The organism is Arthrobacter sp. FB24, from assembly GCF_000196235.1.
In the GTDB taxonomy this organism is placed as follows: Bacteria; Actinomycetota; Actinomycetes; order Actinomycetales; family Micrococcaceae; genus Arthrobacter.
Map to the genome: position 1 here is coordinate 1 of NC_008541.1, position 455,825 is coordinate 455,825.

425 protein-coding genes, 8 tRNA genes, 3 pseudogenes and 1 riboswitch are annotated in these 455,825 nt (G+C 66.5%); of the genes and pseudogenes, 274 read left to right on the forward strand and 162 right to left on the reverse strand.

The window, feature by feature from the left end; all coding sequences use genetic code 11:
• Positions 1-7 precede the first annotated feature (7 nt).
• From dnaA to ARTH_RS00065, 12 genes are all read left to right on the forward strand, one after another.
• Positions 8-1,429, forward strand: a complete 1,422-nt coding sequence (gene dnaA / locus ARTH_RS00015; RefSeq protein ID WP_043429166.1) for a chromosomal replication initiator protein DnaA — start codon at positions 8-10, stop codon at positions 1,427-1,429.
• 535 nt (positions 1,430-1,964) lie between these two features.
• Complete coding sequence (dnaN, locus tag ARTH_RS00020) at positions 1,965-3,089, forward strand: DNA polymerase III subunit beta (protein ID WP_011689873.1); 1,125 nt, start codon at positions 1,965-1,967, stop codon at positions 3,087-3,089.
• Positions 3,090-3,139: 50 nt separating this feature from the next.
• Positions 3,140-4,024: a phosphogluconate dehydrogenase (NAD(+)-dependent, decarboxylating) gene (gene gnd / locus ARTH_RS00025; RefSeq protein ID WP_011689874.1), complete on the forward strand. Its 885-nt coding sequence runs from the start codon at positions 3,140-3,142 to the stop codon at positions 4,022-4,024.
• 36 nt (positions 4,025-4,060) lie between these two features.
• Positions 4,061-5,266 carry a DNA replication/repair protein RecF gene (gene recF, locus ARTH_RS00030; protein ID WP_011689875.1) on the forward strand — a complete coding sequence of 402 codons (1,206 nt, stop codon included), beginning with the start codon at positions 4,061-4,063 and terminating at the stop codon, positions 5,264-5,266.
• Positions 5,263-5,820: a DUF721 domain-containing protein gene (locus tag ARTH_RS00035; protein WP_011689876.1), complete on the forward strand. Its 558-nt coding sequence runs from the start codon at positions 5,263-5,265 to the stop codon at positions 5,818-5,820. Before recF ends, ARTH_RS00035 begins: the two co-directional genes overlap by 4 nt.
• 413 nt (positions 5,821-6,233) lie before the next feature.
• A complete protein-coding gene (gene gyrB, locus ARTH_RS00040) occupies positions 6,234-8,324 on the forward strand; it encodes a DNA topoisomerase (ATP-hydrolyzing) subunit B (protein WP_011689877.1) in 2,091 nt (696 codons plus the stop codon).
• Between the two features lie 66 nt (positions 8,325-8,390).
• The gene (gene gyrA, locus ARTH_RS00045) at positions 8,391-11,099 is read left to right on the forward strand and encodes a DNA gyrase subunit A (protein ID WP_011689878.1); all 2,709 of its coding nucleotides are present in this window, start codon (positions 8,391-8,393) and stop codon (positions 11,097-11,099) included.
• Complete coding sequence (locus ARTH_RS00050; RefSeq protein WP_011689879.1) at positions 11,096-11,743, forward strand: DUF3566 domain-containing protein; 648 nt, start codon at positions 11,096-11,098, stop codon at positions 11,741-11,743. Before gyrA ends, ARTH_RS00050 begins: the two co-directional genes overlap by 4 nt.
• A 98-nt stretch (positions 11,744-11,841) precedes the next feature.
• Positions 11,842-11,915: transfer RNA gene (locus ARTH_RS00055), tRNA-Ile, on the forward strand.
• A 23-nt stretch (positions 11,916-11,938) separates the two neighbouring features.
• The gene (locus ARTH_RS23705) at positions 11,939-12,091 is read left to right on the forward strand and encodes a DLW-39 family protein (protein WP_156810590.1); all 153 of its coding nucleotides are present in this window, start codon (positions 11,939-11,941) and stop codon (positions 12,089-12,091) included.
• 71 nt (positions 12,092-12,162) lie between these two features.
• Positions 12,163-12,238 (forward strand) — tRNA-Ala (locus ARTH_RS00060).
• 130 nt (positions 12,239-12,368) lie between these two features.
• Positions 12,369-13,283 carry a DMT family transporter gene (locus ARTH_RS00065; protein WP_011689880.1) on the forward strand — a complete coding sequence of 305 codons (915 nt, stop codon included), beginning with the start codon at positions 12,369-12,371 and terminating at the stop codon, positions 13,281-13,283.
• A gap of 48 nt (positions 13,284-13,331) precedes the next feature.
• On the opposite strand, the gene ARTH_RS00070 is transcribed toward ARTH_RS00065, so the two are convergent.
• Positions 13,332-14,207 (reverse strand): glycosyltransferase, encoded by an 876-nt coding sequence (locus ARTH_RS00070; RefSeq protein WP_011689881.1) that lies wholly within the window; start codon positions 14,205-14,207, stop codon positions 13,332-13,334.
• 131 nt (positions 14,208-14,338) lie between these two features.
• A complete protein-coding gene (locus ARTH_RS00075; protein WP_011689882.1) occupies positions 14,339-15,286 on the reverse strand; it encodes a hypothetical protein in 948 nt (315 codons plus the stop codon).
• A 155-nt stretch (positions 15,287-15,441) separates the two neighbouring features.
• On the opposite strand from ARTH_RS00075, the gene ARTH_RS00080 reads away from it, so the two are divergent.
• Positions 15,442-15,987 carry a peptidylprolyl isomerase gene (locus ARTH_RS00080; RefSeq protein WP_011689883.1) on the forward strand — a complete coding sequence of 182 codons (546 nt, stop codon included), beginning with the start codon at positions 15,442-15,444 and terminating at the stop codon, positions 15,985-15,987.
• A gap of 6 nt (positions 15,988-15,993) precedes the next feature.
• Positions 15,994-16,875, forward strand: a complete 882-nt coding sequence (locus ARTH_RS00085) for a rhomboid family intramembrane serine protease (RefSeq protein WP_011689884.1) — start codon at positions 15,994-15,996, stop codon at positions 16,873-16,875.
• A 1,022-nt stretch (positions 16,876-17,897) separates the two neighbouring features.
• On the opposite strand, the gene ARTH_RS00090 is transcribed toward ARTH_RS00085, so the two are convergent.
• Positions 17,898-18,509: a DNA-3-methyladenine glycosylase I gene (locus tag ARTH_RS00090; RefSeq protein ID WP_011689885.1), complete on the reverse strand. Its 612-nt coding sequence runs from the start codon at positions 18,507-18,509 to the stop codon at positions 17,898-17,900.
• Positions 18,510-18,660: 151 nt separating this feature from the next.
• On the opposite strand from ARTH_RS00090, the gene ARTH_RS00095 reads away from it, so the two are divergent.
• Positions 18,661-20,943 carry an immune inhibitor A domain-containing protein gene (locus ARTH_RS00095; protein ID WP_011689886.1) on the forward strand — a complete coding sequence of 761 codons (2,283 nt, stop codon included), beginning with the start codon at positions 18,661-18,663 and terminating at the stop codon, positions 20,941-20,943.
• A 120-nt stretch (positions 20,944-21,063) separates the two neighbouring features.
• Here ARTH_RS00095 and ARTH_RS00100 read toward each other — a convergent pair whose 3' ends face one another.
• Entirely contained in the window at positions 21,064-21,318 is a 255-nt protein-coding gene (locus ARTH_RS00100; RefSeq protein WP_011689887.1) for a cell division protein CrgA, read from the reverse strand.
• Between the two features lie 176 nt (positions 21,319-21,494).
• Here ARTH_RS00100 and ARTH_RS00105 point away from each other — a divergent pair, with 176 nt between their 5' ends.
• The 3 genes from ARTH_RS00105 to ARTH_RS00115 are packed head-to-tail and all read left to right on the forward strand — an operon-like array spanning position 21,495 to position 23,108.
• On the forward strand, positions 21,495-22,295 hold the full coding sequence (locus tag ARTH_RS00105) for a class E sortase (protein ID WP_011689888.1): 801 nt from the start codon (positions 21,495-21,497) through the stop codon (positions 22,293-22,295).
• 4 nt (positions 22,296-22,299) lie between these two features.
• The gene (locus ARTH_RS24035) at positions 22,300-22,470 is read left to right on the forward strand and encodes a hypothetical protein (RefSeq protein WP_011689889.1); all 171 of its coding nucleotides are present in this window, start codon (positions 22,300-22,302) and stop codon (positions 22,468-22,470) included.
• Positions 22,467-23,108, forward strand: coding sequence for an aminodeoxychorismate/anthranilate synthase component II (locus ARTH_RS00115; RefSeq protein WP_011689890.1), 642 nt, complete (start codon positions 22,467-22,469; stop codon positions 23,106-23,108). The genes ARTH_RS24035 and ARTH_RS00115 overlap by 4 nt, the downstream gene beginning before the upstream one ends.
• Positions 23,109-23,163: 55 nt before the next feature.
• Here ARTH_RS00115 and pknB read toward each other — a convergent pair whose 3' ends face one another.
• From pknB to ARTH_RS00150, 7 genes are read right to left on the reverse strand one after another with little or no spacing between them, the layout of a single operon-like run.
• On the reverse strand, positions 23,164-25,110 hold the full coding sequence (gene pknB, locus ARTH_RS00120) for a Stk1 family PASTA domain-containing Ser/Thr kinase (RefSeq protein WP_011689891.1): 1,947 nt from the start codon (positions 25,108-25,110) through the stop codon (positions 23,164-23,166).
• Between the two features lie 8 nt (positions 25,111-25,118).
• Positions 25,119-26,951, reverse strand: coding sequence for a protein kinase domain-containing protein (locus ARTH_RS00125; protein WP_011689892.1), 1,833 nt, complete (start codon positions 26,949-26,951; stop codon positions 25,119-25,121).
• Complete coding sequence (locus ARTH_RS00130; RefSeq protein WP_011689893.1) at positions 26,948-28,408, reverse strand: peptidoglycan D,D-transpeptidase FtsI family protein; 1,461 nt, start codon at positions 28,406-28,408, stop codon at positions 26,948-26,950. Before ARTH_RS00130 ends, ARTH_RS00125 begins: the two co-directional genes overlap by 4 nt.
• Positions 28,405-29,865 (reverse strand): FtsW/RodA/SpoVE family cell cycle protein, encoded by a 1,461-nt coding sequence (locus ARTH_RS00135; RefSeq protein ID WP_011689894.1) that lies wholly within the window; start codon positions 29,863-29,865, stop codon positions 28,405-28,407. The genes ARTH_RS00130 and ARTH_RS00135 overlap by 4 nt, the downstream gene beginning before the upstream one ends.
• A complete protein-coding gene (locus tag ARTH_RS00140) occupies positions 29,862-31,538 on the reverse strand; it encodes a PP2C family protein-serine/threonine phosphatase (protein WP_011689895.1) in 1,677 nt (558 codons plus the stop codon). The genes ARTH_RS00135 and ARTH_RS00140 overlap by 4 nt, the downstream gene beginning before the upstream one ends.
• Before the next feature lie 2 nt (positions 31,539-31,540).
• Positions 31,541-32,023 carry an FHA domain-containing protein FhaB/FipA gene (locus tag ARTH_RS00145; protein WP_011689896.1) on the reverse strand — a complete coding sequence of 161 codons (483 nt, stop codon included), beginning with the start codon at positions 32,021-32,023 and terminating at the stop codon, positions 31,541-31,543.
• The gene (locus ARTH_RS00150; RefSeq protein WP_011689897.1) at positions 32,020-32,766 is read right to left on the reverse strand and encodes an FhaA domain-containing protein; all 747 of its coding nucleotides are present in this window, start codon (positions 32,764-32,766) and stop codon (positions 32,020-32,022) included. Before ARTH_RS00150 ends, ARTH_RS00145 begins: the two co-directional genes overlap by 4 nt.
• A 365-nt stretch (positions 32,767-33,131) precedes the next feature.
• Between ARTH_RS00150 and ARTH_RS00155 the strand changes: the two genes are divergently transcribed.
• The 5 genes from ARTH_RS00155 to ARTH_RS00175 all read left to right on the forward strand — a co-directional run bounded on the left by ARTH_RS00155 (position 33,132) and on the right by ARTH_RS00175 (position 37,029).
• A tRNA-Leu gene (locus ARTH_RS00155) sits at positions 33,132-33,214 on the forward strand.
• Positions 33,215-33,438: 224 nt separating this feature from the next.
• Positions 33,439-34,536 carry an ABC transporter substrate-binding protein gene (locus ARTH_RS00160; RefSeq protein ID WP_011689898.1) on the forward strand — a complete coding sequence of 366 codons (1,098 nt, stop codon included), beginning with the start codon at positions 33,439-33,441 and terminating at the stop codon, positions 34,534-34,536.
• 5 nt (positions 34,537-34,541) lie between these two features.
• A complete protein-coding gene (locus ARTH_RS00165; RefSeq protein ID WP_043429174.1) occupies positions 34,542-35,372 on the forward strand; it encodes an ABC transporter ATP-binding protein in 831 nt (276 codons plus the stop codon).
• Complete coding sequence (locus ARTH_RS00170) at positions 35,369-36,211, forward strand: ABC transporter permease (protein ID WP_011689900.1); 843 nt, start codon at positions 35,369-35,371, stop codon at positions 36,209-36,211. The genes ARTH_RS00165 and ARTH_RS00170 overlap by 4 nt, the downstream gene beginning before the upstream one ends.
• Positions 36,208-37,029: an ABC transporter permease gene (locus tag ARTH_RS00175; RefSeq protein ID WP_011689901.1), complete on the forward strand. Its 822-nt coding sequence runs from the start codon at positions 36,208-36,210 to the stop codon at positions 37,027-37,029. The genes ARTH_RS00170 and ARTH_RS00175 overlap by 4 nt, the downstream gene beginning before the upstream one ends.
• A gap of 232 nt (positions 37,030-37,261) precedes the next feature.
• Here the strand turns inward: ARTH_RS00175 and ARTH_RS00180 are convergent, their stop codons facing one another.
• Complete coding sequence (locus ARTH_RS00180) at positions 37,262-37,954, reverse strand: FadR/GntR family transcriptional regulator (RefSeq protein WP_011689902.1); 693 nt, start codon at positions 37,952-37,954, stop codon at positions 37,262-37,264.
• Positions 37,955-37,964: 10 nt separating this feature from the next.
• Positions 37,965-39,092 carry an L-talarate/galactarate dehydratase gene (locus tag ARTH_RS00185; RefSeq protein WP_011689903.1) on the reverse strand — a complete coding sequence of 376 codons (1,128 nt, stop codon included), beginning with the start codon at positions 39,090-39,092 and terminating at the stop codon, positions 37,965-37,967.
• A gap of 286 nt (positions 39,093-39,378) precedes the next feature.
• On the opposite strand from ARTH_RS00185, the gene ARTH_RS00190 reads away from it, so the two are divergent.
• On the forward strand, positions 39,379-40,515 hold the full coding sequence (locus tag ARTH_RS00190) for a hypothetical protein (protein ID WP_011689904.1): 1,137 nt from the start codon (positions 39,379-39,381) through the stop codon (positions 40,513-40,515).
• A gap of 156 nt (positions 40,516-40,671) precedes the next feature.
• Here ARTH_RS00190 and ARTH_RS00195 read toward each other — a convergent pair whose 3' ends face one another.
• The 6 genes and pseudogenes from ARTH_RS00195 to ARTH_RS00220 all read right to left on the reverse strand — a co-directional run bounded on the left by ARTH_RS00195 (position 40,672) and on the right by ARTH_RS00220 (position 46,475).
• Positions 40,672-41,511 carry an AEC family transporter gene (locus tag ARTH_RS00195; protein ID WP_011689905.1) on the reverse strand — a complete coding sequence of 280 codons (840 nt, stop codon included), beginning with the start codon at positions 41,509-41,511 and terminating at the stop codon, positions 40,672-40,674.
• Between the two features lie 106 nt (positions 41,512-41,617).
• Positions 41,618-42,079, reverse strand: a pseudogene (locus ARTH_RS00200) (enolase C-terminal domain-like protein); the annotation flags it as partial.
• A 95-nt stretch (positions 42,080-42,174) separates the two neighbouring features.
• Positions 42,175-43,791, reverse strand: coding sequence for an aldehyde dehydrogenase (NADP(+)) (locus tag ARTH_RS00205; RefSeq protein WP_011689907.1), 1,617 nt, complete (start codon positions 43,789-43,791; stop codon positions 42,175-42,177).
• Positions 43,792-43,817: 26 nt separating this feature from the next.
• The gene (gene kdgD / locus ARTH_RS00210; RefSeq protein ID WP_011689908.1) at positions 43,818-44,732 is read right to left on the reverse strand and encodes a 5-dehydro-4-deoxyglucarate dehydratase; all 915 of its coding nucleotides are present in this window, start codon (positions 44,730-44,732) and stop codon (positions 43,818-43,820) included.
• Positions 44,733-44,886: 154 nt separating this feature from the next.
• Complete coding sequence (locus ARTH_RS00215) at positions 44,887-45,771, reverse strand: LysR family transcriptional regulator (protein WP_011689909.1); 885 nt, start codon at positions 45,769-45,771, stop codon at positions 44,887-44,889.
• A gap of 2 nt (positions 45,772-45,773) precedes the next feature.
• On the reverse strand, positions 45,774-46,475 hold the full coding sequence (locus ARTH_RS00220; protein WP_011689910.1) for a TetR/AcrR family transcriptional regulator: 702 nt from the start codon (positions 46,473-46,475) through the stop codon (positions 45,774-45,776).
• Between the two features lie 141 nt (positions 46,476-46,616).
• On the opposite strand from ARTH_RS00220, the gene ARTH_RS00225 reads away from it, so the two are divergent.
• The 4 genes from ARTH_RS00225 to ARTH_RS00240 all read left to right on the forward strand — a co-directional run bounded on the left by ARTH_RS00225 (position 46,617) and on the right by ARTH_RS00240 (position 51,089).
• On the forward strand, positions 46,617-48,005 hold the full coding sequence (locus tag ARTH_RS00225) for a flavin monoamine oxidase family protein (RefSeq protein ID WP_011689911.1): 1,389 nt from the start codon (positions 46,617-46,619) through the stop codon (positions 48,003-48,005).
• A gap of 33 nt (positions 48,006-48,038) precedes the next feature.
• Positions 48,039-48,974 carry a universal stress protein gene (locus ARTH_RS00230; protein ID WP_011689912.1) on the forward strand — a complete coding sequence of 312 codons (936 nt, stop codon included), beginning with the start codon at positions 48,039-48,041 and terminating at the stop codon, positions 48,972-48,974.
• Positions 48,971-50,494 (forward strand): APC family permease, encoded by a 1,524-nt coding sequence (locus tag ARTH_RS00235; RefSeq protein WP_011689913.1) that lies wholly within the window; start codon positions 48,971-48,973, stop codon positions 50,492-50,494. Before ARTH_RS00230 ends, ARTH_RS00235 begins: the two co-directional genes overlap by 4 nt.
• 112 nt (positions 50,495-50,606) lie before the next feature.
• Complete coding sequence (locus ARTH_RS00240) at positions 50,607-51,089, forward strand: pyridoxamine 5'-phosphate oxidase family protein (protein ID WP_011689914.1); 483 nt, start codon at positions 50,607-50,609, stop codon at positions 51,087-51,089.
• Between the two features lie 3 nt (positions 51,090-51,092).
• Here ARTH_RS00240 and ARTH_RS00245 read toward each other — a convergent pair whose 3' ends face one another.
• The gene (locus tag ARTH_RS00245) at positions 51,093-51,698 is read right to left on the reverse strand and encodes a DUF6919 domain-containing protein (protein ID WP_011689915.1); all 606 of its coding nucleotides are present in this window, start codon (positions 51,696-51,698) and stop codon (positions 51,093-51,095) included.
• 116 nt (positions 51,699-51,814) lie between these two features.
• On the reverse strand, positions 51,815-52,399 hold the full coding sequence (locus ARTH_RS00250) for a hypothetical protein (RefSeq protein WP_011689916.1): 585 nt from the start codon (positions 52,397-52,399) through the stop codon (positions 51,815-51,817).
• A gap of 160 nt (positions 52,400-52,559) precedes the next feature.
• Between ARTH_RS00250 and ARTH_RS00255 the strand changes: the two genes are divergently transcribed.
• From ARTH_RS00255 to ARTH_RS00300, 10 genes are all read left to right on the forward strand, one after another.
• Positions 52,560-52,949 (forward strand): VOC family protein, encoded by a 390-nt coding sequence (locus ARTH_RS00255; RefSeq protein WP_011689917.1) that lies wholly within the window; start codon positions 52,560-52,562, stop codon positions 52,947-52,949.
• 71 nt (positions 52,950-53,020) lie between these two features.
• Complete coding sequence (locus tag ARTH_RS00260; RefSeq protein WP_011689918.1) at positions 53,021-53,200, forward strand: PspC domain-containing protein; 180 nt, start codon at positions 53,021-53,023, stop codon at positions 53,198-53,200.
• A 403-nt stretch (positions 53,201-53,603) separates the two neighbouring features.
• Positions 53,604-54,881, forward strand: coding sequence for an ABC transporter substrate-binding protein (locus ARTH_RS00265; RefSeq protein ID WP_043429182.1), 1,278 nt, complete (start codon positions 53,604-53,606; stop codon positions 54,879-54,881).
• Between the two features lie 83 nt (positions 54,882-54,964).
• Positions 54,965-55,852: a carbohydrate ABC transporter permease gene (locus ARTH_RS00270; RefSeq protein WP_011689920.1), complete on the forward strand. Its 888-nt coding sequence runs from the start codon at positions 54,965-54,967 to the stop codon at positions 55,850-55,852.
• 92 nt (positions 55,853-55,944) lie between these two features.
• Positions 55,945-56,862, forward strand: a complete 918-nt coding sequence (locus ARTH_RS00275; protein ID WP_011689921.1) for a carbohydrate ABC transporter permease — start codon at positions 55,945-55,947, stop codon at positions 56,860-56,862.
• Positions 56,863-56,889: 27 nt separating this feature from the next.
• The gene (locus ARTH_RS00280) at positions 56,890-58,290 is read left to right on the forward strand and encodes a NosD domain-containing protein (RefSeq protein WP_011689922.1); all 1,401 of its coding nucleotides are present in this window, start codon (positions 56,890-56,892) and stop codon (positions 58,288-58,290) included.
• A gap of 16 nt (positions 58,291-58,306) precedes the next feature.
• The gene (locus ARTH_RS00285; protein ID WP_011689923.1) at positions 58,307-59,401 is read left to right on the forward strand and encodes a LacI family DNA-binding transcriptional regulator; all 1,095 of its coding nucleotides are present in this window, start codon (positions 58,307-58,309) and stop codon (positions 59,399-59,401) included.
• A gap of 46 nt (positions 59,402-59,447) precedes the next feature.
• On the forward strand, positions 59,448-60,401 hold the full coding sequence (locus ARTH_RS00290; protein WP_011689924.1) for a carbohydrate kinase family protein: 954 nt from the start codon (positions 59,448-59,450) through the stop codon (positions 60,399-60,401).
• Entirely contained in the window at positions 60,394-61,929 is a 1,536-nt protein-coding gene (locus tag ARTH_RS00295; RefSeq protein ID WP_011689925.1) for a glycoside hydrolase family 32 protein, read from the forward strand. The genes ARTH_RS00290 and ARTH_RS00295 overlap by 8 nt, the downstream gene beginning before the upstream one ends.
• A gap of 101 nt (positions 61,930-62,030) precedes the next feature.
• Positions 62,031-62,912: a hypothetical protein gene (locus tag ARTH_RS00300; RefSeq protein ID WP_011689926.1), complete on the forward strand. Its 882-nt coding sequence runs from the start codon at positions 62,031-62,033 to the stop codon at positions 62,910-62,912.
• Here the strand turns inward: ARTH_RS00300 and ARTH_RS00305 are convergent.
• Positions 62,899-63,519, reverse strand: a complete 621-nt coding sequence (locus tag ARTH_RS00305; protein WP_011689927.1) for an AAA family ATPase — start codon at positions 63,517-63,519, stop codon at positions 62,899-62,901. The two genes, ARTH_RS00300 and ARTH_RS00305, sit on opposite strands and share 14 nt — an antisense overlap.
• A gap of 179 nt (positions 63,520-63,698) precedes the next feature.
• Between ARTH_RS00305 and ARTH_RS24160 the strand changes: the two genes are divergently transcribed.
• A complete protein-coding gene (locus ARTH_RS24160; RefSeq protein WP_011689928.1) occupies positions 63,699-64,178 on the forward strand; it encodes a hypothetical protein in 480 nt (159 codons plus the stop codon).
• Between the two features lie 12 nt (positions 64,179-64,190).
• Here the strand turns inward: ARTH_RS24160 and ARTH_RS00320 are convergent, their stop codons facing one another.
• On the reverse strand, positions 64,191-64,595 hold the full coding sequence (locus tag ARTH_RS00320; RefSeq protein ID WP_011689929.1) for a DUF5997 family protein: 405 nt from the start codon (positions 64,593-64,595) through the stop codon (positions 64,191-64,193).
• Positions 64,596-64,692: 97 nt separating this feature from the next.
• Here ARTH_RS00320 and ARTH_RS00325 point away from each other — a divergent pair, with 97 nt between their 5' ends.
• Positions 64,693-65,478: a LysR family transcriptional regulator substrate-binding protein gene (locus ARTH_RS00325; RefSeq protein ID WP_011689930.1), complete on the forward strand. Its 786-nt coding sequence runs from the start codon at positions 64,693-64,695 to the stop codon at positions 65,476-65,478.
• Positions 65,479-65,481: 3 nt separating this feature from the next.
• Here ARTH_RS00325 and ARTH_RS00330 read toward each other — a convergent pair whose 3' ends face one another.
• Complete coding sequence (locus ARTH_RS00330; RefSeq protein WP_011689931.1) at positions 65,482-65,817, reverse strand: hypothetical protein; 336 nt, start codon at positions 65,815-65,817, stop codon at positions 65,482-65,484.
• 146 nt (positions 65,818-65,963) lie between these two features.
• A riboswitch (glycine riboswitch) is annotated at positions 65,964-66,061 on the forward strand.
• A gap of 273 nt (positions 66,062-66,334) precedes the next feature.
• Between ARTH_RS00330 and ARTH_RS00335 the strand changes: the two genes are divergently transcribed.
• The 7 genes from ARTH_RS00335 (at position 66,335) to ARTH_RS00365 (ending at position 72,747) form a co-directional block, all read left to right on the forward strand.
• A complete protein-coding gene (locus tag ARTH_RS00335) occupies positions 66,335-67,762 on the forward strand; it encodes an L-serine ammonia-lyase (RefSeq protein ID WP_011689932.1) in 1,428 nt (475 codons plus the stop codon).
• A gap of 89 nt (positions 67,763-67,851) precedes the next feature.
• Positions 67,852-68,859 (forward strand): lipoyl synthase, encoded by a 1,008-nt coding sequence (lipA, locus tag ARTH_RS00340; RefSeq protein ID WP_011689933.1) that lies wholly within the window; start codon positions 67,852-67,854, stop codon positions 68,857-68,859.
• Positions 68,860-68,886: 27 nt separating this feature from the next.
• Positions 68,887-69,795, forward strand: coding sequence for a methylenetetrahydrofolate reductase (locus ARTH_RS00345; protein WP_011689934.1), 909 nt, complete (start codon positions 68,887-68,889; stop codon positions 69,793-69,795).
• 68 nt (positions 69,796-69,863) lie between these two features.
• Positions 69,864-70,139: a hypothetical protein gene (locus tag ARTH_RS00350; RefSeq protein WP_043429185.1), complete on the forward strand. Its 276-nt coding sequence runs from the start codon at positions 69,864-69,866 to the stop codon at positions 70,137-70,139.
• A gap of 125 nt (positions 70,140-70,264) precedes the next feature.
• On the forward strand, positions 70,265-71,020 hold the full coding sequence (locus tag ARTH_RS00355) for a lytic transglycosylase domain-containing protein (protein ID WP_043429188.1): 756 nt from the start codon (positions 70,265-70,267) through the stop codon (positions 71,018-71,020).
• 39 nt (positions 71,021-71,059) lie between these two features.
• Positions 71,060-71,989 carry an NADP-dependent oxidoreductase gene (locus ARTH_RS00360; protein WP_011689937.1) on the forward strand — a complete coding sequence of 310 codons (930 nt, stop codon included), beginning with the start codon at positions 71,060-71,062 and terminating at the stop codon, positions 71,987-71,989.
• Positions 71,990-72,075: 86 nt separating this feature from the next.
• A complete protein-coding gene (locus ARTH_RS00365; protein WP_011689938.1) occupies positions 72,076-72,747 on the forward strand; it encodes a DNA alkylation repair protein in 672 nt (223 codons plus the stop codon).
• Positions 72,748-72,804: 57 nt separating this feature from the next.
• On the opposite strand, the gene ARTH_RS00370 is transcribed toward ARTH_RS00365, so the two are convergent.
• Entirely contained in the window at positions 72,805-73,527 is a 723-nt protein-coding gene (locus ARTH_RS00370; protein WP_011689939.1) for an SDR family NAD(P)-dependent oxidoreductase, read from the reverse strand.
• Positions 73,528-73,585: 58 nt separating this feature from the next.
• Here ARTH_RS00370 and ARTH_RS00375 point away from each other — a divergent pair, with 58 nt between their 5' ends.
• A complete protein-coding gene (locus tag ARTH_RS00375) occupies positions 73,586-74,179 on the forward strand; it encodes a histidine phosphatase family protein (protein ID WP_011689940.1) in 594 nt (197 codons plus the stop codon).
• 7 nt (positions 74,180-74,186) lie between these two features.
• Here ARTH_RS00375 and ARTH_RS00380 read toward each other — a convergent pair whose 3' ends face one another.
• Positions 74,187-74,918, reverse strand: coding sequence for a hypothetical protein (locus ARTH_RS00380; RefSeq protein WP_011689941.1), 732 nt, complete (start codon positions 74,916-74,918; stop codon positions 74,187-74,189).
• A gap of 136 nt (positions 74,919-75,054) precedes the next feature.
• Positions 75,055-75,498 carry a DapH/DapD/GlmU-related protein gene (locus ARTH_RS00385; protein WP_011689942.1) on the reverse strand — a complete coding sequence of 148 codons (444 nt, stop codon included), beginning with the start codon at positions 75,496-75,498 and terminating at the stop codon, positions 75,055-75,057.
• 172 nt (positions 75,499-75,670) lie between these two features.
• On the opposite strand from ARTH_RS00385, the gene ARTH_RS00390 reads away from it, so the two are divergent.
• The 3 genes from ARTH_RS00390 (at position 75,671) to ARTH_RS23710 (ending at position 76,867) form a co-directional block, all read left to right on the forward strand.
• Entirely contained in the window at positions 75,671-76,555 is an 885-nt protein-coding gene (locus ARTH_RS00390; protein ID WP_011689943.1) for an SGNH/GDSL hydrolase family protein, read from the forward strand.
• Between the two features lie 12 nt (positions 76,556-76,567).
• A tRNA-Lys gene (locus tag ARTH_RS00395) sits at positions 76,568-76,640 on the forward strand.
• A 50-nt stretch (positions 76,641-76,690) separates the two neighbouring features.
• Positions 76,691-76,867 (forward strand): hypothetical protein, encoded by a 177-nt coding sequence (locus ARTH_RS23710; protein ID WP_156810593.1) that lies wholly within the window; start codon positions 76,691-76,693, stop codon positions 76,865-76,867.
• 13 nt (positions 76,868-76,880) lie between these two features.
• On the opposite strand, the gene ARTH_RS00400 is transcribed toward ARTH_RS23710, so the two are convergent.
• From ARTH_RS00400 to ARTH_RS00410, 3 genes are all read right to left on the reverse strand, one after another.
• Positions 76,881-77,228 carry a DUF202 domain-containing protein gene (locus tag ARTH_RS00400; RefSeq protein WP_011689944.1) on the reverse strand — a complete coding sequence of 116 codons (348 nt, stop codon included), beginning with the start codon at positions 77,226-77,228 and terminating at the stop codon, positions 76,881-76,883.
• A gap of 2 nt (positions 77,229-77,230) precedes the next feature.
• Positions 77,231-77,632 (reverse strand): YidH family protein, encoded by a 402-nt coding sequence (locus ARTH_RS00405; protein ID WP_011689945.1) that lies wholly within the window; start codon positions 77,630-77,632, stop codon positions 77,231-77,233.
• Positions 77,633-77,699: 67 nt separating this feature from the next.
• Complete coding sequence (locus ARTH_RS00410; protein WP_043429195.1) at positions 77,700-78,041, reverse strand: YegP family protein; 342 nt, start codon at positions 78,039-78,041, stop codon at positions 77,700-77,702.
• Positions 78,042-78,290: 249 nt separating this feature from the next.
• On the opposite strand from ARTH_RS00410, the gene ARTH_RS00415 reads away from it, so the two are divergent.
• The 4 genes from ARTH_RS00415 (at position 78,291) to ARTH_RS00430 (ending at position 81,442) form a co-directional block, all read left to right on the forward strand.
• The gene (locus ARTH_RS00415) at positions 78,291-78,845 is read left to right on the forward strand and encodes a cysteine hydrolase family protein (RefSeq protein ID WP_011689947.1); all 555 of its coding nucleotides are present in this window, start codon (positions 78,291-78,293) and stop codon (positions 78,843-78,845) included.
• Positions 78,846-78,922: 77 nt separating this feature from the next.
• Positions 78,923-80,023: an FAD-dependent oxidoreductase gene (locus ARTH_RS00420; protein ID WP_011689948.1), complete on the forward strand. Its 1,101-nt coding sequence runs from the start codon at positions 78,923-78,925 to the stop codon at positions 80,021-80,023.
• Positions 80,024-80,079: 56 nt separating this feature from the next.
• Entirely contained in the window at positions 80,080-80,631 is a 552-nt protein-coding gene (locus ARTH_RS23010; protein ID WP_011689949.1) for a hypothetical protein, read from the forward strand.
• Between the two features lie 157 nt (positions 80,632-80,788).
• A complete protein-coding gene (locus ARTH_RS00430) occupies positions 80,789-81,442 on the forward strand; it encodes a DedA family protein (protein ID WP_011689950.1) in 654 nt (217 codons plus the stop codon).
• Between the two features lie 11 nt (positions 81,443-81,453).
• Here ARTH_RS00430 and ARTH_RS00435 read toward each other — a convergent pair whose 3' ends face one another.
• Positions 81,454-82,431 carry a LacI family DNA-binding transcriptional regulator gene (locus tag ARTH_RS00435; protein WP_011689951.1) on the reverse strand — a complete coding sequence of 326 codons (978 nt, stop codon included), beginning with the start codon at positions 82,429-82,431 and terminating at the stop codon, positions 81,454-81,456.
• Between the two features lie 252 nt (positions 82,432-82,683).
• Here ARTH_RS00435 and uriH point away from each other — a divergent pair, with 252 nt between their 5' ends.
• Genes uriH through ARTH_RS00450 form a run of 3 tightly spaced genes read left to right on the forward strand, consistent with a single transcriptional unit; the run spans position 82,684 to position 86,111 of the window.
• The gene (gene uriH, locus ARTH_RS00440; RefSeq protein ID WP_052309738.1) at positions 82,684-83,715 is read left to right on the forward strand and encodes a uridine-preferring nucleoside hydrolase UriH; all 1,032 of its coding nucleotides are present in this window, start codon (positions 82,684-82,686) and stop codon (positions 83,713-83,715) included.
• A complete protein-coding gene (uriT, locus tag ARTH_RS00445) occupies positions 83,716-85,140 on the forward strand; it encodes a uridine transporter UriT (RefSeq protein ID WP_011689953.1) in 1,425 nt (474 codons plus the stop codon).
• Complete coding sequence (locus ARTH_RS00450) at positions 85,137-86,111, forward strand: ribokinase (RefSeq protein ID WP_011689954.1); 975 nt, start codon at positions 85,137-85,139, stop codon at positions 86,109-86,111. Before uriT ends, ARTH_RS00450 begins: the two co-directional genes overlap by 4 nt.
• Here ARTH_RS00450 and ARTH_RS00455 read toward each other — a convergent pair.
• Genes ARTH_RS00455 through ARTH_RS00485 form a run of 7 tightly spaced genes read right to left on the reverse strand, consistent with a single transcriptional unit; the run spans position 86,108 to position 93,375 of the window.
• A complete protein-coding gene (locus ARTH_RS00455; RefSeq protein WP_011689955.1) occupies positions 86,108-87,220 on the reverse strand; it encodes a Gfo/Idh/MocA family protein in 1,113 nt (370 codons plus the stop codon). The two genes, ARTH_RS00450 and ARTH_RS00455, sit on opposite strands and share 4 nt — an antisense overlap.
• The gene (locus ARTH_RS00460) at positions 87,205-87,903 is read right to left on the reverse strand and encodes a ThuA domain-containing protein (RefSeq protein ID WP_011689956.1); all 699 of its coding nucleotides are present in this window, start codon (positions 87,901-87,903) and stop codon (positions 87,205-87,207) included. The genes ARTH_RS00455 and ARTH_RS00460 overlap by 16 nt, the downstream gene beginning before the upstream one ends.
• A gap of 49 nt (positions 87,904-87,952) precedes the next feature.
• Positions 87,953-88,957 carry a sugar phosphate isomerase/epimerase family protein gene (locus tag ARTH_RS00465; protein ID WP_011689957.1) on the reverse strand — a complete coding sequence of 335 codons (1,005 nt, stop codon included), beginning with the start codon at positions 88,955-88,957 and terminating at the stop codon, positions 87,953-87,955.
• Positions 88,958-88,984: 27 nt separating this feature from the next.
• Positions 88,985-90,178: a Gfo/Idh/MocA family protein gene (locus ARTH_RS00470; RefSeq protein WP_011689958.1), complete on the reverse strand. Its 1,194-nt coding sequence runs from the start codon at positions 90,176-90,178 to the stop codon at positions 88,985-88,987.
• 28 nt (positions 90,179-90,206) lie between these two features.
• Entirely contained in the window at positions 90,207-91,112 is a 906-nt protein-coding gene (locus ARTH_RS00475; protein ID WP_043429197.1) for a carbohydrate ABC transporter permease, read from the reverse strand.
• A 2-nt stretch (positions 91,113-91,114) separates the two neighbouring features.
• On the reverse strand, positions 91,115-92,053 hold the full coding sequence (locus ARTH_RS00480) for a carbohydrate ABC transporter permease (protein WP_011689960.1): 939 nt from the start codon (positions 92,051-92,053) through the stop codon (positions 91,115-91,117).
• Positions 92,050-93,375, reverse strand: coding sequence for an extracellular solute-binding protein (locus ARTH_RS00485; protein ID WP_011689961.1), 1,326 nt, complete (start codon positions 93,373-93,375; stop codon positions 92,050-92,052). The genes ARTH_RS00480 and ARTH_RS00485 overlap by 4 nt, the downstream gene beginning before the upstream one ends.
• A gap of 229 nt (positions 93,376-93,604) precedes the next feature.
• On the opposite strand from ARTH_RS00485, the gene ARTH_RS00490 reads away from it, so the two are divergent.
• On the forward strand, positions 93,605-94,645 hold the full coding sequence (locus ARTH_RS00490; protein WP_011689962.1) for a LacI family DNA-binding transcriptional regulator: 1,041 nt from the start codon (positions 93,605-93,607) through the stop codon (positions 94,643-94,645).
• 60 nt (positions 94,646-94,705) lie between these two features.
• On the opposite strand, the gene ARTH_RS00495 is transcribed toward ARTH_RS00490, so the two are convergent.
• A complete protein-coding gene (locus tag ARTH_RS00495) occupies positions 94,706-95,416 on the reverse strand; it encodes a GntR family transcriptional regulator (protein WP_011689963.1) in 711 nt (236 codons plus the stop codon).
• 106 nt (positions 95,417-95,522) lie between these two features.
• Here ARTH_RS00495 and ARTH_RS00500 point away from each other — a divergent pair, with 106 nt between their 5' ends.
• The 4 genes from ARTH_RS00500 (at position 95,523) to ARTH_RS00515 (ending at position 101,210) form a co-directional block, all read left to right on the forward strand.
• Complete coding sequence (locus tag ARTH_RS00500) at positions 95,523-96,281, forward strand: LamB/YcsF family protein (RefSeq protein ID WP_011689964.1); 759 nt, start codon at positions 95,523-95,525, stop codon at positions 96,279-96,281.
• Between the two features lie 105 nt (positions 96,282-96,386).
• Positions 96,387-97,718: an MFS transporter gene (locus ARTH_RS00505; RefSeq protein ID WP_011689965.1), complete on the forward strand. Its 1,332-nt coding sequence runs from the start codon at positions 96,387-96,389 to the stop codon at positions 97,716-97,718.
• Positions 97,719-97,785: 67 nt separating this feature from the next.
• Positions 97,786-99,438, forward strand: a complete 1,653-nt coding sequence (locus ARTH_RS00510) for a 5-oxoprolinase/urea amidolyase family protein (RefSeq protein ID WP_043429200.1) — start codon at positions 97,786-97,788, stop codon at positions 99,436-99,438.
• A gap of 8 nt (positions 99,439-99,446) precedes the next feature.
• Positions 99,447-101,210, forward strand: a complete 1,764-nt coding sequence (locus tag ARTH_RS00515) for an acetyl/propionyl/methylcrotonyl-CoA carboxylase subunit alpha (protein WP_011689967.1) — start codon at positions 99,447-99,449, stop codon at positions 101,208-101,210.
• A gap of 150 nt (positions 101,211-101,360) precedes the next feature.
• Here the strand turns inward: ARTH_RS00515 and ARTH_RS00520 are convergent, their stop codons facing one another.
• The gene (locus ARTH_RS00520; RefSeq protein WP_011689968.1) at positions 101,361-101,864 is read right to left on the reverse strand and encodes a hypothetical protein; all 504 of its coding nucleotides are present in this window, start codon (positions 101,862-101,864) and stop codon (positions 101,361-101,363) included.
• Between the two features lie 77 nt (positions 101,865-101,941).
• Complete coding sequence (locus ARTH_RS00525; RefSeq protein WP_011689969.1) at positions 101,942-102,307, reverse strand: ArsR/SmtB family transcription factor; 366 nt, start codon at positions 102,305-102,307, stop codon at positions 101,942-101,944.
• 332 nt (positions 102,308-102,639) lie between these two features.
• Between ARTH_RS00525 and ARTH_RS00530 the strand changes: the two genes are divergently transcribed.
• The 3 genes from ARTH_RS00530 to ARTH_RS00540 are packed head-to-tail and all read left to right on the forward strand — an operon-like array spanning position 102,640 to position 104,214.
• Complete coding sequence (locus ARTH_RS00530; protein ID WP_011689970.1) at positions 102,640-102,855, forward strand: YegP family protein; 216 nt, start codon at positions 102,640-102,642, stop codon at positions 102,853-102,855.
• Positions 102,849-103,586 carry a PAS and ANTAR domain-containing protein gene (locus tag ARTH_RS00535; RefSeq protein WP_232223564.1) on the forward strand — a complete coding sequence of 246 codons (738 nt, stop codon included), beginning with the start codon at positions 102,849-102,851 and terminating at the stop codon, positions 103,584-103,586. The genes ARTH_RS00530 and ARTH_RS00535 overlap by 7 nt, the downstream gene beginning before the upstream one ends.
• A gap of 13 nt (positions 103,587-103,599) precedes the next feature.
• A complete protein-coding gene (locus tag ARTH_RS00540; protein WP_011689972.1) occupies positions 103,600-104,214 on the forward strand; it encodes a TetR/AcrR family transcriptional regulator in 615 nt (204 codons plus the stop codon).
• A gap of 4 nt (positions 104,215-104,218) precedes the next feature.
• Here the strand turns inward: ARTH_RS00540 and ARTH_RS00545 are convergent, their stop codons facing one another.
• The 4 genes from ARTH_RS00545 to ARTH_RS00560 form a co-directional block, all read right to left on the reverse strand.
• Positions 104,219-105,274, reverse strand: coding sequence for a bile acid:sodium symporter family protein (locus ARTH_RS00545; protein ID WP_011689973.1), 1,056 nt, complete (start codon positions 105,272-105,274; stop codon positions 104,219-104,221).
• Between the two features lie 115 nt (positions 105,275-105,389).
• Entirely contained in the window at positions 105,390-105,584 is a 195-nt protein-coding gene (locus ARTH_RS00550; protein WP_011689974.1) for a YegP family protein, read from the reverse strand.
• Positions 105,585-105,693: 109 nt separating this feature from the next.
• Entirely contained in the window at positions 105,694-107,196 is a 1,503-nt protein-coding gene (locus ARTH_RS00555; protein ID WP_011689975.1) for a SulP family inorganic anion transporter, read from the reverse strand.
• Between the two features lie 6 nt (positions 107,197-107,202).
• The gene (locus ARTH_RS00560) at positions 107,203-108,309 is read right to left on the reverse strand and encodes a GTP pyrophosphokinase (RefSeq protein ID WP_011689976.1); all 1,107 of its coding nucleotides are present in this window, start codon (positions 108,307-108,309) and stop codon (positions 107,203-107,205) included.
• Positions 108,310-108,565: 256 nt separating this feature from the next.
• On the opposite strand from ARTH_RS00560, the gene ARTH_RS00565 reads away from it, so the two are divergent.
• From ARTH_RS00565 to ARTH_RS00595, 7 genes and pseudogenes are all read left to right on the forward strand, one after another.
• Positions 108,566-109,360, forward strand: coding sequence for an alpha/beta hydrolase (locus ARTH_RS00565; protein ID WP_043429204.1), 795 nt, complete (start codon positions 108,566-108,568; stop codon positions 109,358-109,360).
• 141 nt (positions 109,361-109,501) lie between these two features.
• A complete protein-coding gene (gene nhaA / locus ARTH_RS00570) occupies positions 109,502-110,854 on the forward strand; it encodes a Na+/H+ antiporter NhaA (RefSeq protein ID WP_043429206.1) in 1,353 nt (450 codons plus the stop codon).
• 88 nt (positions 110,855-110,942) lie between these two features.
• A complete protein-coding gene (locus ARTH_RS00575) occupies positions 110,943-112,307 on the forward strand; it encodes an MBL fold metallo-hydrolase (RefSeq protein ID WP_011689979.1) in 1,365 nt (454 codons plus the stop codon).
• Between the two features lie 27 nt (positions 112,308-112,334).
• Positions 112,335-113,348: pseudogene (locus tag ARTH_RS00580) on the forward strand (carbohydrate kinase family protein); the annotation flags it as partial.
• Between the two features lie 10 nt (positions 113,349-113,358).
• Positions 113,359-113,868: a YbhB/YbcL family Raf kinase inhibitor-like protein gene (locus ARTH_RS00585; protein WP_043429208.1), complete on the forward strand. Its 510-nt coding sequence runs from the start codon at positions 113,359-113,361 to the stop codon at positions 113,866-113,868.
• 36 nt (positions 113,869-113,904) lie between these two features.
• Positions 113,905-114,723: a Cof-type HAD-IIB family hydrolase gene (locus ARTH_RS00590; protein ID WP_011689982.1), complete on the forward strand. Its 819-nt coding sequence runs from the start codon at positions 113,905-113,907 to the stop codon at positions 114,721-114,723.
• A gap of 13 nt (positions 114,724-114,736) precedes the next feature.
• A complete protein-coding gene (locus ARTH_RS00595; protein WP_011689983.1) occupies positions 114,737-115,519 on the forward strand; it encodes a glycerophosphodiester phosphodiesterase in 783 nt (260 codons plus the stop codon).
• Here ARTH_RS00595 and ARTH_RS00600 read toward each other — a convergent pair.
• From ARTH_RS00600 to ARTH_RS00615, 4 genes are all read right to left on the reverse strand, one after another.
• On the reverse strand, positions 115,516-117,054 hold the full coding sequence (locus tag ARTH_RS00600; RefSeq protein WP_011689984.1) for a putative bifunctional diguanylate cyclase/phosphodiesterase: 1,539 nt from the start codon (positions 117,052-117,054) through the stop codon (positions 115,516-115,518). The genes ARTH_RS00595 and ARTH_RS00600 overlap by 4 nt on opposite strands.
• Positions 117,044-117,382 carry a DUF7793 family protein gene (locus ARTH_RS00605; protein WP_052309626.1) on the reverse strand — a complete coding sequence of 113 codons (339 nt, stop codon included), beginning with the start codon at positions 117,380-117,382 and terminating at the stop codon, positions 117,044-117,046. Before ARTH_RS00605 ends, ARTH_RS00600 begins: the two co-directional genes overlap by 11 nt.
• Positions 117,383-117,509: 127 nt before the next feature.
• A complete protein-coding gene (locus tag ARTH_RS00610; protein WP_011689986.1) occupies positions 117,510-118,538 on the reverse strand; it encodes a hypothetical protein in 1,029 nt (342 codons plus the stop codon).
• 367 nt (positions 118,539-118,905) lie between these two features.
• Positions 118,906-120,606 carry an ATP-binding protein gene (locus ARTH_RS00615; protein ID WP_011689987.1) on the reverse strand — a complete coding sequence of 567 codons (1,701 nt, stop codon included), beginning with the start codon at positions 120,604-120,606 and terminating at the stop codon, positions 118,906-118,908.
• 38 nt (positions 120,607-120,644) lie between these two features.
• Between ARTH_RS00615 and ARTH_RS00620 the strand changes: the two genes are divergently transcribed.
• Both ARTH_RS00620 and ARTH_RS00625 read left to right on the forward strand, forming a co-directional pair.
• Entirely contained in the window at positions 120,645-121,016 is a 372-nt protein-coding gene (locus ARTH_RS00620) for a DUF7793 family protein (protein ID WP_011689988.1), read from the forward strand.
• 53 nt (positions 121,017-121,069) lie between these two features.
• The gene (locus ARTH_RS00625; RefSeq protein WP_011689989.1) at positions 121,070-121,891 is read left to right on the forward strand and encodes a class I SAM-dependent methyltransferase; all 822 of its coding nucleotides are present in this window, start codon (positions 121,070-121,072) and stop codon (positions 121,889-121,891) included.
• Between the two features lie 273 nt (positions 121,892-122,164).
• Here ARTH_RS00625 and ARTH_RS00630 read toward each other — a convergent pair whose 3' ends face one another.
• Positions 122,165-123,139: an ADP-dependent NAD(P)H-hydrate dehydratase gene (locus ARTH_RS00630; RefSeq protein ID WP_011689990.1), complete on the reverse strand. Its 975-nt coding sequence runs from the start codon at positions 123,137-123,139 to the stop codon at positions 122,165-122,167.
• The gene (locus ARTH_RS00635) at positions 123,123-123,911 is read right to left on the reverse strand and encodes a histidine phosphatase family protein (protein WP_011689991.1); all 789 of its coding nucleotides are present in this window, start codon (positions 123,909-123,911) and stop codon (positions 123,123-123,125) included. The genes ARTH_RS00630 and ARTH_RS00635 overlap by 17 nt, the downstream gene beginning before the upstream one ends.
• A 191-nt stretch (positions 123,912-124,102) precedes the next feature.
• Here ARTH_RS00635 and ARTH_RS00640 point away from each other — a divergent pair, with 191 nt between their 5' ends.
• From ARTH_RS00640 to ARTH_RS00650, 3 genes are all read left to right on the forward strand, one after another.
• Entirely contained in the window at positions 124,103-124,354 is a 252-nt protein-coding gene (locus tag ARTH_RS00640) for a DUF6480 family protein (protein ID WP_011689992.1), read from the forward strand.
• A 34-nt stretch (positions 124,355-124,388) separates the two neighbouring features.
• Positions 124,389-125,195, forward strand: coding sequence for an alpha/beta fold hydrolase (locus ARTH_RS00645; protein WP_011689993.1), 807 nt, complete (start codon positions 124,389-124,391; stop codon positions 125,193-125,195).
• A gap of 84 nt (positions 125,196-125,279) precedes the next feature.
• Positions 125,280-126,404, forward strand: a complete 1,125-nt coding sequence (locus ARTH_RS00650; RefSeq protein WP_011689994.1) for a glycerate kinase — start codon at positions 125,280-125,282, stop codon at positions 126,402-126,404.
• A gap of 21 nt (positions 126,405-126,425) precedes the next feature.
• Here the strand turns inward: ARTH_RS00650 and ARTH_RS00655 are convergent, their stop codons facing one another.
• Positions 126,426-127,088, reverse strand: a complete 663-nt coding sequence (locus ARTH_RS00655; RefSeq protein ID WP_011689995.1) for a DUF6766 family protein — start codon at positions 127,086-127,088, stop codon at positions 126,426-126,428.
• 57 nt (positions 127,089-127,145) lie between these two features.
• The gene (locus ARTH_RS00660; protein WP_011689996.1) at positions 127,146-127,637 is read right to left on the reverse strand and encodes a DUF6328 family protein; all 492 of its coding nucleotides are present in this window, start codon (positions 127,635-127,637) and stop codon (positions 127,146-127,148) included.
• 214 nt (positions 127,638-127,851) lie between these two features.
• Here ARTH_RS00660 and ARTH_RS00665 point away from each other — a divergent pair, with 214 nt between their 5' ends.
• Together ARTH_RS00665 and ARTH_RS00670 are read left to right on the forward strand one after the other, a co-directional pair.
• Complete coding sequence (locus tag ARTH_RS00665; RefSeq protein ID WP_011689997.1) at positions 127,852-128,748, forward strand: SDR family oxidoreductase; 897 nt, start codon at positions 127,852-127,854, stop codon at positions 128,746-128,748.
• Positions 128,749-128,797: 49 nt separating this feature from the next.
• Entirely contained in the window at positions 128,798-129,334 is a 537-nt protein-coding gene (locus ARTH_RS00670) for a hypothetical protein (protein ID WP_011689998.1), read from the forward strand.
• 59 nt (positions 129,335-129,393) lie between these two features.
• On the opposite strand, the gene ARTH_RS00675 is transcribed toward ARTH_RS00670, so the two are convergent.
• The gene (locus ARTH_RS00675; protein ID WP_043429211.1) at positions 129,394-130,749 is read right to left on the reverse strand and encodes a uracil-xanthine permease family protein; all 1,356 of its coding nucleotides are present in this window, start codon (positions 130,747-130,749) and stop codon (positions 129,394-129,396) included.
• A 206-nt stretch (positions 130,750-130,955) separates the two neighbouring features.
• Here ARTH_RS00675 and ARTH_RS00680 point away from each other — a divergent pair, with 206 nt between their 5' ends.
• Together ARTH_RS00680 and ARTH_RS00685 are read left to right on the forward strand one after the other, a co-directional pair.
• Positions 130,956-131,561: a malonic semialdehyde reductase gene (locus tag ARTH_RS00680; RefSeq protein WP_011690000.1), complete on the forward strand. Its 606-nt coding sequence runs from the start codon at positions 130,956-130,958 to the stop codon at positions 131,559-131,561.
• 236 nt (positions 131,562-131,797) lie between these two features.
• Complete coding sequence (locus ARTH_RS00685) at positions 131,798-132,340, forward strand: hypothetical protein (protein ID WP_011690001.1); 543 nt, start codon at positions 131,798-131,800, stop codon at positions 132,338-132,340.
• On the opposite strand, the gene pgm is transcribed toward ARTH_RS00685, so the two are convergent.
• Complete coding sequence (gene pgm, locus ARTH_RS00690) at positions 132,330-133,979, reverse strand: phosphoglucomutase (alpha-D-glucose-1,6-bisphosphate-dependent) (RefSeq protein WP_011690002.1); 1,650 nt, start codon at positions 133,977-133,979, stop codon at positions 132,330-132,332. The two genes, ARTH_RS00685 and pgm, sit on opposite strands and share 11 nt — an antisense overlap.
• A 264-nt stretch (positions 133,980-134,243) precedes the next feature.
• Here pgm and ARTH_RS00695 point away from each other — a divergent pair, with 264 nt between their 5' ends.
• Together ARTH_RS00695 and ARTH_RS00700 are read left to right on the forward strand one after the other, a co-directional pair.
• A complete protein-coding gene (locus ARTH_RS00695; protein ID WP_011690003.1) occupies positions 134,244-135,059 on the forward strand; it encodes a nuclease-related domain-containing protein in 816 nt (271 codons plus the stop codon).
• 96 nt (positions 135,060-135,155) lie between these two features.
• On the forward strand, positions 135,156-135,647 hold the full coding sequence (locus tag ARTH_RS00700; RefSeq protein ID WP_011690004.1) for a DUF4190 domain-containing protein: 492 nt from the start codon (positions 135,156-135,158) through the stop codon (positions 135,645-135,647).
• Positions 135,648-135,686: 39 nt separating this feature from the next.
• Here the strand turns inward: ARTH_RS00700 and ARTH_RS00705 are convergent, their stop codons facing one another.
• From ARTH_RS00705 to ARTH_RS00715, 3 genes are all read right to left on the reverse strand, one after another.
• Complete coding sequence (locus tag ARTH_RS00705) at positions 135,687-137,156, reverse strand: peptide MFS transporter (protein WP_011690005.1); 1,470 nt, start codon at positions 137,154-137,156, stop codon at positions 135,687-135,689.
• A gap of 71 nt (positions 137,157-137,227) precedes the next feature.
• Positions 137,228-138,640 (reverse strand): amidase, encoded by a 1,413-nt coding sequence (locus ARTH_RS00710; protein WP_011690006.1) that lies wholly within the window; start codon positions 138,638-138,640, stop codon positions 137,228-137,230.
• A complete protein-coding gene (locus ARTH_RS00715; RefSeq protein WP_011690007.1) occupies positions 138,633-139,376 on the reverse strand; it encodes a peptidase E in 744 nt (247 codons plus the stop codon). The genes ARTH_RS00710 and ARTH_RS00715 overlap by 8 nt, the downstream gene beginning before the upstream one ends.
• Positions 139,377-139,488: 112 nt before the next feature.
• Between ARTH_RS00715 and ARTH_RS00720 the strand changes: the two genes are divergently transcribed.
• The 3 genes from ARTH_RS00720 (at position 139,489) to ARTH_RS00730 (ending at position 141,183) form a co-directional block, all read left to right on the forward strand.
• Positions 139,489-139,815, forward strand: coding sequence for a rhodanese-like domain-containing protein (locus ARTH_RS00720; protein WP_011690008.1), 327 nt, complete (start codon positions 139,489-139,491; stop codon positions 139,813-139,815).
• 82 nt (positions 139,816-139,897) lie between these two features.
• Positions 139,898-140,881, forward strand: a complete 984-nt coding sequence (pheA, locus tag ARTH_RS00725) for a prephenate dehydratase (protein WP_011690009.1) — start codon at positions 139,898-139,900, stop codon at positions 140,879-140,881.
• Positions 140,882-140,973: 92 nt separating this feature from the next.
• Positions 140,974-141,183: a hypothetical protein gene (locus ARTH_RS00730; protein ID WP_043429215.1), complete on the forward strand. Its 210-nt coding sequence runs from the start codon at positions 140,974-140,976 to the stop codon at positions 141,181-141,183.
• Positions 141,184-141,219: 36 nt separating this feature from the next.
• On the opposite strand, the gene ARTH_RS00735 is transcribed toward ARTH_RS00730, so the two are convergent.
• Positions 141,220-142,314: a diacylglycerol/lipid kinase family protein gene (locus tag ARTH_RS00735; protein ID WP_011690010.1), complete on the reverse strand. Its 1,095-nt coding sequence runs from the start codon at positions 142,312-142,314 to the stop codon at positions 141,220-141,222.
• Between the two features lie 89 nt (positions 142,315-142,403).
• Here ARTH_RS00735 and serS point away from each other — a divergent pair, with 89 nt between their 5' ends.
• Positions 142,404-143,684, forward strand: a complete 1,281-nt coding sequence (gene serS, locus ARTH_RS00740) for a serine--tRNA ligase (RefSeq protein ID WP_011690011.1) — start codon at positions 142,404-142,406, stop codon at positions 143,682-143,684.
• A 123-nt stretch (positions 143,685-143,807) separates the two neighbouring features.
• The gene (locus tag ARTH_RS00745; RefSeq protein ID WP_011690012.1) at positions 143,808-144,671 is read left to right on the forward strand and encodes a Cof-type HAD-IIB family hydrolase; all 864 of its coding nucleotides are present in this window, start codon (positions 143,808-143,810) and stop codon (positions 144,669-144,671) included.
• Positions 144,672-144,714: 43 nt separating this feature from the next.
• On the opposite strand, the gene ARTH_RS00750 is transcribed toward ARTH_RS00745, so the two are convergent.
• Positions 144,715-145,314 carry a hypothetical protein gene (locus tag ARTH_RS00750; protein WP_011690013.1) on the reverse strand — a complete coding sequence of 200 codons (600 nt, stop codon included), beginning with the start codon at positions 145,312-145,314 and terminating at the stop codon, positions 144,715-144,717.
• 178 nt (positions 145,315-145,492) lie between these two features.
• On the opposite strand from ARTH_RS00750, the gene ARTH_RS00755 reads away from it, so the two are divergent.
• Positions 145,493-147,928: a phosphoketolase family protein gene (locus tag ARTH_RS00755; protein ID WP_011690014.1), complete on the forward strand. Its 2,436-nt coding sequence runs from the start codon at positions 145,493-145,495 to the stop codon at positions 147,926-147,928.
• A gap of 5 nt (positions 147,929-147,933) precedes the next feature.
• On the opposite strand, the gene ARTH_RS00760 is transcribed toward ARTH_RS00755, so the two are convergent.
• From ARTH_RS00760 to ARTH_RS00770, 3 genes are all read right to left on the reverse strand, one after another.
• Positions 147,934-148,686 carry a DUF429 domain-containing protein gene (locus ARTH_RS00760; RefSeq protein ID WP_043429218.1) on the reverse strand — a complete coding sequence of 251 codons (753 nt, stop codon included), beginning with the start codon at positions 148,684-148,686 and terminating at the stop codon, positions 147,934-147,936.
• A 3-nt stretch (positions 148,687-148,689) separates the two neighbouring features.
• Entirely contained in the window at positions 148,690-150,027 is a 1,338-nt protein-coding gene (locus ARTH_RS00765; protein ID WP_011690016.1) for a carboxylesterase family protein, read from the reverse strand.
• A gap of 163 nt (positions 150,028-150,190) precedes the next feature.
• The gene (locus ARTH_RS00770) at positions 150,191-150,679 is read right to left on the reverse strand and encodes an inorganic diphosphatase (protein WP_011690017.1); all 489 of its coding nucleotides are present in this window, start codon (positions 150,677-150,679) and stop codon (positions 150,191-150,193) included.
• A 160-nt stretch (positions 150,680-150,839) separates the two neighbouring features.
• On the opposite strand from ARTH_RS00770, the gene dacB reads away from it, so the two are divergent.
• The 15 genes from dacB (at position 150,840) to ARTH_RS00845 (ending at position 166,185) form a co-directional block, all read left to right on the forward strand.
• Positions 150,840-152,303: a D-alanyl-D-alanine carboxypeptidase/D-alanyl-D-alanine endopeptidase gene (gene dacB / locus ARTH_RS00775; protein WP_232223623.1), complete on the forward strand. Its 1,464-nt coding sequence runs from the start codon at positions 150,840-150,842 to the stop codon at positions 152,301-152,303.
• Between the two features lie 117 nt (positions 152,304-152,420).
• Complete coding sequence (locus ARTH_RS00780) at positions 152,421-153,539, forward strand: zinc-dependent metalloprotease (RefSeq protein WP_043429220.1); 1,119 nt, start codon at positions 152,421-152,423, stop codon at positions 153,537-153,539.
• Between the two features lie 69 nt (positions 153,540-153,608).
• Positions 153,609-154,670, forward strand: coding sequence for a tRNA lysidine(34) synthetase TilS (gene tilS / locus ARTH_RS00785; RefSeq protein ID WP_198011528.1), 1,062 nt, complete (start codon positions 153,609-153,611; stop codon positions 154,668-154,670).
• A 29-nt stretch (positions 154,671-154,699) separates the two neighbouring features.
• Positions 154,700-155,251 carry a hypoxanthine phosphoribosyltransferase gene (gene hpt, locus ARTH_RS00790; protein ID WP_011690021.1) on the forward strand — a complete coding sequence of 184 codons (552 nt, stop codon included), beginning with the start codon at positions 154,700-154,702 and terminating at the stop codon, positions 155,249-155,251.
• 204 nt (positions 155,252-155,455) lie between these two features.
• Positions 155,456-157,525 carry an ATP-dependent zinc metalloprotease FtsH gene (gene ftsH / locus ARTH_RS00795; RefSeq protein WP_011690022.1) on the forward strand — a complete coding sequence of 690 codons (2,070 nt, stop codon included), beginning with the start codon at positions 155,456-155,458 and terminating at the stop codon, positions 157,523-157,525.
• 9 nt (positions 157,526-157,534) lie between these two features.
• Positions 157,535-158,179 carry a GTP cyclohydrolase I FolE gene (gene folE, locus ARTH_RS00800; RefSeq protein WP_011690023.1) on the forward strand — a complete coding sequence of 215 codons (645 nt, stop codon included), beginning with the start codon at positions 157,535-157,537 and terminating at the stop codon, positions 158,177-158,179.
• Positions 158,180-158,189: 10 nt separating this feature from the next.
• The gene (gene folP / locus ARTH_RS00805; RefSeq protein ID WP_011690024.1) at positions 158,190-159,125 is read left to right on the forward strand and encodes a dihydropteroate synthase; all 936 of its coding nucleotides are present in this window, start codon (positions 158,190-158,192) and stop codon (positions 159,123-159,125) included.
• A gap of 9 nt (positions 159,126-159,134) precedes the next feature.
• Positions 159,135-159,494, forward strand: coding sequence for a dihydroneopterin aldolase (gene folB / locus ARTH_RS00810; protein ID WP_011690025.1), 360 nt, complete (start codon positions 159,135-159,137; stop codon positions 159,492-159,494).
• On the forward strand, positions 159,491-160,045 hold the full coding sequence (gene folK / locus ARTH_RS00815) for a 2-amino-4-hydroxy-6-hydroxymethyldihydropteridine diphosphokinase (RefSeq protein WP_011690026.1): 555 nt from the start codon (positions 159,491-159,493) through the stop codon (positions 160,043-160,045). The genes folB and folK overlap by 4 nt, the downstream gene beginning before the upstream one ends.
• 3 nt (positions 160,046-160,048) lie before the next feature.
• Positions 160,049-160,576, forward strand: a complete 528-nt coding sequence (locus ARTH_RS00820; protein WP_011690027.1) for a DUF3180 domain-containing protein — start codon at positions 160,049-160,051, stop codon at positions 160,574-160,576.
• Positions 160,557-161,069, forward strand: coding sequence for a PH domain-containing protein (locus tag ARTH_RS00825; protein WP_043429222.1), 513 nt, complete (start codon positions 160,557-160,559; stop codon positions 161,067-161,069). The genes ARTH_RS00820 and ARTH_RS00825 overlap by 20 nt, the downstream gene beginning before the upstream one ends.
• Complete coding sequence (locus tag ARTH_RS00830; protein ID WP_156810594.1) at positions 161,066-162,739, forward strand: PH domain-containing protein; 1,674 nt, start codon at positions 161,066-161,068, stop codon at positions 162,737-162,739. Before ARTH_RS00825 ends, ARTH_RS00830 begins: the two co-directional genes overlap by 4 nt.
• On the forward strand, positions 162,732-163,667 hold the full coding sequence (locus ARTH_RS00835) for a Rossmann-like and DUF2520 domain-containing protein (RefSeq protein WP_011690030.1): 936 nt from the start codon (positions 162,732-162,734) through the stop codon (positions 163,665-163,667). The genes ARTH_RS00830 and ARTH_RS00835 overlap by 8 nt, the downstream gene beginning before the upstream one ends.
• A gap of 1 nt (position 163,668) precedes the next feature.
• The gene (locus ARTH_RS00840; protein ID WP_043429224.1) at positions 163,669-164,598 is read left to right on the forward strand and encodes a 4-phosphopantoate--beta-alanine ligase; all 930 of its coding nucleotides are present in this window, start codon (positions 163,669-163,671) and stop codon (positions 164,596-164,598) included.
• Positions 164,599-164,700: 102 nt separating this feature from the next.
• Positions 164,701-166,185 carry an MDR family MFS transporter gene (locus ARTH_RS00845; protein WP_011690032.1) on the forward strand — a complete coding sequence of 495 codons (1,485 nt, stop codon included), beginning with the start codon at positions 164,701-164,703 and terminating at the stop codon, positions 166,183-166,185.
• Positions 166,186-166,222: 37 nt separating this feature from the next.
• On the opposite strand, the gene ARTH_RS00850 is transcribed toward ARTH_RS00845, so the two are convergent.
• From ARTH_RS00850 to ARTH_RS00860, 3 genes are all read right to left on the reverse strand, one after another.
• Entirely contained in the window at positions 166,223-167,059 is an 837-nt protein-coding gene (locus ARTH_RS00850) for an alpha/beta fold hydrolase (RefSeq protein WP_011690033.1), read from the reverse strand.
• 61 nt (positions 167,060-167,120) lie between these two features.
• Positions 167,121-167,975, reverse strand: a complete 855-nt coding sequence (locus tag ARTH_RS00855) for an alpha/beta fold hydrolase (RefSeq protein WP_011690034.1) — start codon at positions 167,973-167,975, stop codon at positions 167,121-167,123.
• Between the two features lie 26 nt (positions 167,976-168,001).
• Entirely contained in the window at positions 168,002-168,913 is a 912-nt protein-coding gene (locus ARTH_RS00860) for an alpha/beta fold hydrolase (protein ID WP_011690035.1), read from the reverse strand.
• A 100-nt stretch (positions 168,914-169,013) separates the two neighbouring features.
• Between ARTH_RS00860 and lysS the strand changes: the two genes are divergently transcribed.
• From lysS to dhaM, 9 genes are all read left to right on the forward strand, one after another.
• Positions 169,014-170,546, forward strand: coding sequence for a lysine--tRNA ligase (gene lysS / locus ARTH_RS00865; RefSeq protein ID WP_011690036.1), 1,533 nt, complete (start codon positions 169,014-169,016; stop codon positions 170,544-170,546).
• Between the two features lie 2 nt (positions 170,547-170,548).
• Complete coding sequence (locus ARTH_RS00870; protein ID WP_011690037.1) at positions 170,549-170,761, forward strand: hypothetical protein; 213 nt, start codon at positions 170,549-170,551, stop codon at positions 170,759-170,761.
• Between the two features lie 136 nt (positions 170,762-170,897).
• Positions 170,898-171,224 (forward strand): histone-like nucleoid-structuring protein Lsr2, encoded by a 327-nt coding sequence (locus ARTH_RS00875; protein WP_011690038.1) that lies wholly within the window; start codon positions 170,898-170,900, stop codon positions 171,222-171,224.
• 369 nt (positions 171,225-171,593) lie between these two features.
• Positions 171,594-174,086 carry an ATP-dependent Clp protease ATP-binding subunit gene (locus ARTH_RS00880; RefSeq protein ID WP_011690039.1) on the forward strand — a complete coding sequence of 831 codons (2,493 nt, stop codon included), beginning with the start codon at positions 171,594-171,596 and terminating at the stop codon, positions 174,084-174,086.
• Positions 174,087-174,305: 219 nt separating this feature from the next.
• A complete protein-coding gene (locus tag ARTH_RS00885; RefSeq protein ID WP_011690040.1) occupies positions 174,306-176,435 on the forward strand; it encodes a S9 family peptidase in 2,130 nt (709 codons plus the stop codon).
• 26 nt (positions 176,436-176,461) lie between these two features.
• A complete protein-coding gene (locus ARTH_RS00890) occupies positions 176,462-176,971 on the forward strand; it encodes an amino-acid N-acetyltransferase (protein ID WP_011690041.1) in 510 nt (169 codons plus the stop codon).
• 463 nt (positions 176,972-177,434) lie between these two features.
• Positions 177,435-178,436, forward strand: a complete 1,002-nt coding sequence (dhaK, locus tag ARTH_RS00895; protein WP_011690043.1) for a dihydroxyacetone kinase subunit DhaK — start codon at positions 177,435-177,437, stop codon at positions 178,434-178,436.
• A 2-nt stretch (positions 178,437-178,438) separates the two neighbouring features.
• On the forward strand, positions 178,439-179,071 hold the full coding sequence (gene dhaL, locus ARTH_RS00900) for a dihydroxyacetone kinase subunit DhaL (RefSeq protein ID WP_011690044.1): 633 nt from the start codon (positions 178,439-178,441) through the stop codon (positions 179,069-179,071).
• Positions 179,068-179,742 carry a dihydroxyacetone kinase phosphoryl donor subunit DhaM gene (gene dhaM, locus ARTH_RS00905; RefSeq protein WP_011690045.1) on the forward strand — a complete coding sequence of 225 codons (675 nt, stop codon included), beginning with the start codon at positions 179,068-179,070 and terminating at the stop codon, positions 179,740-179,742. The genes dhaL and dhaM overlap by 4 nt, the downstream gene beginning before the upstream one ends.
• Before the next feature lie 45 nt (positions 179,743-179,787).
• Here dhaM and ARTH_RS00910 read toward each other — a convergent pair whose 3' ends face one another.
• From ARTH_RS00910 to ARTH_RS00920, 3 genes are all read right to left on the reverse strand, one after another.
• A complete protein-coding gene (locus ARTH_RS00910) occupies positions 179,788-180,285 on the reverse strand; it encodes a hypothetical protein (protein WP_011690046.1) in 498 nt (165 codons plus the stop codon).
• A gap of 68 nt (positions 180,286-180,353) precedes the next feature.
• Positions 180,354-180,788: a DUF3592 domain-containing protein gene (locus ARTH_RS00915; RefSeq protein WP_011690047.1), complete on the reverse strand. Its 435-nt coding sequence runs from the start codon at positions 180,786-180,788 to the stop codon at positions 180,354-180,356.
• A 66-nt stretch (positions 180,789-180,854) separates the two neighbouring features.
• Positions 180,855-181,898 (reverse strand): A/G-specific adenine glycosylase, encoded by a 1,044-nt coding sequence (locus tag ARTH_RS00920; protein WP_011690048.1) that lies wholly within the window; start codon positions 181,896-181,898, stop codon positions 180,855-180,857.
• 28 nt (positions 181,899-181,926) lie between these two features.
• Here ARTH_RS00920 and ARTH_RS00925 point away from each other — a divergent pair, with 28 nt between their 5' ends.
• The 3 genes from ARTH_RS00925 (at position 181,927) to ARTH_RS00935 (ending at position 184,366) form a co-directional block, all read left to right on the forward strand.
• Complete coding sequence (locus tag ARTH_RS00925) at positions 181,927-182,607, forward strand: hypothetical protein (protein WP_011690049.1); 681 nt, start codon at positions 181,927-181,929, stop codon at positions 182,605-182,607.
• Positions 182,608-182,774: 167 nt separating this feature from the next.
• Entirely contained in the window at positions 182,775-183,500 is a 726-nt protein-coding gene (locus tag ARTH_RS00930) for a FadR/GntR family transcriptional regulator (protein ID WP_011690050.1), read from the forward strand.
• A 77-nt stretch (positions 183,501-183,577) separates the two neighbouring features.
• A complete protein-coding gene (locus ARTH_RS00935) occupies positions 183,578-184,366 on the forward strand; it encodes a glucosamine-6-phosphate deaminase (RefSeq protein WP_011690051.1) in 789 nt (262 codons plus the stop codon).
• Between the two features lie 2 nt (positions 184,367-184,368).
• Here the strand turns inward: ARTH_RS00935 and nagA are convergent, their stop codons facing one another.
• From nagA to ARTH_RS00975, 8 genes are all read right to left on the reverse strand, one after another.
• Positions 184,369-185,631 carry an N-acetylglucosamine-6-phosphate deacetylase gene (gene nagA / locus ARTH_RS00940; RefSeq protein ID WP_011690052.1) on the reverse strand — a complete coding sequence of 421 codons (1,263 nt, stop codon included), beginning with the start codon at positions 185,629-185,631 and terminating at the stop codon, positions 184,369-184,371.
• Positions 185,632-185,658: 27 nt separating this feature from the next.
• Positions 185,659-186,345, reverse strand: a complete 687-nt coding sequence (locus tag ARTH_RS00945; RefSeq protein WP_043429226.1) for an N-acetylmannosamine-6-phosphate 2-epimerase — start codon at positions 186,343-186,345, stop codon at positions 185,659-185,661.
• Positions 186,342-187,316 (reverse strand): ROK family protein, encoded by a 975-nt coding sequence (locus ARTH_RS00950; protein WP_011690054.1) that lies wholly within the window; start codon positions 187,314-187,316, stop codon positions 186,342-186,344. Before ARTH_RS00950 ends, ARTH_RS00945 begins: the two co-directional genes overlap by 4 nt.
• A 68-nt stretch (positions 187,317-187,384) precedes the next feature.
• On the reverse strand, positions 187,385-188,314 hold the full coding sequence (locus tag ARTH_RS00955) for a dihydrodipicolinate synthase family protein (RefSeq protein WP_011690055.1): 930 nt from the start codon (positions 188,312-188,314) through the stop codon (positions 187,385-187,387).
• A gap of 37 nt (positions 188,315-188,351) precedes the next feature.
• Complete coding sequence (locus ARTH_RS00960) at positions 188,352-189,158, reverse strand: ATP-binding cassette domain-containing protein (protein ID WP_011690056.1); 807 nt, start codon at positions 189,156-189,158, stop codon at positions 188,352-188,354.
• Positions 189,155-191,278: a dipeptide/oligopeptide/nickel ABC transporter permease/ATP-binding protein gene (locus ARTH_RS00965; RefSeq protein ID WP_011690057.1), complete on the reverse strand. Its 2,124-nt coding sequence runs from the start codon at positions 191,276-191,278 to the stop codon at positions 189,155-189,157. The genes ARTH_RS00960 and ARTH_RS00965 overlap by 4 nt, the downstream gene beginning before the upstream one ends.
• Positions 191,279-191,281: 3 nt before the next feature.
• On the reverse strand, positions 191,282-192,238 hold the full coding sequence (locus tag ARTH_RS00970; protein WP_011690058.1) for an ABC transporter permease: 957 nt from the start codon (positions 192,236-192,238) through the stop codon (positions 191,282-191,284).
• Positions 192,239-192,271: 33 nt separating this feature from the next.
• Positions 192,272-193,915 (reverse strand): ABC transporter substrate-binding protein, encoded by a 1,644-nt coding sequence (locus ARTH_RS00975; protein WP_011690059.1) that lies wholly within the window; start codon positions 193,913-193,915, stop codon positions 192,272-192,274.
• A 180-nt stretch (positions 193,916-194,095) separates the two neighbouring features.
• Here ARTH_RS00975 and ARTH_RS00980 point away from each other — a divergent pair, with 180 nt between their 5' ends.
• Positions 194,096-195,826: a sialidase family protein gene (locus ARTH_RS00980; RefSeq protein ID WP_232223567.1), complete on the forward strand. Its 1,731-nt coding sequence runs from the start codon at positions 194,096-194,098 to the stop codon at positions 195,824-195,826.
• A 30-nt stretch (positions 195,827-195,856) separates the two neighbouring features.
• Here ARTH_RS00980 and disA read toward each other — a convergent pair whose 3' ends face one another.
• Complete coding sequence (gene disA, locus ARTH_RS00985) at positions 195,857-196,933, reverse strand: DNA integrity scanning diadenylate cyclase DisA (RefSeq protein ID WP_011690061.1); 1,077 nt, start codon at positions 196,931-196,933, stop codon at positions 195,857-195,859.
• A 360-nt stretch (positions 196,934-197,293) separates the two neighbouring features.
• Between disA and ARTH_RS00990 the strand changes: the two genes are divergently transcribed.
• Together ARTH_RS00990 and ARTH_RS00995 are read left to right on the forward strand one after the other, a co-directional pair.
• Positions 197,294-198,901 carry a peptide chain release factor 3 gene (locus ARTH_RS00990; protein WP_011690062.1) on the forward strand — a complete coding sequence of 536 codons (1,608 nt, stop codon included), beginning with the start codon at positions 197,294-197,296 and terminating at the stop codon, positions 198,899-198,901.
• A 78-nt stretch (positions 198,902-198,979) separates the two neighbouring features.
• Complete coding sequence (locus ARTH_RS00995) at positions 198,980-200,395, forward strand: GAF domain-containing serine/threonine-protein kinase (protein WP_011690063.1); 1,416 nt, start codon at positions 198,980-198,982, stop codon at positions 200,393-200,395.
• An 8-nt stretch (positions 200,396-200,403) separates the two neighbouring features.
• On the opposite strand, the gene ARTH_RS01000 is transcribed toward ARTH_RS00995, so the two are convergent.
• Complete coding sequence (locus ARTH_RS01000) at positions 200,404-201,606, reverse strand: PucR family transcriptional regulator (RefSeq protein ID WP_043429228.1); 1,203 nt, start codon at positions 201,604-201,606, stop codon at positions 200,404-200,406.
• Between the two features lie 99 nt (positions 201,607-201,705).
• On the opposite strand from ARTH_RS01000, the gene ARTH_RS01005 reads away from it, so the two are divergent.
• Entirely contained in the window at positions 201,706-202,830 is a 1,125-nt protein-coding gene (locus ARTH_RS01005; RefSeq protein WP_011690065.1) for a ferredoxin reductase, read from the forward strand.
• Positions 202,831-202,843: 13 nt separating this feature from the next.
• Positions 202,844-204,019: a fatty acid desaturase family protein gene (locus tag ARTH_RS01010; protein WP_011690066.1), complete on the forward strand. Its 1,176-nt coding sequence runs from the start codon at positions 202,844-202,846 to the stop codon at positions 204,017-204,019.
• 56 nt (positions 204,020-204,075) lie between these two features.
• Here ARTH_RS01010 and ARTH_RS01015 read toward each other — a convergent pair whose 3' ends face one another.
• The 6 genes from ARTH_RS01015 to ARTH_RS01040 all read right to left on the reverse strand — a co-directional run bounded on the left by ARTH_RS01015 (position 204,076) and on the right by ARTH_RS01040 (position 211,596).
• A complete protein-coding gene (locus ARTH_RS01015; protein WP_011690067.1) occupies positions 204,076-204,717 on the reverse strand; it encodes a class I SAM-dependent methyltransferase in 642 nt (213 codons plus the stop codon).
• A 16-nt stretch (positions 204,718-204,733) separates the two neighbouring features.
• Positions 204,734-206,893, reverse strand: a complete 2,160-nt coding sequence (locus tag ARTH_RS01020) for a heavy metal translocating P-type ATPase (RefSeq protein WP_011690068.1) — start codon at positions 206,891-206,893, stop codon at positions 204,734-204,736.
• Between the two features lie 86 nt (positions 206,894-206,979).
• Positions 206,980-208,458, reverse strand: coding sequence for a multicopper oxidase family protein (locus ARTH_RS01025; RefSeq protein WP_011690069.1), 1,479 nt, complete (start codon positions 208,456-208,458; stop codon positions 206,980-206,982).
• Between the two features lie 119 nt (positions 208,459-208,577).
• A complete protein-coding gene (locus tag ARTH_RS01030; RefSeq protein WP_011690070.1) occupies positions 208,578-208,898 on the reverse strand; it encodes a membrane protein in 321 nt (106 codons plus the stop codon).
• Positions 208,899-209,009: 111 nt separating this feature from the next.
• On the reverse strand, positions 209,010-210,383 hold the full coding sequence (gene radA / locus ARTH_RS01035; protein WP_011690071.1) for a DNA repair protein RadA: 1,374 nt from the start codon (positions 210,381-210,383) through the stop codon (positions 209,010-209,012).
• An 85-nt stretch (positions 210,384-210,468) separates the two neighbouring features.
• Positions 210,469-211,596: an FUSC family protein gene (locus ARTH_RS01040; protein ID WP_011690072.1), complete on the reverse strand. Its 1,128-nt coding sequence runs from the start codon at positions 211,594-211,596 to the stop codon at positions 210,469-210,471.
• A gap of 234 nt (positions 211,597-211,830) precedes the next feature.
• On the opposite strand from ARTH_RS01040, the gene pstS reads away from it, so the two are divergent.
• From pstS to pstB, 4 genes are all read left to right on the forward strand, one after another.
• The gene (gene pstS / locus ARTH_RS01045) at positions 211,831-212,952 is read left to right on the forward strand and encodes a phosphate ABC transporter substrate-binding protein PstS (RefSeq protein ID WP_011690073.1); all 1,122 of its coding nucleotides are present in this window, start codon (positions 211,831-211,833) and stop codon (positions 212,950-212,952) included.
• Positions 212,953-213,146: 194 nt separating this feature from the next.
• Positions 213,147-214,079: a phosphate ABC transporter permease subunit PstC gene (gene pstC, locus ARTH_RS01050; RefSeq protein WP_011690074.1), complete on the forward strand. Its 933-nt coding sequence runs from the start codon at positions 213,147-213,149 to the stop codon at positions 214,077-214,079.
• Positions 214,080-215,189, forward strand: coding sequence for a phosphate ABC transporter permease PstA (gene pstA, locus ARTH_RS01055; RefSeq protein ID WP_011690075.1), 1,110 nt, complete (start codon positions 214,080-214,082; stop codon positions 215,187-215,189).
• 46 nt (positions 215,190-215,235) lie between these two features.
• Positions 215,236-216,015 carry a phosphate ABC transporter ATP-binding protein PstB gene (gene pstB, locus ARTH_RS01060; protein ID WP_011690076.1) on the forward strand — a complete coding sequence of 260 codons (780 nt, stop codon included), beginning with the start codon at positions 215,236-215,238 and terminating at the stop codon, positions 216,013-216,015.
• A gap of 7 nt (positions 216,016-216,022) precedes the next feature.
• Here pstB and ARTH_RS01065 read toward each other — a convergent pair whose 3' ends face one another.
• The 3 genes from ARTH_RS01065 to ARTH_RS01075 all read right to left on the reverse strand — a co-directional run bounded on the left by ARTH_RS01065 (position 216,023) and on the right by ARTH_RS01075 (position 218,681).
• Entirely contained in the window at positions 216,023-217,039 is a 1,017-nt protein-coding gene (locus ARTH_RS01065) for an inorganic phosphate transporter (RefSeq protein WP_011690077.1), read from the reverse strand.
• A gap of 1 nt (position 217,040) precedes the next feature.
• Complete coding sequence (locus tag ARTH_RS01070) at positions 217,041-217,658, reverse strand: DUF47 domain-containing protein (protein WP_043429229.1); 618 nt, start codon at positions 217,656-217,658, stop codon at positions 217,041-217,043.
• Positions 217,659-218,021: 363 nt separating this feature from the next.
• Positions 218,022-218,681 (reverse strand): hypothetical protein, encoded by a 660-nt coding sequence (locus ARTH_RS01075; protein ID WP_011690079.1) that lies wholly within the window; start codon positions 218,679-218,681, stop codon positions 218,022-218,024.
• Between the two features lie 241 nt (positions 218,682-218,922).
• Between ARTH_RS01075 and ARTH_RS01080 the strand changes: the two genes are divergently transcribed.
• A tRNA-Lys gene (locus ARTH_RS01080) sits at positions 218,923-218,995 on the forward strand.
• Positions 218,996-219,112: 117 nt separating this feature from the next.
• Positions 219,113-220,876 carry an arsenical pump-driving ATPase gene (gene arsA, locus ARTH_RS01085; RefSeq protein WP_043429230.1) on the forward strand — a complete coding sequence of 588 codons (1,764 nt, stop codon included), beginning with the start codon at positions 219,113-219,115 and terminating at the stop codon, positions 220,874-220,876.
• 48 nt (positions 220,877-220,924) lie between these two features.
• On the opposite strand, the gene ARTH_RS01090 is transcribed toward arsA, so the two are convergent.
• Both ARTH_RS01090 and ARTH_RS01095 read right to left on the reverse strand, forming a co-directional pair.
• Positions 220,925-221,158: a CATRA conflict system CASPASE/TPR repeat-associated protein gene (locus ARTH_RS01090; protein ID WP_011690081.1), complete on the reverse strand. Its 234-nt coding sequence runs from the start codon at positions 221,156-221,158 to the stop codon at positions 220,925-220,927.
• Positions 221,159-221,230: 72 nt separating this feature from the next.
• Positions 221,231-221,581 (reverse strand): ArsR/SmtB family transcription factor, encoded by a 351-nt coding sequence (locus ARTH_RS01095; RefSeq protein WP_043429231.1) that lies wholly within the window; start codon positions 221,579-221,581, stop codon positions 221,231-221,233.
• Positions 221,582-221,688: 107 nt separating this feature from the next.
• On the opposite strand from ARTH_RS01095, the gene arsB reads away from it, so the two are divergent.
• The 6 genes from arsB (at position 221,689) to ARTH_RS01125 (ending at position 227,435) form a co-directional block, all read left to right on the forward strand.
• Entirely contained in the window at positions 221,689-222,786 is a 1,098-nt protein-coding gene (gene arsB, locus ARTH_RS01100) for an ACR3 family arsenite efflux transporter (protein WP_011690083.1), read from the forward strand.
• 26 nt (positions 222,787-222,812) lie between these two features.
• Positions 222,813-223,235 (forward strand): arsenate reductase ArsC, encoded by a 423-nt coding sequence (locus tag ARTH_RS01105; protein ID WP_011690084.1) that lies wholly within the window; start codon positions 222,813-222,815, stop codon positions 223,233-223,235.
• Positions 223,236-223,272: 37 nt separating this feature from the next.
• A complete protein-coding gene (gene trxB, locus ARTH_RS01110) occupies positions 223,273-224,250 on the forward strand; it encodes a thioredoxin-disulfide reductase (protein WP_043430195.1) in 978 nt (325 codons plus the stop codon).
• A gap of 93 nt (positions 224,251-224,343) precedes the next feature.
• Complete coding sequence (locus ARTH_RS01115; RefSeq protein WP_011690086.1) at positions 224,344-225,729, forward strand: FAD-dependent oxidoreductase; 1,386 nt, start codon at positions 224,344-224,346, stop codon at positions 225,727-225,729.
• A gap of 45 nt (positions 225,730-225,774) precedes the next feature.
• Entirely contained in the window at positions 225,775-226,221 is a 447-nt protein-coding gene (locus ARTH_RS01120) for an arsenate-mycothiol transferase ArsC (RefSeq protein ID WP_011690087.1), read from the forward strand.
• Positions 226,222-226,223: 2 nt separating this feature from the next.
• Positions 226,224-227,435 (forward strand): MFS transporter, encoded by a 1,212-nt coding sequence (locus ARTH_RS01125; protein WP_011690088.1) that lies wholly within the window; start codon positions 226,224-226,226, stop codon positions 227,433-227,435.
• Between the two features lie 20 nt (positions 227,436-227,455).
• Here the strand turns inward: ARTH_RS01125 and ARTH_RS01130 are convergent, their stop codons facing one another.
• Positions 227,456-228,259 carry a dioxygenase family protein gene (locus ARTH_RS01130; RefSeq protein ID WP_011690089.1) on the reverse strand — a complete coding sequence of 268 codons (804 nt, stop codon included), beginning with the start codon at positions 228,257-228,259 and terminating at the stop codon, positions 227,456-227,458.
• Between the two features lie 171 nt (positions 228,260-228,430).
• Between ARTH_RS01130 and ARTH_RS01135 the strand changes: the two genes are divergently transcribed.
• From ARTH_RS01135 to araA, 6 genes are all read left to right on the forward strand, one after another.
• Positions 228,431-229,456 carry a LacI family DNA-binding transcriptional regulator gene (locus ARTH_RS01135; protein ID WP_043430200.1) on the forward strand — a complete coding sequence of 342 codons (1,026 nt, stop codon included), beginning with the start codon at positions 228,431-228,433 and terminating at the stop codon, positions 229,454-229,456.
• Positions 229,457-229,615: 159 nt separating this feature from the next.
• Positions 229,616-230,449, forward strand: a complete 834-nt coding sequence (locus ARTH_RS01140; protein ID WP_011690091.1) for a DUF4397 domain-containing protein — start codon at positions 229,616-229,618, stop codon at positions 230,447-230,449.
• Positions 230,450-230,564: 115 nt separating this feature from the next.
• Complete coding sequence (locus ARTH_RS01145) at positions 230,565-231,281, forward strand: class F sortase (protein ID WP_011690092.1); 717 nt, start codon at positions 230,565-230,567, stop codon at positions 231,279-231,281.
• A gap of 116 nt (positions 231,282-231,397) precedes the next feature.
• Positions 231,398-233,155, forward strand: a complete 1,758-nt coding sequence (gene araB / locus ARTH_RS01150; protein WP_011690093.1) for a ribulokinase — start codon at positions 231,398-231,400, stop codon at positions 233,153-233,155.
• The gene (locus ARTH_RS01155; RefSeq protein WP_011690094.1) at positions 233,152-233,832 is read left to right on the forward strand and encodes an L-ribulose-5-phosphate 4-epimerase; all 681 of its coding nucleotides are present in this window, start codon (positions 233,152-233,154) and stop codon (positions 233,830-233,832) included. Before araB ends, ARTH_RS01155 begins: the two co-directional genes overlap by 4 nt.
• A 34-nt stretch (positions 233,833-233,866) precedes the next feature.
• Positions 233,867-235,402, forward strand: coding sequence for an L-arabinose isomerase (araA, locus tag ARTH_RS01160; protein WP_011690095.1), 1,536 nt, complete (start codon positions 233,867-233,869; stop codon positions 235,400-235,402).
• A gap of 30 nt (positions 235,403-235,432) precedes the next feature.
• Here the strand turns inward: araA and ARTH_RS01165 are convergent, their stop codons facing one another.
• Positions 235,433-236,530 carry a S1C family serine protease gene (locus tag ARTH_RS01165; RefSeq protein ID WP_011690096.1) on the reverse strand — a complete coding sequence of 366 codons (1,098 nt, stop codon included), beginning with the start codon at positions 236,528-236,530 and terminating at the stop codon, positions 235,433-235,435.
• A 182-nt stretch (positions 236,531-236,712) separates the two neighbouring features.
• Here ARTH_RS01165 and arfA point away from each other — a divergent pair, with 182 nt between their 5' ends.
• Complete coding sequence (gene arfA, locus ARTH_RS01170; protein WP_011690097.1) at positions 236,713-238,260, forward strand: arabinosylfuranosidase ArfA; 1,548 nt, start codon at positions 236,713-236,715, stop codon at positions 238,258-238,260.
• Here the strand turns inward: arfA and ARTH_RS01175 are convergent.
• Positions 238,257-239,255, reverse strand: coding sequence for a family 43 glycosylhydrolase (locus ARTH_RS01175; protein WP_011690098.1), 999 nt, complete (start codon positions 239,253-239,255; stop codon positions 238,257-238,259). The two genes, arfA and ARTH_RS01175, sit on opposite strands and share 4 nt — an antisense overlap.
• A gap of 150 nt (positions 239,256-239,405) precedes the next feature.
• Between ARTH_RS01175 and ARTH_RS01180 the strand changes: the two genes are divergently transcribed.
• The 4 genes from ARTH_RS01180 (at position 239,406) to efeB (ending at position 244,047) form a co-directional block, all read left to right on the forward strand.
• A complete protein-coding gene (locus ARTH_RS01180) occupies positions 239,406-240,410 on the forward strand; it encodes a LacI family DNA-binding transcriptional regulator (protein ID WP_011690099.1) in 1,005 nt (334 codons plus the stop codon).
• A 135-nt stretch (positions 240,411-240,545) separates the two neighbouring features.
• Positions 240,546-241,400: an iron uptake transporter permease EfeU gene (gene efeU, locus ARTH_RS01185; protein WP_011690100.1), complete on the forward strand. Its 855-nt coding sequence runs from the start codon at positions 240,546-240,548 to the stop codon at positions 241,398-241,400.
• A gap of 35 nt (positions 241,401-241,435) precedes the next feature.
• Positions 241,436-242,665 carry an iron uptake system protein EfeO gene (gene efeO, locus ARTH_RS01190; RefSeq protein WP_011690101.1) on the forward strand — a complete coding sequence of 410 codons (1,230 nt, stop codon included), beginning with the start codon at positions 241,436-241,438 and terminating at the stop codon, positions 242,663-242,665.
• Positions 242,662-244,047: an iron uptake transporter deferrochelatase/peroxidase subunit gene (gene efeB, locus ARTH_RS01195; RefSeq protein ID WP_043429232.1), complete on the forward strand. Its 1,386-nt coding sequence runs from the start codon at positions 242,662-242,664 to the stop codon at positions 244,045-244,047. The genes efeO and efeB overlap by 4 nt, the downstream gene beginning before the upstream one ends.
• On the opposite strand, the gene ARTH_RS01200 is transcribed toward efeB, so the two are convergent.
• The 4 genes from ARTH_RS01200 to ARTH_RS01215 form a co-directional block, all read right to left on the reverse strand.
• Positions 244,040-245,242 (reverse strand): fumarylacetoacetate hydrolase family protein, encoded by a 1,203-nt coding sequence (locus ARTH_RS01200; RefSeq protein WP_011690103.1) that lies wholly within the window; start codon positions 245,240-245,242, stop codon positions 244,040-244,042. The two genes, efeB and ARTH_RS01200, sit on opposite strands and share 8 nt — an antisense overlap.
• A complete protein-coding gene (locus ARTH_RS01205) occupies positions 245,239-246,711 on the reverse strand; it encodes an aldehyde dehydrogenase (NADP(+)) (protein WP_011690104.1) in 1,473 nt (490 codons plus the stop codon). Before ARTH_RS01205 ends, ARTH_RS01200 begins: the two co-directional genes overlap by 4 nt.
• Positions 246,708-248,054 carry an L-fuconate dehydratase gene (locus ARTH_RS01210; protein WP_011690105.1) on the reverse strand — a complete coding sequence of 449 codons (1,347 nt, stop codon included), beginning with the start codon at positions 248,052-248,054 and terminating at the stop codon, positions 246,708-246,710. The genes ARTH_RS01205 and ARTH_RS01210 overlap by 4 nt, the downstream gene beginning before the upstream one ends.
• Positions 248,055-248,188: 134 nt before the next feature.
• The gene (locus ARTH_RS01215) at positions 248,189-248,917 is read right to left on the reverse strand and encodes a GntR family transcriptional regulator (RefSeq protein ID WP_011690106.1); all 729 of its coding nucleotides are present in this window, start codon (positions 248,915-248,917) and stop codon (positions 248,189-248,191) included.
• 301 nt (positions 248,918-249,218) lie between these two features.
• Between ARTH_RS01215 and ARTH_RS01220 the strand changes: the two genes are divergently transcribed.
• Complete coding sequence (locus ARTH_RS01220; protein ID WP_232223568.1) at positions 249,219-250,502, forward strand: MFS transporter; 1,284 nt, start codon at positions 249,219-249,221, stop codon at positions 250,500-250,502.
• Between the two features lie 95 nt (positions 250,503-250,597).
• Here the strand turns inward: ARTH_RS01220 and ARTH_RS01225 are convergent, their stop codons facing one another.
• Positions 250,598-251,641 (reverse strand): 1-phosphofructokinase family hexose kinase, encoded by a 1,044-nt coding sequence (locus tag ARTH_RS01225; RefSeq protein WP_232223569.1) that lies wholly within the window; start codon positions 251,639-251,641, stop codon positions 250,598-250,600.
• On the opposite strand from ARTH_RS01225, the gene ARTH_RS01230 reads away from it, so the two are divergent.
• A complete protein-coding gene (locus ARTH_RS01230; protein ID WP_011690109.1) occupies positions 251,632-252,267 on the forward strand; it encodes a DedA family protein in 636 nt (211 codons plus the stop codon). The genes ARTH_RS01225 and ARTH_RS01230 overlap by 10 nt on opposite strands.
• Positions 252,268-252,324: 57 nt before the next feature.
• On the opposite strand, the gene ARTH_RS01235 is transcribed toward ARTH_RS01230, so the two are convergent.
• On the reverse strand, positions 252,325-253,887 hold the full coding sequence (locus tag ARTH_RS01235) for an HNH endonuclease signature motif containing protein (RefSeq protein ID WP_043429233.1): 1,563 nt from the start codon (positions 253,885-253,887) through the stop codon (positions 252,325-252,327).
• Between the two features lie 104 nt (positions 253,888-253,991).
• Between ARTH_RS01235 and ARTH_RS23715 the strand changes: the two genes are divergently transcribed.
• From ARTH_RS23715 to ARTH_RS01290, 12 genes are all read left to right on the forward strand, one after another.
• The gene (locus tag ARTH_RS23715) at positions 253,992-254,138 is read left to right on the forward strand and encodes a hypothetical protein (RefSeq protein WP_156810595.1); all 147 of its coding nucleotides are present in this window, start codon (positions 253,992-253,994) and stop codon (positions 254,136-254,138) included.
• A gap of 130 nt (positions 254,139-254,268) precedes the next feature.
• Complete coding sequence (locus tag ARTH_RS01240) at positions 254,269-254,571, forward strand: DUF4193 domain-containing protein (protein ID WP_011690111.1); 303 nt, start codon at positions 254,269-254,271, stop codon at positions 254,569-254,571.
• A gap of 114 nt (positions 254,572-254,685) precedes the next feature.
• A complete protein-coding gene (locus ARTH_RS01245) occupies positions 254,686-254,988 on the forward strand; it encodes an urease subunit gamma (protein WP_011690112.1) in 303 nt (100 codons plus the stop codon).
• 8 nt (positions 254,989-254,996) lie between these two features.
• Positions 254,997-255,344, forward strand: a complete 348-nt coding sequence (locus tag ARTH_RS01250) for an urease subunit beta (protein ID WP_011690113.1) — start codon at positions 254,997-254,999, stop codon at positions 255,342-255,344.
• Positions 255,341-257,071, forward strand: a complete 1,731-nt coding sequence (gene ureC, locus ARTH_RS01255; protein ID WP_011690114.1) for an urease subunit alpha — start codon at positions 255,341-255,343, stop codon at positions 257,069-257,071. Before ARTH_RS01250 ends, ureC begins: the two co-directional genes overlap by 4 nt.
• A gap of 22 nt (positions 257,072-257,093) precedes the next feature.
• A complete protein-coding gene (gene ureE / locus ARTH_RS01260; RefSeq protein WP_011690115.1) occupies positions 257,094-257,579 on the forward strand; it encodes an urease accessory protein UreE in 486 nt (161 codons plus the stop codon).
• Positions 257,560-258,261: an urease accessory protein UreF gene (locus tag ARTH_RS01265; protein WP_052309627.1), complete on the forward strand. Its 702-nt coding sequence runs from the start codon at positions 257,560-257,562 to the stop codon at positions 258,259-258,261. Before ureE ends, ARTH_RS01265 begins: the two co-directional genes overlap by 20 nt.
• Positions 258,262-258,273: 12 nt before the next feature.
• The gene (ureG, locus tag ARTH_RS01270) at positions 258,274-258,891 is read left to right on the forward strand and encodes an urease accessory protein UreG (RefSeq protein WP_011690117.1); all 618 of its coding nucleotides are present in this window, start codon (positions 258,274-258,276) and stop codon (positions 258,889-258,891) included.
• Between the two features lie 47 nt (positions 258,892-258,938).
• Entirely contained in the window at positions 258,939-259,769 is an 831-nt protein-coding gene (locus ARTH_RS01275) for an urease accessory protein UreD (protein WP_083812730.1), read from the forward strand.
• A complete protein-coding gene (locus ARTH_RS01280) occupies positions 259,769-260,821 on the forward strand; it encodes a HoxN/HupN/NixA family nickel/cobalt transporter (RefSeq protein ID WP_011690119.1) in 1,053 nt (350 codons plus the stop codon). The genes ARTH_RS01275 and ARTH_RS01280 overlap by 1 nt, the downstream gene beginning before the upstream one ends.
• A gap of 67 nt (positions 260,822-260,888) precedes the next feature.
• Complete coding sequence (locus tag ARTH_RS01285) at positions 260,889-261,473, forward strand: HhH-GPD-type base excision DNA repair protein (RefSeq protein ID WP_011690120.1); 585 nt, start codon at positions 260,889-260,891, stop codon at positions 261,471-261,473.
• Between the two features lie 38 nt (positions 261,474-261,511).
• The gene (locus tag ARTH_RS01290; RefSeq protein WP_011690121.1) at positions 261,512-263,062 is read left to right on the forward strand and encodes an FAD-dependent oxidoreductase; all 1,551 of its coding nucleotides are present in this window, start codon (positions 261,512-261,514) and stop codon (positions 263,060-263,062) included.
• 13 nt (positions 263,063-263,075) lie between these two features.
• Here ARTH_RS01290 and ARTH_RS01295 read toward each other — a convergent pair whose 3' ends face one another.
• Positions 263,076-263,684: a TetR/AcrR family transcriptional regulator gene (locus ARTH_RS01295; protein WP_011690122.1), complete on the reverse strand. Its 609-nt coding sequence runs from the start codon at positions 263,682-263,684 to the stop codon at positions 263,076-263,078.
• A 155-nt stretch (positions 263,685-263,839) separates the two neighbouring features.
• Between ARTH_RS01295 and ARTH_RS01300 the strand changes: the two genes are divergently transcribed.
• The 4 genes from ARTH_RS01300 (at position 263,840) to ARTH_RS01315 (ending at position 269,080) form a co-directional block, all read left to right on the forward strand.
• Positions 263,840-265,297: an APC family permease gene (locus ARTH_RS01300; RefSeq protein WP_011690123.1), complete on the forward strand. Its 1,458-nt coding sequence runs from the start codon at positions 263,840-263,842 to the stop codon at positions 265,295-265,297.
• Complete coding sequence (locus ARTH_RS01305) at positions 265,287-266,942, forward strand: amidohydrolase (RefSeq protein WP_011690124.1); 1,656 nt, start codon at positions 265,287-265,289, stop codon at positions 266,940-266,942. Before ARTH_RS01300 ends, ARTH_RS01305 begins: the two co-directional genes overlap by 11 nt.
• Before the next feature lie 213 nt (positions 266,943-267,155).
• A complete protein-coding gene (locus ARTH_RS01310; RefSeq protein WP_011690125.1) occupies positions 267,156-267,515 on the forward strand; it encodes a VOC family protein in 360 nt (119 codons plus the stop codon).
• Between the two features lie 521 nt (positions 267,516-268,036).
• Complete coding sequence (locus tag ARTH_RS01315; RefSeq protein ID WP_011690126.1) at positions 268,037-269,080, forward strand: NAD(P)-dependent alcohol dehydrogenase; 1,044 nt, start codon at positions 268,037-268,039, stop codon at positions 269,078-269,080.
• Positions 269,081-269,186: 106 nt separating this feature from the next.
• Here ARTH_RS01315 and ARTH_RS01320 read toward each other — a convergent pair whose 3' ends face one another.
• Positions 269,187-272,204, reverse strand: coding sequence for an alpha-amylase family glycosyl hydrolase (locus tag ARTH_RS01320; RefSeq protein WP_011690127.1), 3,018 nt, complete (start codon positions 272,202-272,204; stop codon positions 269,187-269,189).
• Positions 272,205-272,420: 216 nt separating this feature from the next.
• Here ARTH_RS01320 and ARTH_RS01325 point away from each other — a divergent pair, with 216 nt between their 5' ends.
• Entirely contained in the window at positions 272,421-273,302 is an 882-nt protein-coding gene (locus ARTH_RS01325; protein ID WP_083812647.1) for a putative protein N(5)-glutamine methyltransferase, read from the forward strand.
• 104 nt (positions 273,303-273,406) lie between these two features.
• On the opposite strand, the gene ARTH_RS01330 is transcribed toward ARTH_RS01325, so the two are convergent.
• The 8 genes from ARTH_RS01330 to ARTH_RS01365 all read right to left on the reverse strand — a co-directional run bounded on the left by ARTH_RS01330 (position 273,407) and on the right by ARTH_RS01365 (position 281,935).
• A complete protein-coding gene (locus ARTH_RS01330; RefSeq protein ID WP_011690129.1) occupies positions 273,407-274,462 on the reverse strand; it encodes a glycosyltransferase family 4 protein in 1,056 nt (351 codons plus the stop codon).
• Positions 274,463-274,476: 14 nt separating this feature from the next.
• The gene (locus ARTH_RS01335; RefSeq protein WP_011690130.1) at positions 274,477-276,636 is read right to left on the reverse strand and encodes an amylo-alpha-1,6-glucosidase; all 2,160 of its coding nucleotides are present in this window, start codon (positions 276,634-276,636) and stop codon (positions 274,477-274,479) included.
• 352 nt (positions 276,637-276,988) lie between these two features.
• The gene (locus tag ARTH_RS01340) at positions 276,989-277,525 is read right to left on the reverse strand and encodes a hypothetical protein (RefSeq protein ID WP_011690131.1); all 537 of its coding nucleotides are present in this window, start codon (positions 277,523-277,525) and stop codon (positions 276,989-276,991) included.
• A gap of 153 nt (positions 277,526-277,678) precedes the next feature.
• Positions 277,679-277,942: a GlsB/YeaQ/YmgE family stress response membrane protein gene (locus tag ARTH_RS01345; protein WP_011690132.1), complete on the reverse strand. Its 264-nt coding sequence runs from the start codon at positions 277,940-277,942 to the stop codon at positions 277,679-277,681.
• 133 nt (positions 277,943-278,075) lie between these two features.
• The gene (locus ARTH_RS01350) at positions 278,076-278,906 is read right to left on the reverse strand and encodes an aldo/keto reductase (RefSeq protein ID WP_011690133.1); all 831 of its coding nucleotides are present in this window, start codon (positions 278,904-278,906) and stop codon (positions 278,076-278,078) included.
• Between the two features lie 108 nt (positions 278,907-279,014).
• Positions 279,015-280,034, reverse strand: coding sequence for an NAD-dependent epimerase/dehydratase family protein (locus tag ARTH_RS01355; RefSeq protein ID WP_043429235.1), 1,020 nt, complete (start codon positions 280,032-280,034; stop codon positions 279,015-279,017).
• Entirely contained in the window at positions 280,028-280,999 is a 972-nt protein-coding gene (locus tag ARTH_RS01360) for an aldo/keto reductase (protein WP_011690135.1), read from the reverse strand. Before ARTH_RS01360 ends, ARTH_RS01355 begins: the two co-directional genes overlap by 7 nt.
• A gap of 90 nt (positions 281,000-281,089) precedes the next feature.
• On the reverse strand, positions 281,090-281,935 hold the full coding sequence (locus ARTH_RS01365; RefSeq protein WP_011690136.1) for an aldo/keto reductase: 846 nt from the start codon (positions 281,933-281,935) through the stop codon (positions 281,090-281,092).
• 187 nt (positions 281,936-282,122) lie between these two features.
• Between ARTH_RS01365 and ARTH_RS01370 the strand changes: the two genes are divergently transcribed.
• Positions 282,123-283,019, forward strand: a complete 897-nt coding sequence (locus ARTH_RS01370) for a helix-turn-helix transcriptional regulator (protein WP_083812648.1) — start codon at positions 282,123-282,125, stop codon at positions 283,017-283,019.
• An 86-nt stretch (positions 283,020-283,105) separates the two neighbouring features.
• On the forward strand, positions 283,106-283,303 hold the full coding sequence (locus ARTH_RS01375; RefSeq protein WP_043429237.1) for a hypothetical protein: 198 nt from the start codon (positions 283,106-283,108) through the stop codon (positions 283,301-283,303).
• A gap of 11 nt (positions 283,304-283,314) precedes the next feature.
• Here ARTH_RS01375 and ARTH_RS01380 read toward each other — a convergent pair whose 3' ends face one another.
• Together ARTH_RS01380 and ARTH_RS01385 are read right to left on the reverse strand one after the other, a co-directional pair.
• Positions 283,315-283,524 (reverse strand): dodecin, encoded by a 210-nt coding sequence (locus tag ARTH_RS01380; protein WP_011690139.1) that lies wholly within the window; start codon positions 283,522-283,524, stop codon positions 283,315-283,317.
• A gap of 77 nt (positions 283,525-283,601) precedes the next feature.
• On the reverse strand, positions 283,602-284,492 hold the full coding sequence (locus ARTH_RS01385) for an SGNH/GDSL hydrolase family protein (protein ID WP_011690140.1): 891 nt from the start codon (positions 284,490-284,492) through the stop codon (positions 283,602-283,604).
• A 151-nt stretch (positions 284,493-284,643) separates the two neighbouring features.
• Between ARTH_RS01385 and ARTH_RS01390 the strand changes: the two genes are divergently transcribed.
• Positions 284,644-284,901 (forward strand): metal-sensitive transcriptional regulator, encoded by a 258-nt coding sequence (locus ARTH_RS01390; protein ID WP_011690141.1) that lies wholly within the window; start codon positions 284,644-284,646, stop codon positions 284,899-284,901.
• A gap of 48 nt (positions 284,902-284,949) precedes the next feature.
• Here the strand turns inward: ARTH_RS01390 and ARTH_RS01395 are convergent, their stop codons facing one another.
• Positions 284,950-285,660 carry a FadR/GntR family transcriptional regulator gene (locus tag ARTH_RS01395; RefSeq protein ID WP_011690142.1) on the reverse strand — a complete coding sequence of 237 codons (711 nt, stop codon included), beginning with the start codon at positions 285,658-285,660 and terminating at the stop codon, positions 284,950-284,952.
• Between the two features lie 152 nt (positions 285,661-285,812).
• On the opposite strand from ARTH_RS01395, the gene ARTH_RS01400 reads away from it, so the two are divergent.
• The 7 genes from ARTH_RS01400 to ARTH_RS01430 all read left to right on the forward strand — a co-directional run bounded on the left by ARTH_RS01400 (position 285,813) and on the right by ARTH_RS01430 (position 292,853).
• On the forward strand, positions 285,813-287,321 hold the full coding sequence (locus ARTH_RS01400; protein ID WP_011690143.1) for a four-carbon acid sugar kinase family protein: 1,509 nt from the start codon (positions 285,813-285,815) through the stop codon (positions 287,319-287,321).
• A gap of 31 nt (positions 287,322-287,352) precedes the next feature.
• Positions 287,353-288,252, forward strand: a complete 900-nt coding sequence (locus ARTH_RS01405) for an NAD(P)-dependent oxidoreductase (protein WP_011690144.1) — start codon at positions 287,353-287,355, stop codon at positions 288,250-288,252.
• A 92-nt stretch (positions 288,253-288,344) separates the two neighbouring features.
• Positions 288,345-289,763 (forward strand): GntP family transporter, encoded by a 1,419-nt coding sequence (locus ARTH_RS01410; protein ID WP_011690145.1) that lies wholly within the window; start codon positions 288,345-288,347, stop codon positions 289,761-289,763.
• Positions 289,763-290,635 (forward strand): class II fructose-bisphosphate aldolase, encoded by an 873-nt coding sequence (locus tag ARTH_RS01415; protein ID WP_011690146.1) that lies wholly within the window; start codon positions 289,763-289,765, stop codon positions 290,633-290,635. The genes ARTH_RS01410 and ARTH_RS01415 overlap by 1 nt, the downstream gene beginning before the upstream one ends.
• A gap of 41 nt (positions 290,636-290,676) precedes the next feature.
• Complete coding sequence (locus ARTH_RS01420; protein WP_011690147.1) at positions 290,677-291,069, forward strand: DUF1304 domain-containing protein; 393 nt, start codon at positions 290,677-290,679, stop codon at positions 291,067-291,069.
• Positions 291,070-291,153: 84 nt separating this feature from the next.
• Complete coding sequence (locus tag ARTH_RS01425) at positions 291,154-292,500, forward strand: acyltransferase family protein (RefSeq protein WP_011690148.1); 1,347 nt, start codon at positions 291,154-291,156, stop codon at positions 292,498-292,500.
• Positions 292,497-292,853 carry a GNAT family N-acetyltransferase gene (locus ARTH_RS01430; RefSeq protein ID WP_011690149.1) on the forward strand — a complete coding sequence of 119 codons (357 nt, stop codon included), beginning with the start codon at positions 292,497-292,499 and terminating at the stop codon, positions 292,851-292,853. The genes ARTH_RS01425 and ARTH_RS01430 overlap by 4 nt, the downstream gene beginning before the upstream one ends.
• A gap of 41 nt (positions 292,854-292,894) precedes the next feature.
• On the opposite strand, the gene ARTH_RS01435 is transcribed toward ARTH_RS01430, so the two are convergent.
• On the reverse strand, positions 292,895-293,632 hold the full coding sequence (locus tag ARTH_RS01435; protein ID WP_011690150.1) for a GAF and ANTAR domain-containing protein: 738 nt from the start codon (positions 293,630-293,632) through the stop codon (positions 292,895-292,897).
• Positions 293,633-293,857: 225 nt separating this feature from the next.
• Here ARTH_RS01435 and ARTH_RS23350 point away from each other — a divergent pair, with 225 nt between their 5' ends.
• The 9 genes and pseudogenes from ARTH_RS23350 to ARTH_RS01480 all read left to right on the forward strand — a co-directional run bounded on the left by ARTH_RS23350 (position 293,858) and on the right by ARTH_RS01480 (position 303,953).
• Positions 293,858-294,415 carry a hypothetical protein gene (locus ARTH_RS23350; RefSeq protein WP_156810597.1) on the forward strand — a complete coding sequence of 186 codons (558 nt, stop codon included), beginning with the start codon at positions 293,858-293,860 and terminating at the stop codon, positions 294,413-294,415.
• Between the two features lie 409 nt (positions 294,416-294,824).
• Positions 294,825-296,810: pseudogene (locus ARTH_RS01445) on the forward strand (glycosyltransferase family 2 protein).
• A complete protein-coding gene (locus ARTH_RS01450; protein WP_011690154.1) occupies positions 296,807-297,136 on the forward strand; it encodes an STAS domain-containing protein in 330 nt (109 codons plus the stop codon). Before ARTH_RS01445 ends, ARTH_RS01450 begins: the two are co-directional and overlap by 4 nt.
• Positions 297,136-297,567, forward strand: coding sequence for an ATP-binding protein (locus tag ARTH_RS01455; protein WP_011690155.1), 432 nt, complete (start codon positions 297,136-297,138; stop codon positions 297,565-297,567). Before ARTH_RS01450 ends, ARTH_RS01455 begins: the two co-directional genes overlap by 1 nt.
• Positions 297,568-297,755: 188 nt before the next feature.
• Positions 297,756-299,339 (forward strand): pyridoxal phosphate-dependent decarboxylase family protein, encoded by a 1,584-nt coding sequence (locus ARTH_RS01460; protein ID WP_052309743.1) that lies wholly within the window; start codon positions 297,756-297,758, stop codon positions 299,337-299,339.
• Positions 299,336-300,703 (forward strand): lysine N(6)-hydroxylase/L-ornithine N(5)-oxygenase family protein, encoded by a 1,368-nt coding sequence (locus tag ARTH_RS01465; RefSeq protein ID WP_011690157.1) that lies wholly within the window; start codon positions 299,336-299,338, stop codon positions 300,701-300,703. Before ARTH_RS01460 ends, ARTH_RS01465 begins: the two co-directional genes overlap by 4 nt.
• On the forward strand, positions 300,700-301,263 hold the full coding sequence (locus tag ARTH_RS01470) for a GNAT family N-acetyltransferase (RefSeq protein WP_011690158.1): 564 nt from the start codon (positions 300,700-300,702) through the stop codon (positions 301,261-301,263). Before ARTH_RS01465 ends, ARTH_RS01470 begins: the two co-directional genes overlap by 4 nt.
• A complete protein-coding gene (locus tag ARTH_RS01475; RefSeq protein WP_011690159.1) occupies positions 301,260-303,167 on the forward strand; it encodes an IucA/IucC family protein in 1,908 nt (635 codons plus the stop codon). The genes ARTH_RS01470 and ARTH_RS01475 overlap by 4 nt, the downstream gene beginning before the upstream one ends.
• 9 nt (positions 303,168-303,176) lie before the next feature.
• Complete coding sequence (locus tag ARTH_RS01480) at positions 303,177-303,953, forward strand: SDR family NAD(P)-dependent oxidoreductase (protein ID WP_011690160.1); 777 nt, start codon at positions 303,177-303,179, stop codon at positions 303,951-303,953.
• A 9-nt stretch (positions 303,954-303,962) separates the two neighbouring features.
• On the opposite strand, the gene ARTH_RS01485 is transcribed toward ARTH_RS01480, so the two are convergent.
• Both ARTH_RS01485 and ARTH_RS01490 read right to left on the reverse strand, forming a co-directional pair.
• Positions 303,963-305,018, reverse strand: a complete 1,056-nt coding sequence (locus ARTH_RS01485) for an FUSC family protein (protein ID WP_011690161.1) — start codon at positions 305,016-305,018, stop codon at positions 303,963-303,965.
• A 146-nt stretch (positions 305,019-305,164) separates the two neighbouring features.
• On the reverse strand, positions 305,165-306,757 hold the full coding sequence (locus ARTH_RS01490) for an MFS transporter (protein WP_011690162.1): 1,593 nt from the start codon (positions 306,755-306,757) through the stop codon (positions 305,165-305,167).
• A 488-nt stretch (positions 306,758-307,245) separates the two neighbouring features.
• Here ARTH_RS01490 and ARTH_RS01495 point away from each other — a divergent pair, with 488 nt between their 5' ends.
• Positions 307,246-307,500, forward strand: coding sequence for a hypothetical protein (locus ARTH_RS01495; RefSeq protein ID WP_011690163.1), 255 nt, complete (start codon positions 307,246-307,248; stop codon positions 307,498-307,500).
• 75 nt (positions 307,501-307,575) lie between these two features.
• On the forward strand, positions 307,576-307,830 hold the full coding sequence (locus ARTH_RS01500; RefSeq protein WP_043429240.1) for a hypothetical protein: 255 nt from the start codon (positions 307,576-307,578) through the stop codon (positions 307,828-307,830).
• Positions 307,831-307,938: 108 nt separating this feature from the next.
• Here the strand turns inward: ARTH_RS01500 and ARTH_RS01505 are convergent, their stop codons facing one another.
• Positions 307,939-310,476 carry an ATP-dependent DNA ligase gene (locus tag ARTH_RS01505; protein WP_011690165.1) on the reverse strand — a complete coding sequence of 846 codons (2,538 nt, stop codon included), beginning with the start codon at positions 310,474-310,476 and terminating at the stop codon, positions 307,939-307,941.
• A 40-nt stretch (positions 310,477-310,516) separates the two neighbouring features.
• On the opposite strand from ARTH_RS01505, the gene ku reads away from it, so the two are divergent.
• Entirely contained in the window at positions 310,517-311,557 is a 1,041-nt protein-coding gene (ku, locus tag ARTH_RS01510) for a non-homologous end joining protein Ku (RefSeq protein WP_011690166.1), read from the forward strand.
• 26 nt (positions 311,558-311,583) lie between these two features.
• Here ku and ARTH_RS01515 read toward each other — a convergent pair whose 3' ends face one another.
• The 7 genes from ARTH_RS01515 to ARTH_RS01545 form a co-directional block, all read right to left on the reverse strand.
• Positions 311,584-311,850, reverse strand: coding sequence for a DUF7218 family protein (locus tag ARTH_RS01515; protein WP_011690167.1), 267 nt, complete (start codon positions 311,848-311,850; stop codon positions 311,584-311,586).
• Between the two features lie 2 nt (positions 311,851-311,852).
• Positions 311,853-312,485, reverse strand: coding sequence for an SRPBCC family protein (locus ARTH_RS01520; RefSeq protein ID WP_011690168.1), 633 nt, complete (start codon positions 312,483-312,485; stop codon positions 311,853-311,855).
• Between the two features lie 273 nt (positions 312,486-312,758).
• Positions 312,759-313,037, reverse strand: coding sequence for an HPr family phosphocarrier protein (locus ARTH_RS01525; protein WP_011690169.1), 279 nt, complete (start codon positions 313,035-313,037; stop codon positions 312,759-312,761).
• Between the two features lie 56 nt (positions 313,038-313,093).
• The gene (locus tag ARTH_RS01530) at positions 313,094-315,166 is read right to left on the reverse strand and encodes a PTS fructose transporter subunit IIABC (protein WP_011690170.1); all 2,073 of its coding nucleotides are present in this window, start codon (positions 315,164-315,166) and stop codon (positions 313,094-313,096) included.
• 2 nt (positions 315,167-315,168) lie between these two features.
• Positions 315,169-316,167: a 1-phosphofructokinase family hexose kinase gene (locus tag ARTH_RS01535; protein WP_011690171.1), complete on the reverse strand. Its 999-nt coding sequence runs from the start codon at positions 316,165-316,167 to the stop codon at positions 315,169-315,171.
• Complete coding sequence (locus ARTH_RS01540) at positions 316,164-316,973, reverse strand: DeoR/GlpR family DNA-binding transcription regulator (protein ID WP_011690172.1); 810 nt, start codon at positions 316,971-316,973, stop codon at positions 316,164-316,166. The genes ARTH_RS01535 and ARTH_RS01540 overlap by 4 nt, the downstream gene beginning before the upstream one ends.
• Positions 316,974-317,263: 290 nt before the next feature.
• The gene (locus tag ARTH_RS01545) at positions 317,264-317,521 is read right to left on the reverse strand and encodes a DUF6458 family protein (RefSeq protein WP_011690173.1); all 258 of its coding nucleotides are present in this window, start codon (positions 317,519-317,521) and stop codon (positions 317,264-317,266) included.
• A gap of 370 nt (positions 317,522-317,891) precedes the next feature.
• On the opposite strand from ARTH_RS01545, the gene ARTH_RS01555 reads away from it, so the two are divergent.
• From ARTH_RS01555 to ARTH_RS01580, 6 genes are all read left to right on the forward strand, one after another.
• Entirely contained in the window at positions 317,892-319,112 is a 1,221-nt protein-coding gene (locus ARTH_RS01555; protein WP_011690175.1) for a beta-ketoacyl-[acyl-carrier-protein] synthase family protein, read from the forward strand.
• A 31-nt stretch (positions 319,113-319,143) separates the two neighbouring features.
• Positions 319,144-319,761, forward strand: coding sequence for an alpha/beta hydrolase (locus tag ARTH_RS01560; RefSeq protein ID WP_011690176.1), 618 nt, complete (start codon positions 319,144-319,146; stop codon positions 319,759-319,761).
• 176 nt (positions 319,762-319,937) lie between these two features.
• Positions 319,938-320,948: a LacI family DNA-binding transcriptional regulator gene (locus tag ARTH_RS01565; protein WP_232223570.1), complete on the forward strand. Its 1,011-nt coding sequence runs from the start codon at positions 319,938-319,940 to the stop codon at positions 320,946-320,948.
• A 162-nt stretch (positions 320,949-321,110) separates the two neighbouring features.
• A complete protein-coding gene (locus tag ARTH_RS01570) occupies positions 321,111-321,863 on the forward strand; it encodes an HAD family hydrolase (RefSeq protein ID WP_011690178.1) in 753 nt (250 codons plus the stop codon).
• 54 nt (positions 321,864-321,917) lie between these two features.
• The gene (locus tag ARTH_RS01575; protein ID WP_011690179.1) at positions 321,918-324,278 is read left to right on the forward strand and encodes a glycoside hydrolase family 65 protein; all 2,361 of its coding nucleotides are present in this window, start codon (positions 321,918-321,920) and stop codon (positions 324,276-324,278) included.
• A gap of 111 nt (positions 324,279-324,389) precedes the next feature.
• Positions 324,390-324,857, forward strand: a complete 468-nt coding sequence (locus ARTH_RS01580; RefSeq protein ID WP_043429248.1) for a DUF2871 domain-containing protein — start codon at positions 324,390-324,392, stop codon at positions 324,855-324,857.
• On the opposite strand, the gene ARTH_RS01585 is transcribed toward ARTH_RS01580, so the two are convergent.
• Positions 324,854-326,185 (reverse strand): MFS transporter, encoded by a 1,332-nt coding sequence (locus tag ARTH_RS01585; protein WP_011690181.1) that lies wholly within the window; start codon positions 326,183-326,185, stop codon positions 324,854-324,856. The two genes, ARTH_RS01580 and ARTH_RS01585, sit on opposite strands and share 4 nt — an antisense overlap.
• 84 nt (positions 326,186-326,269) lie before the next feature.
• Here ARTH_RS01585 and ARTH_RS01590 point away from each other — a divergent pair, with 84 nt between their 5' ends.
• The 8 genes from ARTH_RS01590 (at position 326,270) to ARTH_RS01625 (ending at position 336,693) form a co-directional block, all read left to right on the forward strand.
• Entirely contained in the window at positions 326,270-326,860 is a 591-nt protein-coding gene (locus ARTH_RS01590; protein ID WP_011690182.1) for a hypothetical protein, read from the forward strand.
• 104 nt (positions 326,861-326,964) lie between these two features.
• On the forward strand, positions 326,965-327,855 hold the full coding sequence (locus ARTH_RS01595) for a hypothetical protein (protein WP_043429250.1): 891 nt from the start codon (positions 326,965-326,967) through the stop codon (positions 327,853-327,855).
• The gene (locus tag ARTH_RS01600; RefSeq protein WP_011690184.1) at positions 327,839-328,588 is read left to right on the forward strand and encodes a LamB/YcsF family protein; all 750 of its coding nucleotides are present in this window, start codon (positions 327,839-327,841) and stop codon (positions 328,586-328,588) included. The genes ARTH_RS01595 and ARTH_RS01600 overlap by 17 nt, the downstream gene beginning before the upstream one ends.
• Positions 328,589-328,637: 49 nt before the next feature.
• Positions 328,638-332,348 carry a nitrate reductase subunit alpha gene (locus tag ARTH_RS01605; protein ID WP_011690185.1) on the forward strand — a complete coding sequence of 1,237 codons (3,711 nt, stop codon included), beginning with the start codon at positions 328,638-328,640 and terminating at the stop codon, positions 332,346-332,348.
• On the forward strand, positions 332,348-334,021 hold the full coding sequence (gene narH / locus ARTH_RS01610) for a nitrate reductase subunit beta (protein WP_011690186.1): 1,674 nt from the start codon (positions 332,348-332,350) through the stop codon (positions 334,019-334,021). Before ARTH_RS01605 ends, narH begins: the two co-directional genes overlap by 1 nt.
• On the forward strand, positions 334,018-334,638 hold the full coding sequence (gene narJ, locus ARTH_RS01615; protein WP_011690187.1) for a nitrate reductase molybdenum cofactor assembly chaperone: 621 nt from the start codon (positions 334,018-334,020) through the stop codon (positions 334,636-334,638). The genes narH and narJ overlap by 4 nt, the downstream gene beginning before the upstream one ends.
• Positions 334,639-334,640: 2 nt before the next feature.
• Positions 334,641-335,423 carry a respiratory nitrate reductase subunit gamma gene (gene narI, locus ARTH_RS01620; protein ID WP_011690188.1) on the forward strand — a complete coding sequence of 261 codons (783 nt, stop codon included), beginning with the start codon at positions 334,641-334,643 and terminating at the stop codon, positions 335,421-335,423.
• A 46-nt stretch (positions 335,424-335,469) separates the two neighbouring features.
• Entirely contained in the window at positions 335,470-336,693 is a 1,224-nt protein-coding gene (locus ARTH_RS01625; RefSeq protein ID WP_011690189.1) for an MFS transporter, read from the forward strand.
• Positions 336,694-336,695: 2 nt separating this feature from the next.
• Here the strand turns inward: ARTH_RS01625 and ARTH_RS01630 are convergent, their stop codons facing one another.
• Positions 336,696-338,036 (reverse strand): DUF445 domain-containing protein, encoded by a 1,341-nt coding sequence (locus ARTH_RS01630; protein WP_011690190.1) that lies wholly within the window; start codon positions 338,034-338,036, stop codon positions 336,696-336,698.
• Between the two features lie 50 nt (positions 338,037-338,086).
• On the opposite strand from ARTH_RS01630, the gene ARTH_RS01635 reads away from it, so the two are divergent.
• Complete coding sequence (locus tag ARTH_RS01635; protein WP_011690191.1) at positions 338,087-338,986, forward strand: glycerophosphodiester phosphodiesterase; 900 nt, start codon at positions 338,087-338,089, stop codon at positions 338,984-338,986.
• A gap of 86 nt (positions 338,987-339,072) precedes the next feature.
• Here ARTH_RS01635 and ARTH_RS01640 read toward each other — a convergent pair whose 3' ends face one another.
• Together ARTH_RS01640 and ARTH_RS01645 are read right to left on the reverse strand one after the other, a co-directional pair.
• Positions 339,073-340,710, reverse strand: coding sequence for an ABC transporter permease (locus ARTH_RS01640; protein WP_011690192.1), 1,638 nt, complete (start codon positions 340,708-340,710; stop codon positions 339,073-339,075).
• The gene (locus ARTH_RS01645; protein WP_011690193.1) at positions 340,707-341,615 is read right to left on the reverse strand and encodes an ABC transporter ATP-binding protein; all 909 of its coding nucleotides are present in this window, start codon (positions 341,613-341,615) and stop codon (positions 340,707-340,709) included. Before ARTH_RS01645 ends, ARTH_RS01640 begins: the two co-directional genes overlap by 4 nt.
• Positions 341,616-341,703: 88 nt before the next feature.
• Here ARTH_RS01645 and ARTH_RS01650 point away from each other — a divergent pair, with 88 nt between their 5' ends.
• Genes ARTH_RS01650 through ARTH_RS01665 form a run of 4 tightly spaced genes read left to right on the forward strand, consistent with a single transcriptional unit; the run spans position 341,704 to position 343,637 of the window.
• The gene (locus ARTH_RS01650) at positions 341,704-342,198 is read left to right on the forward strand and encodes a DoxX family protein (protein ID WP_011690194.1); all 495 of its coding nucleotides are present in this window, start codon (positions 341,704-341,706) and stop codon (positions 342,196-342,198) included.
• Positions 342,195-342,971, forward strand: a complete 777-nt coding sequence (locus ARTH_RS01655) for an AzlC family ABC transporter permease (protein ID WP_011690195.1) — start codon at positions 342,195-342,197, stop codon at positions 342,969-342,971. The genes ARTH_RS01650 and ARTH_RS01655 overlap by 4 nt, the downstream gene beginning before the upstream one ends.
• Entirely contained in the window at positions 342,968-343,279 is a 312-nt protein-coding gene (locus ARTH_RS01660; RefSeq protein ID WP_011690196.1) for an AzlD domain-containing protein, read from the forward strand. The genes ARTH_RS01655 and ARTH_RS01660 overlap by 4 nt, the downstream gene beginning before the upstream one ends.
• Positions 343,280-343,331: 52 nt before the next feature.
• A complete protein-coding gene (locus ARTH_RS01665) occupies positions 343,332-343,637 on the forward strand; it encodes a hypothetical protein (RefSeq protein WP_043429253.1) in 306 nt (101 codons plus the stop codon).
• A 7-nt stretch (positions 343,638-343,644) separates the two neighbouring features.
• Here the strand turns inward: ARTH_RS01665 and ARTH_RS01670 are convergent, their stop codons facing one another.
• A complete protein-coding gene (locus ARTH_RS01670) occupies positions 343,645-343,893 on the reverse strand; it encodes a hypothetical protein (protein WP_043429255.1) in 249 nt (82 codons plus the stop codon).
• A 201-nt stretch (positions 343,894-344,094) separates the two neighbouring features.
• Between ARTH_RS01670 and ARTH_RS01675 the strand changes: the two genes are divergently transcribed.
• The 3 genes from ARTH_RS01675 to ARTH_RS01685 all read left to right on the forward strand — a co-directional run bounded on the left by ARTH_RS01675 (position 344,095) and on the right by ARTH_RS01685 (position 345,982).
• The gene (locus ARTH_RS01675; RefSeq protein WP_011690199.1) at positions 344,095-344,832 is read left to right on the forward strand and encodes a GAF and ANTAR domain-containing protein; all 738 of its coding nucleotides are present in this window, start codon (positions 344,095-344,097) and stop codon (positions 344,830-344,832) included.
• A 78-nt stretch (positions 344,833-344,910) separates the two neighbouring features.
• Complete coding sequence (locus ARTH_RS01680) at positions 344,911-345,630, forward strand: GAF and ANTAR domain-containing protein (RefSeq protein WP_011690200.1); 720 nt, start codon at positions 344,911-344,913, stop codon at positions 345,628-345,630.
• A gap of 13 nt (positions 345,631-345,643) precedes the next feature.
• Entirely contained in the window at positions 345,644-345,982 is a 339-nt protein-coding gene (locus tag ARTH_RS01685; protein ID WP_011690201.1) for a hypothetical protein, read from the forward strand.
• Here the strand turns inward: ARTH_RS01685 and ARTH_RS01690 are convergent.
• Positions 345,965-346,600, reverse strand: coding sequence for a TetR/AcrR family transcriptional regulator (locus tag ARTH_RS01690; protein ID WP_011690202.1), 636 nt, complete (start codon positions 346,598-346,600; stop codon positions 345,965-345,967). The two genes, ARTH_RS01685 and ARTH_RS01690, sit on opposite strands and share 18 nt — an antisense overlap.
• Positions 346,601-346,700: 100 nt before the next feature.
• On the opposite strand from ARTH_RS01690, the gene ARTH_RS01695 reads away from it, so the two are divergent.
• The 8 genes from ARTH_RS01695 (at position 346,701) to ppsA (ending at position 357,067) form a co-directional block, all read left to right on the forward strand.
• A complete protein-coding gene (locus tag ARTH_RS01695; RefSeq protein WP_043429257.1) occupies positions 346,701-347,066 on the forward strand; it encodes a thiamine-binding protein in 366 nt (121 codons plus the stop codon).
• Positions 347,067-347,149: 83 nt separating this feature from the next.
• Entirely contained in the window at positions 347,150-347,827 is a 678-nt protein-coding gene (locus tag ARTH_RS01700) for an O-methyltransferase (protein ID WP_011690204.1), read from the forward strand.
• Between the two features lie 121 nt (positions 347,828-347,948).
• Complete coding sequence (locus ARTH_RS01705) at positions 347,949-348,428, forward strand: Dps family protein (RefSeq protein WP_011690205.1); 480 nt, start codon at positions 347,949-347,951, stop codon at positions 348,426-348,428.
• Between the two features lie 125 nt (positions 348,429-348,553).
• Positions 348,554-349,588 (forward strand): acyl-CoA dehydrogenase family protein, encoded by a 1,035-nt coding sequence (locus tag ARTH_RS01710; protein ID WP_198011560.1) that lies wholly within the window; start codon positions 348,554-348,556, stop codon positions 349,586-349,588.
• Positions 349,582-350,997, forward strand: coding sequence for a PIG-L family deacetylase (locus ARTH_RS01715; protein ID WP_011690207.1), 1,416 nt, complete (start codon positions 349,582-349,584; stop codon positions 350,995-350,997). The genes ARTH_RS01710 and ARTH_RS01715 overlap by 7 nt, the downstream gene beginning before the upstream one ends.
• An 18-nt stretch (positions 350,998-351,015) precedes the next feature.
• Positions 351,016-351,837, forward strand: coding sequence for a glycosyltransferase (locus ARTH_RS01720; RefSeq protein WP_011690208.1), 822 nt, complete (start codon positions 351,016-351,018; stop codon positions 351,835-351,837).
• 54 nt (positions 351,838-351,891) lie between these two features.
• On the forward strand, positions 351,892-354,693 hold the full coding sequence (locus ARTH_RS01725) for a cation-translocating P-type ATPase (RefSeq protein ID WP_011690209.1): 2,802 nt from the start codon (positions 351,892-351,894) through the stop codon (positions 354,691-354,693).
• Positions 354,686-357,067, forward strand: coding sequence for a phosphoenolpyruvate synthase (ppsA, locus tag ARTH_RS01730; RefSeq protein ID WP_011690210.1), 2,382 nt, complete (start codon positions 354,686-354,688; stop codon positions 357,065-357,067). The genes ARTH_RS01725 and ppsA overlap by 8 nt, the downstream gene beginning before the upstream one ends.
• Here the strand turns inward: ppsA and ARTH_RS01735 are convergent.
• Complete coding sequence (locus ARTH_RS01735; protein ID WP_043429259.1) at positions 357,019-358,944, reverse strand: heavy metal translocating P-type ATPase; 1,926 nt, start codon at positions 358,942-358,944, stop codon at positions 357,019-357,021. The two genes, ppsA and ARTH_RS01735, sit on opposite strands and share 49 nt — an antisense overlap.
• 188 nt (positions 358,945-359,132) lie before the next feature.
• On the opposite strand from ARTH_RS01735, the gene ARTH_RS01740 reads away from it, so the two are divergent.
• Both ARTH_RS01740 and ARTH_RS01745 read left to right on the forward strand, forming a co-directional pair.
• Complete coding sequence (locus ARTH_RS01740; RefSeq protein ID WP_011690212.1) at positions 359,133-360,140, forward strand: polysaccharide deacetylase family protein; 1,008 nt, start codon at positions 359,133-359,135, stop codon at positions 360,138-360,140.
• A 98-nt stretch (positions 360,141-360,238) separates the two neighbouring features.
• On the forward strand, positions 360,239-363,400 hold the full coding sequence (locus tag ARTH_RS01745; RefSeq protein WP_011690213.1) for a beta-phosphoglucomutase family hydrolase: 3,162 nt from the start codon (positions 360,239-360,241) through the stop codon (positions 363,398-363,400).
• Between the two features lie 40 nt (positions 363,401-363,440).
• Here ARTH_RS01745 and ARTH_RS01750 read toward each other — a convergent pair whose 3' ends face one another.
• From ARTH_RS01750 to ARTH_RS01780, 7 genes are all read right to left on the reverse strand, one after another.
• Positions 363,441-364,442: a zinc-dependent alcohol dehydrogenase family protein gene (locus ARTH_RS01750; RefSeq protein WP_011690214.1), complete on the reverse strand. Its 1,002-nt coding sequence runs from the start codon at positions 364,440-364,442 to the stop codon at positions 363,441-363,443.
• 35 nt (positions 364,443-364,477) lie between these two features.
• Positions 364,478-365,332 carry a universal stress protein gene (locus tag ARTH_RS01755; RefSeq protein ID WP_011690215.1) on the reverse strand — a complete coding sequence of 285 codons (855 nt, stop codon included), beginning with the start codon at positions 365,330-365,332 and terminating at the stop codon, positions 364,478-364,480.
• 84 nt (positions 365,333-365,416) lie between these two features.
• Entirely contained in the window at positions 365,417-366,550 is a 1,134-nt protein-coding gene (locus ARTH_RS01760; protein WP_011690216.1) for a YihY/virulence factor BrkB family protein, read from the reverse strand.
• A gap of 81 nt (positions 366,551-366,631) precedes the next feature.
• Entirely contained in the window at positions 366,632-367,228 is a 597-nt protein-coding gene (locus ARTH_RS01765) for a DUF3618 domain-containing protein (protein WP_011690217.1), read from the reverse strand.
• Positions 367,229-367,261: 33 nt separating this feature from the next.
• Positions 367,262-367,684 (reverse strand): phage holin family protein, encoded by a 423-nt coding sequence (locus tag ARTH_RS01770; RefSeq protein ID WP_011690218.1) that lies wholly within the window; start codon positions 367,682-367,684, stop codon positions 367,262-367,264.
• Entirely contained in the window at positions 367,681-368,640 is a 960-nt protein-coding gene (locus ARTH_RS01775; protein WP_011690219.1) for a hypothetical protein, read from the reverse strand. Before ARTH_RS01775 ends, ARTH_RS01770 begins: the two co-directional genes overlap by 4 nt.
• A 153-nt stretch (positions 368,641-368,793) precedes the next feature.
• Complete coding sequence (locus ARTH_RS01780) at positions 368,794-369,828, reverse strand: NAD-dependent epimerase/dehydratase family protein (RefSeq protein ID WP_011690220.1); 1,035 nt, start codon at positions 369,826-369,828, stop codon at positions 368,794-368,796.
• A gap of 177 nt (positions 369,829-370,005) precedes the next feature.
• Here ARTH_RS01780 and ARTH_RS01785 point away from each other — a divergent pair, with 177 nt between their 5' ends.
• On the forward strand, positions 370,006-370,833 hold the full coding sequence (locus ARTH_RS01785; RefSeq protein ID WP_011690221.1) for a sigma-70 family RNA polymerase sigma factor: 828 nt from the start codon (positions 370,006-370,008) through the stop codon (positions 370,831-370,833).
• Here the strand turns inward: ARTH_RS01785 and ARTH_RS01790 are convergent.
• Positions 370,791-371,777 carry a glycosyltransferase family 9 protein gene (locus ARTH_RS01790; protein WP_011690222.1) on the reverse strand — a complete coding sequence of 329 codons (987 nt, stop codon included), beginning with the start codon at positions 371,775-371,777 and terminating at the stop codon, positions 370,791-370,793. The genes ARTH_RS01785 and ARTH_RS01790 overlap by 43 nt on opposite strands.
• Positions 371,778-371,888: 111 nt before the next feature.
• On the opposite strand from ARTH_RS01790, the gene ARTH_RS01795 reads away from it, so the two are divergent.
• Genes ARTH_RS01795 through ARTH_RS01825 form a run of 7 tightly spaced genes read left to right on the forward strand, consistent with a single transcriptional unit; the run spans position 371,889 to position 378,648 of the window.
• On the forward strand, positions 371,889-372,443 hold the full coding sequence (locus ARTH_RS01795; RefSeq protein ID WP_011690223.1) for a D-glycero-alpha-D-manno-heptose-1,7-bisphosphate 7-phosphatase: 555 nt from the start codon (positions 371,889-371,891) through the stop codon (positions 372,441-372,443).
• Entirely contained in the window at positions 372,440-373,513 is a 1,074-nt protein-coding gene (locus ARTH_RS01800) for a glycosyltransferase family 9 protein (protein ID WP_011690224.1), read from the forward strand. Before ARTH_RS01795 ends, ARTH_RS01800 begins: the two co-directional genes overlap by 4 nt.
• Positions 373,510-374,526: a glycosyltransferase gene (locus tag ARTH_RS01805; protein ID WP_011690225.1), complete on the forward strand. Its 1,017-nt coding sequence runs from the start codon at positions 373,510-373,512 to the stop codon at positions 374,524-374,526. Before ARTH_RS01800 ends, ARTH_RS01805 begins: the two co-directional genes overlap by 4 nt.
• Positions 374,523-375,770, forward strand: a complete 1,248-nt coding sequence (locus tag ARTH_RS01810; RefSeq protein ID WP_011690226.1) for a glycosyltransferase — start codon at positions 374,523-374,525, stop codon at positions 375,768-375,770. Before ARTH_RS01805 ends, ARTH_RS01810 begins: the two co-directional genes overlap by 4 nt.
• Complete coding sequence (locus ARTH_RS01815) at positions 375,767-376,492, forward strand: D-sedoheptulose-7-phosphate isomerase (RefSeq protein ID WP_011690227.1); 726 nt, start codon at positions 375,767-375,769, stop codon at positions 376,490-376,492. Before ARTH_RS01810 ends, ARTH_RS01815 begins: the two co-directional genes overlap by 4 nt.
• On the forward strand, positions 376,489-377,874 hold the full coding sequence (locus tag ARTH_RS01820) for a PfkB family carbohydrate kinase (RefSeq protein WP_011690228.1): 1,386 nt from the start codon (positions 376,489-376,491) through the stop codon (positions 377,872-377,874). The genes ARTH_RS01815 and ARTH_RS01820 overlap by 4 nt, the downstream gene beginning before the upstream one ends.
• A gap of 39 nt (positions 377,875-377,913) precedes the next feature.
• Positions 377,914-378,648: an SDR family oxidoreductase gene (locus tag ARTH_RS01825; RefSeq protein ID WP_011690229.1), complete on the forward strand. Its 735-nt coding sequence runs from the start codon at positions 377,914-377,916 to the stop codon at positions 378,646-378,648.
• Here ARTH_RS01825 and ARTH_RS01830 read toward each other — a convergent pair.
• Positions 378,602-379,810, reverse strand: coding sequence for a glycosyltransferase family 9 protein (locus tag ARTH_RS01830; protein ID WP_011690230.1), 1,209 nt, complete (start codon positions 379,808-379,810; stop codon positions 378,602-378,604). The two genes, ARTH_RS01825 and ARTH_RS01830, sit on opposite strands and share 47 nt — an antisense overlap.
• A gap of 265 nt (positions 379,811-380,075) precedes the next feature.
• On the opposite strand from ARTH_RS01830, the gene ARTH_RS01835 reads away from it, so the two are divergent.
• The 3 genes from ARTH_RS01835 to ARTH_RS01845 are packed head-to-tail and all read left to right on the forward strand — an operon-like array spanning position 380,076 to position 384,025.
• Positions 380,076-381,491: an aldehyde dehydrogenase family protein gene (locus ARTH_RS01835; protein ID WP_011690231.1), complete on the forward strand. Its 1,416-nt coding sequence runs from the start codon at positions 380,076-380,078 to the stop codon at positions 381,489-381,491.
• A 17-nt stretch (positions 381,492-381,508) separates the two neighbouring features.
• On the forward strand, positions 381,509-383,059 hold the full coding sequence (rfaE2, locus tag ARTH_RS01840) for a D-glycero-beta-D-manno-heptose 1-phosphate adenylyltransferase (RefSeq protein WP_011690232.1): 1,551 nt from the start codon (positions 381,509-381,511) through the stop codon (positions 383,057-383,059).
• A gap of 33 nt (positions 383,060-383,092) precedes the next feature.
• A complete protein-coding gene (locus ARTH_RS01845; RefSeq protein WP_011690233.1) occupies positions 383,093-384,025 on the forward strand; it encodes a spermidine synthase in 933 nt (310 codons plus the stop codon).
• Between the two features lie 212 nt (positions 384,026-384,237).
• Here ARTH_RS01845 and ARTH_RS01850 read toward each other — a convergent pair whose 3' ends face one another.
• Positions 384,238-384,984, reverse strand: coding sequence for a GAF and ANTAR domain-containing protein (locus ARTH_RS01850; protein ID WP_011690234.1), 747 nt, complete (start codon positions 384,982-384,984; stop codon positions 384,238-384,240).
• 176 nt (positions 384,985-385,160) lie between these two features.
• The gene (locus tag ARTH_RS01855) at positions 385,161-386,057 is read right to left on the reverse strand and encodes a LysR family transcriptional regulator (RefSeq protein WP_043429262.1); all 897 of its coding nucleotides are present in this window, start codon (positions 386,055-386,057) and stop codon (positions 385,161-385,163) included.
• Between the two features lie 132 nt (positions 386,058-386,189).
• Here ARTH_RS01855 and ARTH_RS01860 point away from each other — a divergent pair, with 132 nt between their 5' ends.
• Both ARTH_RS01860 and ARTH_RS01865 read left to right on the forward strand, forming a co-directional pair.
• Positions 386,190-387,569 (forward strand): MFS transporter, encoded by a 1,380-nt coding sequence (locus ARTH_RS01860; protein ID WP_011690236.1) that lies wholly within the window; start codon positions 386,190-386,192, stop codon positions 387,567-387,569.
• A gap of 76 nt (positions 387,570-387,645) precedes the next feature.
• Complete coding sequence (locus ARTH_RS01865; RefSeq protein WP_011690237.1) at positions 387,646-388,395, forward strand: 3-hydroxybutyrate dehydrogenase; 750 nt, start codon at positions 387,646-387,648, stop codon at positions 388,393-388,395.
• Between the two features lie 120 nt (positions 388,396-388,515).
• Here the strand turns inward: ARTH_RS01865 and ARTH_RS01870 are convergent, their stop codons facing one another.
• The 3 genes from ARTH_RS01870 to ARTH_RS01880 all read right to left on the reverse strand — a co-directional run bounded on the left by ARTH_RS01870 (position 388,516) and on the right by ARTH_RS01880 (position 391,202).
• Complete coding sequence (locus tag ARTH_RS01870; RefSeq protein WP_011690238.1) at positions 388,516-389,151, reverse strand: LysE family translocator; 636 nt, start codon at positions 389,149-389,151, stop codon at positions 388,516-388,518.
• 79 nt (positions 389,152-389,230) lie between these two features.
• On the reverse strand, positions 389,231-389,509 hold the full coding sequence (locus ARTH_RS01875) for a hypothetical protein (RefSeq protein WP_011690239.1): 279 nt from the start codon (positions 389,507-389,509) through the stop codon (positions 389,231-389,233).
• A gap of 178 nt (positions 389,510-389,687) precedes the next feature.
• Positions 389,688-391,202, reverse strand: coding sequence for an amino acid permease (locus tag ARTH_RS01880; RefSeq protein ID WP_011690240.1), 1,515 nt, complete (start codon positions 391,200-391,202; stop codon positions 389,688-389,690).
• 242 nt (positions 391,203-391,444) lie between these two features.
• Here ARTH_RS01880 and ARTH_RS01885 point away from each other — a divergent pair, with 242 nt between their 5' ends.
• Positions 391,445-393,115: an HNH endonuclease signature motif containing protein gene (locus tag ARTH_RS01885; protein ID WP_011690241.1), complete on the forward strand. Its 1,671-nt coding sequence runs from the start codon at positions 391,445-391,447 to the stop codon at positions 393,113-393,115.
• Here ARTH_RS01885 and ARTH_RS01890 read toward each other — a convergent pair.
• The 3 genes from ARTH_RS01890 to ARTH_RS01900 are packed head-to-tail and all read right to left on the reverse strand — an operon-like array spanning position 393,112 to position 394,662.
• A complete protein-coding gene (locus tag ARTH_RS01890; RefSeq protein ID WP_156810599.1) occupies positions 393,112-393,372 on the reverse strand; it encodes a hypothetical protein in 261 nt (86 codons plus the stop codon). The genes ARTH_RS01885 and ARTH_RS01890 overlap by 4 nt on opposite strands.
• A gap of 23 nt (positions 393,373-393,395) precedes the next feature.
• Positions 393,396-394,313: an SDR family oxidoreductase gene (locus tag ARTH_RS01895; protein ID WP_011690242.1), complete on the reverse strand. Its 918-nt coding sequence runs from the start codon at positions 394,311-394,313 to the stop codon at positions 393,396-393,398.
• A 10-nt stretch (positions 394,314-394,323) separates the two neighbouring features.
• Positions 394,324-394,662 carry a hypothetical protein gene (locus tag ARTH_RS01900; protein ID WP_043429268.1) on the reverse strand — a complete coding sequence of 113 codons (339 nt, stop codon included), beginning with the start codon at positions 394,660-394,662 and terminating at the stop codon, positions 394,324-394,326.
• A 238-nt stretch (positions 394,663-394,900) separates the two neighbouring features.
• Here ARTH_RS01900 and ARTH_RS01905 point away from each other — a divergent pair, with 238 nt between their 5' ends.
• The 4 genes from ARTH_RS01905 to ARTH_RS01920 all read left to right on the forward strand — a co-directional run bounded on the left by ARTH_RS01905 (position 394,901) and on the right by ARTH_RS01920 (position 399,646).
• Positions 394,901-395,728, forward strand: coding sequence for an IclR family transcriptional regulator (locus tag ARTH_RS01905; RefSeq protein ID WP_011690244.1), 828 nt, complete (start codon positions 394,901-394,903; stop codon positions 395,726-395,728).
• Positions 395,729-395,947: 219 nt separating this feature from the next.
• Positions 395,948-397,642 (forward strand): urocanate hydratase, encoded by a 1,695-nt coding sequence (hutU, locus tag ARTH_RS01910; RefSeq protein WP_011690245.1) that lies wholly within the window; start codon positions 395,948-395,950, stop codon positions 397,640-397,642.
• Positions 397,643-397,651: 9 nt separating this feature from the next.
• Complete coding sequence (hutH, locus tag ARTH_RS01915) at positions 397,652-399,244, forward strand: histidine ammonia-lyase (RefSeq protein WP_011690246.1); 1,593 nt, start codon at positions 397,652-397,654, stop codon at positions 399,242-399,244.
• Positions 399,245-399,409: 165 nt separating this feature from the next.
• Entirely contained in the window at positions 399,410-399,646 is a 237-nt protein-coding gene (locus ARTH_RS01920; protein WP_011690247.1) for a hypothetical protein, read from the forward strand.
• 35 nt (positions 399,647-399,681) lie between these two features.
• On the opposite strand, the gene ARTH_RS01925 is transcribed toward ARTH_RS01920, so the two are convergent.
• Entirely contained in the window at positions 399,682-399,918 is a 237-nt protein-coding gene (locus tag ARTH_RS01925) for a hypothetical protein (RefSeq protein WP_011690248.1), read from the reverse strand.
• Between the two features lie 156 nt (positions 399,919-400,074).
• On the opposite strand from ARTH_RS01925, the gene ARTH_RS01930 reads away from it, so the two are divergent.
• Together ARTH_RS01930 and ARTH_RS01935 are read left to right on the forward strand one after the other, a co-directional pair.
• Complete coding sequence (locus ARTH_RS01930) at positions 400,075-400,263, forward strand: FCD domain-containing protein (protein WP_043429269.1); 189 nt, start codon at positions 400,075-400,077, stop codon at positions 400,261-400,263.
• 122 nt (positions 400,264-400,385) lie between these two features.
• The gene (locus tag ARTH_RS01935) at positions 400,386-402,347 is read left to right on the forward strand and encodes a hypothetical protein (protein WP_011690249.1); all 1,962 of its coding nucleotides are present in this window, start codon (positions 400,386-400,388) and stop codon (positions 402,345-402,347) included.
• 15 nt (positions 402,348-402,362) lie between these two features.
• Here the strand turns inward: ARTH_RS01935 and hutG are convergent, their stop codons facing one another.
• Together hutG and ARTH_RS01945 are read right to left on the reverse strand one after the other, a co-directional pair.
• A complete protein-coding gene (gene hutG / locus ARTH_RS01940; RefSeq protein WP_011690250.1) occupies positions 402,363-403,334 on the reverse strand; it encodes a formimidoylglutamase in 972 nt (323 codons plus the stop codon).
• A gap of 157 nt (positions 403,335-403,491) precedes the next feature.
• Entirely contained in the window at positions 403,492-404,934 is a 1,443-nt protein-coding gene (locus ARTH_RS01945; RefSeq protein WP_011690251.1) for an NCS2 family permease, read from the reverse strand.
• Positions 404,935-405,047: 113 nt separating this feature from the next.
• Between ARTH_RS01945 and ARTH_RS01950 the strand changes: the two genes are divergently transcribed.
• Positions 405,048-405,683, forward strand: a complete 636-nt coding sequence (locus ARTH_RS01950; protein ID WP_011690252.1) for a copper resistance CopC family protein — start codon at positions 405,048-405,050, stop codon at positions 405,681-405,683.
• A gap of 58 nt (positions 405,684-405,741) precedes the next feature.
• Here the strand turns inward: ARTH_RS01950 and ARTH_RS01955 are convergent, their stop codons facing one another.
• The gene (locus tag ARTH_RS01955) at positions 405,742-406,383 is read right to left on the reverse strand and encodes an NAD(P)-binding protein (protein ID WP_043429272.1); all 642 of its coding nucleotides are present in this window, start codon (positions 406,381-406,383) and stop codon (positions 405,742-405,744) included.
• A gap of 472 nt (positions 406,384-406,855) precedes the next feature.
• Here ARTH_RS01955 and ARTH_RS01960 point away from each other — a divergent pair, with 472 nt between their 5' ends.
• The 5 genes from ARTH_RS01960 to ARTH_RS01980 all read left to right on the forward strand — a co-directional run bounded on the left by ARTH_RS01960 (position 406,856) and on the right by ARTH_RS01980 (position 413,771).
• On the forward strand, positions 406,856-407,887 hold the full coding sequence (locus ARTH_RS01960; protein ID WP_011690254.1) for a universal stress protein: 1,032 nt from the start codon (positions 406,856-406,858) through the stop codon (positions 407,885-407,887).
• 54 nt (positions 407,888-407,941) lie between these two features.
• Positions 407,942-410,665: a PEP/pyruvate-binding domain-containing protein gene (locus tag ARTH_RS01965; RefSeq protein WP_011690255.1), complete on the forward strand. Its 2,724-nt coding sequence runs from the start codon at positions 407,942-407,944 to the stop codon at positions 410,663-410,665.
• A gap of 106 nt (positions 410,666-410,771) precedes the next feature.
• A complete protein-coding gene (locus ARTH_RS01970; RefSeq protein ID WP_011690256.1) occupies positions 410,772-411,926 on the forward strand; it encodes a LolA family protein in 1,155 nt (384 codons plus the stop codon).
• The gene (locus ARTH_RS01975; RefSeq protein ID WP_011690257.1) at positions 411,923-412,891 is read left to right on the forward strand and encodes an ABC transporter ATP-binding protein; all 969 of its coding nucleotides are present in this window, start codon (positions 411,923-411,925) and stop codon (positions 412,889-412,891) included. Before ARTH_RS01970 ends, ARTH_RS01975 begins: the two co-directional genes overlap by 4 nt.
• A gap of 19 nt (positions 412,892-412,910) precedes the next feature.
• Positions 412,911-413,771 carry an ABC transporter permease gene (locus tag ARTH_RS01980; protein ID WP_043429274.1) on the forward strand — a complete coding sequence of 287 codons (861 nt, stop codon included), beginning with the start codon at positions 412,911-412,913 and terminating at the stop codon, positions 413,769-413,771.
• 47 nt (positions 413,772-413,818) lie between these two features.
• Here ARTH_RS01980 and ARTH_RS01985 read toward each other — a convergent pair whose 3' ends face one another.
• From ARTH_RS01985 to ARTH_RS02000, 4 genes are all read right to left on the reverse strand, one after another.
• Entirely contained in the window at positions 413,819-415,261 is a 1,443-nt protein-coding gene (locus tag ARTH_RS01985; RefSeq protein ID WP_011690259.1) for a C40 family peptidase, read from the reverse strand.
• Between the two features lie 355 nt (positions 415,262-415,616).
• Positions 415,617-416,543 (reverse strand): cation diffusion facilitator family transporter, encoded by a 927-nt coding sequence (locus ARTH_RS01990; protein WP_011690260.1) that lies wholly within the window; start codon positions 416,541-416,543, stop codon positions 415,617-415,619.
• 14 nt (positions 416,544-416,557) lie between these two features.
• Complete coding sequence (locus ARTH_RS01995) at positions 416,558-416,986, reverse strand: metallopeptidase family protein (protein ID WP_011690261.1); 429 nt, start codon at positions 416,984-416,986, stop codon at positions 416,558-416,560.
• 9 nt (positions 416,987-416,995) lie between these two features.
• Positions 416,996-417,991: a DMT family transporter gene (locus ARTH_RS02000; protein ID WP_011690262.1), complete on the reverse strand. Its 996-nt coding sequence runs from the start codon at positions 417,989-417,991 to the stop codon at positions 416,996-416,998.
• A 184-nt stretch (positions 417,992-418,175) separates the two neighbouring features.
• Between ARTH_RS02000 and ARTH_RS02005 the strand changes: the two genes are divergently transcribed.
• A complete protein-coding gene (locus tag ARTH_RS02005) occupies positions 418,176-418,523 on the forward strand; it encodes a VOC family protein (protein ID WP_011690263.1) in 348 nt (115 codons plus the stop codon).
• A gap of 40 nt (positions 418,524-418,563) precedes the next feature.
• On the opposite strand, the gene ARTH_RS02010 is transcribed toward ARTH_RS02005, so the two are convergent.
• Positions 418,564-419,445 (reverse strand): ArgP/LysG family DNA-binding transcriptional regulator, encoded by an 882-nt coding sequence (locus ARTH_RS02010; RefSeq protein ID WP_011690264.1) that lies wholly within the window; start codon positions 419,443-419,445, stop codon positions 418,564-418,566.
• A 69-nt stretch (positions 419,446-419,514) separates the two neighbouring features.
• On the opposite strand from ARTH_RS02010, the gene ARTH_RS02015 reads away from it, so the two are divergent.
• Positions 419,515-420,117 carry a LysE/ArgO family amino acid transporter gene (locus tag ARTH_RS02015; RefSeq protein ID WP_043429276.1) on the forward strand — a complete coding sequence of 201 codons (603 nt, stop codon included), beginning with the start codon at positions 419,515-419,517 and terminating at the stop codon, positions 420,115-420,117.
• A 40-nt stretch (positions 420,118-420,157) separates the two neighbouring features.
• On the opposite strand, the gene ARTH_RS02020 is transcribed toward ARTH_RS02015, so the two are convergent.
• Positions 420,158-421,177, reverse strand: coding sequence for a PHP domain-containing protein (locus ARTH_RS02020; RefSeq protein WP_011690266.1), 1,020 nt, complete (start codon positions 421,175-421,177; stop codon positions 420,158-420,160).
• Positions 421,178-421,349: 172 nt separating this feature from the next.
• On the opposite strand from ARTH_RS02020, the gene ARTH_RS02025 reads away from it, so the two are divergent.
• The 19 genes from ARTH_RS02025 to ARTH_RS02115 all read left to right on the forward strand — a co-directional run bounded on the left by ARTH_RS02025 (position 421,350) and on the right by ARTH_RS02115 (position 440,181).
• Positions 421,350-421,422 (forward strand) — tRNA-Glu (locus ARTH_RS02025).
• 96 nt (positions 421,423-421,518) lie between these two features.
• Positions 421,519-421,592: transfer RNA gene (locus ARTH_RS02030), tRNA-Asp, on the forward strand.
• A 48-nt stretch (positions 421,593-421,640) separates the two neighbouring features.
• Positions 421,641-421,716, forward strand: a tRNA-Phe gene (locus ARTH_RS02035).
• 113 nt (positions 421,717-421,829) lie between these two features.
• Positions 421,830-422,297, forward strand: coding sequence for a universal stress protein (locus ARTH_RS02040; RefSeq protein WP_011690267.1), 468 nt, complete (start codon positions 421,830-421,832; stop codon positions 422,295-422,297).
• 305 nt (positions 422,298-422,602) lie between these two features.
• Positions 422,603-423,619 (forward strand): LacI family DNA-binding transcriptional regulator, encoded by a 1,017-nt coding sequence (locus tag ARTH_RS02045; RefSeq protein ID WP_043430236.1) that lies wholly within the window; start codon positions 422,603-422,605, stop codon positions 423,617-423,619.
• Positions 423,620-423,697: 78 nt separating this feature from the next.
• Entirely contained in the window at positions 423,698-425,377 is a 1,680-nt protein-coding gene (locus ARTH_RS02050; protein WP_011690269.1) for an ABC transporter substrate-binding protein, read from the forward strand.
• Positions 425,378-425,534: 157 nt separating this feature from the next.
• Positions 425,535-426,512 (forward strand): ABC transporter permease, encoded by a 978-nt coding sequence (locus tag ARTH_RS02055; RefSeq protein ID WP_011690270.1) that lies wholly within the window; start codon positions 425,535-425,537, stop codon positions 426,510-426,512.
• A gap of 93 nt (positions 426,513-426,605) precedes the next feature.
• Positions 426,606-427,571 (forward strand): ABC transporter permease, encoded by a 966-nt coding sequence (locus tag ARTH_RS02060; RefSeq protein ID WP_083812731.1) that lies wholly within the window; start codon positions 426,606-426,608, stop codon positions 427,569-427,571.
• Complete coding sequence (locus ARTH_RS02065; RefSeq protein WP_011690272.1) at positions 427,568-428,503, forward strand: ABC transporter ATP-binding protein; 936 nt, start codon at positions 427,568-427,570, stop codon at positions 428,501-428,503. Before ARTH_RS02060 ends, ARTH_RS02065 begins: the two co-directional genes overlap by 4 nt.
• Positions 428,500-429,624 (forward strand): ABC transporter ATP-binding protein, encoded by a 1,125-nt coding sequence (locus ARTH_RS02070; RefSeq protein WP_011690273.1) that lies wholly within the window; start codon positions 428,500-428,502, stop codon positions 429,622-429,624. The genes ARTH_RS02065 and ARTH_RS02070 overlap by 4 nt, the downstream gene beginning before the upstream one ends.
• A complete protein-coding gene (locus ARTH_RS02075) occupies positions 429,621-431,192 on the forward strand; it encodes a glycoside hydrolase family 32 protein (protein WP_011690274.1) in 1,572 nt (523 codons plus the stop codon). The genes ARTH_RS02070 and ARTH_RS02075 overlap by 4 nt, the downstream gene beginning before the upstream one ends.
• Positions 431,193-431,279: 87 nt before the next feature.
• Entirely contained in the window at positions 431,280-435,083 is a 3,804-nt protein-coding gene (locus tag ARTH_RS02080) for a glycoside hydrolase family 32 protein (protein WP_011690275.1), read from the forward strand.
• 398 nt (positions 435,084-435,481) lie between these two features.
• A complete protein-coding gene (locus tag ARTH_RS02085; RefSeq protein ID WP_043429278.1) occupies positions 435,482-437,077 on the forward strand; it encodes a glycoside hydrolase family 68 protein in 1,596 nt (531 codons plus the stop codon).
• A 254-nt stretch (positions 437,078-437,331) separates the two neighbouring features.
• Positions 437,332-437,781, forward strand: coding sequence for a hypothetical protein (locus ARTH_RS02090; RefSeq protein ID WP_011690277.1), 450 nt, complete (start codon positions 437,332-437,334; stop codon positions 437,779-437,781).
• An 88-nt stretch (positions 437,782-437,869) separates the two neighbouring features.
• Positions 437,870-438,331: an Asp23/Gls24 family envelope stress response protein gene (locus tag ARTH_RS02095; RefSeq protein WP_011690278.1), complete on the forward strand. Its 462-nt coding sequence runs from the start codon at positions 437,870-437,872 to the stop codon at positions 438,329-438,331.
• On the forward strand, positions 438,328-438,519 hold the full coding sequence (locus ARTH_RS02100) for a hypothetical protein (protein ID WP_011690279.1): 192 nt from the start codon (positions 438,328-438,330) through the stop codon (positions 438,517-438,519). Before ARTH_RS02095 ends, ARTH_RS02100 begins: the two co-directional genes overlap by 4 nt.
• Positions 438,516-438,899, forward strand: a complete 384-nt coding sequence (locus ARTH_RS02105) for a hypothetical protein (RefSeq protein ID WP_011690280.1) — start codon at positions 438,516-438,518, stop codon at positions 438,897-438,899. Before ARTH_RS02100 ends, ARTH_RS02105 begins: the two co-directional genes overlap by 4 nt.
• A 110-nt stretch (positions 438,900-439,009) precedes the next feature.
• Complete coding sequence (locus ARTH_RS02110) at positions 439,010-439,573, forward strand: DUF6286 domain-containing protein (protein WP_156810740.1); 564 nt, start codon at positions 439,010-439,012, stop codon at positions 439,571-439,573.
• Positions 439,570-440,181 (forward strand): hypothetical protein, encoded by a 612-nt coding sequence (locus ARTH_RS02115; protein ID WP_011690282.1) that lies wholly within the window; start codon positions 439,570-439,572, stop codon positions 440,179-440,181. The genes ARTH_RS02110 and ARTH_RS02115 overlap by 4 nt, the downstream gene beginning before the upstream one ends.
• On the opposite strand, the gene ARTH_RS02120 is transcribed toward ARTH_RS02115, so the two are convergent.
• Positions 440,178-442,115 (reverse strand): glycoside hydrolase family 13 protein, encoded by a 1,938-nt coding sequence (locus ARTH_RS02120; RefSeq protein WP_083812649.1) that lies wholly within the window; start codon positions 442,113-442,115, stop codon positions 440,178-440,180. The two genes, ARTH_RS02115 and ARTH_RS02120, sit on opposite strands and share 4 nt — an antisense overlap.
• A gap of 110 nt (positions 442,116-442,225) precedes the next feature.
• Between ARTH_RS02120 and ARTH_RS02125 the strand changes: the two genes are divergently transcribed.
• The 5 genes from ARTH_RS02125 to ARTH_RS02145 all read left to right on the forward strand — a co-directional run bounded on the left by ARTH_RS02125 (position 442,226) and on the right by ARTH_RS02145 (position 446,880).
• Complete coding sequence (locus ARTH_RS02125) at positions 442,226-443,512, forward strand: ABC transporter substrate-binding protein (RefSeq protein ID WP_011690284.1); 1,287 nt, start codon at positions 442,226-442,228, stop codon at positions 443,510-443,512.
• Between the two features lie 6 nt (positions 443,513-443,518).
• A complete protein-coding gene (locus ARTH_RS02130) occupies positions 443,519-444,556 on the forward strand; it encodes a carbohydrate ABC transporter permease (RefSeq protein WP_011690285.1) in 1,038 nt (345 codons plus the stop codon).
• Positions 444,553-445,449 (forward strand): carbohydrate ABC transporter permease, encoded by an 897-nt coding sequence (locus ARTH_RS02135; RefSeq protein ID WP_011690286.1) that lies wholly within the window; start codon positions 444,553-444,555, stop codon positions 445,447-445,449. Before ARTH_RS02130 ends, ARTH_RS02135 begins: the two co-directional genes overlap by 4 nt.
• An 11-nt stretch (positions 445,450-445,460) precedes the next feature.
• Complete coding sequence (locus ARTH_RS02140) at positions 445,461-445,715, forward strand: hypothetical protein (protein WP_052309746.1); 255 nt, start codon at positions 445,461-445,463, stop codon at positions 445,713-445,715.
• Between the two features lie 100 nt (positions 445,716-445,815).
• Positions 445,816-446,880 carry a LacI family DNA-binding transcriptional regulator gene (locus ARTH_RS02145; protein WP_011690288.1) on the forward strand — a complete coding sequence of 355 codons (1,065 nt, stop codon included), beginning with the start codon at positions 445,816-445,818 and terminating at the stop codon, positions 446,878-446,880.
• A gap of 7 nt (positions 446,881-446,887) precedes the next feature.
• Here ARTH_RS02145 and ARTH_RS02150 read toward each other — a convergent pair whose 3' ends face one another.
• Positions 446,888-447,841 carry a hypothetical protein gene (locus ARTH_RS02150; RefSeq protein WP_011690289.1) on the reverse strand — a complete coding sequence of 318 codons (954 nt, stop codon included), beginning with the start codon at positions 447,839-447,841 and terminating at the stop codon, positions 446,888-446,890.
• A gap of 10 nt (positions 447,842-447,851) precedes the next feature.
• Positions 447,852-448,658, reverse strand: coding sequence for an exodeoxyribonuclease III (locus tag ARTH_RS02155; RefSeq protein ID WP_043429281.1), 807 nt, complete (start codon positions 448,656-448,658; stop codon positions 447,852-447,854).
• A gap of 312 nt (positions 448,659-448,970) precedes the next feature.
• Here ARTH_RS02155 and ARTH_RS02160 point away from each other — a divergent pair, with 312 nt between their 5' ends.
• From ARTH_RS02160 to ARTH_RS02175, 4 genes are read left to right on the forward strand one after another with little or no spacing between them, the layout of a single operon-like run.
• Positions 448,971-450,470 carry a CoA-acylating methylmalonate-semialdehyde dehydrogenase gene (locus ARTH_RS02160; RefSeq protein ID WP_011690291.1) on the forward strand — a complete coding sequence of 500 codons (1,500 nt, stop codon included), beginning with the start codon at positions 448,971-448,973 and terminating at the stop codon, positions 450,468-450,470.
• Complete coding sequence (locus ARTH_RS02165) at positions 450,470-451,582, forward strand: enoyl-CoA hydratase/isomerase family protein (RefSeq protein ID WP_011690292.1); 1,113 nt, start codon at positions 450,470-450,472, stop codon at positions 451,580-451,582. Before ARTH_RS02160 ends, ARTH_RS02165 begins: the two co-directional genes overlap by 1 nt.
• Positions 451,575-452,516: a 3-hydroxyisobutyrate dehydrogenase gene (gene mmsB, locus ARTH_RS02170; RefSeq protein ID WP_011690293.1), complete on the forward strand. Its 942-nt coding sequence runs from the start codon at positions 451,575-451,577 to the stop codon at positions 452,514-452,516. Before ARTH_RS02165 ends, mmsB begins: the two co-directional genes overlap by 8 nt.
• A gap of 35 nt (positions 452,517-452,551) precedes the next feature.
• On the forward strand, positions 452,552-453,331 hold the full coding sequence (locus ARTH_RS02175) for an enoyl-CoA hydratase (RefSeq protein WP_011690294.1): 780 nt from the start codon (positions 452,552-452,554) through the stop codon (positions 453,329-453,331).
• Here the strand turns inward: ARTH_RS02175 and ARTH_RS02180 are convergent.
• Positions 453,318-454,319 carry a PfkB family carbohydrate kinase gene (locus ARTH_RS02180; RefSeq protein ID WP_011690295.1) on the reverse strand — a complete coding sequence of 334 codons (1,002 nt, stop codon included), beginning with the start codon at positions 454,317-454,319 and terminating at the stop codon, positions 453,318-453,320. The genes ARTH_RS02175 and ARTH_RS02180 overlap by 14 nt on opposite strands.
• The gene (locus ARTH_RS02185) at positions 454,316-455,809 is read right to left on the reverse strand and encodes a glycoside hydrolase family 32 protein (protein WP_011690296.1); all 1,494 of its coding nucleotides are present in this window, start codon (positions 455,807-455,809) and stop codon (positions 454,316-454,318) included. Before ARTH_RS02185 ends, ARTH_RS02180 begins: the two co-directional genes overlap by 4 nt.
• Positions 455,810-455,825: the final 16 nt, after the last annotated feature.

Genomic DNA, 455,825 nt, shown 5'->3' on the forward strand with positions numbered 1-455,825 from the left:
CTGATTGATGACAGTAGACGAAGCCAACCACGCGAATACTGTCGGAAGTTCCTGGCGGCGGGTTGTGAGTCTTCTGGAGCAGGACCACCGGGTTTCACCCCGGCAGCGCGGCTTCGTGATCCTCGCCCAGGCACAGGGCCTCATCGGCTCAACGCTCCTGGTGGCCGTACCCAATGAACTCACCCGCGAAGTCCTGCAGACCCAGGTCAAAGAAGCTCTCGACGACGCCCTGCACAACGTCTTCTCCGACGACATCCGCTGCGCAATCGACGTGGACACCGATCTGGTGCCCGTCCACACGGAGCCGGAACCCGCCGTCGAACTTTCCCTCGCTACTGATCCCACGGTGGAACTGAAGCCGCAGCCCATGCTGCCGAGCACGTCCCACGAATTCGGCCGGCTCAACCCGAAGTACGTCTTCGACACGTTCGTGATCGGTTCCTCGAACCGGTTTGCACACGCCGCAGCCGTCGCCGTCGCTGAGGCACCGGCCAAGGCCTACAATCCGCTGTTCATCTACGGTGACTCCGGCTTGGGAAAGACCCACCTGCTGCACGCGATCGGGCATTACGCCCGCCGCCTCTACAGCGGCATCCGGGTCCGCTACGTGAACTCCGAAGAATTCACCAACGACTTCATCAACTCCATCCGGGACGATGAAGGCACCAGTTTCAAGACCACGTACCGCAACGTGGACGTCCTGCTGATCGACGACATCCAGTTCCTGGCCGGCAAGGACCGCACGCTGGAGGAGTTCTTCCACACGTTCAATGCGCTCCACAACAACAACAAGCAGGTGGTCATCACCTCCGACCAGCCGCCCAAGCTGCTCGCAGGATTCGAGGACAGGATGAAGTCCCGCTTCGAGTGGGGCCTGCTGACCGACATCCAGCCGCCGGAACTGGAAACCCGTATTGCGATCCTCCGCAAGAAGGCCCTCAGTGAAGGTCTGTCCGCGCCGGACGACGCACTTGAGTACATCGCGTCCAAAATCTCCAGCAACATCCGCGAACTCGAAGGCGCACTCATCCGCGTCACCGCGTTCGCCAGCCTGAACCGGCAGCCGGTGGACGTTGCTCTCGCCGAAATGGTCCTCAAGGACCTCATCACGGACGACGGCGCCCAGGAGATCACTTCCGCGCAGATCCTCACGCAGACCGCAGACTACTTCAAGCTCAGCATGGAGGAACTCTGCAGCAAATCCCGGACGCGCACGCTGGTGACGGCACGGCAGATCGCCATGTACCTGTGTCGGGAGCTGACCGACATGTCGCTCCCCAAGATCGGCCAGGAGCTCGGCGGCCGCGACCACACCACGGTGATCCACGCCGACCGCAAGATCCGTGAACTGATGGCCGAGCGTCGTGTGATCTACAACCAGGTTACGGAGCTGACCAACCGCATCAAACAGCAGCAGCGGGATTCCTAAGCCGGGCTTCCGCCCCGCACTCTTACCTTATTAACAGGCGCATGTGGATAAGCCTGTGGATAGTTAAGGGGACAACCCCGGTTAATGGGCTTAAAACCCTTAAGGCATCTGTGGATCAGCGAAACGGCCAAAAAAGTTGTCCCCATCCACACCCTGTTTAAAACCTGCTTCGCCCACAACGGATGAACAGGGCTTAACCGCGGAATCGTGCCGTGAGACGGGGTTATCCACAGTTTCCACAGCAGTTATTAACACTACTAATCCCAAAAAATTGAAATTCCCTCAAACAACAATCTCCTTCCCCGCCACACACAGCCTCGTGGCCTCGGCCCCAAAGGGCCTCCGGGCCTGCCGGGGATGGGGAAATCCTGAATCTTCCGGCTAAGCTGTCAGCAGCGCTCCCATCCTTGGGTCTGTTTGTGGTTCAGCAAGCGTGGACCATGCAGGTTCCGGTGTCCGGGGGCAGGTTTTTCGAGTTCCCTAAGGGAGTTCGCGTTGAGAAAATGGCAGCAGCAATGAAAGGCGGCACCCTTCCGTGAAGTTCAGAGTCGAACGGGACGTCCTGGCAGAAGCCGTCACATGGACCGCCCGGTCGTTGTCTCCGCGGCCTCCGGTTCCGGTGCTTTCCGGGCTCCTCCTCAAGGCCGAAGCAGGCACCGTCAGCCTCTCGAGCTTTGACTACGAAACGTCGGCCCGCCTTGAAATACCGGCAGACATCAGCGTTGAAGGCACCATTCTGGTTTCGGGCCGCCTGCTCGCGGACATCTGCCGCAGCCTGCCATCTGCCCCGGTTGACGTCGAGACCGACGGCAACAAAGTCACGCTCACCTGCCGCCGCAGTAGCTTCCACCTGGCCACCATGCCCGAAGCCGAATACCCGCCGCTGCCGGCGTTGCCCACCATCAGCGGAACCGTCCCGGGCGATTCCTTTGCGCAGGCTGTCTCCCAGGTGATCATCGCCGCGAGCAAGGACGACACCCTGCCGATCCTCACTGGCGTCCGGATGGAAATCGAAGACGACCTCATCACCCTGCTGGCCACAGACCGCTACCGTCTGGCCATGCGCGAGGTACCTTGGAAACCTGTCACCCCGGGAATCTCCACCAGCGCCCTGGTCAAGGCCAAAACCCTGAACGAAGTTGCAAAAACGCTTGGCAACAGCGGTGACATCAACCTCGCCCTGGCCGACGACGACAGCCGGCTCATCGGCTTCGAAAGCGGCGGACGCACCACCACGTCCCTCCTTGTGGATGGCGACTACCCCAAGATCCGTTCACTGTTCCCGGATGCCACCCCGATCCACGCCACCGTGCAGACTCAGGAACTGGTCGAGGCTGTCCGGCGCGTCTCCCTGGTCGCCGAACGGAACACGCCTGTCCGCCTGGCCTTCACCGACGGCCAGCTCCACTTGGACGCCGGCACCGGCGAAGATGCGCAGGCTTCGGAAGAACTTGAGGCCCAGCTGACGGGCGACGAAATCACGGTTGCGTTCAACCCGCACTACCTGATTGAGGGCCTGAGCGTCATCGAAACCAAGTTCGTGCGCTTTTCCTTCACCACGGCACCCAAGCCCGCCATGATCACGGCGCAGGTCGACGCCGACGGCGAAGACCAGGACGACTACCGTTACCTGGTCATGCCGGTGCGCCTGCCCAACTAGGCAGCAGCCGCAGCCCCTCCACCACACCAGCGCAGAAAAGAGTTCCTACCGTGCACATCGGACTAATCGGCCTTGGAAAAATGGGTTTCAACATGCGCGAGCGGCTGCGCAAGGGCGGCCTTGAAGTCACCGGCTTCGATCGCAACCCTGACGTCACGGACGTCGCCACAGTGGACGAACTCATCGCGGCTGTTCCGGCTCCCCGCGTCATCTGGGTCATGGTTCCGGCGGGCGAGATCACTGACGCCGTCATCACCGAGCTGGGTTCCAAGCTCGACGCCGGCGACCTGGTGATTGACGGCGGCAACTCCCGCTTCACCGAAGACCAGAAACACGGCGCCGCGCTGGCTGAAAAGGGCATCCGCTTCGCGGACTGCGGGGTGTCAGGCGGTGTGTGGGGCCTACAGAACGGCTACGGCCTGATGGCCGGTGGCGATGCCGCCGATATTGAACGGGCCATGCCCGCTTTTGACGCCCTCCGCCCCGAGGGTGACCGGGCGGACAGCTTCGTCCACGTTGGCGGAATCGGCGCGGGGCACTACGCGAAAATGGTGCACAACGGCATCGAGTACGGGCTTATGCAGGCCTACGCAGAGGGCTACGAACTGCTGGCTGCCAAGGACATCGTCACGGACCTGCCGGGGACTTTCCGCGCCTGGCAGAAAGGAACGGTAGTGCGTTCCTGGCTGCTGGACCTCATGGTCAAGGCGCTGGACGAAGATCCGGGCCTGGCCTCGATCGACGACTACGTCGAAGATTCCGGGGAAGGACGCTGGACCGTTGAAGAGGCAATCGCCAATGCGGTTCCCGCGCCGGCCATCACAGCGGCTTTGTTCGCCCGCTTCTCGTCCCGCGAAGACAACTCGCCGGCCATGAAGATGGTGTCCGCGCTGCGCCACCAGTTCGGCGGGCACGCCACCCGTCCGGCCAAGTAGCGGCAATCCGGGCAGTACGGGAATCCTGAAGACCGCGTGTACCTAGAAAAGCTCTCGCTGACCGATTTTCGCAGTTATGCCCAGGTGGACCTCACCCTCGAACCCGGGGTGACGGTGCTCGTGGGGTACAACGGCATCGGCAAGACCAACCTCATGGAGGCCATCGGGTACCTGGCCACGCTCAGCTCGCACCGCGTCAGTTCGGACGCTCCGCTGCTGCGCTTCGGTACCGAGCGCGCGCTGATCAGGGCCAAGCTGGTCCGGGGCGGGCAGTCCACCGTGCTGGAGCTGGAAATCAACGGCAGCCGCGCGAACCGGGGGCGGATCAACCGCAGCAACCCCGTCCGTGCCCGCGACATCCTGGGTATCTGCCAGACGGTTCTTTTTGCACCCGAAGACCTTGCGCTGGTGAAGGGGGATCCATCCAACCGCCGTCGTTTCCTTGACGAGCTGCTGGTCAGCCTGATGCCGCGACATTCGGCCACTCGAACCGATTACGACCGTGTCCTCAAACAGCGCAACGCGCTGCTCAAATCGGGCCGGTCGGGGAAGTTCACAGCCGGTCACGAGGCCACCCTCGATGTTTGGGACCAGCACATGGCCAGGGCCGGCGCCGAGCTGCTTTACGCTCGCCTGGAACTGGTGGAACGGATCCGGCCCCACCTGAAGGCTGCCTATGCCCAGCTGACTGACGGGTCCAAGGAAGCTGACGCGATCTACCGCTCCACGCTCCAAGGCATACTGGACGACGACGGCGCCGGCGCCGGCTACGCTGCGGAACCCGCCGCCGTCGAACGCGTCGAGGACCTCCGGGCACTGTCCGTCGAGGAACTCACCCAACGCTACGTGCAGGCTTTTGCGGCGTCCCGCCGCAAGGAACTGGAACGGGGAATCTCCCTTGTGGGACCCCACCGCGACGACGTCGAACTTATCCTCGGTGAGGCGCCGGCGAAAGGGTATGCCTCGCATGGCGAAACGTGGTCCATGTGCCTGTCCCTGCGGCTGGCGTCCTACTACGTGATGCTCGACGACGCCCGCACCGGAGGTTCCGCACCGATTCTTATCCTTGACGACGTGTTTGCCGAACTCGACGTTCAGCGGCGGCGTAAACTGGCGGCAATAGTATCCGGTGCCGAACAGGTGCTGGTGACCGCCGCCGTCGACGCCGACATTCCAGACGAGCTGGCCGGGCGGCGGGTGAAGGTGGTCCCGGGAGGAATCGATGAGTCGGAATCCCGATGAATAAAGATGCTGGCGGCCTGCAGCCGGGCCGCGACCCAGACGACATCGATGCTGCCCAGGCGGCGCTCAACCGGATGCGCGAGGCGGCCGCTGCCCGCGGTGAAATCCGACGGAAGGCTCCGCTTCCCGGCGGCGCAGCCAAGAAGCCGGGGCGCAGCAGTGCCGGAACCCGGGGTTTCACCCAGTTCCACGGCACGGGCCGGGACCCGCTGGGCCTGGGCAAAGTGGTGGGGCGGCTAGTGGCCGAACGCGGCTGGACGTCACCGGTGGCAGTCGGGTCCGTGATGGCGGAGTGGGGCACCCTCGTGGGTCCGGAAATTTCGGCGCACTGCACGCCGGAGAGCTTCACCGACACTACGCTCCACGTTCGGTGCGATTCCACGGCGTGGGCCACCCAGCTGCGCCTGCTCAGCTTCAGCCTCCTGGAGAAATTCCGGACCGAACTGGGCGAGGGCGTGGTCACCAAGATCCAGGTCCTCGGACCGGCGGCTCCGAGCTGGCGGAAGGGCGGGCGGACGGTCAACGGCCGAGGTCCCCGTGACACGTACGGATAGCGCGGAACACGTTGGCTGCCCGTGCGTTCCCGGCAGCCGCTGGCACGGACTCTTGAAAAATGGTCAAACGGCGTGTAGGGCGCTCCAACGACCCGTGGCCGTATAGGAACCCAGAACCCGGACCCCTGGAGCCTTGCAGGTGGGGCCAACGGCCTGCCAGCACCATATTCCCGCGCGTTTGCGGGCCTGGAATGCGGGATTACACTCTCCAGCACGGTAGAATCGTGGTAGATAACTGGGCGCCGGTGAAACGTTGACTGAGTCCGTTTTCCGGCGCTTTTTTGCGGCCGGGGGACGGTTCCGCCAGTCAACGAAGTAATCGGCGTCATCAGTGACGTGCCTGTTGGCAGGAGCCTCTTCTATCGGAGACGGTGACGGCCGGCCATACGAATACAGAGGAGTCGAAAGCGCCTGTGGCTAACGACAATGCAGATATCCCGGCAGTGGAACCCGCAGCTGAGGATGCCCGTACACCTGATGCGCCGGCGGAGGCAGCCGAACGCAAGGGATACGGTGCGAGCGACATCACCGTCCTTGAAGGACTCGAAGCTGTCCGGAAACGCCCCGGCATGTACATCGGTTCCACGGGACCCCGCGGTCTCCACCACCTCGTGTACGAAGTGGTGGACAACTCCGTGGATGAAGCCCTGGCCGGGTACTGCACCCACATTGAAATTGTTCTGCAGGCCGACGGCGGCGTCAAAGTGGTGGACGACGGCCGCGGCATCCCCGTGGACATGCACCCCACCGAACACAAGCCCACGGTTGAGGTTGTCATGACCATCCTGCACGCCGGCGGAAAATTCGGCGGCGGCGGATATGCCGTCTCCGGCGGCCTGCACGGCGTGGGCATCTCCGTGGTCAACGCGCTTTCCAGCCGTGTGGACACGGAAGTGCGGCGCCAGGGCCACGTCTGGCGGATGTCCTTCGCCGATGGCGGCAAACCCCAGGGCAGCCTCGTCAAAGGTGAAGAGACGGACCAGACCGGTACGACGCAGACGTTCTACCCCGATGCAAGCATCTTCGAGAGCACGGAATTCGACTTCGAAACGCTGCGTGCCCGCTTCCAGCAGATGGCGTTCCTCAACAAGGGCCTGCGCATCACGCTGACGGACGAGCGCCGTGAGGCACTGGAGTCGTCGGAAGACGGGGACCTGGATCTCGATAACGTTCCCACCGAAGGCGAAGTCGCCGCCGAATACCGGACAGTTGTGTACCAGTACGACGACGGCCTGCTGGACTACGTGAAACACCTGAACTCCGGCAAGAAGGTCGACGTTGTCCATGAGGACGTCATCGCCTTCGAAACCGAGGACAAAGACCGGAAAATCGCCCTGGAAATGGCGATGCAGTGGACCAACGCATACTCCGAGAGCGTCCACACCTACGCCAACACCATCAACACGCACGAGGGCGGAACCCACGAAGAGGGTTTCCGCGCCGCCATGACGTCGCTCATCAACCGCTACGCGCGGGAGAAGAACATCATCAAGGAAAAAGACGACAACCTCACGGGTGATGACATCCGCGAAGGCCTGACCGCCGTCATTTCCGTGAAGCTGGCGGAACCCCAGTTCGAAGGCCAGACCAAGACCAAACTCGGCAACTCCGAGGTCAAGGGCTTCGTCCAGCGCGTGGTCACCGACGGCCTGGGCGACTGGCTGGAGCGCAATCCCGGCCCGGCCCGGGACGTCATCCGCAAGGCAATTTCCGCAGCGCAGGCCCGCATGGCCGCCCGCAAGGCCCGCGACAACGCACGCCGTAAGAGCCCGCTGGAGTCCTTCGGCATGCCGGGCAAGTTGTCGGACTGCTCCTCGAAGGACCCGGAAAAGTGCGAGGTCTACATCGTGGAGGGTGACTCCGCCGGCGGTTCGGCCAAGCGCGGCCGGAACCCGGAAACACAGGCCATCCTCCCGCTGCGAGGCAAGATCCTGAACGTTGAGCGGGCACGGCTGGACAAGGCCCTCGGCAACAACGAGGTCCAGTCCATGATCACTGCATTCGGCACCGGCATTGGCGAGGACTTCGACCTCGCCAAGCTGCGCTATCACAAGATCGTGCTCATGGCCGATGCCGACGTGGATGGCCAGCACATCACCACGCTGCTGATGACGCTGCTGTTCCGCTACATGCGGCCGCTGATCGAGAACGGCTATGTGTACCTCGCCCAGCCGCCGTTGTACCGGATCAAGTGGTCCAACGCGCCCCACGATTATGTCTACAGCGACCGGGAGCGCGACGCCCGGCTTCTGGCCGGTCAGGCCGCAGGACGCCGCATTCCGAAGGACAACGGCATCCAGCGTTACAAGGGCCTAGGCGAGATGGACTACACGGAACTGTGGGACACCACCATGGATCCTGACCACCGGACTCTGCTGCAGGTCACCATGGACGACGCCCTCGCGGCCGACCAGATCTTCACCGTGCTAATGGGCGAGGACGTTGAATCACGCCGAAACTTCATTCAGCAAAACGCCAAGGATGTCAGGTTCCTGGATATCTAACGGGCCTGCGAACAAGCCCGTAAGTATTCCTGAAGCGACATATACCTGAAACGGAAAATATAGACTATGAGTGACGAAACACCCGAGGTTCCCGCGGATTCCGCCGGCCCCGTTGAGCCCGTTTTGGAGGGCGACGTGCTGGTCGACCGCGTGGAGCAGGTGGACCTGCAGACGGAAATGCAGCGCTCCTACCTTGACTACGCCATGGCCGTTATAGTCGGCCGTGCGTTGCCGGACGTCCGCGACGGACTCAAGCCGGTCCACCGCCGGGTTCTCTACGCCATGTTCGACGGCGGCTACCGCCCGGACCGCTCCTTCAACAAGTGCGCCCGCGTGGTGGGCGAGGTCATGGGCCAGTACCACCCGCACGGTGACACGGCCATCTACGATGCCCTGGTGCGCCTCATCCAGGACTGGACCATGCGCTACCCGCTGGCCCTGGGCCAGGGCAACTTCGGTTCGCCCGGCAACGACGGCGCAGCAGCACCGCGGTACACCGAAACCAAGATGGCCCCCCTTGCCATGGAAATGGTCCGGGACATCGACGAGGAAACTGTCGATTTCCAGGACAACTATGACGGCAAGAACCAGGAACCCACCATCCTGCCGGCCCGCTTCCCCAACCTGTTGGTCAACGGGTCCTCGGGCATCGCCGTCGGCATGGCCACCAACATTCCGCCGCACAACCTCCGCGAGGTTGCCGACGGCGTGCAGTGGTACCTGGCCAACCCGACTGCCAGCCGCGAAGAGCTGCTGGAAGAGCTTTTGCTTCGAATCAAGGGCCCGGACTTCCCGACGGGGGCCACCATCCTGGGCCACAAGGGGATCGAGGACGCCTACCGCACGGGCCGCGGCTCCATCACCATGCGGGCCGTGGTCAATGTGGAGGAACTCGAGGGCCGTACCTGCCTGGTGGTCACCGAACTGCCCTACCAGGCCAACCCGGACAATCTGGCGATCAAGATCGCTGAACTCGTCAAGGACGGCAAGATCTCCGGAATCGCCGACCTGCGCGACGAAACGTCCGGACGTACCGGCCAGCGCCTCGTGATTGTGCTCAAGCGCGACGCCGTGGCGAAGGTGGTGCTGAACAACCTCTACAAGCACACCCAGCTGCAGGACAACTTCGCTGCAAACATGCTGGCCATTGTGGACGGTGTTCCGCGGACGCTCAGCCTGGATGCCTTCATCCGCCACTGGGTCGCCCACCAGATGGACGTCATCGCACGCCGGACCCGGTACCGCCTGCGCAAGGCCGAAGAGGAGGCGCACATCCTGCGTGCCCTCCTCAAGGCATTGGACATGCTGGACGAGGTCATCGCCCTCATCCGCGCGTCCAACACCACTGAAGCGGCCCGCGACGGCCTGATGCAGCTGCTGGACATCGACGAGCTGCAGGCCCGCGCCATCCTGGACATGCAGCTTCGCCGGCTTGCAGCGCTGGAACGCCAGAAGATCCAGGACCGCCACGCTGAACTGGAGGCCCTGATCGCCGAGTACAACTCGATCCTTGCCTCGGAGGAGCGCCAGCGGGAAATCATCAGTACCGAGCTTTCCGAGATTGTCGCCAAGCACGGAGATGACCGCCGCACGAAGATCCTGATGGGTTTCGACGGTGACATGTCCATGGAAGACCTCATTCCCGAAGAGGAAATGGTGGTCACCATTACGCGCGGCGGCTACGTCAAGCGCACGCGCAGCGACAACTACCGCTCCCAGCAGCGCGGCGGCAAGGGCATCAAGGGCGCCCAGCTGCGCGGGGACGACGTTGTGGAGCACTTCTTCGTCACCACCACCCACCACTGGCTGCTGTTCTTCACCAACCTGGGACGTGTTTACCGCGCCAAGGCCTACGAACTTGTGGAAGCAGGGCGTGACGCCAAGGGCCAGCACGTAGCCAACCTGCTGGCGTTCCAGCCGGACGAGCACATTGCCCAGGTGCTGGACCTCCGCGACTACCAGCACGCCCCGTACCTGGTGCTGGCCACCAAGCGCGGCCTGGTCAAGAAGACCCGCCTGGAGGACTACGACACCAACCGTTCCGCCGGCGTCATCGCGATCAACCTGCGCGACGGCGACGAACTCGTCTCCGCCCAGCTTGTCTCGGAAACCGATGACCTGATGCTGGTTTCACGGATGGGCCAGTCCATCCGCTTCACGGCCACCGACGATGCGCTGCGTCCGATGGGCCGGGCCACCTCCGGCGTGACCGGCATGAAGTTCCGCGAGGACGATGAATTGTTGGCGGCCGACGTCGTCAAGGACGGCTCGTTCGTCTTCATCGTCACCGAAGGCGGCTACGCCAAGCGGACCGCGGTGGAGGAATACCGCCTCCAGGGCCGCGGCGGCCTTGGCATCAAGGTTGGAAAATACCAGGAAGAGCGGGGCCATCTCGTAGGTGCCCTCATTGTCCAGGAAGAGGATGAAGTCCTCGTTGTCATGGAAGGAGGCAAGGTGGTCCGGTCCTCGGTGGCCGGAGTGCCTGCCAAGGGCCGTGACACCATGGGCGTCATCTTCGCCAAGCCGGACAAAAACGACCGCATCATCGAGGTGGCGCGGAACAGCGAACGCGGCCTGGAGGGTGAGGAGGCCGAAGCCATCGACCCGGAAAACCCGGCAGGAAGCCCGGCTGTGGCCGGGGATGACGTAACGTTGGCTGAAGGTGCCGGATCCCATGGCGGGTCCGCAGAGGCAGATTCAGCACCGGCCGTGGAATCCGACGAGTCATCGGACAACGCTGAGCTGGACGAAGAAAATACCGGAGGTAACGAGTGAGTAATTCCGACTCATATCCCAAGCCGAACAGCAACACTCCCGGCGGGATCAGGCAGCCGGCGTCCGCTCCGCGCGTGAACGCCCCCGTACGTCCCCAGCAGCGGCCTTCGACGCCGGGTGCTCCGGCCCAGCGCCCCGTGGTCCCCGGCCAGCGTCCGGCGCAGGGGCCGCGCCCCGGCCAGGCACCCCAGGGTCAACGTCCCGGGGCTCCGGCCCAGCGGCCTGCCCAGGGCGGCGCCCAGGGTGCCCCGGGCCTGGTCAAGCCGGCTCCGAAGGCCAAGGTCCGCCGTGCCCGGCTTCTCATCAGCAAGGTGGACCCTTGGTCCGTGCTGAAGATGGCCTTCCTGCTGTCCGTTGCGCTTGGCATCGTCACTGTCGTTGCGGCCATCGTCCTGTGGACCGTCCTGGATCTCACGGGCATCTTCGACCAGGTGGACAGCCTGCTTGGAACCCTTGCCGGTTCCGAAGGCGGCGGGTTCGAACTGAAGAAGGTCGCTTCGCTGGGCCAGGTGGCCTCGTTCGCGGTCATCATCGCCGTGGTGAATGTGGTGCTCCTGACTGCCCTGTCGATGCTTTCGGCCGTGCTGTACAACATCTCCGCCACCCTTGTCGGTGGCATCGGCGTGACCCTCACGGACGATTAGTCCACGGAATTTCGCCGGAATTCCACCGGTGAAATGCCTCGATTTGAGATCGGGCCGGGATGTGCTGTAAAGTCATGTCTCGGCCCGATGAGGCATCGGGGCGTATAGCTCAGGCGGTTAGAGCGCTTCGCTGATAACGAAGAGGTCCCAGGTTCAAGTCCTGGTACGCCCACGGAACCTGCACAGGTTTTGGAAATGGTTCGGATAAAACCGGACCGGAACGGGGTGCATGTGAAGAAGTTGCTGGTTGTTGCAGTGGCTATCGCAGGCGCGCTGCTCTTCAAGAAGGTGCAGGAATCCGAAGCCCGGAAAACGGTCTGGAGCGATTCGACTGACACAGTCGAGTAGTCCGGATCCCGGTACGGATGCTGGTCAGAAGGCATCCGGAACTAGGGTATGATTGACGGGTTGCTTCTTATGGGGGCATGGCGCAATTGGTAGCGCACCTGCTTTGCAAGCAGGGGGTTCGGGGTTCGAGTCCCCGTGCCTCCACCATAAGGAAGGCCCCGGAATGCGGAAACGCAATCCGGGGCCTTTTGCTTTGCCCTCAGTCGTTGCGCTTCGCCTAGTCGTCCATGACAGCCCACGGCGCCGGCTCCACGGAGGCACCATTACTGTTGGAACGGTGACCTTCTTCCTTGCCACCTTGGGCGTGCTCGGCGTGGCCTCATCCGGGCCCCTCATCGCCGCTACACTGGGCGCCACCACTGTCAGTGCGCTGGCCATCGCCTTTTGGCGCAATGCCATCGGAGCCGTCGTGATGGCCACCCCCGTCCTGGTGGGCAATCCCCGGCAGTTCGGTAAGGTGACGCGCCGCGAGTTCCGCTGGTCGGCCCTGGCTGCAGTGGCTCTTGCCCTGCACTTCGCGTGTTTCATCACCTCCCTCCAGCTCACGTCCGTAGCCGCGGCCACGGCGCTGGTCTGCCTCCAGTCCGGCTGGATCGCAGTGTTTCAGCTGTTCAGGGGCGTACGCCACCGCTGGCAGGTACTGGTGGGCCTTGGAATGGCGTTCGGCGGCGTTGTCGCCATCACGGGGTTCGACATGGGCACCTCGCCGGATGCCCTGCTCGGGGACGTTCTGGCGGTGGCAGGAGGCGCGCTGGCCGGCCTCTACACGCTGGCGGGCGGCAAGGCACGCGAAACCATGACCACCGGTACCTATACGACGCTCTGCTACGGCATGTGCGCGTCCCTGGTTGCCGTGCTGGCCCTCGCTTCCGGACAGCCGCTCGTGGGCTTTGAGGCGGCCGGCTGGCTGGGGATCGTGGCCATTACCGTGTGCGCCCAGCTGGTGGGGCATACGGCCTTCAACCACCTGCTGGCCACCATGAGCCCGCTGCTGGTTTCGATGATCATCCTGCTGGAGATTCCCGGTGCCGCGGTGCTGGCCGCCGTGTTCCTGGCTGAGACGTTGCCGGGAGGCACCTATGCCGGGCTGGCACTCATTCTGGTAGGGCTTGCCGTCGTGGTGGCCGGGCAGCGGCGCAGGCGGCCCCCGCCGGCCGGCGAAGCCCGCCTGGCGGAGCTGGGAACGGACTGAGCCCCGCTGGTGCTGGTGGGGGCGCCGGGCCTGAGAGCCGGGCTGGAGCTACTGGCCGCCGCGGCGCACGGGCTGGGCGGAGTTCACGGTGTGAATGGCCCGCAGGAGCTTGGCCGGGAAGTACACGGAGAAGAACACCACCATGGGTGCCTTGAGGGCCATCTTCTTGACGTTGTGGGCCTTATAGGTTCGGTCGAACCTGGTCACGTAGTACCGGTAGTCGCGCGGTGAGTCCTCGAGGCGGCGGGCGGACATTCCGGACACCATCTGGGGCCAGTACTGCACGCGCAGGTCATGGTCCGCCAGATGCAGGGACAAATCAATGTCCTCATGCATCTCGTCTTTTTCATCCCGGCAGGTTTCGTCCCGGATGGTTTCCCAGGCTGAACGGCGCAGCGCCATATTAGAACCGAAGAGGAAGTGGTACTGGTGCTTGGCAAGCTTGAGCATTAGCTGGCGCATCTTGTCGTCCGCTTTGAGCCCGAAGCGGCGCATCGGCATGTCGTAATACACCACGGGGCCGGTGGCAGCCTGGACGGCGGGGTCGAGGAAGGCCTTCTGGACCTGTTCCACCCAGTCCGGTTCCACCACGGAGTCTGCATCGATCCGGCCCAGGACATCGCCGGTGGCGTGGTTGAGGCCGAAATTCCGGGTCGGGATGAGGCCCTGGTCCCGATCCTGGCTCAACAGGATGATGGGACTTTCCGGATATTCCTGCTGCATCTGGCGCACTATGTCCGCTGTGCGGTCCTTGGACATGTTGTCCACAACGATGATCTCCGCCGCCGGCACCGACTGGTAGATGGCCGCAATGAGGCACTGCCTGATGACGCTTGCCTCGTTGTATGCCGGTATGACGATGGATACGCCCGGCATAAGCGCAGCGTCGTGCGAGGCATCCTCGGGGGATCTATCGGGTGACATCACCACAAATTTAGCACCCTTGTGGGCCGCAGCCCGGGACTGCGGGTGAAGGTCGGGGAAACAACAGAGGAGGCCCGCACACAAATGTGCGGGCCTCCTCTGTTGTTATGCCGTCCCGTGACGGCCGGTTTCTAGTTCTCGTTTGCCTTGGCGGAACCGTTGTTCATGCTCGAAGCGATGTTCTTCACAGCGGTCTTGGCATCCGTAGCAACCTTGGCAGCCTCGTCCTTGGCATCTTCGGCGGCGTCGGCAGCCTTCGCCGCTGCGTCGTCTGACGCATCGGCAGCGGCGTCCGCTGCATCAACGGCCTTTTCGCCAGCGGTTGCCGTGGCGTCCTTGGCCGCGGCAGTGACGTCGTTGACCGTGGTGGCGGCAACTGGTGCGGGCGTTACCGGCGCGGGGGTCTTCCAAGGATCCTCAACGGGCTTGGACGCCTTCCATGCTGCGACGCCGGCGGCGACGGCTGCTGCGATGACGCCGAAAATAAGAAGTCCGCGGTGCTTCGGCTTCTGCGGCTTGGCCACTTCGCCGGTGACAACCCGGGTGGCCTCTGCTGCTGCGGCCTTGAGTTGGTGGCCTGCGGCCTGGGCCTGATCCTGGATGGAATGCACAACGCCGGAATCCGCAAGCTTCTGGGCGACGGCATCCACGTGCGCCGGTGCGCTTTCGAGCGTGCGGTGCACTGCCTCGGAAGCGTGGCCGATCTGGTCCGAGAGCCTGGGCAGGTATTCCACCACCACGCGGTCGCGGGCCTGGGAGATGACGGGGGTGGCTTTGTCCAGTGCTTCGTGGAGGCGCGGGGTGGCACTGTCCACAACGTCATGGATCTTGGGCGCGAGGTGTGCGAGCCCGTCCTGGATGCGCGGCGTTACGGTGGCAACGCCGTCGGCCAGGTTGTGGGCCGCAGATTTGAGCCCTTCCTGGATCTTCGGGGATGCTGTGTCAATGCCGTGCTGCAGGCGGGGAACCGCCCAGTCCACGGCTGCTTCTACGCGGGGGGCTGCCCAATCCTTGGCGTTCTCTACCGCGCTGCTGACTGACTGCTCCAGGTCACGGGCAATACGATCCGATTTCTTCACAACTACCTCCCGATTAATGTGACGGTTCTGTTGTTAGCCTACGTGGATTGACCTCCACCGGCTATTCTTCGAACCCATTTCCGGCCGATTTCACCTAGCGCGGAACTGGCTGGAAGGCCTGATGCCGTGCTGGGCCGACGTGGAACAATGGGCCTATGACTGCCATAGCAACTGCAAAAGCAACCATCCACACCAGCCTCGGCGACATCGTCGTTAACCTCTTCGGCAACCATGCGCCCAAGACGGTTAAGAACTTCGTTGGCCTGGCCACGGGCGAGCAGGCCTGGACCCACCCGGAAACCGGTGAGGACAAGACCGGAACCCCGCTGTACAACGGCACCATCTTCCACCGCATCATCAAGGATTTCATGATCCAGGCCGGCGATCCCCTGGGCCGCGGCGTGGGCGGACCGGGCTACAAGTTCGACGACGAAATCCACCCCGAGCTGACCTTCAACGAGCCGTACAAGCTGGCCATGGCCAACGCCGGCATCCAGATGGGCAAGGGCACCAACGGCTCGCAGTTCTTCATCACCACCATCCCCACCGACTGGCTGCAGGGCAAGCACAGCATCTTCGGTGAAGTCGCTGACGAGGAATCCAAGAAGGTCGTGGATGCCATCGAAGGTGTCCGCACGGGCATGGGCGACCGCCCGGTCGAGGATGTCGTTATTAACAGCATCGATGTCGAGCAGCTCTAACCCCTCATGAGCTACGGAATTCCGGCGGCCGAGCCGTCCGCGCAGATTCCGGTGTGCCCCCGGCACCCGGACAGGCCTTCCTATGTCCGGTGCCAGCGCTGCGGGCGCCCGGCTTGCCCGGAATGCCAGCGGGCGGCCGCCGTCGGATTCCAATGCATTGACTGCGTCAACGAAACAAAACGTACGACGCAGGCAGCCAGGACGGTCTACGGCGGAACCGCCGTCGCCGGCCGGCCCCTGGTGACCTTCGGGATCATCGCAGTATGCGCGCTCGTCTACGTGCTCCAATGGATAGTTCCCAATGACGGGATCTACCAAAATTTCGCTTTCGCCACGGTCTACGCCACCCCCGAGTACGGGGTCTTCGAACCATGGCGCATGCTGACCTCCGCGTTCCTCCATTCCCAGGGTTTCATCCTTCACATCGTGCTGAACATGTACATGCTGTGGATGTTCGGGCAGGCACTTGAACCCCTCCTCGGGCGTATCCGTTTCCTGGCTCTCTACCTGCTGGCTGCGGTGGGCGGATCCGTCGGCTACCTCCTGCTGACGCCGTCCTATACTCCCGGCCAGCAGCTCGCCGGCGTCGTGGGGGCGTCCGGTGCCATCTTCGGACTCTTCGGCGCCATGCTGGTGGTACAGCGCCACCGCGGCGGGGACACGAAGCAGCTTTGGGTGCTGATCGCCATCAATGGGGTCATCGGCTTCATCGTCCCTCAGATTGCCTGGCAGGCCCACCTTGGCGGCCTGGTCACGGGTGCTGCCTGCGCCGCAGCCATCGCTTACGCCCCCCGCGGTCCGCGACGCTGGCTCTGGCAGTCGGCAGGCCTTGTGCTCGTGCTGGGCCTGCTAGTCGGGGCCACCGCCTTGCGAATGGCCGGCGCCTAAGCACTTCCCGGGCCCCTCCCGGCCTCTAACCCGCACGGTCTGCGACCGCGTGTGCGGACGCCCACGCCGCTGCCTGCGGTCCGCCGCCCTGCGAAGCACACAACCTTGCCGCCGCCCTGGGGCCCATCCGCCGCCCTGCGGCCCATCCCGCGTCTGCGACCCATCCCGCGGTCCCGCGTGCTTCCCGCTGCCGCACACCAAGCCGCCTGCTGACCCACAACACTTGGGCTCAGTGGATTTCGGCATGCCAGAACGAACCCTTTCCGTCAGGTGCTGCAGGAGCCAGCCGCCCGCCGGGAAGTTTTCCACAATGGTTATCCACATTGTTGGTAACTTACATGCGTGTAGTTCAGACCCGCTCCCCCACGGAGCCCTTGCCAGCTGGCGATTATCGACAGGAAGCCGGGAGATTGTCCACATCTGTGGATAAAGATGTTCCTCCGGCCTGTGGTTAAGTGGACAACTTGGCTGGCGGGACGGGTGCTTGACCGGCTGGCGCCAGTGCCGAATCTGTTCGCCGGCCCGTCAACACCCCGCGGCGTAGTAAACGGATTTGCCCGCCGCCCGCTCCAGGGGGCCGGAAGAGCGCCATCGGCGTCTCAATCGCGATCAGTCCCGGAGCTAGTCAACAGGTTATGCACAGTGTTAATAACTCGCCGGATCTCAGCCTGACCAAGGAATTCAGCGGGAGGGCGCCCTCTTTGGCCCAGCGGAGCCAATTATCCCCCGCTTTATCCCCACCTGTGGATAACTTCTGGGGATAGCGTTGTTCGTAAGTGGATACCTCCGCCTCGCGGGCGCCGTCGGCTGCAACCGGAGTCCAGGGCGGAGTCAGGCCCCCCGCGCAGGCGAATTTCCGATCCCCGGCTGGTTATCCACAGACAATCCACAGTGTTAATAACTTACGACCCTGTTATTCATCCACTGAGCGAGTCCGCGCAGGCCGTGGCCGGCGGAAGTCCCGTGCATCAGTCCCGAAGTTTTCAACACTGTGGATAAGTTTCCCCACAGCTCGGGATAACTCAGGGCCGCTCCGTCCACACGCCCGAGGAGCCCCGCCTGTGGCTATCCACCAGGTGGGTATCAATCATGCCGATCGCCTCCATGAGCGCGTGCATCGTGGTGGGTCCCACGAAGGCGAAACCTTTGCCCCGCAGGGCTTTGGACAGGGCAACGGACTCAGGCGATGTTGTGGGGATCTCTGCGTGGTTCTGCGGTCGTGGCGTCACCGACGGCTGGAAGCTCCAGACGAAGTCCACCAGACCGCCGTCGTCCCGCAATGCGATGGTGGCGCGGGCATTTGTGATGGCGGCCCTGATCTTGAGCCGGTTCCGGACAATGCCGGCGTCGAGCATCAGGCGTTCGACGTCCTCTTCGGTGAACGCAGCCACCGTGTCGGGCTGAAAGTCGTGGAACGCAGACCGGAAGGCGGGTCGCTTTCGCAGGATGGTGGCCCAGGATAATCCGGCCTGGAAGGCCTCCAGGCTGATGCGTTCGAACAGGCCCTGCTCGTCACGGACCGGCATGCCCCATTCAGTGTCGTAGTACGCCTGGAGCAGCGGGTCCGCCGCAGCCCACGGTGGCCTGGCCAGGCCGTCGCTGCCGATGATGGTGCCGCGTTCGTCCGGGGTCATCTGGGGTCCTTAGCTAGTCCTGCATCGTGCTGCAGACTCCAGCATATTCAGCGACCGGGAAGGACATGCGCCGGTGACCGCGAAACTCATAGCCGAACGATGACTCTCACATTATGCTGTGGCTCTGATCACAAATTACTGGGAGGTACGTGTGAGGAAAACCAAAATTGCCGTGGCTGGCGTGGCGGGGGTCGTTCTCGGGATGCTCAGCATCCAGGCCCCTGCCGTAGCCGCACCACCTGTTGACGACGGGTCGGGCGGAGCCGCCGCGGCAATCCGGCAGGACAACCGCCCCGGACCGCGGACGAAGGAACTCGTTGAACGGCGGAAGGCAGCCCTTGAAAAGGTGGCCAAGGGGCAGGCGAAAGCCAATGAAGACGGCGTGGTGCAGCTGGCGCCGGATAAGTTCGCCGAGGTAGAGACCGCCAGGCAGGACAAGATCTTCACCATCCTGGCCGAGTTCGGCGACCAGGGCTCGGGGCGGTTCGGAACGACGCCCGGTCCGTTGCACAATACGATTGCGGAACCGGACCGCTCGGTGGACAACACCACGCTGTGGACCAAGGACTTCAGCCCCGCTTACTACGAAGAACTCTTCAATGGCAGCGGCGAATCAATGAAGGGCTACTACGAGGCCGTCTCCAACAATCAGTACTCGGTAACAAATACGGTGACGAACTGGGTCAAGGTGCCCAACAACGGATCCTTCTACGGCGACAACGCCACCGAGGACACGGGCGGCGCATGGGCTTTTGTCCGGGACTCCGGCAACGCGTGGTGGGATTCCCAGCTGGCGGCCGGCAAGACACCGGCTGAAATTGACGCGTACCTTGCACAGTTCGATGTGTGGGACCGCTACGACTTCAACGGGAACGGTAACTTCGATGAACCGGACGGTTACATCGACCACTTCCAGGCGGTCCACGCCGGGGAAGGCGAGGAAGGTGGCGGCGGCACCCTGGGTGAGGACGCAATCTGGTCCCACCGCTGGTACGCCTTCGGCAACCAGTTCGGCTCTGCCGGACCGGAGGGTAACCTCTCCGGCGGTACCCGGATCGGGTCCTCAAAATACTGGCTTGGTGATTACACGACGGAACCCGAGAACGGCGGAGTCGGCGTCTTTGCCCACGAATTCGGCCACGACCTCGGACTGCCGGACTTCTATGACACCACCGGGGCTGCCACCAACAGCACAGCGTTCTGGACCCTCATGAGCTCAGGCTCCTGGTTGGGCCACGGTTCTGCTGCCAATGAAGGGATCGGAACCACCCCGGGCCTGATGGGACCCGAAGAGAAGCTTTTCCTTGGCTGGCTTGACCACAGCACAGTGAATGCGGGCTCCAGCGGTGACTTTGTCCTGAACCCGTCCCAACTTCAGGTTGACGGCAAGGACCAGGCCGTCCGGGTGAACCTGCCGGATAAGACAACCACCACGAACTACACAGCTCCCTCCTCAGGGATCAAGGCATGGTGGACGGGCAGCGCGGACAACCTCAATGAATCCCTGACCCATGCCGTTCCGGCGCAGTCGCGGGTAACCGTTACAGCGAACGCCTGGTACGACATAGAGGCGAACTACGACTACCTCTATGGTGAGTACTCCACCGATGGTGGCAAGACCTGGAAATCAGCGGGACGGGCGCTCAGCGGAGCGGCCGGCTGGGGGCAGCTGCGCTACTCCTACGACGCCGCCGGCCTGGAATCGTTGTTCCGCTTCAGGTACCAGACCGACGGCGGCGTCCACAACCCCGGTGCCTTCATTGACGACATCAGGATTTCGGCCGGAAAGACCGTAATCCTGAGTGACGACGTCGAATCCGGCGCGGGACAGTGGGTTGCCGAGGGTTCGTGGCAACTGAGCAGCGGCTCCGTCACCCGGACCACTGAGCAGTACTACCTCGTGGAGAACCGGGAGTACGTGGGGTTCGACGCGACGCTCGCGGAGGGCCCATATGCCTTCACCAAGGGCATCACGGCACCGAATTGGGTGGATTTCTTCAAGTACCAGAACGGCATGCTGGTCTGGTACGTCGACGACTCGTACGCGGACAACAACGTTTCGGCGCACCCCGGCGCCGGTTCGGCGCTGCCCGTGGATGCCCGGCCGGCGCCGCTGAAGTGGTCCGACGGCACGATGCCCGGCAACAGCCGCCAGCCGTTTGACGCGACCTTCGGTTTGGAGGCTACGGATCCGCTGTGCATCGCGAAGGAAGTGCAGACCGGTACCAAGCGCAGTCCGTCGATCAGCTCACTTGACGCCTGCGCACCGAGCAGCGCCCCGATCGGAGTTTTCGAGGACAGCGATCCGCTGGCCTACTACAGCTCCGACAACCCGTACGGAAGCGTCAAGGTTGCGGGTCACGGCGTGGAGATTTCCGTCACGTCCGACGCCGGCACCGACCTGGCGATCCACGTGCTCAACCCCGGCCAGTAATCAGCAGCGGCCGGCAATAAACCGGCAAAGTAAAAGCCGGACCGGCACAATGTGCCGGTCCGGCTTTTCGTTAAACGCGGGGTGCTCGCCGGACGGTGCCGGCCAAACGGACGCCTGGGGCTACGAACGCCACCGGGTGGTCATCAAAAAACCCGCGATGGCAATGCCGAATCCGGCCACGATGTTCCACGATCCCCAATCCCTGACCGGAAGGGCACCCTCGCTGATGTAGAAGGTGATGATCCACAGCAGCCCGAGGATCATCAGGCCGAACATGACGGGCTTGAACCACACCGCGTTCGGCTTGTATGCCTGCGATGCAGAAGCCGGCTTTCCCGCGGGAACGGTCTTCTTTCGTGGCTTTGACTCGGGCACGGGTCCTCCTCGTCGGGCTGAATCAAGGGCGGAGCCTCCGGCTTGATATCCTGCAGGAAGGAATATGCCGGCGGGGTTGGCGCCTTTGGTCAGGTCTGAATTCTTACTAGCAGCCAATTCTAGCTGTAGTTCAGAACACACCGGCGCCAGTCCAGGCAGCCAATTGAGGAGACCACGTGGTGTTGCTGGAGAAGGAGACGACTGCTGCCGTGCCGGCACGCGGCGTCGGGGTTCTCCGTATAGTCGTCCAGATCGTTGGCGAACTGCTGATCACGGTGGGAGTCATCCTGCTCCTGTTCGTCGCATGGCAGCTCTGGTGGACCAATGTGGAGTCCGATGCGAAGCAGAGCGAGACGATCAAAAATTTCGCCCAGGAACTGGGCGGTTCCGCAGCTCCCGCGGCATCCGATGCGCCTGACGCCTCGACACCGGCCCCGACCCCGACCGACTACGGTCCGCCGAGGGTCGCCGAAGCGCCAGGACACGGCCAAACCATCGGCATCATGTACATCCCCCGTTTTGGTGCGGACTACACCCGGCCCATCGTGCAGGGAACTTCCACGGACGTCCTCGATACGCTGGGCCTTGGCCACTACAGTGACACGGCGATGCCTGGGGCAACCGGCAACTTCGCTGTGGCCGGCCATCGCCAGACCCACGGGGCGGTCCTGGACAACATCCACACCCTGGTTCCCGGGGACAAGATCTACGTCCAGACCAGGGACGGGTTTTATGTCTACGTCTTCAGGAACAACCAGATCGTCCTTCCGTCGGCCACGGATGTGCTGCTCCCCGTACCCACCCAGCCCGCCGCCCGGCCCACGGAGGCTTACCTCACCATGACCAGCTGCAATCCGCGCTTCGGCTCGCAGGAACGCATCATTGCCTATTCACTGCTGGACCACTGGCAGCCCGCCTCGGCTGGACCGCCGGCAGAAATCGCGGCCCAGGTGGCCAAGGCACTCGGGAAGGGCTGACGCCATGTACGGATGGATTTTCCGCCACCTGCCCGGGCCGCTGTGGTTCAGGATTGCCACCTCACTGGTGCTGCTGGCCGGCGTGCTGGTATTGATGGTTCAGTTCCTCTTCCCCTGGATGTCACAGTTCACCCAGTTCACCGACTCAACGATTGGTTTAGTAACTCGACAATGAGCACCACCAAGATCCTGGTCGTAGACAACTACGACAGCTTTGTTTACACCCTGGTGGGCTACCTCCAGGAGCTCGGCGCCGAAACAACGGTGGTCCGCAACGACGACGTCACCCTTGCTGAGGCAATCGAGATGGCTGACGCGCGCGACGGCGTCCTCATCTCCCCGGGCCCCGGCACCCCCGCGGAGGCCGGCGTCTGCATTGATCTGATCAAGTGGTGCGGCAGCCACGACAAGCCGATGTTCGGCGTCTGCCTGGGCCACCAGGCACTGGCCGAAGCCTACGGGGCCACGGTGACGCACGCCCCGGAGCTGATGCACGGCAAGACTTCCCTCGTGGAGCACGAAGGAGCCAGCGTCTTCGCGGGACTCCCCTCCCCTGTCACTGCCACGCGATACCACTCCCTGGCCGCTGTCCGCGAAACCATCCCGGACATCCTCGAGATCACAGCCCAGACGGCAAACGGCGTGATCATGGGCCTGCAGCACCGGAAGGCACCGCTCTGCGGTGTGCAATTCCACCCGGAGTCGGTTCTCACTGAGGGTGGTTACCAGATGCTGGGCAACTGGCTAGAATCACTCGGCATGGCCGGCGCGGCCGAGCGCGCTGCCAAACTGAGTCCCCTCATCCAGCACTGAGGGCGGCGCGCCTATCCTTTCAGGCGCAAACTCCTCGGGCGACAGGGCGGGCCTACTATCCCCGGTCCCGGCTCGTCTCGGTAGGCGTGGGCGTCGGCGTTGGAGTCGGCTTGGGGCTGGGCGCCGGCGCCTTGGCGACGATAATGGAGATGGTTTTGCCCTGCTCCACCAGCGAGTTGACGGCGTCGCTCTGCTCGGTGACCTTCCCCGGTTCAACTTCGGAGTTTTCGACTTCCTTCACATCGATGCCAAGGCCCAGGTTCTTGAGTGCCGTCTCCGCCTCCGCCCTGGGCAGCCCGCGGAGTTCGGGCATGGCCACCTTGCCGGTGGACACCACGATTTCCACGGTGCTTCCGACTGCGACGGTCTGACCCGGCGCCGGCTTGGTGGTGATCACGATTCCGGTGGGAACGGTGGCGCTGTTGGCCATGGTGGTTCCGGGGGCGCCGGCGAGGCCGATCTGGCGAAGAACGTCCCGGGCCGCCGCTTCGGTCCGCCCCGGCAGATCATCCGGGATTTTGACGGCGCTCGGGCCGTCGGAGATGTTCAGGGTTACCTTCGAGTCCGGTTCCATGGCGGTGCCGGCGGCCGGCACCGTGCCGATGGCCGTGCCCTTGGTGATGGTGTCGTGCGGCAACCTGGTGATCTGCGGGCTCAGCCTGGCGTTGTACAACCGCTGAAGCGCCTCGGACTCCGTCAGCGACGATACGGCCGGCACCTCTACCTTCGCCACCGGAGGGGGCGCCTGGTTCATCATGTTGTAGAGCCAGAGGCCGCCGCCGGCCAGCACCAGCAGGGTGAAGATCACCAACGTGGCAATCCAGGTTCGACGGCGGGATTTCTGCCGCGGGGTGCGCTCACGTTCCGGCGGAAACCCGAGGGGAAGATCACTGGATTCCGAGGGCTCATAAACCTGCGCCGGAATCGCCTGGTCGTCGCCAAGGGTGTCATGGACGGGCCGCAGCCGGCCGCTCGGTGAATCATCGAGGAAGCTTGCCCCCGTCAGCGAGTAAGGCGCGGCGAGGGCCGTCCGTTCCCCGGCCGGGACCGTGTTGTTGGGATCTGTCGGGGCCTCGCCCGCCGCCACATCAGGCACGGGGATGCCGTTGCGGGCCGCCCGGAGTGCCCGCTGGAATGCGGCCGCATCCTGGAAACGGTCAGCACGGTTCTTCTGCAGGGCCTTCGAAAGGACGCTGTCCAGGGCCTCTGACACCTCGGGGTTGAGGCTGCTGGCCGGTTCCGGAATCTCGCGGACGTGCTGGTAGGCGACTGATACGGGACTGTCACCGATGAACGGGGGCCTTCCCGTCAGCATTTCGTACAGCAGGCACGCCGCGGAGTAGAGATCACTCCGGGCGTCCACAGTTTCACCGCGGGCCTGTTCCGGAGAGAGATACTGCGCCGTGCCCACGACCGCCTGGGTCTGGGTCATGGTGGCGGACGAATCGGCCATGGCCCGGGCAATCCCGAAATCCATGACTTTGATGGTGTCCGAGTCTTCGCAGAACATCACGTTGGCGGGCTTGATATCCCGGTGTACGATTCCCGCCCGGTGGCTGTACTCGAGGGCGGAGAGCACGCCGAGCGTGAAGTCGATGGCGTGGTCGATGCTGACTTCCTTCGCACGGATGAGATCCCTCAGGGTCTTTCCGGACACGAATTCCATCACGATGTACGGCACACGGACAGTGTCCTCGGGACCGCCCGGCACTGCGTGGTCCCCCGTGTCGTAGATGGCAACGATCGAAGGATGGTTCAACGCGGCCACGGCCTGGGCTTCGCGCTTGAACCGCGCCTGGAACTGTGGATCCCGGGCAAGGTCCGGTCGCAGCAGCTTGATGGCCACTGTCCGGCCCAGTCGGGTGTCCAGGCCCCGGTGGACGTCCGCCATACCGCCGCGGCCGATCAGCTCACCGAGTTCGTACCGTCCGTTGAGGACGCGCTGGGTGTTCACTGGGAGGCTGTCCTCTCTGTGCGACGGGAGACGGGGTGAGTTCGGCACGGTGAGCCTTAGTTCGTCGTCGACGTGCTTGGAGTGGGCACGGGTTCAGCCGCGAGGTGGTAGGTCACCACGGATCCGGCGGGCACCTTTTGTCCGGCGCCCGGCTCTGAACTAACGAAGGTCCCGGCCTTTTGCCCGGCGCTGCCGGGCACATCTGCTCCCTTTACCCAGCGCAATCCGGCGTCTTCGATCGCTTTCTGTGCCTGGGCCTCGGAACTGCCAACGCCGATCGCGGGCACCGAAGACTCCTGGCTCGGGTCCGGGCCCTTCGAATAAGTGACCGTGATCGTCTCGCCCGGGGCTACCGGGCCGGAAGGCTCGATGTTGGTGACCGTACCCTGCGCTGCGTCACTGAAGACCGGGTCGCCCTTGACGGTCAATCCCAGGCCGACGAGCTGGCTGCGGACCGTGTTGTACGGCTGGCCCAGGTAGGCATCAGGGATCAGGTTGATGGTTTCAGGAGTCGACTGCGTGGGAGTGGGCGTGGGACTTGCGCTGCTGGGTGTGGGGCTCGCCGAAGTGGACGTCGGTGAGGCGCTGCTGCTGCTGGGCTTCGCGCTGCTCGACGTGGCCGAAGATTCGACAGGGCCGGACGGGGAGAAGATGCCTGCCTGGGTCAGCAGGATACCCGCCAGTGCGAAGAGGACGAGCACGATAAGGGCGATGAGCGGCCACGTCCAAGGGCTACGGCCCCGGCGCTGCGGCTCGTCCACCGGTTCGTCGTAGCGGTCCTGCTCCTCTTCCTGGTCCCAGCTGCGCTGGGCAGCCAGGGCGTCAGCACGTGACAGTGTGCTGCCCGGACCGCTTGCCCCGGCCGCGGCCCCTGCTGCAAGCCCTGCCGCTGCGCCGGCGCCCGCAGCACCGACCACCGGGAGTGCGGACGTCGCCGTCGTCGATTTGTCCTTTTCGGGTGATTCGATGACGCCGGTGGCGGCGGTGGGAATGTCCACCGGCGCGGTGATCGGTCCCGTGGCCGCTTCGAAAAGCAGCATTCCGGGAACGGCGGCGTGCGCGGCGGCGATGTCGCCGTTGCGGATGGCTTCCGCTGCCTCGGACAGCTTGATGGCGTTGGCCGGGCGGTTCTTGGGATCCTTGGCGAGCATGGACATCAGGAGGGCACGCACCGGCGTCGGCAGCGTTTCCGGCAGCGGCGGCGGTGCGTCATTGACCTGGGCAAGGGCAATGGCGATCTGCGATTCGCCGGAGAACGGGCGGTGACCCGTAAGGCACTCGTAGCCGATGACGCCGAGCGAGTAAATGTCCGAGGCGCCGGTGGCGGTCTGGCCCGTGGCCTGCTCCGGCGCGAGGTACTGGGCCGTGCCCATGACCTGCCCGGTCTGGGTCAGCGGGACCTGGTCCGCCAGCCGGGCGATGCCGAAGTCGGTGACCTTGACGCGGCCGTCCGGAGTGATCAGCAGGTTGCCGGGCTTGATGTCGCGGTGCACCAGGCCCTGTGAGTGGGCCACCGAAAGGGCCCGGGCGGTCTGGGCGATCATGGACAGCGTCCTGTCCGGGGAGAGGACCTGTTCGTGTTCGATGATGCTGCTCAGGGGCTGGCCCGGGACCAGCTCCATCACCAGGTACGCCGATCCCTCCTCTTCGCCGTAGTCAAAGACGTTGGCGATGCCCACATGGTTCAGCAACGCCGTGTGGCGCGCCTCCGCACGGAAGCGCTGGAGGAACCCGGGATCGCCCGTGTACTCCTCTTTGAGCACCTTGATGGCGACAATCCGGCCAAGGATAAGGTCCTTGGCCTTCCAGACTTCTCCCATCCCGCCAATCGCAATACGCGTGGTCAGCTGGAATCTCCCGCCGAGGGTGATTCCTGATGTAGGCCTCACTTATTCAACACCGCCTCAAAAATCTTCTTCGCGTTCGGACTGGTTAGCTGTGCACCGGTGGTGATGTCCACGCCCTGCATGACGATGGTCACCGACACCTGGGGGTCGTTGGCCGGGGCGAACCCGGTAAACCATGAATTGTTCAAGCCGTCGGTTCCCAGCTCGGCAGTGCCGGTCTTGCCGGCCACCTGGACGCCAGGTACGGCCGCCCCGCGGCCGATGCCCTCACTGACCACACCGGTCATCCACTCCGTGATCTGCCGGGAAATCTCCGGGCTGGTGGAGGTCCGGAGAACCTCTGGTTTCGGTTCGCTGATGACCCTCAGGTCCGGGGACCTCACGGTCTTGATCAGGTTGGGCCGCATCTGGACCCCGCCGTTGGCGATGGCGGACGTCATCAGCGCTATCAGCAGCGGAGTAGCCCGGACGTCGCGCTGGCCGATCGCGGACTGGGCGAGCCCTGCCGGGTCCAGCTCCTCCTCCGGGAACGCCCTCTTCGCGTAATCGAGTTTCAGCTGGTCGCCCAGATCCTCCCCGAAGCCGAACTTCGCGGCCTGGTCGGCGATCGCCTTTTGGCCCAGGTCCCGGGCGATGGAAGCGAACGGTGTGTTGCAGGACTGCTGCAGCGCGAAAGCGAAGCTCGCCGTGGTCTGGGTGTAGCAGTTGCCCCCGGCGTAGTTCGGCAGCTTGTACTGGATCCCGGGGAAGCTCATCTCGGCGGGGTTGGGCAGCTCACTGTCCTTGTTGTACTTGCCCGAGCTGAGTGCGGCGGCCGTATCCACGAGCTTGAACACCGAGCCGGGCGCCAGGAGCGCACCGGTGGGGCCGCTGACGTTCGGGTTCAGGTTGATCCCCGGAATCTTGTTCAGTTCGTTGAAGTTCGCCGCCTCCGCGGCCGCGTCCTGGGTCGCGATCAGGTTGGGATCGTAGGACGGCTTGGAGACCATGGCCAGGATGTCACCCGTTTTCGGGTTCGTCACCACGATGGAGCCGCGCTGACCGTCCGGAATCAGGTCGTAGGCGAGCTTCTGGATGGCAGGGTCCAAGGTGAGTTCCACGGAGGCGCCCTTGGGCTGGTTGCCGAGGAAAAGCTGGCCCACGCGGTCCAGGAAGAGCTGGTCAGAGCTGCCGGCCAGCTGCTCGTTGAGCGCACTTTCCAGCCCGGTGACGCCGTAGTTCTTGGAAAAGTACCCCGTGATGCCGGCGTACAGTTCAGGCTCCGTGTAGGTCCGCTGGAACTTGCAGCTTTCCGAGGCGGGAACGGACTGCGCGATGGGTTTCCCGCCCACAATGATGGCTCCGCGGTCGTTGCAGTAGTTCTGCAGGATGGCGCGCTTGTTCCAGGGGTTGGCCTGCAGTTCGTCGGCACCCACCACCTGCACATAGCTGAGGGCGCCGAAGATCAGCGCGAACATGGCTACAGCGGCGATCCATGAATTCCGGATGGCGTGGTTCATAGTTGTTTCACCGCTTCAGTTGGCGCGTCGGGTTGGGCGGACGGGGGCTGCCGGCCGGGCTGCTTGGCCGGACGCGGCGGAGAAGGCGGAACAGGCTTCTGTTCGCCGGGCGCGGCACCCTGCGGCATGGGAGTGGTGTCCACCGGGCCGCGTGCGGTGTGCGAAATCATCAGGAGCAAGCCAACGATGATCCAGTTGGCCAGCAGCGAGGATCCGCCTGCTGCCAGGAAGGGCGTGGTGAGTCCGGTCAGCGGAATCAGCCGCGTTACGCCGCCAATCACCACGAAGCACTGGAGTGCAATGGCGAAGGACAGGCCGCAGGCCAGCAGCTTCCCGAAGGCGTCCCGCGTGCCCAGCGCGGCCCGGAACCCGCGGGTAAACAACAGTAGGTACATCAGCACGATCGCGAAGAGCCCGATCAGGCCGAGTTCCTCGCCGAAGGAGGCGATAATCATGTCGCTGTTGGCAAATGGAACGAGGTTCGGTCGTCCTTGGCCAAGGCCGGTGCCCACGAGGCCGCCGTTGGCCATGCCAAACAGGCCTTCCACAATCTGGAAGCTACCGCCGAACTGGCGCCCGTAGACCTCGTCCGTGAAGGCGTTCAGCCACCCGTCGATGCGGAGGCCAACGTGGGAGAAAACCTTGGACGCCACATATCCGCCGCCCAGGATCAGGGCCACACCGATCACTACCCAGCTGATCCGGCTCGTGGCCACGTAGATCATCACAATGAAGAGGCCGAAGAACAGCACGGAGGACCCGAGGTCCCGCTGGAAGATCAGCACTCCGATGCTCACCAGCCAGGCGGTGATCATCGGACCCATGTCCTTGACCCGGGGGAACTGCAACGGGCCTAGTTTGCGGCCTGCGAGGAGAATCAGGTCCCGGTTGGAGGAAAGATACCCGGCGAAGAATATGGCCAATGTAATCTTGGCGATTTCGCCAGGCTGGAAGGTCATGGGGCCCAGCTTGATCCAGACACGCGCGCCGAGGATTTCACCGGCCGAAATGCCCGGGATCAGTGGCAGGATCAGCAGGAGCGCGCTGGCGGCCAGGGAAATGAACGTAAACCGCCGGAGAATCCGGTGGTCTTTGAGGAACCAGATGACCGCGATGGCCACGGCCATGGCAATCAGGGTCCAGCGGAGCTGATTGTTGCCGGTATCGTCCCCCGGAGCGTCCAGGCGATGGATCATGGCCAGGCCCAGCCCGTTCAGTGCGACCACCAGCGGAAGTATTACCGGATCGGCATACTTAGCACGGATCCGCAGCACGATGTGGAAGATAAGGGCGGCGGCAGCGAGCAGGCTGGACTGGAACCAGAAATCCTGGTCAAAAGCTTTTTCCTGGTCCACGCCCACCAGGGCATTGGCGCCGATGCCCACGGCCAGGGCAAGGATCAGCAGCGCCAGCTCGGTGTTCCTCCGCGGCTTGGGGGTGGGCTCAATCTGTGTCACTTGGCCTCCTCACAAGCGTTGGTGGACGGGCTGGGGGTAGCGGACTTCGTCGGTGATCCGGGGGGTGCAGCCGTGCCGCCGGGCGCCGGCGCGGCGCCCGAAGCGGTTGGGGAGGCCGTGGGCGTGGCGGAGGCGCTAGGGCAATCCTCCGCAGGCGACGTCGTCCCGGTCAGGTCGAGGTTCTTGACGATCCGCTGTGCGTCGTAAAGGTCGCGTGCCGGCACGGTCTGGCGGACCCGCTGCTGCGAGAACTCCGGAAGGTCGGACATGCGGATGTCCGTTACGGTTTCCAGCGTTGAGAGCTGGATAGGTCCCAGGCGCTGGGAGACACCGTTGTAGATGGCAACCCGCGAATCGTATTCGCCGATGTAGTAACGCGTCTGGGTCCAGGCATATCCGAGCCACAGCCCAACGCTGAGGATGACGAGCAGCGCCGCAGCCGTGGCGATCGTGACCCAGCGGCGCGGTTTGGCGGCGGGCTTGTATTCGTCGGTTTCCTCGCGGTCCTGATCCGATTTGTGGGTAAGGACGGTCGCGGCACGGCGTGCGACGGTGCGGCCGGCAATCGTGGGAATGGACCCGGATTCGGCAGCGGCGGCGGCTGCGCCGACCAACTCGTGGGGACGTGTGGAAAGTTCTTCGCGGAGGACGGCGGCAGAGAGATGCTCGCCCAGGTGAGGGTCCGTCGTCGTGGTTGGCTCGCCCGGCTTGGATGCCGGCCCGGTGCCGGCGTCTTCTCCGCCGGAGTCGCTGCTGCCCTTGTCTTCGGCAGCCTTCGGCTTGGCGTCCTGCGGAAGTGCGGAAGGAGACTTGGCCGGAGCGACGGGAGTGGAAGCCTTGGCCGCCTCCTCCGCCCCGGCAAGGGGCGGGACGATCTCGACGGCGGCTGTACGGACGTCGTCGGGGGTTTGTTCCGCGATTTCAAGCATCACAACCGTGACGTTGTCCGGTGCGCCGGCTTCAAGGGTGAGGTCCACGAGCGTTTCGACGCATTCGCGCAGGTCCTTGGTCTCACGGACCGTGCGTTCCACGACGTGCCCCGCAACGTAGTTCAGGCCGTCCGAGCAGAGCAGCCACCGTTCGCCGGGTTCGACGTCAAGCGTGGCCAGGTCGAGCTCCGGGCTGGCGTCCACATCGCCCAGGACCCGCATCAGCACATTCTTGTGCGGATGGGTTTCCGCTTCCTCGGGGCGCAGCCGGCCTTCGTCGATGAGCCGCTGCACAAAGGTGTGGTCCACGCTGATCTGCTTGAATTCGCCGTTGCGGAGCCGGTAGGCGCGGGAGTCGCCGATGTGGGCGAAGTGGAGTTTGCCTTCGGCCAGGAGCAGCGCCGTGACGGTGGTCCCCATGCCTGCGAGCTTTGGATTGATGTGGACCAGTTCAGACAGGAGGGAGTTTGCGGTTTGGATCTCGTCCGCCAGCACGGTGCCGGCATCGCCGTCGTAGTGACCGTGGTCCAGGTGGAGCATGTCCAGGACGGTCGCTGCGGAAGCCACGTCGCCACCGGCGTGGCCGCCCATGCCGTCCGCCACGATGGCCAGATGGCGTCCGACGTAGGCGGAGTCGTCGTTTTTGGCTCGGATTCGTCCCACGTCCGAGCGGGCGGCGTAGCGCATGATGAGCGGCCGCGTAGGGGTGGAGCCCTTGTCGGCGGGAATTTCCGGGACGGCCACGGCTATGGCCTCAATTCGATGACCGTCTTGCCGATTCTCACGGGGACACCGAGCTCCACCGGGAGGGCTCGGGTGAGCTGCTGATTGGCCAGGTACGTGCCGTTGGTCGAGCCAAGATCCTCGATGAACCAGCGGCTGCCCTGCGGGAAGAGCCGGGCGTGCCGGCCGGAGGCGTAGTCGTCCTCCAGGACCAGCGTGGCCTCCTGGGCGCGGCCAAGAAGGATGGGGCTGTCTGCCAGGGGAATGGTGTGGCCTTTGAGCGGACCTTCCGTCACAACCAGCTGGCGGGCCTGCTGCTTCGCGGGCGGCGGTGCGGTTTCGGCCAGTTCAGGATGCTTGCGTACCTGGCGGGCGGTGGGAGCGCCCATTGCGGCTTTCCTGCCGATCATCAGGTCCCGGCGCATTGCCGACACGATGCTGAAGATGAGGACCCAGAGCAGCAGGAGAAACCCGAATCGCAGTGCCGTAATAGTCAGTTCGCTCACGGGCGGCCACCGGAGTTGGCGGGCAAAAGGCGGAAGATGATTTTGGTCCGTCCCATCGTGATGGTGGAGCCGTCAGTGAGGTCGACGCTGCCGACGACCTTGCGTCCGTTGACGTAGCTGCCGTTGGTGGATCCCAGGTCGACGGCCTCCGTAGTGCCGTTGGTGGTGCGGATTTCGAGGTGGCGGCGCGAGACCCCGGTATCGTCCACCAGGATGTCCGCCTCCGAGGAGCGGCCCAGCACGATGGACGCGGCGTTCAGCGAGTAGCGCTGGCCGTCAATGTCCAGGACCGGCTGAAGCCGTACAGGCTGGCGGCTGGGCGCAGCGGGCACGTTGTTGCGCGGCAAGGGCGGGGCTGCTGCGGAACCTGAGGCCTTTTCCGTCCTTGAGTCGATTTCGAAATCGCCGGCGCGGATTTCGCTATCGCGCCGGAAGGAAATGCGGACTGAACCCTGAAGCGTGTAGCCCTGGCTGCGTACGTGGTTGATCACCACATCGCAGAGTTCTTCGGCCAGGGGCGTGCCCCACTCCTGGGCGCGCTTGAAGTCGTCTTCGCTGAGGCGGACATCAAACACATTTGGTGCGAGGGTGCGCCCGGCGGCGATGGTGATGGCCTTGTGGTCCACCTCCCGGCGGAGCCGGCTGGCGATTTCCACAGGCTCAACCTGGGCCCGCGAGCCGGTGGAGAAGACACCGCGGACGGCCTTTTCGATGCCGCGCTCGACTTTGTCCAGCATTCCCATGGCACCTCTCCTCTCCTGACGGCTGCGGGGCAGCACACGATTCGGAACTCAGTTCAAAACACAGCCGGGAGTGCGCCGGGGACGGGCACTCCTACATCTGATACTACTGGGCGGGGCTGTGAATGACCTTAATGCACAACGCCGGGGCGGGGAGAATAGTTCGCATCAGCCGGGCCCGGTCCGGGGCGGACGGTGCCGTTCCAGGGGCATATCCCGGGGGGACGGTGCGGGGAACGATTTGGCCCGCAGGGGCAGCCGCAGAGCCCGATTGGTGTTTTGCCGTGGTTGTCCGTTATGCTTGATCTCGCTGCTTTTACGAGGCTGGCAGTCCGGAAAACGGGCTCCTGTCGGGTGAAAGAAGTTGCGCGCGAGTGGCGGAACGGCAGACGCGCTGGCTTCAGGTGCCAGTGTCCGAAAGGGCGTGGGGGTTCAAATCCCCCCTCGCGCACGCAAATGAAGAGCTCCGGTCTTAGGACCGGGGCTCTTCTGCTTTAACGCGTCACTCTTTGACGGGCCCGTCAACCCGCCCGCCGGACCAGCGCCCCTAAACGACAGTTAACTTCTCTGAAACGGCTCGGGCTGATTCCTGAAACAACCGTTCCATAGTGTCGGAGCCTGACGGCCTGCGAGGCCGCCTGCATACCTGACCGCCTCCCGATTTGGAGAAGAAGAATGACGGCTTTCAGTTCGGAAAAAGGCGCCCTGCGCCCATCGCGGCGGATGGTGCTGGCAGGGTTTTCATCGGCGGCGCTTGTGGCGCTGACCGGCTGCAGGGGAGGATCAGGATCCGCTGCCCCGGCTGCCTCTGGCACGGGTTCAGGGGCGGCTGCCGATTTCGGCACACTCGAGGTCCAGTTGTCTTGGCTGAAGAACGCGGAGTTCGCCGGCGAGTACTTTGCCGACAGCAAGGGCTATTACAAGGACGCTGGCTTCAGCGCCGTCAACCTGATCGCGGGCGGCCCGGGAGGGGCTTCGGCGGAGACCATGGTCCTCTCCGGGAAGGCCCTGGTGGGCACGTCGTCGCCCGTGGGTGTGGCCCCGGTGGTGCTCAACGAGGGAGCGCCGCTGAAGATCATTGGTTCCACCTACCAGAAGAACCCGTTCACCATCGTTTCGCTGGCCGCCAACTCGATCACTGCACCGCAGGACCTCGTGGGCAAGAAGATCGGCGTGCAGGCAGGCGTGAACGAAACGCTGTTCGATGCCCTCCTGGAAGTCAACAAGATCGACCCCACGAAGGTCACCAAGGTACCGGTGCAATACGATCCGCAGCCGTTGCTGAACGGCGACGTCGAGGGGTTCTTCGCGTACCTGACCAATGAAGTGCTCACCCTTGAACTGGGCGGACACAAGACGGCGGTCCTGCCGTTTGCGGATAACGGCCTGCCCTTCGTTGCCGAGAGCTTCGTGGTCACGGACGAGTCCATCAAGGACAAGAGGCCGGAGTTGAAGGCCTTCCTGGCGGCGACCATCAAGGGCTGGAAAGACGCCCTGGCCGATCCCGATGAGTCTGCACGGCTCGCCGTCGAGGTCTATGGCAAGGAGCTGGGCCTGACCATGGCCAAGGAAAAGGGCCAGGCGGAAGCCCAGAACACCAAGCTCATCGCCACACCGGAGACGGAAGGCAACGGCCTGTTCACGGTATCCAAGGAGCTCATGGACAAGAACATCGAGATCCTCAAGCTCGCCGGCTACGACACCACCGCGGACGCGATCTTTGACCTGAGCCTCCTCGACGAGGTCTATGCCGAGAACCCGGACCTGAAGTAGGGCGCATGACTGACGTGAGCACGGAGGCCGTGGCCGGGGGACTGCTTTCCGGAACCGGCATATCGCTCAGGCACCTGGGTAAGAGCTTCCGGATGGGCAGGAAGAGCGTGGTGGCGCTGGAAGATGCCAACCTGATGACTTCCAAGGGGACGTTCCTTTCGTTGCTGGGACCCTCAGGATGCGGCAAGTCCACCATCCTGCGGATCCTTGCCGGGCTGGAAACCCCCACCACCGGAGACGTGAGGGTGGACGGTCACACACCGGCCGAGCTGCGGACGCGGCACGAGCTGGGGATCGCCTTCCAGGATCCCGCGCTGTTGCCGTGGCGGAGCGTGGTGTCCAACATCCGGCTGCCGTTTGAGGTGGCCGGTCTTCCGGTTGACCACGCCGTGGTGGACGACCTGGTGGAGCTGATCGGACTGAAGGGTTTCGAGAAGGCCAAGCCGGCCCAGCTGTCCGGCGGCATGCGCCAGCGGGTGTCCATTGCCCGGGCCCTGGCGCTCAAGCCGTCGGTGCTGCTGCTTGATGAGCCGTTCGGGGCGCTGGACGACATGACCCGGCAGCGGCTGAACCTGGAACTGCTGCGGATCTGGACGGAGAAGCCTGCCACCACCCTGATGGTCACCCATGGCATCGCGGAGGCCATGTTCCTCTCCGATGTGGTGGCTGTGATGAGCGCCCGTCCGGGGCGGATCAAGGAGATCATCACCGTGGACCTGCCCCGGCCGCGGACCCCGGAAATGATGCGGACCCCGGAGTTCCATGCGCTGTGTGACCGGGCATCCGAGCTCCTTTTCGGCGCCCGTGCACCCCTTGAGGAGGTGGAATCACCATGACGGGGTCGTTCCTGTTAAGTACGACGGCGGCCCGGCCGCTGCCGCCGTGGGCCGCGGCCGGGATCGGCGTAGCGGCCACCGTTGTGCTCTGGTGGTTAGCTGCCGCGACGGTGCTTTCCGGAGTGGGTGCCAGTGCGGACGGTTCCGGCGGCGCCGTTCCGACGCCGCCGGAAGTTTTGGGACAGCTGGCGAGTGACGGCGTCGGGTTTTACTGGCCCAACCTGGCCGTGACAATGGCGGAGGCTTCCGCGGGATATCTGTGGGGGAACGCCGGCGCGCTGCTGTTGTCCGCGAGTGTCCTGGTGCTTCCGTCCCTGGAACGGCTGATTACCCAGCTGGCGGTGATCAGCTATTGCCTGCCCATCGTTGCCATCGGTCCGCTGGCCTTCATCGTTATCGGCTCGCCCGCGCGGGGGGAATCCTCGGGCACGGCCGTCCTGCTGGCGGGCATCTCGGTTTTCTTCACCACCGTGGTGGGTGCGCTGGCCGCGCTCAAGAGCGCCGACAGGGCAAGCCTGGACCTCGTCGCCGTCTACGGCGGAGGACGGCTGAAGCAGTTGGTCAAGGTACAGCTCATCTCCGCCCTGCCCGGAATCCTGAACGCGCTGAAAATCGCCGTTCCGGCCGCCGTGCTGGGCGCCGTGCTGGGCGAATATGTGGGCGGCGTGGACCGCGGGATCGGCCCGGCGCTGGTCAATGCGCAACAGAACCTCGAAATTGCCAGGGCGTGGGGAGTTGCCCTGGTGGCGGGGCTGCTTGCCGGCGCCGGCTATGGCGTGTTTGCGCTGCTGGCACGATTCATTACGCCGTGGTCCTCCGGACGCCGGGCGGCAGCATGATGCCGGGATCCGCGGCTGTCCTGGCCGCGCTGAAAGACGCGGGGCGCGCGGTCGTCGGCCTGCTGGTTTCCCTGGCCGTGGTGCTGCTGCTGTGGGTGGCGTTGTTGAAGGTCTTCAACATCTCGCCGTTCGTCGGCAAAGGACCGCTGGATGTTTTCAACTTCCTGTTCTCGGTTCCGGCAGCGGAGGCTAACCGGCAGGCCATCCTGCAGAACCTCGGCCAAACCATGGTGGATTCATTCCTGGGGTTCGCCGCGGGAATGGTGGGAGCCGTTGTGATTGCCGGTGTGTTCGTGTTGTTCCGCGGTGTGGAGAATGCCCTGATGCCGGTCGCCATGCTGCTGCGCTCGGTTCCGCTCGTGGCGCTGGCACCCATCATCATCCTGATTTTCGGCCGCCAGGAACCGGCGGTTGCTGCCATCGGCGGGATCGTGGTGCTGTTCCCAGCCCTGGTGACGATCGTGTTCGGGCTTCGCTCGGCGTCCCCGGCCATGATCGAAGTGATCGATGTCTACGGCGGCTCACGCTGGACGGCCCTGCTGAAGGTTGCATTGCCCTCGTCCCTGCCGGCGTTCTTCACGGCCGTGAAGGTCTCCATTCCGGGGGCGATCACGGGCGCGTTGCTGGCGGAGTGGCTCGCCACCGGCAAAGGAATCGGTTACGCCATCATCTCCGCCGTGTCCCGGGCAAGGAACAACGAGGTGTGGGCGTCGGTGGTGGTGATCACCCTTGTTTCGATCATCCTCTACACCGTGGTGGCGCTCCTGGAGGAGGCCATGCTGCGGAGGTCCGGCCGGGCGCCATCGTCGTCCGGGTGACCCGCCGTCGTCGTCCGGGTGACCCGCCGTCGTCGTCCGGGTGACCCGCCGCCGTCGTCCGTTCTTTAATGATGCCGAAAAGCCGAACGGGGCCACGAAGCCGCCCAGGTTGACGAGTAGGGCGACCACCCGCAGGCAGGCCGGCACCCAGCGGGCGAAATTACGTTGCTGGGGAGTTCGAAGACGGCGATGAGTAAAGCTCGCACGGCGCGCGACCGGGAGGCCGGAAGTGCTACCGCCCGGCCCGGAGCCGCCGCCTCGAGTTGGCCAGGTGGCTGCGCATGGCAGCCGATGACGACGGAACGTCGCCCTCCGCGATGGCCGCGTAGATCGACTCGTGTTCGTGGACCACTTGATCGAAGTGTTCGCGGGCATAGTGTTCGTCGCCGGTCATCAGCCGGGTGCGGGGCATGGCGATCATGGTCTGGCCCAGCGACGCCAGGCAATCCGAGTAGAAAGGGTTTCCCGACGCGGCGGCGATGGCCTTGTGGAATTCGAAGTCGGACTTCATCGCATGCGCCGGGTGGCCGCTGCTGGATGTGAAGTCTTCCAGAGCTTTCTGCACGGCCCTCAGTTGCCGGTCCGTCCGGTTGCGGGCGGCCAAGGCTGCAGCCTCCGCTTCTACGCCCACCCGGAACTCGAGCAGGTGGAGCCGGTCCTCCAGACTGGTCACCGGCCGGCCGCCTGGGGCATGGGGATCGCCGTGCGGGGGCGGGGTCAGCGCGAAGCTTCCCCGACCCCGTTCCGTTTCCACCAGTCCCTCTGCCTGCAGCCGGGTCAGGGCCGCCCTGACCACGGTGCGGCTGACGCCGAACTCGCCGATCAACGTGTTTTCGCTGGGCAGCTTGTCGCCGGGCTGGATCACGCCGTCAACGATGCGCGTGCGAAGGTCGGCGGCGAGGTCCGCGGTCAGGTTCCGGCTCATGGGTTCAAGGTTACGCGCCGAACTCCACGGACTCGGTGGTCCAGGCGCGGGACTGGTCGCTGAGGGACACGCCGAGGCCCGGGCGGTCCGGAACCAGCATGCGGCCGTTCTTGGTTTCGAGGCGCTCATTGAACAGCGGGTCGAGCCAGTCGAAGTGCTCCACCCACGGTTCGCGGGGGTAGGCGGCCGCGAGATGGAGGTGGATTTCCATGGCGAAGTGCGGTGCGAGGCCCAGGCCCCGCTCGTCCGCCAGGGCAGCCAGGCGCAGGAACTGGGTGATGCCGCCGACGCGCGGCGCATCAGGCTGGATGATGTCGCAGCCGCTGGCGTCGATCAGGCCCTTGTGCTCCGCCACGGAGGCCAGCATCTCACCGGTGGCGATGGGGGTGTCCAGGACGCTGGCCAGGTGGGCATGGCCCTCGAAGTCGTAGGCATCCAGCGGCTCTTCAATCCAGATGAGGTTGAATTCCTCGAGCTGCCGGCCCATCCGCAGGGCAGTGGCGCGGTCCCACTGCTGGTTGGCGTCCACCATGAGCGGCACGTCCCAACCGATGTGTTCGCGGATTCCGGCCACGCGGCGCAGGTCCTCCTTGCTGTCGGGGAGGCCAACCTTGATCTTGATGCCGCCGATTCCGTCGTCGATGGACTGGGTGGCGCGGGCCTTGACCTCATCCAGGGAGGCATTCAGGAAGCCACCGGACGTGTTGTACGTCTGGACCGAGTCGCGATAGGAGCCCAGGAGCTTGGCCAGGGGAAGCCCGGCGCGCTTTGCCTTGAGGTCGTAGAGGGCGATGTCGATGGCGGCCAGCGCCTGAGTGGCCACGCCCGAGCGGCCCACGGAGGCGCCGGCCCAGAGCAGCTTCGTGTAGATCTTGCCGATGTCGTTTGGGTCCTCGCCGATGATTCCTTCGGCCACCTCTTTAGCATGCGCGTACTGGGCCGGTCCGCCGGCGCGCTTGGAGTAGCTGAAGCCGATGCCGCTGTGGCCCTGTTCGGTGGTGATTTCAGCGAACAGGAACACCACTTCGGTCATGGGCTTCTGGCGGCCGGTGAATACCTTGGCATCACTGATCGGCACGGCGAGGGGAAGCCTCGCTGTGGAAAGTTTCACATGGCGAATGAGGTCAACGGTGCTCATGGGTGCTCCTCGGAATCGGAAGGGGCATCATCGCCCGTAGTTCTTATGCTACAAGTTATAAACTTGTATTACAAGTAGTGGACTACCGTAGTAGCGGTCGGCGGCGTTCGGCCGCGACGTGGGGCTGGGATTGCGACGGCTGATGGGCCAGCTCATTGGCAGATATGCAGTCACGAGTCTCGGATGGGGTTACGAGACAAGTTATTGATCGCAAGCGCCCCTTTTGGCAATGGAATCAGGTAGGTTCGCCGGAGACTTGTGGAAAAACTGCGAATTGGGGAATCAGATGCCGGGAGCCGAAGTCGAGATTGTCTGGACTGCCCTGTCAAAGGCGTGGCGGAAGGCCCAATACGAAGAACTGTGGCTGCAGTTCCGGCCCCGTGGCTCGAAGGATGCCTTTGAGGCAGTTGAGGCTGCCGTCCAGATGGCGAACCAGGCCGTCGATGACGCCGGCTGGGGCCATGACGTGTTCACAGCAGGGGTCTCGGATTCGGACGCCGGTCCGGTGGCGCTGATGAGCAGGGCCGGGACCGAGGAAGGGGTGCGCGCCTGGTTCGCTGCTTTCGCCCAACATTTGGAGACCCTCGGGAAATCCGGGAGGGTCACCGCCGCGCCGGAGGCGTTTTTCCCGGAATGGTTGAGCAGCGGACAGGTCCCGCAGCAGCTGACCGCGTACGTGTCCTACCAGACCAAGGACTTGGCCCTGCTGGACGAAGACGAGCAGCGCCGCGCCTGGCACGTCCCGAAGGCCCTAACAGCACAGATCGCCGACGCTGCTACGTCGTGGGGCCGCTTCGAGGGAGCCGATGTCTACCGCAATATTCACCAGATCCGCTCCAAGAACCCTGACGTTGGGGCCGCGATGGCGGCCGGGGTCGAGAAATTCGGCATGGCCGGCGTGACCTACCTGCGGTCCGAGCCGCGCCGCTTCACGTGGGCTTCGATGAGCCCCCTGGGACGGACCTGTTACGGGGTTATGGACGACACGATGTCCTGGCAGGAGCGCTTGGCTCAGGTCACCCGGGCCATGACCGCGTTCCCAAGCGACACCGATCTGGCATTCGTACGGCACAGCAAAGCGCTCACCATCTCCTGGGGTGACCTCGCCGGTGCCAGGCCGGCTCTTCCCCACGTCAAGGAGTATCACGTCCGCTACAACAGGCACCTAAACCGGCAGTACATCCCCGACGCCCACGGAATCCAGCTCCTCACCGACGCCCACTTGGAACAAGCCAACGACCTCTCCGACTGGAACATCACCGGCCTTGGTGGGGGCAAGCATCTGGTGGAGGCCAAAGATCTGCAGCTCTGGTATGCCAATATCGACCCCGAGCCGGAAACACTGGCACAGGCACGCGCTGATTTCTCCGGGATGATCCTCACCCCGGAGATCATTGCAAAGAATCCTCCTCCTTGGCGCTAATTCCGGACTACGACAGGGTGCGCCAGGATTGGGGCCCGCAGCCCCCGCACCGTTGGCACTAATCCGGCCCCCGGCCCTAATGCACCAGCAACGCCACCACGAGCAGCGCCCCGACGCTCAGCACAGTAGTGCAGAGAATGACGTCGCGGGCCACGGTCATGCCGCGGCCGTACGGCGACGCGAAGAGGAAAACATTCTGGGCGGTGGGGAGGGCGGCCATGATGACGCTGGCCAGCAGATGCTGCCCTTCCAGTCCGAAGACCACCGGCCAAGGACCCAGACAACCACCGGCATCCCGGCAATCTTCAGGAACGTTGCCACGAGCGTTTCAACCCGGCCGTCATCCTTCCGCAGCGGGGCCCGGCCGGCGAGGGACAGCCCGAAGGCCAGCAGTACCATGGGCACGGCGCCGCCGGCCAGCATGTCGATGGGTTTCTGTAGCAGGTCCGGGGCGCTCCAGCCCGTCAGTGCCACGACGACGCCCAGCGCGGAGGCGATGATCATAGGGTTGGCGAAAGGCTGGAGGAGCAGCTTCTTCCAGGAGATCTTGGAGCCTGACACCAGGCCCAGGACCGTGAGGTAGAAAGGCGCCATCACCAGGATCTGCACCAGCAGCACGGGGGCCACATGCTGCGCCGTGCCCACTGCATACAAGGAAACAGGAATGCCGATGTTGTTCGCGTTGGCGTAGCTGCTGGCCATGGCGCCCACGGCGGTCTCGGCTGCCGGCCGCCGGAAAAACAGGAAACTGGCCAGGCAGTAAAGAAGCCCCACGATCGCTGCCGAAAGCAGCGCCAGCGGGGCGTCCGTTCCGAGGGCCGCCCGGATATCGCTGCCGGCCACCACGGTGAACAGGAGCGCCGGGTTGGTGACGTAATAGGCGGTTCGGGTCAGCGCGCCTTGGACTTCCGGTCCCAAAATCCGGAAGCGGGCGGCGAAATAGCCCACGGCAATCACAGCGGAGACGATGAGTATTCCGGAGACAACCCCGCCCAAAAGTGCGCCCTTCTATCTATCTGTATGTCTTGGGTCCCGCTCGGCCGTCTTCCTGTTGCATCAGGAGGGCCGGCCGTGCGGAAGCTTCAGTTCCTTCGCAGGACGCCTAGCGCACCAGGCACGGGCGCTTCGGGTCGAAGGACCAGCCGTCGACGTAATACTGCATCCCGATGCTGTCGTCCCGGGCATCCAGCCCGTGCTCCAGGTACAACTGGTGTGCCTTGTCCAGAGCGTCCCGGTCCAGTTCGATGCCCAGGCCGGGCGCGTCCGGGACCTCGATGGCGCCGCCCTTGATCTGCAGCGGGTCCTTGGTGAGCCCCTGGCCGTCCTGCCAGATCCAGTGGGTGTCCAGCGCGGTGATCTCGCCGGGGGCTGCTGCACCGGTGTGCGTGAACATCGCCAGCGAAATATCGAAGTGGTTGTTGGAGTGCGATCCCCAGGTGAGCCCGAATTCATGGCAAAGCTGCGCCACCCGGACGGAGCCGTGCATGGTCCAGAAATGCGGGTCTGCCAGCGGAATATCGACGGCGTTGCTGCGGATCGCGTGGGCCATTTCGCGCCAGTCCGTAAAGAACGGTCCGTGTGCGCCGCTGAGGTTCATCAGCATGCTGTCGTACCCCGCGACGGGAACTACCTCAACCTTGGCGATGGTGGGCTGGGTGCTCATGCGTTGACCTTATCTTCTGCGTCGGCTGCGGCTTCGACCGTGCCGTCGATCCGGCGGTTCAGGTGCCACGGGTTGGCGTCCTGCAGCGGAGCCGGGAGCAGTTCCTGGGGCAGGTTCTGGTAGGCGACCGGCCGGAGGAATCGGTTGATCGCCAGGGTGCCGACCGACGTCGTCCGCGTGTCCGACGTCGCCGGGAAGGGGCCGCCATGGACCATGGCGTGACCCACTTCGACGCCGGTGGGCCAACCGTTGACGATGATCCGCCCCACCTTCTGTTCCAGGGCGGGCAGCAGTTGCGCCGCCGTCGGGTAGTCCTCTTCGGTGAGCTGCAGGGATGCGGTGAGTTGCCCCTCGAGCCGGTTGGTGGCCTCGATCAGTTCCCCGGCGGTGGAGTAGCGGATCACCAGGCTGGCCGCGCCGAAGATCTCGGCGTGCAGGACATGGTTGCTGACGAAGTCGGCGATGTCGGTCCCGAAGATGGTGGGGGCCGGTGCGTTTTCGGTGGGTCCGGCGGTTCCCTGGCCGACGACGGTCACGTTGTCGGCTGAGCCGAGCGTCTCGGCCCCGCTGTTCCACGAACCGGCGATGCCGGCGGTCAGCATGGTCTGGCCGGCGCAGGCGGATACTGCGCGTCCGACGGCGGCAGCCAGTTTGTCGCCCAGCTCACCTGCGGGGGCGAACAGCAGGCCGGGGGAGGTGCAGAGCTGTCCGGAGCTGCCGGTGACGGCGGTGACGTACTGCTGCGCCAGTGCGTCGATCTGCTCGGCGGAGCCGGTGAGGGCGCCGGGGAACACGAAGACCGGGTTGAGCGAGGACATTTCCGCGTAGACCGGGATGGGCTCCGGGCGGGCTGCTGCGGTGCGCATCAGCGCAATGCCGGCGCTCTGCGAGCCGGTGAAGCCCACAGCCTTGATGGCCGGGTCCGCCACAAGGGCCTGGCCGATGCTGCTGCCGGGGCCGTAGATCAGCGAGAACACGCCAGGGTGGAGCCCGGAATCGCGGACGGCTTTGACGATGGCCTGGCCGACAAGTTCGCCCGTGCCGGGGTGGGCGTTGTGGGCTTTGAAGACTACGGGACAGCCGGCGGCGAGGGCCGAAGCGGTGTCTCCGCCCGCCGTCGAGAAGGCCAGCGGGAAGTTGCTGGCACCGAACACCGCCACGGGTCCCAGCGGGATCTGGCGCTGGCGGATGTCGGCGCGGGGGAGCGGCGTGCGTTCCGGCAGGGCCGGGTCGATGCGGACGCCGCGGAAATCGCCCTGGCGGACAACGTTCGCGAACAGCCGGAGCTGCCCCGTGGTGCGGGCACGTTCACCTTGTAGTCGGGCTGCGGGCAGTCCGGTCTCCTGTCCGGCGCGGACGATCAGGTCGTCGCCGATGGCCTCGATGTTGTCCGCGATGGCTTCCAGGAAGCTCGCGTGGGTTTCGGGATCGAGTGTGCTGAAGGAGGGGTAGGCTTCGCCGGCCGCGGCGGTGGCGGCTTTGAGCTGGTCCTCGGTGAGCAGGGTGTAGGCGGGCTCAAGCTGTTCGTTGCTGGCGGGGTTGAAGCCAAAGGCAGTCTTGCCTTCGCCGGCGACGGCCTGCCCGGCGATCAGGGAATGTCCGGTGAGTGTCATTGTGGTTACTCCTAGGAGACGGTGGATCAGGAGACGGTGGCGATGAGCGCTTTGAGGTCTGCCAGGTCCTGCGGGGCCAGGTTCTGCAGCGGGGGACGGACGCCGCCTGCGGAGCGCCCGATGGCATCCAGTCCGCCCTTGACTATGGAAACGGAGTATCCCTTGACCCGGTCGCGGATATCCAGGTACGGGATGACGAAGTCGTTGAGCTTCTTGTTTACAGCCACGCGGTCGTGGTTGCGCACGTCCTGGTAGAAGTCCAGGGCAAACTGCGGGACGAAGTTGTACATGGCGCTGGAGTAGGTGCTCATGCCCAGCTGCAGCAGCGGCAGGGCGAAGGTCTCGGCCGTCGGGAGGCCGCCAAGGTAGAACAGGCGGTCACCGAGCTTGGCGTAGACGCGGGCGTCGTGTTCGAGGTCGCCCACGCCGTCCTTGAAGCCGATCAGGCTTTCGTGGCGGTCCGCCAGGGCAGCCACGGTGGTGTCCTTGTAGATCGCGTTGGCGCGGTTGTAGATGATGACGCCGAGCGAGGTGGCACTGCAAACGGCGCTGACGTGCTCGATCAGGCCGCCCTGGTCCGCTTCCGTCAGGTACGGCGGCAGCAGCAGGATGCCTTCCGCGCCGGCGGCCTCTGCGGCCTGGGCGTTTTCAATGGCCTGGGCCGTGGACCCGCCCGCGGATGCCAGAACGGGAACGGTGCTGCCGACTTCTTCGACGGCGGCGCGCACAACGCGGGCGGATTCAGCCGGCGTGAGGGAGAAGCCTTCGCCCGTGCCCCCGGCGGCGAAGAGCCCGGCCACCGGGTAGCTGGCCTGCCAGGCGAGGTGCTTCCGGTAGTTTTCCTCGTCGAACTGGAGTTGCGAATCGAACGAGGTCACCGGGAAGGAGAGCAACCCGTCTTTGAGAACGCTGGCAAGTTCCTGGGGTGAATGTTTGGCCACGATGAGTCCTCCATGTCGGCGCCGCGTCGGTGCGGCAGCAGATGTTTTCCCCTTCAGCCTAGGGAGCCATGTGATGCCTGTCTAAGTTCATTTTTGTATGCATTGATACCCTCGCGGTATCGCCTACCAGCTACGCGTCCCGGTGCAGCCGGACTCAATCGTCCCGGTATCCCAGGACTTTCAGGGTTTGGGACAGGGCGGGGTTGGTTATGTTGCGGTTCCAGACTGCGTGCAGCTCCACCGGATAGTGCGCGCTGCCTTCCAGCGGCAAGAAATCGACGCCCTGAATGCCTAGCAGGGAAGTGGATCGGGGGACCAGGGCTACTCCGCGCCTCGCCGCAACCAGGGAGACCATAGTGAGAATCTGGCTGACGGTGTGAACCACGTTGGCGTGCTGGATTTGGAGCATCCTGACCGCAAGGTCGTAGAAATAGCTGGCCTCGCCGGGTGAGTGCATGATGAGGGGCACGTCCTTAAGGTCGTCTTCCCTGACGTGCCGGTTGAGTTCCGTTAAGGGGTGCCCGGACGGCGCAGCAAGCACCATCGTCTCGCGCTGAAGCAGGTACGAATCAAAAAAGTCCCCGTTGATGGGAGGCCGGGCAAGGCCGATGTCGAGTTCACCGGATTGCAGCCCGGCGATCTGTTCGCCCGTCACGAGTTCGTGCAGGTCGATGTCCACGCCGGGCAGCCCGGCCGAGATTTTCTCCAGCAGCGGGCCCAGAATGCTTAAGCCGCTGGCTGCCGTGAAGCCGATCCGTATCAGGCCGGAGCTGCCCGAGGCGATTCGTTGTGCCGTGAGAGGCGCACGATTGGCCAGTGCCATGAGGCGTCGGGCTTCTTCCAGGAAAGCCGTGCCCGCGGCCGTCAGGCGGACCTTCCGGTTGTCGCGTTCCAGCAGCTCCGCGCCCACGGTCTTTTCAAGCTTCTGGATCTGGCGGCTCAGGGGCGGTTGGGTCATGTTGAGCCGTTCTGCGGCCCGGCCGAAGTGAAGTTCTTCCGCGACGGCAATGAACCCTGCCAGCTGGTCAAAAGTGAACATTCCTAGTTCCGCAGCGCCCCGAGCCCCGAAATCAATGCCTCCAGGCCAAGGCTGAAGGCGATGTCGGCGGGCTTTTCGTGGCCTTGTTCGGCGAGGCTCTGCACCGCGGCCGTGAAATTGGGCGTGGATTCCGCCATGCTGCCCGGATCGAAGATGTCCGCCGGAGCCGTGACGTCGAAGGCCGAGCCGAAAATGAAGGACTCGAGCGCCACGATCGAGGAGATGATCCGTTCCTCAGGGAAGCCGGCCTCCCGCAGCCCTTCGCTGACCGTCTCGTACATGGCCAGGGTCTGGGGCGCGTCCGTGACTGGCAGGACCGCGATCACCGGGATGAGCGGCGTGTGCTTGGAAAAAACGTCCCGGTAGCTCCATGCCCATCGGCGCAGGGCTTCATCCCAGTCTTCCCGGCCGAAAGCGGACACATCCACCAGTGCGGCCAGGTGGTCTTCCACGAGAACCAGGACGTCCCGTTTGGACGTCACGTGGTTGTAGAGGGCCGACGGCGCCACGTGCAGCGAGCGGGCCAGGGCGGCCATGGTGAGCCCGGCATAGCCGCTCTTTTCGATCAGCCGCAACGCTGCCGCGGTGATCACGGCCTGGTCTAGCACCGCCGAGGCCGGCCGGCCCGCGCGGCGCTTCGGCTGAGCCGCTGCTTCGCGCGAGTCCGCGGAGGGTTGGGTGTTCTGGCGGGCGGCTGCCGGCATCGTCGGCCTTTCTGCTGGCGGGGTCCCCAGCATTATTCCATTGACCCCTTCCGCGACGGCGTCGGAACCGCTATAGTTTTCCTAAATGAATGGCATTCATTTAGTGGTACGCATCACTCCCGCGGCCACAGAGAGGACATCATGCTGGAACTTGACCGCGACGTCGTCGTCGTAGGCGCTGGCCCCTCGGGACTCACCGCGGCCCGCCAACTGAAAAAGGCAGGCCTCAGCGTGGCCGTGCTGGAAGCGCGCGACCGGGTGGGCGGCCGCACCTGGACGGACACCGTTGACGGCGCCATGTTGGAAATCGGTGGCCAGTGGGTCTCGCCGGACCAGACGGTGCTGCTGGAACTCCTGGACGAGCTGGGCCTGGAAACGTACTCCCGCTACCGCGACGGCGAGTCGATCTACATCGGCGCCGATGGCAGGAAGACCCGCTACACCGGGGACTCCTTCCCGGTCAGCGACACCACGGCCGCGGAAATGGACAAGCTGATTGGCCTGCTGGACGGGCTGGCGGCGGAAATCGGCCCCACCGAGCCCTGGGCCCACCCCAAGGCCCGCGAGCTGGACACCGTCTCCTTCCATCACTGGCTCCGCCAGAACTCCCCGGATGAGGAGGCCTGCAACAACATCGGCCTGTTCATCGCCGGCGGCATGCTGACCAAGCCCGCCCACGCGTTCTCCGCACTGCAGGCCGTCCTGATGGCTGCCTCCGCCGGATCCTTCAGCCACTTGACGGATGAGGACTTCATCCTGGACAAGCGGGTTGTGGGAGGCATGCAGCAGGTTTCGCTGCTGCATGCACGCGAACTGGGTGACGACGTCGTTCTTAACAGCCCGGTGCGCACCATTAACTGGATGGAAGAGCGCGACGGCGGCCCGCGCGTCACCGTGGTGTCGGAACGGGCCACAGTGAATGCCCGCTATGTGATCATGGCGGTGCCGCCCAACCTGTATTCGAGGGTTTCCTTCAACCCGCCGCTGCCCCGCCGCCAGCACCAGATGCACCAGCACCAATCGCTGGGACTGGTCATCAAGGTCCACGCCGTCTACAAAACCCCGTTCTGGCGCGAGGAGGGTCTCTCCGGCACCTGCTTCAGCGCCGGCTCGCTGGTGCAGGAAGTGTACGACAACACCAACCACGGGGATTCCCGAGGCACCCTGGTGGGTTTCGTCTCGGACGAGAAAGCCGACGCCGTCTTTGAGCTGAGCGCCGAAGAGCGCAAGCGCACCATTCTGGAATCCATCGCGGCCTTCCTGGGCGACAAGGCGCTGGAGCCCGAGGTGTACTACGAGTCCGACTGGGGCGCTGAGGAATGGACGCGCGGCGCCTATGCCTCCAGCTACGACCTCGGTGGCCTGCACCGGTACGGCAAGGACCAGCACCAGCCGGTGGGCCCCATCTACTGGAGTTCCTCCGACCTGGCGGCCGAAGGGTACCAGCACGTCGACGGTGCCATCCGGATGGGTCAGATGACCGCCGCACGGGTTGCCGCCGTCGCCCACCGGGCTTCGGTCACGCAGTAGGAATCCAACGACAGTTCAGAGAGGAACGGCCAGATGCGCTACGTAGTGGGGTATTCAGCAAATGCCAGGGGCCATGACGCCGTAAATCTGGCCGTGTCACTGGCCCGGGGCCGTGGAGCCACACTGGACCTTGTGGTGGCCATTCCCGAGGTGTCGCCGTTCAGCGCGGCCCACGCGCCGAAGGCCGGATTCGAAAACCTGCTCCATGAGCAGGCCCGGACGTGGCTCGACGAGGCGCTGGCGCTGGTCCCGGCCGATGTCCCGGCGGAAGGGCACGTTCGCAGCGGCGAGTCGGACGCGCAGACCCTCATGGATGCGTGCGAGGAATTCCAGGCGGACATGCTGATCATCGGGGCCACGAGCAACGGGCTGTTCAAGCGGTTCACGATCGGATCCGTGGCCGGTGCGCTGCTCCACGCAGCCACCGTCCCGGTGGCCCTGGCACCCCACGGATACCACCGCAGGGAAGCCCTGACACGGATCAGTTGCGGACTCGGCGCCCGCCCCGGCGCCGGCGAGCTGCTGGACTACGCCGTTTCGATGGCGTCAAACCGTGATGTGCCGTTGCGGGTAGTGTCCCTTTTGGCCCTCGACGACGGCGGGTTAAGCCTCGACGACGGCGCGTCGCCGGACGTCGCGGAAGCGGCCCGCAACCATGCCGGCAATCGAGTGTCGGCCGCTCTTCCCGGCGGCGAAGCGGGCTCCCGGTTCGCCGCGAAGACGGACGTCGTGGTGGCTCAGGGCAGGAGTATCGAGGAGGCCGTGGACCGTCTCGACTGGGAGGACGGCGAAGTCCTGGTGATCGGATCGAGCCGGCTGGCCAGGAGCCGGTCCATCTTCCTGGGTGCCACCGCACATCGCATCCTCCGCGCCCTGCCGGTGCCCATGATCGTGGTGCCGAGCGACTACGCACTCAAGCACCAGACCCATTCAACGTCGAATGAAACCTCCGGAGAGGCACCATCATGACCACAGAGCACGCGACGTCCGCGACATCGCAGTCCGATCACAAGGGCATTAGTGCCAAAGGCCTGAAGGCCGGATCAGTAGGGCTGATCGGCGCAGTCGTCATCGGCGTCTCCTGCATCGCCCCGGCCTACACCCTCACCGCAGCGCTCGGCCCAACGGTGTCCGAGGTCGGCGTCCACTTGCCGGCCATCTTCCTGGTGGGATTCATCCCCATGCTGCTCGTGGCGTTCGGCTACCGCGAACTCAACAACGCCATGCCCGACGCCGGTACGTCCTTCACCTGGGCATCGCGGGCATTCGGACCGTGGATTGGCTGGATGGGCGGCTGGGGGCTGATTGCGGCCACCATTATCGTGCTGTCCAACCTTGCCGCCGTTGCCGTCGATTTCTTCTACCTCATGCTGGCCCAGCTCTTCAGCAATCCGGAACTGGGCGAGCTGAGCAAGAACCTGCCGCTCAATATCGCCACAACGCTGGTGTTCATTGCGCTGGCGTGCTGGATTTCCTACCGCGGCATGGAGACCACCAAGGGTGTCCAGTATGTGCTGGTGGCGTTCCAACTCCTGGTGCTCGGCTGGTTCGCGGTGGCTGCGTTCAGCCATGTTGCCAACGGGTCGGCTTTTGATGCCACGGCCATCTCGCCCGACTGGTTCAACCCGTTCGCCGTTGACTCGTTCTCTTCCTTCGCTGCCGGGGTGTCCCTGTCGATTTTCATCTACTGGGGCTGGGACGTCACGCTCACCATGAACGAGGAAACCCGGAACCCGGAAAAGACGCCTGGCCGTGCCGCGACCGTCACCGTTCTGGTCATCGTGATCATCTACATGACTGTGGCGCTCTCCACCCTGGCATTCGCCGGCATCGGCGACACCGGCCTGGGCGCGGGCAACCCCGATAACCAGGGCAGCATCTTCGCCGTCCTCGCCGGCCCGGTCATGGGTCCGTTCGCCATCCTGATGTCGCTGGCCATCCTGAGCAGTTCAGCCGCCTCACTGCAGTCCACGTTTGTCTCGCCCGCCCGGACGCTTCTCTCCATGGGGCACTACAAGGCACTCCCGGCCAAGTTCGGGCGGATCAGCCCCACCTACAAGTCCCCGAGCTACGCGACCATTGCCGCCGCCATCGCCGCTGCAGCGTTCTACGTCATTACCCGGACCACCTCCGAGAACGCGCTTTGGGACACCATTACCGCGCTGGGCATGATGATCTGCTTCTACTACGGCATCACGGCCCTGGCCTGCGTCTGGTTCTTCCGCGCCCAGGCCTTCAGTGGAGTCCATGCTTTCTTCTTCAAATTCCTGGCGCCGCTCCTGGGCGGGGTCATCCTGCTGGTCATGTTCTTCAAGACCGCCTATGACTCCATGGATCCTGCCTACGGGTCCGGCTCCTCCGTGGGCGGTGTGGGCCTGGTGTTCATCCTGGGCATGGGCGTGATCCTGCTGGGAGTGGTGCTGATGCTGGTGATGTCCAGGCTCCGCCCGGAGTTCTTCAAGGGACAGGTGCTGGCGCGGGGAATCTGAGCCGCCGCCCACTGGCGTACCGAAGCCCCGGACCATCGTTGAAAGTAAGCAAACTTACTAATAGGCTGGGCTGGCGGGGAACTTCCCCGTTCGACACGAACGAGGTGAGTGCATGTCTGACACTGAGAACATCGGCCAAGTCACGAAGATCATCAACGATTCCCACATCGGGATGCTGACCACCATCAACGAAGAAGGCGCGCTGGTGAGCCGGCCGCTGGCCGTCCAGGAAGTCAAGGACGACGGCGACATGTGGTTCTTCACGTCATCGGAAACTTCCCAGGTGGCGCATGTCCGCGCCGATCCGAGGGTGAACGTGTCCTTCGGCAAGAACACCGAATGGGTATCCGTGGCCGGCACCGCGGAAATCGTTACCGACAGGCAGAAGATCCACGACATGTGGAACCAGGTGGTCGAGGCCTGGTTCCCGGACGGCCCGGACACGCCTGAGGTTGTGCTGCTGCGCGTTGATTCTGACTCCGCTGAATACTGGACCAGCCCGGGCGGCCGGGCGGCCACGGTTCTTCAGTGGGTCAAGTCGAAGGTGACGAACAGCCGCATGAGCGTTGGCGAAAGCGGCACAGTGGACCTGTAGTCCTCACTGCAGTTGCCGGAGGGCCGCCAGCACCTCCGGCAACAGGACGTCGTTCCGGCCCCACACCGGATCCAGGACTTCCACGTACCAGGAATCTGCGAGGAGCAGGGACAGTGCGTCGTTGGTTTCCTCGGACCAGTCGCGGAGTGCGTCTTCGTCCACCGGGTTTTCGCTGGACCCGAGGACGGTGACCACTGCACCGCCGTCGAACGTCACCGGGACGGCGGCCGCGCTCACCTCGCCGGGGGCGTGGCCAATGGTGATGAGTTCGGACCTGGTGGACAGGGCAACGAGTTCAGCTGCGGCCTCGGCGCTGCAGAAGCCGGTTACATACTGCCTCTGTGCATGGCCGGCATCGCCGCGCATGCCCGGCTGGGATTCCTTGGTGAAGAGGCCGTTCCTGTTGATCTCCGCCAGTTCGGCGGCGATGGGCCGCGTCTCGTCATCGATGCTGGGCGCAAAGGTTCCAGGCTGGTACTCACTGTGGGATTCAAGCCACCGCGCAGTCAGTTCTCCGGCGGCTTCGAGGGTTGTTGCCTGCCGCCAGACTCCCCGGTCAGATCGCAACCTGCCGTGCTGGTCTCGTGTATCCGTGGCTAAAGGCTCCATTATGGGATGCTACCGCCGCCGCCTGCCGCCTTGCCAATGGTTCCGACACACCGGTTAACGTCGCTGGCTGCCGACGCCCACGGCACGGTGCCATTCGGGGGGCGCGCCCGCGAACCCTAACGCGAGGGCACGCCCGCTGCGGCTTCCGCGCGGCCCAGGGCATGTTCGAGCCGGGTGACGGCCGGAAGGTAGCTGGCGGGCTCGACTGCCCGGAGCCGTTCAGCCTCCCGCATGGCCTTTATCAGGGCCGCCGTTTCCGGCCGGCGCACATCTGTCATGTCGGGGTAGTCGATGCAGCACGCGGGATCCAGCTCATAGCGCTGCCATCTGCTCAGCACTGTGCGGTGCCTTGCGGCCGCGGCTGCAATCTCTGCCTGTGCGGCCGCATCGTGGAGCCGCGCTTCCTGCCGTGCCATCACGCGGGGACTCCACACATATGCGGCCACGGCGGTGGCGGCGGCAAGGAATCCCGCGCCGAGGCCCAGCCACGGCGACGCCAGGAATGGTATGAGGACAGCCGGGAACACCACCACCAGTCCGGCGAAGCCGTCCCAGAAGACGGCGTCCGTCATTTGCCCGGCATCGCGCCTGGCGTGGTACCGCGCCGAATAGACGGCGCCGGCCACGCCGCACACCACGACGGCGGCACAGACCGCTAGCTGTAAGGGCCCCATGGGGACCGATTCCGTGATGACAGACACCGTTCCACCTCCAACGGAACCTGCCCGGGCGGGCTGTTTCCGCTACTTCAATTGGAATCCCCCCGCCCCGGTGCGTCAATGGGCCGACCCCGGGGGCCTGGCAGAAGGTGGCCTCCCAGCCCCGTTCCCGGCCGGGCCGCGCACCGGTAGCCTAGGCACCATGCGACTAAAAATGTGCAGTATCCACGTCAAGGATCCGGCCGCTGCCCACCAGTTCTATACGGACACGCTGGGTTTTGAAACGCTCATGGCCATGCCCGAATACAACCTGTACATCGTGAAGGATCCCGGCTCCGCCGGGGGCAGTTCGGGATCGGTTGGTCTCCTGCTCGAGCCCAGCGACAATCCGATCGCAGCGACCTACATGAACGGGCTCCACGACGCCGGGCTGCCGGCGATCGTATTCGGAGTCCCCGATGTGCGGGCCGAGCATAAGCGGCTGGCAGCCCTCGGCGTCATCTTCCAGGGCGAACCGACAGAGGGCCCCACGGGGATTTCTGTGGTGCTGGACGACGGCTGCGGGAACTACGTGCAGCTGCACCAGGACTAGTCCGTCTTCACCTGGCCTGGGGGCCAAGGGACTCTGGACCGGACCCTGAGGCCGGCTGGTACTGTGGCCGCATGAGCGCAGCATTGGTACGGCCCAGGAACGGCAAGATGATCGCTGGCGTCTGCGCCGGCCTCGCAGCCCGGTTCGGTATTTCAAAAGCCCTCGTCCGCATTGGCTTTGTGCTGTTCGGCCTGTTCGGTGTAGGCGAGCTGGTCTACATCGCGTTGTGGATCGTCATGCCCAAGGAGTAACGCCGCGATTCAACGGAATTGGGCGCAGTGCAGACCCGGCCGGTGCCGAGCTGCAACTGGGCCTTACTGCCATGTGCGCCTCGGGCTGAGGCCGTGAGTCAGCCTCCCCACATACAGCCGTACGCGGAGATGTCCGTCGGTGCTTCGGTTCCGTTGTCACGGATGGACCCGGCGGATGCCAAAACCTGCCAAATCGGCCAAAATATGCCAAACCGTTTCTTCTGCCTTCGACGTCGACTCTAGGGCTGCGCCCGCCCATGCGTCAAGGCCCCAAATAATTTGCATTGTGACGCTTGACACGCCTGAACGGACGCCCCTAGGGTGTTGCCAAGTCGTTTTGGCAAAACGATTCTTCACCCCACAAACATTCTTGCCATTCCGTTCCGAGAGAAAGTCGACAGCGATGTCCACTCGAAAGACCATCTCCAGGCTCGCCGCCATCGGCGGCCTTTGCACGGCCGTGGCCCTGACGGCCACCGCATGCGGCGCTGGGGGTCCGGCGTCGTCCGGCAGCGCCGCAAGCTCCGTCAACGTCCTTGTCGAAGCCGGCGGGCACGCCGAGCTCGCCGGCGTTGCCGAGGCCTGCAAAAAGGACACCGGCCTCGACGTCAACTTCGTCGAACTGCCCTACGACGGCTTGTTCAACAGGCTCTCCAGCGAATTTTCCTCCGGCACTGTCTCCTTCGATGTCGCCGCTCTGGACTCCGTCTGGCTCCCCAGCTTCAAGGATGCGGTCCAGCCCATCGACGAGCTCTTCACCGATGAGGCCAAGAAGGACATCTTCCCCGCACTGGTCAAGGAAGCCAACGTTGATGGCCACTTCATCGGCATGCCCGCCTGGACCAATGCCGAAATCATCCTGTACCGCAAGGACCTCTTCGAGGACGCCAAAAACAAGGCCGACTTCAAGGCAAAGTACGGATACGAACTTGCAGCCCCCACCACCTGGAAGCAGTACCAGGACATCTCCGAGTTCTTCACCAAGGATGGCATGTACGGCACCGACGTGAAGGGTGCCGTCGAAACCGAATGGCTGGCCCATGTTCTCCAGGCCGGGTCCCCGATGGTCCTGGACGACCAGAACAACGTCGTGGTCGACAACGCAGCCCACAAGGAAGCCCTCGATTTTTACACGAGCCTTGTTAAGTCCGCGCCGTCCGGAGCGGCACAGGTCGACTGGGCTGCCGCGCAGAACCTCTTCAACCAGGGCAAGACCGCGATGACCAGGTTCTGGGCCCACGCCTACCGCCAGATCCCCGCCGACGCCGCTGTCTACGGCAAGGTGGGCGCGGCTCCCATGATCGGCGGATCCGCCGGCGTCGCCGGCGTCCCGGGACCGTGGTACCTCTCCGTCCCCAAGGCGACGAAGAACGCAGACGCCGCCAAGAAGTTCATCAAGTGCGCCTACGACCACAACGACCTGGGCATCGAGTCCAAACTGGGGCTCGCCGCCCGCATCTCGGCCTTCGAGAAGTACCAGGACAAGCCCGGTTATGAGAGCTTCAAGCCGTTGATCGAGACGCTCAACGGCGAGGCCACGGCGACCCGCCCGGCAACGGCGAAGTGGCAGCAGATTGTGGACACGGTCCTGGTACCGACGCTGCAGAAGGCAGTGGCCGGAGGGGACAGCGCGTCCCTCCTGGCTGAAGCCAAGACCAAGATCCAGGCCCTCGTCAAATGAGACTTCGCGGCCGGCACCGCCTGATGCTGCAATGACGGCAGAAGGGGTGCCGGCCGCGGACCCAACCAGCGGAAGAGTATCCCGTGCGTATCAATGATCGCCGCTTCGCCCTGTATCTGATGACCCCGGCGGCCTTGTTCCTGGCAGTTTTTGTCGCCTACCCGCTGTTCCGCCTCATCGCGGACAGCTTCTTCAAAATTTCCCCAATCGTCGGCGGTCCCCGCGACTTCGTCGGTCTGGACAACTACGTGCGGGCCTTCGCGTCCGAGGACTTCATCGGGGCCGGCTGGCGGACCCTCGCCTACACCGTGGTGGTGGTGACCCTCGAGTTCGCCCTTGGCCTGGGCATGGCGCTCCTGTTCACCACTTTGGGCAGGAAGTCCCAGATCTGGCGGACCGTCTTCCTGTACCCGCTGATGATCGCGCCGATCGTCGCCGGGCTGCTGTGGAAGTTCCTAATGATTGACAACTTCGGCCTGATCGGCACCCTCCTTCACCAAGCCGGCATCCTGCAAGACCCCAACCAGATCGGCTGGCTCTCCAACCCGGACATCGTCTTGTTCTCCGTGGCTGTTCCCGATATCTGGCTCACCACGTCCTTCATGTGCCTGGTGCTGTTCGCCGGACTCCAGAACATCCCGGGCGACCTCATTGAGGCTGCCCGCCTCGACGGCGCCAAGGCCCCCGCGCTGCTGTTCCGGATCATCCTGCCGCTGCTCCGGCCGGTCATCGCCGTGGCGCTGGTGGTGCGCGGAATCGATGCCGCCAGGGCCTTTGACACCATTCTGATCCAAACCAACGGCGGCCCCCAGTCCGCTTCGGAAACCATGAGCCTGCTGATCTACCGGACTATGATCCGCTTCGGCGATCCGGGCCTGGCCAGTGCCATGGGAACCATCTACCTGCTGGCGATGCTCGCCGTCGCTTTCTTCGCGGTGACCACCATCTGGCGGCCAGGAAAGGACAACTGATGAGCATCGCCGAGACGCGCCCCACTGGCGGAGGAACAACCGGCGGAAACGCCGCCGGGGAGGTGGCCTACCGTCCCCGGCCCGCCGGCGTCGTGCCTCCCGCACAGAACAACAGCCAGAAGGCTCCGACGACGGCGGCAGGCAACGGCCGCCGCCCCCGCCGGCACCACGCCGAAGGTCTCGAGGCTGGAAAGCGGAGCACCCGGATCATTCTCTGGATCCTGCTGGCAGGAGCCCTGGTGCTGTACGGATTCCCGTTCCTGTACCTGCTGTTCACATCCTTCAAGACCCCGATCGACACCATCGCCGTTCCGCCCACCATTCTCCCCAGGGAATGGACGCTGGAGAACTACGCCAACGCCTTGGGCCGCAGTGGAGTGCTGGCGTCGTTCATTAACAGCGCACAGACCGCCATCATCAGCACCCTGCTGTCCTTGATCCTGGCGGTTCCCGCGGCGTATGGGATCACCCGCTACAAGACACCGAGCGGCCGGGTGTTCATCATGGCCGCACTGGTCACCCGCATGGTGCCGCCGGTAGCCATCGGCATTCCGTTGGCATCGATGATGTCCTCCGTGGGACTTTCGGACACCCCGATTGCCCTCTCCATCGCCCACACCACCATCTCGCTGCCGCTGTCCATCTGGCTGATGTCCAGCTTCTTCGAAGCCGTGCCCAAGGACCTGGAGGAAGCGGCCACTGTGGATGGCTGCAGCAGGCTCGGCGCCCTGTGGAGGGTGGTCATCCCGGTGGTCTCCGGCGGCATCGCAGTCACCGCGATCTTCGCCTTCCTGGCCTCCTGGAACGAGTTCCTCTTCGCCCTCCTCATGACGGCGATCCGCTCCCAGACCACGCCGGTGGTCATCGCGAACTTCCAGACCCAGTTCGGCCTGGACTGGGGATCCATGACGGCGCTGGCCGCCGTCTACTCGATCCCGGTCATCCTTCTCACACTCCTCTTGCAGCGCAAGATCGTCGCAGGCATGACGCTCGGCGCCGTCAAGGGCTGAGACACCACAACACAAAGGGAAGAACCTGTGTCAAGCAACAACTACTACGACGTGACCACGTGGCCCGTCGGCAATCCGTCCGAGGACGTCGGTGAAGTCATCAACAGCATCATCGCTGACATCAAGGACCGGCAGACGGTCACCGATGCGAACAATGGAGGAAAGCCGGGCGCGGTGATCTACATTCCGCCGGGGGACTACCACCTTCGTACGCAGGTTTTGATCGACATCAGCTTCCTCAGGATCCATGGCTCGGGACACGGCTTTACGTCGTCCAGCATCCGGTTCAATGTTCCGGAAGACGAATGGCCCGGGCTCCATGAGCTGTGGCCCGGTGGGAGCCGGATTATCGTCGACATTCCGCCCGGCGGAGACGAAGGTGGAGACGGGGAGGAATCCAAGGGAGCCGCTTTCTACGTTGAGCGGAGCGGGAGCCCGCGGATCAGCTCGGTGGAGTTCTCCAACTTCTGCATCGACGGCTTGCACTTCGACCCGGATGGCTCGGGGTCGCATCCGGAAAACACCTACGTCAACGGCAAGACCGGTATCTATGTTGCGAACGCCAATGACTCTTTCCGCATAACCGGCATGGGGTTTGTCTACCTTGAGAACGCCCTCACCATCTACAACGCGGACGCACTTTCCATTCACGACAACTTCATCGCTGAATGCGGCAGTTGCATCGAGCTGCGCGGGTGGGGGCAGGCATCGAAGATCACCGACAACCTGGTCGGAGCAGGCTTCAAAGGTCACTCAATCTACGCCGAGAACCACGGCGGCCTCCTGGTAACTGCGAACAACGTCTTCCCCCGTGGCGCAAGCAGCATCCATTTCGTAGGCGTCACGCGTTCAAGCGTCACCAATAACCGTTTGCATTCGTTCTACCCCGGGATGCTGATCCTTGCGGAGAACAGTTCGGAAAACCTCGTGGCCACGAACCACTTCCTGCGTGACCATGAACCGTGGACGCCGTTCCTTGGAGTCGACAACGGACTGAACGACCTCTACGGACTGCTCTCTGTCAGCGGCAGCAATAACTCTGTTATCGGCAACCACTTCTCCGAGATCATCGATTCACCCAGCATCCAGCCGGAAGGAGCGACGCCCGTCATCATCCGGCTGATGGCGGGGGTTGGCAACTTCGTCTCCAACAACCACGTGGTGGCGATGGACGTTCGATCAAAGGCAAGTGACTCCTGCTTCTCGGCCCAGGTGGACGCTCTGTTGACGACCGAGGCTTCGGACGGCCTCGCCGTTACGGCCGTCATGGTCGATTCCGAATCGGCCCGGAATACGATCCTGGATTCCGGAAGTGACGCCCAGGTCATCGCAGACAGGGCCGTTAACGCCTTGAGGGCCACGCCCACCGTCGGTTTCCAGGCAGCCCACGCACTTGTTGAGCCGCACGTAGAATCAGCAACAACATAAGGACGTGGGAGACCAAATGACCAATAGATCAGTCGGTATCAAGGACGTGGCGGCCGCGGCCGGGGTCTCTGTCACGACCGTCTCCCACGTCCTCAATGATGTCGCGTACGCCCGAGTGGGCGCAGGAACGAGGGAACGGGTCCACGAAGCGGCCCAACGGCTGGGTTACGGGCCCAACCGGCTCGCCCAGGCCCTGCGCACTCAACGCTCAGGGATGATCGGGTTCATCAGCGAGGAAATCGCCACCACCCCGCACGCAGGCAGGATCATCCTCGGGGCCGAGGAAACGGCGCGGGCCCGCGGCTACCGCATCATGATCATCAACTCCACCAGCACCAGTTCCCAGGATTCCAAGGAAAGCCAGGTGGCGGATCTGCTGGACCGGCAGGTGGACGGCATCCTGTACGCCACGATGTATCACCGGGAGCTGGCTGTCCCCAAGAACCTGGCCGGACTGCCGGCCGTCCTGGTGGACTCTGAAGACATCAGCCACACTGTTTCCGCCGTCATCCCCGACGAAGTGGGCGGCGCAAGGTCGGCCGTGCAGACCCTGATCGACGCCGGGCACACCCGGATCGGCATGCTCAATAACACCGACGACGTGCCGGCAACTCACTCCCGGCTGACGGCCTTCAAGGACACGCTGGCAGACGCAGGGCTGACGTTCCACGAAGAACTGGTCCAGTCCGAGCATTCGGAGGTGCGCGGCGGCTACGAGGCGGCCCTCCGCCTCTTGAAGCAGGAGGACCGGCCCACGGCCGTATTCTGCTACAACGACCGCATGGCCATGGGCGCGTACCGGGCCGCCGGGGAACTTGGTCTTAGCATTCCGGACGACATTTCTTTCGTCGGTTTCGACAACCAACAACTCATCGCGGAAAACCTCTACCCCGCACTGACAACGGTCGCCCTGCCCCACTACGAAATGGGCGCGTGGGCAACCGACAACCTGATCGACGCCATTGAGGGAAAAACTGACCTGCGGCTGTTCGCCGCTCATCCGACTGTCTTGCCCTGTCCCATGGTTTTGCGCGATTCCGTCGCCTCCCCCGAACATAAGGGCGCCTCGACCAGAGCAGCACCGGACTCACCTCCACGCGCCAACACCTGACCTCGAGCGCGTCCACTAGACGCGCCCAACCTTCTAAGGACCTCGAATGCACAGCTCCCCAGTTCCCCCCTGCCCTGAAACAGATGTCGTCGTCGTCGGCGAGGCGATAATCGACATCATTGATACCGCGGGAGGGCCCGTCGAATTCCCAGGCGGATCAGGGATGAACGTCGCGTACGGACTCGGCCGCCTGGGCGTCAGCACCGCATTTCTCACCGCACTGGGCAGCGATGAACGCAGCAGGAGCATCCAACGACACCTGGACACCGCGGGAGTACGCCTGCTTCCGGGAGCCGAACACCTCAACCGCACATCCACGGCCAGGGCGCTGCTGGACAGCAACGGTTCCGCAGAATACGAATTCGACTTCGAATGGAACCTCCCCCAAATCAGCCCTACTTTCCTCCCGAAGGTGCTGCACACGGGCTCACTGGCCGCCTTCATGGAGCCCGGAGCAACCCGGGTCCGATCCTTGCTGGAACTCTTCTCCCGCCGCTGCTTGATCACGTACGACCCCAACATCCGCCCCACACTGCTCCACAGCCACGCTGAAGCGCTCAGGACCTTCGAACACACAGTTGCCCTCGCTACCGTGGTGAAGCTCAGTGCGGAGGATGCCCAGTGGCTCTACCCGCGCACGCCTCCTCACGGCGTCGCGCGGCGGCTGCTCGATCTCGGGACGGAACTGGCAATCATCACGGATGGCGCATCCGGGTCCTATCTGCGGTCAAATGCCGCCGAGATCGAAGTGCCGGCACCGCCAGTGGTCGTCAAAGATACTGTCGGCGCGGGCGACTCCTACATGTCCTCGCTTATCGCTGGCCTCATCGAGGACCCGGAGGACGATTTCGGCTACGGCAAACTCACGCGCGTCGGAACAGCCGCCTCGCTCGCTGCGGCCATAACGGTCGGACGGCACGGGGCGAACCCGCCGACACGGGCAGAACTGATCCGCTCGCAGGAACTGGCCCGGACGTCCCGAAGGAACTCCGATGACTGAAACAACAATGCACCCTGCCGCCCCCGCCGAAGACACCGCCGCCGACTTCCGGCCGGTACTTCACTACACAGCCAAGAACACCTGGCTGAACGACCCCAACGGACTCGTGTGGCACCAGGGCGTCTACCATCTCTTCTACCAAAACAACCCCTTCGACAACGTCTGGGGCAACATGTCCTGGGGGCACGCCACCTCAACCGACCTTCTGCACTGGACCGAACACCCGGTTGCCATCGCCTGCGACGAGGAAGAAGACGTCTTTTCCGGCAGCATCGTGGTGGACCACGGCAATACGTCGGGATTCGGCACAGTGGAAGACCCTGCCCTGGTGGCCATCTACACGAGCGCCTTCAAGGAAGGCTCGGTGCACCAAGGGACACAAGCCCAGTCTCTCGCGTTCTCCACGGACGCCGGCATGACGTGGAACAAGTACGCAGGCAATCCGGTGCTTGGCCGCGACTCGGCCCATTTCCGGGATCCCAAAGTATTCCGCTACGAGGGAGCTGCCGGTTCCTGCTGGGTCATGGTGGCGGTGGAGGCCCGGCGCCAGCAGGTTGTGCTGTACCGCTCGGCCGACCTCAAGGATTGGGAACACCTGAGCACCTTCGGCCCTGCAAACGCGACGGGAGGCGAATGGGAGTGCCCCGACCTGTTCCCGCTCCCCGTCGACAGAGACCCGGACAACGTCAAGTGGGTCCTCGTAGTCAATGTCAATCCGGGTGCCGTGGCCGGCGGCTCGGGAGGGCAGTACTTCGTCGGCGACTTCGACGGGGTGAAGTTCACTGCCGACCCTGATTCACTCGTTCCAGCCGATGCCGACGGGACCACTGATCTCAGCCGCTGTCTGTGGCTCGACTGGGGACGTGACTACTACGCCGCCGTCTCCTTCAGCAATGCCCCGGAGAACCGCCGTATCATGATCGGCTGGATGAACAACTGGGACTACGCCAACTTCTTGCCCACGTCTCCATGGCGTTCCGGGATGTCGCTTGCCCGCGAGATCGAGCTCGCGACGGTGGACGGTTTGCCCCGCCTGGTGCAGCGCCCGGTACTGCCATTGGACAGCGGCGAGCCGGCCTGCGCCATCCAGGACGTGGAGCTTCACGACTCCCTGCTGCAACTGCCCGACGCAATGCCCGGATCAGCCCAGCTGATCGACGCCGAGATCTTGCCCGGCACGGCCCGGACCGTTGTTTTCCGGCTTCTCGGCGCATCCGGCGGGAGCGCCGCAACGGTTCTCAGCTTCGATGCCGTGACGGGCCTGCTCACCCTGGATCGCCGCAACTCCGGAAACACCGCCTTCCACGGAAAGTTCGCGTCTGCCGAGTCGGCACCGGTGAAGCTCGAAGCCGGCGTGCTAAGGCTCCGCGTAATCGTCGACCAGTGCTCGGTGGAGGTCTTTGCCCAAGGCGGCAGGGTCGTCCTGAGCGATCTGGTCTTCCCGATGTCCGGAAGCCTGGGCACCGAAGTGTGCGTGGAGGGCGGCGCGGCCTTTGTTCGGAAACTGGCCGTCACGGGCTTGTCCTGAACGCGATGACGCCGGATAGCCCGTCCGGCAGGTGAGGGCCTCTGTTCAACAACCCGAGGCGGGAACAGAATGAATCAACCAAACATTGGTGGTGATGAACCGTGGCGCTGGCCATCGTGGTTGTTTGCACTCTATTCCTGCTGGTTGCCGTCATCATGGTCATCGTCTGGGGCGGGCACCTCGTCCGGAGGCCCGCCGACCCTGGCGCCCCGGTTTCCCCCTTGCGGCTCTACCTCTGGTGGGCCAACGTGGCAACGGCGGCCGCCCTCGCATCCGGGATCCTGGTCGCGTGGGCCGGCGGCAGGCTGGCGATGCGCATACTGGCCGCCACCTCGCCGGCGTCGGCCCAGGGTCGACTGACCGAGGCCCAGGCCAACGTGGGATTTCCCACCATTGAGGGCAGCATTGCCCTGCTGTTCTTTGGCGGACTTCCGGCAGGTTTCGCCGCCGCGTTCATCTACCTGTTCATCCGCCGCTGGCTCCCCGCCGGCCGCTGGGCAGGCCCCACGCTGGGGGTGCTGCTCCTCCTGGTCTTCGGCGCCTCCGTGGACCCGCTTCGGGCTGAGAACATCGACTTCGCGATTGTGGGGCCCGGTTGGCTTTCCGTTATCCTCTTTTCCGCGCTGGCCGTCCTGCACGGCGCTGTGGTGGCCGCCGTGGCCGGCGCGTTCAGCCAGCGTCTTCCCCTTCCGACCGGCCGGGACTGGAAGTACTACCTCCCGCTCGTCGGAGCCATCCTCTTCCCGCCCGCCGGCATCCTGCTCGGCATCGGTGCGCTGGTTGTCATGCTGTGCTTGTGGCTCGCGCATTTTGGCCGCGCCGGGCGGGAACCTCTGCAAACGGGTCCGGATAAAGTCCGGTCCGCGCGTGCCCTGCGGCGGGCAACAGCGCCGTCCTGGGGCGGCCGCGCGGCTCTGGGCCTGGCTGCGGTGGTTGCCTTGCCTCCCTTCGTCAGCGCAGTGACGTCGATTATTTCGCGCTGATCCGTCCAGCCCCTGTGGCTGGGCGGCCGGCTGCGCCGTTGATTGTGTCGGTGAGCGCAGCCAGCACCTCGTCCTGCGCCCCGCCGGCGTCGATGCGGACGAATCCGGCGAACTCAGGAAGGGCGCGGTACGCCTCGCCGAGGGCCCTCAATTCCTCGAGTGTTTCGGTGTCCGTTCCCCGCAGGAGGATGCGTTTTAGGGCCTGCTCCGGACTAACGTCGAAGTGGATCACCAGGTCCGGTGCGGGAAGGTGGCGCAGCAGCCAGCGGAGCAACCGGCCGGGCGGGAGGCCCCGGACGCTGCGCAGGGCAAGCTGGCAGTACAGGTGACGGTCCATGACCACCAGGCCTGAAAAGTTGCGCGCGCGGGCGTGGGACACCAGAACGTTGATCGTCCGGATCCCGGTCTCCAGTGCATCCGCCACGCGGCGGTTGAGGTGAATTCCGGAGCGCTCCGACCACTGCGTCATGTTGCGGCGGCCGGCATGGTTGCGCAGCAACAGGGCTTTGCCGCCGGCCAGGCGGGCGGCTTCCACGGCTGCGCGTGCGGCGGTGGTCTTTCCGGCACCGTCAATTCCGGTGAGGACGATTAACAGGGGGTGGCTCATTTCCTTGGGGCGGATAGTTGGTGTAGCGAAGGGGGCCGGCAGTTGATCGTTTAACGCCAGGCCGGCGCTGTTCGTCCCCCGCGGAACTTGTTTTCTGTTCGCCGTCCCGATTTCACGCGCCGTTAATGGCGGGGTTCTAGCGTGGTTCTTCAGGCACCATCCGCTAGAAGGGATCCATCATGGCCGATATAGCTGCTGTGCTGGGACGGCTCTCCCCGGAAGAGCTCGACGAGCTCCGGGAGATTGGTCCCCAGGGCCACCTCACCAGGCGCCTTGTCGATGCCCTGGACAGGGCCGCCGGCGGGTCAGGGGCGGGCCGTGGCTATTACGTGCCCACGGGAAGCGTGAGTGCAACGGGCGGACCGCATCTCGTGCTGCGCAGTGATGTCTCCGCATGGCTGTTCGGTGCAGGTCCGCAGATTCCGCACGGGCACCAGGCGGCAGACCCGGCCGGTGAACCCTTGCGGCAGGAAACCGACTGGTCGGAACTGCGTCCCGGCGACAAGGTGGCGATTGTGCGGGGCAACCGCGTCACGGCGTCGGGAATTGTTGACGCCATGACCGAAGATGCCTCCACGGTGTGGGTCCTTTTCGAAGGCGTGGCGCCCCGGCGAATGTTCCACCGAGGCGATCCGGACGACCTTCGTCCCGTACATTAAGCCGTCAGGGCCTTACTCGGCCTTGGCACGGGCTTTCTTGGCGTCCTTCTTGGCGGCCTCGTCCTTGACGCGCTGTGCTTCGGCGCGGACTGCAGCGTGCGTGGAGCGTTCGGCCACCAGCCAAGCCGGGGGAGCCTGCAGCAGCGCGGTGATCTCCGCCGAGGTCAGTGCTTCCTCGACGCCGCCGCGGGCCAGGCCGCTGATGGAAACGTTCAGTTTCTGCGCCACCACCGGGCGGGGGTGCGGGCCGTTGCGGCGGAGCTCGGCCAGCCACTCCGGCGGGTTGGCCTGGAGCTCGGCGAAATCGGCGCGGGTGATAACCGAATCCTGGAACTCCTGGGGTGTTGCGGGCAGGTAGATGCCAAGCTTCTTGGCAACGGTGGCCGGCTTCATGGACTGGGAGTTTGCAGAGGTCATACTTCAAGGGTATCCGGCGGACCGCCTACAAGGCACCAGAGCAGCACCAAACAGCACCAGCAGGGCTCTCCCGCAGCTCTGGCGGTACTGTGAACGTGTGTCCGCTGAAGAAGAATCCCCGCAAGCATCCGCACCCGCTGAACCGGAAGGGCGCGTGCTGCGCTTCGCCTACGTTGCCGGAGTAACGCCGGGGAAGTGGATCAGGCGCTGGGAAGAGCGGATGCCGGATGTTCCGTTGCAGTCCTTTATGTCCGACGACGGCGCCCAGCTTTTGGTCCTCCGTGACGGTTCCGCCGACCTCAGTTTCGTCCGCCTGCCGGTGGAGCGTGAGGGCCTGAACGTGATTCCCCTGTATGAGGAGCAGCCGGTGGTGGTTGCTCCCAAGGGACATGAGATTTCGGTGTTCGAAGAGGTGGCGCTGGCGGACCTTGCCGCAGAGACCTTTCTGGATGTGGCGGAGCTCGGCGGCCCGGAAGTTGCTTTGCAGGTGGTTGCCTCGGGTGCCGGGCTCGTGATCCTGCCGATGTCCGTCGCCCGCCACTTCAACGTCAAGGACACGGTGGCGCGGAAGCTCACCGGCGCACCCACCACACAGATCGCCCTTGCCTGGCCCAATGAGGCCACGCGTGAAGCGACGCGTGAGGCCGGGGATGAGGCGGCGGACCAGGCAATGGATGAAGTGATCGAGGAGTTCATCGGGATTGTCCGCGGACGGACCGCCCAGAGCTCCCGCCAGCCGTCGGCGAAGGTGGAGCCGCCCAAGAAGGAACCGAAACCGGACCGGCGGGGAACCGGCGTCAAAAAACCCAAGGTGGCCCAGCGATACGCTCCCAATCCGGACAAGGGCCGCGGCAAGGGATCGCGCAAGAAGGGCAAGCGCTAGGGCTTAGGCGGTGCAGGCATCCTTGAGCGCGGTGACGGACTCGGCGGGAACCTGATCGCCCGCCTCGGCGATCTGGCGTAGCGGAGTGGTGATCTCGGCCGGCACGCCGGCGGTGTCGGCCCCGGCCACGAGGCCGCCCAGCAGTTCCTTGTCCTTGACGCTGACAAGCCCGTCCTCCACGAGCGCGCACACCTGTCCCTTGACCTGGTCGGCGGCTGCTGTGGCAACTTGGGAGGCGCCGTCGCTCACGGCCTTTTCGGCTGCGTCCTGGACCTGCCCGCAGCCGGTCAGTACAACGATGAGGGCAGCAGCGGACAGGGCGGCGAGGCGGGATTTCATGGTTCCAGCCTAGCAAGCGGTGCCTCGGCCACCGACGGATCCCTCCCGTCAGCGGCACGAATGACCCATATGACGTGACTCTGTTGCGAGCGGCCCCGGCAACAGATAATGTGTGAGCCGTGTCACCGACAAGTGATACACGCTTTTGATCTGCGGCGGGAGAGTCCTGCCGGTACGTTCAGCAGGCGCCGTAGGAGCAAATCCTCCCCAGGAATCTCTCAGGCCCACGTACCGCCGCGGCGAGGCAACTCTGGAAAGTAGTCCGGTCCCCGGGCTCACCGACGGTGCAAGCGGCACGCTGTAACAGCAGGGTCCGCGGAAACTCTCAGGTCAAATACAGAGCGGGGAGGAACCCGAATCAACGTGGCGCCCTGCGCCACCTGAATTATGGAGTTCCTCTCGTGACGATTCAGCCGTCCTCTTCCACCTTTGCAGGCCGCCGCATCTGCGTGTCCTGCCGCCCCAGTGCGCGTCCCCAGTCCGCCCCGCAGCGCCTGGGCAGCTAAGGAACCCGGCCATGGCTGTTGGTGTCTTTGATCTTTTTTCCATCGGGATTGGGCCTTCGAGTTCGCATACGGTGGGTCCGATGCGGGCTGCGGCGGTGTTCGCCGAGGAGCTGAAGGCTTCCGGTGCCCTGGAGAGGGTGGCCGGGCTGCGGGTGGATTTGTATGGTTCGCTCGCCGCGACGGGGCACGGTCACGGGACGATGACGGCGATCCTGCTGGGGCTGGAGGGGTTCCATCCGGAGAAGATCCTCCCGGCCGAGGTGGAGGAGCGGCTGGCGGCGATCGCGGAGTCCGGGATGCTGCGGCTGGCCGGTGCTGTTGATGGTGCCGGGGTGGTCCTGCCGTACGGGGTGAAGGATATGGTGTTGCGGCCGTTGACCATCCTGCCGCGGCACACGAACGGGATGACTTTCACTGTCACGGATGCTGGCGGGGAGGTGCTGCATGCGGCGACGTTCTTCTCGGTGGGCGGGGGGTTTATTGTCCGTGAGGGCGAGGAGGACGCTGCGCAGCAGGAGCTGGAGGAGTCGAAGAAGGAGTTGCCGCTGCCGTTCCGGACTGCGGCGGAGCTGCTGGGCCGGTGCCAGTCCAAGGGCCTGTCCATTGGGGAGATCATGTTCGTCAACGAACGCGCCTCCCGGTCCGAGGCGGAGATCCGGGAGGGGTTGCTGCACATTTACTCGGTGATGGAGGAGTGCGTGGCGGTGTCCCTGAAGCGTGAGGGGCTGCTGCCCGGCGGGCTGAAGGTCCGCCGTCGTGCGCCGGACTGGCACGAGCGTTTGCTGAAGGAGAACCGGGGCCAGGACCCGGAGTACCGGGATCCGAAGTACTGGCAGGAGTGGGTGAACCTGATCGCGTTGGCGGTGAACGAGGAGAACGCGTCCGGCGGCAGGGTGGTCACGGCGCCGACGAACGGGGCGGCCGGGATCATCCCGGCGGTGTTGTATTACGCGTTGCATTTCGCACCGGGCATGGACCGGGCCAGCCGGCAGGACCGGGATGATGTGGTGGTGAAGTTCCTGCTCGCTGCCGGTGCGGTCGGGGTGCTCTACAAGGAACAGGCGTCCATTTCGGGGGCGGAGGTGGGCTGCCAGGGTGAGGTGGGTTCGGCGTCGTCGATGGCCGCCGCGGGCCTGGCCGAGGTGATGGGCGGGACGCCGCAGCAGGTGGAGAACGCGGCGGAGATAGCGATGGAGCACAACCTGGGGCTGACGTGTGATCCGATCGGCGGGCTGGTGCAGATCCCCTGTATCGAGCGGAACGCGATCGCGGCGGCGAAGGCCATCAATGCCGCGAAGATGGCGCTCTGGGGCGACGGCACGCACCGGGTGTCCCTGGACGAGGTGATCGTGACCATGCGCGAGACCGGCAGGGACATGTCCTCCAAGTACAAGGAAACCGCCATGGGCGGCCTCGCCGTCAACGTCGTCGAATGCTGACCCCCTAGCCCGACCGGGACGGCTCCAGCAACCCCTCCCGCACCAAAATTTTGCCGGACTACCGGCGCACGCACAAAGGAAAGAGAACCATGACACTGGCACCAGAAGGCCGGAAGATGCTGCGTATTGAGCAGCGCAATGCGGCTACTCCGGTGGAGCGTAAGCCGGAGTGGATCAAGGCCAAGGTCCAGATGGGCCCGGAGTTCGTCCAGCTCAAGAACCTGGTGAAGAAGGAAGGCCTGCACACCGTCTGTGAAGAGGCCGGCTGCCCGAACATCTTCGAATGCTGGGAAGACAAGGAAGCCACTTTTTTGATCGGCGGCTCCGAATGCACCCGGCGCTGCGATTTCTGCCAGATCGATACCGGCAAGCCTTCACCGGTGGACATGTTTGAGCCCACCAAGGTGGCCCGCTCGGTCCAGGCCATGCAGCTGCGCTACGCCACCGTGACCGGCGTGGCCCGGGACGACCTCGCCGACGAGGGCGTCTGGCTCTACGCCGAGACGGTCCGCAAGATCCACGAACTGAACCCGGGCACCGGCGTCGAACTCCTGATCCCGGACTTCTCCGGCAAACCCGAACACATCGCCGCGATCTGCGACTCCAAGCCCGAGGTCTTCGCGCACAACGTCGAGACCGTCCCGCGGATCTTCAAGCGCATCCGCCCCGCGTTCCGCTACGACCGGTCCCTGGACGTCATCACGCAGGGCCGGAACCTGGGCATGGTCACCAAATCCAACCTGATCCTGGGCATGGGAGAAACCCGCGAGGAAATCTCCGAGGCCCTGCGCGACCTGCACGAGGCCGGCTGCGACCTGATCACGATCACCCAGTACCTGCGCCCGTCCGAACGCCACCTGCCGGTAGACCGCTGGGTCAAGCCGCAGGAATTCGTCGACCTCGCCACGGAGGCCGAAGAGATCGGTTTCCTCGGCGTGATGTCCGGACCGCTGGTGCGCTCCTCCTACCGTGCCGGCCGGCTCTGGGCCACCGCGATGCGCAAGAAGGGCTGGGACATCCCGGCCGAACTCGCGCACATCGAGTCCTCCGGCAGCACCCGCCAGGAAGCCAGCTCGCTCATCGCAGCACACTCCTGAGAACCATTTGACCGCCAGAGAGGACCAATGATGTTCCCCACCAGGATCGAAATCATCCCTTCAGAGGGAATCGTTGAGCAGGTCAAGGCGCACGTGCCTTTGACCACGACGCTCACCGTGACGTGCCTGCCCCACCACGGCATTGAGCGGACCATGCGTGCCGCCGTGCAGCTGGGCGTGCTCGGTTATTCTGTCATTCCGCATCTCGCGGCGCGGAGCGTGCCCGGCCGGTCCGAACTCACCGGAATCCTGCGTGACTGCGATGTCTCCGGCATCAACGAAGTGTTTGTGATCGGCGGAGACCGGAAGCAGCCCGCAGGCCCGTACGCGTCCTCCCTTCCCCTGCTGGAAGACATCGCGCAGTACACCGGCGGCAGGATGCGGGCAGGAGTTGCCGGTTACCCGGAAGGCCACCCCTCGGTGGGGCCGGTGGACCTGCTGGACGCCCTGCTGGCCAAGCAGCACCTCGCATCGAACGTTGTCACGCAAATGTGCTTCTCTGCGCCGAAAATCCTTGACTTCGCGGCCCTCCTGCGCCGCGAAGGGGTGCAGCTGCCCGTCTGGGCCGGCGTGGCCGGGACCGTCCCGCGGACCAAGCTGGTCTCGCTGGCGACGCAGATCGGCGTCGGAAGTTCCCTGAAGTTCCTCAGCCGCAAGGGGCCGCTGGCGCGCAAGCTCCTGAGCGGCGACCGCTACTCGCCGGAGAGCCTGGTGGCCGGGCTGGAAAGCCCGGCGGGGATCTTTGCCGGCATCCACCTCTACAGCTTCAACAACCTTGACCCGGCCCCCGGCGGACCGGATCAGGCGACCGCCTCCGCAGCACTCCAGTCCGCTTTGATCCGAGGTGCAGCGCGGAAACCGGACGGTCATTCTGCGGTACGGCCGCTTTCCCCGCCGGCCGTGACGTCGGACTCGTCGGCTGTTTCGGGGGAATAACAGGGGCCCCGATGCGACTTGTAGTCTTCGGGGCGCCGATCACCGGTTGCCTCTTGAGAGGACCTCTTTTGCCTACTGCCTTCATCCCGTTCACTGTCCGTGCCACTGTCCGCGAGGACCACAAGCGCTCTTTCCGCACGGATATTGAGCGACTTACCTCCAGCCATCGTGGTTGGGCACCGCTCGACGTGGTTAAGTCCACGGATACGCAGGCCCTCCTGCGGGGGGCGGTGGCGAATAGCGTTCACACCGCCACCGATTCGAGCCTGGCCCGTTACCTCCAGGACCGCCTTGTGGCCGACAGCGGCATTCACCTGGATCTCGCCGTCAGCATCGAGCGGTAGCAGGCGCCTAAGCCCCGGACCATTGGGTCCGGGGCTTTTTTGGTGCCAAGAATTGAACAACCGGAAGATGGTGTAAGTTGCTTCCGGCTGATCAAAACACACCGGAAGGGAGAACCCCCGAGTCCATGCTCCGCCTGAAACGCCTTGCCGTCTTCTGCCTTGTCGCGACCTGCGTCATCACCGGGCTCATGTTCTGGGTGCTCGGTCCGTCCGGCGCGGCTGGGTCCTGGAGCCAGTCGGCACCGCCGCAATCTGGCGCGAAACTTGCGACGCTGCAGGGCTTCAGCGCCCGCGCCGTGGATATTACTGACAGCACGATGGACGCGGAATGGCTCGGGCAGACCGCGACGCAGACAGGCATACCGGCCCGGGCACTCCAGGCCTATGCAGCTGCGGCCGAGCTCGCCAACGCGGCCACGCCTGTGTGCCGGATCGGATGGAATACGGTGGCTGCCATCGGTTTCGTAGAGTCCGCGCACGGGAGCCACGGAGGCGGCAGCCTGTCGAGCACCGGGCAGGTGAGCGGACCAATTATCGGGCCCAGCCTCGACGGCGACAGTTTCGCCGCGATCCCGGACACGGACGACGGCGTGCTCGACGGCGATGCCCTCTGGGACCGCGCTGTCGGACCCATGCAGTTCATCCCCTCCACCTGGGAACAGGCCGGGCGGGACGGGAATGGCGACGGCGTCGCCGACCCGTTGAACATCGACGACGCCGCACTCAGTGCCGCTACGTACCTGTGTGAAGGCGGCCGTGACCTCACCACCGCCCGGGGCTGGACCGCTGCGGTGCTCTCCTACAATCAATCCGAATCCTACGTCCGCCAGGTGCGCGGCCAGGCAAACGCATACGCGGAACAGTCGAGGCCTGCCGGGTAGGTCCGGAATAGTGTCCGGAAAGTATCCGTTGAGGCGTTCATGAAGGCAATTACTTACAGCGAATACGGAAGTCCGGACGTCCTTGAGCCGACGGAGCAGCCGCTACCCAAGGTCGGGCCGGGGATGGTCCTGGTCAAGGTCAAGGCGGCAGCGGTGAATCCCGTCGACTGGAAGATCATGGCCGGCTACTTGGACCCCGCCATGGACCTGCAATTCCCGGCCATTCCCGGATGGGACGTGGCTGGGGTGGTCGAGTCGGCCGGCATTGACGCCCCGCATTTCAGGCCAGGCGATGAAGTCATTTCCTATGGCCGCAAGGACTATGTCCACGGCGGTAGTTTCGCAGAATACATCGCGTTGCCGGAACGGCTCCTGGCCCGCAAGCCCGCATCCCTGACATGGAACGAGGCCGCAGGACTTCCGTTGGCCGGCCTGACGGCATATCAGGTCCTGAACCGCCTGGACCTCAAGGCGGGGGAGACCGTGTTGATCCATGGCGGCGCGGGCGGCGTCGGGTCCTTGGGTATCCAGATTGCCGCGGCGCTCGGCGCCAAGGTGATTGCAACCGCATCAGAAAAGAATCATGACTTCATCCGGTCGCTCGGTGCCGAGCCCGTCAGCTACGGCGAAGGACTAGCGGAACGGGTCCGCGCCCTGCGCCCTGAAGGCGTCGACGTCGTCGCGGACTTCGTGGGCGGCAACCTTGAATCCACGCTGGCAGTCCTGGCTGATGGTGCCAGGCACGCCTCCATCGCGGACAGCGAGGTCGAGCAGCATGGCGGTACCTGGATGTGGGTAAATCCCGTAGGCGCCGAGCTGCAGGAACTCGCCGACCTGGTCGATGAGCGCAAGCTCCGGGTTGAAGTGGCACAAACCTTCCCGTTGGCGCAGTCGGCAGATGCCTTCCGCCTCAACATGGAAGGGCACACCCGCGGCAAGATCGTGATTTCAGTCGACGACGCGTCGTAATTCGGAGGGGCGGCCGGATTCCGGCCGCCCCTTTCGTCGTTGGGCCGTAGGCTGGGGCCCAGCGGGTGAATGACCGGGAGGTTGGAATGTCCGAGACGACAGTTGCCGAGTTGAAAGCCGAACTGGCCGAGCTCGAAGACCCAAGGATGCGCTTAGTCAACGAGAAGCACGGCGATGATCACGGCGTGAACCTCTCCAGGCTGCGCGCCATCGCCAAGCGGCTGAAGACCCAGCAGGCCCTTGCCCGCGAGCTGTGGGCGACGGAAGACACCGCGGCCCGGCTGCTCGGGTTGTTGATCTGCCGGCCCAAGGAGTTCGAACGAGGGGAACTGGATGCCATGCTGCGCCAGTCGCGGGCGCCCAAGGTGCAGGACTGGCTGGTGAATTACGTGGTCAAGCGGAGCCCGCACGCCGAGGAACTGCGCGTTGCCTGGACTGCGGATTCAGACCCGGTGGTGGCCGGCGCAGGCTGGGCGCTGACCAGCGAGCGGGTCGCAAAGAACCCTGAGGGGCTCGACCTGCCGGGTCTCCTCGACACCGTCGAGGCGCAGATGAAGGAGGCACCCGACCGACTGCAATGGGCGATGAACACCTGCCTGGCGCAGATCGGGATCCACCATGCCGCGTACCGTGCCCGGGCGATCGAGATCGGCGAACGGCTCGAGGTGCTCAAGGACTACCCGACGCCGCCGAACTGCACGTCCCCGTTCGCCCCGGCCTGGATCAACGAGATCGTGCGCCGGCAGAGCGCGGGCTGATTCCCGGAAGGACTCCGGTCGAACCAGTTTTCCGTCTGAGCCCGCGGTGCGGGGACCCTAGGTAAGGCTCTCCCCGGTGAGTCGGGCGAGGAGGTTGAGAAGCTCAGCCTGAAACCGTTGATCGTTGGCGGAGGGGTGTGCCTTTTCCCTGTGCTGATGGTGCCAGTAGCCGCCGCTCGTGACTGCCTCCGGGTCGTCGCTGGTGGCAAGCCATTCCTGGGTGAGGTGACCGAGCCGCAGGTCGTCCGGAGCGCCGGCGCCGCCCATTCTGGTGGGGACCCAGCCGGGGTCCACTGAGTTGGTCAGAACGTCCGGCCACAGCCGGGCAATGGCTGCGGCAAGGGTGGTGATGTAGAGCTTGCTGTCGGAATAGGAGACGCTTTGGGGATGCACACCCTCACCGATGGCGGCAAGGGAGGCGCGGCCGCCGCGATGCATGCCGCTGCTGAGGTAGATCAGCCGGCGAGGGCGATGGATGAGGGCGGTCAGAAGATATGGGGCGACGACGTTGACCTGGAAGATGTGCGGGCCGTGGAGCACGCCCGCGTTATGAATCACCGCGTCCACCGGCCCGCTCCGGTTCACTTGGCGGGCGAGGTCGCGTGTTTGCTCGATGTCTGACAGATCGCCGACGGCGCCGAGGGCGAGGAGATCCCGTATCACGGCCAGCCGTTGGACGTTCCGTGCGTGCACGATGACGTGGTGGCCCTTGTCGAGGAGGGACTGCGCGGCAGACCGTCCAAGTCCGTCGGTTGAGCCAGTGATAAAGATGCGTGCCATCGCCCCTCCTGCGTCGGATAGATGGTCTCCAACGATAATGCCAACGGGTCAAGGCACAATGGAAGGCATGACCCTTACGACCTTCGCCCTTGTCCGCCATGGCCAGACTGACTGGAATGCGCAGCGCAGGCTGCAGGGATCCACGGACATTCCGCTCAACGACGTCGGCCGCGGACAGGCGCGCGACGCCGCCGCCGCCCTGTCCGGCCACGAGTGGGACGCGATCGTATCCTCGCCGCTGAGCCGTGCCGCGGAAACCGCCAGCCTGATTGCCGACGGGCTGGGCCTCAGCGTGGCCCGGCACGTGCCGGAACTCACCGAGCGCAGCTTCGGGCAGGCGGAGGGCCTGCAGGCCGGTCCCGAACTTGAAGCCCTGCGCATCCCCGGCGGTTTCCGCGGCGCGGAAAGCGAAGACCAGGCAGCCTCCCGCGGGTTGGCCGCGCTGGAAGCACTGGCCGAAGAGTTTCGCGGACGCCGCGTCCTGGTGGTCGCCCACGGCACGCTCATCCGCGTGAGCCTTAGCCGTGCCATCGGCCGCACGCTGCAAAGCGTCGACAACGCCGTGCTCAACCTCGCCCATCACCACGCCGTTGACGGCTGGCAGCTGGAATACTTCAACGGCGAACGCTTCGCAGCTTCCGTCCAGGCCTGAGCCCGGACTAAGGCTGGTAGTAGTTTTCCGTCGGAGTGAATCCCACCCGGTCCACTTTCCGGTGGTAGTGAACTCCTACCATGCCGCCCAGGACGGAGCCCAGCAGGGCTAACGCGGCGACGGCGATGGCCGCGACAATGCTGCCAGTGCCCGGCGGGCCCTCGTTCACGGGCAGGCGAAGCAATTCGTTGAGCGTGTTCCGGACATTCAACTGGCCCCCGCCGACAATGCCACTCACCATGGCGACGACGGCTGCTGCCGCAGCCACAATGACCGCCCACAGCCACACCATCAGTCCCTGGCCGACGCCGTTGAACCGTGCCATCCGTCCCGCGACATAGCCACCCGAAAAGTAGGCGAGGAGAGGGATCAGGAGTAGCAAGGCAGCGCCGGTGACGCCCCCGGGCCAGGACCAGGCCTGACCGTAACCTGCGGCCGTATCCGCGGCGGTCAGCAGGCCTGTCCGGGTGGCCGCCATGGCCAAGGCCGCCAGCAGGACGGTCATTGCGGTTGCAGTCAGCCAGCCGAAGAAGGCCGCGCCGATCTTGATGCCGCCGAACCGTTCCTCTTGCCGGGCAACCACCGTTTCCCGGATGATAGCCGCCGGAACTTCGGGGAGGGGAGCTTCTTCCGGGGCAGCGGTATCGTCGAAGTAGCCCGCGTCCTCACCGTCGGGGACAACCTCGTCAGGTTGATCATCGCGGCCATATCCGCCATCAGGATCCCTTGCGCCACCCATCACGCGTCCCCGCTTTCAATGACCTAACGGTGGGTATGCCTTAACGTAATCCCACTCCGGCGCGGCCCACGAGAGGCTTTGGGCCCTGCCTGGCTTGGGTGCAGAACAGGGACGCCCACCGGCAGGGCGGCAAGCTTCACGCGGCCTGGCGGTCACCATCCGTAAGGGACGGTGGCGGAGGGCTTGCCGACGCCCTGGTCCTGGCCGGGAGGCGGCTGCCCTGGGCGACCTTGCTGTCGCCGTGAAGGCGGACTCCGTGACCTATAACGGCGCCCGCTCCGATCTTGGAGTGGCTGCCGATCCGGGCCCGGTGCCCGATCACCGCTCCCTGCCCCACGTACACAGCATCACCGATCACCACCCGGTGGCCGACCCGCGCACGCCGGTCGATCCAGCTGCCGCCGCCCACCCGGCACCCGGGCCCCACCTGGGCGCCTGCTTCCACGTAGGCGGTTGGACTGATGAAGGATGACTCGTCCACCTCGGCCCCACGGCCGATCAGGCCGCCGCCGTTGGGGTGCCGGTGGTAGCTGATGACCTTCCCGGCGTCGTCCTCGACTGTTTCGATTTTCCTGCTCATTACCTTCCCGTCAGTCCGCTGTCACCGATAACAACGGACATTCTTTTTAACACCCGGCGAGCAGCAGGCATTCCTTTCACAAACACGGCATTCCGCCCGATTTTCGGAACATGTGGACCGGTTCCGTGGTTAATCAGAGAAAGGGCGCAGGCTTCCCACAAGGAGGTGTGTGGTGACAACGAATGACAAGGACCTGTCAGGCCGCCAGCCCCAAGGTGGTGTGCGCAGCACGGGATATCCGGCTGCCGCAGACGGGCATCCGTGGCGCCGGTACGTGGCACTGGGGGACTCCTTCACCGAAGGAGTGGGGGATCCGGACCCCCGCTGTCCCGGCGGCGTCCGCGGCTGGGCCGACCGGGTGGCAGAGGAGCTGAGCGCAGGGCATACGGACTTCGCGTATGCCAACCTGGCCGTGCGCGGCCTGCTGCTGGAGCAGATCCTGGCCCGCCAGGCCGGCCCCGCGCTGGTCCTGCAGCCGGATCTGATCACGCTTTCCGCCGGAGGCAACGACATGGTCTTCCACGGCAGCGATCCGGACAAGCTCGCGGACAAGCTCGACGACGGCGTGGCGCTGCTGAGTTCTTCCGGTGCCACCCTGGTGCTCTTCACCGGGCCTGATTGGGGGTCAACGCCGGTGCTCGGCCGCAACCGGAGCAAGGTTGCGGTGTTCAATGAAAACATCCGGGAGATCGCCTCCCGGCATCACGCCGTGATCGCCGATCTCTGGGGCCTGCGGGAGCTCCGGGACCCGCGGATGTGGGACCGGGACAGGCTGCACTTGTCACCGCTGGGTCACTATGCCGTGGCGAGGAGGGTGCTCGATGCGCTCGGGGTGCGGCACCCGCTGCAGCCTCTGCAGGCGGGGGACCTGCCGCAGGGCGACTGGCGCCGCGCCAGGGCCGAGGACCTTGTGTGGGCCCGCAGGTACCTGCTGCCTTGGGCGTGGCGACGGGTCCACAGGCCTGCTGTTGCCACGGAACCGACCGCGAAGCGGCCCGCTGCTGCTCCGGTCAACAGTTCCGGCCAACCAGCCGTCGCCATGGAGGGCCGGGCGTGAGCGGGGTACGGCGCACCCGTAGCTCAGCTGGGAGAGCAGGGGACTTTTAATCCTCGGGTCGTGGGTTCGAGCCCCACCGGGTGCACGTTGGAGTGTCGCCCCGTCAGCGTCGGTGCCCTGCAATAAACTCACCCAGTGGCAGATTCAAGCATCGATGGCAGTGCAAACATGGCGGTGATCCCGGTGCTGGAGGGTCAGACCTGCATTGGCGAGCTGCTTCCGGACGTCAAGGACATGGTGGGACTCAGCGCGGCCGAGGGGGCGCTGCCCGACTCCGACGGATCACTAGACGGCCAGCTGGCGCTTTTCTGACCGCCCGCACCGATCACGGCTGCAGCGGGAGGAACAGTACGGTGTAAATCCCCAGCAGGGCGAGGACGACGACGCTCGCGGCCACTGCCGCCGTCGAACCTATATGCGGTGGCATGGTTTCCTGCCTGATACCCCGGACGGCCCGGTGGAACCGGCGTTTCTGGGTGAGGTTGATGGCCAGGGCGGTGACGACGGCGCCGCCGACGAGCGTCCCGACGAACCAGCCGTGGTGGGGCAGCCACCGCAGGAAAACGGCCGCAGCGATCACCATCGACAAGGTGGTGCGGCTCCAGGCCAGATCGGTGCGTTCCGGCTGGAGGCCGGAATCGCCGTGCCAGGCGGCACCGCTTCGGGTGGCCATGCTCAGGCCGGCCGGACGATCACGAACACCACCATGATGGCCGCCACTAGGGCCCCGCCGATTGCCAGCACCGGCGCCATGAGCGGCAGTGGCATAGGCGCTTTCCGCCGCATGGCGCGTTCCACGTTCACCCACCGGAAGAAGGAGCCGCCCCCGATCAGCAACGCCAGGACGAGCAGCAGGACCGAAATGGTCTTGCGCAGTTCGGGACCCAGGAGCTCGGCCATGAAAGCTTCGACCGCAACGCCGCCGGCGAGCAGTGCCAGCGACGTCCGGATCCACGCCAGGAACGTCCGCTCGTTCGCCAGGGTAAAGCGCGGATCGGGTTCGGTGCCGCCTCGGAGGATCCGGGACGTCAGCCGGCCCCTCGGATCAGGTGCTCCGGTGTTCGAATCTTCTGGCAATGTGAATCCCTCCGCGCGGCAGGTCGCAGCATGCTCCCTCTACTGCCCACCACGTTACCCGCCGGCGTCAGGCTGCCCCCGACCAGTGGGGCACGGCCGGGGCACGGCGGGCCGCGGCGTGTTTGCGGAACCCGTCAACCGGGAACCGCCGGGTGTCGCAGGCCGCCGGGGCCGGGGCAGGCGTCGCAGCAGCCGGTGCCTCGGTGGGTGCCTGGACCGAACTGCCGGCAGGGCAGAGGTCGCTGATCAGTCCCATTCCCGCGCATTCGCGGACCGCCTCGATGGCCGCCACTGCCGACGGCTTGTCGCGGTACGCGCCTGACACAGCCAGTTCGGCTCCCTCCGGCGTCGTCAGCCGGAACCGGTATTGCAGCTCTGCATCAACGAAAACTTCGAACTTCCCGGCCATAACTAATCCTTCCGGTCTGCGGAGCCGGCCCGCCGGCAGCTTCGCCGCGAAACGGGCCGAACGCATCTCTGCGAACAACCTCCGCTGGTCTGGTCGAACGATCAATTGATCAGTTCATCAAGTCCTTCAAGTCTGTCGCGGCCCCTTGTAGGCTCACAAGACCGATCAAGTTAAGCCCACGTAAAATGCATGCAACGGATTGCCACTGCAGAGCCGTCGCGCATCCCGGCACAAACTGAGGAGCTCGTTATGACCACACTGTCGGATCGACCCAACACCGCCTTGCTGGTGATCGACGTCCAGAACGGGGTGGTGGCCGATGCTTACCAGCGCGACGCCGTCGTCGCCAATATCGCCACCCTCGTGGCCAAAGCGCGCGGCGAACGCGTGCCGATCGTCTGGATCCAGCACTCGGATGAGCAACTGGAAAAGGGAAGCGCACCCTGGGAGTACGTCCCGGAGCTGACGCGCCAGGAACCGGAACCGCTGGTGCACAAGTCGTTCGCGGACTCCTTCGAGGACACCGACCTTGAAGATGTCCTGGCCGCGGCGGCTGTCGGGCGCCTGGTGGTGGCGGGCGCGCAGACGGACGAGTGCATCCGCTCCACGATCCACGGCGCCTTCGTCCGCGGCTACGACGTGACGCTCGTTGGTGATGCGCACACCACCGAGGACCAGAGCGAGTGGGGCGCCCCGCCGCCGGACAAGGTCATCGCGCACACCAACCTCTACTGGAAGTACCACACGGCACCAGGCCGCACTGCTGCGGTTGAAGACACCCAGGACGTAACTTTCGCAGGGTGAAACGGGCAACCCGGAAGAATAGGTCCCGGCAACAGGCCTCTTGACGAGGCCGCGGGACGGAGTTGGGTGGAGCTGTGATGGAAGTTGACGTCGTCGTGGTCGGCGGAGGGGCGATGGGGTCCGCTGCTGCGTGGCAGCTTGCACGCCGCGGCAGGTCCGTTGTTCTCCTGGAGCAATTCGAACAGGGGCATCACATCGGCGCCTCCCACGGCGCGACCCGCAATTTCAACATGGCCTACGCCGAGGGCGATTACCTGGACCTGGTCACCGAGGCCAAGGATCTCTGGGACGAGCTCGAGGGTGCAACGGGCATGCAGCTCCTGGACCTCGTGGGCCTGGTGAACCACGGCAACGTCCGGCGGCTGCGGGACGTCCGGTCGTCACACGCCGAGCGCGGCATTGAGAGCCACTTCCTTCCCGCAACAGAGGCCGCAGAGCGCTGGCGGGGGATGAACTTCAGGGGTGACGTCCTGGTGGTGCCCGGCTCCGGACGGGTCCGTGCCGCTGACGCGCTGCTGGCGCTTCGCCACGCCGCCGAGGCGCACGGCGCCCGCTTTGAATACTCGACGCCGGCCCGCGACATCCGCGTTGAGGGCGACCGCGCCGTCGTTGTCATTGACTCCGGCGAGATCACCGCGCGCCGTGTGGTGGTCACCGCCGGCGCATGGACCAGCAAGCTTCTCGGGAGCACGGTCCCGCTCCCGAGGCTCGTGGTCACGCAGGAGCAGCCGGCGCACTTCACGCCCTTGGACGACTCGCTGACCTGGCCCAGCTTCAACCACAACCCCGATCCGGACGACCCCCGCGACGCGTACTGGTACGGCCCCGTCTATGGCATGCTCACCCCGGGCGAGGGCATCAAGGCAGGCTGGCACGGCGTGGGGCCGGTGACGGACCCGGACGGGCGCAGCTTCACGCCCGAACCTGTCCAGCTGGAGGCGCTGGTGCGCTACGTCCGGGAGTGGCTGCCGGGCGTGGATGCGGAGTCAGCGGCTCCCATGAGTTGCACGTACACCAGCACCGCCAACGAGGACTTCGTGCTGGACCGTTTCGGTCCCGTAGTGGTGGGGGCCGGCTTCTCCGGCCACGGGTTCAAGTTCACCCCGGCCGTTGGCCGGGTGCTTGCAGACCTGGCCGACGGCGGGGGCGCACCCGCCCGTTTCACCGCCCGGCGCTAGGGTCAGGCCGCCGGGCCGCAGGACGGATTTTGCCGGAACGGGTAGCGTAGGGTGACATGCGCAACGGTCGGCTGGTTCTCTGCATCCTCGCGGTGCTGTCCGTCGTCGCCGCCTTCTTCCTGGGTATCGCGGCGCCCGCAAGTGCCGCACCCTGCCCGGACAAGCAGGTTCCGGCTGCCGCGGGCGGCTTCTGCGTTTCCGGCGGCCCGCCTTCCCCGGCACCCACAGCTTCGGCAACTGCCCCTGCCGGGCCAGCCAGCCCCGGACCAGCCCAGGGCGGGTCCGGTCCCGCAGACACCCAGCCCGCAGTTCCCGGTTCCGCCGCAGAAAACCTGCCGTCGCAGGAAAGCGTGGCCACTCTGGGGTCAGCGTCCGCCCCTTCAGCGTCCGCCGGTACGCCGTCAGCTGCCGGCTTTGCCACTCCGGCGAGGGTGTCGTCGCCGGTGCCGTCCCGCTCAGCGCGGACATTGACAGCCGCTCCGCCGGATTCCGGCAGGGCCGCGGCGGGGACCGTTCCCCTTGCCGGATACCTGATGGCCATCGGCGGCGGGATGCTCCTGCTCTCCGCCGCCTTCGGTTTCATGAGGATCCGTCCCGCAGCCCGCTGAGCGGCGGCGCTTTCCCGGCAGTCCGCAACCTTCGGCTAGGCTGGCAGCGAGAGGCCGTCGACTCCCGTTGCCCGCTGTGGCCGGTGTTGACGGTGCGTCCGGACAACGGGGGGTATGCATCCGTGAGGCAAGAACCTGACCTGAAGCGGGGCCGGCCATGATGCCCGCAAATGCCGTTGACGAGCTCACGGGGATAGCCGGCTTCGCCGCCCGCGGTATCGACACGCTCGGGGAGTGGGGCGTGGGACTGTTCACCTTCGCCGAAACCATCATCCCGCCCATCCCGAGCGAGGTCATCCTGCCGCTGGCGGGCTTCCTCACCAAGCAGGGGAGCATGAGCCTGGCCCTGGTGTTCGTCACCAGCACGCTCGGCGCTTACGCCGGTGCGCTCCTGCTGTACTGGATTGGCGCGAAGCTTGGCCTGGAGCGGGCCATCCGCGGGCTGTCCCGGCTTCCGCTGATGGACCGTGAGGACTTCGAGAAGGCGGCCGACTGGTTCCAGCGCCACGGCAAATCCGCGGTGTTCTTCGGCCGGTTCCTGCCCGGTGTGCGCAGCCTGATTTCCCTGCCCGCGGGTGCGGAGAAAATGAACCTGGCCACGTTCAGCATCTTCACGATTGCCGGGAGCGGGCTCTGGAATGCCCTGCTGATCGGTCTCGGTGTGCTCCTCGGAGCGCAGTACCGGCTGATCGAGGAGTACTCCAAGTACCTCAACTACGCCGTCTATGCCGCGCTAGCGGCCGTGATTGCCTGGGTTTCGATCAGGGCCTACCGGCGGCAGCGTGAACGCGTGGACCAGAACCAGCGCTGAGTGGAGTTTCGTCAGGCTGTAGAGCCGCGGACCACCAAGGAGCTTTCCAGTGTCACCTGGGGCTGCTCCAGCGGGCGGCCCTCCATGAGGGAGCGCAACTGCTCGCCGGCCTTGAGCCCGAGGGGCGTGGCCGGGAGGTGAACGCTTGTCAGGCCCGGATTGCTGGTCGCAGAATACGGCAGGTCATCGAATCCCGCCACCGCCAGTTCTTCGGGGATCCGCACCCCCGCAACGCGCGCTTCCTGCAGCACGCCGTAGGCGTGCGTATCGGTACCGCAGACGACGGCGGTGACCCCGTTCCGCCGCCACTGCGGCCACGCCCGGGCGAACGCCGCGGCCGCGGTCCCGACGTCGATGGTGGTGCTGATGATGCATTCGGGCGGCACTGAAATCCCGCGCACAGCTGCTTCCTCGAGGAACGCGGTGCGCCGCACGTCGAAGGTGGCCGTGCCCGTCACGCTGTCCACGTAGGCCGCGCACTTGTGCCCCGCGGCGGCCAGGTGCGCCGCCAGCTCCCGGGCGCCGTGCGCCACGTCAAGGTTCACCGACGGGGCGTAGGCTTCCAGGCCGGGAGCGTCGAGCAGCACCAGCGGGCCCGCGGCCGACAGTTCCTCCAGGAATTCGGCGTCCGGGGCGTCCACCAGAAGCCCTGCGGGCCGTAGCGCCATCAGCTTCCGGACGTCGTCGGCCTGCGGAAACTCTCCGGCCTCCGTGACGGACAAAAGCAGCTGGTAGTCCGCGCCCAGGGATTCGCGCACCCCGGCGATCACCTTGGCGAAGAACGGATTGGAGATGTCCGGCGCCACCAGGATGACAATCGAGCTCACGCCCTTGGCCAGGGAGCTGCCGATGCCGTCCACCACATAGCCCAGTTCGGAGATGGCGTCCCGCACCCGCGAAATGTTGTCCTCCGACACACGGCCGCGGGTCTTGCCGTTGGCCACCAGGGACACGGTGGCCGTGGAAACCCCCGCGCGGGCGGCAACCATGGCAGCCGTGACCCGCGGAGCTGCGGCCCTGGGTCCCGTGCCCGGCGGGTGCTGTACGTGGTGCGCGGATTCCATACCCTCGATCGTAGTGGGCCCGGCGCACCCTTACGCCGCTCCACGTGAGACTTCATGCCGCACAAGGCATCAAGCGCTTAACGCAATTAACGTTAAGCGCTTGACGTGATCATTGCGGAGGTGTCATGATCTCCCTGTTTGCTTTTGCACCCCGCCTCCGGGCGGGCCCCCAACGACGTGGAGATAGACGTGGACCCCAACCCCGTGACCCCTGCCCGCAAGAAGATCATCCTGGACTGCGACCCCGGGCATGACGACGCCGTGGCCCTGCTGCTGGCGCACGGCAACCCCGATATCGAACTGCTTGCCGTCACCACGGTGGTGGGCAACCAGACCCTCGAAAAAGTCACCCGCAACGCCCTGTCCGTCGGCACGATCGCCGGCATCACGGGCGTCCCCTTCGCCGCCGGCTGCGACCGCCCGCTGGTGCGCACCATCGAAACCGCGCCGGACATCCACGGCGAAACCGGCATGGACGGCCCCGCCCAGCCCGAGTCCGCCATAGAGCTGGACCCGCGCCACGCCGTCGACCTCATCATCGATACGGTGATGGCGCATGAGCCAGGCACCGTGACCCTTGTCCCCACCGCCGGCCTCACCAACATCGCCATGGCCGCCCGCAAGGAACCGCGCATCGTTGAACGCGTCAAGGAAGTCGTCCTGATGGGCGGCGGCTACCACGTGGGCAACTGGAGCGCCGTGGCCGAATTCAACATCATCATCGACCCCGAAGCCGCTCACATCGTGTTCAACGAGGCCTGGCCCGTGGTCATGGTGGGCCTGGACCTCACCCACCAGGCGCTCGCCACCCCAGAGGTGGTCGAGAAGATCGCCGCCGTGGGCACCGCGCCCGCCAGGTTCGTCATGGAACTGATGGAGTTCTTCACCAAGACCTACAAGGACGCCCAGGGCTTCGACTACCCGCCGGTCCACGACCCCTGCGCCGTGGCTTACGTGATCGATCCAAGCATCGTCACGACCCTTAAGGTTCCTGTGGACATCGAACTGCACGGCAGGCTGACCCTCGGGATGACCGTTGCAGACTTCCGTGCCCCGGCCCCGGCAGACTGCAACACCTCCGTGGCCGTTGACCTGGACCACGAAAGGTTCTGGAACCTCGTCACCGACGCCCTCATCCGGATCGGCGAACCCGCGCTCGCGGCACCGGCCGTCGTCGCAGCCGGCGCAGCAACCGGAGGGGTCAAGTAAATGACCACCCTCACCGAAACCAAGACCACCCGCGGCAACGTCACTGCCCTGATGGTGGCCCTGCTGGCCGCCTGCGTTGCGTTCCAGCTCAATGCCTCCATGCTCAGCCCGGCCCTGGTGACCATGGGGAAGGAACTCAACACCGACCAGGCCGTCATCGGCCTGTCCCAGACCTGGTTCTTCACCGCGGCCGCGCTGTTTTCACTCTTCCTGCCGCGCCTGAGCGACATCATCGGACGGAAGAAGATCCTGATCGGCATGATGCTGCTGATGGCCGTCGGCTCGGTCATTGCCGCGCTCGCCCCGGACGTCACGTGGCTCTTCGTAGGCCGCATCATCCAGGGTGTCAGCGGCCCCACCGTTCCGCTGTGCCTGATCATGCTGCGTTCCGCCGTCAGCAACCCGCGCAAATACGGCACGCTCATGGGCCTCATCACGGCGGTCAACGGCGGCGTGGCAGGCGTTGACTCCTTCGTGGGCGGCTACTTTGCCGAGCACTTCGGCTTCCGCAGCATCTTCTGGCTGATGGTGGTCCTGGCACTGGTGGCCACTGCGCTGATCGCGCTGCTCGCCGGCGAAAGCAAGCCCGCGGCCGGCACCACCATGGACTGGCTCGGCGTCTTCTTCATTGTTGTGGCCGTCGGCGCGCTGCTGACCGCCCTCAACGAGGGCTCCAAGCTGGTGGGCGGCTTCTCGGCGGGCACCCTCGTGCTGGCCACCGGGCTGGTGGCCGTCGCCGCCGTCGCCTTTTACGCCTTCTGGACCGTGGAAAAGCGCTCCAAGCAGCCCATGGTGGAAACCGTCCACCTGCGCCAGCGCTCCACGTGGGCGCCCCTGCTGACCACCACGCTCACCATGACCGGAATCTTCGCAGTCATCAACGGCATCGTCCCCGCTTACGTGCAGGCGGCGGCTCCGGGCTTCGGAGTGGGTCCCACGGAAATGTCGCTGATCATCCTGACCCCGTACGCCTTGCTTGGCTGGGTGGTGGGCCCGCTCAGCGGCAGGCTGGCTCCGGTCCTTGGCTACACCAGGGTGCTTCGCATCGGCCTGCTGGGCAGCATCGCCGCGCTCGCCCTGATTGCGTTCTTCGGCCTGGGCAGCCTGCCGATGATGATCGCCGGAACGGTCTTGCTGGGCATCATGTACGCCGGTACGGTCAACATCATGCTAAACGGACTAGGAGTGGTGCTCTCTCCCGCCGGAAACCCGGGCTTCCTGCCGGGCATGAACGCAGGCGCCTTCAACCTCGGCGCCGGACTCAGCTTCCTGGTGCTGCCCGCCGTGCTGGTGGCAACCTCCGCCCTCGGCGATGCCAAGGCGTCCTACCTGACCGTCGTGGTGGTCGGTCTGGTCATCACCATTGCCGCCTTCGGCGCCTCGCTCCTGATCCCCAAGCCGGTTGAAGCCGAGGTGGCCGAATGAGCGCCGGAGCGGAAGCGCACGGCCGGATCGTCGTCGTCGGCTCCCTGAATGCGGACCTGACTATCTACTGCGAACGGCTCCCGCTGCCGGGAGAGACGGTCCACGGCACCGGATTCGCCGTGAATCCCGGTGGCAAGAGCGCCAACCAGGCCGTGGCAGCCAGCCTGCTGGGCGGGGCGGTCAGCCTCGTCGGCGCCGTGGGGGACGACTCCAACGGCGAGATGCTCCTCTCCTCAACCGCCGGCGCCGGCGTGGACATCTCGCACGTGCGCACCTCGGAGTCCGCCGCTACGGGAGTCGCCGTGATCGCGGTGGACGCGCACGGCGAGAACAACATCATTATCTCGGCGGGAGCCAACGGAACCCTTGCTCCCGCCGACGTCGCGGCGTCAGCGGACGTGTTCGCCGGCGCCTCCGTGGTGTGTCTCTGCCTAGAGGTCAGCCTGGACACCGTTGAAGCCGCCGCCCGGACAGGGCACGACGCCGGCGCGACAGTCCTGCTCAACCTCTCACCTTATGGCGAGATCCCCCCGGGCCTGGCGGAACTGACCGATGTCCTGCTGGTCAATGCGCACGAGGCGTCGCTGTTTCTGGGGTCCGGGGAGATGCCTGGTGCGGAAGCGCACGACGCCGCGTGGGATGGCGTCCGGGAGCGTTTCGCCGAGCGCGGGCTACAGCGGGTCCTGGTCACTTTGGGGGCCAGCGGCTCGGTAGTGCTCGACTCGCTGGTTTCAGGGACGGACCGTGTCACCCGGACCGCGCCGGTCACGGTCCATGCGGTGGACACCACGGGCGCCGGTGATGCGTTCACCGGCGCCGTGGCCGCACGGCTCGCCGCCGGCGAGCCGCTCGCCGAAGCCGCTGCCTTCGCCTCCGTGGCGGCGGCACTCGCCGCTACCCGGAAGGGCACGCAGGCTGCCTACGCCGGCGTGGCCGACGTGGAGCGGATGAGGGCGAGATTGCTTAGCTAGGAGTTGATTTCCTGCGGCAGAGCGGCCAGATCCGCCAGTTCGACGGCCGAGGGCCGCTCGACTGTGCTGGCAATCCGCACCGAGGCTCCCGTGTGCGCTGACGCGAGCACGGACTCCATGACTTCGAGCACGTGGAACGCCAGCGCCCCGCCGGCGCGCGGTTCGGCGCCCGCCGGGGTTGCTGCGATGTCCGCGATGCCGTAGCCGCGGCCCGAGTCGATGTATCCGGCGGATACAGGGAGCGTTTCCCAGGACTCGCCTCCGAGCCGGAAGAGCTGCACGTCGCCGTCGAAGTGGTTGGGGTCAGGAACGGAGAGCGAACCCTTCTCCCCGTGGATTTCGATATTGGGGGACTTGCTTTGCACGGCGTCGAAGCTCATGACCAGGGTCGAAAGGGCCCCCGACGCGTGGACCAGGACACCGGTGACGTGCGTGTCGATGTTCACTGGAATGACCTGTCCGGCACGCTCGCCGGAGCCGATGGTGCGCTCAGTGCGGGTGTGGCTGGCGGCGCCCATTACCGAGACGACGGGACCCAGCAGCGTCACGAGGGCGCTCACGTAGTAGGGGCCCATGTCCAGAAGCGGTCCGCCACCGGGTTGATAGTAGAAGTCCGGATTCGGGTGCCAGCGCTCGTGGCCGGGCGTGACCATGGTAGCCGTTGCCGCGATCGGGGAACCGATCAGGCCGTCGTCGATGGCCTTCCTGGCCGTCTGAATGCCGGTACCCAGCACTGTGTCCGGGGCGCAACCGACCACAACGCCGGCTTCGCGGGCGGCGGTTATGACCTCCCGGGCTTCGTCGGTGGTGGCAGCGAGCGGTTTCTCGCCGTAGACGCTTTTGCCGGCAGCGATGGCCTTGAGCGCAACATCGGCATGGGCGGCGGGGATAGTGAGGTTTAGGACGAGGTCGATATCGTCCGCCGCAATCAGCTCATCGACCGAAACGGCCCGGACGCCTTCGTAGCTGTCTGCGATCTCCTGTGCGCGGGCGGTGTCAAGGTCTGCAACAGCCACCAGACGCACCTGCTCCAGCCTGCGGAAGTTGGTCAGGTACTGGGCAACGATCTTGCCGCAGCCAATGATTCCTACGTTCAACGGCTTGCCCACAGCAAACCCCTTTCAATGATGGTGCGGACGTTCTTGTCCTGCAGGACTTCGGTGCGGTGGCCGGGAGTGCAAACGAAGATTTTGCCGTTGCCCCACTGGCGGGTCCAGATGGCAGGCGAGGTGACCTCCCGGTTCCACGGATCCCATTCCCGGACCTTCTGGGTGGTGGTGGCCAGGACATCGATGTAGTCGTCGCTGAGGACCCAGTACTGCTCCGTGACGAGGTCAAAGTCAGCGATGCCCTGCGTGATGGGGTGCTCCGCAGCTGCCGGGAGCATGTTGACCGTGTAGGGCACGTAGTTGTCCGACTGCTCGCCGACGCACTCGTCCGGGTGCTTGCCGGGATGGCAGGCGAACTGGCCGCCGATCAGGTGCAGGTAGTCGGAGTTGTTGCGGTAGGAATCGGCGATCCCGCCGTGCCAGCCGGCCAGGCCCGTGCCGTTTTCGACGGCGGTCCGCAGCCCGGCGAACTCGTCCTTTTCGATGGTGGTCATGGTCATGCACTGCATGATCAGGTCCACGCCTGCCATGTATTCGGCGTCGGCGTAGACCTTGGGGGATTCCTCAACGCGGACGTCGTAGCCGTTGTCCTTGAGGTAGGGGATGAAGAGTTCCGTGGCCTCGTACGGCTGGTGGCCGTCCCAGCCGCCGCGGACCACCAGGGCGTTCTTGCGTTCTGTCATGTCGGGGGTTCCTTTTGTTTGGCTGCCGGCCGGGGCCGGAAAGTGTGGGTCAGCGGCTGGAGAAGGCGGCGTCGAAAGCTGCTGCCGGCGGGGCGATCCGGGCGAGTTCTTTGACCATGGCCAGTGCCTGCGGTGCGCCGACGAGCCGGTCCATGCCGGCGTCCTCCCACTCGATGCTGGTGGGGCCGGTGTAGCCGATGGCATTCAGGGTCCGGAAGATCCGGTTCCACTGGACGTCCCCGTGCCCGGCGGTGACGAAGTCCCAGCCGCGGCGGGGGTCCGCCCATGCCAGGTGGGAACCCAGGCGCCCGTTGCGGCCATCGAGCTGGCGGACCGACTCCTTGACGTGCACGTGGAGGATGTGGTCCGCGAAGTCCTGCAGGAACATCACCGGATCCAGGTCCTGCCAGATGAAGTGGGACGGGTCGAAGTTCAGGCCGAAGCTCTTGCGGTGCCCGATCGCCTCCAGTGTGCGCTTGGCGGTCCAGTAGTCGTAAGCGATTTCGGACGGGTGGACCTCCAGGGCGAAACGGACCCCCACCTCGTCGAAGACGTCCAGGATGGGGTTCCAGCGGTCCGCGAAGTCCTGGTAGCCGGCGTCGATCATTGCCTCGGAAGCAGGCGGGAACATGGCCACCGCCTTCCAGATGGACGAGCCGGTAAAGCCTGTTACGGTCTTCACCCCGAGGCGGGCGGCTGCCCGTGCCGTGTCCTTCATGGACTCGGCGGCCCGGCGGCGCACTCCTTCGGCTTCGCCGTCGCCCCAGACCTCCGCGGACAGGATGCCCTGGTGGCGTTCGTCGATGGGGTCATCACACACCGCCTGCCCGGTCAAGTGGTTGGCGATGGCGAACACCTTCAGGTTGTGCTTCTCCAGGATGTCCAGCCGGCCCTGGAGGTAGTTGTCGTCCTCCGCCGCCCGGCGGGGGTCCAAGTGGTCGCCCCAGCAGGCGATCTCCAGCCCGTCGAAGCCCCACTCGCCGGCGAGCCGGGCCACCTCCTCGAACGGCAGGTCGGCCCACTGCCCGGTAAAAAGCGTGATTGGTCGTGTCATGGCGTTCCTTCTCCTGCGTTCACGTTCCTAGACCTTCTGCCACTGGCTCGAATTGGCGGCGCTGGCCTCCACGGCGGCCAAAACCCGCTGGACCTGTAACGCGTCCGCGAAGGACGGTTCCGGCTGGCGGCCTTCACCGATTGCGGTGACGAGGTCCACTACCTGGTGGGTGAAGCCGTGCTCGTAGCCCAGTCCGTGGCCGGTGGGCCACCAGTTGCCGACGTACGGGTGTTCGGGTTCGGTGACGAAGATTTTCCGGAAGCCGGCGTCCGGGGATTCCGCCGCGTCGTAGAAGGACAGGACGTTCATGTCCTCGAAATCGAAGGCGAGGGAGCCTTTGGTGCCGTTCAGTTCCAAACGCATGGCGTTCTTCCGGCCCAGCGCGTACCGCGTGGCTTCGAAGACGCCGATCGCGCCCGTGGAGCCAGCGCCGCCGTCGAACTTTGCGCTGAAGATGGCGGCGTCATCCACGGTGACCTTCCCGCGGGGCGCGTCGCCGCTGAGGTCGCCGTGGCCGCCGAGGCCCACGAGGTCCCCGGCCAGCGGGCGTTCCGGGACAAACGTTTCAAGCAGCGCCGAAACGCCGGTGATGCTCTGTCCGGCCACCCACTGGGCGGCGTCGATGCTGTGCGCACCGATGTCGCCGAGGGAGCCGGACCCGGACTTGCTCTTGTCCAGCCGCCAGGTCATGGGGGCGTTGGCGTCGGAGAGCCAGTCCTGCAGGTACTGCGCCCGGATGTGGCGGATCTCGCCGAGCCGGCCCTGCTCCACGAACCGTTTGGCCAGTGCCAGGGCGGGAGTACGGCGGTAGCTGAAGCCGCACATCGAGAGGATGCCCTGCTTGGCGGCAGTCTCCGCCGCGAGAGTCATCCGTTCAGCTTCCTCAACGGAATTCGCGAGCGGCTTCTCGCACAGCACGTGCTTGCCGGCCTCGAGGGCTGCGATGGCGATCTCCGCGTGGGTGTCGCCCGGCGTGCAGATGTCGATCAGGTCGATGTCGTCGCGCTCGATCAGGCGCCGCCAGTCGGTCTCAACCGATTCCCAGCCAAGCTTGTCTGCTGCGGCCCGCACTCCGTCGGCATTCCGGCCGGCAACGGCGGTGAGCCGGGGCTGCAGCGGAAGGTCGAAGAACCGGGGCGCCGTGCGCCAGGCGTGGGAGTGGGCTGCGCCCATGAACGCGTAGCCCACCATGCCGACGCGCAGTGGTTTTGCGGTGGTCATGCGTGTCTCCTTTCTAAGGGGCCGTGTATCACTTGCTGAATCCGGCGGTGAGGCCGCTGAGCAACTGCCGGCGGCCCACGACGTAAAGCACCAGGATTGGCAAGGTGCTGAGCACCACCGAGGCAAGCACGGCCGGGATGTTGACGCTGTATTCACCCTGGAAGGTCCACAGCGCCAGGGGAAGGACCCGCAGGCCAGGGCTCTGGGTGAGGACCAGCGGAAGCAGGAATCCGTTCCAGACGTGGAGGCCGTTGTAGATGGCGACGGTCACGATCGCAGGGCGGGTCAGCGGCAGGGCAAGCCGCCACATGGTCTGCCATTCACTGCACCCATCCAGCCGCATCGACTCAAACAGTTCGTTCGGAACGTCGCGGATGAAGTTGGACAGGATCAGCACCGTCAACGGAATGGCAAAGGCAATGGAGGGAAGCATGAGTGCCAGCAGGCTGTCGTAAAGATTGAGGCGGATGATCATCAGGTAGATCGGGATGATGGTTGCCTGCAGCGGGATTGCCAGTCCCATCAGGAACATGCCGTTGACCAGCTTAAGGAACCTGCCCTTGCCCCGGACTATTGCGAACGCGGCCATGAAGGAGATCAGCACCGTCGGGATGACGGCACCCAGCGTGACAATGGTGCTGTTCATGAAGTACTTCGCGAAGTCGGCCTCAAGGACCATCTGGTAGTTTTCCAAGGTTGGCTCTGCGGGCAGGGCCAGCGGGTTCTGGCCGAAGTAGCCTGCCTGCGTCTTCAGACTGGTGATCACCACGTAGTAGACCGGAATGATGATGATGGCCAGCCAGATCCAGCCGCCCAGACCTGCTGGGACGTTCAGCCGCCTCATCCGTGAACCCAGCCCCCGCTTGGGGGCGGCCGGGTTCGATGGGGCGCCGGCGGGAGTTTCCTCCGCGCTGCTTTTCAGTACAGTGCTCACCCCTACATACCTTCCAATTGGCTGCCTTGCTTGTCCTTGCCTCCAAGGCGCTGGAGGAACAAGGCAAGTGCAAGGCCGATGAGTACGAGAATGACGGCGATGACGCTTGCCGGGCCCATAAGGTTGGCCCGGAAGCCCCGCAGGTACATGTCCAGGGCCAGGATCCGGGTTGAATTTCCCGGGCCGCCGCCGGTGAGGACGAAGATCAGGTCGAAGTAGGTCAGCGACCCCACGACCATCAGGGTGGAGGAAGTGATGATGGTGTACTTCAGCTGGGGAAGAGTGATGTGGAAGAACTGCTTGATTGTTCCCGCCCCATCGATTTCGGCTGCTTCATACAGTGATTTAGGAATCTGCCGCACTCCGCCCTGGTAAATGAGCGTATGGAAAGGCACGAACTGCCAGGCAATAACGAAGATGACCAAACCCACGGCCAGGTGCGGGACCCCCAACCAGTCCTGGGCCAGGAACGGCAATCCGAGGCCCGTGGCCAGGCCGAAGTTCGGGTCCAGCAGGGCTTTGAAGGCGATCGCGACTGCTGCGGAGGAGAGCAGCAAAGGCAGGAAATAAAGCACCGCCAGGGCCGCCCGGTAGCGCTGGCTGCCGGCGGTGAAGACACCCAAAAGGAGGCTGATGGGAGTCTGGACGAGCCACGAAGCGAGCATGATCAGGAAGGTCAGCCCCAGAGCGTTGTACAGCCCGGGGTCCGCAAGCACTGAGAACCAGTTGCCCAATCCCGCTGATCCGATGGCACCGATCCCGTCCCAACTGGCGAAACTCAGAATGAGTACACCGGCCAGCGGCACGACGGCGAATACCACGAAGAAGAACAAGGCGGGCGCTGTCAGCCATGCGAGGGCTTTGTCACGCTGACCGCCTTTTACGGTTGCAGTTCTGGCGGCCGCCTTAGTATTTGGGGCGGTGGAGACGGCGTTACTCATTTTCCGAGGGTGGCATTCATGTTCTCGGCGAACTGCTGAGGCGTGATCGACTTGAGGAACAACTGGTCGATGTTGTTCAGCAGGGCTTCGGCGGCGGTCGGGCTGAGTGCCTGGTCCCACGACTGCTGGAAGTTCGGTGCGTTCTTGGCCAGGTCGTAGACGAAGTTCAGGAAGTCCTTGTCCGGAGACGTGTTGAGCTTGTCCTCGATGCCGTTGACAATGGGAACGGACCCGGAATTGATGTAGGTGTCTATGACCGTGTCGGTCAGGATGCCGTCCTTGAAGAACTTCTTCGCCGTCTCTTTTTCCTTTTCAGAGGCCTTTGAGGAAATGGACATGTACTGGGCGGGGTTTCCCACGCCGTTCTTTGGATCGCCCTTGCCGCCGGCAACGACCGGGAATTGGACGAAGCCGAGCTTGCCGTCCTGGACGAAGTTCTGGCCGCCTTTCTTCATAGCGCCGTAGGTCCAGGAACCGTGGAGCATCATGGCTGCTTTGCCCGTGAACAGAAGGGCCTGGTCAGCATTGGAGTCAGCAGCGATGGATGAGAAGCCCTTGATGAAGCCATCCGCCGAGACGAGCTCCTGGATCTTGGTGCCCGTCTCGATCACGGCTGGATCTTTCCATGCATCGGGCTTGCCTTCGAAAATGGCTGTGAAGACTTCGGCTCCGCCGATGCGGTCGAGCAGGTACTCCAGCCACATCATGGAGGTCCACCGGGACTGTCCACCAAGGGAGAAGGGCGCCACACCCATGTTGTTGAAGGTCTTGACGAGGGACATGATGTCGTCCCAGGTCTTTGGCGGCTGGGCGCCGGCCTTTTCGAACAGTTCCTTGTTGTAGAACAGCACGATCGGGGCCACGTACTGGTTGGGCAGCGCATAGACCTTACCGTTCACGGTGGCGGCGCCGAAGGATGCGGGGAAGAATTTGTCCTTCAGGTCCGGGTTCTCCGCCAACCAGCTGGTCAGGTCTTCAACCTGCTTAGCCTCGGCATAGGTCTTCAGGGTCCCGCCGCCCCAGCCATAGATGATGGTCGGCGCCTGGCCGGCGCCGATCGCCGTTTTGATCTTGGTTTTGTATGCGTCGTTCTGGAAGTAGGTCACTGTGACCTTGTTGTCCGGGTTCGCTGAACCGAACGCATCCACCGCCTTCTGCATGGTGGTCTGGTTCGGCTCACCGGAGAGGTACCACATGCTGGCACCCCCGCCGCTGGAGGCGCCCGGCCCCGATGTCCCGCAGGCACTGGTCACCATGGCGGCGAAAGGTGCAAGGGCGGCAAGGGCAAGAAAGGAGCGCCGGGAGGACTGGGGTTGCTTCATTGCTTCTCCATCTGTGATCGCTTGGTGAGTATTCCGAGGCACAGCCTCCGGGAATCACTCGAAATGTTTCGCACTCGTGATTTAGGTCACGGTCTAAACTAATGCCACAAAAGTGCCGTAGTCAAGGGGTTTCCGAGGATTTAAATATGGCCCATTGGCCCTGCTTGACCAGCGTGCGTCAGTTTATGCACAATTGGAGCGGCGAAATTATCGAAAGGTTTCGAATCTTATGGCAACCAAGACCCGTCAGGACAAACCAACGCTCGTCACTGTGGCGCGGCAGGCGGGGGTATCGGCGCCCACGGTGTCGAAGGTGGTGAACGGCCGTGACGATGTTGCGCCGGAAACCCGCGCCCGCGTCCTGGCCGCCCTGGAGAAGGCCGGATACCAGTCCCCGCTCCAGCGCCGTTCCGCTGCGGAGGCTGCCACCGTCGTGGAGGTAGTCATTGACTTCCTCGATTCGGCCTACACTGTCGAGGTCCTGAATGGGATACTGCGCTTTGCCGCCGGTGCCGATGTTGAGATTCTGGTAAGCGTCACCGGCCAGGCGCCTTCGGGCGGGATCAGTCCCGAGGGCCGCGCCCAGCGGATGCTGGATGAGGGCAGGGCGGGAATGATCGTCGTGACGTCGGCGTTCAGCGAGGCGCAACTGCATGCGTTCCGCCGCCGGCAGATTCCCGTCGTCGTAATTGACCCCCTCAACCCACCCTCAGCCGATGTGGTCAGCGTGGGAGCGACAAATTGGGCCGGAGGCAAGGCCGCCACGGAACACTTGCTGGAGCTCGGGCATCGGCGCATAGCCTACATCGGCGGCATCGAGGGCTCTGAATGCAACCAGGCTCGCCTGCACGGCTACATGGCGGCTCTTATGGCCCAGGGCGTACCCGTCGACCCTCAATACATTGTTTCCGGCGGCAAGTTCCGAAGGGACGCGGGAGTGTCCGGCCTCAAAGCCTTACTCGAGCTCGAGCAGCGCCCCACGGCCGTCTTTGCCGGAAGCGACAGCATTGCGTTGGGCGTTCTTAGTGAAGCGGGTCGCCACGGCCTCAGGATCCCCGACGACATCAGCCTTATTGGCTTTGACGGGACAAGCCAAGGCCAGGAATCCGTCCCCGCGCTGACCTCGGTGGCCCAGCCGCTGGAGGAAATGGGACGCGCAGCTCTGCGTTCCTTGCTGCGCCAAGCACGCGGCGAAGTCCTCGATTCCCACCGCGTCGAACTGGCCACGCAGGTGATTGTCCGCGACTCCACGGCCCCTCCCGTGGCCTGAAATCCCCGGCGGGGCTTTTATCGGGGGGGGCTAAGCCGGCAGTAGGAGGGCAGGCCCGCCCTACTCCCCGTGGACCTCGGCCTGCTTCTCTTCCGAACGGTCCAGGTATGCCAGCAGCAGCTCGGCGGCCCGCTCGAGTTCACCGGCCTCCAGGGCCTCGCAGATTTCCTCGTTGTCCTTGAGGTAGCCGCTGTAGAAGTGCGCATCCATCGTTGCCTTGTGGAAGAACAGCCGCATCTCGGCCAGCACCTGGGACATGATGGTGTTCAGCCGGCGGCTGCCGGCCAGGGCCACGATCGCGCCGTGGAAGTGCTGGTTCGCGGTGCCCAGCCCCTCGTCGTCGTTCGCTGCGGCCGCGAGCTTGCCTTCCTCCACCGCGGCACGGACGGCGGCCACGGCTTCCGGGCTGCCCCCGCCGCGGATGGCGCTGACTTCGATGGTCCGGCGCACGGTGTAGACGTCGTGGATATCGCCGGCTTCCAGGCTCGCCACAAAAACCCCGCGGTTGGGGTGGCGGATCACCAGCCGTTCGCTCGCGAGCTCAGCAAAGGCTTCGCGCACGGTATTGCGGGAGACGCCAAGGTCCTCGGCGATCGTGGACTCGGTCAGCCGCGCGCCCGGGAGCAGGACCCCTTCAGCCAGCTGCAGGCGCAGCTCATCAGCCACCCTGTCCGCCACCGACGGCACGGCGACGCGCAGCCGGGCTGCTGCCGTTGATGCGCTTGAGAGTGCTGCGGAGGTGCCCCGGGTTGCTGCTGCTGAAGTGGCCATACTCCAGAATTTACACGATCGTCACATCGTTGAATCGAAGGATTGTTGAACAATCGCTAAATTTGGTGCATCCTAGTAGGAGCAAATCAATGAGACGAGGATCACAATGGTGTACATGGACCTGAATAGCGACGTAGGCGAGTCCTTCGGTCGCTGGACCTTGGGCGACGACACGGCGATGTTCCAATCCGTGTCCAGCGCCAACGTGGCCTGCGGTTTCCACGCGGGCGATCCCACGGTCATCCGCCGCACCTGCCGCGAAGCCGTGCAGGCCGGCGTGATGATCGGTGCCCATGTGGGCTACCGCGACCTCTCCGGTTTCGGGCGCCGGTTCGTGGACATCGATCCCAGCGAACTGGCTGACGACATCGTCTACCAGATCGGCGCGCTGCAGGCGCTGGCCGCCACCGAAGGCGCCCGCGTCCGCTACGTAAAGCCGCACGGCGGCCTCTACAACGCGATCGTCTCCCACACCGCCCAGGCACGCGCCGTCGTCGACGCCGTCAAGTCGATCGACGCCTCGCTGCCCATCCTCGGCCTTCCCGGCTCGGAGGTGCTGCGCCTTGCAGAAGCAGCCGGACTCCGCGCTGTTTCCGAAGCCTTCGCCGACCGCGCCTACAACCCCGACGGTACGCTCGTCTCCCGCTCGCTCCCCGGAGCCGTCCTGCATGACCCGGCCCAGGTGGCCGAACACGTCCTGCGGATGGCTGCCGACTCCGCCATCCGCACCGTGGACGGCTCCATCCTGAGAATCAATGCAGACAGCATCTGCGTCCATGGCGATTCCCCCGGGGCCGTTGCCATGGCCGTCGCAGTAAGGGCTGCGCTTTCCGACGCCGGCATCGACATCAGAGCTTTTGCCTAATACCGCGTTCGCTTCACCCCGTTACCGCTCGGCGGAGTAAAAAGTTCCGCCAAGCAACCGCGCCCCAGCACGCAGGCAGCACCACCGCACCCTTGAAGGAAGACCATGACCACACACCACTCGGCCGCCCGCTCCGGCCGGAAGATCCCGCCCGGCGCCCTGAAGGCCTATATCGCCAGCCTCACCGGCACTTCGCTGGAGTACTACGACTTTGCCATTTACTCGGTGGCCTCGGCGCTGGTCTTCCCCAAGATCTTCTTCCCGGGCAATGACGAGTTCGTCGGACTCCTGCTCTCCTTCTCGGCTTTCGCCGTGGGCTACCTGGCGCGGCCCATCGGCGGCGTCATCTTCGGCCGCCTGGGTGACAAGATCGGCCGCAAGCACGTCCTGGTGGTCACCTTGATGCTGATCGGCGTCGCCACCGTCCTTATCGGCCTGCTCCCCGACTACTCCGTGATCGGCGTGGCGGCCCCCACCATCCTGGTGCTCCTGCGCCTGGCCCAGGGCATCGGCGTCGGCGGCGAATGGGGCGGTGCCGTCCTGCTCTCCAGCGAATTCGGTGACGCCAACAAGCGCGGCTTCTGGTCCTCCGCGGCCCAGATCGGCCCGCCCGCCGGCAACCTGATGGCCAACGGCGTCCTGGCCGTGCTCGCAGCCACGCTCAGCACCGAAGCCTTCCTCTCCTGGGGCTGGCGGGTCGCCTTCCTCGCGTCCGCACTGCTGGTGGTCTTCGGCCTGATCATCCGCCTCAAGCTCGAGGAAACCCCGGTGTTCAAGGCCATCGCGGCCCACGGCGAACAGCCCAAGGCCCCTATCACCGAGGTGTTCACCAGGGAACCCCGCGCGCTTATTGCCGCCGCACTGTCCCGGGTCTGCCCGGACGTCCTTTACGCCCTGTTCACCGTGTTCGTGGCCGTCTACGCCACGAAGGAACTCGGCCTGACCACCGGCAACGTCCTCACCGCCATCCTGATCGGCTCGGCGTTCCAGCTGTTCCTGATACCGCTGGCCGGCGCCCTCACGGACCGCTTCAACCGCCGCCTGGTCTACGGCATCGCCGCGGTGGGCACGGCCCTCTACATTCCCCTGTTCTTCCTCATGATCGAGGGCAAGTCCGTGCTGATGCTCATTATCGGCGTGGTGATCGGCCTGGCGTTCCACGCCTTTATGTACGGCCCGCAGGCCGCCTACATCACCGAGCAGTTCCCGGCCCGCCTGCGCTACGCCGGCAGCTCGCTGGCCTACACCCTGGCCGGCGTGATCGGCGGAGCCGTGGCACCCCTGATCTTCACCGCCCTTTACGCCGTCTCCGGCGACTGGTTCCTGATCGCGGCCTATCTCCTGGTGGCCGCGGCAGTTACCGTGGTGGGCCTGGCCCTCGGCCGGAACCCGCAAACCGCTGAAGAAGAGCGCCTCCTGGCGGACTCCCACGCCTAGCCGGCGCGGTCAACCTGACCGGCACGAAATCCCGTTCAAGCCACCGGCAACGATGAAAGCAGCAGCCATGGAAACCCTGACCGTCCACAAGGTCCTTTCGGTGCGGCCCGTAGGAACGCGCGCGGTGCTCGCGGAGCTTTCCGGAACGCAGGAGGTCCTCGCCCTGCAGGCCCTGCTCGTGGAAGCGCCGCTGCCGGGCCAGGTGGACGTACTTGCGGCAGCGCAGACCGTCATGGTCCGCGCGGATTCGCCGGCGGCTGCCCGCCGCATGGGCGGGCTCCTGCTGGAGCTGGACCTCACTGCCCGGGCCAAACAGGACGGCGGCCTGGTGTTCATCGACACCGTGTACGACGGCGAGGACCTCGCCGAAGTCGGGCGGCTCACCGGCCTGGGGACGGACGGCGTCATCGAAGCCCACACCGGCCAGGTCTGGACGGTGGCTTTCGCCGGGTTCGCGCCCGGCTTCGGCTACATGGTGGGGGAGAACCAGACGCTGGAAGTACCGCGCCGGAGCTCACCGCGCACAGCCGTGCCCGCCGGATCCGTGGCCCTGGCCGGCAACTATTCGGCGGTGTATCCGCGCAGGTCCCCGGGCGGCTGGCAGCTGATCGGCCGCACCGGCGCCCGCATGTGGGACCTCAACCGGGCCGAGCCGGCCCTGGCCAGCCCGGGCCACCGGGTCCAGTTCCGCGCCGTCCGCGACGTTGTGACCATGGCAACGGAGCCCGCAGCGTCCGACGCTGCACCCGCTGCAGGGATGCCGGAGGAGCTGCCGGGCCAGGAAACACCTTCCGGGCTGCGGGTCGTTTCGCCCGGGCTGCAAAGCCTCCTCCAGGACCTTGGACGGCACGGCCACTCTGCCTTGGGCGTCTCTGCCGCCGGCGCGCTGGACCGGGCTTCGCTGCGCAGGGCCAACCGTTTGGTGGGCAACCGTTCTTCCGCCGCAGCCATCGAAAGCGTGGCCGGCGGTCTTCGGGTCCAGGCCGTCGGGGACCAGGTCCTTGCCGTCGCCGGGGCGCCATCGGCACTGACAATTGATTCACCGTCGGACGCTGGATCCGATTCTGACGCCGGCAAGCCTGCGCGGCAGCGCACCGTCCCCATGGCCACCCCGTTTGCCCTGCTCGACGGCGAAATCCTTACGCTCGGTGCACCGGAGTCGGGGTTCCGCAGCTACCTGGCCGTCCGTGGCGGGGTGGACGCCGCGCCGGTGCTGGGCAGCCGTTCCACCGACACGATGTCCGGCATCGGGCCTGCACCGCTGGCCGCCGGGCAGCTCCTGGCATCCGGCGACGTCACCGAATCCGGCGTGGTGGGCAGTCCCGAACTCCAGCCGGACTTCCCCGGGGACGGCGTCACCGTCCTGGACATTGTGCTGGGCCCGCGGGCCGACTGGTTCGACCAGTCCGCCATTGACTCCCTGTGTGGGCAGGACTGGGTGGTGAAGCCGCAGTCCAACCGGGTGGGCATGAGGCTGGACGGCACGCCCCTGCAACGCAGCCGGCAAGGCGAACTGCCCAGCGAAGGCACCGTGGCCGGGGCCATCCAGGTCCCGCCCGAGGGCCTTCCCGTCCTCTTCCTGGCAGACCACCCGATCACGGGCGGCTACCCGGTGATCGGCGTGGTGGTGGACCACCAGCTGGACCTTGCCGCCCAGGTGCCGATCGGCGGCAGCATCCGCTTCCGCATTGTTCCCGAACAGACTCCCCAAGAAAAGTGAGTAACTTGATGCGCAAGGTCCTGATTGCCAACCGTGGTGAGATCGCCGTCCGGATTGCCCGAGCATGCGACGACGCCCAGCTGGAATCCGTCGCCGTGTACGCGGATATCGACGCCGATGCCATGCACGTGGGTGCTGCCAGCGAAGCCTTCAGCCTGGACGGCAACTCCCCGGCGGATACCTACCTGAACATCCCCAAGCTGCTCGAGGTGGCTGCCAGGTCAGGTGCGGACGCCGTCCACCCCGGCTACGGCTTCCTGTCCGAGAACGCCGATTTCGCGCAGGCAGTGCTGGATGCCGGGCTGGCCTGGATCGGCCCGGCGCCGGAAGCCATCCGGCAGCTCGGCAACAAGATCACCGCCCGCGAAATCGCCGTCCGCGCCGGCGCCCCCCTCGTGGCCGGCAGTGACGGTCCCGTGGATTCGGCGGCGGAGGCCCGAGCCTTCGCGGAACAGCACGGTTTGCCCATCGCCATCAAGGCGGCCTTCGGCGGCGGCGGCCGCGGCCTCAAGGTGGTCCGGAACATGGACGAGATCGAGGAATCCTTCGACTCCGCAGTCCGCGAAGCGGTGGCAGCCTTCGGCCGCGGCGAATGTTTCGTGGAACGCTACCTGGACCGTCCGCGGCACGTCGAGGCCCAGGTCCTGGCCGACACCCACGGCAACGTCGTAGTAGTCGGGACCCGCGACTGCTCCCTGCAGCGTCGGCACCAGAAGCTCGTGGAAGAGGCACCTGCACCGTTCCTCAGCGACGATCAGCGGCAGCAGATCTGCAGCGCGGCGAAGGCGGTCTGCCGGGAAGCCGGCTATTCCGGCGCCGGCACGGTGGAATTCCTGGTTGCCGCGGACGGCACCGTGGCCTTCCTGGAAGTGAACACCCGGCTGCAGGTGGAGCACCCCATCACCGAGGAAACCACGGGGATCGACCTGGTCCAGGAGCAGTTCCGGATCGCTGACGGCGAGGCGCTGCGCATCACCGCGGACCCCGAACCCCGCGGCCACTCCTTCGAATTCCGGCTCAACGCCGAGGACGTGGGGCGCGGCTTCCTGCCCTCGCCCGGGACCATCGCCGACTTCCACGCCCCCACCGGCCCGGGCATCCGCCTGGACACCGGCGTCCGCGCCGGATCCTTCGTCGCACCGCAGTTCGATTCGCTCCTTGCCAAGCTGATCGTCACCGGAGCGGACCGGCAGCAGGCGCTGCGCCGGGCACGCCGCGCGTTGGCCGAAATCGAGATCACCGGCGTGGCCACGGTGCTGCCGTTCCACCGCGCGGTGCTCCAATCGCCGGACTTCACCTCCGAGACCGGGCTGGGCATCCACACCCGCTGGATCGAAACGGACTTCGCGGACCGCATCCCGGCGGATCCGGGCTACAGCACCACCGCCCCCGAGGGCGAACGCCGCACCATCACCGTCGAACTGGACGGCCGCCGCCTGGCAGTCGGGCTGCCCGCTGACCTGCTGGACGGCTGGGCACGCTCGGGCGGAGCCCTCCCCGCAGGCGTCTCGCTGGATGGAGCGTCCGACGGCGGTGCTGCCGCAGGTTCCGCAGCCGACCCCGGCGAGCTGCGCGCTGACATGGCCGGAACCGTCGTGAAGTGGCTCGTGGAGCCGGGCGCCGAAGTGTCGGCGGGGGACGCCGTCGTCGTTCTTGAAGCCATGAAGATGGAAACGCAGGTGACGGCGCACCGCGACGGAACGGTGACAGGCATCCGCGCCGAGGCCGGCGGCGTGGTCAGTGTCGGGGCGGTGCTCGCGCTGATCGGCTAGGTGAATTCCGCGGCTCGCGCGAGGGCCCAAATGCCGTGGTGCGGGCCGCTGAGCGAGGCATTCGAAGCGCCGGTATGGCGCGCCCAGTGGGTTGAAAAGGGGTAGGTCGCCCGCGTCGTGAACACACCTGCGGGCAGAATGCACCCGGTGTTAGAAGCGCTGGACGTTGACGCCCGCAGCCGCCAGCGCTGCGAGGAACCGTGCCTGGCGGTCCGCTGACCCAAGGCTCAGCAAATATCCCCGCCCGGCGTCGAGCTGGACGGCAGGCCCCGTATCCTGGATGATTCCCAGCCCGAAGGCGCCGAACCGCAGCCCGAATCCGTAACGCAGGCCGTGGACTGTTGCCGGGGCGGCCCGCCGGATCGCCGCAATGGGAATCCTGCGGCGGTAGAACGGAAACCAGCGCAACCGCACTTCATTTTCGAGGACTTGAATCCTGGAGAAGCCGAACGCCAGGAAAGTGATCAGGATGAGGGCGCATGCAATGGAAGTCCATGCCACGGGTTCCGACTGCAGCGCGTCGGTAATGAAGATTGCCAGCAGGATTCCTGCTAACAGTAAGGCGCTGCCACCGATGATGGCCCGGGGCAGCCTGCCGTAGTACATCCGGCCGGAATCGAACAACACACCGGCACGCTTGGGAACGGGGCTCACAGCTTCATCCTCACACGGATACCGAAGGGAATCTGCAGACAACCCTAAGGCGCCGCCCCGTGCGAGTTGCCGGGAGGCTAGTGGCCCACCGCTTCCTTCGCGGGCACGTCCACGGACTTCAGTGTCAGCCGGGTCGACTGCAGGACAGTGCCTAGCAGGGAGCGCGCCGAGAGGAGGAGGCTGCTCACTTCGGGGCAGGACAGCTCGTAAAACAGCCGGCCGTCCTGGCGCGAAGGGATGACCAGGCGCTGGCGGCGGAGCACGCCAAGGTGCTGGGAGAGGTTCGAGGGCTCCAGGCCGGTGTCGTCCCGCAGGCGGCTGACGGCTACGGGGCCGTCGGCGAGCATCTCCAGGACCTGGATCCGTACAGGGTGTCCCATGGACTTGAAAAGTTCGGCCTTTACATCACTCAGGACCAGACCTGTGGGCAACTCGTCCTTCATCGGGCTTCCCTTCCTCCGTCCACAGCCGGGCGATAACCATAACGCTTGTTCAAGGAATACAGCTTATGCCAGACAGAAAAGTCTGTCTCGCCCCCACGGCCAGTTGGCGTGAAGTGCATGTATATCGTAGCCCCGGCCGGTTTGGGATGATCGCTGGATTTAGTCCGTGGGCGCCACTTGCGCGGATGCGTTGGGTAGTTCAGAATTTCATGAATTCATCAATTCGAACCGGCTGTTCAGAAGCGGCCGGCTACCCGGAGATGGATTCAGGCTGCTTCCGCTGACAATGGCGTCACCGGGAGTGGCATGACTCCGGGTTTCAGGAGGGCTCAATGGCAGGCATGTTCGAACTATTCGCCGACTCAGACACTTCCTTCAGATTTCAACTGACAGCACCCGACGGCACGGTCATGGCGCTGTCGAGGCCGTTCCCCGACAAGCGGGCCGCAGTAGCCGGGATCGCCGCGGTGCGCGAGTACGCAGGCATGGGCTTTGTCACTGAATCGCTCAGGCGGCCGGCCGCCGTCGCAGATTTCCCTGCGTGGTGAGCCCCGTGACCGCGCGGAAGGTCCCGCAGGCGCACTCCAGTCTCCTCGCCGCCGGGGAATGCATCGCCGGGACGTTCAGGTATGACGCGGTGACCGGCAAGCTCGACTGGTCCGAGGAGCTTTTCCATATTCACGGATACCGGCGCGGCGAGATCGTACCCACCTTGGACCTGCTGCTCTCGCACAAGCATCCCGACGACCGAAGCCGCGGCTTGGAGATATTGACCCGAATCCGGAACGCCGGGGGAAGTTTCTTCAGCTACGACAGGCTCATTGACGCGCGCCTGCGCGAGCACAGGATCCTGACGACGGGCGAGGGCGTGCTTGACCAGGCGGGCAGGCTGAGCCACATTGACGCCTTCGTGATAGACCTCACCAAGATGCTGCAGCGCGAGACGGAGCAGTTCGCCAGGGCGGCCGTTACAGCGGCCAACGCCAGCCGCAGCACCATAGAGCAGGCCAAAGGCATCCTGATGGGTGCCCTGCGCATCGGATCGGAGGAGGCGTTCAAGCTGCTCGTCGCCCACAGCCAGCACAGCAACATCAAGCTGGCCAGGACCGCAACAGAGCTCGTGGCCCTGGCCAACAACGCCAAGGACCCCGCACTGCTGGACGGTTTCGTTCAGGCACTCCACCGCGGGCAGGCACTCCACCGCGGGCCTGCCGGACGCAGGCCCGGAACAATCGGCGTCCACGGACCTGCGGGGAGGCGTCAACAGGGCTCCATGTAAAATTCCTTCTACGATGACTGCCGACGACGCCAACCGTTCCACCCTGCTGCCCGCCCAGGCAATGGCGGGCCGCGATGACCCCGTGGACCGCATTCTTGCCACCGCTTACGAGCTGTTTTCCCGCCGCGGGATCCGCGATGTCGGAACCAATGAACTCATCAGCCGCTCCGGCGTAGCCAAGGCGACGTTCTACCGGCACTTCCCGTCAAAGGATGCCCTGGTCCTGGCCTTCCTGGCGCTCCGTGACCAGGTGTGGACCGTGGACCTCATCGTCTCCGAAGCCCGCCGCCGCGGCACCACTCCCGAGGAGAGGCTGCTCGCGATTTTCGACGTGTTCGGTGACTGGTTCCACCGCGACGACTTCGAGGCCTGCACGTTCATCAATGTTCTGCTGGAGATGGGTCCCGACCATCCACTGGGGAAGGCGAGCATCGGCTACCTCACCAGGATCCGCGGCCACATCCAGGCCCTGGCGGAGGAAGCCGGGCTGAGTCGCACCGAAGAATTCGCCCGGTCCTGGCACATCCTGATGAAGGGCTCGATCATCTCGGCCACCGAGGGGGACTTCCTGGCGTCAAAGCGGGCCCAGCAGATGGCCGGCTGGCTGATCGAGCACCACCGGAACTGAGTGCTCAGGCGTCCCGGGCGGCTGCGCTATGAACCTGGGCATCGCGGCCAGGGGCATCAGTCAGCGGGCGCCGGGCCAGCCATGCGGCCACAATCGCGCCCGAGATGTTGTGCCATAGCGAGAACACCGCCGAGGGCAGTGCGGCCAGCGGACTGAAGTGCGCGGTGGCCAGTGTGGCGGCCAGCCCGGAGTTCTGCATTTCGACTTCAAAGGCCAGCGCGCGGCGGGCCTTGTCATCCAGCCTGCCGAGCTTGCCGGCGAGGTATCCGAGGCCCAGGCCAAAGCCGTTGTGCAGCACAACGGCGAGGAACACGATGCCGCCGGCGGCCACGATCTTGCTGGCGCTGCCAGCCACCACGATCGCCACAATCAGGGAAATCACGACGGCGGAGGCCCAGGGGAGTGCCGGAAGCACCTTCGCGACGAGCTTCTTGAGGAACAGCCGTGCCAGCAGGCCTGCAATCACCGGGAGGAGGACGGTCTTGACGATGTCCACGACCATCGCTCCGGCGTCGATCTGCAGGAAGGATCCGGCCAGGAATAGGACCAGCAGGGGAGTGACGATCGGGGCGATCAGCGTGGAGACCGAGGCCACGGCCACCGAGAGGGCAACGTCCCCCTTGGCCAGGAAGGCCATCACATTGGAGGCGGTCCCGGACGGCGCGCAGCCCACCAGAATGAGGCCCACGGCCAGCTCGGGCGGGAGGTTGAGCGCCACGGCAATCAGCCAGCCGGCGCCCGGCATGATCACGTAGTGGGCCACGATGCCCAGAACCACGGCCCAGGGCCGCTTGACCACGGACGCGAAGTCCGGCGGGGTGAGCGTCAGGCCCATGCAGAACATGATGACGCCCAGCAAGTACGGGACGCCGGGGGCCATCGGCTTGAAGGCGCCCGGCAGCAGGAAACCGGCAATGCCGGCAGCCACCACCAGCAGCGGAAAGACGGTGACCGCGATTCGCGCGATTTTGGCCTCTGCCGCCAGTGCCGGATTCAGCGGTGCGGCATCAGCATCGGCGCCGGCTTTGGGGTGTTCGTGGGATTTGGTTGCCTCAAGCATCCAATAATGCTCACACTCCGACCCTTGATCCGGCCAATTCGTGAACAGACGTCTGACATTTATGTCGCGTCGGCACCACTGTCTGGCCCGCTACCGGGCACCCCGTGGCGCCGCTCTATTGCGCCGGCGGGCCGCTGTAATCTGCGATGTGCGCGGTGGCCGCGTGCTCGCGAATCTCTGTGACGCCGGAAGCGGCCGCAGCGCTGTCCCGGTAGATCCCTGAGACGGCAAGAATGTTGCCTGCGCCGTTGACGAGCCGGATTCGGACGCCGCCCTGTTCGGCGGCGACGAGTTCAAATTTTCCTGCCATGCTGGACCTCCCCCAAGGTGGTGCGCCTGCCAGGTGGTCGCAGGCTGCTCCCTTGCCAGCCTAGATGACAATTCTTGTCACACAAACAACACAACGTTTTGTTGGTCCGTCAGTGCCCGGCGTTGAGCTTTCCGGCGAGCCGCTCACGCATCTGGGTGCTCGCGGAGTTCAGGCCGATCAGCTCCACTTCACGGCCGTGCCTGCGGTACTTCTCGGTGACAGCGTCCAGGACGGCGATCGTGGATGCGTCCCACAGGTGCGAGGCATGCAAATCGATGATGACGCGGTCCACCGTGGGTGCGGCATCGCGGGCGTACTCGAACTGGGTGTAGAGGTCGTTGGAGGAGGCGAAGAAGAGCTCTCCGTCCACGGTGTACGTTGCCACGGTCTCGCCATTGAGCTCGATCTCCGTCCGTTCAACCGTGGCGAAATGCGCCACCCGCCGGGCAAACATGGCCATGGCCGCCAGGACGCCGACGCCTACTCCGATGGCCAGGTTGTGGGTGGCCACCACGGTGCCCACCGTGATCAACATGACGGCTGTTTCGGATTTGGGCATCCGCCTGAGCGTCTTCAGGGCGATGGAGTGCCAGTCGAACGTGATGGCGGAGACGAAGATCATCACGGCCACGAGCGCTGCCATGGGTATCAGGCCCACAACGTCGCCCAGCGCCACCACCAGGACCAGCAGGAAGACGCCGGCCAGGAACGTAGAGACCCTGCTCCGGGCGCCGGATCCCTTGACGTTGATCATGGTCTGGCCGATCACGGCGCAGCCGCCCATGCCGCCCAGGAAGCCGGTGACGATGTTCGCCACGCCCTGGCCCCAGGACTCGCGGGTCTTGTTCGAGCGGGTGTCCGTGATGTCGTCGACAAGCTTCGCCGTCATCAGGGATTCGAGCAGGCCCACAAGCGCCATGGACAGCGCGAAGGGGGCGAGGATCTGGAAGGTTTCCAGCGTCAGCGGCACGTTGGGAATGAAAAGGGTGGGCAGGCTTTCCGGAAGCTGGCCCTTGTCCTGGACGGCGGGAACGTCGATCTTGGCGAGCACCGCAAACAGCGTCAGGGCCACGATCGCCACGAGCGGGGACGGTACTGCTGACGTGAGCCGCGGGAGTCCAATCACGATCACCAGGCCAACGGCCACGAGCGGGTAGACCAGCCACGGCACGTTGATCAGCTCGGGCAGCTGAGCCATGAACACCAGGATGGCCAGCGCGTTAACGAACCCCACCATCACTGACCGCGGAATGAAGCGCATGAGCCTGGTGACGCCCAGGAGCGCCAGGAGGATCTGGAAGGCCCCCGCCAGGATCACTGCGGCGATCAGGTAGTCCAGGCCGTGGCTCCGCATCAGCGGTGCGATCACCAGGGCCACCGCGCCGGTGGCCGCGGAGATCATGGCGGGCCGGCCGCCCACGAAGGAAATCGTGACGGCCATGGTGAAGGACGCGAACAGCCCGATCCGGGGATCAACGCCTGCAATGACGGAGAACGCAATCGCCTCCGGGATGAGCGCCAGCGCCACCACCAGTCCGGCGAGGGCTTCCGTCTTGAGCCGGCGCGGGGAACGGAGCGTAGCCCGGACGGATTGGAGTTGTTCGGGCTTCATGATGTCCTAGAGCTTGGTCTGGCGGTAGCGCTCGATCTGCTTCAGCCGCCGCAGGAGGCTGTCGCGCCGGGGGTGCGGCACGGCGTCGGGCGCCTCTGCGGTGAGGTCGATGTGTTTGGTGCCGTACTGCCACAGCAGCAGGTCATCCAGCAGCCGGTCGGGCCCGGGGGAATACCTGTGGTCCAGGGCTTTGCGGACTTCGGTGATCCGGTTGGCGCTAAGGAGCTCTGCCAGCTGCACGGTCTGGTTGAGGCCATGGGCGGCCATGAGTTCAGCTGCCCAGCCCCAGTCATCATCCACTTTACGGTCAACGTGCGGAAGAAGTGTCCGCCAGACGTCACGGATCCGGTTCGGGGTGAGCTGCGCAGCGCCTTCGCCGTCCGTGTCCCAGTAGCCGCGGACTTCCTCATAGCGTTCGTGCAGGTCCGCGAAGGCGCCCTCCACTGTTTCCAGCATTGCCGCCGTGGCGGTGAACTGCCGGTCAAAGTGCGGAGTCCAGGCGCGGGGATCCTCGGCCTTGAAGCGGATATCATGCTCGATCTCGCTCCACGCGTGGGCAAAGACCGTGCGGATCTGGCATTCGAAAAAGTAGCTGCCGTTGGGCTGGAGGTCCGGGTTGAACACCTTCTGGTAATCCTTGACGGCTTCGTTCTGGATGGTCCGCAGGATCAGGTGCCGGCTGGAGTAGCCGTACGTTCCGGACTCAATGGAGCCGATGTCCTTCTCCCGGTCGCCGCGGCAGTCAAAGAGCTGGCGCTGGCGTTTGATCAGGTTTGCCACCACCGCGTTCTCCGCCGGCAGCTTGGTGATCACCCGGACGCCCACCATGTCATTGAGGGTCCGGAACGGGTCGGGGAACTTCAGTACGGGCGGCCCGCCCGGTTCCAGCGGCTTCTCCGTGCGGGAAATCTTTTCCTTAAAGGACTCCACCGTTTTGGTGCGGCCGGTGACAAACAGGGGCGTCACCTCGGTGTCCTTGAGCATGCTGCGCAGCGTGAGCAGGACTTCCCGGGTGACCAGCTTCAGGGCAGGGCGGACCCGTTCGTAGAGCTCCACGTTTTCCTGCACGGATTCGCGCAGGCCTGCGTCCAGGCGGTCCCAGTTGGTAGCCATGGTTCCAGCTTACGGGCGGCCCGCGACAGCCGGGCGGTTAACACCCTCGCGGCGGACCGGCCCGTAGCGCCGGCGCACGGTGCACGGCGACGCCGTCGACCCAGCTGGCGCAAAGCTGTCCGGCACCCAAGGTAGGCTCGGCACATGGCTGATGTGCGGCGTCGGACCCTTCTTTCCACAGGGGCTGGGCGCTGCCGCAGCGGTGACACTGGGGGCACTGTCCGCTTCCTGTTCGTCGGGCCCGAAGGAGGACGCAGTGAAGCGGCATAAGTACCAATACGGCGATGACCCCAGCCAGTGGGGCGAACTCTTCCTGCCGGACGCACCTGGAACCCGGGGCGTGGTGGTGGTCATCCACGGCGGGTACTGGCGCTCGCAGTACGGCGCCGAACTGGGCGAACCGCTGGCCAGGGACCTCGCCATGCACGGAATGCCGGCCTGGAACCTGGAGTACCGGCGTGCCGGCAACGGCGGGGGCTGGCCGCACACTTTCGAGGACGTCCTGGCGGGCATCGACAAGCTCCGGGACGTTGCCGCGATGCACGGGCTAGGCCTCGAAAGAGTGGTGGCGCTGGGCCACTCGGCCGGCGGGCACCTTGCAGTCTGGGCGGCTGGCCGTTCCCGCCTGGGGCAGCTCGGCGCGCCGGACGCTGACCGCCAGCTGCAGCGGAAGAACGACGACGGTGCCGTGCACCTTACCGGGGTGGTCAGCCAGGCCGGACTCCTGAACCTGGCCGAGGCCGAAAAGCTGAACCTCAGCAACGGCGCGGTCAGCAACCTGCTGGGCGGTTCGTCAGCGAAGTACCCGAAACGGCACAAATTTGTTGACCCGATGAGCGCGGTCCCGCTGGGTGTCCCCGTTTACGCGGTCCACGGCAGCGACGACGACGATGTTCCCGCAAGCCAATCCCTGACCTACGCCGGCGCGGCCAAGGCCGCGGGTGCGCCCGTGCAGCTGCTGAACGTGCCCGGCGACCACTTTTCCCTGATTGACCCCAAGGCGCCGGCCTACCGCAAGTGCCGGGACCTGGTGCAGGAACTCCTGGGCTGAACGGAGGCCCCGGCGGCTCCGCAGGCCCGGCGTCCGCCCGGCGTGTTTACCCGGCGGCGGAGTCTGTCGCCTAGACTGGTCCAAGGTGCGCCGGGAAGTCTGGTCGGCATGATTTTGTCGACTCAACGTTTAGGACGCTTCATGAGCCCCGCACCCACGCCCGCCCCCGACGCCAAACCACGCACCGTCCTTGGCTACGGCAGTTACGCCGAATCGCTGCGCATCGGTGAGATCCTGCGCAAGGAAACAGTCGGCGGCGCCCTCCTGGTGGCCGCTGCCGTCATCGCCCTGATCTGGGCAAACTCGCCGGTCTCCGACAGCTACTTCGCCTTGCGGGACTACAAAATCGGCTACGAACCCTGGCATCTCGAGCTGAGCCTGGGCGCCTGGGCAGCCGACGGACTGCTGGCCATCTTCTTCTTCCTGGTTGGCCTCGAACTGAAGCGTGAGTTCGTGGCAGGCGACCTCCGCCAGCTCAACAAATCGATCGTGCCCGTGGCGGCCGCGGCCGGCGGCGTGCTTGTTCCCGCGTTGATCTACGCCGCCGTGAACATCTACAGCCCGGAAACCCTGCGCGGCTGGGCCATCCCCACCGCAACGGACATCGCGTTCGCCGTCGCGGTGCTGGCCATCATCGGCTCGCACCTGCCCAGCGCCCTGCGCATCTTCCTGCTCACCCTGGCGGTGGTGGACGACCTCATCGCCATCAGCATCATCGCGTTCTTCTACTCCAGCGACATCCAGGCGGCCCCGCTGCTGCTCGCCCTCATCCCGCTTGCCCTGTACGCCTTCCTGGCCCAGAGGTACCGCCGCTTCTTCGGTGCCCACTTCATGGCTGCCTGGGCCATCCTGCTGCCGCTCGGCATCGTCACCTGGGCACTGGTGCACGCCTCCGGCATCCACGCCACGGTGGCCGGTGTCCTGCTCGGATTCGCCGTGCCGGTCCTTCGGTCCAAGGCCAGCGGGGGTCCCGAAGCAGGCCCCGGCCTCGCGGAGATCTTCGAACACCGGTTCCGTCCCATTTCCGCCGGCGTGGCCGTTCCCATCTTCGCCTTCTTCTCCGCCGGTGTGGCCGTAGGCGGCTGGGAAGGCCTGGGTTCCGCCCTGGCTGACCCCGTGGCCATCGGCATCATCATGGCGCTCGTCCTCGGCAAGCCGATCGGCATCATGGGCACCACCTGGATCCTCACCAAAGCCACCAGGGCGCGGCTGGACGGATCCTTCAAGTGGATCGATGTTTTTGGCGTCTCGCTGCTGGCCGGAATCGGCTTCACCGTGTCCCTGCTCGTCGCGGAACTCAGCTTCGGCCACGGCAGCCTGCACGATGACCACGCCAAGGTGGGCATCCTGGCCGCATCGCTGCTCGCCGCAATCCTGGCCACCGTGGTGCTGCGGGCCAGGAACCGCCAGTACCGCCGCGCGGAGGAACTCGAGAAGGTCGACTCGGACCAGGACGGCATCCCCGACGTCTACCAGCACGAAAGCCGTGGCTGAAGGCCTGACCCCCCTTGCCGCGCCATACCCCTAGGGGTATGGTTTTCCTAGGGTGCGGAAGCCGCCGCCACCGCCCGAGGAGGATGCCATGGACGTTGTTGTCATCGAAACCCCGCAACTGGGGGACCGAAGTTACCTGGTCCACGACGGCACGGTGGGCCTCGTCATCGACCCGCAGCGGGACACGGACCGCGTGGAGGCCGCCGCCCGCGAAGCGGGGGTGACCATCACCCACGTCGCCGAAACGCATTTGCACAACGATTACGTCACCGGCGGCCTGGAACTGGCAAAGTCCCATGCTGCGACCTACCTGGTCAACGCCGCGGACCCGGTCCAGTTCGAGCGCGAAGCCATCACCGACGGCCAGACCGTCCGCGTGGGCACGCTGACCGTCAGGGCCGTGGCCACTCCGGGCCACACCCACACGCACCTGTCATTCATCGTGGACGACGGCGACAAGCAGGCGGTCTTCTCCGGCGGCAGCCTGCTCTACGGATCAGTCGGCCGGACGGACCTCGTGGCTCCGTCCGACACCGTCGGCCTGACCCACGACCAATACGCGTCCGTGCGCCGCCTCGTGGCCGAGGCCCGGCATGACGCAGCGCTCTTCCCCACCCACGGCTTCGGGTCGTTCTGTTCGTCCGGGCCGGCCACCCGCTCCGGTTCCTCCACTGTCGGTGAGCAGCTCACCGCGAACCACGCCCTGACAGATCCGGACGAGGACCACTTCGTCCAGGAACTCATCGCCAACCTCTCCGCGTACCCGGCGTACTACGCGCACATGGGGGCCATGAACGCCAAGGGCCCGGGTCCCGCGGACCTCGCGGTCCCGGAATCGGTGGACCCTGCTGAGCTCACCCGCCGCCTGGAAGACGGCGAATGGGTGGTCGACCTCCGCCGCCGCGTGGCGTTTGCCAGCAACCACCTCAAGTGCAGTGTCAGCTTCGAATACGGCAGCGGCTCCAACTTCACCACCTACCTGGGCTGGGTCCTGCCGTGGGATGAGAAGCTCACCCTCGTCGGCTCGCGGGACGACGTCGAAAAAGCCATCCGCGATCTCTCCCGCATCGGCATCGATTCGCCGGATGCCGCCGTCGGAACCGAACCGGGCGCACTGGCGCCGGACGCCGCCGTCGACTCCTACCCGCGCGTCGGCTGGGACGGCCTGCTGGCCGGCCGCGCCGACGGTGACACGGTCCTCGATGTACGGCGGACGGACGAGTTCGCCGCCTCCCACGTGGCCGGAGCCGTCAACGTTCCCGTCCACCAGCTCCTCACCCGCATGGACGAAGTGCCGGCCGGGAAGCTGTGGGTCCACTGCGGAACCGGCTACCGCGCCGGGGTGGCGGCCAGCCTGCTGCAGCGTGCAGGCAGGGACGTGGTGCACCTGGACGCGAGGTTCGAGGATGCCGGAAAAGCCGGCGTCCCCTTGGAGAAGGGCCCTTCGGCGTAATCAGGAGCGCGCGCACCCGTTCTCTGGCAGAGTATGACCATGCTCACAGTTATTGGCGAAGGCCTGGTCGACGTTGTCCAACGATCCTCGGGAATCGAGGCCCACGTGGGCGGCAGCCCGCTCAATGTGGCAGTTGGACTGGCGCGGCTGGACCATCCCGTGCAGTTCATCGGCAGGTTCGGGCGCGACGCCTACGGCGAGTCCGTGGCCGCCCACCTGAAATCCAGCTCGGTGATGGTGCCGCAGGGTCCGGATGCCCTGCCCACCAGCGTGGCCACCGCGTTGATAGACGACGACGGCGCCGCCAGCTATACGTTCGACCTCGCCTGGGAGCTTCCCGGCCTCGCGGACCGGCTGCCGTTCATGCTGCAGGGCACCACCCTGGTGCACACCGGTTCCATTGCCACCATGCTGGCGCCGGGCGCCGCCGAGGTGCTTGCCGCCGTCGAACACGCCCACCCGTCCGCCACCATCAGCTTCGACCCCAACTGCCGTCCCACCATCATCACCGATGTGGACTACGCCCGCAGGCAGGCGGAAAAGTTCGTCAGCCTCGCTGACGTCGTGAAGGCTTCCGACGAGGATCTCGAGTGGTTGTACCCCGGTGTGGACGTCCTGGATTCAGCCCGGCGCTGGCTTTCCCTGGGCGGTCCCGGAGGGCCCGCGCTGGTGGTGGTGACCCGCGGGGCGGCCGGCCCCTGGGGCATCACCGCCGCCGGCGAAGCCGAGTTCCCTGCGCCCAAGGTGGAGGTGGCGGACACTGTGGGTGCCGGGGATTCCTTTATGGCCGCACTGATTTCCGGCCTCGTGGACCGCGGCCTGGACGGTGCACAGAACCGGAAGGAGCTGCGGGAACTGCCGGCCGAATCGCTCCGTGAACTGCTGGCCCATGCCGCGTGGGCTGCAGCCGTCACCGTGTCCCGCCCCGGAGCCAACCCGCCCACCAGGGCGGAACTCAACCACTTCGAGCTCGAAAGCCTGGAGCGCAACGCCGCGCTCTCCGGAGACGACCTGAGGAATGCCGACTCCGCCAGCAACTGAAAGGCAGCACATGTCTTCCCACCATTCGCCGTCCCTGAACGTCAGCAGCGAGTCCTTCCAGGACGGCCAAACCCTGCCGCCCGCCCAGCGCAGCGGCAAGATGCGCGCCGGCGGCAAGGATGAATCGCCGCAGTTGAGCTGGAGCGGTGCGCCGGCCGGAACCAAGGGCTATGCGGTCACGGTGTTCGATCCCGATGCCCCGGGCCGTGGCGGTTTCTGGCACTGGGCGGTGCTGGACCTCCCCGCGGGCGCCACGTCGTTGCCCGCCGGTGCGGGCGCCGAGGGCGGCCGGCTCCTTCCGGCCGGTGCGCTGCAGCTGAAGAACGACGGGGGCTTCCACGGCTACCTCGGGGCCGCGCCGCCGCCCGGACACGGCCCGCACCGCTACATCGTCACCGTCTACGCCCTCGACGTGGAGCACCTCGGCCTGGACGCCGGGTTCAGCCCGGCAAAGCTGGAAGCCAAACTGGCCGGGCACGTGCTGGGCCGCGGAACTCTCACCGGCATCTTCGAGCGCTGAGCGGCCGCCACTATCGGGCCAACGTAGACTGGCAGTATGCGGCTGGTAGCAAGTGACATTGACGGAACGATCCTCGGGCATGACGGCAAAATCAGCCATCGGACCATCCGCGCCTTCCACGCGTGCCGTGACGCCGGCGTCGAACTGGTCTTCGTGACCGGACGTCCGCCCCGCTGGCTGCACCCCCTGGAGGATCAGCTGGGGCATGCAGGAACGGTGATCTGCTCGAACGGCGCAGTGGTGTGGGACCTCGAGGCAGGCCGCCTGGTGTCCGCACGCTCGCTTGCCCTGGACGCGGTCTTCGAAGCGCGCCGCATCATCAAGCAGCTGCGGCCGTCTGCGCTGTTTGCCGCGGAAACCCTCACCGGCTTCCACCTGGAACCGGGCTTCATCGAAAACGACTCCAGTGAACTCCTGTCCGAGTTCACCCCCGCTCCGCTGGCCAGCACCCTCACCCCGGACGACGCCGTGGTGAAGTTCCTGGCGATCGTCCGTGAAGGCACCGCCGACGACTTCCTGGCCGAGGTGTCACCCGCGGTGGCGCACCTCGCTTCGGCCACCCACTCAGCACCCACCGTGGCCATGCTGGAGCTCGCCTTGCCGGGCGTCAACAAAGCCGTGACGCTGGCCGAATACGCCGCCACCCTGGGCATTGACGCCGCTGATGTCGTGGCGTTCGGGGACATGCCCAACGACATAGAGATGCTGCGCTGGGCGGGCGACGGTTACGCAATGGCCAGTGGCCACCCGGAGGCCATCCGGGCAGCGGGGCAACAGGCGCCCCATTTCGACGACGACGGCGTGGCCCAGATCCTCGAAGCCAAGCTCGCCGGACTTGGCGTGAAGCCCGTCTAGCCAGGCGACTGAGTTGACGGACTCCCAGCCTTTCTTCGCCGCCGGAAGCGCCTCGGCGCGGATTGCGATGGCGCACCGCGGGTTTTCTCCGGACGGGCTGGAAAACTCGATGGCGGCGTTCCGCGCGGCCGTCGAACTCGGCTACCGGTACCTGGAAATGGATGTTCACACCACCGCCGACGGCGTGCTCCTGGTGTTTCACGACCCCTCGCTGGACCGTGTCACTGACGGGCAGGGCCGCATCGCCCGGCTCCCTGCCGGGACCGTTGCACGGGCACGGATCGGCGGCGTGGAACCCATCCCGCTCTTCGAAGAGATGGTCCGGGCCTTTCCCGACGTGCGGCTAAACCTTGATGTCAAGGATTGGAACTCTGTGACCGGCCTTGCCGCCGCGATTGAGAGGTACGGCGTTCACGACCAGGTACTGATTGCGAGCTTCTCCGACCGCCGGCGCCGGGCTGTCGTTAAGCAGTTGAGCCGGCCGGTCGCGGCGTCCGCCGGCATGGTTTCCAACGCTCTGTTCACAATGCTCGGCCCGGTTCTTCCGGGAGCGGTCATGCGGCGGCTCCTGCGGGGCGTCCACGCGCTTCAGGTTCCGGTCAGCTACGGTGGCATCCGGGTGGTCACGCCGGCCTTTGTCCGCCGCGCCCACCGGCACGGCCTCCAGGTCCATGTGTGGACCATCAACGATCCCGCAGAGATGGACCGGCTCCTGGACCTTGGCGTTGACGGCATCGTCACCGACCGGGCAGATCTCCTCAAACAGGTGCTCCAGGACCGGGGGCAGTGGGATTAGCCGCCGTGGCGTGACGCCCGCTGAGCATCCAGCACGGCTGCGAACTCGTCCGCCGGGACCGGCCGGCCGAAGTAATATCCCTGAGCGCTGACACAGCCGATGCTGGCCAGATGCTCTGCCTGTTCCGCGTTCTCCACGCCTTCCCAGACCGCCTCGAGGCCGCAGGCCCGGATCAGCTGGAGGATTGCCGCTATCAGGGCTGGCTGGGCCGGGTCCGTCCCCAGGTCCTTCAGCAGCGAGCGGTCCACTTTGACCTTGTCCACGGGGAGCCTGCGCAGGTAGCTGATCGAGGAGTAGCCAGTGCCGAAGTCGTCGATTTCCAGCCCCACACCCAGCTTCCGCAGGCTGTTCAAGGAGTAGCGGTCCAGTTCGTTGCCGCTGACGATGGCACCTTCGGTCAGCTCGAGAACCAGCAGTTCCGGGTTGAGCTCCGCCTCGCTGAGGGCATCCCGGACCTCTTCGATGAACTCGAGGCGCTGAAGGTCCGTGGGGGAGATGTTGATGCGCATGGAGAATTCGTCGCCCGCACGGCCCTCTGCCCGCCAGTCCCTCAACTGCCGTACGGCGGTGCGCAGGACCCAGCCGCCCAGCTCGGAAATGAGTCCGGCGTCTTCCGCCAGCGGAATGAATTCGTCCGGCATCACCATCCCGCGGGACGGGTGCTTCCAGCGGACCAGGGCTTCCGCGCCTTCGATCCGCCCTGTGGTCAGGTCCACCACGGGCTGGTAATAAAGCACCAGCTCCGAGCCGGAAATGGCCGTCCGCAGGTCCTCAATGAGCTGGCTGCGCAATTGGCGGGCGTGCAGCATCGCCGGTTCGAACACCTTGAGCCGGTTGCGGCCCCCGGCCTTGGACGCGTACATGGCCACATCAGCCTCGATGAGCAGCTGTTCCGCGCTCTGGCCGGTTCCACCAATGCACAGCCCCATGCTGGCACCGCACTGGACGGAGTCGTTCTCGAGTTCCACCTGGCCGTCCAGGGAAGCGAGGATGCGGTTGCCCACGCTCGCGGCGCGGGCCAGCGTGGTAGCGGGCATCAGTACCGCGAATTCGTCTCCGCCCAGGCGGGCCACTGTGTCCGTGTCGCGGACTGAACCTTTGATGCGCTCCCCGACTGCGGCCAGGACCTGGTCACCGGCAGCATGGCCAAGGGTGTCGTTGATGCCCTTGAAGGCGTCAAGGTCCAGCAGCAGGAGCGCCGGCGGCAGGCCACCCTGCCCGGTCTCCGCCAGTGCCTCATTAATGGCGCTGACCAGGGCGGCACGGTTCGCCAGGCCCGTGAGAGAGTCCGTGAGTGCCATCTTCTGCATTTCCAGATGCGCCTCGTTGAGCAGCCGTGTGCGCAGTTCCACCCGCTGTTCCAGCTCCTGGTACATAATCTGCAGGTCCTCGGCGAGGAGGTTGGTTCCCATGATGACGGCATCCAGTTCGTCCCTGGCGGGGGACACTTCAATCCTGGAGTGCAGCTCTCCTGCGGCAAGGCGGACGATCCCGTCCAGCAGCTTGCCCAGGCGCGGATCGCCGTCAGTGAACATGGGTGGTTTCCTTCAACCACTTGAGTGCGTCAGTTTCGGACGTGAAGTAGCTCGCGGGCCCGGACTTGAAGTCACCGCCAAGGATGAAATGGGCCAGGATCCGGTCCACCGGCGTACGGCCCAGCAGCGCCCATGCAGCCACGGTGCTCACATTGCTGAAGACTGCCCTCGCCGCCCGGCTCACCGACGCTACGTCCGTCACATCCATCAGTACGGCCAACGGGGAGCCCCACTGCGGCGCCTGCAGGCCGGCAGCCAGCAGCTGTGCCGACTGTTCGTCCAAGTGCTCGTCCCGGGGAAGCACGATCCGGACAATCTGCTCTTGCATCAATCCAAGCGGCTTAGACATCAATCCCCCGAACATATGAGAGGAGCCGTTTGGCCTCCCGAGCCCCGCCGAAACTCCGGTGAGGCCTTGCGACTAAAATACACCGTCCATCCGCGTCCGGAGAGCGTTAGCGTACATCGGCCGCAAACGCGCGCACCTGGGCGCTGCGTTCCGAGGCGGCGGCATTGTCGAACAGCTCGGCAGCATCCGCCAGCCGCTGCAGCGCTTCGTCGCGCTCACCGTTGGCAAGGAGGGATTTTCCCAGCAGGAAAGAGGCTTCTCCGGCCGTTTGGGTGGCTAAAATCCCGGCTTCGGTGCAAAGCGGCCTGAGCATGTTGATGGCGGTGGCCATGTCGCCGGTCAGGAAATTCCAGTGCGCACGGGCGAAGGACATCTCGAGAAGGTCGCGGTCGCTGCCGCCCACCACTTCAGTGGCGAGTTCTGCCCGTTCAATGCAGCGAAGCGTTGCAGGTTCGGTGAGCTCAGCCTCCAGGCGCATCACCGCAGACGCGCGGTTGAACCTGGCCCAGAGGTCCACGTCCTTTGACGGTGAGAGGCTCTCCGCAGCCATATCGTGGTAGCGGCCTCCGTCTGTCACCCTGCCGGTAAGGAACGCGACGTTTCCGATCACCCAATAGGCCTTGCCGGCGGTGTCCTCATCCACAAGCTCCGTGAGCAGGCCTTCCAGCAGGAGGCACTGTTCCCACGCTTCGTCCAGTCGGCGGCTCTCGGCGAGGGCTGCGATAAGGGCACGCTGTGCTTCCACATGGAGATAAACGTACTCGGCGTCGCCAGCCACCAGGTTGGCAGCTGCAGCAGCCGACGACACGGCATCGGGAAGCCGGCCAAGCCCTTGCTGTGCCACAGCCAGCAGCGTGTACGCCCGGGCGGCCAGCAGGGCGTGATCCGCCGAAAGCGGAGATTCGGCAAGGGACCTGGCAATTTCCAAGCACTCGGAGATCGAACCCTCGTCACGGAGGCATTCGGCTTTCAGGTAGATCATGTTCCACCAGCCGGAGTAATCCCCGGACTCCAAAGCCAGGGCGGCGGCTGCGGCGGCTTGCGCTTTTGCTGCGGCATAATCGCGATTTCTGGCGCTTTCACGGGCCTGCAGCTCGGCCACTACGTAGGGAGTCAAATTCCGGGGAGACGGCATTTGCCAATTATCCACCCTCGCTGCCCCCGCTGGAGTCGGGTCCTGGGAAATACATTCGTATTACATGGCTTTTACGTTGATGATCCGGCCGTATAATGACGCTCGTAATGCATGATCGAACCTAATTGATTGAAAGGACCAACGGATGAAGAAGATTGCCGCAACATTCTTGCTCACCGGCGTTCTGGCTGTCGCTGGATTTGCAGCACCCGCCAACGCCGCTCCTAAGTCGGACACAACTGTCAGCAGCTCAAGTAAGACGACGACTACGCAGTCCTCCATCGGTTGGTGGCCTAACTAGTTCGGCGAGAAGACTGCCCCCGGATTCTATATCCGGGGGCAGTTTCGTTTAAGGTCCGGCCACAGGTTACGGGCCGGAAACGGGCAGCTGAACAGTGATGGTGGTGCCTGCGCCGAGCTCGGAGCTGACCGCCAAATACCCCCTGTGCGACTTCACGATGTCGTGCGCAATGGCAAGCCCCAGGCCGCTGCCCGGCACGGCAGTGGAAGTGGCATTGGAGGCACGGAAAAACCGGGTAAAAAGATGCGGGATTTCTTCCTCCGGGATTCCGACCCCCGTGTCGCGGACATGAACATTTACCCCCGGCTCCCCGTCCGTCATTGCCTGAAAACGGCAGCTGACAACAATCCTGCCTCCGCGTGGCGTGAATTTGATGGCATTTGAAACAAGGTTGGTAAACACCTGCTCCAGCTGGACTTCATCGGCGATAATCGCGGGGTCGCCGTCGCAGAGCTCCAGTGAGATGGAAACGTCACCCAGTTCCGCCAGCGGACGCAGCGCCACCGTCACGATCTGCAGGGTGTGCCCCAGCTGGACCGGACCCAGGTGCAGGTTGGCGCCGTCGTAGTCCTGGCGGGAAACGGTGAGCATATCCTCGATCAGCCGGCGGAGCCGCTCTGAGTTACGGACAATGATGTCCAGCATCCGGCTCACTTCGGGGGGCACGGGCCCCCCCACACCGTCCTGGATCATGTCCAGGTAGGCGGAGATGGACGTCAGCGGGGTCCGGAGCTCATGGTTGACGGTGGCCAGGAAGTCGGTCTTCGCCTGGTCAAGCTGCCGCAGTTGCTTGACCACCTGTTGCTGGGCGCTCATCAGATGGCTTTGGATGAGCCCGTACGCCACGTTGCCGGCAACGTGCTGGATCAGGGAGATTTCGGTGCGTGTCCAGACCCGCGGCTCGTCCAGCTGCGCAATCCATATGACGCCCAGCGATGACTTTCCCTCGCCCACGGGAACGAATGCGGACGCCCACGGGCCCATATCTTCTGACCAGGCCGCCAGTTCCTGGTCCTCAGGGGACCATTCGTGGACGTGGTGGTCCTCCACCGCAAGAACTTCGGCCTCCGACCACAGCCGGTCCGCTACGCGGTGCGCGGAGGACTCTTGGAGCCCCAGTCCGTCCGGGACCGGGGGGAGGCCGGGACGGTGCCACTCGGCGGAAATCCGGGGCACGCGGTCGTCGTCGAACGTGGTGAACAGTACGCGGTCGGCACCGAACGTCTCCCCGAATCCCGTCACCAGGCAATCCGAAATCAGGCGGGGATCGTGCGTGGCACGGATGTTGGAGGAGACCAGGCGGAGCTTTTCACGCAGCCGTTCGGCGCTTTGCCGGGCGTCGGAGCGTTGTGCGGCGCGGCTGATCAGGACGTCCGCCCTGTGGACCAGCTCGTCCGGCGCGGCAGGCTTCGCGATGTAGTCCGCCATGCCGAGCGTCCGGAGGCTTTCCGCCGCGGATTCGTCGGCCAGATCGACGAGGAGAAGCAGTGGTGCATCCACGGGCGGGCCCCCAAACGAATGGTCCGCGACGATGATGCTGGGCTTGTGCTGCTCCAGGAGCCCGGTCAAAATTTCGTGGCTTGAGGCCGTGGAGACCTCGAACCCCGCGGCTACCAGGACCCCGGCCGTGGCGGACAGGCGTCCGCTGTCCGGATCCGCCACGATGGCCGTGCGTGGTACGAGTGAATTCTCCGCCGTCTGAATTACCACACTGCCCCCTTCGGTCCCCGGTTGAGTACATTGTAGGGTGACATGGGTCGCACGCATTCCGTGCAGGCCAAACCCTGGCGGGAGGAAGTGCGGATATGTCCGGAGACAGCGAGGTGGGCACGGAAGCGGGATTGACGCTGGGAGGCGACGGAATCCTTCGGCTGACGTGGCCGCGGGGGGCCGCGATAACGGCCGCGGATGCGGAGCGCGCCATGCTCAGGGTGAACCAGTTATGCGGCGATGACCGGCACCCCATGCTGGTGGACATGGCCACCACCGCAGACGTGTCCCGCGGCGCCCGCGCAGTGTTCGGCCGCCCGTGCCAGGCGTCCCGGATAGCCCTGTTGGGGTCCTCGCCGGTTGACCGGGTCCTGGCAAACTTCTTCCTGGGGATCAACGCGGTGCCGTGCCCCACCAAGTTCTTCACATCTGAGCGGGACGCACTGACGTGGCTTGCTCTCACATGACCCGTGGCGCCTAATTTTCCGGGCGTCACCACCGGTGCCCTTATATTTGGACAATGCTCGCCGCCCTGAAAAAGTATCTGCTGGTCCCCAAGTTGATGCGGTTGTCCGCGGGCGCGCCGCGGGACCATCACATTGCCTGGGACCGGTTCTGGTCCAATGTGAAAACCACGGGAGCCTCCGGCGACGTGCTGTGGGACTCCGGAAGCGACCACGAGATGCAGGGCTACGTGGACAGGCTCAGGCTGCACCTGGACCCCGGGCTGCCGATTGTGGACATCGGGTGCGGCAACGGCAGCTTCACCCGGCAGCTGGCCGGGCATTTCCCGCATGCGGTGGGGGTCGACGTTTCTGCGCACGCAGTCCGGCGTGCCCGCGCCGAAACTGCCGGTCTGGCCAACATTTCCTACGCCGTCGCTGATATGACGGCATCCGGTGCGGGCAGCGGACTGCTGGAGGAGCTTGCCGTACTGGACACGGGAGGCCAGGCAGGAGGCGGAGCGAATGTATTCATCCGCGGCGTGCTGCACGTCCTGGGCGAACGTGACCAGCATGCCTTGGCTGAAAATGCCCGTGCCATTACGCGGGCGAACGGCCGCGTCTTCCTTGCCGAAACCAACTTCCGGGGAAACGCCGTGGACTACGTGACGCACCTCGGCGCAACGCTCCGGTCCATTCCCGCGCCGCTTGAAGGCGCCATTCGCGGGCTGCCGATGCCGGGACGCTTCGGCCCCAAGGAGCGGAGCCTGGCATTCCCGGCCAGTCGCTGGGAGCTAATCGAGGAGGGGCCCACGACGATCGAGACGATGCCCTTGTCCAACCCCGCGCGGTCCGACCTCATCCCCGGATACTTTGCGGTGCTGGAGGGTAGGAACTAGGAGCCGCTTCCGCACCCCGTGCGGCCCGATGCTAGCCGCGGCCCATGCTGGTTAAGGGGTCGCCGTCCGCCTCGGACGGATCCGCGCGCAGGTCGCCCGGTTCCGGTTCGGGCAGGCCCCCGGGGCCGGGGGCGCTGCGCCGGGAAGAGTCGCTCAGTCCCGGGTTGTCGCCGGGATCCGGGCTTTCACCTGGCGCAGGGGACCCGTGTGGGTCATCTAGGGGCGGTGTGCCCGCCAGGTCCTCAACGGCGGTCCTGGCCGGTTGGGAAGCCTTTAGGTGCCAAGTTCCATCATCAGGGCGGGCAGTTCATCAGCCAGTTCACGGGCCAGGTACCCGAGGCTACCGAACCGGCTCGCCAGCCTGTCGCCGGCGGCGGCATGGAGGTGGGTGCCCCAGCACGTCGCCTGTGCATCCGATGTTCCCCGGGCGCGCAGGCCTGCGATGGTACCGGCCAGGATGTCCCCGCTGCCGGAGGTGCCCAGGCCGCCGTAGCCGGTGGTGATTTCCCACAGCTGGATATTCCCGGTTCCGGGGGCGTTCCCCGGGCTTCCGCCCTCCTTCCCGCCCGGACCGGGGTCGGCGATGACACCCTGGCAACTCACCACGGCACCGTAACGCCGGGCAATTTCCGCAACGTCCCGGTGCAGGTCCTCGACCTCCCGTCCCAGCAGGACTCCGGATTCGGTGACGTTCGGGGTCAGGATGAGCCGCCCTGCCCATGGTCCGAGTTCGCCGAGGAGCCCCGGAAGGCAGCCCAAAGCGTAGGCGTCGAGTACCAGCGCCGGCCTGCTGGCGGAGCCGCCGGGGTTTCTTCCGTCGCCGCCGGCGTTCCCGGAATCCAGTTTCAGCAGCTCCCTCAGGAGGGACTCCGCTTCGTCCATGTCGTCCAGGCCCGGTCCCACCAGGACGGCCGCGGCTTTGTCCAGTTCTTCGGCCAGGACCGATACCCCGGAACCTTCGACGGCGCCCTCGTCCGTTTCCGCGAGGCCCACCACCCCCGCTTCCGGCAGGGCCACCGCAACCTGCACCGCGGTGGAACCGGCGACTGCCAGGGTCAGCCGGCCCGCGCCGGCGCGCAGGGCCGCCGTGCCCGCCAGAAGCGCCGCGCCGGGGGTCTTCCGGGCTCCGCCGATGACCAGCACGGATCCGCGGTCGTCCTTGCCCGATCCGCCGCCCGGAAGCGGCCAGTCGCGCAGCAGGGTGGGCGTGACCGGCTGTGCCGACGGTTTGCTATGCGGGGTGGACATTGGCATCTCCCGCATGTTCGGTCACCGGCACGCCTTCGCTGACCAGGTGGTCGGCCATGTTGAAGCTCTCCAGGATCCAGGGCCCGGCTCCGTCAGGGCGGACGAACCGCGTGAGGGAAGCGTTGAGGATGGTGGACGTCGCGGCAATATCGAGGAGTTCCGGTTCGGTGAGCCCTTCCAGGATGTAGCGGAACAGCAGGATCAGGGCGTCATGGCACACGAGCATGATCCGGCCGCCGCCGGGTTGCCGTTCAAGATCGGCCAGGAGGGAGCGGAGCCGTAGCACGACGTCTGCCCAGGACTCGCCGCCGGGTGGCCGGTAGTAGAACTTCCCCAGCCAGCGCCGCCGCGCCGCCTCCTCCGGCAGCCGGGCCTCCACGCCCGCGGAGGTCAGCATGTCCAGGATGCCCAGTTCCCTGTCGCGGAGCCGTTCGTCAATGAGGATACCTGCGGGCCAGCCGCCGGTTTTCACGGCGAGCTCGGCCGTCTGCCGGGCGCGGACGTAGGGCGAAGACCACACCCCCGCGGGCCGCTGATCCTCCGGAAAATCAGCGAACAGCCTGCCCAGGGCGAGGGCCTGATCGCGTCCGGTGGCGGAAAGTTCCACATCGGCGTCCCGGGCCGGAACGTCGATGACGTGGGCTCCGGCCTGTCTGGCCATCGTCGCGGCCACGTTCCCCGCGCTCTCGCCGTGACGCACCAGCACAAGCTCGGTCAGTCCCGTTCCCGTGGGACCTCTTCGGGAAGAATTGCGGTCATAGGATTGCGGCATTGCTACCCCCTTGGTCCGGGCCCGTTTCCCGGGCCGCGTGCGCCCTCATTGGCTGCGTATAGCTCAGGAAAGCCCACGTTACTACTGCCTGTGAGTCCTTGTCGCGGTAATCAGGGAAGGCTAGGCTGGCCACCCATCAGCCTGCACGTCTCCGCTATCCCACGAGGCGGACCCCGAAGAACGGACCAAACATGAGCACCTACCACCCGGAGAACGACCCCTCGAATCCGGACCGGCCCGGCAGCGCCGAAGCGGCCTCCGGGCGGCCGGAAACTGACAAAACGGAAGCAAAAGACCGGGCATCCAAGGACCCGGCGGCCACCGCGAACCCCGACCCGCTGGAAGGCAACATCACCGGACTGGAGCCCGGCGGCGGTGTTCCGCCCGGCGAAACGCCACCAGCGGAAGACTCCATGAGCGGCGACCAGGGGCACGAGGAATAGCTGGATCCTGGCCGCGGAGGGCTATTGTCGACGGATGAAGGGTGCCGTAACCACAGACGTCGAAGCCGGAGGCCTCCGCGGTCGGATGTACGCTTCGCGTGCCACATCGGACGTCCGGCCCCGCGCGGACGCCCCGACCTTTGTCCTCATCCACGGGATCGGCGTCTCCCACCGCTACCTTGTCCGGCTGCACCACGTCCTGGCCGGGGTGGCGGACACTATCTCGATCGACCTTCCGGGCTTCGGCTCCACTCCGCGCCCGGACCGCCAGCTCATGGTGGCGGACCAGGCAGCCTTTATCCATGACGTCCTGGATCAGGCCGGGGTGGGGCTGCGGGTCCTGGTGGGCCACTCCATGGGGGCTCAGTTCGTCCTGGAAGCCGCCCTGCAGCGGCCGGAACAGGTGCCGCACGTGGTGCTGATGGGACCCGTGGTGGATGTCCGGCGCCGCACGCTGCCCCGCCAGATCCTGGCGCTGACCAAGGACGCGCTCCTCCATGAAACCCCCGGTTCGAACGCCTTGGTGTTCAGTGACTACCTGCGTTGCGGGCCACTCTGGTACCTCAAGGAGCTGCGGGTCATGATGAACTACCGGACCGAGGAGCGGATCCGCGGGCTAACCACGCCTGTGATGATCCTTCGCGGCGCTTCCGACCCCATCGCAACAGGGGAGTGGTGCCGCATCCTTGCGCGGCGCGCACCGGCGGGGACGCTGGTGGAGGTCCCCGGCTGCGGTCACGTAGTCCAGCACACCGGCACGGCCCAAGTGGCCGACGCGATCACCGGCTTTACCGGCCTCCCCGGCTCCGGTGCCCCGGAACAGACCGTGAACCGTCAGTAGTCCTGCCCGTCCGGCCGCCTCGTAGCGTCTGCTACGTTACACGTCAGGCAAGCGCTTTCCGGGAGATGCTGGCAGGATAGACACATGCGCATTCTCATTGCTCCGGACAAGTTCAAAGGGTCACTTACCGCTGCCGAGGCGGCCAGCGCCATCGCCGAGGGGGCGCTGCGCGTCTATCCGGATGCGGTCGCCACGCAATTCCCCGTGGCCGACGGCGGGGAGGGCACCCTGGAAGCTGCCGTCGCCGCCGGCTACGAGGAACGGCTGAACGCCGTCGTCGGTCCCATTCTGGCGCCCATCGGTGCCGCCTGGGCCCTCCGCAAGGATGCGTTCGGCGGTGCAACCGCAGTGATTGAGACCGCCCAGGCATCGGGGCTCGCGCACATGGAACCTACGCCCGCGAATGCGCTGCGCGCCCACAGCTACGGCTGTGGCCAGCTGATCGCTGCCGCACTGGACGCCGGAGCCTCGGAAATCGTGCTGGGGGTGGGCGGCTCTGCCATGACCGACGGCGGCAGCGGCGCTTTGCGCGCCCTGGGCCTGAAGCCGCTGGACGCGGCCGGAAACGTGGTTCCCCTGGGCGGCGGTTCCCTCGTGGACGTTGTGGACGTGGATGTGTCGGGCCTGGACCCCCGGCTGGGGTCCGTGAAGTTCCGGATCGCAGTGGATGTCCAGAACCCGCTGTTCGGAAGCGATGGAGCGGCCCACGTCTTCGGCCCGCAGAAAGGGGCCGACGCGGACGCCGTGGAGCTGCTGGACGCCGGGCTCCGCAACTGGGGTTCCGTTCTGCGGCAGGCCACGGGACGCGACGTCAACGTTCCCGGAGCCGGCGCGGCCGGGGGGTTCCCGGCGTCGTTCCTTGCCTTCAGCGGCGCCACCCTCGAAGGCGGCTTCGCCCTGGTGGCGGGCCTGACCGGCCTTGCCGGCCAGCTGGCTGAGGCTGACCTGGTGATCACCGGTGAAGGGTCAATGGACTCGCAGTCGTTGACCGGCAAGGCCCCGATTGCCCTGGCGGACGCAGCACGCGAGCGGGGCATCCCGGTCATAGTGGTGGCCGGTCGCATCCTGGTCACCCCGGAGGACCTTGCCGAGCACGGCGTGGTGGCCGCGGCTCAGTTGCTGGACGTCGCAACCAGCCCGGAAGACGCCATCGCCAACGCCGCGAAGTACCTCACCTGGGCCACAAGCCAGGTCCTCGAAGGGGCCTGACGCGGCACCCCAGGATTGCAGCTAGGCGCCGGTCTCGTAGTGCGGTTCCGCCACAGGTTTGGACTCGGGGGAGCCCCGTTCGCGCAGGTAGACAGAAGCCCCGACCAGGACGGCTACGGCCAGGAATTCGCTCTGCCAGTTCTGGAATGACTCAAACCAGAACCGGCTCGTGGCGAGGTAGCCAAGGAGCGTCACGCCAGGCTGTCCGTGGCTTTGCTGCTCCTGGCTGTATTCCTCACTGCCGCCGACGGCATGGAGGGTGAAGGATGCGAGGAACAGCAGCAGGAACATGATCGACAGTGAGTGTTCGTACAACTTGAGCACCACCCCTCCACGGCGCACAGGCCACGGAGTGGAGGCCTTCACCGTTGCGTTCCGAGGGTCCTGGTCCTGCGGCGCTGTGCGGTCCATCGGTTTGGATTCCGAGGAGCCCTTCTGGAAGAGGAAGACCGTCAGGATGACATACATGCCCATCTGCAGGAATTCCGATTCCCAGTTCTCGAAGGTCGCTTCCAGGAATGCGCCGGTGGCAAGGTAGCCGGCAATTCCTACTGCCGGCTGTCCGTGCGCGAGCTGGTCTTCGCTGTAGTCGCTTGCGCCGCTGACTATCATGCCGCTGAAGAACAGTGCGAACAGTCCAATGTTGGCAAGCATCAGCCCGTGTTCCTTAACCCACTTCTTCATGGCGCCTCCCGGAGGGTTTGATTGGATTCTGGCGCAGGTCCCGCCCCGGCACTGTGCTTAAACCTTCGATGCCCGTTTGAGGAGCCAGTTCGGCACGAGGACAAGCAGCAGGACCATGGCGGCGAGGAGTCCTCCGCCTGCGAGGAGTCCGGCATCCCGCCCGGCGGTCACATCGAACACGAGTGACGCCGTTCCCGCGCTGAGGAGTGCGACGCCGGTAAGCGCCACTTTTGCTATCCGGTCCGCACTCGAGACGAGCGTCTTCTTGAGCTGCTTACGGAAGAGCCTGCGGTGCACGCTGACCGGAAGGAGAATGACGGCGGTGGTCAGTGCGGCAAGGATCACGTTGGCCAGATAGAGCCCCACCTGGTAGTCGTCCAGTGTCTTGAACCGCTCCTGGAAAGGAATGGTCAGGAGGAAACCCGCGAGGATCTGCACTCCCGTCTGCAGTACCCGGAGCTCCTGGATCAGCTCTCCCCAGTTGCGGTCCATCTGCTGATTGACGGATTCGTTCCTGCCGTCGCCAACCACCGCGTCGCCTTCTGACATGGGCTCACCTCCGGGCCTGGCACGCCGCCGCGCGCAACTAACTCTCAACCTAGGCTTGAAGCCTTCGTCAAGCAATACTCCGTTTGCAGGGCAATACTAAGTTTGCTGACTAATTTGTCCAAAACGATGGACTTGCCCTGTCTGCTGGGATAGTTTCGAAGGGCCGGTCACGGACCGGACCCAGCACAAAACCGAGACGCTAGCGAGGTGGACTATGACGGACAACAAGAAGGACCACCAGCCGCGGGACCCCAGGACGGGCTACCACGAGGGGCCGTTCCCGGAGCAGGTCCAGGAGCAGCCCGGGCTTACGGCTCCCATGGAGCCGCAGCCGGACCACGGCGAGGAAAGCTACGAGGGAAGCAGCGCGCTCACCGGTAAGGCGGCGCTCATCACCGGCGGGGATTCCGGGATCGGCAGGGCCGTGGCCATTGCGTTCGCCCGCGAGGGGGCCGACGTCGCGATTTCCTACCTCCCGGAAGAGGAAGCCGACGCCCAGGACACGGCGGCGTGGATCCGCAAGGCCGGGCAACGGGCCCTGTTGCTGCCGGGCGACGGCCGCAGCGAAGAGTTCAGCACCCGGATCGTGGCGGATACCCTGGCGGAGTTCGGCAGGCTGGACGTGGTGGTGCTGAACGCGGCCTACCAAAAGAACCGCGACAGCTTTGAGACGCTTCCCACTGAGGAATTCGACCGCGTCTTCAAGACGAACCTGTATTCCCTGCTCTGGACGGCCAGGGCGGCAGTGCCCCACCTCAAGGCGGGCGCATCCATCATCACCACCGCCTCCATCCAGGCTTTCAACCCGTCGCCGGGGCTCATCGACTACGCCATGACGAAGGGCGCCCAGGTCGCCTTCACCAAGGCGCTGGCCCAGGAGCTTGGCCCCAAGGGCATCCGGGTCAACGCCGTTGCACCCGGACCCATCTGGACGCCGCTGATTCCCGCCACTGAATGGCCGGAAAAGCTGCCGAAGTTCGGCCAGGACACTCCCCTCGGGCGGGCGGGACAGCCCGCGGAGCTCGCTGCAGCCTACGTCCTGCTTGCTTCCGACCACGGCTCCTACATCTCCGGGGCAGTTCTTCCGGTGACAGGCGGTAAGGGCCTCTAGCGCTTGCCACAGACTTTCCATTCACGCCCGACTACCCAGGAGGAACGACATGACGCAGGAGAACCAAGGCACGCCCATCGAGGAAGAAGGCGGCTACGGAACGCCCACAGTCGAGCAGGAAATGGGCGGCGCGGACACGAAGAAATTCGCCCAGCCGCGTGAGGAAGAGGCCTTCGACGCGGCCGGCCTGAGCCAGGACAGCCCCGACGGCGAAACCTACCCCGCCGGGGTGCCTGACCTCAGCCAGTTCGGCGCCGAGGACCAGGACAGTGCAGGAGAACCCGGAGCAGGACGCTTCGGAGGAACGGAGGACCAGATGAACGCAGAAAACGAAAGCGCAGACCCCGGCTTTGAGCCGGAGAACACCGAGCCGGAGAACACAGGGCAGTCAGCCGAAGGCGACGTCGCAGTGCCGTCCGCGGATGCGGAGATGGATGAGTCCAATACGGAGGATCCCGACGCCGGACGGCCGTTCTCCTCGGAACCTAACCCGGACGCGGCCGGGATTCCGGACGGCAGCGGCACCGACCTGCCGGACAGCAAGGCGCCCAAGGACCGCGGCGACGACAGTTTCGACGCCGGATAATTCGGCGTCGGCTTAACAGCCCGGGCGGGCGGCTGCACTGCGGCCGCCCGCCCGCGTTTTTAAGGGCGCTTTTTCGGCGTCCGCTTGGCCGCGGCGTTGATTGCGGCCTTGACTGCCGGGGGCAGCCCCGCCTGTTCGGTTTCCGGTTCCGCGACGCTGCCGCGGGCCTTCGCGATCGCCTTCATGCCGTGGTAGATCACCAGCGCGGCAGCTGAGCCCAGCGCGATGCCGGTGAACGTCAGTTCGCCGATGGTCCAGGTGTAGTTGGCGATGCCGATAATCAGGGCCACCGCTGCGGTGGTCAGGTTGACCGGGTTGGAGAAGTTGACCTTGTTCTGGACCCAGATCTTGACGCCCAGGATGCCGATCATGCCGTAGAGCATGGTGGCGGCCCCGCCCAGCACCCCCGGGGGAACCGTGGCGATCAGTTCGCCGAATTTGGGGGAGAAGCTCAGGACGATCGCGAAGATGCCGGCCACCCAGTAAGCCGCCGTCGAATACACTTTTGTGGCGGCCATGACACCGATGTTTTCGGCATAGGTGGTGGTTCCGGAACCGCCGCCGAAGCCGGCCAGCACCGTGGCGGCACCATCCGCCATCAGGGCGCGGCCGGACACGCCGTCGAGGTTCTGGCCGGTCATGGCGGACACGGACTTCACGTGGCCGATGTTTTCGGCAACCAGCACCAGCACCACGGGAACGAAGAGGCCCACCACGCCAAGGTGGAATTCGGGAGTCTGGAAATGCGGCAGCCCCACCCACGCGGCAGCGTCCATTTTGGCGTAGTCCACCTCGCCGCGGATCATGGCCACCAAGTAGCCCACCACCACGCCCACCAGGATGCTGAGCCGGCCCAGGATGCCCTTGAACAGCACGCTGACCAGGATGATGGTGGCGAGGGTGATCGCCGCGGTGACGGGGGCGGCGTCGAAGTTGTTTTTCGCGGCCGGCGCCAGGTTCAGCCCGATTAGGGCCACAATGGCACCGGTGACGATGGGGGGCATCAGGCGGTTGATCCAGCCGGCCCCGAATTTTTGGACCACGGCGCCGATGACGGCCAGCCCGGCGCCCGCGAGAACCACGCCGCCCAGTGCGCCGGGAATCCCGAACTGCTGCTGGGAGGCCATGATCGGGGCAATGAAGGCAAAGCTCGAACCGAGGTAGCTGGGCACCCTGCCCTGCGTAATCACCAGGAAGAGCAAAGTTCCAATGCCGGAGAAGAACAGTGTGGTGGCCGGCGGCATGCCGGTAATGATAGGCACCAGGAACGTGGCACCGAACATGGCCACCACGTGCTGCATTCCCACCCCGATGGTGAGGGGCCAGGTGAGCCGTTCACCGGGTGCCACCACCTCACCGGGCCGGACCGACTTTCCGTTGCCGTGAAGCTTCCATTTGGTACCAAGCATGCTCATGGCCGGGAGCCTTTCAAAGAAAATGGGTGTCGGGAGCGGGGAAGGAATCTTCCGGAGCAACATTACCGCGCGGGCCGTGCAGTTCGCCGCTGTGTGGAACGTCACGCGCGGTCGCGGGAAGAGGAAAGATTCGCTTGAAGTTGCAACTATGGAGAGCAGAACCGCCGGCCGCCTCCGGGTGCGCAGGCCCAGCGAAAGGTAGGCAGATGACAATTGCCCATGAAGAAGCAGTGATCGACGCAGCCGCAGTGGACGCGATCTTCGCCGAAGCCCGTACGGCCAACACCTTCACCGGAGAGGTCACGGACGAGCAGGCCCGCGCCATCTACGAGCTGACCAAGTTTGGCCCCACCGCGTTCAACTCCCAGCCGCTGCGCGTCACGTATGTTCGCTCCGACGAGGCCCGCGCACAGCTGGTGGCGGCCCTCTCTTCAGGTAATCGCGCCAAGACGGCGTCCGCCCCGCTTGTGGCCGTACTCAGCTACGACACCGCCTGGCAGGACCAGTGGGACAACTTCCTTCCCGGCTACAACGCGCCCAAGGCCATGTACGACGCCGCACCGGAACTTGCGGCGATCACGGGCAACAACAACGCCCACCTGCAGGCCGGCTACTTCATCCTGGCCGTCCGCTCGCTCGGTTTCGCGGCCGGCCCCATGACAGGCGCCGACTTCTCCGCCATTGACGCGGCGTTCTTCCCCGCCGGGGACCAGAAGAGCTTCCTGGTGGTCAACATCGGCCAGCCCGGTCCCGACGCCTGGGGCGCAGCAAAGCCGAAGTTCGCCTACGAAGATGTGGTCCGCACCGTCTAAGTCCGCACCCGTCCCGGGCGGTCCCGCAACGGCTCAGCAAGCGGCCCGCCGCGCTAAGAGGCCCCCGGCACGATGGGGGACACGCCGGAGGCACTCTGGACAACATTTCTGCGGTTGAGTGCACGGCATGTATCCGGGGCCAGTTCCCATTTTAGTCAAAATCGCCACTCTGGCTACTGTGCCCGCGCTCCCGCGGGGACGGCGCAGGCTGAACGGCGCCGTGGCACACTGGCCCTATGCGCAACCTGATTCTGGTGGCCTTCACCGAGCCCGTCTCTGACGGGCTCGTCTTTCCCCGCGACGACTGGCCCCTGCATATCACCCTGGTGAGGTTCGACGTCGAGATGAAGTCCGGCGACGCCGGTACCGGCGGCGAGGTGGGGAACGGCGGCGGCGGCGGGCACGTCGCCGGCCTCGACGACCGGATTGCCGGCCTTATCGACGAGCCCGTACGGGCTGCCCTCGGTTCGCGGCTCACCATTGGCGAGGATGCCGGCTTCGGCCGGCAGGAGTCCGTCCCGGTCAGCCTCGTCGAGCCCAGCCGGCCCTTGCAGGACCTTCACGAGTCACTCGTGGGAACCGTTATGGGGCTGCCGGGCCGCGTGCCCACGCCGCACCACATCCTGGAAAACTACCGTCCCCATGTGTCCCATCACGGGGACAAGCGCCCTCGGCCGGGCGACGTCGTCGTACTGGACCGCGTCGCCCTGGTGGACATGGCGCCGGACGGAAACCATTCCGTCCGTCGCATCCTCCATCTGTGGGAACTTACGAAATAACCCCGTCAACCAGGGCCTTGGCCTCAGCCTGGACCTGCTTGAGGTGATCGGCGCCCTTGAACGACTCTGCGTAGATCTTGTAGACGTCCTCGGTGCCGGACGGGCGGGCGGCGAACCAGGCGTTTTCCGTGACCACCTTCAGGCCGCCGATGGACGCGCCGTTGCCGGGAGCCTCGGTGAGCTTGGCCGTGATCGTTTCGCCGGCGAGCTCGGTGGCGGTGACGTCGGACGGGGAAAGCTTGCCGAGCGCCGCTTTCTGCTCGCGCGTTGCTGCGGCGTCGATCCGGGCATAGACGGGATCGCCGAACTGGTCAGTGAGTCCCTTGTAGAGCTGCGAGGGTGACTTGCCGGTGACGGCGGTGATTTCCGAAGCCAGCAGCGCCAGCAGGATGCCGTCCTTGTCGGTGGTCCACACACTGCCGTCCATCTTGTTGAAGGAAGCGCCAGCGGATTCTTCGCCGCCGAACGCGCCCTCGCCGGACAACAGCCCGGGAACAAACCACTTGAAACCCACCGGCACCTCGACGAGCTTGCGGCCAAGGCTTTCGGCCACACGGTCGATGATGGACGACGAGACCAGGGTCTTGCCGATCACGGACTGCGGGTTCCAGCCGGTGCGGTGGCGGTAAAGGTAGTCGATGGCCACGGCGAGGTAGTGGTTCGGGTTCATCAGGCCGCCGTCCGGTGTGACAATCCCGTGGCGGTCAGCGTCGGCGTCGTTGCCGGTGGCGACGTCAAAATTTGCGCCGCTGGACATGCGGTTGATCAGTGAGGCCATTGCCGACGGGGAGGAGCAATCCATCCGGATCTTTTCGTCCCAGTCCAGGGTCATGAAGGCCCACTGCGGGTCAACCGTGGGGTTCACCACGGTGAGGTTCAGGTGGTGGCGCTCGCCGATCTCGCCCCAGTAGTCCACCGAGGCGCCGCCCATGGGGTCGGCGCCGATCCGGACGCCGGCCTCGCGGATGGCGTTGAGGTCCAGGACGGACGGGAGATCGTCCACATAGCTGCTGAGGAAGTCGAACTTGCCGGTGGTCTCAGCCGCCAGCGCATCGGCTACCGGGATGCGCTTGACGCCCCGGAGTCCGTTTTCAAGGAGTTCGTTGGCCCGGTTGGCAATCCAGCCGGTGGCGTCCGTGTCAGCGGGTCCGCCGTGCGGCGGGTTGTACTTGAAGCCGCCGTCTCCGGGCGGGTTGTGGCTGGGAGTGACCACGATACCGTCAGCCTGGGGTGCGCCGGCAGGGGCGTTCCGGTTGTGGGTGAGGATGGCGTGGCTCAGCGACGGCGTGGGCGTGTAGCCGTGACGGGCGTCGATCAGCACGTTCACGCCGTTTGCTGCCAGCACCTCGAGTGCGGAGTTCTGTGCCGGTTCGCTGAGGGCGTGGGTGTCCTTTGCCATGTACAGCGGTCCGGTGATGCCCTGGCCGGCGCGGTATTCCACGATCGCCTGGGTAATGGCCACGATGTGGGGCTCGTTGAACGAAGCCTTCAAGCTGGATCCCCGGTGGCCGGAGGTGCCGAACGCAACGCGCTGGCCCGGATCGCTCAGATCGGGGGAAACATCGTAGTACGCATCCAGGAGCGCAGTGAGGTCAACAAGGTCTTGGGGTTGGGCAACTGTGCCCGCGCGGCTAGCCATGGCACCAGCATGCCAGACGACGGCGGGACGCAACACGCTTTGTCCGGAATCCGGGCCCTATGACGCCGAATTTCATCCGGCATTTACCAATTCATTCCTCTTTGCATTTATTTGGGGGCAGTAATTGGCTGTGAAAAAGCGAGTGGCCGCGCCAAAACTACCTATATACCGGCCATCCCGCGGCTGCTAATTTTCTAAACAAATCACGACGGCGGGCCCTCCGCCGCCGTCAGCGTTGCGGCGAATCCAAGGGGAGGACATTCCATGGCAGCAGGCGAGGGAGCGTCAGAACAGTCACGGTTGGCCGCGGAACGGATTGCGCGGCTCAAACGCCAATTGGACCATGCCGAACGCGCGGCCGAAACGTGGGGCGCCGGGGCGGAGGGGGAGCGCCGCACTGCCGGCCGGCTGGGCCGGCTGACCCCGGACGGCTGGTTCATGCTGCACGACGTTCACTGGCCCGGCCGGCCGCTGGCCAACCTCGACCACGTCCTGGTGGGGCCGGGCGGCGTTGTGGTGGTGGATGCCAAGAACTGGTCTGGCACCGTTGAGGTCAGGGACGGCATCCTGAGGCAGAACGGCTACTCGCGGAACCCGGCAGTGGAGGGCGCCCTGGGGCAGGCGGCAGCCGTGGCCGCACTGCTCGGCGCGCCGCACCGGCGCCTGGTCCGCTCCATCATTTGCCTCACCGGCCACCCCGACTTTGCAGAGGTAACAGAATCCGGAATCGAAGTGCTGGGCATCAACCGCGTGGTGGCACGGATTGCGGCGCTCCCGGCGGTGCTTGATCCGCAGACGGTGGTTGGCCTGTATTCGCACCTGGGACAGCAACTCACGCAGCCCCAGGCGCCTGCAGTGCCGGACGTCCGCGGGAACGCGGCCCGCCATCCCGCACCTCGTCCGTACCAGCGCGGGGCTTATCCATCGCCGGTGCCGGCGCGCGTCGGATACCGGTCCGCGGCGAGTCCCCCGCAACTCGGAAACCAAGCCTCCGCGGGCAAGCTGGCAGCCTTTTTGTGGAGCCTGCTGGTCCTGGGGATCGTGGCGTTCTCGCTCTCGGCGCCGCTCTGGAGCCGGTAGTCCGGCTGGCCGGCATATCACGGGTGTATCACGGCAGCGCCCGCCCGGGCGACGCGTTGGTAGGCTGGTTATAGCCACCAAAAAAGGGATTTCCCAATGACGAACCAGCCTGCCCCCGGCGACGAGGGGACGCCCCAGGGCTACCAGCCGCCGTCGTATATTCCACCCCAGGGATCACAGCCCGTGCCGCCTGGTGCCCCTTATGGTGAGCAGCCCGGATTTGGCCAGCAGCCCGGGCCGTACGGCCAGCCGGGGTATGGCCAACCGGAATACGGCCAGCAGCCCGGGCCGTATGGCACCGCCTATGGGCAGCCGTCCTATTACGGGATGCCACCCGAGCCCAAGGGCCTGAGCATCGCCAGCCTGTGTTGCGGCATCGCGGTGTTCCTCGGACTGGGTCTTTTCATCCTGCCGCAGCTTGCCGCAGTGATCCTGGGGCATCTGGCCTTGCTCCGCGAGCCTGCCGGCCGCGGACTCGCCATAGGAGGCCTGGTCCTCGGCTACATCGGCCTGGCGCTGACGGCGATTGTACTGACATTTGCCGTGGCGGCGATCTTCGCGGCGGCCAACGCCGGGTACGGGTACTAGGCGGGTTCAGTCCGTCCAGTCCCGCACCCCGGCATCGGCTCAGCGTACGCCGGCCATCAGCTTCTTGATGGCCGGCGAGGCGGCAGCGAGGCCGACGGCCAGCACCATGGCCGTGCCGCCGATACCGGTAAAGTACGGCAGTTCGTCGTCCGGGTTATACAGCCCGGACAGTATGCCGGCCAGGGTGGTGCCGAGCGAAACGGACAGGAAGAACAGGGCCACCATCTGCGTATGGAAGGCCTGGGGTGCCAGTTTGGTGGTGACGGACAGCCCGATGGGGGAGAGGAAAAGCTCCGCCAGGGTGAACAGGAACAGGATGCCCACCAGTGCCAGGAGGGGCGTCTTGCCGCTGCCGGCCAGCGGAATGAAGGCCAGGAAGGCCAGGCCCATCACGAACAGGCCGATGGAGAACTTCAGGGCCGATCCGGGTTGCTTGTTGCCCATCCGGGTCCACAGGGCCGCCATGACGCCGGCAAAGATGATGATGAACACCGGGTTGATCGACTGCACCCAGGCGGCAGGCATCTCCCAGCCGAAGAGGTTCCGGTCCAGCTTCTCCTCTGAGTACACGGCAATGAACGTGAACTGCTGCTGGAACAGTGCCCAGAACGCCGCGGAGGCGATGTACAGCGGGATGAAGGCCACCACGCGCTTGCGCTCGACGCCCGTCACCTTCCTGCTGGAGAAGATCAGGCCGAAGTAGAGCACGGAAGCGCCGATGGCCGCGTACGCCATGGACATGGCCAGGTTCTCGGCGTTCACGGCGCCGGTGGCCAGGAGAACCGCCACCACGGCGGCGATGCCCAGGAAGATCAGCCCGTATCTGGTGCGTTGGGCCGCAGGGAGCGGGTTGGGCACGTGGTGCGCCGCTTCGGGGAGCTTCCCGCGTCCCATCGCGTAGATGCCCAGGCCAAGGGCCATTCCGACGGCGGCGGCGCCGAAGCCCCAGTGGAACCCCCGGCTTTCCTGCAGCCAGCCGGTAACCAGCGGGCCGATCAGCGCGCCGGCGTTGATGCCCATGTAGAAGATGGAGAAGCCTGCGTCGCGGCGTTCGTCCTTCTCCCCGTACAGGGTGCCCACCAGCGCGGTGGCATTTGCCTTGAGGCCGCCCGAGCCGACGCCCACCAGCACCAGGCCGGCGATGAGTCCGGGAATGCCCGGGACAAGCGCCAAGGCGATGTGGCCCGCCATGATCAGGACGGCCGAGCCGAACAGGACCCGTTCCGAACCGAAGAGCCGGTCGGCCAGCCACGCGCCCAGAATGGTGGAGAGATAGACTCCGCCGCCGTAGGCGCCCACCAGGCCGGCGGCCAGGCCCTGCTCGATTTCGAGGCCGCCCTGCGCGGCCGTGAAGTACATGTAATAGAGGAGGATGCCCTGCATCCCGTAGAAGGAGAAACGCTCCCACATTTCTACGGAGAAGAGGCTGGCCAGCATCTTTGGGTGGCCAAAAAATGACGTATCGCCCGGCGTTGTAGCGGGGCGGTCGGATAAATGAGTTGTGCTCATTTACTTAAGGGTGGCACCCGGCCGCGCGATTGTCACATTGCCGCTGGCAGGAAAGCAAGGCGGACACGCCGTCAGAACCCGATCTGCGCCGCCACCTGCAGCAGTACCTTCTCGGATCCCGCCGGCCCCACCAGCTGGATGCCCATGGGCAGTCCGGCGCCGGGTAAGCCCCCCGTCCAGTGCACGGGAATGCTGATGGCGGGCAGGCCGCACACGTTGACCATGCTGGACCACGGGGCGTACTCACATTGCTTCCGGTAGTCGCCGTCCGCGTCGCCGGCCCATTCCGAGGCGGGCCAGTAACCGTCACCGTGTGAGGCCCCCGTGAACCAGCCGACGGGGCGGGGGGTTTGGGCGAGTGCCGGCATCAGCATGAGGTCCCACTGCGCATACTGGGCTACGGTGTCCCGTTCAAACTGCCGCAGGAAGCCCAGGGCTTCGTTGAGTTTTGACGCGCTCCGCTGCTGTGCGCGCCGCCGGAACGTGCGCGTCAGCGGGGTCAGGAGTGCTTCGCGTTGCGGCGCAATCCGGGCGCTCCCGACGCCGGCGGTCCACGCCGTGGTGAACGCATCCGGGTAGCGGTTGTCATACCGGACGGCCGCTTCGGCGGTGGAGTGGCCGGCCGCTTCCAGCAAGCGGACGCCTTCGTTGAGCGCATCCATGGCTTCCGCAGCGGGCGTAAACGGAAAAATAGCCTGCCACGGGCTGTCCAGGCTCACGCCAATCCGCAGCGGGCCCGGCGGCCGGGACACAGACGCAAGGTATCCGTCGGCTTCGGGCTCGGCCACCAGCGCGTCCAGCATCAGGGCGGCATCCCCGGCCGACCGGGCCAGCGGGCCTGCCACCACCAGCCGGGCCGGATCGCCGGTGCTTTCACCGGCCGGGACGAGCCCGCGCCCCGGTTTCAGACCCACCAGGCCGCAGGCCGCCGCAGGGATCCTCACTGAGCCGCCGCCGTCGGACCCCGGAGCGAACGGAACCAGGCCGGCGGCCACCGCGGCGGCGCTTCCGCCCGAGGATCCGCCCGAGCTGCGGCTCAGCGCGTGCGGATTGCGCGACGGCGGTGCGATCAGGTTTTCGCTGTAGGCGGTCAGTCCGAACTCCGGAACCTGGGTCTTGCCCAGCGAGATGGCACCGGCGCCCCTCAACACCGCCGCCAACGCACCGTCCACGGACGCAGGTTTGTGCTCCAGGGCCGCGCTCCCGTGAGTGGTCACCACACCGGCCACATCCGTCAGGTCCTTGAAGGCCACCGGCATGCCGTGGAGCAGCGGAAGCTGCCCGGCTGATCGGGCGTAGCGTGCGTCCGCATCCGCGGCATCCGCCAGGGCCTGTTCCCCGGTCACGGTGATGAAAGCGCCGAGGCCTGGATTCAGGGCTTCGATCCGGGCGAGGAAATGCTCCGTTACCTCCCGGGCGGAGAGCCCGCCCGAGTGCAGGGCGTCACGGAGCCCGACCGCTGATAGTTCGTGGATGTCAGCCAAGGAAACGGGCCTCCAGCCGCTCTTCGGCGGCGGTCGCGGCGCCGCCACCTTGGATATGGCGGGTGACGCGGTAGGCTGCCTTGCCCCGCACTTCGGTGACCGCCTCCGCCAGGTGAGTGCCGAAATAGACCAGCCCCGCGCCGTCGTCCGTGCAGTGGGTTTCGCCCAGCGTGCCGTCGGCCACCAGCCGGTGCACCAGCGGGCGGCGCTGGACCTCCGAGTCGTAGTGCACTCCGTTGGCATACGGCAGGAACCCCAGGGCGTTGGTCACCGGTCGCAGCTGCGGGCCGTACGAATCGGTGGTGCCGCCCTGGAACCAGCAGATGGACCCTGCCGAGACGCCGGCGAGGACCACGCCTGCTTCCCACACGCGCCGCAGGATTCCGTCGAGACCGTGCGCCCGCCAGACTGCCAGGAGGTTCACCACCGAACCGCCGTTGACCCACACCACGTCCTGTTCCAGGAGGTGCGCTTCCGGGTCGTCGATGCTGGGCATGGTGAAGAGATTGAGGTGGCTGAAATCGAAGCCGGCTATTTTGGCGGCCTGGTCCAGTTCCGCGTTGAAAGAGCGCTGGTCACCCGCCGCAGTGCCGATGTGCGTCACGCGCGGGGCGCGCCCGGTGACGCCGGAAAGTTCGACGGCGTGGTGCAGCAGGGCGTCAAACTCCAGCCGTGAGCGCCGGCCGGCCTTATATCCGCCGGACGTGGCCAGGATGGTTGGCTGTTGGGCTGCCATCGACGATTCTCCTTTGCGGTCCATTGAAGCGTAACGTGCCCAGGATTCGGCGTGCCCGCCTCCCGCGGAGGCTACGCTGGAGGCAGACCTGCATTCTCCGGAGAGGACTTCCATGAGCGACTTCGAAACCGTGACCGTGACCGACGTTCCCGCCGACGCCAGAATCCTTGACGTGCGGGAGGACTACGAGTGGTCGGCCGGGCACGCCGAAGGTGCCCTGCACATTCCGTTGGACCAGCTGCCGGCCCGGCTCGGCGAGCTGGACCCGGACGAGGACGTATATGTCATCTGCCGCACCGGCGGCCGTTCCTTCCGGGCGGCCAAGTGGCTTGTGGGGCAAGGCTATTCCGCGTTCAACGTGGCCGGCGGAATGGACCAATGGCTCGAGTCGGGCCTGCCGCTGGTGTCGGACAACGGCCTCAAACCCGTCATCCTCTAGCACGCGCTCCGGAACGCGCGGCGCAGCATTTCCCCATAGGCCGCCCACGGGGCGGCCTTGACATGATCACGAAGGACAGTCCATGCCCGCCCAACCCGTCACCTACACTTTCCTCGGTCCGGAGGGAACCTTCACGGAGGCTGCGCTGATGCAGGTGCCAGGCGCAGGCGAGGCTGTCCGCATCCCCTCCTCCAACGTGAACACGGCGCTGGACAAGGTCCGTGAGGGCTCCGCCGACGCCGCCATGGTGCCCATCGAGAATTCCGTGGAGGGCGGCGTGACGGCAACCTTGGATGCCATCGCGTCCGGTGCGGAACTGAGGATCGTCCGCGAGGCACTGGTGCCCATCAGCTTTGTCCTGGTTTCCCGCCCCGGCGTGGAAATCGAGGATATTCGCCGGATCTCCACCCACGGCCACGCCTGGGCGCAGTGCCGGCTCTGGGTGGAAGCGAACATGCCTGATGTGGAATACATTCCTGCCTCCTCCACGGCGGCCGGGGCCATGGGGCTGCTGGACGAGGGCGGCGCACACTACGACGCCGCCATCTGCGCCCCGATTGTGGCCACTGAGCAGCCCGGACTGCATGTGCTGGCGGAGAACATTGGGGACAACCCCGGTGCCGTCACGAGGTTTGTCCTGGTCAGCCGGCCCGGGGCGCTGCCCCACCGCACCGGTGCGGACAAGACCACCGTCGTGGTTCCGCTGCCGGAGGACCGGCCGGGTGCGCTGATGGAGATCCTGGACCAGTTCGCCACCCGCGGCGTGAACCTAAGCCGCATCGAATCGCGGCCCACCGGGCAGTACCTTGGCCACTATTTCTTCAGCATCGACGCCGACGGCCACGTGGAGGACGCGCGTGTGGCCGATGCCCTGGCGGGGTTGCACCGGATCAGCCCGGCCACCCGCTTCCTGGGGTCCTACCCGCGGGCGGATGCGCAGAGCCCGGACGTGGCCCAGCACACCTCGGACGAAGCATTCCAGGCTGCACATGAATGGGTGGCGGGGATACTCAAAGGGGCATCGATCGAGCCTGTTCATGCCCCGCAAGGTTCGCCCACAGCTTAGGCAAATGCCCTTCCGGGTACTTCCCCGCCTGCACCGCAGTGCGTATGCTTGCCTGATCCATTGGGGAAGGCCTCTACCGGAAGGAGCGGGTCATGTCAGGATCCAGCAGCGATAACGACGGCCAGGGAATGATAGTCAATCCCAAGCCGACTGCCGATAACCAGGACTGGGACGGAGACGACGCAGACAGGGCGGATCGCCTGCGCTTCGAAGAGGAGCAAGCCATGATCCGTGAGCAGTCCGAAGCCCGTGCAGCGGCAAAGGCCGCAGCGGAGGCCGAAGAGAAGAAGGCCAGCGCCTAGGTCCCGGTCTCCGCAGGTGGCCTCCCTCCCGGATGCCTAATGCGGGGCCGACGCTTCCCTTGCGGGCGTTTCGCCGCCCTTGCGTTCCGGAACCCGGACCAGCAGGGACCGCGGCTCCACCTGAACCGTAACGTCGGTCGCCTCGCCGCACGGATCGCCGTCGACCTGGGTGGCCACCGGCTCGGCGCACTTGATGACGATCTTGCCGGAACGGTAATAGCTCATCACCGGCAGGTTCCCTTTGTGCTTGAACATGACCTTTGTGTACATCGCGATCCACCCGATGGCGCTGCGGGGGCTCATCACCACCACGTCCAGCATTCCGTCGTCGATCATTGCCTGCGGAATGAAGTCGATGCCGCCCGGAATGAGGCCGCAGTTGGCGAACAGCACACTGCGGATCTTCCGGGACTGTTCCGGCTGGTCGTCCAGGGCGATGGACACCTTCTTGCGCCGCCCCGGCAGATGCCGGACTCCTGCCTCCGTGTAGGCGAGCCAGCCCACCGCCTTTTTCAGCCCGTCGTTGGTGTCTCCGACGACTTCGGCATCCATGCCCATGCCGGCAATCACCAGGAATGCGTGCTCTGACGAGGCACCCGTCCGGGAGTTCCTGATACCCATGCGGGCCGTGTCGATGTGCCGCTGGTGCCCAAAGAGCGCTGTCTGGATGCTGCCGTGGAGGTCGTTGACGTCCAGGTGGATGTTCCTGGCCAGCAGGTTTCCCGTGCCCAGCGGAACCAGGCCCATGGGCACGTTCGTGCGGGCGAGCTTCTCAGCCACTACACGCACGGTGCCGTCCCCGCCGCCCACCAGGACGACGTCGGCCCCGCTTGCGACTGCCGCCTCGGCTTGCGCGTACCCGGGGTCCTCGGCAGTTGTATCGAAGAAGAGGGGGGCTTCCCAGCCGGCGGACAGGCAGGCGCGCTGGATGAGTGCACGGGCTTCCGACGATTTCGCCTTGACCGGGTTCATGACCACGGCCACCTTCTGCTGCGCCATGCCCGGATGGTGCGTGTCCTCCTGGACGGCGCTGCGCGTATGCAGCGCCTTCAGCCGCCGCACGCCCCACCAGCTGGAGACCGCGAAAGCCAGGGCCGCAGCAAGGATGAGGTAGAGCAGCCAATCGTTCATGGTGCTCCAACACTATCCCGCGCAGAGGTCCGCCCCGGCGTCCGCACGGCCCACCGCGTCATGGCGGGCGGATTCGATACTCTTGTCTGGTGATCGACGTAAAAGACCTCAGCGAAAATCCGGACAAGTTCCGTGCCAGCCAGCGCGCCCGCGGCGCCGACGAGTCCGTGGTGGATGCGATCATCTCGGCAGACGCGGCACGGCGTGCGGCTTTGATCCGCTTCGAAAACCTCCGCGCCGAGCAGAATGCGTTCGGCAAGAAGGTGGCACAGGCCAAGGGCGAGGAAAAGCAGGCCCTGCTGGCGGAGGTCAAAGTCCTGGCCGCCTCGGTCAAGGCCGCATCGGCTGAAGCCGACGTTGCCCAGGCGCAGCAGGAGGAACTGCTCCGCGCCATACCCAACCTGATTGTGGACGGCGTGCCGGAGGGCGGCGAGGACGACTACATCGTGGTCAAGACCGTCGGCGAACCCCGCGAGTTCCCCGATTTCGAGCCGAAGGACCACCTGGAAATCGGCGAGCTCATCGGCGCCATTGACATGGAGCGCGGCGCCAAGGTGTCCGGTTCACGCTTCTACTTCCTCCGCGGCGTGGGCGCCCGGCTGGAGATGGCACTCCTGCAGATGGCCATGGAACAGGCCATCGACGCGGGCTTCATCCCTATGATCACCCCCACGCTGGTCCGTCCGGAAACGATGCAGGGCACCGGATTCGACGTCAAGCACGACGCCGAGATCTACCGCCTCGCCGAAGACGACTTGTATCTGGTGGGCACCTCGGAGGTGGCCTTGGCCGGGTATCACGCGGACGAGATCCTGGACCTCTCTGCAGGCCCCATCCGCTACGCCGGCCAGAGCTCCTGCTACCGGCGCGAAGCAGGGTCGCACGGTAAGGACACCCGCGGCATCATCCGGGTCCACCAGTTCAACAAGGTGGAAATGTTCATCTACACCACGGTGGAAGAGGCCGCCGCCGAGCATGAGCGCCTGCTTGCGTGGGAAGAGGAGATGCTGGCCAAGTGCGAGCTCCCCTACCGGGTAATCGACACCGCAGCCGGCGACCTCGGCAACTCGGCGGCCCGCAAGTTCGACTGCGAAGCCTGGGTGCCCACGCAGGGCGCCTACCGCGAACTGACTTCGACCTCTAACTGCACCACGTTCCAGGCGCGCCGCCTGAACATCCGTGAGCGCGTGCTCAACGAGGACGGCGCACCGAAGGGGACCCGGGCCGTCGCCACCCTGAACGGCACGCTGGCCACCACGCGGTGGATCGTGGCCATCCTCGAACACCACCAGAACGAGGACGGCTCGGTGAACGTCCCGAGGGCACTCCAGAAGTACCTCGGCGGCCTGGAAGTACTGCCGGTACTGTAGTTCCCGGATTTTCCCTAGGTAAACACCCACAGTGTGGACAAACTGTGGGTGTTTACCACAAGTTCACAGTGGCTGTGGCGTGCGTCCTAGCGGGTGTCCCGGGGCGTCTGCTGTACTAGGTGAATGACAACATTGACTGAAACCTCAGTCGCTGGCAACGACGACCAGCGAAACAACGGCAAGAACGACCCCGCCCAGAAGCTCATGGTGGCCCTGGACGTCGACGGCACCCTGGTCAACCATGACGGCCATATGTCGGCTCCCGTTCGTGATGCGGCCCAGGCGGTCGTGGCCGCGGGCCACGAAGTCCTGATCGCTACCGGCCGGTCCCTGAACGCTACTCTGCCTATCATCGAGCAGATCGGGATCGACACGGGCTACGCGGTGTGCTGCAACGGCGGCGTGACGCTCCGGCTCGATCCGGCCCACCCCGACGGCTACGAAGTCATCCGCAAGGCCACGTTCGATCCGGGCCCGGCGCTCCGGGCCCTCCGCAAGCGGCTCCCCCTGGCCAAGTACGCGCTGGAGGACGAGCACGGCAACTTCCTCTCCACCGAGCGCTTCCAGGACGCCAGCTTTGGCGTCGAGGCAATCGGCGTGGACTTCCAGACCATGCTGGATGCCACCGCTGTGCGTGTGGTGGTGTTCAGTTCAGAGAACACGTCCGAAGAATTCAACGAGGCGATCAAGCACATCGGCCTGTCCGGTGTCACCTATTCCGTCGGCTGGACTGCCTGGCTGGACATCGCAGCCGAAGGGGTGACCAAGGCCAGCGCCCTGGAGCACCTGCGCGGACACCTGAGCATCGAGTCGCACCTCACGGTGGCGATCGGTGACGGCCGCAACGACATCGAGATGCTCACGTGGGCCGGCCGCGGCGTCGCCATGGGCCAGGCCCCCGACGAAGTGCTTGCCGCTGCGGACGAGGTCACCATGTCCGTCCACGACGACGGCGCCGCCCACGTTCTCCGCAGCCTGCTTTCCTAAGTCACTGCTTCCGGGGCGCCGGCCAAACGCGGGCAGCACCGGCTCAGCGGACCTCGAGGATCAGCTGGAGCAGCCGCGCCGCTGCCGGGCGGGCTGCGTGTTCCTCGTTCCACTGGGCCCTGGCCACGGCCTTGCTGACGGCCTGGGTGGTGATGCCAAGCTCGTGGGCAACAGCTTTCTGCTGGCCCCGAACTCCGGGTGTCAGCAGGTCCAGGACGCGCCACTCTGCTGCGCTGCGGTCATGCACAATGTGGCCGAGGAGCTTCAGGACGGCCTCAGCTTCCGCGGCGAGATCGGCGAACGGACCGTCAACGGCAACGGGGACGCGTTCTTTGCCGTTCCGCAGGCGGTCCACGGCGCGGCGGGCATAGATCAGGCCATGCCCGGTGGCGTCCTTGATCTGGTTGGGCAGCGGCTCATTCACCGGCCCGACGCCGATCCCCACGAACCAGCTGCCGCAGCGCAGGGCGATCAGGGCCGCCTCCACCGCTTGCTGCGGGAACTCAACGATGCCCTGGACCTCGTCCTCCACTGAGCGGTCGAAGTCAAGGCGCGCCGGTATGTGCCGCAGGTCCTTGAGCAACTGCGGTACCCGGTCACCGTCGCGCCGGCTGTCCGTTTGGTTGATGGTCAGCGTGAACATTGTGGATCACAGAATACCCGGTGACCGTCCCCCCGGTGACGGGAACAGTGGTGAAGCGGGAAGTTGCCGCGATGGGCCGGACGACCCGCCCCGCCCGGAGGTTGTGCCGGAGCCGGGAAGGTGTTGCGATGGGGGAGGACGCTGCCGACGGCGGCATTGACGGAATCGGAGGACCGCCATGGCCAACGCCCTCGGTGGGGACACAGTCAGTGACACCACAACGAATGACGTGAGGACAGAGGTAGACAGCAGCGACCTGGGGCTCGTGCACCGCTGGTGGCGGGCGGCCAACTACCTGTCCGTGGGCCAGATCTACCTCCGCTCCAACCCGCTGCTGCGCGAACCCCTCCGCGCGGAGGACACCAAGTCCAGGCTCCTGGGCCACTGGGGCACCACCCCCGGGCTCAACTTCGTCTACGCCCACCTCAACCGGGTCATCCGGCGGGACCGGCAGGAGATGTTGTTCATCGCCGGGCCCGGCCACGGCGGTCCCGCGGTAGTGGCCAATGCTTGGCTGGAGGGCACCTACTCGGAGATCTACAGCAACGTGGGCAACGATGAAGCGGGGCTTGCGGAGCTGTTCCGGCAGTTCTCCTACCCGGGCGGCATCCCCAGCCACGCGGCTCCCGAGACTCCGGGCTCCATTAGCGAGGGCGGTGAACTCGGGTATTCCCTGGCGCACGCCTACGGGTCCGTCTTCGACAATCCCAAGCTGATTACCGCCGTCGTGATCGGTGACGGCGAGGCCGAAACCGGGCCGCTGGCGGCCAGCTGGCACTCGCACAACTTCCTGGACCCCGTGGCTGACGGTGCCGTGTTGCCCATCCTGCACCTGAACGGCTACAAGATCGCCAATCCCACGGTCCTGGCCCGGATGCCGGAGGCCCAGCTCGAACAGCTGCTCCGCGGCTACGGCCACACACCCCATTTCGTCACCGTGGAGGACCCGGACGATTTCGAGGGGGCCCACCGCGACTTCGCCGCGGCCGTGGACACCTGCCTCGCCGAAATCCGCGCCATCCAGGCCGAGCGCCGCGCCGCCGGGACTCCGTCGGCAGACGAGGCAGGGGCCCCCCAATGGCCGATGATCGTACTGCGTTCACCTAAGGGCTGGACCGGCCCCAAGCAGGTGGACGGCAAACAGGTGGAAGGCACCTGGCGGAGCCACCAGGTGCCGCTGTCCGAGGTCCGCACCAACCCGGAGCACCTGGCGCAGCTGGAACAATGGCTCCAGTCCTACCGGCCCGAGGAACTCTTCGACGACGGCGGACGTCTGCGGCCCGACGTCGCGCAAAACGCTCCGGCGGGGGAATTGCGAATGAGTGCCACGCCGTACGCCAACGGCGGCATCCTGCTGCGCGACCTCAAGCTGCCGGACTACCGCAAGCACGCCGTCGAGGTGCCCCGGCCGGGCGTTGAGCGGGTCAGCGCCATGCTCACCCTGGGTGGCTGGATGCGGGACGTTATTGTCCAAAACCCTGAGACTTTCCGGCTTTTCGGCCCCGACGAGACGGCGTCCAACCGCCTGCAGGACGTCTACGACGTCACGGACAAAGTGTGGCAGTACCGGATCGACGACGCCGATGAACACCTTGCGCGCGCCGGCCGCGTGATGGAGGTGCTCAGCGAGCACCTGTGCCAGGGCTGGCTGGAAGGCTACCTGCTGACCGGCCGGCACGGAGTGTTCAGCTGCTACGAGGCCTTCATCCACATTGTCGACTCAATGTTCAACCAGCACGCCAAGTGGCTCAAGGTCCACCGGGAGCTCGCCTGGCGCCAGCCGGTCGCATCGCTGAACTACGTCCTGTCCTCGCACGTCTGGCAGCAGGACCACAACGGCTTCTCGCACCAGGATCCGGGCTTCATCGACCACGCAGTGAACAAAAAGGCCGAGGTCATCCGTGTGTACCTGCCGCCGGACGCCAACACGCTGCTGTCCGTAATGGAGCATTGCCTGGCGTCCCGGGACTACGTCAATATCGTAGTCAGCGGCAAGCAGCCCTCACCCACCTGGCTGGGGCCGGCCGACGCCGCTCACCACTGCCAACGGGGACTGGGCATCTGGGAGTTCGCCGGCTCGGAGGTGCCGGGGGAGGAGCCTGACGTGGTCCTCGCCTGCGCCGGCGACGTACCCACGGTGGAAACCGTGGCGGCGGCCGAACTGCTCAAGAACGGTGCGCCGGGGCTGAAGATCAGGGTGGTCAACGTAGTGGATCTGATGCGGCTCCAGGACGCCAGCGAACACCCCCACGGGCTGACGTCACGCGATTTTGACGGCATCTTCACTGCGGACAAGCCCGTCATCTTCGCTTATCACGGCTACCCGTCCCTGATCCACCGGCTGGCGTACCGGCGGACCAACCAGGAAGGCCTGCACGTCCGGGGATACAAGGAAGAGGGCACCACCACGACGGCGTTCGACATGGCCATGCTCAACGGGATCGACCGCTTCCAGCTGGCCATCGACGCGATCGACCGGGTTCCCGGCCTGGCGGAGCGGCACTCCCTGCTGCGCCAGTCGCTGCAGGACAGCCGCATCCGGGCGCACAACCACACACGCAGCCACGGCGAAGACCAGGCCGAGATCAGCGACTGGACGCTCGGCGGCGGGTGATCCGGCTACCCGGTGAGGGCTGCGAGCGGGCCTGACGGTACATGGATCCAGCCCTCGGTGAGCGCGGCAGCAGCGTGGTCCACGGGCGGCATTAAGGTCTGGCCGAGGCTGACCGCACGGGCTGTGAGGGCGGCGATGACGGCGTCGAACATGTCGTCCGAGGCCGCGAGGGCCTCCCCATGTCCGGCCAGGTCCAGCCAAGGCGCGGCTTGGGCCAGGCTGTCCAGGATCAGGGCCAGCCGCTCCGCTTCCGGAGTGCCGCGCCCTTTGTAGCCGCGGGCGTGGATTCCCCAGAGTTTCAGCGAAGCCGCCGGGTAGACCTCCGCCAGCCTGCCCGACCCGTCCCTGGCCTGCGGCCCGTAGTCCCGGGCGATCTTGGCCTGGATGACCGCGCAGCGCATGGCGGGGTGGGCCAGCCGGCCCGCGGAGACGCTGAGCGGGATCAGCCCTGTGGCTCCGGTGACGAACCGGTCGGTGTCCCGGTAGGCCAGCAGCCGGCGGCCCTCGATTCCGTCGTGGTCCAGCACCGGGCGGGCGTCGGAGTTCAGGTGCCCGGCGATGAAGGGCAGGAAGGCGTCCGGCCAGCCCACGGGGCAGTCGATACCCGTCATGTCGGTGCTGCCGAACAGCTCCACGATGTCCTCGTCAGTGACGTCCAGGGACAAATGGATCAGCCTTGCACCGCCATGCGTCCAGTCAAGGACTGCCGCCGCGGTCTTCCTGGTGGCCGCCGCGAGGTCCACGCCCAAGGTCTTCACGGGCTAAACCGGGCGGTAGCGGAGTGCGCCGGGAAGTTCCCCGCCGTTCCCGAGGCCTTCCCCGGAAGCGAACCGGGCCCAGACGGCGCGGAGGGCACGGCCCTGGGCGTTGATCTCGTCCCAGGAGGCGCCCGCGACGAGGCCGGCGCCCGCCCACGTCTGCTGGTCGCCGAACAGCAGCGGCAGGTCAACAGTGTGGGCGGCCCCGAAGAAGTTGCCGGGCGCGGCCCACGTAAGCACGTAGCTGTACGCTTTTCCTCCCGCCCGGGCGTGCCGCCGGGCGAACTTCCTGGCGGACCGGCCGTACACGGCTTCGGTAACGGCCCGGCTGATTGCGTCTACGACGGCGGTCCCGACGACCGGAACCCTGGCGAGACGGCTGGCGGCGGGGTTGCCAGGCAGGAACATGCGCGCCTCGTCGGCGGTATGGCCGATCAGGACCTCGATTCCAGGGGCGGCTGCGTTCCACGCGGCTTCAATCTCGTGTTCCGGGGGCAGGGGTGCGTGTCCGTACTGCGTGCCGAAGGGCATTGCAGCCTTCAGCCCGAACTTCCGGGCCACCTGCGAAACACGCCCTTCAATGGCAACCACGTCCATCGCCGGGGTGTCTTCGGTGACATGTTCCGCGGCGACGCCCATGGCAGCGCTCATTTTTTCCCGGCCCCGGGTAATGCCCAGGGGTGCGCTCTGGATGATGGCGCGCTGGAACAGTGATGGTGCTTCCGGGGTCGCCATCAAATGGGCGACGGCGTCGCCGCCTGCTGACTGGCCGAAGGCGGTGACGCGTTCCGGATCGCCGCCGAAGGCGCCGATGTTGCGCTGCACCCAGCGGAACGCCTCCAGTTGGTCCAGCAGGCCAAGGTTGGCTGGGCGTCCCGTGCCGGTCGCGAGGTACCCGAACAGGCCCAGGCGATACGTCACGGACACAACGATGACCCGGTTCTCGGCAACCAGGGCCTTGGGGTCGAAGATGGCCAGATCCCCGGAGCCGGAGGTATAGGACCCGCCATGGAGCCACACCATGACGGGGACGCGCTCGCCGTCTGCGAGGTCCGCCGGAATGGTGATCGACAGGCGCTGGCAGTCCTCGCTACCGGGAAGCTCACCGTAGCGGGTTCCCAGGATGTCATCCAGGAACGGCACCGGACCCTGCGGGCACGCCGGCGAAAGCGAGGTGGCTGCACGAACCTCGGTCCAGTCGGGTGCACTTGCCGGCGGCTGGAAACGGCCCGCCGTGGCGTAGGGAATTCCCGTGGCGCGCACAACGTCGCCGTCCCGCCAGCCGGTGACCGGCCCGCAGGGAGGACTGAAGCACGGAGGACTAACGGCGGGGGCATTCATAGGGCAACGATTTCACGGATTCCTGGCACACCCCTGAAAACGACGACGGCGGGCGCCGGGTTCCCGTGAACCCTCCAGCGCGCGAACAGACACTTAAGGCCCCGGAATCCGCAGATTCCAGGGCCTCAAGTGTCCGTTCGCGCCAGTGTGCGACGGGGTGTTGCTAGTGCGATGCCGGAACGTAGCGCTTGATGGAGGCTTCCAGCTCGGCTTCGGCAGCGGCGCGGTCGCCCCAGCCTTCGGCCTTGACCCACTTACCCGGCTCCAGGTCCTTGTAGCGGGTGAAGAAGTGTTCGATTTCCTTGATCAGGTATTCGCTCACGTCGCTGACCTCTTTGATGTGGTCAAAGCGGGCGTCGGTGGGAACGCAGAGAACCTTGGCATCCCCGCCGCCGTCGTCGGTCATGTTGAACACGCCGATGGGGCGGGCTTCAACAATGACGCCCGGGTGAAGATCGAAGTCCTGCAGGAGCACCAGTGCGTCCAGCGGGTCGCCGTCTTCGCCGAGGGTGTTCTCGAAGAAGCCGTAGTGGGTGGGGTACTGCATGGAGGTGAACAGGACGCGGTCCAGGCGGACGCGGCCGGTCTCGTGATCGACTTCGTACTTGACGCGTGATCCCTTGGGGATCTCGATGGTCACGTCATGCTTCATGGAATGCTCCTCGACTTCAGGGGTGTTCGCGGCACACGGAAATACCAGCAAAAGGAGTGTCGGTGCCGCCGACTACTATTGAGGATATAGCGATAGGCCCAGGTTTCATGAACTAGTGGGGACATTTCAGGACTAAAGGACCAGCAGCAGCATGAAACGCATGATGAGCCGCGCGGCCACGCATCCCTGGTTTGAGAACATCAGGCGGCAGCTGCCGCTGGCGCTGCTGACCATCCTGATCGTGGCCCTCGCTGTCCCGGCGGCCATGCTCGTCGCCCCCGCCTTGACGGGCCAGTCGCCAAACCCGGAAAGCACTGCGTCCGCGGTTCCCGCCTGGCAGCAGGTCCCGCGGGACCTTTCCCTTCCGCAAGGCATTTCACCCCTCAAGGACTCGGCCCCCGTCCCGTGGCCGGACAAGCTCGCCGCGCAGCTCAACGCCACCCTGAAGACCGACGGCAGCGGGTCATTCGCCGGCGTGGTGCAGGACGCCGCCACCGGCCAGGTGTTGTTTGACCGGGACGGCTCGAACGGCAGGGTGCCTGCCTCCAACATGAAGCTTCTGACAGCCGCTGCCGCCCTGCGGGCCGTCGGCCCGGACCAGCGTTTTAGCACCACTGTGGTTGCCGGCGTCGAGGCGGGATCGGTTGTGCTGACCGGCGGCGGCGACGTCCTGCTGGGTACCGGGGAGTCCTCCCGTGACGCCGTGATGGGGCACGCCGGACTGGCCACGCTTGCCCGGCTCACGGTCAAGTCTCTGCAGGAAAACGGCGTCAAGGGTCCGGTGCAGGTCCGGCTGGACGACTCCTTATTTACCGGTCCCGCCCTGAACCCGACGTGGAGCCCGGACGATGTGGCCGCAGGGGAGACCGCGCCCCTGTTCCCGCTGGCCCTCAACTCGGCCAGGTACGATCCCGCGGTTACCACCGGACCGCGCCCGCAGGACGCAGCCATGAGCGCGGCGGAGGCGTTCTCCGCCCAGCTCACAGCGGCAGGTGCCGCCGCCGGGTTGTCCGTCGCTCCCGGCGTCGAGCGCGCCAAAGCCCCGGAAACCGGCAAGGTGCTGGCCGAAGTCCAGTCCGCCACGCTCCGCCAGCAGGTGGACCTGATGCTGCAGACCTCGGACAACTACCTGGCGGAGGTGCTGGGCCGCCTGGCGGCCCTGGCCACCGGACAACCCGGCAGCAATGACGGCGCCACGTCCACTGTGTACAAGCAGGTGCAGGACCTGGGAATCCCCACGGACGGCCTCCGCGTGGCCGACGTCTCCGGCCTGTCACTGGGAAACCAGGTATCGGCCGGCCAGCTGTCGGAGATCGTCAGGGCCATCACCTCCGGAACCGAGCCCAGCCTGCGGGCAGCCATCGGCGGATTTCCGGTGGCAGGCCTGACCGGAACGCTGGGCAGCAGGTACACCGATGCGTCCACGGAGGGCGGTGCGGGGCTGGTGCGGGCAAAGACCGGAACCCTGAATTCCGTGATTGCCCTCAGCGGCTATGTTGTGGACGCCGACGGACGCCTCCTGGTGTTCTCCTTTATAGGGAACGGCCTGGAGCCCGGCGCTGCGGGAAACAGGACGGCGCTGGACCGCACGGCGTCAGCCTTGGCGTCCTGCGGCTGCCGCTAGCGGGCGGCCCCCGCCGGAGCAGTGCCGCCCGCAACGCCCGCCCGTCCGGCACGCGGCCGGTTCGCCGGTCAGCGAACTTAAGGCGCAACCTCGGGGTGCTGTGATCTGATGGACGCTATGGAGTCAACTGCAGGCGATTCATCGGTACAGGCCCAGGCGCTGATCAACTGGGAGCTCGCGGCGTCAACCGCTGCGCGGCTGGCTCCGGCAGGCCCTTCGCTGGGTTCCGCCGAAATCGGGACGGCCGTGGAGAACCTGCGCCTGATGGCGGACATCTCCGTGCCGCACGTCCATGACATCACCGGGCTGGAAGCCGCGCGGGACCTCCGCGATTCCTCCGTGCTGGTGGTGGACCGCGCCTCCTGGGCCAAGGCCAACACCCAGAGCTTCACCGTCATGCTGAAGCCGGCGATGGAAAAGATGCTGGAGGGCCGCCGCGGAACCATGAGCCCCGGTGCGGCGTCCGTCAGCGGCGCCATCACGGGTAGCCAGTTGGGCGCCGTGCTCGCCTTCCTCTCCAGCAAGGTCCTGGGCCAGTACGATCCTTTCTCGGCACTCGCCGAAGACTCAACGGCCCCCGCCGGCGGACGCCTTCTGCTGGTTGCGCCGAACATCGTCCAGGTGGAGCGCGAACTCAACGTTGCCCCCGAGGACTTCCGGCTGTGGGTCTGCCTGCACGAACAGACGCACCGCGTGCAGTTCGCGGCCGCACCCTGGCTGCGCCACCACATGCTCAACGAGATCGACAACCTTAGCGAGCACCTGCTGGGCAACGTCGACACCCTCCTCGAGCGCGCGTCGGCTGCGGCCAAATCACTCAAGGACCGCACGGCCGCCGGAACGGCTCCCGGGCGCGGCGCTATCCTGGACCTGCTCCAGGACCCGGAAGAAAAAGCCTCCCTGTCACACCTGACCGCCGTGATGAGCCTGCTGGAAGGCCACGCCAACGTGGTGATGGACGCGGTCGACGCCAGCATCGTCCCGTCCGTCAAGACCATCCGGCAGCGCTTCAACGCCCGGGGCAAGGACCGGGGCGTCGTGGAGAAATTCATCCGCAGCCTGCTGGGCCTCGATGCCAAGATGCGCCAGTACACGGACGGCGCCAAATTCGTCCGCGCCGTGGTGGACGTGGCTGGCATGGAAGGCTTCAACCGGGTCTGGGAATCCGCTGCGAACCTGCCCACGGAACCGGAAATCCATGACGCCAAGCTCTGGCTCGAGCGGATGGGGCTCTAGTTGTCCCACGCCCCAAGCGGACGACGGCGGCCCGGCCGGTTGCCGCCCGTCGTCGGCAAGGCGCGCAAAATGTTGCAGAACGCCCTGGCCGAGGCCGGCTACCCCGAACGGGTACTCGTCGCCTGCAGCGGCGGCCCGGATTCCCTGGCCCTCGCGGCCGTCGCATCCTACTTCGGCCGCCGCGGCCACGTGGACGGCCACCCCGTGTCGGTGGGCGCCGTCGTCGTTGACCACCAGTTGCAGCCCGGCTCCGCCGCCGTCGCCGCCCAAACCGCCGACGTCCTCCGGGACCTGGGGCTTTCCCCCGTGGACGTGCGGCAGGTTGACGTCGCGTCGACCGGGATCGGCCCCGAGGCCGCGGCCCGGGACGCCCGCCACGCGGCCCTGGAGGAAGCAGCAGCCCAGGCCGGTGCCAATGTAATCCTCCTCGGCCACACCCTGGACGACCAGGCGGAACAGGTGCTGCTCGGTCTCGCCCGGGGCTCCGGAACACGCTCGCTGGCGGGAATGCGGCCCGTCCGCGGACTCCTGCTCCGGCCGTTCCTGGGCCTCCGCCGCGCCGACACCCTGGAGATCTGCGCGGTCGAAGGACTGGACCCGTGGCGCGACCCCAGCAACGCCGACCCGTCCTTTGCCCGGTCACGGACACGCGTGGAGGTCCTCCCCATGCTGGAAGACAAGCTCGGTCCCGGCGTCGCGGAGTCCCTGGCCAGGACGGCCGCCATCCTGCAATTGGACGCCGACTACCTCGACGACGTGGCCAACAGCACGTATGAGCAACTGGCGGAGCAGTCCGGCGGGGAGATCAGCCTCCCCGAAGCTGCGCTGGGCGAGCTGGCCCCCGCCATCCGGTTCCGGGTGATTGCCAAGGCAGCCGCCGCCGTCGGAGGCCAGCAGCCGAGCTATCAGCGCCTGCTTGCCGCGGAGGCACTCCTGCGCCGGCAGGGTTCCGCCGGCCCCGTGGAACTCCCCGGCGGAGTGAGCGCCTACCGGCTGTCGCTGGCGCAAATCCTCGCTGGCGAAGGGCAGAATCCGCCGGGCCGGGCAGGAGATGCCGCCAACGGCGGTCCCCGCGAAGCCGCGCGCTGTGGGAAGCTAGTATTCCGGCCTCAAAAGCCGCCCCAAGAATAGTCGCACCCGCATCTACACAGGAGCCATTGGTGGATTCAAACGACGTCCAGGCAGACCTCAAGCACGTTCTCTACACCAAGGATCAGATCCAGCAGCGGATTACCGAGCTCGCTGCACAGATCGACAAGGACTACGAGGGCCGGGAGCTCCTCATCGTCGGCGTATTGAAGGGCGCGGTCATGGTCATGGCAGACCTGGCGCGGGCACTTCACAGCCACGTTTCCATGGACTGGATGGCAGTTTCCTCCTATGGTTCCGGGACCCAGTCGTCCGGCGTTGTGCGCATCCTCAAGGACCTCGACACGGACCTCATGGGCAAGGACGTCCTGATCGTTGAGGACATCATCGATTCCGGACTGACGCTGTCCTGGCTCAAGACCAACCTGGAATCCCGCGGCACCGCGTCCGTGGAAATCTGCACCGCCTTCCGCAAGCCCACGGCGGCCAAGGTCCAGATCGACGTCAAATACGTCGGCTATGACATCCCCAACGAATTCGTAGTGGGCTACGGCCTGGACTACGCCGAGAAGTACCGCAACCTGGACTTCGTGGGAACGCTCGCGCCCCACGTCTACGAATAGCCGCCTTTCCCGGGATCCCTCCCGGCCGGCCGGACCCCCAGCGGGCCGCGGCCCTGTACCGCTACGCCTAGAGGGAACTTTTGCCCTGCACCGTGCGTGATTCACTCCGAACGGTGTATAGCTAGAAGCTGACGCAGCACCACACGCGCGCAGACCAGTCGCCGTGCAGCACTACCAGGAGGGACGGGGCCAGCCCCCGATCAGATGAAAGCTAAGAGTTTCTTCAAGGGCCCGGGCATCTGGATCGTTGTTGTGGTCGGAATGCTCCTGCTGGCCTTTGCCACGCTCGCCCCCGGAGGCGCAACCCGGATCGACACAAAACCGGGCCTCGAGCTCCTTGCGGACAAGGGCAAGGTGGAGCAGGCCAAGATCTTTGACGCGGAGAACCGCGTAGACCTTGTCCTCAAGGACAACCTGGTCATCGACGGTCAGGACAAGGGCAAGAACGTCCAGTTCTTCTTTGTCAACGCCCGGGCCGCGGACGTGGTCAAGGCCGTCACCGACGCCGACCCCTCGAGCGGCTACACCGACCAGCCCATCGAAAACAACTGGTTCTCCGGGCTGTTCTCCCTCCTGATTCCCGTGCTGCTGCTGGGCGTCCTCTTCTGGTTCCTGCTCTCCCGCATGCAGGGCGGCGGGTCCAAGATCATGCAGTTCGGCAAGTCCAAGGCCAAGCTGGTCAACAAGGACATGCCCCAGGTGACGTTCAGCGACGTCGCCGGCGCTGACGAGGCTGTGGAGGAACTCCAGGAAATCAAGGAATTCCTCCAGGAACCGGCCAAATTCCAGGCCGTGGGGGCCAAGATCCCCAAGGGCGTGCTGCTCTACGGCCCTCCGGGTACCGGTAAGACCCTGCTGGCCCGCGCCGTAGCCGGTGAAGCGGGAGTGCCGTTCTTCTCCATCTCGGGCTCCGACTTCGTTGAAATGTTCGTCGGCGTGGGTGCGTCCCGTGTCCGCGACCTCTTCGAGCAGGCCAAAGCCAGCTCACCCGCCATCATCTTCGTGGACGAAATCGACGCCGTTGGCCGTCACCGCGGCGCCGGCATCGGCGGCGGCAACGACGAACGCGAGCAGACCCTCAACCAGCTGCTGGTTGAAATGGACGGCTTCGACGTCAAGACCAACGTCATCCTGATCGCCGCCACCAACCGCCCCGACGTGCTGGACCCGGCCCTGCTGCGCCCCGGCCGCTTCGACCGCCAGATCACCGTTGAAGCCCCGGACCTGGTAGGCCGCGACCAGATCCTGCAGGTCCACGCGAAGGGCAAGCCGATGGCTCCCGGGGTCGACCTCAAGGCCGTTGCCAAGAAGACCCCCGGCTACACCGGCGCCGACCTCGCCAACGTCCTCAATGAAGCTGCCCTGCTGACGGCGCGCTCCAATGCGAACCTGATCGACGACCGCGCCCTGGACGAGGCCATCGACCGCGTCATGGCCGGCCCGCAGAAGCGCAGCCGCGTCATGAAGGAGCACGAGCGCAAGATCACGGCCTACCACGAAGGCGGACACGCCCTGGTGGCTGCCGCACTGCGGAACTCGGCACCGGTCACCAAGATCACCATCCTGCCCCGCGGCCGCGCCCTGGGCTACACCATGGTGGTTCCGGAGAACGACAAGTATTCCGTCACCCGCAACGAACTGCTGGACCAGATGGCGTACGCCATGGGCGGCCGCGTGGCCGAGGAAATCGTCTTCCACGATCCGTCCACCGGCGCCTCCAACGACATCGAGAAGGCCACGGCGACGGCCCGCAAGATGGTCACGGAATTCGGCATGAGTGAACGAGTCGGCGCAGTACGCCTCGGCCAGGGCGGCGGCGAGCCGTTCCTGGGCCGCGATGCCGGCCACGAGCGCAACTACTCCGACCAGATCGCCTACATCGTGGATGAGGAAGTGCGCCGGTTGATCGACCAGGCCCACGACGAGGCCTACGCGATCCTCACCGAGAACCGCGACATCCTCGACTCCCTGGCCCTGGAACTGCTGGAGCGGGAGACCCTCAACCAGGCCGAGATTGCGTACGTCTTCCGGGACATCCGCAAGCGCGACTTCCGCGAGGTGTGGCTCTCCAAGGAAACCCGCCCGGTGCAGAGCGCCGGCCCCGTCGAGTCCCGGCACGAGCGGGCCGAACGTGAAGCCCAGGAAGAAGCCAAGGAAGCCCGCCTGGAGGAGCCGCTGGACGCTCGGCCGCCGCACCCGCAGGGCGTGGCAGGGCAGGAGACCTTCGGCGGCGGTGTTACGGACGTCAGCACCGACGGACCGCAGCACGGCTAAGCTTCTTCTGTGACTCATTTCGACGACGACGACGTTTCCGCCGGCCCCGGCCCCTCAGCTGCAGACCACGCGCAGCATGCCGGCCATATCAAGGTTGACCGGCCACGGATCGAGGCGGCGGTCAGGGAAATCCTGCTGGCCATCGGGGAAGACCCGGACCGCGGCGGCCTCCTGGACACCCCTAAAAGGGTGGCCAAGGCCTACGCAGAGGTCTTCGCCGGCCTGCACCACGACCCCGCGGAAATCCTGTCCACCACCTTCGACCTGGACCATGAGGAGCTGGTCCTGGTCAAGGACATCCCGTTCTACTCCACCTGCGAGCACCACCTGGTGCCGTTCCACGGCGTGGCGCACGTTGGCTACATTCCGTCCCACGACGGCAAGGTCACGGGGCTGAGCAAGCTCGCCAGGCTGGTGGACATGTTCGCCAAACGCCCCCAGGTGCAGGAACGGCTCACTACCCAGATCGTCGAAGCACTGGTAACGCACCTCAAGCCGCGCGGAGCGATCGTGGTCGTGGAATGCGAACACCTGTGCATGTCCATGCGCGGCATCCGCAAGCCCGGTGCCAAGACCGTCACCAGCGCCGTGCGCGGTCAACTGCATGACCCGGCCACCCGTGCCGAAGCCATGAGCCTCATACTCGGAAGGTAATAAACAGACTATGGACTCCCTAGCTGCAGCCCCTGGAACCGGACCCGCAACAAGCCCCTTGCCCATCCTGCGTAAACCGCGGCCGGTAGCCAAGTTTGAAGATCTCCCCTCGGACCGCACGCTGGTGATGGGCATCCTGAACGTCACCCCGGACTCCTTCAGCGACGGCGGCACGCACCCGACGCCGGACACCGCCATCGCCGCCGGCCTCCGGATGTTCTACGCGGGCGCAGACATCATCGACGTCGGCGGCGAGTCCACCCGCCCCGGCGCGGAGGAAGTCAGCCCCGAAGAAGAACAGCGCCGTGTCCTGCCGGTGGTCGAGGCCATGGTCAAGGCCGGCGCCCTGGTCAGCATTGATACCACCCACGCTTCTACGGCTGCCGCTGCCCTCAAGGCCGGTGCCACCATTATCAATGACGTCTCCGGGCTGACGATGGAGCCCGAGATGGCCGAACTGGCCGCCCGTACCGGTGCTCCGTACGTGCTGACGCACCGCCGCGGCGATGCCAAGACCATGAACTCGCTCACGGACTACGGCAACGTGGCGGAGGAAGTAGCCGCTGAACTGGTGGGCGTGCGGGACAAACTGTATGCGGCCGGAGTGGCGCCGGAACAGATCATCGTGGACCCGGGCCTGGGCTTCTCCAAGAATGATGCCCAGAACTGGGAGCTCCTGCGGAACATGGCTCCGCTGGAGGCGCTGGGCCACAGGCTTCTGGTGGGCGCCTCCCGCAAACGCTTCCTCGGTACCTTGCTGACCGTGGCGGGCAAGGCTGCCGCTCCCGGCGAACGGGACCACGCGACTGCCGCCATTACAGCCATCAGCGCCGCCCGCGGCGCATGGGCTGTGCGTGTGCACGACGTCGGACCCAGCCTTGACGCCGTCAAGGTTGCCGCACGGATGTCCGCCGGACCGCTCAGCCATTCCAGTCCCACCAACTAGGCAGCCACCATGGACACAATCACGCTGAGCGGTGTTACCGCCGTCGGCCATCACGGGGTGTTCGATTTTGAACGCCGCAACGGCCAGCCGTTCATCGTTGACGCGGTGCTGCACCTGGACTTCACCAAGGCGGCCGCCTCGGACGACGTCCTGGACACCGCCCATTACGGCGAGGTGGCCGAACGCATCAAGCACTGGATCACCGGCGACCCGCTTAACCTGATCGAGGCCCTGGCCGTCCGCATCGCCGAAGACCTCCTGGAGGAATTCCCGCTGGCCGCCGTGGACATCACGGTGCACAAGCCCAAGGCCCCCATTGAGGTGGAGTTCGGCGACGTCTCCGTCAGCGTGCATCGGCGGCGGTCGTGAACCCGCCGTATTCGAACAACCCGTATGTCCGGGCGGTACTGGCCCTCGGCAGCAACCTAGGCGAGCGGAACGACACCCTCTCCAGCGCCGTCGCGGACCTCGTGGACCGTCCGGAAGTGCGGCTGATCGCGGTTTCCCCGGTAGTCCAGACCAAGGCCGTCGGCGGACCTGAGGGCCAGCCTGACTTCCTTAACATGGTGATCACCGTGGAAACCTCGCTGCCGCCCTCGGAGCTGCTGCGCCATTGCCAGGCCGTGGAAAACAAGCACCACCGGGTGCGCGAAGTCAGGTGGGGTCCGCGGACCCTGGACGTGGACATCATCGCTTACGGTGACGTCGTGAGTTCGGATCCGGCACTGACCCTCCCGCATCCCCGCGCCGCGGAGCGGGCGTTTGTGCTCTACCCGTGGTCGCTCATCGACCCCTCGGCAGAGCTTAACGGCGTCCGGGTGGGCGAACTTGCCGCCAGGGCCGCGGACTTCCCGGACCTTGCCCCCTTCGACGGTTTCGGCGACTTCGACGGCCTGCCCACGGCAGGGGCAGTGGAGTAGGCCGTGAAACCCGTCAATCCGTTCCTCCTGATCGTCGTTGGGCTGGTCCTTGCCATTGCCGGCTGGTTCGCGACCGTCATGACCACCCGCTACGGCCTTGCCACCCCCGTGCTCCCCCAGACCGGGCTGGTGACCATGGGAGTGATCGTGGCGCTCACGCTGGTGCTGGGGATCCGCGTTCTGCGCTGGCGGAACGGCAAGAAGAAGAAAATGCTGAACCCCATCCTGGCCGCCTGGACCCTGGTCCTCGCCCAGGCATGTGCGTACACCGGAACGGTGCTGCTGGGCTGGCACGCGGGAATCTTCCTGGACCTGCTCAGGCTTTGGAACCTGCGCAGCGACCAGGGAATCACCTGGCTGGCCTTTTCCATGGCCGGCGGGGGACTGGCCATGATCATCGTGGGGCTTGTGGTGGAACGCTTCTGCCGGATTCCGCCCGAAGACGGCGACGCCGACGGAGCCACGGGAACACCGGGACGGGGCGCCCGCAAGCCCAAAGGGGAAGGCGAATATGCCTACCGAGGCGATTGATCCGCCGGGGATTTCCTGGCTCCGGGTTTCGCCCAAATACGTGACAGTCCGACTGGTCGAATGGGCGTTGGGGAACCTCATCGCCGTGGCACTGCTGTCGCTGCCGCTCGTGTTCAGGCTGGCGGGCTGGTGGGAGTGGGTCCCGCTCTGGCTGGCCGTCACCGTCCCGGCAGTCACTTTGCTGCTGGCCGTCTGGCGGCTGCTGCTGATACCCCGCCAGGTGCGGGCCATCGGCTACGCCGAGCGCGACGACGACCTCCTGATCCGCAGCGGCATCTTCTTCCAGCGCACACTGGTGGTTCCCTACGGCCGGATGCAGTACGTGGACATCGGTGTGGGTCCCGTGGAACGCGGCCTGGGCCTCTGCACGCTGAAGCTGCACACCGCCTCGGCCGGGACCAATGCGGAGATTCCCGGCCTGCCGGCCGACGAGGGGGCGCGGCTCCGCGAGCAGCTGTCCGCCCGGGGCGCTGCACGGCTGGCCGGGCTGTGACCCCTGACAGCGCTGTGACACCCGGCGGGGCCGGACCCGGGCCTGCCCCGGGTGCTGCCGGGCCGAGCCCCGGCCCTGCCGGGCAGATCACCGGAAAGCCCGACGGCGAGTGGCTGCGGGTGCATCCCGCCTCACCCTTTATCCGGGGTTGGGTGGCGCTTGCCGCCATCGGTTTCTTCTTCGGCCGCGATACCTTCGAGCGGCTCCTGCAGGGCAGGCCCCTGATGGATGACATGTTTACCGGACGCGTGCCGTTCCTGCTCGCCGGCGGCGGAGCGGTCCTGGTGCTGGCCGTCCTGGGGTTCATCACCACGTGGTACTTCACCCGGTACCAGGTGGCCGAGGGCTTCGTCCGGGTGAACACCGGCTTCCTGTTCAAGCAGCAGCGCCAAGCCCGCTTGGACCGGGTGCAGGCCATCGACATCATGCAGCCGCTCCTGGCCAGAATCTTCGGCCTCGCCGAACTCAAGTTCGAGGTGGCCGACGCCGGCGAATCGGCCGTGCGCCTCGCCTACCTTCGCATTGACGACGCCCGCCAGCTGCGGGCCACCATCCTGGCCCGGGCGGCCGGCCTGGAACCCGACCCCGCCCGACCCGAAGCAGCCCTGCCGGAGGCGCCGGAATACGCCGTCCTGTCCGTGCCGCCGTCGCGCCTTGTCGGTTCGCTGCTGCTCAGTGAGCAGAGCTTCTTCGTGGTCCTCGGCGCGGTGGCTTCCGTGGTGCTGTCCGCCATCACTGAAAGCCGAGGCTTCTACTTCTACCTGATCCCCGCCGTCCTCGGCCTGGCAGCCGCGTACTGGGGGGCGTTCATCAAGGGTTACAACTTCACCGCCGCCATTTCGCCCGACGGCATCCGGCTCCGTTACGGGCTGCTGGATACGCAGGCGCAGACCCTGCCGCCCGGCAGGATCCAGGCCGTAAAAGTCACGCAGCCGCCGCTGTGGCGGATCTTCGGCTGGTACCGGATGCAGGTGAACGTGGCCGGCTACGGCGGCCCCGGCAGCAACGGGGAAGGCGCGTCGCGCACCACGCTTCTCCCGGTGGGCGTCCTGGCAGACGTCATGAGGATGCTTGCGCTGGTGCTCCCCGACCCGGGTACGCCGGACCCCGCCCGCGTTTTTGCCGCCGGCCTGACCGGTCTGGCCCCCGCCGGGTTGTCTCCGGCGGGTCCGTCTCCCTCCAGCCCGTCACCCTCCGGGGGGATTTCGGGCGAAGAGCCCGACGGCGGGTTCGTCACCAGCCCGCGCCGTGTGCGCCTGCTGGCACCGCTGGGCTGGCGCCGCAACGGGTTCACCGCCACGGATACGGCACTGCTGATCCGTTCCGGCCGCCTGTGGCGCGAGCTGGTGGTGGTTCCGCACCAGCGCACGCAGTCGATGGCCCTGCACCAGGGGCCGCTGGCGAGGCGCTTCCGGGTGGCGGACCTCGTACTGCACACCACGGCCGGACCGGTGTCCCCGCGGGTCATCCAAGCCGGACTGGACGAGGCCCGCGACCTGTTCGATGCCCAGGCCGCCCGTGCCCGGAAAGCCCGCAAACGCCAGACCAGCGAGCAATGGCTCGCGCAGGTCGCGCCGGAAGCGGCTGTGGAGGCGGGGAGCGAAACCAAGCCCATCAAAACCAAGCCTGTCGACCTACAAACCCACCAGGAAGGCCCGCACCATGGCTAAGCCAGGACGCCTCGGCGTCGGAATCATTGGAGCCGGCAAGGTGGGCGCAGTCCTCGGTGCGGCGCTGCGCGCCGCGGAGCACGCCGTCGTCGGGGTTTCCGCCGTCTCGGACGCCAGCCGGGAACGCGCCGAAACCCTGCTCCCGGGCGTGCCGGTTCTCGACGTGCAGGACATCGTGGAACGCTCCGAGCTGGTGCTGCTGGCAGTCCCCGACGACGCCCTCGGCGGGCTCGTGGAAGGCCTCGCCAAGCTCGGCGCCTGGCAGCCCGGACAGCTCGTGGCCCACACCTCGGGCCGCTTCGGCGTGGGCATCCTGCACCCGGTGCGGGCCGCCGGTGCCGTCCCGCTCGCGCTGCACCCCGCCATGACCTTCACCGGCATGAGCCTGGACCTCACCCGGCTGCTGGACTGCACATTCGGGGTCACGGCGGACGCTGCAATGCTGCCCATTGCGCAGGCATTGGTGGTGGAGATGGGCGCCGAGCCGGTGGTGATTGCGGAAGGCGACCGTACCCAGTACCACGCGGCACTGGCGCACGGGTCGAACCACCTGGTCACCCTCGTAGCCCAGGCCTCACAGCTGCTGCGCGAAGTGGGCGTGGAATCCCCCGAACGCATGCTGGGACCACTGCTGCGGGCAACGTTGGAGAACGCGCTTGCCTCCGGCGAGTCCGCCCTCACAGGCCCGGTGGCCCGCGGCGATGTCGGCACGGTCGCCGCGCATGCGGAGGCCCTGCGGGAACACGACGCCGGTGCCGGCGGCGATATTCTGGAGGCCTACCTGGCCATGGCGCGGGCCACCGCGCACCGCGCCGGGAGCCGGGGACTGCTGAAACCGGACCAGCTGGATGCCATCCGGAAAGCCCTGGACGGTGTGGACAACGACGGTGTGGACAACGACGGGCCGCAGGCCACTGGAGGAAACTGACTTGGCGATCAAACTCGTGACCACCGCAGCGCAGCTGAGGGCCGAGAGCGCACGGCTGCTGACGGAAAAACAGGGCTCGTCGCAGGGACTTGTTCCCACCATGGGCGCCCTGCACGAAGGCCATGCCAGGCTGGCGCGCACCGCCGTCGAACAAAACGACGTTGTGGTGGCCAGCATCTTTGTCAATCCGCTGCAGTTCGGCGAGGCTGTGGACCTGGACCGCTACCCCCGCACCCTCGAAGCGGACATGGAACTCCTGGACGCCGAGGGCGTGGACCTGGTGTTCGCACCTGCCGTGGAGGAGGTCTATCCGGGCGGCGAGCCCCTGGTCCGGGTGACGGCCGGACGGCTGGCCGGGAAATGGGAAGGCGCATCCCGCCCGGGCCATTTCGACGGTGCACTCACGGTGGTGGCCAAGCTGCTGCACTACGGCATCCCCGGGACCGGGCTCCCCGGCGGAGGCGCCTTCGTGACCGGCGCCGGTGCGGGCCTGCCGGCGTACCGCGCCTACTTCGGCCAGAAGGATGCCCAGCAACTGACGCTGGTGCGGCGCATGGTGACGGACCTGAACTTCCCCGTGGAGATCGTGGCTGTTCCAACCGTCCGCTCCGCCGACGGGCTGGCCTTGAGCAGCCGGAACAGGTTCCTGTCCGGTGAGGAACGCGAGGCCGCCCTGGTGCTGTCCCGCGCGCTGAGGCTCCTCGAGGAGCGCGCCAACGCCCACGAACCATTGGATCTGGAGTCCGCCCAGGCCCTGGTGGAATCCCAGCCCCTGGTGGGACTGGACTACTTCGACGTGGTGGACCCGGAGACCCTTGAGCCCCTGGCCGAGAACTGCAAGGAAACACCATTCCGCGGCGAAGGCCTGGCCATCATCGCGGCGAAGGTGGGGCCGGTCCGGCTCATTGACAACCTGCCGCTCAGTTCCTGAGGTTTTTTCCAGTGACGGGAATTACCCCGGGGGATAGACTGTTGGAATCTGCAGCGACGATGCTCGCCGGAAACCACTTCACATCTCCCTAAGGGGATCCCCATGTCTACAGACGTCTCTTCCAACGCCCACGGCGACCCCGTGCCCCCTGCCGCTGTGGAGGCGTCGACGGCGGCCCCGGTGAAGATGTCCCGCGAGTCGGTCACCATCATCGTCACCCTGCTCGTTGCCACCTTCGTAGTGATCCTCAACGAAACCATCATGAACGTCGCCCTCCAGCGGCTCATGGTGGACCTTGGCGTCGACGCCCCCACGGTGCAGTGGCTGTCCACGGGTTTTATGCTCACCATGGCCGTGGTCATCCCCACCACCGGATTTATCCTGCAACGGTTGTCCACCAGGGCCGTCTTCATGCTGGCCATGGGACTGTTCTCGGGCGGCACGCTCCTCGCCGCGCTGGCTCCGGGATTCGAAGTCCTCCTGCTGGCCCGCATCGTCCAGGCCGGCGGCACGGCCATCATGCTCCCGCTCCTGATGACCACCATCCTGACCCTGGTCCCGATCGAGCGCCGCGGCGCCGTCATGGGCAACGTGAGCATCGCCATTTCGGTGGCCCCGGCCATGGGCCCCACCGTGTCCGGGCTGATCCTCGAGCACTTCACGTGGCGCTTTATGTTCGTGTTCGTCCTGCCCATCGCCCTGGCCGCCTTCGCCATCGGAGCCCGCTACCTCACCAACATCGGCGAATCCGAGAAGACCCGGCTGGACATCCTGTCCGTGCTGTTGACCGTTCCCGCCTTCGGCGGACTGGTCTACGGACTCAGCCAGATCGGCGGAGGCCACGGCGGACAAAGCGGTCCCGGCGCCCCTGCCGTGGCTGCGCTGGCAATCGGCCTGGTGGCCATGACGGCGTTCGTCTTCCGCCAGCTGAAGCTGCAGAAGTCCGAAGGACCCCTGCTGGACCTCCGCGCGTTCAACTTCCGGATGTTCACCGTATCCGTGCTGCTCCTGGTGGTGGCCATGATCGCCCTGTTCGGCGCCGTGATCCTGCTCCCGCTGTACCTGCAGGAAATCCGCGGCCTGAAATCCCTGGAGACCGGCCTGGCGCTCCTGCCCGGCGGCCTGGCAATGGGCCTGCTGGGCCCGTTCATCGGCCGTGTCTTCGACAAGGTGGGCCCGCTTCCGCTGACCGTCACCGGCTCGGTCATGATGGTGCTGTCCCTCTGGCAGTTCTCCATGCTGAATGCGGAAACGGCCGTCTGGTGGATCGTGACGCTGCACGTGGTCCTCAGCCTTGGCCTGGCGCTCCTGTTCACTCCGGCGTTCACCACCGGACTCAACCCGCTGCCGCCGCACCTCTACTCGCACGGATCGGCCATCATGAGCACGCTGCAGCAGGTGGCCGGTGCTGCCGGAACCGCGCTCCTGGTCTCGATCTACGCCGTAGTGTCCGCCGGATCAGGCATCATCGCCGGCATGCACTCGGCGTTCCTGACGGCGGCGATCATAGCCGTGGCCGCCGTCGTTCTTTCCGCCATGATGCGCAAGACCGCGGGCGCGGAGCATACGGCCCCTGCAGCGCACTAGCTCCCGGCTTTGGGCGCTGTGCGCGGTGAATCGGCGGTCAGCCGGCGAAGAACTCGCTGAGTTCGGTGATCAGCTTATCCGGCGCACGGTTGACGCCGTCGTGGCCGGCTCCCGGCAGGATGGTGTAGCTCGAACCGGACAGGACATCGTGGATCTGGCCGCACGCGATCCCGAAGTAGGCCGGGCTCTTCTCGCCCACAATAATGAGCGTCTCCAGCGGCAATGCCAGGAACGGCTCGGCAGGCATGTCCGCCGCGATGATCGCCTTGATCTCCCGGACGCCGGTCTTCATCAGTTCGCGCTGCTGCTTGCCCACCGGTGTTCCGGCGGTCAGCTTGTTGGCCAGGGTCAGCATGGAGAGCGGCATCCGCGAGGACAAGGCCCCGCCCGTCTCAAGTCCCCGGAGCAGCACGGCGAGGGCACGGTCGTCGTCGCCGGCCGCGGTGGCGCGTTCGTACTCGGCGATCCAGTCGGCCTTGACGCTGTGGTTCACGGAGACGGCGGGATCGTAGACTGCCAGCCGTTCCACCGGGAGCGTCCGTGCGGCGTGGAGCGCCACGGCGCCTCCGAAGCTGTGGCCGAAGACATCCGTGCTGGCCGTGTGCCTCATCACGGTGTCCAGGTCCCGGATGTCAACGTCCAGCGTGTAGTCGTTCGGCTGCGCCGACGATTCGCCCCGCCCGCGACGGTTGAACGTGTGCACCGGGCGGCCCAGCGACGCACTCAGCTTCTGGGCAAAGCGCGTATAGTCCGCGGCGGTGACCATTGAGGCCTGAACGACGACGACGCCCGAGCCTGCCGAAGCCAGCTCCGCTCCCGTGGTGTACAGCTCCAGCGTTCCGCCGTCGGGTGTTTTGATGTTCTCGCGCGTCATGTTCCGAGCCTACCCGGGGCGGCAGGAACCGCACAGCAGGAGGGGCCGGCAAGCACGTGCATCAGCCCTTGTAGTAGGCGGAGATGTCCGCGACCAGTTCCTTCACGGCCGCGGGTATGGAGGCGTGGACGCATTTGGGTGACACCTGGAGGACGCTCCCGGGAACGGCCCGGTGCAGCAGTTCGGCTGTCACCTTGTAGTACCTGGGACTTTTGGAGCCGACCATGAACCTGGTGTTCGGCGGGAGGACGGAGAAATCCCGGACGTGGTCGGCTTCGTCGAACACCGCCTTGAGCTCGCCCACGCCGCTGGGCATGACCTCTTTGAAGAGCCGGTTCACCTTGGTCCGCGACACCAGCGCCATCAGCCCGGCGAGGACCGGCTCCGGAATCCTGGCCATGGCAGTGCCGGGCTGCATGCCTTTCTTGAGCTTGGCCAGGGCGTGCGGGACGTTGCCCTCGTTGACTGAGCGTTCGAAACTGTCCAGCCAGGACGTATCCACGCTGCCGTCGATGTTTACTGCAGCGTCATAGACCGCAAGCCTGTCCGGCTGGTGTGCGGTGCCGACGAACTCCTGCACCGCATTGAGCGCCACGGAGCCCCCCAGGCTGTGCCCGAAAAGGTTGCGGGCGCCGGTGGCGTCCATGATGGTTCTGACATCGGCGATCTCGGTGGCCATGGAGTAGTCCGCCGGCTGCGGCGTGGACTCTCCGCGGCCGCGCCGGTCGTAGACGTCCACCGCCCAGCCGTCGCCGAGGCCCTTGGACAGTGCCTCGGAAAACGGCCGGTAGATCAGTGCCGTGAGGAAGGCTCCGCCGATCACCACAACCCGGCGCTCGCCGGGGGCATCCACGGTTCCGTAACTGTACAAAGCCAGCCGCCCGCCGTCGTGCGTGGTGATGAGCTGCTGCTTCACTGTTCCCCCACGTTCGCGGATTTCCTTCACGGGCCCATCCTAAAACGGTTGCCCAGCGGGTACCCGGCGGCGCGGATCCGCTGGAGCCGGAGGCCGGCGTCGTTGGCCAGGAAGCGCGCGGTGGTGAGGGCCAGGCGATGCCCGGGGCGTAGCGGGCCCTCGTGCAGCTGCCCGGGCACGAGTGCGAACTCGATCGACGGGACTGCCTCTGCGAGCAGGCGGCCGGTCTCGGCGAAGTACGGCGGGCTCCAGCCTCCGCTGAGCATCAGGGTCGGTGTGGTGACGTCGGCGAAGTCCGCCAGCTCGGCGTCGGCGTCCAACACGGCCCGCATTTCCACCACCGCGGTGGGCAGCAGCTGCCGCATTTCGGCGCCAAGGCGGGTCCGGGCGGACAGGATGCTCAGCATGCGTAAGGCACCCAGCGGGAGTTTGGAGATCGGCCCGGCTGTTTCCAGGCCCTGCACCAGGTGCGCCCAGGCGTGGTCAAGCTGTCCGGCCGCCATCGAGTGTTCAAGTTCCGGCCGCCACCGCCGGCTCAGGCTGCCGGACAGGGAAACCGCGGCGTCGTACGTCACGAGCCGTCGGATCGGTTCGGACCGGGCCGCCTGCAGGGCCACGAAGCCGCCATAGCTGTGGGCCACCACGTCCGTGGAGCCGGTTGCCCGCATGACGTCACGGAGGTCGCTGACCTCCGTGGCCACCGAATAGTCTTCAGGCTGGCCCGAGGAACCGCCGCGGCCGCGGCGGTTATAGGTATGAACCGGCCGCCCCAGCAGGCGCGCGATCTTCATCGCGAACGGGCGGTATAGCGCGTCAGTTACCAGCGTTCCGTGAATGACGACGATGCCGGGCTGCCCGGCGCTGTTTCCGCCGCTACCGAAAGAGTGCAGCTCAAGGTGGCCGTCGCCGTCGTCCGTGCTAATCGTCCGAGTTTCCACAGCCCCGAGTCTATTCCCCTCCACGCAGCGTCCTTCCGGGTGAGCCGGATCGCGGGCGGCCGGAAAACAAGCCGGGGAACTCCCGGTAAACTTAGGGATTGTGACTTCCCAAAACACCCCCACCCCGATTAATGCTGCCGAACCGGCGGACGCCAGCGAGCAGATGCGCATTCGCATGGAGAAGCGCGCCAAGCTGATTGAGCGCGGCGTCGAGGCCTATCCGGTGGGTGTTGAACGCACGCATTCCCTGAGTGAGATCCGGGAGAAGTACGCGCACCTTGAGGCCGACGAGACCACCGGAGACATTGTGGGCGTCACAGGCCGCATCGTGTTCATCCGGAACACCGGCAAGCTCTGCTTCGCCACGCTCCAGGAAGGCGGCACGGACGGCAAGGGCACACGCCTGCAGGCCATGCTGAGCCTTGCCAACGTGGGCGAAGAGTCCCTGGCCGAATGGAAGTCCCTGGTGGACCTGGGCGACCACGTCTTCATCAAGGGTGAGGTCATCTCCTCCCGCCGCGGCGAACTGTCCGTTATGGCCGACTCCTGGGCCATGGCGTCGAAGGCGCTGCGCCCGCTGCCTGTTCTGCACGCCGGCTTGAACGAGGAAACCCGCGTCCGCCAGCGCTACGTGGACCTGATGGTCCGTGATGAAGCGCGCGAGATGGTCTACACCCGTGCCGCGATCACCCGTTCCATCCGGGAAAGCCTGCACCGCCGCAACTACGTCGAGGTGGAAACCCCGATGCTCCAACTGGTCCACGGCGGCGCCCTGGCCCGGCCGTTCGAAACCCACATGAACGCCTTCGACCAGAAGATGACCCTGCGCATTGCCACCGAGCTGTACCTCAAGCGGGCAGTGGTGGGCGGCATCGACCGCGTGTACGACATGGGCCGGGTGTTCCGCAACGAGGGCGTGGACTCCACGCACAGCCCGGAATTCACCACGCTGGAATGCTACGAAGCCTGGGCCGACCAGTTCGTCATGGCGGACCGTATCAAGGAGATCATCCTCGACGCCGCTGACGCCGCCGGTGTGGGCCGCACCATCCAGACCGAAGCCGGGGAGATCAACCTCGACGGCGAATGGACCTGGCTGGCCGTCTACCCCGGACTGTCCGACGCCGTGGGCCAGGAAATCACGCCGGACACCACCGTGGAGGAACTGCGGGCCGTGGCGGCCAAGCACGACGTCAAGGTGGATCCGAAGTGGGATGCCGAGAAGCTGGCCGTTGAATTGTTCGGCGAAATCGTGGAACCCACGCTGCTGAACCCCACGTTCGTCTACGACTACCCGCCCTCCGCGCAGCCGCTCGCGCGCCAGCACCGCAACGACGACCGCCTGATCGAGGCCTGGGACTTGATCATCGGCGGCATGGAACGTGGCACGGCCTTCTCCGAGCTGATCGACCCCGTAATCCAGCGGGAACGCCTCACGGAACAGTCAATGCATGCAGCGGCCGGAGACGTCGAGGCCATGCAGCTGGATGAGGATTTCCTCCGGGCGCTGGAGTACGGCGCCCCGCCCATGGGCGGCATCGGGCTGGGCATTGACCGCCTGGTGATGCTGTTCACCGGGGCCGGCATCCGCGAGACCATCCTTTTCCCGCTCCTGAAGCCCGAAGGGCACTGACCGTGGAGTACGTCGCAGTCCTCCTGCCCTCCCTCGTGGTCGGTTTGCTGTTCTGGTTTGCCATGAAGTCAATCTTTAATGCGGACAAATCGGAGCGCCAGGCTGAAGCGCGGGCCCAGGCCGAAGCTGACGCCAGTGCGGCCGAATCCAAGCCCGGACCGAATGGCGCGCCAAATACCGGAACGAATGCCGGCAACGGCGACGGAACAAACTAATACTTCCTGCATATTCCTGCCCACCATTCACAGGAACCTTTTGCCGCTTTGACGCGTTGCCATAAACCGAGGGATACTTTTTACAGATACATCCTGCTTTTCTGCATACCCGTCCTTTCCAAAAGAGAGAATTTATATGGCACAGAAAGTAAAAATCATCCTTGTCGATGATCTGGATGGGGGAACCGCGGACGAAACTGTCCGATTTGGCCTTGACGGCGTCAGCTACGAAATTGACCTGTCAGCCGCCAATGCTGCAGAACTCCGCTCCTCCGTGGAGCGGTTTGTTTCAAGCGCACGTAAGACGTCCACCGGCCGCGCCACCCGCACCAAGGTCTCCGGCGGCCGTAATCAGGACTCTGCACAGATTCGTCAGTGGGCCAGGGAGAATGGCTATGCGGTTAACAGCCGCGGCCGCATCCAGGCTGAAATTCAGGAAGCCTACCAGAAGGCAAATTCCTAGCACTGCCGCAGTTTTGCGTGGTAAAGCAATGCCCCTGCCAATCGGCGGGGGCATTGCCATTTGAATACCCTGCCCGGCAGTGCCGGGCGGCCAGGGTAAAGCGGCGGCGATTATTCCGGGGTTATTGCGGCGGGAAACTGGCCGGAGACAAGTACCGGGCCGGTGCGGCGCAATTGGGCCCCGCCGGCGGCCGGATTCCCGGCCCGCAACACAGCCAATACGCACCGGGAGCGGGTGGTCCGGAACCCCCGCCGGCAGGAGGCGTCAACCCCCGGAGCCCGACCCGGGTTTCCCCTGTGGCGAACACGCTCCACAAGTCCGGGTCAGCCACGTAGCATCAAAGTACGTCGTAGCTAGGAGTGTGGCGAAATGTTTGAGCGATTTACGGACCGTGCCCGTCGCGTAGTTGTGCTTGCCCAAGAAGAGGCACGCATGCTGAACCACAATTACATCGGTACCGAACACATCCTCTTGGGTCTGATCCACGAGGGTGAGGGCGTTGCCGCCAAAGCTCTGGAGTCCTTGAGCATTTCGCTCGACGGCGTGCGCGAGCAGGTGCAGGAGATCATTGGCCAGGGCCAGCAGGCCCCGTCCGGCCATATCCCTTTCACCCCGCGCGCCAAGAAGGTGCTGGAGCTCTCGCTCCGCGAAGCCCTGCAGCTGGGCCATAACTACATCGGCACGGAGCACATCCTGCTGGGGCTCATCCGCGAGGGTGAAGGCGTGGCCGCCCAGGTGCTCGTGAAGCTCGGAGCGGACCTCAACCGCGTCCGCCAGCAGGTGATCCAGCTGCTCTCGGGTTACCAGGGCAAGGAGACCACCGGCGCAGGCGTCGGTGCCGGTCAGCCGGAGGGAACTCCCGCCGGCTCCGTGGTCCTGGACCAGTTCGGCCGCAACCTGACCCAGGCTGCGCGCGAGAACAAGCTGGACCCGGTCATCGGACGCGAACAGGAAATGGAACGCGTTATGCAGGTCCTTTCCCGGCGCACCAAGAACAACCCTGTCCTCATCGGCGAGCCCGGCGTCGGCAAGACAGCCGTCGTCGAAGGACTCGCCCAGGCGATTGTCCGCGGGGACGTCCCGGAGACCATCAAGGACAAGCAGCTCTACACGCTGGACCTTGGGTCTTTGGTCGCAGGCTCCCGGTACCGCGGTGACTTCGAAGAGCGACTGAAGAAGGTCCTCAAGGAGATCCGCACCCGCGGCGACATCATCCTGTTCATCGACGAAATCCACACCCTGGTGGGTGCGGGTGCCGCCGAAGGCGCCATCGATGCCGCATCCATCCTGAAGCCCATGCTGGCGCGCGGCGAGCTTCAGACCATCGGTGCCACCACGCTGGACGAATACCGCAAGCACATCGAAAAGGACGCAGCGCTCGAGCGCCGCTTCCAGCCGATCCAGGTCAAGGAACCCTCCGTGGCTCACGCGATCGAGATCCTCAAGGGCCTGCGTGACCGCTACGAGGCCCACCACCGGGTGACCATCACCGACGGTGCCCTCGCCTCCGCAGCCAACCTGTCCGAACGCTACATCTCGGACCGGTTCCTGCCGGATAAGGCGATTGACCTCATCGATGAAGCCGGTGCACGCCTGCGTATCCGCCGGATGACCGCTCCGCCGGAGCTGAAGGCCATGGATGAGCGCATCGCCGAACTCAAGATGGAGAAGGAGTCCGCGATTGATGCGCAGGACTTCGAAGGCGCCGCCTCCCTGCGCGACAAGGAGCAGAAGCTCATTGCCGAGCGGGCCGAGAAGGAACGCCACTGGAAGACCGGCGGCATGGACGACATCTCCGAGGTGGATGAGGATCTCATCGCCGAGGTGCTGGCCAACTCCACCGGCATTCCGGTCTTCAAGCTGACCGAGGAAGAGTCCTCGCGCCTGCTGAAGATGGAAGACGAACTGCACAAGCGCGTCGTCGGCCAGAACGAGGCCATCAAGGCCCTGTCCCAGGCCATCCGGCGCACCCGTGCAGGCCTCAAGGACCCCAAGCGTCCGGGCGGCTCGTTCATCTTCGCCGGCCCCACCGGCGTCGGCAAGACCGAGCTCGCCAAGGCCCTCGCGGAGTTCCTGTTCGGTGAAGAGGATGCCCTCATCACCCTGGACATGTCCGAATACTCCGAGAAGCACACGGTGTCGCGCCTCTTCGGTGCGCCTCCGGGCTACGTTGGCTACGAGGAAGGCGGTCAGCTGACCGAAAAGGTCCGCCGCCGTCCGTTCTCCGTGGTGCTGTTCGACGAAGTGGAAAAGGCCCACGCGGACCTCTTCAACTCATTGCTGCAGATTCTGGAAGACGGCCGCCTGACCGACTCCCAGGGCCGCGTGGTGGACTTCAAGAACACCGTGATCATCATGACCACCAACCTCGGCACCCGGGACATCTCCAAGAGCGTTGCCACCGGCTTCCAGTCCGGCACGGACACGCAGACCGGCTACAACCGGATGCGCGCCCGGGTCACTGAAGAGCTCAAGCAGCACTTCCGCCCCGAGTTCCTGAACCGTGTTGACGACGTTGTGGTGTTCCCGCAGCTTACCCAGGACGAGATCATCGAGATCGTGGACCTGTTCGTGAGCCGCTTGGAGAAGCGCCTCAAGGACAAAGACATGGGTATCGAGCTCACGAAGGCCGCCAAGGTCCTCCTGGCCACCCGCGGCTACGATCCCGCCATGGGTGCACGGCCGCTGCGCCGCACGATCCAGCGCGAGATCGAGGACCAGCTGTCCGAGAAGATCCTCTTCGGAGAGATCCACGCGGGCGACATCGTAGTGGTGGATGTGGACGGCGAAGGTGACGACGCCAAGTTCACTTTCGAAGGAAACGCCAAGCCGCGCATCCCCGAAATCGCCCCGAGCGTCTAGAGCATTACCGCCAAGGCCCGCCAGCTCCGCAAGGAGCCGGCGGGCCTTTCGCGTTGTCCTGCTTCCGTTCCCGTGGCTGAGCCCGGCGCGGCCGGCCGAGACATTCGTCCCGACTTGCGCCCCGCGCCTTCCAGTTCGGCGCGGGCAGGTTGTGAGAGCAGTGTTTCACTAGTAGTGAACTTACTGTGATCCGGCGCACGTCCGGTGTTGAATCTCTTCATGGCTTCTGAGGACTCAGCGATCCTGAGCGAACAACCGGCGACCCCTTTCCACGACATCGACCACTACCTCGCCATACCCCGAGTGAGTGGACTGGCGCTGAGCCCGGACGGACAGCGCCTGGTGACCACCGTCTCCACGCTGAACGGCAAGGGTACCGAGTATGTCACTGCCTTGTGGGAGCTGGACCCCGCGGGGGAGAAGCATGCCCGCCGCATCACCCGGAGCGCCAAGGGCGAGGCCGGCGCGGCTTTCGCCGCCACGGGGGACCTCTACTTCACGTCGGCCCGCCCCGATCCCGATAGCCCTGATGACGACCCCGTCAGCGCCCTCTGGCAACTGCCGGCGGATGGCGGCGAAGCCCGCGTGGTCCTTTCGCGCGCAGGCGGGATCAGCCAGGTGATCACTGCAAAGGACTCGGGCGCCACATTCGTCACGGCGTCCGTGCTGGCGGGTTCCGCCGACGAGGAAGCGGACGAGGCGCGGCGGAAGAGCCGCAAGGACAACAAGGTGTCCGCGATCCTTCACAGCGGCTACCCGGTGCGGTACTGGGATGCGGACCTGGGGCCGGACCAGCCGCGTGTCTTCGCCGTTGAGCCGGGTGAGGACAAGGATCCCGGCAAGCCGGCGACGGTTGACGCGGCCGCACCGCTGAAGCTCCGGAACCTCACGCCGGAGGCGGCAGGCATGCTGCGCAATGCGGATTCCGTGGTCAGCCCCGACGGCAGAACGATCTACACCAGCTTCGATAAGCCCCTCGCCAAAGCGGACTCACGCTCCGTCCTGGTGGCCATCGACGTGGCCACCGCAACGCACAAGATCCTGCTGGACCGGGAAGGCATGAGCTACTTCGCGGGGCCGGTGAGCCCCGACAGCCGCACGCTCGTTGTGCTGAGTGAATCCGACACCACTCCCCGCCAGGCTCCGCGGGTCAAGCTCCACCTGCTGGACGTCAGTGCGCCGGGGGAGCCGGAGGACAACCTCAGGCCGCTGGCCCATGAGTGGGACCGCTGGGCCATCAAAGCTGCCTGGTTGCCGGACGGCGCTGCCCTCCTGGTAACGGCCGACGACGACGGCGCCTCCCCCGTTTTCCGGATCACTCCCGCCGCGGCCGGGGCCGGGGCCGGCGAGGACCAAGTCACCCGCGTGACGCTCGACGCGGCGGCTTATGCCGACGTCGTGGTTTCACCGGACGGATTGAGCGCCTATGCGCTGCGGAGCTCGTACGAATTTCCGCCCGAGGCGGTACGGATCGACCTGGCGAGCGGACAGGTCACCAGGCTCCAGGCTCCCGCCGAGCGCCCCCGTATCCAGGGATCACTGGAGCGAATAGAGGCGACTGCCGCTGATGGCGCCCGGATTCCCGCCTACCTTGCCCTGCCGGAGGGTGCCTCCGCGCAGAACCAGGCGCCGCTGCTGCTCTGGATCCACGGCGGACCCCTCGGCTCGTGGAACGCATGGACGTGGCGCTGGAACCCGTGGCTCCTGGTGGCCAGGGGCTATGCCGTCCTCCTGCCGGATCCCGCTCTCTCCACCGGCTACGGCCAGTCCTACATTCAGCGGGGCTGGGGCGAGTGGGGCAAGGCGCCATTTACGGACCTCATGACGATCACGGACGCCGTGGTGCAACGGCCGGACATTGATGCGTCGCGGACGGCTGCCATGGGCGGTTCCTTCGGGGGCTACATGGCCAACTGGGTGGCGGGGCAGACGGACCGCTTCAACGCGATCGTCACCCATGCCAGCCTGTGGGCCCTGGACCAGTTCGGCCCCACCACCGACGCGTCGCAGTACTGGCTGAAGGAAATGACGGCCGAGATGGCCCTGGCGAATTCGCCCCACCTGCACGTCGAGAAGATCAGCACCCCCATGCTGGTGATCCACGGTGACAAGGACTACCGCGTGCCCATCGGCGAGGGGCTCAGGCTCTGGTACGAACTGCTGTCCAAGTCGCAGCTGGCGGCCGACGACAACGGCCGGACGCCGCATCGCTTCCTCTACTACCCGGACGAGAACCACTGGATCCTGCAGCCGCAGCACGCCAAGGTCTGGTACGGGGTCGTCGAGCACTTCCTGGCGAGGAACGTGCTTGACCAGGACGCGCCTTTGCCCGCTGAACTGGGGCTCTAGCCATCTCCGGCTCGTAAGATGGGGCTGTGACTGAGACCTTCCGCATCCGCCCTGCCCGCACCAGCGATGTAGCTGCCATCAAGCGCCTCGTGGCTCCGCTGGCGGACAAGAGGATCCTCATGGCCAAGGAGACGGTGGCTTACTACGAAAGCCTGCAGGAGTTCAGGATCGCGGAGTCGGCCGACGGCGAGGTGATCGGCTGCGGCGCCCTGCACGTCATGTGGGAGGACCTGGCCGAGGTGCGCACCCTGGCTGCCTCCGATGCCTGGCGCGGCAAGGGTGTAGGGCACGTCCTGGTGGAAAGTCTCCTGGAGGAAGCCAGGGCGCTGGGTGTCTCGCGCGTGTTTTGCCTGACCTTCGAAGTGGATTTTTTCAAGAAGCACGGCTTCGACGTCATGGCGGACCAGACGGCGGTGGACCCGGTGGTCTATTCCGAGTTGCTGCGCTCGCATGACGAAGGCGTGGCGGAGTTCCTGGACCTCGCCCGGGTCAAGCCCAACACCTTGGGCAATACGCGCATGATCAGGTTTCTCTAGGCCTTCCCCCGCCGTGCGGATTAAGTCTCACTTCTAGCCCTTCCCATATATCGAATCGATGTATAAAATTAATCACGGTTGCTTGGTAGTACCCGAATTCCGAAACCACTTCAAAGGACAGAAATGCGCGAATACGCCATTTTTCCGGATTTTTCGGCGTTCCAAATGGATCTTCCTGCGGATCCGACCCGTAGTGATCCTCTGGGCCGGCCCTGTGAAGCGTCAGCATTCCATATCGGCGCCGCGGCGTGGCCGGATTTCCTCCCGGCCTCTTGGGGAAACCGCTGAGCCGGGCTGGGGGATACAAGCCTGGAAAGGGAAGGGACAGTCAATTGGGGGCTGTCCCTTTCTTTTGCCCCGTTAATCCGGACGTGGCTGCACGATTCGTCAGGGCGCTACCGTTGCCCCGGCCGCGGTAGTAGGGTCAAGACAAAGCCGCCAGGTCACTCCAGGGAGCACTCCAATGAAGAAGCTGATCAACGATCCCCGCGCTGTAGTAGACGAGTCCGTGGAAGGCTTCGGCCTTGCGCATGCGGACATTGTGACCGTCAGCGCCGAGCCGAAGTTCATTACCCGCAAGGACGCCCCCGTGGCCGGGAAAGTGGGCCTTGTCAGCGGCGGCGGCAGCGGCCATGAACCGCTTCACGGCGGCTTCGTCGGGCTGGGAATGCTCGACGCCGCCGTGCCGGGGGCCGTCTTCACCTCGCCCACCCCTGATCAGATCATTCCTGCGACCCTCGCCGTAAACTCGGGTGCCGGCGTCGTCCACATCGTCAAGAACTACACCGGCGACGTCCTGAATTTCGAAACGGCCGCCGAAATGGCGGAAGCCGAAGGCGTGCAGGTCCGCACCGTACTGGTCAACGACGACGTCGCCGTGGAGGACTCGCTGTACACGGCGGGCCGGCGCGGCGTAGGCGGAACTGTCCTGGTGGAGAAGATCGCCGGTGCGGCAGCGGAACGCGGGGATGACCTGGATGCCGTCGCCGCCATTGGGGACCGGGTCAACCAAAACGTCCGCAGCATGGGCGTCGCGCTATCCGCCTGCACGGTCCCGCACGCAGGGGTGCCCAGCTTTGACCTGGAAGAGAACGAAATCGAAATCGGCATCGGGATCCACGGCGAGCCCGGACGGCACCGGATCCCCATGGAAAATGCCGACGGCATCACCGACCGCCTCCTGGAGCCCATCCTGTCCGACCTGGGCATTGCCTCCGGCGAGAAAGTGCTCCTGTTCGTGAACGGCATGGGCGGGACGCCGCAAAGCGAGCTCTACATCGTGTACCGCCGTGCAGCGCAGGTTCTCGCGGAGAAAGGCGTCACGGTGGAGCGCTCCCTGGTGGGCAACTACATCACCTCACTGGAGATGCAGGGCTGCTCCATCACTGTTCTTCGGCTCGACGACGAACTGACCAGCCTCTGGGACGCCCCGGTCCACACTGCCGCGCTGCGCTGGGGCATCTGACCGTGGGGCTGGACGTTGACTGGGCCGTAAGGTGGCTGACCCTTTCCGCGCAGGCGATGGCGGACCACCGGGTGGAACTGATTGAGCTGGACCGCGCCATCGGGGATTCCGATCACGGCGAAAACATGGACCGCGGCTTCAAGGCAGTGATGGAGAAACTCGCCGAAGCGCCGCCCGCCACCCCTGGAGCTGCCCTGAAGCTCACGGCCATGGCATTGATGTCCAAGGTGGGCGGAGCGGCCGGGCCCCTCTACGGCACGGCGTTCCTGCGTGCCTCCACATCGCTGGGCGACACGGAGGACATCGATCCGGCCGCGCTCGCCGCTGCCATCCAGGCCGCCCGCGACGGCGTTGTGGCCCGGGGCAAGGCCGAATCCGGCGACAAGACCATGGTGGACGCCTGGACCCCCGCCGTCGACGCCGCGGCAGCGCAGGCCGCCGCGGGGGACGGGGACGTCCGCAAGGTCCTCCTGGCAGCGGCGGAAGCCGCCGAGGCGGGTGCCGTGGCCACGGATCCGCTCATCGCCCGCAAGGGGCGTGCCAGCTACCTGGGCGAACGAAGCGCCGGCCACCGGGACCCCGGCGCAGTTTCCACCGCACTCATCCTGCGCGCCGCGGCCGGGGCGGCCGGATGACGGTCAGCCTCGTGGTGGTGTCGCATAGCGAAAAAATCGCGGACGGCGCGGCGGAGCTGGCCGCACAAATGGCGCCCGACGTCGTGATCCTTCCGGCCGGCGGTACCGACGACGGCCGGATCGGCACCAGCCTCGAAAAGGTCATGGCCGCCCTGGAACAGGCGGCCGGCCAAGACGGCATCGTGGTGCTCACGGACCTCGGGTCCGCCGTGATGACGGCAGAATCGGCGGTGGAGTTCCTGCCGGATCCTGACACTGTCCTGCTGGCCGATGCTCCCCTGGTCGAGGGGCTGGTGGCGGCAGCGGTTGCGGCGCAGTCGGGGGCGGACGCCACGGGAGTGAAGCAGGCTGCCGAGGCGGTCCGCCGCGCACCGGCGCCGGAGGCGCCGTCCGAGGCGGAGACGCTGGGACCCCCCGAAGCCACGGGCGATTTCGAACTGGTCAACCAGGCCGGCATGCATGCCCGGCCGGCAGCGAAGATCGCCGGCGGACTGGCCGGTTTGGATGCGGAGGTGACGGTCAACGGTATGGACGGCGCTTCCATGACCGGCCTGATGACCCTGGGCGCGGGCAAAGGATCCATCCTCCACGTCGAGGCCTGGGGTCCGGACGCAGCCAGGGCCGTAAAGTACGTCGGCGGCCTGGTGGAAGCGGGGTTCGGGGAGCCCTGAGGACCGCTCCGTCGGCCGGAGCATTGCGCTGCGCGGACCCCGCCGTCACTCGGCCTGCCGGAGGCCTTCTGCATCCAGCAGCAAGCTTGCTGTGATGAACTTTCCGCACTGCTCTCCGTACGGGTACTCCGCCCTTGGCATGAAGCTCAGCGTCCGCTCAGGCAACGGAGCCCCCGCCGTGGAGGTGCCGGTGGCCGTTGCGTCAATGCGCGATTCGGTCAGGATGTCCATCATCAGCATCCCCGTGAGCGTGCCGTCAGGCGAAGACGTTGCTGAACACGTGCCGTCCGGGCCCGACGAGGGTTCGCAGCCCTGGTCCACGGCGGTGCTGCCGGGCATCAGCTCAAGGTCGGCTTCCCGGCACGTGCCGTCCTGGCAGGCCTTCAGGTGGATGGCTTTGACCGTGGATGCATAACTGGCCGCCACCGTCAGCGCCACCACCGGCGCCTGCGCAATTGCCGGGCACGGCACTGCCTCGGGCAGGCACGCGGACGGGATCAGCGACGTCGTGACAGCTACCAAAAATACGCCCAAGCTGCGCATGCTTCAGCGTAGATCCGTCCGGGCCGCGCCGCCAGATGCTGCCGGCGGATGAGCGGGAACGCCGGGCGCTAGCTGACCGGAAAGATGCCGATGAACAGGAAAGAGGCCACAGCGAAGACGGCAAAGAAGGCGATCATGCAGCCCATGCCGGCTTTCTCCTTGGATGCCTGGTGGATGGACTGGTTCGGATCCGCCGGGTTGTAGGCCACGTCCACGGTTGAACCAGGCACCGGCTCGGTGCGGAACGGGACGTCCGACTCCCCGAAGTACAGGGTTCCGTGCGGGTCGGCGAAGCGGTAGGTGGGGCGGTAGAGGCGGTGGCGCGATCCGGAGGAGCCAACGGCGCTGGACCATCCGGCATTGCTGCCGGTCACCGTGGCCTGGACCCTGGGCCACTGTTCGGCGAGCTTCTCCAGGCGTTTGCCCTTACGCACGGCCACGGTGATCGACACAGCGGCCGCGACGACGAACAAGGCCCAGACGATGTACAGCACGGTTTTCACGGTTCTCCCTTTCGCGTCAGCAAGCAGTATGCCACTGCCTGCGTCGCTTCACGTTCCGGACGGCCTTCAGGCGGGCAGCGTCAGGCCGGCCGGGTGCAGTTCCGCCAGGCCGTCGCTGACCAGTCCGGCCAGGGCGCGCTCCAGCTGCTCGGGTGCGGAGTTCAGCCGGTGCAGCGCTGCCAGCGGAACACCGATGCCTTCGGCTTCGAAGCCAAGGTCCGCGGCGGGCTGATGGAACATGTCCGGAGCCACCGGTGCGTCAGCCAGCCGGAGGACGGCCATCACGGCTCCCCGTACCTGCCGGTCGGTGCCGTGCCAGGACTGGCCCTTCGGGGTGTACGACGGCGGTGGCTCGCCGGCCGCCAGCCACGCGCACGCCCCCCGCACAGGGCATTCACCGCACTTCGGCGCCCTCGCCGTGCAGACCAGTGCCCCCAGCTCCATGACCGCCGCGTTCCAGCGGACGGAGAGTCCGACGTCGGCCGGCAGCAGTTCGGCGGCCAGTCGCATTTCGGCCGCTGTCAGTGACTGCGAGGGCAGTGCGGTGCCGGAAAAGAGCCGCGCGTGGACGCGGCGGATGTTGGTGTCCACCACGGTTTCGCGGCGGCCAAAGGCGAAGGCGGCGACGGCGGCCGCCGTGTAGCTGCCCACCCCGGGGAGTTCCAGCAGTTCGTCGTACGTTCCCGGCACGCCGCCGTCGTGCTTCTCCACGATGGCGACGGCGGCTGCATGCAGGCGCAGGGCCCGCCGGGGATAGCCAAGCCTGCCCCAGTGCCGGACTGCCTCGCCGGAGGCCTCGGTCGCCAGGTGCGCCGGCGACGGCCAGCGGCGGAGCCAGTCTTCCCAGACGGGCAGGACCCTGACAACGGGCGTCTGCTGGAGCATAATCTCGCTGACCAGGACACCCCACGGGGAGCACTCGGGGTCGCGCCACGGCAGATCCCTGGCTGTGGTTCCGAACCAGTCGTCAAGGGCGTCATGGAGGGCGGCAAGCGGCGGTAATGCGGGGCGACTCGCCGGGGGCAGGGCAGTGGGTACGGCTAAGGCTTCGATGCAAATACTGTAGTGGATATGGCCCGCGGTCCGCCTCCCGGCGTGGTGGTGCCCCAATGCGCCCGGCGTTCTCTAGCCTAGAAGGATGGTCAGGCAAGGCACTTCAGGAAAGAACGGTTCGAAACCGAAGGGCACCCCCGGCCGGCAGGCTGGACGGCCCCCGCTGAAGGCTGTCTACCGCCGTCGCAGGCTGTTCGTTGGCCTGGTGCTGCTTCTCGTCGCCTCGGTGGCGCTGGGGGGCTTCGCAGCCGTATCCGGGGCCATGCGGTCCTCCGAGCAGGCCTCTTCCACTGACCGGAACGGATCGGACGGGCAGGGCGCCAAGCCTGAGGCCACGCCCTCCGCGTCACCCACGCCCAGTACTCCGGAGACGCCCACGTGTGACCAGGCCCTGGTCACGGTCTCTGCTTCCACCGATAAGGCTGCCTACGCGGCGGGTGAAACCCCCCTGCTCAGTTTGAAAGTCACCAACGGCGGGAAAGCGGCGTGTGAGGTGAACCTGGGCACGTCCCAGATGGAGTACACCGTCACCAGCGGCTCCGACCGCATCTTCTCCTCGGTTGACTGCCAGGTTGAGAGCGGGGACCTCGTAAAGACCATCGCGCCGGGCCAAAGCGAGACCGCCAACTTCCCGTGGCAGCGCAACCGCAGTGTTCCCGGCTGCGGCGCTGTGTCCGCGAAGCCAGGCGCCGGCGGGGCTTATTACATGTTCGTCGCGCGGCTGGGTACCAAGTCCAGCTCCAAGGCCGTCTTCCAACTGCTCTAGGCATTACCTTTCAGTCCGCACCCCTGCCGGCCCTGATGACGCACTCCGGTCATCAGGGATGATGCAAACTTTTGTCATAAAATAGGACAAGGGACGTCCCATCTCCAGTAGAATGAAGTTAGTCCTGCCTCTGCGGCAGGTCGGACTCCGAGGAGACAGCCGTGACAATGGCCCCGCAAGAAGTGTCATCCGCCCGCTTCAGTGCGCAGCTTCGATCGCACGCCCTGCAGACGCGGATCATGGAGCTGATCCTGGAGCAGGGGCTCGATGTTGGCGATGCGCTCCCGACTGAAGGCGAGCTGTCCGCGATCCTGGGTGTCGGACGCAATACCATCCGGGAGTCGCTGAAGGTGCTGCAGGCGCTCGGCGTCATCGAGATCCGCCACGGCTTCGGCACGTTCGTGGCGCCCAATAACTTCCACGCCCTGGCGGACGGCCTTGCCTTCCGGGGGCGGCTCTCCCTGCGCCACCGGGGCGATGAAGCCATGGAGCTGGTGGACGTGCGCCAGGCACTGGAATCCGGCCTGATCGGTTCGGCCATGGACCTGATGACCGCTGGGCAGCGGGACGATCTCCGCAGCGCCCTGGCTGCAATGGAGGACGCGGCGGCCAGGGGGGAACCCTTGTTTATCCACGACGCCGAATTCCACCGCCGGCTATTCGCTCCGCTCCGCAACGACCTCCTGATGAACCTGATGGACGTCTTTTGGAAGGTTTACCGTCAAATTCACCTGGAGCTGGGCCCCGGACCTGTGGACTTGGGTAAACAGGTGCAGGACCACGCCGACATCTACCAGGCCGTGGCGGCGGGCGACAAGGCGCTGGCCTCCGAACGCCTGCAGCGCCACTTCGACGGCATCCGCGGAAAACTCAGGATAGTCGCAGCCCGTTAGGCCTGCCAGCCGGCACCACAACCACCACTAGACCTGCCTCACAGGGCCGGACCCAACAAGGAAAGAGCCTCATAAGCATGGAATTCTTCACAGTTCAGGACGCCGCGGCCGCCGGAGCAGTTGGCGCGGGATTCCTGGCCGCCGTGATCCGAAGCAATCCTGACGCCGTGCTGGGAGTGGCCACGGGAGGATCCCCTTTGCCGGTCTACCGGTCCCTCGCCGGATACGGGCTGGAGATGTCGCGCATCCGGTGTTTTGCCTTGGATGAATACGTCGGCCTGCCTGCTGGCCACCCTGAAAGCTATGCCGAGGTTGTGCGACGCGAAGTCACCGGGAGGCTCGGGCTTAACCCGGCCAACGTGTTCGTCCCGGACGGAAGCGCAGCCGATCCCGAACGGGCTGCCTGCGACTACGAAGCGGCCATCGCGGCCTGCGGCGGGATCGACATCCAGCTGCTGGGCATCGGCCACAACGGCCACCTGGCCTTCAACGAGCCCGGGTCCGCGCTCGATTCACGCACCCGGGTAGAAGTCCTTGCAGAACGAACCCGGCAAGCGAATGCGCGCTACTTCGACTCGCCGCGGGACGTGCCGGAGCGATGCATCACCCAAGGCCTCGGCACCATCCTTGAAGCACGGCAGCTCCTGCTGGTGGTGCACGGTGCGGATAAGGCGGAAATACTGCACCGGGCCCTTACCGGACCGGTATCGGCGGACTGCCCGGCGTCCGTCCTGCAGCGCCATCCGCACGTGACGGTGATTGGGGACGAAGGTGCGGCTGCCCTGATGGGACGCGCAACGACGCCCGGGACCGCAGCTCCGGTGGCTGTCGGGGCCGGCGCCGCTGGAACCGGCCCCGGCCGCTAGGGTCAGCTTGCGGCGGAACCGAGGAGGGTCCCGGCCCGCAGCACCGTGAGCAGACTGAATTGCGCGTCCACAGCGAGGAGGTCGGCACGCATGCCGGGCCGAACGCTCCCGACTTCATTGTCCATTCCCAGGATTCTGGCCGGCACGCAGCTCGCGGAAGCGGCGGCGTCGGCGGCCGACACCCCGGCGGCGACGGTCCGGCGCACCACATCAAGCATGGTCGCTGTGCCGCCGGCAAGCGCGCCATTGCTTTGCAGGGTGGCGACGGCGTCGCGGACCGAAACGGCCGCCGGCCCCAGAGCGTAGTCCCCGTCCGGGAGGCCGGTTGCGGCCATCGAGTCGGTGACCAGCACAACGTTTTCCGCTCCCACAAGTTCGAACACCATGCGCACTGTCTCAGGCGACAGGTGGACTCCGTCGGCGATGAGTTCGACGGCGGCGGTTCCGGCGCGCGCCAGCCGCAGGCATGCCGACACCGGTCCCGGATTCCGGTGGTGGAGCGGCGGCATGCCGTTGAAAAGATGCGTCACGGTGGGCCGCGTACCGGCCCAGGAGCCGGGAGCAGCCGCCAGGGATTCCGCAGTGTGCTCGAGGGAGGAAGCCGCGGTGCCTGGGTCCGCATCGGTGTGGCCCAGTGACGGTGTGACGCCATGCTGAGCAAGCAGGCTAACCAAATCCCGGGCACCGGGCAGTTCCGGGGCATAGGTCATGCTCTTCAACGTACCGCCGGCTGCCGCCAGCATTTCGGCCGCCAAGGCAAGGTCGGGGTGCCGAAGCCATCCGGGATTCTGGGCACCGCACCGGGCAGCGGACAGGAACGGCCCCTCCGAATGGATGCCGGCGATGAGGCCCTCACCGGCGAGCACCCGAAGGGACCTGATCCCTGTGAGCAGGTCGTCACGGGAGGCCGTGACAAGACTGGCCAGAAGCGTGGTGGTGCCGTGTCGGTGCAGGAAGTCCACTGCCGTGCGGCACGCGTCCCCGTTGCCGCCGGGGAAGTCTCCGCCCGCCGCCCCGTGGCAGTGCAGGTCCACCAGCCCTGGGAGAATGAAGCCCCCGGCAGGCAGCTCCAGCTCCACTGCCCGGGGGTAGTCCGCGGCGTCAAAGCAGTCCTGCGGTCCGGCGAACGCAATTCTGTCGCCAACGACGGCCACTACGTGGTCCGGCAGGGCGCGCCCGTCGGAGAGCACCGTACCGGCCAAGACGAAGGTCCGGCCTTCGGCCGGATGCCGGGAAGTTGAAGGGAACAGGTCTGCCGGGGTCAAGAGTGCTGCTTTCAGTGCAGGGGCGGATCAGGAACGCAGGGCGTCGGAGAACCAGCCGGTGATAGTAGCCGGATGGGTGATGGCGGTTCCGACAACGACGGCGAAAGCGCCGGCGTCGAGCGCCTGGCGGGCCTGGGCAGGGGTGTGGATCCGTCCTTCGGCGATCAGCGGCCTGCCGAGCTCCGCGGAGGCGATCTGCTCCAGCAGGGCAAGGTCGGGGCCTGCCGTCTTGGGGCGCTCGCCCGTGTAACCGGCCAGGGTGGTGCCAACTATGTCGGCCCCTGCGTCCACAGCTGCTGCGGCGTCGTCCAGGGAACCGCAGTCGGCCATCACCAGCGCGTGGGATTCGGCACGGATGCCGGCGATCGTCTCCGCGAGGGATAGCCCGTCCGGACGCTCGCGGCGCGTGCCGTCCAGGGCCACCACATGGGCGCCGGCGTTCGCCACGGCCAGCGCGTGGCGAAGCGTGGGGGTGATAAACACGCCGTCGTGGCCGTCCTTCCAGAGTCCGATGACGGGAACTTCGACGGCGGCGCGGGTGAACTGGACGTCCGCCAGCCCTTGGACACGGACCGCGGCAGCCCCGCCTATCACCGCTGACGCGGCAATCTGTCCGGTGGTTCGGGGGTCCCGCATGGGCTCCCCGGGATAGGCCTGGCAGGAGACAACCAGCTGTGAACGGAGAGCGGTAAGGCCCTGTGGCGTGAGGATCAAAGTGTCTCCCGGAGGTCTTCTACGGAGCTGGGCGGGTTGAGGACAAGGCTGGCGGCGCCGATCACGGCAGCAGTGTTGCCCAGGGCGGCCGGGCGGACAGGCATCCCCGCGAGCGGAGCCAGCAATTCAGCCCGAAGGGCTGCCTCCATCGGCTTCCACCATAGTTCGCCGGCGTCGGCCAGGCCGCCGGTCACTACCAGGAGTTCAGGATCCAGAACATTGGCGAGGCCTCCCACCGCCTGCCCGGCAGCGGTGGCGGCGTCCCTGACCGCCGTCGCGGCGGCAGCATCGCCGTCGTGCGCCAACCCGAAAACCGCTCGGGTGTCCGGGACCTCGGGGGACCCGCCGAGGCGCACGTAGGCCTCGCGGATCGCCGGCCCGGACGCAATCGCTTCAACATGGCCGGCCCTTCCGCAGACGCACGGCAGGGCCCTGCCGCGGCTGTACGCGAAGGGGGACGCTATGTGGCCCAGGTGACCAGCCACGTAGCGGTGACCCAGGACGGGAGTACCCGCCAGGACTAAGCTGCCGCCGACCCCTGTGCCGAAGGCCACCAGCAGCGAACTTGAGGTTCCGGCGGCAGCCCCGGTCCATGCCTCGCCGAGCGCATGCGCGTGGACATCATTAACGGCACGCACCGACTCCGGGGCGAGGCCGAGCCGTCCGGCGAGCCCCGCCGCCAGCTCAGTCCCGGCCCAGTCCAGGATGGCATCCGTTGCTGACACCACCACACCTCGCCCGGCATCAATGACGCCGGCCGAGCCGACGCCCACTCCGACAATCCCAAGGTTATTTGCCCTGGCCCGGGAAGTGAGCTCGTAAACCAGCGCCGCTGTCGCGTTCAGGATCGCTTCGCCGCCGTCGCGGTTCAGCGTCGGAATGGTCGCCGAAAACAGCACCTCCCCGGCCCCCGAAACAACCCCGGCAGCAGTCTTGGTGCCACCCAGGTCAACGCCGATTGCGTGAATCATCTTTTTCCTAACAAGGGATCTCGACCGCCTCGACCACGTGGTCCGAACCCCGATTGCCGGGGCTGGACCTAGACCAGGCCGTTGCGCTCGAGAATAGTGCGGATCGCGGCGGCTTCGTCGTCGTTCAGGGACAGCATGGGCTGGCTCATGGTGTTGGATTCAATGACACCCATGAGCTGCAGGGCGGTCTTGAAGGCGCCCAGGCCGGCGGCTCCGCCGGAAACCCGGCCGTTGGGGGCGTAAACGATTTCGAAGAGGTCGGCCAGGCGGTCCTGTTCGCGGGCGGCGGTGGCCCAGTCGCCGGCCTGGGCGGCGTCGAACAGACGGCGGTAACCGGCGGGGTCAACGTTGCCGAGGCCCGGGACCACGCCCTGGGCGCCGCCGAGGAGGGCGCCGTCCACTACGACTTCGTGGCCGGTGAAGATGTCGAAGTCCGGGATGTCCTTGGCCTCCAGGAGCAGCTGGCGGAACGAGACGTCGTCGCCGGAGGAGTCCTTGACGCCGGCGATCACCCCGTCGCGGCCCAGGCGGACCAGCAGGTCCGTGGGCAGCTTGAAGTGGGTGCGGACCGGAACGTCGTAGGCGAAGATCGGCTTGTCGACGGCGGCGTGGATGCTGCGAAAGTGCGTTTCGGTTTCCGCGGCGTTGCCGATGGCGTAGTACATGGACGTGACCACGATCGCGTCGGCGCCGAGGCCGATGACTTTCTTGGCCTCTTCGATGACGCGGTTGGTCGTCTGCTCGTTGGCGCCCACGATCAGGGGTACTGCGCGAGCACCAACAGACGCGTTCGCGTCGGCGATGGTGGAGACCACCAGTTCACGCTCCGCGTTGGTCATGTAGGGGACTTCACCGGAGGACCCGAGGACGAAAAGGCCGGACACGCCGCCATCTATCAGGTGCCTGGTGACGTTCTTCAGCGACGAGGTGTCGATGCTGCCGTCGGCGTGGCGGGGGGTGATGACCGGGGGGATGACGCCCTGGAACTGAGTGGACACAGAATTCTCCGTTGTTTGGAACTGATGAAGGGAAAAGCTAGATGTGGAGCAGGCTGGGCGCGGCGCCCAGCAGCTTCTTGGTGTAATCGTTGCCCGGGTTGTCGAAGACCTGTGCGGCTGTGCCTTGTTCGACGATCTTGCCGAAGTACATGACGCAGATGCGGTCCGAGACGTAGCGGACGGTCTGGATGTCGTGCGAAATGAACACCATGCCGAGGTTCAGGCGGGTCTTCAGGTCGGACAGCAGGTTCAGCACCTGGGCGCGGACGGAGACGTCGAGGGCCGACGTCGGCTCGTCCGCGACGATGATGTCCGGATCCAGCGCCAGGGCGCGGGCGATCGCCACACGCTGGCGCTGGCCGCCGGACACCTGCGACGGCGTGACCTCGGCCGCTGATTGCGGCAGTCCTACCAGCGCCAGGAGTTCCTTGACCTTGGCAGCACGGGTGGTCCCGGTGCCTATGCCGTGGATCTGCAGGGGGTCGGTCAGGATGTCCTGGATGGTCATGCGCGGGTTCAGGGCAGTTGCCGGGTCCTGGAAGACCACGGAGACGGAGCGGCCGAATTCCTTGCGCATGGCTGCGTTGCGCTTGATGGCGGGCTTGCCATGGAAGAGGACCTGGCCCGACGTCGGCTGCTGGAGCCCCACGAGTACCGAAGCCAGCGTTGATTTGCCGCAGCCGGACTCACCCACGATGCCGACGGTTTCGCCTCGGCTGATGGTGAAGTCCACGCCGTCGACTGCCTTGACGATGTTCGGCCGGAACAGCCCGCCGGTGCGCGCACGGTGGTAGACCTTCAGGTCCTTGAGTTCGATGACCGGCTTGCCGGTTGATTCACTCATTTTGCGTCCTCCTTCAGGTGGCTCGCCCAGTAGTGGTCAGCGTCGTTGCCCTGGGTGGATCGAACGGCTGTGAGGACCAGCCGCTGGTTGGGATCGGCGTCGGCACGCAGTGAGCGCGCCGCGAAGCGGTCGCCCGGGGCGAAGTCGCGCGGGGACGGCACGGTGCCGGGGATCTGGTGCAGGCGGACGGCGTCGGCCTCGATGGACAGGACGGCGCCGAGCAATCCCCGGGTGTACTCGTGCTTCGGGTTCTGCAGGAGCTCGGAGGCCTGCGCGGATTCCACCACCTGGCCCGCGTACATGACCGTGATGCGGTGCGCCAGGGATGCAACAAGCGCAAGGTCGTGACTGACGAAGACCATGGCGAAGCCGAGTTGTTCGCGCAGTTCGTTGAGCAGGTCCACAACTTGCTTCTGGACGGTGACGTCCAGGGCGGTGGTGGGCTCGTCGGCAACAACGATCTTCGGTGAACGGGAGAGCGCCATGGCGATCAGCACGCGCTGGCGCTGGCCGCCCGAGAGCTCGTGCGGGTAGCTGGCCAGCGTGCGGACGGGATCCAGCCTGACCATCTCCAGCAGCTCAGTGGGGGTTTTGCGTCCGCCGCGGCGGGTCAGCTGCTCCATCTGCTCCTTGATCTTCATGGAGGGGTTCAGGGAGCTCAGGGCGTCCTGGTAGACCATGGCGATCTGTTGGCCGCGCAGCCCTTCGTAGGCCTGGGGGCTGCTGTGGCCGGTGGCCGGGTCAAGCAGTTCCTTGCCATCGAACGTGATGGATCCGGAGATCTGCGCCGTCTTGGGCAGGAGCCCCATGATGGCAAGCGAGGTGATCGATTTGCCGCAGCCGGACTCACCAACGAGGCCCATTGTTTCTCCCTCACGGACCGTGAAGGAGACGTTGTCCACGATCGCGGTGTCGCCGAAGCGGCCCGGGAAACGGATGGACAGGTTCTTGACCTCCAGGACGTTGCGTGCGCCGGACGGGACCTGGGGGAGGCGGTCGGTGCGTTTGGCTTCGATGGCCGCCAGCAGTTCCAGTTCCCTGTCGAGCAGGACGTGCGGGCTGGCGGCGGCCACCTTTGCATCAGTCAGCAGGGCTGACGTGTTGTAGTGCTCCTCGGTGAGGGCATCACCGGAAGCCGCGCGGACGCCGTCGAGCTCGTGTTCTTCCACCACGGACGGCTGGGCGACGGACGTGGCAACCTCAGTGTCCACAGCGGCGCCGGCAACCGATGAAGCAGTTCCGTCGTCGTCCTTTACGACGGGAGCCCTGCGCAGTTTCGGGTTCACCATGGCGTCGGTGAGGCCTTCGGCCAGGATATTCAGAGCCAGGACGGTCAGCAGGATGGTGAGGCCGGCGAAGGTGGTGGCCCACCAGCCGCCCGAGAGGACAAGGTTGCGGCCGTAGGAGATCACGTTGCCCCAGGACGGAGCAGGATCCTGCACGCCGGCGCCGAGGAAGGACAGCGAGGCCTCGAGGATAATGGCATCCGCCACCATGACCGTGGCGAATACGAGGACGGGGGCTGCGGTGTTCCGGACGATGTGCTTGAGCAGGATGTAGAACCGGCCTGCACCGATCACCCGTTCGGCGCGGACGTAATCCTCGCCGTACTGCGACAGCACGTTGGCACGCACCACGCGGGCCAGTTGCGGGGTATAGATGACCGCAATCGCCACGATGATGGTGGGTATCGAGTTGCCGAAGGCGGCCAACAGGACCGCGGCCAGGGCGATGCCGGGGAACGCCATGAGGATGTCCATCAGGCGCATGATCAGTTCATTGACAGCTTTGCTGGACGTGGCTGCCAGGGATCCCAGCAGGGCGCCTGCCGCTACCGCCAGCGCCACGGCGCCGAGGCCGATCAGCAGCGAGGACTGCGAGCCGTACAGCAGTCGGGAGAAGATGTCCCGGCCCAGCCGGTCGGTGCCGAAGAGGTGCTCACCGCCGGGCGAGGTGGCGGGGATGAAGGTTTCGAGCGGGTCGTGCGGGGCGAGTACCGGAGCCAGGATGGCGGCGGCGATGACGGCCACCAGGAACACGAGCGCAAAGCGGGAGCTCCACGGCAGGGCCTTGAAGCGGATCCCGGGGGCACTGAGCCGTTCAGCGAGTTTGCTTCGCATGGGTCAGACCGTCCTGATTCGGGGGTTGATGAGCAGGTAGAGAAGGTCGACGGCGATGTTCACCAGGACAAAGGTGACCGAGATGGTCAGCACTACGCCCTGCACCAGGTTGACGTCGAGGTTGGTGATGCCGTTGAGGATCAGCTGGCCCATGCCGGGAAGGGCAAAGATCATTTCGATCACGACGGCGCCGCCCAGCAGGTAGCCGATCCGGAGTCCCAGCACGGTCACCGGGGTGACCAGGGCGTTCCGCAGCACGTTCCGGGACACTACTTCGCGGTAGGGGACGCCGTTGCCGATGGCTGTGCGGACGTAGTCCCGGTCCAGTTCCTCCACCATGGAGGTGCGGACCACGCGGATGAGGGACGCCGAGACCGGAATACCGAGGGCGAGGGCCGGCAGGGCCATCGAGTTGAGCCAGCCGCCAAAACCGGATTCCGGCGTCGCGATGCCGCCCGAAGGGAACATCGGGCTGGAGCCGAGGGCGAACCACTGGATCAGCAGGATGCCCAGCCAGAACGACGGCGTGGCGACCGCCGCGATTGAGAACACCCGCACCAGCTGGTCCTGCCACTTGTCCCGGTAGAGAGCCCCGACGATTCCGAAGGCCAGCGACAGTGCAACGGCGATCAGCACGCCAAGCAGCGTCAACTGGAGGGTCAGCGGGAAGGCCGAACCGATCATGGTGGCCACAGACTTCGCCGGGGGAGTGGTGACTCCCAGGTCAAAGCGGAGCAGTTTGGCGAGGAAGCCCAGGTACTGCAGGAACAACGGGTCGTTCAGGCCGTTGTCCTGCCGGTACTGTTCCTTGGCTTCCTCGCTGGCGCCCTCACCGAGGGCACTGCTGGCTTGGTCGCCGGGTGCGGCCTGCAGGACCAGGAACACCAGCAAGGTGATGCCCAAAATCATCAGGGGCAATGCTGCGAGCCTTCGGCCGAGCAGACGCAATATCGTGACCAATGTATTCTCCGGTTGATCTGGTGTGGCTTTGGCCTAGGCCGTGCGGCCGACGCCGACGAAGGAGACGCCGGTGGTGGGCAGCGGCTTGAAGCCGCTGAGTTTGGTGGAATCCCACGCGCTGGGGAGCTGGCGGTGGAAGATCGGGTACAGCGGCACTTCCTCGGAAACCAGGTCGACGATTTCGCCGGTCAGCTTCTTGGCTTCGTCCCCGGCGGACTGGCCGGCTTTGGCCATGAGGTCCACGAGCTGTGCGCGCTCAGGGGTGGCGGCCCAGTTGGCGCGGCCCTTCATCCAGGTGTCCCCGGCGTAGAACCAGCTCAGCAGCAGATCGGCGTCGTTTCCGAAGACCGAGGGGTCGCCCGGAGCCGCAACCACGCTGTAGTCGCCCTTGCCCACGCGGTCCGCGTACAAGGCACCGGACTGCAGGTTCTTGAGTGTGACCTTCACCCCGGGGATCTTGTTCCAGGATTCGAGCATCAGCGGGGCGACATCCTTGACCCAGGCGGTGTCCGTTGTCAGCAGTTCGAACTCCAGGCTGGTGACCCCGGCTTCCTTGAGCAGGTCCGCGGCCTTGTTGGCGTCGTAGGAGTAGACGTTCTTCGCCTTGACGTAGTCCGGGTGCCCCTCCTGGAAGTAGGAACTGGCTGCCTTGGCGTTGCCGAACAGGGCCTTCTTGATGATGGAGTCCTTGTCCAGGCCGTAGTGCAGGGCCTGGCGGACGCGCTTGTCGCTGAACGGTCCCTTGGTGCAGTTGAACATCAGGAACAGCATGCCGAAGGACTGGACGGATTCCACGGCGGCCTTGGTCTTGAGGCCGTCCACGTCCAGGTAGGGGACGTCCTCGATTGCCTGCACGCGGCCGGACTGCATGGCGGTGACGCGCGCTGCGGCGTCGGAGAGCAGCAGCCAGGTCATGCCCTTTGCGAGGGCCGGCATGGGGCCGTTGTAGTCAGGGTTGGCTTCGAAAACGATCTTGTCGTCCTTGACTGCCGAGATGAGTTTGTACGGGCCGGTGCCCACCGGCTTGGCATCGAAGGCCTTGAGCTGTTCCGAGCCCAGCGGGAAGTTGGCCAGGGCCTTGGGGACAACCTTGACCACGGAAATCCGCGGGCCGAAGCCCGGGAAAGCGTATTTGAGGGTGAACTCGGCCGTGGCCGCATCAACGGCCTTGACTTCCTTGATGAAGGGGATGAATTGCGAGAACAGCGACTTGTTTGCCGGATCCATCACACGGGTGAACGAGAAGACAACGTCGTCTGCCGTGACCGGAGTGCCGTCGTGGAACTTGGCGCCTTGGCGGAGGGACACCTGGTAGGTGGTGGGGCTGACCATCTTGGGGTCCGCGGCAGCCAGGGCGTTGTACGGCTCGCGGGTGGCCGGGTGCAGTTCGATGAGGCCTTCGTAGACGTGCAGATTGGCGGCCAGGGGTGTGGCGCCGGAGGAGGACAGCGGATCAAACCCGGTGGACAGGGCGTAGGAGATGCCGGCCTCGATGATGAGGTCCTTGTTGATCGGCGCCGTTGAACCGGAAGCGCCTGCCGTGGTGGCAGCAGGGCCCCCGCAGGCCGCCAGTGAGCTGGCGAAAGCAGCCGCGATGCCCGCCGCACCACTCAATTTCAGGAAACTCCGGCGGCTGGCGGAGTTGACCAGCGGACGGTTCTTGATCGTCTTATCCATGAGATGCCTCACCGTTCAGAATAGTTATCGGATGTAGGACGTCCGATGCTCGTAGGAAAAACTGTAAGGGTGGTCACATGCTTCCGTCAAGTGTGAGCGGGGTCGCTTTGACTTGGGTTACCGGGCATTTACTCTGGAGATATGACATCCCACCTCTTTTCTTCAGCCGATGGCATTCCAATGGCGCGTCCCGCCACGGAACACGTACTGGCTGAACGCGGCAGGGGCGGCTACCGGCAGTACAGGATTCCCGCGATGGCTGTGACGGCCCGCGGCACCCTGCTCGCCGCCTATGACGGACGACCCAACCTTGATGATCTTCCCAGCCCGATAGATCTTCTGCTACGGCGCAGCGGGGACAGCGGCCGGTCCTGGCAGGCCCAGCAGGTGGTGCGCACCGGCGTCGGGCTTGAAGGGTACGGGGATCCAAGCCTGCTGGTGGACGCCGAAACGGGCCGGATCTTCATGTTCCACGCGGCCGGCACTCGCGCAGGCTTCTTTGAAGCCGCCGAAGGAGCGGGGAACGACGGCGACGTCCAGCACTGCGACGTCAGCTACTCCGACGACGACGGGCTGACCTGGCGGCACCGCCGACTCACGGACCAGCTCAAGCTCGCTGCCGGCCGGGGCCGCGGAATTACCGGAATCTTCGCCGCGGCGGGGCAGGGCATCCAAATCCATGCCGGGCCGTTCTCCGGGAGGCTCGTCCAGCAGTATGTGGTCCTGGTGCAGGGGAACATTTTGGCGGCGTCCGCCTACAGCGACGACCACGGCGAAACCTGGACGCTGGGGGAGTTCATCGGCCCTTCGACGGCGGGTGGGGAAGCAGGCGCGCCGACAGCTGGCGAGGCGGCACCCAACGAGAACAAGGTCGCCTGCCTCAACGACGGCAGGCTCCTGCTCCACAGCCGCGCCACTCCACGCCGGCTATCAGCGCTCTCCGGCGACGGCGGGCACAGCTGGAGTCCGCTGACCGCCATTGCGGACCTTCCCGATCCCAGCGACAACGGCTCGGTGACCCGATTTGACGGTCTGCCGCTTCCGCTAGGCCACGCCACCGCAGAAACGGACGCGTGGGTGCTGGCAACCAACAACCACGACACCGCGTTGCGCCGCAACACCGTGCTCAGCCTCTCCCGGGACAACGGGGCCAGCTGGCCGGCGAAGCTCGTCATTTGCCCGGGCAGCTCGGCGTATTCAACGGCGGCCAGGCTGCCCGACGGGAACATCGGAGTCCTCTACGAGCGCCAGGGCTACCGGGAAATTGTGTTCTGCTCCATTCCGCCGGCCCAGCTCACGGATGCCGCCGCACTCCGTCAGGGCAACCGCCGTGACGCCCGCCAGGACTCTGCTCGGCCAGACCAGCCTTCCGGAAGGGCTTCCGGCCCCCCGGCATCGGGGATGGTATTCGATATGGAACTGCGCTCCATCACGCCCGGCCGTCCCGAGGTGTGGCAGAACGCCGGCGAATTCCACGTGCTGGCCGCCGATGCGGGGCAGTGGGACGTCCACACGTGGAAGGAGATCGGCCAGGGGTACTCGCCGGAGTCAGCCCAAGTGGTCGGAACGCGCGAGGCGCAGGACCTGAACTACGGGCCGGTCTCCACCGGCTACAAGGCGGGGGACATCCTTGCCTTCACCGGGCGCGCACGCAACAGCGGCCCGGAGGTGTTGGCCGGCGTGCGGCTGACTGGTCCGGGGGCGGAAGAGTTCGGCCCGGCAGACCTGCAGCCCGGCGAGGAATCGCTGTACTTCACCCCTGTCTGCACCGTGACGGCGCAGGATGTGGGGCGCGGTTCGCTGGACGTCAGGTACGGGGTGGAGTGGACGGCGGCCGGCGTGAACGGGCGGCTGGAGCGCCGGTTCACGTTCAACATGGCAGACGGCAGCGTGGACATTGGCCCGGTGTAAACCAAGCCGCGAGCTGGCGCTCGGCGACGTCTAGAGGAAACGGTCCAGCAGGCTCGCCTCGGCCATCCTGCTTAGTCCCTCCCGGACCGTGCGGGCGCGCTGGTCGCCGATGCCGTCCACGGTCATGAGGTCATCGATGGTGGCTGCCATCAGGTACTGAAGGCCGCCGAAGTGGTCAACGAGCCTGTCCGCCACGGCCTTGGGTACCGCCTTCAGGCCCGACAGGAGGCGGTATCCGCGCGGCTGCACGACGGCATCGAGGGTCTCAACGCCGCCCGCGAAGCCGATAATGCCGGCGATCCTGCTCAGGTCGATCAGCTCGGTGGGGCCGAGGCTCAGCAGGGCGCTGACGGCCCCGTCTATGTCCTCCGGCGACGCGTTGGGTCCGGCGTAATCGCGGATGATCACATCGCTGCCGGGTCCCCGGCCCACTGTGAGTTCATCCAGCTGCAGCGAAAGCAGCCGTCCGTCCTCGCCGAGCTCAAGGACGTACTGGGAGATTTCCTCGGAGATCCGGCGCACCATTTCCTGGCGCTGCAGCGTCACCGCGACGTCCCGGACTGTCACCATGGCCTCGATTTCCAGCGCTGACAGGGAACTCGTGACCTGGTCCAGGCGGGAACGGTAGCGTTCCAGGGTGGCCAGCGCCTGGTTGGCGCGGGCAAGGACCTTCTCGGAGCCTTCCAGGACGTGCCGCAGGCCGTTCACGTAGAGGGCGATGATCTGCATGGACTGGCTGACGGAGATCACCGGGACGCCGGTCTGGATGGCGACGCGTTCGGCCGTGCGGTGCCTGGTGCCGGACTCCTGGGTCTCGATGCTCGAGTCCGGAACCAGCTGCACAGCGGCCCGGAGGATGTTGCCGGCGTCCTTGTCGCAGATGATGGCGCCGTCCATTTTGGCGAGTTCGCGAAGCCTGGTGGGGGAGAAGTCGATCCCGATATCGAATCCGCCGGAACAGATGGATTCAATGGTGCGGTCCGAGCCCAGAACGATCAACGCGCCGGTGCGCCCGCGGAGGATGCGTTCCAGGCCATCGCGCAGAGCGGTGCCTGGAGCCACTCTGCCCAGAGTCGCCTTAAGCGAATCTTCAGGGCTCCGAGCCATAGGTTTTCCCTTCAAAGGTGCAAGCCGCTGCCTGCAAGTATGCCGGTTTTACGATTCCGCCGGCAGGATCAAAAGTACTCATTTCCCCACTGGCTCCATACTAGGGGCAAAGAAGCGCATTAACCGCACGGACAAGCCTCAAAGTGGCCCGTTTGGACTGGTGCTGCCGGCGCTCCGGAAGGCCCCTGGCGACGGCGGCGGGAGACGGCAGTTGGGGCGTCCACCGGCGGCTCCTGCCGCCCTGCGATAAACTGGAAACCTTGGCTGCACAGTTCACGCCTGCCGGCCCCCGCGTTAAAATCGCGTTCACCTCACGTTCGCATCCCTTACCAGCCCCCATGTCGCAGCGAAAGTAGCACCGTGTCTCAAGAAGTCCTTAGCCCCGCCCGAGTCCAGGAGATTCACAAGCAGGCTGCCCGGCGTCGGACTTTCGCGGTCATTTCCCACCCTGACGCCGGCAAGTCCACGCTCACCGAAGCGCTGGCCCTGCATGCGAAGGTGATCGGCACGGCCGGCGCGTCCAGCGGCAAGGCCAACCGCAAGGAAACGGTCTCGGACTGGATGCAGATGGAAAAGGACCGCGGCATCTCCATCAGTTCCGCAGCCCTGCAGTTCGCCTACCGGGACACCGTGATCAACCTGCTGGACACCCCCGGCCACGCGGACTTCTCCGAGGACACCTACCGCGTCCTGGCCGCCGTCGACTGCGCCGTCATGCTGGTTGACGCGGCCAAGGGCCTGGAAACACAGACCATGAAGCTCTTCGAGGTCTGCAAGCAGCGCAACCTGCCCATCATCACGGTGATCAACAAGTGGGACCGCCCCGGCCTGGATGCGCTGGCCCTCATGGACGAAATCACCGAGCGCACGGGACTCCAGCCGATGCCGCTGACCTGGGCTGTGGGCATCTCGGGCGACTTCCGCGGCGTGTGGGACCTCCGCAACGACCGCTTCGCGCGGTTCCAGCGCAACAACGCCGGCGCCAACATCGCGCTCACCGAGTACTTCACCCCCGAGGAAGCCGCCGTCAACCAGGGCGAGGACTGGTCCAACGCCGTGGACGAAGCGGGGCTGGTCATCGAATCCAACCTGGAGTTCGATGTCGACGCCTTCCACGCAGGCAAGGCCACTCCGATCCTCTTCAGCTCCGCGGCCCTCAACTTCGGCGTCAAGGAAATCCTCGACGCCCTGGTGGACTTCGCCCCGCCGGCGGCGCCGCGGCCCGACGTCGAAGGCGAACCGCGTGCGGTGGATGCCCCGTTCGCGGGCTTTGTCTTCAAGGTCCAGGCCGGCATGAACAAGGCCCACCGCGACCACGTGGCCTTCATCCGCGTATGCTCCGGCGTGTTCGAGCGCGGCATGGTGGTGACGCAGACGCGGACCGGCAAGTCATTCGCCACCAAGTACGCCCAGCAGGTGTTCGGCCGTGAGCGCGAGGTCATTGACGAAGCGTTCCCCGGCGACGTGGTCGGCCTGGTCAACGCCTCGTCCCTCCGGGTGGGTGACAGCCTGTTCCTGGACGAACCCGTGGAGTTCCCCGCGATCCCGCTGTTCGCGCCGGAGCACTTCCAAGTGGCACGCTCCAAGGACCCCAGCCGCTTCAAGCAGTTCCGCCGCGGCATTGAGCAGCTCGAGCACGAAGGCGTCATCCAGGTGCTCCGCTCCGACATCCGCGGCGACCAGGCGCCGGTGCTCGCCGCCGTCGGCCCCATGCAGTTCGAGGTGGTGGAGGACCGCATGGCGCTCAGCGCGCCGATGCGCCTGGAGCGGCTCCCGTATTCGATGGCAAGGATTTCGACGGCGGACGCCATGCCCGCCCTGGCCAACGTGCCGGGCGCCGAGGTGCTGCTGCGCTCCGACGGTGAATACCTGGCCCTGTTCAACGACATTTGGGCGTTGCGCCGGATCGAAAAGAACCACCCGGACCTGACACTGCTGCCGATCGGCACGCACAACCCCGCCAAATAGCGGGCCTTGCGTCGACTCCGCGACCATCGCCGGGATATCATAAGCATACTTATCAAATAAACAGCTGAGAGGCCGATCATGGCTGCAAGCATGGAACCCGGCTACCTCCTCAGCGGCCGATACCGGATTGAGGCCCTGATTGGCCGCGGGAGCCAGTCCGGCGTCTACCGGGCCTTCGATGAACTCCTGCAGCGCGAAGTCGCGGTCAAACTCTTCCGCGACGATCCCGGAAACCTGGACCACACGCGCCGCCAGGGGGAGGAAGTCCGTATCCTGGCGGGAATGAGCCACCACGCGCTGGTCACCCTGCTGGACGCAGGAGCGGACTTCAGCGATCCCCGGCACCGCCGCACGTACCTGGTCATGGAACTGGTCCGCGGACCGGACCTGCGCGCACGCGCGGCCCAGGGTCCCATCAACGCCGCGCATCTGGCGCTGATCGGCCACGATCTCGCCGACGGACTCGCGTATATCCACCATCACGGCATCGTCCACCGCGACGTCAAGCCGGCCAACATCCTCCTGGTGGACTACAACAACGATGACCGCCGGCCACGTGCCAAGCTGAGCGATTTCGGCGTGGCCATGATCCTCGGGGACGGTAACCGCACCGGCCCCGCGGAAAGTTCCGGCACCCCGCAGTACCTCAGCCCGGAACAGGCCGCCAGCGAGCCGGTGGGACCGCCCAGCGATGTGTACTCCCTGGGGCTGGTCCTGCTCGAGGGCCTGACCGGCAATCCGGTGTACCCGGGTGCGCCGATCGCCTCAGCCATGGCACGGCTCCTGCGGGATCCGCACATCCCCGACGTCGTGGCACCGAAATGGGCTGCCCTGCTCAGTTCCATGCTGTCCCGCGAGCCTTCGGCCCGGCCGGGTGCCCGGGACGTTTCCCTTGCCCTCCGGCAGGAAGTCATCAGCGCCGCCGGGCGCCGGCGGAGCATCAGTCCGTCTCCGTCCGAGGTGCCGGCGGAAGCACCGCCGTCGTACGATTCCGCCGCGAACGAAGAGGCGCGGATACGCGCCGTCGAACGCTACCGGATCCTGGACTCGCCCCCGGACGGCACATTCGACCGGATCGTAGGCCTGGCTGCGCGGATGTTCTCCGTGCCCGTGGCCATCGTCAGCGTGGTGGACCACGACCGGATCTGGTTCAAGGCCCATCACGGGACCGAGGTAGGCGAGATCGGGCGGGACCCCGGGCTGTGCGCCTCCGCCATCCTGCAGGACGAGGTCTGGGTGGTTCCGGACGCAGTCACAGACCCTCGCACCCTGGCGAACCCGCTCGTCGCGGGGGAGTTCGGACTGCAGTTCTATGCCGGAGTGCCGCTGCGCACTCCCGACGGCTACAACCTCGGGACCATCTGCATCCTGGACCGCCAGCCGCGGGAGTTCACCGCCGAGGATTCCCGCGCCCTGGAGGACCTGGCCGCCATCGTGATGAACGACCTTGAGCTGCGGCTGCAAAGCCGCAGCGCAGTGGCGTCCGCCCGATGAACGGCCGCCTAGCGCCGCCCCGCATGCAGGGCCAGTTCCAGCTCGAACCGGGCCCGAGGGTCTTCCAGCGCATCGCCGAAGAGCTCCCGCAGCTGGGCCGCCCGGTAACCCACTGTCTGCGGATGGATGCCAAGCTCGGCCGCCACCGGAGCCCGCTGGCCCCAGTGCCGCAGCCAGGAGAGGAGGGTCTCCGCCAGCCGTTCGCGCTGCGCCGGACGCAGGCCCTCCAGCGGCGCAAGCCTGCGCTCCGCCAGTTCCGCGATGGCCGAGGGCTCGGAGCCGAGCACGATCTGGGCCAGGTGGTCATCCGCCCAGATGGGCGGATCCTCGGGGCCTTCCCGCGGCGGCAGCACCGAGGCCGCCAGCACGGCGAGCCGCAGCGAGTCGGGTACCTTCTCCCAGCCGCCGGCCGGCCCCACGGAAGCGGACCTGCCCTTCAACGCCTTCTCCAGCGCCGCCCGGGCGGCCTCGGACTTCCGGGCCGGGACAAGTGCCACGGCATCCGTTTCGCGCTCAACCACCAGTGTTCCCGGCCCCAGCTGCAGCCGAAGCCCTGCGGACCGGTCCAGCGGGAGCGTGACCACCACGAGCCTCGCCGGCAGCGACCAGTCGGCCATGGAGGCCGCCTGCCGCAGGGCCGCTTCGTCCGCCTGGCCCATCAGCAGCAGCTCCAGCAGTTCGGTCCTGCGCCGGTCCACGGCCCCGGCTCGCTCGGACTGTTCAAAGGCGTAGGCCTCGGCACTCACGGCGGACAGTTCGTCGATGTACGCCAGGATCGATTCGCCCAGGTCCACCACGACACTCTGGCCCAGGTCTTTTTCCATCGAGATGCGGGACATCTCCCGGAACGTCACGCGGGCACCCATGCGGTACGCGCTCAGCAGGGCGTCCATGCTTCGGCCCTGGCGGAATTCGCCGCTGCCGAGCCCCGCCACGAGCTGCCGGCTTTCCTCGGACAGGGCGGGGAGCCTGGTGCCCGGCAGCTGCAGGAACCGCTCCAGTGCCGCTGCCACCCCGCGCCGCAGGCCGCGCCCGAAGCGGCCCTCGATAGGCCTGGCGTAGGCGGGAACCAGTTGCGGGACGGCGTCGATGATGGCCTCTACGATGCCGGGCATCTTGGGACGCAGCAGGTCGCTGACCTCCCGGGGCAGGGCGAGCCACGGCGGATCGTAAGCCGGAGCGGCGGGACTCTTCGAGGCCGGAGGGTTCATGAGAGACTTCCATAAGTTGTTTCGGGGGAACAGTTTAGAACGTTCGATCGTATGCCTTGGGAGAAGAAATATGCCTCGATCCAACATAAGGTTAATAACATGATCCGGCTCCGTAAGCTGGCGCGCGCCGCATCTGTACTGACCACCCCGCTAGCTCCAGAAGATATTCTGTCGCTCTTCAATCCTGTGTTCTCTGCCCGCCAGTTGCGCGGCATAGTCACCAGGGTGGTCGCCGAGACGGCCGATTCCGCCACCATTTTCTTCCGACCAGGCCGCGGCTGGAAGGCCCATCAGGCCGGCCAGTGGGCCCGCATCGGCGTCGAACTCGACGGCGTGCGGCACTGGCGTTCCTATTCCCTGAGCGCCCCCGCCGGGCAGGATCCCGCCATCACGGTCACCGACGTAGGTGCCGTTTCCGGCGTACTGGTCCGCAACACCCGCCCCGGCGACGTGCTGTTCCTGGCTCCGCCGCAGGGCGACTTCGTCCTCCCGGAGCACCCCCGCCCGCTGCTGATGCTTACCGCCGGCAGCGGCATCACCCCCGTCATGTCCATGGTCCGCACGCTGGTGCCGCACCGCCCGGACTCCGACGTCGTGCTGATCCACTCAGCCCGGACCCCGGAAGACAGCATCTTCCGGGAAGAACTGTCGGAGCTTGCCGACCAGTTCCCCAACTTCAAGGTCACCCACTGGTTTACCGGCGAACGCGGCCGGATGGACTTCACCTCTCCCGCCGTGTTGGACGAACTCTGCCCGGACTGGCGCCACCGCGCAGCCTATGCGTGCGGCCCGGAGGGCTTCCTGGACGACGCCGAGGCGCTGTGGTCCGCAGAGGCCGCCGCTGCGGCGGCCGAAAGTTCCGCGGCGGACGGCGAATCCCACCAGCCGGAGGGGCCGTTTGCGGCCGATCCGATCAACCTCATCATCGAACGCTTCACCACCAGCCTGGCAGCCGGTGCAGGGCACGACGGCGGGCTGGTCACCTTTGAAGCCTCCGACCGCGAGGTGGAGGCGGACGGAAGTACGCCGCTGCTGGACGTCGGCGAAGACGCCGGCGTGCTGATGCCCAGCGGCTGCCGGATGGGCATCTGCCACAGCTGCCTTATCCCCCTGCGGGCAGGGCATGTCCGCGACCTCCGCACCGGCGAAGTCCACGGCGAGCCGGGCCAACTAATCCAGACGTGTGTATCGGCAGCCGCCGGACCCGTTAACCTCGACATTTGAGGAGCACCACCGCATGGCAATAGTTACCAACCACGAAGCCGAGACCACGGAAGACGCCGTCGTGCCCGCGAAGACGCGGCGAGGTGCGCTGGCCGCGTCCGGCAGCCCCCTGATCCGTCCGCCGGCCGCAGCACACCTCTCCGACGAGCAGGTGGCTGAGCTGGGCCGCGAACTTGATGCCATCAAGGACGACATTCTGGCGAAGCGCGGCGCCTCCGACGCCGCGTACATCCGACGGATGATCAAGATCCAGCGCGGGCTGGAGATCTCCGGCCGCGCGACGCTCCTGGTGAGCCGGAACAAGGCTGCCTGGATTACCGGCACCACCCTGCTCAGCCTGGCCAAGATCCTGGAAAACATGGAGATCGGGCACAATGTGCTGCACGGCCAGTGGGACTGGATGCGGGACCCGGACATCCACTCCACCACCTGGGAATGGGACTTTGTCACCCCGGCACGCGCCTGGCAGCACACCCACAATGACCTGCACCACCGCTGGACCAACGTGGTGGGCAAGGACAACGACGTCGGATACAACCTGCTGCGGATGGACCCCCAGCAGGAGTGGAAGCCGTTCAACCTCGGCAACCCGCTGTATAACGCCATCCTGGCACCGGTCTTCGAGTGGGGCATCGCGATCTACGACCTTGAGCTCCAGGACTACAAGGAAGGCAAGAAGTCCAAGGAAGCGCTGGTCAAGGACCTCAAGGCCCTGGGCGTCAAGGCGCTCAAGCAGTTCACCAAGGATTACGCCGCCACTCCCGCCGTCGCGATGCTGACCGGCTCGGGCAAGCAGGCGCTCTACGGCACGCTGACCGCCAATGCGGTGCGCAACGTCTGGGCCCACGCGGTGATCTTCTGCGGGCACTTCCCCGAGGGGACGGACACGTTCACCGAGGAAATGGTGGAAGGGGAGACCCGCGGGGACTGGTACGTGCGCCAGATGATCGGCTCAGCCAACATCTCCGGTTCCAAGTTCATGCACCTCATGACCGGAAACCTTTCGCACCAGATTGAGCACCACCTCTTCCCGGACATTCCGTCCAACCGCTATGCCGAGGTGGCGCCCAAGGTGCAGGAGATCTGCAAGCGCTACGGCCTGCCGTACACCACGGGCCCGATCTGGAAGCAGGTCGGCTCCACGTGGGCCAAGGTCTTCAAGCTGGCGCTGCCGCCCAGGAAGGCCTAACCACCTACTCCCAGGTTTGAGTGAAAGGGCGCCTGCCATTGCGGCAGGCGCCCTTGTCATGTCCCCAACTTTTCCGCTGCACCGAGAACGTGGGCTATCCGCGGATTGCCGGGGAGGGCTGAAAACCCGAAGCGTTCCACGTGCTGCAGCGTGAGGCCCGCGGCCGCGATCCGGCCGGCTGTGTCCCGGTTCGGATGGCAACCTCCGGCCAGCCGGCTCCATAGCGAGGTCAACAGGTCCTCGGCAGCTGCCAGTACAGGGTGTGCGGAGCGGACATGCTCGTAGAACAGCAGGAGGCCGCCGGGCCGGAGAACCCGCAGCGTTTCCGTCAGGACGGCGGACTGGTCCGCCACGCTGCACAGGACCAGGCTGGAGACCACTACGTCCACGGATCCATCCGCCGCGGGCAGTGATTCCGCTGTGCCGTCCTGGACCGTGATGGGAACCGGTGCCCGGATTGCCTCTGCCAGCGCCAGCGCCCGGAGCGTCGGGTCCGGTTCGAGCGCCAGCACGCTGGTCACGGCGGAAGGGTAGAAGGGGAAGGTGGCGCCGTAGCCCGCCCCGATTTCGACGACGGTGCCGTGCGCTGCCTCTACGAGGCGCCGCCGGTGGTCCGCTGCGCCGCGCGCGTCCATGCGCGGACCTACGCGGGCGAAGTGTTGTCCGAAGGACGAATTCCGTTGGCTGGCTTCCGGCATTGGTGGCTCCTCGCCGTCAGCGCGCCTGCGCCGGGTTGAGCTTCAGCCGGCGCAGCAGCTGCGCGTTGAGGGCCACCACGATGGTGGAGGCGGACATCAGCACGGCACCCGCGGCGGGGGACAGGACGACCCCTGCGAAGGCCAGCACACCGGCGGCCAGCGGCACCGCAATGATGTTGTAGCCCGTGGCCCAGACGAGGTTCTGCCACATCTTCCGGTAGCTCGCCCGGGAAAGGTCCACCATGGACAGCACGGCCCGTGGATCGTTGCCGGCCAGGACCACGCCGGCGGACTCCACTGCCACATCGGTCCCGCCGCCGATCGCGATGCCCACTTCCGCCCGGGCCAGTGCGGGGGAGTCGTTGACGCCGTCGCCCACCATGGCCACCCGGAGTCCGCGGCCCTGGAGTTCGGCGACCTTCTTGTCCTTGTCCGCCGGGAGCACTTCAGCGAAGACCTCGTCGATCTTGAGGTCGGCGGCGACCGCCCGGGCCACCTGGCGCGCATCCCCGGTGATCATGGCCACCTTGATCCCGCGGTTCTGCAGGGCCGCCACAGCCTGGCGGGATTCCGGTCGCACGGCGTCCTCAAGGCTGACGGCGCCAAGGACCCGCCCGCCGTCGTCCACCACGTGGAGGACGGCGGCTCCCCGGTCCATCCAGGCTGCCGTGATGGCTGCAAGCGTCTCCGGCTCGTTTGCTCCCAGTTCGCGGAGCAGGGCGGGACCGCCCACATGCACAGTCCTACCGTCGATGCCGGCACGGACGCCGCGGCCGGTCATGGAGCTGAATTCCGTGGCTTTGGGGACGGTGAGCCCGCGCCCGCGGGCGGCCGCGACGATTGCGCGTGCCACCGGGTGCTCGCTGTCCGATTCCACGGCGGCGGCCAGAGCCAGTAGCCCGTCCCGGTCCATCCCCTCAACTGCGGCCACGTCCTTGAGTTCGGGCTCGCCCTTGGTGAGGGTTCCGGTTTTGTCGAAAAGCACGACGTCGACCGTCCGCATGCGCTCCAGTGCCATCCGGTTCTTGATCAGCACGCCGGCCCGGGCTGCGCGTTCGGTGGAAATGGCGATCACCAGCGGGATGGCAAGCCCCAGCGCATGGGGGCAGGCAATGACCAGCACCGTCACGGTGCGTGTCACGGCGTCGGAAATGCTGCCCATCAGCGTCCAGGCGGCGAAGGTGATGACGCCGGCGCCAGCGGCGAAGTAGAAGAGGAACGCCGCTGCCCGGTCCGCGAGGGCCTGGGCCTTGGAGGACGACGCCTGAGCCTCGGCAACGAGCCGCTGGATTCCGGCCAGGGCCGTGTCCTCGCCGATGGCGGAGACCTGTACCCTGACAGCGTTGTCCGTCGCGATCGTTCCGGCCACCACCGGATCTCCCGGCGAACGCAGGACGGTCCTGGACTCGCCCGTGATCATGGATTCGTCGAACTCCGCCTGCCCGTCGCTGACGATGCCGTCAGCCGGCATCCGCCCGCCCGAGCGGACCAGGATGAGATCGCCGGAGCGGAGTTCGGAAACTGCGACGGTTTCGGAGCCGGCGTCCGTGATGCGTTCCGCCTCGTCGGGAAGCAGCGCCGCCAGGGCATCCAGCGCCCCCTGGGCCGAGCCGAGCGCCCGCATTTCGATCCAATGGCCCAGCAGCATGATGGCGACGAGAAGCGCCAGCTCCCACCAGAAGTCCAGATCGAATCCGCCGATCCCCAGGCTGGTGGCCCAGGACGCAACGAAGGCCACCGTGATGGCCATGCCGATCAGAAGCATCATGCCGGGTTTCCGGGACTTGAGCTCGGTGAGCCCGCCGCGGAGGAACGGCTGGCCTCCGTACAGGTAGATCACGGTGCCCAGGAGCGGCGGGATCCAGGTGGAGCCGGGGAAGGCCGGCGGCATGTAGCCCAGGAGGTGCCCGAACATCGGGCTGAAGAAGACCACCGGCACGGCCAAGGCAAGCGTCAGCCAGAACCTGTTCTTGAACATCGCCACGCTGTGGCCGGCATGCTGGCCGTGGCTGTGGACCATGTGTTCGTCGTCAACGGGCCCGTGGCCGGCCGGCTGAGTGCCCTGGCCGGGCAGCTGGTGGGTGCCGTGCTCCGGATGCGCAGAGTGGCCGGCGTGCGGCTGGCCCTGATCCGGCTGCCCGGTGTGCAGTTGGCCTGCACCGTGGCGGGGTTCCATGATGTGCTCCTTTGAGGCTTCACCCTTGGTGATGGGGATCTACCGACAACATACCCCCAGGGGGTATAAATGGCAAGGGTCTCCTGCTACCGGACTTCGATGGCGCCCATCATTCCGAGGTCCTCATGATCGAGGATGTGGCAGTGGTAGACGGACCTGCCGGAGAAGTCCCTGAAAGCCACCCGGACCTTCACCCGGCCCTGCGCCGGAACGTTGATTACGTCCCGCCACTCAGGCCGGTCCGGCGCGCGGCCACCCTCCTCGATGACCTGCATCGGCCAGACGTGCAGGTGGAACGGATGGTCCATGGGGCTGGCGTTGGTCAGGGTCCATTCCTCCACACTCCCCGCCGCCACCACGGTGTCCGTCCGCGCCGGACTGAACTCCCTGCCGTCGATGGTGAAGCCCATCATGCCCCCGCCCATGCCCATCCCTGCACCGGAAGAGAGCGCGACCTGCCGTCGCGCCGCCACTGCGGCCGTGCGCAGGTCGTCCGGGTCCCTGCCTGCCGGCAGTGGCGGCGGGGGCGTTGGAGATGGTGCGGTGCTTCCGGCCACGCGCAACGTCGCCAGCGCCGCGCCCGCCGCCCCCGGTTGGATTGCCTGCCGGGGCCCGCGCTGGCCCATCATGCCGGCCATGCTGCCCCTGTCGTAATATGCGGCTCGCAAGACCGACTCGCCGGCGGCTGTGGCAACCAGCAGGTCCGCCCGGTTGCCTGGTGCCAGGAGCAGTTCCTCCACGGGCGACGGCGTGCGGTAGCGGCCCGAGTCTATGCCCAGTAACTGAAGCTGCTGGCCGTCAAGCCGCAGCGGGAGATAACGGGCCACGCAGGCGTTGATGATGCGCCACCGCTCTCGCTGACCCGGCATAGCGGTGAATTCCGGATTGCTCTGGCCATTGACCAGGAGCAGTTCGCCCTCCCTCCCCAGCATCCGTTCCATCTGCGACACCCGGACAACGTTCCCGCCGCCGTCCAGCGTGGTGTCGGAAATGACCAGGACGCGTTCGGTGCTGACCGGAACGGGTTCCGGATCCTCCACGATGATCGCGCCAAAGAGGCCGGCGAAAATCTGGTCGGCCACCATGCCGTGGTGGTGCGGGTGGTACCAGTACACTCCCGGGGGATGGTCTGCCGGCAGCCGGTACTCATAGTCATGGACGGCGCCAGCATTCACCACGACGAACACGTTGTCCCCGCTGCCCTCGGGGGAGACGTGCAGTCCGTGGACATGCAGGTTTGTTGGCTGGTCAAGGTTGTTGGCCAGCCGGACGCTCAGCACGTCGCCCGGCCGCAGGCGGAGGGTTGGGCCGGGGCTCCCGCCGTTGTAACCCATGGCCCGGGCCTGCTGCCCGGCCAGCTGAATCCGGCCCGCCGCAGCGTCGAGCCGGACCTCCAGCCGGCCGCCGGCGCTGCGCAGCTCGGACGGCTGGGACAGTTCGGCGCCGGTTACCGGGGCCGGCCGGGATGAGGACCGGGAAGCCGCCGACCACCACAGCCCCGCGCTGCCGGCTGCGGTGGCCGCCGCGCCGAGACCGCCCAGGAGCAGGGCGCTGCGCCGGCTCATGGGGCGGGCTGCGGGACGGTGGCCAGCCGTCGGTTCGCGGCTGGGTTTCGGGCCGGGCGGGCTGGCGGAGTGTTGCGGGCCCGGCTGCGGACCCGCGGGAGGCGTGCTGGCGGGAGGCACTAGTGCTCCTCGCCGAGTATCCTGACCTGCTCGCGGTACTGGTCAGAGGTCAGTTCCCCCTTCGCGAACCGTTCGTCGAGGATCTGCCGCGCCCGGCTGCGTCCCTGTCCGGGGCCGCCCGGTCCCGGACCGCCGGCCCCAGGCCACGGACCGCCCGGTCCCGGCTGGCCGGTATGAGTGAAGCCACCGCTTTGGAACCCGCCGCGGCCGCCGCCGGAGAACAACCGCACGGCAACCAGCACCAGCAGGGCTATGCCCACCAGCATCAGTACTCCCCACAGCCACATCCAACCCATGTCCGGACCGTAACCCCACATCATGGCTGCTCCCTTCGTGGCCTGCACTTCCTATGCCAACAGTGCGCCCGGTTCACGGGCTCCACTAGGGTCCTAAGTCGCTGATCCACGCCGGGCGGGTCCACCATCTGACGTTCAGCTGATGAGCAGGCTCAGGGCTTCGGCCAGATGCCCCACTTCCCGGACGGAGAAACCGGCCGGAACCGGTCCCGGGCCGTTGGGGCTTGCGGGGACCACGGCATGCGTGAAGCCCAGCCGGTGGGCTTCCTGGATGCGCTGGTTGATGCCCGGAACGGGACGGACTTCACCGGCCAGCCCCACTTCGCCAAAGGCAATCAGCCGGACGGGCAGCGGCTTCTTCGCCTTGGCCGACGCTACGGCCAGGGCCACGGCAAGGTCGGTTGCCGGCTCGCTGAGCTTCACGCCGCCCACCGTTGCCACGTAGGAATCATCCTTGTGCAGCAGGCAGCCGGCGCGCTGCTGGAGCACGGCAAGGAGCATGGCCACCCGGGAGCTGTCCAGGCCGCTGGTGGCACGGCGGGGCTGCGAGCTGGCGCTCTCAGCCAGGAGTGACTGCACCTCCGCCAGCAGCGGCCGCCGGCCTTCCAGGGTCACCGTGATGCACGTGCCGGACACAGGCTCCTTGGTCCGGGAGACGAACAGGCCGCTGGGATCGGCGAGGCCCACGATGCCGTCCTCGTTGAGGTCGAAACAGCCGACGTCGTCCGTGGGTCCGTACCGGTTTTTCACGGCCCGTAGCAGCCGGAGCCGTGAGTGGCGCTCGCCCTCGAACTGGCAGACCACGTCCACCAGGTGCTCCAGGAGTCGGGGGCCGGCGATGGAGCCGTCCTTGGTCACGTGCCCCACCAGAAGCGTGGTCATGTTGCGGCGCTTGGCCGCGGCGATCAGGGAGGCGGCCACCTCGCGCACCTGGGAGACGCCGCCGGCGCTGCCTTCGACGTCGGCACTGCTGAGCGTCTGGACGGAGTCCACCACCAGCAGCCGCGGTTCGAGCTTCTCCACTTGCCCGAGCGCCTGGCCCAGGTCAGTCTCGGCGGACAGGTACAGGGATTCGGCGACGGCGTCGATCCGGTCCGCCCGCAGTTTGACCTGCGCCGCGGATTCCTCGCCCGTGATGTAGAGGACGTCCTGCGCCGTGCGGGCGAACTTGGCGGCAACATCCAGGAGCAGCGTGGACTTGCCCACGCCGGGCTCGCCGGCCAGCAGGATCACGGCGCCCGGAACAAGCCCCCCGCCGAGCACGCGGTCCAGTTCGTCCACGCCCGTGGGGAGGAACGCCGCGGTGGTGGCATCGACGTCGGCAATCCGGCGGGCGGGCTCCAGAACGGTGGTGGCCGCCGTCGTGCGTGCAACGGCAGCGCCGGTTTCCTCAACGGTGCCCCACGCCTGGCACTCGCCACAGCGCCCCACCCATTTGACGGTGGTCCAGCCGCATTCGGCACATTTGTAGGCCGGGGCTTTGGACGCCCGGGAAGTCTTAGTTGCCATTTCTCCACACTATCCGGGGGCAGTGACATCCCGGCGCCAGCTCGTCGGGATCCTGGTGTCGAGGAGCTCAACCTGCGGGCTCTTGCTACAGCGGCGGGAGGATGTCCCGGGCCTCCAGGGCGTCCATTCCGCTGGCCTCGAGAAGGTCCACCATCAGCGGACGAAACAGCATGACCACCGTTTCGCCCTCGAGGCGCTGGACATCCAGCAGCTTCGGGTGAAGTCGCAGCGCGATCCCGCTCAGGTCCTGCCGGGCCGTCCGGAGATGGGCCCGCCGCGCGCCCTCGTGCGTTTCGGCAAGGCCCAGGGAGAGCTCGTCGATGGCGGCAGCGGTTTCCTGCAGCACCTCGGCGATGTTTTCCGTGGCTTCGTCGGACAACGCCGCATGGTTGATGGCGCTCGTCAGCCGGCGCGCAAAAACGCGGCTGTTACGGAGCGCAAGGTCGATGAAGTCCAGCGACTGCTCGAGCCGGTCCAGTTCATCCCGGTGCCGGCGGTACGCAGGTGCGAGCGTGGCAACCTCGCCGGAAGCGCGCAGGGTCTGGCGCATTGCGTCCACCAGGGGCTGGCAGTTTCGGCCGCGGATCAGGGCATGCCACGCCTGGGTGGAGTCGCTTTCAAGTAGGGCCTGGGCGCATTCGCGCAGCACCTCGGCGAGCTCGTGCAGCAGTTTCCGGACGTCCTTGCGCGGTTCCCGACGGGGATCCTTGGGGATGAGGATGGTGACCAGCAGCGCGAACAGTCCACCCACTATCGCATCGATGCTGCGGGTGAACGGCCCCCCGGCGGGCGCCGGCAGCAGCACCACCAGGAGCGACTGAAGCCCCAGTTGCGTGGTGAAGATGTTGCCGCTGTCCAGGAAACGCGCCAGCAGGATGGAGGTGAGGAGCACGACGGCGGCCACCCAGATGTCGCCACCCAGCCAGTGCAGGAGCAGGTCGCCCACGGCAATGCCGATGGTGCAGCCCAGGCCCACCTCAACCACCCGGCGGAGCCGGGGCTCCCGCGAGAAGCCCAGCGCGATCAGCGACGACGTCGCCGCGAAAAGGGGACCCGAATGCCCCAGTACGTACTCGGCGAAGGCATAAGCCCCCACGGCGCACCCGGTCATCTGGACGGCGGGGATCAGCGAGTTGCGGCTCCGGACCAGGCCGGTGCGGATGCGGCCGCGCAGGAAACGCCCGCTTGCTGAAAGTCCTGCTGGGATGGCCATGCTTTCCAGTCTATTCACTGGCGTTGCACTACGACCGGAGATGTGATGTGCGCAATGGTGACGCTGCACATGTAAGCGGATGTCCCGCCGTCGTTAACCCTCCGTTCACCTTCGTCCCCATATCCCGTTACCTAGGGCCCATAACTTCAATAAAGGTACAAAAAGTACGCAACTTCTTATGTTCGGACGTCTCCGGTCCGCTACGCATCAGAAATCCCTGGAAGGGGTACATCAGTGAAGGCACTCCGCTTCGGCCGCCACGCGGCTATCGCTGTCATCGCAGCCGGCGCACTCGCGCTCACCGCCTGCGGTTCCGACAACGCCACGAATACGGCACAGTCCGGCGCCCCGTCTGCCACGGGAGCGAAGGTCACCGGCACGCTGACCGGCATCGGTTCCTCCGCCCAGGGTGCAGCCATGGACGTATGGAAGACCAACTTCGCATCCGCAAACCAGGGTGCCAACGTGCAGTACTCCCCGGATGGCTCCGGCGCCGGACGCAAGGCCATCATCGACGGTTCGGCCCAGTTCGCCGGTTCCGACGCCTACCTCAAGGACGAGGAGCTCGCCAGCTCCAAGGAAAAGTGCGGCCCCGAGGGTGCGATCAACATTCCGGTGTACATCTCCCCGATCGCCATCGCCTTCAACATTCCGGATGTCAAGGAACTGAAGCTGGATGCCGCCACCGTGGCCAAGATCTTCCGCGGCGAAATCGCCAACTGGAACGATCCCGCGATCGCAGCAATGAACCCGGACGCCAAGCTGCCGGACCTCAAGGTCACGCCGGTCAACCGTTCCGATGACTCCGGCACCACCAGCAACTTCACCGATTACCTGGCCGCCGCAGCTCCTGAGGTCTGGACCGACAAGGCTGCCGGCGTCTGGCCCGCATCCCTGAAGGGCGAGAACGCCAAGGGCACCTCCGGCGTGGTCAAGACCGTCACCGACACCCCGGGCGCCGTAACCTACGCCGATGACTCGGCCGTCAGCGGCAAGCTTGGCATCGCCCAGGTCAAGGTGGGCGATACCTTCACCAAGATCTCCGCCGAGGCTGCGGCCAAGGCCGTGGACGCCGGCAAGCCCGTTGAAGGCCGTTCCGCCAACGACCTGTCCATCAAGCTGGACCGCAAGACCACCATCGAGGGCGCCTACCCGGTTGTCCTGGTCTCCTTCCACGTGGTCTGCTCCACCTACGCCACCCAGGAAACCGTTGACCTGGTGAAGGCCTTCGAAAACTACGTGGTTTCCGACGCCGGCCAGCAGGCTGCAGCAGACGCCGCGAAGTCCGCTCCCCTCTCCAAGGAACTCCAGGAGAAGGCTGCCAAGGCCATCGAGACCATCAAGGTCAAGTCCTAGGGAATTCACTGCACAGCAAGGCATAGTGGAAACACGAGCCTGAGCCAGGTTCCCTGTCCCGGATGGGGCGGTCATAGACCGCCATCCGGGGCAGGGAACCTAGGTGTTTGTCCGAAGTACTGCCAGTTTCACCGCTGCTTGCCGGCTCAGCCCGGACCAGGCAGTCGGTTCTATTCGAACCCAGAGGATCGTTTGTGACCACCACCTCCCTGACACAGTCCCGGGGCGCAGGACGCGCCGGAGACAAGGTCTTTTCCGGAGCCGCCCTGGCCGCAGGATGCCTGATCCTTGCCGTGCTCTTCGGCGTGGCCCTGTTCCTGGTAGTCCAGGCGATCCCGGCCCTCGTGGCTTCGCCGGACAAGATCCAAGGCGGCGAAGGCTTCTTCGCCTACATCTGGCCGATCGTCATCGGCACCGTGATCGCTGCCGTCATTGCGCTGGTCATTGCCACTCCCGTGGCCATCGGAGTTGCGCTCTTCATCTCGCACTTCGCCCCGCGCGGCCTCGCCTCCGGCCTGGGCTACGTGGTCGACCTCCTGGCTGCCATCCCGTCGGTGGTCTACGGCGCCTGGGGCGCCGCCTTCCTGGCCAAGGAGATCTCCCCGGCATACGACTGGCTGGCCAATAACATGGGCTGGCTGCCCATCTTCCAGGGCCCCGCGTCCGCCACCGGCAAGACCATCCTCACCGCCGGCATCGTGCTGGCTGTCATGGTCCTTCCCATCATCACCTCTCTGAGCCGCGAAATCTTCCTGCAGACCCCCAAGCTGCACGAGGAAGCCGCCCTGGCCCTGGGTGCCACCCGCTGGGAAATGATCAAAATGGCTGTCCTGCCGTTTGGCCGCCCGGGCATCGTCAGCGCCGTGATGCTGGGCCTGGGCCGGGCCCTGGGCGAAACCATGGCCGTGGCACTGGTGCTGTCCTCCGGTGCCCTCACCGCCAGCCTGATCCAGTCCGGCAACCAGACCATCGCCGCCGAAATCGCCCTGAACTTCCCGGAGGCCAGCGGCCTGAAGGTGAGCACGTTGATCGCGGCGGGCCTGGTCCTGTTCGTCATCACGCTGGGCGTCAACATGATTGCCCGCTGGATCATCGGCCGGCACAAAGAATTCTCGGGAGCCAACTAAATGACCTCCACCCTCACCCCCGTCCGCAAGCGCTCCGCGCTCACCAAAGGGCAGTTGCCCAAATTCGCCCCGTACGTCGTCCTGGCCATTGCCCTGGTGGTCGGCGCCGCCATCCTGGCAGTGATCGGCTTCAACGCATTCGGTTGGGGCATCGTCTCCGCCATCCTGTTCACGGCCGGCCTGGTGGGCTGGAGTGCCGCCGTTGAAGGAGGCCGCAGGGCCAAGGACAAACTGGCCACCTGCCTGGTGGTCGGTTCCTTCCTGGTGGCCCTGCTGCCGCTGATCTCCGTGATCTGGACTGTCCTGGTGAACGGACTCCCCGGACTCCTGGACCCGGGCTTCCTCACCACCTCCATGAACGGGGTCACCGGCGCCTTCGACAATAAGAGCGTTGAAGAGGGTGCGCCCGTAGTGGGCGGCATCTACCACGCCCTCATGGGCACCATCCAGATCACCCTGCTGGCCACGGTTATCTCGGTTCCGGTGGGCCTGCTGACCGCGATCTACCTCGTGGAGTATGGCGAGGACCGTCCGCTGGCCCGGGCCATCACGTTCTTTGTGGACGTCATGACGGGTATCCCGTCAATCGTTGCCGGCCTCTTCGCCGCCGCTTTCTTCTTCGCCGTCGTGGGGCCCGGGACCAAGACGGGAGCCGTTGCAGCCGTCGCGCTTTCCGTCCTCATGATCCCGGTGGTGGTGCGCTCCAGCGAGGAAATGCTCAAGATCGTCCCCAACGAACTTCGTGAAGCGGCGTACGCCCTGGGCGTCCGCAAGTGGCGCACCATCCTCAAGGTGGTCATTCCGACGGCGATCTCCGGCATTGCGTCCGGCGTCACCCTGGCGATTGCCCGAGTGATTGGCGAAACCGCCCCAATCCTGGTGACCGCAGGCTTCGCCACGTCCATCAACAACAATGTGTTCGGCGGCTGGATGGCCTCGCTGCCTACCTTCATCTACACGCAGATCCTGAACCCCACCTCGCCGTCCAACCCGGATCCGTCCTCGCAGCGGGCCTGGGGCGCCGCGCTGGTGCTCATCATCCTGGTCATGCTCCTGAATCTCGGCGCACGGCTCATCGCCAGGATCTTCGCACCCAAGACCGGCCGCTAGCTCCGCCGGTAAAATTCAATTCGTATCCAGCAAGTGAAGGAATACCATGTCTAAGCGCATCGACGTCAAGGATTTGAACGTCTACTACGGCAAGTTCCTGGCCGTTGAGGACGTCAACATCAACATCGAAGCCAAGTCCGTCACGGCATTCATCGGCCCGTCCGGCTGTGGCAAGTCCACGTTCCTGCGGACGCTGAACCGCATGCACGAAGTGATTCCGGGCGCCCGGGTTGAAGGCGAAGTGCTGCTGGACGGAGACAACCTCTACGGACCGGGCGTGGACCCCGTGACCGTCCGCTCGCAGATCGGCATGGTGTTCCAGCGGCCCAACCCGTTCCCCACCATGTCCATCCGGGACAACGTCCTGGCCGGGGTGAAGCTGAACAACCAGAAGATCTCCAAGGGCGAGGCCGACGCCCTCGTGGAGCGCTCCCTGCAGGGTGCCAACCTGTGGAACGAGGTGAAGGACCGCCTGGCGAAGCCGGGGTCGGGCCTTTCCGGCGGCCAGCAGCAGCGCCTGTGCATTGCGCGCGCCATTGCCGTGGAACCGCAGGTCATCCTGATGGACGAGCCCTGCTCCGCCCTGGACCCCATTTCCACGCTGGCCATTGAGGACCTCATCAACGACCTTAAAGACCAGTACACGGTGGTCATCGTCACGCACAACATGCAGCAGGCCGCGCGCGTCTCGGACCGGACCGCGTTCTTCAACATCGCGGGAACCGGCAAGCCGGGCAAGCTGATCGAGGTGGGAGACACCCACACCATCTTCAGCAACCCCACCCAGAAGGCCACGGAGGACTACGTCTCCGGCCGCTTCGGATAAGCGAAACCTAAAGCTCCGTCAGGGGTGAGAGCGAAAGCTCCAGCACGAAGGCGGCAGCCGCCGTCAGCACGGGTGTGAGGACCCAAAACGCCAGGATCCGGAGGACCAGTTTGCGGTTGGTCACCGGGAACCCCTGGTTACTCCCGGCACCCAGCACGGCGGCCGTCACTGTGTGCGTAGTGGAAATGGGCCACTGCAGCCCGATGGCCCCGAGCAGCAGGATCACGGAGCTGTACAGCTGGGCCACGAAGCCCCGGAGCGGATCGATCCGGGTGAGCTTGTAGCCGATGGTGTAGGAAATGCGCCAGCCTCCGGCCAGGGTTCCGGCCGCCAGCATTGCCGCGGTAAGCAACGGCACCCAGCCGGGAATGCCGCCGCCGTCGGACAGCCCGGCGGCGAGGAGCGCCAGAAGCAGCACCGCCCCGGTCCGTTGTCCGTCCTGGAGGCCGTGGCCGAAGGCCACTGCTCCGGCAGCAATGGCCTGGGCGCGGCGCGACCGGCTGTTGACTACGCTGGGCGGCGTGTAGCGGGCCGCCCACGTGGCCGGCCACACCAACAGGTATGCGCCCACAAACGCTATGACCGGGGACACCAAAAGGGGCAGGACTACCTGGAACAAGAGAGAGTTGTTCACCCCGTCCACGGCATTGCCGCCCACCAGCACGCTGGCCAGGCCTGCGCCGGCCAGCCCACCTACCAGTGCGTGCGTGGACGAGGAGGGAATACCGCGCCACCAGGTGTAAATGCCCCAGGCCACGGCGCTGAGCAGGCCGGCAATGAGGATGGTCAGGCCGTTTTCCCCTGGCGGCAGCGAGATCCAGGTTCTGCTCACTTGCAGCGCCAGGAGCCCGCTGAGTCCCGCGCCGACGAAGTTGAAGAGGGCGGCAAGCAGGACGGCCACCGTGGGGGTCAGCGCCCGGGTCCGTACGGCCAGGGCCACGGACGTTGACGCGTCCCTGAAACCGTTCAGGAACGCGAATGCGGCGGCAAACAGCACCACCACGGTGAAGAAGAACAGGGTCACGTCAGGATTCCTTGACGATGATGCTGCCTACCTGGGTGGCGATCCGCCGCATGTCCTTGGTGACTTCCACCAGCTGGTTGGCAATGTCCCGGTTCCGGGCGTATTGGGCCCATTTCATGTCCTTGATCATGTCCGCAACCCACACCCGGTGGGTCCGTTCCGCCCGCTTGGCCAGGCGGAGGATCTCGATCCAGTAATCCTCGAGGTCGTCCAGGTTGTTGAGCTGCCGCATGGCATCCACGGTGAGCTCGGCCTGCCGGCTGATGATCTCGAGTTGGTCCGCCGCGCGCCTGGGGAGGCGTTCGAGCTTGTACAGGGCCACCAGTTCCGCAGCGGCGTCCAGCTTCTCCATGGCCTCGTTGAGGTAGCGGGAGAGGGCGTACATGTCCTCGCGGGGGAGCGGATTCACGAAGCTGGTGCGCATGTGGGTGAGCAGCGCGAAGTGCAGTTCCGCGGATTTGGCTTCGTGATCGTGCATGTCTTCGACCAGGCGGTTGTGCTCGGTGGCCGGGACGCCGAGGATTTCGGCCAGCGTCGCGGTGGCGAGGACGATCTGGCGGGCCATCTGCGAGAGCAGGTGCAGCCCTGCGGGCTCCTGCGGAAAGAGGCGGAGCTTCACCTTCGGGTTCCGGTGAAGGCAGGGAGCGGCAGGGAATGTGGCCCGCGGGCCATGTGACTTGACGTTGACCCGCACATGGGGATTACTTTACCGGCAGATCCACGCGGGCATAAAAGTGGTGCCGAACCGGATACGCCTCTCGGCGGTAGGCCGCTCTAGGCGGCTAAATGTTGAAGCCCGGGGGTTTCGCGGTTCGGCACCGGTTTCAGTTTTCTACTTTGGCTGAACCAAGTCAACATTGACAGCCGGGCCCCTCCGTGCGTAACAGTGGCGGAGTTGCGCAGCGGGCGCTGCCGCACGGATGCCTCGCGGCGCGCCCCGGCCCGGTTCACCCCAGACCGGCGCGCCCCGGTCCGGTTCGCCTCAGTCCAGTTCGCCCAGCCGCCAGGCGTTTGCCGCGTGCTCCAGGTCCTCGGCGGTCTTCACCAGGAGGTGGGAATTGCGGGTCAGCTTGCTGGCGTGGTTCTCGTTGCTGTGCTCGGCGCCGTCGGCCAGGGTGGCCTGGCCCAGGGCAACCACCCGGCAGAACGCGGCGGAGCGTTCCAGCGCGACGTCGAACTCGCCGTCGAACGCTCCGGAAAGGATGGCATCCGCCATTGTCTTCATTTCGTCCGCCCCCGGCGGTTCGGCAGCGCCGGCCACCACATTGGAAACCTGCGCCGTGTCCTTGCCGGCCTTGAAGTACACGGAGATCCGCTCCGGGTCCTGGATGGTGGCGGCCCGCAGCGCGTAGAGCCGCCAGAGCGCGCCGGGCAGTGACCTTGCCGGGCTTTCCGCCCACATTTCGGCAATGGCTTCCAGGCCTTGCTCGTCCGCCAGCTTGACCAGGCGCTTGGTCACCTTGGGATCGTCGCTGTCGCGGCCGTGGCGCACCAGCGCCTGGGCGGCAAGGTGCGCAGCCTCGGAGACCCGGGCAGGGTCTGCGCCGCCCGCGAACGGCTCAAAGTCGATGGGCGCAAAAGGCTTGGGCTTGTGATGCCGGTTTGCACCGCCGTAGGGCTTGGATCCAGCTTGCTCGCTCATGCCCCCACGCTACTCCTGTGCTGTTCTGTTATCGAGCTTGCCGCCGGGCTGCTTAAGGAGTATTGGGGACGCCTTTGCGGCCATTGTTGATGTTCGGTTCTCACCGTTGACGCACGACGGCGACGCGCGCCGTTGTGTCAAAGCTGCCCCCTGCGTGGGGTACAGTATTTAACGTCCAGAAATGGACTGGGCTGATAGTTCGCTGACGTACGCATTTGCGCATAATCACGGCAGTCAGCTGGGGCCTTTAGCTCAGTTGGTAGAGCATCGGACTTTTAATCCGTGGGTCGTGGGTTCGATCCCCACAGGGCCCACTCTTTTAGCGAAGAGTGGAAAACCTCCGGCTTCCTGGTGACAGGAGGCCGGAGGTTTTTTGTTGCCAGGAGGTGGCCGCCCTTACGTCCATCGACCATCGTCGATATGCTGGGCGGGTGAAGTTTCTCCAGAACGCACCCCGCTTCCTGTTTTTCACCGGGAAGGGCGGTGTGGGCAAGACCTCCGTGGCGTGTGCAACAGCGCTCACCCTTGCCAGGGCCGGCCGGAAGGTCTTGCTGGTCAGCACCGACCCCGCGTCCAATGTGGGACAGGTCTTCGGCGTGACCATCGGGAACACCGTCACTGCCATCCAGGATGTACCAGGTCTCTCTGCGCTGGAAATAGACCCTGAACAGGCCGTCGAAGCCTACCGGGAACGGATCATAGCCCCCGTCCGCGGACTGCTGCCCGAGACTGAATTGGCTGGCATCGCGGAGAGTCTCTCAGGTTCCTGCACCACGGAGATCGCCTCGTTCGACGAATTCACGAACCTGCTCGCCGACGACAGCTCGTACAGGGAGTATGACCACATCGTTTTCGATACCGCCCCGACGGGCCACACGATCCGGCTGTTACAGCTGCCTGGCTCGTGGACGGATTTCCTGGCGGCAGGCAAGGGGGACCCGTCCTGCCTCGGACCCCTGTCAGGACTTGAGAAGCACAAGCAGGTATATGCAAAGGCGGTCCAGGCCCTCACGGACCCGGCGAAGACCCGGCTTGTGCTGGTCAGCCGTGCGCAAACATCGTCGCTGGGCGAGATCGAGCGGACGTATCTGGAGCTCAACCAGATCGGGATCGGCAGCGGTTACGTCGTCGTCAACGGCGTCCTGCCCGACGCGGCAGGGGAGGAGGCCCTGGCGCAGGCCCTGCGCGCCCGGGAGGCTGCTGCCATGGAGGCCATTCCCGATGCGGTCGCCGGCCTGCCCCGCGATGTCCTGGACCTGAAGCCGGGCAACATGGTCGGCATTCCGGCCCTTGAATCCCTGTTCGCGCCTACTTCCGGCGCCCCCATCACTGACGACGCCGCGCTGGTTCCCGAGATTGAGGATGCCCCGCTGGCTGCCCTGGTGAACGAAGTCGAGCTCGACGGGCACGGCCTCGTGATGTGCATGGGCAAGGGCGGAGTCGGGAAGACCACTGTCGCTGCTGCTATTGCGGTCGCCCTGGCCAAACGCGGGCATGCGGTCCACCTCACCACGACCGATCCCGCGGCCCACCTGACGGAGACGCTCCATGGTTCCATCCCGGGCTTGAAGGTTTCCCGCATCGATCCGGAAGCGGCCATCCAGGAATATCGCATCCATGTGATGGAGACCAAGGGCCGGAACCTGGACGATGACGGACGCGCCGCGCTGGCCGAGGACCTGATGTCCCCGTGCACGGACGAGGTGGCTGTGTTCAGGCAGTTCTCCAGGGTGGTCCAAGAGTCCCGCCGACACTTCGTGGTGATCGACACGGCACCCACCGGACACACCCTGCTGCTCTTGGACGCCACCGGTTCGTACCACCGGGAGATTGCCCGCCAGGTCGGCGACACCATGGGATTCGTGACGCCCCTCATGCGGCTGCAGGACCCGGCCCAGACCAAGGTTGTCCTCGTTACCCTGGCCGAAACAACGCCGGTACTGGAAGCCGAGGAGTTGAAGAGTGACCTGGAACGGGCCGGAATTCATCCATGGGCCTGGGTGATCAACAACTCGATCGCAGCCGCGCACCCGCAGACGCCGTTCCTGCGGGCCCGCGCCGCGAGCGAAATTGAACAAATCACAAAGGTGCACACCCTGACGGACCGGGTAGCGCTCATTCCGTTGCTGCCCGAGGAACCCATCGGCGAGGAGAAGCTGTCTGCCTTGACCGTCCTCAGCTCCCTGCCGGCCTGAGGCGGGGCCCGAAGACGCTTGCGCGGCGGGGCCCGAAGACGCTGCTGGCTAGCCGTCCAGGCGCTGGGCCAGCAGTGCTTCGATGTCCCGGGCGGTGGCCTCAAGCCTGGCGATCGTGTCCCGTTGGATGCCCCGCAGGTATTCGGCATCGGACTCGCCATCCTGCACCCAGTTCTCGTCGCCCGGTGAGTCCATCGCCTGGCGGGTGTTGGCGGTGGCCGTCCTGACGTTCTCCAGCATCGCGCGCAGCCGGTCCTCGGTGGCGGTGGTCTCGTTATCCATAAGTGTTCTCCCTGGTTGCAGTCCTTGTGGCGGCCTTCGCCCGGACAGTGGCACCCGGCGCCGGACTGTGGGTCACAGGGACGCCAGGAGGCCGGCCGTCTGCTCCATGGCGCCGGGAACGATGGAGTAGTAGGCCCAGGTGCCGCGCTTTTCCCGGTGCAGCAGGCCGGCATCGACCAGGATCTTAAGGTGATGCGACACGGTGGGCTGCCCCAGGTCCAGGGGTTCGGTGAGATCGCAGACGCAGGCCTCCCCGGACCCGCCACTCTTGACGATGGACAGCAGCCGCAATCTGTTGGGATCGGAGAGGGCCTTGAACACGAGGGCCTTGCGCCGTGCATCCTCAGCGCTGAGGACGGGCCGACCGGACGGCGCGCAGCAGGCCTCGTCGAGGGCCGGCTCAACAGTTTGCAGAGAATTCATGGGTCTATTATGCACACAGATTGACATTCATCGATATAGTTGGGAATACTTCATATCGACAACCATCAATCTTTCGTAGAGCCCCATAAACGCAGCACAGGAGTCCCGTGAGCACCCAGACCGTCTCTTCGCCCACTCGTGAAGGCGAGGCTGCCGTCGTTGGCAAACTCTCCACCCTGGACCGGTTCCTGCCGGTGTGGATCATCGCTGCCATGGTCCTGGGCCTGTTCCTCGGCAGTTTCGTTCCCGGCCTGAACACTGCACTTGAAGCAGTCAAGGTGGGCGAAGTTTCGCTGCCGATCGCCATCGGGCTGCTGGTGATGATGTACCCGGTGCTCGCGAAAGTCCGCTACGACCAGGCGCACCGCGTGGTCGGTGACCGGAAGCTGATGATCACCTCGCTGGTGCTGAACTGGCTTCTCGCCCCGGCGTTCATGTTTGCCCTGGCCTGGATCTTCATCCCGGATCTGCCCGACTACCGTACCGGCCTGATCATCGTGGGCCTGGCCCGCTGCATCGCCATGGTGATGATCTGGAACGACCTCGCCTGCGGGGACCGCGAAGCCGCCGCCGTGCTGGTGGCCATCAATTCCGTCTTCCAGGTCATCGCGTTCGGCGCGCTGGGCTGGTTCTACCTGCAGTTGCTGCCGGGCTGGCTGGGCCTGCCCACCACCAGCGCGGACTTCTCCTTCTGGGCCATCACCGCTTCCGTCCTGGTCTTCCTGGGGATCCCGCTGCTGGCCGGCTTCCTCACCCGCACAATCGGCGAAAAGGCCAAAGGCCGCGCCTGGTACGAAGGAACCTTCCTGCCGAAGCTCGGACCGTGGGCGCTGTACGGGCTGCTGTTCACCATCACGCTGCTCTTCGCCCTGCAGGGCGGGACCATCACCTCCCGCCCGCTGGACGTCGTCCGGATCGCCCTGCCCCTGCTGGTCTACTTCCTGGTGGTCTTCGGCGCCGGCATGCTGATCGGAAGGTGGCTGGACCTGGGCTACGCCAAAACCACCACACTGGCCTTCACTGCCGCGGGCAACAACTTCGAGCTCGCCATCGCAGTGGCGATCGGCACTTTCGGTGTCACGTCGGGGCAGGCGCTGGCCGGCGTCGTCGGACCCTTGATCGAAGTCCCCGTCCTTGTTGCACTGGTTTACGTGGCCCTCTGGGCCCGGAAACGCCACTTCATCACCAGCCCCCTTTCCATCTGACCCCAAGAACCTTCAGGAGAACCCCGATGAGCACCGAAACCGCCAAGAAACCCTCCGTCCTGTTCGTCTGCGTCCACAACGCCGGCCGCTCCCAGATGGCCGCAGCCTTCCTCACCACCCTGTCCAAGGGCGCCATCGAGGTCCGCTCCGCCGGCTCCCAGCCCGCGGACAAGGTCAACCCGGCCGCCGTGGCGGCCATGGCCGAACTCGGCATCGACATGTCCGCCGAAATCCCCAAGGTCCTCACCACCGAGGCCGTCAAGGAATCCGACGTCGTCATCACCATGGGCTGCGGCGACACCTGCCCGATCTTCCCCGGCAAGCGCTATGAAGACTGGGAACTCGAAGATCCGGCCGGCCAGGGCGTGGACGCCGTCCGCCCCATCCGGGACGACATCAAGGCCCGCATCGAGGACCTCATCGCTTCCCTTACCCCCGCCGCCAAGTAACCGCCAGAAACCTAGGAGACCTTCCGTGAGTACCGAAGTGAGCACCGAACAGCTGATCATCATCGGATCCGGCCCCGCCGGCTACACGGCTGCGATCTACGCCGCGCGCGCCGGCCTGAAGCCCCTGGTCCTGGCCGGCTCGGTAACGGCCGGCGGCGCCCTGATGAACACCACCGAAGTGGAGAACTTCCCGGGTTTCCCCGCGGGCGTCCAGGGTCCCGAGCTGATGGACGGACTCCAGGAGCAGGCGCAGCGGTTCGGCGCGCAGGTGGTGTTCGACGACGTCACGGAAGTGGTGCTGACCGGACACCTCAAGCGCGTGGTCACCGGCACCGGAGACATCCACGAGGCACCCGCCGTCATCCTCGCCACCGGCTCCGCCTACAAAGAGCTGGGCCTGCCCGAGGAGAAAAAGCTCAGTGGCCACGGTGTCTCCTGGTGCGCCACCTGCGATGGCTTCTTCTTCCGCGACCAGGACATCATCGTTGTCGGCGGCGGGGACTCCGCCATGGAGGAAGCCACCTTCCTGACCCGCTTCGCGCGGACCGTCACCGTGGTGGTCCGCAAGGGCGAACTCCGCGCCTCCCGCATCATGGCGCAGCGCGCCAAGGACAACCCGAAGATCAGTTTCGCCTGGAACTCCGCAGTCACCGCCATCCACGGCGATCCCAAGGTCACCGGCGTCACCCTGACCGACACGCGGACCGGAGAAACCCGCGAACAGCCCGCAACGGGCATCTTCGTGGCGATCGGACACGTGCCGCGCACCGAACTCGTCGAGGGCCAGGTCGACCTGGATGCCGAGGGCTATATCAAGGTGGACTCGCCCACCACGGTCACCAACCTCTCCGGCGTCTTCGCCTGCGGGGACGCCGTGGACCACCGCTACCGCCAGGCAATCACCGCTGCAGGCACCGGGTGCGCCGCCGCCCTCGACGCCGAACGCTACCTCGCCGCACTGGATGATGCGGACAGCATCGCGACCGCCCTGGTCGAAGAACCAACCCACGCCTAGTAGTTCACAGTCCCTCCGCCGCCTGCCGGTCCCACAAGGACCGGCAAGCCCCCGCACCGAACCGCCACCCCGCCGGATGAATCAGAGGACACCATGGATGTAACAACCACCCTTCCCGTAGCTGTCGTTGGAGCCGGGCCCATCGGCCTTGCCGCGGCAGCACACCTGATAGAACGCGGCCTGGAGCCGCTGATCCTTGAGGCGGGCGCAACCCCTGCCTCCGCCATCGAGCAGTGGCGCCACATCCGGCTGTTCTCACCATGGCAGTACAACACCGATGCAGCAGCCGTCCGCCTGCTCGCCCGGTCAGGCTGGGAAGCCCCGGAGCCGACGGCACTGCCTACCGGCGGTGAACTCATCGACCACTACCTCACTCCCTTGGCTGAACTTCCCGCCATCGCGTCCCGCCTGCACGCCGGCGCCCGCGTCGTGGCAGTGACCCGGCACGGCATGGACAAAACCCACAGCCGTGACCGCGACACCACACCTTTCGTGGTCCGGGTGGAACACGCCGACGGCGAAGTCCGCGACTACCGGGCTGCTGCCGTCATCGACGCCTCCGGCACCTGGTCCACCCGCAACCCGCTCGGCACCTCCGGACTGCCCGCCCCCGGCGAGGCTGACGCGGCTGCCCGTATCTCCTCTCCGCTGCCTGACGTGCTGGGCCGTGACCGGGGAGCCTTTGCCGCGCGCACCGCCGTCGTCGTCGGCGCCGGCCACTCGGCCGCCAACACCCTGATCAATCTCTCCGAGCTCGCGGCCCAGGTGCCCGGGACGAAAATCGTGTGGGCCATCCGCGGCTCCTCCGCTGCCAAGGTCTACGGCGGCGGCGACGCTGACGGCCTTGCCGCCCGCGGCCAGCTCGGCAGCCGGCTCCGCGGCCTCGTCGACTCCGGCGCCGTGGAACTCCACACCGGGTTCGGGATCGCATACCTCACAGCAGCCGACGGCGCCGTCACCCTGACCTCAACGGACGGCCGCACCCTCGACGCCGACATCGTGGTTCCCGCCACCGGCTTCCGCCCGGACCTGGGCATCCTCCGTGAGCTCCGGCTGGAACTCGACCCCGGCGTGGAAGCCCCGCGTGAGCTCGGCCCGCTGATCGACCCCGAGTTCCACTCCTGCGGCACAGTCGAACCCCATGGCGCCCGGATGCTGGCCCACCCGGAGGCCGATTTCTACATTGTCGGCATGAAGTCCTACGGCCGGGCCCCGACCTTCCTGCTGGCCACCGGCTATGAGCAAGTACGTTCCGTCGCCGCGGCCTTGGCAGGGGACCGGCAGGCGGCCGACACCGTCCAGCTCGAGCTGCCCGAAACCGGTGTCTGCTCCTCCGATATCGGCACCAGTTGCGACATCCCCGCGGCCACGCCCGGAGGTTTTGTGGCCGAAACCTCCGGCGGCTGCTGCGGAACACCCCAGCCGGTCCTCGTCGGATTCCCCACTGGCCTGGCCCACGGCCGCTCCGGCGGCAACTGATCTCCTTCGGACGCTTTCGTCAACTGACCACACTGGAGTAATGACATGACCGACCACACTGAACACCGCCCTGGCCTGCAGGACAAAACGCCCAGCGTCCTGTTCGTCTGCAGCAAGAACGGCGGGAAGTCCCAGCTCGCCGCGGGACTGATGAACCAGATCGCCGCCGGGACCGTCACGGTGCACTCTGCCGGGACGAAACCCGGCAAGTCGCTGAACCCGGAGTCCGTGGACGCGCTGGCGGAGCTCGGCATCGACATCACGGGTGAACACCCCAAACCCGTCACCGACGACGTACTGAACGCTGTCGACGTCGTCATCGTCCTGGGCAACGAGGCAAAGGTCGAAGCCCCCGCGGGCAAGCGGCTTGAGGTCTGGGATACGGACGAGCCCTCTGAGCGCGGTATCGCGGGCATGGAACGCATGCGCCTGGTCCGGGATGACATCAGGAGCCGCGTCCGGAAGCTGTATGCGGAGCTCACCGGGAACTGACCGTGCCAGCGCCCGCTCCCACCCGGATCCTCGTCGCGGAGGGTGCACCGCGCGGCGGACTCGCCGCAATGTGCCTCACCCAGACGACCGCATGGGGCGTGCTGTACTACGCCTTGGTCGCGGCAGTCCCGCGCATCAGCGAGGACACCGGCTGGGGCCCGGCAGGCGTGACAGGCGCATTTTCGGCCGGCCTGCTGGTTTCCGCGGTGGCCGGGATCTTCGTCGGCAGGATCCTCGACCGGACGGGGCCGCGCACGCTGATGATCGGCGGGTCCCTCATCGGAGTGCTGGCGCTGGCCATAGTGTCGGTTGCACCGAACCTGCCCGTGTTCTTTGCGGCCTGGCTGGTCGCCGGGGCCGCGCAGGCCGCCGTGCTGTACCAGCCGGCCTTCACGGTGATCAGCCGCTGGTACGGGCCCGCGCGCATGCGGCCGCTGACCGTGTTGACCCTCGTCGCCGGGTTCGCATCCACCATTTTCGCGCCCTTCACCGCAGCCCTGACCGACGCGTTCGGCTGGAGAGGCGCCTTCATCATCCTCGCCGGCACCCTGGGGATCATCACCGTTCCGCTGCACGCCCGCTTCCTGAACCGGGACTGGGCCCCTGCCGCTATCACGCCACCTGCGGCTGAGCGCCGGGACGCGGTGCGCACCGTCAGGCGCAGTGGTGAATTCCTTGGCCTGCAGGCCCTCATGGTCCTGCTGTGCCTGGGTCTTTACACCGTGACGCTGAATGTCATCCCGTTGCTGATCGAAAAAGGAGCCGACTACACCACGGCCGCGCTCGGGCTCGGTCTCGTGGGCGCCGGACAGGTCGGCGGACGTCTGCTCTTCGGCGCCATCCCGCAGGCCGCGCGGCTGCCGGTCATCACCGGTACCGCCACCGGCGCCGCCCTGCTCCTCGCCGTCATGCCCGGGCCGGTGCCCGCACTAATGGCCGCCGGCATGCTCGCGGGCGCGGTCCGAGGGTGCCAGACCCTGCTGCAGGCCACTGTGGTGGCTGACCGGTGGGGAACCCAACATCTTGGCACTTTGCAGGGACTGTTCGCCGCACCGCTCACAGCTGTCACCGCCATCGCCCCTGCCGCCGGACCCGCACTGGCAACCTGGCTGGGAAGTTACACGAACATGGCCTACGCCACGGCTGCCGCCACAGGGACCGCAGCCGTCATTGCCGTCGTCGCCTCACGCCGCCCACGGAGGATCCTTCCCTAAACCCGCCCGGCTAACGCCCGCTATTTCCCCGTCAGCGTCCAGGAGCGCTTGGAGAGGCCGAACCAGAAGCCGTCGATAGCCGTTTTCGCGTTCAGGTCGCCGGACTCGTAGGCGGCACCCAGGGCTACATAAAGCGGTGCCCAGTGCTCGCTGCGCGGATGCGCCTCCAGCGCTGCCGGTGCCTTGTGCAGGAAATCCAGGATGGAATCGACGTCGCCGGCCGCCATGGTTTCCTGGGCCCAGTGGTCGAATTCGCTCGAAGCGGCCGGCGGTGCGGTGTCCGGGCCGCCCGCCGGGTTGAACCAGCGGAGGTTGTGCGTGGTGAAGCCGGATCCGACGATAAGCGTGCCGCGGTCCCGCAGCGGGGCCAGCGTTTTGCCCAGGTTGAACAGCCCCTGCGGATCCAGGGTGGGCATGGACATCTGGAGCACCGGGATATCAGCCTCCGGATACATTTCCACGAGCGGCACGTAGGCGCCGTGGTCCAGGCCGCGTTCCTCGTCGCGTTCCACGTGGTGGCCATGGGTGGAAACGAGCTTCTCCACCTCAGTGGCGAGTTCCACCGCCCGGGGGGCGTCGTAGCTGACGTCGTAGTACTTCTGCGGGAAGCCCCAGAAGTCGTAGACGAGTCCGGGGTTCCGCGTGGTGGCGCTGAGGGTCACCGGGGCGTTTTCCCAGTGTGCGGACACCATCAGGATGTCCGTGGGCCTGCCGAAGGCGCCGGACCAGGCGCTGAGCTCGCTGGTCCACCGCGCGTCGTCGGCGAGGGGAGGGGCGCCGTGGCTCAGGAAGAGAACGGGCGGGCGGTCAAGTGTCTGCGTCATGTCTCCATTCTAGGAGCTTTTACTTGAATCTTCAACCATTAGGTTTTGATCGAATCAGGAAGTGGCCCGGGCTACGGTCGATGATGTTTTGCCCAACACCCAGTTACGAGGAATCCGGCGGACATCTCGAACGTTTCGTGGATGCGCTGCCGGCTCGCGCACAATAGCTTCATGGCCTACAGCAGCGAGCGGCGCCTTCCGCGACTTGAAGATGTAGCGGAACGTGCCGGCGTCTCGCACCAAACCGTATCCCGCGTCATCAACAACCACCCCAACGTGAGCAAGGCGACCAGGGAACGCGTTGAGGCGGCCATTGCCGAACTGGGGTACCGGCGGAACACTGCGGCACGCAGCCTGGTGACGCGGCGTTCGCACACCATAGGCGTCCTGGCCAGCGAGTTGTCGCAGTACGGGCCCGCCAACACGCTGCTCGGCGTGGAGCAGGCCGCCCGCGATGCCGGCTACTTCGTGAGCATCGCGGCCATCCGCGAGGTCGGCGCGGAATCGATCGCGGATGCCGCGCGTCATTTTATGGACCAGGGTGTGGACGGCATCGTGGCCCTGGTGCCGCACGCCGGAACCCTGCAGGCCTTGGAACAGCTGAACCTGGACGTGCCCGTGGTTGTGGTTGGTTCCAGCGGGGCAGGCAGGTTCAGCGGAGCCATGGTGGACCAGAAGATGGGGGCACGGCTCGCCGTCGAGCACCTGATTGAGCGTGGCCACAAGCGCATCGGGCATATCTCCGGGCCCCGGGACTGGATCGATGCCGCCGAGCGGGCCGAAGGCTGGCGGGAGGCCCTCGCGGCAGAGGGGCTGCCTGCCGACCTTCTCGTCGAAGGGGACTGGAGCGCCGGCAGCGGCTACGGCATCGGACAGAAGCTCGCCGTCGAACGCAATGCCACAGCGGTATTCGTAGGGAACGACCAGATGGCGCTGGGCGTCTTGCGCGCCTTCAGCGAAGCCGGCGTGCGAGTGCCCCGGGACGTCTCCGTCGTGGGCTTCGATGACCAGCCCGAGGCGGGCTACTTCACGCCCCCGCTAACCACCGTCCGCCAGGACTTCGAGGAGCTCGGCCGTCGCTGCGTGGACCTGATGCTGAGGCTGCTCGAGGACGGCGCGGCGGCGGGAACAACCGTGGTGGAACCCAGGATCGTGGTGCGTGCAAGCACGGCCCGACCGGATGCCAGTCCCCGCTGACTGCACCCTTCCCGATCACGGGCCGGGCGCTGCATCCTGTCCCCCCGAGAAGACTTTTTGAAGAAATTTATATGCATGTGCATCCAGATTCGATGCTGCGCCGGTAGTTAGGGGTGTAAGCAAAATTGCCCGCCTGCCGGGCCGATGAAGGAGAAGGACATGCGCAGAAGCATTTTCACAGCCGGCGCCGGAGTAGCCGCAATTGCGGCAGCAATCGCCCTCGCCGGCCCGGCCCAGGCGGCCGACGGAGACGCCCGGCTTTCGGTGCTGCACGGCGTTCCCGGGCTCACCGTGGATGTCTGGGTCAACGGCGACCGCACCCTTGACGATTTCGTTCCCGGGACCTTTGCCGGGCCGCTGGCGCTGCCGGCAGGTGCCTATGAAATCGCCATCACTGCCTCGGATGCCGCCGATGCATCGGCTCCTGTCATCGGTCCAGTCACCGTGACGCTCGCCGCGAGCGGGAACTACACGGCCGTGGCCAACCTCGACGCGGCGGGCAAGCCGACGGCGAACTTCTTTACCAACGACGTCTCGCAGATCGCAGCAGGCAAAGGCAAGCTGACCGTCCGGCACGCAGCTGCGGCGCCCGCGGTGGATGTCCTGGCCGGCGGAACAGCTGTCATTTCCAAGCTGGCCAACCCCGGCGAGCAGACACTCAGCCTGGACCCCGCCACCATCTCCGCAGCAGTGGCGGCGACCGGCGCCACCACGCCGCTGATCGGCCCTGCTGACGTCACTGTCGCCGAAGGCACGCACACGATTGTCTACGCCTGGGGCAGCCTGGCGGACAGCAATCTCCAGCTGGCCGTGCAGACCATCGAGGGGCTGCATTCCGCGCCGGGTTCGGTCCCGGGAGCCCGTGACGGCTCGTCCCGGACCTCAGCGGCAGGACCGGCGGTTGTCACGGTGGGGTTCGGTGCTGCAGCCCTGGCGCTGCTCCTCGGCGGCGTGGGTGTAGCCCGCACGATTGCCGCCCGGCGTAAAGGCTAACAAGCGGTCCAGCAGCAGTAGGTCCGGCCGTCCGACGATTGTTGGCGGCCGGGCCGTATTTCTCACCAGCCAACGTTGCAAGCCCTGAAGGTGCTTGCCGCGGGAAGGACCGGTCATGAAACCAGGCACCACGACGGCAGGGGCGTCCCGCCGTCGTTATTCCTTTCTGCGCCGGGCTGCCGCGGGGGCCGCAGCGGCGCTCCTGCTCGCGGCGTGCGCTCCCTCCGAGCCGGTTCCGCAACCCTCGGCGGCAGTGAGGAGCGAAGGTGCTTTGCCGGCCGCGACTCCCTCCCCGCCTGCCGCGGCGCCGGCCGCGTCGCAGAGCCCCGCCCAGAGCAAGGAATCCATTCTGCGGCGGCCGGCCAAGCTGCCGGAATCCGCTGAGGCAGCGCCGGCCCCGATCTCACTCTCTGTCGACGGAACGTCCATCAATATGACAGTGGTACCGGTGGGGGTCTCACCCGATAGGGCCATGGAGATCCCTGAGGCCTTCGACCAGGCCGGGTGGTACAGGTTCGGCCCGGCCCCCGGAGCGGCTGCCGGGACAGCGGTGATCGCCGGGCATGTCGACACAACCTCCGAGCAGGCGCCATTTTCGCAATTGAAGACACTGGCACCGGGAACTGCGGTCCAGGTGGGACGCCGGGGCGCGCCCGCGCTGAACTACCGGGTGGTCAGTGTGGAGCTGATGGCCAAAGACAGCTTTGATGGTGGTTCACTTTTCCGCCGTTACGGTCCGCACGAACTCAAGATCGTCACCTGCGGCGGCAGGTGGCTGCAGGACCGAATGGACTACAGCGACAACGTGATTGTCACCGCGGCCCTTGAGTAAGCGGAGCTGCGGCAGGCCTCCTTCCCTGTTGGCCCTCCCTCTTCTGTTGACTTTCAGTTTGTTAGCGCTAACAATTAGGAGCAACCGCAGAGCGGCGGAAACTATTGGAGGAATTGATGGACGTCATAGCAGACGGTTCCGACAGCTACGTTGTCGGCGTGGACTACGGCACGCTGTCCGGACGGGCCGTGGTGGTCCGCGTTCGGGACGGCAAGGAACTGGGCAGCGGCGTTTTTGAGTACCCGCATGCCGTGGTCACTGAGGCCCTTCCGGCGGATCTGGCGGGCGTAACGGAAGGAGCCGCTGCGCGGCTTCCCGGGGAATGGGCCCTGCAGGTGCCTGATGACTACCGCGAAGTCCTGCGCCGGGCGGTGCCCGCTGCCATAGCCGACGCCGGGATCGATCCCGCCGCCGTGGTGGGCATCGCCACCGACTTCACGGCCTGCACCATGGTCCCGGTCAAGGCCGACGGCACACCGCTGAACGAGCTTCCCGGATTCGCCAACCGCCCGCATGCCTACGTCAAGCTGTGGCGCCACCATGCCGCCCAGCCGCAGGCGGACCGCATCAACGCCCTGGCCGCCGCCCGCGAAGAAAGCTGGCTGCCGCGCTATGGCGGGCTCATCTCCTCAGAATGGGAGTTCGCCAAAGGGCTCCAGCTGCTGGAGGAGGACCCGGGAGCATACGCCGCAATGGACCACTGGGTGGAGGCCGCCGACTGGATAGTCTGGCAACTGTGCGGCAACTACGTCCGCAACGCCTGCACCGCCGGGTACAAGGGCATCTACCAGGACGGTGGCTACCCGTCCGAAGAATTCCTGTCCGCACTGAACCCGGACTTCAAGGATTTTGTCAGTTCCAAGCTGGAGCACACCATTGGCCGGCTCGGCGACGCCGCAGGCAGGCTGACGGCCGAGGCCGCGGCCTGGACCGGGCTGCCGGAAGGCATCGCCGTGGCCGTGGGCAATGTGGACGCGCACGTCACGGCCCCGGCGGCGAAGGCCGTGGAGCCCGGTCAGCTGGTGGCCATCATGGGCACTTCCACCTGCCACGTCATGAACGGCGCCGAGCTGCGGGAAGTCCCGGGCATGTGCGGTGTGGTGGACGGCGGGATCGTGGACGGGCTGTGGGGCTACGAAGCGGGCCAAAGCGGTGTGGGCGACATCTTTGGCTGGTTCACCAGCAACGGCGTCCCGCCCGAGTACCACCGGGCTGCCGCCGAACAGGGCCTGGGCATCCACGAATACCTGACGGACCTGGCATCCCGCCAGGCCATCGGCGAACACGGGCTCATCGCCCTGGACTGGCACTCCGGGAACCGCTCCGTGCTGGTGGACCACGAACTGTCCGGCGTTGTGGTGGGCCAGACCCTCGCCACCCGGCCTGAAGACACCTACCGCGCGCTGCTGGAAGCCACGGCCTTCGGCACGCGCACCATTGTGGAGGCATTCCGCGACTCGGGAGTTCCGGTCAAGGAGTTCATCGTGGCCGGCGGCCTGCTGAAGAACAAGCTGCTCATGCAGATCTACGCAGACATCACCGGACTGCCGCTTTCCACCATCGGGTCCGCCCAGGGGCCGGCGCTGGGCTCGGCGATCCACGCCGCCGTCGCGGCAGGTGAATTCCCGGACATCCGCGCCGCAGCCGCCGCCATGGGCTCAGAGCCCGGCGGGGTCTATATTCCGGTTCCGGAAAATGTTGCCGCCTACGAGGAACTCTTCCGCGAGTACCGCGCGCTGCACGACTACTTCGGCCGCGGCACCAACAGCGTGATGCACCGCCTCAAGGCGATCCAGCGTGGGGCCAGGCCGTCGTTTGCCGCCGCCGCTGAGGCGACCTCCATCGAAGCAGCAGGAGAGGAGGTGCCGGCATGAGCAGTCTCCTGGAAACCATTGCGCAGGTGCGGCGCGAGGTGTGCGAACTGCATGCCGAGCTGACCCGCTATGAACTGGTGGTGTGGACAGCCGGCAACGTCTCCGCCCGTGTTCCCGGACAGGACCTGATGGTCATCAAACCGTCCGGAGTCTCGTATGCAGACCTCACCCCCGAGAGCATGGTTGTCACCGACCTTTACGGCGCCCCGGCGGACGGGGAGTGGGGCAATCCGCCGTTCTCGCCGTCGTCGGACACTGCGGCGCATGCATACGTCTACCGGCATATGCCGGAAGTGGGCGGCGTGGTGCACACGCACTCCACCTACGCTACGGCGTGGGCGGCCCGCGGAGAGGCCATTCCTTGCGTGCTGACCATGATGAGCGACGAATTCGGCGGCAGCATCCCGGTGGGTCCGTTCGCGCTGATTGGCGACGACTCGATCGGCCAGGGAATCGTGGAGACGCTGCGGAACTCCACATCGCCGGCGGTCCTGATGCAGAACCACGGCCCGTTCACCATCGGCAAGGACGCCCGGTCCGCGGTGAAGGCCGCCGTGATGTGTGAGGAAGTGGCGCGCACCGTCCACATCTCCCGGCAGCTGGGCGAACCGCTCAGCATCGACCAGGCAAGCATCGATTCCCTCTATGCCCGCTACCAGAACGTATACGGCCAGTAGCGCCGGCCACCCACACTTCTTCAGGAGAGCCCCCATGAGCAACCCCAATTACACATCCGCCAACGGAACATCGCTCAGCCAGTACGAGGTCTGGTTCCTCACCGGCAGCCAGCACCTGTACGGCGAGGACGTCCTCAAACAGGTCGCAGCGCAGTCGCAGGAGATTGCCGACGCGTTGAACGGATCCTCAGACGTTCCGGTCAAGGTGGTCTGGAAGCCCGTCCTTACGGATTCGGACGCCATCCGCCGCACCGCGCTGGAAGCCAATGCCGACGATTCCGTGATCGGCGTGACGGCATGGATGCACACGTTCAGCCCGGCCAAGATGTGGATCCAGGGCCTGGACCTGCTGCGTAAACCGTTGTTGCACCTGCACACCCAGGCCAACGTTGAGCTGCCTTGGGCGGACATCGACTTCGACTTCATGAACCTCAACCAGGCCGCCCACGGCGACCGCGAATTCGGCTACATCCAGTCCCGCCTGGGCATCCCCCGCAAGACCGTGGTGGGCCACGTGTCCAACCCGGAGGTCACCCGGCAAGTGGGCGTCTGGCAGCGCGCGTCCGCCGGCTGGGCCGCCGTCCGCACTCTGAAACTGACCCGCTTCGGCGACAACATGCGCAACGTGGCCGTCACCGAAGGCGACAAGACCGAGGCCGAGCTCCGCTTCGGCGTCTCTGTGAACACCTGGTCCGTGAATGAGCTCGCCGACGCCGTGCACGGCGCCGCGGAGTCCGACGTCGACGCGCTCGTTGCGGAGTACGAGCGCCTCTACGAAGTGGTCCCCGAGTTGAAGGCCGGGGGAGCGCGGCACGAATCGCTGCGCTACAGCGCCCGGATCGAACTGGGCCTGCGCAGTTTCCTCGAGGCCAACGGCTCGGCCGCGTTCACCACCTCCTTCGAGGACCTGGGTGAACTGCGCCAGCTGCCCGGCATGGCCGTGCAGCGGCTGATGGCGGACGGCTACGGCTTCGGCGCCGAGGGCGACTGGAAGACCGCCATCCTGGTCCGCGCCGCCAAAGTGATGGGCTCTGGCCTGCCCGGCGGTGCATCACTAATGGAGGACTACACCTACCACCTCGCCCCCGGCCAGGAAAAGATCCTGGGCGCGCACATGCTGGAGGTCTGCCCGTCGCTGACCGCCACCAAGCCGCGCGTCGAGATCCACCCGCTGGGCATCGGCGGCAAGGAAGACCCCGTCCGCATGGTCTTTGACACCGACGCCGGCCCTGGCGTTGTAGTGGCGCTGTCCGACATGCGCGACCGCTTCCGCCTCGTGGCGAACGCCGTTGACGTCGTGGACCTGGACGAGCCCCTGCCCAACCTCCCGGTGGCGCGTGCGCTGTGGTCTCCGAAGCCGGACTTCGCGACCTCCGCCGCGGCCTGGCTGACTGCCGGCGCGGCCCACCACACGGTGCTCTCCACCCAGGTGGGCATGGACGTGTTCGAGGACTTCGCCGAGATCGCGAAGACCGAGCTCCTCACCATCGACGAGGGCACCACCATCAGGCAGTTCAAGAAGGAACTGAACTGGAACGCCGCCTACTACAGGCTGGCCGGCGGGCTCTAAGGGGTTCAGCTCAGCCCCTCGGCTGTCCGCTCAGCCCCCCGAGGCGGGGCGGGCAGCGAGGGTGACCTTGGCTTCCTTGGCTTCCGTGCCCCGGCGGTAGCCGACGTTAACGGTCTGGTCCGGGTTCTTGCCGCGGAGTTCGGCGAGCAGGTCCTCGGGTGAGGCCAGTTCCTTGCCGTCCAAGGAGACAAGGACGTCCCCGGGCCGGATGCCCGCACGGTCCGCGGGGCCGCCGTCCACCACCGAGAGCACCAGGGCGCCGCGGGTGTTTTCCAGTCCCAGCGTGTCTGCGATCTGCGAGGTGATCTCGCCCGGGCGGAGTCCGATGAAGGCGTGGTCCGCTGTCCCGTCCTCGCGCAGCTGCCCGGCTACCCGGACGGCGGTCGCCGCGGGGATCGCGAAGCCCAGCGCCACCGCCCCGGACTGCGGCGGGATGTACGCCTCGCTGATGCCGATCACCTCGCCCCGGGAATTCACCACCGCGCCGCCGGAGTTCCCGGGGCTGATGGCCGCATCAGTCTGGATCAGGTCCACCAGCGACTGGCTGCTGGCCGCCGACCCCGGGATCTCGCGGTGCAAACCGGAGATGATGCCCGCCGTCGCCGTGTTTTCGAAACCCAGCGGAGAGCCGATCACGATTGCCAGTTCGCCCACCCGGGGGAGTTCGGACTGGAACTTTGCGGCAGGAAGCCCTGTGCGCTTCGCCTCCACGAGGGCCAGGTCCGAAATGGCATCCGTGGCCTTGACTGTGCCTGCAACCCGTTGGCCGTCGGCAAAGGCGATCTCCACCTCGGTGTTGCCCCGCACCACATGCTCGTTGGTGAGGATCAGTCCCTCCGCCGCGAAGACCACGCCGCTGCCCAGTCCGCCGTGGGTGAGCACCGTGACAACGGACGGCTGGACGTTCTCCACGATGGACGGGATGTCCGCGGCAGCCTGCGGGGTGCCCGGCCGGGTAGCGGGGGCTGTCCCGGAGGAGCCTGTAGCAGGGGATCCTGCAGCTGAGGAGGACGCAGGGGCCGGGCGCTGGTCCGCCCCCGTGCATCCGGTCACGGCGGAGCCCAGGATTGCCAAGAGGGCCAGGGCTGCGCCGGCCCGGACGCCGGTCCCGGCTCGCGCTGAGATCATCGGACTCCCTTTCGCTGGCCTGGTTTTTAGAGGCGCCGGCCTCACAGATCTTTGCCCTTAAAAAGTAGCCCGCCGTTCCCTAAGGGCCATAGGTCCGGAAGTCCCCTCTTGACGTCCTGATGTTGAACGCTAACAATGGTTTTCTATAACGTTGTAGAAAATATGAAAACGAGGATGCCTACGTGAGCACTACCGAATCCGCCGCAGGCCGGATAACCGCCAAGATCACCCTGGACGCGGCCTTCACCGTAGGGCCGGTCCGGCGCCGCACCTTCGGCGCTTTTGTGGAGCACCTGGGACGCTGCGTCTACACCGGCATCTTCGAGCCGGGCCACCCGAAGGCCGACGGGGACGGCTTCCGGACGGACGTCCTGGAACTTACCCGCGAGCTGGGCGTGTCCACGGTGCGCTATCCGGGCGGGAACTTTGTCTCCGGCTACCGCTGGGAGGACGGCGTGGGGCCGGTGGAGGAGCGGCCGGCGCGGCTTGATCTGGCATGGCACTCCACCGATCCCAACCACGTTGGCGTGGACGAGTTCGCCAAGTGGTCCGCCAAGGCCGGCGTCGAGCCGATGATGGCCGTGAACCTGGGAACCCGGGGGACCCAGGAGGCCCTGGACCTGCTGGAGTACTGCAATATCGACGGCGGCACGGCCTTTTCCGACCAGCGCCGGGCCAACGGGGCCGAAAACGGCTACGGCATCAAAATGTGGTGCCTGGGCAACGAGATGGACGGCTTCTGGCAGATCGGCCACAAGAACGCAATGGAATACGGCCGGCTCGCTGCCGACACCGCCCGCGCCATGCGGATGGTGGAGCCGGACCTGGAACTGGTGGCCTGCGGCAGCTCCGCGCCCACCATGGCCACTTTCGGTGAGTGGGAGCGCGTGGTCCTGACCGAAACCTACGAACTCGTGGACCTGATCTCCGCCCACCAGTATTTCGAGGACTTCGGCGACCTGCAGGAACACCTCTCCTCGGGCCACCGGATGGAGGCGTTCATCAAGGACATCGTGGCGCACATCGACCACGTGAAGTCGGTCAAGAAGTCCGCTAAACAGGTGAACATCTCCTTCGACGAGTGGAACGTCTGGCACATGAGCCGCGACGAATCCAAGACGCCCGCCGGCAAGGACTGGCCCGTGGCCCCCGTGCTGCTCGAGGACCGCTACACCGTGGCGGACGCCGTGGTTGTGGGCGACCTCCTCATCACGCTGCTCCGCAACACCGACCGCGTCCACTCAGCCAGCCTGGCGCAGCTGGTCAACGTCATCGCCCCGATCATGACAGAGCCCGGCGGCCGCGCCTGGAAGCAGACCACCTTCCACCCGTTCGCCCTGACGTCGGAGCACGCCAAGGGCACGGTGCTGCAGCTCGCCGTCGAGTCCCCGCGGCTCAGCGGCGGCAAGACCGCGGACTTTGCCGCGCTGTCCGCCGTGGCCACCTTCGACGCCGCCGCCGGGGAAGCCGTGGTGTTTGCCGTGAACCGCTCGGCCACTGACTCAATCACGTTGAGCGCCGCCGTCGCCGGGCTGGGCAACGCGAAGGTCATCGAGTCGGTCACGTACGCCAACAAGGACCCGTACTGGCAGGCCACGGCGGACGACTCCACCTCGGTGCTGCCCGGCCAAAACGTCAGCGTAAAGCTCGACGGCGGCCGTCTCACCGCGGAGCTCCCCGCCGTCTCCTGGAGCATGATCCGCCTGGCCGTCGACGGGGCGGGCAGCTAGTCCTCGAGCAGTGCCGGGTCGAGGTGAACGGGGGCGTCCAGGTCGCGTGTGCAGACCAGGACGTCCCCTTCCACATGCAGCCGTGCAGCGTGGATGCTGGTGCGCTGCTCCCGGACAGCCCGGGCCGGATCCGCCAGGCCATTGGCCATCTCGGTGTCCTGCCAGTCCGGATGAGTGAAGTAGAAGATGTAGGCGTGATCGCCCTGCGTGACCACATCCGCGTGCCGCCCGTAGGTGGCGTCGTCCGCGCCGGCGCCCGGAGCGTCCAGGATGAGGCCGCCGCCGGCTTCCTGCCGGGTCCAGGACAGGCCGTCGGCCGAGCGGTGCACGGCCTGGCCGCGCCATTCGTCCACCACCATCCAGTACCAGCCGCCCAGCCGGAAAACGTTGGGACCTTCGTGGGCGGGCAGCCCGATCACCTGGCCCTCGGCCCGCCAGCGACCGTCAGCTTCTTCCGGGGCTCCTTCCCGGACCGCCGACCAGGTGGTGGAGCCGTCCACTTCGTCTTTGAACCAGAGGCGCGGACGGCCGTCCGCGACTACCGCGAACGCCGCATCGATGACGTTCTCGGAGCCGACGTCCACCCGGCTTTCGAACGTCCACTGCTCCAGGTCTGGACTGGTGAAATGCACAAGCCGACGCCTGGTCTGCTCGGCCCAGGTGCCCGGAGCGCCCGCGCCCCAGGTCAGGAACATGTGATATCCGCCGTCGTGCCACACGACTTCCGGGGCCCAGTGCGTGTTCAATCCGGGGGAGTCTTCCGGATCGAGCCCCTCCACCACGCCGCGGTACTGCCAGGTTGCTCCGGCGTCGGTGGAGACGGCAATTCCGATCCGGGTGCCGGTGATCCAGTCAACGCCGCCTGTGGCGAGTGTGGCGCGGCGGGCCGTGTAGTACATCCACCACTCGCCCGTGCCGCGACGGTGGATGACGGTGGGATCGGCGGCGCCGTCAAACACCGGGCAGCGGAAGAGGGGGGATGCGGCAGGCGGCATGGCTGATCCTTCGGGACTTGCGGGCGGCGGGCCGGTTCGGATGCTGCGGCCAGGCCCAATTCTATAACGTTGTATAGTGCCTGGACAGGGCAAAAACCGTGCCGGTCTGCAACGATGTAGCTGAAAGTGTTGCCGGGAAGGGAATCACCTGTGGCTGTGACCATGAATGACGTTGCGCGCGCCGCCGGCGTCTCGTTGAAGACCGTGTCCAATGTGCTCAACGATTACGAGTTCATCCGGCCGGCCACCAGGCAAAAAGTGCTGGATGCCATCGCGGAACTGGGCTACGAAGCCAACCTGACGGCGCGAAGCCTGCGCTCCGGGAAGACCCGCATGCTGGGGCTGGTGCTGTCCGACCTCTCCATCCCGTATTACGCGGAACTCGCGTCCCGGCTGATGACCGTTGCGGCCGCCCGCGGCTACCGCGTCCTGGTGGAGCAGTCCGGGGCCACCGCCGCGAACGAGCTGAGTGCGCTCAAGGGTCCGTTCCGCCAGCTCACGGACGGTCTGCTGTTCACCCCGCTGACCCTTGATGCCGGAACCGTCGCCGCGCACCGGGGCGCCAAACCGGTTGTCATGCTGGGGGAGCACATCGCGGATCCGCGGTTCGACCTCGTGACCATGAAGAACGCCGAAGCCGCAGCGGCGATCACCGGCCATCTCCTCGCAAGGGGCCGGCGCCGCATCGCCGTCCTGGGTGCCTCGGCAGGAGACACAACGGACAGTCCCGGCCTGCGCCTGAACGGCTACCGGCAGGCATTGGATGCTGCGGGAGTGGACTTCGATCCCGCGCTGGTGGTGCAGTGCGACTGGCGGCGCGACGGCGGTGCCTCCGCAGTAGGCGGCCTGCTCGGCAGCGGCGTCCGGTTCGACGCCGTTTTTGGCCTGAATGACGCCATCGCGCTGGGCGCACTGCACGAGCTCCTGATCCGCGGCATCAGCGTGCCGGACGACGTCGCAGTGGCAGGCTTCGACGACATCGATGAGGCCCGTTTCGCGTCGCCGTCCCTCACGACGGTGTCGCCCGGCATGGCGGAAATCGCCGAGCGTTCCGTCGCACTGCTCGTCGACAGGATCGAAGGCGTGGAGCCTGCCGCGGAGGGCCTCCGGGTCGAGGCCGGTTTCGAGCTGAAGATCCGGGACTCGGCCCCCTAGATCGGAGCTGAGCCGGAACCCGGCACGTAACGTACGGCTAATTAGGGCACGTTTGAGTTGCTTAATTCTCGACCTTGGGTGATCCTCGTATGAGGCAAGCCTAACCTTGGCTCCGATAATTGAGGCTCTACGTTAATGACAGCAAACTACTTGATCGGCCTGCGCGAAGGCCTTGAGGCGACTCTCATCGTCGTGCTCCTGATGGCATATCTCCTCAAGACCGGGCGGCAGCACCTGCTGCCCAGGCTCTGGGCCGGCGTCGCAGTGGCCGTCTCCGTGTCGGCGGGGTTCGGTGCGCTGCTTACCTTCGGTCCGCGCGGGCTCACGTTCGAGGCGCAGGAAGCCATCGGCGGCGGCCTTTCCGTGGTGGCCGTGGGACTGGTGACCTGGATGGTCTTCTGGATGGCCCGTACCGCCCGTTCCCTCGGCACCGAACTCCGCTCGCAAGTGGACAGGGCGGCAGATGGCGCCGGCTGGGGGCTGGCCGTCGTCGCCGCGTTGGCTGTTGGCCGGGAAGGCCTTGAAACTGCGCTCTTCCTGTGGGCGGCGGCCCAGGCCACCGGAGAGTCGGCAACGCCGCTCTTCGGCGCACTGCTGGGGCTGGCCACTGCCGTCCTGCTCGGATTCCTGCTCCACCGCGGAGTCCTCAGGATCAACCTCGGAGCGTTCTTCACCTGGAGCGGCGCCGCGCTTGTCGTCATCGCCGGGGGCGTGCTTGCCTACGCCGTCCATGACTTCCAGGAGGCCGGGATCCTCCCTGGACTCCACAGCCTGGCCTTCGACGTTTCGGCGGCCGTCCCGCCGTCGTCCTGGTACGGGACCGTCCTCAAAGGCACCCTGAACTTCTCACCTGCCACCACCTGGCTGGAAGCGGCAGCATGGCTGCTGTATGTCCCGGCCGTGCTGTTCTTCTACCTTCGTTCCAACCGCCGCGGCCGCGCATCATCGCAGCCGGACACAGCCGCCCGGGCTGCCGTAGCGGCTTTCTGACCCCCACCCCTCGCATCCCCCAAAGGAACACCTCCATGCCCAGCCCCAGCCTGCCCGAATTTGACCGCTCAGCGGCCGCCCGCACGCCCGGCCGCCGGCAAAGCGCGGCCGCCCGCCTGGCAGCGGCAGCCGCCGTCGCAGTCCTTCCGCTGACAATGGCCGCCTGCACGGACAACGCAGCGCCGGCCTCCACGGCCGGGGCTGTGGGCCCCATCCAGGTCACCAGCACCGGCGATGCCTGCAAGGTGTCCACGGCGTCCGCGAAAAGCGGCAACCTCACTTTCGCGGTCCAGAACGACGGCGAGCAGGTCACCGAGTTCTACCTGCTGGCGGAAGACGGGTTGCGCATCCTGGGCGAGGTGGAAAACATCGGGCCGGGACTGACCCGGAACCTGGTGGTCACGGTCCCTGCCGGGAAGTACACCACTGCCTGCAAGCCCGGAATGGAGGGTGACGGCATCCGGGCCGGCTTCGAGGTGACGGAATCAGGCAGCCAGCCCGCGGTGGACAGCGACCTCAAGGCGCTGAGCGACCATGGGACGGCCCAGTACGTGGCCTACGTCAAGGACCAGACCGAACAGCTCCTGGCCGGGACCAAGAAGTTCGCCGAGGCGTACGCGTCCGGCGACGCGGCCACGGCAAAGAATCTCTATGCCGCAACGCGCATGCACTGGGAACGCATCGAGCCGGTAGCCGAGTCTTTCGGCGACCTCGATCCCAAGCTGGACGCCCGCGAAGCGGACCTGGCCGAAGGCGAGGAATGGACCGGCTGGCACCGCGCGGAAAAGGACCTGTTCCCGCCGGCCGGCTTCCAGCCGCTGGCCGCAGCGGAGCGCGAAAAGCTCGCGGCGCAGCTGGTGGCGGACACGGAGGAACTGGCCCAGCGCACGCGGACCGTGGAGCTCACCGCGGACAAGCTGGGCAACGGAGCCAAGGAACTGCTGGACGAGGTAGCCACGGGCAAGGTCACGGGTGAAGAGGAAATCTGGTCCCACACCGATCTCTGGGACTTCCAGGCCAACGTGGACGGCGCGCGGATTGCCTTCGAAAACCTCAAGCCGGTGCTGGCACAGAAGGACCCGGAGCTTTCCAAGAGCCTCGACACCAAGTTCGCCGCCCTGCAGGCCGAACTGAAGACCCACGCCAAGGGCGACGGTTTTGCCTATTACAACGAACTGAGCCCCGAGCAGGTCCAGCGCCTCGCCGCCCTGGTGGACTCCCTGGGTGAGCCGCTGTCCAACCTCACCGCGGCAGTCGTACTGTGAGCGGCTGCCCCTTCGGCGGCGGCCAGGACGGGGTGGGGGACACCTCCCAGGCCCCGGCCTCAGCTGACAGCGCCCCCAACGGTGCCGCGGACGCCAAAGCCGCCGCCGCCCGCGGCGTTTCTCGACGGGGCCTGCTTTCTTTCGCCGGGGTCGGTGGCGCCGGGGCGCTTGCCGGAATTGCCGCCGGGCTGTGGGGCCGCGACGCCGTCTTCGCGGCAGAGCCGGCCGTGGAACCGGCTGATGACACCGTCCCGTTCCACGGGGAGCGCCAGGCCGGAATTACGACGGCGGCGCAGGACCGGCTGCACATGGCGGCCTTCGATGTCCTCACCGAGGACCGCGACGAGCTGATCCGGCTGCTCAAGGACTGGACGGCCGCCTCGGAGGCCATGACGCAAGGCCGCGAAACCGGCGAAACCGGCGCGGCCGGCGGCTCCTATGACGCCCCGCCGCAGGACACCGGCGAGGCCTTGGGACTCAGCGCCGGCAAGCTCACCGTGACCTTCGGCTTTGGTGCCAGCCTGTTCGAAAAGGACGGAAAGGTGCGGTTCGGGCTCGAGGGCAGGCGCCCTGATGCCCTCATCGACCTGCCGCATTTCCCGGGCGATGACCTGCAGGCGGGACGCAGCGGCGGGGACATCATCGTGCAGGCCTGCGCTGACGATCCCCAGGTGGCCGTCCACGCCGTCCGCAACCTGGCCCGGCTGGGGTTCGGCAAGGTCCGCGTCCGCTGGTCCCAGCTGGGCTTCGGGCGCACGGCCTCCACGTCCCGCGCACAGCAGACGCCCCGCAACCTGTTCGGTTTCAAGGACGGCACCAACAACCTCAAGGTCGAAGACACGGAGCTGCTGGAGAACCACGTCTGGGCCGGGGCAGGCACCCGGCCCGGAGAAGCCTGGATGGAGGGCGGAAGCTACCTTGTGGCCCGCCGCATCCGCATGCACATCGAGATCTGGGACCGGACGTCCCTGGGCGAGCAGGAAGCCCTGATCGGACGGACCAAGGCCGAGGGCGCCCCGCTGTCCGGCGGCAAGGAATTCACCGCCCCTGATTTCACCATCAAGGGCAAGGACGGCAAGCCCCTGATGGGCTTGGACTCACATGTCCGGCTGGCCCATGCCGACCAGAACGGCGGGGTCCGGATGCTGCGCCGCGGGTACAACTACACGGACGGATCCGACGGGCTTGGGCACCTCGACGCCGGGCTGTTCTTCATCGCCTTCGTCAAGGACCCGCGCACGCACTATGTGCCCATGCAGATGGCGATGGCCAAGCAGGACACCCTGGCCGTGGAGTACCTCAAGCACACCGGCTCCGCCCTGGCCGCGGTGCCGCCGGGCACGAGGCCCGGCGGCTTCCTCGGAGAAGGCCTCTTCAGCTGACGCTGGCGGCGCCTGCAGCTGAAGCGGAGCGCTCCTCCCCGGCGAGGTAGGCGAACAGCTGACGCAGCCCGAAGTGCCAGGGCGGAAGCTCTTCGGCGGCACCCACCGTGTTGACCAGGGCGCCGAGGTGGCGGCTGCGGATGGTGACCACGTCCCCCATCTTGTGGGTGAAGCCCTGCCCGGGTTCGTGCCGGTCCTGCGTGGGCGCGAACAGTGTGCCCGTGAAGAGCGCGAAGCCGTCCGGGTACTGGTGGTGGCTGCCGAAGGTCGCGGCCACCAGCTCCTCGAACGGCCGGCTGATCCGGGCCACCGTGTTCCGGCCTTCGAGCCGGTACCCGTCCGCGCCCTCCACCCGGAGCAGGATCTCTTCCTGCCGCAGGGTCTCGAGGGTGAACCCGCCGTCGAACAGCCGGATCAGCGGCCCCAGGGCGCTGGAGGCGTTGTTGTCCTTGGCCTTGCCCAGCAGCAGGGCACTCCGTCCTTCAACGTCGCGGAGGTTCACGTCATTGCCGAGCGTCGCACCCACCACCTTGCCCCCGGACGTGGCGATCAGGACCAGCTCCGGCTCCGGATTGTTCCAGGAGGAGAACGCAGGAATTCCGACGCCTGCACCCAGTCCGACGGAGGACAGCACGGGCGCCTTGGTGAAGACCTCGGGGTCGGGGCCGATGCCCACCTCGAGGTACTGCGACCACAGCCCTTCGGCCATCAGCACGCGCTTGGCTTTGGCGGCCTCGGGGGAGCCCGGCCGTACCTCGCCGATACTGCCGCCCAGCGACTTGCCCACGAGGTCACGCATTTCGGTAGCCCGGCCTGCATCCCCGCCGCAGCGCTCCTCGATGACCCGCTCGATCATGCTGTCCACGAACGTCACCCCGCAGGCTTTGATGACCTGCAGATCAACGGGGGCCAGCAGGTGCGGCCGCGTGATGTCCTGCCTCAGGGACGCACTGACGACGTCCGCCGTCTTCCACCGCGGCGTACTCATGGCGGCACGCACGTCCGCCGCCGGATCCGCTCGCTCCAGCAGCTCCGACACTGTGCCGGCGAGGTGCTGCAGGTCGAACACATCCCCGCCCTGAACCGCCACAACCCGGGGGCCGGAGGTGTCCACGTCCCACAGGCGGCCGATGAGGAGCGCATCCTCCGCATCCTCCGGAAGGACTGTCGCGACCGGAACCCGCAGCGCCGTCACGGCTGGCCGTCCGGCTGTGCGGACGGCCGCTGCCAAACGCCGTCGACCCTTTGCGGGACGTTCCACGGGTTCGCATCCTGCAGCGGCTCCGGCAGCCGCGGCTCCGGAAAGGACTGGAAGGCCACCGGCCGGAGGAACCGCCGGATGGCGGCCGTCCCCACGGAGGTGGTGCCAGACGTCGTGGCCGGGTACGGCCCGCCGTGGTGCTGGGCGTAACTGACGGTCACCCCCGTTGGCCAGCCGTTCCAGAGCAGGCGTCCGCTGATGTCCGCGAGCCTGCCGGCAAGTTCGGCGACGTCATCCTCCGCTTCGGCCTGCAGGGTGGTGGTCAGCTGGCCTTCCAGGAGCCCGGCAAGGGCGGCGAGCTCGGAGTCGTCGTTGTATTCGACCACCAGGCTGGCCGGTCCGAACATCTCCTGGCGGAGGATGCCGGGATCCCGGCGGACAGCATCGGCCGTGGTCATCAGGACGGTGGGCGCCGGCGACTCGGCGAAATCGCCGTCCACCAGCACCTGCACGCCCGCCGTGTCCCGAAGCCCGGCAACTGCCTGCCGGAACCCTTCGTGCAGCCGTTCGCTGAGCAGCGGCGCCGGAGCGAAGTCCGCGAGGGCTTTCCGGAGGCTGTCCCGGACCTTCTCAGTTTCCCCGGCCGGGAGGAAGAGCACACCCGGCTTGGTGCAGAACTGACCCATTCCCAGGGTGAAGGAGCCGGCAAAGCCGCCCAGGATCTCCTCGCGGCGCGCGGACCAGGCGTTGCCGGTAACGAAAACGGCATTGATGCCGCCCAGTTCGCCAAAGAACGGGATCGGTTCGGGCCGCGCAGCTGCACGGTCGAACAAAGCCCGGCCGCCCGCCGTCGAACCCGTGAACCCGATGGCCTTCACCAGCGGGTGCTCAACCAGCGCCTCCGCAGCCTGGCGGCCGGTGACCAGGGAGAAGAGGCCCGACGGCGCCCCGGCAGCCTCGAGTGCGGTGGTCACCGTTTCGGCCGTGCGGACCGCAAGTTCCCGGTGTCCGTCGTGTGCCTTGTGGACGACGGCACAGCCGGCCGCCAGGGCCGACGCGGAGTCACCGCCCATCACACTGAAGGCGAACGGGAAGTTGGACGCCCCAAAGACGCCGACCACGCCGAGCGGCACGTTGTAGCGGCGAAGGTCGGGCCGCGGCCCCATGCCCCAGGCGGCATCCTCATGGTCGATCGTCGCGTCGAAGTGCTCGCCGCGGCGGATCTCGTCGGCGAAGAGCCGGAGCTGGAAGACGGTGCGCTTCAGCTCGCCCTGGAGTCGTGGTTCGGCGAGGTGGGTTTCCGCGGCCGCGATTCCGATGAGGGTCACAGCGTCGCCTTCCAGGCCGGCGGCCACCGCTTCGAGCCAGGCTGCCCGTGTTCCGGGACCTGCCAGGCGGGCTTTTTCGAAGGCAGCGTGGGCGGCCTCGACTGATGCGTTCAGCTGGCCGGCTGTGGTGTTCATCGGCCGGCTCCGGCAGGTGCAAGGCTCGCACCGGTGACGGCGGCGCGGTTGCCCACTTCAAGCCACCCTGCGCCGGAGGGGAATTCCCAGCGCGTCCGTGAGGCACTGAGCATCTCGGCGCCGGTGCCCGGGCGTTCCGGGGCGGCATAGCGTCCGCCAACGATCCGCACCGGTTCGGCGAAGTGTTCGTGCAGGTGGTCCACGTATTCGATCATGCGGCCGTCCTGGCTGCCGGTGATGGCGGCGTAGTCGAAGAAGGAGAAGTGCTGGACCAGCTCGCACAGGCCAACGCCTCCGGCATGCGGGCAGACCGGGACGCCGAACTTGGCGGCCAGCAGCAGGTTGGCGATGTTCTCGTTGACGCCGCCCACCCGGGTGGAATCCAGCTGCAGGACGTCGATGGCCCCTGCCTGAAGCAGCTGCTTGAACACAATACGGCTGGCTACCGCCTCGCCTGTGGCGACGCGGACCGGGGCTACTCCCTTCCGGATGTCCGCATGGCCCAGGATGTCATCGGTGCTGGTGGGCTCTTCGATCCAGTAGGGATTGAACTCGGCCAGCTGGTTGACCCATTCAATCGCCTCGGACACTTCCCAGCGCTGGTTGGCGTCGATGGCGATGGGCAGGTTGCCCACGGCCTGCCGGGCGAGGGCCATGCGGCGGCGATCGTCGGCGAGGTCGCCGCCGACCTTGAGCTTGATCATGGAGAAGCCCGCTGCGGCGGCCTCCTTGCTGAGCCGGACCAGCTTCTCGTCGCTGTAGCCCAGCCAGCCCGGCGACGTGGTGTAGGCGGGGTAGCCGTCCGCCCTGAGGCTTGCGATGCGGGCCGCCTTGCCGTCCTGGCCTGCGCGCAGGATGTCCAGGGCTTGCTGCGGATTCAGGGCGTCACGGATGTGGGTGAAGTCGACGACGTCAACGATCTCTTCCGGGGACATTTCGCTCAGGAGCAGCCAGAGCGGCTTGTTTTCGCGGCGGGCGCGGATGTCCCAGAGCGCGCTGACCAGCGCGCCGGCCGCCATCTGGGTGACACCTTTCTCCGGGCCGAGCCAGCGGAGCTGCGAGTCGTGGATGAGGCGCTTGGAGGCGCTCCCGAGGTCGTAGATCAGTTCCTCGATGTCCCGGCCCCGCAGCAGCTCCGCGTAGGAGTTGATGGCCGCCGTGAGGATTTCGCTGCCGCGGCCGCAGCTGAACACAAAGCCGTGGCCTTCATCGCCCGCATCGGTGCGGATGACGACGTAGGCGGCGGAGTAGTCGGGGTCAACATTGACTGCGTCGGACCCATCGAGTTCCAGGGACGTGGGAAACCGGACGTCCTGCGTGGTGATGGATGTGATGGAAGGCATGGATCTCTTCTCTCGGGCGATCTGAAAGGTGAAGTGATTTCCTATATGAATTTCCATAATCATATATGAACTGTGATCCAGATCAAGTACCGATGGCAAAAAAGAACCCCGGCCGAGGGGCCGGGGCGCTGGACCTAATCCACGATGTGCCGCCTGGGCGGGCCGCCATCCTCCAGTGGCGCCAGGTCTGCATGGTCTTCGAAGGCCTGGGCGAAGCGGGCAAACGAGTTCCGGATGTGCTCCGCCATGGCCGCTTCGGCCTGTTCGGGCTGGCATGCCTTGATGGCCTCACGGACGGCCGAGTGTTCGGCGACGGTGATGGCGCCGTCGACATCGGCCGGGTAGAGGCGGAAGGTGTGCAGGTGGCAGTGCGTCTGCGCGAAGGCGTGGCGGACCACGGTGTTGCCGGCGGCGGCCAGGATCGTGTCGTGGAAGCGGGTGTCATGGGCCACCAAGTCCTGCCGCAGGTCTCCCGAGGACGTCATGGCGCCGCGGAACGCCGTAATTTCTTTCTCGAGTGCGGCGGAGGGATTGGCCAGCCGGTCAACGGCTGCCGAACGCGCCGCCCAGGGCTCCACCAGCAGGCGGAACTCGAAGAGGGAGCGCAGTTCGGCCAGGTCCAGCAGGGGCGTGGTGCTGTAGCCTCGGCCGGGGTTGTAAACCACCAGGTTGTCGCCTTCGAGCCGCTGCAGCACTTCGCGCACCGGCGTCTGCGATACGCCCAGGCTCCGCGAAACGGCGTCGATGTTGATCCGCGTGCCGGGCGCGATTTCGCCTTCGAGGATGGAGGCGCGCATGGACGAATACACATCGCTGACGGCTGCTTTGCCGCGGGAGATATCGGAAGACTGACGTGGGGGCACGCGCTGACCTCTTAGTGCTGGTTGGGTGTGTTGTTCGGGTGGGAGTCGCTGGGGGAATCATATTCCACCGGGCCATTCGCCGGGCATGGGGGTGTCGCTGCGCACGTTTTTTGAGGGGGACTTGATCCGGATCACATTTTCTATATGATTAACCAGATTCCTATATGATTTGGCATCGATATCTTCGGTGTCTTCCCCCGGCGCCACAGGCGCCCGAAGCCATGTTCACGTCGAAGGAGACCACATGACTGCGCTCGGAAGTAAAGTTGCCAGTACGTCATCCCCAAAAAATCCCCGCCTCATGACCCGGAAGCGCTGGGTCATTATCTGGCTTGCCTTCATCGGGCTGAGCATCAACTACCTGGACCGCTCCAGCCTCAGTGTTGCGTTGCCCTTCATGGGCAAGGACTTCGAACTGACCGCCACCCAGCAGGGCCTGATCTTTGCCGCCTTCTTCTGGGCCTACGACTTCTGCCAGCTGGCTGCCGGTTGGTACGTGGATAAGGTCGGACCGCGCAAGTCGTTCTCCTTGGCGGCGCTCTGGTGGTCCGTGTTCACCATGGTGACCGCCGCGGCGACGAGCTTCTGGTCCCTCTTCGCGGCCCGCTTCCTCCTGGGCGTCGGCGAAAGCCCCGCGCCCAGCACGGCAGCCAAGGTGGTGGCCACCTGGTTCCCCGTCCGTGAACGGGCTTTTGCCACAAGCATCTGGGATTCGGGTTCCCGGGTGGGGGCCGTCATTGCGCTTCCCATCGTTACCCTGATCGTGGCGCTGACGTCTTGGCACGCGGTATTCATCATCATCGGCATCGCCGGCGTGATCTGGGCGGCCGTCTGGTGGAAGGTGTACCGCAGCCCCCAGGAGCACCCCGGTGCCAACGCCGCCGAAGTGGCGTACATCGAAGAAGGTGGCGCCCGCGGCGAAGGCAGCGACGACGCCAACGCCGCCAAGCTGCCGTGGCGCTCGCTCTTCAAGTACCGCACCATCCTCAGCATGATGTTCGGCTTCTTCTGCTTGAACAGCGCCATCTACTTCTTCATCACCTTCTTCCCGAGCTACCTCGTGAAGGAACGCGGATTCGACTTGCTCAAGCTTGGCTTCTTCGGTGCCATCCCCGGCATCTGCGCGGTGCTGTGCGGCTGGCTGGGCGGATACCTGGCGGACCGCGCGGTCCGGGCCGGGGCATCCGTTACTAAGGTCCGCAAGACCGCTATCGCTGGCGGCCTCGCAGGTGGCTCGGTCATCATGTTTGCCGCCCTCGTGCCGGAAGCCTGGATGGCCCTGGCGCTGCTTTCCGTTGCCTACTCAAGCCTTACCGTCGCAGCGACCGGCATCTGGTCGCTACCCGCGGACGTTGCCCCGAGTTCCAAGCACGTCGGATCCATCGGCGGACTTCAGAACTTCGCCTCCAACCTGGCCGGAATCTTCACCCCGATCCTCATCGGCGTGCTGGTGGACCAGACGGGTTCCTTCGTGGCCCCGCTGGCGGTCATCGGAGCCATCTCGCTCGTGGGTGCCGCCAACTACCTCTTCGTCATGGGCAAGATTGAACCCCTGAAGGTCAAAGAGCCCGTAGCGGTCGCATAACTGCAGAAAGGGCGGCGGCAACCCGGACAGGTTGCCGCCGCCTGACGCGTCCGCTGCTGAGGCGGAACGAGGGCAAGCAGGACGTCCGCGGCCGGTCACGGTGCTGTGTTGGCGAGCTCAGCCTCCAGTCGTTCCACGTCGGCCCGGTGGCAAAGTTCGGTGGCAGGGGTCATGACGGTGGCACTGCCGGCGGCCACGGCGGCCCGGAACGCCGCGTCCAGCGGTTGCCCCTGCGCGAGCCGGAGCACAAAAGCACCCAGGAAACTGTCGCCGGCCCCCACCGTGCTGACCACCGGCACCTTCGGCACCGTTAGCCGGATGAGGCCGGACTTCGACGCGAGCAGGGCACCGGACTCGCCGAGTGTCAGGGCGACGTGTTCCGCCGCCCCGTCAGCCACCAGGGCGGATGCGGCGTCCACCTGGCTCGGCTCAGTGTCGAGGGCGGCACCGAAATGGGTCCCCAGCTCGCGGAGGCTCGGTTTAACCAGGAACACTCCCGCAGCCAGCGCCTCGGTGAGTGCCGGCCCGGAGGCGTCGACGACGCAGTGGGCACCGGCCTGACGTGCCAGGCGGGCAACCCGCGCATAGAAGTCGTCCGGGACTCCCGGCGGAAGGCTGCCGCTGGCCACCACGTAGCCGCCCATCGGCATGGAAGCGGCCACAAGGTCCAGGCAGGCCTGCCACTCCGGTTCTTTGAGCTCCGGGCCTTGAAGCACGAACCGAAACTGTTTCCCGGTGGACGTCTCATCCACGGTGAAGTCCTGGCGGGTGCTCCCTTGGATGGGGACCACCAGCGTCGGGATGCGCTCCGCTTCGATCAGCCGGCGGTAGGCTTCCCCCGTGGGTCCGCCTGCGGTGTACACCGCCAGGGTTTGTCCGCCCAGGCGCTGGATTACCCTCGCCACGTTGATGCCGCCGCCGCCCGGGTCGAGGCGGCTCGCGCCGCACCTGAGCTTATGGCCGCTGCTGACCTGCTCGGTTGAGGTGCTGATGTCCAATGCCGGGTTCACCGTCAGGGTGAGAATCGGCTTACTGCCCAACTGCTGCGAGGCGTCCATGGCCCCAGCATAGGAGACGCCGGGACCTGAAGGGCTGACGGCAACCCGTCCCAACTGCCACACTGTTGCTGATGCAGGCATTCTTCGACGGACTCCTCAACGCCAGCCCGGTACTGGTGGCCTGTGTTGTGTTCGCGTTCGTTTTCGCCGAGGACGCCCTCTTCATCGGCTTTGTCATTCCCGGCGAAACCGCGGCGGTGGTGGGAGGTGTAATCGCAGGCAAGGGCAGCATCCCGCTCGCGGCGATGATTGCCGTAGTGGTCTCCGCCGCGATCCTGGGCGACACGGTGGGGTACGAAATCGGCAAGCACCTGGGCCCCCGGCTGATGTCGCTCAAGACCTTCGACCGGAAGCGCCACCAGCTGGAGAAAGCCCAGGAGTTCCTGAAGCGGCGGGGCGGTCCGGCCATCTTCCTTGGCCGCTTCACCGCCTTCTTCCGCGCCGCGATGCCGGCACTGGCCGGCTTGAGCGGCATGCCCTACCGGCGCTTCGCGCTGTGGAACATCACCGGCGGCGTGCTGTGGGGGAGTCTGTTCGTGACACTCGGATACCTTGCCGGGAACCTGTACGACGAAGTGGCACGCACTGCCGGAAGTGCCGCTGCCATCGTTGTTGCCGCAGTGGCAGTTGGCGTGCTGGTCACATGGCGGATCCGCCGGCATCGGCAGTCGACGGCTGCAGACAGCAGCGCGCATCCACAACGGTGACCCCCAAGGCGGCAACTCCTTACCAAGGTTGACTGGGCAGCGGAGGCGCGGGTGGTCCTAGGCCGCGATGAATAGGGCCCAGTCGGGGAAGGGGTCGGCGGGTAATGGTGGCCCGGTCTCTCCGGGACCGGTGGCGCCGGTGCTTCCCTCCGCGCCGGCGGGTAGGTCCGGCCAGTGTGGTGGTTCCCATTCCGGTACCCATCCCGGGTCGTCGTCCTCCACCGCGGGGTTTTCGCCCGCGGGCTCCGCGCCGGCGGGTAGGTCGGGCCAGTGTGGTGGTTCCCAGTCCTGTTGTTCGCTGGGGTAGGAGCGTCCTGCGGGTGAGATCCAGCGCGGTGGCTGGTCCCGGGTGGCGTCGACCGGCGTCCATGCTGTGGTGTGTTTGAGCCGGTGGTGCTTCGGGCATGGCTGGCCCAGGTTGGTGATGTCGGTGCCGCCACCTGCGGACCAGGCCAGCAGGTGGTCCGCTTCGTTATCCAGGGAGTGGTTGTTGCAGCCGGGAAACGGGCACCGGCCGTCCCGAAGCCGCAGCCATTGGCGCATCGCTTTCGGAACCGGGTAGCTGCTGCGTCCGATCTCCAGCGGCGCCCCGCTGCGCGGGTCGGTCAGCACACGCAGGAACGATCCGGCGCCCTCGCCGAGAAGCCGGCGGGCCATGGACGGCGGAACAGGACCATACCCGTCCAGGGTGGCCGGTTCCGTCCCCGCGCCCAGCAGCGACAGCACCGGGACGGTCACCAACACCTGCGCCTTCGGCGACGGAACACCTTCGGCAATGCCTGCGATGAGCCAGTCAGCGGCGACGTCCGCGCGGAGCTGGGTCAGGGTCCGGGATTCGGCCGGGCCCTGCAGGGCACGCGCCGCGTCCGTGGCACGGGCCCACACCCCCGCTGCCACATCCGCACTCACATAGGCCGAGAGCCAGGCCATGCCGTCCCGGTCCGGGGCATAGTCCAGCCGGCGGTCCGTCACGGCCTTGCGGTGGCGTGCTTCGAGGCTGACCGGATGGTGCCGCTCACGCCAGCTGCGCGCCTTGGCCCGGAACCTGCCCGGCACCAGCTCCCCGGCCGGGCAGCCCCGCGCAGCAAAGGGAGCTTCGGGGTCCAGGAAATGCCCCTCCAGGGCAGCAGCCGCGACCGGGTCCAGACCGGACGTCTCATCACACATCACCCGCGCATGCTGCCACGAAATGCCCCCCGACCGCAGCGCGGACAGCGTCAGCGGCAACCGGGTGGTCAGGATGACTGAGTCCGCCAGTAACGCCGCTGCCGATCTTTCACTCACCGTCAGGACACAGGCCACCTCCGCCGTGACCGCCATGGCTCGGGCGGTGCGCTCCTGCGGGGAAACGGCCGGGGCCGTCAAGGCCGCGGCAGCGCGGACGTACCCGGCGGCGAAGTGCACCTTCAGCGCGGCCAGCATGGCCTCCAGGCCACCCACTCCGGCCAGGCCGTCCAGGCACGCGTCCGCCTCGTCCCGCAAAGGATCAGCACCAGACGAGGCCAGGTTCCCGGCGCCGTTCCCGGCCCCGCGGCCGGCCCCGCAGCCGGCACACGCAGCCAACGCAGCAAGGGAAGCCCCCATGGCCTCCAACGTCTCCGCAACCGCCTTGCCGTCCATACCCACAGCATGACAGCAGGGTCTGACAAAAACCCGGCATCAGGGTTGCCCTGGCACACACCGCCGGAAGCGCCGCCACCTCGCCGCGTGCCAACCTGACATCCGTGGCCCGGCCGCTGCAGGAAATGGGCGCACGGCGCTCCAGTTCTGCGGCTGGCGGACTGGCGGACAAGGAAGCACTGGAATCAACCCATGTTGAACTGGCCACCCGGCCGCTGGTCAGGGGCTCCACTGCAGCCCCCGCCACCTGATTTCTTCCGCAGCGTGCCGAACATTACACCACTTCGACTTAGTTCGTTGTGGTGTATCGGGAATAAGGGTGCGATGGTGTAGGTTGCATTCCCGTCAGGGCAAGAACATCAGAAAAGAGAAACACCCAAAGTGGCAACCGATTACGACGAAGTACGATCCGACGTCAAGGAATCCCAGGAGAACTCCCTGGAGGCGCTCCAGTCCGCCAACGCCCCCGACGCGCGAAGCGTTGTCCGGGAACTGGATGAGACCGACGCCCTCGATGACGGCATGGTCCCCGGCGGCGAGTTCGTCGCCGAGGAACTGGTAGTCCAGGTCATCCCGCAGGCACAGGATGAATTCACCTGCTATTCCTGTTTCCTGGTCCGGCACCGGTCCCAGATCGCCCGCGAAAAGAACGGCCACGCCTATTGCGTTGAATGTGAAGGCTAAGGGCCGCCGCGCCGTCTCCCGCCGCCCCTGAACCGGGAGACGGGCCCCGGAAATCTCGCGGAAACGTGACCGGCCTACTGTGGTTACACAAGCAGTACGTTGAAGGGATTTTCGATGCATCTGATGCCCCGTGAGCAGGAAAAGCTCATGATCGTGGTCGCCGCAGACCTTGCCCGGCGCCGACAGGCCCGCGGCCTGAAGCTGAACTTCCCTGAATCCGTGGCAATCATCAGCTACGAACTGATCGAGGGCGCCCGGGATGGGCGGACAGTCGCCGACCTCATGAGCTACGGCACCACGCTGTTGACGCGGGACGACGTCATGGAGGGCGTGCCGGAAATGATCCACGACGTCCAGATCGAAGCCACGTTCCCGGACGGCACCAAGCTCGTCACTGTCCACGATCCGATCCGATAGGGCAGGCCATGATTCCAGGCGAGTATGTTCTCGGATCCACGCCCGTGGTGATCAACGCCGGACGCGACGCGATCGACGTCGTCGTTGTTAACACCGGTGACCGGCCCGTTCAGGTGGGCTCGCACTACCACTTCGCTGAAGCGAACGCCGCCCTTGCGTTTGACCGCGCCGCTGCCTACGGCCGCCGGCTGGACATTCCGGCGGGCACTGCGGCCCGGTTTGAACCGGGGGACAGCAAGACCGTCCGGCTGATCGAGCTGGCGGGCAGCCGCGAGGTGTACGGCCTTAGCAACGCGGTCAACGGCACGCTCGATGCCGGCAATGCCCGGCAAGAAGCGAAGACGGAGGCCAAATGAGCTTCGAACTGACCCGCAGGCAGTACGCGGACCTCTACGGCCCTACGACGGGCGACTCCATCCGCCTCGCGGACACCGAGCTGTTCCTTGAGATAGAAAAGGACCTCACGGTCTATGGCGAGGAAGTGGTGTTCGGCGGCGGCAAGGTAATCCGCGACGGCATGGGCCAGAACGGCCAGGTGACGCGGGATGAAGATGTGCCGGACACCGTCATCACCAACGCCGTCATCCTCGACTACACGGGCATCTACAAGGCGGACGTCGCGATCAGGGACGGCCACATCATCAAGATCGGCAAAGCCGGCAACCCGCAGATCACCGACGGCGTGGACATCGTGATAGGCGCCAGTACCGAAATCATCGCCGGGGAACGGAAGATCCTCACCGCCGGCGGCGTGGACACGCACATCCACTTCATCTCCCCGGACCAGGTGCCCACCGCGCTCACCAGCGGCGTGACCACCATGGTGGGTGGCGGAACAGGGCCGGCCGAAGGCACCAAGGCCACCACCGTCACGCCCGGCAAATGGCACATCCAGCGGATGCTGCAGGCCACCGAGGGAATGCCCATCAACATCGGGCTGTTCGGCAAGGGCCACGCCTCCGCCGTCGAACCGCTGGCCGAGCAGATCCGGGCAGGCGCCATCGGGCTCAAGGTCCATGAGGACTGGGGTTCCACCACGTCCTCGATCGACAACTCCCTGAAGGTGGCGGACGAATACGACGTCCAGGTAGCCATCCACACTGACACCCTCAACGAGTGCGGTTTCGTGGAGGACACTATCCGCGCCATTGGCGGCCGGGTGATCCACACCTTCCACACCGAGGGTGCCGGCGGCGGCCACGCCCCGGACATCATCAAGATCGCGGGGCTGCCCAACGTGCTGCCGGCGTCCACCAACCCCACGCTTCCGTACACGCGCAACACCATCGAAGAGCACCTGGACATGCTCATGGTGTGCCACCACCTCAACCCGGACATCCCGGAAGACGTGGCGTTCGCCGATTCCCGAATCCGCGCAGAGACCATTGCTGCCGAGGACGTCCTGCAGGACCTGGGCATTTTTGCCATCACGTCCTCGGACTCCCAGGCCATGGGCCGGGTGGGTGAGGTGATCACCCGCACCTGGCAGGTGGCGGACAAGATGAAGAAGCAGCGCGGCGTGCTGAAGGACCCGGCCGGCGGTGCCCATGGTTCCGAAGACAGCGACAACTTCCGGCTCAAGCGCTACGTGGCGAAGTACACAATCAACGCCGCCATCGCGCAGGGCATGGCCGACTCCATCGGCTCGGTGGAGGAAGGCAAGTTCGCTGACCTGGTGCTCTGGGACCCCGCGTTCTTCGGAGTGAAGCCGGAGCTGGTGCTCAAGGGCGGCCAGATCGCCTACGCCCTCATGGGCGACGCCAATGCCTCGATCCCCACGCCGCAGCCGCGCACCATGCGCCCCATGTTCGCGGCGTTCGGCAAGGCGGTGCAGCAGTCCTCCATAACCTTCCTTTCGCAGGCCGCGATCGACGCCGGGGTCCCGGAAGAGCTGGGCCTGCAGAAGGTCATCCGGGCCGTGTCCGGGATCCGCTCGCTGTCCAAGGCCGACCTCAAGTACAACGACGCCACGCCGGACATCCAGGTGGACCCGGAAACATACAAGGTGACGGTGGACGGCGAGGACGTCACGTGTGAACCGGCCGACGTCCTGCCCATGGCCCAGCGCTACTTCCTCTTCTAGAATCCCGACCCCGGAGCCCCACGTGATCATCGAGAAAATCCTCGGCAACCTGCACGAGCTCCCTGCCTCCGAGGCCGGAGCGTTCGCCGGGCTGCACCAGGAAAAAGTGGTGCTGCCCAGCGCCCAGCTGGTGAAGCGGATCCAGCGTGTCACCACGGACCACGGGAAGGAACTCGGCATCCGGCTGCCCGCCGGTTCCGGGGACCTGCGCGACGGCGACATCCTGCATGTGGCCGAAACCAACATGATCGTGATTTCCGTGCTGCCCACCGACGTCCTGGTGGTGGCGCCCCGGAGCATCCACGAAATGGGCGTGGTGGCGCACTCGCTCGGCAACCGGCACCTGCAGGCACAGTTCTTCGATGCCGGCTCCGAGTATGCGGCCGACGTGATGGTGTGCCAGTACGACCACACTGTGGAGGACTACCTCAAACATGTCGGGGTGCCCTACGAACGCCAGGAACGCGTCATGCCGGTCCCCTTCCGCCATGCCGAACACTCGCACTGACGCCGTGGCCGCGGCAGGTAGCTACCAGCTCGCGCTGCAGCAGCTGACCGACTCCGCCCTGCCCACCGGGGCGTTTGCGCACTCGCTCGGCTTTGAGACCTACATTGAGCGCGGCCTGGTTCATGATGAGGCGTCCTTCGGCGTGTGGCTGTCCGCGTTTGTGGGGCAGCAGCTGAGCTACTCCGACGGGCTGGCCATCAGGTTCCTTTATGAAGGCGTTTCCTTTGCGGAACTGGACGCACTGCTCACGGCGCAGCTCCTGCCGCGGCAGCTGCGGGAGGCCAGCACCAAAATGGGGACACGGCTGCTGGAGATCGGGACCGAGGTGTTCCCTTCCCCGGAGCTGGCGGAGTACCGGGCGCTGGTGGGTGCAGGCCGGGCCGCCGGCCACCAGCCGCTGGCGTTCGCCGTCGTCGCCCGTTCCCTGGGCGTGCCGCTCACCGAATCGCTCGCTGCGTACCTTTTCGCCGCCGTCACGTCACTGACCCAGAACGCCGTCCGCGCCATCCCGCTGGGGCAGAACGCCGGCCAGCGGCTGTTGAGGAAAGCGTCCGACGACGTCGCTGCCGCCGTCGAACGGATCGGCCGCCTGGCGCCGGACGACTTCGGGGCCGTAAGCCCCGGACTGGAAATTTCGCAGATGCGGCACGAGCGTCAACGTGCCCGCATGTTCATGAGCTAGCAGGAGGACACAATGTCTGAACCCATCAAGATCGGCATCGGCGGACCGGTTGGCGCCGGCAAAACGCAGCTCGTGGAGCGGCTCACCCGGCACATGAGCCGCGAGATCTCCATGGCCGCGATCACCAACGACATTTACACGATCGAGGACGCCAAGATCCTGGCCGCCAACGGCATCCTGCCCGAGGACCGGATCATTGGCGTCGAAACCGGCGGCTGCCCGCACACCGCCATCCGCGAGGATACGTCCATGAACACCGCGGCCATCGAGGAACTCAAGAAGCGCCACCCGGACCTGCAGGTCATCTTCGTGGAATCCGGCGGCGACAACCTCTCGGCCACGTTCAGCCCCGAGCTCGTGGATTTTTCGATCTACATCATAGACGTGGCCCAGGGCGAGAAGATCCCGCGCAAAGCCGGCCAGGGCATGATCAAGTCGGACCTCTTCATCATCAACAAGACCGATCTTGCACCGCACGTTGGCGCGGACCTCGCCGTCATGGAACGGGATTCCCGCGAGTTCAGGGGCGAGAAGCCGTTCTGCTTCACCAACCTCAAGACCGACGAAGGCCTTGACGCCGTCATCGAATGGGTGCGGCGTGACGTCCTGATGCTCGACCTGGCATCGTGAGCACGACGGCGGCCCCGGAGGTCGAGCTCGTCGAGACCGAAACCCCGATGGGGGAGCTTGCGTTGCGCGTCGCTGTTCGCGGGTGTAGGTCCGTGGCCGCACATCAGTACCACCGGGGCGCCTTGCGGATCTTGCGGCCGCACTATCTCGACGACTCCGGACAGGTCTGCTATGTCGTGGTGAATCCGGGCGGGGCCTACCTTGGGGCCGATCTTTACGTCATTGACGTTGAGGTTGGGGATGGCGCGAAGCTTCTGCTGACCACACAGTCCGCCACGAAGATCTACCGGACTCCCGGGTCCTTCGCCGAACAGCGGGTGTGCCTGCGGCTGGGGGAGGGGGCACAGCTCGAGCTGGCCCCGGACCAGCTGATCGCGTACCGGGAGGCCAGCTACCGGCAGAACACCCGCATCACCGTGCGGCCGTCGTCGAGCCTGGTGATGGCGGAAGTGGTGACGCCGGGGTGGTCCCCGGACGGGGCATCGTTCCGGTACGAGGAACTGCGGCTCCGCAATGAGATCCAGGTGGAGACGCCCGGCGGTACCGGGCTCCTGGCGCTCGACAACCTGCTGATCCGGCCGCCCCTCAACGACGTCACCGGCATGGGCTTCATGGAGGGCTACAGCCACCTGGGTTCGCTGGTGGTGGTGGACGCCCGGGTGGAGCAGGCGCTGGCCGACGAGTTCCACGCGCTGACTGCCGGGCACGATGCCTGCACCGGGGTGTCCCTGACCGCATCGGTCGGCGGAACCACCGGCCTGGTGCTGCGGTCGCTCTCCAACTCCACGGAGGAACTCAACCGGCTGCTGGGCGCCTGCACCGCCCTGCTGCGTGAACGCTGGTACGGGCAGTCACCCCTGAACCTGAGGAAATACTGATGACCACGCTGACCGGGTTCGCCGCGATGTACCGGGATCGGGAGCAATTGCCGCTCCGGACCCGCCTGCTGTTCGCGTTGGGTGCGGTGGCCGCGCTGCATCTTGCCGCCGTCGTCCTGCTGCTTGTCAGTTCGGCGGGTGCCGCGCAACCCCTGGCGCTGGGGCTGGTGCTCACCGCCTACCTGGCGGGCATCAAACACAGCTACGACTGGGACCACATCGCCGCGATCGACAACTCGACGCGGAAGTTTGTGGCCCAGCACAAGGATCCGGTAAGCGTGGGGTTCGCCTTCAGCCTGGGCCACAGTTCGGTGGTGATCCTGGCCGGAGCGCTGGTGGTGGGCGGTGCCGCCATGGTGGGTCAGTTCATGGAGGACGGCACCACCGGAAACCTGGTCCTGGGCCTGATCGGCAGCGGCGTCTCCGGGCTGTTCCTGCTGGCCATGGGCCTGTTCAACGGCTCGGCGTTCCTGCGGGCCGCGCGGGCGTACCGGAACGTGCAGGGCGGCTGCGAGCTGCGGGAAGGGGACCTTGAAGCGAAGGGATTCGTGGCATGCCTGCTGGCCAAACCGCTGTCCAAGGTCCGGCGGCCGCGGAACATCTACGTGATCGGCTTCCTGTTCGGGCTGGGTTTCGATACGGCCACCACCATAGGGCTGCTGGTGATGACGACGGCGGCCTCCCTCGCCGGGGTCTCCCCGCTGGCTCTGCTGGCGCTCCCGATGGCCTTCACCGCGGCCATGACACTGTGCGACACGGTCAACGGCGTGGCCATGATGCGCATGTACCGGTCAGCCATCCACAACCCGCAGCGGAAGCTCGGTTTCAACGCCCTGATCACCGGTATCTCGGCCGTATCCGCGCTGTTCATTTCAGCGATCACCCTGGGCGGATTCTTCAATGCGGCGTTGGGGTTGGAGGATCCCCTCACCACTTGGCTGGGCACGGTGGACCTGGGCGAGGCCGGCCTGCTGCTGGTAGGTGTGCTGCTGGCCGTGTGGTGCGTTGCCGCGTGGCGGGGGCGGGTGAAGGGCGCTTCAACGGCCGTATAGCTTGCCCGCCGGGCGGCCAAAGACGCACCCCATGACGCGGGCAGGACCGGGTGGGAGGATAGGACGCATGGAACTGCACATCACAGGGGACCCCGCAGCGGACAAACTACTCAGCGACGACGCGTTTGCACTGCTCACCGGCATGCTGCTTGACCAGCAGGTGACCATGGAATCGGCATTTGCCGGTCCCGAGAAGATCCGGACGCGCATCGGCTCCATGGATCCTGCGGCGATCGCCGGGTACAACCCCCAGGACTTCGTTGAAATGTTCAAGGAGCGCCCGGCCGTCCACCGGTTCCCCGGATCCATGGCCGGACGTGTCCAGGCCCTCGCCGAAACGGTGCACCAGGACTGGAACGGGGACGCCACGGCCATCTGGACGCAGGGTGACCCCGACGGACCGGAGGTGCTGCGCCGGCTCAAGGCGCTGCCGGGATTCGGCGAGCAGAAGGCCAAGATCTTCCTCGCGCTGCTGGGAAAGCAGTGCGGGCTTCAGGCCGAAGGCTGGCGAGAGGCTGCTGGCCATTACGGCCAGCAGGATTCGTACCTGTCCGTGGCAGACATCGTTGACCCGGAGTCGCTGACCAAGGTGCGCGCCAGTAAGCAGGCGGCCAAGGCCGCTGCCAAGGCCGCAAAGACCGCCGGGCACTGACTGCCCGAGGGAAGGCCAGGGCGTGAAAGGCGGGGACCGTGGGTGATCAGCTTGCAGGCAGGCTTGGTTCCCTGTGGGCGGCCACCGGCGGACCGGTGCAGTACGCCGCCCTCGATGAGGACCTGCATGGTGCCCTCGACGTTGACGTGGCCGTGATAGGTGGCGGGATCGCCGGCCTGACCGCTGCGCTGGCCCTCAAGCGGGCAGGCCAGACGGTGGCCGTGCTTGAAGCAGCCCGCGTGGGCACCGGAGTCACCGCGAACACCACCGGCAAGGTCACGTCCCTGCACCGGCTGGCTTATACCGAACTTGCGGGCCGCCACGGCAAAGAGGCGGCCCGCACCTACGGCCAGGCCAACGAAGCCGCCATTGAGCACGTGGCGGACACTGTGGCGGGCGAAGGAATCGACTGCGGCTTCAGGCGGGTTTCCAACTACACCTACGCGGAATCGGAGCGTGCGCTCGCCCTGGTCCGGGAAGAAGCGGCGCTCGCCGGGAGGCTCGGGCTTCCGGCGTCCTTTACTACCGAGGTGCCGCTGCCGTTACCGGTTGGATCGTTCCCGGTCGCCGGGGCGGTCCGCTTTGATAACCAGGCGCAGATCCACGCACTCCGGTACGTGCAGGGCCTGGCCCGAGCTGTGGACGGGGGCGGAAGTTTCGTCTTCGAGGACTCACCCGCCACGGGGTTCCGGGACGGCTCTCCGGCTGTCGTCGACACGGAGCGCGGATCGGTCCGGGCGAAGGAAATCATTGTCGCCACGAATATGCCGTTCGGCGATAACGGATTCTTCGCGGGGCGAACCTACGCGCACCGCTCGTACATCGTTGCTGCCCACACTGACGCTGCCCCTTTGGATTCCACGTTTGTCAGCGTTGAAGAACCGATGCGCTCCATCCTGACTACCGACGTCGACGGCGTCAGCTACGTCCTTGCCGGCGGTGAAGGGCACCCCGCCTCGGAGCAGGTTGACTCCGCCGAACGGTACGGCAGGCTCGCCGCGTTCGCCCGGGACCGCCTCGGCGCCGGAGAGATCGCCTTCCGCTGGTCCACCCAGGACGCCATGCCCGCCGACGGGCTGCCCTTCGTCGGGCGCCTGTCGCAGGACTTCCGGCATATCCACGTGATCACCGGGCTGCGCAAATGGGGGCTGACCAACGGAACGGCCGCCGCCCTGATCCTCCGGGATCTGCTCTGCGGCCGCACCAACCCGTGGGCGGCATTGTTTGACAGCACCAGGACCGTCCCAGCACAAGGTGCCGTGCCTCCGGCGTCGGATCTTCGGGAGGCGGCCCCTCCCAGGGAACCTCCTCAAAGGACGCCGGCCGCACCGCCCGAGGCCGCCCCGGGTCAAGGAAGGGTCGTGGACGTAAACGGAGCAAAGACCGCCGTCTACGTCAGTCCTGCGGGCGGCGTCAGCGCCGTTTCGGCCGTTTGCACGCACCTGGGCTGCACGGTGGAGTTCAATGCGGCCGACGTGACATGGGACTGCCCGTGCCACGGTTCCCGGTTCAGCACCGACGGCACCGTCATCCAGGGGCCGGCCACCCGGAACCTCGCGGCCAGCCCGGCCCCGGCGGACCCCGGCTGAGCGCAGCCCGGCGTTAACCGGCCAGCTTGGCCCGTAGCCCGCCGATGATCACGTCCAGGCCGAAGTCGAAGGCGTGCCCGCCCCGCTGCTCCGACGGTCCTGCATTGCCGACCGCGCGCTTGAGAGTGGGATACCCCTCCGCCGGCGGGTCCCAGACGATGTCCGGGGCCGCGAGGTCCAGTGCCGCACCGAGGGCGAAGCTGTCGATGGTGGAGATGGCCGCCACGACGTCCCGCCCCCGGAATCCTGCCGCCTCGAGGGCCAGTGCCAGGTCTTCGTAGAGCCCGATGACGTCCGGATCAGTAATCGTTTGCAGGACCAGGAGCGGTGCCAGCCGCGGGTGCCGGACGAATGCGTCCCGGTAGGCGCGGATCAGGACCCGCAGGGCCGCTTCCCAGTCACTGTGGTCCACCGGCGGATACGGCTCTTCGGTGATGATCCGGTGGCGCAGGAGCTCCAGGATCTCGTCCCGGCCGCTGACGTGGTTGTAAATGGAGGACTGGCTGACGCCGATCTTCTTTGCCAGCTTCGGGAAGCTGAAGTCGCCGCTCTCATCGACCAGCTCCAAGGCAGCCGTGGTGAGGGCCTCCACGGATATCAGCGGGAGGAGCGGGCGCCCCATGGGTTCTCCTGACTGCAGCTCTTGAAGGTCAAGCCCAGCCTAGCCGGAGGGACTGCGCTGGTCCGTTTTGGGAAAAGTATGGCGCTCTGCGCCACACGCCTCCATAATAAACGAAAGCCTTTCGTTTAGCAGGGCTCCCCAGAAAGGACGGACTAGTGCCGGATACCCAAACCAGACCACCGACGTCGTCCGCGGACGGCTCCCTCAAGCGCAATGCCCTGGGAACGGGAGGCATTGCCTTCCTCGTCATCTCGGCCGCAGCCCCGCTCACCGTCATGGCGGGAGTGGCACCCGTAGCCATCGGCGTGGGCGGCATCGGCGCCCCGGCCGGCTACCTCATGGCCGGCATCGTGCTCACCCTCTTCGCTATCGGCTTCATGGCCATGACCCGCCACGTCAAGGCATCCGGCGGTTTCTACACGTACATTTCGCTGGCCATGGGCAAGACCGTAGGGCTGGCCTCCGCCATCCTGGCGATCGTCTCCTACAACTGCCTCCAGATCGGCGTTTACGGACTCTTCGCCGTCCAGACCCACGACATGTTCAAAGTGCTGTTCGGACTGGAGGTGCCCTGGCCGGCCATCGCCCTCGCCGCCGTCGCCGCCGTATGGTTCCTCGGCTACCGGGGGATCGACGTCGGTGCGAAGGTGCTGGGAGTGCTCCTGGTTGCCGAGACGGGCATCCTGGCGGTGATGGGAGCGGGCATCCTCGGCAGCGGCGGTGCCCACGGGATCAGCGCGGGTTCCTTCAGCCCGGAAAACGCTTTTGGCCCCGGCGTCCTGGCAATCCTGGGCATCTGCTTCGCCGCTTTCATGGGTTTCGAATCCACCGTGCTGTACCGCTCCGAGGCACGCAACCCGGACAAATCCGTGCCGCGGGCCATGTACATCGCCGTCGGCTTCATGTCAGTCTTCTACGCCTTCATCGTCTGGACCGTGGTCCAGGCCTACGGGGAAGACCGCGCCGTCGAAGCCGCGGGCGAGCTGGCCGGCGGCATGTTCTTCCAGACCATCAACCACTACGTGGGCCCGTGGGCCGAAGTGGTGATGTACGTCCTGATCGTCACCAGTGTCTACGCCTCGCAGTTGGCCTTTCACAACGCGATCAACCGCTACGTCTACATGCTGGCGCGCGACGGCGTGCTGCCCGCTTTCCTCGGCCGGACCCACCGCAGATTCCAGTCCCCGCACCGCGCCGGCCAGCTGCAGACAATCCTCGCAGCCGTGGTCATTGCCGTCTGCGCGCTGCTCAACGCCGACCCCTACCAGCAGCTCCTGATCTGGGTAAATACGCCGGGGATCTTCGGCATTGTGGGGCTCCAGGGCCTGGTGTCAGTAGCAGCCTTCCTCTACCTCCGCCGAAATCCCGCCGCGGCGACGCACAAACTCATGGTGCCGCTCAGCCTGGCGTCGGCCATCCTGCTCTTCGGCGTGGTGCTGCTGATCGGCCTGAACATCGAGCTGCTGACCTTCGCCGACACGCTGACCAACACCATCCTCATCCTGGTGGCGCCGCTCGTCTTCACCGCCGGGCTCCTGGCCGCCCGCTGGGTGCGCCGCCACCGTCCCGCGACCTTCGCGCAGATTGGAAGCTTCGAAACCCATGAATCCTGATGTGATCATCCTTGCCGACACCATCCACACCATGGAGGGCGGGTCCGCCCAAGGCCCCGCGCCACAGGCCGTGGCTGTCCGGGACGGCGTGATTGCCGCCGTCGGGAGCCGTTCGGATGCGGAGGCGTGGCCGGCCGCGGAGGTCGTCGACTTCGGTTCCGCCGTGCTGACCCCCGGCCTGGTGGACTGCCATATCCACCCTGTCTTCGGGCTGGATCTGACGCGTGGCTGCGACCTGTCCGGCGCCAAGGACCTTGCCGAGGTGCGCGCATTGTTGCGTGCCACAGCGGAGGCAACCCCGCCCGGGGACTGGGTGCGCGCTTGGGGCCTTGACCCCAATGTGTTCGGATCCGCCGCTGCCCACCGCGAGCTTATTGACGACGTCGTCTCCGGACAACCGTGCCTTATCCGCCTCTTCGACGGGCATTCCGCACTGGCCAGTTCCCGGGCGCTCGAAATCGCGGGCGTCACCGGACCGAGGGCCTTTGACCAGGCGTCGGAGGTGGTCTGCGATCCCGGCGGCAGGCCCACGGGGCTCCTGCTGGAGGCCGCAGCCATCGAGCTGGTGGCGCGGCTGATGCCGGCGGAGTCCTTCGACGGACGGAAGGCGAGGCTGGCGGAACTCTTCAGGCAGTTCTCCCGCTCCGGGCTGACGGGAGCGCACGTGATGGACTGCGGAGAGGGCTCACTGGAGCTCTTCCGGGCGCTTGAAGAGGACGCCGCGGACAGCATCGACGGCGGCCTCCCGCTGCGACTGCGGATCTCACCGTGGTGCATGCCCGGCAGCGGCGAGGAAGACTGGCGCCGGCTCGCGGAGCAGATCGGGGTGGGCGGCAAACGCTGGGAGGTGGCCGGCATCAAGCTGTTCGTTGACGGGACAGTGGACAACGGCACTGCGTGGCTCTTTGAGCCCGATACCTATGGGGAGTCGGTGACCCCGTTCTGGCCCCGCCCGGAGGAGTATGCGGCCGCGGTGCGCTTCTTCGCCGGCCGCGGGATTTCCACCGCTACCCACGCGATCGGCGACGCCGGAGTGGCTGCGGTCCTGGACGCCTTCGAGTCCCTGCCTCCCGCGGTGCGGTCGGCTGCACCGGAGGCCGTGCACCGGATCGAACACCTCGAAACCGTCCCGGACGCCCTCATTGAGCGGTTCTCCCGCGCGGGCCTGGTGGCGAGCATGCAGCCGACGCACTGCACCCACTACTCCCGCGCCGACCAGTCGGACAACTGGTCCACGCGGCTCGGAACGGAACGCGCGAACAACGCCTGGCGGTGCGCTGACCTCCGCTCGGCGGGGACCACCCTGGGGCTCGGATCAGACTGGCCGATTGCCCCGTTCGAGCCGCTGCCCATCCTGGCGGACGCGCAGCTACGACGGCGGTCCGGCCACCCTGGCGAACAGCCGGTGGTTCCGGGCCAGGCCCTCACGGCTTTGCAGGCGCTCGAAGGCTACACCTCGCACGCTGCCAAAGCGGCAGGGGAGTGGGCTGTCTCCGGGTCCGTCACCGTCGGCAAGCGCGCGGACTTCACAGTGTTCGACGTCGACCCGCTGACGGTTGCCCCGGATGACCTGGCTGCCGCCCGGGTTCTGGCCACGTTCGTAGACGGGCGGGCGCAGCACCTGACGGTCGGGTCAGCCCGGTAGTGCGGCCGGCCTAGCCTGTACCTACGGACAAGCCGGAACATGACCGAAACCGCAATCCGGCCGTTATCGAAGCCCCTCGTTCTTCCCCAAATCGAAGAAAAACGTCACACTGATGTTCCACACCCGCGCCTCGCTTCCGGACGAGATGGGGGTCCTGGAGGGCGACGGCGGGGTTTAAGGACAGGCCCCGCGGCGGGCCGGTAACATGCCGCTATGGCTATCGCACGCTTCCCAAGCTTTGTTATCGACTGCCCCGATCCGAAAGCCCTCGCGGGCTTTTATGGTGCCCTGCTCGGCTGGAACGAGAGGGTTGACGATGGCTGGGTGGAGATCCGGCCCGACGACGGCAGCAACTGCATTGCCTTCCAGCAGGTGGACGGCTACCAGGCGCCCGAGTGGCCTGGCCAGGCCCACCCGCAGCAGATGCACATGGACATGGTGGTGGAGGACCTGGACGACGGCGAACAAGAGGCCATAAGGTTGGGCGCCACCAAGGCTGAGACACAGCCCGGCACCACCTTCCGCGTCTTTCTGGACCCTGCCGGCCACCCGTTTTGCCTCTGCCTAAGCTGACATTTCGCGTCGCCGAATTCCAAGGGTCCGCGGACGCTTCAGTCAGTCAATGAAACTCCGCTAGCGGGCGCAAGGCCGTTTCCGGGACGCTGGGGAAGCCCCTAACTTCCCCTTCGTGACGAATCGAGCCGACGTTGACTCAACCATTCCGCCCCCCTTGTTCCTTGGCTGTCTGGGAGGCCCTGCCAGTACCCGTATCAACAGAACCTTCCGTGCGCGGGAGGAACACGGTTTGCTGGTCAGGCAGCGAAAACTTCCTAAGGAGCACCACCACGGCAACAGAGACCCCATCGCCGGCCCAGCAGACAACTGAGCAGCCGACGACGGCGCACGCCGACTAAGTACCGGACGTCCTCTCGGGAACAATTCAGCCCGGCAAGGTGTTCTACCAGACTGTAGCCCTCGACGAAGTCGCTGCCGGCTACAGCGCAATGGCCGACCGCACAGCGCTCAAAGTGCTGATCCGCCCACAAGACTTCCACCCAACCAGATGAATTGCTCACCCAACATTGGAGAGAATATTGCTTACCGCTAACGCATACGCCGCACCGTCCGCTGACGGAGACCTGGTTCCCACCACCATCGAACGCCGCGACGTCGGCCCGCACGATGTGCTGATCGGCATCAAGTTCGCCGGCATCTGCCACTCGGATATCCACACCGTCCGCGGCGACTGGGGACCCCAGCAGTACCCGCTGGCACCGGGACACGAAATCGCCGGGATCGTCACCGATGTTGGCTCCGAAGTCACCAAGCACGCCGTAGGCGACCGCGTCGGCGTCGGCTGCATGGTGAATTCCTGCCGCGAGTGCGTCAACTGCCAGAAGGGCGAGGAACAGTACTGCCTCAAGGGCAACATCGGCACCTACGGCGCTGTTGACCGCGACGGCACCATCACCCAGGGCGGATACTCCACGCACGTCGTGGTGACTGAAGACTTCGTGGTGCGGATCCCCGAGGGCATCGAGCTCGACGTCGCCGCGCCGCTGCTTTGCGCCGGCATCACCACCTACTCGCCGCTGCACCACTGGGGTGCAGGCCCCGGCAAGAAGGTCGCAGTCGTCGGACTGGGCGGCCTCGGCCACATGGCCGTCAAGATCGCCCACGCCATGGGCGCCGAGGTCACTGTGCTGTCCCAGTCGCTCAAGAAGCAGGAAGACGGCCTGAAACTGGGCGCGGACCACTACTACGCCACCAGCGATGAGAACACCTTCAGCGACCTGGCCGGCAGCTTCGACCTGATCATCAACACCGTCAGCGCTTCGATCGACATCAGCTCCTACCTGCAGCTGCTGACCCTTGACGGTGCCCTGGTGAACGTCGGCGCACCGGCCGAGCCGCTCCCCGTGAACGCGTTCGCACTCATCGCCGGCCGCCGCTCCTTCGCCGGTTCCATGATCGGCGGCATCCGCGAGACCCAGGAAATGCTCGATTTCTGCGCTGAGCACAACCTGGGCGCCGAGATCGAGGTCATCCCGGCCGAGAAGATCAACGAAGCCTACGAACGCGTCCTCGCCTCCGACGTCCGCTACCGCTTCGTCATCGACACCGCGACACTCAACTAGCGCACAGCACGGCAGCGACCCTGGAAGCGGTCGCAACCACAAAGCAGCGCCGTCCTCACGAGAGGGCGGCGCTGCTTTTGCGTTTACTGTTTCACCAGCGGAACCGCTATCCGGCAGTCATCACATGCGTGAAGTGGTCGTACCGGATGGTGAGCGGGCCGCCGTCGTGCGCCAGGCTGATGTTGGCACCGTTAGGCGAACCGCCGGCGCCGTAGCTCTCGGTCCAGGACCGGTTCAGCGCGGCCTTGAACTCATAGTTGCCGGGCGGAAGGGCCGGCACTGACAGCTTCCACACCAGGTCGGCGGGGTCCAGCACCAACTGGGCCTGGTCGCAGCCGGGCATCCAGTCTTCCGGGCACCCCTGTTCCAGGTTCATGCTCCCTGCCGCGGCCACGGCTCCGGGCTGCTGTGAGGCGTAAACGGGGCTCAGCACATGCGTGGTGTGGTCGTAGCGGAACGTCACGGCCCCGCCCGGGTGCTCCAGCACGATGTTGCCGCCGTCGAACGCGCCGCCGGCGCCGTAGTTCTCGTCCCACTTGCCGTTGAGCGCGGCCTTGAACTCATACGTTCCCGCCGGCAGTTCCGGCACGGTCAGGCGCCAGACCTGGTCCGCCGGGTCAAGTGCCATGAAGGCCTTTAGGCACGCAGGCTGCCAGTCGTCCGGACAGCCCATCTCGGAGTTCAGGCTGCCCGCCACGGTCACGGAGTCCGGCTGCGGGATCTCACCGGCCACCACGGTCCGGATGTCGCTGACTACGTTCTCCGCGCCCGGGACGGACATGGTTGCCCGGTAGCGGAGCTGTGTGCCGTCGGCGAGTGCCAGCGCCGCGAGATCATCGAAAACGGTGTACACCGGCGAGGAACTGTCCGACCCGATCGGAGCCCACCCGCCGCCGTCCACGCTGCGTTCGAAGCTGACCGTGTAGTCAGCTTTCTCCGGGCTGGCCGTGGCGCTGACTTCCACCTTGCCGTCCACGCTGCTGCCCTCTGCCGGCTTCTGCATGGCGAGGACCGGGGAGGGGACCGTGCCCGTGCGGGCCGCGCTGACCGAGGTGTGTCCGCCGTTGTCCAGGACCGCCGCGCGGTATTCCACGGCGGTGCCCGGGTTCAGTCCCGTTACGTCATGGAAGACCTGGTACGGGGCGGTGTCGTCCGTGCCGATCGGCTCCCATTCCCCGCCTGCTGTGCGCGCCTGGAAGGTGACCTCGTAGAACGAGGAACCGTCGACGTCGGCCGCCACCCGGATCCTGCCGTTGTCGCCTTCCGCCGTGGCCGGCTCCTGGAGGCCGACGGCGGGAGCCGCCTTGGAGCGGGGGATCCGCCCTGACGATTCGTAGACCACCGCGGAAAGCGGCGGGACGGTAACGGTGAGCTTGCCGTCGTCGGCAGTCTTGGACTCGGCAGCAGAACCGCCGGCGTCGCCGTAGATCCGGCTGTAGTTGCGCTTGGCGATATAGGTGGGCACCGCGGCAGTCTGCGCGGTGCCGCTGTTGTTCACCGCCACGACATACTCGCGCTGGTCCTTCGCGTCAGTGCGGGAGAACGCATAGATTCCCTGGCCCTGCGCGGCGTACCGGTTCTGGTGGGCGCCGTTGCGCAGTGCCGGGTGCTCAGCGGTCAGCGCTGCGAGTTCGCTGATCTTGCTGTACAGCGGGTGGCCGGTGTTGAAGTTGTCCGTGGCATGCGTGGCGTCGGTGCCCAGCAGGTCATCGTCCAGGTATTCGGGCACCTGGCTGGCGAAGAGCGTCTGGCGTGCATCCTGGTCCCCGCCGGGGCCCGTAAAGCCCTGTTCGTCGCCGTAGTACACCACCGGGTTGCCGCGCGAGAAGTACATCAGCTCGTGGGCCAGCCGGTCCCGGGCAACGCGTTCGGCGTCGTCCGCACCGGGGTTGTCCGCGGCAATGAAGCTGCCGATCCGGCCCATGTCGTGGTTGCCCAGGAAGGTGGGGAGTTCGTAGACGTTGGAGTCGGCATCCGTGTACCAGTCGTCCCCGGCGAAGAACGTCTCCAGCTGGCTGGCGGACTGGCTCCGGGAGGCAAAGTTCCGCGCTGCGTCCTGGAACGGGAAGTCCAGCACGGCCTGCATCTTGTTGCGGGTGGTGAACTGCGAGGTGAAGCTCTTGGAGGTGTCAAAGACCTCGCCGAACATAAAGAACTCGTCCTTGCCCTGTTCCTTGGCGTATTCAAGGACCTTGGGCCCGAACTCCTGCCAGAATTCGTCATTGACGTGTTTCATGGTGTCGATCCGGAAGCCGTCCACACCGAAATCCTTGATCCAGTCTTCGTAGACCTTCGTCATGCCGTCAACGACTTCCGGGTTCTCGGTGAAGAGGTCGTCCAGGCCGAAGAAGTCACCGTAAAAGGAGTCCTCGCCCTGGAAGGTGGTGTCGCCGCGGTTGTGGTAGAGCGCGGGATTGTTGAGCCAGCCCGGAACCTTGAGGTCCTTCTCGGCCTCGTCCAGGACCGGCGTGTAGGGGAACGAAGTGGCTGGATCCAGCTCCGGGAAGGTGTCCGTGCCAGCGTAGTCGCGGTCGTCGAAAACCTCGCCGTCGGCTGTTTTGTATGGCGCGACGTCCTTGGACTTGTACGCCGTGCGGGCGCCTTCCTTGTAGCCGATCACGTCCGCGGTGTGGTTGGTGATGATGTCGAAGTAGACCTTCATGCCGCGTGAATGCGCCTCGTCGATCAACGCCTTCAGTTCGGCGTTGGTGCCCAGATGCGGGTCGATCTGGGTGAAGTCGGTTACCCAGTACCCGTGGTAACCGGCAGATTTGTCCTCAGGCTGGACCGCTTTGTTCTTGAAGCTGGGCGTCAGCCAGATGGACGTGGTGCCCAGGCCCTGGATGTAGTCGATCTTGTCCAGCAGGCCCTTGAGGTCGCCGCCGTTGTAGAAGCCCTTCTTGGTCGGGTCGTAGCCGGAGACCATCGGATCGGAGCCCAGTCCGCCGTCGTCGTTCGCGCTGCTTCCGTTGCTGAAACGGTCCGCCATCACGAAGTAGAAGTTCTCGTCCGTCACCGGGGCGCGGAGCGAGTGGGAGGCCGACGGCGCACCCGGGCCTTTCGGCTCCGGGGCCGCCTGGGCGGGGGCCGCCAGAGCGGCTGCGGCAACCAGTGCTGCAACCACCGCGGCGAGGCCCCTGCCCGGCTGGTTGCAGGGAGGATTCTTGGGGTTTGAACTGCGGAAAAACACGATAAGGAAACCTTCCGGAAAGCTACGTTGCTGCTGTGAAGGACGACGCGGGAGACCGGCTTCTGAGAGCCAAGTCACAACTGTAAGCGCTTGCACCGACTTTTTCCAGCAAATCCCAAGGTTGCTTGGTATCTGTCCGGATTCGGTAGCATGAAACCCACCGACCCGGAACTGAGGGAGCTGCCGTTGCCGCCAGAACGCCCTATGCCGCCCTCGCGGACCGTGCCTTCGGACAGTCCGGAGGGCCGTCGTCCGGATGAGTCGGTCCAACGACTCCGGGCCGCGGGCTGCGTATTCGCCGAGGAGGAAGCGCTCCTGCTCACCGGTGCGGCTGCCTCCGCCGCGGAGCTGGAATCGATGATCGAGCGGCGCGTGGCCGGCCTGCCGCTGGAGCATATCCTCGGCTGGGCCGAATTCTGCGGGCTCCGCATCGGCGTCACGGCAGGAGTGTTTGTGCCGCGCCGCCGCACCGGGTTCCTCGTCCGGCAGGCGGAGCTGCTGCTCCGCGCCACCCACGACGGCGGCGTGCCCCGCGTCGTGGATCTGTGCTGCGGTTCCGGCGCCGTCGGGGCGGCGCTGGCAGCACGTGTGGCCGGAATCGAACTGCATGCCGCGGACCTGGACCCGACCGCGGTGCTATGTGCCAAGGGAAATATCGAGCCGGCTGGCGGCCATGTCCATCAAGGTGACCTCTTCGAAGCCCTGCCGGCGCGGCTGCGCGGCCGCATAACGGTCCTGGTAGCCAACGCCCCTTATGTGCCAACGGCCGCGATCGGGACCATGCCCCCGGAAGCCCGCGCACATGAGCCACTGATGTCGCTGGACGGCGGACCGGACGGGCTGGATATCCAGCGGAGGGTTATTGCCGGGGCGCCGGCCTGGCTTGCCCCGGGCGGCCACGTGCTGATCGAGACAAGCCGGAGGCAGGCGCGGCGGACCATCGGGCTCATGCGGGGCGCGGGACTCGCCGCCCGGCTGGCCAGCGACCCTGAACTGGACGCCACGGTGGCGATCGGCCTCAGGCGGGACTGACGGGCCGTTGCGCTCCGCCGGGCACGCCGGAATCCGTGCACGTCGGAATCCGGCACGCCGGAATCCGTGCACGTCGGAATCCGGCACGCCGGAATCCATGCACGTCAGAATCCGGCGGCGGCGGCCTGCTTCGAGGCGCGGGGCGATCCCTCCAGGAGCTCCGAATAGAACCGGATGTACTCCCGGACCATCCGTTGGGAACTGAAGCGCTGCTCAGCCGACCGCCGGCAGTCACTGCGGCGGAGCCAGCTGCAGCCCTGCAGTGCCTCGGCGAGGCCCTGGAGGCTGTCCGCCAGGAACCCTGTTTCGCCGTCACTGATGATCTCAGGAGCCGAGCCCCGACGTGTGGCCACCACCGGCGTGCCGGCGGCCAGGGCCTCTATCATCACCATTCCGAACGGTTCCGGCCACTGGATCGGGTTCAGCAGCGCAACGGACTCGCCGAGCAACCGGTACTTGTCCGCCGTGCCCAGCTCGCCGAGGTATTCAACATCCGGGCCGAGAAGCGGTTCAATCACGTCGTGGAAGTAATCGAGTTCGAACGGTTCGCGCATCTTCGCGCCGATCCGCAAAGGGATGCCTGCGCGGCGCGCCACCATGATGGCCTGCAGGAGGCCCTTGTTCGGGTGCATCCGTCCCAGGAAGCACGCTCCGCCTGTGTGCGACGGGCTGTACAGGACGCCCCGGACGTCGATGCCGTGGTGGATGACGGCGTCGATCTTCACTCCCCGCGCGGTGGAGGCCTGATGGTGCGAGATGGCTACGAGTGCTGTCTCCCGTTGCATGGCCCGGTAGATCAGGGTTAGTTCCTCGTCGAAAGGTCCGTGCAAAGTGGTGGCGCGGGGAACCCCTGGCATGGTCCGCTGGCACAGCGGACCGAGCAGCGTGTGGTCGTGGATGACGTCCACGTCTTCCATGGCGTCATAAGCGCGGAGCACATGCAGGAGCTCCTGCCGTCCCGAGTCCATGCTGAGCTCCGAGGAGTCCGATAATCCCTGAACCCTCGGCACGGGGCAGGTGCTGTCGTTCGAGGCGGCGAGCACAACATCGTGCCCCGCTTCGGCGAGCCCCGCGGCGAGGGTGTGGACCACCGATTCCGTTCCGCCATAGCTTGGCGGGGGAACGGGTATCCATGGTGGTGCCAGGATGCCAATACGCATTTGCGCCTCCTACATCAGCCGGCCTTCCGGCCGTGGTCGTGGTGGACCCGGATGAGGTCCGCCAGGGGTTCCTGCGTCCCCAGATGCAGCTCAATGGACGGCGGCAGCCCCGTCACTTGCACGGCGTTGCCTGACACCTCGATGGTCAGGCGGGAGCCAGCCAGCGGCACTTGTTCCTTCTTCAGGTAGCCGAATCCCTCAGGGAAGGCCGGGCTCACCCAGAGGCGGCCGGTGGGAGCGGAAGGATCAAGGCGCAGCAGGACACGGATGAGGTGGATGGGAGTGGCCGAGGCCCAGGCCTGTGGAGAACACGACGACGGATAGGCCACCGGGGGCCTGCCCGACTCGCGTGGGAAACCGCAAAAAAGTTCCGGCAGCCTCCCGCCGAACGCTTCCGCGGCGTCGAACAGGGCCATGGCCACCCGCTGCGCTTCTTCAATGAAGCCGTATCGCATCAGTCCGGCGGCAATCAGGGCGTTGTCATGCGGCCACACGGAGCCGTTGTGGTAGCTCACGGGGTTGTACGCACCCATGCTTGACGACAGGGTACGCACGCCCCAGCCGGAGAACATGTCCGGCTCCATCAGGCGCTGCGCCACGAAGGGCGCCTTGTCGTCGTCCACGATTCCCGACCACAGGCAGTGCCCCATGTTGGAGGCACAAGAGTCCACGGGCAGCTTGTCCTTGTCCAGGGCCACCGCGAAGTAGCCGCGTTGCGGCAGCCAGAACCTGCGGTTGAACTCATCCTTCAGTGCGGCCGCCCGGTCGCCCCAGCTCCGGGCGAGGGCGGTGTCGCCGGCATCCAGTGCGAGCAGTGCCCGGGCCACGTAGGCGCTGTAGGCATATCCCTGCACTTCGCACAGGGCAATAGGCGGTTCGGCGAGGGTGCCGTCCGCAAAATTGATCCCGTCGTAGGAGTCTTTCCAGCCCTGGTTGAGCAGGCCATGCCGGGTGGCGCGCTCATATTCCACGAAGCCGTCCCCGTCGCGGTCCCCGTGGTGAGTAATCCACTCCAGCGCGCGGTCCGCGTTGGGCAGGAGCTCCTGCACTGCCCGCGGTTCCAGTCCCCAGCGACTGACTTCACCAAGGAGCGTGACGAACAGAGGCGTGGCGTCCGCCGTTCCGTAGTAAGTCCTTTCTCCGCCCAGCGACAAGGCGGCGCCGGACCCGAGGCGCACTTCGTGGAGGATCCGTCCGGGTTGTTCCTCAGTGATCTTGTTGATCTTTTGGCCCTGGTGTTCGGCGAGCGTCTGCAGCGTGCCCAGCGCGATAGCGGGATCCACGGGAAGCGCCATGAGGGAGGTCAGCAGGGCGTCGCGGCCGAACAGTGCCATGAACCACGGGGCGCCGGCGGCAACTACCGTGCGGTCCGGATGCGCGGGGTCTGTGATCCGCAGCGATCCCAGGTCCCGCTGGCTCTGGCGCAGGATCTTTTCGAGCATGGGATTGTCCATGCTGATGACGGGCGCAGCCGCGCCCCAGGTGCGGTGGCGCAGGGCGGGAGCCGATTCGTGCTGCGGAGTGCTGGCGGAGAACCTGCCCGCCGGTTCGCTGCCGTCGGAGCTGGGCGTGACCACGATGGTGGCGGTCCACGATCCCTTAGCGGGAACCGTCACTTTGAACATCACCCCGTGGCGGTTCACGTCCGCTCCCGGCGCGCGAATGGTCACGCCGAGCAGCCGCCCGTTGTGGCGGCCACTGATGATCAGCCGGTCACCCTCCGGCCGGTGGGAGGGGCGGAGCTGACGGGTCTTCCTGCCGGCTTTCACTTCGAACAGGTCCGCGAAGTCCGCCTCTACCGCCAGCTTGATGCTGCAGGGCGCCGGGCTGCTGGAGTAGTTCCGCAGGGTCAGTGTCTCGCGGACACCGTCCCCCACCTGCCGGTCCCGCTCAACCACCATGGGCCGATCGGCTGCCCCGTCGGGCTGGGGTGCCCGGCCGGTGAAGACGGCCCGGTACGGCTCCGGGTTCACTGCCAGGAGACCTTCCACCACGTGGTTGTTCACCAGCAGGTTCCAGCGGGACAGGATCCTGGTGTCCTGGTAGAAGACGCCGTGGGCCAGCCCGGGGTCCAGGTCACCGTTGCCGGCGGAAATGAAGAATGATGATCCCTCAACGATGGTGACAGCATTGGGGCCGACCGATCCGGCCGTGTCCAGGTTCCAGCCGCTCATGAACGCCGCCGGGCAAGGGCCCGCGCCGCAGGTGCCGGGGGAACGGGGGCCAGGCGTCGAGAACTCATGAAATCACTCCGGACCGGGGGATTCAATGGCTGACTGCTTAGCCACCCACATTCTAAAATTCCGCGCAGCACCCGACAAGGACCTTTGGACCCTTGCCAGGGGCCCGTGCGATGGACTGGGACGGATGCGTGTCGACGGGCCCTCGCGGGGCCCCGGGATGCGCGCAGCGCGGGAGCGCAGGGCCCTGGGACGCGCGGCGCGAGGCGGGGGAATGCGGGCAGACATGGGCCGACCCGCCTGGAACCAATGGTCCGGACGGGTCGGCACAGCTGTTGACGGGTTTTTAGGTCCGCTCAGGATTCGTGTTGGTGGCGGCGCCGGCGGGCGTCGCGCCTCCCTCATCGGACCAGTCCTGGCCGGTTGAGTCATTGAGGGCAGGATCGCTGGTGGTGTCAGGCATGCCGCCGGCGGTGGCGCTGTCCGTGGTGCCGGCGGTACTGCTGTCAGCAGTCCCGAGGTTCACGGTCTCCGGATGAGTGCTGTGCGAGGGGACATAGTCACCGGCGGGCAGCTCGCCTTCGGTGGCGGGGACGCCGGATGCAGCCGGGCTGTCCTTGGCGCTGTCGCTTGGCTTGTCCCGGTGCACAGCGGAACTGATTACTGTGCCGGCGCGGCGGGCGGCTTCCGTTAGCTGGTCGGAAACCTCGGGAGCCTTTTCCTTGACCGCCTCGGTTGCGGCAGCCACTTTGTCCTGAACGGGCTTGCTGTCCCAGAGCGCCGCAGCCCTCGCCTTGATTTTTTCGTACGCGGCGCGTCCGGACCTGGACCCCAGGACAAAGCCTGCTGCCATTCCGGTACCGAAAAGAAGTTTTGCTTTCATGATGTACTCCTGCTCCGTGAGAAGGTTCCGTACGTGGACGGGCCGGTGAAGGGGACGGTCGCCCGCCGTTTAGGGCCCGCAGATTGTAGGGCCTGAATGAAAAAAACGGCCCCAGGAAAAATCCCGGGGCCGTTTCTCAGGCCGGACTCCGCTTTAGCGGGCCGTGCGCTTGGTGATCATGCCGTAAACAAGCAGGACGATGATCGCGCCGCCAATGGCCAGGAGCCATGTGGACAGCGAGAAGAACTCGTTGATGCCAACACCGAAGAGCAGGCTACCAATCCAGCCGCCGAGGAAAGCTCCTACGACGCCCAGGAGCAGGGTGATGAAAATGCCACCGCCCTGACGGCCCGGGAGGATTGCCTTAGCGATTGCTCCAGCGATAAGGCCCAGAATCAGAAATGCGAAAAAACCCATTTTATCGTTCCTTCTTCTTTCATTGAGGAGGTGCCCGGATCCCGGGCACGCTACATCCTTCTACCTAATACTAATCATGCTTAGTATTAATCTGCCAGTCGGCGACCCTGTGAATTCCTGGGAGCGCCGATTTTCAGTGGCCTTGAACGTCGGAATTAACCCCGGACTCGTCACCTCCGTCCAGCGTTGCAATGGCGGATGTGTCGTCCGCGTCCAACGTAAAACCGAAGATGTCCAGGTTCTCTTTCATGCGCTGTGGATTGGCCGTTTTGGGGATGGCGACAAGGCCCTGCTCAACATGCCAGCGGAGCACTATTTGACCGGGGGTCTTGCCATGCTTTTGGGCGATTCTCCCCAGCACTGGCGCGTTCAGGAGGTCGCTGCCCGCACCCAGGGGGCTGTACGACTCGGTGACGATTCCATGGCGCCGGTTGTAGGCAATATCCACTATCCGGGTGATGGCCGGACTGACCTGGATCTGGTTGACGGCAGGTACAACATCGCAGGCAGCCATGAGTCGCTCCAAGTGCGCCGGTTTGAAGTTGGACACACCGATTGACCGCACTTTTCCGTCCGCCTGCAACCGCTCGAAAGTTTTCCAGGTGGAGATGAATTCATCCCGCCGGGGGAGTGGCCAATGGATCAAAAGCAGGTCCACGTAGTCCAGTCCGAGGCGTTTGAGTGATCCGTCCAGGCCGGCCACCGCCCTGTCCTGCCCCTGAAATTCTCCGTCCAGTTTGGTGGTGATGAACAGTTCTGATCGGTCAAGGCCGCTGGAGCGGATGCCGTTTCCCACACCTTTTTCGTTGCCGTATTTCACGGCGGTGTCGATGTGCCGGTACCCGCCTTCCACGGCGTTCACGACGGCGGCAGCCACCTGGTGATCGTCCAGCGGCCAGGTCCCCAGTCCGATCTGGGGAATCCGGTGTCCGTCATTGAGCTCAATCACTGGTGAGAGTGCCATTTGGAAAGTCTTTCCTATCGGAGTCGGTTTGCACAGATGTCAGAAGGCACGGTATTCCAACGATTCCGAGGCCCGGGCCGCGGAATCGAACGGGTGGCCACCGTTGGCCTACCGCCGGCGGGACCAGCCGACCAGCCGGTCGCTGAGTTCCATGAAACCGTCGTCGACCTGCTGCAACTCAGGGTGGGTATCATGCCACCGGACGATCTCTCGGGCGCCGTCCGCGAACGGGATGGAGGCCTGGAATGAGGGCACGAGGGACTTGACCTTGGAGTTGTCGAACACCACGGAGTGTGCCCTGTCTCCGAGCAGCCACGGGCCGCGTTCGGAATCGTGGGCCGCGATGGTTTCAGAAGCCACATGCACCAGTTCCGGCTCGGCGACGCCTGCCGCCCGGGCAAACAGCCGGTACACCTGGTCCCAGGGAAGGAACTCATCCGAGGTGATGGTGTAGCTTTCGCCCACCGCCTGCGGCCGGTCCAGCAGGCCCACGAAGGCCTTGGCGAAGTCCCTGCTGTGCGTCAGCGTCCATAGCGAGGTTCCGTCGCCGTGGACCAGCACCGGCAGGCCCTCCCGCATCCGGTGGATGTCCGTCCAGCCGCCCAACAGGGCGATTTTGGTGCGGTCGTAAGTGTGTGAAGGGCGGACCACGGTGACCGGGAAGCCGTCGTCGCGGTACGCCCGCATCAGCAGGTCCTCGCAGGCTATTTTGTCGCGCGAGTACTGCCAGAAGGGGTTGCGCAGCGGCGTCGACTCCAGGATCGGCAGCCGGGCGGGCGGTTTCTGATAGGCGGAGGCGGAACTGATGAACACGTACTGGCCGGTCCTGCCGGAAAATTGCTCGATGGCGGCCGCGGCATGTTCCGGGGTGAACGAAATGAAGTCCGCGACGGCGTCGAAGGTGCGGCCGCGCAGCGCCTCGCGCACGGCCGCGCTGTCCCGGATGTCGGCGGTGACGACTTCTGCGCCTTCCGGAGTCGGACGGCCGGCCGATTTCCCGCGGTTCAGGATCGTCAGCCGGTGGCCCAGCGCGACGGCGTGTTCTGCCGCCGCCGCGCTGATCACACCGGTTCCGCCGATGAACAGGATGTCCGACGGCGCCGCAACCGTAGCCGGAAGACTCACCAGGCGTAGTCTTCCGGGGCGGTGCGGTGCCCGGGGAAGATGTCGTCGAGGCGCTTGAGCGCGTCTTCGTCGAGCGTCACGTCCAGTGCGCGGATGGCGGCGTCGAGCTGTTCCTGCGTGCGGGGACCGACGATCGGTGCGGTGACCGCGGGTTGGTGCAGCAGCCAGGCGAGGGCAACGTCTCCGGGCTCGTGGCCCAGGTCGTCGGCCAGGTCCTCGTATTGGCGGATCTGCTCCTGGTGCTTCTTCAGGGTTTCGGCCGCCCGTCCTTCGGTGCGGCGGACGCCGTCGCGCTCCTTCTTCAGCACGCCGCCCAGCAGGCCGCCGTGCAGCGGCGACCAGGGGATCAGCCCGAGCCCGTACTGCTGTGCGGCCGGGATGACTTCCAGCTCCAGGTCACGGGTCAGGAGGTTGTAGATGGACTGCTCGCTGACCAGGCCGGTGAAGTTGCGGCGGGCAGCGGATTCCTGCGCCTGGGCGATGTGCCAGCCGGCAAAGTTACTGCTGCCCGCATAGAGGATCTTGCCCTGCTGGACAGCCACCTCCATGGCCTGCCAGATCTCGTCCCAGGGGGTGTTCCGATCGATGTGGTGGAATTGGTAGATGTCGATGTAGTCGGTCTGGAGCCGCTTGAGGCTCGCGTCCAGCGCCCGCCTGATGTTCAGGGCGGACAGCTTGGATTCGTTGGGCCGGTCCGTCATGGTGCCGTAGAGCTTGGTGGCCAGCACTGTGCGTTCGCGGCGTTCGCCGCCCTGGGCGAACCAGCGGCCGATGATTTCCTCTGTCCAGCCGCGGTGGTCGGTGCCGCCGTATACGTTGGCGGTGTCAAAGAAGTTGATCCCGGAGTCCTGGGCGGAGTCCATGATGGAGTGCGCGACCGTTTCTTCGGTCTGGGGTCCAAAGTTCATGGTGCCCAGGCACAGGCGGGAAACCTGCAGGCCGGAACGGCCAAGGTGTGTGTACTGCATGCTGAGATGTCCTATCTGGCTGTGGTTCAGTTGCTCCGGTGATTGAGCCTGTCGAGATCGGTTTCGACAGGCTCAATCACCGACGGTCGGTTACATCTGGCTGAAGGCGGCGACGGCGGGATCGGCGCCCGCGCGGGCACCCGACTCCAGGGCGCTAATTTCGCTGAGTTCGGCAGGGGAGAGCTCCACTGCGACGGCACCCAGGTTCTCCCGCATGCGCTTGGAATCGGCAGACTTGGGGATGACGATGGTGCCTTGGGCGAGGTGCCAGGCCAGCACGATCTGGGCCGGAGTGGCGTCGTATTTGCCGGCAAGATCCTTCACGGCCGTTGCATTCAGGTCCGCGCCCTGGCCGAGGGGACTGTACGCCTCCACGGCAATGCCGAGTTCCCTGCACTTGGCGGCCAGTTCCTGCTGCTGGAAGGTGGGGTGGATTTCGACCTGGTTCACCGCCGGGACCACGTCCGCCGCCGGGAGGAGCGTGTCGAGGTGCTCGCCGAGGAAGTTCGAGACGCCGATGGCGCGGATCTGGCTGTTGGCGTACAGCTTTTCCATCGCTTTCCAAGCTTCGGTGTAGAGCCCCTGGGAGGGGACGGGCCAGTGGATCAGGTAGAGGTCCACGAACTCGACGCCGAGTGCCTTGCGGCTGTTCTGGAATGCCTCGTGGGCGTTGCCCTGTTCGCCGTTGCGGAGCTTGGTGGTGATGAAGATGTCCTCGCGGGGAATGCCCGACGCGGAGATCGCAGCCCCCACTCCGGCCTCGTTTCGGTAGGCGGCGGCGGTATCTATGTGGCGGTAGCCGGCTTCGAGCGCATCTTCGACGATGCGCTGCGTTTCTTCCGGCGGCACCTGGAACACGCCGAAGCCGAGTTGCGGGATCTTGACTCCGTTGTTGAGGGTCAACTGCGGGATGGTGTTTTGCTGCGTCTGTGACATCGTCGGTTCTTCCGGTCGAGGGATCGTCGAAGGGCAAGCGGGAAACCGCTTTCGTGCTGGCTACGTTTCGAGCCTATGCACTTTGCCACGCCCTGTCAGTAGCCATGCCTGTTCCTGTTTTTCCTAGGACTGACAGTCCTACGTTCGTTGTAGAGCGGAAGCTCCCCGGCCGTGCACAATGGAAGGCATGGGTCAGAGCGCCGAGTTTGGAAAATTCCTGAAGGCCATGCGGTCACGGCTGAAGCCGGAGGATGCGGGGCTGCCCGGAACCTCCGGCGCCCGGCGGGTCCCCGGGCTGCGCCGCGAGGAGATAGCCCGGCTGGCGGACGTGAGCACGGACTACTACACCCGCCTGGAGCAGGGCCGCAACATCCACCCGTCAAGGGCGGTGCTCGATTCGGTGGCGCGGGCCCTGCGCCTGGATTCCAGCGAGCAGGCGCACATGATGGACCTTCTGGAGAATTGCGCCGAATCTCAGCGCTCGCCGATCCCGGCCCAGGGTGTCCGCCCGGCCCTGCGCCAGCTCCTCGGCGCGGTGGGTGATGTCCCCGCGCTGGTCCTGGGCCGCCGGAGCGACGTCTTGGCCGGCAACCCGCTAGCCTTCCTGCTGTTTGCGGATTTCCCGGCCATGCCGGCAGGGGAGCGCAACCTCACGCGCTGGCTCCTGCTGGACCCGCGCGCCCGCGAACTGTTCCCCGGCTGGAAGGCCGTGGCAGCCGAGGCCGTCGGAGCCTTGCGCGTGGATGTCGGGCGGCACCCGAACGACGCCCAGGCCAATCAACTGGTGGGCGAACTCGCGGTCCATAGCGAACACTTCCGCCAATGGTGGGCCGGGCACCGCGTGGCCGCTCCGTCGGCGGGCAGCATACGGCTCTGCCACCCGGTGGTCGGAGACCTGGAGCTGGATTTTGAAAACCTGGTCCTCCCGGAGGACCCGGATCAGGTCCTCCGGATATTCTCCGCGAAACCGGGTTCGGCTTCGGCCGATTCCTTAACGCTGCTGGGCAGCTTCGGGGCCGGGATGGACGGTGTGGCGTCAGGACCGGCCGCTGCAGTTGTGCAGCTGCCACACGAAACAGGCTGATTTTGGGCATACGCCCATTGGGGGATCCTGGCCGCTTTCCTAGCCTTGGAATAGACCTTTTCGACTACCAAGGATGGGATTCAACGATGAAGCGCATCGCACTGCTCAGGGAACGGGTGGCCACCGCCGGCGCCACAGGAACCCACTGCCCGGCATCCGGACTGTGGGCTCCCGCGGACGCGCCGCATGATGGCCACACCTTCTTCGAAGGACACATTTTCCCGTCCTACAACGGCTCGCCCACCGTCTGGCGGCGCAAGTCGCCACAGGAAACGTCCCGCTGATATTTCGCGGTTCAGCGCTCCAGGCGGAATCCCAGTTTGATGGTCACCTGCCAGTCGGCCACCTGACCGTTTTCAAGGTGTCCGCGGATTTCTTTCACCTCGAACCAGTCCAGGTTGCGGAGGGTCTTCGCGGCCTCGGCGATCCCGTTGCGGACGGCTGCGTCCACACCCTCGTTTGAAGTTCCGACAATTTCAGAAATGCTGTAGGTGTGATTCGACAACTTCGCTCCTCATAATCTCCATTGACACCCGGAACTGCGGGCCGTCCCTGCAGATTAGCGGACGCAGCGCAGCGCGACTAGGGCTTTCCGGCGGTAAGCGGGCCGGCTGGGAACGGGCCATGTGCCACGCCCGGACCGAATATCGGGCCGGGTTCCGGTCGTTTGGCTTTCAGGCCCAGGTTCGCCGGCCGTTGCCGGACCCGGCGCACCACCCACGGGAACAGGTAGTCCTTGGCCCAGACCAGGTCACTGCTTCTGGCCTCCCGCCAACTGCTGACGGGCAGCACCTTGGGCTCCAGCGGCTTCAGGGTGTGGGGCACATTGAGCGTCTCCAGCACCATCGCCGCAATGGTGTGGTGGCCCAGCGGGGAGAAGTGCAGGCGGTCGGGATCCCACATGTGCGGAGCCGCCAACTGGCGCAGTGTCCACAGGTCGGCCACCACGCCGTCGTGCCGGGCCGCTATGGTGCGCAGGTTTTCGTTGAAGATGGCCACCTTGCCGCGGATGCGGCCAAAGACCGGAGTGTTCCCCCAGTCCGGTCCGGTGAAGAGCACCACGGTCGCCCCGGTGGCGCTGAGGAGCCCGATGGCCGGATCCAGCCTCTCTGCCAGCTTGTCCGGATCACTGCCGCGGAACACGAGGTCGTTGCCGCCGGCCGAGAGTGTGACAAGGTCAGGTCTGAGTTCGAGCGCGGGCCCCAGCTGGTCGTCCATGATCTGCTGGAGAAGGCGGCCCCTGACCGCCAGGTTTGCGTAGGCGAAGTCCTGGTGGCCCAGGCTCAGTTCCTCCGCTACCCGGTCTGCCCAGCCCCGGACACCGCCCGGGCTTTGCGGCTCCGGATCGCCGTACCCCTCAGTGAAGGAATCTCCCAGTGCCACGTATCGGTTCCAGGGGTGCGGAGCCGGAGTGGTCGCCGCGGAGGGTATCCGCGCCGGTCCAGGAATGCTGAACGTACTCACGTTTCCCATGGTGACCCCATCACGGGCCCGGCAACAGGGTCGAAGGGCGCAATTCCGCGTGGTCCCAAGGCCCGGGCCGGTGTGAGTCCAGCTACACAAGCAGCAGATAATACCAAGGGGGGTATAAGATGAATAAAGTCCTAGAGCCACGGAGGAAGCAATGGAACTCGATCCCGCCGACATGAAGCCGGTCATCAACCGCCTGCGCCGCGCGCAGGGGCAGCTCGCGGCAGTAACCCGGATGATCGAAGAGGGCCGCGATTGCAAGAGTGTGGTAACGCAGTTGGCCGCTGTTTCCAGCGCCTTGGACAGGGCCGGTTTCTCCATCATTGCCACGGGCCTTCAGCAGTGCCTGCAGCAGGAGGACCCCAGCCTGGACAAGGCTGAACTGGAGAAGCTCTTCCTCTCGCTCGCCTAGCCGCGAGCCCCCGCTTAGCGGCCGCTCCCTCGCCGGGAGGTTAAGGCGTCAGGCGGTTTTCGCCTCGAGCACGTATGTCTTCAGGTCATCCAGGGTCTGCTGCATGTGCGCGTCCATGGCACTGCGTGAGCGTCCGGCGTCCCGCGACTCCAGGGCGTCCGCAATTGCCTGGTGGTGCCCGATCGCATGCTCCTGGATGTCGCGGAACTTGGACGTCTGCGTCCGGCGCTTTTCCAGCACGCGGTGCAGCGGCTCGAACAGGACGGCCACAAAAACGTTCTCCGAGGCGCGCAGGATAACGTCGTGGAAGGCGAGGTCGGCTTCCACGAAGCCGGCCAGGTCGTCGGTGTCATGGGCCTTGCGCATGGCTGCCACGTAGCCGTGCAGGGTACCTATCTCGGCGTCGCTGATGCGGCCCGCCGCGAGTTCGCACGCCCCTGTTTCCAGCATCCGGCGGAGCTCAATTAGCTGGACTGCGGCGGAGGCGTCATTCACGCCCTCCGAGGCTGCGCGGAGCACTGCTTCCAGGGAAGCCCAGCGGTTGAGCGGGTTGACGAACGTCCCCCGCCCGCGCTCCACGCTCAGGATGCGCTGTGCTTCGAGTGTTTTCATGGCTTCGCGAACGGTCATCCGGCTGACCTCGTGCTTCGCGCTCAGCTCCAGCTCGCCGGGGACGCTGGAGCCGGGAGGAAACTCGCCGGCAATGATCCGGTCCAGGAGCTCGTCGGCCACCACGCCGACCAGTGATTTACGTGCCAATTTTCCCCCGTTCAGCGGTGAGCGACGATTTGTCCGACAAGTCTACTTGCGCGTCCCTGTGCCTTGTGCCACACTAGCATTCAAATGTTAGATGTCTGACATCTTACAAATACCTACCCGCAACAGAGATTTCATACACAACGGAGTGCAAAGTGCCCCTTGAAGCAGATGTACTGGCAGCCTTTCCGGCAGAGGTCCAGATTCCCGCTGAGCTGGTTGCCGACGCTGTGGCGGCGTCTTCGGCAGCCTCCCCCCGAGTGCTCGTAGTGCTCGACGACGACCCCACCGGCACCCAGTCCGTTGCGGACCTGCCCGTCCTCACCCGCTGGGACGTGGCGGATTTCACCTGGGCGTTCGCCCACATCCGGGACAACCAGACGAAGCCCGCCGTCTACGTACTGACCAACACCCGCAGCCTGGACGCGGCAGAGGCTGCCGAGCGGAACGAAGAAATCGTCCGCAACGCCCTGACCGCAGCAGGCTCAGCCGGGAGCGAAGCCGGCACCGCCGGTTCCGGCCTTCGCCTCGGCTTCGTCAGCCGCAGCGACTCCACCCTCCGCGGCCACTACCCGCTCGAGCCGGACGTCATCGCCGCCACCGTGGCCGCCGTCAGCGGCGAGGCGACCGACGGCGTCGTCATCATTCCGGCGTTCCCTGACGCCGGCCGGGTCACCATCGGCGGCGTGCACTACATGCGCGGTACGGGGGACGAAGCAGGCACGCTGACGCCGGTGGCCGAGACCGAGTTCGCGAAGGATGCCTCCTTCGGCTTCGCCAACTCCGAAATGGCCAAGTATGTGGAGGAGAAGTCGCAGGGGCGCTTTGCCGCGGACTCCGTGATCGTCCTGGACCTGAACATCATTCGGGCTTCCACCGATCCGCACATCTCCGCCAAGGCCATCGCCGACGCGATCGAGTCCGCCACCGAGTCCACCCCGATCGTGGCCGACATCGTCTCCGAAAACGACCTCCGCGCCCTCTCTCTGGGCCTCGAGGAAGCCGAACGCCGCGGCAAGAAACTCCTGTACCGCGTGGGTCCGCCGTTTGTCCGCGCCCGGATCGGCCAGGAGATCCGCGCCGAGCTCAGCGGCGAAGAGGCCTACGCCGGCAACACCCCCTCGGAAGCGGGCGGGCTCATCGTCGTCGGCTCCCATGTCGGCGTCACCACCCGCCAGCTCAAGGCCCTCACCGAACAGCACAGCGCAGCGCGCATCGTCGAGATCGACGTCGAGAAGCTGTTGGGCGATGCCGCAGCCAGCTACCTTGACGAGACGGTGGACATGGTGGTGGAGGCGCTGCGTGGCGGCGATGTCATCGTCCACACCAGCCGACTGCTCATCAGGACCGACGACGCCGCCGAAAGCCTGCGGATCGCGCGGACGGTGTCCGCTGCCGTCGTCGCGGTCGTGAACCGCACGCTCAAGACCTTTCCGCCGCGCTTCGTGATCGCCAAGGGCGGCATCACGTCCTCGGACGTCGCCGCGCACGGCCTGGAAATCCGCCACGCGATCGTCCGCGGCCCCATGCTCCCGGGCATCGTGAGCCTGTGGGAACCGGTGGACGGCCCCGCCAAGGGCATCCCGTTCATCGTGTTCGCCGGCAACGTGGGCGACGACCAGTCCCTCGCCGAGGTCACCCGCAAGCTCAGCAACACCTTCTAAGCCTCCCGCCACTCATTCAATGGAGAACACCATGACCAGCAACTGCACCATCACCGTCCTGGGGCTCGGCGCCATGGGCCTGCCCATGGCCACCCGCCTGGCCAGCCAGCTCACCGTCCACGGCTTCGACATCGCCGAGCCGCGCCTCAAGCTCGCCGAAGAAGCCGGGATCCGCACCTTCGCCTCTGCCCGCGAAGCCTCCGAAGGTGCCGACGCCCTGCTCCTGGCAGTGCGCAACGGCGAGCAGCTCAACGACGTCCTCTTCGGCGCGAACGGCGTGGCGTCCGTGCTCAAGCCGGGCGCCGTCGTGATCCTCGGCAGCACCGTAGGCACCGACGCCATCCCGGCCACGGTGGACCGGCTGGCCGAATACGGCGTCGAACTGGTGGACGCGCCCCTTTCCGGCGGCCCCAAGCGCGCCGGTGAAGGCGACCTGCTGATCGTGGTGGGCGCATCGCCCGAGGCGCAGGAAAAGGCCCGCCCCGCCCTGGAGCTGCTGGCCTCCACCCTCACCGTTGTGGGCGACAAGCCCGGCGACGGCCAGGCGCTCAAGACCGTCAACCAGCTCCTCTGCGGCGTGCACATCGCCGCCGCTGCCGAAGCCCTTGCCTTGGCCGACGCCCTCGGCCTGGACCAGGAGAAGACCCTCAAGGCCCTCGAAGCCGGTGCAGCGGGTTCGTTCATGCTTTCCAACCGCGGCCCGCGGATCCTGGAGGCCTACAACGAGGGTGGTGCAGAGGTGCTGAGCCGCCTGGACATCTTCGTCAAGGACATGGGCATCGTGGGCAAGGCCACCCGGGCCGCCGGCCTGGCGGCCCCCGTTGCCGCCGCAGCCGAGCAGCTCTACCTCCTGGGCCAGGCCCAGGGCCTCGCCGCGGCCGACGACTCCGCCGTCATCAAGGTCGTCGCCCCCACCAAGCGCAACGCTTGATCCCCACCTAAAGCCCGACGACGGCGGTCCCCCCTCCGTCGTCGTCGAACCACCTCGCCGGGCGTTGCCGGCGACGTCAAAGGAGACACCCTATGAGCGCTCTAGCTCTTCTGGCCATAGCAGTCGCAGGCGTAGCCCTGCTGCTCGTGGCAGTGATCAAGTTCAAGATTCCCGCTTTCCTGGCGCTGCTTGTGGTCAGCGTCGGCGTAGCACTCGTCGCCGGAATCCCCCTTCCGGACATCATCAAAACGGTCACGGAAGGCATGGGCGGGACGCTCGGTTCCGTGGCCATCCTGGTAGGCCTCGGCGCGATGCTCGGAAAGATGATCGAAATCTCCGGCGGGGCGCAGTCGCTTGCCGGAAAGTTCACCCAGCTGCTGGGCCCCCGCCGGGTTATTGCAGCCCTCACGGCAGCAGCATTCCTGCTCGCCATACCGGTGTTCTTCGACGTCGGATTCATCATCCTGATTCCCATCATCTACGGCTTTTCCAAAGCTGCTGGTGTGAACCCGGTCAAGATCGGACTTCCTGTCGGCGCCATCATGCTGGCCATCCATGTCGTCGTTCCGCCGCATCCCGGAGTCGTCGGCGGTGCCGGCATCCTCAAGGCAGACATCGGCTGGGCCACAATCTTTGGCCTGCTCATCTGCATCCCCGTGGGGTTCCTCGGCTATTTTGTGGCCAAGAAGCTGAACCGCCGCGAATACAGCATGCTGTCCACCACGGCCGAGCAGTTCCGCCTCTTCGGCAGCGGCAAGTCGGAAGTTGAACAGGATGCGCCCCAGGGAACGTCGACGTCGTCCGTGCTCACCGCCGTCAAAACGGCGCCCAGTCCTGCCATGATCATCACCCTGATTGTCCTGCCCATCCTCATGATCATGGTGGGCACGGTGGGCGCGGTCATGCTGCCCAAGGATTCCTTCGCGTCCCAGCTCGCCGCGTTCATTGGCGCACCCCTGATCGCGCTGCTAACGGCGTTGGGACTGGCCTACTACTTCCTCGGCATCCGCCGCGGCTGGTCCTCGCAGCACACCGGTGAAGTCATGGACTCTGCGCTGGCTCCCACGGCTATCGTGATCCTCGTAACCGGCGCCGGCGGCGTGTTCGGCAAGGTCCTGACAGTTTCCGGCATCGGTAAGGCGCTGGCCGAAGGACTGCAGTCTGCGGGCCTCCCGGTGATCCTGATGGCCTTCATCCTCGCCGCCATCCTCCGCGCTTCGCAGGGCTCCGCCACCGTCGCCATCATCACCACAGCGGGTCTGCTTGCTGCCTCAGTGGCTGACGGCGGCTACTCGCCGGTACAGACAGCGCTCATCCTGGTTGCCATCGGCTTCGGCGCATTCGGGCTCAGCCACGTCAACGACTCGGGCTTCTGGATTGTGACCCGTTACCTGGGCCTGTCCGTGTCCGACGGTCTCCGCACCTGGACGGTCCTCACGACCATCCTGGGCCTGGCCGGCTTCGCGCTGACCTTTGTTGCCTGGATCCTCGTGGGAGGCCTGAGCGCCTGATGCGTGCCCGACTCGACCACCTGGTAGTTTCCGCCCTCCAACAGGGCGCAGCAGTCCCGGCCTTCACCTGCTACGACTTCACCACGGCCCTGGCAGTGGTGGAGGCGGCGGAAGAAGCCGGCCGCGGGGCCATCCTGCTGGTGGCTCCGAAGACGGCCGGCACCCCCAACGGGCTGCGGCTCATCACGGCACTCCGCGGGCTGGCGGACTCGGCCGGCGTCCCGATTGCCGTGCAGCTGGACCACGCCTCCGATCTCCGGGTGATTGCCGACGCCGTCGCGGCGGGGGCGGATTCGGTCCTCGCGGACGGTTCGTCGCTGCCCTACGAGGAAAACATCGCCCTGGTCCGCGAAGCGCGCGCCGTGCTGGAAGCGCAAGGCCATGCCGACGTCGTGATTGAAGCGGAACTGGGCGGGCTGGCCGGTGACGAGGACCGCGCCTTCGGGGCGGACGCCGTCGGGTCTTCTGCGCAAGGCGCCGCCGGGCTGACCGACTCCGCCCAGGTGGAAGACTTCGTTGCCCGCACCGGCGCCCAGCTGCTGGCCGTGGCCGTGGGCAACGTGCACGGCAAGTACAAGGGCGAACCGCAGCTGCGGTGGGACGTGCTGCAGGACATCGCAGTGCGCACCCATATCCCGCTGGTGCTGCACGGCGCCTCCGGCATTCCGGCGGAGGAGCTGGTCAAGGCGGCCGCCATGAACGTGGGCAAGGTGAACTTCAACACCGAATTGCGCACCGGCGTGCTGGCCACGCTGGAATCCGAAACCGGCCCGCACCGTGCGGACGGCGAGAACCTCCAGGGTTTGCTCGTGAAGTGGAACGCCTCGGCCAGGGAGTTCGCCGCGGGCGCCCTGTCCACCCTCACGCGCTGAGTCCGCGAAAAAACTCCAACGGGGGAGGCTAGGATCGAGCCATGATCCCGGCCTCCCTCGTTTTTGCGTTCATCGCCGCCCTGCTGCACGTCTACATCTTCACCATGGAATCCATCACCTGGACCCGGCCGGCCACGTGGAAGCGCTTCGGGGTCGCCTCGCAGGCCGACGCCGAGACCACCCGGCCGATGGCCTACAACCAGGGCTTCTACAACCTGTTCCTTGCCGTCGGCGCGCTGATCGGCATCGGCGCGGTCCTGTGGGGCCAGCCGCCGGTGGGCTGGACCCTGATTTTCGCTTCCTGCGGTTCCATGCTGCTCGCTGCCGCCGTCCTGGCGCTGAGCGGACGCAAGTACCTCCGCGCGGCCGCCACACAAGGCACGACGCCGCTTCTCGCCGTCGCGCTCGGCCTCCTGGGGCTGCTGGCCGCCTGAGCGGCATGGCTTCTGGCCCTTGACGGAGGCCCGGCGGACAATGGACAGTACGCAGAGAATCGTTCCGCCTCCGTAGGGAGCGCAATGGGTGTTCCGCAGCAGCAGAAGCCGCAGGCAAGCGCAGGGCAGGACTTTCCTGCACCGGACCGCGACGCGGTGATCGACCTTGCCCGTTTCTTCTGCCTGGCCCTGGTGGTGGTGGGCCACACCATGATGGTCAGTCCCGTGCTTCACCCCGACGGCACCGTCACCACCGAAAACACCCTCGCCCTGCAGGACTGGTTCGAGCCGATCATCTGGATCTTCATGGTGATGCCGCTCTTTTTCGTGGCTGGCGGAATCACCGGGCTGCAGTCCTGGCGGCGGCTCAAGGCCCGCGGCGGCAACGGCGTCGAGTTCGCCCAGGCGCGGCTGCTGCGGCTTGTCCGTCCGGCCGCCGCGCTGCTGGCCGTGATGTTCGCCGCGCTGTGGGCTGCGCGGCTGTCGGGCGTGGAAGCGCAGGTGGTTGAGCTGATCGTCACCGGCGCCGGGATGCCGCTGTGGTTCCTGGCTGCGTACCTGGCGGCCCAGCTGAACATCCCCTGGCTGGCGGCACTCCATGACCGCGCACCGTGGCTGACACTTGCCGGCCTCACCGCCCTGGTGGTGGCCGTCGACTGCTTTCGCGGATCCCTGCCGCTGCTGGCCTACGCCAACATCCTGTTCCTCTGGTGCGCTGTCCAGCAGCTGGGGTTCCTGCTCGCCGATGCCCCGGCCGGGAAGCCCGGCGCGTCCACGCTGGTGGGTGTCATCATTGCGAGCAACCTCATTCTGGGCCTGGTCACCGGCCTGGGGCTGTACCGCGGCAACATGCTGGTAAACCTGAATCCTCCCAACCTTTGCCTGTTGCTCCTGGGCGCGGCGCAGGCGGCGGCGCTCCAGCTCGCCCGGCCGGTGCTCGGCGGGGCGGCCTCGGCACAGTGGGTCCAGACCGTGGTGGGGATGGCCGGACGGCGCGCCATGACCATCTACCTGTGGCACCTGCCGCTACTGGCCGCGATGTCCGGGCTGATCCTGCTCACCGATTTCCCCAAACCGCCGGCCGGGACGGCCGCCTGGTGGTGGTCGCGGCCGATGGTCCTGCTCGGCGTCATGGCGCTTTTGCTGCCTGCGCTGGCCGTCTTCGGGAGGCTGGAAGAACGGCCGACGGCGTCAGCCCACTCCCGCCGCCGGCCCGCCGCCGCGGTGGTCCTCGCCGTCGTGGCGGTCTTCATCCCGGTGGTTGACGCGGCCATCAACGGGCTGACGCTCGCCCTCCTGGGCGGGGGAGCGGCATGCTTTGCGCTGGCCGTGCTCCTGCTTGGCCGGATTCCTGTGCGGCCCGGCGGTCCGCCGGACGCCTCCGGCGGACCATTGCCACAAGGGCCTTTAAGTGCCAATGTCGAACCATGACGGAGAACACGGTATCCACTGAAGACACGTTCAGCCCGGACGTCACCACCACCCGGAATGATGACCTTCACCGGTACGAGTTGCGTGTCGGCGGGAAGCTGGCGGTCCAGTCGCGTTTCGTGGACAGACCGGGGCACGTGGACTTCATCCACACCGATACGGCGGAGGAGTTCAAAGGGCAGGGCCTGGCAAAGGTGCTGGCGCATTTCGCCCTCGATGACGTGGTGTCCGCCGGCAAGCGGATCATCCCGCATTGCCCCTTCATTTACGGCTACCTGAAAAAGCACGACGCGTACGGACAGTTCATCGACTGGCCCGAGCAGCCGCCGACGGACCCCGTCACTGCTTCCTAGGTCACTGCTTCCTAGGTTTGCGCCCGACTGTTGACGGCGCCCTAGCCGTCGAAATGCGTGGAGGGTGACCCGGGGGTAAATGATTCCACGAGCTTTTCCGCCACGACCCGGAGCTTCAGGTTCCGTCCGCTGGAAGCCTTGGTGAGGATAGCCATCGCTTCCTCCTGTGAACACCTGTTCTGGCCCATGATGATCCCGGCCGCGAGGTCTATTGCCGTGCGGGACTCCATGGCGGAGCGCAGGTCCTCAGCCAGTTGTTGCTGCACGCCGATTCTTACTGCGAGGCGAAGCGCCTTCTCGGCCTGCACAGCGAAGAGTTCAGCCTTCTGAATCGCGGCAGTACTAAAAACGTTCGGGGCCGGAGCGAACACATTCAGCGCCGCGGAAGCGCCGGAGTCAAGGGTGAGGGGGACGCCCAGCACGCTCAACTGCCCCAGCGAGGCAACTGCGTGGCCGTATTCCGGCCACCGTGAGTCAGTGCGCGTGTCCCGGACCAGCACCGTGGTGCCCGTCGACATCGCGTGGAGGCAGGGGCCTTCTCCGTAGTTGCGCTGGATCTCGTCGAAGAGGCGGGCCTCCGGGTTGCTCCAGGCTGCCGTGGTGGTCCGGTGGTGCCGGTTCAGTGTGACCGCGCAGGAAACGTCCTGGCCCAGGGTGCGTGAGAGGGAGTCGGCGGAAAGCTCACAGAACTCCGCCAGGAATCCGCTGACGTCCTGGCTGCTGATGACCAGATCCTGCAACTGTCCCGCCACCGATGTGTCCAGCGTGATCTTGTCCATGTTTCAAGTCTAAATCCGGGCGTAGCCGTGTGACTCTGGCCGGAAGGTCAGCTTGTGGCGCGGGCAACAATTTCGTATGGTTTAGGTGAGTTATGAAGCTGGCTCTTGGACGTCTCATTGGGAGAACCCTTGAACCATAAGCTGCGTGTGCTGGTCCGTGTGGATGTTGATCCCGGACGGGTGACCCTGGAAGTCGCCGGATGCCTGACTCAGTCGAATTACCCCGTGTTGCTGCACATTATGCGCCGTGGGCGCCGGCTCTCGCCGGAGCAGGATATTACCGTGGACCTCCACAATGCCTCCCATCTGGACCCCGAGGTCCTGATGTACCTGCGCCACATTGCCGACCACCAGGCCGCCGGCGGCGCCGATGCTTTCCGGCTCACCCTGGCCGAGCCCGCGGAACTTCCAATGTGCCTTGAGCATGCCGGGCTTGCAGGCGGCGAAGAGATCCTGGACGGGGAAATCAACGCCCTCCTGGACGCTGAGGCCGCCACCGCGTTCGACGTCGACGGCGCTCCGGCGGCCGCCGGCGAGCAGCGCACCATTGACGGCCTGGAGTTGTCCGAGTACCTCGAGGGGAACTTGGATCCCGCATCAACCGTCAAGGCGCTGTCCGACGACGCCCTCGGCAAACTGGCCGACGCACTGTACCGGCACCTGGACACCCGCAGCCCCGCCTTCGGGGCGCACACCTGGTACGAACTGGCCGCGGAGGAACTCCATCAGCGGCACCTCACGGAACCCGAGGGGCCAACGCAGGAGGAAGTCGCAGCCGGCTGACCTCCCACCGCGGTCCCGGTTCACACGTCGCTCCGAGCCTTAGCCCTTTCCGTGCTGTGCAGATAAGGTTGGACTGATTCAGGACAGTCCGCTTTTCCCGCTCCATCGGTCTCACACCGGAGCCGGATCCTCACCGGGCGGCTGACTGAAGCGACGAGGATCCAGGGGGACAGCCGGGCGTGCTGGGGCGTGACGTGGTGGAATCCGGGCCGGAAGCATGTGGACTTCCGCAGGACCGGTTAATCAGGCGTGCCCGGGCGCCCATCGCCTATACCACCTTGGACGGCAATACCGCCTGGTCGAAGTCCAAAGACGGCACGGGCGAGCCCTGGGTGGATTTCGCGGGCGCGGGTCACGGTTTCTGCCCGGTGGTGGACGACGTAACCGCAACCGTTGTACGGAGGCAGCCATGAACCCGCGCCGGCTGAGACTGCGAGAGCTGACGATCAGGCTGATTGTCCTGGCCACGGCCATCCTGGGCCTGAACTACATCATTTGGCGCTGGATGGTGTCGATCAACTGGGAGGCATGGTGGATCGCGGTTCCTCTGGTCCTGGCCGAGACATACTCCCTGGTGGATTCCCTGCTGTTCGGCGTCACCATGTGGCGTTACCGGCAGCGGGACACACCGCCGCCGCCGCCGCCGGGCCTGACCGTCGACGTGTTCATCACTACCTACAACGAGCCCTTTAACCTGGTGATGGGAACGGCCCGCGCAGCAAAGAACATCGAGTACCCGCACCGCACCTGGATCCTCGACGACGGCAACCGCGCCGAGCTGCGTGCCATCGCGGAAGCGGAAGGCATCGGTTGGATCACCCGGTCCGAGGACTGGACCAACCGCCCGCGCCATGCGAAGGCCGGCAACCTGAACAACGCGCTGCTCGCCACAGACGGCGAATTCATGCTGATCCTTGACGCCGACCAGGTGCCGGACCCCAAGATCCTGGACCACACCCTGGGTTATTTCAACGACCGGAAGATGGCGCTGGTCCAGACTCCCCAGGTGTTTGTGAATGTCCCGCCCAATGATCCCCTGGGCAGCCAGGCGCCGCTGTTCTATGGTCCCATCCAGCAGGGCAAGGACGGCTGGAACGCCGCATTCTTCTGCGGCTCCAACGCGATCATCCGCCGTGAAGCCCTGATGCAGTTGGGCGTGATGCGCTACGTCTCGGAAACCGAGCTGGCGCTGAACAAGGCGCTTCGAACGGCGGACAAGGTGGTGGCGAAGGCGAGGCGGCAGCTTGGCCACGGGCAGGAACGGCTGGCCGCGGCGCTGACCACCGTGGCGACCGACCTGCGGCAGGTCCGCCGTGAGCTCAGCGACGGCCAGAGCATTGCCGACGTCACCTAACGGTTCCAGGAACGCGTGGACACCGTGGCGCGGAACCTCGTTGCTGAAGACTTCGCGGCCCTGCACGCCGAGCTGAACTCCATCGAGGGGTTGTCCCGGACGATCGACGCAGACGGCTCCCTTGCGGTCATCGACGACGTTGCGCTGGACAGGCTCTCCCAGCGCGACTGGTCTCCCTTGGGAGCGGTGGAAACCGTCCGCGTCCTGATCGAATCCGTCAACGCCGAGAAGGCCGGCGAGGCACAGGCCGTCATGCCCCTGGCCACCATCTCCGTCACCGAGGACATGGCCACGTGCATGCGGCTGCATTCCCTCGGCTGGGAGTCGGCCTACCACCACGAAAAGCTGGCCGACGGGCTGGCCCCCGAGGACCTCGATTCGATGCTCACGCAGCGGCTCCGGTGGGCGCAGGGAACCATGCAGGTCATGTTCCGGGAGAATCCGCTGCTGCAAAAAGGGCTGAGTATTGCCCAGCGGCTGATGTACCTGGCAACCATGTGGAGCTATCTTGCCGGGTTCGCCGCGGTGGCCTACATCGCCGCCCCCGTCATCTACCTCACACTGGGGATCCTGCCGGTGCAGTCGCTAAGCAACGAGTTCTTCCTCCGGCTCGTCCCGTTCCTGGTGGTCAACCAGATCCTGTTCCTGGTGGTGGGGCGCGGCGTGAAGACATGGCGCGGCCAGCAGTATTCCCTGGCCCTTTTCCCCACCTGGATCAAGTCCGTCACTTCCGCATTCGGGAACGTGTTCCTGGGCCGGGACCTGGACTTCAGGGTCACCCCCAAGACGCTGCAGGAACGCAACCGGCTGCCGTGGCACCTGGTCCGGCCGCAGCTGATTGCCATGATTGTCCTGGTCCTGGCCGCCTTTGTGGGTGTCATCCGCCTGCTGCTGGGCCAGGGCGACGTCCTGGGCAGCTCCGTCAACTTTGTATGGATAGCCTTCGACCTGCTGATCTTCAGCGTGGTCATCGAGGCTGTGCGATACCCCGGCTACGACGCCTGGCTGGACAGCAACAAGAAGAAAGAGGTAAGTCAATGATCGAATTCACCAACGAGACCCTGGCCAACGGAGTGGGCGTGATCCGTCCCGTGGGCCGGCTCAATATGGTCTCGGCGCCGCACCTCGGCGCCAACATTGACGCGCTCATCAGCGACGGCACGGTTCGGCTGGTGGTTGACCTGGCCGGCACCGATTTCATTGACTCGTCCGGCCTGGGCGCGCTGATTACCGGGCTGAAAAAGACGCGGCAGGCCGGCGGTGACCTCCGGTTGGCCAACCCCACGGCGCAGATCACGGCGGTCTTGGAAATGACCAACCTGAACAAGGTGCTTCAGCCGGTCGCCACGGTGGATGGGGCCTATTGATGAGCAGCCAGTTCGGCCTGCGGGCCGCCGCGGTTCCCGAAAGCCTGGAGCTGGTCCATGACCTGCTGGAGGAAGTCTGGGCGGGCGAACCCGGAATCGAGCCCATGGACCGCATCCGGTTCGAGACTGCGCTCATCGAGGTGGCGTCCAACATCATCGAGCACTCGCAGCCGTCCACCACCGACCCCGTGCGGTTCGTCCTGGCGGTGGAATGCGAACCGGCGCGACTGTATGCCGAGTTCACGGACAATGCCCGGCCCGCCGGCATCGACCTGACGGCGGCGGAACTGCCGGACGACATGTCCGGGAGCGGCCGCGGACTCGCCCTTGCCAAGGTGGCCCTGGACCAGTTTTCCTACGCCAAGGAGGGCACCGGGAACCGCTGGACGCTGCTCTGCCGCCGCAGGACAGCAGCCAGCGCCACGCACTAGGCGGCAAATTCTGCCCCAACCGCGGCGTAGGGGACAGTCAATGACGCCCGGTTGACCCCGAACACCCCGGAAATACGCCAATTTCATAATTAGCTCACAAAAGTTTGACTAAAAGGATTACCTAAGTAAGGCTTGCCTTGCTACGTTAGCGCGCCGCCAAACGCCTACCAAAGGAAAACCTTGTGACGCTGTTGCCCCCTGTGGACGAAAAACCCCTGGGCCTGCCTGCCCCGACTGCCGGGCACGATTTCGGCTCCCGGGTGGAGCTCGCCCTCGCCGCCACCAACCACCTGTTCAACTCCCGCAATGCGCCGCGCTACGTGGCCCAGGTCCTCCAGGGCGTCAATGCCGTGGCCACCAAACTGGAGCGGACCACCAAACCGTTCTCCGGCGTCGGACCCCGCGAACTCAGGGAACGCGTCGCCGCCGTCGACCTGGGACGCCCCCTCCCGGACACCGCTGCCGCGCTGGCTGAACTTGAAGAGGTGTACCTGAAGGACGCCGTCTACTTCCACGACGCGAAGTACGCGGCCCACCTGAACTGCCCGGTGGTCATCCCGGCGCTGGTGGGGGAGAGCATCCTATCCGCCGTGAATTCCTCCATGGACACCTGGGACCAGAGCGCGGGCGCCACCATGATCGAGCGCCGCCTCATCGACTGGACCGCGGAGCGGCTGTCCCTCGGCGACACGGCCGACGGCGTGTTCACGTCCGGCGGAAGCCAGTCGAACCTCCAGGCGCTGCTTATTGCCCGCAACCACGCAGTCGCCGGACTGCGGACGCTGCCCGGCAACGAGTCCCTCCGGCTGCCGGGCCTGCTGGACAAGCTGCGGGTCTTCGCTTCGGAGGACAGCCACTTCAGCATCCGCAAATCGGCGTCCATGCTGGGGCTGGGGTACGACGCCGTCGTGCCGGTCGCGTACGGATCCGACCACCGGATGGACCACGCCGCGCTGAAGACCGCACTCGCGCGGACTGCCGACGCCGGCCTGGTGCCGATGGCCGTCGTGGGAACCGCCGGGACCACCGATTTCGGCGCGGTGGATCCGCTCGCGGAACTGGCCGCCCTCTCCAAGGCTTACGGGGCGTGGTTCCATGTCGACGCCGCCTACGGCGGCGGGCTCATGGTTTCCGGCCGCTACGGGCACCGGCTGGAGGGAATCTGCCTGGCCGACTCGGTCACCGTGGACTTCCATAAGACATTCTTCCAGCCCGTCAGCTCGAGTGCCCTGCTGGTGCGGGACCGGGCCATGCTGCAGCATGTGGCCTACTATGCGGACTACCTCAATCCGGAGAGCGCCGCGCTGGCGGAGATTCCCAACCAGGTGGACAAGAGCATCCAGACCACGCGGCGCTTTGACGCGCTGAAGCTCTGGCTCACGCTCCGGATCATGGGGGCGGATGCCGTAGGTGCCCTGCTGGACGAAGCGATCGACCTTGCGGCCCGCACCGGGCAGGCCCTGGCCGCGGACCCGGACTTTGAGCTGGCCGCCGAGCCGCAGTTGAGCACGCTCGTGTTCCGGTACCGCCCGGTCCTTGCTGACGGAACCCGCGTTGAGGAGGACACCGCGGATATCCTCAATCCGGCCATCCGGGCCGCGGTGTTTGCCTCGGGGGACGCGGTGGTGGCCGGAACCACGGTGGCCGGCAGGCATTACCTGAAGTTCACGCTGCTCAACGCCGAGGCCACCCCGGAGGACATCAACGCGATCATCGACCTGCTCCGCAGCACGGGCGAAGCGCTGCTTGCCGGGCAGGAGGCCGCAGCGTGAGCGCAGCCTCCGGCGCCGCTGGTTCCAGTACTTCAGGCGTCGGCACCCCGGGCCGCATATACGACGTCGCCGGAATCGGCGTTGGACCCTTCAACCTGGGACTCGCCGCGCTTGCTGAGCCTGTGGACGGGCTCGACGCAGTGTTCCTGGAGCGCCGCGACTCGTTCGACTGGCACCCCGGCATGATGCTGGAGCCCGCCCACCTGCAGGTCCCGTTCATGGCGGACCTCGTGACGCTTGCCGACCCCACATCCCCGTATTCGTTCCTGAACTTCCTGAAGCAGACGGGAAGGCTCTACCGCTTCTACATCCGGGAAAACTTCTACCCGCTCCGCGCCGAGTACAACCAGTACTGCCAGTGGGTGGCCGGCCAACTCGAATCGGTGCGGTTCGGCACGGACGTCCGGGAGATCACGTACGACGACGGCGTGTACACGCTGTCCGTGGACGGTCCGGCCGGGCCTGAGGTGCTGCGCGCGCGGCGGCTGGTGCTGGGCACCGGAACGTCGCCGTACCTACCGGCAGCCTGCGACGGAATAGTCGAGGCGGCAGCCAACGGAGGCGGTGTGGTGCTCCACAACGCCGACTACCTGGCGCGGAAAAGTGAACTGCAGGAGCAGCGGAGCATCACCATCGTGGGCAGCGGCCAGAGCGCCGCCGAAATCTACTACGAACTGCTGCAGGAGATCGACGCCCACGGATACGGGCTGAACTGGGTCACCCGGTCCGGGCGGTTCTTCCCGCTGGAGTACACCAAGCTCACCCTGGAGATGACGTCGCCTGAGTATGTGGACTACTTCCACGGGCTTCCGGAGGAGCAGCGCGACGGCCTGATCAAGAGCCAGAAGAACCTGTACAAAGGCATCAACTCCGAGCTCATCGACGCCATCTACGACCTCCTGTATGCCAAGAGCCTCTCCGGCGTCGTGGATACGCGGCTGCTGACGCACTCGGCACTCACCGGGGCCTCCTGGGACCCGGCAGCCGGTACGCACACCCTGCAGTTGCGGCACGAGGAGCAGGGCGCGGACTACGCGCTGGACACCGGCGCCGTGGTGCTTGCCACCGGCTTCGGCTACCGCGAGCCGGGGTTCCTGTCCGGAGTGCAGGACCGCATCGCCCGCGACGGCACCGGCAGGTTCGCGGTGGAGCGCAACTACAGCACTGGCGTCGAGCCCGGCGAGATCTTCGTCCAGAACGCCGAACTCCATACCCACGGCTTCGTTACGCCGGACCTCGGCATGGCCGCCTACCGCAACTCCTGCATCCTGCGCGAAATCTGCGGGCGTGAGATCTATCCCGTGGAACAAAGCATTGCCTTCCAGGAGTTCGGGGTGCCGGCGCCGGCACTGGTGCCGGCATGAGTTTCATGTTCCGCTGCTTCGACCCGGAATCCGACGCGCAGCTCCTCCATGGCTGGGTGACCCGTCCTTATGCCGCTTTCTGGGGGATGCAGTCCGCCAGCGTGCCGGACGTTGTCCGGGAGTACTCAAAGATCCAGTCCAGCGGGCATCACCACGCGCTGCTGGGGCTCGACGGCGGAGTTCCCGCCTTCCTTATGGAGGAGTACCTTCCGGCCTTCTCACCCCTGGCCGGCCTCTATGCCGTCCAGCCGGGGGACATCGGCATGCACCTGTTGGTGGCACCGCCGGCCGGGCCGCCCCGCACCGGCTATACCGCCGCCGTGATGGAAGCGGTTTTGGACCGGCTCTTCGCGAAGGACAGGGTGGAGCGCGTGGTGGTTGAGCCGGACGCCCGGAACCACAAGATCCATGTCCTCAACGAACGGCTGGGATTCCGGCCGTCCGGGGAGATCGCCCTGCCGGACAAGCAGGCCCTCCTCAGTTTCTGCACCCGGGAAGCCTTCCATGCCGCCCGCGCCGCCCGCCATCCATCCCCGACCCACCCCGGAGCATCACTATGACCATCGCTGACCTGGAAGCCGTCCTGACCACGGGCAACGCGGCAACGCACCTCACCCCGGAACGCTGGGCGGCGGCCAACCGCCACCTTGTCCGCAAGGCGCTCGCCGAGTTCTCCCATGAGCGCATCCTCTGCCCGGAACCAACCAGCGCCGGGGACCCGGCCGGGGGCGGGAGGCAATCCGCAGCCCGGTCCCGGGACTACCGGGTGCTCAGTGATGACGCCACGGTTGAATACCGCTTTTTCGCTACGATCCTGCCCCTTGAGCACTGGTCCGTGGATGCCGGCTCGATCACGTGCAGCCGGGAGGGGGAGGACGCGCCCCTGGACGCGCTGCGGTTCATCACCGAATTCCGCGACACCCTGGGGATCCGGCCGGAGATGCTCCCGGTCTACCTTGAGGAGATCAGCAGCACGCTCTCCAGCCATGCATACAAGCAGTGGATGGGCCAGCCGTCCTCCGCTGAGCTGGCGGCCGGTGTGACGCGCGGCGCGGATGCGGCCACGGACTTCCAGGCCATTGAACGGAGCATGACTGAGGGGCATCCCTGTTTCGTGGCCAACAACGGCCGGTTGGGCTTCGGCATCCACGATCACCGTGCCTTCGCTCCGGAAGCCGGCGCTCCCGTCCAGCTGGAATGGATCGCAGTGCACCGGAGCAAGGCGGTGTTCACCTCCAGCGAGGGGCTGGACTATGCCGCCCACCTTGACGCCGAACTCGGCGCGGGCGTCCTGGCCTTCTTCGATGCCGAGCTCACTGCCCTGGGATTGGACCCGGCCCGGTACTTCCTGATGCCGGTGCACCCCTGGCAGTGGGAGAACAAGCTGACGGTGACCTTTGCCGCCGAAATCGCCCAGCAGCACGTTGTCCACCTCGGCATCGGGGCTGACAGCTACCAGGCGCAGCAGTCCATCAGGACATTCTTCAACACGTCCGCGCCGGAAAAGGCCTACGTCAAGACGGCCATGTCTGTCCTGAACATGGGCTTCATGCGCGGGCTCTCGCCGCTGTACATGAAGGCCACCCCGGCCATCAACGACTGGCTTCAGGAGCTGATCGGCGGCGACGAGGCCCTGCGGGGCCGGGGACTCGCCATGATCCGCGAGGTGGCCGCCATCGGATACCACAACGGCTATTACGAGGCGGCATCCGCCACGGATTCGCCGTACCGGAAAATGCTGTCGGCGCTGTGGCGGGAGAGCCCGCTGCCGTTGCTGGAGGACGGGCAGCAGCTCGCCACCATGGCCTCGCTCCTGCACGTTGACTCGGCCGGCAGGCCCATGGCGTCCGCGCTGATCGAACAGTCCGGACTCGCACCGGCGGAGTGGCTTCGGCGGTACTTCGAGGCCTATCTCGTCCCGCTGGTGCACTGCCTGTACCGCTACGAGCTGGCGTTCATGCCGCACGGGGAGAACGTGATCCTGGTCCTTGAAAACGGCGTGCCCGTGCGTGCGGTGATGAAGGACATTGCCGAGGAAATCGTAGTGATGGGGGACCGGCTCGAGCTGCCGGACGCCGTGTCCCGGATCAAGGCGGATATTCCCGACGGCGAGAAGGTCCTGGCAATCTTCACCGATGTGTTCGACTGCATCTTCCGGTTCCTCGGTGCCCTCCTCGAGGAGGATGGCGTGCTTGGCGGCAAGGAATTCTGGCGCATCGCGGCTGAAGCCATTCGCGACTACCAGGCGGAACACCCGGAGCTGGCAGACCAGTTTGCCCGCCACGACCTGTTTGCGCCCGACTTCCAGTTCTCCTGCCTGAACAGGCTGCAGCTGCGCAACAACCAGCAGATGCTGGACTTGGCGGACCCGTCCGGAGGCCTGCAGATGGCCGGCCGGCTGGCGAACCCCCTCGCAACGTCCGCCCGGGAAGTTCCGGGTGAGGCGCCCGGCGCAAGGGACTAGGCTTCTGCCATGACGGAACAAGTTCCCGGAACCACAGCCCTGATCACCGGCGCCACCGCGGGCCTAGGCGCAGAGTTTGCCCGCCAGCTCGCCGAGCAGGGCCACCACATGGTCCTGGTCGCGCGGGACGCTGAGCGGCTGCGGGCCGCGGCGCATGAACTGGAAAACAACTACAGCATCACCGCGGAGGTGCTGTCCGCGGACCTGACGGACGACGCCGGGGTGGCCGCCGTCGTCGAACGCCTCTCCGACCCCGCACGGCCGGTGGAAATCCTGGTCAACAACGCGGGGATCGGGTTGCTGAAGCCCTTCGACAAGAACAGCCTGGACGAGGAACGGCGGCACCTCAGGCTGCATGTCCAGACGCCCATGGAACTGTGCCACGCAGCGCTGCAGGGCATGCTGGCGCGGGGTTCGGGAAGGATCATCAATGTGGCCAGCGTTGCCGCCTTCGCCAACCGGGGGAGCTACTCGGCCGCGAAAGCGTGGCAGGTGACCTTCAGCCGCTGGGCCAACCTGGCATATGCCGGCAGCGGTGTGAAGGTGACCGCGGTGTGCCCGGGATTCACCCACACCGAATTCCACGACCGCATGGGCATGGACAAGACCGTGGCCCCGCGCTGGCTGTGGCTGCACGCTGACCGCGTGGTCCGGGAAGGACTTGCGGACAATGACCGCGGCCGTGCGGTTTCCATCCCCACCAGGCGGTACAAGATCGTCGCCGCCGCCTCAAGGATGCTGCCCGCCCGCTTCACGTCCGGGCCCCCGCGCAGGCCCGCGAAGTAGCTGCTGCGATTAGCTTGTCCGGCGGCGGCGCCGGACCAGCACGATGACCAGGATGCCGATCACCGCCCCCACGACCGTTTCCACGGCACGTTCCGTGATGAGGACGTAGGGGTCGGCCGGGGCTGCAAGCTGTGTCATCAGCAGGATCACAGGCGTGAAGGACACCATGGCCAGGCCGTAGTGCCGCGTCATGAAAAGTTCAGTCGTGAACTGGAAGATGATGACCAGGAAGGCCAGCACTGCCGCTTCCGCCCCCGGAAAGAGCGTCAGCGGCGCCCACGGCTCTGGAAGAAGTACGACGGCGACCACCACCAGTCCGAGGAACGTCCCCATCATGCGGTGGAGGCCGCGGTGCACGCTGCTGGGCAGGTCGGCTCCGGCGAGGGGAACAGCTGCGGCGGCCATGGCCCAGTGCGGGTGGCCGCTGCCGCTGAGTACTCCGATGGCGCCGGCAGTTCCGACCGCCAGCACATACCGCGCAGCGTGGATCATCGCAGCGTAGCGCCGCACTCCCCGCAGGGGTGCCGCGGCCCGGGCCGCTCCCGGCTGCCACCTCCGGCCCCGCACCCAGCCGCCAAAGCCGATGAGGATTGAAAACGACGCGGAGGCGGCGGCGATGAGGAGCGCCGCAAACCAGGGAACCGTTGTGGGCACTGAGGCGCACGCACCCAGCGCAAGGATGCCGAAGAAGGGGCCGTTGGGCTTCAGGTTCACTCTGTCTGAGAAAACCGAACCGACGCCGGCCAGGACCGCTTCCACCCCCACGAGCCACCATGAATGCAGGTGGTTGACGGACAGGAAGATGCCAACGCCAACCCCGCTCACCAGGACCAGTGCGGCCTGGGCCTGGTGCCGGAGGCGGAGCTGGTGCGGCTCCGAACGCCCGTACATTCCGGTCAGGGCGCCGAACACGGCATAGATGATCAGCTCCGGCCGCCCGAATACCAGCAGGACCAGCGAGGGCACTGCCACGCTCACGGCAACGCGGAGGGCGGACAGGTGATCACTATTGGCCGGACCGAGGCTGTGCAGGTCGCGGAGATGCCGCCTGAGGGTGCGGGCCATGGGTACCTCCGGTCTTTCGTGCGTTCGTTCGGTGCGCTCTTCCGCAAAAAAGTCTGCCAGACGCGCGGGAGGCCTGCTTTGCACGGCTGTCACAAAGGAACATCATGCAAAGCAGGCCTCGTCGGGCGGGGCGACTGACTACGAGGTCAGGCCCTCGCAGGAACCTTTTCGGTTTCCCGCAGCTCATCCTCAAACGGCATGTCGTCCAGGTCGATCAGGGGGTTCTCGTCCTGGGTGGCCACCAGCTCGTGGGCCTCCGCCTGGGTGTCCACGCTAGGCATGGAGCCGGGCAGCGGACGGTTGGCGGATTCCTTCAGGAAGTAGATGGCCACTGCGCCAACGGCTGATGTAGCCATCAGGTAGTACGCGGGCATCATGTCGTTGCCGGTCGCCTTGATCAGCGCCGCCACGATGAAAGGCGTGGTGCCGCCGAAAATCGCTACCGAGAAGTTGTAGGCGATACCCATGGCGCTGTACCGGCTGGCCGTCGGGAACTGCGCGGGCAGGGCCGAGGCCAGGTTGGCCACATAGAACGTGACGGGGAAGGCGATCAGTGCCAGGCCGGCCAGGGTCGACCAGATCTCGCCAACGCCAATGAGCAGGAAGGCGGGGGTGGCCAGCACGATGGTGCTCACGGCACCGATCCACAGGACCGGGCGGCGTCCGATGCGGTCCGAAAGCTTTCCAGTCAGCGGAATGCACAGGCTCATGACGACCAACACCGGGATGGTCAGCAGCGTGCCGTGGACAGGGTCGTAACCCTTGGCATCCGTGAGGTACGTCGGCATGTAGGAGGTCAGCGCGTAGCCGGCGGTGTTGGCCGCAGCCACAAGGATCATGGCCACAATAATGGGCCGCCAGTTGGCCTTGACAACGCCCACCGGGCTCTTGGAAGCAGCGTCGGAGGACTTGGCAGCGTCCTTGCTGAGTTCTTCCTGCGCGTCCAGGGTGGCCTGGAACTGCGGGGATTCCTCGATCTTGCTCCGGAAGTAGACCGCGATGAGGCCCAGGGGACCGGCGAGCAGGAACGGGATGCGCCAGCCCCACTCTTCCATCGCAGCCTGGCCCATGGTCAGCTGCAGGGCTGAAACGAGGGCGGCACCGATTGCAAAGCCGAGGTAGCTTCCCAGGTCAAGGAAGCTGGCGAAGAAGCCGCGGCGCTTGTCCGGAGCGTACTCGCTCACGAAGGTGGTGGCTCCGGCGTACTCGCCGCCGGTGGAGAAGCCCTGCACGATTTTCAGCAGCACCAGCAATCCGGCCGCCCACAAACCGATCTGGGCGTAGCCGGGGAGAAGGCCGATGGCGAACGTACTGGCCGCCATCAGCATCAGGGTTGCTGCCAGGACCTTCTGGCGGCCAACCTTGTCACCGAACCAGCCGAAGATCACGCCGCCAAGAGGACGGGCGATGAATGTGGCGGCAAACGTGCCCAGCAGGAACAGCGTCTGCGTGGACGGGTCGGACTCCGGCAGGAACACCGGACCCATGGTGGTGATCAGGTAGCCGAACACGCCGACGTCGTACCACTCCATGGTGTTACCCACGATGGTTCCGCCGAGTGCTTTTTTGAGCATCGGCTTGTTGACGACGTTGACGTCGGAGACTTTGAGCCTGCGGCGAGGCAGCAGCCTCGGCTTCTTGGCGCCCTGGGGCGCAACGCCCTCAGGCAAAATATTGTCGGTTCCGCGGGCGTTGTTCACGCCTGCTGAAGAGTCGGTCATGCTTCGGTCTTTGGGCATTTGGGCTTCTCCCGTGGAGGTCATTTGCTTGCGACTTGTAGCTGCCCCGCTCCGGGCAGGCTTTCAATTTTACGCGAATTCCATGGAGTTTCCGAGTTCAGTGGCGTATGATCCCCTGTTTCCAGGGCCGAGACGGTGCAAAAAGAGAAATTGTTTTGCGCCGTTTCACCGCGCCAGCATTGGGAATCCTGCGATGTGACCTACTGTGGCCAAAGCTTTTTCGGTCGAGTGGCTGGAATGGGCCCAAACGGACCCAAAACCGGCCGGTGCACGGGCCCGGACACCGCTTCGCGCCGGCGCCCGAGGCAGTCCGATCCGGGGGTTCCCAACCGGCCGGATTACTGCCTAAGGTTGACCCATGGGAGGCGTACTTCCGTGTTGATCCTCCGGCCGGCTCTCGTCGTCGTGACTTCTCCACCGCGATCTTGCAGCGTGTGCGTCCGCAGCTCATTACCGCCACCCGATTCCGCACCCCAAGGAGAACATCCGTGACTGACAAAGACACCACCCGGAACGCCGAACAGACACCAGGCCCGAGCCCCGACGTGCCCGAGGCCGAAGCCCGGGATGCCGGAGCGCCGGATGCCGGCCAGGGCATCAAATCGCGGCTGACTGACGCCCAGCGGGAAATGCTGGCAAGCAAGTCCCGCGGCGGCGCAGGTTCGCAGAGCGTCTCGCACGGCCACAAGCCCACGCAGGCAAGCGGCAAGCAAGGCCCTGCCCAGAAAAAAGTCCGCTGGTAGGGCCTGCAGACAAGGAGTACCTGCAGTCCTACTATTGGTGGACACTTCATTTCAATGCGGAAAGGAAGAGCACAAATGGGTGAGAAGAATCCTGGGGAACAGCTGGAGCCGGAACTCGCCAGTCACCTGACGGAATCCATGGACGAGGTACCCGCGCCGGAGACTGAGCCCGTCGCCGCCCCTGCGTCGGAAAACGGGCCCAAGTGGCCGGACGGCAGCGGGAAACACAAGCACCCCAAAGACCGCGGCACGCTGCACGGCCGCGAACACGAGACTGCGGTGGGTGCTATCCACCGGACCAGCCGGCCGCAGATTCCGCACCACGACTAGGGGCCCCGAGCGCGCCGGCTTACGGTGCTACGGACCCGCCAATGCCCCGGTGCCCGCCTGCAACAAGGCGGGCGCCGGGGCATTTCCGTGCCGTCACGCGATGAGGCATCATCCGGATTCCGCCACGACGTCGTCGGCGTTCTTGTCCAGGCGCCAGCCGCGCCATACCGGGTGCCTTAGTTTCCCGCCGCCGGTCCATTCCCCGAAGGTAACTTCGCCCACCAGTCCGGGAGCCACCCAGTGGGCATCGGAGGCGTCGGCAGCGGGAACTTCGGTGAAGGGTGAGGTCTTCCTGGACAGCGTGTCCACCTGCAGCCGCAGTTCCTTCAGTTCCCGGTCGCTGAATCCGCTGCCCACGCGTCCCACGTACCGCAGCTTGGCGCCATCGGGGATGCCCACCAGCAATGACCCCACGGAGCCTTGCCTGGACCCCTTGCCGGGGCGCCAGCCGCCCACCACCACTTCCTGGGTGCGCTCGAACTTCAGCTTCAGCCAGGACCTGCTGCGCTCGCCGCTTACATATCGGCCGTCAAGGCGCTTGGCCATGATTCCTTCGAGGCCAAGTTCCCTGGCGCTCTCGAGGATGTGCTCCACCTCGTGGTCCAGGACTTCGGACAGGTGCACGGGGCAGCCGTCCGGCCAATCCAACTGCTCCAAACGTGCCCGGCGCCTCCGGAGGGGCATCCTGCGGAGGTCCTCGCCTGCGTCGGACAGCAGGTCGAACACCATGAGCCGGACCGGAGTCGCTGCCCGCGCTTTGGCGACGTCGGCCGCTTTGGTCAGTTTCATCCGCGTCTGTAGCAGCCCGAAATCGGGCCGCCCGGAAGGTCCGACGGCGACGATCTCGCCGTCGGCGGTGAAGCTCTGCTCCGGCCAGCAGCTGCGGTCCGTCAGTTCCGGGTAGCTTGCGGTCATGTCATTGCCGTTACGGCTGATGAGCCGGATCCGGTCGGCGTCGCCGATGATGAGCGCACGGATACCGTCCCATTTCAGTTCGAACTGCCAGTCCAAGCCGCGGAGGTCGGCCGGGGTCCCGGCGCTGGCCATCATTGGCAGGAAATCCGGCGCCGGCGAGAGGTCCGGCGGCGGCTCGTCCTGCTTCGCTGCCTCTGCGGGGCCACCTGTGGCCGGGGGAGTGCCTGTGGCTGCCGGCGCGTGCCCTTTGCGGTCCATCAGATGGATGAGCCACTGGGCCTGCTCCGGCGATTTCGAGGTGTCGCTGTCCCGGCTGGTCCGGATCAGTGCGAACTTCCGGGTCCCGCCAAGGCCGCCGCCGTCCGCCCCCGTGAGGGTTGCGATGACTTCCTTGCCTGCGATCCATTTGTCGCATTCGTAGTAGCCGTGGTCCCAGATGGTGACGTTCCCTGCGCCGTACTGGCCTTTGGGGATGGTGCCCTCGAAATCGAGGTAGTCCATGGGGTGGTCTTCGGTCTGGACTGCAAGGTGGTTCTGCGTCCCTGAGGTTGGTACGCCTTTCGGAAGCGCCCAGGACACCAGCACGCCGTCCCGCTCCAGCCGGAAGTCGTAATGCAGCCGGCTGGCGTGGTGCTCCTGGATCACAAACCGCTCCCTGATGGTGCCGGCGTTGGGGTCAGCCCCGTGACGGTCGGCGCTGAACGGTTCGGGGGTCCCTTCCGGATCCCGCATGGAGCGGTACTTTTCCAGCCTCGGGTCCGTGCTGCCGCCGTCGGCAGTTGTACTGTCGCGGGGCCCGGCGGCGGAGCCCCCGCCGCCGGGATGGCCCCGCACGTGGCTGCCGCCCGCGGAGACCGGCGCGAACGGATCCTTGCCGTCCTTGACCCGCCGCATGACCTCCCGGTAGTCCAGTTGCTTCAGCTTGGGGGAGGCCAACTCACGCCACGTCCTGGGGGCCGCCACAGTGGGGCGGAGCCGGCCGCGAAGGGAGTACGGGACGATAGTGGTCTTCGCCGCGTTGTTCTGGCTCCAGTCCACCAGAACCTTGCCTGTGCGGAGGGTCTTCTTCATGTCGCTGACAGCCAGGTCCGGGTGGTCCGATTCCAGGGCGCGGGCAAGTTCGTGGGCGAACTCGGAGATCTGGTCCGAGCTCTGTGTGCCGTCGAGGCCGGCGTAGAGGTGGACGCCCTTGCTGCCGCTGGTCACCGGGATAGGATCCAGGCCAACGTCCCTCAGGATGGCGCGGGCCAACCGTGCCACTTCGGCGCACTCGGCCAGCCCGGCGCCCTCGCCGGGGTCAAGGTCCAGCACCAGCCGGTCCGGGTTCATGGGATTGCCGTGCGGGTCCACGCGCCACTGCGGGACGTGGATTTCCAGCGAACCCATCTGGGCCAGCCAGATCAGGGTGGCGGCGTCGTTGACCAGCGGGTACTGATTGGTGCGCTCCTTGTGCCGGATCGAGGCTCGCGGAATCCAGCCGGGCGTGGAGTCCTCCAGGTTCTTCTGGAAAAACATTTCGCCCGGTGCCTCCGCGGTGCCCACCCCGTTGACCCAGCGCTTGCGGGTGGCGGGCCGGTTCACCGCGGCGGGGACAAGAACCGGCGCTACGGCGGTGTAGTACGCCAGGACGTCCGCCTTGGTGGTGCCGGTCTCCGGGTACATCACCTTGTCCAGGTTGGTGACCACCAGTTCGCGGCCCTGGATCCGGACACGTTCCCTACTGCCGGCCAAAGGCCTTCACCTCCGGGCAACTCTGATGTTCACTTGATCCATGAGAGCCATCTGGAAAGGCGCTATCGCATTTGGGCTGGTCAACGTGCCGGTCAAGGTCTACAGCGCCACCGAAGACCACGACATCGGGCTCCACCAGGTCCACGGCGCTGACGGCGGGCGCATCCGTTACCAGCGCCGCTGTGAAGTCTGCGGCGAGATCGTGGATTACGCGGACATCGACAAGGCCTACGAAGAGGACGGCCGCACGGTGATCCTCACCCGTGACGAGCTCAAGTCCATCCCGGCGGAGAGCAGCCACGAGATCGAAGTGGTTCAGTTTGTTCCGTCCGAGCAGCTCGATCCCATGATGTTCGAGAAGAGCTACTACCTGGAACCGGATTCGAAGTCCCCCAAGGCGTACGTCCTCCTCCGCCGGGCACTGGAGGACACGGACCGTGTGGCCGTGGTCCAGTTCGCGCTCCGGGAGAAGACCCGGCTCGGCGCTTTGCGGATCAAAGACGACGTCCTGGTGCTGCAATCGCTGCTGTGGGCGGACGAGGTCAGGGAGCCAGCTTTCCCCGCCTTGGAAACCACCGTGCGGATCTCCGCCCAGGAGCGGGAGATGTCCGCGGCCCTGGTTGACTCCATGGCCGGGGATTTTGAGCCCGGCCAGTTCACGGATGACTACCAGGTGCAGCTCCGCAAGCTCATTGACGCCAAGATCGAGCAGGGCGAGTCCCTGGACACGGAACAGACGTTCGGGGCAGAGGCTGCCGAAGCGGGCAGCGGCGAAGTGATCGACCTGATGGAAGCCCTCAAGCGAAGCCTGGAAAAGAAGCGGGGCGGCGGGAGTGCCGACGCGGCACAGGCCGACGACGCCGGGAAGGCTCCCGCGAAGGCCTCCCGTTCTTCTGCCTCGGGCAGGTCGGCAGCGTCGAAAGGCGCGGGTGCCAAGACGACGGCGGCCCGTTCGACCGCTTCCAAGACAACGGCTTCCAAGACAACCGCTTCCAAGGCTCCCGCCAAGACCGCCGCCAAGGCAGCTGCAGCGGAGCCGGCCGCCAAGGAACCGGCCAAGAGCCGGCGAAAAGGGGCCTGAAGTGCGGTAACCCATGGCAGCCGCGCTCAGGAGTTTCTAAGCGCAGAGATGAGCTCGCTTTTCTTCTTGCGGGAGTAACCCGTCAGCCCTATTTCCTTGGCGCGCGCTTTGAGTTGAGCCACCGTCCAGTCTTCATAGTCGCCGCTCTTGCCGCCCTTGCGGCCTACTGCGGAGCGTCCCTTATTGGCGGCGGCGTTGGAAATGCGGGCCGCCTTCTGCTTCGAGGCGCCGTCTTCCCGAAGCTCTTCGTACAGCTCAGGATCCTTCAGGCCGGGGTTCTTTTTCTCAGGCATGGTCAGCTCGGATCCCATGGTTCAGCGTCGTCAATGAAAGGGTCCACCCCTGCCGGACGCTGCGGCGAAGGCGCAGGCGTGTGCGGCGGCTGCGGGTGGGATGCGTGGGCGGCGGACTCGTGACCGTGGTGCGCCGGGGCGTTGGCCGCGAAGCCTGCCTCTTCGTCGGTTTCCTCGACTTCTCCGTTGTCCACGGCAGAACGCCAGGCGCCTGTCTCAATCCCGCGAGATTCGATGAACTGCTTGAACCGCTTGAGGTCGGCGCTGATCTGGTGGGTGTCCGCGCCCACCGCCGAGCCGGCTTTCTCCAGCAGTCCCTCCGGTTCCCATTCCAACGCTACGGTGACCCGGGTCCGTTCCGGCCCGAGGGGCTCGAAGGAGACCTCGCCGGCGTTGCGCGGCTTGTCCGTGCTGACCCAGGAGATGCGCCGGTCCGGCAGCTGCTCGGTGATCTGCGCGCCGTATTCGCGCCTGACTCCAGCGATGTCCGTCCGGAAACGCAGGGATGTCTCGTCGATCTGTTCGACGGACTCCACGCCCCGCATGAACTCCGGGAATGACTCGAACTGCGTCCATTGGTTATAGGCGGTGGACACGGGAACATCCACCTCGATGGTTTCCTGCAGGGTAGCCACTGTCTCATCCTCTTTCCGCCGGGGACTGCCCCCGATTGCGGGTGTGTTGATCGGCGTGTCGCCACAATGCCACGCTAATCGGGCCGTCAGGCAAACACAAGGACTTACTAAGGCTGCTTAGTTAAATGTCCGTGAGCCAGAGTCCGGGAGCTACAAGCCCCGGGTTAAAAGCAGCGGCCGGCCCGTGCGCCGCCTGCCCGTACAAGGGAGGTGGCGCACGGGCCGGCCGCTGACTGCCGTACCGGAGGCGGGCTGTACTAGCCCGCCGTGCCGCTACTCGGCGTCGTGATCGGTCTCCAGGATCTGGACCAGGTGCTCCAGGGCGGTGTCGGCGCCGTCGCCTTCGGCGCGGAGGACCACAACGTCGCCGTGCGAGGCGCCCAGGCTCATGAGGGACAGGATGCTGGCGGCGTCCATGGCTTCGTCGGCCGGCTCACCCTGGCGGGCAATGGTGATCTCGTGCGGGTACTCGCCGGCTGCCTCGGCAAAGATGGCGGCGGGGCGGGCGTGCAGGCCCACGCGGCTGGCGATGGTGGCGGTGCGTTCGAACATGTGTGCTCCTTGGATATCAGGTCGAGACAGGTGGTTGGTCAGAATACCGAACCGGGTCAGACAGTTACTGGAACCGGCTCCACGGTATCAACGGACTTGCGGACGGCCCAGCGCTTGAGGGCGATCACTGCCAGGGCGGTGACGACGGTGCCGACAAGGATCGAGACGACGAACATCACGAAGTTGTCGATTGCGAAGAAGACGAAGATGCCTCCGTGCGGGGCCTTCGAGCCTACGCCCGCTGCCATGGAGATGGCACCGGTGACTGCGCCGCCGAGCATGCTGGCGGGGATGACGCGGAGCGGATCGGCCGCGGCGAACGGGATGGCGCCTTCGGAGATGAAGGACGCTCCCAGCAGCCAGGCGGCCTTGCCGTTTTCACGCTCGGCCAGGCTGAAACGCTTCTTGTCCAGGACGGTGGAAGCGAGGGCCATGGCCAGCGGCGGAACCATGCCCGAGGCCATGACGGCTGCCATGATCTGCCACGGTGCCTGGTTGTCCAGGGTTGCGGCACCCAGGCCGGCGACGGCGAACGAGTAGGCAACCTTGTTGACCGGGCCGCCGAGGTCGAAGCACATCATGAGGCCCAGGATGACGCCCAGCGCGATGGCGCTGGCACCGGTGAGTCCGGAGAGCCAACCGTTCAGGCCCTTGGTGATGGCTACGATCGGGGCGCCCAGGATCAGGAACATCAGGCCGGAAGCCACGAGGGAGGCCACCAGCGGAATGATCACCACGGGCATCAGGCCGCGCAGCCAGCGGGCCACCTGGATCTTGCCGATGGAATGGGCGATGTAGCCGGCCAGCAGGCCGCCCACGATGCCGCCGAGGAAGCCTGCACCCATGAACCCTGCGACGGCGCCTGCCACGAAGCCCGGTGCGATGCCCGGGCGGTCGGCGATGCCGTAGGCGATGTAGCCGGCCAATGCGGGGACCAGGAAGCCGAGGGACAGGGCGCCGATCTTGAAGAGCACGGCACCGAGGTAGGCGCCGAGCGGGCCCCAGGCGTTCTCAGGGTATTCGGTGGGCAGGTTGAAGATGCTGTTGTCCACCACGATGGCGTCCGCGAACTGGGTAATCAGGTAGCCGCCCATCAGGAAGCCCAGGGCGATCAGGAGACCGCCGCCGGCCACAAACGGGATCATGTAGCTGACACCGGTGAGGAGCGCCTTCTTCAGCTTCTGGCCGATGTGCTCGCCCTTTTCGGTGGCCTCGGCTTCAGCCTGCTCCTCGGCGCCGTAGTGCGGGACCCGGCGGGCGTTGGGGTTGTCCGCGGCGGCCAGTGCCTCCTGGACCATTTTGTCCGGCTCGTCAATGCCGCGCTTGACCGGAGCGTTGATGACCGGCATGCCGGCGAAGCGCTCCTTGCCGCGGACGTCCACGTCCACCGCGAAAATCACGGCGTCGGCGGCCGCGATGACGGCGGGGTCCAGCGGCTTGGCTCCGGAGGAACCCTGGGTTTCCACCTGCAGGTCCACACCGACTTCCTTGGCTGCTGCGACGAGGGAGTCGGCGGCCATGTAGGTGTGGGCGATGCCCGTGGGGCAGGCCGTCACGGCCACGAGGCGCTTGGGACCCCCGGACCGGGAACCGGTGGCGGCACCGGCGGACGGTGCTGCGGCTGCGCTTGCCCCGGCTGCCGCGCTTGCTGTTGCGGGTTCTGCGGCGGCCGCGGGCTTGTCGGCCAGGGCTCCTTCCACCAGTTCAACAATGTCGGCCTGCGTGGTGGCTGCGCGGAGCGCCGCGGTGAAGTCCTTCTTGATCAGCGAGCGGGCCAGCTTGGACAGGAGCTTCAAATGCTCCTGGTCCGCACCCTCAGGGGCTGCGATGAAGAAGATGAGGTCCGCCGGGCCGTCCTTGGCGCCGAAGTCCACAGGCTGCGAGAGCCGGGCCATGGCCAGGGTGGGCACCGTCACCGCAGTGGAGCGGCAGTGCGGAATGGCAATTCCGCCAGGAACGCCGGTGGCGGTTTTGGACTCCCGGGCAAAGGCGTCCGTGAAGAGGCCTTCCGCCTCGGTGGCGCGTCCTGTGGCGGCAACCCTGCCGGCCAGATGGCGGATCACGTCCTCGGGCGAGTTGCCCAGGTTCTGGTCTAGCTCGACCAGATCAGTAGTAATGAGCTGAGTCACTGTCAGTCCTTCCGGAGGGCCGTGATGGTTACGGCATCAGGGGTGGTTTGGTGGACCGCCGGAACTGTGGAGCCCGGCAGGGAGGCGGCAGCGGCACCATGTGCCACCGCCTGACGGAGGCAGTCGGCCGGGGCGGCGCCCAGGCTGGAGGCGAGCAGGTAGCCGGCAAGGGAGGAATCTCCCGCGCCGACCGTGCTGACCGCTTTGACCGGCGGGTGCGTGGCCAGCCACGCGCCGTCGGACGTCACAAGTACCGCACCCTTGGAACCGAGCGTTGCGAGCACGGCACCTACACCGGAACGCACGACGGCGGCGGCGGCTGCCGCGGCAGCCTCCGGATCCGCTTCCAGTTCGTCAGCGGTGGACGCCGTGGCGAAACCGGCTGCGGCAGCCAGTTCAGCCAGTTCTTCGGCGTTGGGCTTGAGGAGGTCCGGCATGCCTGACGCGCCACCCGAGAGGGCGGCGGCGAGGGGAGCGCCGGACGAGTCGACGGCGATGCGCGGTGTCGACTGTGGGGTGCCGTTGCCGGCGTGTGTGGAGCGTAGCCGCCGGGTGACGGTGGCATAGAAGTCCGCCGGAACTCCGGGTGGGAGCGAACCGGCGAGGACAACCCAGCTGGCACCGCGGGAACGCTCCAGCAGTAGCCCGATCAGGGCTTCCTGCTGCTCTTCGCTCAGTACCGGGCCGGGTTCGTTGATCTTGGTGGTGACCCCGTCCGGTTCCGTCAACGCCACGTTGGTGCGCAGCGGTTCGTGGATGGCAAGGGCGGCGAAGGGGACTCCGCTGTCACGAAGCCCCGCCAGCACGGGATCGGAGTCGCCGCCCGGCAGGACGGCCACGGTTTCCAGTCCGGAAGCAACCAGGGCCCGGGAGACGTTGACGCCCTTGCCGCCTGACTCCTGGCTGACGGAGATTGCCCGCTGCACTTCCCCGCGCAGCAGGGGCGAGGGGAGGGCCACGGTGCGGTCGAGGCTGGGGTTGGCGGTGAGGGTGACAATCATGCGACCACCACGTCAACGCCGGCGTCAGCAAGCGCCGCTGCTAGTTCCGGGCTGGGTTCACTGTCTGTAATCAAGGTGTCCAGATCTTTCAACGAGGCGAACTGGACCAGCGTTTCCGCATCCAGCTTGGACGAATCGGCCAGCACCACAATGCGGCGTGCCGATTGGACGAAGGCAGCCTTGACGGCGGCTTCTTCAGGATCGGGCGTGCTCAGCCCGAAGGCCGAGTGGATTCCGTTGGCGCCGATGAAGGCGATGTCCGGGCGGATCCGGTGGGCTGCGTCCACAGTGGACTGCCCCACCGCAGCCTGGGTGAGGCCGCGGACCCTGCCGCCCAGGAGGTGGAGGGCGATGCCTGGCTCGCCGGCCAGTTTCGCGGCGATGGGGATCGCGTGGGTGATGACCACCAGTTCGTTCTCCGAGCCGGCGGACGGGGAAGCGGAGGGGTCGGCCAGGCGCAGGGCGATCAGGTCTGCCAGGGCTTCCGTGGTGGAGCCTGCGTCCACAAGGATGCTGCCGGCCGGGCTTTGCGGGATGAAAGCCAGGGCGGCTTCGGCGATGCGCAGTTTCTCCGGCTGCCGCTGGATGGTCCGCTCGAGGATGCTTTCCTCGGTGGTGCTGATGCGGTCCGGGGCGACGGCGCCGCCATGGACCCGGCGGACGGTGCCGGCCGATTCCAGGGCGGCGAGGTCGCGCCGGACGGTTTCGGTGGTGATGTTGAAACGTTCGGCAAGGGCGGTCACGCTGGCACGGCCGCTCTCGGCGACTAGACCTGCGATCAGCTGCTGGCGCTCCTCGGCGAACACTTACCCTCCATTGCGTAAATAGTGCGGGTCCTGCAGGGACGAAGCCCCTGTGACTGGCGTCAGTGATAAGCCTCAGTGACTGCCATCACATGATGTTGAATTGCTTGACTTTATCTTTGTTCTTGTTGGTTTGTCAATGAAAACAACAGGAACAAAGATGCTGGTCGTCCCGTAACGCCGGAAGCCGGGCCCGACCGTGGTGGTCTGGCCCGGCTTCCGGGATGTTCTCAATGCGTTGCGCTGGCGACCGGGGCGACTGTCCGTTGACACCGGCGGCCGGAGGATCATGGCTAGATGCCGCCGTCCCGGCTCTCGTTGCGGACAATGCGCTCCCCGGTGTTCGGGTCCACCACTGACCGGGTTTCACTCACCCGGCGGGTGCGCCCCGGCGAGGCAAGGACCAGTGATGCGATCAGGCCGATCACGCCCACCGCCATCAGGATGTAGCCAATCAGGGTCTGGTCCACGTTCGGGATCAGGCCAGGCGTGATGGCCCACGCCAAGATGGCACCAATGGCGATTAGAAAAATGGAAGAACCGATTCTCATGACTTGCTCCTAGCTGTCCAGGGGACTTGCGGGCAAAAACTTGATCAGCATGCTGTCTAGCGACACGCTACAGGCCACCCCCGGCCGTTTCAATGAAGCGGACGCCGCGCGCCGGGGCTGTGTCCGAGTCGTTATTCTGCGCGGTTCTGCGCACGCAATGCACCCATCCGCGGAGGGCGCCGACTTCGAACTGATGGTGGCGGCCGGTGCGGTTGATGGTCGCCCCGAGGTAACACCGGCGGCCGGCGGTGTGCCCCGCGTACTGTGGATTGCGCACGCATTCCCGTGCCAGCCGGGGAATGCATCCGCGATGAACAGCGCGAAGCGTCAACGGATCCGGCGTCACCAAGTCCCAGGAGCAGTGTTACCCATGTCAGAACCATTCCCCGCGGTTGTAGTCACCGGCCTGGGAGCCGTGACTCCCGTCGGCTCAACTGCCGGCGAAACATGGGACGCGCTCCTGGCCGGGCGCTCCGGGATCGTACCCCTCGACGAGGAGTGGTCCGCCGGACTGCCGGTGCGCATCGCAGGACGCGTTACGGCCGATGTCCCGTCGCTGCTCTCCACCCTGGAATACAAGAGGATGGACCGCTGCGGCCACCTGGCACTCATCGCCGCCCGCGAAGCCTGGTCGCACGCCGGCCGGCCCGGGACCGACCCGGAGCGGCTCGCCGTGGTCATCGGCTCCGGCTACGGAGGACTGGACACCACCCTGGAACAGACCCGGACCCTGGACGTCAAGGGGCCGCGCAGGGTCTCCCCGCACACCCTTACCCGGATTATGGTCAACGGGCCCGCGGCCTGGGTCTCCATCGACTTGGGAGCCCGCGGCGGGGCACGGACTCCGGTCAGCGCCTGCGCCTCCGGCGCTGAGGCGATCTCGCAGGCGGCCGACATGATCCGGAGCGGCGCCGCCGACGTGGTTATCGCCGGCGGGGTGGACTCCTGCATCAACGGCCTGACCATCAGCGGGTTCTCGCAGATCAGGGCGCTCTCCACCCGCAACGACAGCCCGCAGGCGGCCTCCCGGCCCTTTGACCGGGACCGGGACGGCTTTGTGATGGCCGAGGGTGCCGGGATCGTGGTCCTGGAACGCGAAGACCACGCCCGCGCCCGCGGAGCCGAGGTGCTTGGGGTCATCGCAGGCAGCGCCGTCACCTCCGACGCCGTGGATATTGTTGCCGCGGACCCCGCCATGCAGCGCCGCGTCCTGCAGAAGGCCATGGCCGCTGCCGGCCTCACCGGAGAGGACATCGGCTTCGTGCATGCCCACGCGACCTCCACGCCGGTGGGGGACCGCCTCGAAGCGGAAGCCATCGGCGCCGTCGTCGGACATTCGGTTCCGGTTACCTCCACAAAATCCCTCACCGGGCACCTGCTGGGCGGGGCCGGCGCGCTCGGTGCAATCGTCACCATCCAGGCTCTCCGCACGGGCGCCATTCCGGGCACCCTCAACCTCGACAACACAGACCCGGACATCCACCTCAACATCGTTTCGGAGACAACCCGGGGACTCGCGGCTAAGGCTGGCATTTCCAATGCATTCGGTTTCGGCGGCCACAGCGCCTCACTGGTGATCACTGCGGGCTGAGACCGCCTCCCCGGAAAGTTAGGCTGATGCGATGGAGACAGTCGTATGGTCCAGGCCGGAGAACCAGCGCGCCGGCACGCCGCTGCTGGTCATGATGCACGGCTACGGAACGGACGAGGTGCGCATGTCGGACCTCTTTGGCCAGCTGCCGCCCGAGTTTACCTGCGCGGCGCTGCGCGCGCCCAAGGTGATCGGCGACGACTACGGCTGGTTCCTGCTGGACTATTTCCTTACCCATGACTTCGCTGACGTCATTTCCGTCAGCAACAAGGTGTTCGACTGGATCAATTCAGTCAAGGCGCAGCACAGCAGCGTGAGCCTGCTGGGCTTCTCGCAGGGCATGGCCATGGCCAGCACGCTGCTGCGGCTGCGGCCGCAGGACTTCCGGGCCGTGGTGGGGTTGTCCGGATTCGTCCTGGACAACGAACTGCTGGCCATGAGTGAATCGTTCGACGCCAAGCCGCCGTTCTTTTGGGGCCGGGACAAGGCCGACCTGGTGATCAACGACGCCGCCGTGGAGCACACCGCGGAATGGCTCCACCGGAATACCCAGCTGACCGCCCGGACCTACCCGGGAATGGGCCACACGATTTCCAAGGCGGAAATGGTGGACGTGAGCGCCTTCCTGCGCCACTACGTCCTGCGCTGAGGAGCAAAACAGCGCCCCTGTTGTTTGGGGTAAATCCGCAACAATCCGCACTCATGAAAAAAACCAGTTGCGCGCTAAATTTGTAAGCGCTTACACTCTTCTTCGGCCATGTACCGGGCCCAGGACTTCAGGAGAAGAAAGGGCTGAGCCCGTGTCGCATGGCTAGAGCACCGCGCGTGACCATCCAGGACGTAGCCGCACTGTCGGGCTTGTCCATCTGCACCGTTTCCCGGGCGCTCCGGGGGCTGCCCAACGTTTCGGAAACGGCCCACGTGAAGGTGGCGGACGCCGCCACCAAACTCGGTTACAAAGCATCCTCGGCGGCGTCGCGCCTTGCCGGGGGCACCACAGGGTCCGTGGCCATCATCGCGCCCACTGCCACGGCGTGGTTCTTCGCCCAGGCCGTGGAGGCGGCCGAGGAAGTGTTCGCCGACAGCGGCTTCGACACTGTGCTCATCAGCCTGCGCAACACACCCAGCGTCCACCGCAAGGTTTTCGGCGACCTGGATGCCCTGGCGCAGCGCGTGGACGGCGTCCTGCTGCTCAACATCGCCCTGAGCGACAATGAAATCGACGCCCTGGCGTCCTCCGGCCTGGCGGTTGCGAGCGTGGGCATGCACAACGTCCCATGGGACAACGTGGGAATCGACAACGAGGACGCGGCATGGAAAGCGACCAACCACCTGCTCGGCCTGGGGCACTGGGACCTTGCCATTCTCTCCGGGCGCGAACCGGGGGAACGCACCGTTGCCACGGCCACGGACCGGCTGAGAGGTTTCCAGCGGGCGCTTGCCGAGCACCACTTAACCGTGGACCCGGATCTGGTCATGGACGCCGGTTCGAGCATCGAAGGCGGCCGCCGGGCAATGACCGAGCTCATCGAAAACCGCAGGATGACCTCCGCGATCTTCGCCGGCTGCGACGAAACGGCCTTCGGTGCCCTCATGGCCCTGCGCGAGCTCGGTTTGTCAGCGCCGAAAAACGTGTCCATCATAGGGATAGACGATCATCAGATGAGTTGGTTCCTTGGACTGAGCACAATCGCCCAGCCGGTAGCCGATCAGGGCGCCTTCGCCGCCAACCTGCTGATCGAAGGACTCCAACGTCCGGGGCCGCTGAGTGCCCCCGCCAGCCACGTGCTGGATACCAAACTGATCGAACGCAAAACCGCACGACGGAAACGTTGAGTGAAAACGGTCAGTGCAAACGCTGAGCGCTAAACGCCAGCTTCGGCCGCCGACGCCCGACTCCGCCGGCCCGGCCCCAGGACCCGATGGTTCCGGTCCGCACCAAACCTGCAGTATCCATGCACTTCCCCTGCCGCCGTCTGAAAGGACACCGAGTACCGCATGACTGAGCTTTCCAACAGCACCACCGGTAACAGCACCACCTCAAGCTGGTCCGGCGCGTCCGCCATCCTCTTCGACCTCGACGGCGTACTCACGCCCACGGCGATCGTCCACGAACGCGCCTGGCAGGAACTGTTCGACGGCTACCTGCAGGACGTTCCCGAAGCGGACGCCTACCGCGAAAGCGACTACTTCGACCACATTGACGGCAAGCCCCGGTTCGACGGCGTCCGGGACTTCCTCGCCTCGCGCAGCATCGTGCTGCCCGAAGGCCCGGCGGACGACGATCCTGCCAATGACACCGTCCACGGCCTCGGCAACCGCAAGAACAAGGTCTTCAACGACATCGTTGAAGCCGGCGGCGTAGCACCCTACGAAGGCTCCGTGCGCTTCCTGGAAGCCGTGCTCTCACTGGGACTCAAGGTCGCCGTCGTCTCTTCCTCCCGGAATGCGCCGGCCGTACTGCAGGCAGCGGGACTGGCGCACCACTTCCCGGTGGTGGTGGACGGCGTCGCCGCCGCTGCCGCGGGGCTGCCCGGGAAGCCCAGCCCGGCCACGTACGAACACGCGGCGCAACTGCTGAACCTCCCCAGCGAGGAGTGCGTGGTGGTCGAAGACGCCGTGTCCGGCGTTCAGGCCGGGAACGCCGGCACCTTCCATTCGGTGATTGGAGTGGACCGCGGAGCCGGCCGGCAGACGCTCCTGGACGCCGGCGCCACTCTGGTGGTTGAGGACCTGAACGAACTCCTCTAGACCGACAACACGCCCCCCCAACCTGCACCAACGCCAAAAGGAACCCCAACAGCCATGGCACTCATCACCTCTGACCGTGCTCGTTTCCCGAACGACCCCTGGCAGCTCGTGGAGACCGTCCACCTGTCCGGAAACGCCGGAACCCTGGAAACCCTCTTCAGCCTGGGCAACGGCCATCTTGGCATCCGCGGCGCCCACTGGGCCTCCGCCGACGCTGACCTGCCCGGCAGCTTCATCAACGGCTTCCACGAAACCTGGGACATCAAGCACGCAGAGAACGCCTACGGCTTCGCCCGCACGGGCCAGCGGATCCTCTACATCCCGGATGTCAACAACTTCACGGTAATCATCGACGGCGAGACGCTCACCCTCAGCGAATCAACGGTGCTGGACTACCGCCGCTCCGTTGACTTCGCCACCGGCATCTACGAATGCCGGATCACCTGGCAGTGCCGTTCCGGCGCCACCGTCACCACCACCGAGCGACGGGCAGTGGGCTACCAGACCCGCGGCGCCCTGGGCATCAGCCTCGAAGTTGCTGCGGACCGGGACGTCTATGCGGACGTGACATCCTCCGTGATCAACCGCCAGGACCAGCCCGTGGAAGACCACTCCACGCACGATCCGCGCCGCGCCGGACGGCACGCCGGCCGCGTCCTGCTGCCGGTACGGCTCGACGGCGGGGACGGCTCGCTGCGCCTGTCCTGGGAGGCAGCCGACTCCCGGCAGCGTGTCGGCCTGGCCGTGGACCACTGGACGTCGGCCGACGTCCAGCCGTTCGAGACCCTGGTGGACCAGGACGACAGCAGCGTCCGGTACGTCCTCGCCGTGGGTGCGGACCAGCCGTTCCGCCTCGAAAAGAGCGCCAGCTACGCCGTGGCGCGGGCCTTCCGCGAAGGAGCCGTGGACGGCGGTTCCCCGCAGGACCCGTCCGAGGCAGCGGAGGGCGCCCTGCAGCCCGTCAGCGCGATCTTCGCCGAAAGCGAGGCGCACTACCGGGACTACTGGGCCACCACGGACATTGTGGTGGGTGGCCAGCCTGAACTGCAGCAGGCCATCCGCTGGAACCTCTTCCAGCTGGCCCAGGCCACCGCCCGAGCGGACGTTGCCGGGATCCCGGCGAAGGGTGTCAGCGGCTCCGGCTACGAGGGTCACTACTTCTGGGACCAGGAGGTGTACCTGCTGCCGTACCTGACGTACACCAACCCGGACAACGCGCGCCAGGTCCTGGAGTTCCGGCACGAGATGCTGCCGGACGCGAAGGTCCGCGCCAAGGAACTGAGCGTGGACGGCGCACTCTTCCCGTGGCGCACCATCAACGGGCTCGAAGCCAGCGCGTACTACGCCGCCGGAACGGCCCAGTTCCATATTGCCGCCGCCATCGCGTTCGCCACCAACAGGTACGTGTGGGCCAGCGGCGATGCGGACTTCAAGCAGGGGATGGGCGCTGAGCTGCTGATCGAAACCGCCCGGATGTGGGTGTCCCTCGGCTTCTTCGGCAAGGACGGACTGTTCCACATCCACGGCGTTACGGGCCCGGACGAGTACACGGCAGTGGTGAACGACAACCTCTACACAAACGTCATGGCGCGGTTCAACCTGCGCACCGCGGCGGCCCTGGACCACCCGGAAATCGACGACGCCGAACGCGAACTCTGGGAGCAGGCCGCCATTCGGATGCAGCTGCCCTACGACGAAGACCTCGAGGTGTATTCGCAGGACAACGACTTCATGACCCTGGAGCCGTGGGACTGGAGCACGCCCCGGTCCAAGTACCCGCTGCTGCTGAACTTCCACCCCCTGGTGATCTACCGCCACCAGGTCCTCAAGCAGGCGGACACCGTGCTGGCGATGTTCCTGCAATGGCAGGACTTCACGGCCGAGGAAAAGCGCCGGGCGTTCGACTTCTACGATCCAATCACCACCGGCGACTCCACCCTGTCCGCCTGCGTCCAGGGGATCATGGCCGCCGAGGTGGGCTACGGGAAAGCCGCGCTGGACCACTTCACCCACGCGCTGTACATCGACCTTGACGACACCCACGGCAACACGATCGACGGCGTGCACATCGCCTCCACCGGCGGTGTCTGGAGCTCGCTGGTCAGCGGCTTCGCCGGCCTGCGCGACCAGGGGGAGGTTCCGTTCTTCGACCCGCGGCTGCCGTCCGAATGGGAGGGCCTCACCTTCCACCTCAAGGTGCGGGGCCGCCTGCTCTTCGTGGAGCTTGGCCAGGAATCCATCGGCCTCAGCATCCGGGACGGCGAGCCGCTGGAGGTTGACGTCCGCGGCGAGCTGCTCACCGTGGGCAACGACGTTACCCGGGTGCCGCTGGCCCCTGTCGGCGCGCCGGAGCCCACTATCTTCCCGAGCGGACTTCCGACGGCGTCCATCCCGATAGTGCGCGCACGCAGCTAGGCGGCAGTGCTCCCAGCGGGCAGTGGTCCCAACGGGCAGTAGTCCGAACGGTCCGGCGGGATCAACCGAACGGTTGATCCCGCCGTCGTGCTTCGGCGAAAGACTGGAGACGTGAAAAAACTCTTCCATGCCTCTTTTGCCTATGCCATCGCCGGTGTCCTCTCCGGCCTCTACTACCGTGAGTTCACCAAGGCCTACGGCTTTACCGGGGAGTCCCAGCTGGGCCTGGTGCACACGCACTGGCTGGTGCTGGGCTTCGTCGTTTTGCTGATGGTGCTGATGCTGGAGAAGATCTTCGGCCTCTCCGCTGCCGCGCCGAAGCTGTCGGCCTGGTTCTTCCGGACCTGGAACGCCGGCGTGGTGGTGACCGGCGGAATGATGCTGGTCAAGGGGTCGCTCGTTGCCGCCGGCGCGGACGCCGGTTCCAAAGCCCTCGCCGGGATTGCCGGAACCGGACACATCCTGCTGTCCGCCGGCCTGGTGCTGCTTTTCCTGGCCCTCCGGAAGGCGCTGACGGCGGCTCCCCGGACGGCGCCCCGCAGCGGACTGGGAACGCGCGGCGCGGGGAACGTGGCCTAGGGGCTGTCCGCCGACTCCCGGTCCCCGGCACTGCGGTCCAGCGGGTGGGCCAGCTCGTCTGCCGGCATCCGGGCCACCACCATTGCCACTACGGCCATGACGGGGCACACGCCGCCGGCCACCAGGAAGATCACCCACGTGGGCACCACCTCTGCCACGGGACCCGCCAGCGCCATGGAGACGGGCATGAGTGCCAGCGATACAAAGAAATCCAGGCTGGAGACCCGGCCCAGCAGGTGCGGGGGAACGCGGCGTTGCAGGAGCGTACCCCAGATGACCATGCCGATGCCTCCGGTTGCGCCGAACACGAAGAGCGCCGCAGCAACCATCCAGAAGCTGTCCATGATTCCGACGGCCGCGAGCGGAAGGCTGCCGGCACCCCACGAAACCATCATCACCGTGAGGTAGCGGCGCGGCAGCGCGAAGGACGCCGTGGCCAGCGAAGCGGCAGCCCCGCCGACGCCCATCACCGCCAGCAGGAAACCGAACATGCGCGAATCGCCGCCGAGCTGGTCACGGACAACGAACGGCAGCAGCACCTCGATGGGTCCGATCAGGAACAGCACCGAGATGCAGGCCCAGACCAGCGTCCACAACAGCCAGGGCGTCCGGAGAGTGTAGCTGACACCTTCGCGGAGGTCATGGAAGAAGGACGTTTTGCCCCGTTCCGCCGCGGGGCCGCCGCCCGTGCCACCCGCGGGGCCGCCGCCCGTGCCTTCGGTGCCGGGCGCTTCGAGGGCGTGCTGGCCGAGGAAGTTGAGGATGATGAAGGCAAGCAGGTGGCATGCCGCCACGCCCGTGACGGCGTGCGAGGGGGACAAGGCTGCCACCAGGATGCCGGCGACGGCGGGGCCGGCCGCCTGTTGCAGGATGGGGCGCATGGTCCCCTCCATGCCGTTGGCCGCCAGCAGGTCCTCGGCCGGCAGGATCCTGGGCAGGATTGCCGAATAAGCCGGGAAGAAGAACGCCGCCCCCACACCCAGGACAAAGGCGCCCACGGCAAGGTGCCACAGCTGCAGCCAGCCCGCCAGCGCCAGTCCGCTGATGGCGGCGATCACGGCGAGGTTGGTGCCCTCCACCGCGATGATCAGGAGGCGCTGAGGCACCCGGTCGGCCGCGATCCCGCCGGCCAGGACGAACGCCACCAGTCCCACGCTGCCGGCGGTGGCAACGAGGGACAGCTGAAGCGGACCGCCGCCCAGGTGGATCACCTGGTAGACCATGGCCACGGCCCACATGCCGGAGCCGAAAATCGAGACGGCCAGCGCCGCGATCAGCACCCGGTACTCCCGGTGCGCAAAGGGCCTGAGGGCTCTGGGGGTGGGCATATGGACAGTCTAGGCGTGCTCCTCCAGCCGCGCCGCCGCGCCTGCCGGCAACCATTTCCGCCACTGCCCCGTTAGGCTCAACCCATGGGGAACAGTCCGGCAGGCTCATGGCGCCGCAGCATGGCATTCATCGGCAGCAACCCGGGACTGGCACTGCATCCGGTGGACCGCGACGGCGTCCACATCCCCGGCGAACCCGCCAGCTGCTTCGCCTCCTTCTGGATGGCCGAGTGGTCCAGATGGGGCACGGGAAACGCCCTGCTGGTCGCCACCCGCCAGGGCTGGCGCAGCTACGGCTCCAACGGCTACTTCGCCGAAACCCTGGCCAATGAACTGACCCGCTACTTTCCCGAGGCAGCCCGGTTTCCGCTGGCTGAAATCACCCACACCCAGGACGATTTCGACGTCGAGCTCGACCTCGAACGCGGCTTCCGGGCCGTCGGGGGCAAGGCGGAGCTGGAGATCAGCGGCGTCCTGGACCGCCGCCAGTTCCTGGCGCCCGAATTCCAGCTCGGCGGAAACAGCGCAGCCCTGAGCAACGTGTACCTGCCCTGCAGCACGGGACGGCTGTCGGAGTTCGGGGTGGAATGGCCGGGCGCACCGTCGGTGTATCCCGGACCGCGGGGGCCGTCGTCGTCCGCCTATATTGCGGTGGCCGAATCCTGGGTGATGTAGCAAGGTGGCTTAGTGTTAAGGGTGAGTGGCAGCCACGAGCTGTCCCCGCACGGGGCAAACCACGGTTGCGCCGGCGGCTTGTTCCCGTTCCAGGAAAGGTGACGATGGCCATGCGGAAGAACCCGGCAATGAGAATTGCACAAAAGACCGCGCACAAGGCGGTGTTCGACTCCGAGGGAAAGCCCAAGCCCGGATTGCACAGCATGATGCTGCGCGCGGTCGAAGTCCAGCGCCCGCTGGTGCTCGCCAACCTCCGGCGGCTCCAGCGCAGGCACCCGCGTGCCACGGCGGCGCAGCTGGCTGACAAGCTGGAGCGCGACTACCTGCTGGCCGTGACCGGAGGCGGCGCACTGGTGGGCGGATCCGCCGTCATCCCCGGCGTCGGCACAGTCGCCGCGCTGGGCCTCTCGGCCGCTGCAACCGTCGGCTTCCTGGAAGCCACCGCCCTGTACGCGACGTCCCTCGCCGAGCTGCACGGCATCCGCATGATCGATCCGGAAAAAGCCGGTCTTATGGTCATGGCCATCATGCTGGGCGAAGAAGGCACTGCCCTCCTCGGCAGCCTCAGCGGCCAGGCCGCGGGCCGCAGCAAGGGTCCCACGGACGCCTGGGGTTCCGTATTCGCCCGCAAGACGTCCTTCCCCGGCTTCGGATCGGTTCGGGACCGGATCCAGCGCGCGTTCCTCCGCAACCTCCTGCAGCGGCAGGGAACCGCGCTCCTGGGCCGGGCACTGCCGTTCGGCGTCGGAGCCGTGGTGGGCGGGGTGGGCAACCGCGTGATGGGACGCGCCGTCGTCGCAAGCGCCAAAGAGGCCTTTGGCCCCATGCCGGACACAATTCCCGGCGAAGTAGCCGCCGGCACGCCCGCCAGCGGCGGGACAACCGGCCGCACCAGTGCCCCGGCCGCCCTTAACGCCGGCACCAGTGACCCCGGCGCAAACACCCCAGGTGGGGACCCAACCTTGAAAGGCGGATTCATTGGATCTGAACGCTGACCTGGGGGAGTCCTTCGGCTCCTGGACCATGGGGGACGACGCCGCCATGTTCCCGCTCATCACAAGCGCCAGCGTGGCCTGCGGCCTGCATGCCGGAGACCCCGTCACCATGCTGGACACGTGCCGGGCGGCCTATGAGCTGGACGTCCGCGTGGGGGCCCACGTCGGCTACCCGGACCTCCCCGGCTTCGGCCTGCGGTCCATCGACATGACCTTCGACGACCTTTTCGGGGCGGTGCTGTACCAGCTCGGCGCGCTCGACGGCGTGGCGCACGCCGTCGGGGCGTCCGTGGATTTCGTCAAGGCCCACGGCGCGCTGTACGACCGCACAGTGCATGACGCCGAGCAGGCCTCCGCCGTGATCGCCGCCGTGCAGGCCTACGATCCCGGGCTGCCCATCCTGGGCCAGCAGGGGTCCGCGCTGCTGTCCGTCGCCGCGGAAGCCGGCCACCCGGTGTTCCACGAAGCCTTCGCGGACCGCGCCTACTTCCCGGACGGAACATTGGTGCCGCGCTCGCAGGACGGCGCGCTGCTGGAGGACGCCGGAGAGATCGCCGGACGCGCGGTCCGCCTCGCCCTGCACGGTGAAGTGGAAGCCCTGGACGGGACCGTGATCAGGCTGCAGCCGCATTCGCTGTGCCTGCACGGTGACACTCCCGGCTCGGTGGAAACGGCAGCCGCCGTGCGCAAAGCGCTGGAAGCAGCCGGTGTGGAGATCGAGCCCTTCGCGTAGTGCCGTTCGGCCCTATCGGGGGCCTGAACCTGCCACCTAGCTTGAGGGCATGGCTTCCGGACCCCATGCGGGGTTAGATGGACCCGCATCAGATGCAATGTTGAAGCTGGGCCGATTCTTCACGAAATGGGACCAGACCGACGACGGCAGGGCGGTGTTCAGGGAGGGCGGCCGCAAGGGCGACATCTTCTACCGCGACCGGTGGAGCCACGACAAGGTGGTCCGCTCCACGCACGGGGTGAACTGCACCGGTTCATGTTCCTGGAAGGTGTACGTCAAGGACGGCATCATCACGTGGGAATCCCAGCAGACCGACTACCCGTCCGTTGGTCCGGACAGCCCGGAATACGAACCCAGGGGCTGCCCGCGCGGGGCGGCCTTTTCCTGGTACACCTACTCGCCCACGCGGGTCCGCTTCCCGTACGCCCGGGGTGTGCTCGTCGAAATGTACCGCGAGGCCAAGGCCCGGCTGGGGGACCCGGTGCTGGCGTTCGCCGAGATCGCCAGTGATCCGGACAGGCGGCGCCGCTACCAGCAGGCCCGCGGCAAGGGCGGCCTGGTCCGGGTCTCCTGGCAGGAAGCGATTGAGATCGCGGCCGCGGCGCACGTGAACACGATCAAGACCTACGGCCCGGACCGCTGCGCCGGCTTTTCGCCGATTCCGGCAATGTCGATGGTCTCGCATGCCGTGGGAACCCGCTTCATCCAGCTGATCGGCGGGGTGATGACGTCCTTCTACGACTGGTACGCGGACCTGCCCGTGGCCAGCCCGCAGGTCTTCGGCGACCAGACGGACGTCCCGGAATCCGGGGACTGGTGGGATGCGCGCTACCTCATGATGTGGGGTTCCAACGTCCCCGTCACGCGGACCCCGGATGCGCACTGGATGGCCGAGGTGCGGTACCGCGGCACCAAGGTGGTCACGGTCAGCCCGGACTACGCGGACAACACCAAGTTCGCCGACGAATGGCTCCCCGCCCAGGCCGGGACGGACGCCGCGCTGGCCATGGCCATGGGGCACGTCATGCTCAAGGAGTTCTTCGTGGACCGCGACGTCCCGTTCTTTTCCGACTACGTCCGGCAGTACACGGACCTGCCGTTCCTGGTCCGGCTGGAACGGCACGACGACGGCGGGCTGACGCCGTCGAAATTCCTCACCGCCATGGACCTCCCCGCCGAAGCCGGGGCAGAGGACGCTGCGTTCCGCACCGTGCTGTTCGACAAGAAGACCGGGCGGACCGCCGTGCCCAACGGCTCCATGGGTTTTCGGTACTCCGGCAGCGGCGAGGGTAAGTGGAACCTGGACCTCGAAGGGATCGAACCGGCGCTGTCGCTGCGCGAAGTGTCCGGGGACAGCGCCGAGGTCCTGCTGCCGTGCTTCGAGGATGCCGGCGGGGAGGGCAGCGTGCTGCGCCGCGGCGTGCCCGTCATCGAGGTTGAAGGCCAGCTGGTCACCACCGTGTTCGACCTGATGCTGGCCCAGTACGGCGTGGGCCGGGACGGGCTTCCGGGCGAGTGGGCGGCCGGCTACGACGACGCCGCGACGCCCTATACCCCGGCCTGGCAGGAGGAGATCACGTCCGTCCCCGCCCAGGCCTGCATCCGGGTGGCGCGGGAGTTCGCCCGCAACGCCGAACAGTCCAAGGGCCGGTCCATGATCATCATGGGCGCCGGGATCTGCCAGTGGTTCCACGGCGACACCACCTACCGGGCGGTCCTGGCGCTGGTGATGCTGACCGGCTGCATGGGCCGCAACGGCGGCGGCTGGGCGCATTACGTGGGGCAGGAAAAGACGCGGCCGGCCACCGGCTGGGTGTCGCTGGCCAACGCGCTGGACTGGTCACGCCCGCCGCGGACCATGATCGGCACCGGGTACTGGTACATGCACACGGACCAGTGGCGGCAGGACGGCTACTCCACGGACGCACTGAAATCCCCGCTGTCCACCGGAGCCCTGGACGGCATGCACACCGCAGACGCGCTGGCCCAGTCCGCCCGGCTCGGCTGGATGCCCTTCTACCCGCAGTTCGACCGGAATCCGCTGGACCTCGCGGACGAGGCGGAGGCCGCCGTCGCCGCCGGCACCGCGAAGGACACCCCGGGCTACATCGCGGACGCCCTGAAGAACCGCACGCTGAACCCGGCGATCGAGGACGTGGATGCCCCGGAGAACTGGCCGCGGACGCTGGTGCTGTGGCGTTCCAACCTGTTCGGTTCCTCGGCCAAAGGCAACGAGTACTTCCTGCGGAACCTGCTGGGCACCCACAACAACGTCCTGGGCAAGGACCACGCCGAAGGGCTCAAGCCCCGGGACGTGAAGTGGCACGAGCAGGCGCCGGAAGGAAAACTGGACCTGCTGGTGTCAGCCGACTTCCGGATGACCTCCACCACGCTGCTCTCCGACGTCGTGTTCCCCGCCGCCACCTGGTACGAGAAGCACGACCTGTCCTCCACGGACATGCACCCGTTTGTGCACGCCTTCACGCCGGCGATCGACCCGCCATGGGAGACCAAAACGGACTTCGAGATGTTCCACCTGCTGGCACGGGAGTTCTCCCGGATGGCAAAAACCCACCTGGGCATCCGCCGGGACCTGGTCAGCGTGCCGCTGCAGCACGACACCCCGGGCCAGCTGGCGCAGCCCGGCGGGATCGTGCGGGACTGGCGGAACACGGATATTCCCGCCGTGCCCGGGCAGAACATGCCCGTCTTTTCGGTGGTGGAGCGGGACTACACGGCCATCGCGGACAAGCTCGCCGCCGTCGGGCCCCTGGCCGACAAGCTCGGTTTCACGGTCAAGAACGTCACGTACAAACTCGCCGGCCCGTTGGAGCGGCTCAGCCGTTCCAACGGCGTGATGCTCGGCGGCGCCGCGGACGGCCGGCCGGCGATCGACACCGACGCGAAAATGGCCGAGGCCATCCTGGCCTTCTCCGGCACCACCAACGGTGCGTTGTCCGTGCAGGGCTTCAAGGACCTGGAAGTACGCACCGGAAGGAAGCTGGCGGACCTGTCCAAGGGCTCCGAGGAAAAGGTCATCACGTTCGCCCAGACCCAGGCCGGACCGGTCCCGGTGATCACCTCGCCGGAGTGGTCCGGCTCGGAGACGGGCGGCCGGCGTTATGCACCGTTCACCATCAACGTGGAGCGGCTCAAGCCCTGGCACACCCTGACCGGCCGGATGCATTTCTTCCTGGACCACGACTGGATGATCGACATCGGCGAAGCCCTGCCGATCTACCGGCCGCCGCTGGACATGCACCAGCTCTTCGGCGAACCCAAACTAGGCCGGGACGGGGCCATGGAAGTGGTGGTCAGGTACCTCACCCCGCACTCCAAATGGTCCATCCACTCCGAATACCAGGACAACCTCCTGATGCTTTCGCTCTCCCGCGGCGGCCCCACGGTCTGGATGAGCCCCGCCGACGCCGAGGCGATCCAGGTCAAGGACAACGACTGGGTGGAGTGCCTGAACATCAACGGGGTCCTGGTGGCCCGGGCGATCGTCAGCCACCGGATGCCGGCCGGCGTGGTCTACGTCCACCACGCGCAGGAACGCACCATCGACGTGCCGAAGTCGGAAGCCACGGGAAGACGCGGCGGCATCCACAACTCCGTGACCCGGCTGCTGGTCAAACCCTCGCACCTGATCGGCGGCTACGCCCAGCTGGCCTACGCGTTCAACTACCTCGGCCCCACCGGCAACCAGCGCGACATGGTGGCCACCGTCCGCCGTCGATCCCAGGAGGTGCAGTACTGATGCGTGTCATGGCTCAAATGGGCATGGTCATGAACCTGGACAAATGCATCGGCTGCCACACCTGCTCCGTGACCTGCAAGCAGGCCTGGACCAACCGTGCGGGCACCGAATACGTCTGGTTCAACAACGTGGAAACCCGGCCCGGCCAGGGCTATCCGCGCCGCTACGAGGACCAGGAGCGGTGGCACGGCGGCTGGGTGCTGAACAAGCGCGGCAAGCTGGTGCTCAAGGCAGGCGGCCGGGTGAAGAAGCTCCTGGGGATCTTTGCCAGCCCCGTCCAGCCCGAACTCAAGGACTACTACGAGCCGTGGACCTACGACTACAAGACCCTCGTGGACGCGCCGCTGGGCGACGACTTCCCGGTGGCCCGGCCGAAGTCCCTGATCACCGGCAAGGACACGAAAATCACCTGGTCCGCGAACTGGGACGACGACCTGGGCGGATCCGTCGAGAACGGCCACCTGGACCCCATCGTGGAGAAGGTCCGGCGCGAGTCCGAGGACAAGATCAAGTTCGCCTACGAGCAGACCTTTATGTTCTACCTGCCGCGAATCTGCGAGCACTGCCTGAACCCGTCCTGCATGGCCTCCTGCCCCTCCGGCGCCATCTACAAGCGCGTGGAGGACGGGATCGTGCTGGTGGACCAGGACAAATGCCGCGGCTGGCGGCAGTGCGTCACCGGCTGCCCGTACAAGAAGATCTACTTCAACCACAAGACGGGCAAGGCCGAGAAGTGCACCTTCTGCTACCCGCGGGTGGAGGTGGGGCTGCCGACGGTCTGCTCGGAGACATGCGTGGGCCGGCTGCGGTACCTGGGGTTGTTCCTGTACGACGCCGACGCCGTCACCGCCGCCGCGGCCGTCACCGACCCGAAGGAACTCTACGACGCCCAGATGGACGTGCTGCTGGACCCCAACGACCCCGCCGTCCAGGCCGAGGCCCGGACCCAGGGCATCCCGGAAGACTGGATCGACGCTGCCCGGCGCTCGCCCGTGTATGCCCTGGCCAAGGTCTACAAGGTGGCGCTGCCGCTGCACCCCGAGTACCGGACCATGCCGATGGTCTGGTACGTCCCGCCGCTCTCGCCCGTGGTGGACCTGCTGCGGGACCAGGGGCACGACGGCGAGGACACCGGCAACCTCTTCGGCGCCATCGACGCGCTGCGCATCCCGGTGGAATACCTCGCGGAACTCTTCACCGCGGGGGACGCGGACCGGGTCACCGCGGTGCTGAAGAAGCTCGCTGCCATGCGTTCGTTCATGCGCGGCATCAGCCTGGGCAACGACCCCGACGACTCCATCCCTGAATCCGTGGGCATGGACGGGCAAACGATGTACGAGATGTACCGGCTGATGGCGATCGCGAAGTACGAGGAACGCTACGTCATTCCCAAGGCCCACGTGGAACAGGCTCACGACCTGGAGGAGATGGGCTGCTCGCTGGACTTCGACGGCGGCCCCGGCATGCAGGATTCCTCCCCGTTCGGCGAAGCCAGCGGCCGGCCCGTTCCGGTGGCGGTGGAAACCTTCAACGCCCTGAAGGACCGCCAAACCTCAGGCGAGGCCCCCGGTGAAACAACCCTGCGCGGCCGGGTGAACCTGCTCAACTGGGACGGCACCGGCGCTCCTCCCGGGCTGTTCCCGGAAAGACACACCCCGGGGGAGGAGCCGTGAGCCGGCGCCAGCAGGTGGTCTACCTTGCGGCGGCCTGGTGCCTGTCCTACCCGGATGAGGAACTGATCGGCAGGGCGCCGCTCATGCGGGACGCACTGGGGGAGTTCCCCGGAGCCGTCGCTGATTTCGCCGGGGTGCTGGACTTGCTGGAATCCACGCCCCTCATGGAGGTGCAGGCCCATTACGTCCGCGAATTCGACCTCGGCAAGCGCCACGCCCTGCACCTGAGCTATTGGACGGACGGGGACACCCGGCGCCGCGGCGAAGTTCTGGGCAACTTCAAGAAGACCTACCGGCAAAGCGACATCCTGGTGGACACCCGCGGTGAACTGCCCGACTACCTGCCGATGGTCCTGGAATTCGCCGCGGTGGTGGACCTGGCGGCCGGGCGGGAACTGCTGACCCGTTTCCGGGCGAGCCTGGAGATGCTCCGCTTCGGGCTGCTGCGGGACGAACTGCCGCACGCCCGGATCCTGCAGGCCGTCTGCGCCACCCTGCCCGGGAAATCGCCCGCGGACGAGCAGGCCGTGATGCGGATGGCCGGCTACGGCCCGCCCACCGAAGCCGTGGGCCTGGACCCCTACGATCCGCGACTCCTGCCCGTGAAGGGAACCTGACCATGCCGGCATTCGAAGCTGGGCCCGGATCCGCCGTCGAAATCTCCGCACTGGACACCGTGCTCTGGGGCGTCCTGCCGTACATCATGGTGGTGGTGCTGGTGGGCGGGCTGGTGTGGCGCTACAAGTACGACCAGTTCGGCTGGACCACCAGGTCATCCCAGCTGTACGAATCGAGGCTGCTCCGGATTGCCTCGCCGCTGTTCCACTTCGGGCTGCTGGCGGTGATTGCCGGGCATTTCTTCGGCCTGGTGATTCCGATGGCGTGGACGCAGGCGGTGGGAATGAGCCAGGACTTCTACCACTTCAATGCCCTGTTTGTCGGCGGCATTGCGGGAGTGGGGACGCTCGGCGGCATCATCCTGCTGATCTACCGCCGCCGCACCACCGGGCCCGTGTTCATGGCCACCACCACGAACGACAAGGCCATGTACGTGGTGCTTACCGCCGCCATTGTGTTCGGCCTCTGGACCACCCTGGCCAGCGTTTTCGAGGGTGAACACGGGCACAATTACCGCGAGACAGTGGCGCCCTGGTTCCGTTCGCTGTTCGTCCTCCAGCCGGATGTCGCGGCCATGGCGGGGGCGCCGTTCTCCTTCCACCTGCACACCCTGGTGGGCATGGCGCTGTTCGTCATCTGGCCGTTTACCCGGCTGGTCCACGCCTTCACCGCGCCGCTGCACTACCTTTTCCGCCCCTACATCGTGTACCGCTCGCGTGACGTTGCCGTCCGGCGCGGCTGGTCGCCCGTGGGGACCAGGGACAGGGACACCCGAAACCGCTGAAGTGGCTGACAGAACCCACAGCCGGCTGAATCCAAAGGAGTAAACAGTGGCTGGAACAGCACCGCCCCCCACGTCCGCGCCCGCGGGCCAGACCCGGAACCTTATCCTGGCCACCGCGGCGTCCGTGGCAGGCTTCTGGGCCTGGAACTCCGTGGCCACCCTCGGTGCCTTCTATACGCAGAACCTGCAGCTCAACCCGGCCACCACGGGCGTCCTGGTGGCTATGCCGGTGTTCGTCGGTTCGCTGGGGCGGATCGTCGTGGGCACCCTGACGGACAAATACGGCGGCAGGGCAATGTTCACCTTCGTGCTGCTCGCTTCCATCCTGCCGATCCTGCTCGTGTCCGCCGGCGGGACCTTGCGCTCCTTTCCCCTGGTGCTGGGCGCCGGACTGCTGCTCGGCGTCGCCGGAACCGTCTTCGCCGTCGGAATCCCCTTTGTGAGCGGCTGGTACGAGCCGTCCCGGCGGGGCTTCGCCACCGGCGTCTTTGGTGCCGGCATGGGCGGAACGGCGCTGGCCGCCTTCCTGAATCCCCGGCTCGTCGCCGCAATCGGGTACTTCCCCACGCACCTGCTGATCGCCGGCGTCCTCGCCGTGATGGCGGCCCTGGTCTGGTTCCTGATGAAGGAATCCCCGGGCTGGACCCGAAGCAACGCTCCGGTGCTGCCCAAGCTCCTGGACGCAGCCAAGACACCGATCACCTGGAAAATGTGCTTCCTCTACGCTGTCGTCTTCGGCGGCTTCGTCTCCTTCGCCACGTACCTGCCCACCTACCTGCGGGACGTGTACAGCTTCGATCCCAGCGGCGCCGGCGCCCGCACGGCAGGGTTCGCCCTCGCGGCAGTCCTGGCCCGCCCGGTTGGCGGTGTGCTCGCGGACAAGCTCGGGCCCAAACCGGTGGTGATCACCTCGCTCACGGCCGTCGCCGTCCTGGCGTGGGTGGTGAACCTGCAGCCCGACGGCGAGGTCCCCGCCGGCCTGACCTTCGTCGCCATGGCGGCGGCGCTGGGCCTGGGCACCGGCGGGGTGTTCGCCTGGGTGGGCGTGCTGGCCCCGCACGGAAAGGTGGGCAGCATCAGCGGAGTGGTCAGTGCGGCGGGCGGACTGGGCGGCTACTTTCCGCCGCTGGTGATGGGGGCAACGTATGACGCCGCCACCCACAGCTACTCGATCGGGCTGCTCCTGCTGGTGGTCACGGCCATTGTGGCGCTGGTGTTCACCATCTTCGGCGTCAGGGGCCGGATCAAAGCGAGTGTTGTCGCCGCCTAGGGTCAGCCGAAGGCCAGGTGCGCCAGCGTGAAGATGGCCAGCCCGGCGAGGGCGCCCACCACGGTGCCGTTGATCCGGATGAACTGCAGGTCCTTGCCCACCTGCAGCTCGATCTTCTGTGAGGTTTCCTCGGCATCCCAGCGCGCCACGGTATCCGTGATCACGCCGGCGATATCCGAGCGGTACGTCTTCACCAGGTAGCCCGCGGCGTCACCGATCCACGCGTTGACCTTGCCCGCCAGTTCGGGGTCCACCACAAGCCGGGTGCCGAAGTCGTGCACGGCGGCCTTGAACTTGACGGTCAGTTCGCTGTGCGGATCGTCGACGGCGCCAAGCAGCGCCGCCTTGATGGTGCCCCAGGTGCGGGATGCCAGTTCGCGCACCTCGGGATCGCCCAGCACCTGGGCCTTGATGCCTTCGGCCCGGGCGATCATCACCGGATCGTGCTGCAGGTCCTGCGCAAGCGACGCGAGGTAGGTGTCGATGGACTGCCGCACCTGGTGCTGCGGATCGGCCTGCACGGCCTTGGTGAACTTGAGGATCTCCACGTAGACCTTGTCTCCCACCAGTCCGTCCACGAACTGCGGAACCCATTGCGGGGACCGGTCCGACACCAGCCTGCTGACGGTTTCGTGGTTGTCCCGCACCCAGTCCACGGTCCGGTCCACCAGCAGGTCCACCAGGGTGTGATGGTGCCCGTCGGCGAAGATCCTCTCGGCGAGCCTGCCCACCGGAGGCCCCCACGGCGGAGTGAGCAGGTGCTTGCGGACCATTGACTCGATCACGGCCTGGACGTCGTCGTCGTTCAATACCTTGAACGCGCCGCGGATGACGGCGGCGCCCTCCTTCGCCACGCGCTCGGCGCCGCCGGGGCCGGACAGCCACGCGCCGGCCTTCCGCGCGATGTCCACCGAGGCGAGCTTTTCCTGCACAACCTGTTCGGAGAGGAAATTCGTCTCGACGAACTCGCCCAGCGACGCGCCGATCTGGTCCTTGCGGCGCGGGATGATGGCCGTGTGCGGGATCTTGATCCCCATGGGGTACTTGAACAGCGCGGTCACGGCAAACCAGTCCGCGAGAGCGCCCACCATGCCGCCTTCCGCCGCGGCCCGGACGTATTCCAGCCACGGGTACTGCTTCTGCAGGGCGAAGGCGACGACGAAAATCACCGCCATCACAATCAGCAGCCCCAGCGCCAGGAGTTTCATTTTCCGCAGCGCGGCGGCTTTTTCGGCATCACTGCCGGGACGGGGAGGTGCGACGGCGGCCCCGGCAGCGGGTGAGCCGGCATGCGGCGGCCTCGCTGCAGCGGGACGGGTGGTTTGTTCACTGTTCACCTGCATGTGCCCAGCCTAGTCCCGCATCCGCTGCGGGTGTCCGCTAACGTGTCACCATGACTACCGACGAGTCTGTCTCCGCCCGGCCCCTTGTCTACGCCCACCGTGGAGCCAGCGCCGCCTTCGCCGAGCACACCCGCGCGGCTTATCTCCAGGCCATCGCGGACGGCGCCGACGGCGTGGAATGCGACGTCCACCTCAGCCGGGACCAGCACGTGGTCCTGCTGCATGACGCGAACCTGGACCGCACCTCGGACGGCACCGGGCCCGTGGCCGACCGGACCCTCGAGGAACTGCGGCTGCTGGATTTCTCCTCCTGGAAGGGCGCCAGGATTCCCCTCGAGTACGGCGGAAAGTTCGACCAGCTCCTGACGCTGCCGGAGCTGCTGGACATCCTCCGCGCGGCCGGCCGGGACATCGGGCTCGCCATCGAACTCAAGCACCCCAGCCCCTACCTGCTGGCGCTGGAGGACCGGGTGCTGGAGGTGCTGGCAGCCGAGGGCTGGGATCCCGGCACCTCCAAGGTGGACAACGTCAGTGTCTCCTTCATGAGCTTCAGCCCGGATTCCGTGAAGCACCTGCTCAAGAGCGTTCCCGCAGAATTCGTCTGCCAGCTGGTGGATGACGTCAACGCCGAGGAAATCCGCGAGGAACTGGGCCTGGGAGTCATCACGGGCGGGGCCCTGGCGAACGTGATGCGTGCGGCCCAGGCGGAGGGCGAACGCATCCTGAACGACTGCGAAGTCCGGCTGGCCGGACCGGGTATCGACTACGTCCGCGAGCACGCCCGCACCGTGAAACGCTGGATGGATTCCGGCCGCAGGTTCAGGGTCTGGACCGTGGACTCGGATCAGGACGTGGCCCTGTGCCGGGAGCTGGGAATCCACGAGATCACCACCAACCGGCCGGCGCAGGTGCTGGCCCGGCTGTCCGAAAGAAGGCATCCGGTCAGCTGACGGGGTGCGCCTCTTGATAGGCGCAGCCGCACGGTTCAGGCGTCCACGCTCAGGCTCCTTCGTGCCGTTCAGGCGGCAAGGTAGCGTCAGGCGGCAAGGTCGCGCCGCCGCCATCCCGCGAAGCCCAGTGCGCCGAGCAGCGCCGCTGCAGCCGTGAGGGCAACAAGCGCCGGGATTGCGTCCGCGTCCACCGGAAGCAGCGGGCTGTGCCGGAACGGCGAGAGATCCATCAGCCATTCCGGAGCGTTCCAGAGCACACCGAATTCACCCAGTGCAATCAGTCCCAACAGCAGCACCCAGACGGCCCCCGTCATCCGGGGCAGCCATCCGAATACGGCCAGGGCGGCACTGGTCAGCACCCACGCCGCCGGAATCTGCGCCAAAGCCGCCACTGTAGACCTGCCCACCAGTTCCGCGTTGTCGACGGCGGCTGCGGCTCCGATGCCGATGGAGACCCCGGTCAGTAATTGCAGCAGCCCAACGCCGGCCAACGCCACGGCGTAGTGGCTGCCCGCCCAGCGGATGCGGGTGGTGGCCGTGCCCAGCAGGGCCTCAGTGTGCCCCGCCGATTCCTCGCTGCGGAGGTGGTTGGCGGCAGAAATTCCGTAGGCCGCCGCGAGGACCCCCATGATGCTGATCTCGGCTGCGAGGAACGCGTCGGTGAGGGCCTGCGGGCCGCCCAGCGCCCGCATCAGGTCCTGGGCGCCCGGCGAAGTCAGGAAATCGGCCACGTTGCCGACGAGCGAGCCGATGACCACCCCGAAGAGTGCAAAGGCCACGCCCCACGCCACCAGGACGCGGTACTGCAGGCGCACGGCGAGGCCAAGGACGCCGGAGAGCCTTCCGCGGGCCGGGCCGGGCCGCTCATCCCGCAGTCCGGCCCCGAGGTCGCGACGGGCCCGCAGGAGGAACGCAACAGGAACAAGGGCTGCGCAGAGGGCAACGGGCAACGAAAGGACCCACCAGTGGTCGCCGGCGTAGGCCCGGATCTGCTGGTTCCACCCGATGGGCGATAGCCAGGACCATACCGAAGGGCCGGGTTCGGCGAGGTCGCCCACTGCGCGCAGCCCGTAGGTCACGGCAATGACCCCGATGCTGAACCCGGTGGCCGCCCGGGCGCTGGCCGTCACCTGTGCCGCCACAGCTGCCACGGTGCTGTAGGCCATCCCGGTGGCGGCCCAGCCCAGTCCGAAGGCCAGTGATCCGGTGCCGGGCAGGCCGCCGACGGCGAGCGCGGCCGCCGAGAGCAACCCGGTGAGGATGCTGGTTGCAAAGCTGATGGCCAGCGCGGACACCAGCGGTGCGTCCCGTCCCAGCCGCCCGCCGCCGAGGAGTTCCAGCCGCCCGCTTTCCTCGTCCCCCCGGGTGTGCCGGATGGTGAGGATGACCATCAGCACGGCCAGGATGGCTGTCATGAAAGCGGTGTATTTGATGAGCGAAAGGGCGCCGAGCGAGGCAGGATCGTAGATCCGCCCGAACAGCGCCACCATGGACGCCGTGGCGTTCAAGGCGGTGGCGGCTGCCACCCGGCTGGGCTCGTCCGGGTACAGCCCGGCCCCGGCCGCCGCGGTCGAGTAGGCAATGATGGCGAAGCCCAGTATCCACAGCGGCAGCATCCAGCGGTCCCGCCGGAGAGCGAGCCGGAGCATAACGCCGGTGCCGGCCAGCGTTCCGTTCGTGGAGGCACGGGTCGTCGCGGTGCGGGCCTCGGCGGTGCGGGTCATCGCCGTGCCGATTCGAGCGATCCGGCCGGGCCGTAGTGGCGCAGGAACAGATCCTCCAGCGTGGGCGGCTGGCTGGTCAGGGCGTGCAGTCCGGCGGCCGTCAGGGCCTGCAGAAACGGGCCCAGCGCCACGGGGTCCACCTGGGCGCTCACACGGTGGTCCGACACCACGACGTCGTGGACGCCGGGCAGGAGATCCAGGCCCGCGGGCACGCGCGCGACGTCGGCCGTGACCGACGTCCGGGTCAGGTGCCGCAGCTGCTCCAGCGGCCCGGACTCCACCACCCGGCCGGCGCGGATGATGCTGACCCTGTCCGAGAGCGCCTCGGCCTCGCTCAGTATGTGGCTGCTCAGCAGGACCGTGCGGCCCTGCGACCGCAGCTCCCGCACGCACCCGCGGAAGGCGTCCTCCATCAACGGGTCCAGCCCGCTGGTGGGCTCATCCAGGAGGAAGAGCTCGGCGTCGGTGGCCAAGGCGGCCACCAGGGCAACTTTTTGCCGGTTGCCCTTGGAATACGTGCGCGACTTCTTGGTGGGGTCGAGGTCGAACGTCCGCAGCAGCCGGTCCCGCCGGGCGCGGTCCTGTCCGCCCTGGAGCCGCCCCAGCAGGTCGATCACCTCGCCGCCGGTCAGGTTCGGCCACAACGCAACGTCGCCAGGCACGTACGCCAGCCGGCGGTGCAGCGCGGCAACATCGTGCCAGGGATCCATGCCCAGCACCCGGATCGAGCCCGAGTTGGCACGCAGCATGCCCAGCAGAAGCCGCAGCGTGGTGGACTTGCCGGACCCGTTGGGACCCAGGAAGCCGTGAACCTCGCCCGCCGCCACGTTGAAGTCGAGCCCGTCGAGGGCAGTTACCGTTCCGAAGCGCTTTACGACGCCGGTCATTTCCACCACGCTGCTCATAGTCAACAAGCTACGCCGCGCTGTGGCTCCTGACACGGGCGGAAAGTCCCGTTTACCGGGGTGTCCGCGGCTGTGGTTGCATGGATCCATGCCATTCACCTGGTCCGCCCGGGCCACCCAGACACTCTCAGCGGCTGCCATGAGCGCCCTGCTGCTGACGAGCGCCATGAAGCACTTCCGTGACCCCGCCTTCTTCCACCAGGTGGTGCCCGACTTCCTGTGCCGGGATGACTCCGGAGCCCGGCCAAACGGCCCGTGCGCCGTGATGACCCGTGATGAATGGGTGGCGCTCAGCGGACTGCTCGAGGCGGGTGCCGCCGTCGGACTCCTGATCCCGGCCACACGCAAAGCTGCCGCCGGGGGCGTCGCCGCGATGTTGGCGGTATTCCTTGCCGGGCACGTCGACGCACTGCGCCGGGCGTATGGCCCGGCGGGGAGCCCGGGGCAGCGGAAGGTGCACACCGCGCGGCTGCCGCTTCAGGTGCCGCTGATCCTCTGGGCCTGGAGCCTGCGAAAAACGGCAGTGGGGAAGCCTGCGCCGGGGACGCCTGCGGGCAGACCTGTTGCCGGGCGGCCGGCATGAAGCTGCTCCAATCCCCGGCCGTGCGTGTGGGGCTGTCCATCAGCATCGCCACGGGGCTTTACGGGATTTCCTTCGGGGCTCTGGGCGTTACGTCCGGGCTGGACTTCTGGCAGACCATGGCGCTGAGCCTGCTGCTGTTCAGCGGCGGTTCGCAGTTTGCGTTCATTGGCGTGGTGGCGGGCGGCGGATCCGGCGTGGCCGCCATGGGCGCGGCCACGCTCCTGGGCATGCGCAACGGTATCTATGGCATGCAGCTCAACGCGCTTCTGCAGCCGCGCGGCTGGCGGAAGTACGCCGCAGCCCACGTCACCATCGACGAGTCGACCGCCACCAGCACCGGGCAAACCGACCCGGGGGAGCAGAAGCGCGGATTTTGGACGGCGGGCATCGGCATCTTCGTGCTGTGGAATGTGTTCACTGCCGTCGGGGCGCTGGCAGGCGGCGCCTTGGGGGATCCCAAACAATGGGGGCTCGATGGCGCCGCGGTGGCGGCCTTCCTGGGCCTGCTCTGGCCCCGGCTCAAGGGCCGCGAGCCGGTGGCGATCGCTGTGGTGTGCGCCCTGGCCACGGTATTGGCGGTGCCGTTCGTCCCCGCGGGAGTTCCCATCCTGATAGCAGCTTTTGTGGCCGCGGCGATCGGCTGGTTCAGCCACGGACGGAGCGACGAAGGCCTGGAGCCTGATGTGGACCCCTATGCCGAACACCACCACGGGCCCTCGGACGAAGGCGCTCAGCTGCGTCCGCGCCCCGATGCGGGAGGTGCCGCGAAATGAATCTTTGGCTTTGGCTGTTGTTGGCCTGCCTCTTTGGCTACGCCTGGAAGCTTTTGGGCTACCTGGTCCCCGCCAGCCTCCTGCGTAACCCACGGATGTCCCGGATTGCCGGCACCATGACCATCGGCCTGCTGGCATCGCTCACCGTTGTTAACGCGGTGGCGTCGGGCCAGGCGCTGGCTTTTGACGCCCGGGCGGGCGCACTGGCGGCGGCCGGAATCGCGCTCTGGTTCCGGGCCCCCTTCCTGGTGGTGGTCCTGGCCGGGGCCGGAGCCGCGGCCGGGCTGAGGATGCTGGGCTGGAGCTAACGACGGCCATTAGGCCCTAGTAGTGCCCTGCATGCTGTGGAAGGATGCCACCATGAGCGAAGAACAAGCGCCCGCGGTTCCTGCTGCCGAAAGAGACCCCAAGTCCAGGCCCTACGTGCCATCGCCGGGATCCGAATCCACCCGTGAAATGCGTGAGATGTCCCGCCGCCGCAGGGATGCCGAGGAGAAGCTCCAGCAGCATCTTCAGGAGGCGGACCACCTGCACGAGGAGCACATGAAAGCCCACCAGCGGGAGACGCAACTGGCCCAGGACGGCGAGGCACCACCCAGCGGCGAGGCGGCAACAGGCGGAGAAGCCCGGGACGAAGGCCAGGCCGGCAACAAGCCGGCGGAATGACCCGGGCCTAGGCCGCTCCGAACGAATCCGTACCAGTAAAACCGTCTGCCTCTGGGGAGGCTCCATTGATCCTGTTTTCCAGCTCCTCCAGGGCGAGGTCGTACCAGACCTGCGCCCCAAACACGGGATGCGACGTGTCCAGATCCCTGAAAAGAGCATCCGTGAGGGCCTGCAGTTCGGAGGTGCTGGCCGCGGAGATGATCCGCAGCGGGTCGGCATCGCCGTTCATGAGCAGGGCAAGCTGTTGCCGCGTCATGGCTGCGCCGAAGGGGAGGCTGTACGTAGTTCGTAAACCATGTCGAACTCCACGAAGAGGTGGGGTGGCTGACTGCGTAACCTCCATAATTCTAGGGTCGCGTGGCGCAAGCCACAATATTGCGGCCCGGCGCCGGCCCTGCCGTTCGCACGGGCTGCCTCCCTCCGGCCAGCCGGAGGGAAACAGCACCGGGGGCCGGACTTGACCGGCACCCGGCTGGGCCAGTACCTGGCGGAGCGGCTGCAGGACCTGGTTCTGGAAAGCACCGACGTGCAGAACTTCCTCACGGAGCTGTCCGTTTTCTCCGCCGGCTTCATCGGCAAGACCACCGGGCTGCCTGTGCTGTGCGCCGTCACGCTGGTCCGCTCGAGGCGGTCCGAGGCCTCCGCCGGAAGCGGACCCGGCGCGCGGCTGCTTGGGGAAATCCAGCGGGCCACCGGACTTAGTCCCTCGCTGGCGGCCCTTGAAGCCGGGGCGACGGTTTCCGTGCCCGATGCCCGGGCCGACTCCCGCTGGCCGCGCTACAACCGGGCCGTGGTGAAGGCGGGCCAGCTCAGCGTCCTGGCACTCCCGCTGCAGCTGGATCCGGGTGCCGCCGCATCCGTAGCGTTCTTCGCACCGGAGGCAGGAGCGTTCGACGACGAGGCAATCGTGATTTGTGAAGCCTTCGCCGCACGTGCCAGCAAAGCCGTACGGCTGGCTGTGCGCATCGGGGCCTCGAAGGACCTCAACGACGACCTCCTCGAAGCGCTGAAGTCGCGCACCAGCATCAACCTCGCCTCGGGAATTGTCATGGGCCAGAGCCGCTGCTCGCAGGCCGAGGCATTCACGATCCTGAGCAAAGTCTCCAATAACCGCAACGTCAAGCTCCGCGTCGTGGCGGAGGAGCTGCTGCGAAACTTCAATACCACGCCGGGGGCCACCCACTTCCACGGTTGACTTAGCTCCCTGCGGCTATGCTTTTAAGAGTTCCAGTCAACGCGCGAAGGGCGGCATAGCAGTGGAGTGGGTGCGGCCATGGCGGTGAAACTGCCCCTCGCGGACGAACTGGCGGCCATTTTTGCCCGCGCGTCCGAACTCCTCCTGACGGACGAGACGGTGTCCAAGGCCCTCGAGCTCATCACCGCCGCAGCGGAATTGGCCGTACCCGGCGCCGCGGGAGCGGGCGTCACCCTGATCGACTCTGACGGCCGGAAGCATACGGCGAGTGCTTCCCATCCCATGGTCCAGGTTGCCGACGAACGCCAGTACGAGCTGGGGCAGGGGCCCTGCCTCCTTGCCTGGGCCAGTGGCGAACCCGTGCTGGTCAGTGACGCCTTGCATGACCGGCGCTGGCCGGAGTGGGCCCGCGCCGCGGCCGAGCTGGGCCTGCGGTCTTCCGTCAGTGCGCCCTTGCTCGCCGGGGAGTCCGCCCTGGGCGCCGTGAAGGTCTACGCCCGCTCCGAGAACAGCTTCGACCACACCACAGTGCGCCTGCTGGAGCTTTTTGCAGCGCAGGCAACCATCTTCCTGATCAACGTGCAGGCGCGTGAGAGCGCCCGGACGCTGAGCGAGGACCTCCGCGACGCCCTGGCCCACCGCGAGATCATCGCGGTGGCCAAGGGAATACTCATGGCCCGGCACGGCCTGGACGAGGACACGGCAATGCAAGACCTCCTGATGGAGTCGCGGCGGGCCAAGAGGTCGCTGCGTGACGTGTCCGCGGAGCTGGTGTCCTCCACCCAGCTGCCCCGGTGAACGGGGGTGCGCTTTGGCCCTGGGCAAGGACGAAGATGAACAAAGGCTTCGCTTTGAGGAGATGCTCCGGAATGCCGACCTCACCGTTGAGGAACTGTGGCTGAGGTATTTCAGCATTGGCGGCATTGCCGGCCAGTTTGAAATCGAGGCCTACACCCACGGTGCAATCGCGCTGCCGGCCCTGCAGCGGGACATATTGGCCCATGCACTGAACGAGCGGCTGGACGAGATCAATGCCCCGGAGGGCAGGGCGCCTTACAGCCGCGGGTCCGAGGACGCCGGCCGTCTGCACGACGACCGGACCCATGACGACCCGGAACGGCCGGAGGACGAATCAGGCCAGGACGACTGAATCGAAGGCCGTGCCCGGCAGCGGGGACTGCGGCGGGAGCGGCCGGCGCGGGCGCTCGGTCCGTATGGCATCCTCTACCAGTGCCACGGGGCGCCGCCACGCATCGGATCCGGGTTCCATGGTGTCCACGACGCCGATCAGCATGGCCAGCAGGCGGATCACGTCCGTCATGGAGATGTCAGTGCGCAGGGTGCCCTGGGCCTGGCCGCGGCCCAGCAGGACAGCCACCGACTCAAAGAGGCTGCCGGTGATTCCGGTCAGCAGCCCGCGGCGTCCGGCCACGGCTCCGAGCAGGTTGGCATCTTCGCTGGCCGCCGCCATCAGCGAGTCGATCACGCGGAACAGTCCGGCGGCGGCATCAGGGCCGACCAGGGCGTCGTCGATCACGGGATCAACCATCAGGCGGAGCTGGCGGTTGAGTGCGGCAAGGACCAGCTGCTCCTTGTCCGCGAAGTTCCGGAACAGGGTTGCTGGTCCCACGCCGGCTGTCACGGCGATGGTCTGAAGGGGCACTTCCGGGCCGTACTCACGGAAGCACTTCCGGGCGGCGGTGATGATCTTGTCCACATTGCGCGCAGCATCCGCACGAAGGGGCTTGCGTTCCACTGCGAGGTTCATTTTTCAAGGTTAGCAACGCCGGCGCTGAGCGCCCGGGTTACTGATTGGTAGCGCCGAATGTACTCCTATATGACGTTCGCCGCTGTGGCAGACTGGGTCCATGTTGCTCGCATTCTCCGTTGCACCCTCCGGCCGGCCGGCCCGCATTGCCGGCGATTCGTCTGCCGACTCCACCGCTGATTCCACTGCGCTGGCAGACGCAGACGCTTCGGTGCACGACGCCGTCGCTGCCGCCGTCAAGGTTGTCCGTGACTCCGGCCTGCCGAACCACACGGATTCCATGTTCACCACCATCGAAGGTGAGTGGGACGAGGTGTTCGCCGTGGTCAAGGAGGCCACTGAGGCCGTGGGGCGCTTCGGCAGCCGCGTGTCCCTGGTCATCAAGGCGGACATCCGCCCCGGCTACTCCGGCGAGCTCACCGCCAAAGTGGAACGGCTGGAAACAGCCATCGCCGACGCGGGCTGATTTCCGCAGCTGATTTCCGCTGCCGTGTTCTGTTGACTGGTTCTTCCCTTCCGCAGGGCAGCGTCAACTGCCAGACTGGCCCCATGGTTGAGCACAGGCCCGAGCCCCGGTGGGTGGCGGTGGAAGAGTATCTAACCGACGTCGTGGTGCGCCCCGGCAGCCCGCTCAAGAGGGCCGTCACGTCCGCCGCCGATGCTGGCATGCCGCCTATCGAAGTGGCGCCCAACGCAGGCAAGCTGCTCAAGCTGCTGGTGCAGCTTTCCGGCGCCCGCCGCGTCCTGGAGATCGGTACGCTGGCCGGCTTCAGCACCATCTGGATGGCCCAGGGATTGCCGGACGACGGCGATCTCGTCACGTGTGAATACCTCCCCAAGCACGCCCGCGTGGCGCGCGCGAACGTGGACGCCGCCGGGCTGGGGCACAAGGTGGACATCCGGATTGGGGCCGCACTGGACATACTTCCGGGGCTGAAGGACGACGGCCGCGGACCCTTCGATTTTGTGTTCATCGATGCGGACAAGGAAAACAATCCGAAGTACCTGGACTGGGCCATCAGGCTGGGCCGGCCGGGCACCGCGATCGTGATGGACAACGTGGTGTGGGAGGGGGCGCTACTCGATCCGTCCATGGACGGGGTTAACGCGCCTGGAATCATCAGCGCCTTGGAAATGATGGGTGAGGACCCGCGTCTGGACGGGACGGTCGTGCAGACCGTGGGCTCGAAGGGCTGGGACGGCTTTGCGCTGGCCGTGGTGCGCTGAGTGACCCCGGGCGGCGTCCGGCGGCCGCCAAACTGGCCGGACCCCGCCCAAATGCTAAGTATGCTTAGAATGAGCTAACGCGGGACGGCCCAGTCCCGCACCGCCTGCACCGGAGGAAGAAATGAAGGCTTCACCGACACTTGCCAGCAATCTGCAGATGGTCCTGACGGACCTGATCGAACTCCACGTCCAAGGCAAGCAGGCGCACTGGAACATTGTGGGAACAAACTTCCGCGACCTCCACCTGCAACTCGACGAAATTGTCACCAGCGTCCGGCTGTTCGCGGATGAAACCGCCGAGCGCATGCGCGCCCTGCACGCGCTGCCTGACGGCAGGAGCGCCACGGTGTCGGCCGACACCCGGCTGGACCCGTTCCCCGAGGGACTCACTGCCACCAAGGACGCCGTCAAACTGATCACCGCCCGGCTGGAGCGGACCGCGAAGACCATGCGGGACGTCCATGACGAGGTGGACGAGGAAGATCCCACCAGCGCCGACCTGCTTCACGCCGGGATTTCGCGACTGGAACAGCTGGCCTGGATGGTCAACGCCGAGACCATGACGGCGAAGGCCCCGGTCACAGTGCCGGACGAAGACTGAATGCAGCGGCAGGCGGAATGGATCCCGGCAGGCAAGGTTCGGACCAGGAGTTGACGCGCGGAGGCAACGGTCAGTTAGAAGCGAGGGCCGTGCGGATCAGTTCGGCGCCGCAACGGCTGGGGGCGATGGCGCCGATGCTCGAGGCAGTGAGTCACGCAGCGGGAGATGTGCCGGCACTGCTGGCGCTGGCGCGTCAGATCGGGCGGACGGCGCCCCGCCCGGGTGAAGGCAGCACCGCGGAGCTGTGGGAACTGCTGGCGTCCGTGACTGCCGTCGACGTGGCCGCCGGCCGGGTGCTCGAACCGCACCTTGACGCCGTCGCCATCCTCGCCCAAGCCGGTTCCCAAGCCGGAGAGGCGGACCCGGCCGCAAGCAGGACTGTGGACGGGACGGCCGACGGAGCCTGGGGTGTGTTTGCCGCGGAGGGGCCGGGGCTGCGGCTCGAAGCCACCGCGGACGGCACCGGGGGATACGTCCTCAACGGTTCCAAGCCCTGGTGCTCGCTCGCTGCCCGGCTGGACGGCGCCGTGCTGACCGCCCACCTCGAAGGCGGCCGCGCCGCCTTCGCCGTCGACCTGCACTCGCCCGGGGTTTCCTGCGAGACCCCCCAGTGGACCAGCCGGGGCCTGCGCGAAATTCCCAGCGGCACCGTGCACTTTGACGGCGTCAGCGCCGTGCCGGTGGGCGGACCAGGCTGGTACTTCCAGCGCCCGGGCTTCGCCTGGGGCGGGATGGGCGTGGCGGCGTGCTGGTTCGGCGGAGCCGTTGCCGTGGCCCGCGATTTCCGCTCCGCGCTGGCCGCCGCCGCGGACAAGGGGCGTGAACCGGACCAGATCGCCCTGGCGCACCTGGGTGAAACAGACCGCATCATCGCCTCCCTGGCCGGCTACCTGGCCCGGACGGCGGCGCGGATCGACGCCGGTGAGCTGTCCGGCTCCGGCGCGTGGAGCGAGGCGCTGCGCATCCGCGGAACGGTTGCCGCCGCCGTCGAACGCGTCCAGACGGTGGTGGCCCAGAACCTGGGCCCGGGCCCGCTGGCCTTCAACGAAACGTACGGAAAGCGCATGGCTGACCTGTCGCTGTACATCCGGCAGCACCACGCAATGCGCGACGACGCCCAGCTTGGTGCCCTGACCCTGAAAGGGGACCGCTCATGGTGACCTTCTCGCACGCGGACACCGGCACCGCCGAGTCCGAATGGGAGGCCAGCGGCCTGTCCGTCCTCCCCGAGCTTCCCCTGGACCCGGGCGAACTCGCCGCCATGACCTTCATTGTGCTGGCGGCCCATCCGGACGATGAAACCCTGGGCGCCGGAGGGTTCCTGTCCCGCCTGCACGCCGCCGGCGCGGCTGTGGACGTGCTGCTTTGCACTGCCGGGGAGGCATCGCACCCGGACTCTCCGACCACGACGCCGGACCAGCTCGCCGCCGTCCGGCTCCATGAGTTCAGGGCGGCTGTGTCCGGGCTGGCCCCCGCAGCGTCCCGGCAATTCCTGCACTTCCGGGACGGCCACCTTGACGCCGACCGGGACCGCATCGCCGCCGCCGTTCGGGAAACGATCGATGCGTCCGGCCGCCCGGCGAACCAGGTGGTGATCGTGGCGCCCTACCGCTCCGACGGCCACACGGACCACGACGTCCTAGGCGCCGTGGCCGCCGAAGTGGCGGCGCAGGGCGGCCACGGGCTGCTGGAATACCCGGTCTGGTACTGGTTGTGGGCATCACCGGAGGACCGCGCCTGGCAGTCCTGGGTCCGTGTGCCGCTCACTCCGGACGAGCAGCGGGCGAAAGCCGCGGCCCTCCTCGCCCACTCCTCGCAGACACAACCGCTTTCCGACCAGCCCGGCGACGAGGCACTCCTTGCCGGTAGCTTCCTGGACCATTTCTCCCGCGCCTGGGAAACGTTCGCCTGGCACCGGCCCGCCGGCGGAACCAACAGCGCGGGCGACGCCGAGCAGATCTTCGATGCCGTGCACAGCCGCAGCGCCGACCCCTGGCGCTACACCACCAGCTGGTACGAACGGCGGAAGCGGGCACTCACACTGGCCATCCTGCCCGAGGCCAACTACGGTTCCGGTCTGGAAATCGGCTGTTCCATCGGCACGCTCAGCGTGGAACTGGCGTCCCGCTGCCGGGAGTTCGTGGCGGTTGACGCCAGCAGCACCGCCCTGGCACAGGCTGCGGAGCGCCTCTCCGGCTATCCCTCCGCGCGGACCCTGCACCTCACTGTTCCGCAGCACTGGCCGGAAGGCCGCTTCGACCTTGTGGTGGTCTCGGAGACGGGGTACTACCTGACCGCGGAGGAGCTGGCGGAACTGTTCGCGCAGGTGGAAGGTTCGCTGAACCCCGGCGGGACCCTGGTGCTCTGCCATTGGCGCCACCCGGTATCCGGCTGGGAACTGGACGGGGATACCGTCCACGCACTGGCCAGGCAGCAACTCCGCTGGCCTACGGAAGGGCTGTACCGGGAGAAGGACTTCGTCCTGGAAGTCCTGGTTGCCCCGGACGGGGCCAGGGCCGGAGCCGCTGTACCGGAACCGCATCCTGCCAGCGGTCCGGACGCACCCTGAGATGGCCAGTGACCTGAGATGACCAGTGAGATGACGGAACGGGCAGGGGACTATCCTGCCGGGGAGGTCCGGTCCGGGCAGGGCATCGAGCGGGTGGTGGTGGTGATGCCGGCCCACAACGAGGACCAGCACCTTGACCGGGCGCTGGCGGCCCTCCGTGCCGCCGCCGACACGCTGCAATGTGAACGGCCCGGGGTGGATCTGGCCATCACCGTGGTCCTCGACAGCTGCACTGACCGGTCTGCGGACATCGCCTCCGGCTATGTTGCCGCCGATCCGCGGTTCGAGGCCGTGCAAGTCAGGCTGGGAAGCACCGGGGCGAGCCGGGCCGCCGGAGTCCTGGCTTCCGGAATCACCGCGGGGCTGCGGGCCGGACGCGTCTGGCTGGCGAATACCGACGCCGACTCCGCCGTCCCGCGGAATTGGCTGGTGCGCCAGGTTGAACTGGCCGATGCCGGTGCCGACGCCGTTCTGGGATCCGTGGAGCCGGACCCCGCCGGAACAGAGCCTGCGATCCTGCGCCGGTGGCTGGAGCGGCACCCGTTCAGGGAGGACCATCCGCACATCTACGGCGCCAACTTCGGTGTCCGTGCCTCTGCCTACCTCGCAGCCGGCGGCTTTCCCCGGATGCGCGTCCACGAAGACCGGATCCTTGTGGAAAACCTGCGTAGACAGGCTTACACGGTGCAGGCCACCGACACCATCCGGGTGCTGACGTCGGGCCGCACGCATGCCCGCGCACCCCAGGGGTTCGGCGCCTACCTCCGGGCGCTGGCAATGGACCTGCCGGTGCGGGACGTGCCCTCGCTGGAGCTGCACCGCGACAGTGGTGACCTTTGACCCTAGGAGCCTGACCTCCAGAGCCGCATCCTCGATCCATGGGGTTCCCCGTGAATGCCGTGGTTCCGCGTGTCCGGTGCTGCCCGTGATTGGCAGGCTGCGGCTGTGATTCCGGGTGCCGCATCCGGTGCCGGTGCGTTGCCGCTGACCGCCGGACTCAGCTCCGAGGAGGCTGCCCTCCGGCTGCGCAAGGTGGGACCCAACCGGCTGCCGCAGGCCCGCGCCGTCCCGGGATGGCGCAGGCTGCTGGCCGAAATGACACACTTCTTTGCCATCATGCTCTGGTGCGCAGCACTGCTGGCCTACATCGCGGGAATGCCACAGCTGGCCGTGGCGATCGTGGTGGTGGTGGTGGTGAACGGGGTGTTCGCCTACATCCAGCAGGAGCGGGCACAGCATGCCGCGTCCAAGCTCCGCGAGCTGCTGCCGGCCATGGTGTCCGTCCGCCGGGACAACCGCATCGTCAAAGTCCACACCACCGAACTGGTGCCGGACGACGCCGTGGTGCTGGTGGCCGGTGACCGGGTACCGGCGGATCTCCGGCTGGCGCTGGCCGCGGGGTGCTCCGTGGACGAGTCGATGCTCACCGGCGAAAGCGAACCATTGGCCAAGGCCCCGGGGGACACCGTGTTCGGCGGAACCTTCCTGGTCAACGGCGAGGCGGAGGGCATCGTCACGGTCACCGGCGGCGGCACCCGGCTCGCGGAAATCGCCGCCCTCACCGGCAAGGTAAAGGCGCCGCCCAGCCCGCTGGCGAGGGAGCTGCAACGGATCGTCCGCATCATCGCCGCTGTGGCACTGGGCATCGGCGGGCTGTTCTTTGTACTTTCACTGCTGGTCGGCATTTCCTGGCGGGACGCGTTCCTGTTCGCGATCGGGGTGGCCGTGGCGCTCGTGCCCGAAGGCCTGCTGCCCACGGTCACACTGTCCCTGGCCGTCGGAGCACAGCGTATGGCACAGCGCAACGCCCTGGTCCGGAACCTGGAAGCGGTGGAAACCCTCGGCTCCACCACTTTCATTTGCACGGACAAAACCGGCACGCTGACCCAGAACAGGATGAACGCCGTCGAGGTCTGGACGCCGGAGGGCGTGCTCAGCGTCATCGGCGCAGGGTACGGGCCCGAGGCCGAGGTCACCGGGAGCGGAGCCGGGGAAGCCCGGCACCTCAGCACCGCGGCGCTGGCCGCCTCCGTGGGCCGCGCGGTGCTCCACGAGGGCAAATGGATTGCCGAGGGCGACCCCATGGAGGCTGCAATCCACGCGCTGGCCAGCCGGCTGGCAGGTCCCGGGCACGATCCCGGCGAGCCCGAAGTTTCGCACCGCTTTGCCTTCGATCCCCGCAGGCTCCGCGAGTCCGCCATCGTGGGCACCACCCTGTATGTCAAGGGCGCCCCGGAGTCCGTGATTCCGCTGTGCGGCCTGGAAGGCGCCGACCGGGCCCGGCAGATGGTGGACCGGATGGCCTCCCACGGCCTGCGGGTCCTGGCCGTGGCGGAGCGCCCCCTGCCCGGCCTGCCCGGCGCCAGCTTCAAGCTGGAGTCGGTTGAGCAGGATCTGACACTCTTGGGCCTGATCGGCCTGCATGACCCGCCCCGGGCCGAGGTCCGCCTTGCACTCGAGGCCGCCCGCGACGCGGGCATCAAGGTGGCCATGGTCACCGGCGACCATGCCTTCACCGCCGCCGCCATCGCCCGGGAAACCGGGCTGATCGGATCACCCGAGCTGGTCCTGGAGGGACACACCCTGCCGGAGGACGACGCCGTGCTGACCGCCCTGCTGGACCGCGACGGTGTGGTGGTCAGCCGGGTCACGCCCGAACAGAAACTCCGGGTGGCGCGCCTGCTCCAGCGCAAGGGCCACGTGGTGGCGATGACCGGCGACGGCGTCAACGACGGCCCGGCCCTCCAGCAGGCAGACATCGGCGTAGCCATGGGGCTGAGCGGCACGGACGTAGCCCGTGAGGCGGCGGACCTCGTGCTCCTGGATGACGACTTTGCCACCATCATCGCCGCAGTGGAGCAGGGCCGCGCCACGTATGCGAATATCCGGCGGTTCCTGACTTACCACCTGACGGACAACGTCGCTGAGCTCACCCCGTTCGTTATTTGGGCGCTCTCCGGCGGCCGCTTCCCGCTGGCGCTGAGCGTGCTGCAAATCCTGGCCCTGGACATCGGCACCGACCTGCTCCCGGCGCTGGCCCTGGGCAGCGAGGCCCCCAGCAAGGGTGCGCTCAAACGGCCGCCGGAGCGGAGGCACCTGATGGACCGGGCCCTGATGTTCCGGGTGTTCGGGCTCCTGGGGCCGGTGGAAGCACTCTTCGAGATGACCGCGTACACCGCCGTGCTCCTGGGTGCGGGGTGGCGCCCCGGCGCGGAACTGCCGGCGTCGGATGTGCTGATGGCCGCCTCGGGTGCCGCATTCACCACCGTGGTCCTGGCGCAACTCGCCAACGCCTTCGCCTGCCGCAGCGCCTCGGCGCCGCCGTGGCGGCTGGGCTGGTTCAGCAACCGGCTGCTGCTCTGGGCCGTGCTGGCAGAGCTGGGACTGCTGGCTGTGTTCCTGTTCATCGGTCCCGTCGCCACACTGCTGGGCCACGCGCCGCCGTCGCCCGGGGGCCTGGCGGTGGCGCTCGCCGCCATGCCCGCCGTCATCATCGCGGACTGGATCTACAAGATGGTACGGGGCCGCCGGCCGGGCCCCGCCGCTCCTGCGCCGCCGCTGGTCCCGCCGGCCGGGCGGCCAGCCGGCCTGCCGGCCGTCCAGCGGCAGGTGAGGTCCAAAGCCTCTGACCTGCGGGAGCCCGGCAAACGAGGATCAATCCATGGAGGAGCAAGCGGCGGGAGCAGCCATGGCTGAAAGCCACGTGGTGTGGTTCGACGAGATCGGGATGGAGCATGTGCCCCAGGTGGGCGGCAAGAATGCCTCACTGGGGGAGATGACGCGCTCGCTGAAGTCCCGCGGAGTACGGGTGCCGGACGGCTTCGCCACGACGGCGGCCGCCTACCGCACGTTCATCGGAGCCAACGGCATCGACGCCGCCATGCGCGCCCGGATCGCGGAGTACCGGGCCGGCAAGACGACGCTGCGGGCAACGGGCGAGGCCATCCGTGAGCTGTTCCTGGCCAGCGAATTCCCCGAGGACATCGCCGAGTCCATCCGCAGCCATTACCGCACCCTCGCCGAACGGGCGGGACTGGACCGGCTCTCGGTTGCCGTCCGCAGCAGCGCCACGGCAGAAGACCTGCCGGACGCCAGCTTCGCGGGACAGCAGGAGACGTTCCTGAACATTTCCGGTGAGCGCGAACTCCTGGACGCCTGCCGGCGCTGCTACGCATCCCTCTTCACGGACCGCGCCATCAGCTACCGCGAGGTCAAGGGATTCGAGCACCTTGACGTGGCACTATCCATCGGGGTGCAGCGGATGGTGAGGTCCGACGTCGGCGCCTCCGGTGTGATGTTTTCCATCGACACCGATTCGGGCTTCCCCCGCGCGGCCGTGATCAGCGCCGCCTGGGGGCTCGGCGAAACAGTGGTCCAAGGCAGTATCAACCCGGACAAGTACGTGGTGTTCAAACCGCTCCTGGCGGACAAGGGCCTGGCCCCGATCATCGAAAAGACCCTCGGTTCCAAGGCCCGGAAAATGGTCTACAGCCGCGGCGGCCACGCGCGGACCCGGACGGTGGACACGTCCGCGGAGGAGCGGAGCTCGTTCGTGCTGGACGACGCCGAAATCCTGGACCTGGCGCGTTGGGCGGTGACGGTGGAGGACCACTACGGCCGCCCCATGGACATGGAGTGGGCCCGCGACGGCGTCACCGGGGAGCTGTTCATGGTGCAGGCGCGGCCCGAAACCGTGCAGGCGCTCAAGAGCGGGACGCGCTTCACCATCCATCACCTCCGGGGCACGGGCAAAGTCCTGGCCTCCGGCGCGGCGATCGGCGATTCGATCGCGCAGGGCACGGCGTGCGTCATCCGGAGCACCCGGGACATCGACACCTTCCGCGACGGCGCCATCCTGGTCACGGAGATGACGGACCCGGACTGGGTCCCGGTGATGAAACGCGCCTCGGGGATCGTCACGGACCACGGCGGCACCACCAGCCACGCGGCCATCGTGAGCCGCGAACTGGGGGTTCCCGCCGTTGTCGGCACCGGAAACGGAACCAGCGTCCTGGGCGAGGACCAGGCGGTGACGCTCAGCTGCGCGGAAGGGGACCAGGGCAGGGTGTACGAGGGCACGGTCCCGTTCGATACCGAGGACGTGGACCTGGGCGCACTTCCCGCCACCCGCACCGCCGTGATGGTGAACATCGCCAGCCCGGGGGCCTCGTTCCAGTGGTGGCGGCTGCCGGCGGCGGGGGTGGGCCTGGCCCGGATGGAGTTCATCATCAGCAACCTGATCCGGGTCCATCCGATGGCGCTGGTCCATCCGGAGCGCGTCACGGACGCTGACGAGACCCGCCAGATCAAGGAGCTGACCAGCGGCTACGCGGACCCGCGGGAGTACTTCGTGGAGGCGCTGGCGCTGGGCATCGCCAAAATCGCGGCGCCGTACCATCCGCATCCGGTGATCGTCAGGCTCAGCGACTTCAAGACCAACGAGTACGCACACCTGATCGGCGGCAGCTCCTTCGAACAGCCCGAAGAGAACCCCATGCTGGGATTCCGCGGCGCGTCCCGGTACTACGACGAGCGCTACCGGGAGGGTTTCGCGCTGGAATGTGCCGCCCTCAAACGGGTGCGGGAAACCATCGGCTTCGCAAACGTCATCGTGATGATCCCGTTCTGCCGCACGCCGGACGAAGCGGACCGCGTGCTGGCCGTCATGGCGGCGAACGGCCTGGTGCGCGGCGAAAATGGCCTGCAGGTGTACATGATGTGCGAGATCCCCTCCAACGTGGTCCTGGCTGAGAAGTTCGCCCCGAAGTTCGACGGCTTCTCGATCGGTTCCAACGACCTCACGCAGCTGGTCCTCGGCGTGGACCGGGATTCCGAGCAGCTGGCCGCCCTGTTCGACGAACGCGATGAGGCCGTCACTGCCATGATCAGCGAAGCCATCCGCAAGGCGCACGCCGCCGGAATCAAGATTGGAATCTGCGGCCAGGGGCCAAGCAACCACCCGGACTTCGCCTCCTTCCTGGTGGGCGAGGGCATCGACTCCATCTCGCTCAACCCGGACAGCTACCTCAAGACCGTGCGGGTGATCGCGGACGTGGAGGCATCGGCCTGATCTTTCGGCGGTGCTCCGTGCCGGCCCGGGCTCAGCGCGCGCAGCGCATTGAGGATGGTGGCCAGGTCCACCAGTTCCTGCGACAGGGCGCCGGCGATGGCCGGCACGTAGCCCGCCGCCGCGGCCACCATGAGCCCCACGCTCAGCACGATGCCGATCCAGATGCTTTCCATAGCCACCCGGACAGTGCGCTGCCCGATCCGCACCGCCTGCGCCGCCTTGGACAGGTCGTCAAGGATGATCACGACGTCGGCAGACTCGCCCGCCGCGGTGGAACCGCGCGCGCCCATGGCGATTCCAACGTCGGCCACGGCCAGGACGGGGGCGTCGTTGACGCCGTCGCCCACCATCATCACGGGACGGAGCGGAAGGGACTTAACCGCGTCCACCTTGTCCGGCGGCAGGCACTCGGCACGGACGTCCGTAAGGCCCACTTCGGCGGCGATGTGTTGGGCCGTCGCCAGGGCGTCGCCGGTCAGCATCACCGTTTCGGTGACCCCCAGCGCGGACAGCTCGGCCAGGGTCCGCCGGGCCTCGGCGCGCAGCGGATCGCTCATGACCAGGGCCCCGACGTACACCCCGCCGATGCCCACGTAGATGGCCAGCTGGCCGCTGACCAGTTCCGTTTCCACCACGCCGGGCGCATATTCGGCCACGAAGGAGGGCTTGCCCACCACTACTTCCCGCCCGTCGAACACTGCCCGCACCCCGTGCGTGGCTTGTTCCAGCGCCTCACTGGCGGTCTCGAACCGGAGGTCGCGTGAGGTGGCGGCCTCCATCACGGACGCGGCCAGGACGTGGGAGGAGTACTGTTCCGCGGAGCCCGCGAGCCGTAGCAATTCGTCCTGGTCCATGGAGTCGGCCGTCACGATGGCCACCAGCGAGGGCCTGCCGTAGGTGAGGGTTCCGGTCTTGTCGAAGGCGGCGGTGCGGACCTTGCCGAGCTGCTCCAGGACCCCGGCGTACTTGACGATGATGCCGGACTTGGCCGCCTGGCTCATGCCGCCGAGGAACGCCACGGGGGCAGCGATGAGCAGCGGGCAGGGAGTGGCCACCACCAGCACTTCGGCGAACCGGGTGGGGCTGCCGCTGACGATCCAGGCGATGGCTCCCAGCGCATAGGCGAACGCCGTGAAGGGGATGGCGTAGCGGTCGGCCAGGCGCACCATGGGGGCGCGGCTCTCCGACGCCTCCTTCACGAGTTCCACGATCCGGCTGTACTGCGAATCCTCCATGACGGCGGTGACGCGCATGCGGACGGCTGCCTCACCGTTGACGGAACCGCTCATGATGCCCTCGCCCGCGGCGCGCTCCACCGGCATGCTTTCACCGGTGAGCGACGATTCGTCGAACGTGCCGGCGTCGGAAAGCAGCACACCGTCCAGCGGAACCACCTCGCCGGGCTTGACCAGCAGGATGTCTCCCACCCGGACGTCGGTGGCCGCGACGTCCTCGTGGGCGCCGTTTTCGGCGCCGCCGTTGGTGGCCGTGCCGTTGCTGGCAGCGCCGTTCCGTTCCCGGTGGGCTGTCTGCGGGACGCGCGCCAGCAGCGCACTGAGTTCGCTCTTCGCCCTCCCGGCCGCATAGTCCTCAAGGGCCGTGCCGCCAGCCATCATGAGCACGATAATCATGGAGGCAATGAACTCGCCCACCAGCACCGTGCTGACTATCGCCGTCACGGCCAGGATGTCGATGCCCCAGTGCCCTTGGCGCAGCCGCCGGAGCATCCCGACGGACAAGTACGCAGCCACCGCGAGGGCATAGCCGCTGGCGGCAAAGCGGGCAATGACCGGTTGGCCCGATGCCAGCAGGACGGCGACAGCAAGCAGCGCCAGCACCGTGCCCGCAACGAGCGGATACCGGAGCACGAGTTTCACAGCTAAGTCCCGCCTTTGTCTGGTTGGCTGGCACGCCAGGGCACTCCGGCCCGGGCACACCTATGGGTAACACTCCATTGAACCCGGGCTTCGGGGGTAGGGGAATAGGTCCCTGAAGCACAGCGGGGTCATGCCCGGCAGGCCCTTCAGCCCTAGGCGCGGACGGGCCCTGGCTGTCATGGTTGGACATGGCCGGCCAACCTCCGCTGGAACCTCCGCTTGATCCGCGCCGCCGCCGGCTGGCGGCGGGGGTCCTGGTGGCGGCTGCTGTCATCGCCGCGGTTGTGCTGGCCGTGATCCTGGCTGGCGCGCCGCGGGGCACGGACCCGCAAAGCGGTTCTCCGTCCGAAAGCGGGGCATCCTCCAGTTCAGCCACTGCGCCGCCCTCGACGCCGGCCACCGCTGTTCCAGGGGTCCCGGCGTCGTCGGAGCCCCCGCCGTCACCGGCGCCCGAAACTCCGGGCGAATCGACCGCCCCGGCACCTGTTGCGCCCGGCCCCACGCCACCGCCGGAGACGCTGCCCGTTCCCCAGCCCCCTCCGCCGGCCGCCCCGTTTCCTGCCGGACTGGCCGGGCAGGACGTGGAGCTGGTACCCGGCGCAGGCCCGTCCGTTGCCTTGACGTTCGACGCGGGCGCCAACTCGGCCGGCCTGCCGTCAATCCTGCAGACCCTGGAGAGTGCCGGAGTCCGCGGGACGTTCTTCCTGACGGGGGCATGGGCCGCGGCCAATCCTGCCGGGGTGGCTGCCATCGTGGCCGGCGGCCACCGGGTGGGCAACCACTCCCAGACCCACCCGGACTTCACCGGACTGCCGGACGCGGGGATCGTAGACCAGGTCCGCGCGGCGGAGCAGTCAATAGTGGCCGCCGGAGCGGACCCCCGTCCCTTGTTCAGGTTTCCGTTCGGTGCCCGTGACACGCGCACCATCGCTGCTGTGAACAACCTGGGCTACGTGCCCGTGCGCTGGTCCGTGGACACCCTCGGCTGGAAAGGGACCAGCGGCGGCATCACGGCACAGCTGGTGGCGGACCGCGCGGTGTCCGCCCTGCAGCCGGGCGAAATCGTCCTGATGCACATCGGCTCCAACCCGGACGACGGCTCCACCCTGGACGCCGATGCCCTGCCGCAGATGATCGAAAGGATGCGCCAGGCCGGCTACGGCTTCGTCACGCTGGACAGCCTGCTTGCAGGGTAGCCGGCAGGGTAGCCGGCCGGGCCGCCAACCGGGAAGCCGGCCCGAAAACGGGCCCAATGTCACTGGGCAGGCAAAGCCAATGCTGGTAGGACTGAGCCATGACTGAGTCGCCAACCGCCGCCGCCGCGCTGGCCCCGGTTGACGCCGTGGTTTTCGATCTTGACGGTGTCGTCACGGACACAGCGGACCTCCACGCGGCGGCATGGAAGGAATTGTTCGACGACGTCCTCCAGGACCCCCGGATTCCGCCGACCGCACGGCGCGATCCTTTCACGGATGCCGACTACCTGCGCTATGTGGACGGCCGCACCCGGGAGGACGGAGCGGCGTCGTTCCTGCACTCGCGAGGGGTGGATCTGCCGGCTGGCGGGCCCGCGGACGGCCCCGCGGAGTGGACGGCGGTGGGGCTGGGGGCGCGCAAGAACGGGATCTTCGAAAGGCTGCTGAGGCTCCGGAGCGTCCCTGTTTTCCCCGGAACACTGGCGCTGCTCGAACGCCTCAAGGCCGGGAAGGTCCCGGTGGCTCTCGCTACCGCCAGCCGGAATGCCCGCGCGGTGCTGGCATCCGCCGGCCTCGAAGACGGTTTCGACGTCGTTGTCGACGGGAACACCGCGGCGCAGCTGGGACTGGCCGGCAAGCCGGACCCTGCGCTGTTCCTCCACGCCATCGGCGAACTCGGGGTGGCACCGGAACGGGCGGTGGTCATCGAGGATGCCGTGGCCGGCGTGGCAGCGGGCCGACGCGGCGGCTTCGGGCTGGTGGTGGGGATCGACCGGGCCGGACAGCGGGCCGAGCTGGAAGCCGCGGGCGCCGATTTCGTCCTGGACGACGTCAGTGAACTGGACCTTGGCCTGGTCATCGCGGATCCCTGGCAGCTGGTCTATGAGGGATTCGACCCCGCCCACGAGGGCCACCGGGAGGCCCTGACCACCCTGGGCAACGGCTATATGGCAACCCGGGGGGCGGCCCCCGAACACCGCAAGGACGACGTGCACTACCCGGGAACCTACCTGGCCGGCGTCTACAACCGGCTCACCAGCGTGATCCAGGGGCAGGAGACCGAGGACGAGCACATGGTGAACATGCCGGACTGGCTGCCGCTGGACCTGTGCGTGGAGGGCGGAAAATGGTGGTCCGAAGGTGGACTGCGGCTCCGCAGCGAGCGGCGCACGCTGGACCTGAAGCGAGCGCTGCTGACGCGGGAAGCTGTGCTGGAGGACGACGCCGGGAGGCAGCTTGATGTGGTCCAGCGTCGGCTGGTCTCCATGGCAGAACCGCACCTCGCCGCCCTCGAGATGACGGTGACAGCCGTCGGCTGGGGTGGCCAGGTGAGTATCCGTAGTGGCTGCGACACGGACATCACCAACTCGAACGTGGCGGTGGAAGCGCTCCTGTCCAACCGGCACCTGACAGATGTGACGGTTTCGGGGGCCGATGACGGGCCCGGAGCCGCCACCCAGGTTGTCCTCGTCCAGACCACCCAGAGCAGGATCGGGGTGGCGGTGGCCATCCGGACAGACGTCCCGGCCAGCCTGCATCCGGCCAGGCCCGAGGAGCTGGGAGGACTGTTCGTGCACCGCTTTGACGTGGAGCTGCGGGACGGCGAGCCGGCAACTGCCACCAAGACCGTGGCCGTGGCGACCTCCCGCGACCACGCCATTTCCTCGCCCCGGACAGCGGCCGTTGATGTCCTCAACCGCTCCGGGGGAGGTTTCGAGGTGCTGCTGGCCAGCCACGAGGCGGCGTGGCGGGGACTGCTCACGCCCTTCATCATCGAGGTCGATGACTCTACCGAGTCACAGCTGATCCTGAACCTGCATGTCTTCCACCTGCTCCAGACCATTTCGGCGCACACGGCGGAGCTGGACGCCGGTGTCCCCGCCCGCGGCCTGCACGGCGAGGGCTACCGGGGCCACATTTTCTGGGACGAACTGTTTGTCCTTCCGCTCCTGACGTCCCGGCTTCCGGCCGTGACGCGGGCCCTCCTTGACTACCGGTGGCGGCGGCTGGGAACGGCCCGGGATGCGGCCAGGGCGGCCGGCTTCGCAGGTGCCATGATTCCGTGGCAAAGCGGGAGCGACGGCAGGGAGGAGACGCCCCGGCTCCTGTTCAACTCCCGTTCCGGCCGGTGGGTGCCGGACTACTCCCACCTGCAGCGCCACTCCGGGCTGACGGTCGCGTACAACGCCTGGCAGTATTTCGAAGCGACCCAGGACCGCGCCTGGCTGACCCACCACGGTGCGGAGATCATCGTGGAGGTTGCCCGCCTTTTCGCGTCGATGGCGGAGTACGATCCCGCCGCAGACAGGTTCCATATCCGCGCGGTGGTGGGTCCGGACGAGTACCACACGGGCTACCCGGACAACCCCGGCGGCGGCCTGGATGACAACGCCTACACCAATGTCATGGCGGCCTGGGTATGCGACCAGGCGGTATGGATCATGAGTTCCGTGCGGGGCTTCGACATGGACGACTTCCGGGAAAGGCTGCGGGTCACGGACAACGAAATTGACGGCTGGGCGCGGCTCGGGCGCAGGGTGTTTGTTCCCTTCCACGCCGACGGCATCATCAGCCAATTCGCCGGGTATGAGAATCTCAAGGAGTTGGACTGGGAGCACTACCGCCGCACCTACCGGAACGTCCAGCGGCTGGACCTCATCCTCGAAGCGGAGGGCAGCAGCACCAACCACTACCGGCTCGCCAAACAGGCGGACGCCCTGATGCTGCTCTACGTCCTCGGCGAAGACCAGCTCACCACCTTCCTGGACCGGCTCGGGTACACGGTGACGGCGGAGCAGATCGCGAGGACCGTCGACTTCTACCTTGCCCGGACGGCGCACGGGTCAACGTTGAGCAGGGTGGCGCACGCCTCCGTCCTGGCGCAGCTTGATCCGGAACGGGCGTGGGACACGTTCCGCGAAGCCCTCGACGCGGACCTTGACGACACCCAGGGCGGCACCACCCGGGCGGGCATCCACCTGGGCGCCATGGCCGGTTCCATCGACGTCATCCAGCGCAGCTTCGCCGGCCTGCGCATTACGAGGGACGCCCTGGATTTCTCTCCCCGCCTGCCCGCGGAACTCGGCAGGGTTACTTTCAATGTGCGCTACCGGGACCAGCTGCTGGCGGTGCACCTGGAGAAAGGCCGCCTGCTGGTTTCCGCGGACCCGGGCGACGCTTCGCCGGTGCTGGTCCGGCTTGGGACCCAACACGTCCTGCTGCATGCCGGGCAGGACCACGAATTCCGGCTGGCCACCTGATCCGGGCACGGAATCCCCGAGACCGGTCACCCGTGGGCGCCTAGTCCATGTGCAGTACGGCGGCCCCCGTAATCCGGTCCGCGGCGAGGTCCTGCAGGGCCCGCGCGGCATCTTCCATCCGGTAGGGGACGGTGGTGGGACGAAGCGGGATTTCCGCTGCGACGCGAAGGAAATCCTCGCCGTCGGCCCTGGTATTGGCGGTGACGCTGCGCAGCTGCCGTTCCTGGAACAGTTCCGATCCGTAGTGCAGCGGCGGGATGTCGCTCAGGTGGATTCCGGCCACCGCCAGCGTGCCTCCGCGGTCCAGGGCGCGCAGCGCCTGCGGCACCAGCCACCCCACCGGTGCAAAAAGGATGGCCGCATCCAGCGGCACGGGGGGTTCGTCGTCGGCGTCACCGGCGAAAGCCGCTCCGAGCTCCAAGGCGAGGCGCCGGGCTTCCTCCGAGCGGGTCATGACGTACACGCTGGCTCCGCGGTGCATGGCCACCTGTGCGGCCAGGTGGGCGGAGCCGCCGAAACCGTAGATGCCGAGGCGGCCGCCGTCCGGAACCTGGGCGCGGGCCAGGGCCCGGTAGCCGATGATGCCCGCGCACAGCAGGGGTGCGGCCTGCTCGTCCGGAAAAACGTCCGGTATCCGGTAGGCGTAGTCCTCATTGACCGTCACGCGGTCCGCGTAACCGCCGTCCCGGTCCCAGCCCGTGAAGGTGGGGGACAGGCACAGGTTCTCCTGGTCGCGGAGGCAGAAACGGCAGTGTCCGCAGGTGCCGCCCAGCCAGGCCACACCCACGCGTTCCCCGATCCGGAACCTGGTGGCGCCTTCGCCAAGGTCAACCACTTCACCCACCACTTCATGGCCGGGAATCACGCCGGTCCTGCGCGGCGGGAGATCGCCTTCGGCAAGGTGGAGGTCGGTGCGGCACACTCCGCACACCCGAACAGACAGCAGGACCTCGCCCGGCCCGGGGCTTGGGTCGGGGCGGTCACCGAACACCAGGGGATGCCCCGCCACGGGACCCGGTTTGCCAACCCACCAAGCACGCACGGCACACTTCCTGTCCGATTATTCCGCCACGGCTCTCACCGCGTGATCAGCACGTTGCACAGTGCCCGCTCCAACGCCGAAGACACAGTGCTCCCCGGATGTCCCTCGCGGTGATGCGCACCCAGGACCAGGACGTCGGCCTGCGCCGCGGCGGCCAGGAGTTCCTTTGCTACCGGGTGGCTCTCCAGCAGGATGCCCTCCACCGGGACGTCGGGGGCAAGGCTCCGGGCCAGTTCCACGGCCTGGTCCAGCAGCTCCTTGCCGTGGAGCGGTGCATGCCGCCCGTGTTGTGCCTGGTGCTGGTCCCCGGCCACATGGATCAGCTGCAGCGGGACATTCAAGCCGGCCGCCATGCGGGCCGCCTCCGCCACCACCTTCGTGTGCCGCGGTTTTTCGTCTATTCCGGCCGCTATTGGCTGTCCGGGACGGCCCGGGTAGCGGACCACCATGAGGGGACAGGGGGAGTGGACGGCCAGGTCGAGGCAGGCGGAACCTACCAGCTGGCCCAGGAACCGGCCCATGCCGCGGTGGCCCACGGCGAGCACGCCCGCGCCTTCCGCCGCAAAGCGGAGGACCTGGGCGGGGAGCCCGGGCTCAATAACGCCGTCGATGACCACCGTGGCCTTCAGTCCGGCCGTAACCGAGCGGGCCAGGTCCAGGCCTTCCTGGAGGGTGGCCTCGGCGGCATGCCTCAGCCCGCTGCCTTCAACGCCTTTGACCGGACCAAGATTCTTGGTGAAGACGGGCCATACCCACGCGTGGACGATCTTCAATGTCCGGTTCGTGGCGGCGGCGTGCCCGGCGGCCCACCGGACGGCCAGCTGGGACGGTTCGGATCCGTCATAGCCCACCGCGACCGGTCCGCCCGGATTCCGTGCTGGAGCCGGCATGGAACCTCCCCTCATAGACGGGGGCGGCGCAATGTCCACCCGGGCGCAATGTCCACCCAGTAGAGACCGGGCATGCGGTTTGCGCTAGGGGCTTTGGTCCTGTTCGCGGTCCCGGCGCTCGCGCTCGTGGCGTTCACGCAGGTCGCGTCCCCGCCGGATGTCCTCTTCCTCCCGGACCTGCAGCTTGTCGCTCTGCTTGGTGTCCCGCGGCGGCAGCTGGATGGTTTCTTCTGCCTCGATGCCGGCCTGGAGCTGGCGGCCGCGCTCCATCTCGGCGTCGAACTCGGCCCCGAACAGCAGGGACATGTTCAGGATCCACAGCCACAGCAGCGCGATGATCACACCGCCGATGGCGCCGTAGGTCTTGTTGTAGCTGTTGAAGTTGGCGACGTAGAAGCCGAATGCCAGGGACGCCAGCAGGAAGACCACGAGGGCTATGGCCGATCCCATGCTCATCCAGCGGAATTTCGGCTGCTTGACGTTGGGGGTGGCGTAGAACAGGACGGCAATCGCCGCGATGACCAGCACCAGCATCACCGGCCATTTGGCGATGTTCCAGACGGCCAGGAAGGCGTCGCCGAGGCCGATCACGTTCCCGACGGACTCCGCCACCGGACCGCTGAGCACGAGCATCGCGGCCAGCACGACGACGATCAGCAGGTTAACGACAGTGACGCCGAGCATGGTGCCCCGGAGCTTGAGGAACGGTCTGCCCTCGTCGACCTCGTACACCCGGTTCATGGCGCGGCCGAAGGCGCCTACGTAGCCCGACGCGGACCACAGTGCGGTGAGGAGTCCAATGACCAGCGTGAAGCCGGCCGCCGGGGAGCTTGACAGGTCTTCAACCACGGGGCGGATCGTGTTTACGGTGTCACCCGGTGCTATGCCCTGCACGATGTCGAGAAGCCCGGACGTCGTCTTCTGGGCGTCGCCGAAAATACCGAGCAGGGAGACCAGTGCCAACAATGCCGGGAAGATTGAGAGGACCGAATAGTAAGTCAGTGCGGCAGCGAGGTCCGGGCACTGGTCTTTGGTGAACTCCCGGAAGGTCTTCTTCGCGATGTACTTCCACGACGGCTTGCTGACATCGGCGGGACTGTCCGGTTTGCGGGAATCATCCGGCGCAGGCGCAGTGCGGGCTTTGGCAGTGCTGCTCTCTTGCGTTTCAGCGTCGGGGCGGGCTGCGGTGCCGTTCTCGGTGGCAGGGTTCTTAGCCATTGGAATCTTCTTTCGTGGTAAAGCGCAGCGGCCGGCTGCCCACCGCGTCAGCGAGGGCAACCGGCCGTCTTCCGGGGCGGGCTACACCTGTTGGACGTTGTCCTTGGCGTCTGCGGCGCGGTACTTCACGTCGTCCACTGCACCCTGGCCTTCGGCCTTGACGTGGTCCGTCGCTTCCATGGCGGTTGCCTTGACATTCTCCATGGCATCCTGTGCCGGGGCCTTCAGGCCCTGGGCAACGTCCTTGGCAGCTTCGGTCAGCTCCGTGGTGAGCGGCTCGGCCTTCGTCTTGAGGGCATCGGCGGCCTCGCGCTCCTTCTCGCTCGCCGGGATCAGCGAGGAGAACAGCATCCCGGCGCCGAAGGCGATCAGGCCTGCAGCGAGTGGGTTGCCCTGCGTCTTGGCGCGGACCTGGCGGGGAGTGTCCCCGATGGCCGTACCGGCGTCCGAAAGGTGGGCTCCCGCACTGCCGGTGCCGGAATGCACCCGGTCAGTGGCGTGCTCAGCTGTTCCCATGACTTTCTCCTTTACTCCGAACACGGCGTCCTTAACCTTGTCCGTCTGCCGGTGGACGATGTTCGACGGGGTGACTTTGTCCGCCACGGCGTCGACATTGGTGCCGAGCCGCGCGCGGGTTGCTTCGATGTCGGCGCGGATGGCGTCCGGGTTTTCACTCATCGTGTGTACCTCGAGCTCTCTTTGTGCCTGGGTCTAGTGGCTGGGTTTAAGGGTGGGAGGTATTTCCTGGAGCGTCTCCGCTGTCTGCGGCATGCCCTTGATCGCGTTCAGCTGCTTACGGCCAACGGATGCCAGGACGGCGGCGACGATGCCCCAGATCACGGCGAGGACGACGGCGGACCAGCCGAGTCCCATGACCGTTCCCAGCGCCCACCAGAGGGCCAGGGAGAGGAACAGGAGGACAAAGTGGCCTGCCACTCCGGCCCCGGCCAACATCCCGCCGCCTTTTCCGGCACGGGAAGCCGACTGCTTCAGTTCGGCCTTGGCAAGTTCCACCTCCTGGCGCATCAGCGTGGAGATGTCCCGCGTCACGTCGCCGAGCAGGTCACCGAGGGAGGTGTTATCCGCTTTGACGTGCGCCGCCTCGGGAGTGGTTTCCGGAAATTGACTGCTCATCGCTGCCCTCCGCGCAGGGGGTCGTCACGGTACGGATCGTCCGCGAGGGGGTCGGTGGCCAGCGGGTCCTTAGCCAGCGGGTCTGCGGCCCACTGGTCCTGCCCGGTTCCCTCGTCCGCCAGCGGGTTGGGCGGGTACGTGTCCTCCGAATAGCTGTCGGCGCCGGTCCGCTCGTCGGTATAGGCGCTGGTGCCGGCATAGCTGCCGGCGCCTGCTCCGGCGACGGACAGGCCGGCCGTGTTGGCATCGGGGGCCGGCATCTGCACCGGCGGCGGGGGAACTGCTGTCCCGGTGTCGGGAACGTAGCCGGGCACGCTGGAAATCGGAGCCCGTGAGGTGCCGCCGCTGAGCGTAGCGCCTGTCGAGTCCGGTGCCCCGGCACTGAGGCTGCGCGTCAGCCTGCCGGCGAGGATTCCGGCTCCGGCCGCCAGCATCAGGAATGTTCCCGGGCGCTGCCGGGCGAATGTCTTCACTTCGTCGAGCAAGGATCCGGGATCCCGGCCTTCCAGCCATGACGCCACAGAGGCGGACCGGTCCGCCGCCTGGCGGATCAGGTCAGTGGCCACGCCGGGCTGATCGGAGGCGTCAGCCATGGTGCGGAGCTCGCCGGAAATCGAGTGGAGGCCCTTGGCCACCTTCTGCTGCTGGGTACCGGCCTGGTCCGTCAGGTCCGTCCTCGCCTGGTGGAACAGATCCTTGGCGTTTGCTTTGACCTCACCGGCGACATTGGCTGCCTCGGCTTTAGCTGTTTCCGCTACGTGCTGGGCGGAGTCTGTCGCCTGATGGGCAACGTCCCCGGCCTCGTGCTTGGCCGTCTCCGTCTTCGACGTGCCTTGCGGTGCCGCGTAGGAGGTGTCATAGGCGGCGTCGGTTTCCGGCGTCGCCGGGACGGCCGTTTGCTCTGCGACCCCAGGGGTGCCGTAGCTACCGTCCTGTGGCCATCGGTTCTCTGTCATCTTCGCACTCTCTTTCCAAGAAGGTCGGCTGCTGATCAAGAACCAGCAATAACTGGCTACTAAATAGTAAGCATGATTACTATCAGATAGTAAGTACCCTTGGTGTATTAGTTTTTTTGGCCCGGAATTTTCCGGCCGGGCCGTCGCCGCGGACTAGCTTCGCGGGGTCAGTGGGGGAGAGCCTTCTGTGCCGCGACCGGCCGTCAGTCCTTCCAGCACCTCCCGAATGGCGTCCACGGAGGACGTGCGCGGCTCCCATCCAAGTACGCCGCGGGCGCGGTGTGTGTCCATGACAGGCGCTCCTTCGGCCATGGCAATCCACCCGGCGTCAGTTGGCTGCAGGCGAAGCCGCCAGCTCAGGTCCACGGCTGCGCGGACGAGTCCGAACGGTATGGGAAGCCACCGCACAGCCTGGAAGATCCGCGCCAGTTCCACCGGCGTGATGACGGGTTCGGCGGCAATGTTGAACGCGCCGGCGGCGCGCCGATCCAGGACGCGCCAATAGGCGTCCGCGACGTCGTCAGCGTGGACTGCTTGAAAGGCCAGCCCGCGAGGTAGGGGAATGATCGGCAGCCTGAGCTTCTGCGGCAGGAGCCGGGGGAGTGCCCGTCCCAGGAAGTACCGTCCGATCTCGCTGCCCGCCTCAGCCTGAAACGTAAGCGCCGGCCGGAGCCGGGCGACGGTGATGGCAGGATTCTCCGCCGCGAAGCGGTCCAGGAGGACTTCCTGTTCAGCCTTGTGCCGGCCGTAGTGGGATTCCCGGATGCCCGTGGCCGGCCAGTCCTCGGCCCGGCGCGTTTCCTTGCCCGAACGGGCGTATGCGCCCACGGAGGATGCGCACACCACGTGGCCCACGCCGGCTTCCCTGGCAGCCCGAAGCACGTTGGCCGTTCCCGTCACATTCGTCCGGTGCAGGGCGGCCAGGTTGTGGTTCGGCTGGAGGAGCCACGCGAGGTGCACCACGGCATCCGCACGGGCGAGGGCCGCACGCAAGGGCGCGCCGTCGTCGTCCGCGATGTCCAGGGCGTGCCATTCCACGCCGCCGTACGGCGGTGCCGCGTGGTTGGGCGGCCTCCGGCCGATTCCCACGATTTCCAGGGTGTCGGGGCGTTCCGCCCGCGCCCGCTGGAGGCGCCGCAGCAGGGCGGTGCCCACATTTCCGCTAGCGCCAGTGATTGCGATCCGCATGCCGCTCCGCCCTTCCAAGAGCTGGAAGCGCCGGCCGACTTTTCGGTTCGGGCCGGCGCGTTGTGGTTCGGCATTAACGCTACCGGCCATTGTTTAATAAGCAAGCTTATGGTTTCCTACTGCTCTAAGTCTTGCCACAGGCTTTCGGTCGCTCCACGGGTAAAGGAACGAACCATCATGGCGGAATCCCAGCAGTCGCCACAGATCCTAAAACCGGAACAACCCCACAGTCATCCGGGCCGGATCCAGCAAACTTTCGAAAACCACCTGGTACTGGATTACCTGGACCTCGCCGAGGCACTGGCAGCGCGCTTCCAGGCCCGCGGGCGTGACAGGGCGGACCTGAACCAGGTCGCCTACCTTGGCCTGGTCAAGGCGGCACGGGGGTTCGATGAGGCCCGCGGGGCCAGCTTCCCGGCTTACGCGGCGCCTACCATCACCGGAGAGCTCAAGAGGTACCTGAGGGACCGGTGCTGGATGGTCAGGCCGCCGAGGCACGTGCAGGACCTGCGGTCCGAACTCCTGCGCGCGGAACCGGCGCTGGCCCAGTCCCTGGGCCGCCCGCCCAGTGCTGCCGAGCTGGCGAGGGAACTGGCGGTTTCCCCCGAGGCCGTGAATGAAGCGACGGCGGCTGCGGCGAGCCTGCACCCGGACTCCCTCGATGCGGTAGACGCCAACACCGATACTGCCCCGCTCGCCGAAACCCTCAGTTCCGGGGAGGACCCGCTGGCCCGCCTCGAGGAATTGATCTGCCTCAACCAGGCCATCCATGAGCTCACCGCGGAGGACCAGGAGCTGCTGTACCGGCGCTATTTTTGCGAGGAAAGCCAGGCCGAGCTCGGACGCCGATTCGGTGTATCGCAGATGCAGGTTTCACGGCGCCTTTCGCGGGTCCTGGTGCAGCTCCAGCGCTTGTTGCAGGACGGGGACTCCCCGGACTGGGGCTCCAAGGAAGGCACGGATCAGAGCAGTCCCAGCCCGCGCAGGGCCGCGAGCACATCCTGAACGCCGACCCCCAGCAACGCCGGGTCCGGCTCATCGGCGAAGACATCCCCGCGGCGCAGGTCCGCGCGGGTCAGCACCACATGCGGGCCCGCCGCCGGCGGCCCCCACCGCTCCGGAGGAGCCGGACCGAACAGGATAACGGACGGCCGGGCGTAGGCAGCGGCCAGATGGGCTGCCCCGGTGTCGGCCGAAACCACGACGCCAGCGTCGGCGATTACCGCGGCGAATTCGGAGAGGCGCTGCCGGCCGGCAACCACAGCTTCGTCCGGCAGCCCCGCCTCGCGGGCCACCCGGAGGGCCCGTTCCCGTTCGTCAGCGCTGCCGGTAAACACCACATTGTGTCCGGCGGCGTTCAGCGCCGAGGCTACTTCGGCAAACCGTCCTTCGGGCCACAGTCGGCAACCGTAGGCTGCGCCAACGTGCACCACTGCCTCCGCCGCGCCGGGCCCGGCCGCCCGCTGGCCGGAAACGCGGGGCCGGTCCAGCCGCAGGTCGAGGGGATCTGCCTCGATGCCGTGCCAGCGCAGGAGCCGGGTCCACCGTTCCCGCTCGTGCATCTGTTCCACCCACGGCGGCCCGCCGACGGCAGGGCTGTGCGCAATCAACCGCCGCGGCCTGATGGCTTGCAGCAAGGCGGTGCTCTCGGGCCCTCGGCCGTGCAGGTTGACCGCGATATCCACAGTGCCCGGCTTCACGGCGAGCGGGGTGTCCAGCGCGGCCGGGAGCAGTTCGAAGCCTCCCACCAGTTCAACGATGTCCTCCAGCCACGCCGGACCCGCATAGACCAGGCGGTGGCCGGGGAAAGCCCGGCGGAGGGCGTGCAGGGCCGGGACCGACACCAGCAGGTCGCCAAGTTTGAGGGCGCGCAACACCAGCAGTGCCGGTTGAACGCAGGACGCCGCCGTGGAATCCGTTGTTGTGGAACCCGAAGCCGTGGAACCCATAGCTGTAACCCTCTCATTTCCGGGCTGATCGGACCCTTGGCTCGGGAGTCTAATCCGGGAAGGTGCTTCCGGGGGCGTTTGAGCAGCCGGTTTGAGGGGAACAGGGTGGGTATGGCAAGTTCCAGCATTCCACCACCCAAGGCCGTGCTCTTCGACCGGGACGGCACCCTGGTCCGCGATGTGCCCTACAACGGGGATCCCCGGCTGGTGGCGCCGATGCCTCGGGCGCGGGAGGTCCTGGCCGGGTTGCGCGGGAGGGGGATCGCCACCGGAGTGCTCAGCAACCAGTCGGGGATTGCCCGCGGTTTGCTCTCCCGCGGCCAGGTGGACAGCGTCAATAGCCGCATCGAGGCGCTCCTGGGTCCTTTTGACGTCTGGGAAATCTGCCCACACGGCACCGAGGACGGCTGCGGCTGCCGCAAGCCTGCCCCGGGGATGATCCTCAGTGCCTGCCGGAGACTCGGTATCCGAGCTGCCGAAGCTGCCTACATCGGCGACATCGGCAGCGACATGGAAGCCGCGGAAGCCGCCGGGTTGAGGGGGATTTTGGTGCCCACCCCCCTCACCCGGCCCCAGGAAGTGGAGGCCGCCCCGGAGGTGGCAGCGGACCTGTCCGCCGCGGTGGCGCTCCTGCTGGGCCCCGCAGCGGGAGGGAACCGTCGATGAACCGGGTACTTGTGGCCCGCCTGGACAGCGTGGGGGACGTGCTGTTGGCCGGCCCCGCTGTTCGGGCCGTAGCCAACGGACGGCGGGCCGATGGGGGCGCCCCGAACGACGTCGTGCTTCTATGCGGCCCGCAGGGCGAAGCGGCAGGGTTGCTGCTGCCGGGCGTGTCCGAAGTACATAGCTGGGCGTGCCCGTGGATCATCCATCCCGCCCCGGCGGTCGCGGGGGAGGACGTGGACCGGCTCGTCACCTTCGTCCGTGATTCCAGGATCGCGGAGGCGGTGATCCTGACCTCTTTCCACCAATCACCCCTTCCCCTGGCGCTGCTGCTCCGGCTGGCAGGCGTAAGCCGTATCACCGGAGCGTCCGTCGACTACGCAGGCGCCTTGCTGGACGTCCGGCTCAGGCCCGGGGAGGACTTTTCCGAAGACCAGCCGGAGGTGGAGCGTGCCCTGGGAATCGCCCGGGCTGCCGGGTTTGTGCTTCCGCCAGGCGATGACGGCCGGCTCCGGGTTGCGGATCCTCCCGATGCCGGCGAACTCGTGGGCGAGGGGCCCTACATCGTGGTGCACCCCGGTTCCTCCGCGCAGTCCCGGGCCTGGCCCCCGCTTCACCATGCCGCCGCCGTTGAGCTCCTCGAAGGCGCGGGCCACCGGGTGGTGGTGACCGGAGGCCCGGGGGAAACCGAGCTGACAGCCACCGTGGCCGGCCCGTCGGGGCTGGACCTGGGCGGACGGACCGACCTGCGGGCCCTCTCCGGTGTCATCGCCGGGGCACGCGCGGTCGTCACCGGAAACACCGGCCCGGCGCATATCGCCGCCGCCGTCGGCACGCCCGTTGCCTGCCTGTTTTCCCCGGTGGTTCCGGCCGTCAGGTGGGCGCCCTACGGCGTTCCGCTTGAACTGCTGGGCGACCAGAACGCGCCCTGCCGGCTGAGCAGGGCGCGCGACTGCCCGGTGCCTGGACATCCGTGCCTGGCATCAGTTTCCCCGGAAGACGTTGTGGACGCCGTGGAGCGGCTCATCAGCGGAGTTTCCTCCCTGTCCACCCGGCGAAAGGTCCGTCAATGAGGATCCTGCTGTGGCATGTGCACGGTGCCTGGACTGATTCGTTCGTCCGCGGACCCCACGAATACCTCCTGCCGGTCCTTCCGGGCGGCGGACCCTGGGGGCTGGGCCGCGCGGGCCGGAACTGGCCGGAATCCGTCCGCGAAGTCGCCCTGGAGAGCCTCGACGCGGGCAGCATCGACGCCGTCGTGCTGCAGCGGCCGGAAGAAATTGCCGAGGTGGGCCGCGCCCTTGGCCGGCAGCCTGGCAAAGAACTCCCCGCCGTCTACCTCGAACACAACACCCCCAGAGGCAATGTTCCGTCCACCGTGCACGCGCTCGCGGACCAGCACGCCATCCCGCTGGTGCACGTCACGCATTTCAACGCGTTGTTCTGGGACAGCGGCTCAGCCGCCACCACGGTGATCGAACACGGCGTGCCTGACCCCGGCTATCTCTACACCGGCGAGTTTCCGGAGCTCGCCGTCGTGGTCAATGAACCCGTCCGCCGCGGCCGGGTCACCGGTACGGACCTGCTCCCGCGCTTTGCGGGGGCCGCCCCGTTGCAGGTCTTCGGGATGGGCGGGGACGAACTTCCCGGGCACACGGGGCTGCCGCCCTCCCGGCTGACCGTCCGCGGTGACCTCGCCACCGCAGAGCTCCACCGGGAACTGGCCCGCTGCCGCGTCTATGTCCACCCGCTCCGCTGGACCTCCCTGGGGCTCGCCCTGCTCGAAGCCATGCACCTCGGACTGCCGGTGGTGGTACTGGCCACCACCGAAGCCGCCCGGGCGGTGCCGCCGGAGGCCGGGGCGATCTCCACGGACGTCGGGGAGCTGGTCCGGCAGGCCCGGGTCCTGGTCAGCGACCCCGGGGAAGCGCGCGCGCGGGGGCTCGCTGCCCGCCAGGCAGCCCTGGAACGGTACAGCCTGGGTCCGTTCCTCGATGCCTGGGACGCCCTTCTTGATGATCTTGTTTCCCCGCGATTCCGGAAATCCCGGATCCTCGTTCCTGCGCACGAAAGGAAGCTCCCGTGAGAATTTCCATGGTTTCCGAACATGCCAGCCCGTTGGCGGCGCTCGGCGGCGTGGATGCCGGCGGCCAGAACGTCCACGTTGCCGCGTTGTCCACGGCGTTGGCCCGGCAGGGCCACCACGTCACCGTGTATACGAGGAAGGACGACGCCGGGCTCCCGCCCCGCGTCCGCATCCTGCCGCGGCTTGAGGTGGTCCACGTTGCGGCGGGCCCGGCGCGCCACGTGCCCAAGGACGGGCTCCTTCCCTACATGGACAGGCTCGCAGTAGGGATCGCGGAGGACTGGGACGGCGGGCAGCCGGACATCGTGCATGCGCATTTCTGGATGTCCGGCCTGGCCGCGCTGGACGCCGTACGCCGCAGCGGAGCGAATGTACCGGTGGTGCAGACCTTCCACGCCCTCGGCACGGTCAAGCGACGCCACCAGGGAGCCGACGACACCAGCCCCCAGCAGCGGCGCTGGCTGGAGCCTGCCGTGGGACGCTCCGCCGACCGGATCATAGCCACCTGTTCGGATGAAGTCTTCGAGCTCAAGGCCATGGGCATCGATACGGCCAAAATATCCATCGCCCCCTGCGGAGTGGACCTGGAGCTCTTCCGCGAAGCAGGGCCTGCCGAGCCCCGGCCGCGCAGCCACCGGATACTCTCCGTCGGCCGGCTGGTTCCGCGCAAGGGTGTGGACCTGGTGATCCGCGCCCTGCCGTTGCTCCGTGATGCCGGGTTCGACGACGTCGAACTCCTGGTGGTGGGCGGCGGCGGAGAAGCGGCGATGGGCGCGGACCCCGAGGCACGGCGGCTCGGTGAGCTGGCCCGGGAACTCGGCGTGGAAAACCAGGTCACCCTCCGCGGCCAGGTGCCGCGGGAGGAGATGCCAGGCATCCTGCGCAGCGCGGATGCCGTGGTCTGCACCCCCTGGTACGAACCTTTCGGCATCGTTCCGCTGGAAGCCATGGCCTGCGGCGTACCGGTGGTGGCTGCGGCAGTCGGAGGACTGACCGACACGGTGGTGGACGGGGCAACCGGCCTGCATGTGCCGCCGAGGGATCCGGCCGCCATCGCGCGCGCCGCCGCCCGGCTCCTTGCCAGCCCGGAGCTCCGGCTGGAACTGGGACGGGCGGGCCTGCAGCGGGCCCGCTCGCGCTACTCGTGGGACCGCGTGGCCGACGAAACTGAGAAGGCCTACCAGCAAGCCCTCGCGGCGATTGCCGCTCCACAGCTTGAACCGATGGAGGGGGCAGCGCTGTGACCACCGAATGGACCCTCCGCGAGGAGGAACTGCCCGTCCTGCCGCCGCACATTGTCCGGCCGCACGTCTTCGCACCAGATCCGGGTGCGGACGGACGCCGGGGCGGAAACACCAGACCGGATTCGGTCCTCGCCGTTCAGGAGCACCTGGACAACGTGATCCCGGCCCTGGAATCCCTGCGCGGCCAGGCGTACCACCTTGCGGCCTGGGGCGAGGAACTGGCCCGCCGGCTGCTGCGCGGCCAGCGGTTGCTCGCTGCGGGGAACGGGGGCTCGGCCGCGGAGGCCCAGCACCTGACGGCCGAACTCGTGGGACGCTTCGACGGCGAACGGGTGCCGTTCTCCGCGATCTCCCTGCACGCCGAGACCTCGGCCGTGACCGCCATAGCGAACGACTATGGCTTCGAGGAGCTTTACGCCCGGCAGGTACGGGCCCACGGGCGCTCTGGTGATGTGCTGATCCTGCTGTCCACGAGCGGAAAAAGCCCTAACCTTTTGCGTGCCGCCGATGTCGCCACCAGGCTGAACATCACGACGTGGGCGCTCACCGGCCCGGCGCCCAACCCGCTGGCGTCCCGCTGCGATGAGGCCGTGACCATCCAGGCGCTGTCCGCCAACGCCCAGGAGGGCCATCTTATTGCGCTGCATGCCATGTGCCGCGCCTTCGACGCGGAGGTGGCCCGGCGCGGCCGGAACGCAGCCTGCACGGGGAGCCTGCCGTGAAGATCGTCGTGGTGGGGGATGTGCTGCTCGACGTCGACATCGACGGCGAGGCCACGCGGCTCTGCCCGGACGCGCCGGTCCCCGTGGTGGACGTTGAAAATGTACGACGGCGTGCCGGCGGCGCCGGGCTTGTGGCCCGGATGCTCGCCGGCGACGGCCACAGCGTCACGCTCCTGACAGTCCTCGCGGACGACGAGGCGGCGCGGCACCTGGAACGGGCGCTCGAGGGCATTACCGTGGTGGCCGGAGCCTCCGGGGCACCCACCCCGGTCAAGACACGGGTGCGGGCGGAGGGCCACCCGGTGGTCCGGTTCGACGAAGGATGCGCCCCGCCGCCGGACCCCGCGGTGACGCCGGCCATGCTGCACGCTCTGGAAAGGGCAGCGGTGATAATCGTGGCGGACTACGGCCGTGGCCTCACCTCCAACGTGGAGCTGAGGTCCGTCCTGGCCACGCTCGCCGGCCGGATTTCCATCGTCTGGGATCCGCACCGGGCGGGCGCGCACCCTGTGCCCGGCGTGGCCGTGGTGACGCCTAATCTGACGGAGGCTCAGACCTTTGCCCGAAACTTCGCCCGTGCTGCGGGCAGCGCGGAAGCCGTAAACGACGATCCCGCGGCACTGGCCCGGGACCTCCGGCTGCGCTGGCAGAGCAAGGCTGTCATGGTCACCATGGGCAGCCAGGGCGCGATGCTGGTACACGGCACCGCCCAGCCGGCATTGCCCATACCGGCGCCCAAAACCACGGTGACGGACCCCTGCGGTGCCGGGGACAGGCTGGCGGCCAGCCTGGCCGTGCACCTGATGGACGGACACACCCTCGACGTCGCGGCCGTGCTGGCGGTCCGGGAGGCCGCCTCCTTCCTGCGGCACGGCGGGGTTGCCGGGCTCGCCGGAGAGCCGAAGCCGGTCAACCTGCAGGGCCGGGACACGGACGCGCTGGCACTGGCCCGCAGCGTGCGCGAAGCAGGCGGGATCGTCGTGGCCACGGGCGGCTGCTTTGACCTGCTGCATGCCGGTCACACCCGGGCACTGGCCGCCGCCCGGAGCCTCGGGGACTGCCTCATCGTTTGCCTGAACTCGGATGAGTCCGTGCGCCGGATCAAGGGCCCCGGACGGCCCATCCTCAACCAGGAAGACCGCGCCGAACTGCTGCTCGCCTTGGAGTTCGTGGATGCCGTGATGGTGTTCGACGAGGACACCCCGGAGGCCTGCCTGGCCGCGCTGCAGCCTGATCTCTGGGTGAAAGGCGGCGACTACGATGTCACGCAGCTGCCGGAAACAGCCCTGGTAGAAAGCTGGGGCGGACGCTGCACCACGGTGCCCTACCACCCGTCGCGCTCCACCACCGACCTCGCCGACGCACTCGCACGCGTCAGCTGAACTTCACAGCGAAAAGCGAAAACGAATGAGAGGAACACCATGACTGACGAGACTTTCCGCGACCCTTCCCGAGGGTCCTTCCGCGCACCTTCCCCGGGGCGGGTCCTGGTGACCGGGGGAGCCTCCGGCCTCGGTGCCGCCGTCGTCGAGGCTGTGCTTGATGCGGGCGGCACGCCGGTGGTGCTGGACCGGGACATCCGGAACGTCGCGGCCGCGAAGGCCTTTGAAGTGGACGTCGCGGACCGTTTGGCAGTCAGTGCGGCGGTCCGGGAGGCAGCCGAAACACTCGGAGGGCTGGACGCCGTGGTGACCGCCGCCGGCATCGACCGCTGCGGCAAGCTGGAGGACGTCCCGGCAGAGGACTGGGAGCAGGTGGTCTTTGTGAACCTGTTCGGCACCGTCTCGGTGGTGCGCGCGGCCCTGCCGTACCTCAAAGCCTCCGGCGGCCGGGTGGTCACCGTGGCGTCAACCCTGGGCAAAAGGGCGCTGCCCGAGGCGTCGGCGTACTGCGCCTCGAAGTTCGGAGTGGTGGGCTTCAGCCACGCGCTTGCAGCCGAAAGCGGGGGTGAGATCGGCGTGACCACCATGATTCCCGGCGGCATGAAGACCCGGTTTTTCGACGATCGCGCGGAAAAGTACAAGCCCCAGGACGACTCCCGCCTGAACGACCCCGCCAACGTGGCGCAGGCCATCCTTTTCGCCTTGTCCCAGCCGAGGGGCTGCGAGGTCAGGGAGATGCTGATCTGCCACGAAGATGAGGGCTCGTGGCCATGAGTAGCCGCACATCCGCGTAGACGTCCTCGGCCCGGACGCCGGCCACCAGTGAACTGTCATGGGCGCAGCGCGGGGCCGTCCAGCCCACTTGGGTGACATCGGCCCCGCATTCCGGGCAGTGCGTCAGCCAGGAGAGGTGCACCCGGTGCAGCGTCCTGCCCAGGGGCCCGGCGTTGATCAGGTTTCCCGCCCAGTAGATCCCCACCGTGGGCGTTCCGAGGGCCTGGGCCAGGTGGCGCGGGCCGCTGTCATTGGCCACCATGACGTCACACCGTGCCAGCAGCGCCGCCAGTGTGCCAAGGTCCGCCTCGCCGGCAATCGGCCGGACCAGGGCTGAACCGGCCCGGTCCACGATCTCGGCTGCCAGTTGCCGCTCGCTGCGGTCACCCGCCACCAGCACCCGGCAGCCGTCGGCGACGCACGCCGCCGCCAGCTCGGCGAAACGGCCGGCCGGCCAGCGCCGCCGCGGGTCGGTGGCACCGGGATGGATCACGACGACGGGCCTCGTCGTCCGCCCGGCACTCCCGGCCCGGCGGCTTGGCACGCCGTCCGGCAGGTCAGCGTCCGGCAGGTCAGCATCCAGCAGTTCACCGGCCCGTGCGGCGAACTGCGGCAGCGGCCGAAGGCTGGCTTCAAGCTCGACGGGCGGCGCCCCGGCGAGTCCCGCCACTTCAAGTGCCCGCAGCGGCTCGTGCTGGTAATACGCGTAAGGCAGGTTGCGCTCCAGCGGAGCGGCGTCGGGAGTTTGCGTGCCCACAGTGTGGCGGGCGCCCAATCGCAGGAGGAACGGGTTGGAGTAGCGGCCTCCGCCGTGCAGCTGGAGCGCCAGGTCGAACTGCTCCCGCTGCATGTCCGCGAAGAAGCTGTCCAGGGCGGCCGGGTCCTCCTCCCCGGGGCGGACGCCGTCCGCGTAGGGCAGGATGCGGACGGCGTCGACGGGCCCGGCGGTTCCCTGTACCAGCGCGGCATGCAGCGGCGTCCCCAGGACGGTCACAGTGGAACCCGGATAGGCAGCTTTGAGCGCGGAAACCGCGGGGAAGGCGAACAGCAGGTCTCCGAGACCGCCCCCGCGCAGCACGGCGATGCGGGCTACGTCCTGGAAGGTGCCGAGGACGGGACCAACACCCCGGCGGGGCCTATCGTCGGCAGTGGTTCCACGCATACCGTCCTCCCCTCCTGCCGCCACGGGGCCGCCGTGCTGTGTGCCGTCTAGTGTGGGGCAACCATAGTTCGGATTGCGGCGCGTGGCTATCGCTGAAGCACGCCCGGCCGATCCTGAGTGGAACGGCAAAACCCGGGCAGCCGGACGGGTGTAAACGGCATGGCACCGGGGTACGGGACTGGTGACAGGGTGCCGGGTCACTCGGCCGGCCCAGCCTCGCAGCCGCCCGGAAGGGTGCCGCGGCCGTCTCTTTGGAAGGAGCTCCATGTCCGCGATTGTCCAGCGCATCCACAACGGCGCCAAAGACCTGATAGTGATCCGCGATCCCCGCACGGGTGAGGAAGTGGGGTCCCTGGCGGAAGCTGAGCCCCTTCACGTTCGCCGGGCGGTCAATGCCTCGCGTGCGGCCCTTCACGATTGGGCCCGCACCCCGCCGGCCGAACGGGGTTCCTGCCTGCGGGCAGCCGCGCGCGCCCTGGCCGAAGCAGCACCGGCACTCGCACGGATGAACAACCGCGAGACCGGACGCCCGGTGGACGAGGCCCTGGCCGGCATCGAGGCGGGCATCGCCACCCTGGAACAGTACGCCGAACTGGGTCCCGTCCACCGCGGGCACAGCCTCAGGGGAAACCCGCTGGCGTCGGATTACACCGTGGCCGAGCCGCGCGGGGTGGCGGTGCTGCTCACCCCCTGGAATGATCCCGTGGCCGTGGCCTGCGGCCTTATCGGTGCGGCCCTGGTCACCGGAAACACCGTGGTGCACAAGCCCAGCGAGCGGTGCCCCCACCTGGGTGCCATGCTGGGAGACGTCCTGGCGACTGCCGTCCCGGCTGGTGTGCTGATTTCGCTGACCGGCGGTTCCGGCGTCGGCGCCCTGCTGGCCGAACAGTCCGGCGTGGATGTGGTGGCGCACGTAGGTTCAAGCGCGGCCGGCGCCCGGATTGCCAAGGCTTCCAACGTGACAGGGGCGCACGTCATCCGTGAAAACGGCGGCAACGATCCGCTCCTGGTCGACGACGACGTCGACCCTGTCTGGGCCGCCGAGCAGGCGGCTGTGGGCGCGTTCAGCAACAGCGGCCAGATCTGCACAGCCGTGGAGCGGATCTACGTGCACCGGGCGGTCGCCGGGCCGTTCTGCGAGGCACTGGAACAGGCAGCCCGCCGCCGGAACCGGAAAGGCAGCCTGGCGCCCCTGGTTGACGTCCGCCTGCGCGACGCGGTCCACCGCCAGGTGGAGAACGCGCTCCAGGCGGGTGCGCGGGCGGTGGAAGGCGGGTCCGTGCTGGCGGGACCGGGTGCGTACTATCCGGCCACAGTCCTGCTGGACTGCACGGCCGACATGGACATCATGGCGGAGGAAACGTTCGGCCCGGTGGCGCCCGTGCAGGTGGTGGACAGTTTCGACGACGGCCTGCGGCTGGCCGCCAAGGGTCGCTACGGCCTCGCGGCGACAGTCCTGACCGGCAGGATCGCGCACGCGCAGGAGGCCATAGCCGCCCTCCCGGTGGGAACCGTGAAGGTCAACGCCGTGTTCGGCGGCGCGCCGGGCGGGGCTGCCCAGCCGCGCGGTGACAGCGGACACGGGTTTGGCTACGGGCCCGAATTGCTGGACGAGTTCACCCGGGTCAAGGTGGTGCACGTGGCGGCCCCGCCCAGCGGCGGCGAAAACGGCCGGCCGTGAGCGCGGCGTCGCCCGGCATGGCCGGTGAGCCTCCCGCCGCGGAAGGTGGCCCCGCCGGCCTGGACGGGCAACGTGCCCTGGCGGACTGGCTGCCCGGGCGGCTGGCCGACATGGGGGCGTCTGTGACGGTGGTCGGAGACGTCATGCTGGATGGCTGGTGGAACGGGTCCATCGCCCGGCTCTGCCGGGAGGCGCCGGCTCCGGTGGTGGACATCAGCCGGCGTGCCTTCGCGCCGGGCGGCGCCGCCAACACCGCCATGAACCTGGCGGCCCTCGGCGCACGCGTCCGCATGGCCGGTGTGGTGGGTTGCGACGACGCCGGCCTGGAGCTGCGCCGCCGCCTCCGTGCCGCCGGAGTCAACGTCAGCCACCTCCAGGAACATCCCGGCATGGTCACCACCACCAAGACCCGGATCAGCAGCGCCGGCCAGGTCCTGTTGCGGTTCGACGACGCCGCGCAGCGCGTTCCGCAGGACGCGCTCGCCGCACTGGCCCTCACGCTGCCCTCCGCCCTGCAGGGGCAGGATGCAGTGGTGGTGTGCGACTACGGACTGGGCGCCCTGGCCGGTCCGGTCCGGGCAGCCCTGGTGGCTGCGCTGCGCGGCCGGACGGGCCCGCCGCTGACGGTGGTCGATGCCCACGATCCCCGCCCGTGGGCTGTCCTGCAGCCGGATGTGGCTACGCCGAATGCGCTGGAAGCCGCCGGGATGCTGGGCATGACGTTGCCCGGCGGGGCGGACCGTGCGGATTCCCTGGCAGCCCGCCGCGACGAGCTGGCTGAAGCCGCCGGTGCACGGGCTGTGGTGGTCACCCTGGACCGGGACGGCACGCTGCTGCTGCCCGCCGCGGGCGATAGCCACCGCACCTGGGCCAGGCCGGCCAAGGAGAAGCAGGCCTCCGGCGCGGGGGACACCTTCGTGGCCGCACTGACGCTTGCCCGGGCGTCCGGGCTGCCTCTGACCACCAGTGTGGACTTCGCCCAGGCCGCGGCGGACGTGGTGGTCCACCACCCGGGAACGTCGGTCTGCAGTTCGGAGGACCTCACCCGTTACCTGGCAAGTTTCGCCGACACTGCACTCAGCGCCGATGAACTGGCCCGCCACGTCGAGGGCGACCGCGCCGAGGGGCGCCGGATCGTGCTCACCAACGGCTGCTTCGATGTGCTGCACCGCGGCCATACCCGCTACCTCAACCAGGCCAAACAGCTTGGCGACATCCTGGTGGTCGCGTTGAACACGGACGAGTCGGTGCGCCAACTGAAAGGGCCGGACCGGCCCATCAACTCCGTGGCCGATCGCGCAGCCGTGATCGCGGCACTCAGCTGTGTCGATTACGTGACCGTCTTCGACACACCCACTCCCATCCCGCTGATCGAGAAGATCCGGCCGGAAATCTACGCCAAGGGCGGGGATTACACGCCGGAGATGCTTGCTGAAACGGAAGCGGTGGAACGATTCGGCGGTGTGGTGACCATCCTGGACTACGTCCCGGACCAGTCGACTACCGGCGTCGTGCAGCGGATCCGCAACGGTGAGGGAGCCGCAGTGGGGGAGGCACCGGTCAACTAGGGTTGAGGCATGAGCAATGCGGTGGCCGGCTAGATGGCACGTAAGGGCCGGTCTGCCGGCAGGAACGCTGAACGTTCGACGCCGGGAGTAGTGGAAGTGCCCAAGGGAACCCGCCCAAACGGTCCGGTTGAGGGCGTGTACTACATCGACACCGGGGACTGCGAGCTGATCGCGGACCAGGACAATTCGAACGGCTGGCTCCTGCGCATCAACGGCGTCATGAGCTCGCACATCGACCTGGCGGATCCGCTCTTCCTTGATTTTGAATACATGCGGTGGATGTCCGCGCTGGTCGAATCCCGGTGGCCCCGGGAGGGCAGGCCGAAGCTGCGGGCGCTCCACCTGGGCGGAGGTGCGTGCTCGCTGGCGCGCTACTTCCATGCCGCGTACCCGGAAGCCCGCCAGGTGGTAGTGGAGCTGGACGGAAAGCTGGCGGAGTACGTCCGAGGCTGGTTCGACCTGCCCAAGGCCCCGCTGCTGCGGCTGCGTGTGGGCGAAGCGCGTGAGGTCACCGAGTCGCTCACGCCCCAGACCCGCGACGTGGTCATCCGCGATGTGTTTGCCGGGGCGCTCACTCCACGGCCGCTGACCACGGCCGAGTTCAACGAGCATGCCAGGCGGGTGCTGGCCCCGGGCGGGATCTACGTGGTGAATTCCGGGGACGCTCCGGACCTGAAGAACGCGCGCGAGGACGCCGCCACCATCGCAGCCGTCTTTGAGCACACCCTGATCATCGCCGACCCCGCCATGCTCAAGGGGCGCCGGTACGGCAACATGGTGATGGCCGGCAGCGACCAGCCGTTCGACGACGACCCCCGGCTGGCCCGCAGGCTCCTGGGCGGCGGCGTCCCGGCCCACATCTGGGATGACGCCAAGGTACGTGCTTTTGCCGCCGGCGCAGCCGTCCGCCACGATCCGGCACCGCATTCGCCCGGCGCGCCGGACCAGCAGCCGGGCTCGCATTAGGACATCCGGCCCGTTCCCGCAACAAACGCGCAAGGCCGGTGCAACAAAGGGCGCGGCAAGCGCAAAGTTGCCTCAAGAATCGGCTTTCGGGGCTATTTTTTGCTTTTGGGCCCTACGGGCGTTGTAAGTTTGTGGAAGCTCTCCGCTTTCCCCCAAGACCGGAGGGCAGGAAGCCTCCGCGCTTGAGTCCCTGACTCGCGCGGGGGCTTCCTTCATTCCTGCCGGATGCCTCCGCCGGGAGTTGTGCCCCCGCCGGGAAGTTCGGCACCGGAGAGGATGTCCGCGGCGATGGTGTGAAGCTTGCTGTCGCTGGCCTGAGCGGCCAGGTGCAGCAGTTCCATGGCCTGGTCCCTGCTGCTGCGGTTCTGGACCATGATCAGCGAAACGGCGGCGTCGATGACAGCCCGCGATTTGAGGGCTGACCGGAGGTGCTCCGGATAGATCTCCGCAGGATGGACCCGGAGCGCGAGGCGGAGGATCCGGGAAATGGAATCCGTGTGCTCCTCGACGGAGGCGATGGTGGCGGCGTCGAAAGCGTCGGTGCTCCGGGCATAGCAGTTCAGGGCAGCAGCGGCGCCGGGGTCGGTGCGGATGGGGACCGCCAGGACGGAACGGATGCCTTCTCCCGAAACGGCCCGGGCGTAATTCTCCCACCGGCTGTCATTTCCCAGGTCCGGGACCAGGACCGTGTGCTGTTGCCGGAGGGCTGTCAGGCACGGACCGTCGTCGTAGGCGTACTGCTTCTCGTCCATCCGCAGCGCCTCGTTGTCGCTGCTGGCCACCGTTGCGGGGCTGCCGTCGCGCTCTACCGTGATGGCGCACAGCATGGGGTTCAGTCCGCCCAGGCGGGAGGCCGAAATAGTGGTCAGGCCCAGGAGGAACTCCGCGAAACCCGGGCTTTCCAGCAGCAGGTCCTGGAGCTGCTCAGGACTCGGAGCGTCGCCTGTGCCGGGAGCCATGACGGCCTCGATCCTAGAAAGCCGGGCCCTTGGGGCCGGGCAAGAGCGGCGGACTCTTGGTCGCCCGCAGCCACGATGGTGGACATCCACAGATTCGACGCGCTCACACCAGCGAAGGCTCTCCGACATCTCCTGCTTCTGACACTACGCCGTGCCGGGGGTCATGAACATAGGCCCTAGCTCCTGCCTAGCAGGTGTTCCCGGTGCTCCACTGTCTGGTCCCGCAGCGCCTGCACCACCGCCGCCACAGCCGGCCGCCGCATGGAGTCGGGCCGCAGCACCATCCAGTAGGGGAGCCGCTCGGAGAAAGCATCCGGAAGCAACCGGACCAGGTCCGGGTGCAGGTCGCCCATGAAGCAGGGCAGGAAGCCGATGCCCGCACCGGCGCGGGTCGCTTCGACATGGACAAACACGTTGGTGGAGCTCAGTCCGTCCTTCATGGCCGGGACGAGCCTGCGCGGGGCGTCGAGGTCGTCCACTTGAAGCATGGAGTCCACGAAGTAGACCAGCGGATGTTCCGTCAGCTCCTCCACCGTTGCCGGTGTCCCGTTTTCGGCAAGGTAAGCCCGGGAGGCGTACATGCCCAGCACGTATTCGCCCAGTTTGAAGGCCTCGGCGCGGTGCACCTGGGGCTCGCCCACCACCACCTCGATGTCCAGCCCGGAGCGCTGCTGCAGGGCCCTGCGGGTGACGGTTACGATCTCCACGCTGAGTCCCGGATGCTTGCGCCGCAGTTTCGCCACCGCCGGCGCGGCGACGTAGGCGCTGAAGCCGTCCGTGGCCGTCATGCGGACAACTCCCGTGATGGGGTCGGGCGCCTGGCCGGGCTTGCCCAGGCTGCGCACGGCCTTCTCCACCTGCTCGGCCACCATCACGGCCTCTGCGCCCAGTTCCGTGAGTTCCCAGGCGCCGGCGGCGCGGGAGAGGACGCGGCCGCCCAGCGTTTTCTCCAGTGCTGCTATCCGGCGCGAAACGGTGGTGTGGTTCAAGCCCAGGGCCTGCGCCGCCGTCGTGAATTTGGCTGACCGCGAGACGGCCAGCAGGACGAGGAGGTCATCAGGATTAGCTTCCATATCTGCAATTCTGCACACAACGAGTGCCGGTTTGGCCATTGAATCGCGGAGTTTCTGCGGCAATACTCATCTGAGCCCATTCAGTGCTGTGGATCACAGCGCGTGTCACCGTGGACACTAAGGAGAACCAACATGAGCGTAGAACAACGCTCTGCAACACCGGCCGCTTCCGCCCCAAAGGGCGCCGGCCTGAAGAAAATCGTCGCAGCCTCCATGGTTGGCACCGTAGTGGAATGGTACGAATTCTTCCTCTACGCCACTGCAGCAACCCTGGTGTTCGGAAAGTACTTCTTCCCGGCCACCGGCAATGAGCTGGACGGCATCATCCAGGCCTTCATCACCTACGCGGTCGGCTTCGTGGCCCGCCCGCTCGGCGGCATCGTCTTCGGCCAGATCGGAGACAAGCTGGGCCGCAAACCCACCCTTCAGCTCACCATCGTGATCATCGGTGTGTCCACCTTCCTCATGGGCTGCCTCCCAGGCTTCGCTGAGATCGGCTACCTTGCCCCGGCACTCCTGGTGTTCCTGCGCTTCATCCAGGGCTTCGCGCTGGGCGGCGAATGGGGCGGCGCCGTGCTGCTCGTCGCCGAGCACAGCCCCAACGAGTCCCGCGGATTCTGGTCCAGCTGGCCCCAGTCCGCCGTTCCCGTAGGCAACCTGCTGGCCACCCTGGTCCTGTTCATCATGTCCAACGTCCTCAGCAGCGCCGACTTCCTCAGCTGGGGCTGGCGCGTGGCGTTCTGGCTCTCCGCGGTGATCGTGTTCGTGGGCTATTACATCCGCACCAACGTCTCCGAGTCGCCCATCTTCCTCGAAGCGAAAGCCCGGTTGGAGCAGGAGCAGGCCGTCAGCTTCGGCGTCGGCGAGGTCATCCGCAAGTACCCCAAGGGCATCCTGCAGGCCATGGGCCTCCGGTTCGCGGAAAACATCATGTACTACCTCGTGGTCAGCTTCGCGATCGTGTACCTCAAGAGCGTCCACAAATACGACACGTCCTCGCTCCTGCTGGCACTGCTGATCGCCCACCTCATCCACTTCCTGGTCATCCCGCAGGTGGGACGGCTCGTGGACAGCTGGGGGCGGAAGCCCGTGTACCTGGTGGGCGCCATCACCGGTGCCACCTGGCCGTTCTTCGCTTTCCCCATGTTCGACACCAAGAACGCCGTGGTCATCGTCCTGGCAGTGACCATCGGCCTGTGCCTGCACGCGTTCATGTACGCGGGCCAGCCGGCCCTCATGGCGGAGCTCTTCCCCACCCGGATGCGCTACGCAGGTGTGTCGCTGGGCTCGCAGGTCACCTCGATCTTCGCCGGTTCGCTGGCGCCGCTCCTGGCCACGCAGTGGCTCAAGGACACCGGATCGTGGGTCCCCACCGCCATCTACCTGGTGGTGGCGTGTGCCATCACCACGGTGGCAGTGTTGAGCCTCAGGGAAACCAAGGGCATTGCCCTCGAGGAAGTTGACCGGGCCGACGCCGAGCGCGAAGGCCTGGCGGTAGCAGCCGCACGTTGAGCTACTGGATTGTGGCCGGCTCCAGCCCTGCTGGAGCCGGCTGGCCCGTTGAATCATTTGAACAGGAAGGCTGGTTATGGAACACACGCTGAACGGCCGCAAGGCACTGGTCACCGGAGGAGCCGGCGGGATCGGCGCAGCCAGTGTGAGGGCCCTGGCCGCACGGGGCGCCAAAGTGGTGATCGCGGACGTGGACGAGGCCGCTGCGGCAGCACTCGCCGATGAAGTCGGCGGTACGGTCTGGGCGGTGGACCTGCTGGACGTGGATGCCCTGGCAACCACCAGCCTGGACTGCGACATCCTGGTCAACAACGCCGGAATCCAGCGCATCAGCCCTATTGAGGACTTCGATCCGGCTGATTTCCGCCGGCTCATCACCCTCATGCTGGAGGCGCCCTTCCTGCTGATCCGGGCGGCGCTGCCACACATGTATGCGAACAACTTCGGCCGGATCATCAACCTCTCGTCGGTGCACGGGCTCCGGGCCTCCCCGTTCAAGAGCGCCTACGTTTCCGCCAAGCACGGTCTTGAAGGGCTGAGTAAGGTGACGGCGCTGGAGGGCGGGGCTCACGGGGTCACGTCCAACTGCATCAACCCCGGCTACGTGCGCACGCCCCTGGTGGAGTCGCAGATCGCCGACCAGGCCAAGGTCCACGGCATCCCCGAATCCGAGGTGCTGGCCAAGATCATGCTCACCGAGTCCGCCATCAAGCGGCTGGTGGAGCCGGAGGAGGTCGCATCTCTGGTCGCCTGGCTCGCCTCGAACGACGCCGGCATGGTCACTGGAGCCAGCTACACCATGGACGGCGGCTGGTCGGCGCGGTAGTTTGCTGCCGCCCGCAGTTGCGGGCGGCCCGGACATGTTCCGCGTGCTCGCTCGTTCCTCGCTTAGACGCACGCTTCCACATGCCCGATGCCGCTCGCTTCCAACTGCGGGCGGCCCTAACTAGTGCTTTGTGCCTGTCAAGGCGAGGGTGCCTCCGAGGGCGATCATCATTGCTCCTCCTGTGGTGCTCAGTGTGGAAATGCGCTTGGGAGAGCGGGCGAACCACTGGCGGGCCGTGCCCGCTGCCAGCGCCCAGATGCTGTCCGACACCAGCGCGATCAGCAGGAACACGGCCCCGAGGCTGGCCAGCTGCAGCGGGATCCCGCCAGCGGAGTACTCCACGAACTGGGGCAGCACCGCAACGAAGAACACCAGTGACTTTGGGTTGGTGGCGCCCACGATGAATCCTTGCCGGAGGACACGGAAAGTGGAGGCGGAGCGGGAGGGATCGGCCGCCGTCGTACTTCTCCCCTGGTGCCTGATGGCCTGGATACCGAGGAACACGAGGTAGGCGGCACCGGCGAATTTGACGATGGTGAACAGGAGTACTGACTGTGCCAGCGCAACACCCACACCGAGCGCCACCGCAGCGATCTGCGGAACCATTCCGAGCGCGTTTCCCAGGACGCTCAGCAGACCGCCCTTGCGGCCCAGGGCCAGGCTGCGTCCGATGACGAACAGCACGCTGGGCCCGGGGACGGCGATCAGGACGGAGGCTGCCACAGCAAATGTCAGCAGATTGCTAAGCGGAACCATGACTGATTCTAGCGCCGGCGGGCGGCCGGGAACCGGCCGCCCGCCCCGAAATCCTGGGCCGACGTCCACTCCTGGTGATCTACTCCGGCGTCCTCACCTGGCGGTAGTCGTAGTAGATCACCTCGGGCACCAAATCGGGGTGGGCGTCAGCGGCCGTCCGCAGGCCCAGCGACGAGCCGCGGATCACGGCCACCACGCCCAGCCTGCGGCCGTTGAACGGGTCGTCCCCGAGCACAACGTCGCCGATCTTGAAAGGCACGGTGGCCGTACGCACTTTCTCCGCAGCGTCGCTGAGCCAGGAGATCAAGCGGCGCCTGTCACGGGGGAGGGTAGGCCGGGAAGCTGGAAGATCCTTCATCAAAACCACTCCTTTGCAGTGCCTGGACCGGCAGGACGTGCAGGCGGTCCGGAAGCTGCAGCAGAAGGTTCGATAGTCCGGCCTGCGCCTGCTGTCTAACCTAAAGGCCAAACCCCACGCGTCGCATGCGTAACTCCTACCCCTTCTGTACCGTCCAACACTCGGAATTTTTTAGGGACTACTTGCCCGGTTCCGCGTGGCTCGGCGCCGTCTCATCCACCAGTTCGGCACGGGCGCGGCCATGGCCGCGGACCCAAACCCGGTAGGCCAGCACCAGCACGCCCAGCCACACCGCGCCCACGTAGAGGGCAACACGGGAGTCTTCGAACGCACCCAGGATCGCGATCACCACCGCCATGAATGCGATGGTCAGGACGGAGGCCGCGGGCCACCAGGGAGACGGGAATTCCGACGCCGGCAGCCCCTTGCGGGCGATCTCCCGTTTCATGGCCACATGGGATGCCAAGATCATGACCCACACCCAGACGGTGGCGAAGGTTGCGATTGAGGCGATCAGCAGGAACACGTCCTCCGGCATGACGGCGTTCAGGACCACGCCCACCAGCAGGACGACAGCCATCATCACAACAGTCATCCACGGCACACCGTTGCGCGAGACCTTGCCGAAGCTGGCTGGTGCGTGGCCCTGCCGGGCCAGTCCGAAAAGGATGCGGCCCGCACCGAATATGTCGCTGTTGATGGCGGACAAGGCAGCAGTAATGACCACGGCGTTGAGGATGTGCGGGGCGGCGGGAATGCCGAGGCCGCTGAAGATCTGGACGAAGGGGCTGCCGTTGGTGCCCACCTCGTTCCAGGGGAACAGGCTCATCAGTACGGCGAGGGTCAGCACGTAGAACAGCAGCACCCGCACGGGCACGGTGTTGACCGCCTTGGGAATGACGTTTTTGGGGTCGGCCGCTTCACCGGCGGTGACGCCGATGGTCTCGATCCCGCCAAAGGCGAACATCACGACGGCGAACGAGGCCAGGAGCCCTTCGAAGCCGTTGGGGAACAGGCCCCCGTGCTCCACCAGGTTGCCGATCCCCGGTGCGACGGTGGCCCCGCCTGCCTGGAAGCCGAAGATGATGATGGCTGCACCGCCGGCGATCATGGCGATGATGGCCACGACCTTGATCAGCGAGAACCAGAACTCCAGCTCCCCGAACACCTTGACGCTGAGCAGGTTCAGGGCGGCCAGGAAGAAGATGATGGCCAGGACCCAGATCCACCTCTCCACGTCCGGAAACCAGAAACCCATGTAGATACTGAAGGCCGTGACATCGGCGATGGCCACGATCGCCATTTCAAACACATACGTCCACCCGGTCACGAACCCGGCCAGGGGGCCGAGATAACGGCTGGCGTACTGGCCGAAGGAGCCGGATACGGGGTGCCGCACGGCCATCTCGCCGAGTGCCCGCATCACCATGAACACGGCGGCGCCGCCGATCATGTAAGCCAGGAGGACCGCCGGGCCGGCCTTCTGGATGGCGGAGGCTGAGCCGTAGAACAGGCCCGTGCCGATGGCCGACCCCAGGGCCATGAAGCGGATGTGGCGAACGTTGAGTCCGCGGTTCAGGACGGCGTCGACGGCGGTGCCCGCAGCGGCGCGGACAGTGCCTCCGGCGGTGCCGGGGGCCGTGGTGGTGTTTTCGGGAGCCGCCGCTTTGGCTGCTGTTGGAGCTTGTTGCATGCGAATACCTTCTCGTCATTGGGAGGGGGATCGCTATCCAGCAGACCATTTTCGCGCCCTACGTGATGAGCCTCACGGAGGTTTGGTGTCTTTCATTTCAGACTGTTTGTTGAACCTCCGGGATCTTTGCCAACGGCCGGGGCCGGGAGTGTCTCGCCTGGCCCGAACGGACAGGGGGGCCCGCGGAGGCGCCATGAGCGGCGCCATCAAGAAATGTCGGTGCCTCCTGGGATGCTTTGGATATGGAAAGCAGTGCAGCTGTGGAGACGATGGAGGCCGTTGAGGCATCCATCGCTGTGCTGGCCGCTTGTGTCGGCCGCGGGGCGGGCAACCCGGGCTCCACCGGTGACGACCCCCTTCGGGAGCAGGCGGATGCGTGCCTGGACGGGCTGGCTGCGGCGGCGCGGGTGGAAGCCGGGATGGCAGCCCTGAAAGTGCACCTCGCTGCTGGATACGCCCGTGCTGCCAGAGCCATGGCGCCGCCCGCCCTGTCCCCGCAGGAACACACCGTGCAGGACATGGCCGTGACCGCTGAGGTGGCGTGTGTCCTGACCGTCAGCGAACGCACCGCCGGTGCCCTCCTGGCGGAAGCCCATGCACTAACCACCACGCTGCCGCTGACGTTGTCCGCGCTGCAGTCCGGCAGCATTTCCTGGCAGCATGCCCGGGTGATGGTGGACGAAACCGACAACCTCGACGAAGCGGGGGCTGCCGGACTAGAGGCACACTTCCTGGACCCGGATGCGCCTTCCGCTGCGCGCGGCTGTCCTGTCGGCGGCCTAGTCCCGGCCCGGTTCCGGGCGAAGGCCCGTACGTGGCGGGAACGGCACCACCCGGTCAGCATCGAAAAACGCCATAGTCGCAGCGCCGCCGACCGCCGGGTGCAATACACGCCGGATCGCGACGGCATGGCCTGGCTCTCCGCGTACCTGCCCGCCAGCCAGGCAGCGGGCGTCTGGGACCGCATCACCACAGCTGCAAGATCCCTCCAGGGAGCTGACGAGGCCAGGACCCTTACCCAGCTCCGCGCCGACGTCGCCGCGACCTGGCTCCTCACTTCAGGCCTCGAAACTGCAGCCAACTCAGCGGCTGGAGAGTTGCCTTCCCCTGCAGCGCAGGTTCTCATTACCGTTCCAGCGCTTTCGCTGCTGGGACTGACCGAGGAACCTGCCATGCTGGATGGGTACGGGCCGGTCCCGCCGTCCATGGGGCGAGCCCTGGTCGCCGAAGGGGCTTCGTCGTTCCTGAGGGTGCTGACTGACCCCCGTGATGGTGCGCCGTTGGAGATCGGCCGGACGAGCTACCGCATCCCCAAAGCGCTGCGGCAGTGGCTGCGGCTGCGGGACGGGAAATGTCCGTTCCCCGGCTGTAACAACCAGTCACTGGACAATGATGCAGACCACCTCCTCGCCTGGGATGAAGGCGGGCCCACGGGGATCAGCAACCTCGGCCAACCGTGCCGCAAACACCACCGACTCAAACACGGCACTGCGTGGACACCCGCCGGCGCCGGAACCCATGAACCGCCCGGCTGGACTTCACCCATGGGCCGCCACTACGCCAGCGAACAACCAGACTGGGAACCACCCCTCTGGCTAGCCGAGATCCTGGCCATGGCCACCAGTCGTGATCCAGGCGACCCCGACCCGGGCAGACCCGACCCGGGCACATTGGAGCCGGGCGCGCTGTGTTCAGGCATGCCCGACTACTTGGACGAACCGCCACCCGAAGTCGATCTGACGGACCATCTGCTAGCCGAGGACCCTTTCAAGGACTGGGAGCTCTTCCTGGCCTACGACTCCTGCGCGGCTGCACAGGAGAGTGCCGCACCGGGGAGTGCTGCATGGGAGAGTGCGGCCGGTCTCCTTTGTCTTGAAGAGCGTTGGGCGATGGACTCATATGCGGCGCCCTAGGTTTCTCGACGGAAACCTCGGGTAAGTTCCCCCGCAGCCACTGCGGTTGCAGAAGCCGCGGCCCAGGCTGAAAAGGACGCGTGGTCCTCGACCTGGCAGGCCAACGTGACCAACGCTCCGACGTCGTCCGTGGTGAGCTTTCCGCCCGACGCCGGCACGGCGTCCCGATACGTGCAGCGCGCGGCGGCCACAACGATGCGGGCGCCGGTGGCGCTGGCCAACGTCGGCAGGGGTACTGCCGCGCCGGAGCCCGCCAAACGGGCAAGCTACGCGGCGGACGTCAGCGGTAGCCGCTGGCGTCCGCCGGGCGCCCCGCTTCCTGGACCTCAACCAGATAGCGCCAGCAGTCCGGCCGTGAACCGTCGATATCGGTGAAGCCGTACTCCAGCGCCAGGCCTCCGGACGAGAACGAGCCACCGGTGCGACCATGCACGTTCGGGTCCGCCGCCAACGCCGCAACGGCGCGGCCCACAAAGCGCGGGCTTTCGGAGATAGCGGCGAAATGGGGCTGGACGGCCGCAGCATCCCGCCAGTTCTCTTCGGTGACGCCGAAGTGCTCCAGCATCATTTCGGAGCGCATCCAGCCCGGCGTGAGGGCCACGGCGGTGCAGCCGAACTGCTTGAGTTCCTCCGCCTGGCTGAAAGCGAGCCGCAGCACCGCGTTCTTGGCGAGGTCGTAGAACGTCGACACCCGGTAGTGCCCGGCGTTGTACTCGCGGGTGCCGTCGGTCATTTCCACCACCAGGCCGCCGGGGTTCCGGATGAGCAGCGGGAGCGCGAAATGGCTGGTGATCAGGTGCGTATCGACGGCAGTGTGCAGCATCAGCAGGCCGGAATTCAGGTGGTGGGCCCACACCGGAGCGTCCCATTCGATGAGTTTTTCCCCGCCCCAGATGTCGTTGACCAGAATGTCCAGGCGTCCGTGTTCGTCATCGATACGCTGCACGAGCGACTGTACGGCCGCCGGGTCCAGGTGATCCACCGCTACGGGAATGCCGACTCCTCCGGCGGCATTGACCTGCACGGCCGTTTCCTCGAGGGTCTCCGGCCGGTTGTAGTCGGACCTGCGGCCTCCGGCGCTGCGTCCGGTGCAGTACACGGTGGCGCCCGTTTCGCCGAGGGCGACGGCGGTGCCCCGACCGGCGCCCCGCGTGGCCCCGGCCACCAGCGCGACTTTTCCTGCCAGCGGTTTGGTCATGGCTGCGTTCCTAGGCATTCTGCTGGACGCTCAGCACAATGATGGCGGCGTTGATGCCGAGGGCAATGAGCCACCACTTGTTGAAGGTCAGCAGGAGCCGCGCGGTTGAGAGGGCTGCCCCGGTGATGGTTGCTGGCGGCCACCAGGATGCCCCGCCAATGAGTCCGAGGCCGCCGGCCGCCAACACAACTGCGGCCGCAACGGCCATGGCGGCCGCAGTGTGCCTGACATTGCCGGCGAAGGGGGAGTGGCCGGCGTCGAAGGGTGCCTTAGGATCGGCCTTCGGCAGCCAGATGGCGAGGTGGATCAAGCCGTGGGCAACCAGGAAGAGCCCGGCAATCCAGACCATCGTGGCCTCCTCGCAACAGTGCGTGGACTCCATCGAAGCACCGGGCGGGAGAAGTGGCATAGGGGCGGAAGTCCCCCGGCCGGTCCCAGGCCGGTCCCTGGCCGGTCCTCGCCCTCACGCATGTCTGGTATCCCGGACGGCAAAGTGGTTCGATTGCCGTATGCGGTGTCGCGCAGGGAACACGCTTAAGTACGGGATACCGGACACCCTTTGATCCGGCGCGAACGATGGAGGAAACATGGCGGACGGCGAAGCGCCCGCACGGACAGCGGCAAAGGCGCCCGCGAAGGTGTCGTCGAAAGTCCCGGCGGCGGAAAATACTTTGCGTATTCTCAAACTCCTGGCCTCCAAGCGCGGGCCGATGGCGGCGTCGAACATAGCCACGGCCCTGGGGTTGCCGCGCTCAAGCGTCTACCACCTGCTCGGCGTCATGGAGGCCAACGGCTTCGTGATGCACCTGCATGAGGAACAGCGGTACGGGCTGGGCATCAGCGCCTTCGAACTCAGCTCCGCGTATTCGCGGCAGGAGCCGCTGTCCCGGATCGGCCGGCCGATGCTCGCCTCGCTGGTGGACGTGGTGGGGGAAAGCGCTCACCTGGCAGTGCTGCACGGCCGCGATGTGCTGTACATCGTGGAGGAACGCGCCAAGAACAGGCCGTCCCTGGTGACCGACGTCGGCGTCAGGCTGCCCAGCCACCTCACGGCCAGCGGGCGGGCCATCCTCGCGGCACTGCCCAAGTCGCAGGTCCGTGCGCTGTACCCGAATGCCGCCGCCTTCACGGCCCGGCACGACGTGGAGGGCGCCATCATGAAGTATTCGGCGCTTTCCTCGCACCTGGATCAGGTCAGGCAGCGCGGCTATGCCACCGAACACGGCGAGGTTACGCCAGGGTTCGGCTCGATTGCCGCCGCAGTCACGGACCACGTGGGATGGCCGACGGCGGCAGTCGCCGTCACGTTCCTCGAGGACAAACTGCCGGCGGACCAATGGCCGGCCCTCGCTGCCCGCGTCCGGAAAGTGGCGGACGAACTCTCCGTCCGCATCCACGGCCGCCCCGCGAGCTAGTCCGCGAGGCTAGTCCGCAGCCCGGCCCAACCAGCTCGCCGTTAACGTCGTCAACCGCGCTTTCCGCGACGCTAGTTGCCAGCCACTCGGGCACGGGGCGCGCGTCTGGAATACCGGACAGCACCCTTCCGAAAGCCCTGTTTCCGCGCCCGCCGACAGGCTTTAGTTGATACAGAACCTCTTCCCCCGAACCACCCGAAACAACGAAGGAGCGCCCCCATGGCACCCGCCGATTTCACCACCGGTGCCCGCCCGGTCAAAGCAGCCCGCGGCACCGAGCTCACCGCCAAGAGCTGGCAGACGGAAGCCCCGCTGCGCATGCTCATGAACAACCTGGACCCTGAGGTGGCCGAGCGCCCTGACGACCTGGTGGTCTACGGCGGCACCGGCCGCGCGGTCCGCAGCTGGGCCGCGTTCGACGCCATCACCCGCACCCTGGAAACCATGGAAAAGGACGAGACCCTGCTGGTTCAGTCCGGCAAGCCGGTAGGTGTCTTCCGCACCAACGAATGGGCGCCGCGCGTGCTCCTGGCCAACTCTAACCTCGTCGGCGACTGGGCCAACTGGCCCGAATTCCGCCGCCTCGAGGCCGAGGGCCTCATGATGTACGGCCAGATGACCGCCGGCTCCTGGATCTACATCGGCACCCAGGGCATCCTGCAGGGCACCTTTGAAACCTTCGCCGCGATCGCCCGCAAACTCACAGGGGACGAGAACGGCACCCTCGCCGGCACGCTGACCCTCACGGGCGGCTGCGGCGGCATGGGCGGCGCCCAGCCCCTCGCCGTCACCCTGAACGAGGGCGCCTGCCTGATTGTCGACGTCGATGAGACCCGCCTGCGCCGCCGCGCCGGCAAACGCTACCTTGACGAGGTGGAAACGGACCTCGACGCCGCGATCGCCAAGGTGCTCAAGGCCAAGGAAGAGCGCCGCGGCTGGTCCGTGGGCTACGTCGGCAACGCGGCCGAGGTCTTCCCGGAGATCCTGCGCCGCCACAACGCCGGCGAGCTCACCGTGGACATCGTCACGGACCAGACCTCCGCGCACGATCCGCTGAGCTACCTGCCCGAAGGCATCACGGTGGAGGAATGGCACCGCGAGGCCGCGGCCGACCCCGAAGGCTTCACCAAGAAGGCCCAGGCCTCGATGGCCAAGCACGTCCAGGCCATGGTGGAGTTCCAGGATGCCGGCGCCGAGGTCTTCGACTACGGCAACTCCATCCGCGACGAGGCCCGCAAGGGCGGCTACAACCGCGCCTTCGAATTCCCCGGCTTCGTCCCGGCCTACATCCGTCCGTTGTTCTGCGAAGGACTTGGCCCGTTCCGCTGGGTGGCCCTCTCCGGTGACCCCGAAGATATCCGCGTCACCGATGAGGCCATCAAGGAACTGTTCCCGGAGAACAAGCACCTGCACCGCTGGATCGACGCCGCCCAGGAGCGGGTCGAGTTCGAAGGCCTGCCGGCCCGCATCTGCTGGCTGGGCTACGGTGAACGTGCCAAGGCCGGCCTGCTGTTCAACCAGCTCGTCAAGGAAGGCAAGGTCAAGGCGCCCATCGTGATCGGCCGTGACCACCTCGACTCCGGCTCCGTCGCCTCCCCGTACCGCGAGACCGAGGCCATGGCCGACGGCTCCGACGCGATCGCCGACTGGCCGCTGCTCAACGCCCTGCTCAACACCGCCTCCGGCGCCACCTGGGTCTCCATCCACCACGGCGGCGGCGTCGGCATCGGCCGCTCCATCCACGCCGGGCAGGTCTCCGTCGCGGACGGCACCGACCTCGCCGCGGAAAAGCTCGAACGCCTGCTCACCAACGACCCCGGCATGGGCGTCATCCGCCACGCCGACGCCGGCTACGACCGCGCCGTCGAGGTCGCCAAGGAACGCGGCGTCCGCATCCCCATGAACGAAAAGTAGGAACACCCAATGACTCTCACCACCCACGAACCGCTGACCGTCACCCTCGGCTCCAGCGGCGTCACCCCCGAGGACGTCGTCGCGGTCGCCCGCCACGACGCCAAGGTGACCATCTCCCAGGAAGCCCTCGACACGGTAGCCAAGGTCCGCGCCCACATCGACGACCTCGCCCACAGCGAGGTCCCGGCCTACGGCATCTCCACCGGTTTCGGCGCGCTGGCCAACCGGCACATCCCCAACGAACTGCGCACCCAGCTGCAGAAGTCGCTGATCCGCAGCCACGCCGCCGGCATGGGGCCGGCCGTGGAACGCGAGGTGGTCCGGTGCATCATGTTCCTGCGGGCCAAGACCCTCGCCTCCGGCCGGACAGGGGTCCGCCCCGTGGTGCTGCAGACCATGGTGGACGTGCTCAACGCCGGCATCACCCCGGTGGTCCGCGAGTTCGGCTCGCTCGGCTGCTCAGGAGACCTCGCGCCGCTGTCCCACTGCGCCCTGGTCCTCATGGGCGAAGGCGAAGCAGAAGGTCCGGACGGCACGCTGTACGGGAACAAGGGTCAAAAGCCTGTCGCCGAACTACTGGCCGAGCACGGGATCGAACCCGTCGTCCTCGCCGAGAAGGAAGGGCTGGCTCTGGTCAACGGCACCGAAGGCATGCTGGGCATGCTGCTGATGGCCATCGCGGACATCCGCCAGCTGCTCACGACGGCGGACATCACCGCCGCGCTCAGCGTCGAGGCGCTGCTCGGCACCGACCAGGTGTTCCTGCCCGAACTGCACGCGGCGCTCCGCCCGCACCCGGGCCAGGCTGCGTCCGCGGACAACATGCTGCGTGTGCTTTCCAACTCGCCGATCGTGGCATCGCACCGGATCAACGACACCAAGGTCCAGGATGCCTACTCGCTGCGCTGCGCACCCCAAGTGGCCGGCGCCGTCCGCGACACCGTGGACCATGCAGCACTGGTCGCCTCGCGCGAACTCGCCGCCGCCATCGACAATCCCGTTGTCCTGCCGGACGGCCGCGTGAGTTCCAACGGCAATTTCCACGGCGCCCCTGTGGCCTACGTTTTGGATTTCCTGGCAATTACCGTGGCGGATTTGAGTTCCATTGCCGAACGCCGGACCGACCGCATGCTGGACCCGGCGCGTTCACACGGCTTGCCGGCCTTCCTGGCTGCGGACCCCGGCGTCGACTCCGGCCTGATGATCGCGCAGTACACACAGGCCGGGCTGGTCTCGGACAACAAGCGGCTCGCGGTCCCGGCGTCGGTGGACTCCATCCCCAGCTCGGCCATGCAGGAAGACCACGTGTCCATGGGCTGGCATGCTGCCCGGAAACTCCGCAAAGCCGTGGAGAACCTGCGCCGCGTCCTGGCTATCGAGCTGGTCACTTCGGCGCGGGCCATTGACATGCGGACGCAGCTATCCGGGGGAAAACTGACCCCGGGGCCGGCCGGAACCGCGGTCATTGCGGCGCTCCGCAACGTGGTGGGAGGGCCGGGAACGGACAGGTTCCTGTCGCCGGAACTGGAGGCCGCGGACCGGCTCGTCGCCTCCGGCGAGGTACGCGCGGCAGCCGAATCCGCCGTCGGAATTCTGGCGTAAAAGTGAATATTATGCACCGAAAATGACAATTTCCCGGCGCCCCCGAAATACTGCGCGACACAACAGGCGGGGGCCCGGGAATTGTAGTAGAACTAAAGATGTAGTGATGAAGCCCACACCAAAGATGTTGTGGCAAAAGAACATATACAAAGGGGTAGAAGTTCAATGAAAGCACGGGGGACGGTTCTGTCCAGGCGGGCGGCATTTGCCGCCACGGTTTCCGACTGGAGAACCCTCAAAGCAGGCGAGCGGGTCGAAATCCTCAAGCATGCGCATGTTGTGGCCGCGGGTGAAGTCGAGGAAATTTCCGTGAGTGGAAACGTGCTTTGGCTGGTGCCTTCGGGCCCGCCGGAAACCCAGCTCTTCATGAAATCGGACGGCGTCCAGGTCCGGAGGACATAAGTCCAGGACGCGGGGCCAGCATCCAAACCGCGGAGTTAGGCGGCGATGTCCTCGTAGGTTTCACCGAAGGGGACGGACTCGTCCAAGGCCACGGTGAATGCGCCCGGCTCGTGGCGGGTGACGCGGATGCCGCAGTTGCCGTCCTCGACGGCAGCTTCGATGAGTTCCTTGACGGCGTTGTCCAGGCCGTCGTGGACCTCTTCGGCGGTCGCAAAGGTCAGGTGGATGGACCGAATGTCCGTGGTCTGGGATTCCATGGTGGCTGAGCTCATTGCAGGACTTTCTCTAAACTATGTGCCGGTTGGCCTCAGTCCATTCTACTGGCGATGTCAAAATACGTAGGATGTCTGGCATCTGCCCCTCCGGGTTTCGGGTTCACCGAAGCCCGGAGGGGCAGCCTGTTTTAAGCCCGGCTACCGGAAGCCGGAGTGCAGCCGCAGTGCGCGGGAAGGGCCACTCGCCTAGCGTTTGACGGCGTCCAGCAAGCGCTCGCGGAGCACCGGGCCATTTTTACGGCCCTGGAGTCTCACGACGCCACCGCAGTGACCGATGCCATGGCGTCGCACATGGACACCGCGTCCCGTCGCCTGCTTGCCGGCTACGACGCCGCTCGGTAGCCGCTCAGGATGCTCTGGCGGACGGCCATTGAGCCCCCGCGCCTCATCCGATATCGTCAAGTCCACAGGACCGGCCCGGGGTCAGCTGGGCGCAGTCACCAGCCACCAGAGAGCAGCCTCCCGTGTCTACCGAGCACTCCGCAACACTGTCCGCCCCGGCGGTTTCCGACCGGCGACCGGCGCTCGAACAGCGCCTTGATCCGCAGATCCGCAAGCTCGCAGTGGGCGTCTGGACGGCGGAGCTGATCGGGGACGAACTGGCCAACATCAGCTACGGGGGTCGCCCCGTCCTCCGTGCCATCAAGGCGGTGGTGCGGGACCACGAATGGCGCACCTTTGCGCCGTCGGTCCGGGATGTTGAGGAACTGAAGGACGACGACGGCACCAGCCTCCGAATCCACGTTGACTACGCAGCACCCGGCTCGGCGGCACCCGGCACTACCGCACCCGGCACAGTCCCTGCGTACGAAGGCATGCTGACGCTCCGGATCACCCCGGCCACGGTCGAAGTATCCTTCTCCGGCCGGGCGAAAACGGCCTTCCGGCGCAACCGGATCGGACTGGTTGTCCTCCATCCCACCAGCGAAGCCGGACGGGATGTCAACGTGGTCTCCCCGGACGGCACCGTTACCAGCGGAGCCTTCCCCACGGATATCAGGCCGGACCTGGTTTTCAAGGACATTTCCTCGCTGGAATGGGCCGACGCCGGGACGGCCTTTGACCTTGGCTTCTCCGGCGACGTCTTCGAGACCGAGGACCAGCGGAACTGGAGCGACGGTTCCTTTAAGACGTACAGCACCCCGTCCGCGCTGCCCATCCCGGTGGACGTTGCCGCGGAGGACACCGTGAACCAGTCGGTCAGCATCGAAGCCCTCAGCATCGAGACGCCGGACAACCCCCTCAGCGAAAGCCACGAACCGGCGGCGTTCACGGTGGGCGAGCCGTCCGGCACCGTTCCGCCGCTGGCGATTTCCGTGGACACTGTGGAAACCGCCGCCGGGGGCTTCGGGAACGCCGGCGGAGGACCACAGCTGTCCGGCCTCGACGCCGTCCTGGTGGAACTGTTCGAGCCCCGGGAACTGTGGCCCGGCAAGCTTGCCGCCGCAACACGGGAGGCGGACCGCCACGGCGCTGCACTGGACGTGCGCGTCGTGTCCGAATCAGCCGAGGGCGTTGCGGAGGTTCTCAGCACCGCCTTGGGCGGATCGCTGTCCCGGGTCGTCCGTCTGTCCCTGTTCCACCCCGGGACGCAGTGCACTGACCCGGCGGCTTTTGGCGCGCTGAAGGCATCGCTGGACGACGCAGGCTTCAACGGTCAGCTTCTGGCCGGCACCCGCTCACATTTCACCGAACTCAACCGCTGGATTGCCGGCAGCAGTAACGGCAGCCCCGTTCCGCAGGACGCCGACGCACTGACGTTCAGCCTGGCGCCGCAGGTCCACAGTACGGAAGTTCCCCACATTGTGGAGACTGTCCCCGTCCAGCGGCTCGCCGCCGCCAACGCCCTGAAGCTCGGCGACGGGCGTCCCGTGCACGTCGGACCCGTCACGCTGAAACCAAGGTTTCACGCCCCGGACCAGGAGGCCGAGGGGGACGAGCTCCAGGACCACAGCTTCACCGCCGCCTGGGCCCTCGCCAGCCTCGCTGCCCTCACCGTTGACGGCGTCGCCTCCGTGACCTACTTCGAAGCCGGGCCGCCACGCGGCATCACCGCAGCAGACGGCACACTCAACCCGGCAGGCGAGCTGCTGCAGAGGCTCGCTGCGTCCAAAGCGGATCCGGTGCTGGCCGCTACCCCCGTGCCGTCACAAAGGCCAGCCGGAAAGAGCCCCTTAACGGTCTACCCGGTGCAGTCGGCCGCCGGCCTGCAACTGTTCGTCGGCAACCTCAGCCCCCGTGAGGCCACAGCCCACCTCGCGCTTCCGCACGGAGCCGCTTCGGGGGCGGCCGAGGTCACGGTCATCGGGGCAGCCTCCGGCGCCCGGGCGCAGGCGGCGCCAGCGGAGGCATCATCACCGGAGAACGGGGTTCTGGCGGTAACGCTGGGACCGTGGGCCACCGCCGTGGTCACCTTCCGGGACTGACGGCAGGCGACAGGCCTAGCCCAGCAGCGTGTTGACCAGCCGTGCGGCCACCTTGGCCGTGTGCTGGTCGATGTCGAACTTCGGGTTCAGCTCTGCCACGTCCAGGTGCAGCAGTTTCCCGCTGGCAGCCACCTGGCGGCACACCGAGCTGATCACGGGCAGGGGCACCCCGAACGCAGCCGGTGCGCTGACCCCGGGGGCCACGGCGGCGGGCAGCACGTCCAGGTCGATGGTCAGGTAGAGCACGTCCACGGTGTCCAGGAAATCGGCCACGAACTTCCGGGTGGCTTCCGCCGTGCAGTCCTCGTCCAGGAGGTACTTCACGCCCAGCCGTTCGGCGGTCTTGAAGAGCACGGGGGTGTTGTTTGGCTCGGAGATCCCGACGACGGCGTAGTTCAGTGTGCGTTCGGCGGCTTCCTCCGCCCTGGCCATCTGCAGGAAAGGCGTGCCCGAGGACGGCTCGGGTGCCTCGCGGAGATCGAAGTGAGCGTCCAGATTCAGCACGCCCAGGCGCTTCCCGCCGCGTACGGCTTCGGATCCGGCCACGCCAAGGTAGCTGGCGAACGCGGTCTCATGGCCGCCGCCCAGCAGCACGGTGAGGTTGCCGGCGTCGAGCATTTCGGAAACAGCCAGCCCGGCACGGGCCTGGCCAGCCTCCAGCGCGTTGTCCTTGACGGTCACATCGCCGGCGTCGAACACGTCGCGGGGGAGGTGGAAGGCGAGGGGCCCCAAGGCGGCGCGGATGGCGCCGGGGGCCGCGGCGGCGCCCACTCGGCCCTTGTTGCGCAGCACTCCCGCATCGCTGCTGAAACCGAGAATGACGGCGGGGCGGTGGCCGGGCGCATGGCTTTCCGGCTGCAGGGCGGCAGTTTCGTGGCGATACGGGGCGACCGCCTGCCACCAGCGGCGGTGCTCGGCGCCGTCGCCGTCGAAACGGCCCCTCCACGTGAGCGGCGGGATATCGACTGTGAGGGCTCTGTGAGGCATACTCCAAGCTCACCGCAGCGGAGCCCCGAAAACCAGCCCCGGCGCCGTCGGACTGTCCCGAATCCCGGACACCACGCTTAAACGCCGCCGAGATGGCACTTCGCGGCAATGATTTCGAGGCGAAGTGCCATCTCGGCGGGAAGGGGGATGAAGTGGCTTAGTGGATGCCGAGTGCCTGCTCGATCGGCCCGATGCCGAAGAACAGAAGGAACGCGGCCGCAACGGCCCACATCAGGGGGTGGATATCGCGCACGCGGCCCTGGAATGTGCGGATCAGCACGTACGCGATGAAGCCGGCGCCCAGGCCGTTGGCGATTGAGTAGGTGAACGGCATCAGGGTGAAGGTCAGGAACGCGGGAATCGCGATGCCCCAGTCCTGCCAGTCGATCTTGCCCACCTGCGAAACCATCATGAAGCCCACCACCACGAGGGCGGGAGCCACGGCCTCGAACGGGACCAGGTTGATCAGCGGCGTGAAGAACATGGCCACCAGGAACAGCAGGCCGGTGACGATCGAAGCCAGGCCCGTGCGTGCGCCCTCGCCGATGCCTGCGCCTGATTCCACGTAGATCTGGTTGGAGGAAACGGACGCGCCGCCGCCCACGATCGCGCCGAGGGCATCCACCTGCAGCACGCGGTCCACGTCCGGGATGTTGCCGTCCTTGTCCACGGTGCCGGCTTCGTTGGCCAGGCCCACCATGGTGCCCATGGCGTCGAAGAAGATGCTGAGCAGGATCACGAAGGCCAGCAGCGTCGCGGCTACGAAGCCGAGGTGCTCGAACGCACCGATCGGGTTGGCCTTGCCGATCAGTGACAGGTCGGGTGCAGCCCATTCGGTGAATTTCGGTGCCACCAGGGACCAGCCCTGCGGGTTGAAGTTTTTGCCGTCGAAGCTCGGGCCGATGTGCAGGGTGAATTCAAGGATGACGGACAGGATGGTGGAGGCGATGATGCCGATGAGGATGGCGCCTTTGACCTTGCGGACCAGCAGGCCGATGGTCAGGATGAGTCCGAAGACGAACACCAGGGTGGGCCAGCCCAGCAGCTTGCCGTCGAAGCCGAGGCCCACCGGGACCGTGGTGCCGGCGGCATCCGGGATGCGGCGCACGAAGCCGGCGTTGACCAGCCCGATCAGGGCGATGAACAGGCCGATGCCCACCACGATGGCCGTCTTGAGGCCGTCCGGAACAGCCTTGAACACGGCGGTCCGGAAACCGGTGAGGACCAGGATCAGCATGGTGACGCCGGAGAGGACAACCAGGCCCATCATGTCCGGCCAGGTCAGGCCCGGGTTCGTTGCCACCGTGACGGCCACGAAGGCGTTGACGCCCAGCCCTGTGGCCATGGCGAACGGGTGCCGGGCCCAGGCGCCCATGAGGATGGTCAGGATGCCGGCGGCAAAAGCAGTGACGGCGGCGACTGCCGGGAAGCCCAGGGTTGCGCCGCTGGAGTCGGGGCCGGAAAGGATCAGGGGATTCAGCACCACGATGTAGCTCATGGCGAAGAAGGTGGCAAAGCCTCCCCGGATCTCGCGGGAGTAGTTTGACCCCCGTTCGGAAATCTTGAAGTACCGGTCCAGTGCAGAGCCCTGCTTAAGCATTAGTCCTCCGGGGGAGAGTGTTGGGGATTACTTGAATCCTAGTAGGTTGCCGGGTTGCGACCCTGCGATTTCGCCTAGTCTGTAAGGAAGCCAACACACAGGAGTAGCCCCGCATGCGTTCCATCCGCCACCTGCTGAGCGCCCTCATAGGGGCACTGTTTTTCACGGCCGCCGTGCTGGCCGCAGCTGCCCCCGCCTCCGCCCACGACGCCGCCGAGTCCAGCAGCCCGGCCCAGGGTTCCACCGTGGCCACTCCGCCGGAGAAGGTTTCCGTGACTTTCAACAGGGACCCGCTGGCCCTCGGTTCACAGTTCCAGGTGAAGGATGCGGCGGGCACCAACTGGGCGGAGGGTCCGGTGGAGATTGTGGACAACGTGGCGTCGCAGAAGCTCCGGCCCGGCGCCCCGGCCGGAGAGTTCACTGTGGTGTGGCGTGTGGTCAGCTCCGATTCGCACCCGATCGAAGGCACCTTCACCTTCACCGCCACTGCCGCTGCGCCGGGTTCCGGCGCCACCGCCTCGACGCCGGGCAGTTCGACGACGGCGGGGGAGGTCCCCACGGCCGGCACCGCGCAGCCTGGCACCACCACCGCGCCTGAGCCGGCGCCTGACGCGTCGGCGCCGTTCCCCTGGAGCCTGGTGCTTTTCGCCGGAACGGCTTTGGGCATCCTCGTGGCGCTGGGCGTTCTGGCGAAGCGAAACCTCAAGTCCACTGACAACGGGGCGGACGACGCCGCCGGGGAGCAGTAGATCAGGACGCGCAGTCGGGGGCCGGGCAGCCGGGGCCGTGAGCGGGCGGGAAACCCGGTCAGTTCAGCAACGCCGGGGCCGGCAGCGCGGCAAAGCTTCCCGTGAGCACTGACGGGACACTTTCCGGATAGACCTTGGCGGAAATCGCCTGCCCCACAACCTTTGCCTGGCGGAGCACTTCCTTGGGCGTGGGAGTGATGAGTTCCCCGACGCCCACGAGGTACATTCCGATGGCCCGCATGGCGGCCACCAGGTTCTGCCCCAGCGCCAGCCCCAGGTCCGCGAGCATACGGCGCAGCTGGCTGTGTGCGCCCCGGGTCAGGACAATGTGGTGGGCCAGCAGGATGCCGTCCGGCGTGTGGACGGCCCACTGGTGCACGGGAGGCTCGGAGAGGCCGGTGCCCAGCAGGTTCAATTGGACGGCGCGGGTGTTGTTGCGGATGTCCAGCTTGTGGCTGCTGGCGTAGTTCCTGAGGTGCCGCAGGATTTCGTTCCGCTCCTGCAAGGTGGCTGAGTTCGGCGCGTCACAGCGCGGCAGGGACACGGTATTGGCGGACTGGATTCCGCCCAGGGTTTCGAGCGCATCCACGGTGATGGAGTCCACGCCGCGCCGCCGAAGCTCGCTGGCGATCGCCAGGCCCGGAAGCCCTGAGCCGATGATCACCGTAGTGGTCTGCTCGGTCCCACCATAAATTGGCATGCTCGACACTGCTCGTTCCTCCTCGAATGGTTCACTGTGCAGGCCTCGTTCCCCTGCACGTTCCGTAACCCCCAAAGTCCGGCCGTCGCGCATAAAGCTGTAAATGTGTTCTGAAACACATATCTCAGTTTCGCAACGCCTCGACAATACAGAACTTTTGGAGCGCTGGATAGCCTTTGCCGGACATTGGCTACCCCAACAATCTCACACTTGTTATTTGGCTCATCGGAGGTGGGATCTCTATGTTTCCGGGGAGTAAAAAGTGGGAGTTGGCTTAGGCGTATGCAGCCTCTCCGGAAGCCGCTTGAGCACCCTTTTGGGGTGCTTGCTTACTGTCCGGCAACCGAGAATAGTGGGCTAAAAGAGCGGATTTTCAGCCAAAAGCAGGTTGCGGTTCCCGGTTCACGCGGCGGACGGCCACTTCTGGCAGAATAGCGGCAACATCAGGCAGTATCGCGAGGAGGCGGACCCCATGGACCGAGATCAGGTGCACCCGTCAAGGGATGACGACGGCGGTTCTGCCGCCCCCGAGGGGATTGTGGTGGGTGTGGACGGTTCCGACCACAGCCAGTGCGCCCTCGTCTGGGCCGCCCGGGAAGCTGAGCGCCGGCATCGCCCCCTGCATATCGTGACCGCATACTCCGTGCCGATCTTTGCAGCGTCCGGCCTGGACGGCGGCTATGCCACCGTAGACGACTCGGTGATCCGCGAAGGTGCGGAGGCCATCCTCAAGCAGGCCCTGGACAAGGTGGCCCCTTACGACATCGACGTTGACGCCTCCGTGGAGAACGGCGACGCCTCGGGTGTGTTGCTGGAGATGTCCGAAACCGCAGAGCTGCTGGTGTTCGGCACCCGCGGCCGGGGCGGCTTCGTAGGCAGGCTCCTTGGCTCGGTCAGCAGCGCCCTGCCGGCACATGCGAAGTGCCCCACGGTCACCGTGCCGTTGATCTGCGCGGACCGCCTGGGCGAGACCACGGACGACAAGCACGTCAAGGCCGAACAGGCCAAGTCCGGCCACCAGCCGGTGGAACACGTTGTTGTGGTGGGCGTTGACGGTTCCGAGCAGGCCCGGATTGCCGTCCTGGAGGCCGCGGACCAGGCCCTCCGGCTCGGAGCGCCGCTTCGCGTTGTGTGCGCCGTGCCGCAGTACAGCGGCTCACTGGCGTGGGTCCCCGCACCCATGGACCGGGAGGCCCTGTTTGCCGACATCCGTGTTCAGCTCGACGCCGGTGTGGCCTGGCTGAAGAGCCACTATCCCAAGCTGACCGTGGAGACCCGCATCGTGGACGGTTCCCCCATCGACGTGCTGGTTGAAGCCAGCCGGCACGTGGAACTGGTGGTGGTGGGAACGCGCGGCCGCGGCGGCTTCACCGGAATGCTGCTGGGCTCGACGTCGGACGGAATCCTTCACCATGCCAAGGGTCCGGTGCTGGTGGTTCCGGACCGGGACGACCCGCGGCTCGCTGACCGTCCCAGCTTCGGCCCCATGCTCGGCGCAGCGTAACCCTATCCCGACTTTCCAGTCACTCCGTCCGGCGCATTCCCCAGGAGGCCAGCGGTGAACCAGGCCAACACTCCGGACGCGTCGGCGGACGGGCTGGTGCTGAACCTGGCGAACATCGACGCCGGAATGTTGCTACGGGTGGGCGGCAAAGCCGCCAACCTGGGCGAAACCACTCGCGCCGGGTTGCCCGTGCCGCCGGGCTTCTGCCTGACCACTGACGCCTACCGGCGGGCGGTGGGTCCGGCAGGGCTCGAAGACGTGCACGGCGCGCTGGCCGCCACCGGACCCCATGAGCTGGCGGCCCTGGCCGGGCTGGCCGCCCGGGCACGGGAGCTCATCCTGCGCGCGGACATTCCGCCGGAGATTGCCAGTGCGGTCCGGAAGTCCTATGCCGCGATGGGGACGGACGTTCCGGTGGCCGTGAGGTCTTCGGCGACGGCCGAGGACCTGCCCTTCGCGAGCTTCGCCGGGCAACAGGACACGTACCTGAATGTGGTGGGCGCCGACGCTGTCCTTTCGGCGGTCCGGCAGTGCTGGGCGTCGCTCTGGACGGACAGGGCGGTGGCCTACCGGGCCACACACGGGATTAACCCGTCAACAGTGGCGCTCGCGGTGGTGGTCCAGCGCATGGTGGCTGCCACCGTGGCGGGCGTCCTGTTCACCGCGAACCCGGTGACGGGACGGCGCCATGAGGCAGTTATCGATGCCAGTCCCGGGCTGGGCGAGGCGGTGGTTTCCGGAGCGGTGAATCCGGACCACTTCGTGGTGGACTCGGCCACCAGCGAGATCCTGCTACGGCAGCCCGGGGATAAGGGAATCGCCATCAGGCCGCTTCACGGAGGCGGCACCGAGCGGATCATTCTGGCACCGGATTCCGCTCCTTCCCTCAGTGATGCCCAGCTTCGGGAACTGTCCGCGCTGGGCGCCCGGGCGGAACGGCACTACGAGGCGCCGCAGGACATCGAATGGGCCGTCGACGCCGCGGACAAGCTCTGGCTGGTGCAGTCCCGGCCCATCACCACGCTGTATCCGCTGCCGGACGCCCGTCCCGACCTGCCGGAGCCGGAGGGAACACGCGTCTTTCTGTGCTTCAGCCTCGCCCAGGGGCTGACACGCCCCCTCACCCCGATGGGGTTGGCCGGTTTCCGGCTGATCGCGTCCTCCGTCGCCCGTGCGGCCGGCTTCGACGTGCCCGAGCCGCGCAACGGTCCTGCACCCTACCGGCAGGCAGGGCAGCGGCTTTTCGTTGACCTCACGCCGGTGGTCCGCAGCAGCGCGGGACGCGTCATCGTGCCCCGCGTCTTCGACATCATGGAGGCCAGGTCCGCCACGGTGCTCCGCAGGCTGTTCGCCGACCCGCAGTTTTCGGTGACCATCAGGTCCCCGTGGCGGCTCCTCCGGCACGTGTTGCCGGTGGCGGCCAGGGCGAAGGTCCCGGAGTCGCTGCTCCGGGCGCTGCTTCGGCCGGAAGCGGCCCTCCGCCGCGTGGACGCCTTCGGCGCACGGCACCGGGCTGCCCTCGTGGTTCCGGCCACCGCCACGCCGGCGGAACGGCTGAACCATGCCGAACGTATCCTCAGCGAGGGGCTCTTCCCCATCGTCCCGGCAGTGCTGCCACTGCCGGCCCTGGGCTTCGCGCTCCTGGCGGTAGCCGGGAAGCTGGCCGGACAGAGCGGGGAGTCCGGTGCGTTGCAGGCCGTTCTCCGCGGGCTCCCCAACAACGTGACCACGGAAATGGACCTGGCCCTGTGGCAGCTTGCCACGGACATCCGCGCCCACCCCGGGGCGGCCGCGATCTTCGAGGAGGCCTCCCCGCCTGAGCTGGCGCGGCGGTACAGCGACGGCGGGCTTCCCGCCGTCGTGCAGTCCGGGCTGGCGGGCTTCCTGGGACGGTACGGCCACCGGGCCGTCGCGGAGATCGACCTCGGTATGCCGCGCTGGTCCGACGACCCCGCGCACATCCTCGGAGTCCTGGCGAACTACCTCAAACTCGACGATCCTGCACTGGCGCCGGACCGTCAGTTTGCCAAGGCCGCCCGCGAGGCGGATGCCCAGATGGAGCGGCTGGTGGCAGTTGCGGGGAGCAAGGGGGGCCCGGCGGGAAGGCTGCGCGCCCGGATGGTGCAGGGCGCGCTGAAGCGGACCCGGCTGTTTGCCGGGCTGCGCGAACTGCCGAAGTACCACATTGTCGAAGGCCTGGCTTCGGTCCGGAAGCAGCTCATGGCCGTGGGGGCGGAGCTCGCCGCGTCCGGCAGCATCGCCGACGCCGACGACATCTTCTTCCTCAACTTTGCCGAAGCGCACCGGGGCCTGGCCGGGGCGTCGCTACGGGAGGCCGTGGCGGAACGCCGCGAGGCCTACGACGCCGAACTCTCCCGCCGCCGCATTCCCCGGGTGCTGCTTTCGGACGGAACGGAACCCGAGGCGCTGCAGGTTGCGGCGACGGGTGCCCAGGACGGTTTCCTGTCCGGCACGCCGGCATCGGCGGGAACCGTCACTGCCAAGGCTCGCGTCATCCTGGATCCGCAGGGCGCCGCACTGGAGCCCGGAGAAATCCTGGTGGCACCGTCAACCGATCCCGGGTGGACGCCGTTGTTCCTCACGGCCGGCGGACTCGTCATGGAAATGGGCGGCCCCAACTCCCACGGCGCGGTGGTGGCCCGGGAGTACGGAATTCCCGCCGTCGTTGGCGTCCCGGACGCCACCTCCACTATCAGCACCGGCCAGGTGATAACGCTCGACGGCGGGGCCGGCACCGTCGCGCCGGCTGCGGGCTGAGCGTCCCCGCGTCACGGCAGGACGGGCGATGTCCCGAGGGGGTGTACCGGGCGGGTCCGGAGCGTACTCTGGAATCAATAAGCTGCGATGTTGGAGCGGAGTTGTCATGACCAGAAAGTGGCTGCGGTGGATGCCTGCCGCCGCCGTGCCCGCCGTTATTGCCGCCGCTGCGCTGGCCGGGTCCCTTCCCGCAAGCGCAGGCGACCCCCTGCCCGCCAAAACGACGGAAGAAGTCCTGGCGATGGTGGCGCACCACGCTGCTCCGTCCCTCTCCGGGACCCTGGAGCAGACCTCCCAGATCGGCCTACCGGAACTGCCCAAGACCGGGCCGTCCGCCGGCAGTGGCGCCGCCTCGGCCCTGGAACTCCTGAGCGGCCCGCACACCGCGCGGGTCTTCATGGACGGACCTAGCAACGTCCGGGTCCAGGTGCTGGACCGCCTCGCTGAACGCAATGCCGTGCGCAGCGGAGACCAGGTGTGGCTGTACAGCTCCAAGGACAACACCGCCACCCACCTGACCCTCCCCACCGATGCCGGCAAGCACAACGATTTCAGCCAGTTCAAGCACCCGGGTTCCGGCACCGACGGTGTGATGCCGACGCCGGAGGACCTGGCGGCACGGCTGCTTGCCGCCGCTGATCCCACGACTGAAATTGCTGTGCTTCCGGAGGTCACCGTTGCGGGCCGGGCGGCATACAACCTGATGATCACGCCTCGGACCGAAGGTACCCTGATCGGTTCGATTGCCATCGCCGTTGACGGCCAGAGCGGCCTGCCGCTCAGCGTCGAACTGAAGGCCCGCGGCCAGGAAGAACCCGCGTTCAAGCTGGCGTTCACCACCTTGTCGCTCCAGGCGCCGGACGCCTCGCTGTTCGCCTTCAGCCCGCCGCCGGGCGCCACCGTCAAGGAAATCGAAGTGCCGGCCCATGGCACGGAGAGCTGGCCCGGACACGCCAAGGAAGGCGGCGCGGTTCCCGATGCGGCAGTTCCCGGCTCCAGGGATCCGGGCACCGGACACCCGCGGCCCACAGTGACCGGTACCGGCTGGGAGAGCGTGGTTGAATTCCCCGCCAGCCCGGGGTCGGCGGAAGCCGGGGCGATGGTGTCCAGCGATCCGCTGCTTCAGCAGGCGGCTGTTGCGGTGCCGGGCGGGCGGCTGTTCAGCACCGCCGTCGTGAATGTGCTGCTGACCGATGACGGGCGCGTCTTTGTCGGGTCTGTTCCCGCGGAACGCCTGCTGACCGCTGCCGCCGCGAGGTGACAGCCGCAGGCCGGGGCGTGGAACTGGCCATAGAGACGCGCGGCCTCAGCAAAAGATTCGGCCATCAGTTGGCCGTGGACGGTGTGAACCTGGCCGTCCCGAAGGGGTCCGTGTTTGGTTTCCTGGGACCGAACGGCTCCGGCAAGACCACCACCATCCGCATGATGCTGGGCCTAGCGGCAGCCACGGAAGGCTCAGTCAGTGTGCTGGGGCTCGCCATGCCGGACCGCTTCCACGAGGTCCTGCCGCGCGTGGGCGCCCTGGTGGAAGGGCCTGCGTTCTACCCGTTTCTTTCCGGGGCGGCCAATCTTCGGCGCCTCGATGCTGCAGACCCCTATGCCGCAACCTCAACGCGGCGTGCCCGGGTGGAGGCCGCGCTGGAACGCGTGGGCCTGACGCACGCGGCCGGGAAGAAGGTCCGCGCGTATTCGCTCGGCATGAAACAGCGCCTGGGCATCGCCAACGCGCTCCTCTCGCCCCGGGAACTGCTGGTGCTCGACGAGCCCACCAACGGGCTGGATCCGCAGGGAACCCGGGAAGTGCGCTCCCTGGTTCGTTCCCTCGCGGCGGACGGTGCCACGGTTTTCGTCTCCAGCCACCTGCTGGCCGAAGTGGAGCAGATCTGCACCCACGCGGCGGTCATGAGTGCGGGGCGGCTGGTGGCGCAGGGAACGCTCGCTGAACTGCGCGACGCGGGCAAGACGCGGATCCGCCTGCTCACGCCCGACGCCGGCCTGGCCGAGGGTGTGTTCGCGACGCTGGGAATGTCCCCGGCAGGCGGTCGGAGCAATGGAGCGCTGGTTTACGGCGACGGCGGGAAGTCAGGGGAGGTCGTGGAGCCTGAGGCCGTGGTAGCCGCCCTTGTGGCTGCGGGGGTGCGGGTGCGCGGCTTCGCTGTGGAACAGGGCAGCTTGGAAGACCGCTTTGTGGCGCTGACGGGGGAGGGGTTCGACATTGCCCAATAGAGATGCGGCCGCAGGCGCCGTGACCGCCAGCGATACGGCCCTTGGGCCGGCACCGGCCAAGGCGTCCTCCGGATGGCCGTTGCTTGCCTCTGAACTGAGTGTACTTTTCCGCCGGCGCCGGACCTGGGCCATGCTGTTGGCGCTTGCGGCCGTGCCTGTGCTGATGGCCGTCGCCGTCCGGGTCTCCTCGGCTGTCCCGCCAGGCCGCGGGCCTGCCTTCCTGGACAGGATCAGCCAGAACGGGCTGTTCGTGGGGGTGACGGCGCTGCTGGTGTGTGTGCCGCTTTTCCTGCCGCTGACGGTGGGCGTGGTGGCCGGGGACACGATCGCGGGCGAGGCGGGCCTGGGGACATTGCGTTATCTCCTCGTGGCGCCGGCCGGACGCGTGCGTTTGCTGCTGGTCAAGTATGCGGGCACTGCTGCGTTCTGCATCGTGGCCCCGTTGGTGGTGGCGCTGACCGGCGCGGGCATTGGAGCTGCGCTGTTTCCGGTGGGACCGGTGACGCTGCTGTCGGGCGACGTGATCACCGCCCAGGAGGCTGTCCTGCGCCTGGCCCTCGTAGCCGCCTACCTGACGGTGTCCCTGCTGGGGTTGTCCGCCGTCGGGCTCTTCCTGTCCACCCTGACGGATGTCCCGGTGGGCGCCATGGCGGCCACCATCGTGGCGTCCGTGGTGTCCCAGGTAATGGGCGAGCTGCCCCAGCTGGAGTGGCTGCACCCCTGGTTGTTCAGCCACTACTGGTTCGGTTTTGCAGACCTGTTGCGACAGCCCATTGCGTGGGATTCCTTTGCAGGGAACGCGTTGCTGCAGGCCGGCTACATCGCAGTCTTCGGGGCACTCGCCTACGGCCGGTTCATCACGAAGGACGTTCTGTCCTAGCCCCGGAGCGTCCGATCCTCACGGAGGCGGCTCCGGTGCCGGCAGTCCTAGTACCTGGCCACGGTGGGATGGAGCTGCATGCCAGCCATCCAGGCCAGGTCCGTCACCGTGATGCCATCCTCCGGGTTGAGGGCCTGGACCACGCGGCCACCGCCAAGGTAGATCCCCACATGATAGAAATCGGGGGCCGATCCCCAGACCAGGAGGTCACCGGGCAGCGCCTGGGAGAGGGGCACGTGCACGGGTGCCTGGGCGTACTGCTGGGCCGCCGTGCGCGGAAGGTATTTGCCGGCAGCGGCGAACGCGTTCTGCACCAGCCCGGAACAGTCGAACCCGAGCGGGCCGGAGCCGCCGTACTTGTAGAAATACGGTGATCCCACCTTGCTGAGTGCCACCGAGATGGCGGTCTGGTTGGAGCCGCCGGGGGACGGGGCAGGGACGGGGGCTGGTGCCGGCGCGGGGACCACCGGCGCGGGGGTGACTGGCTCGGGTGCTGCGGGTGCGGGCGCAGGAGCCGGCGGTGCAGGAGGAGCTGGTGCTGGCGGTGCCGGATTCGCAGGCGCAGGGGCAGCAGGTGCCGGCGGCGCCGGGGCGGGTGCTGCGGGTGCGGCCGGGGCCGGTGCGGCGGGCCTGGTCTGTGCAGCGGAGTCCTGCGTCGCAGCCTGGGCGGCCGCGGCGGCGGTGACGGCAGCCAGCCGTTCCTGGGCGCGCTGGCGGTCCAGGGCATCGACCCGGGCGGATTCGAGTGCCACCGTAGTGTTCTTGAGGTTTGCCAGCTGGTCAACCAGCACGGTCCGCTGGGCCTTCGCCTCGGACACGGCCTTCGCCTGGGCGGCGTTGGCGCGTTCGGCTTCAACCTTGCGGTCCTCCGCCGTTCTGGCCGCGTCATCTGCGGCGCGGTTGGCGTCGTCCGCCGCGGCGGTCAGGGACTTGGCCGCCGAAGCGGCGTTTTCGGCCGCCTCAAATGCCCGGCTGCGGCTTGCGGAGATGGCTTCCAGTGTGGCGGCCTGCTTCAACACTTCGCCGTTACCGCTGACAAATGTGCTCAGCGCCGGATTGAGTCCGCCGTTGCGGTACAGGTCCCCGGCCAGCTGTCCTACCTGCTTGCGGGTTTTTGCCTGTTCAGCCTCGGCGGAGGCTGCCCTCGCTGAGGCGAGCGTGGCTGAATCCCGGCGGATCGCCAAGGTGACCAGGGCATCGCCGTAGGCATTGTTGGCCTGCATGGCGGCGGCAAAGCTTGCTTCCTGGGCGGCGGCCGCGTCCGCCAGGATGCGGTCGATTCTGGTGACCTGGTCCGCCGTCGCGCTTTCGCTGGCTTTGGCTGCCGCGATCTCTTCGGGAGAGGGGATTTCCGGTGAGGCCGGAACGCTCAGGGCGGCCACTGCGGTCCGCGGAAGTGGCGCAGCCCCGGCCGGCAGGGCGAGGGATCCGAGGAGTACGACGGCGGTGCACAGCACAGCCGCTTTGCGGCCGGATCCGGTCAAACCCATCAAGTAACCTCGCAACAGTCAGGCTGGAGTGAGCGAGGAGATTGAATTTTTCACCGGTGATTGTCACAAGTAAATGCCCCGCTGCGGAGACCCAGCACACCCGAGGCTACGTGGCTAGCTGCAACTTTGGCAACACTAGTCACATCAATAACATAAACAACAACAATGTCATTTCGTCACATTATGCGGCGGCGTGTCGGGGAAACGGACTTAGTAAAGGGGATTTAACAGGTAGCCGACACGCTAGCGGCAGGGTGAAGGCCGGCGGGGCGCCCGCGTATGCCGCCCCGTTCACCGACGTCCGCCCCGGAGACGCCTTCCATCGCGAAGTGAGCTCCTCCGTGGGCGCTACCGCTCAGGCGTGCTGGTGGGACTCGTGCTCGGAGTGGCTCTCGGGCTCCAGCTGGAAGGTGCAGTGTTCGGTGTCGAAGTGTGAGCCCAGGCAGGTGGCGAGCTTGTCCAGCACCTGGTCCGCCCCGCGTGCGCTGAGAACGGCGTCCTCCACCACCACGTGCGCCGAGAAGACGGGCACGCCGGAGGTGATGGTCCAGATGTGGATATCGTGCACGGACACCACGCCGTGCACGGACAGGATGTGCTCGCGGATCATTTGGACCTCGACGCCCTTGGGGGTGGCCTCGAGCAGCACGTCCACCACATCGCGGAGCAAGTGCCACGCCCGGGGAAGGATCATCACGGCGATGACCATGGAGGCAATGGTGTCCGCCGCCTGGAAGCCGGTCACCATGATCACCACGGCAGCGGCAATGACGGCGAACGATCCCAGCAGGTCCCCGAGCACCTCAAGGTAGGCACCCCGCACATTGAGGCTCTCTTTCTGGGCGCTACGCAGGATCAGCAAGGACACCAGGTTGGCCACGGCGCCCAGGACAGCGGCGTAGAGCATCACGTCGGTCTGGACTTCGGGAGCCGAGCCGATCCGCCGGACGGCTTCGGTGAAGATCAGCACGGAAATGACAATCAGCACCAGCGCGTTGGCCAGGGCGGCGAGGACCTCGGCGCGCTGGTAGCCATAGGTCCGCTGGTCGCTCGCGGGCCGGGTGGCAATCCATGCGGCCAGCAGGGCGATGAACACGCCGGCGGCGTCGGACAGCATGTGGCCGGCGTCGGCGAGCAGGGCCAGGGAACCGGAAATGACGGCGCCAATGATCTGGATCAGGACCACTGCCAGGGTGATGCCGAGGACTGCGATCAGGCGCTTGCGGTGCTTGCCCGTGCCAGTGGCAGAGATGCCGTGAGCGTGGCTGTGGTCGTGTCCCATGCCTACAAGGCTAGCTAGTCCCAGCCGAGTTCGTGCAGCCGTTCGTCGCTGATGCCGAAGTGGTGGGCAATCTCATGCGTCACGGTGACCGCCACTTCCTGGATCACTTCTTCCCGGGAGGAGCAGATTTCCAGGATGGGCTGGCGGTAGATGGTGATCCGGTCCGGCAGCGACCCCGCTCCCCACCAGGCGTCACGCTCGGTGAGCGGAACGCCTTCGTATAGCCCCAGCAGTACCGTCTCCGGGTCCTCGCCGGGCTGCGGGACGTAGTCGTCCTCGATGAACACGGCTACGTTGTCCATGGCCTTGGCCACCTCCGGCGGGATGCGCTCCAGGGCGTCGCTGACGGCCGACTCGAAATCCGCCCCGGTCATGGGGAACGGTGCGTCGTTGTCCGTCCCGTCCGGGACGATCGGCAGGCCGGGCGGCAGGTTGGCGGGCATACCAAGACTCTAGCGGGATTTGCGCCGCGTCAGCCCCACTCCCACCAGGCAGATCACGCCGCCCACAAGGCCCCACACAGTGGGCACTTCGCCGAGCACCAGCCAGGAAATGAGGATGGTGGTGCCGGGCACCAGATACGTGGTGGCGGCCAGCTTCCCGGCGTCGATGAGGGACAGCGCGTACGCCCACGTGGTGAAGGCAATCGCCGTCGGGAAGATTCCCAGATAGACCAGCCCCAGGGTGGCCGGGGGCGGAGCCTGCTGCAGCTCGGCCACCAGCTGGCCGCTGAACGGCAGGCAACAGACTGCACCCACCATGATGCCGAACCAGGTGGCCTGGGCCGCGGGGAACTTCCTCAGCACCGGCTTCTGGATGATCACGCTGACGGCGGCGAGCACAGCGGCCAGGAGGCAGAGCAGCACGCCGGCCACATCCGCCGTCGAACGCTGTCCGGAACTGAGCGCTATTACCGCGACGCCGGCGAACGCTATCAGGCTCCCGATGATCAGCCAGCGCGGGAAACCCTCCTTGAGCAGCAGGCCGGCCATCACCGCCACCAGGATGGGGTTGACGTTGATCAGCAGCGCGGCAGTGCCGGCGTCCAGCAGGTGCTCGGCGGCGTTGAGGGCTACGTTGTAGCCGCCGAACCACATCACGCCGTAGGCGAGGATGGGCCACCACTCCCGGCCCTTGGGCAGTATCCGCAGCTTGGGCAGCACCACCAGGCCGAGGACGACGGCGGCAATCGCCAGCCGTCCCAGGGTGAGGGAACCGGGTGAAAAGCTTGGGCCCACGGCGCGGATGCCCACGAACGCGGAGGCCCAGAGGACCACGGTGACGAGGACGGCGGCGACGCCCAGCCTGTTGACCGGCGTCTTGCCTGGGGAGGGAAGCGGCACGGAGGTGTTGCCGTGTGACGGGGGCTGCGGTGCTGGTGCGGCGTGCGGAGACCCTTCGTGGGGGCCGGCGGACGGCGTGGGGCCGGATTCGGCGGTGGTTGCCATGCTGCCAATCTAGTCCTTGCAGCAGCGGTGGGGCTGGCGGAAATCAGCCACGTCTAGTCGAGATCCTGCCAATGTTTCCCCGTTGCGAAAGACCCCGTGTCCGGACCCGCACGATCTAGACTCGAGCCACCTGGTCGAAACCGTCTATCCCTGGCTGTCGGGTCATGGGATGGGAAGGAGCTCCATGAATCCGATTACGCCCAGAATTGGCACCGTCTTCGTCCCGGTCAGCGACGTGGAAGCGGCCAGGGACTGGTACTGCCGGCTGCTGGGCGTACCGGCCGACGGCGAGATCCTCTTCGGCCACCTCTATGTGCTGCCGGTTGAGGGCACCGGACTCGTCCTGGACAGCAGGATTTATTCGCAGGACGTCGTTTTCAAGGTGCCCGCCTTTCATCTCGACACCCCAGACGTCCAGGCAGCGCACACTTTTGCGGTTGAACTGGGCGCCGATCCGGCGGACATCCAGCACGGGCAATGGTTCAACTTCCGGGATCCTGACGGCAACGCCCTGATGGTCTGCCAGTGCTAGCGTCCCTCTCCGCGGTGGAGTGCCTTCGGGTCTGTAGCGTTCACCTCAGCACGCGCGCAGCACCCTGGATCGCCGCGGCCACGCCGTCCAGCACGGCCGAACCATAGCGCCACTGCTGCCAGTGCAGGGGGACATCGACGAAGGACCTGGAAGCCATCAGCTGCAACGTGCCCTGGCCGAGGTCGTCGCCGATTTCCAGCTCGGGAAGCAGTCCCCACCCCATGCCCAGCCGGATTGCCTCGCCGAACTCGTGGGCCGCGGGCACGTAGTGGCGCGGCGGTTGCACGGGTTTTCGGCTGAACCGGCGCAGGTACCGGTCCTGCAGGTCGTCCTTGCGGTCGAAGATGATGACGGGAGCCGTGGCCAGCGACTCCGCCGTCGCACCGCCGTCGAACCACGTTCCGGCAAAGGCCGGGGTGCATACCGGGAGGTAGCGCATAATGCCGAGCCGGCGCGAGGTGCAGCCGGGGGCGGGTTTGGCGGTGGCAGTGATGGCCGCCGCCGCTGCCCCGCTGCGAAGGAGCTCCAGCGAATAGTCCTGGTCCTCGCGCAGGATCTCGAGCTGTACCGTGCCTGCCACCGCGGCCAGCCCGGCCAGCGCCCAGGTGTGCAGCGAGTCGCTGTTGATCACCAGCGTGAGGCGGGTGTCCGGGTGCGGATTCCCCGGTTGCAGTTCATCGGCGAGGTCTGCCGAGAGCATTTCGAGCTGCCGGGCGAACCGCACCACGGCCTGGCCGGAGTCGGTCAGTTCGATGGGCCTCGTCCTCCTCAGCACGGGCCGGCCGACGGCGACCTCGAGCGCGCGGATGCGCTGGCTCACGGCGGAGGCAGTGACGGAAAGGTGGCTGGCGGCAGCGTCGAAACTCCCCTGCGAGACGATGGCAGCGAGAGTCCGCGCCTGATCCGGATGGATGTCAATCATTAGCTGATCTTATCTAGTCAAAGAATCTTTAACTGGCTTCATGCGGAGAGTCCTCATACCGTTGAAAGCGTGATTCTTCCCGTGCTCTCAGGACTGGCCAGCGGGCTGTCCCTCATTGTCGCCATAGGCGCCCAGAATGCCTTCGTCCTCCGCCAAGGCATCCAGCGCACGCATGTGGCGCTGGTCATCGCGGTCTGCGCCGTCTCGGACCTGGTGCTGATCGTGCTGGGCGTGGCCGGCATCGGCGTCGTCATTGAACGGGCGCCGGCCGTGATCGAGGTGGTGCGCTGGGCGGGGGCCGCTTTCCTGGCGGGCTACGGAGCCCTTGCCGCCTGGCGGGCCATCCGCGGGCAAGTGCTTGGACAGCTTGAACCAGCTCGCGCTGTCAGCTGGGTGGCCGTCCTGGGAACCGGCTTGGCCTTCACCTGGCTGAACCCGCATGTGTACCTCGACACCGTGCTGCTGCTCGGCTCGCTGGCCAATACGCACGGCCCGGACGGCCGGTGGTGGTTCGCCGCCGGCGCAGGACTGGCCAGCATCGCCTGGTTCACGGCCCTGGGTGTCGGTGCACGGTTCCTGGCGCCGGTCTTCCGGCGACGGAAAGCATGGCGCATCCTCGATGCCGTCATCGCCGCCGTCATGCTGACGATGGCCGCCCTTCTGGTCAGCTGAGTTCCGTCTGAGCATCCGGCCGGCCGTCAGTTCCGGGCTGTTACGTGCCGCCGCCGGACCACTCCAACAGGCGGTCCAGCGGCCAGGTGTTGACGATCCGCTCGGCCGGCACGCCGTTCGAGGCCGCACGGGCGGCGCCGTACTGCAGGAAATCCAGCTGGCCCGGAGCGTGGGCATCGCTGTCAATGCTGAAAAGGCAGCCGGCATCGAGGGCCAGCCGGATCAGCTCGTCGGGCGGATCCTGCCGTTCAGGACGGGAATTGATTTCGACGGCGACACCCTGCTCGGCGCATGCCGCGAAAACCCGTTCGGCATCGAACTCCGACTGGGGCCGCGTTCCCCGGGACCCCTGCAGCAGCCGTCCGGTGCAGTGGCCGAGGACGTTCATGTGGGGATCGTTGATGGCGCCCATCATCCGTGCGGTCATGGTGCGCCGGTCGGAACGCAGCTTCGAGTGGACGCTCGCCACCACAACGTCCAGCCGGTCCAGCATGTCCGGGGACTGGTCCAGGGTCCCGTCCTCCAGGATGTCCACCTCGATGCCGGCGAGCAGGCGGAAACCGCCGCCGTCGGCGTTAACGTCCGCAACGACGTCGAGCTGTTCCCGAAGCCGGTCGGCACTCAGGCCGTTGGCGATCTTGAGGCTGGGGGAGTGGTCGGTCAGGGCAAGGTACTCCCGGCCCAAGGTGCGGGCGGCATCGGCCATGAGTTCGATCGGAGACCCGCCGTCGGACCAGTCGCTGTGGCTGTGCAGGTCTCCGCGCAAGGCGGCGTGCAGTTCCGTGCCGCCTTCCGCGAGCGGCTGCTGCCCGCGTTGGCGCAGGCCCTCGAGGTAGTCGGGGACACCGCCGTCCACCGCCTGCCTGATCACCTCGAAGGTCCGGTCCCCGATCCCCTTCATGCTCTTCAACCGGCCGTTGCGCGCCCGGGCCGCGACCTCGCCCGGATCGAGGGCGCCGATGATCCCGGCCGCTTTCCGGAAGGCCTGGACCTTGAACGTGGGGGCCAGCTCGCGTTCCAGCCAAAACGCGATCTCATTGAGGGCATCAACGGCATCCATTAGTCCATCTTGCACCGCACTGCACCGGATCCTGCGGCAGCGTGGTGCCGATTTTGGATATTCCCGGGGTCTGCCCTACACTTTTATAGTCCAGTTCGGAGCAACTCGAAAGGACAAAAACGAAAGGCTTCGGCCCTTTATTTTTGCCCTGATAGAGCCGGATTGAGTTCAGGCCCCCATCGTCTAGCGGCCTAGGACACCGCCCTTTCACGGCGGCGGCACGGGTTCGAATCCCGTTGGGGGTACTCAAGGAATGTGGTCAAACCGGAGAAAAAAGTCTGGTAGGCTAAAGGCCTTGAAAAATTGCAGTAGCGATACTGCAGACAGCAAGAAAATAGCAAGGCCCTGTAGCGCAGTTGGTTAGCGCGCCGCCCTGTCACGGCGGAGGTCGCGGGTTCAAGTCCCGTCAGGGTCGCTCTGATTGCCAGAAGAAATTCCGGCCGTCAAGGTGACATGTCACCTAGGCTCTGTAGCTCAGTTGGTAGAGCGTTCGACTGAAAATCGAAAGGTCACCGGATCGACGCCGGTCGGAGCCACCACTGGGAAGCATCAGTTCTTCGGAACTGGTGCTTTTCTTCTTTAATCGCGGCTTTCGCGAAGGTAGTGCCCTTCGGCCCGATGTTCGGCTCCGCGGACGGCGCTATCCTCAGGCATGGGCCCGTCACAAAGCCAAGAGAAACCTCGGATCGTCGTCGGCGTTGATGGTTCCGCCATGTCGGTCGCAGCACTGCGCTGGGCCGCCCGGATTGCTCCGGCCCTGGACGCCACCATTACGGCCGTTGCGGCCTGGCACTTCCCGGTTGATACGGGATTCGGCTGGTCCACCCCGTCGGACTGGGACCCCGAGGCAGGCGCCAGGGAGGTCCTCAAGGAAGCGCTCTCTGCTGCCTTCGGCGATAAGCCCCCTCAAGGACTCACCCAGCGGACGGTCATGGGGCATGCGGCCTACGTCCTGATCGAGGAAAGCCGCAGCGCCCGGATGCTTGTTGTGGGTTCCCGCGGCCACGGCGGCTTTGCCGGACTCTTGCTGGGGTCGGTCAGTTCGGCCTGCGCGGAACATGCCCAGTGTCCCGTGATGGTGGTTCACGGGGCCGACCCGCAAGATGGCGCGCCCTCCTGAGGCCAGCGCCCTCCTGAGGCAAGCGCCCTCCTGGGGCCGGCGCCGGCCCGTCATCCGCCGAGGCCGGGACCGCCGTCGAAAATTGGTCGTTGACAGCATCGGAGTAACGCGCGTAACCTAAATCACACGCTCGAAGTAACGCGCGTTAGTAAATAGGTTTCAGCTGACCATGGTGGCCAGCGCTGGCAAGACTTTCGGAGCATTCAATGGCGAAGAGCACACAGGCAGCGGCGTCGGGTCCGGCCGCACCGGCCCGGTCGGCCCCTGCCGTCCCCAAAGCCGCTCCCGCACACCGGGGCGTCACCATGGCGGACGTGGCCAAGGCCGCCGGCGTGTCCCGAACCGCGGTTTCCTTCGTCCTGAGCAACCGCGAGAACGCCAGCATTTCGGAAGAGACCAAGCACCGCATCCTCGAAGCGGTCCAGACCCTCGGCTACCGGCCTAACGCGGGTGCACGTGCCCTCGCGTCGCAGCGCAGCGACTGGTATGGCATCGTCACAGAGATCGTCACGGCACCGTTCGCCGTCGACATCATCAAGGGCGCGCAGGACCAGGCCTGGCTGTCCCGCCGGTTCTTGCTCATCGCGCCCTCCGACCAGGCCGATGCAACAGGACCAAACCAGGGCATGGAAGACGCGGCCGTTGAAAAGCTACTGGAACAAAGAGTGGAAGGACTTCTCTACGCAGCCACGTACCACCGGGCCGTGCACGTTCCCAAAAGCGCCAACGAGGTGCCCACTGTCCTGATCAACTGCTTCGACGCGGACGGGAAGCTGCCCTCGGTCGTCCCTGACGAGCGGGCCGGGGGCCGCGTCGCCGTCGAGCGTTTGCTGCAAGCGGGCCACACCAGAATCGGTGTCATCAACCTGGATCCGGACATTCCCGCCGCCGTCGGCCGTTTGGAGGGGTGCCGCGAAGCACTGGCCGAAGCAGGGCTGGAGCTGGATCCTGAACTCGTCGTCTCGGGACACGCAACGGCGGATGGCGGCTACGAGGCCGCCTGCGAAATTCTTGATAAATATCAGGCCGGGGCAGGCAGGCCAACTGCCCTGTTCTGCCTCAACGACCGGATGGCTATGGGCGCTTACGACGCCATCAAGGAGCGCGGGCTCGCCATCCCCCAAGACATCGCCGTGATCGGCTTCGACAACCAGGAACTCATTGCGGCCTACCTCAGGCCCAAGCTGACCACGGTTGCGTTGCCCTTCGAGGAGATGGGTGCGCTGGGTGTCCAGACACTCGCAAGCCTTACAGCCGGACAGCCGATCACTGCACATCAGCAAATGGTCGACTGTCCGCTGCTAGAACGCTATTCAGTCTGACGGCAAATCAACTACTGAACAGCAACCCCAACCACACCTTCACCTTCACCAGCGAAGACGAGGAAAGAGATACCCATCATGACACAAGCACGATTCCTGAGGTCTGCCCGCATCGCAGCGGCCGGACTGGCCATGGGCGCCATGGTGCTCACCGGGTGCTCCGCCAACGCGGGCAACACCGGTTCCGCGAAGGCTGATGCTTCGGCCCAGACCGCTCTGCTGACCATTCCCCGCGAGGACATGGGCACGTTTGTCCGGAACTTCAACCCGTTCGCCCCCACCGTGGCACCTATGACCCAGCAGGCCATCTACGAGTCCCTGCTCATCTACAACCCGGCCAACGGCGACACCACTCCGTGGCTGGCCAGCGAATGGAAAGCCGCAGAGGACGGCAAGTCCATCACCTTCACCCTCCGCGACGGCGTCAAGTGGTCCGACGGCCAGCCCCTGGTCCCTGCCGACGTGGTCACCACGTTCGCGCTGCAGAAGAAGATCAAGGGCGGCTACGACTACCTGGACACCGTTACGGCCGAGGGCACCAACCAGGTCAAGTTCAGCTTCAAAACCGCCTGGTCCCCGGCCTTGTTCGACCTCGGCCAGCTGAGCATCCTTCCGGACCACGTCTGGTCCAAGATTGCCGACCCCGAAAAGGACGCCAACGAAAAGCCCGTTGGCACGGGCCCCTACACCGAAGTGGACACCTTCCAGGCACAGTCCTTCGTGCTGAAGAAAAACCCCAACTACTGGCAGCCGGAGAAGCAGAAGATCGCAGGCATCAAGATGCTCGCCTTCGCCGGGAACGACGGCGCCAACCTCGCCGCCGCGAACGGCGACGTGGACTGGGCGCCGCAGTACATGCCCAACATCGAGAAGACCTTCATTTCCAAGGACCCGGACCACCGGAAGTACTGGTTCCCGCCCACGGGGTCCATGATCAACTGGCAGCTCAACACCACCAAGGCCCCGTTCAACGACACGGACGTCCGCAAGGCCCTCAGCATGGCAGTGGACCGGGACCAGGTGACCAAGATCGGCATGAGCGGCTACACCAAGCCGGCGGACTGCACCGGACTTTCCGGCAACTACGAAACGTGGAAGAACAAAGCCGTCCAGGACGACTGCGAGTGGACCAAGCTCAACGTCGACGAGGCCAACAAGCTCCTGGACAAGGCCGGTTACGCCAAGGGCGCGGACGGCAAGCGCACGCTGAAGGACGGCAAGCCCTTCGAGTTCAAGATCTCGGTGGGCGCGGCGTCCTCCGACTGGCTGTCCGTGGCCAACGTGATCGCACAGAACCTCGCCGAGGTGGGCGTCACGGCCAAGGTTGATTCCCCGGACTGGGCTGCCGTGGTGGCAGGCTACGAGACCGGTGACTTCGATTCCGGCATCGTGTGGAGCGCCAACGATCCCAGCCCGTACAAGTACTTCGCGGGCATCATGGGCACCAGCACGGTGAAGCCGGTAGGGGAGAAGGCCTTTGAGAACTACCACCGCTTCGGCGATCCCAAAGCCGACGCCCTGCTGACCGAGTTCGCCGCTGCCGCTGACGAGGACACGCAGCACGAGATCGCGGACAAGCTCCAGGAGGAGTACAGCGCGGTTGCCCCGACCGTCCCGCTGTTCGCCGGCCCGGAATGGGGCGCCTACAACAACACCCGGTTCACCGGCTGGCCCACGGAAGAGAACCCTTACGCCACCCTGTCGGTCCGCGCCCCCACCACGGTGCTGGTCCTGACGTCGCTGGAACCGGCCAAGTAAGGCCCCGGCCCCTCCGAGGCCGTCCCAGACCGCACGCCCGGCGCTGTTTCCGGCGCCGGGTGTGCGCCCTTCCCCGTTACCTCCCCAAGTTCGCAAGCTCGCTTGGGGCCCTAGGTAACGGGCCCCCATCTCTGCAATTCCTGAATGGAGGGAAACCGTGCGCTTTATCCTGCGCCGCCTGGGTTTCTACCTGATCGCCTTCTGGGTGTCCATCACATTGAACTTCCTGCTCCCGCGCTTTATGCCGGGGGACCCCGTATCCCGCATGTTCGCCCGCACCCAGGACCGCATGCAGCCCGAACAGATCGAGGCGCTGCGCAAGCTGCTCGGCGTCGACGACCGGCCCATCTGGGAGCAATACGTCGACTACCTGCACAACATGGTCACCGGCCAGATGGGCGTCTCCATCTCCCGTTTCCCCACCCCGGTCACGGAAGTGATTGCCTCGCAGGTGGGGTGGACCCTCCTGCTGGGCGGAACCGCGCTGGTGATCGCCGCCGTCGTGGGCAACCTGCTGGGCATCCTGGCCGCGTGGCGGCGTGGCGGCGCCATTGACTCGGCGCTCCCTCCCATCCTGATCTTCATCGGCTCCTTCCCGTACTTCTGGCTCGCCATGGGCGCGCTGTACCTCTTCGGCGTCACGCTGGGCTGGTTTCCCATCCGGCACGCGTTCAGCGACACCATTGAGCCCAGCTTCAGCTGGGAGTTCATGTCCGACGTCGGGATGCACCTGGTGCTGCCGGCCCTCACCATCGTGCTGGTTTCGGTGGGTGGCTGGATGCTGGGCATGCGCAACACCATGATCGCCACCAATGCCGAGGACTACATCACCATGGCCGAAGCCAAGGGCCTGCGCCCCGGCCGGATCATGTTCCGCTACGCCGCCCGCAACGCCATGCTCCCGTCCGTGACCAGCTTCGGCATGAGCCTGGGCTTCGTGGTGGGCGGGGCGCTGCTGACCGAGGTGGTGTTCGCGTACCCGGGGGTGGGCTACCAGCTCCTCAACGCCGTGCAGGGGCTCGACTACCCGCTCATGCAGGGCCTCTTCCTGACCATCACCGCCGCCGTGCTGCTGGCCAACTTCCTGGTGGACATCCTCTACGTCCGCCTCGACCCGCGTGTCCGCGCCAACTAGGAAGGACGGACCATGACCACTTCGATCGCAACCACCGCCTCCACCGTCCCGGGGGAGAGCCTCGCCGGCGGCGCCGGCGGGAACACTGCAGGAATGCCCGACGGCGGCACCGGCCTCCCGCCCGGAGCCTCCGTTCGCAGGCCCAACCGCACGTTGCTGCACGGGCTCCTCACCAACAAGAAGGCCATGACCGGCGCGGCCATCCTGTTCATTTTCATCGCCCTGGCGCTGCTTGCTCCGGTGCTGTACCCGGACAATCCCTCCAAGATCACCGGCATGGCGTCCCAGGAGCCCGACGCCGAGTTCTGGCTGGGCACCACGGCCAAGGGCCAGGATGTCCTGGCCCTGACCATCCACGGTGCGCGCAGCTCACTGCTCGTGGGCCTGACCGTCGGCTTCGCGTCCACGTTCATCGGCATCCTGGTGGGCCTGGCCTCGGCCTACTTCGGCAAGTTCATCGACGAAGCCCTCTCCCTCACCACCAACATCTTCCTGCTCCTCCCGGGACTTCCGCTCCTGGTGATCCTGGCCGCGTTCCTTCCGCCGGGACTGGGCACGGTGATCCTGGTCCTGGTGGTGACCGGCTGGGCGGGCTCGGCCCGGGTGCTGCGCTCCCAGGCCCTGTCCATCCGTTCCAAGGACTTCGTAGCCGCTGCCGTGGTCACCGGCGAACGCCCCCTGCGGATCATGTTCCGCGAAATCCTGCCCAACATGGCCTCCATCGTGATGGGAACGCTCCTGGCCTGCATCATCTACGGCATCGGAGCCCAGGCCGGCCTCGAGTTCCTGGGCCTGGGGGACGTCAGTACGGTCTCCTGGGGCAACAACCTCTACTGGGCCGGCAACGAAGGCGCACTGCTCACGGGCAGCTGGTGGGTGTTTGTGCCATCCGGCCTGTGCATCGCGCTGGTGGCGTTCTCGCTGTCGCTGATCAATTACGCGGTGGACGAGGTTACCAACCCGCGCCTGCGGAAAATACAGCTGAGGAAAATACAGAAGCCCGGGGCAGCCAAGCCGGCCCGCAAGCCCGCACAATCCGGAAAGCGAGCATCGGCATGACCGTTTCCCAGACCTCCTTCGGTTCCCACGAACCGGTTCTGGAAATCAAGGACCTCACCGTGAAGTACCGCGGCGACACCCGCTCCACCACCGCCGTCGACCGCGTCTCCTTCAGCATCGGCACCGGCGAAATCTTCGGCCTGGCCGGGGAGTCCGGCTGCGGCAAATCCACCATCGCCAACGCCATCATGCGGCTGCTGCGCGACCCGGCGGAGATCGCCGCGGGCAGCATCCGCTTCGGCGGCAAAGACGTCCTGGCCATGGGCCCGGAAGAGCTGCGCCGCTTCCGCTGGCAGGACGTGGCCATGGTGTTCCAGTCCGCCATGAACTCGCTGAATCCGGTGATGACCATCGGGGACCAGATCATAGACATCTACACCACCCACGCGGGTTACACCCGGAAGGAGTCGCTGCGGCGGGCAGCCGAACTGCTGGAACTCGTGCGGATCGACCCCGCCCGGCTGAAGTCCTACCCGCACCAGCTCTCCGGCGGTATGCGGCAGCGCGCTGTCATTGCCATGGCCGTGGCCCTCAAGCCCTCCCTGCTGATCCTGGATGAACCCACCACCGCCCTGGACGTGGTGGTGCAGCAGGAGATCATGGCGCAGATCAAGGAGCTGCAGCGCGAACTGGGGTTCTCCGTCCTGTTCATTACGCACGACATGTCCCTCATGGTGGAGCTCTCGCACCGGATGGCCGTCATGTACGGCGGCCGGATCGTGGAGACGGCCAAGGCCAAGGACATCCACGCCGCCCCGCTGCACCCCTACACCCAGGCCCTGATGGGCGCGTTCCCTCCGCTCACCGGACCCCGGGTTCCCCTGGCCGGCCTGGCCGACGGCGTCAAGTTCAGCAACATCGCCGATCTCCGGGAAGCCTCGCCCGGACACTTCGTTTCCCCCGTTCCCGCCCTCCAAGGAGCACAGCCATGAGCACCCCGGTATCAGCACGGCCGGCACCGGCACCTAAGAGCCAGGACCGGGGGCACGGCGACACTCCCGCCCTGGCGGTGAAAGGCCTGGTCAAGGATTTCCACAGCGGCGGGCTGTTCTCACGGGCCTCGGTGCGCGCCCTCGGCGGCGTGGACCTTGCCATCAGGAAAAGTGAGATCGTGGCGCTGGTGGGCGAGTCCGGATCCGGCAAGAGCACGCTGGCCCGCTGCATCGCACGGCTGGAGAAGCCCACCGCCGGCCAGATCCTGCTTAATGGCACGGACGTGCTAAAAAGGGACCGTTTCCAGGCCTCAAGGGAATACCGTTCGCAGCTGCAGATGGTGTTCCAGGACCCCTTCGGCTCACTCAACCCCGTCCACCGGATCGAGCACTTCCTCACCCGCTCGCTCACCCTGCACGGCAAGGCCGGGACCCCGGCGCAGCTGCGCACCCGCCTGGATGGGCTGATGACCACTGTGGGCCTCACTCCGGACATGCTCAACTCCTACCCGCATGAACTTTCCGGCGGGCAACGGCAGCGCGTGGCCATCGCCCGGGCGCTCGCGGTGGAACCAGAAGTGATCCTCGCGGACGAACCCACGTCGATGCTGGACGTTTCCGTGCGGATCGGCATCCTCAACCTGATGCGCCAGTTGCGGGACAAGCAGGGGATCTCCATGCTCTACATCACCCACGACCTCGCCTCCGCACGCTACCTGGCGGACCGGATCGCCGTGATGTTCGCCGGGGAGCTGGTTGAGGAAGGTGAATCGCTGGACCTGCTGGCCAACCCGGGCCACCCGTACACCCGGCTGCTGGTCTCGGCGGTGCCGGATCCCGCCCGGACCGGATCCTACGATCCCCGCGAACGGGCGGCACTGCGCGCAGCGGTGATGGAGTCGGCGTCGTGCGCGTTCGACGGCGACCCGGAGCAGCGCTGTTCCGCCACCGAACCCGTCCGGCACCGTGTGGGCGATCCCGCAAATGAGCACTGGGTGCGCTGCCACCTTTACCGGCCGCCGGCCACTGCGGCAAGCCACGCCCTGTCCGCCGAGCCCCTCGAAACACCGGAGACGCCGCCAACGGACGGATCCCGCACAGAAAACAAGGCTTCCTCATGACCGAAATGACCCATCCTTTGGCCACGGTGCCGCGGAACGAACTCGTGGCGCGGGCCGAGGCGGACCCGCTCCGCCCGCGCTTCCACTTTGTCTCGCCCGCCGGCTGGCTCAACGATCCCAACGGTGTGGCCCAGTGGAGCGGGACTTACCACCTCTTCTACCAGTACAACCCGGAGGGAGCCTTCCACCACCGCATCCTGTGGGGGCACGCCACCAGCCCGGACCTGGTCCACTGGACCGACCAGCCCGTGGCACTGGAGCCTTCCGGCGGTCCGGATGCCGACGGCTGCTGGTCCGGTGTGCTGGTGAACGACGGCGGGACGCCCACCCTGGTGTACTCCGGACGGCACGGCGGCAGCGAACTGCCCTGCGTCGCGGTCGGCTCGCCGGACCTCGTGAACTGGACCAAAGCCCCGGAAAACCCGGTGATCCCGGCGCCGCCGGCCGGCGTGGACATCACCGCCTACCGCGACCACTGCGTCTGGCGGGAAGGCACGCGCTGGCGCCAGCTCGTGGGATCCGGCATCCGCGGGCGCGGCGGCACGGCGTTCCTCTACGAATCCGCGGATCTCCGGCGCTGGGACTACATCGGCCCGCTGGTCATCGGCGACGCGTCCTCCGGAGACCCGGCAGCCACTAACTGGCAGGGCACCATGTGGGAATGCGTGGACCTGTTCCGCGCAGGCGACGGGATTCTGGGGGATAGGGCATTGGAATCCCAGACGCCGGGCACGGACGTGCTCGTCTTTTCGGCCTGGCACGACGGCGATACCCGCCACCCGCTGTACTGGACCGGCAGTTACGCCGGGGATTCCTACACGCCGCGCGAACTCCACCGGCTGGACTACGGCGGCCGCTACTTCTACGCCCCGCAGTCCTTCGCGGACGAGTCCGGCCGCCGGGTCATGTTCGGCTGGCTGCAGGAGGGCAGAACGGATGGCGCCATGGTGGAAGCCGGCTGGTCCGGCGTGATGAGCCTGCCGCGGGTGGCCTCCCTGGATGCCCACGGCGGGCTGGCCTTCGCTCCCGTGCCGGAGGTGGAGCTGCTGCGGCGCGACCACGTCCGGACCGGTCCCCGAACGGTGGGCACCGGCGAGGTCCTGGCCGGGGTGTCCGGGAACCAGCTGGACCTGGAGCTTGACCTGGAACTGGAGCCCGGGAGCGTCTTCCGGCTGGGCGTGCTTGGCTCCGGCCCAGGAGGCCCTGACGGTGTGCCGGCCGGGGCGGAAGAAACAGTCATCGAGGTCGGCTACACCGTGGGCAGCGGCGGCTCCGAGCAGTCCTATGTGCTCCTGGACCGCGTGAACAGCAGCCTGGACCGGACCGTGGACGCGGAGGAAAAGTCCGGCCCGGTGCAGCTGCCCGGCGGAAAACTGCACCTCCGCGTGCTGGTGGACCGCTCGGCGCTGGAGATCTTCGCCAACGGCAAACCGCTCACGGCCCGGGCCTATCCGACGCTCGGCGGGGAAAACGTAAGGCTGTCCGCCGCCGGTACAGTCCGGCTGCTGCAGCTGGACGCCTGGCGGATGGAAGGAGTCTTCGGCGCCCCGCGCCCGCTGTTCCCGTAGGAGCCCCACACCGTCGATTGCTCCGTAACCGCCCTTTTGGAGCAGCGAGGTCCGTATCGGAGAATTCCAAGATCAAAGGTGATCTGAATGTCAAAGAGGTTAGTTGCAGGTATTACCACGGCCGCGCTAGGCCTGGGCGCGCTGGGAGCTGGCTCGCTGCTGGCCCCGGCCATGCTGGCCGCGCCCGCCCAAGCCGCTCCAGGCGGCCCTTTCCCCGCCGGGCCGATCACGCTGGGCAGCAGCAACAGTCCCATGCCGGACGTGGTGGGCATCAGCGGAAACTGGACCAGGCAGTCCGACGGCGGCCAGTCCGCCGTCGCCTCGCCGGACCAAAACGCGGCCGCCATCAGCGAACAGCGCATCAGCTCCACCGCCCGGTACACGGCCGGAGTCACAGTCGATCCCGGCAGCCCGTACGCCGTAGGCGCCCTGGTTTTCCGCAGTGCTGCCGATGCCAGCAGCGGCTATGCGGCCACCATCGATCCCAACCTGGACAGGGTGCGGCTGTTCGATCTGGCCACTGGACAGGATGTGGCACCTGCCGCCACGGTCCCGCTGGACACGGGGCGGAGCTACTCCGTGGACGTCCACGTGGACGGGCCCCGGATCTATGTGGCGGTGGACGGAGTGCCGCGGATCGACGCCACCGACCAGCGGTACCAGGACGGCCATGTGGGCCTCCACGCCTACAACGGCTCGGTGAACTTCAGCGAGCCCCGGGTGCGCACCATCGACGCCAACGTCAGTGGCTGGCAGGCGGCGGACGGTGCCGGCTGGACCGCCTCGGCCACCGGCCTTCGGGGGACAGCTCCGGGCGGCACCAACATCAGGGCTGTCGCCACCGACCAGGCACCGCAGGTCACGGATTTCACCGCTGATGTCCAGGTGACGTCGCCTTACGCCGTCGGCGCGGTCCTCTTCCGCACCAACACTGCCGGAACCACCGGGTACGGGGCCGAAGCGGACGCCAACGCCGGCAGGCTGCGGCTGTACCGTATCGAGGACAACGCCACCCTGGGCACCTTCGCGACCACCATCACCGTCAACGCGGTATACCGGCTGCGCGTCACGGCCGACGGCGGGCAGCTCGCCGTGCACTGGCAGACGGACCTGCTGGACCCCAACGGCTACGCCCCGGCCATCACCGCAACAGACACAGCGCACGGCTCCGGGCACATTGGCCTCCTCGCCTTCAACGGCAGCACCGTGTTCCAGGGCATGACCCTCAAAGGCCTGGACACTTCCCTGCAGGGCTGGCGCACCGCCTCGGGAAGCTGGGAACCGGACGTCCGCGGCCTGCGCGGGGCAACCGACGGCCTGGCCGCCGGCGCGGATGCGGCACGCTTCGTCCCGGCGGTGGCGTCCGACGTCGTCGCGTCCCTTGACCTGGACGTCGCCGCCCCGGCAACGGCCGCCGTCGTGGTCCGGAGCGCGCCCGACGGCACCGGCGGCACCGAACTCAGGGTGGACCCCGGAGCAGGAACGGTGCAGCTGAAGGACCGCACCACCGGGACCGTCCTTGCCGGCGGGGCCGTACCGCCGGACAGCTTTGCCGCCGGCCAGCTCAACCGCATCCAACTCACCGTCCGCGGCGGGCAGGCAACCGCGCTGATCAACGGCGTCCAGTCCGTTGCCGGGCCGGCCGGGCCGGCGACAGGCAGCGGCTTCGGTCTGCGCGTCAGCGGCGGCGGCGCCTACTTCCAAAACGTCCGGGCAGACGACGTCGCCAGCTACATGAACGGCCTCTACCAGCCCGGCTACCACTACAGCCAGAATTCCGGGAACAGTTCGGACCCCAACGGCCTGGTGTACTTCGATGGCGAATACCACCTGTTCCACCAGGACCGCGGCCGCTGGGCGCACGCCGTCAGCACCGACCTGCTGCACTGGAAGCAGCTGCCCATAGCCCTGCCGCACCTGGCTGCGGGGGAGTCATGGTCCGGCTCCGCGGTGGTGGATGCCAATGATTCCAGCGGACTGTTCGACGGCGGGCAGGGGCTCGTTGCGTTCTACACGAGCTTCAACCACGATGCCGCCAACGGCAACCAGTCCGTGCGCGCCGCGTACAGCAAGGACCACGGCCGCACCTGGTCCATCGTGCAGGCCCAGCCCGTGGTGGAAAACCCCGGCGGTCCTGCCGGCAGCTGGGACTTCCGCGACCCCAAAGTCACTTGGGACGCCGCCACCGGCACATGGATCATGGTGGTGGCCGGCGGGGACCACCTGCGCTTCCACACGTCCACCGACCTGGTCCACTGGACCTTCACCAGCGCCTTCGGCTACGGCGACTGGGTCCGCGGCGGGGTCTGGGAATGCCCGGACTTCTTCGAGCTGCCGGTGGAAGGGCAGCCCGGCGCCAGACGGTGGGTGCTCTGGTGGAGCACCGGTGCCGTCAGGCCCACCAACGGCTCCGCGGCGCAATATGTCACCGGAACATGGAACGGAACGTCCTTCACCCCGGACACCGGCCCGGACGAGGTGCTCCAGGCCGACTCCGGCCGCGACTACTACGCTGCCATGAGTTTCTTCGGTGCCCCGGACGGGCGGCGGATCATGCTGGGCTGGATGAGCAACTGGGACTATGCCTTCAGCCCGCCCACCGGCCGCTGGAACGGGCAGCTGAGTGTCCCCCGGCAGCTGAGCCTGAAAGACATTCCGGGCGTCGGGCCCCGGCTGGCGCAGGAACCCATAACCGAACTGGCAGGGCTGCGCACGTCCACGTGGCAGGCGTCCGACGTCACGGTCACGCCGACGTCGGCCAACCCGCTGTCCGCTGCTTCCGGCCGGTCGTTCGAGCTGGAGGCCGAGGTGGCCATCCCGTCCTCCGGCGGGGCTTCGGGCTTCACCTTCGGGCTCCGCAAAGGCACTGCGGGCGGCGCAGCCGGAGGGGAAGCCCAGGAGACACTGCTCCGCTACGCCGCCGGCACGGGGACAGCCTCGGCGACCGGCGCCGGCACCGGCACCGGCACCGGCACCGGCACCATGACGGTGGACCGCGGGCAGTCCGGCCGGGCAGACTTCACCCGCTATTTCGCGGGTGCCGCGGCGGACAATGCCAGCACGGCATGGAGTTCCGAAACAGTGGCGCTGGCCGGAGGGGGGAGCGAGCGGCGGGTGAAGCTGCGGGCCCTGGTGGACTCCTCCTCGGTGGAGCTCTTCGGCGGGGACGGCACGGCAGCCATCACCTCCCTGGTCTTCCCGGACCCGTCCTCCACCGGGCTGTCTTTCAGCACCACCGGCGGGTCCGCGCGGCTGGTGTCCGCCAAAGTACACCAGCTGGCGGACACCTCCCGCCTCACTGCGGCGGTGCCGTCGGCCGTCCTTGGCCCGGTGAGCGGCGCGGCCCGGCACAACCTGGATTCCTACTCCGTGGTTCCCGGCGGCCGCTGGGAAAGCACGGGAGCAGGGCTGGCCGGCACGTTCGACAAGGACTCCACCGCCCTGAGCGCCGCCACGTACTCGGATGTCCGGGTGGCCGCGACAGTCCGTTTCGGCAGCGGACCCTACGCGGGGGCCATGCTCAACAGCGACAGGGTGCCGGAACGGGGTTACGGCGGCGCGGGGTCGGTGCTGCTGCGGGCCTCGGCCGACGGTGCCACGGCGTACTACGTCAACCTCGACCCGAACCTGCGGCTGGCGCGCATCTTCAAGCTGCAGGACGGCGTCTTCGATTCCGCCGCCAGCGTCCTGGCCAGTGTCCCCGTGCTGCTCAGCCACGGCGTCAGTTACAGCGTGGAAGCCGCCGCGGCGGGGGAGCGGCTGACGGTGAAGCTCGACGGCGTGGAAATCCTCGCCGTCGATGATGCCTCCCTGTCCGCCGGCAAGGTGGGACTGAACGTGTTCGACGGCCGGGCAGCCTATCAGGACGTGCTGGTGACAGGCTCGGGATGAGCCTGGTCCGGTTTGTCGCAGAAGGTGAACTCCGGGTGACGGCGGCGTGACATTTCACACTAAGTCTGATTTATGATGCAACATTTGACTCGGAAAATTAGCTGTGGCACGCGCGCGCAATGGGGAATGTAAGCGCTTGCACAATTGGAGCGAAACTTGGTTTTCGCAGCCTTGAAACACGGTTTGATAAGCATGCTTCAACGTGCCAGCGTAGAGACCGGCGCAGGAAAGGAGTCCTTTCCGAATCGCCTCCCGGGGCCCTACCCAAGCCCCGTCCCCCTCGACACAAAGGCGTCCTCGATGACGCCTGCCGTGTCATCGGGACAACCGGAGTTTCGGGGTATGAGGGCACACGCCCGTCTTCCACGAATGGTCTCAACTCCGCGAGAAGAGCAAAAATGCACAAGCACCCCAATACACACCGGATGCTGCGGTGGCGCCCCGCCGCCGCAGCACTGGCGGCGGCCGTGGCGGCTTCCGCCTTCCTTGCCGTTCCGTCGGCCCAGGCCAACGAACCTTCGGACCCGCCCGCCACCCAGCAGATGCCGGCACCCACCCCCGGCTTCCCGCTGCCCACCGACCACAGCCAGAAGGCCTACGATCCGGCGGCGGACTTCACCTCAAAGTGGACCCGCGCCGATGCCAAGCAGATCATGGCCCAGAGCGACTCCACCGTGGCTCCCGGCCAGAACTCCATGAGCCCGGATGTCACCATGCCGGAAATCCCTGAGGATTTCCCCGCGATGAACGACGACGTCTGGGTCTGGGACACGTGGTCCCTGACCGACGAAAACGCCAACCAGATCAGCTACAAGGGCTGGGACGTCATCTTCTCCCTCGTCGCTGACCGCCACGCCGGCTACGGCTTCGACCAGCGCCACTGGAACGCCCGGATCGGCTACTTCTTCCGCAAGACCAACGCCGACCCGGCCAAGGACAAGTGGAACTACGGCGGACACGTCTTCGCTGACGGCGCTTCCATCGGCAACACCGAATGGTCCGGCTCCACCCGCCTGATGCAGGGCAACCAGGTCAATGTGTTCTACACGGCCACCACGTTCTACGACGTTGCCGAACGCAATGCAGGCGGCGGCGGCATCGCACCGGACGCGGCCATCGCCAAGGCGCTGGGCAAGATCCACGCCGACCAGAACGGTGTCACGTTCGACGGCTTCAAGCACACCAAGCTGCTGGAGCCGGACGGCAAGATGTACCAGAACAAGGCCCAGAACCCGGGCTTCGCCTTCCGCGACCCGTACACGTTCGCCGACCCCGCACACCCGGGCAAGACCTTCATGGTCTTCGAAGGCAACACCGGCGGCACCCGCGGCGAATACGAGTGCAAGCCCGAGGACCTTGGCTACAAGGCCGGCGACCCCAACGCTGAGAACCTCAACGAGGTCAACAGCAGCGGCGCCTACTACCAGACCGCCAACGTGGGGCTGGCAGTGGCGGACAACAAGGATCTGACCAAGTGGTCCTTCCTGCCGCCGATCCTTTCGGCCAACTGCGTCAACGACCAGACCGAGCGTCCCCAGATCTTCATCCAGAATGAAGGCGGCAAGAACAAGTACTACCTGTTCACCATCAGCCACCAGTTCACCTACGCGGCCGGCATGCGCGGCCCCGACGGCGTCTATGGCTTCGTGGGCGACGGTGTCCGTTCGGACTACCAGCCGATGAACAACAGCGGCCTGGCCCTGGGCTCGCCGACGGACCTGAACCTTCCGTCCGAGTCCCCCGAGGCACCCACCCCGAACCAGAACGGCCGCCAGTTCCAGGCCTACTCGCACTACGTGCAGCCGGGCGGCCTGGTGCAGTCCTTCATTGACAACGTGAACGGCGTCCGCGGCGGCTCACTCTCGCCCACCGTGAAGATCAACTTCCGTGACGGCGTATCCCAGGTGGACCGCACCTTCGGCAAGAACGGCCTCGGCCCGTTCGGCTACCTGCCCACCAACCTCAAGGTTGGCGGCGAGGGCCTCTACAAGTAACCCGCAGCGGGGAACTCAACACCCGCCTAAACAGCAGGGACGTCCGGATCTCATCCGGGCGTCCCTGCGGCTTTTTATACCTATATATACGGACGAAATGCGGACGCGCGGCCGCCTTCACCGGGGGCCGCCGCGCCGGCCGCTTGGGATCCCGGGAGCCATTCCGGCTAGACTCGCACGCCGGGGACAGAACGCCATTGCCGCTCGAGGCCTCCACGGAACGGGCGGCGCAATCTCGACCAGAAAAGTGACCTTTGAAAAACATTGCACGCCCTCTGACCGCAGCAGCCCTCTTCGCCGCACTGGCACTCACCGCATGCTCCGCGCCGGAAGCCGGCGGCGCGCCGTCGTCGTCCGCCCCCGGACCTGCCACGGCAACCGCGACGCCGAGCCCCAGCAAGAGCTCCGGGCCCTTTGGGGACTTTCCCTCCGCGGCGGAGGCATGCACCACCATCTCCCAGCAGGCCACCGGCGCGTCACTGTTTCCGCTCTCGGCGGCCCAGGGCAAAACGGCGGAACTGGAACAGCTCAAGGCGGAGCTCAGCGAAACCGCTGAACGCGTTCCGGACGGGCTCAAGGCCGATTTCGCCAACCTCAATGCGGTGGCCGTCGCCGGGCTGAGCGACCAGACCGTGTACTCCAGCGGAAAGTTCGACGCCGCGATGGCCCCGGTTACCGCCTGGCTCGCCGCCAACTGCAAATAGCAGGCTTCGGCTTGGCGATTTTCACCCGCGTCCGGCCGCTTGTCGCGGCCAAGGGATAGTGTGGTGTTCAAGAGAAGGGGAGTGCCTGATGGAATACCAGAACCCACATCCCGCGCCGGGGGCCCACGCTGATCCAGTCGTTGCCCTGCCGGCCGGCACCGGACGCACCGTCATTTCCGAAACGGCAGTAGCCAAGGTCGCAGGCATCGCAGCCCGGGCCGTTCCGGGGGTCTATTCCCTGGGCACCGGCCCGTCCCGAGCCTTAGGGGCCATCCGGGACGCTGTCGGCAGCTCCGACCACGCCGCCGGCGTCCACGCTGAGGTCGGCGAGACGCAGGTGGCAGTGGACATTAACCTCGTGGCCGTCTACGGGACGCCGCTGCATTCCCTGGCGGATCAGGTGCGGGCCGCCGTCTATGCCGCAGTGGAGGAGCTCGTTGGCCTGCAGGTCATCGAGGTCAATGTGGAGATCAATGACGTCTACGTAGCGGCGCCGGCAAAGCCAGGACTGCCCGTGGAAGCCCGGACTGAGAGGGAGGCCATCCAGTGAACCTGACCGTGGTGGGAATAGCAGTGGGGGCCTTCGTGGCCTTTATGTCTTTCCAGTTCGGCATCTGGGGCTTCCTCGTCTCGCTGCTGTTCATGGGGATTGGTGCCCTCCTTGGCCGCGCCGCGGAAGGGAAACTTGACCTGCGCAGCGTGTTCGATGCCATCACGGGCCGGCGCTCATCCTCATGAGCAGCACGGCCGGAACCGTGGCCGGTGGCTCCGTGATGGCCGGGCACAACCGCATCAGTACGCAGGCGCTCACCAGCCTTGCACGGGCAGCCGCCGCTGAAGCGCTGGGCGTCCCGGCGCACGACGTCCGGGCTGACTGGTCCGACGACGACGGCCTGCTGGCACTGTCACTCGTCCTGCCTATCAGGATCCCGCCGCTGACCACTGTCCTGCGCGACCCCGGCCGCGTCGCCGCCTTCGGCGGCTCCATCCGGGAGCGTGCCATCGCGGCCAGGCCCGTGATCCTGCACCGCGTGGCGGAACTCAGCGGGGCGCAGCTGAGCCGCGTGGACATCCGGATCAGCGGCGCCGCCATCAGCGAAGGGGGAAGGGTCCAGTGAACAACGCCACCGACGTCCGCTCAAAGGGCAGCCACGCAGCGGGAAATGGCGCCTCCGGCACGAGTACCGGCGTCTCCGCCGCTGGAGAACCGGATCCCCGGGGCGCCGGTATGCGCCGGATCCTGGACCGCGAAACGCGTTCCTCGCGTGCCGCAGTGTCCGGGGTCGCCGCGGTTCTGGTGATCGTCCTGTGCGGGTACGGGCTCCTCGAAGCCGCAGTGCGCGCAGTCGGGCAGCCGCCGTGGCTCATCGATCCGCAGACCGCCGCGGAACGAATCATTGCGCTTCCCCAGGGCATGCCGCCGCTGCTGCTCGGCGCTATCGGGGCCGTGACCGCCATGGCGGGGCTGTTTTTCCTGCTCAACGCCGTCCTGCCCGGCCGCCGTGCGCGGCATTTGCTCCCGGACCCCCGGGCCGGAGTGGTGGTGGACGATGAAGTCATCGCCTCCGCGCTCGCCCGCCGTGCCCGGTTGGCTGCGAACGTCACGCAGGAACAGGTGATGGTGGTGGTGGCGCAGCGCCAGGTGACTGTCAACGTGCGGCCCACCTCCGGGGTGCCTGTCAGCGAGAACGCGGTGCTGGCCGCCGTGCTGGCGGAGCTGCGGGAAATGGCTCTTGAACCGATGCCGGAAGTGCGGGTCAACGTGGCCGCTTCGGGGGTGATCGGGGCATGAACAACACCCCCCGTACGCTGAACCGGATCCTGATCGGAATCCTGGGTGTGAAGCTGCTGGTCATCGGGCTGCTGCTGGTCCTGCTGGCCACCGTTCCGGCGGTGGCTTCGTGGTGGCAGCAGTGGTCCGCCGGTGTGTGGAGCGGCATGAGCCAGCTCCTCCAGCGGACAGGCATCCCCGGCCGCGAGGAAAGCTGGCTGTGGGCCGTGATCGCGCTGGTGCTGGCAGCGGTGATTGCCTTGATGGTCGCCTGGGTGGCCCAGCAGGGCAAAGGCCGCGCCAACCTGATCGTTGCCGAGGACGACGCCGCGGGTTTCCCCGGCAACGTGCGGATCGGCGGCGGCGTCGCCGAACAGGCCCTGCGCGCGGCACTGGCCGGGCGGCAGGACCTGGCCGGCGCTACTGTGGCCACCTACGAGATCCGTGGCGAGCCCGCGCTGAAGATTCGTCTGCAGCCCCGCCAGGGCGTGGCCCCGCACCTCCTCGCGGCTGATGTCTCAGCCCTCGTGGAGGCGCTGGACGCCGTTGTGGGCAAGCGCATCCCTGTGCTTATCCACATCGGCTCCGGCGCCCGTTCCCGCTTCGGCAGGGCGGAACGCGTCCGCTAGACCGCCACGAGGTATACGGCGGAGTCCGGCGCAAGTTTCCGGGCGCCGTCCGGGCGGGTACCCGATCCGGCCGTACCTGTTTCGGCCGGGCCTGTTTCGGCCGTCCCTGATTCGGCCGGACCGCCCGTCACCGCTTCATCCGCGCTGGCCAGCGCAACCCGATAGCCTTCCGGCAGGGTGGCGGCGGCAAGGCCCATGTTGGCAATCACCAGGACATCCCCGTTGTGGAAGGCGAGCACTCCGTCCGCGGGTGCGTGCACGTCGGCCCAGCGGAAGCTCCCGGCGCCCAGCCGGTGTTCCTTGCGCAGCGCCAGCGCTGCACGGTACAGCTCCAACGTGGAACCGTCGACGCCGTCCTGCCGGTCGGCGGCCAGCTCGCCGAAGGACTCCGGCTGGGGGAGCCAGGGAGCAGCAGGTGCCTCGCCCGGGAACGCTGAGGCGAAGCCGTAGCCCGGCTCGGCGGCTTTCCACGGCAGCGGTACACGGCAGCCGTCGCGACCCCGCTCGATGCCGTTCGTCCGGAAGAAGGTAGGGTCCTGGCGCGCTTCGGCGGGAACGGTGGTGTGCTCCGGGAGGCCCAGTTCCTCGCCCTGGTACAGGTACGCCGAACCGGGGAGGGCAAGTGAAACCATGCTGGCTGCCCGGGCACGGGCGAGGCCAAGCGCGGCATCCGGCTGTTCATCCTCAGCAGCAATTCCCTTCGGGAACGTGGTGGGGTCCTTCAGCCCAAAGCGGGTGGAGTGCCGGACCGTGTCGTGGTTGCTGAGGACCCACGTGGTGGTGGCACCTACCGTGGCGGCCGCCCGCAGGGAATCCTCAATGGCCACCGCCGTCCGACCGGCATCCCAGCCGGCCAGCAGGAAGTCGAAGTTGAACGCCTGCTGCATTTCATCGGGCCGGACATACCGGGCCAACCGCTCGGCCGGCTCCACCCAGGCCTCGGCCACCATCATGCGGTCGCCGTCATACTCGGCCAGTACCCGGTGCCAGTCGCGGTAGATCTCGTGCACGCCGTCCTGGTCGAAGAACGGCGAGGGCGGGTAGAGCGGCGAGACGGCCTGGTGCTCGTCGTCGTCGGCTGCTGTCGCCGCGGCAGCGTCAGTGGCGGCTGCCGGGTGGGCGCGGTGCGGTTCTTCGGCTTCGGTATGGCCGCCATGGGCATCGCCAGGCAGCTCGGTTGCTCCTTCCACCATGGCTGCGGAGCCTTCCCAGTCCGGAAGCCCCGCTTCCTTGACCATCCCGTGCGCCACATCCACGCGGAAGCCGTCCACGCCGCGGTCCAGCCAGAACCGCAGCACCGAGCGCATTTCCTCCTTGACCTCGGCGTTGTCCCAGTTCAGGTCAGGCTGCTTGGTGTCAAAGAGGTGCAGGTACCATTCGCCGGGCGCGCCGTCTGCCTCTGTGACGCGGGTCCAGGCCGGGCCGCCGAAGATGGACTTCCAGTTGTTCGGGGCCAGGTCACCGCTCCCCGAACCGGGGACGGAGTCCTTGCCTGGCCGGAACATGTAACGGTCCCGTTCGCGTGAGCCGGGCGGTGCCGCGAGGGCCTCCCGGAACCAGGCGTGTTCGTCCGAGGTGTGGTTGGGCACCAGGTCAACGATGACCTTCAGCCCCAGGCCGTGAGCCTTCTGCAACATTTCGTCGAAGTCCGCCAGGGTACCGAAGAGCGGGTCCACTTCGCGGTAGTCGGCTACGTCGTAACCGGCGTCGGCCTGGGGTGACTTGTAGAAGGGGGACAGCCAGACGGCATCCACGCCGAGCCTGTGCAGGTGGTCCAAATGAGCCGTCACTCCGCGAAGATCCCCCATCCCGTCGCCATTGGCATCGGCGAAGGACCGCGGGTAAACCTGGTACACGACGGCGCTGGCCCACCACGCCGGAATCGAGGAGCCGTCAGTCGGGACTGGGCTGTGTGCCACAGATATCCTTTCCATAAACTTCGGTGTAAACGCTTGCATTTCTCACCGCAACGTTACTAGTGTGATGGGCACCACTTCAACCGCACCGCCGATTTTGCTCGACACTCAGCGAGGAGTCTCTCCATATGAAATCCCCTAACTTCCTTTTGCCGGCAGCTACTGCCGGCGTTTTGGCGTTAACACTTTCCGCCTGTGGTGGCGGAGGCGGCACTACGGGCGGGGGTGGCGGCGGCGACGCTGAACAAGGCCTCGACGGCCGTGGCCCCATCACCTACGTCCAGGGCAAGGACAACAGCAACGTCGTCCGTCCCCTCATTGAAAAATGGAACGCCGCACACCCGAACGAGAAGGTCACGTTCAAGGAACAGACTGACTCCGCCGACCAGCAGCACGACGACCTGGTCCAGAATTACCAGGCAAAGAACCCCAACTATGACGTTGCCAGCGTCGATGTTGTCTGGACGGCTGAGTTTGCCGCCAAGGGCTGGCTCCAGCCGCTGAAGGACAAGATGGCGGTTGACACCAAGGGCATGCTGGAACCCACCATTGAGGCCGGCTCGTACAAGGGCACCCTCTACGCAGCACCGGTGTCTTCCGATGGCGGCATCCTCTACTACCGCAAGGACCTCGTCCCCACTCCGCCCAAGACCTGGGACGAGATGATGCAGATGTGCTCCATCGCCAAGGCCAACAACATCGGCTGCTACGCGGGCCAGTTCAAGAAGTACGAAGGCCTCACCGTGAACGCTTCCGAGGCGATCAACTCCTTCGGCGGTTCCGTGCTGGACAAGGACGGCAAGCCGAGCCTGAACACTCCGGAAGCCAAGGTCGGCCTCGAGAACCTGGCGAAGGCCTACGCGGACGGCAACATCCCGAAGGAAGCCATCACCTACCAGGAAGAGGAAGGACGCCAGGCGTTCCAGGACGGGAAACTCCTCTTCCACCGCAACTGGCCGTACGTGTACAACCTGGCCACCACTGAAGCATCATCCAAGGTCAAGGATGTCCTGGGCATGACCGCCCTCCCCGGTAAGGACGGCCCCGGCGCCTCCTCGCTGGGCGGTCACAGCGCGGCCGTGAGCGTGTACTCCAAGAACAAGGCCACTGCCCTGGACTTCGTGAAGTTCCTGACGGACGCAGAGCAGCAGAAGTTCTTCGCCACCAAGGGTTCGCTGGCCCCCGTGCTCGGTGACCTCTACGAGGACAAAGAGCTCGTGGCCAAGCTGCCTTACCTGCCGGTCCTGAAGACGTCCATCGAAAACGCGGTACCGCGCCCCGTGACGCCGTTCTACCCTGCAGTGACCAAAGCCATCCAGGAAAACGCCTACCCTGCCATCAAGGGGGAGAAGTCCGTGGAATCCGCTCTGTCGGACATGCAAAAGTCCATCGAATCAGCTAGCGCGGGACAGTAGCCCCTCATGGCTACCGAATTGGGCCCGACGCCGGTAAAAAAGCCGGCGTCGGGCAGTCCCGAGATCCACCACGCACCCAAGGGGGTGGGGGAGGACAACCGGATCGCCAGCCAGGGCAGGTGGGCATCGTGGCTGTTGGCCCCCACGATCATCGCGCTGGCGGTTGTGATCGTTTACCCGATCATCAGCGCACTCGTTATGTCCTTCCAAAAGGACGCCGGCCTGGATCCCGTCACCGGGCTTTTCACGGCGGGCGGCCCGGCAGGCGTCCAGAACTACGTGAACTGGCTTGCCCAGCAGTGCTCCGCTCCCGGCGGCGGCACCGTGGCCTGCCCTCCCGGTACACTGGGCGCCCAGTTCTGGTCCGCGACGGCCACCACGTTTTTCTTCACCGTGGTGACCGTGACCCTGGAAACCGTCCTCGGTTTCTGGATGGCCCTCATCATGGCCAGGACCTTCCGGGGACGCAGCCTGGTCCGCGCAGCAGTCCTGGTCCCGTGGGCCATTCCCACCGCTGTGACTGCCAAGCTGTGGCTGTTCATCTTCGCTTTTGAGGGCATCGCGAACAAGCTGTTCAATACCACCATCCTGTGGACCGGCAGCGAGTGGCCGGCCAAGTGGGCAGTTATCATCGCCGACGTCTGGAAGACCACGCCGTTCATGGCCCTCCTCATCCTCGCCGGCCTCCAGATGATCCCCGCAGAGGTCTATGAGGCCGCCAAGGTTGACGGTGCCAGCACCTGGCAGCGGTTCCGCCTAATCACCCTGCCGCTGGTCAAGCCGGCGCTTATGGTGGCCGTCCTGTTCCGTACCCTGGACGCACTTCGCATGTTCGACCTGCCGTACATCCTGACGGGCGGGGCCAACAACACCACCACGCTGTCCATCTTGGTGATCAACCAGATCAGGCAAGGCTTCAACGCGGCGGCAGCATTGTCCACCATTACGTTCATCATCATCTTCATCGTCGCGTTCATCTTTGTGCGCTTCCTGGGTGCGAACGTCGTGGAACAAAGCGGAACCACCGGTAAGGGGAAGAAATGAGCGCCGGAACAGCCGCGACTGCCCTGCGGGCAAAGCAGGACAAGGGCAGGAAGACAGCGCAGAACCGGGAAAAGGTTGCACAGGGGCGCACATACATCAGCGCCGCGGTGATCCTCATCTGGTGCCTGGCGCCTGCATATTGGATGGTGGTGACGGCGTTCCGCGATGTGGACTTCACCTACGACACCTCGATACTGCCGACGCACATTACGCTGGACAACTTCAACACCGCCTTCGACACCTCCTTTGGCAACAGGTTCGGGGATGCACTGCGCAACAGCGTGTTCATCGGCGTCGTCGTCACGGTGGTGTCGTTGCTGATCGGTGTCTTCGCGGCCTACGCCCTGGCACGGCTGAACTTCCGCTTCAAGTACCTGGTGCTGGGCTTCATCCTGGGCGCATCCATGTTCCCGGGCGTCGCCCTCATCACCCCGCTGTTCCAGCTCTTCACCAACATCGGCTGGATGGGCACCTACCAGGCGCTGATCATCCCGAACATCTCCTTCGTGCTCCCTTTGACCGTGTATACGATGACCTCCTTCTTCCGCGAAATGCCGTGGGAGCTTGAGGAATCGGCACGGGTGGACGGCTGCACCCAGGGGCAGGCATTCCGAAAGGTAATCCTGCCGCTGGCGGCACCGGCCATCTTCACCACGGCCATCCTGGCGTTCATCTCCTCCTGGAATGAATTCCTGATTGCAAGCCAGCTGTCCAGCGACGCGACGCAGCCGGTAACGGTTGCCATCGCAAGCTTCGCTGGCGCACAACCGAACCAGATTCCGTACACGGCCATCATGGCCGCCGGAACCATCGTCACCATTCCTTTGGTGATCCTGGTCCTGGTCTTCCAGCGCAAGATTGTTGCCGGCCTTACCGCCGGTGCCGTCAAGTGACAGGTTCGGCTGTGGACGGGAAACAGAACCACGGACGGGTCCGCAGTGAACATCGGCGGGCCCGGTCCGGGGAGGACTTCGACATCATCATCGGATTCCTCGGGTTCTGGGCTGTTGTGCTGGTGGTGGTCACCGTCTGGATGGAGGTGACCGCCCAGCCTGCGGTCGGATGGGCGCTGGGACTGCTGGGCGTGCTTCTTGCCCTCTACGGCATGGTGCGGCTCCGCCGGCGCCTGCCCGCAAGGACCGCGACGCGTAAGAAATAGGAGCTGATCCAGAGCTCAAGGCTGGGCGGATTAGACTGGCTTGTTGCCGCAGGGGAAGCACAGGTAGCAAGAATCTGCGAACAGCAAGCAAGGGGAAACTGTGGCACGCACAACAGACAGGGCTCAACGGGGCGGCCATTCGGGCGTCAGCATTGAGGACGTCGCCGCCGCAGCCGGGGTTTCCACTGCCACAGTCTCCCGCGCAGTCCGCGGCCTGCCAAGGGTTTCGCCGGCCACCCGGGAAAAAATTCTCGAGGTGGCCGGCGCCTTGGGCTATGTGGCATCTTCATCCGCCTCGGGCCTGGCCACGGGACGGACCAAAACCATCGGAGTGCTGGCACCGTTCGTCAGCCGATGGTTCTTCTCCAAGGCCATCGAGGGTGCGGACCGTGAACTGCATGCGCGCCAGTACAACCTGTCGCTATTCAATCTGGGCGGCCACGGCAGCAACCGCGAGCGGCTCTTCAGCAAGACCATGGTCTACAAGCAGATCGATGCCCTCCTGGTGCTGTGTATGGCTCTGACCCACGAGGAAATAGAGCATCTGCAAAAGATCGACATCCCCCTGGTGGTGGTGGGCGGCCACGTGGAAGAGTGCCCCTACATCGGCATCGATGACTACGCTGCGGCGTCCACCGCCGTCCGTCACCTCATCAGCCTCGGCCACAAGGACATCGCCCTTCTCCATGGCGACGACGAAACCGACCTCAACTTCGATGTTCCCCGCGTCCGCATCAAGGCGTTCCAGGACGTCATGGCAGGATCCGGGCTGCCTGTCCGTCCTGAGTGGGACGAGTGGGGCGACTTCACTGTCCGGAGCGGGCAGGATGCCTTCACCCGGATGTGGGCCCGGCCCGGTCCGAAACCCACTGCGATCTTCTGCGCGTCGGACGAGATGGCCATGGGCGTCATTTTCGAAGCCAGCAAAATGGGCGTCCGCGTGCCGGAAGACCTTTCCGTCATCGGGATCGACGACCACGACTTCTCGGATGCCATGGGGCTGACCACGGTGCGTCAGCGGCCTGACGAGCAGGCTGAACTCGGCACCAAGATGCTGTTGGACGAACTGGACGGCGCGGTCGGTGCGGTCCACTCAGAAGTTGCGCCCCACCAGCTGATCGTCAGGAGGACGACGGCGCCGCCCCCGTCCCACGGGCAGGCCTAGTTCCGTCTTAGGATGCGCGGGCAAGCTGCCTGATGGGAATCCAGCGCGAGGCGAGCCGGCGGTAGGCCGCGGCAGCCCCGGTCATGTCTCCTTCGGCCAGGCATTCGATGCCGAGCCGCACGTCCATGGGTGAATCGTCCGGATACACCTTGTCCGCGACGGCGCCGTAATCCAACTCCACGACCGACCCGGGGTGGAAGAGCTCCAGCCACTCGGTGAGCTGGGTCATGTCGTCCAGCATGTCCAGGTCCGGGGCGGCCAGGGCCAGGTTGGCCACGGCATAGCGGACGCGCTCCAGGGCTTCGCCGATCGGTGCCCACACGCGGACCGTGATGATCCGACCGCCGGACTCCACCACGTCCTGGGGGTCGGACTCCTTGAACAGCGAGAACCAGCTGAACGGGATGCCCCAGGTGGAAGCACGCGTGTGGACACGGCTGGTTCCTTCGCGGGCCTTCACCAGGTCGATCCGTTCCTGGTGCTTGTCCCGCTGTTCCTCCGGGATCAGCAGCTGCGCGAGCGGACCGTGGATGCCCTCCATCAGTGCGTTGGCGGCCAGGCCAGCGCGCAGCACCAGCTGGCTGGGGCAGTACAACAACGCCTGGTCCGCGCTGTCGGCGCCGTCTACGGCGTCACCCGGCCCCCCGGCGTCGGACGTTCCGGACTCATCGGGGCCGACGGCCGGCTTCTGCGTGCGCGGCTGCTCCGGTTCCGGGGGAGCCGGAATGACCCGGACCAGGTCGGTGCGCCCGGTGGGGAAGGGGTCGCCGCCGGGCCGCGTGATCCGGCCGAGGGACGCCTGCAACTCGGCGTTCTCCACGGCTGCCCGCGACGCCGACCTGGCACCTGCAGCCCGAAGTGCAGCGCGTTGCTCTTCGGGAAACGCGGACAGCGGCTCGTAGATCCGCAGTGCGGAAGAGAAAGGCAGGCCCGCTTGGCCCCGGTAGATGTTGCCCGTCATAGCGGCCCCATCAGTCGGCCAGCTCCACGATGACCGGCGCATGGTCCGAGGCGCCCTTGCCCTTCCGTTCCTCGCGGTCGATTGACGCGCCCGTCACGCGGGCGGCGAGGGCGGGGGAAGCGAGGACGAAGTCGATCCGCATGCCTTCCTTCTTCGGGAAGCGGAGCTGCGTGTAGTCCCAGTAGGTGTAGACGCCGGGGCCCGGGGTGTGCGGGCGGACCACGTCCTGGAATCCAGCGTCCTCGAAGGCGCGGAAGGCGGCGCGCTCGGGTTCGCTGACGTGGGTCATTGCGTTGGCGCGGAAGAAGTCGATGTCCCAGACGTCGTCGTCCTGCGGGGCGATGTTCCAGTCGCCCATCAACGCGATCTGCGCCTCGGGATTTTCAGTGACCCAGGCCTGGGCGTGGGTCTTCAGCATGTCCAGCCAGCTGAGCTTGTAGGGCATATGTTCGTCGTCGAGGGCGCGGCCGTTGGGAACGTAGAGGCTCCACACCCGGACCCCGCCGCACGTGGCACCGATGGCGCGCGCCTCCTGGATGGCGTCCTTGCCGTTCTTGCCGAACACCGGCTGGTCCACGAAGGAGCGCTCCACATCTTCAAGGCCAACGCGGGAGACGATGGCCACGCCGTTCCATTGGCTCACGCCAAAGTGGGCCACTTCGTAGCCCATGCGCTCAAAGAGTTCCCAGGGGAAATTGTCGTCCTTGCACTTGGTTTCCTGGATGGCCAGGACGTCACAGTCGCTGCGCTCAAGCCAGGCTTCCACGCGGTCGGCTCGGGCACGGAGGGAGTTCACATTCCAGGTAGCAATCTTCACAGTTCCTAACTTACCGAACTTGGGCGCCGGGGATAGCGGACCGGCGGGAGTGCGGCGGCAGGCTCGCCCCGCAACCACCGTGGCTGCCGGCCAAAACGGGGCACATTGGCGCGGACACGCCGCTGGTTGGGGCTTCTCTGCGGCGAATACGCCTCAAAGTGCCCCACGACGGCGTCGAAGATAGCGGATCGGCAGGGGAACGACGACGGCGGCAGCCCCGTGCGGCCACGGCGGCGGTCTGGAATTTAGTAGGAAGTCCGAGTATATTCAGCAGCAGGATGATGTAGGTCACATGCAAAGGAGCATTCCGCCATGGTTCGCGAGCTTTCCCATTACATAGACGGGCAACGGGTCCACGGCACCTCCGGGCGCTTCGGCGACGTCTACGATCCCTGCACCGGCGAGGTGCAGGCCAGGCTGCCGCTGGCCAGCGCCGACGAAGTCCGCAATGCCATTGCCAGCGCGGAGAAGGCCCAGGTGGAGTGGGGTGCCATGAATCCCCAGCGTCGCGGCCGGATCCTGCTGAAGTTCGTGGACCTGGTGAACGAGCACCTGGACGAACTCGCCGCGCTGCTCTCCTCGGAACATGGCAAGACGCTTCCGGACGCCAAGGGGGACATCCAGCGCGGCATCGAGGTGGTGGAGTTCGCGGCCGGCGCCCCGCACCTGCTCAAAGGCGAATTCTCGGACAATGCCGGGACCGGAATTGACGTACATTCGCTGCGCCAGCCGCTGGGCGTGGTGGCCGGAATTACGCCGTTCAACTTCCCTGCCATGATTCCGCTGTGGAAGTCCGGACCTGCCTTGGCTGCTGGCAACGCCTTCATCCTCAAACCCTCGGAGCGTGACCCCTCCGTGCCGCTGCGCCTCGCGGAGCTCTTCACCGAAGCAGGCGTCCCGGACGGTGTGTTCAACGTGATCAACGGGGACAAGGAAGCAGTGGATGCGCTGCTCGAGGACGAGAGGGTCAAAGCGATCGGATTCGTGGGTTCCACGCCCATTGCCCAGTACATCTACGCCACCGCAGCCGCCCACGGAAAGCGCGCACAGTGCTTCGGCGGGGCCAAGAACCACATGGTGATCATGCCGGACGCGGACCTGGACATGGCCGTGGATGCGCTGATGGGTGCGGGTTACGGCTCCGCCGGCGAACGGTGCATGGCCATCTCCGTTGCGGTCCCGGTGGGCAAAGAAACGGCCGACGCCCTGGTCTCCAAGCTGGAGGAACGGGTCAAGCACCTCAAGGTGGGGCACAGCCTGGACAAGGACTCGGACTTCGGCCCGGTAGTGGCGGCGTCCGCCAAGGAGCGCATCGAGGGCTACATCCAGTCCGGCGTGGACCAGGGCGCCACCCTCGTGGCGGACGGCCGCGGCCTCACCGTGGACGGCTACGGCGGCGGGTTCTGGGTTGGCCCCACGCTCTTCGACAACGTCACCAAGGACATGAAGATCTACAAGGAGGAAATCTTCGGCCCGGTGCTCAGCGTCCTCCGCGCGGCGGACTACGACGAAGCCCTCCGCCTCTGCAGCGAGCACGAGTTCGGCAACGGCGTGGCCATCTTCACCCGCGACGGCGACGCTGCCCGTGACTTCGCCAGCCGGGTGCAGGTGGGTATGGTGGGCATCAACGTGCCCATCCCGGTGCCCATTGCCTACTACACGTTCGGCGGCTGGAAGGCCTCCGGCTTCGGGGACCTGAACCAGCACGGGGCCGACGCGTTCCGTTTCTACACCAAGACCAAGACCGTGACCACCCGCTGGCCCTCCGGCATCCGCCAGGGCGCCAGCTACGTGATGCCGGAAGGCAGCTGATGAGCGCAGGACCTACCGCAGGTACGAACACAGACCGCCCCGATGAGACGCCCACTGAGGACATGCTGTTTGAGCGGCGCGGGCGCCTCGGCGTCATCACGCTGAACCGGCCCCGGGCAGTGAACGCGCTCACCGCCGGCATGGCCGCGGCCATGCTGGGGCAGCTCACCGCATGGGCGGACGACGACGGCGTGGCCACCGTTCTGGTGCACGGTGCCGGAGACCGGGGATTGTGCGCCGGGGGCGACATCGTGGCGATCTACGAGGACATGCTTGCGGGCGGAGAAGCCACCGCGGACTTCTGGCGCACCGAATACCGGCTGAATGCGCTGATCGCCGGCTATCCCAAACCATATGTGGCCTTCATGGACGGCCTGGTGCTCGGCGGCGGCGTGGGGATTTCGGCGCACGGTTCCGTGCGCATAGTCACCGAGCGCACCCGCACCGGCATGCCGGAGACCACCATCGGATTCGTGCCGGACGTCGGCGGCACCCTGCTGCTGTCCCGGTCGCCGGGCGAGACGGGCACCCATGCGGCCCTGACCGGCGCCCATCTGAGCGGCGCGGACGCCCTCTTCCTGGGCCTGGCGGACCACTTCGTGGCGTCCGGGAACCTCCCTGCGCTGGCAGCTGCGCTGGAAACTGAACCGGCGGAAGACGCCGTCGAACGCTTCGCGGAAAAGCCGCCCGTGTCGGTGCTGGCCGGACAGCAGGACTGGATCGACGCCTGTTACGCAAGCGACGACGCGGAGGACATCCTCCGCCGGCTGCGCACTTTCGACGGCGACGCTGCCGGTGAGGCGTCGGAGGCGGCCGCCACTATCGAGGCAAAGTCGCCCACGGCCGTGAAGGTGGCACTGAAATCGCTCCGCCGTGCACGAACGCTGACGCTGGAGGAGGCCCTCGCCCAGGAATACCGCGTTGGTCTGCGGTTCCTGGCAGGTGCGGATTTCCGCGAAGGTATCCGTGCACAGGTGGTGGACAAGGACCGGAACCCGCAGTGGAAGCCGGCCAGCCTGCATGAGGTTTCCACCGCCGACGTCGAGAGGTTCTTCGAGCCGCTGGGGGACCGGGAACTCAACCTGCAATCCAAGGAGGCCCGCAATGTCTGAAACACCGGAATCCGGAAAACCCGGGGCAAAGGAACACGTCGCGTTCCTCGGGCTGGGGCACATGGGCGGGCCGATGGCCGTCAACCTGGTCAAGGCCGGGTACACGGTGGCGGGATTCGACGTGGTGCCCGCAGCGCTGGACGCGGCCCGCGAGCACGGCGTCCCCACGGTGGCGACGCCCGCCGATGCCGTTGCCGGAGCTGACGTGGTGCTCACCATGTTCCCCAGCGGACAGCACGTTTTGGACGCCTACCGCGGAACGGACGGCCAGCCGGGACTGCTGGACGTGGCCGGGCCGGACACCATGTTCCTGGACTGCTCCACCATCAACGTGGACGAGGCCCGCGAAGCGTCCGCGCTCGCCGTGGCTGCCGGCCACCGGGCCGTGGACGCACCCGTCTCCGGCGGGGTGGTGGGGGCCGAAGCAGGCACCCTGACCTTCATGGTGGGCGCCCTGCCCGAGGACTTCGAATACGTCCGGCCGCTGCTGGAAGTCATGGGCAAGCGCGTGGTCCACTGCGGCGGCCACGGGGCGGGCCAGGCGGCCAAGGTCTGCAACAACCTGATCCTGGGCGTCTCCATGATCGCGGTGAGTGAGGCGTTCGTTCTGGGCGAGAAGCTGGGGCTGACCCACGAGGCGCTGTTCGATGTTGCGTCCGCGGCATCGGGGCAGTGCTGGGCGCTCACCACCAACTGCCCGGTTCCTGGGCCGGTGCCCACCAGTCCCGCCAACCGCGACTACCAGCCGGGCTTTGCCGGGGCGCTGATGGCCAAGGACCTCAAGCTGGCTCTCAACGCGCTGCAAAGCACCGGGGTGGCCGCGCGGATGGGGCCGCTGGCATCGGAGATCTACGATACGTTTGCGGCTGAGGGCGGCGCGGGCCGGGACTTCTCCGGCATCATCACGGACATCCGGGACAAGTCCGCGCACTAGGAAGTTTTGAAACAGAACCACGTGAGGAGTCAGGCATGACGGAAGAGTACGGGAACATTCTGGTGGAACAGCGCGGACGCGTGGGGCTGGTGACGCTCAACCGCCCGGAAGCACTGAACGCGCTGAACAAGGCCACCATGGACGAACTCGTTGCTGCGGTCACGGCCATGGACTCGGATCCCGGCGTGGGCGCCGTGGTGGTCACCGGCTCCGGCAAGGCGTTCGCCGCCGGTGCGGACATCAAGGAGATGGCTGCCCAGGGCTACATGGACATGTACGCTGCGGACTGGTTCCGCGGCTGGGAGGATTTCACCAGGCTCCGGATTCCGGTGGTGGCGGCTGTCTCGGGTTTTGCCCTGGGCGGCGGCTGCGAACTGGCCATGATGTGCGATTTCATCATCGCCGGGGACAACGCCAAGTTCGGCCAGCCCGAGATCAACCTGGGCGTCCTGCCGGGCATGGGCGGATCGCAGCGGCTCACCCGGGCCGTGGGCAAGGCCAAGGCCATGGACCTGATCCTCACCGGGCGGTTCATGGACGCGGAGGAGGCCGAGCGTGCCGGACTGGTGTCCCGGGTGGTGCCGGCCGCTGACGTGGTGGACGAGGCCGTGAAAGTGGCCGAGGTGATTGCGTCCAAGTCGAAGTCGGCGGCCATGGTGGCCAAGGAGTCCGTCAACGCCGCGTTTGAAACGGGACTGGCCCAGGGGGTGCTTTTCGAACGGCGCCTCTTCCACTCGCTGTTCGCCACCGATGACCAGAAGGAAGGCATGGCCGCCTTCACGGAGAAGCGCCAGCCCGAGTTCAAGCACCGTTAGGGGCCCCGTCACCAGCCCCGAAAGGAAGCGCCATACCGGCTATGCCGGCACTGGAGGCATGTGCCGTCAGCGCAGCGTCCAGTTCCTCGGCTGTCGGCGGACTCGCACCCGCCCGGCCCACGGTGATGGCCGCAGCCATCGCCGCTGTATGGCCAATTGTTGTGAGCTGTGAGGGTGCCAGGCCGTCTGTCCCGCCGGTGAGCAGCCCGTAGATGAGTGCTGCCATGTACGAGTCGCCAGCGCCGATGGTGTCTTCCACCACGCACTTGATGGCCGGGATAAACAGCTTGGCGGTTCGGGTCGCCAGCAGGGACCCGCCAGGGCCGAGGGTCATGGCGACCATTTCCGCTCCCAGCTTGAGAATCCGGGAGGCCACGTCATCGAAACTGTGCCCGGGGTAGAGCCACATGGCGTCCTCATTGCTGAGTTTGACCACGTTCGTCAATGGAACCAGATCTTCGAACATCGAGCGAGCCTCAGCCTGGGTGCCCAGGAGTTCCGGCCGGATGTTGGGGTCGTACGTGATCATGCATTCCGGCCGTGGCTGTTCCAGGAGTGCCCTAACCGCCGTTGCCCCCGGAGCCAGGAAGGTTGCAATGGAACCCGTATGAATGATTCGGGGGATGACGATTGGCGCGGCTGTGGGAAGTTCCCAGCTGATGTCGAAGTCGTACCGGGCCGACCCTTCGGCGGTGAGAGTGGCAGTGGCTGTGGCGGTGCGCCCGGGATGCCGGGAGCCGGGCAGGACCCGGACACCGGCGCGGGCGAGGTGATTTTCAACCACGGAACCGCGCCGGTCCCCGCCAATGGACGTCAAGAGCGAGGTGTCCACGCCCAAGCACCCGAGGCCATAGGCGACGTTTGCCGGCGATCCGCCGGGATGTTCCGTCGTCCCGTTTGTAGTGGAGACGATGTCCACCAGGGACTCGCCGACCACCAGGACGTCAGGACCTGATGCGGCGGGGTAATCCTCGGGATGCGCGGTCATGCCAAGTCCGTAAGCTGCAGGGAAGCTTCCGCCGTTCCCCCGGTGGAGAACACCGTAATGCCGGTGTGCACCGGATCCGGGAATATCAGCTCAGTAAGTGTCACTAGTCCGCCCTGGGCGAAGACTTCGACCGAGCAGTGGTCCACGAAGATCCGCAGGGAGTAGGTCCCAGCGTCTGCCTGCAGTGGTGCCGTGCTGATGGACGGGAAGGCCTCGTGGAAGCCGGTGTCGCCGGAGTTGGTTCGGTCCAGCATGAGTTGTCCGCTGCCGGGGCGGATGCTGATCCGGGTCCCCGATGAACCGCTCCCGGAGCCGCAGACCACCAAACCGAACTCGCTTGCTGTCCCCGGCGTAAAGGTGGCCTCGATCAGCTGTACTGCCTTGCCGCCGTCGACTGTTACTCCGCCGTTCAGGGACAGTCGCTGGGTAGGTCCGGAAACAGAACCCTCGGTGCATGCAGGCACGGGCTGCTGGACGAGCCGGGGTTCGCCGTCGATCGAGGCGAGGGCAACTTCGCGCACTAGGCTCATGGGGCTGCGCCAGGGTGAAGTGGGGATGTGGTTGGCATACTGCCAGTTGTTCATCCATCCGATCATGAGCCGCCGTCCGCCTGGGACATTGCTGAAGGACACAGCCGCGTAGTAGTCCCGGCCCCAATCGAGCCACTGGTAGTCAACCACGCGCTCCGGGTCCTGCATGCCGTCCGTGACGGTGGTCTCGGAGGTGAACGTCACGCCGTCGAAGTCGCCCACGAAGTACTGCCCTGCTGATCCTCCGTTGGGTCCGCCGGGGTTCATGTTCACGGTCAGGACCCACCTGGTGTTTCCTGCATCTCCGTCCACGGGCAGTTCAAAGAGGTCCGGGCACTCCCAGATGCCGCCGGTGCCGTTGGCCGGGCCGAAGGTGCTGAGGTATTCCCAGTTCTTAAGGTCGCCGGAGCGATAGAGCAGCACCGCGTAGTCGTGGGCTTCGACAGCGGCCATCACCCAGTAGCTTCCGGCGGGGCCGTCGTAGCGGAAGACCTTGGGGTCGCGGAATTCCGGCGAGTTCCTGGTGAGGACCGGGTTGCCAGAGTACTTGGTCCAGGTGTATCCGCCGTCGGTGCTCCACGCGATGGACTGGGCCTGCATGCCCTCGTGTGCCGAACCGGCCTTGTAGGCGCTGGTGTAGACGGCAACCAGCGGGGTTGTTCCGGACAGGCCGAAGCCGGCGGTGTTGTCCTGGTCCACCACGATGCTGCCGGAGAAGATTTCCTCTGTTTCGTCGCACGGGATGGCCACCGGCTGTTCGTCCCAGTTCACCAGGTCCGTGGATGTGGCGTGGCCCCAGGACATGTTGCTGTGGACGTTCCCGAACGGGTTGTTCTGGTAGTACAGGTGGTAAATGCCGTCGTGGAAGACCAAACCGTTGGGGTCGTTGAGCCAGGTGTCCTTGCAGGCGTAGTGCATCGCCGGCCGGTAGGCCCCAAGGGTGGGCGTGGCGGTGTTCATGGGTCAGGGTCTCGTT

Coding starts and splice junctions, on each gene's coding strand:
- dnaA (WP_043429166.1), top strand. CDS start 8: ATGACAGTAGACGAAGCCAACCACGCGAATACTGTCGGAAGTTCCTGG.
- ARTH_RS00035 (WP_011689876.1), top strand. CDS start 5,263: ATGAATAAAGATGCTGGCGGCCTGCAGCCGGGCCGCGACCCAGACGAC.
- gyrA (WP_011689878.1), top strand. CDS start 8,391: ATGAGTGACGAAACACCCGAGGTTCCCGCGGATTCCGCCGGCCCCGTT.
- ARTH_RS23705 (WP_156810590.1), top strand. CDS start 11,939: ATGGTTCGGATAAAACCGGACCGGAACGGGGTGCATGTGAAGAAGTTG.
- ARTH_RS00070 (WP_011689881.1), bottom strand. CDS start 14,207: ATGTCACCCGATAGATCCCCCGAGGATGCCTCGCACGACGCTGCGCTT.
- ARTH_RS00080 (WP_011689883.1), top strand. CDS start 15,442: ATGACTGCCATAGCAACTGCAAAAGCAACCATCCACACCAGCCTCGGC.
- ARTH_RS00085 (WP_011689884.1), top strand. CDS start 15,994: ATGAGCTACGGAATTCCGGCGGCCGAGCCGTCCGCGCAGATTCCGGTG.
- ARTH_RS00090 (WP_011689885.1), bottom strand. CDS start 18,509: ATGACCCCGGACGAACGCGGCACCATCATCGGCAGCGACGGCCTGGCC.
- ARTH_RS24035 (WP_011689889.1), top strand. CDS start 22,300: ATGTACGGATGGATTTTCCGCCACCTGCCCGGGCCGCTGTGGTTCAGG.
- ARTH_RS00115 (WP_011689890.1), top strand. CDS start 22,467: ATGAGCACCACCAAGATCCTGGTCGTAGACAACTACGACAGCTTTGTT.
- ARTH_RS00130 (WP_011689893.1), bottom strand. CDS start 28,408: ATGAACCACGCCATCCGGAATTCATGGATCGCCGCTGTAGCCATGTTC.
- ARTH_RS00150 (WP_011689897.1), bottom strand. CDS start 32,766: ATGGGAATGCTGGACAAAGTCGAGCGCGGCATCGAAAAGGCCGTCCGC.
- ARTH_RS00160 (WP_011689898.1), top strand. CDS start 33,439: ATGACGGCTTTCAGTTCGGAAAAAGGCGCCCTGCGCCCATCGCGGCGG.
- ARTH_RS00165 (WP_043429174.1), top strand. CDS start 34,542: ATGACTGACGTGAGCACGGAGGCCGTGGCCGGGGGACTGCTTTCCGGA.
- ARTH_RS00170 (WP_011689900.1), top strand. CDS start 35,369: ATGACGGGGTCGTTCCTGTTAAGTACGACGGCGGCCCGGCCGCTGCCG.
- ARTH_RS00175 (WP_011689901.1), top strand. CDS start 36,208: ATGATGCCGGGATCCGCGGCTGTCCTGGCCGCGCTGAAAGACGCGGGG.
- ARTH_RS00180 (WP_011689902.1), bottom strand. CDS start 37,954: ATGAGCCGGAACCTGACCGCGGACCTCGCCGCCGACCTTCGCACGCGC.
- ARTH_RS00185 (WP_011689903.1), bottom strand. CDS start 39,092: ATGAGCACCGTTGACCTCATTCGCCATGTGAAACTTTCCACAGCGAGG.
- ARTH_RS00190 (WP_011689904.1), top strand. CDS start 39,379: ATGCCGGGAGCCGAAGTCGAGATTGTCTGGACTGCCCTGTCAAAGGCG.
- ARTH_RS00205 (WP_011689907.1), bottom strand. CDS start 43,791: ATGACACTCACCGGACATTCCCTGATCGCCGGGCAGGCCGTCGCCGGC.
- ARTH_RS00215 (WP_011689909.1), bottom strand. CDS start 45,771: ATGTTCACTTTTGACCAGCTGGCAGGGTTCATTGCCGTCGCGGAAGAA.
- ARTH_RS00220 (WP_011689910.1), bottom strand. CDS start 46,475: ATGCCGGCAGCCGCCCGCCAGAACACCCAACCCTCCGCGGACTCGCGC.
- ARTH_RS00225 (WP_011689911.1), top strand. CDS start 46,617: ATGCTGGAACTTGACCGCGACGTCGTCGTCGTAGGCGCTGGCCCCTCG.
- ARTH_RS00230 (WP_011689912.1), top strand. CDS start 48,039: ATGCGCTACGTAGTGGGGTATTCAGCAAATGCCAGGGGCCATGACGCC.
- ARTH_RS00235 (WP_011689913.1), top strand. CDS start 48,971: ATGACCACAGAGCACGCGACGTCCGCGACATCGCAGTCCGATCACAAG.
- ARTH_RS00240 (WP_011689914.1), top strand. CDS start 50,607: ATGTCTGACACTGAGAACATCGGCCAAGTCACGAAGATCATCAACGAT.
- ARTH_RS00245 (WP_011689915.1), bottom strand. CDS start 51,698: ATGGAGCCTTTAGCCACGGATACACGAGACCAGCACGGCAGGTTGCGA.
- ARTH_RS00255 (WP_011689917.1), top strand. CDS start 52,560: ATGCGACTAAAAATGTGCAGTATCCACGTCAAGGATCCGGCCGCTGCC.
- ARTH_RS00260 (WP_011689918.1), top strand. CDS start 53,021: ATGAGCGCAGCATTGGTACGGCCCAGGAACGGCAAGATGATCGCTGGC.
- ARTH_RS00265 (WP_043429182.1), top strand. CDS start 53,604: ATGTCCACTCGAAAGACCATCTCCAGGCTCGCCGCCATCGGCGGCCTT.
- ARTH_RS00285 (WP_011689923.1), top strand. CDS start 58,307: ATGACCAATAGATCAGTCGGTATCAAGGACGTGGCGGCCGCGGCCGGG.
- ARTH_RS00290 (WP_011689924.1), top strand. CDS start 59,448: ATGCACAGCTCCCCAGTTCCCCCCTGCCCTGAAACAGATGTCGTCGTC.
- ARTH_RS00295 (WP_011689925.1), top strand. CDS start 60,394: ATGACTGAAACAACAATGCACCCTGCCGCCCCCGCCGAAGACACCGCC.
- ARTH_RS00305 (WP_011689927.1), bottom strand. CDS start 63,519: ATGAGCCACCCCCTGTTAATCGTCCTCACCGGAATTGACGGTGCCGGA.
- ARTH_RS24160 (WP_011689928.1), top strand. CDS start 63,699: ATGGCCGATATAGCTGCTGTGCTGGGACGGCTCTCCCCGGAAGAGCTC.
- ARTH_RS00320 (WP_011689929.1), bottom strand. CDS start 64,595: ATGACCTCTGCAAACTCCCAGTCCATGAAGCCGGCCACCGTTGCCAAG.
- ARTH_RS00330 (WP_011689931.1), bottom strand. CDS start 65,817: ATGAAATCCCGCCTCGCCGCCCTGTCCGCTGCTGCCCTCATCGTTGTA.
- ARTH_RS00335 (WP_011689932.1), top strand. CDS start 66,335: ATGGCTGTTGGTGTCTTTGATCTTTTTTCCATCGGGATTGGGCCTTCG.
- lipA (WP_011689933.1), top strand. CDS start 67,852: ATGACACTGGCACCAGAAGGCCGGAAGATGCTGCGTATTGAGCAGCGC.
- ARTH_RS00345 (WP_011689934.1), top strand. CDS start 68,887: ATGATGTTCCCCACCAGGATCGAAATCATCCCTTCAGAGGGAATCGTT.
- ARTH_RS00355 (WP_043429188.1), top strand. CDS start 70,265: ATGCTCCGCCTGAAACGCCTTGCCGTCTTCTGCCTTGTCGCGACCTGC.
- ARTH_RS00360 (WP_011689937.1), top strand. CDS start 71,060: ATGAAGGCAATTACTTACAGCGAATACGGAAGTCCGGACGTCCTTGAG.
- ARTH_RS00365 (WP_011689938.1), top strand. CDS start 72,076: ATGTCCGAGACGACAGTTGCCGAGTTGAAAGCCGAACTGGCCGAGCTC.
- ARTH_RS00370 (WP_011689939.1), bottom strand. CDS start 73,527: ATGGCACGCATCTTTATCACTGGCTCAACCGACGGACTTGGACGGTCT.
- ARTH_RS00375 (WP_011689940.1), top strand. CDS start 73,586: ATGGAAGGCATGACCCTTACGACCTTCGCCCTTGTCCGCCATGGCCAG.
- ARTH_RS00380 (WP_011689941.1), bottom strand. CDS start 74,918: ATGGGTGGCGCAAGGGATCCTGATGGCGGATATGGCCGCGATGATCAA.
- ARTH_RS00385 (WP_011689942.1), bottom strand. CDS start 75,498: ATGAGCAGGAAAATCGAAACAGTCGAGGACGACGCCGGGAAGGTCATC.
- ARTH_RS00400 (WP_011689944.1), bottom strand. CDS start 77,228: ATGGCCACCCGAAGCGGTGCCGCCTGGCACGGCGATTCCGGCCTCCAG.
- ARTH_RS00410 (WP_043429195.1), bottom strand. CDS start 78,041: ATGGCCGGGAAGTTCGAAGTTTTCGTTGATGCAGAGCTGCAATACCGG.
- ARTH_RS00415 (WP_011689947.1), top strand. CDS start 78,291: ATGACCACACTGTCGGATCGACCCAACACCGCCTTGCTGGTGATCGAC.
- ARTH_RS00420 (WP_011689948.1), top strand. CDS start 78,923: ATGGAAGTTGACGTCGTCGTGGTCGGCGGAGGGGCGATGGGGTCCGCT.
- ARTH_RS23010 (WP_011689949.1), top strand. CDS start 80,080: ATGCGCAACGGTCGGCTGGTTCTCTGCATCCTCGCGGTGCTGTCCGTC.
- ARTH_RS00430 (WP_011689950.1), top strand. CDS start 80,789: ATGATGCCCGCAAATGCCGTTGACGAGCTCACGGGGATAGCCGGCTTC.
- ARTH_RS00435 (WP_011689951.1), bottom strand. CDS start 82,431: ATGGTTGCCGCCCGCGCGGGGGTTTCCACGGCCACCGTGTCCCTGGTG.
- uriT (WP_011689953.1), top strand. CDS start 83,716: ATGACCACCCTCACCGAAACCAAGACCACCCGCGGCAACGTCACTGCC.
- ARTH_RS00450 (WP_011689954.1), top strand. CDS start 85,137: ATGAGCGCCGGAGCGGAAGCGCACGGCCGGATCGTCGTCGTCGGCTCC.
- ARTH_RS00460 (WP_011689956.1), bottom strand. CDS start 87,903: ATGACAGAACGCAAGAACGCCCTGGTGGTCCGCGGCGGCTGGGACGGC.
- ARTH_RS00465 (WP_011689957.1), bottom strand. CDS start 88,957: ATGACACGACCAATCACGCTTTTTACCGGGCAGTGGGCCGACCTGCCG.
- ARTH_RS00470 (WP_011689958.1), bottom strand. CDS start 90,178: ATGACCACCGCAAAACCACTGCGCGTCGGCATGGTGGGCTACGCGTTC.
- ARTH_RS00480 (WP_011689960.1), bottom strand. CDS start 92,053: ATGAGTAACGCCGTCTCCACCGCCCCAAATACTAAGGCGGCCGCCAGA.
- ARTH_RS00485 (WP_011689961.1), bottom strand. CDS start 93,375: ATGAAGCAACCCCAGTCCTCCCGGCGCTCCTTTCTTGCCCTTGCCGCC.
- ARTH_RS00490 (WP_011689962.1), top strand. CDS start 93,605: ATGGCAACCAAGACCCGTCAGGACAAACCAACGCTCGTCACTGTGGCG.
- ARTH_RS00495 (WP_011689963.1), bottom strand. CDS start 95,416: ATGGCCACTTCAGCAGCAGCAACCCGGGGCACCTCCGCAGCACTCTCA.
- ARTH_RS00500 (WP_011689964.1), top strand. CDS start 95,523: ATGGTGTACATGGACCTGAATAGCGACGTAGGCGAGTCCTTCGGTCGC.
- ARTH_RS00505 (WP_011689965.1), top strand. CDS start 96,387: ATGACCACACACCACTCGGCCGCCCGCTCCGGCCGGAAGATCCCGCCC.
- ARTH_RS00510 (WP_043429200.1), top strand. CDS start 97,786: ATGGAAACCCTGACCGTCCACAAGGTCCTTTCGGTGCGGCCCGTAGGA.
- ARTH_RS00515 (WP_011689967.1), top strand. CDS start 99,447: ATGCGCAAGGTCCTGATTGCCAACCGTGGTGAGATCGCCGTCCGGATT.
- ARTH_RS00525 (WP_011689969.1), bottom strand. CDS start 102,307: ATGAAGGACGAGTTGCCCACAGGTCTGGTCCTGAGTGATGTAAAGGCC.
- ARTH_RS00530 (WP_011689970.1), top strand. CDS start 102,640: ATGGCAGGCATGTTCGAACTATTCGCCGACTCAGACACTTCCTTCAGA.
- ARTH_RS00540 (WP_011689972.1), top strand. CDS start 103,600: ATGACTGCCGACGACGCCAACCGTTCCACCCTGCTGCCCGCCCAGGCA.
- ARTH_RS00545 (WP_011689973.1), bottom strand. CDS start 105,274: ATGCTTGAGGCAACCAAATCCCACGAACACCCCAAAGCCGGCGCCGAT.
- ARTH_RS00550 (WP_011689974.1), bottom strand. CDS start 105,584: ATGGCAGGAAAATTTGAACTCGTCGCCGCCGAACAGGGCGGCGTCCGA.
- ARTH_RS00555 (WP_011689975.1), bottom strand. CDS start 107,196: ATGAAGCCCGAACAACTCCAATCCGTCCGGGCTACGCTCCGTTCCCCG.
- ARTH_RS00560 (WP_011689976.1), bottom strand. CDS start 108,309: ATGGCTACCAACTGGGACCGCCTGGACGCAGGCCTGCGCGAATCCGTG.
- nhaA (WP_043429206.1), top strand. CDS start 109,502: ATGAGCCCCGCACCCACGCCCGCCCCCGACGCCAAACCACGCACCGTC.
- ARTH_RS00575 (WP_011689979.1), top strand. CDS start 110,943: ATGGACGTTGTTGTCATCGAAACCCCGCAACTGGGGGACCGAAGTTAC.
- ARTH_RS00585 (WP_043429208.1), top strand. CDS start 113,359: ATGTCTTCCCACCATTCGCCGTCCCTGAACGTCAGCAGCGAGTCCTTC.
- ARTH_RS00590 (WP_011689982.1), top strand. CDS start 113,905: ATGCGGCTGGTAGCAAGTGACATTGACGGAACGATCCTCGGGCATGAC.
- ARTH_RS00600 (WP_011689984.1), bottom strand. CDS start 117,054: ATGTTCACTGACGGCGATCCGCGCCTGGGCAAGCTGCTGGACGGGATC.
- ARTH_RS00605 (WP_052309626.1), bottom strand. CDS start 117,382: ATGCAAGAGCAGATTGTCCGGATCGTGCTTCCCCGGGACGAGCACTTG.
- ARTH_RS00610 (WP_011689986.1), bottom strand. CDS start 118,538: ATGCCGTCTCCCCGGAATTTGACTCCCTACGTAGTGGCCGAGCTGCAG.
- ARTH_RS00615 (WP_011689987.1), bottom strand. CDS start 120,606: ATGCGTGCGACCCATGTCACCCTACAATGTACTCAACCGGGGACCGAA.
- ARTH_RS00620 (WP_011689988.1), top strand. CDS start 120,645: ATGTCCGGAGACAGCGAGGTGGGCACGGAAGCGGGATTGACGCTGGGA.
- ARTH_RS00625 (WP_011689989.1), top strand. CDS start 121,070: ATGCTCGCCGCCCTGAAAAAGTATCTGCTGGTCCCCAAGTTGATGCGG.
- ARTH_RS00630 (WP_011689990.1), bottom strand. CDS start 123,139: ATGTCCACCCCGCATAGCAAACCGTCGGCACAGCCGGTCACGCCCACC.
- ARTH_RS00635 (WP_011689991.1), bottom strand. CDS start 123,911: ATGCCGCAATCCTATGACCGCAATTCTTCCCGAAGAGGTCCCACGGGA.
- ARTH_RS00640 (WP_011689992.1), top strand. CDS start 124,103: ATGAGCACCTACCACCCGGAGAACGACCCCTCGAATCCGGACCGGCCC.
- ARTH_RS00645 (WP_011689993.1), top strand. CDS start 124,389: ATGAAGGGTGCCGTAACCACAGACGTCGAAGCCGGAGGCCTCCGCGGT.
- ARTH_RS00650 (WP_011689994.1), top strand. CDS start 125,280: ATGCGCATTCTCATTGCTCCGGACAAGTTCAAAGGGTCACTTACCGCT.
- ARTH_RS00655 (WP_011689995.1), bottom strand. CDS start 127,088: ATGAAGAAGTGGGTTAAGGAACACGGGCTGATGCTTGCCAACATTGGA.
- ARTH_RS00660 (WP_011689996.1), bottom strand. CDS start 127,637: ATGTCAGAAGGCGACGCGGTGGTTGGCGACGGCAGGAACGAATCCGTC.
- ARTH_RS00665 (WP_011689997.1), top strand. CDS start 127,852: ATGACGGACAACAAGAAGGACCACCAGCCGCGGGACCCCAGGACGGGC.
- ARTH_RS00670 (WP_011689998.1), top strand. CDS start 128,798: ATGACGCAGGAGAACCAAGGCACGCCCATCGAGGAAGAAGGCGGCTAC.
- ARTH_RS00675 (WP_043429211.1), bottom strand. CDS start 130,749: ATGAGCATGCTTGGTACCAAATGGAAGCTTCACGGCAACGGAAAGTCG.
- ARTH_RS00680 (WP_011690000.1), top strand. CDS start 130,956: ATGACAATTGCCCATGAAGAAGCAGTGATCGACGCAGCCGCAGTGGAC.
- ARTH_RS00685 (WP_011690001.1), top strand. CDS start 131,798: ATGCGCAACCTGATTCTGGTGGCCTTCACCGAGCCCGTCTCTGACGGG.
- pgm (WP_011690002.1), bottom strand. CDS start 133,979: ATGGCTAGCCGCGCGGGCACAGTTGCCCAACCCCAAGACCTTGTTGAC.
- ARTH_RS00695 (WP_011690003.1), top strand. CDS start 134,244: ATGGCAGCAGGCGAGGGAGCGTCAGAACAGTCACGGTTGGCCGCGGAA.
- ARTH_RS00700 (WP_011690004.1), top strand. CDS start 135,156: ATGACGAACCAGCCTGCCCCCGGCGACGAGGGGACGCCCCAGGGCTAC.
- ARTH_RS00705 (WP_011690005.1), bottom strand. CDS start 137,156: ATGAGCACAACTCATTTATCCGACCGCCCCGCTACAACGCCGGGCGAT.
- ARTH_RS00715 (WP_011690007.1), bottom strand. CDS start 139,376: ATGGCAGCCCAACAGCCAACCATCCTGGCCACGTCCGGCGGATATAAG.
- ARTH_RS00720 (WP_011690008.1), top strand. CDS start 139,489: ATGAGCGACTTCGAAACCGTGACCGTGACCGACGTTCCCGCCGACGCC.
- pheA (WP_011690009.1), top strand. CDS start 139,898: ATGCCCGCCCAACCCGTCACCTACACTTTCCTCGGTCCGGAGGGAACC.
- ARTH_RS00730 (WP_043429215.1), top strand. CDS start 140,974: ATGTCAGGATCCAGCAGCGATAACGACGGCCAGGGAATGATAGTCAAT.
- ARTH_RS00735 (WP_011690010.1), bottom strand. CDS start 142,314: ATGAACGATTGGCTGCTCTACCTCATCCTTGCTGCGGCCCTGGCTTTC.
- ARTH_RS00745 (WP_011690012.1), top strand. CDS start 143,808: ATGACAACATTGACTGAAACCTCAGTCGCTGGCAACGACGACCAGCGA.
- ARTH_RS00750 (WP_011690013.1), bottom strand. CDS start 145,314: ATGTTCACGCTGACCATCAACCAAACGGACAGCCGGCGCGACGGTGAC.
- ARTH_RS00755 (WP_011690014.1), top strand. CDS start 145,493: ATGGCCAACGCCCTCGGTGGGGACACAGTCAGTGACACCACAACGAAT.
- ARTH_RS00765 (WP_011690016.1), bottom strand. CDS start 150,027: ATGAATGCCCCCGCCGTTAGTCCTCCGTGCTTCAGTCCTCCCTGCGGG.
- ARTH_RS00770 (WP_011690017.1), bottom strand. CDS start 150,679: ATGAAGCATGACGTGACCATCGAGATCCCCAAGGGATCACGCGTCAAG.
- dacB (WP_232223623.1), top strand. CDS start 150,840: ATGATGAGCCGCGCGGCCACGCATCCCTGGTTTGAGAACATCAGGCGG.
- ARTH_RS00780 (WP_043429220.1), top strand. CDS start 152,421: ATGGAGTCAACTGCAGGCGATTCATCGGTACAGGCCCAGGCGCTGATC.
- tilS (WP_198011528.1), top strand. CDS start 153,609: ATGTTGCAGAACGCCCTGGCCGAGGCCGGCTACCCCGAACGGGTACTC.
- ftsH (WP_011690022.1), top strand. CDS start 155,456: ATGAAAGCTAAGAGTTTCTTCAAGGGCCCGGGCATCTGGATCGTTGTT.
- folP (WP_011690024.1), top strand. CDS start 158,190: ATGGACTCCCTAGCTGCAGCCCCTGGAACCGGACCCGCAACAAGCCCC.
- folB (WP_011690025.1), top strand. CDS start 159,135: ATGGACACAATCACGCTGAGCGGTGTTACCGCCGTCGGCCATCACGGG.
- ARTH_RS00825 (WP_043429222.1), top strand. CDS start 160,557: ATGCCTACCGAGGCGATTGATCCGCCGGGGATTTCCTGGCTCCGGGTT.
- ARTH_RS00835 (WP_011690030.1), top strand. CDS start 162,732: ATGGCTAAGCCAGGACGCCTCGGCGTCGGAATCATTGGAGCCGGCAAG.
- ARTH_RS00845 (WP_011690032.1), top strand. CDS start 164,701: ATGTCTACAGACGTCTCTTCCAACGCCCACGGCGACCCCGTGCCCCCT.
- ARTH_RS00850 (WP_011690033.1), bottom strand. CDS start 167,059: ATGACGCGCGAGAACATCAAAACACCCGACGGCGGAACGCTGGAGCTG.
- ARTH_RS00875 (WP_011690038.1), top strand. CDS start 170,898: ATGGCACAGAAAGTAAAAATCATCCTTGTCGATGATCTGGATGGGGGA.
- ARTH_RS00880 (WP_011690039.1), top strand. CDS start 171,594: ATGTTTGAGCGATTTACGGACCGTGCCCGTCGCGTAGTTGTGCTTGCC.
- ARTH_RS00885 (WP_011690040.1), top strand. CDS start 174,306: ATGGCTTCTGAGGACTCAGCGATCCTGAGCGAACAACCGGCGACCCCT.
- dhaK (WP_011690043.1), top strand. CDS start 177,435: ATGAAGAAGCTGATCAACGATCCCCGCGCTGTAGTAGACGAGTCCGTG.
- dhaM (WP_011690045.1), top strand. CDS start 179,068: ATGACGGTCAGCCTCGTGGTGGTGTCGCATAGCGAAAAAATCGCGGAC.
- ARTH_RS00910 (WP_011690046.1), bottom strand. CDS start 180,285: ATGCGCAGCTTGGGCGTATTTTTGGTAGCTGTCACGACGTCGCTGATC.
- ARTH_RS00925 (WP_011690049.1), top strand. CDS start 181,927: ATGGTCAGGCAAGGCACTTCAGGAAAGAACGGTTCGAAACCGAAGGGC.
- ARTH_RS00930 (WP_011690050.1), top strand. CDS start 182,775: ATGGCCCCGCAAGAAGTGTCATCCGCCCGCTTCAGTGCGCAGCTTCGA.
- ARTH_RS00935 (WP_011690051.1), top strand. CDS start 183,578: ATGGAATTCTTCACAGTTCAGGACGCCGCGGCCGCCGGAGCAGTTGGC.
- ARTH_RS00950 (WP_011690054.1), bottom strand. CDS start 187,316: ATGATTCACGCAATCGGCGTTGACCTGGGTGGCACCAAGACTGCTGCC.
- ARTH_RS00960 (WP_011690056.1), bottom strand. CDS start 189,158: ATGAGTGAATCAACCGGCAAGCCGGTCATCGAACTCAAGGACCTGAAG.
- ARTH_RS00965 (WP_011690057.1), bottom strand. CDS start 191,278: ATGCGAAGCAAACTCGCTGAACGGCTCAGTGCCCCCGGGATCCGCTTC.
- ARTH_RS00975 (WP_011690059.1), bottom strand. CDS start 193,915: ATGGATAAGACGATCAAGAACCGTCCGCTGGTCAACTCCGCCAGCCGC.
- ARTH_RS00980 (WP_232223567.1), top strand. CDS start 194,096: ATGGCGCGTCCCGCCACGGAACACGTACTGGCTGAACGCGGCAGGGGC.
- disA (WP_011690061.1), bottom strand. CDS start 196,933: ATGGCTCGGAGCCCTGAAGATTCGCTTAAGGCGACTCTGGGCAGAGTG.
- ARTH_RS00995 (WP_011690063.1), top strand. CDS start 198,980: ATGGCTGCAAGCATGGAACCCGGCTACCTCCTCAGCGGCCGATACCGG.
- ARTH_RS01000 (WP_043429228.1), bottom strand. CDS start 201,606: ATGAACCCTCCGGCCTCGAAGAGTCCCGCCGCTCCGGCTTACGATCCG.
- ARTH_RS01005 (WP_011690065.1), top strand. CDS start 201,706: ATGATCCGGCTCCGTAAGCTGGCGCGCGCCGCATCTGTACTGACCACC.
- ARTH_RS01010 (WP_011690066.1), top strand. CDS start 202,844: ATGGCAATAGTTACCAACCACGAAGCCGAGACCACGGAAGACGCCGTC.
- ARTH_RS01015 (WP_011690067.1), bottom strand. CDS start 204,717: ATGCCGGAAGCCAGCCAACGGAATTCGTCCTTCGGACAACACTTCGCC.
- ARTH_RS01020 (WP_011690068.1), bottom strand. CDS start 206,893: ATGGAACCCCGCCACGGTGCAGGCCAACTGCACACCGGGCAGCCGGAT.
- ARTH_RS01025 (WP_011690069.1), bottom strand. CDS start 208,458: ATGAGCCGGCGCAGCGCCCTGCTCCTGGGCGGTCTCGGCGCGGCGGCC.
- ARTH_RS01030 (WP_011690070.1), bottom strand. CDS start 208,898: ATGATGTGGGGTTACGGTCCGGACATGGGTTGGATGTGGCTGTGGGGA.
- radA (WP_011690071.1), bottom strand. CDS start 210,383: ATGGCAACTAAGACTTCCCGGGCGTCCAAAGCCCCGGCCTACAAATGT.
- ARTH_RS01040 (WP_011690072.1), bottom strand. CDS start 211,596: ATGGCCATCCCAGCAGGACTTTCAGCAAGCGGGCGTTTCCTGCGCGGC.
- pstA (WP_011690075.1), top strand. CDS start 214,080: ATGACCTCCACCCTCACCCCCGTCCGCAAGCGCTCCGCGCTCACCAAA.
- pstB (WP_011690076.1), top strand. CDS start 215,236: ATGTCTAAGCGCATCGACGTCAAGGATTTGAACGTCTACTACGGCAAG.
- ARTH_RS01075 (WP_011690079.1), bottom strand. CDS start 218,681: ATGAGCGAGCAAGCTGGATCCAAGCCCTACGGCGGTGCAAACCGGCAT.
- ARTH_RS01090 (WP_011690081.1), bottom strand. CDS start 221,158: ATGGATAACGAGACCACCGCCACCGAGGACCGGCTGCGCGCGATGCTG.
- ARTH_RS01095 (WP_043429231.1), bottom strand. CDS start 221,581: ATGAATTCTCTGCAAACTGTTGAGCCGGCCCTCGACGAGGCCTGCTGC.
- ARTH_RS01105 (WP_011690084.1), top strand. CDS start 222,813: ATGAGCACCGAAACCGCCAAGAAACCCTCCGTCCTGTTCGTCTGCGTC.
- ARTH_RS01115 (WP_011690086.1), top strand. CDS start 224,344: ATGGATGTAACAACCACCCTTCCCGTAGCTGTCGTTGGAGCCGGGCCC.
- ARTH_RS01120 (WP_011690087.1), top strand. CDS start 225,775: ATGACCGACCACACTGAACACCGCCCTGGCCTGCAGGACAAAACGCCC.
- ARTH_RS01130 (WP_011690089.1), bottom strand. CDS start 228,259: ATGACGCAGACACTTGACCGCCCGCCCGTTCTCTTCCTGAGCCACGGC.
- ARTH_RS01135 (WP_043430200.1), top strand. CDS start 228,431: ATGGCCTACAGCAGCGAGCGGCGCCTTCCGCGACTTGAAGATGTAGCG.
- ARTH_RS01140 (WP_011690091.1), top strand. CDS start 229,616: ATGCGCAGAAGCATTTTCACAGCCGGCGCCGGAGTAGCCGCAATTGCG.
- ARTH_RS01145 (WP_011690092.1), top strand. CDS start 230,565: ATGAAACCAGGCACCACGACGGCAGGGGCGTCCCGCCGTCGTTATTCC.
- araB (WP_011690093.1), top strand. CDS start 231,398: ATGGACGTCATAGCAGACGGTTCCGACAGCTACGTTGTCGGCGTGGAC.
- ARTH_RS01155 (WP_011690094.1), top strand. CDS start 233,152: ATGAGCAGTCTCCTGGAAACCATTGCGCAGGTGCGGCGCGAGGTGTGC.
- araA (WP_011690095.1), top strand. CDS start 233,867: ATGAGCAACCCCAATTACACATCCGCCAACGGAACATCGCTCAGCCAG.
- ARTH_RS01165 (WP_011690096.1), bottom strand. CDS start 236,530: ATGATCTCAGCGCGAGCCGGGACCGGCGTCCGGGCCGGCGCAGCCCTG.
- ARTH_RS01175 (WP_011690098.1), bottom strand. CDS start 239,255: ATGCCGCCTGCCGCATCCCCCCTCTTCCGCTGCCCGGTGTTTGACGGC.
- efeU (WP_011690100.1), top strand. CDS start 240,546: ATGACAGCAAACTACTTGATCGGCCTGCGCGAAGGCCTTGAGGCGACT.
- efeO (WP_011690101.1), top strand. CDS start 241,436: ATGCCCAGCCCCAGCCTGCCCGAATTTGACCGCTCAGCGGCCGCCCGC.
- ARTH_RS01205 (WP_011690104.1), bottom strand. CDS start 246,711: ATGAACACCACAGCCGGCCAGCTGAACGCATCAGTCGAGGCCGCCCAC.
- ARTH_RS01210 (WP_011690105.1), bottom strand. CDS start 248,054: ATGCCTTCCATCACATCCATCACCACGCAGGACGTCCGGTTTCCCACG.
- ARTH_RS01220 (WP_232223568.1), top strand. CDS start 249,219: ATGACCCGGAAGCGCTGGGTCATTATCTGGCTTGCCTTCATCGGGCTG.
- ARTH_RS01230 (WP_011690109.1), top strand. CDS start 251,632: ATGCAGGCATTCTTCGACGGACTCCTCAACGCCAGCCCGGTACTGGTG.
- ARTH_RS01225 (WP_232223569.1), bottom strand. CDS start 251,641: ATGCCTGCATCAGCAACAGTGTGGCAGTTGGGACGGGTTGCCGTCAGC.
- ARTH_RS01235 (WP_043429233.1), bottom strand. CDS start 253,887: ATGGACGGCAAGGCGGTTGCGGAGACGTTGGAGGCCATGGGGGCTTCC.
- ARTH_RS01245 (WP_011690112.1), top strand. CDS start 254,686: ATGCATCTGATGCCCCGTGAGCAGGAAAAGCTCATGATCGTGGTCGCC.
- ARTH_RS01250 (WP_011690113.1), top strand. CDS start 254,997: ATGATTCCAGGCGAGTATGTTCTCGGATCCACGCCCGTGGTGATCAAC.
- ureC (WP_011690114.1), top strand. CDS start 255,341: ATGAGCTTCGAACTGACCCGCAGGCAGTACGCGGACCTCTACGGCCCT.
- ARTH_RS01265 (WP_052309627.1), top strand. CDS start 257,560: ATGCCGAACACTCGCACTGACGCCGTGGCCGCGGCAGGTAGCTACCAG.
- ureG (WP_011690117.1), top strand. CDS start 258,274: ATGTCTGAACCCATCAAGATCGGCATCGGCGGACCGGTTGGCGCCGGC.
- ARTH_RS01275 (WP_083812730.1), top strand. CDS start 258,939: ATGGGGGAGCTTGCGTTGCGCGTCGCTGTTCGCGGGTGTAGGTCCGTG.
- ARTH_RS01280 (WP_011690119.1), top strand. CDS start 259,769: ATGACCACGCTGACCGGGTTCGCCGCGATGTACCGGGATCGGGAGCAA.
- ARTH_RS01285 (WP_011690120.1), top strand. CDS start 260,889: ATGGAACTGCACATCACAGGGGACCCCGCAGCGGACAAACTACTCAGC.
- ARTH_RS01295 (WP_011690122.1), bottom strand. CDS start 263,684: ATGGGGCGCCCGCTCCTCCCGCTGATATCCGTGGAGGCCCTCACCACG.
- ARTH_RS01305 (WP_011690124.1), top strand. CDS start 265,287: ATGAATCCTGATGTGATCATCCTTGCCGACACCATCCACACCATGGAG.
- ARTH_RS01310 (WP_011690125.1), top strand. CDS start 267,156: ATGGCTATCGCACGCTTCCCAAGCTTTGTTATCGACTGCCCCGATCCG.
- ARTH_RS01325 (WP_083812647.1), top strand. CDS start 272,421: ATGAAACCCACCGACCCGGAACTGAGGGAGCTGCCGTTGCCGCCAGAA.
- ARTH_RS01330 (WP_011690129.1), bottom strand. CDS start 274,462: ATGCGTATTGGCATCCTGGCACCACCATGGATACCCGTTCCCCCGCCA.
- ARTH_RS01335 (WP_011690130.1), bottom strand. CDS start 276,636: ATGAGCGGCTGGAACCTGGACACGGCCGGATCGGTCGGCCCCAATGCT.
- ARTH_RS01340 (WP_011690131.1), bottom strand. CDS start 277,525: ATGAAAGCAAAACTTCTTTTCGGTACCGGAATGGCAGCAGGCTTTGTC.
- ARTH_RS01345 (WP_011690132.1), bottom strand. CDS start 277,942: ATGGGTTTTTTCGCATTTCTGATTCTGGGCCTTATCGCTGGAGCAATC.
- ARTH_RS01350 (WP_011690133.1), bottom strand. CDS start 278,906: ATGGCACTCTCACCAGTGATTGAGCTCAATGACGGACACCGGATTCCC.
- ARTH_RS01360 (WP_011690135.1), bottom strand. CDS start 280,999: ATGCAGTACACACACCTTGGCCGTTCCGGCCTGCAGGTTTCCCGCCTG.
- ARTH_RS01365 (WP_011690136.1), bottom strand. CDS start 281,935: ATGTCACAGACGCAGCAAAACACCATCCCGCAGTTGACCCTCAACAAC.
- ARTH_RS01370 (WP_083812648.1), top strand. CDS start 282,123: ATGGGTCAGAGCGCCGAGTTTGGAAAATTCCTGAAGGCCATGCGGTCA.
- ARTH_RS01375 (WP_043429237.1), top strand. CDS start 283,106: ATGAAGCGCATCGCACTGCTCAGGGAACGGGTGGCCACCGCCGGCGCC.
- ARTH_RS01385 (WP_011690140.1), bottom strand. CDS start 284,492: ATGGGAAACGTGAGTACGTTCAGCATTCCTGGACCGGCGCGGATACCC.
- ARTH_RS01390 (WP_011690141.1), top strand. CDS start 284,644: ATGGAACTCGATCCCGCCGACATGAAGCCGGTCATCAACCGCCTGCGC.
- ARTH_RS01405 (WP_011690144.1), top strand. CDS start 287,353: ATGACCAGCAACTGCACCATCACCGTCCTGGGGCTCGGCGCCATGGGC.
- ARTH_RS01410 (WP_011690145.1), top strand. CDS start 288,345: ATGAGCGCTCTAGCTCTTCTGGCCATAGCAGTCGCAGGCGTAGCCCTG.
- ARTH_RS01415 (WP_011690146.1), top strand. CDS start 289,763: ATGCGTGCCCGACTCGACCACCTGGTAGTTTCCGCCCTCCAACAGGGC.
- ARTH_RS01420 (WP_011690147.1), top strand. CDS start 290,677: ATGATCCCGGCCTCCCTCGTTTTTGCGTTCATCGCCGCCCTGCTGCAC.
- ARTH_RS01425 (WP_011690148.1), top strand. CDS start 291,154: ATGGGTGTTCCGCAGCAGCAGAAGCCGCAGGCAAGCGCAGGGCAGGAC.
- ARTH_RS01430 (WP_011690149.1), top strand. CDS start 292,497: ATGACGGAGAACACGGTATCCACTGAAGACACGTTCAGCCCGGACGTC.
- ARTH_RS01435 (WP_011690150.1), bottom strand. CDS start 293,632: ATGGACAAGATCACGCTGGACACATCGGTGGCGGGACAGTTGCAGGAT.
- ARTH_RS01450 (WP_011690154.1), top strand. CDS start 296,807: ATGATCGAATTCACCAACGAGACCCTGGCCAACGGAGTGGGCGTGATC.
- ARTH_RS01455 (WP_011690155.1), top strand. CDS start 297,136: ATGAGCAGCCAGTTCGGCCTGCGGGCCGCCGCGGTTCCCGAAAGCCTG.
- ARTH_RS01470 (WP_011690158.1), top strand. CDS start 300,700: ATGAGTTTCATGTTCCGCTGCTTCGACCCGGAATCCGACGCGCAGCTC.
- ARTH_RS01475 (WP_011690159.1), top strand. CDS start 301,260: ATGACCATCGCTGACCTGGAAGCCGTCCTGACCACGGGCAACGCGGCA.
- ARTH_RS01480 (WP_011690160.1), top strand. CDS start 303,177: ATGACGGAACAAGTTCCCGGAACCACAGCCCTGATCACCGGCGCCACC.
- ARTH_RS01485 (WP_011690161.1), bottom strand. CDS start 305,018: ATGGCCCGCACCCTCAGGCGGCATCTCCGCGACCTGCACAGCCTCGGT.
- ARTH_RS01490 (WP_011690162.1), bottom strand. CDS start 306,757: ATGCCCAAAGACCGAAGCATGACCGACTCTTCAGCAGGCGTGAACAAC.
- ARTH_RS01500 (WP_043429240.1), top strand. CDS start 307,576: ATGGGTGAGAAGAATCCTGGGGAACAGCTGGAGCCGGAACTCGCCAGT.
- ku (WP_011690166.1), top strand. CDS start 310,517: ATGAGAGCCATCTGGAAAGGCGCTATCGCATTTGGGCTGGTCAACGTG.
- ARTH_RS01515 (WP_011690167.1), bottom strand. CDS start 311,850: ATGCCTGAGAAAAAGAACCCCGGCCTGAAGGATCCTGAGCTGTACGAA.
- ARTH_RS01525 (WP_011690169.1), bottom strand. CDS start 313,037: ATGTTCGAACGCACCGCCACCATCGCCAGCCGCGTGGGCCTGCACGCC.
- ARTH_RS01535 (WP_011690171.1), bottom strand. CDS start 316,167: ATGATTGTCACCCTCACCGCCAACCCCAGCCTCGACCGCACCGTGGCC.
- ARTH_RS01545 (WP_011690173.1), bottom strand. CDS start 317,521: ATGAGAATCGGTTCTTCCATTTTTCTAATCGCCATTGGTGCCATCTTG.
- ARTH_RS01555 (WP_011690175.1), top strand. CDS start 317,892: ATGTCAGAACCATTCCCCGCGGTTGTAGTCACCGGCCTGGGAGCCGTG.
- ARTH_RS01560 (WP_011690176.1), top strand. CDS start 319,144: ATGGAGACAGTCGTATGGTCCAGGCCGGAGAACCAGCGCGCCGGCACG.
- ARTH_RS01570 (WP_011690178.1), top strand. CDS start 321,111: ATGACTGAGCTTTCCAACAGCACCACCGGTAACAGCACCACCTCAAGC.
- ARTH_RS01575 (WP_011690179.1), top strand. CDS start 321,918: ATGGCACTCATCACCTCTGACCGTGCTCGTTTCCCGAACGACCCCTGG.
- ARTH_RS01585 (WP_011690181.1), bottom strand. CDS start 326,185: ATGCCCACCCCCAGAGCCCTCAGGCCCTTTGCGCACCGGGAGTACCGG.
- ARTH_RS01590 (WP_011690182.1), top strand. CDS start 326,270: ATGGGGAACAGTCCGGCAGGCTCATGGCGCCGCAGCATGGCATTCATC.
- ARTH_RS01595 (WP_043429250.1), top strand. CDS start 326,965: ATGGCCATGCGGAAGAACCCGGCAATGAGAATTGCACAAAAGACCGCG.
- ARTH_RS01605 (WP_011690185.1), top strand. CDS start 328,638: ATGGCTTCCGGACCCCATGCGGGGTTAGATGGACCCGCATCAGATGCA.
- narH (WP_011690186.1), top strand. CDS start 332,348: ATGCGTGTCATGGCTCAAATGGGCATGGTCATGAACCTGGACAAATGC.
- narI (WP_011690188.1), top strand. CDS start 334,641: ATGCCGGCATTCGAAGCTGGGCCCGGATCCGCCGTCGAAATCTCCGCA.
- ARTH_RS01630 (WP_011690190.1), bottom strand. CDS start 338,036: ATGCAGGTGAACAGTGAACAAACCACCCGTCCCGCTGCAGCGAGGCCG.
- ARTH_RS01635 (WP_011690191.1), top strand. CDS start 338,087: ATGACTACCGACGAGTCTGTCTCCGCCCGGCCCCTTGTCTACGCCCAC.
- ARTH_RS01640 (WP_011690192.1), bottom strand. CDS start 340,710: ATGACCCGCACCGCCGAGGCCCGCACCGCGACGACCCGTGCCTCCACG.
- ARTH_RS01645 (WP_011690193.1), bottom strand. CDS start 341,615: ATGAGCAGCGTGGTGGAAATGACCGGCGTCGTAAAGCGCTTCGGAACG.
- ARTH_RS01650 (WP_011690194.1), top strand. CDS start 341,704: ATGCCATTCACCTGGTCCGCCCGGGCCACCCAGACACTCTCAGCGGCT.
- ARTH_RS01655 (WP_011690195.1), top strand. CDS start 342,195: ATGAAGCTGCTCCAATCCCCGGCCGTGCGTGTGGGGCTGTCCATCAGC.
- ARTH_RS01660 (WP_011690196.1), top strand. CDS start 342,968: ATGAATCTTTGGCTTTGGCTGTTGTTGGCCTGCCTCTTTGGCTACGCC.
- ARTH_RS01665 (WP_043429253.1), top strand. CDS start 343,332: ATGAGCGAAGAACAAGCGCCCGCGGTTCCTGCTGCCGAAAGAGACCCC.
- ARTH_RS01670 (WP_043429255.1), bottom strand. CDS start 343,893: ATGACGCGGCAACAGCTTGCCCTGCTCATGAACGGCGATGCCGACCCG.
- ARTH_RS01680 (WP_011690200.1), top strand. CDS start 344,911: ATGGCGGTGAAACTGCCCCTCGCGGACGAACTGGCGGCCATTTTTGCC.
- ARTH_RS01690 (WP_011690202.1), bottom strand. CDS start 346,600: ATGAACCTCGCAGTGGAACGCAAGCCCCTTCGTGCGGATGCTGCGCGC.
- ARTH_RS01695 (WP_043429257.1), top strand. CDS start 346,701: ATGTTGCTCGCATTCTCCGTTGCACCCTCCGGCCGGCCGGCCCGCATT.
- ARTH_RS01700 (WP_011690204.1), top strand. CDS start 347,150: ATGGTTGAGCACAGGCCCGAGCCCCGGTGGGTGGCGGTGGAAGAGTAT.
- ARTH_RS01705 (WP_011690205.1), top strand. CDS start 347,949: ATGAAGGCTTCACCGACACTTGCCAGCAATCTGCAGATGGTCCTGACG.
- ARTH_RS01710 (WP_198011560.1), top strand. CDS start 348,554: ATGGCGCCGATGCTCGAGGCAGTGAGTCACGCAGCGGGAGATGTGCCG.
- ARTH_RS01715 (WP_011690207.1), top strand. CDS start 349,582: ATGGTGACCTTCTCGCACGCGGACACCGGCACCGCCGAGTCCGAATGG.
- ARTH_RS01720 (WP_011690208.1), top strand. CDS start 351,016: ATGACCAGTGAGATGACGGAACGGGCAGGGGACTATCCTGCCGGGGAG.
- ARTH_RS01725 (WP_011690209.1), top strand. CDS start 351,892: ATGCCGTGGTTCCGCGTGTCCGGTGCTGCCCGTGATTGGCAGGCTGCG.
- ppsA (WP_011690210.1), top strand. CDS start 354,686: ATGGCTGAAAGCCACGTGGTGTGGTTCGACGAGATCGGGATGGAGCAT.
- ARTH_RS01740 (WP_011690212.1), top strand. CDS start 359,133: ATGGCCGGCCAACCTCCGCTGGAACCTCCGCTTGATCCGCGCCGCCGC.
- ARTH_RS01745 (WP_011690213.1), top strand. CDS start 360,239: ATGACTGAGTCGCCAACCGCCGCCGCCGCGCTGGCCCCGGTTGACGCC.
- ARTH_RS01755 (WP_011690215.1), bottom strand. CDS start 365,332: ATGCCGGCTCCAGCACGGAATCCGGGCGGACCGGTCGCGGTGGGCTAT.
- ARTH_RS01760 (WP_011690216.1), bottom strand. CDS start 366,550: ATGGCTAAGAACCCTGCCACCGAGAACGGCACCGCAGCCCGCCCCGAC.
- ARTH_RS01765 (WP_011690217.1), bottom strand. CDS start 367,228: ATGAGTGAAAACCCGGACGCCATCCGCGCCGACATCGAAGCAACCCGC.
- ARTH_RS01770 (WP_011690218.1), bottom strand. CDS start 367,684: ATGAGCAGTCAATTTCCGGAAACCACTCCCGAGGCGGCGCACGTCAAA.
- ARTH_RS01775 (WP_011690219.1), bottom strand. CDS start 368,640: ATGACAGAGAACCGATGGCCACAGGACGGTAGCTACGGCACCCCTGGG.
- ARTH_RS01780 (WP_011690220.1), bottom strand. CDS start 369,828: ATGCGGATCGCAATCACTGGCGCTAGCGGAAATGTGGGCACCGCCCTG.
- ARTH_RS01785 (WP_011690221.1), top strand. CDS start 370,006: ATGGCGGAATCCCAGCAGTCGCCACAGATCCTAAAACCGGAACAACCC.
- ARTH_RS01790 (WP_011690222.1), bottom strand. CDS start 371,777: ATGGGTTCCACGGCTTCGGGTTCCACAACAACGGATTCCACGGCGGCG.
- ARTH_RS01795 (WP_011690223.1), top strand. CDS start 371,889: ATGGCAAGTTCCAGCATTCCACCACCCAAGGCCGTGCTCTTCGACCGG.
- ARTH_RS01800 (WP_011690224.1), top strand. CDS start 372,440: ATGAACCGGGTACTTGTGGCCCGCCTGGACAGCGTGGGGGACGTGCTG.
- ARTH_RS01805 (WP_011690225.1), top strand. CDS start 373,510: ATGAGGATCCTGCTGTGGCATGTGCACGGTGCCTGGACTGATTCGTTC.
- ARTH_RS01825 (WP_011690229.1), top strand. CDS start 377,914: ATGACTGACGAGACTTTCCGCGACCCTTCCCGAGGGTCCTTCCGCGCA.
- ARTH_RS01830 (WP_011690230.1), bottom strand. CDS start 379,810: ATGCGTGGAACCACTGCCGACGATAGGCCCCGCCGGGGTGTTGGTCCC.
- ARTH_RS01835 (WP_011690231.1), top strand. CDS start 380,076: ATGTCCGCGATTGTCCAGCGCATCCACAACGGCGCCAAAGACCTGATA.
- rfaE2 (WP_011690232.1), top strand. CDS start 381,509: ATGGCCGGTGAGCCTCCCGCCGCGGAAGGTGGCCCCGCCGGCCTGGAC.
- ARTH_RS01845 (WP_011690233.1), top strand. CDS start 383,093: ATGGCACGTAAGGGCCGGTCTGCCGGCAGGAACGCTGAACGTTCGACG.
- ARTH_RS01850 (WP_011690234.1), bottom strand. CDS start 384,984: ATGGCTCCCGGCACAGGCGACGCTCCGAGTCCTGAGCAGCTCCAGGAC.
- ARTH_RS01855 (WP_043429262.1), bottom strand. CDS start 386,057: ATGGAAGCTAATCCTGATGACCTCCTCGTCCTGCTGGCCGTCTCGCGG.
- ARTH_RS01860 (WP_011690236.1), top strand. CDS start 386,190: ATGAGCGTAGAACAACGCTCTGCAACACCGGCCGCTTCCGCCCCAAAG.
- ARTH_RS01865 (WP_011690237.1), top strand. CDS start 387,646: ATGGAACACACGCTGAACGGCCGCAAGGCACTGGTCACCGGAGGAGCC.
- ARTH_RS01870 (WP_011690238.1), bottom strand. CDS start 389,151: ATGGTTCCGCTTAGCAATCTGCTGACATTTGCTGTGGCAGCCTCCGTC.
- ARTH_RS01875 (WP_011690239.1), bottom strand. CDS start 389,509: ATGAAGGATCTTCCAGCTTCCCGGCCTACCCTCCCCCGTGACAGGCGC.
- ARTH_RS01880 (WP_011690240.1), bottom strand. CDS start 391,202: ATGCAACAAGCTCCAACAGCAGCCAAAGCGGCGGCTCCCGAAAACACC.
- ARTH_RS01885 (WP_011690241.1), top strand. CDS start 391,445: ATGGAAAGCAGTGCAGCTGTGGAGACGATGGAGGCCGTTGAGGCATCC.
- ARTH_RS01895 (WP_011690242.1), bottom strand. CDS start 394,313: ATGACCAAACCGCTGGCAGGAAAAGTCGCGCTGGTGGCCGGGGCCACG.
- ARTH_RS01900 (WP_043429268.1), bottom strand. CDS start 394,662: ATGGTCTGGATTGCCGGGCTCTTCCTGGTTGCCCACGGCTTGATCCAC.
- ARTH_RS01905 (WP_011690244.1), top strand. CDS start 394,901: ATGGCGGACGGCGAAGCGCCCGCACGGACAGCGGCAAAGGCGCCCGCG.
- hutU (WP_011690245.1), top strand. CDS start 395,948: ATGGCACCCGCCGATTTCACCACCGGTGCCCGCCCGGTCAAAGCAGCC.
- hutH (WP_011690246.1), top strand. CDS start 397,652: ATGACTCTCACCACCCACGAACCGCTGACCGTCACCCTCGGCTCCAGC.
- ARTH_RS01920 (WP_011690247.1), top strand. CDS start 399,410: ATGAAAGCACGGGGGACGGTTCTGTCCAGGCGGGCGGCATTTGCCGCC.
- ARTH_RS01925 (WP_011690248.1), bottom strand. CDS start 399,918: ATGAGCTCAGCCACCATGGAATCCCAGACCACGGACATTCGGTCCATC.
- hutG (WP_011690250.1), bottom strand. CDS start 403,334: ATGCCTCACAGAGCCCTCACAGTCGATATCCCGCCGCTCACGTGGAGG.
- ARTH_RS01945 (WP_011690251.1), bottom strand. CDS start 404,934: ATGCTTAAGCAGGGCTCTGCACTGGACCGGTACTTCAAGATTTCCGAA.
- ARTH_RS01950 (WP_011690252.1), top strand. CDS start 405,048: ATGCGTTCCATCCGCCACCTGCTGAGCGCCCTCATAGGGGCACTGTTT.
- ARTH_RS01955 (WP_043429272.1), bottom strand. CDS start 406,383: ATGCCAATTTATGGTGGGACCGAGCAGACCACTACGGTGATCATCGGC.
- ARTH_RS01960 (WP_011690254.1), top strand. CDS start 406,856: ATGGACCGAGATCAGGTGCACCCGTCAAGGGATGACGACGGCGGTTCT.
- ARTH_RS01970 (WP_011690256.1), top strand. CDS start 410,772: ATGACCAGAAAGTGGCTGCGGTGGATGCCTGCCGCCGCCGTGCCCGCC.
- ARTH_RS01985 (WP_011690259.1), bottom strand. CDS start 415,261: ATGGGTTTGACCGGATCCGGCCGCAAAGCGGCTGTGCTGTGCACCGCC.
- ARTH_RS01990 (WP_011690260.1), bottom strand. CDS start 416,543: ATGGGACACGACCACAGCCACGCTCACGGCATCTCTGCCACTGGCACG.
- ARTH_RS01995 (WP_011690261.1), bottom strand. CDS start 416,986: ATGCCCGCCAACCTGCCGCCCGGCCTGCCGATCGTCCCGGACGGGACG.
- ARTH_RS02000 (WP_011690262.1), bottom strand. CDS start 417,991: ATGGCAACCACCGCCGAATCCGGCCCCACGCCGTCCGCCGGCCCCCAC.
- ARTH_RS02005 (WP_011690263.1), top strand. CDS start 418,176: ATGAATCCGATTACGCCCAGAATTGGCACCGTCTTCGTCCCGGTCAGC.
- ARTH_RS02010 (WP_011690264.1), bottom strand. CDS start 419,445: ATGATTGACATCCATCCGGATCAGGCGCGGACTCTCGCTGCCATCGTC.
- ARTH_RS02020 (WP_011690266.1), bottom strand. CDS start 421,177: ATGGATGCCGTTGATGCCCTCAATGAGATCGCGTTTTGGCTGGAACGC.
- ARTH_RS02040 (WP_011690267.1), top strand. CDS start 421,830: ATGGGCCCGTCACAAAGCCAAGAGAAACCTCGGATCGTCGTCGGCGTT.
- ARTH_RS02045 (WP_043430236.1), top strand. CDS start 422,603: ATGGCGGACGTGGCCAAGGCCGCCGGCGTGTCCCGAACCGCGGTTTCC.
- ARTH_RS02050 (WP_011690269.1), top strand. CDS start 423,698: ATGACACAAGCACGATTCCTGAGGTCTGCCCGCATCGCAGCGGCCGGA.
- ARTH_RS02060 (WP_083812731.1), top strand. CDS start 426,606: ATGCCCGACGGCGGCACCGGCCTCCCGCCCGGAGCCTCCGTTCGCAGG.
- ARTH_RS02065 (WP_011690272.1), top strand. CDS start 427,568: ATGACCGTTTCCCAGACCTCCTTCGGTTCCCACGAACCGGTTCTGGAA.
- ARTH_RS02070 (WP_011690273.1), top strand. CDS start 428,500: ATGAGCACCCCGGTATCAGCACGGCCGGCACCGGCACCTAAGAGCCAG.
- ARTH_RS02075 (WP_011690274.1), top strand. CDS start 429,621: ATGACCGAAATGACCCATCCTTTGGCCACGGTGCCGCGGAACGAACTC.
- ARTH_RS02080 (WP_011690275.1), top strand. CDS start 431,280: ATGTCAAAGAGGTTAGTTGCAGGTATTACCACGGCCGCGCTAGGCCTG.
- ARTH_RS02085 (WP_043429278.1), top strand. CDS start 435,482: ATGCACAAGCACCCCAATACACACCGGATGCTGCGGTGGCGCCCCGCC.
- ARTH_RS02095 (WP_011690278.1), top strand. CDS start 437,870: ATGGAATACCAGAACCCACATCCCGCGCCGGGGGCCCACGCTGATCCA.
- ARTH_RS02105 (WP_011690280.1), top strand. CDS start 438,516: ATGAGCAGCACGGCCGGAACCGTGGCCGGTGGCTCCGTGATGGCCGGG.
- ARTH_RS02110 (WP_156810740.1), top strand. CDS start 439,010: ATGCGCCGGATCCTGGACCGCGAAACGCGTTCCTCGCGTGCCGCAGTG.
- ARTH_RS02115 (WP_011690282.1), top strand. CDS start 439,570: ATGAACAACACCCCCCGTACGCTGAACCGGATCCTGATCGGAATCCTG.
- ARTH_RS02120 (WP_083812649.1), bottom strand. CDS start 442,115: ATGGAAAGGATATCTGTGGCACACAGCCCAGTCCCGACTGACGGCTCC.
- ARTH_RS02125 (WP_011690284.1), top strand. CDS start 442,226: ATGAAATCCCCTAACTTCCTTTTGCCGGCAGCTACTGCCGGCGTTTTG.
- ARTH_RS02130 (WP_011690285.1), top strand. CDS start 443,519: ATGGCTACCGAATTGGGCCCGACGCCGGTAAAAAAGCCGGCGTCGGGC.
- ARTH_RS02135 (WP_011690286.1), top strand. CDS start 444,553: ATGAGCGCCGGAACAGCCGCGACTGCCCTGCGGGCAAAGCAGGACAAG.
- ARTH_RS02150 (WP_011690289.1), bottom strand. CDS start 447,841: ATGACGGGCAACATCTACCGGGGCCAAGCGGGCCTGCCTTTCTCTTCC.
- ARTH_RS02160 (WP_011690291.1), top strand. CDS start 448,971: ATGGTTCGCGAGCTTTCCCATTACATAGACGGGCAACGGGTCCACGGC.
- ARTH_RS02165 (WP_011690292.1), top strand. CDS start 450,470: ATGAGCGCAGGACCTACCGCAGGTACGAACACAGACCGCCCCGATGAG.
- mmsB (WP_011690293.1), top strand. CDS start 451,575: ATGTCTGAAACACCGGAATCCGGAAAACCCGGGGCAAAGGAACACGTC.
- ARTH_RS02175 (WP_011690294.1), top strand. CDS start 452,552: ATGACGGAAGAGTACGGGAACATTCTGGTGGAACAGCGCGGACGCGTG.
- ARTH_RS02180 (WP_011690295.1), bottom strand. CDS start 454,319: ATGACCGCGCATCCCGAGGATTACCCCGCCGCATCAGGTCCTGACGTC.
- ARTH_RS02185 (WP_011690296.1), bottom strand. CDS start 455,809: ATGAACACCGCCACGCCCACCCTTGGGGCCTACCGGCCGGCGATGCAC.